At 66.7% G+C, this 459,547-nt stretch carries 382 protein-coding genes, 9 tRNA genes, 6 rRNA genes, 12 pseudogenes and 6 riboswitches (2 of these 415 cut by a window edge); of the genes and pseudogenes, 265 read left to right on the forward strand and 144 right to left on the reverse strand.

Annotation, left to right across the window (positions count from 1 at the left end; translation table 11 throughout):
• On the reverse strand, positions 1–6 hold the 5' portion of the coding sequence (gene phoU, locus GcLGCM259_RS02145; RefSeq protein WP_138174924.1) for a phosphate signaling complex protein PhoU. It extends 645 nt beyond the left edge of the window; the window shows 6 of its 651 coding nt (coding positions 1–6); its start codon is at positions 4–6; its stop codon lies off the left edge, out of view.
• Between the two features lie 194 nt (positions 7–200).
• Here phoU and GcLGCM259_RS02150 point away from each other — a divergent pair, with 194 nt between their 5' ends.
• Together GcLGCM259_RS02150 and GcLGCM259_RS02155 are read left to right on the forward strand one after the other, a co-directional pair.
• Entirely contained in the window at positions 201–1,412 is a 1,212-nt protein-coding gene (locus GcLGCM259_RS02150) for a sensor histidine kinase (RefSeq protein ID WP_138925626.1), read from the forward strand.
• Positions 1,409–2,089 (forward strand): winged helix-turn-helix domain-containing protein, encoded by a 681-nt coding sequence (locus GcLGCM259_RS02155; RefSeq protein ID WP_138174920.1) that lies wholly within the window; start codon positions 1,409–1,411, stop codon positions 2,087–2,089. Before GcLGCM259_RS02150 ends, GcLGCM259_RS02155 begins: the two co-directional genes overlap by 4 nt.
• Positions 2,090–2,330: 241 nt before the next feature.
• Here GcLGCM259_RS02155 and GcLGCM259_RS02160 read toward each other — a convergent pair whose 3' ends face one another.
• Entirely contained in the window at positions 2,331–2,867 is a 537-nt protein-coding gene (locus GcLGCM259_RS02160) for a hypothetical protein (protein WP_054821814.1), read from the reverse strand.
• Positions 2,868–3,208: 341 nt separating this feature from the next.
• Here GcLGCM259_RS02160 and GcLGCM259_RS02165 point away from each other — a divergent pair, with 341 nt between their 5' ends.
• From GcLGCM259_RS02165 to nrfD, 11 genes and pseudogenes are all read left to right on the forward strand, one after another.
• A complete protein-coding gene (locus tag GcLGCM259_RS02165) occupies positions 3,209–3,694 on the forward strand; it encodes a CarD family transcriptional regulator (protein WP_054821813.1) in 486 nt (161 codons plus the stop codon).
• A gap of 139 nt (positions 3,695–3,833) precedes the next feature.
• On the forward strand, positions 3,834–5,057 hold the full coding sequence (gene ispD / locus GcLGCM259_RS02170) for a 2-C-methyl-D-erythritol 4-phosphate cytidylyltransferase (protein WP_138925627.1): 1,224 nt from the start codon (positions 3,834–3,836) through the stop codon (positions 5,055–5,057).
• Between the two features lie 98 nt (positions 5,058–5,155).
• Complete coding sequence (gene cysS / locus GcLGCM259_RS02175) at positions 5,156–6,625, forward strand: cysteine--tRNA ligase (protein WP_138925628.1); 1,470 nt, start codon at positions 5,156–5,158, stop codon at positions 6,623–6,625.
• Positions 6,626–6,702: 77 nt separating this feature from the next.
• Positions 6,703–7,677, forward strand: a complete 975-nt coding sequence (gene rlmB, locus GcLGCM259_RS02180) for a 23S rRNA (guanosine(2251)-2'-O)-methyltransferase RlmB (protein ID WP_138925629.1) — start codon at positions 6,703–6,705, stop codon at positions 7,675–7,677.
• 414 nt (positions 7,678–8,091) lie between these two features.
• Positions 8,092–9,025: pseudogene (rlmB, locus tag GcLGCM259_RS02185) on the forward strand (23S rRNA (guanosine(2251)-2'-O)-methyltransferase RlmB).
• A 278-nt stretch (positions 9,026–9,303) separates the two neighbouring features.
• A 16S ribosomal RNA gene (locus GcLGCM259_RS02190) occupies positions 9,304–10,840 on the forward strand.
• A gap of 259 nt (positions 10,841–11,099) precedes the next feature.
• A 23S ribosomal RNA gene (locus GcLGCM259_RS02195) occupies positions 11,100–14,237 on the forward strand.
• Between the two features lie 40 nt (positions 14,238–14,277).
• Positions 14,278–14,394, forward strand: a 5S ribosomal RNA gene (gene rrf / locus GcLGCM259_RS02200).
• The 16S, 23S and 5S rRNA genes sit together here, the layout of an rRNA operon.
• A 170-nt stretch (positions 14,395–14,564) precedes the next feature.
• Positions 14,565–17,900 (forward strand): formate dehydrogenase, encoded by a 3,336-nt coding sequence (fdh, locus tag GcLGCM259_RS02210; protein ID WP_246049693.1) that lies wholly within the window; start codon positions 14,565–14,567, stop codon positions 17,898–17,900.
• Position 17,901: 1 nt separating this feature from the next.
• Positions 17,902–18,894, forward strand: a complete 993-nt coding sequence (locus GcLGCM259_RS02215) for a 4Fe-4S dicluster domain-containing protein (RefSeq protein WP_138925632.1) — start codon at positions 17,902–17,904, stop codon at positions 18,892–18,894.
• On the forward strand, positions 18,891–19,970 hold the full coding sequence (nrfD, locus tag GcLGCM259_RS02220; protein WP_138925633.1) for an NrfD/PsrC family molybdoenzyme membrane anchor subunit: 1,080 nt from the start codon (positions 18,891–18,893) through the stop codon (positions 19,968–19,970). Before GcLGCM259_RS02215 ends, nrfD begins: the two co-directional genes overlap by 4 nt.
• Here nrfD and selD read toward each other — a convergent pair.
• Both selD and GcLGCM259_RS02230 read right to left on the reverse strand, forming a co-directional pair.
• Positions 19,967–20,986, reverse strand: a complete 1,020-nt coding sequence (gene selD, locus GcLGCM259_RS02225; RefSeq protein WP_138925634.1) for a selenide, water dikinase SelD — start codon at positions 20,984–20,986, stop codon at positions 19,967–19,969. The two genes, nrfD and selD, sit on opposite strands and share 4 nt — an antisense overlap.
• 232 nt (positions 20,987–21,218) lie before the next feature.
• Positions 21,219–22,414, reverse strand: a pseudogene (locus GcLGCM259_RS02230) (IS110 family RNA-guided transposase).
• Positions 22,415–22,735: 321 nt separating this feature from the next.
• Between GcLGCM259_RS02230 and GcLGCM259_RS02235 the strand changes: the two are divergent.
• From GcLGCM259_RS02235 to rrf (GcLGCM259_RS02260), 6 genes are all read left to right on the forward strand, one after another.
• Positions 22,736–22,830 (forward strand) — tRNA-Sec (locus GcLGCM259_RS02235).
• Positions 22,831–22,866: 36 nt separating this feature from the next.
• Positions 22,867–24,198 carry an L-seryl-tRNA(Sec) selenium transferase gene (selA, locus tag GcLGCM259_RS02240; RefSeq protein WP_138925635.1) on the forward strand — a complete coding sequence of 444 codons (1,332 nt, stop codon included), beginning with the start codon at positions 22,867–22,869 and terminating at the stop codon, positions 24,196–24,198.
• Between the two features lie 2 nt (positions 24,199–24,200).
• The gene (gene selB, locus GcLGCM259_RS02245; RefSeq protein ID WP_138925636.1) at positions 24,201–25,988 is read left to right on the forward strand and encodes a selenocysteine-specific translation elongation factor; all 1,788 of its coding nucleotides are present in this window, start codon (positions 24,201–24,203) and stop codon (positions 25,986–25,988) included.
• A gap of 161 nt (positions 25,989–26,149) precedes the next feature.
• Positions 26,150–27,686, forward strand: a 16S ribosomal RNA gene (locus GcLGCM259_RS02250).
• Positions 27,687–27,697: 11 nt separating this feature from the next.
• A 23S ribosomal RNA gene (locus GcLGCM259_RS02255) occupies positions 27,698–30,835 on the forward strand.
• 3 nt (positions 30,836–30,838) lie between these two features.
• Positions 30,839–30,955, forward strand: a 5S ribosomal RNA gene (rrf, locus tag GcLGCM259_RS02260).
• Between the two features lie 148 nt (positions 30,956–31,103).
• Here rrf (GcLGCM259_RS02260) and otsB read toward each other — a convergent pair.
• Together otsB and GcLGCM259_RS02270 are read right to left on the reverse strand one after the other, a co-directional pair.
• Positions 31,104–31,910, reverse strand: coding sequence for a trehalose-phosphatase (otsB, locus tag GcLGCM259_RS02265; protein WP_246049694.1), 807 nt, complete (start codon positions 31,908–31,910; stop codon positions 31,104–31,106).
• Between the two features lie 31 nt (positions 31,911–31,941).
• The gene (locus tag GcLGCM259_RS02270; protein WP_246049696.1) at positions 31,942–33,390 is read right to left on the reverse strand and encodes an alpha,alpha-trehalose-phosphate synthase (UDP-forming); all 1,449 of its coding nucleotides are present in this window, start codon (positions 33,388–33,390) and stop codon (positions 31,942–31,944) included.
• A 315-nt stretch (positions 33,391–33,705) separates the two neighbouring features.
• Here GcLGCM259_RS02270 and GcLGCM259_RS02275 point away from each other — a divergent pair, with 315 nt between their 5' ends.
• From GcLGCM259_RS02275 to GcLGCM259_RS02300, 5 genes are all read left to right on the forward strand, one after another.
• The gene (locus GcLGCM259_RS02275; protein ID WP_138174884.1) at positions 33,706–34,563 is read left to right on the forward strand and encodes a DsbA family protein; all 858 of its coding nucleotides are present in this window, start codon (positions 33,706–33,708) and stop codon (positions 34,561–34,563) included.
• Between the two features lie 178 nt (positions 34,564–34,741).
• A tRNA-Thr gene (locus GcLGCM259_RS02280) sits at positions 34,742–34,815 on the forward strand.
• A 1,058-nt stretch (positions 34,816–35,873) separates the two neighbouring features.
• Positions 35,874–36,821, forward strand: coding sequence for a DUF808 domain-containing protein (locus tag GcLGCM259_RS02290; protein ID WP_138925638.1), 948 nt, complete (start codon positions 35,874–35,876; stop codon positions 36,819–36,821).
• Positions 36,822–36,993: 172 nt separating this feature from the next.
• Entirely contained in the window at positions 36,994–38,730 is a 1,737-nt protein-coding gene (locus GcLGCM259_RS15670) for an HsdM family class I SAM-dependent methyltransferase (protein ID WP_175419299.1), read from the forward strand.
• Positions 38,731–38,737: 7 nt separating this feature from the next.
• Entirely contained in the window at positions 38,738–39,655 is a 918-nt protein-coding gene (locus GcLGCM259_RS02300) for a hypothetical protein (protein ID WP_138925640.1), read from the forward strand.
• 8 nt (positions 39,656–39,663) lie between these two features.
• Here GcLGCM259_RS02300 and GcLGCM259_RS02305 read toward each other — a convergent pair whose 3' ends face one another.
• Complete coding sequence (locus GcLGCM259_RS02305; RefSeq protein WP_138925641.1) at positions 39,664–40,272, reverse strand: GNAT family N-acetyltransferase; 609 nt, start codon at positions 40,270–40,272, stop codon at positions 39,664–39,666.
• A 421-nt stretch (positions 40,273–40,693) separates the two neighbouring features.
• Between GcLGCM259_RS02305 and GcLGCM259_RS02310 the strand changes: the two genes are divergently transcribed.
• Positions 40,694–40,770 (forward strand) — tRNA-Val (locus tag GcLGCM259_RS02310).
• Positions 40,771–40,891: 121 nt separating this feature from the next.
• Here the strand turns inward: GcLGCM259_RS02310 and GcLGCM259_RS02315 are convergent.
• The gene (locus tag GcLGCM259_RS02315; protein WP_138174852.1) at positions 40,892–41,947 is read right to left on the reverse strand and encodes an LLM class flavin-dependent oxidoreductase; all 1,056 of its coding nucleotides are present in this window, start codon (positions 41,945–41,947) and stop codon (positions 40,892–40,894) included.
• Positions 41,948–42,146: 199 nt separating this feature from the next.
• On the opposite strand from GcLGCM259_RS02315, the gene GcLGCM259_RS02320 reads away from it, so the two are divergent.
• Positions 42,147–43,829: a threonine/serine exporter family protein gene (locus GcLGCM259_RS02320; RefSeq protein ID WP_246049697.1), complete on the forward strand. Its 1,683-nt coding sequence runs from the start codon at positions 42,147–42,149 to the stop codon at positions 43,827–43,829.
• Between the two features lie 29 nt (positions 43,830–43,858).
• On the opposite strand, the gene GcLGCM259_RS02325 is transcribed toward GcLGCM259_RS02320, so the two are convergent.
• Positions 43,859–44,632: a uracil-DNA glycosylase gene (locus tag GcLGCM259_RS02325; protein WP_246049698.1), complete on the reverse strand. Its 774-nt coding sequence runs from the start codon at positions 44,630–44,632 to the stop codon at positions 43,859–43,861.
• Positions 44,633–44,788: 156 nt separating this feature from the next.
• Here GcLGCM259_RS02325 and GcLGCM259_RS02330 point away from each other — a divergent pair, with 156 nt between their 5' ends.
• From GcLGCM259_RS02330 to groL, 3 genes are all read left to right on the forward strand, one after another.
• Positions 44,789–45,076 (forward strand): DUF3263 domain-containing protein, encoded by a 288-nt coding sequence (locus tag GcLGCM259_RS02330; RefSeq protein ID WP_138174850.1) that lies wholly within the window; start codon positions 44,789–44,791, stop codon positions 45,074–45,076.
• A 56-nt stretch (positions 45,077–45,132) separates the two neighbouring features.
• Entirely contained in the window at positions 45,133–45,738 is a 606-nt protein-coding gene (locus GcLGCM259_RS02335) for a LytR C-terminal domain-containing protein (RefSeq protein WP_138925642.1), read from the forward strand.
• Positions 45,739–46,016: 278 nt separating this feature from the next.
• Positions 46,017–47,654, forward strand: coding sequence for a chaperonin GroEL (gene groL, locus GcLGCM259_RS02340; RefSeq protein ID WP_138174846.1), 1,638 nt, complete (start codon positions 46,017–46,019; stop codon positions 47,652–47,654).
• 131 nt (positions 47,655–47,785) lie between these two features.
• On the opposite strand, the gene GcLGCM259_RS02345 is transcribed toward groL, so the two are convergent.
• From GcLGCM259_RS02345 to GcLGCM259_RS02365, 5 genes are all read right to left on the reverse strand, one after another.
• A complete protein-coding gene (locus GcLGCM259_RS02345) occupies positions 47,786–48,673 on the reverse strand; it encodes a DUF4031 domain-containing protein (protein ID WP_138925643.1) in 888 nt (295 codons plus the stop codon).
• A 45-nt stretch (positions 48,674–48,718) separates the two neighbouring features.
• Positions 48,719–49,009, reverse strand: a complete 291-nt coding sequence (locus GcLGCM259_RS02350) for a WXG100 family type VII secretion target (protein ID WP_138174842.1) — start codon at positions 49,007–49,009, stop codon at positions 48,719–48,721.
• 146 nt (positions 49,010–49,155) lie between these two features.
• Positions 49,156–50,682: a sensor histidine kinase gene (locus GcLGCM259_RS02355; protein WP_138925644.1), complete on the reverse strand. Its 1,527-nt coding sequence runs from the start codon at positions 50,680–50,682 to the stop codon at positions 49,156–49,158.
• Between the two features lie 38 nt (positions 50,683–50,720).
• On the reverse strand, positions 50,721–51,428 hold the full coding sequence (locus GcLGCM259_RS02360; RefSeq protein WP_138174838.1) for a response regulator transcription factor: 708 nt from the start codon (positions 51,426–51,428) through the stop codon (positions 50,721–50,723).
• A 71-nt stretch (positions 51,429–51,499) separates the two neighbouring features.
• Positions 51,500–51,787: a hypothetical protein gene (locus GcLGCM259_RS02365; RefSeq protein WP_138925645.1), complete on the reverse strand. Its 288-nt coding sequence runs from the start codon at positions 51,785–51,787 to the stop codon at positions 51,500–51,502.
• A 167-nt stretch (positions 51,788–51,954) separates the two neighbouring features.
• Between GcLGCM259_RS02365 and GcLGCM259_RS02370 the strand changes: the two genes are divergently transcribed.
• Together GcLGCM259_RS02370 and GcLGCM259_RS02375 are read left to right on the forward strand one after the other, a co-directional pair.
• Entirely contained in the window at positions 51,955–52,338 is a 384-nt protein-coding gene (locus GcLGCM259_RS02370) for a cold-shock protein (RefSeq protein ID WP_054820557.1), read from the forward strand.
• Positions 52,339–52,341: 3 nt separating this feature from the next.
• Complete coding sequence (locus tag GcLGCM259_RS02375) at positions 52,342–52,959, forward strand: DUF3027 domain-containing protein (RefSeq protein WP_138925646.1); 618 nt, start codon at positions 52,342–52,344, stop codon at positions 52,957–52,959.
• 122 nt (positions 52,960–53,081) lie between these two features.
• Here the strand turns inward: GcLGCM259_RS02375 and serC are convergent, their stop codons facing one another.
• Positions 53,082–54,203, reverse strand: a complete 1,122-nt coding sequence (gene serC, locus GcLGCM259_RS02380) for a phosphoserine transaminase (protein ID WP_138925647.1) — start codon at positions 54,201–54,203, stop codon at positions 53,082–53,084.
• 256 nt (positions 54,204–54,459) lie between these two features.
• On the opposite strand from serC, the gene GcLGCM259_RS02385 reads away from it, so the two are divergent.
• The 4 genes from GcLGCM259_RS02385 (at position 54,460) to GcLGCM259_RS02400 (ending at position 58,460) form a co-directional block, all read left to right on the forward strand.
• Positions 54,460–55,158, forward strand: a complete 699-nt coding sequence (locus GcLGCM259_RS02385) for an iron-dependent transcriptional repressor DtxR (protein ID WP_138174830.1) — start codon at positions 54,460–54,462, stop codon at positions 55,156–55,158.
• A 106-nt stretch (positions 55,159–55,264) separates the two neighbouring features.
• Positions 55,265–55,421: riboswitch (cyclic di-AMP (ydaO/yuaA leader) on the forward strand.
• A gap of 7 nt (positions 55,422–55,428) precedes the next feature.
• Complete coding sequence (locus GcLGCM259_RS02390; protein WP_246049699.1) at positions 55,429–56,430, forward strand: M23 family metallopeptidase; 1,002 nt, start codon at positions 55,429–55,431, stop codon at positions 56,428–56,430.
• A gap of 128 nt (positions 56,431–56,558) precedes the next feature.
• A riboswitch (cyclic di-AMP (ydaO/yuaA leader) is annotated at positions 56,559–56,725 on the forward strand.
• A 4-nt stretch (positions 56,726–56,729) separates the two neighbouring features.
• On the forward strand, positions 56,730–57,632 hold the full coding sequence (locus GcLGCM259_RS02395) for a C40 family peptidase (RefSeq protein WP_246049700.1): 903 nt from the start codon (positions 56,730–56,732) through the stop codon (positions 57,630–57,632).
• Positions 57,633–57,965: 333 nt separating this feature from the next.
• A complete protein-coding gene (locus GcLGCM259_RS02400) occupies positions 57,966–58,460 on the forward strand; it encodes an HNH endonuclease (protein WP_138174824.1) in 495 nt (164 codons plus the stop codon).
• A gap of 72 nt (positions 58,461–58,532) precedes the next feature.
• On the opposite strand, the gene GcLGCM259_RS02405 is transcribed toward GcLGCM259_RS02400, so the two are convergent.
• Entirely contained in the window at positions 58,533–58,949 is a 417-nt protein-coding gene (locus GcLGCM259_RS02405) for an NUDIX hydrolase (RefSeq protein WP_138925650.1), read from the reverse strand.
• Between the two features lie 213 nt (positions 58,950–59,162).
• Here GcLGCM259_RS02405 and GcLGCM259_RS02410 point away from each other — a divergent pair, with 213 nt between their 5' ends.
• Positions 59,163–60,365, forward strand: coding sequence for an ROK family transcriptional regulator (locus GcLGCM259_RS02410; protein ID WP_246049702.1), 1,203 nt, complete (start codon positions 59,163–59,165; stop codon positions 60,363–60,365).
• Between the two features lie 109 nt (positions 60,366–60,474).
• On the opposite strand, the gene GcLGCM259_RS02415 is transcribed toward GcLGCM259_RS02410, so the two are convergent.
• Both GcLGCM259_RS02415 and GcLGCM259_RS02420 read right to left on the reverse strand, forming a co-directional pair.
• Positions 60,475–60,548: transfer RNA gene (locus GcLGCM259_RS02415), tRNA-Arg, on the reverse strand.
• A gap of 89 nt (positions 60,549–60,637) precedes the next feature.
• Positions 60,638–61,279 (reverse strand): hypothetical protein, encoded by a 642-nt coding sequence (locus GcLGCM259_RS02420; protein ID WP_138925651.1) that lies wholly within the window; start codon positions 61,277–61,279, stop codon positions 60,638–60,640.
• Positions 61,280–61,341: 62 nt separating this feature from the next.
• Between GcLGCM259_RS02420 and pcrA the strand changes: the two genes are divergently transcribed.
• From pcrA to sucD, 3 genes are all read left to right on the forward strand, one after another.
• A complete protein-coding gene (gene pcrA, locus GcLGCM259_RS02425) occupies positions 61,342–63,723 on the forward strand; it encodes a DNA helicase PcrA (RefSeq protein ID WP_138925652.1) in 2,382 nt (793 codons plus the stop codon).
• Positions 63,724–63,951: 228 nt separating this feature from the next.
• Entirely contained in the window at positions 63,952–65,118 is a 1,167-nt protein-coding gene (sucC, locus tag GcLGCM259_RS02430; RefSeq protein WP_138174814.1) for an ADP-forming succinate--CoA ligase subunit beta, read from the forward strand.
• Positions 65,119–65,134: 16 nt separating this feature from the next.
• Positions 65,135–66,037, forward strand: a complete 903-nt coding sequence (sucD, locus tag GcLGCM259_RS02435) for a succinate--CoA ligase subunit alpha (RefSeq protein ID WP_138925653.1) — start codon at positions 65,135–65,137, stop codon at positions 66,035–66,037.
• Between the two features lie 224 nt (positions 66,038–66,261).
• Here sucD and GcLGCM259_RS02440 read toward each other — a convergent pair whose 3' ends face one another.
• From GcLGCM259_RS02440 to GcLGCM259_RS02470, 7 genes are all read right to left on the reverse strand, one after another.
• A complete protein-coding gene (locus tag GcLGCM259_RS02440; protein ID WP_138174810.1) occupies positions 66,262–66,546 on the reverse strand; it encodes a hypothetical protein in 285 nt (94 codons plus the stop codon).
• Positions 66,547–66,749: 203 nt separating this feature from the next.
• The gene (locus GcLGCM259_RS02445) at positions 66,750–70,121 is read right to left on the reverse strand and encodes a DEAD/DEAH box helicase (RefSeq protein WP_138925654.1); all 3,372 of its coding nucleotides are present in this window, start codon (positions 70,119–70,121) and stop codon (positions 66,750–66,752) included.
• A gap of 127 nt (positions 70,122–70,248) precedes the next feature.
• On the reverse strand, positions 70,249–71,352 hold the full coding sequence (locus tag GcLGCM259_RS02450) for a VIT1/CCC1 transporter family protein (RefSeq protein WP_138174806.1): 1,104 nt from the start codon (positions 71,350–71,352) through the stop codon (positions 70,249–70,251).
• A 34-nt stretch (positions 71,353–71,386) separates the two neighbouring features.
• A complete protein-coding gene (locus GcLGCM259_RS02455) occupies positions 71,387–71,710 on the reverse strand; it encodes a hypothetical protein (RefSeq protein WP_138925655.1) in 324 nt (107 codons plus the stop codon).
• A 19-nt stretch (positions 71,711–71,729) separates the two neighbouring features.
• Positions 71,730–71,844, reverse strand: a riboswitch (SAM riboswitch).
• A 13-nt stretch (positions 71,845–71,857) separates the two neighbouring features.
• On the reverse strand, positions 71,858–72,445 hold the full coding sequence (locus tag GcLGCM259_RS02460) for a DinB family protein (protein WP_138925656.1): 588 nt from the start codon (positions 72,443–72,445) through the stop codon (positions 71,858–71,860).
• A gap of 44 nt (positions 72,446–72,489) precedes the next feature.
• Positions 72,490–73,410: a dioxygenase family protein gene (locus GcLGCM259_RS02465; RefSeq protein WP_138925657.1), complete on the reverse strand. Its 921-nt coding sequence runs from the start codon at positions 73,408–73,410 to the stop codon at positions 72,490–72,492.
• A 137-nt stretch (positions 73,411–73,547) separates the two neighbouring features.
• Entirely contained in the window at positions 73,548–75,071 is a 1,524-nt protein-coding gene (locus tag GcLGCM259_RS02470; protein WP_138925658.1) for a sodium:solute symporter family protein, read from the reverse strand.
• 175 nt (positions 75,072–75,246) lie between these two features.
• Between GcLGCM259_RS02470 and GcLGCM259_RS02475 the strand changes: the two genes are divergently transcribed.
• The 3 genes from GcLGCM259_RS02475 (at position 75,247) to GcLGCM259_RS02485 (ending at position 78,091) form a co-directional block, all read left to right on the forward strand.
• Positions 75,247–75,810: a helix-turn-helix domain-containing protein gene (locus GcLGCM259_RS02475; protein ID WP_138174796.1), complete on the forward strand. Its 564-nt coding sequence runs from the start codon at positions 75,247–75,249 to the stop codon at positions 75,808–75,810.
• A gap of 87 nt (positions 75,811–75,897) precedes the next feature.
• The gene (locus GcLGCM259_RS02480) at positions 75,898–76,305 is read left to right on the forward strand and encodes a hypothetical protein (RefSeq protein ID WP_054821460.1); all 408 of its coding nucleotides are present in this window, start codon (positions 75,898–75,900) and stop codon (positions 76,303–76,305) included.
• A gap of 253 nt (positions 76,306–76,558) precedes the next feature.
• The gene (locus tag GcLGCM259_RS02485) at positions 76,559–78,091 is read left to right on the forward strand and encodes an APC family permease (protein WP_138925659.1); all 1,533 of its coding nucleotides are present in this window, start codon (positions 76,559–76,561) and stop codon (positions 78,089–78,091) included.
• 112 nt (positions 78,092–78,203) lie between these two features.
• Here GcLGCM259_RS02485 and GcLGCM259_RS02490 read toward each other — a convergent pair whose 3' ends face one another.
• Positions 78,204–79,706 (reverse strand): PucR family transcriptional regulator, encoded by a 1,503-nt coding sequence (locus GcLGCM259_RS02490; protein WP_138925660.1) that lies wholly within the window; start codon positions 79,704–79,706, stop codon positions 78,204–78,206.
• 83 nt (positions 79,707–79,789) lie between these two features.
• Here GcLGCM259_RS02490 and GcLGCM259_RS02495 point away from each other — a divergent pair, with 83 nt between their 5' ends.
• The 4 genes from GcLGCM259_RS02495 (at position 79,790) to GcLGCM259_RS02510 (ending at position 84,765) form a co-directional block, all read left to right on the forward strand.
• A complete protein-coding gene (locus GcLGCM259_RS02495) occupies positions 79,790–81,175 on the forward strand; it encodes an aminotransferase class III-fold pyridoxal phosphate-dependent enzyme (protein WP_138925661.1) in 1,386 nt (461 codons plus the stop codon).
• A 196-nt stretch (positions 81,176–81,371) separates the two neighbouring features.
• A complete protein-coding gene (gene speB, locus GcLGCM259_RS02500) occupies positions 81,372–82,355 on the forward strand; it encodes an agmatinase (protein ID WP_138925662.1) in 984 nt (327 codons plus the stop codon).
• 1 nt (position 82,356) lies between these two features.
• Positions 82,357–84,030 carry a thiamine pyrophosphate-binding protein gene (locus tag GcLGCM259_RS02505; RefSeq protein WP_138925663.1) on the forward strand — a complete coding sequence of 558 codons (1,674 nt, stop codon included), beginning with the start codon at positions 82,357–82,359 and terminating at the stop codon, positions 84,028–84,030.
• A 228-nt stretch (positions 84,031–84,258) separates the two neighbouring features.
• Positions 84,259–84,765, forward strand: a complete 507-nt coding sequence (locus GcLGCM259_RS02510) for a GNAT family N-acetyltransferase (protein ID WP_138174782.1) — start codon at positions 84,259–84,261, stop codon at positions 84,763–84,765.
• A 19-nt stretch (positions 84,766–84,784) separates the two neighbouring features.
• Here GcLGCM259_RS02510 and GcLGCM259_RS02515 read toward each other — a convergent pair whose 3' ends face one another.
• Positions 84,785–85,732: an inositol monophosphatase family protein gene (locus GcLGCM259_RS02515; protein ID WP_246049704.1), complete on the reverse strand. Its 948-nt coding sequence runs from the start codon at positions 85,730–85,732 to the stop codon at positions 84,785–84,787.
• 122 nt (positions 85,733–85,854) lie between these two features.
• Here GcLGCM259_RS02515 and GcLGCM259_RS02520 point away from each other — a divergent pair, with 122 nt between their 5' ends.
• From GcLGCM259_RS02520 to GcLGCM259_RS02540, 5 genes are all read left to right on the forward strand, one after another.
• Positions 85,855–86,601 carry a GntR family transcriptional regulator gene (locus GcLGCM259_RS02520; RefSeq protein ID WP_171021134.1) on the forward strand — a complete coding sequence of 249 codons (747 nt, stop codon included), beginning with the start codon at positions 85,855–85,857 and terminating at the stop codon, positions 86,599–86,601.
• Between the two features lie 95 nt (positions 86,602–86,696).
• The gene (locus tag GcLGCM259_RS02525; protein ID WP_138174778.1) at positions 86,697–87,842 is read left to right on the forward strand and encodes a CaiB/BaiF CoA transferase family protein; all 1,146 of its coding nucleotides are present in this window, start codon (positions 86,697–86,699) and stop codon (positions 87,840–87,842) included.
• A 79-nt stretch (positions 87,843–87,921) separates the two neighbouring features.
• Complete coding sequence (locus GcLGCM259_RS02530; RefSeq protein WP_138174776.1) at positions 87,922–89,106, forward strand: acyl-CoA dehydrogenase family protein; 1,185 nt, start codon at positions 87,922–87,924, stop codon at positions 89,104–89,106.
• A 110-nt stretch (positions 89,107–89,216) separates the two neighbouring features.
• Positions 89,217–90,674 carry an aldehyde dehydrogenase family protein gene (locus GcLGCM259_RS02535; protein ID WP_138925664.1) on the forward strand — a complete coding sequence of 486 codons (1,458 nt, stop codon included), beginning with the start codon at positions 89,217–89,219 and terminating at the stop codon, positions 90,672–90,674.
• Between the two features lie 28 nt (positions 90,675–90,702).
• A complete protein-coding gene (locus GcLGCM259_RS02540) occupies positions 90,703–91,560 on the forward strand; it encodes a 3-hydroxyacyl-CoA dehydrogenase family protein (RefSeq protein ID WP_138174772.1) in 858 nt (285 codons plus the stop codon).
• A 99-nt stretch (positions 91,561–91,659) separates the two neighbouring features.
• Here the strand turns inward: GcLGCM259_RS02540 and GcLGCM259_RS02545 are convergent, their stop codons facing one another.
• Entirely contained in the window at positions 91,660–92,100 is a 441-nt protein-coding gene (locus GcLGCM259_RS02545) for a pyridoxamine 5'-phosphate oxidase family protein (protein ID WP_054820856.1), read from the reverse strand.
• Between the two features lie 99 nt (positions 92,101–92,199).
• Here GcLGCM259_RS02545 and GcLGCM259_RS02550 point away from each other — a divergent pair, with 99 nt between their 5' ends.
• From GcLGCM259_RS02550 to GcLGCM259_RS02560, 3 genes are all read left to right on the forward strand, one after another.
• Positions 92,200–93,318 (forward strand): App1 family protein phosphatidate phosphatase, encoded by a 1,119-nt coding sequence (locus GcLGCM259_RS02550; protein ID WP_138174770.1) that lies wholly within the window; start codon positions 92,200–92,202, stop codon positions 93,316–93,318.
• A gap of 4 nt (positions 93,319–93,322) precedes the next feature.
• Positions 93,323–93,793, forward strand: a complete 471-nt coding sequence (locus GcLGCM259_RS02555; RefSeq protein ID WP_138174768.1) for an acyl-CoA thioesterase — start codon at positions 93,323–93,325, stop codon at positions 93,791–93,793.
• 66 nt (positions 93,794–93,859) lie between these two features.
• Positions 93,860–94,714: a siderophore-interacting protein gene (locus GcLGCM259_RS02560; RefSeq protein WP_171021090.1), complete on the forward strand. Its 855-nt coding sequence runs from the start codon at positions 93,860–93,862 to the stop codon at positions 94,712–94,714.
• 422 nt (positions 94,715–95,136) lie between these two features.
• Here GcLGCM259_RS02560 and GcLGCM259_RS02565 read toward each other — a convergent pair whose 3' ends face one another.
• Together GcLGCM259_RS02565 and GcLGCM259_RS02570 are read right to left on the reverse strand one after the other, a co-directional pair.
• Positions 95,137–96,018, reverse strand: a complete 882-nt coding sequence (locus GcLGCM259_RS02565) for a DNA-3-methyladenine glycosylase family protein (protein ID WP_171021091.1) — start codon at positions 96,016–96,018, stop codon at positions 95,137–95,139.
• The gene (locus GcLGCM259_RS02570; RefSeq protein ID WP_138173448.1) at positions 96,015–96,608 is read right to left on the reverse strand and encodes a DNA-3-methyladenine glycosylase I; all 594 of its coding nucleotides are present in this window, start codon (positions 96,606–96,608) and stop codon (positions 96,015–96,017) included. Before GcLGCM259_RS02570 ends, GcLGCM259_RS02565 begins: the two co-directional genes overlap by 4 nt.
• Before the next feature lie 84 nt (positions 96,609–96,692).
• Between GcLGCM259_RS02570 and GcLGCM259_RS02575 the strand changes: the two genes are divergently transcribed.
• From GcLGCM259_RS02575 to GcLGCM259_RS02590, 4 genes are all read left to right on the forward strand, one after another.
• Positions 96,693–97,067: an ArsR/SmtB family transcription factor gene (locus tag GcLGCM259_RS02575; protein WP_281283955.1), complete on the forward strand. Its 375-nt coding sequence runs from the start codon at positions 96,693–96,695 to the stop codon at positions 97,065–97,067.
• Positions 97,057–97,977 carry a cation diffusion facilitator family transporter gene (locus GcLGCM259_RS02580; RefSeq protein WP_246049706.1) on the forward strand — a complete coding sequence of 307 codons (921 nt, stop codon included), beginning with the start codon at positions 97,057–97,059 and terminating at the stop codon, positions 97,975–97,977. The genes GcLGCM259_RS02575 and GcLGCM259_RS02580 overlap by 11 nt, the downstream gene beginning before the upstream one ends.
• A 135-nt stretch (positions 97,978–98,112) precedes the next feature.
• Complete coding sequence (locus GcLGCM259_RS02585) at positions 98,113–98,862, forward strand: ABC transporter ATP-binding protein (protein ID WP_054820852.1); 750 nt, start codon at positions 98,113–98,115, stop codon at positions 98,860–98,862.
• 8 nt (positions 98,863–98,870) lie between these two features.
• On the forward strand, positions 98,871–101,366 hold the full coding sequence (locus GcLGCM259_RS02590; RefSeq protein WP_138173452.1) for an ABC transporter permease: 2,496 nt from the start codon (positions 98,871–98,873) through the stop codon (positions 101,364–101,366).
• A 117-nt stretch (positions 101,367–101,483) separates the two neighbouring features.
• On the opposite strand, the gene GcLGCM259_RS02595 is transcribed toward GcLGCM259_RS02590, so the two are convergent.
• Genes GcLGCM259_RS02595 through GcLGCM259_RS02605 form a run of 3 tightly spaced genes read right to left on the reverse strand, consistent with a single transcriptional unit; the run spans position 101,484 to position 107,028 of the window.
• Positions 101,484–104,819: an ATP-binding protein gene (locus GcLGCM259_RS02595; RefSeq protein WP_138925665.1), complete on the reverse strand. Its 3,336-nt coding sequence runs from the start codon at positions 104,817–104,819 to the stop codon at positions 101,484–101,486.
• Between the two features lie 5 nt (positions 104,820–104,824).
• Positions 104,825–105,571, reverse strand: a complete 747-nt coding sequence (locus GcLGCM259_RS02600; protein ID WP_138925666.1) for a DUF4194 domain-containing protein — start codon at positions 105,569–105,571, stop codon at positions 104,825–104,827.
• Positions 105,568–107,028: a DUF3375 domain-containing protein gene (locus tag GcLGCM259_RS02605; RefSeq protein ID WP_138925667.1), complete on the reverse strand. Its 1,461-nt coding sequence runs from the start codon at positions 107,026–107,028 to the stop codon at positions 105,568–105,570. The genes GcLGCM259_RS02600 and GcLGCM259_RS02605 overlap by 4 nt, the downstream gene beginning before the upstream one ends.
• 237 nt (positions 107,029–107,265) lie before the next feature.
• Between GcLGCM259_RS02605 and GcLGCM259_RS02610 the strand changes: the two genes are divergently transcribed.
• The gene (locus GcLGCM259_RS02610) at positions 107,266–108,546 is read left to right on the forward strand and encodes a polysaccharide deacetylase family protein (protein ID WP_246049708.1); all 1,281 of its coding nucleotides are present in this window, start codon (positions 107,266–107,268) and stop codon (positions 108,544–108,546) included.
• A gap of 171 nt (positions 108,547–108,717) precedes the next feature.
• Here the strand turns inward: GcLGCM259_RS02610 and GcLGCM259_RS02615 are convergent, their stop codons facing one another.
• The 3 genes from GcLGCM259_RS02615 to GcLGCM259_RS02625 all read right to left on the reverse strand — a co-directional run bounded on the left by GcLGCM259_RS02615 (position 108,718) and on the right by GcLGCM259_RS02625 (position 113,523).
• Positions 108,718–109,380: an HAD family hydrolase gene (locus GcLGCM259_RS02615; protein WP_138925668.1), complete on the reverse strand. Its 663-nt coding sequence runs from the start codon at positions 109,378–109,380 to the stop codon at positions 108,718–108,720.
• A gap of 274 nt (positions 109,381–109,654) precedes the next feature.
• Positions 109,655–113,113, reverse strand: coding sequence for a TM0106 family RecB-like putative nuclease (locus tag GcLGCM259_RS02620; RefSeq protein WP_138925669.1), 3,459 nt, complete (start codon positions 113,111–113,113; stop codon positions 109,655–109,657).
• A gap of 104 nt (positions 113,114–113,217) precedes the next feature.
• Entirely contained in the window at positions 113,218–113,523 is a 306-nt protein-coding gene (locus GcLGCM259_RS02625; protein ID WP_138925670.1) for a hypothetical protein, read from the reverse strand.
• A gap of 199 nt (positions 113,524–113,722) precedes the next feature.
• On the opposite strand from GcLGCM259_RS02625, the gene GcLGCM259_RS02630 reads away from it, so the two are divergent.
• Positions 113,723–114,442: a M50 family metallopeptidase gene (locus GcLGCM259_RS02630; RefSeq protein ID WP_138925671.1), complete on the forward strand. Its 720-nt coding sequence runs from the start codon at positions 113,723–113,725 to the stop codon at positions 114,440–114,442.
• On the opposite strand, the gene GcLGCM259_RS02635 is transcribed toward GcLGCM259_RS02630, so the two are convergent.
• Positions 114,410–115,612: a YihY/virulence factor BrkB family protein gene (locus GcLGCM259_RS02635; protein ID WP_138925672.1), complete on the reverse strand. Its 1,203-nt coding sequence runs from the start codon at positions 115,610–115,612 to the stop codon at positions 114,410–114,412. The two genes, GcLGCM259_RS02630 and GcLGCM259_RS02635, sit on opposite strands and share 33 nt — an antisense overlap.
• A gap of 608 nt (positions 115,613–116,220) precedes the next feature.
• On the opposite strand from GcLGCM259_RS02635, the gene GcLGCM259_RS02640 reads away from it, so the two are divergent.
• Both GcLGCM259_RS02640 and GcLGCM259_RS02645 read left to right on the forward strand, forming a co-directional pair.
• Positions 116,221–116,940: a transglycosylase family protein gene (locus GcLGCM259_RS02640; protein WP_138173472.1), complete on the forward strand. Its 720-nt coding sequence runs from the start codon at positions 116,221–116,223 to the stop codon at positions 116,938–116,940.
• A gap of 380 nt (positions 116,941–117,320) precedes the next feature.
• Positions 117,321–118,724 carry a CoA transferase gene (locus tag GcLGCM259_RS02645; protein ID WP_138925673.1) on the forward strand — a complete coding sequence of 468 codons (1,404 nt, stop codon included), beginning with the start codon at positions 117,321–117,323 and terminating at the stop codon, positions 118,722–118,724.
• Here GcLGCM259_RS02645 and GcLGCM259_RS02650 read toward each other — a convergent pair.
• Together GcLGCM259_RS02650 and kynA are read right to left on the reverse strand one after the other, a co-directional pair.
• Positions 118,673–119,560, reverse strand: coding sequence for a PaaX family transcriptional regulator (locus GcLGCM259_RS02650; protein WP_138925674.1), 888 nt, complete (start codon positions 119,558–119,560; stop codon positions 118,673–118,675). The genes GcLGCM259_RS02645 and GcLGCM259_RS02650 overlap by 52 nt on opposite strands.
• The gene (gene kynA / locus GcLGCM259_RS02655) at positions 119,547–120,413 is read right to left on the reverse strand and encodes a tryptophan 2,3-dioxygenase (RefSeq protein ID WP_138925675.1); all 867 of its coding nucleotides are present in this window, start codon (positions 120,411–120,413) and stop codon (positions 119,547–119,549) included. Before kynA ends, GcLGCM259_RS02650 begins: the two co-directional genes overlap by 14 nt.
• A gap of 154 nt (positions 120,414–120,567) precedes the next feature.
• Between kynA and GcLGCM259_RS02660 the strand changes: the two genes are divergently transcribed.
• The 4 genes from GcLGCM259_RS02660 (at position 120,568) to GcLGCM259_RS02675 (ending at position 124,387) form a co-directional block, all read left to right on the forward strand.
• On the forward strand, positions 120,568–121,254 hold the full coding sequence (locus GcLGCM259_RS02660) for a CE1759 family FMN reductase (RefSeq protein ID WP_138925676.1): 687 nt from the start codon (positions 120,568–120,570) through the stop codon (positions 121,252–121,254).
• Between the two features lie 152 nt (positions 121,255–121,406).
• The gene (hpaH, locus tag GcLGCM259_RS02665) at positions 121,407–122,192 is read left to right on the forward strand and encodes a 2-oxo-hept-4-ene-1,7-dioate hydratase (RefSeq protein ID WP_138925677.1); all 786 of its coding nucleotides are present in this window, start codon (positions 121,407–121,409) and stop codon (positions 122,190–122,192) included.
• Complete coding sequence (locus GcLGCM259_RS02670; RefSeq protein WP_138925678.1) at positions 122,177–122,986, forward strand: aldolase/citrate lyase family protein; 810 nt, start codon at positions 122,177–122,179, stop codon at positions 122,984–122,986. The genes hpaH and GcLGCM259_RS02670 overlap by 16 nt, the downstream gene beginning before the upstream one ends.
• 111 nt (positions 122,987–123,097) lie before the next feature.
• A complete protein-coding gene (locus GcLGCM259_RS02675; RefSeq protein WP_138925679.1) occupies positions 123,098–124,387 on the forward strand; it encodes a cell division protein PerM in 1,290 nt (429 codons plus the stop codon).
• A gap of 34 nt (positions 124,388–124,421) precedes the next feature.
• On the opposite strand, the gene GcLGCM259_RS02680 is transcribed toward GcLGCM259_RS02675, so the two are convergent.
• The gene (locus tag GcLGCM259_RS02680; RefSeq protein ID WP_054820988.1) at positions 124,422–124,943 is read right to left on the reverse strand and encodes a DinB family protein; all 522 of its coding nucleotides are present in this window, start codon (positions 124,941–124,943) and stop codon (positions 124,422–124,424) included.
• Positions 124,944–125,287: 344 nt separating this feature from the next.
• Here GcLGCM259_RS02680 and GcLGCM259_RS02685 point away from each other — a divergent pair, with 344 nt between their 5' ends.
• Entirely contained in the window at positions 125,288–126,436 is a 1,149-nt protein-coding gene (locus GcLGCM259_RS02685; RefSeq protein WP_246049709.1) for a calcium:cation antiporter, read from the forward strand.
• 70 nt (positions 126,437–126,506) lie between these two features.
• Complete coding sequence (gene purN, locus GcLGCM259_RS02690; protein ID WP_138925681.1) at positions 126,507–127,079, forward strand: phosphoribosylglycinamide formyltransferase; 573 nt, start codon at positions 126,507–126,509, stop codon at positions 127,077–127,079.
• Positions 127,080–127,236: 157 nt separating this feature from the next.
• Here the strand turns inward: purN and GcLGCM259_RS02695 are convergent, their stop codons facing one another.
• Both GcLGCM259_RS02695 and GcLGCM259_RS02700 read right to left on the reverse strand, forming a co-directional pair.
• Positions 127,237–127,809, reverse strand: a complete 573-nt coding sequence (locus tag GcLGCM259_RS02695) for a phosphotransferase (RefSeq protein WP_246049711.1) — start codon at positions 127,807–127,809, stop codon at positions 127,237–127,239.
• Positions 127,802–129,136 carry an MFS transporter gene (locus tag GcLGCM259_RS02700; protein ID WP_138925682.1) on the reverse strand — a complete coding sequence of 445 codons (1,335 nt, stop codon included), beginning with the start codon at positions 129,134–129,136 and terminating at the stop codon, positions 127,802–127,804. The genes GcLGCM259_RS02695 and GcLGCM259_RS02700 overlap by 8 nt, the downstream gene beginning before the upstream one ends.
• Before the next feature lie 187 nt (positions 129,137–129,323).
• Here GcLGCM259_RS02700 and GcLGCM259_RS02705 point away from each other — a divergent pair, with 187 nt between their 5' ends.
• On the forward strand, positions 129,324–130,046 hold the full coding sequence (locus tag GcLGCM259_RS02705) for a hypothetical protein (RefSeq protein ID WP_138925683.1): 723 nt from the start codon (positions 129,324–129,326) through the stop codon (positions 130,044–130,046).
• An 88-nt stretch (positions 130,047–130,134) separates the two neighbouring features.
• Complete coding sequence (purH, locus tag GcLGCM259_RS02710; RefSeq protein ID WP_246049713.1) at positions 130,135–131,805, forward strand: bifunctional phosphoribosylaminoimidazolecarboxamide formyltransferase/IMP cyclohydrolase; 1,671 nt, start codon at positions 130,135–130,137, stop codon at positions 131,803–131,805.
• A gap of 128 nt (positions 131,806–131,933) precedes the next feature.
• Here purH and GcLGCM259_RS02715 read toward each other — a convergent pair whose 3' ends face one another.
• The 3 genes from GcLGCM259_RS02715 to GcLGCM259_RS02725 are packed head-to-tail and all read right to left on the reverse strand — an operon-like array spanning position 131,934 to position 135,033.
• Positions 131,934–132,665: a GntR family transcriptional regulator gene (locus GcLGCM259_RS02715; protein ID WP_138925685.1), complete on the reverse strand. Its 732-nt coding sequence runs from the start codon at positions 132,663–132,665 to the stop codon at positions 131,934–131,936.
• Complete coding sequence (locus GcLGCM259_RS02720; protein WP_138925686.1) at positions 132,662–134,278, reverse strand: 5-oxoprolinase subunit B/C family protein; 1,617 nt, start codon at positions 134,276–134,278, stop codon at positions 132,662–132,664. The genes GcLGCM259_RS02715 and GcLGCM259_RS02720 overlap by 4 nt, the downstream gene beginning before the upstream one ends.
• Positions 134,275–135,033, reverse strand: a complete 759-nt coding sequence (locus tag GcLGCM259_RS02725; RefSeq protein WP_138173500.1) for a LamB/YcsF family protein — start codon at positions 135,031–135,033, stop codon at positions 134,275–134,277. Before GcLGCM259_RS02725 ends, GcLGCM259_RS02720 begins: the two co-directional genes overlap by 4 nt.
• 366 nt (positions 135,034–135,399) lie before the next feature.
• Here GcLGCM259_RS02725 and GcLGCM259_RS02730 point away from each other — a divergent pair, with 366 nt between their 5' ends.
• Positions 135,400–137,622 carry an NADP-dependent isocitrate dehydrogenase gene (locus tag GcLGCM259_RS02730; RefSeq protein WP_138173502.1) on the forward strand — a complete coding sequence of 741 codons (2,223 nt, stop codon included), beginning with the start codon at positions 135,400–135,402 and terminating at the stop codon, positions 137,620–137,622.
• Between the two features lie 266 nt (positions 137,623–137,888).
• Entirely contained in the window at positions 137,889–138,695 is an 807-nt protein-coding gene (locus tag GcLGCM259_RS02735) for a nitrilase-related carbon-nitrogen hydrolase (RefSeq protein WP_138925687.1), read from the forward strand.
• A gap of 13 nt (positions 138,696–138,708) precedes the next feature.
• Here the strand turns inward: GcLGCM259_RS02735 and GcLGCM259_RS02740 are convergent, their stop codons facing one another.
• Positions 138,709–140,379, reverse strand: coding sequence for a PucR family transcriptional regulator (locus tag GcLGCM259_RS02740; protein WP_138925688.1), 1,671 nt, complete (start codon positions 140,377–140,379; stop codon positions 138,709–138,711).
• Between the two features lie 94 nt (positions 140,380–140,473).
• Here GcLGCM259_RS02740 and GcLGCM259_RS02745 point away from each other — a divergent pair, with 94 nt between their 5' ends.
• Both GcLGCM259_RS02745 and GcLGCM259_RS02750 read left to right on the forward strand, forming a co-directional pair.
• Positions 140,474–141,964 carry an APC family permease gene (locus GcLGCM259_RS02745; RefSeq protein WP_138925689.1) on the forward strand — a complete coding sequence of 497 codons (1,491 nt, stop codon included), beginning with the start codon at positions 140,474–140,476 and terminating at the stop codon, positions 141,962–141,964.
• Positions 141,965–142,035: 71 nt separating this feature from the next.
• Positions 142,036–143,694: a flavin monoamine oxidase family protein gene (locus tag GcLGCM259_RS02750; RefSeq protein WP_246049715.1), complete on the forward strand. Its 1,659-nt coding sequence runs from the start codon at positions 142,036–142,038 to the stop codon at positions 143,692–143,694.
• Here GcLGCM259_RS02750 and GcLGCM259_RS02755 read toward each other — a convergent pair.
• The 3 genes from GcLGCM259_RS02755 to GcLGCM259_RS02765 form a co-directional block, all read right to left on the reverse strand.
• Positions 143,691–144,638, reverse strand: coding sequence for a 2-hydroxyacid dehydrogenase (locus GcLGCM259_RS02755; protein WP_217496551.1), 948 nt, complete (start codon positions 144,636–144,638; stop codon positions 143,691–143,693). The two genes, GcLGCM259_RS02750 and GcLGCM259_RS02755, sit on opposite strands and share 4 nt — an antisense overlap.
• A 157-nt stretch (positions 144,639–144,795) precedes the next feature.
• On the reverse strand, positions 144,796–146,328 hold the full coding sequence (locus GcLGCM259_RS02760; protein ID WP_138927147.1) for a deoxyguanosinetriphosphate triphosphohydrolase family protein: 1,533 nt from the start codon (positions 146,326–146,328) through the stop codon (positions 144,796–144,798).
• A 53-nt stretch (positions 146,329–146,381) separates the two neighbouring features.
• Complete coding sequence (locus tag GcLGCM259_RS02765; RefSeq protein ID WP_138925690.1) at positions 146,382–146,786, reverse strand: hypothetical protein; 405 nt, start codon at positions 146,784–146,786, stop codon at positions 146,382–146,384.
• Between the two features lie 364 nt (positions 146,787–147,150).
• A riboswitch (SAM riboswitch) is annotated at positions 147,151–147,241 on the forward strand.
• 109 nt (positions 147,242–147,350) lie between these two features.
• On the opposite strand from GcLGCM259_RS02765, the gene GcLGCM259_RS02770 reads away from it, so the two are divergent.
• The 5 genes from GcLGCM259_RS02770 to GcLGCM259_RS02790 all read left to right on the forward strand — a co-directional run bounded on the left by GcLGCM259_RS02770 (position 147,351) and on the right by GcLGCM259_RS02790 (position 155,240).
• Entirely contained in the window at positions 147,351–148,271 is a 921-nt protein-coding gene (locus GcLGCM259_RS02770; protein ID WP_138925691.1) for a methylenetetrahydrofolate reductase, read from the forward strand.
• A gap of 83 nt (positions 148,272–148,354) precedes the next feature.
• Positions 148,355–150,706, forward strand: a complete 2,352-nt coding sequence (gene metE, locus GcLGCM259_RS02775) for a 5-methyltetrahydropteroyltriglutamate--homocysteine S-methyltransferase (protein WP_138925692.1) — start codon at positions 148,355–148,357, stop codon at positions 150,704–150,706.
• A 49-nt stretch (positions 150,707–150,755) separates the two neighbouring features.
• On the forward strand, positions 150,756–152,087 hold the full coding sequence (locus GcLGCM259_RS02780; RefSeq protein ID WP_138925693.1) for an O-acetylhomoserine aminocarboxypropyltransferase/cysteine synthase family protein: 1,332 nt from the start codon (positions 150,756–150,758) through the stop codon (positions 152,085–152,087).
• Positions 152,084–153,298, forward strand: a complete 1,215-nt coding sequence (locus GcLGCM259_RS02785) for a cystathionine gamma-synthase (protein ID WP_138925694.1) — start codon at positions 152,084–152,086, stop codon at positions 153,296–153,298. The genes GcLGCM259_RS02780 and GcLGCM259_RS02785 overlap by 4 nt, the downstream gene beginning before the upstream one ends.
• A gap of 133 nt (positions 153,299–153,431) precedes the next feature.
• On the forward strand, positions 153,432–155,240 hold the full coding sequence (locus GcLGCM259_RS02790) for an HNH endonuclease signature motif containing protein (protein ID WP_138925695.1): 1,809 nt from the start codon (positions 153,432–153,434) through the stop codon (positions 155,238–155,240).
• Positions 155,241–155,347: 107 nt separating this feature from the next.
• Here GcLGCM259_RS02790 and GcLGCM259_RS15675 read toward each other — a convergent pair whose 3' ends face one another.
• The 3 genes from GcLGCM259_RS15675 to GcLGCM259_RS02805 all read right to left on the reverse strand — a co-directional run bounded on the left by GcLGCM259_RS15675 (position 155,348) and on the right by GcLGCM259_RS02805 (position 158,059).
• Positions 155,348–155,866, reverse strand: a complete 519-nt coding sequence (locus GcLGCM259_RS15675) for a gamma carbonic anhydrase family protein (protein ID WP_138173522.1) — start codon at positions 155,864–155,866, stop codon at positions 155,348–155,350.
• A gap of 122 nt (positions 155,867–155,988) precedes the next feature.
• Positions 155,989–156,834 (reverse strand): formyltetrahydrofolate deformylase, encoded by an 846-nt coding sequence (purU, locus tag GcLGCM259_RS02800; protein ID WP_138173524.1) that lies wholly within the window; start codon positions 156,832–156,834, stop codon positions 155,989–155,991.
• Positions 156,835–156,886: 52 nt separating this feature from the next.
• Positions 156,887–158,059, reverse strand: coding sequence for an NAD(P)-binding domain-containing protein (locus tag GcLGCM259_RS02805; protein ID WP_246049717.1), 1,173 nt, complete (start codon positions 158,057–158,059; stop codon positions 156,887–156,889).
• 142 nt (positions 158,060–158,201) lie between these two features.
• A riboswitch (ZMP/ZTP riboswitch) is annotated at positions 158,202–158,289 on the forward strand.
• A 56-nt stretch (positions 158,290–158,345) separates the two neighbouring features.
• On the opposite strand from GcLGCM259_RS02805, the gene GcLGCM259_RS02810 reads away from it, so the two are divergent.
• On the forward strand, positions 158,346–159,209 hold the full coding sequence (locus GcLGCM259_RS02810) for a bifunctional methylenetetrahydrofolate dehydrogenase/methenyltetrahydrofolate cyclohydrolase (protein ID WP_138173526.1): 864 nt from the start codon (positions 158,346–158,348) through the stop codon (positions 159,207–159,209).
• Between the two features lie 127 nt (positions 159,210–159,336).
• Here GcLGCM259_RS02810 and GcLGCM259_RS02815 read toward each other — a convergent pair whose 3' ends face one another.
• A complete protein-coding gene (locus GcLGCM259_RS02815; protein WP_138925696.1) occupies positions 159,337–160,731 on the reverse strand; it encodes an MFS transporter in 1,395 nt (464 codons plus the stop codon).
• A 128-nt stretch (positions 160,732–160,859) separates the two neighbouring features.
• Between GcLGCM259_RS02815 and GcLGCM259_RS02820 the strand changes: the two genes are divergently transcribed.
• Positions 160,860–161,816: a LysR family transcriptional regulator gene (locus GcLGCM259_RS02820; RefSeq protein WP_246049719.1), complete on the forward strand. Its 957-nt coding sequence runs from the start codon at positions 160,860–160,862 to the stop codon at positions 161,814–161,816.
• A 99-nt stretch (positions 161,817–161,915) separates the two neighbouring features.
• A complete protein-coding gene (locus tag GcLGCM259_RS02825) occupies positions 161,916–162,272 on the forward strand; it encodes a VOC family protein (RefSeq protein WP_138925697.1) in 357 nt (118 codons plus the stop codon).
• Positions 162,273–162,315: 43 nt separating this feature from the next.
• Here GcLGCM259_RS02825 and GcLGCM259_RS02830 read toward each other — a convergent pair whose 3' ends face one another.
• Entirely contained in the window at positions 162,316–162,951 is a 636-nt protein-coding gene (locus GcLGCM259_RS02830; protein WP_138925698.1) for a response regulator, read from the reverse strand.
• Positions 162,948–164,243, reverse strand: a complete 1,296-nt coding sequence (locus tag GcLGCM259_RS02835; protein WP_175419302.1) for a sensor histidine kinase — start codon at positions 164,241–164,243, stop codon at positions 162,948–162,950. Before GcLGCM259_RS02835 ends, GcLGCM259_RS02830 begins: the two co-directional genes overlap by 4 nt.
• A gap of 109 nt (positions 164,244–164,352) precedes the next feature.
• On the opposite strand from GcLGCM259_RS02835, the gene GcLGCM259_RS02840 reads away from it, so the two are divergent.
• The 5 genes from GcLGCM259_RS02840 to GcLGCM259_RS02860 all read left to right on the forward strand — a co-directional run bounded on the left by GcLGCM259_RS02840 (position 164,353) and on the right by GcLGCM259_RS02860 (position 168,320).
• Positions 164,353–165,228 carry a GAP family protein gene (locus tag GcLGCM259_RS02840; RefSeq protein WP_175419303.1) on the forward strand — a complete coding sequence of 292 codons (876 nt, stop codon included), beginning with the start codon at positions 164,353–164,355 and terminating at the stop codon, positions 165,226–165,228.
• A gap of 99 nt (positions 165,229–165,327) precedes the next feature.
• The gene (locus tag GcLGCM259_RS02845; RefSeq protein ID WP_054821660.1) at positions 165,328–165,831 is read left to right on the forward strand and encodes a hypothetical protein; all 504 of its coding nucleotides are present in this window, start codon (positions 165,328–165,330) and stop codon (positions 165,829–165,831) included.
• A gap of 65 nt (positions 165,832–165,896) precedes the next feature.
• Positions 165,897–166,739: an exodeoxyribonuclease III gene (locus tag GcLGCM259_RS02850; protein WP_138925701.1), complete on the forward strand. Its 843-nt coding sequence runs from the start codon at positions 165,897–165,899 to the stop codon at positions 166,737–166,739.
• Positions 166,740–166,752: 13 nt separating this feature from the next.
• Positions 166,753–167,775, forward strand: a complete 1,023-nt coding sequence (trpS, locus tag GcLGCM259_RS02855; protein ID WP_138173540.1) for a tryptophan--tRNA ligase — start codon at positions 166,753–166,755, stop codon at positions 167,773–167,775.
• A 2-nt stretch (positions 167,776–167,777) separates the two neighbouring features.
• Positions 167,778–168,320 carry a 2'-5' RNA ligase family protein gene (locus GcLGCM259_RS02860; RefSeq protein WP_138925702.1) on the forward strand — a complete coding sequence of 181 codons (543 nt, stop codon included), beginning with the start codon at positions 167,778–167,780 and terminating at the stop codon, positions 168,318–168,320.
• Positions 168,321–168,498: 178 nt separating this feature from the next.
• On the opposite strand, the gene GcLGCM259_RS02865 is transcribed toward GcLGCM259_RS02860, so the two are convergent.
• From GcLGCM259_RS02865 to sdhC, 6 genes are all read right to left on the reverse strand, one after another.
• The gene (locus GcLGCM259_RS02865; protein WP_138173544.1) at positions 168,499–169,974 is read right to left on the reverse strand and encodes a catalase; all 1,476 of its coding nucleotides are present in this window, start codon (positions 169,972–169,974) and stop codon (positions 168,499–168,501) included.
• Positions 169,975–170,006: 32 nt separating this feature from the next.
• Positions 170,007–170,462 carry a Fur family transcriptional regulator gene (locus GcLGCM259_RS02870; RefSeq protein WP_246049721.1) on the reverse strand — a complete coding sequence of 152 codons (456 nt, stop codon included), beginning with the start codon at positions 170,460–170,462 and terminating at the stop codon, positions 170,007–170,009.
• Between the two features lie 198 nt (positions 170,463–170,660).
• The gene (locus GcLGCM259_RS02875; protein ID WP_138173546.1) at positions 170,661–171,443 is read right to left on the reverse strand and encodes a succinate dehydrogenase iron-sulfur subunit; all 783 of its coding nucleotides are present in this window, start codon (positions 171,441–171,443) and stop codon (positions 170,661–170,663) included.
• Positions 171,443–173,230, reverse strand: coding sequence for a succinate dehydrogenase flavoprotein subunit (gene sdhA, locus GcLGCM259_RS02880; RefSeq protein WP_138925703.1), 1,788 nt, complete (start codon positions 173,228–173,230; stop codon positions 171,443–171,445). Before sdhA ends, GcLGCM259_RS02875 begins: the two co-directional genes overlap by 1 nt.
• Before the next feature lie 46 nt (positions 173,231–173,276).
• A complete protein-coding gene (locus tag GcLGCM259_RS02885) occupies positions 173,277–173,726 on the reverse strand; it encodes a succinate dehydrogenase hydrophobic membrane anchor subunit (RefSeq protein WP_138173550.1) in 450 nt (149 codons plus the stop codon).
• 3 nt (positions 173,727–173,729) lie between these two features.
• The gene (gene sdhC, locus GcLGCM259_RS02890) at positions 173,730–174,065 is read right to left on the reverse strand and encodes a succinate dehydrogenase, cytochrome b556 subunit (protein WP_396278593.1); all 336 of its coding nucleotides are present in this window, start codon (positions 174,063–174,065) and stop codon (positions 173,730–173,732) included.
• A gap of 345 nt (positions 174,066–174,410) precedes the next feature.
• On the opposite strand from sdhC, the gene GcLGCM259_RS02895 reads away from it, so the two are divergent.
• The gene (locus GcLGCM259_RS02895; protein ID WP_138925704.1) at positions 174,411–175,520 is read left to right on the forward strand and encodes a mannose-1-phosphate guanylyltransferase; all 1,110 of its coding nucleotides are present in this window, start codon (positions 174,411–174,413) and stop codon (positions 175,518–175,520) included.
• Between the two features lie 144 nt (positions 175,521–175,664).
• Here GcLGCM259_RS02895 and GcLGCM259_RS02900 read toward each other — a convergent pair whose 3' ends face one another.
• Entirely contained in the window at positions 175,665–177,611 is a 1,947-nt protein-coding gene (locus GcLGCM259_RS02900; RefSeq protein WP_138925705.1) for a penicillin-binding transpeptidase domain-containing protein, read from the reverse strand.
• Positions 177,612–178,125: 514 nt separating this feature from the next.
• Here GcLGCM259_RS02900 and betT point away from each other — a divergent pair.
• The 13 genes from betT (at position 178,126) to GcLGCM259_RS02965 (ending at position 195,626) form a co-directional block, all read left to right on the forward strand.
• Positions 178,126–180,288, forward strand: a complete 2,163-nt coding sequence (gene betT, locus GcLGCM259_RS02905) for a choline BCCT transporter BetT (protein WP_138925706.1) — start codon at positions 178,126–178,128, stop codon at positions 180,286–180,288.
• Positions 180,285–181,823 (forward strand): aldehyde dehydrogenase family protein, encoded by a 1,539-nt coding sequence (locus tag GcLGCM259_RS02910; RefSeq protein ID WP_138925707.1) that lies wholly within the window; start codon positions 180,285–180,287, stop codon positions 181,821–181,823. Before betT ends, GcLGCM259_RS02910 begins: the two co-directional genes overlap by 4 nt.
• A gap of 232 nt (positions 181,824–182,055) precedes the next feature.
• Positions 182,056–183,642: a GMC family oxidoreductase gene (locus GcLGCM259_RS02915; protein ID WP_138925708.1), complete on the forward strand. Its 1,587-nt coding sequence runs from the start codon at positions 182,056–182,058 to the stop codon at positions 183,640–183,642.
• 189 nt (positions 183,643–183,831) lie between these two features.
• Positions 183,832–185,034: an amidohydrolase gene (locus GcLGCM259_RS02920; protein WP_138925709.1), complete on the forward strand. Its 1,203-nt coding sequence runs from the start codon at positions 183,832–183,834 to the stop codon at positions 185,032–185,034.
• 273 nt (positions 185,035–185,307) lie between these two features.
• Positions 185,308–186,396: a BMP family lipoprotein gene (locus tag GcLGCM259_RS02925; RefSeq protein WP_138173564.1), complete on the forward strand. Its 1,089-nt coding sequence runs from the start codon at positions 185,308–185,310 to the stop codon at positions 186,394–186,396.
• A gap of 120 nt (positions 186,397–186,516) precedes the next feature.
• Complete coding sequence (locus tag GcLGCM259_RS02930; protein ID WP_138173566.1) at positions 186,517–188,058, forward strand: ABC transporter ATP-binding protein; 1,542 nt, start codon at positions 186,517–186,519, stop codon at positions 188,056–188,058.
• Between the two features lie 14 nt (positions 188,059–188,072).
• Positions 188,073–189,278: an ABC transporter permease gene (locus GcLGCM259_RS02935; protein ID WP_391495653.1), complete on the forward strand. Its 1,206-nt coding sequence runs from the start codon at positions 188,073–188,075 to the stop codon at positions 189,276–189,278.
• On the forward strand, positions 189,278–190,558 hold the full coding sequence (locus GcLGCM259_RS02940; RefSeq protein ID WP_138925710.1) for an ABC transporter permease: 1,281 nt from the start codon (positions 189,278–189,280) through the stop codon (positions 190,556–190,558). Before GcLGCM259_RS02935 ends, GcLGCM259_RS02940 begins: the two co-directional genes overlap by 1 nt.
• A gap of 2 nt (positions 190,559–190,560) precedes the next feature.
• A complete protein-coding gene (locus tag GcLGCM259_RS02945) occupies positions 190,561–191,145 on the forward strand; it encodes a cytidine deaminase (protein WP_342773583.1) in 585 nt (194 codons plus the stop codon).
• On the forward strand, positions 191,126–192,439 hold the full coding sequence (locus GcLGCM259_RS02950) for a thymidine phosphorylase (protein ID WP_138173572.1): 1,314 nt from the start codon (positions 191,126–191,128) through the stop codon (positions 192,437–192,439). Before GcLGCM259_RS02945 ends, GcLGCM259_RS02950 begins: the two co-directional genes overlap by 20 nt.
• A gap of 341 nt (positions 192,440–192,780) precedes the next feature.
• Positions 192,781–193,470, forward strand: coding sequence for a DedA family protein (locus tag GcLGCM259_RS02955; RefSeq protein ID WP_138925711.1), 690 nt, complete (start codon positions 192,781–192,783; stop codon positions 193,468–193,470).
• Between the two features lie 91 nt (positions 193,471–193,561).
• Complete coding sequence (locus GcLGCM259_RS02960; protein ID WP_138925712.1) at positions 193,562–194,776, forward strand: adenosine deaminase; 1,215 nt, start codon at positions 193,562–193,564, stop codon at positions 194,774–194,776.
• 121 nt (positions 194,777–194,897) lie between these two features.
• Positions 194,898–195,626, forward strand: coding sequence for a class I SAM-dependent methyltransferase (locus GcLGCM259_RS02965; protein ID WP_138925713.1), 729 nt, complete (start codon positions 194,898–194,900; stop codon positions 195,624–195,626).
• A 69-nt stretch (positions 195,627–195,695) separates the two neighbouring features.
• On the opposite strand, the gene GcLGCM259_RS02970 is transcribed toward GcLGCM259_RS02965, so the two are convergent.
• Positions 195,696–197,189, reverse strand: coding sequence for an aldehyde dehydrogenase family protein (locus GcLGCM259_RS02970; RefSeq protein WP_138925714.1), 1,494 nt, complete (start codon positions 197,187–197,189; stop codon positions 195,696–195,698).
• 197 nt (positions 197,190–197,386) lie between these two features.
• Between GcLGCM259_RS02970 and GcLGCM259_RS02975 the strand changes: the two genes are divergently transcribed.
• From GcLGCM259_RS02975 to GcLGCM259_RS03015, 9 genes are all read left to right on the forward strand, one after another.
• Positions 197,387–198,070: a MazG nucleotide pyrophosphohydrolase domain-containing protein gene (locus tag GcLGCM259_RS02975; RefSeq protein ID WP_246049727.1), complete on the forward strand. Its 684-nt coding sequence runs from the start codon at positions 197,387–197,389 to the stop codon at positions 198,068–198,070.
• Between the two features lie 91 nt (positions 198,071–198,161).
• On the forward strand, positions 198,162–199,442 hold the full coding sequence (gene eno / locus GcLGCM259_RS02980) for a phosphopyruvate hydratase (protein ID WP_138173582.1): 1,281 nt from the start codon (positions 198,162–198,164) through the stop codon (positions 199,440–199,442).
• A 134-nt stretch (positions 199,443–199,576) separates the two neighbouring features.
• Positions 199,577–200,467: an FtsB family cell division protein gene (locus tag GcLGCM259_RS15680; RefSeq protein WP_138927151.1), complete on the forward strand. Its 891-nt coding sequence runs from the start codon at positions 199,577–199,579 to the stop codon at positions 200,465–200,467.
• Positions 200,468–200,577: 110 nt separating this feature from the next.
• Complete coding sequence (locus GcLGCM259_RS02990) at positions 200,578–201,264, forward strand: DUF501 domain-containing protein (protein ID WP_138173584.1); 687 nt, start codon at positions 200,578–200,580, stop codon at positions 201,262–201,264.
• Positions 201,264–202,220: a Ppx/GppA phosphatase family protein gene (locus GcLGCM259_RS02995; RefSeq protein WP_138925716.1), complete on the forward strand. Its 957-nt coding sequence runs from the start codon at positions 201,264–201,266 to the stop codon at positions 202,218–202,220. The genes GcLGCM259_RS02990 and GcLGCM259_RS02995 overlap by 1 nt, the downstream gene beginning before the upstream one ends.
• A 114-nt stretch (positions 202,221–202,334) precedes the next feature.
• Positions 202,335–203,837, forward strand: a complete 1,503-nt coding sequence (locus GcLGCM259_RS03000) for a S8 family serine peptidase (RefSeq protein ID WP_425459788.1) — start codon at positions 202,335–202,337, stop codon at positions 203,835–203,837.
• A 258-nt stretch (positions 203,838–204,095) separates the two neighbouring features.
• Positions 204,096–205,463 (forward strand): NAD(P)/FAD-dependent oxidoreductase, encoded by a 1,368-nt coding sequence (locus GcLGCM259_RS03005; protein ID WP_138925717.1) that lies wholly within the window; start codon positions 204,096–204,098, stop codon positions 205,461–205,463.
• Between the two features lie 139 nt (positions 205,464–205,602).
• A tRNA-Leu gene (locus GcLGCM259_RS03010) sits at positions 205,603–205,687 on the forward strand.
• 5 nt (positions 205,688–205,692) lie between these two features.
• Positions 205,693–206,130, forward strand: a complete 438-nt coding sequence (locus GcLGCM259_RS03015; protein ID WP_138925718.1) for a hypothetical protein — start codon at positions 205,693–205,695, stop codon at positions 206,128–206,130.
• A gap of 702 nt (positions 206,131–206,832) precedes the next feature.
• Here GcLGCM259_RS03015 and GcLGCM259_RS03020 read toward each other — a convergent pair.
• Entirely contained in the window at positions 206,833–207,369 is a 537-nt protein-coding gene (locus GcLGCM259_RS03020) for a hypothetical protein (RefSeq protein WP_138925719.1), read from the reverse strand.
• Positions 207,370–207,534: 165 nt separating this feature from the next.
• On the opposite strand from GcLGCM259_RS03020, the gene GcLGCM259_RS03025 reads away from it, so the two are divergent.
• Positions 207,535–207,819, forward strand: coding sequence for a hypothetical protein (locus tag GcLGCM259_RS03025; RefSeq protein WP_138925720.1), 285 nt, complete (start codon positions 207,535–207,537; stop codon positions 207,817–207,819).
• Positions 207,820–208,261: 442 nt separating this feature from the next.
• Here GcLGCM259_RS03025 and GcLGCM259_RS03030 read toward each other — a convergent pair whose 3' ends face one another.
• Together GcLGCM259_RS03030 and GcLGCM259_RS03035 are read right to left on the reverse strand one after the other, a co-directional pair.
• Positions 208,262–208,639: a hypothetical protein gene (locus tag GcLGCM259_RS03030; RefSeq protein WP_138925721.1), complete on the reverse strand. Its 378-nt coding sequence runs from the start codon at positions 208,637–208,639 to the stop codon at positions 208,262–208,264.
• On the reverse strand, positions 208,624–208,821 hold the full coding sequence (locus tag GcLGCM259_RS03035; protein WP_175419304.1) for a hypothetical protein: 198 nt from the start codon (positions 208,819–208,821) through the stop codon (positions 208,624–208,626). The genes GcLGCM259_RS03030 and GcLGCM259_RS03035 overlap by 16 nt, the downstream gene beginning before the upstream one ends.
• Positions 208,822–209,235: 414 nt before the next feature.
• Here GcLGCM259_RS03035 and GcLGCM259_RS03040 point away from each other — a divergent pair, with 414 nt between their 5' ends.
• From GcLGCM259_RS03040 to ilvA, 3 genes are all read left to right on the forward strand, one after another.
• Positions 209,236–210,048, forward strand: coding sequence for a Bax inhibitor-1/YccA family protein (locus tag GcLGCM259_RS03040; protein WP_138173592.1), 813 nt, complete (start codon positions 209,236–209,238; stop codon positions 210,046–210,048).
• A gap of 157 nt (positions 210,049–210,205) precedes the next feature.
• A complete protein-coding gene (locus GcLGCM259_RS03045; RefSeq protein WP_246049728.1) occupies positions 210,206–211,495 on the forward strand; it encodes an AI-2E family transporter in 1,290 nt (429 codons plus the stop codon).
• Positions 211,492–212,763 carry a threonine ammonia-lyase gene (ilvA, locus tag GcLGCM259_RS03050; protein WP_138173596.1) on the forward strand — a complete coding sequence of 424 codons (1,272 nt, stop codon included), beginning with the start codon at positions 211,492–211,494 and terminating at the stop codon, positions 212,761–212,763. Before GcLGCM259_RS03045 ends, ilvA begins: the two co-directional genes overlap by 4 nt.
• A 151-nt stretch (positions 212,764–212,914) precedes the next feature.
• On the opposite strand, the gene greA is transcribed toward ilvA, so the two are convergent.
• Positions 212,915–213,418 (reverse strand): transcription elongation factor GreA, encoded by a 504-nt coding sequence (gene greA, locus GcLGCM259_RS03055; protein WP_396277975.1) that lies wholly within the window; start codon positions 213,416–213,418, stop codon positions 212,915–212,917.
• 327 nt (positions 213,419–213,745) lie between these two features.
• Entirely contained in the window at positions 213,746–214,138 is a 393-nt protein-coding gene (locus tag GcLGCM259_RS03060; protein ID WP_171021095.1) for a DUF4307 domain-containing protein, read from the reverse strand.
• 210 nt (positions 214,139–214,348) lie between these two features.
• On the opposite strand from GcLGCM259_RS03060, the gene mca reads away from it, so the two are divergent.
• The 6 genes from mca to phoH2 all read left to right on the forward strand — a co-directional run bounded on the left by mca (position 214,349) and on the right by phoH2 (position 220,773).
• Positions 214,349–215,242, forward strand: a complete 894-nt coding sequence (gene mca, locus GcLGCM259_RS03065) for a mycothiol conjugate amidase Mca (protein WP_138173658.1) — start codon at positions 214,349–214,351, stop codon at positions 215,240–215,242.
• Positions 215,243–215,304: 62 nt separating this feature from the next.
• Positions 215,305–215,586: a hypothetical protein gene (locus GcLGCM259_RS03070; RefSeq protein WP_138173600.1), complete on the forward strand. Its 282-nt coding sequence runs from the start codon at positions 215,305–215,307 to the stop codon at positions 215,584–215,586.
• A gap of 141 nt (positions 215,587–215,727) precedes the next feature.
• Positions 215,728–215,925: an LPXTG cell wall anchor domain-containing protein gene (locus GcLGCM259_RS03075; protein WP_138925724.1), complete on the forward strand. Its 198-nt coding sequence runs from the start codon at positions 215,728–215,730 to the stop codon at positions 215,923–215,925.
• Between the two features lie 102 nt (positions 215,926–216,027).
• Positions 216,028–218,187 carry a thioredoxin domain-containing protein gene (locus tag GcLGCM259_RS03080; protein ID WP_138925725.1) on the forward strand — a complete coding sequence of 720 codons (2,160 nt, stop codon included), beginning with the start codon at positions 216,028–216,030 and terminating at the stop codon, positions 218,185–218,187.
• Positions 218,188–218,314: 127 nt separating this feature from the next.
• Positions 218,315–219,106 (forward strand): isoprenyl transferase, encoded by a 792-nt coding sequence (locus tag GcLGCM259_RS03085; protein WP_138173604.1) that lies wholly within the window; start codon positions 218,315–218,317, stop codon positions 219,104–219,106.
• Between the two features lie 353 nt (positions 219,107–219,459).
• Positions 219,460–220,773 carry an RNA 5'-3' helicase PhoH2 gene (gene phoH2 / locus GcLGCM259_RS03090; RefSeq protein WP_246049731.1) on the forward strand — a complete coding sequence of 438 codons (1,314 nt, stop codon included), beginning with the start codon at positions 219,460–219,462 and terminating at the stop codon, positions 220,771–220,773.
• Here phoH2 and GcLGCM259_RS03095 read toward each other — a convergent pair.
• Positions 220,770–221,609: a hypothetical protein gene (locus GcLGCM259_RS03095; RefSeq protein ID WP_138925727.1), complete on the reverse strand. Its 840-nt coding sequence runs from the start codon at positions 221,607–221,609 to the stop codon at positions 220,770–220,772. The two genes, phoH2 and GcLGCM259_RS03095, sit on opposite strands and share 4 nt — an antisense overlap.
• A gap of 153 nt (positions 221,610–221,762) precedes the next feature.
• Here GcLGCM259_RS03095 and GcLGCM259_RS03100 point away from each other — a divergent pair, with 153 nt between their 5' ends.
• Together GcLGCM259_RS03100 and GcLGCM259_RS03105 are read left to right on the forward strand one after the other, a co-directional pair.
• Entirely contained in the window at positions 221,763–222,317 is a 555-nt protein-coding gene (locus GcLGCM259_RS03100) for a prepilin peptidase (protein ID WP_175419305.1), read from the forward strand.
• A gap of 4 nt (positions 222,318–222,321) precedes the next feature.
• Positions 222,322–222,789, forward strand: a complete 468-nt coding sequence (locus GcLGCM259_RS03105) for an NUDIX hydrolase (RefSeq protein WP_054821268.1) — start codon at positions 222,322–222,324, stop codon at positions 222,787–222,789.
• 80 nt (positions 222,790–222,869) lie between these two features.
• Here GcLGCM259_RS03105 and GcLGCM259_RS03110 read toward each other — a convergent pair whose 3' ends face one another.
• The 3 genes from GcLGCM259_RS03110 to GcLGCM259_RS03120 all read right to left on the reverse strand — a co-directional run bounded on the left by GcLGCM259_RS03110 (position 222,870) and on the right by GcLGCM259_RS03120 (position 225,757).
• A complete protein-coding gene (locus tag GcLGCM259_RS03110) occupies positions 222,870–224,282 on the reverse strand; it encodes a class II fumarate hydratase (protein ID WP_138925729.1) in 1,413 nt (470 codons plus the stop codon).
• Between the two features lie 115 nt (positions 224,283–224,397).
• On the reverse strand, positions 224,398–225,027 hold the full coding sequence (locus tag GcLGCM259_RS03115) for a carbonic anhydrase (protein ID WP_138925730.1): 630 nt from the start codon (positions 225,025–225,027) through the stop codon (positions 224,398–224,400).
• Positions 225,028–225,100: 73 nt separating this feature from the next.
• Positions 225,101–225,757, reverse strand: coding sequence for a DUF4245 domain-containing protein (locus tag GcLGCM259_RS03120; RefSeq protein ID WP_175419306.1), 657 nt, complete (start codon positions 225,755–225,757; stop codon positions 225,101–225,103).
• 206 nt (positions 225,758–225,963) lie between these two features.
• Here GcLGCM259_RS03120 and glpX point away from each other — a divergent pair, with 206 nt between their 5' ends.
• On the forward strand, positions 225,964–226,998 hold the full coding sequence (gene glpX, locus GcLGCM259_RS03125) for a class II fructose-bisphosphatase (protein WP_138173619.1): 1,035 nt from the start codon (positions 225,964–225,966) through the stop codon (positions 226,996–226,998).
• Between the two features lie 124 nt (positions 226,999–227,122).
• On the opposite strand, the gene manA is transcribed toward glpX, so the two are convergent.
• The 4 genes from manA to GcLGCM259_RS03145 all read right to left on the reverse strand — a co-directional run bounded on the left by manA (position 227,123) and on the right by GcLGCM259_RS03145 (position 231,751).
• A complete protein-coding gene (gene manA, locus GcLGCM259_RS03130; RefSeq protein WP_171021097.1) occupies positions 227,123–228,334 on the reverse strand; it encodes a mannose-6-phosphate isomerase, class I in 1,212 nt (403 codons plus the stop codon).
• A 72-nt stretch (positions 228,335–228,406) separates the two neighbouring features.
• Positions 228,407–230,026 carry an LCP family protein gene (locus tag GcLGCM259_RS03135; protein WP_138925733.1) on the reverse strand — a complete coding sequence of 540 codons (1,620 nt, stop codon included), beginning with the start codon at positions 230,024–230,026 and terminating at the stop codon, positions 228,407–228,409.
• A gap of 21 nt (positions 230,027–230,047) precedes the next feature.
• The gene (purE, locus tag GcLGCM259_RS03140) at positions 230,048–230,581 is read right to left on the reverse strand and encodes a 5-(carboxyamino)imidazole ribonucleotide mutase (RefSeq protein ID WP_138925734.1); all 534 of its coding nucleotides are present in this window, start codon (positions 230,579–230,581) and stop codon (positions 230,048–230,050) included.
• A 57-nt stretch (positions 230,582–230,638) separates the two neighbouring features.
• Positions 230,639–231,751, reverse strand: a complete 1,113-nt coding sequence (locus tag GcLGCM259_RS03145) for a 5-(carboxyamino)imidazole ribonucleotide synthase (RefSeq protein ID WP_246049844.1) — start codon at positions 231,749–231,751, stop codon at positions 230,639–230,641.
• A gap of 267 nt (positions 231,752–232,018) precedes the next feature.
• Between GcLGCM259_RS03145 and GcLGCM259_RS03150 the strand changes: the two genes are divergently transcribed.
• Positions 232,019–232,612 carry a GtrA family protein gene (locus tag GcLGCM259_RS03150; protein ID WP_138925736.1) on the forward strand — a complete coding sequence of 198 codons (594 nt, stop codon included), beginning with the start codon at positions 232,019–232,021 and terminating at the stop codon, positions 232,610–232,612.
• 108 nt (positions 232,613–232,720) lie between these two features.
• Here GcLGCM259_RS03150 and GcLGCM259_RS03155 read toward each other — a convergent pair whose 3' ends face one another.
• Positions 232,721–233,440, reverse strand: a complete 720-nt coding sequence (locus GcLGCM259_RS03155; protein WP_138925737.1) for a TIGR03089 family protein — start codon at positions 233,438–233,440, stop codon at positions 232,721–232,723.
• Positions 233,441–233,726: 286 nt separating this feature from the next.
• Here GcLGCM259_RS03155 and GcLGCM259_RS15685 point away from each other — a divergent pair, with 286 nt between their 5' ends.
• The 4 genes from GcLGCM259_RS15685 to GcLGCM259_RS03175 all read left to right on the forward strand — a co-directional run bounded on the left by GcLGCM259_RS15685 (position 233,727) and on the right by GcLGCM259_RS03175 (position 242,047).
• Positions 233,727–234,248 carry a WhiB family transcriptional regulator gene (locus GcLGCM259_RS15685; protein WP_138175411.1) on the forward strand — a complete coding sequence of 174 codons (522 nt, stop codon included), beginning with the start codon at positions 233,727–233,729 and terminating at the stop codon, positions 234,246–234,248.
• A gap of 26 nt (positions 234,249–234,274) precedes the next feature.
• Entirely contained in the window at positions 234,275–237,739 is a 3,465-nt protein-coding gene (locus GcLGCM259_RS15485) for a glycosyltransferase (RefSeq protein WP_246049846.1), read from the forward strand.
• Complete coding sequence (locus GcLGCM259_RS03170) at positions 237,739–240,237, forward strand: DUF5719 family protein (protein WP_138925739.1); 2,499 nt, start codon at positions 237,739–237,741, stop codon at positions 240,235–240,237. Before GcLGCM259_RS15485 ends, GcLGCM259_RS03170 begins: the two co-directional genes overlap by 1 nt.
• 184 nt (positions 240,238–240,421) lie before the next feature.
• The gene (locus tag GcLGCM259_RS03175) at positions 240,422–242,047 is read left to right on the forward strand and encodes a RecQ family ATP-dependent DNA helicase (RefSeq protein WP_138925740.1); all 1,626 of its coding nucleotides are present in this window, start codon (positions 240,422–240,424) and stop codon (positions 242,045–242,047) included.
• 9 nt (positions 242,048–242,056) lie between these two features.
• Here the strand turns inward: GcLGCM259_RS03175 and GcLGCM259_RS03180 are convergent, their stop codons facing one another.
• Positions 242,057–242,515: a metallopeptidase family protein gene (locus tag GcLGCM259_RS03180; RefSeq protein WP_175419307.1), complete on the reverse strand. Its 459-nt coding sequence runs from the start codon at positions 242,513–242,515 to the stop codon at positions 242,057–242,059.
• Positions 242,516–242,601: 86 nt separating this feature from the next.
• On the opposite strand from GcLGCM259_RS03180, the gene GcLGCM259_RS03185 reads away from it, so the two are divergent.
• From GcLGCM259_RS03185 to GcLGCM259_RS03195, 3 genes are all read left to right on the forward strand, one after another.
• Positions 242,602–242,985 carry a DUF3499 domain-containing protein gene (locus tag GcLGCM259_RS03185; RefSeq protein WP_138175401.1) on the forward strand — a complete coding sequence of 128 codons (384 nt, stop codon included), beginning with the start codon at positions 242,602–242,604 and terminating at the stop codon, positions 242,983–242,985.
• Positions 242,986–243,232: 247 nt separating this feature from the next.
• On the forward strand, positions 243,233–244,699 hold the full coding sequence (ahcY, locus tag GcLGCM259_RS03190) for an adenosylhomocysteinase (protein ID WP_138925742.1): 1,467 nt from the start codon (positions 243,233–243,235) through the stop codon (positions 244,697–244,699).
• A 189-nt stretch (positions 244,700–244,888) separates the two neighbouring features.
• On the forward strand, positions 244,889–246,313 hold the full coding sequence (locus GcLGCM259_RS03195; protein WP_138925743.1) for a TIGR01906 family membrane protein: 1,425 nt from the start codon (positions 244,889–244,891) through the stop codon (positions 246,311–246,313).
• Positions 246,314–246,405: 92 nt separating this feature from the next.
• Here the strand turns inward: GcLGCM259_RS03195 and GcLGCM259_RS03200 are convergent, their stop codons facing one another.
• The 3 genes from GcLGCM259_RS03200 to GcLGCM259_RS03210 all read right to left on the reverse strand — a co-directional run bounded on the left by GcLGCM259_RS03200 (position 246,406) and on the right by GcLGCM259_RS03210 (position 250,651).
• On the reverse strand, positions 246,406–247,056 hold the full coding sequence (locus GcLGCM259_RS03200; protein WP_138925744.1) for a class I SAM-dependent methyltransferase: 651 nt from the start codon (positions 247,054–247,056) through the stop codon (positions 246,406–246,408).
• A gap of 69 nt (positions 247,057–247,125) precedes the next feature.
• Positions 247,126–248,967 (reverse strand): AMP-dependent synthetase/ligase, encoded by a 1,842-nt coding sequence (locus GcLGCM259_RS03205; RefSeq protein ID WP_138925745.1) that lies wholly within the window; start codon positions 248,965–248,967, stop codon positions 247,126–247,128.
• 73 nt (positions 248,968–249,040) lie between these two features.
• On the reverse strand, positions 249,041–250,651 hold the full coding sequence (locus GcLGCM259_RS03210; protein WP_138925746.1) for a dolichyl-phosphate-mannose--protein mannosyltransferase: 1,611 nt from the start codon (positions 250,649–250,651) through the stop codon (positions 249,041–249,043).
• A 68-nt stretch (positions 250,652–250,719) separates the two neighbouring features.
• On the opposite strand from GcLGCM259_RS03210, the gene rsmI reads away from it, so the two are divergent.
• Both rsmI and GcLGCM259_RS03220 read left to right on the forward strand, forming a co-directional pair.
• Positions 250,720–251,643, forward strand: a complete 924-nt coding sequence (gene rsmI, locus GcLGCM259_RS03215; protein ID WP_138175389.1) for a 16S rRNA (cytidine(1402)-2'-O)-methyltransferase — start codon at positions 250,720–250,722, stop codon at positions 251,641–251,643.
• Between the two features lie 314 nt (positions 251,644–251,957).
• Complete coding sequence (locus GcLGCM259_RS03220) at positions 251,958–253,442, forward strand: NAD-dependent succinate-semialdehyde dehydrogenase (protein WP_138175387.1); 1,485 nt, start codon at positions 251,958–251,960, stop codon at positions 253,440–253,442.
• Between the two features lie 64 nt (positions 253,443–253,506).
• On the opposite strand, the gene GcLGCM259_RS03225 is transcribed toward GcLGCM259_RS03220, so the two are convergent.
• The 3 genes from GcLGCM259_RS03225 to GcLGCM259_RS03235 are packed head-to-tail and all read right to left on the reverse strand — an operon-like array spanning position 253,507 to position 258,216.
• A complete protein-coding gene (locus tag GcLGCM259_RS03225; protein WP_138925747.1) occupies positions 253,507–255,891 on the reverse strand; it encodes a transglutaminase TgpA family protein in 2,385 nt (794 codons plus the stop codon).
• Positions 255,888–257,258 carry a DUF58 domain-containing protein gene (locus tag GcLGCM259_RS03230; RefSeq protein ID WP_175419308.1) on the reverse strand — a complete coding sequence of 457 codons (1,371 nt, stop codon included), beginning with the start codon at positions 257,256–257,258 and terminating at the stop codon, positions 255,888–255,890. The genes GcLGCM259_RS03225 and GcLGCM259_RS03230 overlap by 4 nt, the downstream gene beginning before the upstream one ends.
• Positions 257,245–258,216, reverse strand: a complete 972-nt coding sequence (locus GcLGCM259_RS03235) for an AAA family ATPase (protein ID WP_138925749.1) — start codon at positions 258,214–258,216, stop codon at positions 257,245–257,247. The genes GcLGCM259_RS03230 and GcLGCM259_RS03235 overlap by 14 nt, the downstream gene beginning before the upstream one ends.
• A gap of 240 nt (positions 258,217–258,456) precedes the next feature.
• Here GcLGCM259_RS03235 and GcLGCM259_RS03240 point away from each other — a divergent pair, with 240 nt between their 5' ends.
• The 7 genes from GcLGCM259_RS03240 to GcLGCM259_RS03265 all read left to right on the forward strand — a co-directional run bounded on the left by GcLGCM259_RS03240 (position 258,457) and on the right by GcLGCM259_RS03265 (position 265,033).
• A complete protein-coding gene (locus tag GcLGCM259_RS03240) occupies positions 258,457–259,413 on the forward strand; it encodes a TatD family hydrolase (RefSeq protein ID WP_246049733.1) in 957 nt (318 codons plus the stop codon).
• Positions 259,414–259,677: 264 nt separating this feature from the next.
• Positions 259,678–260,847 carry a resuscitation-promoting factor gene (locus GcLGCM259_RS03245; RefSeq protein ID WP_175419472.1) on the forward strand — a complete coding sequence of 390 codons (1,170 nt, stop codon included), beginning with the start codon at positions 259,678–259,680 and terminating at the stop codon, positions 260,845–260,847.
• Positions 260,848–260,966: 119 nt separating this feature from the next.
• Positions 260,967–261,848 (forward strand): 16S rRNA (adenine(1518)-N(6)/adenine(1519)-N(6))-dimethyltransferase RsmA, encoded by an 882-nt coding sequence (rsmA, locus tag GcLGCM259_RS03250; protein ID WP_138925751.1) that lies wholly within the window; start codon positions 260,967–260,969, stop codon positions 261,846–261,848.
• Positions 261,845–262,783: a 4-(cytidine 5'-diphospho)-2-C-methyl-D-erythritol kinase gene (locus GcLGCM259_RS03255; protein ID WP_138175375.1), complete on the forward strand. Its 939-nt coding sequence runs from the start codon at positions 261,845–261,847 to the stop codon at positions 262,781–262,783. Before rsmA ends, GcLGCM259_RS03255 begins: the two co-directional genes overlap by 4 nt.
• An 88-nt stretch (positions 262,784–262,871) precedes the next feature.
• On the forward strand, positions 262,872–263,036 hold the full coding sequence (locus tag GcLGCM259_RS15215; RefSeq protein ID WP_175419309.1) for a hypothetical protein: 165 nt from the start codon (positions 262,872–262,874) through the stop codon (positions 263,034–263,036).
• A 121-nt stretch (positions 263,037–263,157) separates the two neighbouring features.
• Complete coding sequence (locus GcLGCM259_RS03260) at positions 263,158–264,528, forward strand: NAD(P)/FAD-dependent oxidoreductase (RefSeq protein ID WP_138925752.1); 1,371 nt, start codon at positions 263,158–263,160, stop codon at positions 264,526–264,528.
• A gap of 226 nt (positions 264,529–264,754) precedes the next feature.
• Positions 264,755–265,033, forward strand: coding sequence for a hypothetical protein (locus GcLGCM259_RS03265; protein WP_054820608.1), 279 nt, complete (start codon positions 264,755–264,757; stop codon positions 265,031–265,033).
• A 35-nt stretch (positions 265,034–265,068) separates the two neighbouring features.
• Here the strand turns inward: GcLGCM259_RS03265 and GcLGCM259_RS03270 are convergent, their stop codons facing one another.
• Positions 265,069–266,127, reverse strand: a complete 1,059-nt coding sequence (locus GcLGCM259_RS03270) for a MalY/PatB family protein (RefSeq protein ID WP_175419310.1) — start codon at positions 266,125–266,127, stop codon at positions 265,069–265,071.
• Positions 266,128–266,253: 126 nt separating this feature from the next.
• Positions 266,254–266,967, reverse strand: a complete 714-nt coding sequence (locus GcLGCM259_RS03275) for a PIG-L deacetylase family protein (RefSeq protein ID WP_138175369.1) — start codon at positions 266,965–266,967, stop codon at positions 266,254–266,256.
• Between the two features lie 345 nt (positions 266,968–267,312).
• Between GcLGCM259_RS03275 and GcLGCM259_RS03280 the strand changes: the two genes are divergently transcribed.
• A complete protein-coding gene (locus tag GcLGCM259_RS03280; RefSeq protein WP_054820611.1) occupies positions 267,313–268,014 on the forward strand; it encodes a class I SAM-dependent methyltransferase in 702 nt (233 codons plus the stop codon).
• A gap of 31 nt (positions 268,015–268,045) precedes the next feature.
• On the opposite strand, the gene GcLGCM259_RS03285 is transcribed toward GcLGCM259_RS03280, so the two are convergent.
• Positions 268,046–269,833 carry an ABC-F family ATP-binding cassette domain-containing protein gene (locus GcLGCM259_RS03285; RefSeq protein ID WP_138925754.1) on the reverse strand — a complete coding sequence of 596 codons (1,788 nt, stop codon included), beginning with the start codon at positions 269,831–269,833 and terminating at the stop codon, positions 268,046–268,048.
• 306 nt (positions 269,834–270,139) lie between these two features.
• Here GcLGCM259_RS03285 and GcLGCM259_RS03290 point away from each other — a divergent pair.
• The 3 genes from GcLGCM259_RS03290 (at position 270,140) to GcLGCM259_RS03300 (ending at position 272,837) form a co-directional block, all read left to right on the forward strand.
• Positions 270,140–270,211: transfer RNA gene (locus GcLGCM259_RS03290), tRNA-Gln, on the forward strand.
• 123 nt (positions 270,212–270,334) lie between these two features.
• A complete protein-coding gene (gene glmU / locus GcLGCM259_RS03295; RefSeq protein WP_138925755.1) occupies positions 270,335–271,786 on the forward strand; it encodes a bifunctional UDP-N-acetylglucosamine diphosphorylase/glucosamine-1-phosphate N-acetyltransferase GlmU in 1,452 nt (483 codons plus the stop codon).
• Between the two features lie 70 nt (positions 271,787–271,856).
• The gene (locus tag GcLGCM259_RS03300; protein ID WP_138175361.1) at positions 271,857–272,837 is read left to right on the forward strand and encodes a ribose-phosphate diphosphokinase; all 981 of its coding nucleotides are present in this window, start codon (positions 271,857–271,859) and stop codon (positions 272,835–272,837) included.
• A gap of 87 nt (positions 272,838–272,924) precedes the next feature.
• Here GcLGCM259_RS03300 and GcLGCM259_RS03305 read toward each other — a convergent pair whose 3' ends face one another.
• Positions 272,925–273,335: a DUF1801 domain-containing protein gene (locus tag GcLGCM259_RS03305; RefSeq protein ID WP_246049735.1), complete on the reverse strand. Its 411-nt coding sequence runs from the start codon at positions 273,333–273,335 to the stop codon at positions 272,925–272,927.
• 340 nt (positions 273,336–273,675) lie between these two features.
• Here GcLGCM259_RS03305 and GcLGCM259_RS03310 point away from each other — a divergent pair, with 340 nt between their 5' ends.
• From GcLGCM259_RS03310 to sufU, 4 genes are all read left to right on the forward strand, one after another.
• The gene (locus GcLGCM259_RS03310) at positions 273,676–273,960 is read left to right on the forward strand and encodes a 50S ribosomal protein L25 (RefSeq protein ID WP_138175357.1); all 285 of its coding nucleotides are present in this window, start codon (positions 273,676–273,678) and stop codon (positions 273,958–273,960) included.
• 29 nt (positions 273,961–273,989) lie between these two features.
• Positions 273,990–274,571: an aminoacyl-tRNA hydrolase gene (pth, locus tag GcLGCM259_RS03315; RefSeq protein ID WP_138925757.1), complete on the forward strand. Its 582-nt coding sequence runs from the start codon at positions 273,990–273,992 to the stop codon at positions 274,569–274,571.
• A gap of 335 nt (positions 274,572–274,906) precedes the next feature.
• Positions 274,907–276,205, forward strand: coding sequence for a SufS family cysteine desulfurase (locus GcLGCM259_RS03320; protein ID WP_138925758.1), 1,299 nt, complete (start codon positions 274,907–274,909; stop codon positions 276,203–276,205).
• Positions 276,206–276,661 (forward strand): Fe-S cluster assembly sulfur transfer protein SufU, encoded by a 456-nt coding sequence (gene sufU, locus GcLGCM259_RS03325; protein ID WP_138925759.1) that lies wholly within the window; start codon positions 276,206–276,208, stop codon positions 276,659–276,661.
• A 137-nt stretch (positions 276,662–276,798) separates the two neighbouring features.
• Here sufU and nhaA read toward each other — a convergent pair whose 3' ends face one another.
• Positions 276,799–278,130, reverse strand: a complete 1,332-nt coding sequence (gene nhaA, locus GcLGCM259_RS03330; RefSeq protein WP_138175349.1) for a Na+/H+ antiporter NhaA — start codon at positions 278,128–278,130, stop codon at positions 276,799–276,801.
• A 158-nt stretch (positions 278,131–278,288) separates the two neighbouring features.
• Complete coding sequence (locus GcLGCM259_RS03335) at positions 278,289–278,783, reverse strand: DUF2505 domain-containing protein (RefSeq protein ID WP_138925760.1); 495 nt, start codon at positions 278,781–278,783, stop codon at positions 278,289–278,291.
• Between the two features lie 114 nt (positions 278,784–278,897).
• Between GcLGCM259_RS03335 and GcLGCM259_RS15220 the strand changes: the two genes are divergently transcribed.
• Positions 278,898–279,047 (forward strand): hypothetical protein, encoded by a 150-nt coding sequence (locus GcLGCM259_RS15220; RefSeq protein ID WP_175419311.1) that lies wholly within the window; start codon positions 278,898–278,900, stop codon positions 279,045–279,047.
• A gap of 5 nt (positions 279,048–279,052) precedes the next feature.
• On the forward strand, positions 279,053–282,676 hold the full coding sequence (gene mfd / locus GcLGCM259_RS03340; RefSeq protein ID WP_138925761.1) for a transcription-repair coupling factor: 3,624 nt from the start codon (positions 279,053–279,055) through the stop codon (positions 282,674–282,676).
• Positions 282,677–282,817: 141 nt separating this feature from the next.
• Here mfd and GcLGCM259_RS03345 read toward each other — a convergent pair whose 3' ends face one another.
• The 4 genes from GcLGCM259_RS03345 to GcLGCM259_RS03360 all read right to left on the reverse strand — a co-directional run bounded on the left by GcLGCM259_RS03345 (position 282,818) and on the right by GcLGCM259_RS03360 (position 286,473).
• Positions 282,818–283,063: a hypothetical protein gene (locus GcLGCM259_RS03345; RefSeq protein WP_138175343.1), complete on the reverse strand. Its 246-nt coding sequence runs from the start codon at positions 283,061–283,063 to the stop codon at positions 282,818–282,820.
• 34 nt (positions 283,064–283,097) lie between these two features.
• Positions 283,098–283,784 (reverse strand): deoxyribose-phosphate aldolase, encoded by a 687-nt coding sequence (gene deoC / locus GcLGCM259_RS03350; protein ID WP_138925762.1) that lies wholly within the window; start codon positions 283,782–283,784, stop codon positions 283,098–283,100.
• Between the two features lie 103 nt (positions 283,785–283,887).
• Positions 283,888–285,621, reverse strand: a complete 1,734-nt coding sequence (locus GcLGCM259_RS03355; protein ID WP_138927154.1) for a phospho-sugar mutase — start codon at positions 285,619–285,621, stop codon at positions 283,888–283,890.
• A 42-nt stretch (positions 285,622–285,663) separates the two neighbouring features.
• Positions 285,664–286,473 (reverse strand): purine-nucleoside phosphorylase, encoded by an 810-nt coding sequence (locus GcLGCM259_RS03360; protein ID WP_396278006.1) that lies wholly within the window; start codon positions 286,471–286,473, stop codon positions 285,664–285,666.
• A 99-nt stretch (positions 286,474–286,572) separates the two neighbouring features.
• Here GcLGCM259_RS03360 and GcLGCM259_RS03365 point away from each other — a divergent pair, with 99 nt between their 5' ends.
• From GcLGCM259_RS03365 to GcLGCM259_RS03375, 3 genes are all read left to right on the forward strand, one after another.
• Positions 286,573–287,985: an NAD(P)H-quinone dehydrogenase gene (locus GcLGCM259_RS03365; protein WP_138925764.1), complete on the forward strand. Its 1,413-nt coding sequence runs from the start codon at positions 286,573–286,575 to the stop codon at positions 287,983–287,985.
• 200 nt (positions 287,986–288,185) lie between these two features.
• The gene (locus GcLGCM259_RS03370) at positions 288,186–288,608 is read left to right on the forward strand and encodes a GNAT family N-acetyltransferase (protein ID WP_175419312.1); all 423 of its coding nucleotides are present in this window, start codon (positions 288,186–288,188) and stop codon (positions 288,606–288,608) included.
• 263 nt (positions 288,609–288,871) lie between these two features.
• Positions 288,872–290,260, forward strand: a complete 1,389-nt coding sequence (locus GcLGCM259_RS03375; RefSeq protein ID WP_138175335.1) for an MFS transporter — start codon at positions 288,872–288,874, stop codon at positions 290,258–290,260.
• Positions 290,261–290,745: 485 nt separating this feature from the next.
• Here GcLGCM259_RS03375 and GcLGCM259_RS03380 read toward each other — a convergent pair whose 3' ends face one another.
• Positions 290,746–292,521 carry an acetyl/propionyl/methylcrotonyl-CoA carboxylase subunit alpha gene (locus GcLGCM259_RS03380; protein ID WP_138925765.1) on the reverse strand — a complete coding sequence of 592 codons (1,776 nt, stop codon included), beginning with the start codon at positions 292,519–292,521 and terminating at the stop codon, positions 290,746–290,748.
• A gap of 297 nt (positions 292,522–292,818) precedes the next feature.
• Here GcLGCM259_RS03380 and GcLGCM259_RS03385 point away from each other — a divergent pair, with 297 nt between their 5' ends.
• From GcLGCM259_RS03385 to GcLGCM259_RS03395, 3 genes are read left to right on the forward strand one after another with little or no spacing between them, the layout of a single operon-like run.
• The gene (locus GcLGCM259_RS03385) at positions 292,819–295,362 is read left to right on the forward strand and encodes a molybdopterin oxidoreductase family protein (RefSeq protein WP_138925766.1); all 2,544 of its coding nucleotides are present in this window, start codon (positions 292,819–292,821) and stop codon (positions 295,360–295,362) included.
• Complete coding sequence (locus GcLGCM259_RS03390) at positions 295,359–295,820, forward strand: hypothetical protein (RefSeq protein WP_138925767.1); 462 nt, start codon at positions 295,359–295,361, stop codon at positions 295,818–295,820. The genes GcLGCM259_RS03385 and GcLGCM259_RS03390 overlap by 4 nt, the downstream gene beginning before the upstream one ends.
• A gap of 27 nt (positions 295,821–295,847) precedes the next feature.
• Complete coding sequence (locus GcLGCM259_RS03395) at positions 295,848–296,384, forward strand: HPP family protein (protein WP_138925768.1); 537 nt, start codon at positions 295,848–295,850, stop codon at positions 296,382–296,384.
• Positions 296,385–296,398: 14 nt separating this feature from the next.
• On the opposite strand, the gene GcLGCM259_RS03400 is transcribed toward GcLGCM259_RS03395, so the two are convergent.
• The gene (locus GcLGCM259_RS03400; protein WP_246049738.1) at positions 296,399–296,827 is read right to left on the reverse strand and encodes a hypothetical protein; all 429 of its coding nucleotides are present in this window, start codon (positions 296,825–296,827) and stop codon (positions 296,399–296,401) included.
• A 158-nt stretch (positions 296,828–296,985) separates the two neighbouring features.
• Here GcLGCM259_RS03400 and GcLGCM259_RS03405 point away from each other — a divergent pair, with 158 nt between their 5' ends.
• A complete protein-coding gene (locus GcLGCM259_RS03405) occupies positions 296,986–297,807 on the forward strand; it encodes an esterase/lipase family protein (RefSeq protein ID WP_175419313.1) in 822 nt (273 codons plus the stop codon).
• Between the two features lie 72 nt (positions 297,808–297,879).
• Here GcLGCM259_RS03405 and GcLGCM259_RS03410 read toward each other — a convergent pair whose 3' ends face one another.
• From GcLGCM259_RS03410 to GcLGCM259_RS03430, 5 genes are all read right to left on the reverse strand, one after another.
• Positions 297,880–298,530: a Maf family protein gene (locus tag GcLGCM259_RS03410; protein WP_138925769.1), complete on the reverse strand. Its 651-nt coding sequence runs from the start codon at positions 298,528–298,530 to the stop codon at positions 297,880–297,882.
• Complete coding sequence (locus tag GcLGCM259_RS03415; protein WP_138925770.1) at positions 298,527–301,970, reverse strand: MMPL family transporter; 3,444 nt, start codon at positions 301,968–301,970, stop codon at positions 298,527–298,529. Before GcLGCM259_RS03415 ends, GcLGCM259_RS03410 begins: the two co-directional genes overlap by 4 nt.
• Positions 301,971–301,975: 5 nt before the next feature.
• Positions 301,976–302,656 carry a TetR/AcrR family transcriptional regulator gene (locus tag GcLGCM259_RS03420; RefSeq protein WP_138925771.1) on the reverse strand — a complete coding sequence of 227 codons (681 nt, stop codon included), beginning with the start codon at positions 302,654–302,656 and terminating at the stop codon, positions 301,976–301,978.
• 182 nt (positions 302,657–302,838) lie between these two features.
• A complete protein-coding gene (locus tag GcLGCM259_RS03425; protein ID WP_138925772.1) occupies positions 302,839–304,218 on the reverse strand; it encodes a dicarboxylate/amino acid:cation symporter in 1,380 nt (459 codons plus the stop codon).
• 212 nt (positions 304,219–304,430) lie between these two features.
• Complete coding sequence (locus GcLGCM259_RS03430) at positions 304,431–305,075, reverse strand: cyclase family protein (protein ID WP_138925773.1); 645 nt, start codon at positions 305,073–305,075, stop codon at positions 304,431–304,433.
• A gap of 159 nt (positions 305,076–305,234) precedes the next feature.
• Here GcLGCM259_RS03430 and GcLGCM259_RS03435 point away from each other — a divergent pair, with 159 nt between their 5' ends.
• Together GcLGCM259_RS03435 and GcLGCM259_RS03440 are read left to right on the forward strand one after the other, a co-directional pair.
• Positions 305,235–305,624, forward strand: coding sequence for a VOC family protein (locus GcLGCM259_RS03435; protein ID WP_138175317.1), 390 nt, complete (start codon positions 305,235–305,237; stop codon positions 305,622–305,624).
• A gap of 8 nt (positions 305,625–305,632) precedes the next feature.
• The gene (locus GcLGCM259_RS03440) at positions 305,633–306,274 is read left to right on the forward strand and encodes a hypothetical protein (protein ID WP_138925774.1); all 642 of its coding nucleotides are present in this window, start codon (positions 305,633–305,635) and stop codon (positions 306,272–306,274) included.
• A 119-nt stretch (positions 306,275–306,393) separates the two neighbouring features.
• On the opposite strand, the gene GcLGCM259_RS03445 is transcribed toward GcLGCM259_RS03440, so the two are convergent.
• The 4 genes from GcLGCM259_RS03445 to GcLGCM259_RS03460 all read right to left on the reverse strand — a co-directional run bounded on the left by GcLGCM259_RS03445 (position 306,394) and on the right by GcLGCM259_RS03460 (position 310,449).
• Entirely contained in the window at positions 306,394–308,061 is a 1,668-nt protein-coding gene (locus tag GcLGCM259_RS03445) for a DUF885 domain-containing protein (RefSeq protein WP_138925775.1), read from the reverse strand.
• A 197-nt stretch (positions 308,062–308,258) separates the two neighbouring features.
• Positions 308,259–308,447 carry a hypothetical protein gene (locus tag GcLGCM259_RS03450; RefSeq protein ID WP_138925776.1) on the reverse strand — a complete coding sequence of 63 codons (189 nt, stop codon included), beginning with the start codon at positions 308,445–308,447 and terminating at the stop codon, positions 308,259–308,261.
• Between the two features lie 115 nt (positions 308,448–308,562).
• A complete protein-coding gene (locus GcLGCM259_RS03455; RefSeq protein WP_138925777.1) occupies positions 308,563–308,787 on the reverse strand; it encodes an acyl-CoA carboxylase subunit epsilon in 225 nt (74 codons plus the stop codon).
• A 51-nt stretch (positions 308,788–308,838) separates the two neighbouring features.
• The gene (locus GcLGCM259_RS03460) at positions 308,839–310,449 is read right to left on the reverse strand and encodes an acyl-CoA carboxylase subunit beta (protein WP_138925778.1); all 1,611 of its coding nucleotides are present in this window, start codon (positions 310,447–310,449) and stop codon (positions 308,839–308,841) included.
• Positions 310,450–310,651: 202 nt separating this feature from the next.
• Between GcLGCM259_RS03460 and GcLGCM259_RS03465 the strand changes: the two genes are divergently transcribed.
• The 5 genes from GcLGCM259_RS03465 (at position 310,652) to GcLGCM259_RS03485 (ending at position 315,420) form a co-directional block, all read left to right on the forward strand.
• Entirely contained in the window at positions 310,652–311,509 is an 858-nt protein-coding gene (locus GcLGCM259_RS03465) for an SDR family oxidoreductase (RefSeq protein WP_138925779.1), read from the forward strand.
• A gap of 98 nt (positions 311,510–311,607) precedes the next feature.
• Positions 311,608–312,474 carry a biotin--[acetyl-CoA-carboxylase] ligase gene (locus GcLGCM259_RS03470; RefSeq protein ID WP_138925780.1) on the forward strand — a complete coding sequence of 289 codons (867 nt, stop codon included), beginning with the start codon at positions 311,608–311,610 and terminating at the stop codon, positions 312,472–312,474.
• Between the two features lie 137 nt (positions 312,475–312,611).
• The gene (locus GcLGCM259_RS03475; protein WP_054821906.1) at positions 312,612–313,166 is read left to right on the forward strand and encodes a hypothetical protein; all 555 of its coding nucleotides are present in this window, start codon (positions 312,612–312,614) and stop codon (positions 313,164–313,166) included.
• Positions 313,163–314,374, forward strand: coding sequence for an adenylate/guanylate cyclase domain-containing protein (locus GcLGCM259_RS03480; protein WP_138175303.1), 1,212 nt, complete (start codon positions 313,163–313,165; stop codon positions 314,372–314,374). Before GcLGCM259_RS03475 ends, GcLGCM259_RS03480 begins: the two co-directional genes overlap by 4 nt.
• On the forward strand, positions 314,374–315,420 hold the full coding sequence (locus GcLGCM259_RS03485; RefSeq protein WP_138925781.1) for a PP2C family protein-serine/threonine phosphatase: 1,047 nt from the start codon (positions 314,374–314,376) through the stop codon (positions 315,418–315,420). The genes GcLGCM259_RS03480 and GcLGCM259_RS03485 overlap by 1 nt, the downstream gene beginning before the upstream one ends.
• Before the next feature lie 24 nt (positions 315,421–315,444).
• On the opposite strand, the gene GcLGCM259_RS03490 is transcribed toward GcLGCM259_RS03485, so the two are convergent.
• Complete coding sequence (locus tag GcLGCM259_RS03490) at positions 315,445–315,834, reverse strand: hypothetical protein (RefSeq protein ID WP_138925782.1); 390 nt, start codon at positions 315,832–315,834, stop codon at positions 315,445–315,447.
• A 244-nt stretch (positions 315,835–316,078) separates the two neighbouring features.
• Here GcLGCM259_RS03490 and ligA point away from each other — a divergent pair, with 244 nt between their 5' ends.
• Entirely contained in the window at positions 316,079–318,361 is a 2,283-nt protein-coding gene (ligA, locus tag GcLGCM259_RS03495) for an NAD-dependent DNA ligase LigA (RefSeq protein WP_138925783.1), read from the forward strand.
• Positions 318,358–319,173 carry an inositol monophosphatase family protein gene (locus GcLGCM259_RS03500; protein ID WP_138925784.1) on the forward strand — a complete coding sequence of 272 codons (816 nt, stop codon included), beginning with the start codon at positions 318,358–318,360 and terminating at the stop codon, positions 319,171–319,173. The genes ligA and GcLGCM259_RS03500 overlap by 4 nt, the downstream gene beginning before the upstream one ends.
• 99 nt (positions 319,174–319,272) lie before the next feature.
• Here the strand turns inward: GcLGCM259_RS03500 and GcLGCM259_RS03505 are convergent, their stop codons facing one another.
• Complete coding sequence (locus tag GcLGCM259_RS03505) at positions 319,273–320,061, reverse strand: glucosamine-6-phosphate deaminase (protein ID WP_138925785.1); 789 nt, start codon at positions 320,059–320,061, stop codon at positions 319,273–319,275.
• 680 nt (positions 320,062–320,741) lie between these two features.
• Between GcLGCM259_RS03505 and GcLGCM259_RS03510 the strand changes: the two genes are divergently transcribed.
• The 13 genes from GcLGCM259_RS03510 (at position 320,742) to GcLGCM259_RS03570 (ending at position 335,001) form a co-directional block, all read left to right on the forward strand.
• A complete protein-coding gene (locus GcLGCM259_RS03510) occupies positions 320,742–321,266 on the forward strand; it encodes a GNAT family N-acetyltransferase (RefSeq protein WP_138925786.1) in 525 nt (174 codons plus the stop codon).
• Positions 321,267–321,316: 50 nt separating this feature from the next.
• Positions 321,317–321,871 carry a maltokinase N-terminal cap-like domain-containing protein gene (locus GcLGCM259_RS03515; protein ID WP_138925787.1) on the forward strand — a complete coding sequence of 185 codons (555 nt, stop codon included), beginning with the start codon at positions 321,317–321,319 and terminating at the stop codon, positions 321,869–321,871.
• Positions 321,872–321,956: 85 nt separating this feature from the next.
• Positions 321,957–322,253 (forward strand): Asp-tRNA(Asn)/Glu-tRNA(Gln) amidotransferase subunit GatC, encoded by a 297-nt coding sequence (gene gatC / locus GcLGCM259_RS03520; protein WP_054822085.1) that lies wholly within the window; start codon positions 321,957–321,959, stop codon positions 322,251–322,253.
• Positions 322,254–322,257: 4 nt separating this feature from the next.
• Complete coding sequence (gene gatA, locus GcLGCM259_RS03525) at positions 322,258–323,796, forward strand: Asp-tRNA(Asn)/Glu-tRNA(Gln) amidotransferase subunit GatA (protein ID WP_138925788.1); 1,539 nt, start codon at positions 322,258–322,260, stop codon at positions 323,794–323,796.
• Between the two features lie 9 nt (positions 323,797–323,805).
• Positions 323,806–325,308, forward strand: coding sequence for an Asp-tRNA(Asn)/Glu-tRNA(Gln) amidotransferase subunit GatB (gene gatB, locus GcLGCM259_RS03530; protein ID WP_138925789.1), 1,503 nt, complete (start codon positions 323,806–323,808; stop codon positions 325,306–325,308).
• 495 nt (positions 325,309–325,803) lie between these two features.
• A complete protein-coding gene (locus tag GcLGCM259_RS03535) occupies positions 325,804–326,718 on the forward strand; it encodes a phosphotransferase (protein WP_175419314.1) in 915 nt (304 codons plus the stop codon).
• A gap of 213 nt (positions 326,719–326,931) precedes the next feature.
• Positions 326,932–328,128 (forward strand): ROK family transcriptional regulator, encoded by a 1,197-nt coding sequence (locus GcLGCM259_RS03540; RefSeq protein ID WP_138925791.1) that lies wholly within the window; start codon positions 326,932–326,934, stop codon positions 328,126–328,128.
• A gap of 118 nt (positions 328,129–328,246) precedes the next feature.
• Positions 328,247–329,845 carry a peptide ABC transporter substrate-binding protein gene (locus tag GcLGCM259_RS03545; protein ID WP_138175281.1) on the forward strand — a complete coding sequence of 533 codons (1,599 nt, stop codon included), beginning with the start codon at positions 328,247–328,249 and terminating at the stop codon, positions 329,843–329,845.
• Between the two features lie 105 nt (positions 329,846–329,950).
• Complete coding sequence (locus tag GcLGCM259_RS03550) at positions 329,951–330,841, forward strand: ABC transporter permease (RefSeq protein WP_246049848.1); 891 nt, start codon at positions 329,951–329,953, stop codon at positions 330,839–330,841.
• Positions 330,838–331,746 (forward strand): ABC transporter permease, encoded by a 909-nt coding sequence (locus GcLGCM259_RS03555; protein WP_138175277.1) that lies wholly within the window; start codon positions 330,838–330,840, stop codon positions 331,744–331,746. The genes GcLGCM259_RS03550 and GcLGCM259_RS03555 overlap by 4 nt, the downstream gene beginning before the upstream one ends.
• Positions 331,743–332,765 (forward strand): ABC transporter ATP-binding protein, encoded by a 1,023-nt coding sequence (locus tag GcLGCM259_RS03560; protein ID WP_246049739.1) that lies wholly within the window; start codon positions 331,743–331,745, stop codon positions 332,763–332,765. Before GcLGCM259_RS03555 ends, GcLGCM259_RS03560 begins: the two co-directional genes overlap by 4 nt.
• Positions 332,746–333,783, forward strand: coding sequence for an ABC transporter ATP-binding protein (locus tag GcLGCM259_RS03565; RefSeq protein WP_246049741.1), 1,038 nt, complete (start codon positions 332,746–332,748; stop codon positions 333,781–333,783). Before GcLGCM259_RS03560 ends, GcLGCM259_RS03565 begins: the two co-directional genes overlap by 20 nt.
• Before the next feature lie 39 nt (positions 333,784–333,822).
• Positions 333,823–335,001 (forward strand): Gfo/Idh/MocA family protein, encoded by a 1,179-nt coding sequence (locus GcLGCM259_RS03570; RefSeq protein WP_138925792.1) that lies wholly within the window; start codon positions 333,823–333,825, stop codon positions 334,999–335,001.
• On the opposite strand, the gene GcLGCM259_RS03575 is transcribed toward GcLGCM259_RS03570, so the two are convergent.
• Positions 334,991–335,911, reverse strand: a complete 921-nt coding sequence (locus tag GcLGCM259_RS03575) for a LysR family transcriptional regulator (RefSeq protein ID WP_138925793.1) — start codon at positions 335,909–335,911, stop codon at positions 334,991–334,993. The genes GcLGCM259_RS03570 and GcLGCM259_RS03575 overlap by 11 nt on opposite strands.
• A 133-nt stretch (positions 335,912–336,044) precedes the next feature.
• On the opposite strand from GcLGCM259_RS03575, the gene tdh reads away from it, so the two are divergent.
• The 3 genes from tdh (at position 336,045) to hutI (ending at position 339,656) form a co-directional block, all read left to right on the forward strand.
• Positions 336,045–337,091, forward strand: a complete 1,047-nt coding sequence (gene tdh / locus GcLGCM259_RS03580) for an L-threonine 3-dehydrogenase, zinc-binding type (RefSeq protein WP_138925794.1) — start codon at positions 336,045–336,047, stop codon at positions 337,089–337,091.
• Between the two features lie 10 nt (positions 337,092–337,101).
• Entirely contained in the window at positions 337,102–338,322 is a 1,221-nt protein-coding gene (locus GcLGCM259_RS03585; RefSeq protein WP_054820805.1) for a glycine C-acetyltransferase, read from the forward strand.
• A 143-nt stretch (positions 338,323–338,465) separates the two neighbouring features.
• On the forward strand, positions 338,466–339,656 hold the full coding sequence (gene hutI / locus GcLGCM259_RS03590; RefSeq protein WP_138927159.1) for an imidazolonepropionase: 1,191 nt from the start codon (positions 338,466–338,468) through the stop codon (positions 339,654–339,656).
• Between the two features lie 19 nt (positions 339,657–339,675).
• Here the strand turns inward: hutI and GcLGCM259_RS03595 are convergent, their stop codons facing one another.
• Positions 339,676–341,340 (reverse strand): HNH endonuclease signature motif containing protein, encoded by a 1,665-nt coding sequence (locus GcLGCM259_RS03595; protein WP_138925795.1) that lies wholly within the window; start codon positions 341,338–341,340, stop codon positions 339,676–339,678.
• A gap of 249 nt (positions 341,341–341,589) precedes the next feature.
• On the opposite strand from GcLGCM259_RS03595, the gene tpx reads away from it, so the two are divergent.
• Positions 341,590–342,087 (forward strand): thiol peroxidase, encoded by a 498-nt coding sequence (gene tpx / locus GcLGCM259_RS03600; RefSeq protein WP_138175265.1) that lies wholly within the window; start codon positions 341,590–341,592, stop codon positions 342,085–342,087.
• A gap of 109 nt (positions 342,088–342,196) precedes the next feature.
• On the opposite strand, the gene GcLGCM259_RS03605 is transcribed toward tpx, so the two are convergent.
• Entirely contained in the window at positions 342,197–343,399 is a 1,203-nt protein-coding gene (locus GcLGCM259_RS03605) for an N-acetylglucosamine-6-phosphate deacetylase (RefSeq protein WP_138925796.1), read from the reverse strand.
• 236 nt (positions 343,400–343,635) lie between these two features.
• Between GcLGCM259_RS03605 and GcLGCM259_RS03610 the strand changes: the two genes are divergently transcribed.
• The 8 genes from GcLGCM259_RS03610 to GcLGCM259_RS03645 all read left to right on the forward strand — a co-directional run bounded on the left by GcLGCM259_RS03610 (position 343,636) and on the right by GcLGCM259_RS03645 (position 351,543).
• Complete coding sequence (locus tag GcLGCM259_RS03610) at positions 343,636–344,538, forward strand: SIS domain-containing protein (protein WP_138925797.1); 903 nt, start codon at positions 343,636–343,638, stop codon at positions 344,536–344,538.
• A gap of 3 nt (positions 344,539–344,541) precedes the next feature.
• Entirely contained in the window at positions 344,542–345,480 is a 939-nt protein-coding gene (locus GcLGCM259_RS03615; protein ID WP_138925798.1) for an ROK family protein, read from the forward strand.
• Positions 345,477–346,406, forward strand: coding sequence for a 1-phosphofructokinase family hexose kinase (locus GcLGCM259_RS03620; RefSeq protein WP_138925799.1), 930 nt, complete (start codon positions 345,477–345,479; stop codon positions 346,404–346,406). The genes GcLGCM259_RS03615 and GcLGCM259_RS03620 overlap by 4 nt, the downstream gene beginning before the upstream one ends.
• Positions 346,407–346,414: 8 nt before the next feature.
• The gene (locus tag GcLGCM259_RS03625) at positions 346,415–347,251 is read left to right on the forward strand and encodes a class II fructose-bisphosphate aldolase (protein ID WP_138925800.1); all 837 of its coding nucleotides are present in this window, start codon (positions 346,415–346,417) and stop codon (positions 347,249–347,251) included.
• Between the two features lie 157 nt (positions 347,252–347,408).
• On the forward strand, positions 347,409–348,665 hold the full coding sequence (locus tag GcLGCM259_RS03630; RefSeq protein WP_138925801.1) for an extracellular solute-binding protein: 1,257 nt from the start codon (positions 347,409–347,411) through the stop codon (positions 348,663–348,665).
• Positions 348,666–348,842: 177 nt separating this feature from the next.
• A complete protein-coding gene (locus tag GcLGCM259_RS03635) occupies positions 348,843–349,772 on the forward strand; it encodes a carbohydrate ABC transporter permease (RefSeq protein WP_138175251.1) in 930 nt (309 codons plus the stop codon).
• A 1-nt stretch (position 349,773) separates the two neighbouring features.
• Positions 349,774–350,631, forward strand: a complete 858-nt coding sequence (locus tag GcLGCM259_RS03640; protein WP_246049743.1) for a carbohydrate ABC transporter permease — start codon at positions 349,774–349,776, stop codon at positions 350,629–350,631.
• A 129-nt stretch (positions 350,632–350,760) separates the two neighbouring features.
• Complete coding sequence (locus GcLGCM259_RS03645) at positions 350,761–351,543, forward strand: DeoR/GlpR family DNA-binding transcription regulator (protein ID WP_138925802.1); 783 nt, start codon at positions 350,761–350,763, stop codon at positions 351,541–351,543.
• A gap of 20 nt (positions 351,544–351,563) precedes the next feature.
• Here the strand turns inward: GcLGCM259_RS03645 and GcLGCM259_RS03650 are convergent, their stop codons facing one another.
• Positions 351,564–352,415, reverse strand: coding sequence for a phosphotransferase family protein (locus tag GcLGCM259_RS03650; protein ID WP_138925803.1), 852 nt, complete (start codon positions 352,413–352,415; stop codon positions 351,564–351,566).
• A 124-nt stretch (positions 352,416–352,539) separates the two neighbouring features.
• Between GcLGCM259_RS03650 and GcLGCM259_RS03655 the strand changes: the two genes are divergently transcribed.
• Positions 352,540–353,310 (forward strand): CPBP family intramembrane glutamic endopeptidase, encoded by a 771-nt coding sequence (locus GcLGCM259_RS03655; protein WP_246049744.1) that lies wholly within the window; start codon positions 352,540–352,542, stop codon positions 353,308–353,310.
• A gap of 106 nt (positions 353,311–353,416) precedes the next feature.
• On the opposite strand, the gene GcLGCM259_RS03660 is transcribed toward GcLGCM259_RS03655, so the two are convergent.
• Positions 353,417–354,061 carry a VOC family protein gene (locus tag GcLGCM259_RS03660; protein WP_138175245.1) on the reverse strand — a complete coding sequence of 215 codons (645 nt, stop codon included), beginning with the start codon at positions 354,059–354,061 and terminating at the stop codon, positions 353,417–353,419.
• Positions 354,062–354,250: 189 nt separating this feature from the next.
• Positions 354,251–354,370, forward strand: a riboswitch (SAM riboswitch).
• Between the two features lie 89 nt (positions 354,371–354,459).
• Here GcLGCM259_RS03660 and GcLGCM259_RS03665 point away from each other — a divergent pair.
• Together GcLGCM259_RS03665 and metX are read left to right on the forward strand one after the other, a co-directional pair.
• Positions 354,460–355,806, forward strand: a complete 1,347-nt coding sequence (locus GcLGCM259_RS03665; protein ID WP_138175243.1) for a bifunctional o-acetylhomoserine/o-acetylserine sulfhydrylase — start codon at positions 354,460–354,462, stop codon at positions 355,804–355,806.
• A 4-nt stretch (positions 355,807–355,810) separates the two neighbouring features.
• On the forward strand, positions 355,811–356,941 hold the full coding sequence (gene metX / locus GcLGCM259_RS03670; RefSeq protein WP_138925804.1) for a homoserine O-acetyltransferase MetX: 1,131 nt from the start codon (positions 355,811–355,813) through the stop codon (positions 356,939–356,941).
• 195 nt (positions 356,942–357,136) lie between these two features.
• Here the strand turns inward: metX and GcLGCM259_RS03675 are convergent, their stop codons facing one another.
• Positions 357,137–357,805, reverse strand: coding sequence for an alpha-ketoglutarate-dependent dioxygenase AlkB family protein (locus tag GcLGCM259_RS03675; protein WP_138925805.1), 669 nt, complete (start codon positions 357,803–357,805; stop codon positions 357,137–357,139).
• 71 nt (positions 357,806–357,876) lie between these two features.
• Complete coding sequence (locus tag GcLGCM259_RS15690; RefSeq protein WP_138925806.1) at positions 357,877–360,702, reverse strand: hypothetical protein; 2,826 nt, start codon at positions 360,700–360,702, stop codon at positions 357,877–357,879.
• 213 nt (positions 360,703–360,915) lie between these two features.
• Between GcLGCM259_RS15690 and GcLGCM259_RS03685 the strand changes: the two genes are divergently transcribed.
• From GcLGCM259_RS03685 to GcLGCM259_RS03710, 6 genes are all read left to right on the forward strand, one after another.
• Positions 360,916–361,827 carry a carbohydrate kinase family protein gene (locus GcLGCM259_RS03685; protein ID WP_138925807.1) on the forward strand — a complete coding sequence of 304 codons (912 nt, stop codon included), beginning with the start codon at positions 360,916–360,918 and terminating at the stop codon, positions 361,825–361,827.
• A gap of 60 nt (positions 361,828–361,887) precedes the next feature.
• Positions 361,888–362,673 (forward strand): IclR family transcriptional regulator, encoded by a 786-nt coding sequence (locus tag GcLGCM259_RS03690; RefSeq protein ID WP_138175931.1) that lies wholly within the window; start codon positions 361,888–361,890, stop codon positions 362,671–362,673.
• 102 nt (positions 362,674–362,775) lie between these two features.
• Positions 362,776–364,449: a urocanate hydratase gene (locus tag GcLGCM259_RS03695; RefSeq protein ID WP_138925808.1), complete on the forward strand. Its 1,674-nt coding sequence runs from the start codon at positions 362,776–362,778 to the stop codon at positions 364,447–364,449.
• A gap of 175 nt (positions 364,450–364,624) precedes the next feature.
• On the forward strand, positions 364,625–365,641 hold the full coding sequence (locus tag GcLGCM259_RS03700; protein ID WP_246049745.1) for an acyl-CoA dehydrogenase family protein: 1,017 nt from the start codon (positions 364,625–364,627) through the stop codon (positions 365,639–365,641).
• Positions 365,635–367,008 carry a bifunctional PIG-L family deacetylase/class I SAM-dependent methyltransferase gene (locus GcLGCM259_RS03705; RefSeq protein WP_138925809.1) on the forward strand — a complete coding sequence of 458 codons (1,374 nt, stop codon included), beginning with the start codon at positions 365,635–365,637 and terminating at the stop codon, positions 367,006–367,008. The genes GcLGCM259_RS03700 and GcLGCM259_RS03705 overlap by 7 nt, the downstream gene beginning before the upstream one ends.
• Positions 367,001–367,732 carry a glycosyltransferase family 2 protein gene (locus tag GcLGCM259_RS03710; RefSeq protein ID WP_138925810.1) on the forward strand — a complete coding sequence of 244 codons (732 nt, stop codon included), beginning with the start codon at positions 367,001–367,003 and terminating at the stop codon, positions 367,730–367,732. Before GcLGCM259_RS03705 ends, GcLGCM259_RS03710 begins: the two co-directional genes overlap by 8 nt.
• Positions 367,733–367,850: 118 nt before the next feature.
• On the opposite strand, the gene GcLGCM259_RS03715 is transcribed toward GcLGCM259_RS03710, so the two are convergent.
• Positions 367,851–368,363, reverse strand: coding sequence for a Dps family protein (locus GcLGCM259_RS03715; RefSeq protein WP_138175923.1), 513 nt, complete (start codon positions 368,361–368,363; stop codon positions 367,851–367,853).
• A 377-nt stretch (positions 368,364–368,740) separates the two neighbouring features.
• Here GcLGCM259_RS03715 and GcLGCM259_RS03720 point away from each other — a divergent pair, with 377 nt between their 5' ends.
• From GcLGCM259_RS03720 to GcLGCM259_RS15810, 5 genes and pseudogenes are all read left to right on the forward strand, one after another.
• Positions 368,741–368,929, forward strand: a complete 189-nt coding sequence (locus GcLGCM259_RS03720; protein WP_054821403.1) for a hypothetical protein — start codon at positions 368,741–368,743, stop codon at positions 368,927–368,929.
• 88 nt (positions 368,930–369,017) lie between these two features.
• Entirely contained in the window at positions 369,018–369,191 is a 174-nt protein-coding gene (locus GcLGCM259_RS15225; protein WP_171021182.1) for a hypothetical protein, read from the forward strand.
• Between the two features lie 173 nt (positions 369,192–369,364).
• The gene (locus GcLGCM259_RS15800) at positions 369,365–369,769 is read left to right on the forward strand and encodes a DEAD/DEAH box helicase family protein (RefSeq protein ID WP_425459789.1); all 405 of its coding nucleotides are present in this window, start codon (positions 369,365–369,367) and stop codon (positions 369,767–369,769) included.
• Positions 369,697–369,993, forward strand: a complete 297-nt coding sequence (locus GcLGCM259_RS15805) for a hypothetical protein (protein ID WP_425459790.1) — start codon at positions 369,697–369,699, stop codon at positions 369,991–369,993. Before GcLGCM259_RS15800 ends, GcLGCM259_RS15805 begins: the two co-directional genes overlap by 73 nt.
• A pseudogene (locus GcLGCM259_RS15810) lies at positions 369,978–370,376 on the forward strand (ATP-dependent helicase C-terminal domain-containing protein); the annotation flags it as partial. The gene GcLGCM259_RS15805 and the pseudogene GcLGCM259_RS15810, both read left to right, overlap by 16 nt.
• 7 nt (positions 370,377–370,383) lie before the next feature.
• On the opposite strand, the pseudogene GcLGCM259_RS03730 reads toward GcLGCM259_RS15810, so the two are convergent.
• Together GcLGCM259_RS03730 and GcLGCM259_RS15815 are read right to left on the reverse strand one after the other, a co-directional pair.
• Positions 370,384–371,431 (reverse strand): annotated as a pseudogene (locus GcLGCM259_RS03730) (acyl-CoA dehydrogenase family protein); the annotation flags it as partial.
• A 173-nt stretch (positions 371,432–371,604) separates the two neighbouring features.
• Positions 371,605–371,718 (reverse strand): annotated as a pseudogene (locus GcLGCM259_RS15815) (TetR family transcriptional regulator); the annotation flags it as partial.
• Between the two features lie 23 nt (positions 371,719–371,741).
• Between GcLGCM259_RS15815 and GcLGCM259_RS15865 the strand changes: the two are divergent.
• A pseudogene (locus GcLGCM259_RS15865) lies at positions 371,742–371,948 on the forward strand (hypothetical protein); the annotation flags it as partial.
• A gap of 201 nt (positions 371,949–372,149) precedes the next feature.
• Here GcLGCM259_RS15865 and GcLGCM259_RS15505 read toward each other — a convergent pair.
• The 3 pseudogenes from GcLGCM259_RS15505 to GcLGCM259_RS15515 all read right to left on the reverse strand — a co-directional run.
• A pseudogene (locus GcLGCM259_RS15505) lies at positions 372,150–373,401 on the reverse strand (DHA2 family efflux MFS transporter permease subunit); the annotation flags it as partial.
• 88 nt (positions 373,402–373,489) lie between these two features.
• Positions 373,490–374,200, reverse strand: a pseudogene (locus tag GcLGCM259_RS15510) (PhzF family phenazine biosynthesis protein); the annotation flags it as partial.
• Positions 374,188–374,467, reverse strand: a pseudogene (locus tag GcLGCM259_RS15515) (AMIN-like domain-containing (lipo)protein); the annotation flags it as partial. The pseudogenes GcLGCM259_RS15515 and GcLGCM259_RS15510, both read right to left, overlap by 13 nt.
• Before the next feature lie 56 nt (positions 374,468–374,523).
• On the opposite strand from GcLGCM259_RS15515, the gene GcLGCM259_RS03760 reads away from it, so the two are divergent.
• Positions 374,524–375,252, forward strand: a complete 729-nt coding sequence (locus GcLGCM259_RS03760) for a mechanosensitive ion channel family protein (RefSeq protein WP_246049747.1) — start codon at positions 374,524–374,526, stop codon at positions 375,250–375,252.
• Positions 375,253–375,349: 97 nt separating this feature from the next.
• Here GcLGCM259_RS03760 and GcLGCM259_RS15520 read toward each other — a convergent pair.
• Positions 375,350–375,691 (reverse strand): annotated as a pseudogene (locus GcLGCM259_RS15520) (YqaJ viral recombinase family protein); the annotation flags it as partial.
• Between the two features lie 32 nt (positions 375,692–375,723).
• Between GcLGCM259_RS15520 and GcLGCM259_RS15755 the strand changes: the two are divergent.
• Genes GcLGCM259_RS15755 through GcLGCM259_RS03775 form a run of 3 tightly spaced genes read left to right on the forward strand, consistent with a single transcriptional unit; the run spans position 375,724 to position 377,241 of the window.
• Complete coding sequence (locus GcLGCM259_RS15755; RefSeq protein WP_342773599.1) at positions 375,724–375,861, forward strand: ATP-binding cassette domain-containing protein; 138 nt, start codon at positions 375,724–375,726, stop codon at positions 375,859–375,861.
• 34 nt (positions 375,862–375,895) lie between these two features.
• Positions 375,896–376,393, forward strand: a complete 498-nt coding sequence (locus tag GcLGCM259_RS03770; protein WP_342773600.1) for an ABC transporter ATP-binding protein — start codon at positions 375,896–375,898, stop codon at positions 376,391–376,393.
• Positions 376,354–377,241: a hypothetical protein gene (locus GcLGCM259_RS03775; protein ID WP_138925814.1), complete on the forward strand. Its 888-nt coding sequence runs from the start codon at positions 376,354–376,356 to the stop codon at positions 377,239–377,241. The genes GcLGCM259_RS03770 and GcLGCM259_RS03775 overlap by 40 nt, the downstream gene beginning before the upstream one ends.
• A 216-nt stretch (positions 377,242–377,457) precedes the next feature.
• On the opposite strand, the gene GcLGCM259_RS15820 is transcribed toward GcLGCM259_RS03775, so the two are convergent.
• Positions 377,458–377,919, reverse strand: a complete 462-nt coding sequence (locus GcLGCM259_RS15820; protein ID WP_425459791.1) for an MBL fold metallo-hydrolase — start codon at positions 377,917–377,919, stop codon at positions 377,458–377,460.
• Positions 377,920–377,948: 29 nt separating this feature from the next.
• Between GcLGCM259_RS15820 and GcLGCM259_RS15695 the strand changes: the two are divergent.
• From GcLGCM259_RS15695 to GcLGCM259_RS03805, 5 genes and pseudogenes are all read left to right on the forward strand, one after another.
• A pseudogene (locus GcLGCM259_RS15695) lies at positions 377,949–378,056 on the forward strand (iron chelate uptake ABC transporter family permease subunit); the annotation flags it as partial.
• Positions 378,057–378,129: 73 nt separating this feature from the next.
• Positions 378,130–379,581 carry an iron chelate uptake ABC transporter family permease subunit gene (locus tag GcLGCM259_RS15700; RefSeq protein ID WP_138925815.1) on the forward strand — a complete coding sequence of 484 codons (1,452 nt, stop codon included), beginning with the start codon at positions 378,130–378,132 and terminating at the stop codon, positions 379,579–379,581.
• A 3-nt stretch (positions 379,582–379,584) separates the two neighbouring features.
• Positions 379,585–380,643, forward strand: a complete 1,059-nt coding sequence (locus GcLGCM259_RS03795) for an ATP-binding cassette domain-containing protein (protein ID WP_138925816.1) — start codon at positions 379,585–379,587, stop codon at positions 380,641–380,643.
• Positions 380,601–381,410 carry a siderophore-interacting protein gene (locus GcLGCM259_RS03800; protein WP_138925817.1) on the forward strand — a complete coding sequence of 270 codons (810 nt, stop codon included), beginning with the start codon at positions 380,601–380,603 and terminating at the stop codon, positions 381,408–381,410. The genes GcLGCM259_RS03795 and GcLGCM259_RS03800 overlap by 43 nt, the downstream gene beginning before the upstream one ends.
• A 250-nt stretch (positions 381,411–381,660) precedes the next feature.
• Positions 381,661–382,983, forward strand: a complete 1,323-nt coding sequence (locus GcLGCM259_RS03805) for a glycosyltransferase 87 family protein (RefSeq protein WP_138925818.1) — start codon at positions 381,661–381,663, stop codon at positions 382,981–382,983.
• A gap of 96 nt (positions 382,984–383,079) precedes the next feature.
• Here GcLGCM259_RS03805 and GcLGCM259_RS03810 read toward each other — a convergent pair whose 3' ends face one another.
• Positions 383,080–383,928 (reverse strand): SGNH/GDSL hydrolase family protein, encoded by an 849-nt coding sequence (locus GcLGCM259_RS03810; protein ID WP_138925819.1) that lies wholly within the window; start codon positions 383,926–383,928, stop codon positions 383,080–383,082.
• Positions 383,929–384,015: 87 nt separating this feature from the next.
• Between GcLGCM259_RS03810 and GcLGCM259_RS03815 the strand changes: the two genes are divergently transcribed.
• Complete coding sequence (locus tag GcLGCM259_RS03815) at positions 384,016–384,660, forward strand: alpha/beta hydrolase (RefSeq protein WP_246049748.1); 645 nt, start codon at positions 384,016–384,018, stop codon at positions 384,658–384,660.
• Between the two features lie 6 nt (positions 384,661–384,666).
• Here the strand turns inward: GcLGCM259_RS03815 and GcLGCM259_RS03820 are convergent, their stop codons facing one another.
• Positions 384,667–384,897 (reverse strand): RNA-binding S4 domain-containing protein, encoded by a 231-nt coding sequence (locus GcLGCM259_RS03820; RefSeq protein WP_138175232.1) that lies wholly within the window; start codon positions 384,895–384,897, stop codon positions 384,667–384,669.
• Positions 384,898–385,075: 178 nt separating this feature from the next.
• On the opposite strand from GcLGCM259_RS03820, the gene GcLGCM259_RS03825 reads away from it, so the two are divergent.
• Together GcLGCM259_RS03825 and GcLGCM259_RS03830 are read left to right on the forward strand one after the other, a co-directional pair.
• Positions 385,076–386,461: a glycine--tRNA ligase gene (locus tag GcLGCM259_RS03825; protein WP_138175230.1), complete on the forward strand. Its 1,386-nt coding sequence runs from the start codon at positions 385,076–385,078 to the stop codon at positions 386,459–386,461.
• Between the two features lie 4 nt (positions 386,462–386,465).
• Positions 386,466–387,386, forward strand: a complete 921-nt coding sequence (locus GcLGCM259_RS03830; RefSeq protein WP_138925821.1) for a GNAT family N-acetyltransferase — start codon at positions 386,466–386,468, stop codon at positions 387,384–387,386.
• Between the two features lie 89 nt (positions 387,387–387,475).
• On the opposite strand, the gene GcLGCM259_RS03835 is transcribed toward GcLGCM259_RS03830, so the two are convergent.
• The 3 genes from GcLGCM259_RS03835 to GcLGCM259_RS03845 form a co-directional block, all read right to left on the reverse strand.
• Positions 387,476–388,474, reverse strand: a complete 999-nt coding sequence (locus tag GcLGCM259_RS03835) for an LLM class flavin-dependent oxidoreductase (protein ID WP_138925822.1) — start codon at positions 388,472–388,474, stop codon at positions 387,476–387,478.
• A 159-nt stretch (positions 388,475–388,633) separates the two neighbouring features.
• Complete coding sequence (locus tag GcLGCM259_RS03840) at positions 388,634–390,259, reverse strand: DUF5671 domain-containing protein (RefSeq protein WP_138925823.1); 1,626 nt, start codon at positions 390,257–390,259, stop codon at positions 388,634–388,636.
• Complete coding sequence (locus GcLGCM259_RS03845; RefSeq protein WP_138925824.1) at positions 390,259–390,717, reverse strand: hypothetical protein; 459 nt, start codon at positions 390,715–390,717, stop codon at positions 390,259–390,261. The genes GcLGCM259_RS03840 and GcLGCM259_RS03845 overlap by 1 nt, the downstream gene beginning before the upstream one ends.
• Positions 390,718–390,820: 103 nt before the next feature.
• Here GcLGCM259_RS03845 and dusB point away from each other — a divergent pair, with 103 nt between their 5' ends.
• From dusB to GcLGCM259_RS03865, 4 genes are all read left to right on the forward strand, one after another.
• Positions 390,821–392,014, forward strand: coding sequence for a tRNA dihydrouridine synthase DusB (gene dusB, locus GcLGCM259_RS03850; RefSeq protein WP_246049750.1), 1,194 nt, complete (start codon positions 390,821–390,823; stop codon positions 392,012–392,014).
• 39 nt (positions 392,015–392,053) lie between these two features.
• On the forward strand, positions 392,054–393,340 hold the full coding sequence (locus GcLGCM259_RS03855; protein ID WP_138925825.1) for a deoxyguanosinetriphosphate triphosphohydrolase: 1,287 nt from the start codon (positions 392,054–392,056) through the stop codon (positions 393,338–393,340).
• A 77-nt stretch (positions 393,341–393,417) separates the two neighbouring features.
• The gene (gene dnaG / locus GcLGCM259_RS03860; RefSeq protein ID WP_138925826.1) at positions 393,418–395,298 is read left to right on the forward strand and encodes a DNA primase; all 1,881 of its coding nucleotides are present in this window, start codon (positions 393,418–393,420) and stop codon (positions 395,296–395,298) included.
• A 54-nt stretch (positions 395,299–395,352) separates the two neighbouring features.
• Positions 395,353–395,425: transfer RNA gene (locus GcLGCM259_RS03865), tRNA-Asn, on the forward strand.
• 182 nt (positions 395,426–395,607) lie between these two features.
• Here the strand turns inward: GcLGCM259_RS03865 and GcLGCM259_RS03870 are convergent.
• From GcLGCM259_RS03870 to GcLGCM259_RS03890, 5 genes and pseudogenes are all read right to left on the reverse strand, one after another.
• Entirely contained in the window at positions 395,608–396,705 is a 1,098-nt protein-coding gene (locus tag GcLGCM259_RS03870; protein ID WP_138925827.1) for a pyridoxal-phosphate-dependent aminotransferase family protein, read from the reverse strand.
• Between the two features lie 130 nt (positions 396,706–396,835).
• Positions 396,836–399,249 (reverse strand): annotated as a pseudogene (locus GcLGCM259_RS03875) (GNAT family N-acetyltransferase).
• A gap of 10 nt (positions 399,250–399,259) precedes the next feature.
• Entirely contained in the window at positions 399,260–400,660 is a 1,401-nt protein-coding gene (locus GcLGCM259_RS03880; protein WP_138925828.1) for a lysine N(6)-hydroxylase/L-ornithine N(5)-oxygenase family protein, read from the reverse strand.
• Entirely contained in the window at positions 400,657–402,177 is a 1,521-nt protein-coding gene (locus tag GcLGCM259_RS03885) for a pyridoxal phosphate-dependent decarboxylase family protein (protein ID WP_138925829.1), read from the reverse strand. The genes GcLGCM259_RS03880 and GcLGCM259_RS03885 overlap by 4 nt, the downstream gene beginning before the upstream one ends.
• Before the next feature lie 281 nt (positions 402,178–402,458).
• Positions 402,459–403,796, reverse strand: a complete 1,338-nt coding sequence (locus GcLGCM259_RS03890; protein ID WP_138925830.1) for an MFS transporter — start codon at positions 403,794–403,796, stop codon at positions 402,459–402,461.
• Between the two features lie 131 nt (positions 403,797–403,927).
• Here GcLGCM259_RS03890 and GcLGCM259_RS03895 point away from each other — a divergent pair, with 131 nt between their 5' ends.
• The 8 genes from GcLGCM259_RS03895 (at position 403,928) to GcLGCM259_RS03930 (ending at position 410,539) form a co-directional block, all read left to right on the forward strand.
• Entirely contained in the window at positions 403,928–405,010 is a 1,083-nt protein-coding gene (locus GcLGCM259_RS03895) for a glycosyltransferase family 4 protein (protein ID WP_138925831.1), read from the forward strand.
• A gap of 123 nt (positions 405,011–405,133) precedes the next feature.
• Positions 405,134–405,206: transfer RNA gene (locus GcLGCM259_RS03900), tRNA-Asn, on the forward strand.
• A 199-nt stretch (positions 405,207–405,405) separates the two neighbouring features.
• Positions 405,406–405,906, forward strand: coding sequence for a mycothiol transferase (locus tag GcLGCM259_RS03905; RefSeq protein WP_138925832.1), 501 nt, complete (start codon positions 405,406–405,408; stop codon positions 405,904–405,906).
• A 320-nt stretch (positions 405,907–406,226) separates the two neighbouring features.
• A complete protein-coding gene (locus tag GcLGCM259_RS03910) occupies positions 406,227–407,069 on the forward strand; it encodes a phage holin family protein (protein WP_138925833.1) in 843 nt (280 codons plus the stop codon).
• A 151-nt stretch (positions 407,070–407,220) separates the two neighbouring features.
• Entirely contained in the window at positions 407,221–408,144 is a 924-nt protein-coding gene (locus GcLGCM259_RS03915; protein ID WP_138925834.1) for a DMT family transporter, read from the forward strand.
• 40 nt (positions 408,145–408,184) lie between these two features.
• Positions 408,185–409,378, forward strand: a complete 1,194-nt coding sequence (locus GcLGCM259_RS03920; protein ID WP_138925835.1) for a glycosyltransferase — start codon at positions 408,185–408,187, stop codon at positions 409,376–409,378.
• Between the two features lie 91 nt (positions 409,379–409,469).
• Positions 409,470–409,543 (forward strand) — tRNA-Ile (locus GcLGCM259_RS03925).
• Positions 409,544–409,717: 174 nt separating this feature from the next.
• Positions 409,718–410,539, forward strand: a complete 822-nt coding sequence (locus GcLGCM259_RS03930; protein WP_138925836.1) for an SGNH/GDSL hydrolase family protein — start codon at positions 409,718–409,720, stop codon at positions 410,537–410,539.
• A gap of 76 nt (positions 410,540–410,615) precedes the next feature.
• On the opposite strand, the gene GcLGCM259_RS03935 is transcribed toward GcLGCM259_RS03930, so the two are convergent.
• Complete coding sequence (locus GcLGCM259_RS03935) at positions 410,616–411,137, reverse strand: M23 family metallopeptidase (protein ID WP_138925837.1); 522 nt, start codon at positions 411,135–411,137, stop codon at positions 410,616–410,618.
• Between the two features lie 388 nt (positions 411,138–411,525).
• On the opposite strand from GcLGCM259_RS03935, the gene rpsB reads away from it, so the two are divergent.
• The 6 genes from rpsB (at position 411,526) to GcLGCM259_RS03965 (ending at position 416,631) form a co-directional block, all read left to right on the forward strand.
• The gene (rpsB, locus tag GcLGCM259_RS03940; RefSeq protein WP_138173406.1) at positions 411,526–412,374 is read left to right on the forward strand and encodes a 30S ribosomal protein S2; all 849 of its coding nucleotides are present in this window, start codon (positions 411,526–411,528) and stop codon (positions 412,372–412,374) included.
• A gap of 146 nt (positions 412,375–412,520) precedes the next feature.
• A complete protein-coding gene (gene tsf, locus GcLGCM259_RS03945) occupies positions 412,521–413,357 on the forward strand; it encodes a translation elongation factor Ts (protein ID WP_138173404.1) in 837 nt (278 codons plus the stop codon).
• Positions 413,358–413,610: 253 nt separating this feature from the next.
• Positions 413,611–414,333 carry a UMP kinase gene (gene pyrH / locus GcLGCM259_RS03950; protein ID WP_138173402.1) on the forward strand — a complete coding sequence of 241 codons (723 nt, stop codon included), beginning with the start codon at positions 413,611–413,613 and terminating at the stop codon, positions 414,331–414,333.
• A gap of 102 nt (positions 414,334–414,435) precedes the next feature.
• Positions 414,436–414,993: a ribosome recycling factor gene (gene frr, locus GcLGCM259_RS03955; RefSeq protein ID WP_138173400.1), complete on the forward strand. Its 558-nt coding sequence runs from the start codon at positions 414,436–414,438 to the stop codon at positions 414,991–414,993.
• The gene (locus tag GcLGCM259_RS03960; protein ID WP_138925838.1) at positions 414,993–415,937 is read left to right on the forward strand and encodes a phosphatidate cytidylyltransferase; all 945 of its coding nucleotides are present in this window, start codon (positions 414,993–414,995) and stop codon (positions 415,935–415,937) included. Before frr ends, GcLGCM259_RS03960 begins: the two co-directional genes overlap by 1 nt.
• A 121-nt stretch (positions 415,938–416,058) precedes the next feature.
• Entirely contained in the window at positions 416,059–416,631 is a 573-nt protein-coding gene (locus GcLGCM259_RS03965) for a DivIVA domain-containing protein (RefSeq protein WP_138173396.1), read from the forward strand.
• A gap of 121 nt (positions 416,632–416,752) precedes the next feature.
• Here GcLGCM259_RS03965 and GcLGCM259_RS03970 read toward each other — a convergent pair whose 3' ends face one another.
• The 4 genes from GcLGCM259_RS03970 to GcLGCM259_RS03985 all read right to left on the reverse strand — a co-directional run bounded on the left by GcLGCM259_RS03970 (position 416,753) and on the right by GcLGCM259_RS03985 (position 420,571).
• The gene (locus GcLGCM259_RS03970; RefSeq protein WP_138925839.1) at positions 416,753–418,228 is read right to left on the reverse strand and encodes a sodium/solute symporter; all 1,476 of its coding nucleotides are present in this window, start codon (positions 418,226–418,228) and stop codon (positions 416,753–416,755) included.
• A complete protein-coding gene (locus GcLGCM259_RS03975; protein WP_246049752.1) occupies positions 418,225–418,599 on the reverse strand; it encodes a hypothetical protein in 375 nt (124 codons plus the stop codon). Before GcLGCM259_RS03975 ends, GcLGCM259_RS03970 begins: the two co-directional genes overlap by 4 nt.
• The gene (locus GcLGCM259_RS03980; RefSeq protein ID WP_138173390.1) at positions 418,596–419,312 is read right to left on the reverse strand and encodes a LytR/AlgR family response regulator transcription factor; all 717 of its coding nucleotides are present in this window, start codon (positions 419,310–419,312) and stop codon (positions 418,596–418,598) included. The genes GcLGCM259_RS03975 and GcLGCM259_RS03980 overlap by 4 nt, the downstream gene beginning before the upstream one ends.
• A gap of 77 nt (positions 419,313–419,389) precedes the next feature.
• Positions 419,390–420,571: a sensor histidine kinase gene (locus GcLGCM259_RS03985; protein ID WP_138925840.1), complete on the reverse strand. Its 1,182-nt coding sequence runs from the start codon at positions 420,569–420,571 to the stop codon at positions 419,390–419,392.
• 198 nt (positions 420,572–420,769) lie between these two features.
• Here GcLGCM259_RS03985 and GcLGCM259_RS03990 point away from each other — a divergent pair, with 198 nt between their 5' ends.
• The 5 genes from GcLGCM259_RS03990 to GcLGCM259_RS04010 all read left to right on the forward strand — a co-directional run bounded on the left by GcLGCM259_RS03990 (position 420,770) and on the right by GcLGCM259_RS04010 (position 426,448).
• Positions 420,770–421,114, forward strand: a complete 345-nt coding sequence (locus tag GcLGCM259_RS03990) for a DUF485 domain-containing protein (protein WP_054821422.1) — start codon at positions 420,770–420,772, stop codon at positions 421,112–421,114.
• Entirely contained in the window at positions 421,115–422,737 is a 1,623-nt protein-coding gene (locus GcLGCM259_RS03995) for a monocarboxylic acid transporter (protein ID WP_138173386.1), read from the forward strand.
• Between the two features lie 750 nt (positions 422,738–423,487).
• A complete protein-coding gene (locus GcLGCM259_RS04000; RefSeq protein WP_246049755.1) occupies positions 423,488–424,267 on the forward strand; it encodes a PIG-L deacetylase family protein in 780 nt (259 codons plus the stop codon).
• Entirely contained in the window at positions 424,268–425,170 is a 903-nt protein-coding gene (locus GcLGCM259_RS04005; RefSeq protein ID WP_138925842.1) for an ATP-grasp domain-containing protein, read from the forward strand.
• Positions 425,171–425,173: 3 nt separating this feature from the next.
• On the forward strand, positions 425,174–426,448 hold the full coding sequence (locus GcLGCM259_RS04010; RefSeq protein ID WP_246049756.1) for a glycosyltransferase family 2 protein: 1,275 nt from the start codon (positions 425,174–425,176) through the stop codon (positions 426,446–426,448).
• Positions 426,449–426,512: 64 nt separating this feature from the next.
• Here the strand turns inward: GcLGCM259_RS04010 and GcLGCM259_RS04015 are convergent, their stop codons facing one another.
• A complete protein-coding gene (locus GcLGCM259_RS04015) occupies positions 426,513–427,037 on the reverse strand; it encodes an Lrp/AsnC family transcriptional regulator (RefSeq protein ID WP_138925843.1) in 525 nt (174 codons plus the stop codon).
• Between the two features lie 151 nt (positions 427,038–427,188).
• Between GcLGCM259_RS04015 and GcLGCM259_RS04020 the strand changes: the two genes are divergently transcribed.
• The 11 genes from GcLGCM259_RS04020 (at position 427,189) to GcLGCM259_RS04070 (ending at position 443,089) form a co-directional block, all read left to right on the forward strand.
• Positions 427,189–428,310: a thiamine pyrophosphate-dependent dehydrogenase E1 component subunit alpha gene (locus tag GcLGCM259_RS04020; protein WP_138925844.1), complete on the forward strand. Its 1,122-nt coding sequence runs from the start codon at positions 427,189–427,191 to the stop codon at positions 428,308–428,310.
• Positions 428,307–429,311 carry an alpha-ketoacid dehydrogenase subunit beta gene (locus GcLGCM259_RS04025; RefSeq protein ID WP_138925845.1) on the forward strand — a complete coding sequence of 335 codons (1,005 nt, stop codon included), beginning with the start codon at positions 428,307–428,309 and terminating at the stop codon, positions 429,309–429,311. The genes GcLGCM259_RS04020 and GcLGCM259_RS04025 overlap by 4 nt, the downstream gene beginning before the upstream one ends.
• The gene (locus GcLGCM259_RS04030) at positions 429,308–430,705 is read left to right on the forward strand and encodes a dihydrolipoamide acetyltransferase family protein (RefSeq protein WP_138925846.1); all 1,398 of its coding nucleotides are present in this window, start codon (positions 429,308–429,310) and stop codon (positions 430,703–430,705) included. Before GcLGCM259_RS04025 ends, GcLGCM259_RS04030 begins: the two co-directional genes overlap by 4 nt.
• A gap of 198 nt (positions 430,706–430,903) precedes the next feature.
• The gene (locus GcLGCM259_RS04035; RefSeq protein ID WP_138173376.1) at positions 430,904–432,547 is read left to right on the forward strand and encodes a peptide ABC transporter substrate-binding protein; all 1,644 of its coding nucleotides are present in this window, start codon (positions 430,904–430,906) and stop codon (positions 432,545–432,547) included.
• A 184-nt stretch (positions 432,548–432,731) separates the two neighbouring features.
• Positions 432,732–433,658 (forward strand): ABC transporter permease, encoded by a 927-nt coding sequence (locus GcLGCM259_RS04040; RefSeq protein ID WP_138925847.1) that lies wholly within the window; start codon positions 432,732–432,734, stop codon positions 433,656–433,658.
• A gap of 31 nt (positions 433,659–433,689) precedes the next feature.
• Positions 433,690–434,664 (forward strand): ABC transporter permease, encoded by a 975-nt coding sequence (locus GcLGCM259_RS04045; protein WP_138173442.1) that lies wholly within the window; start codon positions 433,690–433,692, stop codon positions 434,662–434,664.
• 2 nt (positions 434,665–434,666) lie between these two features.
• Positions 434,667–436,298, forward strand: a complete 1,632-nt coding sequence (locus tag GcLGCM259_RS04050) for an ABC transporter ATP-binding protein (RefSeq protein ID WP_138173372.1) — start codon at positions 434,667–434,669, stop codon at positions 436,296–436,298.
• 455 nt (positions 436,299–436,753) lie between these two features.
• Positions 436,754–438,550, forward strand: coding sequence for an ABC transporter family substrate-binding protein (locus GcLGCM259_RS04055; RefSeq protein ID WP_138925848.1), 1,797 nt, complete (start codon positions 436,754–436,756; stop codon positions 438,548–438,550).
• Between the two features lie 141 nt (positions 438,551–438,691).
• Positions 438,692–440,209, forward strand: a complete 1,518-nt coding sequence (locus tag GcLGCM259_RS04060; protein WP_138925849.1) for an ABC transporter permease — start codon at positions 438,692–438,694, stop codon at positions 440,207–440,209.
• A gap of 106 nt (positions 440,210–440,315) precedes the next feature.
• Complete coding sequence (locus GcLGCM259_RS04065) at positions 440,316–441,404, forward strand: ABC transporter permease (protein WP_138927164.1); 1,089 nt, start codon at positions 440,316–440,318, stop codon at positions 441,402–441,404.
• Positions 441,401–443,089, forward strand: coding sequence for an ABC transporter ATP-binding protein (locus GcLGCM259_RS04070; protein ID WP_138925850.1), 1,689 nt, complete (start codon positions 441,401–441,403; stop codon positions 443,087–443,089). Before GcLGCM259_RS04065 ends, GcLGCM259_RS04070 begins: the two co-directional genes overlap by 4 nt.
• 236 nt (positions 443,090–443,325) lie before the next feature.
• On the opposite strand, the gene GcLGCM259_RS04075 is transcribed toward GcLGCM259_RS04070, so the two are convergent.
• Together GcLGCM259_RS04075 and GcLGCM259_RS04080 are read right to left on the reverse strand one after the other, a co-directional pair.
• Positions 443,326–443,790 (reverse strand): GNAT family N-acetyltransferase, encoded by a 465-nt coding sequence (locus GcLGCM259_RS04075; protein WP_138173364.1) that lies wholly within the window; start codon positions 443,788–443,790, stop codon positions 443,326–443,328.
• Positions 443,791–443,858: 68 nt separating this feature from the next.
• Positions 443,859–444,476: a TetR/AcrR family transcriptional regulator gene (locus GcLGCM259_RS04080; protein WP_138925851.1), complete on the reverse strand. Its 618-nt coding sequence runs from the start codon at positions 444,474–444,476 to the stop codon at positions 443,859–443,861.
• 208 nt (positions 444,477–444,684) lie between these two features.
• Between GcLGCM259_RS04080 and GcLGCM259_RS04085 the strand changes: the two genes are divergently transcribed.
• Both GcLGCM259_RS04085 and GcLGCM259_RS04090 read left to right on the forward strand, forming a co-directional pair.
• The gene (locus GcLGCM259_RS04085) at positions 444,685–445,839 is read left to right on the forward strand and encodes an acyl-CoA dehydrogenase family protein (RefSeq protein ID WP_138925852.1); all 1,155 of its coding nucleotides are present in this window, start codon (positions 444,685–444,687) and stop codon (positions 445,837–445,839) included.
• Between the two features lie 13 nt (positions 445,840–445,852).
• Positions 445,853–446,344 (forward strand): MaoC family dehydratase, encoded by a 492-nt coding sequence (locus tag GcLGCM259_RS04090; protein WP_138925853.1) that lies wholly within the window; start codon positions 445,853–445,855, stop codon positions 446,342–446,344.
• A 79-nt stretch (positions 446,345–446,423) separates the two neighbouring features.
• On the opposite strand, the gene GcLGCM259_RS04095 is transcribed toward GcLGCM259_RS04090, so the two are convergent.
• A complete protein-coding gene (locus GcLGCM259_RS04095; protein ID WP_138925854.1) occupies positions 446,424–446,945 on the reverse strand; it encodes a YybH family protein in 522 nt (173 codons plus the stop codon).
• A gap of 193 nt (positions 446,946–447,138) precedes the next feature.
• On the opposite strand from GcLGCM259_RS04095, the gene dxr reads away from it, so the two are divergent.
• The 5 genes from dxr (at position 447,139) to GcLGCM259_RS04120 (ending at position 452,290) form a co-directional block, all read left to right on the forward strand.
• The gene (dxr, locus tag GcLGCM259_RS04100; protein WP_138925855.1) at positions 447,139–448,353 is read left to right on the forward strand and encodes a 1-deoxy-D-xylulose-5-phosphate reductoisomerase; all 1,215 of its coding nucleotides are present in this window, start codon (positions 447,139–447,141) and stop codon (positions 448,351–448,353) included.
• The gene (locus GcLGCM259_RS04105; RefSeq protein WP_138925856.1) at positions 448,350–449,690 is read left to right on the forward strand and encodes a M50 family metallopeptidase; all 1,341 of its coding nucleotides are present in this window, start codon (positions 448,350–448,352) and stop codon (positions 449,688–449,690) included. Before dxr ends, GcLGCM259_RS04105 begins: the two co-directional genes overlap by 4 nt.
• Before the next feature lie 24 nt (positions 449,691–449,714).
• Positions 449,715–450,017 (forward strand): YciI family protein, encoded by a 303-nt coding sequence (locus GcLGCM259_RS04110; RefSeq protein WP_138173352.1) that lies wholly within the window; start codon positions 449,715–449,717, stop codon positions 450,015–450,017.
• 266 nt (positions 450,018–450,283) lie between these two features.
• A complete protein-coding gene (locus GcLGCM259_RS04115) occupies positions 450,284–450,790 on the forward strand; it encodes a hypothetical protein (protein WP_246049761.1) in 507 nt (168 codons plus the stop codon).
• A gap of 72 nt (positions 450,791–450,862) precedes the next feature.
• The gene (locus tag GcLGCM259_RS04120) at positions 450,863–452,290 is read left to right on the forward strand and encodes a phytoene desaturase family protein (protein WP_138925857.1); all 1,428 of its coding nucleotides are present in this window, start codon (positions 450,863–450,865) and stop codon (positions 452,288–452,290) included.
• Positions 452,291–452,334: 44 nt separating this feature from the next.
• Here GcLGCM259_RS04120 and GcLGCM259_RS04125 read toward each other — a convergent pair whose 3' ends face one another.
• Together GcLGCM259_RS04125 and GcLGCM259_RS04130 are read right to left on the reverse strand one after the other, a co-directional pair.
• Positions 452,335–453,156 (reverse strand): cytochrome c oxidase assembly protein, encoded by an 822-nt coding sequence (locus tag GcLGCM259_RS04125; protein ID WP_138925858.1) that lies wholly within the window; start codon positions 453,154–453,156, stop codon positions 452,335–452,337.
• An 8-nt stretch (positions 453,157–453,164) separates the two neighbouring features.
• A complete protein-coding gene (locus GcLGCM259_RS04130) occupies positions 453,165–453,677 on the reverse strand; it encodes a DUF2243 domain-containing protein (RefSeq protein ID WP_138925859.1) in 513 nt (170 codons plus the stop codon).
• Positions 453,678–454,014: 337 nt separating this feature from the next.
• Between GcLGCM259_RS04130 and GcLGCM259_RS04135 the strand changes: the two genes are divergently transcribed.
• On the forward strand, positions 454,015–454,527 hold the full coding sequence (locus GcLGCM259_RS04135; protein ID WP_138925860.1) for a DUF421 domain-containing protein: 513 nt from the start codon (positions 454,015–454,017) through the stop codon (positions 454,525–454,527).
• A gap of 57 nt (positions 454,528–454,584) precedes the next feature.
• On the opposite strand, the gene GcLGCM259_RS04140 is transcribed toward GcLGCM259_RS04135, so the two are convergent.
• Positions 454,585–454,956, reverse strand: coding sequence for a DUF1622 domain-containing protein (locus GcLGCM259_RS04140; RefSeq protein WP_138925861.1), 372 nt, complete (start codon positions 454,954–454,956; stop codon positions 454,585–454,587).
• A 301-nt stretch (positions 454,957–455,257) separates the two neighbouring features.
• Between GcLGCM259_RS04140 and GcLGCM259_RS04145 the strand changes: the two genes are divergently transcribed.
• The 5 genes from GcLGCM259_RS04145 to GcLGCM259_RS04165 all read left to right on the forward strand — a co-directional run.
• Positions 455,258–455,812 (forward strand): NAD(P)H-dependent oxidoreductase, encoded by a 555-nt coding sequence (locus GcLGCM259_RS04145; RefSeq protein ID WP_138173342.1) that lies wholly within the window; start codon positions 455,258–455,260, stop codon positions 455,810–455,812.
• A 240-nt stretch (positions 455,813–456,052) separates the two neighbouring features.
• The gene (ispG, locus tag GcLGCM259_RS04150; protein WP_138925862.1) at positions 456,053–457,219 is read left to right on the forward strand and encodes a flavodoxin-dependent (E)-4-hydroxy-3-methylbut-2-enyl-diphosphate synthase; all 1,167 of its coding nucleotides are present in this window, start codon (positions 456,053–456,055) and stop codon (positions 457,217–457,219) included.
• Between the two features lie 25 nt (positions 457,220–457,244).
• Complete coding sequence (locus GcLGCM259_RS04155; RefSeq protein ID WP_246049762.1) at positions 457,245–458,060, forward strand: GNAT family N-acetyltransferase; 816 nt, start codon at positions 457,245–457,247, stop codon at positions 458,058–458,060.
• A 115-nt stretch (positions 458,061–458,175) separates the two neighbouring features.
• On the forward strand, positions 458,176–458,835 hold the full coding sequence (locus tag GcLGCM259_RS04160; protein ID WP_175419318.1) for a hypothetical protein: 660 nt from the start codon (positions 458,176–458,178) through the stop codon (positions 458,833–458,835).
• A 180-nt stretch (positions 458,836–459,015) separates the two neighbouring features.
• On the forward strand, positions 459,016–459,547 hold the 5' portion of the coding sequence (locus GcLGCM259_RS04165; RefSeq protein ID WP_138925864.1) for a hypothetical protein. The gene runs 209 nt beyond the window's last position; the window shows 532 of its 741 coding nt (coding positions 1–532); it begins with the start codon at positions 459,016–459,018; its stop codon lies off the right edge, out of view.

A 459,547-nucleotide genomic window follows, 5' to 3' on the forward strand; every position in this document is an offset into this window, starting at 1 on the left:
GCGCACTCGCGTACGTCCTTTCGGGTCCTAGGCGTTCCAGCCCGTTTTCGGGCATGGCGGAGGGATCGTGAACAAGCCTGACAGCACCAGCTTAACTGTGCAGGAGCCAAAGGTGAACGTTTGGTGAACACCACACCCGAAGCGGGAAATCCGGCGACATCCGGCGCTTCACCACCGGTTAATGCCGATACCCTGAAGGGGTGAACGAAGTCTTTCCAACCCTGATCGCCGGCCTGATCGGCCTGGCCCTCGGTGTTGTCGGCGTCCTGGCATACTTTTTCGCCCAACGCCGTTCGGCCCAGCTGCCGGCCGTGGATGAACCGACGCTGCCCGAGGGGGCCGCCGCGGTGCTCTCGGTGATCGGCCGCGCCTTCGTGGTGCTTGATGACGTTGACGGGGTGGTGCGCGCCAACCCTGCCGCCTACGCCTATGGGCTGGTGCGCGGACACACCCTGGTTCACGAACAATTGGCCAACATGGTGCGCCGGGTCCGTGATGACGGGGTGATCACCGAAAGCCAGTTTGAGCTGCAGCGCGGGACCATGGGTCCAGGGGCACTGGTGGTGCACACCCGGGTGGCACCGCTGGGTGAGGAGTACATCCTGCTGCTGGCCGATGACCGCACCGAGATCACCCGCACCGAGGCGATGCGCAACGACTTCGTGGCCAACGTGTCCCACGAACTGAAGACCCCGGTCGGGGCGATTTCCCTGCTCGCCGAGGCGATCGAGGACGGAGCCGACGACCCGGTGGCGGTGCGCCGCTTCACCGGGCGGCTGCACAAGGAATCCTCCCGGCTCTCAGCGCTGGTACAGGACATCATCGAACTCTCCCGGCTGCAAAGCAGCGACGCAATCGTGCACGGGGAGCAGGTGCAGGTGGCCGCCGTGGTGGCCGAGGCGGTGGACCGCAACAAGCTGCTGGCCGAAGAACGCAACATCACGATCTCCGTGGGCGGCCAGGTTCAGGCCCCGGTGCACGGGGATGCGGACCTGCTGATGACCGCGCTGCGCAATCTGATCGACAACGCCATCCGCTACTCCCCGGAGCACAGCGCCGTCGGGGTAGGGCTGCGCGAGCGGGACGGGTTCGCCCTGATCTCCGTGACCGACCAGGGCCCGGGCATCTCCGCGGAGGAGCAGGAACGGGTGTTCGAACGCTTCTACCGGGTGGATTCGGCCCGTTCCCGCCAGACCGGGGGCACCGGGCTGGGACTGAGCATCGTCAAACACGTGCTGGCCAACCACGGCGGGGAGGTCTCGCTGTGGTCCCAGGAGGGACAGGGATCAACGTTCACCCTGCGCATCCCGACCTTGGATGAGCAGGATCTTGATTTGGAGGGGCCGGTTGTGCGCTCCGCCAGTGGAACTAGCGCGGCCGCCGAGGGCGGGCGTGAAGGAGGAAACCGATGACCCGGATTTTGATCGTCGAGGATGAGGAGTCGCTGTCCGACCCGCTCTCCTACCTGCTGGAGCGTGAGGGCTTCGAGGTACGCATCGCCGATGACGGAATCACCGCGGTTACCGAATTTGAGCGTCACGGGGCGGACCTGGTTTTGCTGGACCTGATGCTCCCGGGGCAGCCGGGCACCGAGGTGATCCGCCAGATCCGGGCCACCAGCCAGGTGCCGGTGATCATGCTGACCGCCAAGGACTCGGAGATCGACAAGGTGGTGGGCCTGGAACTGGGGGCCGATGACTATGTCACCAAACCCTATTCCTCGCGCGAGCTGCTGGCCCGGATCCGGGCCGTGCTGCGCCGCCAGGGCGAAAGCGAGGAGCTGCTGACCAACGTGGTCACCGCCGGGCCGGTGCGCATGGACGTGGAACGCCACGTGGTGTCCGTGAACAACGAGGAAATCGCGATGCCGCTCAAGGAATTCGAACTGCTGGAAATGCTGCTGCGCAACGCCGGACGGGTGCTCACCCGCGGCCAGCTGATCGACCGGGTGTGGGGCAGCGACTACGTGGGCGACACCAAGACCCTGGACGTGCACGTCAAGCGGTTGCGTTCGAAGATCGAAACGGACCCGGCCGCCCCGGCGCACCTGGTGACGGTGCGTGGACTGGGCTACAAGTTCACGGTGTAAACCCGACCGCCCGGGTGGATCCGCAGCATTGGGCCGTCGGCACAAGGTGCCGGCGGCCCAAGGTTGTGCGAGGGCTCTGGTGCGCTCGGGCAGCGCACCGTCCCTGCCCACCGGGGGCAAGCCCGAACCCGTGAACTACGCGCCGCTGGGTGCCGCACGCATTAAAGCGAAGGACCGGCGCACCTGCCCCTTGCTGGGGTGGTGCGCCGGTCCTTCGCGGTTGGTCGCCCGGGCCTGCCGCCTAGTGGCTGCCGCCGTGCTCCGGCTGCTCGCTCGGGGTCAGGTGGTCGGTGGTCGACTGCTCGAAGCCGCCGGGAACGAATTCGCGGTACTCCTTCAGGGTGCCGTCCACAACCGGAATGCTGGTCTCCACGCTTTCACCCTCGGTGCTCAGGGTCGCTTCGGCGTGCTCACCGGGGGCCACGTTCAGCCCGTCCACGACGAATTCCTTGGATTCAAGCTTCACGGTGCCCGAGGCGTCGACCGGAATCTTCACGGCGCTGGCGTTGCCAGCCTTGACGCTCAGGGTCAGGGAGCTGTCCGAGTTGTTGACAACGCTGCCAATCAGGCGGGCTTCCTGGTGCTCGGCGTTGGTCACCAGCAGCAGGTTGCGGACCTTGGCGTCGGCGACATCGGCAATGATGCCATCGCTCGGGGCGTAGTTGGTGGTGGTTTCCTGCTGGTTAATGGCGCCACAGCCAGTGACACCCAGTGCCAACCCGGCCAGGGCGAGGGACGCGGCGATACGGCGTCCAGCGGTCATGCGTGCGGTGATCACGACACAAACTCCTCGATGAGAATAGTGAGTTGCATGGTTTCGTGGTGCACTTTCGGGGTTCTGCAATTTTCGAAACAGGCCACACGAAGTCCACGACTATTACCTAGCCTAACGGTTTAAGCGTGAAAAGCGTGATTTGGCGAGCTGTAACACTGGACAACCCCAACGGCGGGAAAGGGGCTTGGGTTGTCCGTTGGACTCTGAACTACTTTCTTCATACCACGTTTCTCCCCCGTTTGGAAGAGTAAAAACCGCATGAATTCGCGGTTATTGGGGCATAGGTAACAGCGGCCAAAAAACCGGTCGTGGTAGACTAGTACGTGGGAAAGGGGTTTATCCACATGGTTTTTGAGGTTGGCGAGACTGTAGTCTACCCGCACCACGGCGCGGCAATGATCGAAGAGATCAAGATGCGCAAGATCAAGGGCGAAGAGAAAATGTATCTCAAGCTCAAGGTGGCGCAGGGTGACCTGACCATCGAGGTCCCGGCCGAGAACGTTGACTTGGTTGGAGTCCGTGACGTGGTCGGTCAGGAAGGCTTGGACCATGTGTTCGAGGTCCTTCGTGCTGAATTTACCGAGGAGCCGACCAACTGGTCGCGCCGCTACAAGGCAAACTTGGAAAAGCTTGCCTCCGGTGATGTCATCAAGGTGGCAGAGGTCGTGCGTGACCTGTGGCGCCGTGAGAACGACCGCGGCCTGTCCGCGGGCGAGAAGCGCATGCTGTCCAAGGCGCGCCAGGTGCTGATCAGCGAATTGGCGCTGGCCAAGGACCTGGACGAAACCAAGGCCGAAGGGCTCTTGGATGAGGTTTTGGCTTCCCACTAGATCAGTGGGCACACCGGGGCGCAAACCCCGGCTGAGAATCATCGACCGTGGTCGGTTGCTACAGGTAACCAACCACGGTTCTCTCGTTTAACCAGCAGCGCGCGGCCTCGTGGCGCCGGGGCACAGTAGGCTGGAAGACGTGAATGAACACCCCAACGTTGATGCCGCGCTGATCCTGGTCGCGGCCGGCAGCGGCACCCGCCTGGGTGCCGGAATCCCCAAGGCGCTGGTGACCATCGAGGGCCGCAGCCTGCTGCAGCACTGCCTGGATCGGGCCACGCAGGTAGCCGAGCTGGCGCAGATCGTGGTCGTGGTTCCCCCCTCCGATGAGCTGCTGGCCGAACAGGCCCGGCCCTACGGCCCGCGGGTCAGCTGCGTGCCTGGCGGCGCGACGCGAGCCGAATCCGTGGGCGCCGGCCTTGAAGCGGTCGACCAGCGCCTGACCCGGATCCTGGTCCATGATGTGGCCCGCGCGCTGACACCGCCGGACACCTTCGAACGCGTCCTGCAGACTCTGGAGGATCCACAGCGTCCGGCCGTCATCCCCGCCCTGCCGGTCATCGACACCATTTCCGTGGTCGAGCAGACCAGCGGGTCCGACACGGTGCGCGACACCCCGGCCCGAGCCAGCTTGCGTGCCGTGCAGACCCCACAGGGGTTCCACGCGCCCGTCCTGCGGGCCGCGCATGCCGCGCTGCGCGAAGCCAGCGACGCCCGGCGTGAGGCGGTCACCGATGACGCCTCCCTGGTCCGGGCCCAGGGACATTCGGTGACAGTCATCGCCGGGGACCAGCGGGCGTTGAAAATCACCCATCCGCAGGACATTCACGCCGCACGGACAATTCTGCGGGACGACACGGAGGAAGACGCCATGGACCAGCCGCTGATCCCACGCATCGGCAACGCCATCGATGTGCACGCGGTGAGCAAGGATCCGCAGCGTCCAATGTGGCTGGCCGGACTGCTGTTTGCCGATGACGTGGGACTCGACGGGCACTCCGATGGCGACGCGGTGGCGCACGCCGCCTGCGACGCCCTGTTTTCCGCCGCCGGAATCGGGGACCTGGGCACACACTTCGGGGTGGACCGGCCGGAGATGGCGGGAGCCAGCGGCACCACGCTGCTGGCCGAGGCCGCCCGGATCGTACGCGCTGCCGGCTATCAGATCGGCAACGTCTCCGTACAGTTCGTTGGACGCCGTCCCCGCTTCGCCGCTCGCCGCGAGGAAGCCAACCAGGTGCTTAGCGACGCGGCGCAAGCCTCGGTCACCGTTACCGCCACCACCAGCGATGGCCTGGGGTACGAAGGGGAGGGCGCCGGAATCACCGCCTACGCCACCGCCCTGGTCTATCGCCGCGACTAGCGCCCCGGCAGCCGGGACCGCCAGCCGGCGGGCGACACCGAGGGGATTTGCGCCACCTGCCGACCCTGAACCGCGGGCTTTCGGATAACCTTAATGCTGTGAGCCTGCGATTCTACGACACCAAATCAGCGTCCGTGCGAGACTTCCAGCCCATCACCGAGGGCGAGGTCAAGCTGTACTACTGTGGCGCCACCGTGCAGGGGATGCCGCACGTGGGGCACGTTCGCAGCGCAATTGTCTTTGACATCCTCACCCGCTGGCTGGAATACCGCGGCTTCGCGGTGACCACCGTACGCAACGTCACCGACATCGACGACAAGATCCTGGAAAAGTCCGCCGCGTCCTTCGCGCCGGACTTCGCCGCCGATCAGTACTACCGTCCCCGTGAACAGTGGTTCGCCCTGGCCTACCGTTTCGAGCAGGAGTTCGCCCGTGCCTACGAGACCCTGGGGGTACGCCGTCCCACCTACGAGCCGCGGGCGACCGGGCACGTGCCGGAAATGCATGAGCTGATCGAACTGCTGATCGAGCGGGGACACGCCTACCCGGCCAGCGACGGGTCCGGCGACGTGTACTTCGACGTGCGTTCCTTCCCCGAGTACGGGGCACTGACCCGCCAGAAGGTCGATGACATGCAGGAAGCGGCCGACGCCGACCCGCGCGGCAAGCGCGACCCGCGCGACTTTGCGTTGTGGAAGGGGCACAAGGACAGCGACCCGCTGACCGCCTCCTGGCCCAGCCCCTGGGGCCGCGGGCGTCCGGGCTGGCACCTGGAGTGCTCCGCCATGGCCGGCAAGTACCTGGGCGAACACTTCGACATCCACGGCGGCGGGCTGGACCTGCGCTTCCCACACCACGAAAACGAGCTGGCCCAGTCCGCGGCGGCCGGCCACGGATTCGCGAACTTCTGGATGCACAACGGCATGGTTACCTACCAGGGCGAGAAGATGTCCAAATCCGTGGGCAACACCATCTCCCCGCACCAGATGCTGGAGCAGGCAACCCCGCGGGTGGTGCGCTACTTCCTGGGACAGGCGCAGTACCGCTCGCAGCTGGACTACCGTCCGGATTCGCTGACCGAGGCCGCAGCGGCGGTCGAGCGCATTGACACCTTCATCGCCAACGCCCGCTACCGGCTGGAGGCTGCGGCCGGGACCGCCAACGCCGTTCTGGACTCCCAGTCCGGAACGGTGCCCGAGGCCTTCGCGGCGGCGATGGATGATGACCTGAACGTCCCCCAGGCCCTGGCGGCACTGCACGAGACCGTGCGTGAGGGCAACGCGGCGCTGGACAACCACGATGAGGCCACGGTGGCCCGGGCACTTAGCCAGGTGCTGGCCATGGTCCGGGTGTTGGGACTGGATGACGCCACCGAACCGGAGACCACCGGCACCAGCGCCGAATACCAGGTGCTCGACCAGATGATCCAGGCGCAGCTGGCCGAACGCGCCGAGGCCCGCGCGGCCAAGGACTGGGCCCGTTCGGACCAGATCCGTGACGCCCTGGCCTCGCTGGGCATCAGCGTCGTCGACTCCGCCGACGGGGTGCGCTGGACCCTGGAGAAATAACAGGCCAGACCCCGCACCATCGGCGCCCCGGTGCCGGCAACCAACCACAGATTTTTGAACTAAAGGAAACCGCGAGTATGAGCACACCAAAGGATCGGCCAGGAGCCGTTCGCAAGAACAAGAAGGGCCCGACCAAGGGCAGCGGCGGCAAGGGGCGCAAGTCCCTGGAAGGCCGCGGGCCGACCCCCAAGGCCGAGGACCGGCCGTACCACAAGGCCTACCGCAGCAAGCAGCTGGCCGAACGCTCCCAGGCCAAGCGTCCCACCACCCGCCGTCCGCGGGTGAACGCTGAGATGGTGACCGGACGCAACTCGGTGGTGGAGGCGTTGCGCGCCGGCATCCCGGCCAAGGCCCTGCACATTGCGGTGCGCATTGACGTTGATGACCGGGTGCGTGAATCCCTGAAGCTCGCCGCCGAACAGGGCATCCCGGTCATGGAAGCCAGCCGAGTGGAGCTGGATCGGATGACCGATGACGCCATCCACCAGGGTCTGGCCCTGCAGGTTCCGCCTTATGAGTACCAGGACGCGGTGGAACTGACCAGCAAGGTCGCCCGGGACTACGAGAAGGGCTACGAGCGCAACCTGCCGTTGTTCCTGGCCCTGGACGGAATCACCGACCCCCGCAACCTGGGTGCCATCATCCGTTCGGCCTCGGCCTTCAGCGCCCAGGCTGTCATTGTTCCCGAACGCCGCAGCGTGGGCGTCACCGCTTCGGCCTGGAAGACCAGCGCCGGCGCCGCCGTACGCGTGCCCGTCGCCAAGGCCAGCAACCTGACCAGTGCCCTGAAGGAGATGAAGGCCGCGGGTATCTTCGTCATCGGCCTGGACGCCGGGGGAGATGTCGAGCTTCCGAACCTGGAACTGGCCACCGAACCGCTGTGCATCGTGATCGGTTCCGAGGGCAAGGGACTGTCGCGACTGGTTCGTGAAACCTGCGACGCTATCGTCTCGATTCCGATCTCTTCGGCCATGGAGTCCCTGAACGCCTCGATGGCGGCGGGTATCGCACTCTACGAAGTAGCGCGGCGACGTCAGGATGCCGGCCAGTAGAACGGGTCTCTGATCGGCCAAACGTCGGCGCAGTCCAACGCAACGGCAGAACCCGACAAAGAGCGGGCCGGAGATATCCGGCCCGCTCTTTGCGCTCTCCCCGCATGCGAGACGTGGTTCACAACAACCGATTCGACGCTCTTCACGAGGGGCGGAGGCGAAAGCGGGGTGAAGATCCCCGAGAATCCGGGCGAGAAACGGGTGCAGGAAACCGCAGCAGAACGTTTTGCGTTCATCGAAATTTCGTGTAGAGTTAGTACCCGCGCCGCTCGAACAGAACGGTTTGAACCGAAGAAGTTTAGGCGCGAGACAAAATCACCGAGTTGACAAAGATCGGCCAAGTGGTAGGATTGAAAAGTTGCTCCGGAGCGAAGCGGCCAGCCAGATGATGGTGGTTCGTGGTGTCGGAAGCGCTTGTTGTTTAAACGGAAGAACAAGAAGGGCCCGACCAAGGGCAGCGGCGGCAAGGGGCGCAAGTCCCTGGAAGGCCGCGGGCCGACCCCCAAGGCCGAGGACCGGCCGTACCACAAGGCCTACCGCAGCAAGCAGCTGGCCGAACGCTCCCAGGCCAAGCGGTCCCACCACCCGCCGTCCGCGGGTGAACGCTGAGATGGTGACCGGACGCAACTCGGTGGTGGAGGCGTTGCGCGCCGGCATCCCGGCCAAGGCCCTGCACATTGCGGTGCGCATTGACGTTGATGACCGGGTGCGTGAATCCCTGAAGCTCGCCGCCGAACAGGGCATCCCGGTCATGGAAGCCAGCCGAGTGGAGCTGGATCGGATGACCGATGACGCCATCCACCAGGGCCTGGCCCTGCAGGTTCCGCCTTATGAGTACCAGGACGCGGTGGAACTGACCAGCAAGGTCGCCCGGGACTACGAGAAGGGCTACGAGCGCAACCTGCCGTTGTTCCTGGCCCTGGACGGAATCACCGACCCCCGCAACCTGGGTGCCATCATCCGTTCGGCCTCGGCCTTCAGCGCCCAGGCTGTCATTGTTCCCGAACGCCGCAGCGTGGGCGTCACCGCTTCGGCCTGGAAGACCAGCGCCGGCGCCGCCGTACGCGTGCCCGTCGCCAAGGCCAGCAACCTGACCAGTGCCCTGAAGGAGATGAAGGCCGCGGGTATCTTCGTCATCGGCCTGGACGCCGGGGGAGATGTCGAGCTTCCGAACCTGGAACTGGCCACCGAACCGCTGTGCATCGTGATCGGTTCCGAGGGCAAGGGACTGTCGCGACTGGTTCGTGAAACCTGCGACGCTATCGTCTCGATTCCGATCTCTTCGGCCATGGAGTCCCTGAACGCCTCGATGGCGGCGGGTATCGCACTCTACGAAGTGTCGAGTTGACAAAGATCGGCGATGTGGTAAGGTTGGAAAGTTGCTCCGGAGCGAAGCGGCCAGCCAGATGATGGTGGTTCGTGGTGTCGGAAGCGCTTGTTGTTTGAGAACTCAATAGTGTGCCAAGTTTGTTGATACCAAATTATTTTTGTTTGGTGAATACGAAACATTTTGCTTGATTGCCCGCACCCCCGTGTGTGGTGGTTGAGTGTTTTTTATTCGCCGGGATTGCATCATTGGCCACCGTGTGGTTCCGTGTGGTGGTTGGTGGTGTGCTTTTCTTGTTTTTTATGGAGAGTTTGATCCTGGCTCAGGATGAACGCTGGCGGCGTGCTTAACACATGCAAGTCGAACGATGATGCTGGTGCTTGCACTGGTGGATTAGTGGCGAACGGGTGAGTAACACGTGAGTAACCTGCCCCTGACTTCGGGATAAGCCCGGGAAACTGGGTCTAATACCGGATATGACTTCCTGCTGCATGGCAGGGGGTGGAAAGATTTATCGGTTGGGGATGGACTCGCGGCCTATCAGCTTGTTGGTGAGGTAATGGCTCACCAAGGCGACGACGGGTAGCCGGCCTGAGAGGGTGACCGGCCACACTGGGACTGAGACACGGCCCAGACTCCTACGGGAGGCAGCAGTGGGGAATATTGCACAATGGGCGAAAGCCTGATGCAGCGACGCCGCGTGAGGGATGACGGCCTTCGGGTTGTAAACCTCTTTCAGTAGGGAAGAAGCCCCTTTTGGGGGTGACGGTACTTGCAGAAGAAGCGCCGGCTAACTACGTGCCAGCAGCCGCGGTAATACGTAGGGCGCAAGCGTTATCCGGAATTATTGGGCGTAAAGAGCTCGTAGGCGGTTTGTCGCGTCTGCCGTGAAAGTCCGAGGCTCAACCTCGGATCTGCGGTGGGTACGGGCAGACTAGAGTGATGTAGGGGAGACTGGAATTCCTGGTGTAGCGGTGAAATGCGCAGATATCAGGAGGAACACCGATGGCGAAGGCAGGTCTCTGGGCATTTACTGACGCTGAGGAGCGAAAGCATGGGGAGCGAACAGGATTAGATACCCTGGTAGTCCATGCCGTAAACGTTGGGCACTAGGTGTGGGGGACATTCCACGTTTTCCGCGCCGTAGCTAACGCATTAAGTGCCCCGCCTGGGGAGTACGGCCGCAAGGCTAAAACTCAAAGGAATTGACGGGGGCCCGCACAAGCGGCGGAGCATGCGGATTAATTCGATGCAACGCGAAGAACCTTACCAAGGCTTGACATGTTCCAGACCGGGCCAGAGATGGTCTTTCCCCTTTTGGGGCTGGTTCACAGGTGGTGCATGGTTGTCGTCAGCTCGTGTCGTGAGATGTTGGGTTAAGTCCCGCAACGAGCGCAACCCTCGTTCCATGTTGCCAGCGGGTTATGCCGGGGACTCATGGGAGACTGCCGGGGTCAACTCGGAGGAAGGTGGGGATGACGTCAAATCATCATGCCCCTTATGTCTTGGGCTTCACGCATGCTACAATGGCCGGTACAATGGGTTGCGATACTGTGAGGTGGAGCTAATCCCTAAAAGCCGGTCTCAGTTCGGATTGGGGTCTGCAACTCGACCCCATGAAGTCGGAGTCGCTAGTAATCGCAGATCAGCAACGCTGCGGTGAATACGTTCCCGGGCCTTGTACACACCGCCCGTCAAGTCACGAAAGTTGGTAACACCCGAAGCCGATGGCCTAACCACCTTGTGTGGGGGGAGTCGTCGAAGGTGGGACTGGCGATTGGGACTAAGTCGTAACAAGGTAGCCGTACCGGAAGGTGCGGCTGGATCACCTCCTTTCTAAGGAGCTAACCATTATTGGTTGCCCGTTGCCGCCACGAGTGTTGGTGGGCGGGTTGCTCATGGGTGGAATATCAATGAACTTGCGGCTGGTGTGTGGGTGTGTGGTGTGGGGGTGTGGGGTTGTTGTTTGGGAACTGTATAGTGAACGCGAGCATCTTGAAATGACAGGTGCCTGCCGCATTTTGTGTGTGTGGGTGTTTGTTGTTTTGTGATTTTGTTGATTGTTTTGTTGCTCATGTATTTGAGTTGTTTTGTGTTGAAAGTTTTTAAGGGCGCACGGTGGATGCCTTGGCATCAGGAGCCGATGAAGGACGTGGGAATCTGCGATAAGCCTGGTGGAGTCGATAACCGGACGTTGAGGCCAGGATTTCCGAATGGGGAAACCCGGCACCATGTTATGTGGTGTGACCCGTGGCTGAATGTATAGGCCATGTGGGGGGAACGCGGGGAAGTGAAACATCTCAGTACCCGCAGGAAAAGAAAACAATAGTGATTCCGTTAGTAGTGGCGAGCGAACGCGGATGGGGCTAAACCGGTAGGTGTGTGATAGCGGATAGGCGTTGCATCTTCGGGGTTGTGGGGTCCATATGTGCCAGTTCTATTCGGCTGGCGGGATGAGGTGCAGGCGTATAGGTGAATCGGTTGGAATGCCGGACCAGAGAGGGTGATAGTCCCGTAGTTATCATGCGTGCTGCCGTCCTAGTGTGGGTGCCCGAGTAGCACGGGGCTCGAGGAATCCCGTGTGAATCTGCCAGGACCACCTGGTAAGCCTGAATACTACCTGATGACCGATAGTGAATCAGTACCGTGAGGGAATGGTGAAAAGTACCCCGGGAGGGGAGTGAAATAGTACCTGAAACCGTGTGCTTACAAACCGTTAGAGCAGGGCTTTGTGTTCTGTGATGGCGTGCCTTTTGAAGAATGAGCCTGCGAGTTAGTGCTGTGTCGCGAGGTTAACCCGTGTGGGGTAGTCGTAGCGAAAGCGAGTCTGAATAGGGCGTTTGAGTGGCACGGTCTAGACCCGAAGCGAAGTGATCTACCCATGGCCAGGTTGAAGCGCGTGTAAGAGCGTGTGGAGGACCGAACCCACTTCAGTTGAAAATGGAGGGGATGAGCTGTGGGTAGGGGTGAAAGGCCAATCAAACTTCGTGATAGCTGGTTCTCCCCGAAATGCATTTAGGTGCAGCGTTGCGTGTTTCTTACTGGAGGTAGAGCTACTGGATAGGCGATGGGCCCTACAAGGTTACTGACCTTAGCCAAACTCCGAATGCCGGTAAGTTAGAGCGCAGCAGTGAGACTGTGGGGGATAAGCTTCATAGTCGAGAGGGAAACAGCCCAGAACGCCAACTAAGGCCCCTAAGCGTGTGCTAAGTGGAAAAGGATGTGGAGTTGCTGTGACAACCAGGAGGTTGGCTTAGAAGCAGCCACCCTTGAAAGAGTGCGTAATAGCTCACTGGTCAAGTGATTCCGCGCCGATAATGTAGCGGGGCTCAAGCACACCGCCGAAGTTGCGTCATTCAAACATGTCATTGGCTTTTGTGGTCCAGTGGTTTGGATGGGTAGGGGAGCGTCGTGTGGCCGGTGAAGTCGCGGTGGAAACCAGCGGTGGAGGCTACGCGAGTGAGAATGCAGGCATGAGTAGCGAATGACGGGTGAGAAACCCGTCCGCCGAATGATCAAGGGTTCCAGGGTCAAGTTAATCTGCCCTGGGTTAGTCGGGACCTAAGGCGAGGCCGACAGGCGTAGTCGATGGACAACGGGTTGATATTCCCGTACCGGCGAAGGACCGCCCATACTGAGCATCTGATGCTAACCACCTGCCGCCATGACGTGCTGCCTCCTTTGGGGGGTGGTTGTGGTTGGTGGCTGGGAACCGAGGGTGTGAGGTCAGCGTGTTAACAGGTGTGACGCAGGAAGGTAGCCGAGCCAGGCAATGGAATTGACCTGGTCCAAGGGTGTAGGGTGTTTCGTTGGCAAATCCGCGGAACGTGTGCCTGAGACCTGATAGGCGCCCACTTTGGTGGGTGATTCGGTGATCCTATGCTGCCTAGAAAAGCATCGGCGTGAGGTCCCAGTCCGCCCGTACCCTAAACCGACACAGGTGATCTGGTAGAGAATACCGAGGCGATCGAGAGAATCATGGTTAAGGAACTCGGCAAAATGCCCCCGTAACTTCGGAAGAAGGGGGGCCTGCCTCGTGAGGGAAACTTGCTTTCCTGAGCGGGTGTGGGCCGCAGAGACCAGGGGGAAGCGACTGTTTACTAAAAACACAGGTCCGTGCGAAGTCGCAAGACGATGTATACGGACTGACTCCTGCCCGGTGCTGGAAGGTTAAGAGGACCTGTTAGACCCCTTTGGGGTCGAAGCGGAGAATTTAAGCCCCAGTAAACGGCGGTGGTAACTATAACCATCCTAAGGTAGCGAAATTCCTTGTCGGGTAAGTTCCGACCTGCACGAATGGAGTAACGACTTCCCCGCTGTCTCAACCATGAACTCGGCGAAATTGCAGTACGAGTAAAGATGCTCGTTACGCGCAGCAGGACGGAAAGACCCCGAGACCTTTACTATAGTTTGGTATTGGTGTTCGGTGCAGCTTGTGTAGGATAGGTGGGAGACTGTGAAGCCTGGACGCTAGTTCGGGTGGAGTCATCGTTGAAATACCACTCTGGCTGTACCGGTCACCTAACTTCGGACCATGATCTGGTTCAGGGACAGTGCCTGATGGGTAGTTTAACTGGGGCGGTTGCCTCCTAAAGAGTAACGGAGGCGCCCAAAGGTTCCCTCAGCCTGGTTGGCAATCAGGTGTTGAGTGTAAGTGCACAAGGGAGCTTGACTGTGAGAGTGACAGCTCGAGCAGGGACGAAAGTCGGGACTAGTGATCCGGCGGCACCGTGTGGAAGGGCCGTCGCTCAACGGATAAAAGGTACCTCGGGGATAACAGGCTGATCTTGCCCAAGAGTCCATATCGACGGCATGGTTTGGCACCTCGATGTCGGCTCGTCGCATCCTGGGGCTGGAGTAGGTCCCAAGGGTTGGGCTGTTCGCCCATTAAAGCGGTACGCGAGCTGGGTTTAGAACGTCGTGAGACAGTTCGGTCCCTATCCGCTGCGCGCGTTGGAAATTTGAGAAGGGCTGTCCTTAGTACGAGAGGACCGGGACGGACGAACCTCTGGTGTGTCAGTTGTACTGCCAAGTGCATCGCTGATTAGCTACGTTTGGAAGGGATAACCGCTGAAAGCATCTAAGCGGGAAGCCTGCTTCGAGATGAGATTTCCATGCACTTTTTGTGTGAGAGGCCCCCAGCTAGACCACTGGGTTGATAGGCAGGATGTGGAAGCAAGGACTAAAGACTTGTGTAGCTGACCTGTACTAATAGGCCGATGACTTATCAACACACAACAAAACTACCAGGGGTGTGGGTGTTTCAGTGCTGTTACGGCGGTCATAGCGTGGGGGAAACGCCCGGTCCCATACCGAACCCGGAAGCTAAGGCCCACTGCGCCGATGGTACTGCACTCGTGAGGGTGTGGGAGAGTAGGACACCGCCGGACTTAATTTGATGAAGGGTTTGAGGCTCTAACCAGTGATGGTTGGAGCCTCACCTGTTTAAGCCGTGGGGCTTTAGCCGGCCGCCACACCTACGACTACACGACTTTCCGTAAGCTGGACATCAGCCCAAAGCTCCTTGCCGCATTTTTGTGATCTCGGTTATGGTGGACGCATGTCAGGGTTTAGCTTCTTGAATTGGCCGGTCGTACGGCAATTCCGATCGAGCGATCCGCTCGGTCGCGGCGAAGCCGTCATGTCCCAGCGGACCAAAGAGATCACTCCACGCACTTCCACTGCAGATCGAGTAGTACAAAGCGTCTGCCCGTATTGCGCCGTTGGGTGCGGCCAGAAGGTCTTCGTCAAGGACGAGAAAGTCGTGCAGATTGAAGGCGACCCCGACTCCCCAATTTCCCGCGGTCGGCTCTGTCCCAAGGGTTCGGCCAGCGAACAGCTGGTCAACGCCCCCGGGCGGCAGACCAAGGTCCTCTACCGGCCTGCCTACGCGAGCGACTGGCAGGAACTGGAATTGGACACCGCCATTGACATGGTGGCCGAACGCTTCCTCGAAGCCCGACGCAACCACTGGCAGGAGACCGACGAGCAGGGCCGGGCCTTGCGCCGCACCATGGGCATCGCAGGCCTGGGTGGCGCCACCCTCGACAATGAGGAAAACTACCTCATCAAGAAACTATTTACCGCTGCCGGCGCAGTGCAGCTGGAGAACCAGGCCCGTATTTGACACTCCGCCACCGTTCCCAGTTTGGGAACCTCATTTGGGCGGGGAGGCGCCACTCAAACACTCCAGGACATGGCCAATGCGGACTGCATTGTCATTCAGGGCTCGAACATGGCCGAATGCCACCCGGTGGGCTACCAGTGGGTCGCTGAAGCCAAGGCCCGGGGTGCGAAGGTCATCCACGTTGACCCGCGTTTCACCCGGACCAGTGCCGTGGCCGACAAGCACATCGCAATCCGTGCCGGATCCGACATTGTGTTGCTGGGCGCACTGATCAACTATGTGATCTGCAACGACCTGTGGTTCAAGGAGTATGTTCAGGCGTACACCAACGCCGCCACCTTGGTCAGCGAGGAGTTCCAGGACACCGAAGACCTGAACGGCCTGTTCTCGGGTTTCGACCCGGACACCGGACAGTACGACATGTCCTCCTGGGCCTACCAGCGCAAGGGATCCGATGACGGGGACGGCCAGGATGGCTGCAACGACCATGAGCATGGGGCCGACACCTCCCAGCGCGCCGTGGGGCACAGCCACGGTAGTGGGGGACCGACGCTGGAACGCCCCGAATTTGAGCAGGATCCGACGCTGCAGCACCCGCGCAGTGTGTTCCAGATCCTCAAGCGGCACTATGCGCGCTACACCCCGCAGATGGTGGAGGAAACCTGCGGCATCAGTGCCGAGGACTTCGAATACCTGGCCCGCTCGGTCACCGAGAATTCCGGCCGGGACCGCACCACCTGCTTTGCCTATGCCGTGGGATGGACCCAGCACTCCTCGGGAGCCCAGTTCATCCGCACCTCCTCGATCCTGCAGCTGCTGCTGGGGAACATGGGCCGGCCCGGCGGCGGGATCATGGCGCTGCGCGGTCACGCCAGCATCCAGGGTTCCACGGACATCCCGACCCTGTTCAACCTGCTGCCCGGGTACCTGCCGATGCCCAGCGCCGAACTGCAGAACCTGGACGAATACCTGGACAGCATCTCCTCCCCGGGCCAGAAGGGGTACTGGGCCAACGCCGACGCCTACACGGTCAGCCTGCTCAAGGCCTGGTGGGGCGAGGCCGCCACCGAGGAGAACGACTGGGGCTACGGCTACCTGCCGCGCATCAACGGACCCCACGGCACCTACCAGACCGTGATGAGCATGCTCGATGACGAGGTGGACGGGTACTTCATCTTTGGGCAGAACCCGGCCGTCGGCTCCGCCCACGGACGGATGCAGCGGATGGGGATGTCCCACCTGAAGTGGCTGGTGGTGCGCGACTTGAGCCTGATCGAATCCGCAACCTGGTGGAAGGACGGGCCGGAGATCGCCTCGGGCGAGCTGAAGACCGAGGAGATCGGAACCGAGGTGTTCTTCCTGCCCGCGGCCACCCACGTGGAAAAGGCCGGCAGCTTCACCCAGACGCAGCGGCTGTTGCAGTGGCGGCACCAGGCGATCGCCCCGCCCGGCCAGGCGCAAAGCGAACTGGACTTCTTCTACCAGCTCGGCACACGCATCCGCGAGAAGTTGGCCGGGTCCACTGACGAACGTGACCGGCCGCTACTGGATCTGACCTGGGACTACCCGGGGCAAAACGAGGAGCCGGATCCGGAGGCGGTGCTTGCCGAGATCAACGGCCGGCACCTGAGCGGGCCGCAGGCGGGTGAACCGCTTCAGACCTACACCCAGATGCGCGCCGATGGCACGACCTCGGGAGGTTGCTGGATCTACACCGGGGTCTACGCCGACGGGGTCAACCATGCCGCGGACCGCACCCCGGGCGACCAGCAGAACGAGCTGGCCCCGGAGTGGGGCTGGGCCTGGCCGGCGAACCGGCGCATCCTGTACAACCGGGCCTCGGCCGACCCCGAAGGCAAGCCATGGAGTGAACGCAAGAAGATCATCTGGTGGGATGAGCAGCAGCAGCGCTGGACCGGGCAGGACGTCCCGGACTTCCCGGTGGACCGCGCCCCGGGCAGCCGCCCGGACCCGACGATCGGCGGGCCCGCCGCGCTGGCCGGTGACGACCCGTTCATCATGCAGTCCGACGGCAAGGGCTGGCTGTTTGCGCCCAAGGGCATGGTCGACGGTCCGCTGCCCACCCACTACGAACCGCAGGAATCCCCGGTCGCCAATCCGCTGTACCGCCAGCAGCAGAACCCGGCCCGGCTGGTCTACCCACGCGATGACAACCTCAGCGCGCCCAGCGCCGGCGCCCCGGGGTCCGAGGTGTACCCCTTCGTGTTCACCACCTACCGGCTGACCGAGCACCATACGGCCGGCGGGATGAGCCGTTGGCTGCCCTACCTCTCCGAGCTGCAGCCGGAGATGTTCTGCGAAATTTCCCCGCAGCTGGCCGCCGAACGCGGACTGGAGCCGTACGGCTGGGCCACGATCATTTCCCCGCGTTCGGCCATCGAGGCCCGGGTGCTGGTCACCGAGCGGGTCAAGCCGCTGAACGTTTCCGGTCAGGTCATCCACCAGATCGGACTGCCCTACCACTGGGGTGTGGGCAGTGATTCAGTGGTCAGCGGGGACGCGGCCAACGACCTGCTGGGAGTCACCCTGGACCCGAACGTGCAGATCCAGGAATCCAAGGCCGGCTCCTGCGACATCATCCCGGGCCGCCGTCCGCGCGGACCGGCCTTGCTGGCGCTGATCGCCGAATACCAGCAGCGCGCCGGGGCCACGGCACAGACCGGCAGCGAGAAGGTCACCGGTGCGCCGCCCGAGCAGGCGCCAAAGACCGGGGCCGAGCACGGCAACGACACGACGAGGGAAGGCTAATGTGAACCACCTGACCGAATCACCGCAGCACACCCGGCACAGCGGTTACCCGCGCAAGGGGTTCTTCACCGACACCTCGATCTGCATCGGCTGCAAGGCCTGCGAGGTGGCGTGCAAGGAGTGGAACCGCAATCCGGCCGATTCGCAATACGAGCTGCTGGAATCCTCCTATGACAACACCGGGGAACTGGGCGCGGACACCTGGCGGCACGTGGCGTTCGTCGAGCAGAACCGCGAACACATTGAAGCGGCCCGCGAGTCCGGGCGGGCGTTGGTCAGCCTGGGCATGCCGGGAGTCGGCCCGCCCGGCGGCAACGGGCAGAACCTGCAGGGGGTGGACACCACCCCACCGGACACCCCGGACTTCCGCTGGCTGATGTCCTCGGACGTGTGCAAGCACTGCACGAACGCCGGATGCCTGGATGTGTGTCCCACCGGGGCGCTGTTCCGCACCGAACACGGCACCGTGGTGGTGCAGGATGACATCTGCAACGGGTGCGGCACCTGCGTGGCCGGCTGCCCGTTCGGGGTGATCGAGCGGCGCAGCGACGGGGTGGTGGACACCAAGAGCGAACGGGACTTCACCCCCGGGGAACAGGCCGGCACCCACAACGTGGGCGTGGCCCAAAAGTGCACGCTGTGCTATGACCGGATCATTGACGGGCAGACCCCAGCCTGCGCCCAGGCCTGCCCGACCACCTCCATCAAGTACGGCACCCGTGAGGACATGGTGGACACCGCCCGCACCCGGGTCGCCGAACTGCACGCACAGGGGCTGACCGAGGCCCGGCTGTACGGGGCGAACAGCCAGGACGGGGTGGGCGGCACCGGTTCGGTGTTCCTGCTGCTGGATGAGCCCGAGGTCTACGGGCTGCCGCCGGACCCACGGGTTCCGACCGCCGACCTGCCGCAGATGTTCAAGCGGGCCGGGCTGGCCGCGGCCGGGATGCTGGCCGGGGCGGCCGCCGCGTTTGTGCTGGGAGGACGCCGATGACGGTCTCGGATTTCGACAGCTACCGGCCCCCCGAGCCCGAACGCCGCAAACGCCGTGGCGGCAAGCGGCGACGCGCCGGCGCCGGTGGGCGCGGCGAGGTGCCGGTGGTGCCCGAGGCCACGTTCGCCTCCTACTACGGCCAGCCGGTGATCAAGCCGCCGCCGTGGGGCAGCCCGATCGCCATCTACCTGTTTTTGGGTGGGGTGGCCGGAGGTTCGGCGCTGCTGGGGGTCGGGGCCCAGCTCAGTGGCCGGCGCGAGCTGTGCCGCAACAGCCGGCTCGCCGCGTTCGGCGCGATCGGGGCCGGCAGCGTGGCGCTGATCGCGGATTTGGGGCGGCCCGAACGCTTCCTGCACATGCTGCGCACCATCAAGCCCAGCTCCCCGATGAGCCTGGGCTCCTGGATCCTGACCGCATTCAGCGCCGCAGCCGGGGTGGCGGCCGCCGCCGAGGTGGACCGGATGAGCGCGGTCCGGCTGCCGCTGGGGCCGCTGCGCCGCGTGCTGCAGGCCCTGGAGGCACCGGCCGGGGTGGGCGCCGGGGTGCTGGCCACTCCGTTGGCCGCCTACACCGCGGTGCTGCTCTCGGACACCGCGAACCCCACCTGGAACGCGGCACGGCAGGACCTGCCGTTCGTGTTCGTCAGCTCCGCTAGCCTGGCCGCCGGGGGACTGGGCATGCTCACCACCGCGCCGGAGCACGCCGGCCCGGCACGCGCGCTGGCCGCCATGGGGGCGGCCGGGGAACTGGTTGCCACCCGGGTGATGAAACGCAACATGGATCCGGTGGCCGCCGAGCCGCTGGAGCTGGACGGGCCGGGCCGGCTGCTCAAATGGAGCGAACGGCTGACCATTGCCGGTGGGGTGGGCGCCGCGGTGGCCGGGCGCAGCCGCTGGCTGGCTACGGGCTCCGGAGCCGCACTGCTGGCGGCTTCGGCGTTGACCCGCTTCGGGGTGCTGCGTGCCGGGCTGGCCGCGGCCCAGGACCCGCGCTACACGATCGAACCGCAAAAGCGCCGGCTCGCCGCCCGCCGTAAGGCCGGCATCGTGCACGATTCGATCACCACCGCCGGCTAGCGGATCTCAATTCCGCTGCCGGGCACGGTATGCCCAATCACCGGGTAGCCGGGCAGCTGCCCGACCACCAGCAGGCCGCCGGAGGTTTGCGCATCGGCCAACAGCAGCAGGTCCTGCTCGCTCACCCCGGCCCCGGCGCGCAGGTGCGGGCGCACCCAGTCCAGGTTGCGGCGGGTTCCGCCGGAGATGTAGCCGTCGCGCAGCGCCTCCGCGGCACCCTCCACCAGCGGCACCGCGGCGCGGTCAATGACGGCCCCCACCCCGGAGGCCCGGCACATCTTGAACAGGTGTCCCAGCAGCCCAAAGCCGGTGATGTCGGTGGCGGCGCGGGCCCCGCTAAGCACCGCGGCCTGGGAGGCGTCCCGGTTCAACTGCACCATGGTGGCGATGGCCTGCTCGAAGACCTCCCCGGTCTGCTTGTGGCGGTTGTTCAGCAGCCCGAGCCCGATGGGTTTGGTCAGGGTCAGCGGCAGCCCGGCCACCGCGGCGTCGTTGCGCAGCAGCTTCTCGGGTTCGGCGATGCCGGTGACCGCCATCCCATACTTCGGCTCCGGGTCATCCACCGAATGCCCGCCGGTGACCGGGCATCCGGCCTCCCCGGCCACGTCCAGCCCGCCGCGCAGCACCTCGGTGAGCAGCTCCATGGGCAGCACGTCGCGCGGCCAGCCCACCAGGTTGATCGCGCTGACCGGTCGGCCGCCCATCGCGTAGATGTCCGAGATCGCGTTCGCGGCGGCGATGCGCCCCCAGTCGTAGGGGTCGTCAACGACCGGGGTGAAGAAATCCGCGGTGGAGAGCACCGCCAGATCCGGGTGCACCAGTACCGCCGAGGCGTCATCCCCGCCGTCCAGGCCCACCAGCACATTCGGGTGCCCCTGTCCGACCAGGCCGGACAGCGCGTCCTCCAGCTCGCCGGGCGGGATCTTGCAGGCGCAGCCGCCGCCGTGGGCGTAGCCGGTCAGCCGCACCTGATCCGCGTGCGGGGCTCCGTTGTGCAGGGTGGTGTTCTTCTCCATGACGTGTTCCGGGATTGGCCCGGCGGCAGCCGGCCGCCGCAACCCCGTGTTCCCCTTCCCATCCAGGTGTTGGTTCGTGCGCCCATTGCCCCGCGACCGGTGCGCCCTGCGGTGGCACATCGATGCGGGAGGTCATGAGCTCCATCACATCGTGGCACATATCCCGGACTCCCGCGCGAAATGATGGCCGGATGTGAAGCAGGCTGCCAGGGGGGTGCCCCTATGTTCAAAGTCAAGCAATTTTCAGCTCTGGAACATCATAAAGTGACCCATCCCGGATCATCGCGAACAGCACCGTCAGCCGGCGGTGAGCCAAGGCGATGAGCGCCTGATTATGCCGTTTGCCTTGGCCTCGTTTCCGGTCATAGTAGTCACGGCTGGTCGGGTCGGAGCGGATGGAGGCGAATGCCGAGAGGAACAAGGCTCGCTTCAATCGTTTGTTGCCTGAGTGGCTTACGCGCTCGGATTTGATCGAGGTGCCCGATTGCCTCGTCGTTGGTGCCAGACCAGCATAAGAGGCCATGGCCGCGGCGCTGTCGAAGGTCTTGCCGGAGGTCTCGGCGATGAAGACCCGGCAGTCCTGACGGCGACCCCTGGCATGGAAGTCAGGACCGGGTAAAGAGGGTGGGCCTCCACCATGGATTCAAGATGGGAAGCCACATCTGTCCGCTGGGCATGCAAGGCGATCAGTTGTCGGGCCAGGTGCGGGATGACTAGTCCCGCAGCCTCGGTACCGACGACGGTGACGGTTTGTTCGTCCAAAGCGTCCAAGATCGCGGCGGCCCAGGCGGTGTGGCGGCGGGCTCCGTGCTTCTTCAGCTTCGCATCAATCCTGGCTTTGCCAGCATGCTTCAATGCTGCTGGGGTGGGCCAGGCGGCGAGCACTTCCAAGATCGCGTCGTAGTCCAGCCGGGCACCGATCAGACGCTCCAGGGGCGGGTGGATCTGGGTGAACAACCCGCGGATCCGGTTGCTTGTCTGGGTGATCTGGCGCGCCAGGTCCAGGTCGAAACCGGTGAGCATTCCCAGCGCGGCTTCTTCCTTGTCGGAGACGTGGAGGCTGCGTAGCGTGTGCGGCATGGTGCGGGCCGCGTCGGCGATGATGAATGCGTCCTTTTCATCGGTCTTAGCCGTCCCAGGATACATATCAGCGATGCGGCGCATCGTCAGGCCCGGCAGGTAGGCCACCATGATGCCTAGATGTTGGGCCACCGCAACCGCCAGTGCGCCGATGGTGGCTGGCTGGTCCACGACGACCAGGACAGTGCCCTTGGCGCGGAGGTCTTGGTACACCTTGGTGAGTTTCGCTTCGTCGTTGGGCAGGGTTCTGTTCCAGATCTTTGTTCCGTCTTTGGTGACGGCGCAGGCCCAATGGTCGGTCTTGCCGACGTCGAGGCCGAGGAAGATCTGGATGTCGTCGGTTTTCATGAGGCTGGCTCCTTTGCGCATGGTTCCTCATTTGGTCGGCCAACCGCAGGTAGCAAAGTCTTACATCCACGTTATGACAGGCGTCCGTTTTCTGGCGCCGCGCCCCTAATTAGCAATCACCTCGCTGCCATCCCAGCCTCGGTGGCAACACCCCCCGGATCATTGGTTAGACAGGGGCAAGACACCATGCCGAGGCTGGTCGGCCGACAGTCCCTATGATCCTCTTTTAGGGGCTGTCAACAACATAACGGGCGGGGCGGGAATGAACAGCAGGCTGAGTGCCAGCGCCGCCGGACCACGGAGCGGTGTTAGCATGATCACGGAGGCGTCCGGGTCCTGGTGGGCCCCCCGGTCTTCAAAACCGGTGAGACCGAGCATCTCGGTCTGGCGGGTTCGATTCCCGTCCGCTTCCGCCAACAGCCAACGCTCCACAGACTTTTGGAAGGGGGCCCGTGGGCACCACCGACCCGCGCCGACTCATCCCGCGCACCGACCGGTTGCTGGCCCACGAGCCGATCCGCCGCGCCGAGCAGCGCCTGGGCCCGAATCTGGTGCGCGGCATCATCCGCCAGGTGCAGGGCCAAGCCCGGGCCGGGGACCTGGCCCCCGAAGAGGTGGAAGACCAGGTGGTCGCGGCGCTGGCCCGGCACCGGCCCACCAGCCTGCGCCCGGTGCTCAACGCCACCGGCATCATCGTGCACACCAACCTGGGCCGCGCGCCGCTCTCCGCCTCCGCCCGTGAGGCGCTGGTGACGGCGGCGGGCTATGTGGACGTGGAAATGGACCTGGCCTCCGGGCGGCGCTCAAAGCGCGGCACCGGCACCGTGCAGGCCCTGTTGCGCGCGTGCCCGGCCGCGCAGGACGCGCTGGTTGTGAACAACGGGGCCGCGGCGCTGCTGCTGGCCACCACCGTGCTGGCCGGTGCCGGTGAGGTGATCATCAGCCGTGGTGAGCTGGTGGAGATCGGGGCCGGGTTCCGGCTGCCTGAGCTGATCCAGTCCACCGGGACCACGCTGCGCGAGGTGGGGGCCACCAACCGCACCCACCTGCAGGACTACGCCGCCGCCGCGGCCTCCGGGCCGGGCGGGTGCCTGTTGAAGGTGCATCCCAGCAACTTCTGGATCGGCGGGTTCACCAGCGGGGTGTCGGTGGCCGAACTGCGTCCGCTGGCCGATGAACACCACCTGCCGCTGGTGGTGGACCTGGGCAGTGGGCTGCTGGAGCCCGATGCGGCGCTGCCGGAGGAACCGGACATCGCCGGGGCGCTGCGGGCCGGGGCCGACGTGGTGATCGCCAGCGGGGACAAGCTGCTTGGCGGCCCCCAGGCCGGGGTGCTGCTGGGTCGCGCCGAGGTGATCTCCCGCCTGGCCCGCCACCCGTTGGCCCGGGCGCTGCGGGCGGACAAGCTGCTGCTCGCGGCCCTGGAAGCCAGCCTGGACGCCGAACCCACACCGGTGCACGCGGCCCTGCACGCCGACCCTGACCGGCTGCGCGAACGCACCGAGGCCCTGGCCCGGGCCGTGGGCGGGGACGTGGTGGAACACGACGGCCGGGTCGGCGGCGGGGGAGCGCCCGGGGTGCCGCTACCCGGCTGGGCGCTGCGTTTGCCCGAACAGCTGGCCGCCGCACTGCGCACCGGTGACCCGGCGGTGCTGCCCCGGGTGCACCAGGGCGCGTGCCTGTTGGATCTGCGCTGCATCCCGCAGTCCGAGGACCAGCACCTGGCCGCGGCGGTGCGTGCCGCCCTGGCCGCCCACACGGCCGCGAACGGCCGGGGAGGCTAGCGATGTTCGTGGTGGCCACCGCCGGGCACGTGGATCACGGCAAAAGCACGCTGGTGCGGGCGCTGACCGGCATGGAACCGGACCGCTGGGCGGAGGAGCGCCGCCGCGGGCTGACCATTGACCTGGGCTTCGCCTGGACGCAGCTGCCCTCCGGGAGGGAGGTCGCGTTCGTGGACGTGCCCGGGCACGAACGCTTACTGGGCAACATGGTGGCCGGGCTCGGCCCGGTGCCCGCCGTGTGCTTCGTGGTCGCCGCCGACGAGGGCTGGCGGGAGCAGTCCGCGGACCACCGGGACGTGCTGCAGGCCCTGGGCATCGAGCACGGGCTGGTGGTGCTTACCCGCACCGACCGTGCCGGCGCGCCGCTTCAGACGGTGATCGACCAGGTGCGTGCCGAACTGCGCGGGACCGGGCTGGCGGAGGCAAAGATCCTCCCGGTCTGCGCACCCACCGGGGCCGGGCTGCCCCAGCTGCGCACCGCGCTGGACAGGCTGCTGGATTCCCTGCCCCACCCGCAGCCCGAGGCCCGGGTGCGGCTGTGGATCGACCGCTCATTCAGCATCAGCGGCGCCGGGACCGTGGTCACCGGCACGCTGCAGGCCGGGCAGCTGGCCAGCGGCGACAAACTCGTGCTGGCGGGGGAAAATGGCGAACACCAGGTCACCGTGCGCGCGGTGCACAGCCGCAACCGGGAGGTGGACGCGGTGGGCGCCACGAACCGGGTGGCTCTGAACCTGCGCTCCGGCCTCCGCGCCGAGCAGGTGCACCGCGGGGATGTGCTGCTCACCCCGGGCGCCTGGGATTTGGTGGACACCGTGGATGTGCGGCGCACCATGGGCGCGGACCTCACCACCGCGCCCGAAGAGGTGCAGCTGCACCTGGGCACGGTGAGCCTGGGCTGCCGGCTGCGGCCGCTGGATGCCGGGCACGCCCGGCTGATCCTGGCCCGGGCGCTGCCGCTGCAGCTGGGGGACCGGCTGGTGCTGCGCACCACCGGCAGCCGCTCCGTGTTCGCCGGCGCCCAGGTGCTGGACGTGGACCCTCCGGCCCTGCAGCGGCGGGGCGCCGCCGCGCGGCGCGCAGCGCAGCTGGCCGGGATGGAGCCGGACGGGGACGCGGCGCTGGAAGTGGCCCGGCGCGGTGCCGTGCGCCGCAGCGCCCTGCAACGCATGGGGGTGCGCGCAGTGCAAGCCGTACCCGACGGGGTGCTGCAGCAAGGCCAATGGTGGTTGCACGCCCCGGTGTTCGACGCCTGGCAGCGCCGCCTGCGCGCCGCCGTACAGCAGCTGCTCCAGGATGACCCGCTGGCGCCCGGGCTCTCGCGTGGGGCGGCGGAAAACCTGCTGGGGGAGGCCGGAGCGCAGCTGCTGCAGCAGGTGATCGACGCCGCCGGGCTGCAGCACCGGGCCGGATTCATCACCCTGCCCGGGCATCCAGCGGACCTGGGGCCGGCCGAACCCGGGATCCAGGCGGTGGAGCGCGCCCTGGCGGCAACCCCCTTCGCCGCACCGGAGGCCCGCGAGCTTCAGGCCTTGGGCCTGGGTCCCCGCGAACTGGCGGCCGCGGAACGCACCGGCCGGCTGCTGCGGCTTGGCGAGGGCATCGTACTGCTGCCGCTGGCCCCGGCCCAGGCCATGCGCACGCTCGCGACCCTGCCCCAGCCCTTCACCACCAGCCAGGCCAGGCAGGCTTTGGACACCACCCGGCGGGTGGCCATCCCGCTGCTGGAATACCTGGATAGACGTGGGTGGACGCGCCGGCTGGATTCCGGGCACCGTACCCTCGCCTAGCCAGGGACCGGATGCGAGACCCGCTGCGGGTGTAGCGCAGTTCACGTGCCCCGGGCGGGCCGTGAAATGGACAGGGCCAAACCCTCTTTGATATGTTTATCTGGTTGTCGCGATCGCGATGAACACCGAAACTTCCCGCGGGCAACCGCGAGGGCTAGTTTTTTATGGAGAGTTTGATCCTGGCTCAGGATGAACGCTGGCGGCGTGCTTAACACATGCAAGTCGAACGATGATGCTGGTGCTTGCACTGGTGGATTAGTGGCGAACGGGTGAGTAACACGTGAGTAACCTGCCCCTGACTTCGGGATAAGCCCGGGAAACTGGGTCTAATACCGGATATGACTTCCTGCTGCATGGCAGGGGGTGGAAAGATTTATCGGTTGGGGATGGACTCGCGGCCTATCAGCTTGTTGGTGAGGTAATGGCTCACCAAGGCGACGACGGGTAGCCGGCCTGAGAGGGTGACCGGCCACACTGGGACTGAGACACGGCCCAGACTCCTACGGGAGGCAGCAGTGGGGAATATTGCACAATGGGCGAAAGCCTGATGCAGCGACGCCGCGTGAGGGATGACGGCCTTCGGGTTGTAAACCTCTTTCAGTAGGGAAGAAGCCCCTTTTGGGGGTGACGGTACTTGCAGAAGAAGCGCCGGCTAACTACGTGCCAGCAGCCGCGGTAATACGTAGGGCGCAAGCGTTATCCGGAATTATTGGGCGTAAAGAGCTCGTAGGCGGTTTGTCGCGTCTGCCGTGAAAGTCCGAGGCTCAACCTCGGATCTGCGGTGGGTACGGGCAGACTAGAGTGATGTAGGGGAGACTGGAATTCCTGGTGTAGCGGTGAAATGCGCAGATATCAGGAGGAACACCGATGGCGAAGGCAGGTCTCTGGGCATTTACTGACGCTGAGGAGCGAAAGCATGGGGAGCGAACAGGATTAGATACCCTGGTAGTCCATGCCGTAAACGTTGGGCACTAGGTGTGGGGGACATTCCACGTTTTCCGCGCCGTAGCTAACGCATTAAGTGCCCCGCCTGGGGAGTACGGCCGCAAGGCTAAAACTCAAAGGAATTGACGGGGGCCCGCACAAGCGGCGGAGCATGCGGATTAATTCGATGCAACGCGAAGAACCTTACCAAGGCTTGACATGTTCCAGACCGGGCCAGAGATGGTCTTTCCCCTTTTGGGGCTGGTTCACAGGTGGTGCATGGTTGTCGTCAGCTCGTGTCGTGAGATGTTGGGTTAAGTCCCGCAACGAGCGCAACCCTCGTTCCATGTTGCCAGCGGGTTATGCCGGGGACTCATGGGAGACTGCCGGGGTCAACTCGGAGGAAGGTGGGGATGACGTCAAATCATCATGCCCCTTATGTCTTGGGCTTCACGCATGCTACAATGGCCGGTACAATGGGTTGCGATACTGTGAGGTGGAGCTAATCCCTAAAAGCCGGTCTCAGTTCGGATTGGGGTCTGCAACTCGACCCCATGAAGTCGGAGTCGCTAGTAATCGCAGATCAGCAACGCTGCGGTGAATACGTTCCCGGGCCTTGTACACACCGCCCGTCAAGTCACGAAAGTTGGTAACACCCGAAGCCGATGGCCTAACCACCTTGTGTGGGGGGAGTCGTCGAAGGTGGGACTGGCGATTGGGACTAAGTCGTAACAAGGTAGCCGTACCGGAAGGTGCGGCTGGATCACCTCCTTTCTAGTTTTGTGTTGAAAGTTTTTAAGGGCGCACGGTGGATGCCTTGGCATCAGGAGCCGATGAAGGACGTGGGAATCTGCGATAAGCCTGGTGGAGTCGATAACCGGACGTTGAGGCCAGGATTTCCGAATGGGGAAACCCGGCACCATGTTATGTGGTGTGACCCGTGGCTGAATGTATAGGCCATGTGGGGGGAACGCGGGGAAGTGAAACATCTCAGTACCCGCAGGAAAAGAAAACAATAGTGATTCCGTTAGTAGTGGCGAGCGAACGCGGATGGGGCTAAACCGGTAGGTGTGTGATAGCGGATAGGCGTTGCATCTTCGGGGTTGTGGGGTCCATATGTGCCAGTTCTATTCGGCTGGCGGGATGAGGTGCAGGCGTATAGGTGAATCGGTTGGAATGCCGGACCAGAGAGGGTGATAGTCCCGTAGTTATCATGCGTGCTGCCGTCCTAGTGTGGGTGCCCGAGTAGCACGGGGCTCGAGGAATCCCGTGTGAATCTGCCAGGACCACCTGGTAAGCCTGAATACTACCTGATGACCGATAGTGAATCAGTACCGTGAGGGAATGGTGAAAAGTACCCCGGGAGGGGAGTGAAATAGTACCTGAAACCGTGTGCTTACAAACCGTTAGAGCAGGGCTTTGTGTTCTGTGATGGCGTGCCTTTTGAAGAATGAGCCTGCGAGTTAGTGCTGTGTCGCGAGGTTAACCCGTGTGGGGTAGTCGTAGCGAAAGCGAGTCTGAATAGGGCGTTTGAGTGGCACGGTCTAGACCCGAAGCGAAGTGATCTACCCATGGCCAGGTTGAAGCGCGTGTAAGAGCGTGTGGAGGACCGAACCCACTTCAGTTGAAAATGGAGGGGATGAGCTGTGGGTAGGGGTGAAAGGCCAATCAAACTTCGTGATAGCTGGTTCTCCCCGAAATGCATTTAGGTGCAGCGTTGCGTGTTTCTTACTGGAGGTAGAGCTACTGGATAGGCGATGGGCCCTACAAGGTTACTGACCTTAGCCAAACTCCGAATGCCGGTAAGTTAGAGCGCAGCAGTGAGACTGTGGGGGATAAGCTTCATAGTCGAGAGGGAAACAGCCCAGAACGCCAACTAAGGCCCCTAAGCGTGTGCTAAGTGGAAAAGGATGTGGAGTTGCTGTGACAACCAGGAGGTTGGCTTAGAAGCAGCCACCCTTGAAAGAGTGCGTAATAGCTCACTGGTCAAGTGATTCCGCGCCGATAATGTAGCGGGGCTCAAGCACACCGCCGAAGTTGCGTCATTCAAACATGTCATTGGCTTTTGTGGTCCAGTGGTTTGGATGGGTAGGGGAGCGTCGTGTGGCCGGTGAAGTCGCGGTGGAAACCAGCGGTGGAGGCTACGCGAGTGAGAATGCAGGCATGAGTAGCGAATGACGGGTGAGAAACCCGTCCGCCGAATGATCAAGGGTTCCAGGGTCAAGTTAATCTGCCCTGGGTTAGTCGGGACCTAAGGCGAGGCCGACAGGCGTAGTCGATGGACAACGGGTTGATATTCCCGTACCGGCGAAGGACCGCCCATACTGAGCATCTGATGCTAACCACCTGCCGCCATGACGTGCTGCCTCCTTTGGGGGGTGGTTGTGGTTGGTGGCTGGGAACCGAGGGTGTGAGGTCAGCGTGTTAACAGGTGTGACGCAGGAAGGTAGCCGAGCCAGGCAATGGAATTGACCTGGTCCAAGGGTGTAGGGTGTTTCGTTGGCAAATCCGCGGAACGTGTGCCTGAGACCTGATAGGCGCCCACTTTGGTGGGTGATTCGGTGATCCTATGCTGCCTAGAAAAGCATCGGCGTGAGGTCCCAGTCCGCCCGTACCCTAAACCGACACAGGTGATCTGGTAGAGAATACCGAGGCGATCGAGAGAATCATGGTTAAGGAACTCGGCAAAATGCCCCCGTAACTTCGGAAGAAGGGGGGCCTGCCTCGTGAGGGAAACTTGCTTTCCTGAGCGGGTGTGGGCCGCAGAGACCAGGGGGAAGCGACTGTTTACTAAAAACACAGGTCCGTGCGAAGTCGCAAGACGATGTATACGGACTGACTCCTGCCCGGTGCTGGAAGGTTAAGAGGACCTGTTAGACCCCTTTGGGGTCGAAGCGGAGAATTTAAGCCCCAGTAAACGGCGGTGGTAACTATAACCATCCTAAGGTAGCGAAATTCCTTGTCGGGTAAGTTCCGACCTGCACGAATGGAGTAACGACTTCCCCGCTGTCTCAACCATGAACTCGGCGAAATTGCAGTACGAGTAAAGATGCTCGTTACGCGCAGCAGGACGGAAAGACCCCGAGACCTTTACTATAGTTTGGTATTGGTGTTCGGTGCAGCTTGTGTAGGATAGGTGGGAGACTGTGAAGCCTGGACGCTAGTTCGGGTGGAGTCATCGTTGAAATACCACTCTGGCTGTACCGGTCACCTAACTTCGGACCATGATCTGGTTCAGGGACAGTGCCTGATGGGTAGTTTAACTGGGGCGGTTGCCTCCTAAAGAGTAACGGAGGCGCCCAAAGGTTCCCTCAGCCTGGTTGGCAATCAGGTGTTGAGTGTAAGTGCACAAGGGAGCTTGACTGTGAGAGTGACAGCTCGAGCAGGGACGAAAGTCGGGACTAGTGATCCGGCGGCACCGTGTGGAAGGGCCGTCGCTCAACGGATAAAAGGTACCTCGGGGATAACAGGCTGATCTTGCCCAAGAGTCCATATCGACGGCATGGTTTGGCACCTCGATGTCGGCTCGTCGCATCCTGGGGCTGGAGTAGGTCCCAAGGGTTGGGCTGTTCGCCCATTAAAGCGGTACGCGAGCTGGGTTTAGAACGTCGTGAGACAGTTCGGTCCCTATCCGCTGCGCGCGTTGGAAATTTGAGAAGGGCTGTCCTTAGTACGAGAGGACCGGGACGGACGAACCTCTGGTGTGTCAGTTGTACTGCCAAGTGCATCGCTGATTAGCTACGTTTGGAAGGGATAACCGCTGAAAGCATCTAAGCGGGAAGCCTGCTTCGAGATGAGATTTCCATGCACTTTTTGTGTGAGAGGCCCCCAGCTAGACCACTGGGTTGATAGGCAGGATGTGGAAGCAAGGACTAAAGACTTGTGTAGCTGACCTGTACTAATAGGCCGATGACTTATCAACAAGTTACGGCGGTCATAGCGTGGGGGAAACGCCCGGTCCCATACCGAACCCGGAAGCTAAGACCCACTGCGCCGATGGTACTGCACTCGGGAGGGTGTGGGAGAGTAGGACACCGCCGGACAATATTTGAACGGCTAGAGGCCCCACCAGCTGGTGGGGCCTCGCCTGTTTAACCTCCCCGCAGTCTGCAGCGCAAGACCGCCTTTAAAAGCCCAGGGTGGGGTGCACCCGGTGCACCACCACCCGTGGGAGCTGGATCTTCGCGCCGGCTAGCTGCGCAGCTCGACCAGGTATTCCAGCAGTTCGGGAAGATCCGCCGGAGCGTCGATCCGGAAATGCGCCGCCGTTTGACCGGCCCCGACCTTGATTCCCAGGTCCCCCTCACCCAGGGCGTTGAAGCCGTCTTCGTCGGTGACGTCGTCGCCCACGAAGATCAGCGACTGGGCGCCGGTGACGGTGCGCAGCCATTGCAGGGCCTGGCCCTTGGTCGTCTTCAGCACGCTGGCCTCCAGCACCGCCTTGCCCGCCAACAACCGCAGCCCGGAAACGGCCTGCAGCTGGCGGTACGCCTCATCCAGGGCGGCCTGCCCGGTCACCGGGTCGGCCTGGCGGATGTGCAGCACCGTGGAGGCCGGCTTGTACTCCAGTGAAGTGCCGTCGAAGGCATCGGAGATCTCGCCCAGGATCTGGGTGGTGTCCTGCAACAGCTGCTCCTGCTGGGCATCCAGGTCAATGTGCTGGGCGTCGGTGTTCAGGAATTCGGGCAGAACCCGCTCGGCACCGTGCGAGCCGATGAGCACCTGGGGCCGCGGCGCCGGGTAGACGGCCTCCAGGGAGCGCAGGTCACGGCCGGAAATCAGGGCGGTGATCACCCCGGGCAGCCCGGCCAGCAGCTGGGCCGCAGCGGCGGAGGCCGGCAGCGGTCGCGCATCCTCTGGGCGGTCCACCAGCGGGGACATGGTGCCGTCAAAATCCAGGGCAATCACCAGGGGTGAAGTGCCCGACAGGCCGGTGAGGGCCCGACGCAGCTCGGGGCTAAGGGCTGAGACCAATGATCCATCCATGCTTCTGTCCATGTGTCTGTTCTATCGCGGGCCGCGACACCGGTTAGGCCTTGACGCGCGACTTGATGGCCGCGAGTTCCTCCAGGAACTTGTTCGACCACCGCATTACGTCGTGCTCCTCCAGGTGGCGGAACATCCGGCGCATACGCCGTGACTGCTCCTGCGGCGACATGTTCGCGGCATCCACAATACGCTGTTTCATCCCGTCAATGTCGTGCGGGTTGACCAGCACCGCCTGGGTCAGTTGGTCGGCCGCGCCGGTGAACTCGGAGAGCACCAGCACGCCCTTGCCGTCCTGGTGGGCGGCCACGTACTCCTTGGCAACCAGGTTCATGCCGTCGCGCAGCGAGGTCACCAGCAGCACGTCGGCCGCCAGGTACATGGCAATCATCTCGCGCATCGGGTAGGAATGGTGCAGGTAGCGCACCGTGGTGTGGCTGAGCGTGTCGTGCTGGCCGGTAATCTGGCCGACCATCAGCTCGACCTGGTTGCGCAGCTGGATGTAGCGGTCCACGTTCTCGCGGCTGGGGCTGGCGACCTGAATGAGGCAGACCTCGCCGGCCTTGAGCTGCTTGTCGGCCAGGATCTCCCCGTAGGCCTTCAAGCGGTGGCGGATCCCCTTGGTGTAGTCCAGGCGGTCCACACCCAGCATCACGGTCTTCGGGTTGCCCAGGCCCTCACGGATCTGGCGGGCGCGTTCCTGGATCTGCGGATCCTTGGACAGCTCGGCCACATCGGCGGTGTCGATGGAGATCGGGTGGGCGGCGGCGCGGCACACGTTCTGAACGCTGTGCGAGGCATCCGGGGTCGCCTCATGGCCCTTGACCGAGTAGTTGGTGTACCGGCGCAGCCCGCGCACGAAGTTTGCCGCGTCGGTTTCGCGCTGGAAGCCCACCAGGTCGGCTCCGGCCAGGCCCTCCAGGATCTGGCGGCGCCAGGGCAGCTGGGAGAACAAGCTGGCCGGCGGGAACGGGATGTGGTTGAAGAACCCGATGCGCAGATCCGGGCGGGCCTCACGCAGCATCTTGGGCACCAGCTGCAGCTGGTAGTCGTGCACCCACACGGTCGCCCCGCGGGCCGCCACCCGCAGCACCGCGTCGGCAAAGCGGCGATTGACCTTGCGGTAGTTCTCCCACCAGGTGCGGTGGTATTCCGGGGGCACAATCACATCGTGGTACAGCGGCCACAGGGTCGAGTTGGAGAAGCCTTCGTAGTACAGCTGCAGGTCCTCTTCGGAGAGCGGAACCGGCACCATGTGGATTTCGTCCTTGTCGAAATCCTCCAGCACCTCGTCGGTGGCGCCATGCCACCCGACCCAGGCGCCGGTGGAGGCCGCCATGATGGGAGCCAATGCCGTCACCAGCCCACCGGGGGAGCGGCGCCATCCTGGCGAACCGTCCTCATTGGTGATGCGGTCAACCGGCAGACGGTTGGCGACCACCACGAAATCATAGTCCGTATCCGGGATCTGGATCTCAGCGTCCTGGCTCACGATTGACCTCCTGAATGTCGTGATTCGCGCATTCGGTGATTCATCTGCGCACGATGGTTCCACGACGAATTCTACTAACGTCGGGGACCCCATTACCTCATGAGCCTAGTGAATCAATGTGACGAAGGAAACTTGGATGGATATTTGTGTCTCCAGTTGGCGACGGATCCGCGCTGCCGGCTGAGCGGCATATTTGGGAAGCATAAGTGAGTGCTGTGAAGCGCTCTCAAGGGCGCCATTGGCGCGACTTTGCGCCAACGGATTGGCTAGGATTGTCTCGGATTCAGTCTGTCGCAGAGCAAGGACTCAGAGAATATGTCTTCAACAAACCCCCGGCCGTCCAAGTCTGAACGGCAGGCCGGCGCGCGCGAAAAGGCCGCGCAGATCCGAGCTGCCCAGGAAGCGGCGGAGAAGCGCAAGTCGCTGTTCGTCAAGCTGGGCGTCGTCGCCGCAGTGGTCGTGGTGATCGCGCTGGTGGTCGTACTGATCCTGCAGAACCAAAGCGGCAAGGTCGCCGATTCGGGGACGGCTCCGAAGGGCGGCAACGCCGCCGGCGGCATCACCCTGGTTTCGGACACCGAGTTCGCCTCAACTTCCGAAGTCAACGTGGATGTCAACAACGCTGGCGAAGCACAGCAGGGTGCGGAACCCAAGCCGCGCGACCTGAAGGTGGGGGCCAAGGGCGAACCGGTGAACATCACCATTTACGCCGATGCGAACTGTGTTCACTGCGCGGACTTTGAAAAGACCTACGGCCAGCAGCTGCACCAGTGGCTGGCTGATGGCAAGGTCACCGTGGAATACCGCATGGTCGGTTACTTGGATCGTGGTTCGGCCACGAACTACTCCTCACGTGCGGCCAACGCCATGGCCTGCGTTGCCGATGCCGACCCTTCGGCCTACCTCGGTTTTGTCGAGGGCGTCTTTGCCCACTACGAGCAGGGCGAGATGAAGAATGCCCAGCTGGCAGAGTTGGCCAAGTCCAAGGGCGTGGACGTCTCCAAGTGCATCGATGACGGCAACTTCCGCCCGTTCGTGCAGTACACCACCGCAGCCGCCCAGGCTGACGGCATCGCCGGTACCCCGACGATCTTTGTCCAGGACAAGGAATTCGTGCTGGGCCAGGATGACTTTGTGGCCCAGGTTGAAGCGGCCATGAAGGCCAACGCCTAACCTCTTGGGGGTTCGCGGGAGGATCGGGTAGGATCCCGTATTGATCTCGCACCCAAGAAGCCGTGGGGAGTCCGCTATGACGCGGGCTCCCTTCGGCCGTTAAGGGGGCAGCTTTCGGCTGGCGCTGTGAGGGGCGAATTCGCCCGCCGGTGGCAGTTCCGATATTCTTATTCGGTACGCCTCCTTAGCTCAGCTGGCCAGAGCGTCTGTCTTGTAAACTGAAGGTCACCGGTTCGAATCCGGTAGGGGGCTCTCTTCACCCCGGCGAGCATGCGCGTTCGAGCATGTTCCCGGGGGTTTTGCTTTTCCCTTTCCCAACGCTCACCCTTCCCGCCATTAGGGCTGACTTGGGCGTGCAGGGCTGGCCCTCTGACGTCCGGTAACCATCGCGTTCGCCGCCCGAGGGACATCGGTACCCTGAGAGAATCCTCAAAAATCTGGAAGATCTGAATCTTCGCGGCTATCTTCTCCCTACACCTGCCGTTGTTGTGGCAACCGTTCTTGCGTTGCTGCTCGTAGTCGGTTCCACTCACACGCAGCGTGACTGATGGGGACATTCTGGAAGTTGCGAGTTGTGGAGGTTAGGACAAATGCCAGGTCGAGTCGCCCGGTCGCGTACCGCACAGCGGGTCTCGGAACTGATCGGAACCCGCCATGGTCGCCAATACCTGCAGCAACACGGTTGGATGCCGGGCATGCCGGTCATTATGACCGGGCCCCGGGAACCACTGGATGATGTGATGGGGTTGGTCTCCGTCCACGAAGGACCGAGCCTGGTCGCAATGATTGACCCAATCAGCGACCAGTTGCGGTTTTTGCATGTTTCATTGCCTACCCCAGTCCTGCAGGTAGTAGGACTGGAAGCCCCCGGAACCATAATCAGTTCCTTCTTTGACCGGGCCAGGCGAAGCGGTTCGGTTACATTTCGGGTGAAGTACTGGCCTTACAGTGCGGTCGCCCATGCCCTGCCGCCCAGGTTTGCCCAACCACTGGTCGCACTGACCGCCGCAACCACTGGGGCACAGATGGTGGAACCACAACCGTTCGGCGCGAGCTTGTCGGCCCGTTCCTAAGCGTTCGGGAGCCGATGTGAGGAGCTGAGAAACCGACTTTCTGCGGAACCCGGTGCCCCACTTCGACCAAAGACAGCGCTCGTGTACGTCCGGGGCGCTCGCCGGAAGCTGGTTCGAAGACAAAAGTGTGCTGAGAACAACCCGCATGCGGTGGTGCCGCAGGCTCAACACGGGAGTTGACTCGGTATTCTGGAAGCCGGCGTAAGCCCGAAACCTTCTTCGAGCAAAGGACGAACGATGGCCGGTGGACTGGTAGCACTCCTCGACGACATCGCGGCTCTGGTCAAGCTGGCCTCCACCTCATTGGACGATGTGGCCTTGGGCGCCGGAAAGGCCAGCAGCAAGGCGCTGGGTGTCGTGGTGGATGATGCCGCGGTCACCCCGCAATATGTGGCCGGAATTTCGCCCAAGCGCGAGCTGCCGATCGTGTGGAAGATTGCGCTGGGCTCAATCCGCAACAAGCTGCTGATCATCCTGCCGCTGGCGCTGCTGCTCTCACAGTTTGCCCCCTGGGCGCTAACCCCCTTGCTGATGCTGGGCGGCACCTACCTTGTCTTCGAAGGGGCGGAGAAGGTGCTGGAATTGTTGCACATCATCCGCCACCACGACCCGGTGTCCGGCGAACAGGTGCGCGATGAAAAGTCGATCATCGGTGCCGCGGTGCGCACGGACTTGATCCTGTCTGCGGAGATCATGGTGATCTCCCTGAACGAGGTCGCCGCCGAGGGCTTTTGGATGCGCACCATGATCCTGATCGCGGTGGCCCTGGGCATGACCATTGTGGTGTACGGGGTGGTCGGGCTGATCGTGAAGATGGATGATGTCGGTCTGCACCTGGCCCAGCGCACCTCCCACTTCCTGCAGTTGATCGGCCGGGCCCTGGTCAAGGCGATGCCGGTGATCATGTCCGTGCTGGGCAAGGTCGGTGTGGTGGCCATGCTCTGGGTTGGCGGACACATCATCCTGGTCGGTCTGGACGAGCTGGGCTGGCATGCCCCCTACGCGCTGGTGCACCACCTGGAACTGGCGGCCGCCGGAGCCACCGGCTCCGCTGGTCCGGTTATCGGGTGGCTGGTGAACACCGGGCTCTCCTGCGTCGCCGGCTTGCTGGTGGGCAGTGTCGTGACTGGCATCGTGCTGGGGATCCGCCGGATCCGCCAGGGCCGCAGCGCCCAGCAAGCCTAATCCCGGGCCCCGTGCGGTGACATCCGCAGGGGCGCGGTGAACCTGGTTGTGGATAGGATTGGTCGGATACGGCCGTTGCCGCACTCGCCTTGCGGTCGGGAACGGAACCGGGCCGCCGGATGGGGCAGAACCGGGCTAAAGTGTCGGCGAGCCATGGAAAGATCAAAGCGTGTTGAGCAGTGAACAAGTAAAGGCAGCAGCCGCGGCCCGGCATGGGCGCGGCGCCTACTTCACCCCGGAACCCATAGCACGCTTCATGACCGGCTGGGCACTGGACCAGGGCGCTCGCCGGGTCCTGGAACCTTCCTGCGGAGAAGCACAGTTCCTGACCGTCGCGCATGAACTGCTTGATGACGGGCGCGGGGCCGCCAGCCTGCACGGCATTGAACTGCATGAGCCGTCGGTGCACGCCGCCGAACGGATCCTGGCCGAGCACGGGGCCAGCGCGCAAATCCGCTGCGCTAACTTCTTTGAGGTCACCGGTCGCCAGGACATGGACGCGGTGATCGGCAACCCGCCCTACGTGCGCTACCAGCTGCACCGCGGGGCCGACCGTGAGCTCTCCCGCCGCGCGGCCCGGGCGGCCGGGGTGGAGCTGAACGAACTGGCCTCGGTGTGGGCTGCATTCGTGGCCCACGCAACCACTTTCCTGCGGCCAGGCGGACGCCTGGCGCTGGTGCTGCCCGCCGAGCTGATGTTTGTGAACTACGCGGCCCCGGTGCGCGCCATGCTGCTCGAACGCTTCAGCACCGTCAGCCTGGTGCTGTTCCAGGAGCGGGTGTTCGCCGACGCCCAGGAGGAAGTGGTGCTGCTGCTGGCCGACGGGTACGGGCAGCCGGGCAGCGGGGCGTTCCGGCTGCACCAGGTGCACAACGCACTGGGCCTGCAAAGCCTGGAGCCCGGGGTGCTGCATCCGGTGAGTGACCCGGCCGAACGCTGGACCAGTTCGCTGGCCTCCTTGGAAGCGCGCGGCATCTACGACACCGCACTGGCCAACGCCGAATTCGTTCCGCTGCAGACCTGGGGTGAAACCTCCCTGGGGGCCGTGACCGGGAACAACAAGTGGTTTACGCTCAGCGAGCCGGACGTGGCCGAGCTGGGGCTGGCCGAGCAGGACCTGATCCGCATTTCCCCGCCGGGTTCCCGCCACCTTCGCGGACTGGAACTGGGGCAGGAGGACTGGGAGCGGTTGCGTGAGCACGGTGCAGCCACCTACTTGTTCCGCCCGCAGGGCTCTGTTTCCCCGGCGGGTCAGGAGCTGATTTCCGCCGGGCAGCAGCTGGGCGTCGACTCCGCATACAAGTGCCGGGTGCGCACCCCCTGGTGGCGGGTTCCGATCCTGGCGGTGCCGGATCTGTTCATGACCTACATGAACGCCGATACCCCCAGACTGACCACGAACCATGCCCAGGTGCATCACATCAACTCCATCCACGGGGTCTACCTGGGGGCGGATGTGCGTGAGGTGGGCCGGGAACTTTTGCCGCTGGCGTCCCTGAACACGCTGACCATGCTGGGCGCCGAGATTGTGGGCCGCTCCTATGGTGGAGGGATCTTGAAGCTGGAACCCTCGGAGGCCGACCGGCTGCCGGTGCCCAGCCCACACCTGGTCCAGGAACACGCCCCGGCGCTGCGTGCCATTCGGCCGGAGGTTGCCAGGCTGCTGCGGGCCGGACAGAAGCTGCAGGCCAGCGCGTTGGTGGACGAGATCGTGCTGGGCCGGATGCTCGGCCTGGACGCGGCGGCCCGCTGCTGCCTGGAGGACTCCCGCGCCCATCTGCTGCAGCGGCGCAAGCTGCGCGGCAAGGCGGTGCGGAAGGCGCAGGCCAACATCGGGCACGCGGTGCGGGCAGGGAAGAATGCCGAGACCGGAATGAACAACTCCAACGGCAGGGAAACGGGGAACTAGGAACCAGATGGGGCACGAGAAGACGCTGGCCTTTGCCGAATTCGATACGGTGCTCTCCAGCGCCGCCAAGGACTCTCCCTGGTTGCTGGAAGGGGCCGCGCAACAGCAGTTCCAGCCGTCCTACTCGCTGCTTGAACAGTTGCTGAGCATCCCGGTGCGATCCAAGGCCGTCACCCGCTCCGGCCGCTTTGCCCAGGCAGTGGATGCGTGGCTGGCCCACGAGCTGCGGCGCGCCGGGTTCGATCAGGATCTGGTGTGGCCGCGCACCGAGGCGCCGCGGGTGCTTTCCTCCGACATCCTGGACCTACTGCGTAGGCTGCCCGAACGACTGGCCGAGGAAGTCCACGAGGCGATCCTTGCCGGCAAGGCCGGCAGCACCGATGCCCGGATCCTGGGCCGGGCCTACATGAAGCAGACCGATGTGGTGATGACCCACTGGTCGCGGGGCCCGGAACTGCTGCTGAGCACCAAGGCAATGACTTCATCGTTCGGGAAGAACCTGGCCAACCGCTACGAGGAAGCGTATGGGGACGCCGCCAACCTGCGCGCCCGCTACCCGTTGGCTGCCGTGGGCTTCTACTTCGTGCAGCGAGCCACGATCCTGCGCACCGAACCGGCCGCGTTCCGCCGCACCGTGGATATGATCCGCAAGCTGCGTGATTTCGGGGACGGCTACGGCTATACGGCCACCGGTCTGCTGCTGGTGGACTGGGATGAGGCCGACCCGAACCCTACCGTGCAGGTGGAGCACGACGCGGTGCCCGAAGACGTGGCCACCGAACAGTTCATGGCCACCATGATCGACACCGTGCTGCAGGTGACTCCCATCGACCTGCACGAGGTGGCACGGGCCCGGCGGGACGGGATCCCGGAGCCCGTGTCCAGCAAGGACCCGGCTGCGGACCTGCAGGACCCGCTCTTCTAGCCCCGCTGCTAGTAACCAGCAGGGTGCAGGTCGTGGTCGGTCTGTTGGCTACCGCAACGACACGGCGCGCATCCCAGCGCGTGCGGCACGGTGATGGTCGGCAGGACCGGGTGGACCCTGTCTTGCGCCTGGACCGGCACCGGATCCAGTGAAGGTTGACCGGTTCCAAGGGACAGGGGGAGGCTGTTCGCCCAGTCGCGGGCTGCGGCGGTGGCCTGGTAGATGAACATGCCCTGCCCGTCGAACTCGTACTCGCGCTCCAGGGCCCACAGCTCGGAGCGCTCGTAGAAGGCCCATGACGCCGGATTGGCGGCGTGGATGACGGTGATCGCAGTGCGTCCCGCGTCCAGGGCATGGGCCAGCCGCATCTCGGCGACCCGCTGGCGAATGCCCATCCGCCGGTAGCGCGGATCAACCACCATGCAGCCCAGCTCCACCGCATCCATCAGTTCGGTGGGAGCCACCACGCTGTCGTGGACAATCCCCGCCGCAACCAGTGCGCCTGCATCGCGCACTGTGACCACCAGCAGGGCGCGGTCCATTTTCTGATGCCAGCGCGCGTCAACACGTGGGTAGAGGCGGGCCAGCTCCTCGCGCTCGGCGGCGGTTGGGGGCATGGCAGATAGGGCATAGTCCAAGAAGGGGAGCACTGGGATCGGTCCTAAGAAGTCAAGAACGAACGAAAGGAAAAGATTTCCGCCACCCCTGGTGACGGAGGGTTTCGTTGGCCTTTAGGGGACCGTTGCCGGCGGCTTCCGGCAGCTTCCTTGTAGGGCCCAGTTTGGCGGCTCGATGAGCCACAGAAAAATTATGCGGTTCCCAAGCGTCGGGAACAAGCGGGAAAGGGGTCCGGAATGTTAAATCTGTGTTAACCGCCGTCAAGGTGGGCCATCGGCCCTCGAACGCCGCGCCGTGAAGCACGGAAAGGCGCCGAAAGGGACGCCTGTCGGCAGGAGGATCGACCCCGATTTGGTGGCGGCGGAAAATGCCAGTAATATCGTTTAGGTGCCGCGGTGAGAAACTGCGGAAAGCACTTCTGGATCTTTAGCTCAGTTGGTTAGAGCGTTCGCCTCACACGCGAAAGGTCGCTGGTTCGAGTCCAGTAAGATCCACCAAAAACCCCCACAAGAATCTTGTGGGGGTTTTCTCGTATCCAAGCGGGTAAGCGGTTCTTGGCGGCCAGGTCCGCCAAGCAAGCTTCTGCTCGGCAGGCCCGGCCGGGAACGGTTCGCCGCGCTACTGGGCCAGCAGTTCGTGAACCCGCGGCTTGACCACGGTGCCCAACAGCTCAATGCTGTGCATCATCACTTCGTGGGGCAGCGTGCCGTTGGAGTACTTCATATCCACCCGGCTCAGACCCAGCATCTGGGCAAAGCGCGCGATTTTTTGGGCCACGGTGTCCGGGCTGCCGGCGAGCATTGCCCCGTCCGGCCCCATGGCCGCCTGCAGACGCATCTTCGAAACCGGCGGCCAACCGCGCTCGGCTCCCAGCCGGTTCATCGCCCGCTGGTAGTGCGGCCACAGCAGTTCCAGGGCTTCCTCGTCGCTGTCGGCCACCAGACCATGGAAGTGCGCGGCGACCGGCTGGTCCGGTTTGCCGAAGGAGTCCAGGGCCTTGTGGTAGAGGTTCACCAAAGGCTCGAAGGCCGCGGGCTGCCCGCCAATGATCGCCAGGAACAGCGGAAGACCGTGTCGGGCGGCGCGGATCACCGATTCGGGGCTGCCTCCGACTCCGACCCAGGTGCGCAGTTCGCTGGATTCCAGCAGCGGATAGACCTGCTGTTCCTCCAACGCGGTACGGGTCTGTCCGCTCCAACTGACCGGTTCGCCGTGGCGCAACCGGGCCAGCAGCTCCAGCTTTTCCTCGAACAGGGTCTCGTAGTCGGTGAGGTTGTAGCCGAACAGCGGGAACGACTCGACGAAGGACCCGCGACCGGCGATGATCTCCGCCCGGCCGCCAGAGAGCCCGTCCAGGGTGGCGAAGCGTTCGTAGACGCGCACCGGGTCATCGCTGGAGAGCACGGTCACCGCACTGCCCAGCCGGATCCGTTCAGTCACCTGCGACAGGGCGCCGAGCACCACTTCCGGGGCGCTGATAGCAAAGTCGTCCCGGTGGTGTTCGCCCACCCCGAAGAAGTCCAGGCCCGAGGCCTCGGCCAGGCGTCCCTCGGCGACTACGTTGCGCAGCACCTGGCCGTGCGGCAGCAATTTGTCCTTCGCATCCACGGTGATGTCACCGAAGGTTTCCACGCCGATTTCCAGCTTCGTTGACCCGGTTGACTGGGTGCTCACCGTAACCACCTTTCCTCGAGACTTTCATGCAAAGACATGCATTCTGGTAACCCTTCGGGGTGGCTGATTCATTCCCCAGAGCCGGTGTTTTGGAAATCACAGATCCCGGGCGGTTTCCTCAGCATGGATCCAGCCTAAGCCCATGCCGCGGTTGTATCGTGAAGTCGTAGCAGGCAACTTCGTTTAAGGGGGTAGATCGGTGGCGCAGCAGGAGCGGGAGAACGAGCCCCGGGAGCAGGTGAATCCGGGGGCGGACCCGGATCCGAAGGTCTCGAGTCTGCCACGCATCAGCGCCAACGAAATCAGGCTTGGATCCCCTCTGGAAGCCAGCGAACCAAGCCAGCCCTACACCTCTTCGTGGCCGCTGCATGATGCCCCACCGGTCCCCGAGGACCCCACCGCCACCATCGCCGCCGCGGAGATCGGCGACCTGGAAGCCCGGACCGGCCAGGTGACCACCGAAGACGGGGTGACCGTGGTGCCCACCCGCGCGAACCCGGTCGCCCGGCGCCTATTGGCCAAGATGTGGGTTTCCGATGCCCCGCCCACCCAGGCGCTGAACATCGTCGAACGGCTCAAGGGCACCCCTTACGCCAACCCGCAGATCAAGGACACCGAGGCTTCGGCCCGCCCGGTCCTGGAATTCGCGCTGGATCTGGCCGAAACGCTTTTCCGCTACGGGGCCGGTGCCCTGGAGGTGGAGACCAGCGTCATCGCGGTCACCGCGGCGCTGGGGCTGAAGCACGTGGATGTGGATGTCACCAACCAGTCGATCCACCTGAACTACAACCCGACCGACGCGGACGGGTTCTCGGTGCTGCGCGTAGTGCGCTCCTCGACCGCGAACTTCGCCGGGCTGTGCCTGGTGCACGAGCTGGTCTCCGACGTGATTTCCGGGGGCATTGAAATCACCCAGGCTGCGACGCGGCTGCAGGTGATCATGCGCAAGCCGCGCCCCTTCCCGCGCTGGTTCGTGGCCACCGCGCGCGGCGTGTTCGCCGCCGCGTTCGTGCTGTTCATCGGGGGTTCGGCCCTGGGCGCGCTGATTGCCTTCGGTTCCTCCTCTCTGGTTTCGCAGATCATGAAGTTCGGCAACCGCTGGCGGGTGCCCGAATTCTTCACGGTGGCGGCATCCACCTGTGCGGTGACTGCGGTGGCGCTGATCGGCTTCGCGGTCCACGCACCCATTGATCCGGCACTGGTGGTCGCCGGCGGTATCCTGCTGTTGCTGCCCTCGGTGCGCTTTGTCTCGGCCCTGCAGGACGCGATCAACGGCTTCCCGGTGACCGCGGTGGGCCGACTGTTTTCCGCCGGGCTGATCTATACGGCGATCCTCACCGGCATCTCGGTGGCCCTGGTGATCAGTTTTATGCTCGGCGGCACCGAAGTGGACGTGCACCAGATCCAGCAGATCTCCTATCCGCAGTGGTTCATGATCCTGCTGGTGGCGGTGGCCATCGCCGCCGGCGCGATCTCCGAACAGACCGCGAAGAAGCTCGTGCTGCCCACCGTGGTGATCGCGGTCATCGGCTACTTGGTGCTGCTGGTGTGCAATGCGCTGGGGCTGGGGGAGCGGGCCACCCCGGCCGTGGTGGCCACCGTGATCGGCTTTGCCGCCCGGTACACCTCGGAGAAGCTGCGCACCCCGCAGCTGGTGATTGCCTCGCCCGGGGTGTACTTCCTGCTGCCGGGCCTGATGATCTTCCGTTCCATGTACGGGATCGTGCTGGAAACCGACGCCATGGACCAGGCGCTGGTGGAGATGTTCAACGCCTTTGCCATCATGCTCTCGATCGCCGGCGGCGTCGTGTTCGGCGACACGCTCTGCCGTCCGCTGATCGCCGGGGCCGGACGGGAACGCAAGCGCATTCGGCGCCGGTAACGCCTTGGCTGACCATGCCGCCGGGCCGACTAGGCCGGCGGCAGCTGCCAATCCACCGGCTGCAGGCCCAGCTGCTGCAGTTCACGATTCACCGCGCTGAAGGGCCGGGAACCGAAGAACCCGCGGGAGGCCGACAGCGGCGAGGGGTGGGCGCTGCGCAATTGAACCATTGCCGGCATCGCCGGAGCCAGTTTTTGGGCGTGCGCACCCCACAGGATCGCGACCACCGCCGGGGTGCGGCGGTTCAGCGTGGTAATCACCGCGTTGGTCACCGCATCCCACCCGAGTTTCTGGTGCGATCCGGCCTGCCCGGCACCCACCGACAGCGTCTGGTTCAGCAGCATCACCCCCTGCTCCTGCCAGGCGCTCAGATCCCCGTGGACCGCCGGCGCCACGCCCAGGTCATCTTCCAGTTCCCGGTAAATGTTCTTCAGACTGCGCGGCAGCGGGCGAACCTGCCGGTCGGTGGAAAAGCTCAGCCCCACCGGGTGGGACGGTGTCGGGTAGGGATCCTGGCCCAGGATCAGCACCTTCACCCGCTGAACGGGCAGCTGCAGGGCACGCAACATCAGCCGGGGTTCGGGCAGAATCTGTTCACCGTTCAGCGAACGCTCCGAGAGCCGGCGGGCCAGGGTGCGCAGCGTGTGGTCCAGCGGCAGCAGCGTTGGCACCCAGCTCGGATCGATGACCCCGGTCTCGGCCATCGCCGCCGCGCCGTGGAAGAACGGGAAATCCTCGGGCGTGAAGCTCGCCGCGGCGGGCTCGGCGGATGCGGCGAACAGGGCCGGTTGGTCGAAGCTCATGGCACCATTCTTCCCTGCCGCGGCCCGTCGTGCGAAGCGTCACCGGGAACCAGTGGAGGAAAACGGCTAGAATTGTCTATGGCGTAGCGCCGGGAATACCCAGATGGAAGAGTGTTCCCCAGTGGTTTCCAACGGTTTGGATCGAGGTGGATGAGCATGGCGGATGAAGGCATCTTGGTGGATTTCGTGATGAATCCAGATAGTGAGCTCGATGAGCGCTCGCAGCAGATCCTGAGCATGGAGCGGCTGTGGTGGAAGTATGCCGGGGCCAAGGAACAGGCCATCACCAAGCAGTTCTCCATCTCGCCGGCGAACTACTACCAGCTGCTGAATCAGCTTATTGAAACGGATGCGGCGCTGGCCTACGATCCGATGCTGGTCAAGCGGTTGCGTAGACTACGAACTACCAAGCGTCGTGTCCGCACCGGCAACGCCAAGTACTGACCAGTTACTGAGCCAGGCGTGCCCGGAGACCGGCAAGACATCGAACAAGGACGAGAATGACCAACTACCCACGTGACGAATTCGATCGCGTACCGGAGTTCAACACCCGCGTTGGGTCGCACCATGCCAATGGCTGGGCACAGGCTGCCGCCTCCAAGGACAAGGGTGGAAAGTTCCGTTGGGTGGCCATTGCCGCTGTGCTGGTGCTGCTGGTCGGCGCCGTCTCCTACTTCTTCTTCGGCCCCAATGGGCAAAACCAGCTGATGGGGTCCACCCCCACGCCCAGCCCCACCGCCTCGGCCAGCGCCGAGCCGAGCTCCGAGAGCCCCAGCCCGAGTGAGTCGCCCACGGCCTCCAGCATCATTGACGAGGATCTGGTGCTGTACCAGGTGCGGGTGGGGATCTACAACGGCGCGGGGGTCGCCGGAATTGCCGGTCAGGCCCAGCAGCTGCTGCTCGATGAGGGCTTCACCGGATCCTTCACGGACAACTGGGTGCGCGATGAAACCGAGTCCGCGGTCTACTACACGACCGAGCAGTACCGGATGACCGCCGAAAAGGCGGCCGAGGTGTTGCAGATCGAGGCCGTCTACCAGACGCAGAACATCCCCAACCCGGTCACCGTGGTGCTGGGGGCGGATGACCCGCTGCCCAGCGAGTAAGACGCACCTACGCTCACAGCCGACTAGCTTGCACTCGAGGGGCTGGAGTGCCAATATTTGTATTAGCACTCTAGTGCTTCGACTGCTAACGCAGGCGGGTGGAGCTGACCTTCATCCTACGCGGCGGCGGATTCGAGGCGCCGGAGCAAGAAACACCTCAGATAGCGAGAGCCAGTACGCGTCGCGGTCCGATGCCGCCCGCGGAACCCTCGTCCGTCGCGGGCGCTGTCTGGCGGTTGCATTTTCGCAAGCTAGTCCCGAAAGGACCACCAGCCACTATGGCCAAGATGATTGCATTTGACGAGGAAGCACGCCGCGGCCTCGAGCGCGGCCTGAACACTCTGGCCGATGCCGTGAAGGTCACCCTGGGCCCGCGCGGTCGCAACGTTGTTCTGGAAAAGAAGTGGGGCGCTCCCACCATCACCAACGACGGTGTCTCGATTGCCAAGGAAATTGAGCTTGAGGACCCGTACGAGAAGATCGGCGCCGAGCTGGTCAAGGAAGTCGCCAAGAAGACTGACGACGTCGCCGGTGACGGCACCACCACCGCCACCGTGCTCGCCCAGGCCCTGGTGAAGGAAGGCCTGCGCAACGTCGCCGCCGGCGCCGATCCGATCGCGCTGCGCCGCGGCATCGACAAGGCTGTTGAGGCCGTCACCTCCGAGCTGTTCACCGCAGCGAAGAAGGTCGAGTCCAAGGAGCAGATCGCGGCCACCGCTTCGATCTCCGCTGGCGACAACGAAATCGGCGGTCTGATCGCCGAGGCGCTGGACAAGGTCGGCGAGCAGGGTGTCATCACCGTCGAGGAATCGAACACCTTCGGCCTGGAGCTTGAACTGGCAGAGGGCATGCGCTTTGACAAGGGCTACATCTCGGCCTACTTCGTCACCGACGCAGAGCGCCAGGAAACCGTCCTGGAAGACCCCTACATCCTGATCGTCAACTCCAAGATCTCCAACGTCAAGGAAATGGTTGGTCTGCTGGAGAAGGTCATGCAGTCCAACAAGTCGCTGCTGATCATCGCCGAAGACGTCGAGGGCGAAGCCCTGGCCACCCTGATCCTGAACAAGATCCGTGGCCTGTTCAAGTCCGTCGCCGTCAAGGCCCCGGGCTTCGGTGACCGCCGCAAGGCCATGCTCACCGACATCGCCATCCTCACCGGCGGCCAGGTCGTTTCCGAGGAAGTTGGCCTGTCCCTGGACAACGTCGGCCTGGAGGTGCTGGGTACCGCCCGCAAGGTCGTCATCACCAAGGACGAGACCACCATCGTTGAAGGCGGCGGCGAAGCCGACGCCATCGAGGGTCGCAAGAACCAGATTGCTGCCGAGATCAAGAACACCGACTCGGACTACGACCGCGAGAAGCTGCAGGAGCGCCACGCCAAGCTCTCCGGCGGTGTCGCCGTGCTGAAGGCCGGCGCTGCCACCGAGGTGGAGCTCAAGGAGCGCAAGCACCGCATCGAGGACGCAGTGCGCAACGCCAAGGCTGCCGTGGAAGAGGGCATCGTCGCCGGCGGTGGCGTGGCCCTGATCCAGGCCGGTGCCGCTGCCTTCGAGAAGCTGACCCTGGAAGGTGACGAGGCCACCGGTGCGAACATCGTGCGCGTTGCCATCGAGGCCCCGCTGAAGCAGATCGCCGCCAACGCCGGCATGGAGCCGGGCGTTGTGGCCGACAAGGTCAAGGGCCTGTCCGCAGGCCACGGCCTGAACGCCGCCACCGGCGAGTACACCGACCTGCTGGAGGCCGGCGTGAACGACCCGGTGAAGGTGACCCGTTCGGCCCTGCAGAACGCTGCATCGATCGCCGGCCTGTTCCTGACCACCGAGGCCGTCGTGGCAGACAAGCCGGCTCCGGCCGGTGCCGCTGCCCCGGGTGCCGACGAGATGGCAGGCATGGGCGGCATGGGCGGCTTCTAGCCTCCCGCGTTCAACCCAACACTGCGCGAAACCCGCTCCACCGCGACCGGTGGGGCGGGTTTCGCCGTTAACCGCCGCCGCAGCTGACACGCTGCGGTGCCTTGCCGCGGCTGGGGCCGGCGGGCCGTGTTTCAGCTCCAGCGCGAGAGCTGCTCGATTTCCTGGCTGAGGTTCGCCCGGGCGGACGCTTCCCAGCGCTGCAGGCCCAAGGGGGTGGCGAAGATCTGTTCCTTGTCCAACAACGCCTGCAGGATCTGGGAGCGTCCGGCGGCAAAGTCCTTCTGCGGCAGGTGCGAATATTCCTCGGCGATCGCCGCGGTGTAGCGCTGGTAGGCGGCCGGTGGCCTGGCCAGCACCTCAAGGTCGGCATCGGAAAACATCTGCCCCAGATAGTCCGCGGCCTGCGGGCGGTGCGTGGTGGTCAGCAGCACCAGGCGGCGCACCTCGCCCACCGCGCCCGGGGAGATGAGCCCGTAGAGCCGGGCTTCGGCCAGGCGGGCGGAGTCCTGCTCGTCCTGGGCGGTGCCCCGGTAGACGGCATCGTGGAACCAGGCGGTCAGTTCCAGGATCTGTCGTTCGTCCTGCTCCAGGTCTTCGGGCATCAGCTCATCCAGGGCCTCAAGGACCGACAAGAGGTGAACCCGGTCGTGGTATTTGCGGTGCCCCTGGCTCCATGCTGCCAACAGCTCCCTGCCCAGTCCGGGCACCCCCAGGGTCCGCGCCCAGCGGCGCAGCAGAATTTTGTCGAGCTTCTCGGGACGGTGCCGCCCGGGCACCCGAATCCCGGACGCCACCAGCCGGCGCACCAGCTCCCCACCCGAAACCGGCTGGGCCCCACTGTCCACCAGCTGCCGGTATCGGCGTTCCGGCACGTCATAGTGGTCACGGTCAAAGGCCCGCTGCGGCAGGCCGGTACGCCGGGCGAACTCATGCAGTTCCTGCAGCGAATGATCGGAGACCACATGGGAGAACAAGGTCCCATGGGCGGGCCAGAGCGGTGGGTCAATCAGGATGCTCATTGCCCCAGCCTACCGACCCGCTGTCCACGGGGTCAGGCACACGGCTCAGAAGCGAAACATGGACGCGTTGATGTTCTCCACTTCCTCGTATTGGGTGGAGGCGTGGTGCAGGGCCGTGGCGATGGAGGAGAGCGACTCCTCGATGCGCACATGGGTGGCCCGCCATTCGGCGACAATTGCCTGGAACGACGCGGCGGCGGCGCCCTGCCACGTGCCCTGCAACTGGTCAAGGTTCATCTGCATGGCCGCCACTTCACTGCGCAACCGGTCGATGGTTCCCATGACGGCCTGGGACTTGATTTGCATGTCACCGGTGTCGGTGGAAAACGTGCTCACGATGGTCCTGCCTTTCCAAGGGGTTGGTGATGCCCCCACGTTAAGGCTGTGCTGGTCCTGAACCGCGGGTGGTGGTCCGATTGTGGATCAGACGGTGCATGAAACGGAACTGGTCCGGGCCGGGGCGTGATGCACCGGCCCGGTCCCTAGTCCTCGTCATCGTCGTCGTAGTGCTCCTCCACCGGAATGTAGGGCAAGTGTACTGCGAGGGTGGCCCCACCGCCGGGGGTGTCCTCCACCTGCACGTGGCCGCCGTGCTGTGCCACGATGGCCGCTACGATCGCCAGTCCCAGCCCCGAGCCGCCGGTTTCACGTTGCCGGGAACTGTCGGCGCGGTAGAAGCGTTCAAAGATCTTCTTCGCGTCTTCTTCCGGAATGCCCGGACCGTGATCGCGGATCTGGATCACCGCATCAATCTGGTCACCAACCTGGGACTTCACGCCGACCGCGATCTCCAGGGGCGAATCTTGCGGAGTGTAGCGCAACGCGTTGGTCAGCAGATTTGCCACGACCTGGCGGATGCGGGCCTCATCCCCGCGCGTGCTGGCCGGGGCCGGTACCGAGGAATGCAGACCGACCAGTTTGACCTCGCGCTCCGGGGCCCGCACCCGGGTGTCTTCCACCGCGTCCTGCCCCAGCACCAGCAGGTCCACGGGTGCCATCTCCAGCGCGCGCTGTTCATCGAGCCGGGCCAACATCAACAGGTCTTCGACCAGTTGGGCCATCCGCTTTGATTCGGCCTCGATCCTGCCCATCGCCGAGTCCAGGGCCTCGGGATCCGCCAATCCGCCGTGACGGTAGAACTCGGAGTAGCCCTGGATGGTCACCAGCGGGGTACGCAGCTCATGCGAGGCATCCTGGATGAAGCGACGCATCTTGCGTTCGGAATGCTCCCTGTCCTTGAATGCCCGCTCAATCTGGGCGAGCATCGCGTTCAGGGAGCGCGATAGGCGCCCGACCTCGGTTTCCGGCGGGTAATCGCGCACACGCTGGGTCAAGTCACCATCGGCAATCATCGCCGCGGTGCGTTCAACGCGCACCAACGGCAGGAAAGCGCGTGTGGTGACCCCGTAGGCGATCATGGACATGATCAGGGTAGCCAACAACCCGGTGGACAGCACCAGAACCGTGCTCTTGGAAACCGTGTCCTGCACCGTGTCCAACGGCAATGCAATAAAGAGGTTCGCATCGGAACTGGGCATCGGAACCACCATGGCCCGCCAGCCGATGCTGGCCGGATAGATCCCCGGGACGGTGACCGGATGCCATGGGGTTTCGGCCAGTTTCGCGGTCTGCTCGGGCGCCAGCAACGGCGAATCCATGCCCGTGGGCGTAACCCGGCTGCGCGGCATGATGTACACGATCTTGCCCGAATCATCCCGGATGTCGGCGTACGCGCGGTTCAGCCCCAGCAAGGTGGTGTCCACCCCGGTTTGCTGTTGCGGGTTGCGGTCCCCGTCCAGGGCATAGCGGTAGGCCTGGTTCAGTCCGTAGGAAAGCGTGGGCCCGGCCGCCAGCAACTGGTCATCTATCTGCTTGGTCAGCGAGATGCGCAGCGACTGGGCCGAGCCCACGGCGGTGGCGATGACCCCGAGGATCATCAGGCCGCACATCAGCATGACCAGTTTGGTGCGCAGCGAGGTACGGCGCCACGAGAGTCTCAGAGCCTGCATGTAATGACCTTACAAGTCCGCCGTTGCGAACTGGGTCATTAGCGGCGGTCCGGGGTGCGCATCAGGTAACCGACACCGCGCTTGGTCTGGATCAGTGCCGGCCACTCGGGACGGTCGACCTTGCGGCGCAGGTAGGAGATGTAGGACTCCACAATGGAGGCGTCCCCGTTGAAGTCGTACTCCCACACATGGTCCAGGATCTGCGACTTGGACAGCACCCGGTTCGGGTTCATCATCAGGTAACGCAGCAGCTTGAACTCGGTGGGGGACAGATCGATGATTTCCCCGGCGCGGCGCACCTCGTGGGCGTCGTCATCCAGTTCCAGGTCGGCGACGGCGATGGTCGCGTTTTCTTCCTCGCCGGTGTGGGTGCGACGCAAGACCGCACGGATGCGGGCCACGACCTCGTCCAGGCTGAAGGGCTTGGTGACATAGTCATCGCCGCCCACGGTCAGTCCGGTGACCTTGTCGGTGGTGTCATCCCGAGCGGTGAGGAACAGAACCGGGAAATGGCGTCCGGCGGCACGCAGCTTGCGGGTGATGGTGAAACCGTCCATATCCGGCAGCATGACGTCCAGGACCGCCAGATCCGGCTCACCGGCTTCCACAGCGGCCAGCGCTTCGCGGCCGTTGGCGGCGGCGATGACCTCAAACCCGGCAAAACGCAGGGAGGTCGAAAGCAGCTCGCGGATGTTCGGTTCGTCGTCGACGACCAGCAGTTTGGCTTCAGGTGTCTTTGCACTCATGGGTTCCAGTCTGCAATCAGTTTCTGGGAGTTAGCTGGACGAGCTCTGGAAGGGCAAGGGTGCTGCGCCTGTTAACTCCTGCGTCGTTGCCGAATGGAATACGCAATAACCACGGCGCCGAGGATGAAGGCCACCGGAAGCCCGTACAATCCGACGCCCATGACCAGTGGAGGGATGGCGATGTGCTGGAAATACAGGACCAGCACCGCGACGAGCGCAAGTGTCGAAACCGCCGCCAGCGCAATGGTGAAACGGGTTATCCAGGTCATGGCAACAGAAGGGGTACTCACATAGACCAACGATACCGCTTTGTCTCGGCTGGGTTCAGGCGTCAAAAGATGAACCGGTGGGGCAGACAATGACATAATCTATTTAATTCGACTTGAATCGCGCCCGTCGATCGAGCACCCGGTAGAACAATAGGCAGTCCGGTTAGATGCTCCGCGCGGCACGAGGGGAAAACACGGCTCCAGGCCCGGATGGCTGGAGACCCGGTGGCTGAGTAAAAAGAACGAGGTAAATGATCGTGCCCAGTGGCAAGGTTAAGTGGTATGAGAAGTCCAAGGGCTTTGGCTTCATCACGGCCGATGACGGCAAGGAGATCTACGTTAACGCGTCGGCGCTGCCCGAAGGCGTGATGGACCTGCGCCCTGGCACCCGGTTGGAATTTGGTATCGCCGACGGGCGGCGGGGGCCGCAGGCGCTGAGCCTGCGGATCCTGGATGAGGCCCCGTCGGTCGCCCGCGCCAAGCGCAAGAAGCCGGAACAGCAGGCGGTGCTGATCGAGGACCTGATCAAGCTGCTCGACCAGGTTTCCAATACCCTGCGCAAGGGCCGCTATCCTGAACACGCATACGGCAAGAAGGTTGCCACCGTGCTGCGCGCGGTGGCCGACGATCTGGACGCATAACTCATGGCTCGTAAACCCAAACTCGACACGGTGCTCGCCGACGCGGTTGATACCGCCCGCGCTGCCCTGACCGAAATCGCCCCCGCCTCGGAAGTGGGGGACTACCAGGGCGTCGCGGTGGAAGGTGAGCGACTTGTCACCCACAGATTTGTCGCCCATCGAGATGGCTATCGCGGGTGGAACTGGTTCGTGACCCTGGCCAGGGTCCCGCGGGCCAAGGCCAAGGACGCGACCGTGTGCGAAATCGGGATTATTCCCGGTGAGGAAGCCCTGCTTGCCCCGGCATGGGTGCCCTGGGCCGATCGCCTGGCCCAGGAGGAAGTGGAGGCCGCCGAGGCTGCGGCGCGCGAAGAAGCCGAAGGCGCTCACGCTGCTGATAGTGAAGCTGCCCCGGAGCCCGAACACGAGGAACGTGCAAAGAACGACACGGGGCAGGACCGGGCCGAGGCCGAGGAAGTCTCCGGCGCTGAAGAGGCATCCGCCGATGACGAGCCCGCAACTGAGGAACCGGAAGCCGCACAGGAACGGGGCAGGCGCCCAGTCCGCCGGCGACGTACCGCACAGCGGACCGCGGCACGTCGCCGCGCTGCCCAGCGCAATCGGTCGCGCCGTTCGTCCTAATCCGGCGTAGGGCCCCAACCACCGCAGACACGTGGCTGGGTGAGGTGCGGGAGACAAAAAGATGGAGGAGAAGCACACTGTGCTTCTCCTCCATCTTTTTCTCTTATGAAAAGAGCGGAACCCTAGAGCTGGTCAATCACGTAATCAATGCAGTCCAGCAGCGCCTGCACGTCGGAAGGTTCGATGGCAACAAAGGTCGCGATGCGCAGCTGGTTGCGACCCAGCTTGCGGTACGGTTCAACATCCACGACGCCATTGGAACGCAAGGTCTTGGCGATTGCCGCAGCATCAATGGAATCGTCGAAGTCGATCGTGGCGATGACATTCGAACGGTGCCCCGGGTCTTGGACGTACGGGCTGGTCTCTTTGCGGGCCTCGGCCCATGCGTAGACCTTGCCAGCGCTTTCGGCGGTGCGAGCCGCAGCCCACTGCAGTCCACCGTTGCTGTTCAGCCACTTGATCTGCTCGTCGAACATGACCAGAGTCGCCAACGCCGGGGTGTTGTAGGTCTGGTTCTTCAGCGAGTTATCCAGCGCCGTCTTCAAGTTCAGGAAGTCCGGGATCCAACGGTCCGAGGCAGCAATCTCCTCGATTCGGGCAATGGCTGCGGGGGAGACCATGGCCACCCACAGCCCGCCGTCCGAGGCGAAGTTCTTCTGCGGCGCAAAGTAGTAGACATCTACCTCGTTCAGATCCACATCCAAACCGCCGGCTGCGCTGGTCGCGTCGACCACGACCAGGGCATCGTCATTCGCGCCGGGAACGCGCTTGACGGGTGCGGCCACTCCGGTCGAGGTTTCGTTATGCGCCCAGGCATAGACATCAACATTGGCCTCCGCCGAAGGCTGCGGCAGCGAACCAGGCTCGGCGCTAATGATGGACGAGGCGGAAAGGAACGGGGCCTTGTCGGTCGCCTTGGCGAACTTGGAGCTGAACTCGCCGAAGGACAGATGCTGTGCCTTGTCGCGCACCAGCCCAAACGCGGCCGCATCCCAGAAGGCGGTGGAACCGCCCACGCCCAGCAGGACTTCATAGCCTTCCGGGGCCTTGAACAGTTCCTTTAGTCCTGACTGAACCGAGGCCACCAGGTTCTTGACCGGAGCTTGGCGGTGGGAAGTTCCCAGCAGCCGTGGGCCGGCATCCACCAGGGCCTGAACCTGTTCGGGGCGAACCTTGGACGGGCCGGCGCCAAAGCGGCCGTCGACGGGAAGAAGGGACTGGGGAATGGTGATGCCGGTGCTCATCGCGCTCCTCTTATAGCGATTGATTCGAAAGCGCGTTTTAGGACGTCCAAGCCCGGATGAGGGGAATTTAAGGCTCGCCAAACGCGTTCCACTAATATCTTCGCAAACCGGTCTGCGAAGAGGGAAAATTCGCGTCGTCGGTTACGTAGGCCGCGTAGGGGTCAGTGCACTAGTTGTCTGTTGCACACAGTAGAGTGGGTAACTGACGTCTCGTTTTACCGGCAAAACTTATTTGTTACTTTCAGGAGTGGCTACCGTGTCTGACCTAATCGATACAACTGAGATGTACCTGCGTACCATTCTTGAGCTTCAAGAAGAAGAGATTGTCGCTCTGCGTGCGCGGATTGCCGAACGTCTGGGCCACTCGGGTCCGACCGTCTCACAGACCGTCGCCCGCATGGAGCGCGATGGGCTGGTCGTGGTTTCCGCGGACCGTCACCTGGCTCTGACAGAAAAGGGTCACGAACTGGCCACCAGCGTGATGCGCAAGCACCGTCTGGCCGAACGGCTGCTCTCGGACATGATTGGCCTGGACTGGGAGTACGTCCACGAAGAGGCCTGCCGCTGGGAACACGTCATGAGCGACCGTGTGGAGCAGCGACTGTACGACCTGCTGGGTAAGCCGACCATTTCTCCCTACGGCAATCCGATCCCGGGTTTGGAAGTGCTGGGAGGGCCGAAGGTGTCGGAGATCTCCTATGAGGTAGAAAACCTTGACCAGGCGCTGGAAAACGGCAACGCCGGTCCACTGCCGATCGAACGACTGGCCGAGCCGATCCAGACTGACCCCATCCTGCTGGGCCAGCTGAATGAGGGCGGAATCAAGCCCGGAGCAGTAGTAACGCTGGAACGGGCCGAGGATTATGTGGTGGTTCGCGTCGAGGGTATCGAGGGCGCGCTGGAGCTTCCAGTGGAAGTCAGCAGCCACGTTTTTGTCCGCACGGCTCAAAGATAACGAAATTGTAACTTTAGCGTTTGACCTGTAGTGTGTACTGCTGGTGTCACCTACTTTCTGACACCCGCAGGCACCGCAGTGAACACCGAGTATTGCCCTCACCGGAGCTATGCGAGAAACAAATCCAGGGCAGTAGCGGGGGACCCAGACTTTGGCGTTGTCAACGCCTTGGGGTGAAGTCGTGCCTTCCACGGGTGAACGACCGGATATTTCTCAGGATCCGAACCCGACAGCTAACTTCGCAGGTGTGTCAACGTGAGAGGGAAAGTATTGGCAGAATCCAAGCCAAGCGGTCGCCGTCGGGCCGAGGGTGTTGAGCTTGATCCAACATTCGAAATCTTGAACGACGTTGCGAGCCGTCCGGCTGGTCGTCGGGCCCGCAGATCTGCTGCGTCTGACGTAGCACCGGCAGAACAGCGTGACTATGCAGGTCGCCGCTTTGAAAGCATTCAGCGCTACGGTGTTTCACCGCAGCAGGCCGACCTGGCCAGCAAATTCGCCGAGAATATCGTTCCCCTCTCCGCTGCCAAAACAGCCGAGGCGCCTGTTCCGGCCAGTGATGACCTTATTGAAGAGCTGCGCTCGGTCAAGCGTCCGAAGAGCCGGCTCGGCTTCACTCACAAGGTTGCGGCTGTTGCTGCCGTCTCGGGCCTGACCCTGGCCGCAGTGACCCCCTACCTCGACGGCGCCGATCCGCAGAAGGCCGAAGCCTCGGCCCAGCGTACGGCTACCAGTGCCGTGGTGGACGTCCAGGCTCCGGGCAACAGTGGGCTTGAAGTCGAACGCGCAGCATTGACCTCCGACCGTTCGGAAGAGGTCAAGAAGGAAGAGAAGTTCTCCGAGGTCCTGACCGCCGCAGGCGGGGACATCTCCCGGATCGCGACCCCGGGACTGCTGGATCGCCCGGTGGATTCCAATCGAATCACCTCTCCCTTTGGGCATCGCAAGAACCCCACTGGTCCGGGCTTCATGAGCCACAGTGGCCTAGATTACGGTGTGGCATGTGGCACCCCGGTCAAGGCGACAGCCTCGGGCACCGTTACCGTTTCGGGATGGGCGGGGCATTCGGGTAAGCGCGTGACCCTCTCCCATGGAAATGGTCTGGAGACCGGCTACAGCCACAACTCTTCCCTAAAGGTTGAGGTCGGACAGAAGGTTGAGCGCGGACAGGTGATCGCGCTCAGCGGCACCACCGGTAACTCAACTGGGTGCCATGTCCACTATGAAGTGATCGTTGACGGCAAGTTCCAGAACCCTGCTGGCTGGCTATAACGACCTCCGTCACCATTTCGTGACCAAAATGTGACAATCGAAAAAACATCCTGTAGGCTCGACAGCGTGCCTCGGGACAACCCGGGCAAAATTGCGTGAGAACCGAACACTGCCAACACGCAATAACACGTTATGAACAACTCGTACGGCAGTGGCGGGGGACCCAAACACCGGGTGGTTGGCTTAGGCCAAAAACCCTAGGGGTGAAGTGTGAAGAGAAGGAAACTTCGACTCCACCGAGGTAACTCCACTTCGAACCCGACAGCTTACCTCGTAGGTATCAAGGAGAGGCTTTAATTGTGACTAAGCGTCAATCGCAGGGGCGCCACCGCGCCGTGCCGGCACGCACCAACCCGTTGGAAGCTATTTCGCAGGCAGTGTCCTCGAACGCCGGTTCGGTCGGCCGCCAGGCCGCCGTCGTGGCCGCAGCTTCCGGTCTGATCGTTACCCTGGGTGTACCGGGCCAGGCCACCGCACCACGCGACGTTTCGGCAGCACCGGTTGACATCGTCAACCCGGAGCGCGTCGCCGTCAAGGCTGTTTCGGTTCCCGCCAAGAAGGCTGACAAGTTCGAAATCGAGCGCGCCAGCTTCACCGCAGAGCCGAAGCCGGAGCCGGTTGTCGTCGCCGTGGCCAATGAGGTCGCCCCGGTGAGCAATGACAACGCGCCGACCACTCGCGAGAATGCTCCGACCACTCGGAACAGCGTCTCGACCACTCGTAGCAGCGCGTCGACCAATAACGACAACGCTCCGATGACCCGCGAGAGCCGTTCGCAGACTCAGCGTTCTGCCGCCTCGGCTCCGGAATCGAGCAAGTCCAAGGCTCCTAAGAAGGAGTCGACCAAGAGCGTTCCTGGTCTGTCCGGCATCGCCGCGACGGCCAGCAAGTACGTGGGCGCCCCGTACGTCTGGGGCGGCAACACCCCGTCCGGTTGGGATTGCTCCGGCTTCGTGAAGTACGTCTACGCACAGCACGGCATCAACATTGCCCGTGGCACCTCGGCCATCCTTGGCTCCGGTCAGTTCAAGCGCACCAGCAGCCCGAAGCCGGGCGACCTGGTGTTCCAGCGCGGCGGCAGCCACGTCGGCATCTACCTGGGTGGCGGCAAGATGATCGGTGCTCAGAACCCCACCACCGACACCAACATTCACCCAGTGACCCAGAACCCGCTTTACGGGTACTACACCCTGGCTCGCTAGGAACTTAGCAAACGGTTAGGCCGCGGTGACGCTGTTGCGTCACCGCGGCCTAACCGTTTAATGCGTTTATCTCTACCCGCGACTTGATCCCCGCCAAGCGGCTTCGCATTGTCGCTCACCTCAGGCAACTGTTCGTTTTGGAAAAGCCCAGAAAGGCTTAGGGACAGCGGTGAACAGTGTGCGTTCATTGGATTAAGAATGTGCTTGGCCGGCAAAATAGTTGCAATTCATGGTGATCTATCGCATAGGCTAGCGCTTGTGAGGACTGTCCAACAGCGCTTCGTGAGGCATGTGGTAGATGCAGCACGCGGCGCTCCGGGGGAAAGTACATAGATGCGCACGCTGGTATTGAATGCAGGTTATGAGCCGCTGGCCGTGGTTTCATTTCGCAGAGCACTGCTGTTGGTGCTCGCCGACAAGGCTACGATTCTTTCAGCCGACGACAGCCGGCCGGTAATCAGTGCCCACACAAGCCTTCCGCGGCCGTCGGTCATTGTCCTGAACCGCTATATCCGTCGTCCGCACCGAGTAATGAATCATGTCACCCGTCGCGGGGTATTGCGTCGCGATTCCTACAAGTGCGCCTATTGCGGACGTCCCGCCACCACTGTGGACCATGTACTTCCGCGGTGCAAAGGCGGCAAGGACACCTGGGAGAATCTGGTCGCCGCGTGCTTCCCCTGCAATAGCCGCAAGGCCGATATGACGCTCTCGCAGCTCGGCTGGAGGCTGAAGGACACCCCGAAATGCCCGCGCTCAAACGTGTTGTTCATCCGTGGTCTGGAACGGGTTGAGCAGGACTGGGGGCAGTACCTGCAGGCCGTTTGAGCAGGAAGCTTCGTCTCTGCGTCACCGGTTTGCTCTCACCCCGTCAGCCGGGGGAAGCACGCTCAGCGGATTCTAGCTCGCCTGGGTAAGTCGCTCGATAGCCTGGGGGAGTACGTGCTCGCGCAATAGGGGAGCGAGGTCCTTGCGCTGCAGGGCTTCGTGGGGATCAACCCAGATGATCTCCTCCAGCTCAGCCTGCGGCCTGGGGGTATGTTCGAGCCGCCCGGCAAATAGATGTGCGCGCAGCCCGGTGTCAGGCTCATTGGCCGCCAAGCCCTCCCAGATGCCAAGCGGTTCCAGATCTGACAAAGCGTAGCTAATTCCCAATTCTTCTTCAATTTCGCGCACCACTGCCTCATGGGCGCTCTCGCCGGGTTCGAGTTTCCCGCCTGGTTGCATGAACTTACTTGTGCCCCGCTTTCTCACCAGGAGCACTTTATTCTCGCTATTCATCAGACAAGCCGCTGCGACGGTCAAAAAGTTCTTCACTAAACGAGGATATCGCGTGTGAAAACGATCTACAGATGGTAACGTGCATTTATGGATCTTCAACTGTTTTATTTGAACTAACCGCATCGTCCTGAACTCGCACTTTATAGACGTGAACGGCATGTTTGAATTGCGGTTTGAATCGGAAGGATCGATCCATCAACTTTATAGATCAATGGAGCGCAGATGCGACGGGGCACCAACTTAGGCCGTTTGGGAGACTTCAACCAAGCAGTCATTCTTGAATCAATCCGCCGGGCACCAGATGGGATCAGCCGGGTGGAACTGGCCGGGTCAACGGGGCTCTCCCCGCAGACTATTTCCAACGTGGTGCGGCGACTACTGGACGACGGGATTGTGCGTGAGGATCGCACCATCGTATCCGGTCCCGGTAAACCACGCACCGTCCTGGAGCTGGAAGGCAACCGTATGGTTGCCATCGGAATCCACCTGGACCCCAGCGTCCTGACCTTCGTGATGATGAACCTGCGCGGAGAGGTCATCCGGGAACGTCGCATCGATGTGCCCAACCTGGAAGTGGCCAGCGAGACCATCGAACTGATGGCGACTACGGTCAAGGAACTGATCGCCGAGGTGCGCATCCCGAAGAAGCACATCGTCGGTGTTGGCATCGCCGTTCCGGGTCCGGTGAACGTCGAGGATGGGGTCGTGCTCAACCCGCCGTTGCTGGACGGCTGGGCCGATGTGGACATCGTCGCACCATTGCGCAAGATGCTGCGCCTGCAGGTCATCATCGAGAAGGACACCATCGCCTCGGCGGTGGGTGAGCTGTGGCAGTCCAAGGAAGAGAAGACCGAGGACTTCGTCTTCGTGTACTGCGGTCACGGATTCGGCGCTGGCATTGTCTTCGATTCAGATGTCTACCGAGGCTCCAGCAACAACGCCGGAGAAATCGGGCATTACTCCACCGGACACAAGTCGATGTTCTGCGACGAATGCGGCGCCGATGACTGCCTGGCAGCGGGCACCTCATATGAGTATGTGGCCAAGAAGGCCAAGGAACGCGGGTTGGATCTTCCCTACAGCGACGATATGGGCCCGGAACAGCGTTCCGAGGGCTTGAATCACCTGGTTGAGCTCGCCCAGCAGGGCAATGAGATCGCCAAGGACCTGATCAAGGAATCCATGATTCTGGTTGGCGAAGTGGTTGGACAGCTGGCCAACTCGCTGGATATCCGCCAAATCGTTTGCGGCGGACCGCAGTGGGAGCAAGTCAAGGACTTTGCCGAGGAAGGCATGAGCGAGGCCATCCGCCGCCGCTTTGCGCTGCGCCAGGTGCATGACATTGAAACCCGCACCTCGGTACTGGGCTCGAAGATCGGTGCCATCGGTGGAGCCTGCGCGGTGATGGATGCTTCGCTATCGCCGAAGGCCACCGCCCTGCTGCTGCGCTAAGTCCGACGTTCCGCCCCGCGCCGGCCCTCGCCCTGCACGGTACTGGGGCGCAGTGACCAAAAAGAAATCGCATTCGACCACGGTCGAATGCGATTTCTTTCTTAAGGTGTGCCCCTGGCCGGAATCGAACCGACGGCCTACCCTTTAGGAGAGGGTCGCTCTATCCTACTGAGCTACAGAGGCAGGCGTTTAACACGCACGCACAACACTATCTTAACCGGTTACCCGCTCAGAATTCCCCTGTTCGGACCCGGACGCAGGCTGATTATTGCCTAGCGTTGTGTCGCCTCCGCGTACTTTTGGCGGAAGGTGCGAATGAAGCGTCGAAGTCCCACCACCACGATGGTCAGCGCGCTGATAATGAGCAGAGCCCATCGCAGGATGGTTAGTACTAAAGCAAGCTGGACGGCCGCGCCGTCAAGATCTGAGACAAACAGTGCGTCAATTGCCTGATTGCTCCACAAATCGACCACCACGAACAGCATCGGTGCCGCCCACGCCAGCCAGCGTCGAGAACGCGTGCGCACCCACTGGCCCAGGGTCAGCAGGCTAAAGAAGCCAAAGAGCAATGGGAAGAACAGGCCCACGCTGCGGTGCACATAATTCAACTGGGCCACAGCATCCTCGTTCATCACCGAACGCAGGGTCTGAATCTGCTCTTCGGAAAAACCGAAAACGTACTGATCCGGCATGGGCTGACCACCGGACAGGTCGGCGAGCTGCCCCAAGGCCCACACATGGTAGTAGAAGAACAGCAGTACCGACGTGACCAAGCCTGCCGAAATCAGGATCATCGCATTGGACTGCGCCTTGGCCTCACTGCGCGGAGCGGCTGGATTCATCGGCGCTACGGGCTGCTGCGCGAACTGTGAGGGTTTGCGGTATTCCTTGGATTTCCTGACCTTTTTTGCCATACCCCCATTATGCCGGGTGCATCACGGCAAGTGTCCCGGGTGCGACGTAGACTGGCACCACCATGGATTTTCTCTTTGACGACTTCACTCCCGAACCGGCAGTAAAGCCCCTGCCGAATGCCGATGAACTGTTGGTTGGAATGAATCCGCAGCAGGCCGAGGCGGTGAAGTATCACGGCGGGCCGCTGCTGATTGTCGCCGGTGCCGGCTCTGGCAAGACCCGTGTGCTGACCCACCGAATTGCCTACCTGTTGGCCACCGGCCGGGCCCGCGCTCACGAGATCCTCGCCATTACCTTCACCAACAAGGCCGCCGCAGAAATGCGCGAGCGTGCCTCCGACCTGATCGGTGAAGAACAGTCAAAGAAAATGTGGATCTCAACCTTCCACTCCTCGTGCGTGCGCATTCTTCGCCGCGAGGCTGCCACCATTGGACTGAAGTCGAGTTTCTCCATCTACGACTCTGCCGACAGCATGCGACTGATCACCATGATCGCCAAAGGCTTGGAGCTGGATCCCAAACGATTCACCCCCAAGGCCATCGCGCACAAGATCTCCTCGCTGAAGAACGAGTTGATCGACGAGGAGGACTACGCTTCGTCAATCAACACCAATGATCCGTTCTCCCGTGCCGTGGCTGGAGTGTACCGCGGTTACGCTCAACGACTGCGCTCCGCAAACGCGCTGGATTTTGATGACTTGATCGCCCAGGTTGTCTACATGTTCCGTGCCTTCCCGGCGGTGGCGGACAACTACCGGCGCCGGTTCCGCCACGTGCTGATCGACGAATACCAGGACACCAACCATGCCCAGTACGCGCTGGTGCGCGAACTGACTGGCCCCCAGGGGCAGACCCCACCGGGGGAACTGACCGTTGTGGGCGACTCGGATCAGTCGATCTATGCTTTCCGCGGCGCTGACATCCGCAACATCGTGGAGTTTGAAAAGGACTACCCCCAGGCAGCCACGATCAAGCTGGAACAGAACTACCGTTCCACCCAGAACATCCTGTCGGCGGCCAACGAGGTGATTAAGCGCAATCCGGAACGCAACGCCAAACGGCTGTGGACCGCCAGCGGGGACGGTGAACAGATTGTTGGGTATGTAGGCGAGTCCGAGTCCGACGAGGCCCGGTGGATAGCGGAGGAAATCCTGCGGCTGAACGACGAGCAGCAGGTGCGTCCCGGAGACGTGGCCATCTTCTACCGCACCAACGCCCAGTCCCGTGCGCTGGAAGAGCAGCTGATGCGCGTCGACCTGAAATACCGGGTAGTTGGCGGCACGCGCTTCTACGACCGCAAGGAAATCAAGGACGCATTGGCCTACCTGCGGATCCTGGTCAACCCGGACGATGACGTAAACGTGCGGCGGATCCTGAACGAACCCAAACGTGGCATCGGCGATCGGGCCGAAGGCGCGGTGGCGGCCCTGGCCGAGCGGGAGCGAATCACTTTCATGCAGGCGTTGCGCCAGGCCGAGCAGGCACCGGGCCTCGGAACGCGCGGGCAGAAGATGATTGCCGCATTCGTCTCCATGATTGACGACCTGCAGACCGTGGCCGAGGGGTCCGGGCCCGCAGAGGCGCTGGAAGCGGTACTGGAACAGACCGGATACCTGGAAACGCTGCGCGCCTCCAACGACCCGCAGGATGAATCACGCGTCGAAAACCTGGCCGAACTGGTTGCCGTGGTGCGCGATTACGTCAATGAAGAGCCGGAGGGCGGGTTGGAAGGCTTCCTGGAACGCGTGGCCCTGGTCGCCGACGCCGACCAGATTCCTGAGGCCCCCAGCGACGCGGAGGGTGCAGCCATGGCCGCGCAGGAAGGCATGGTCACCTTGATGACCCTGCACACGGCTAAGGGGCTGGAGTTCCCGGTCGTGTTCCTCACCGGCATGGAACACGGCGTATTCCCGCACCAGCGCTCAATGACGGATGAAAAGGAACTGGCCGAGGAACGCCGACTGGCCTATGTGGGGCTAACCCGAGCCCGGGAACGGCTTTACCTGACGCGCTCGGAACAGCGCAGCCTCTGGGGACAGTCGCAGTACAACCCGGCCAGCCAGTTCCTGGAGGAGATCCCAGCCTCCCTCATCGACTGGAAGCGCGAGGGATCGGTGGGCGGATTTGGGGGCAGCTGGGGCAGCGGCTCCGGGTCACTGAACTTCGCCACCAGCCGGTACGAGCGCGGCAGCCACTGGGGCGCGGGCACCTCGGCGCCCGCTGCCAATCGGGTGGCGGCACCGGTGTCCAAGCAACGTGTCCAACAGAACAAAGACATCGTGATTCCCAAGGTGGGCCAGCAGGTCAAGCATGCCAGCTTTGGGCAGGGAACGGTGTTGGCGCTGGAAGGGGCCGGGGATAAGACCGTGGCCAAGGTGCAATTCCAAGACTCCGAAAAACGTCTGTTGCTGCGGTATGCGCCCCTGGAACTGGTCGATGGCTAGGGCGCATTCACGCCCGTTGGCCACCGGCTGGGACCGAAAACACGCGACTCCGTTTTCTCTACGGCCGGTAAAACTGTGAACTATCGGAAAGTCGCGCTAGTCTGAGAGATGCGCACGGGCCAAGGCGCCGGAAATCACGCCGACGTGTTGCTCTGCGCTCTCCATTGGGTGCGGTGCATTGCATCGTGCCGTGAGTCAGCTTGAACTTCGAACGAAGGACACATACCCGTGGACCTGTATGAATACCAGGCGCGCGATCTTTTCGAGGCACACGGCGTTCCCGTGCTTGCCGGCATCGTCGCCTACACTCCCGAGGAAGCCAAGGCCGCCGCAGAGAAGATTGGCGGCGTCGTTGTTGTCAAGGCTCAGGTCAAGGTCGGCGGCCGTGGCAAGGCCGGTGGCGTAAAGGTCGCCAAGACCGCCGATGAGGCCTTCGAGCACGCACAGAACATCCTCGGTATGGACATCAAGGGCCACACCGTGAACAAGGTCATGATCGCCCAGGGTGCCGACATCGCCGAAGAGTACTACTTCTCGGTGCTGCTGGACCGTGCCAACCGCAACTACCTGGCCATGTGCTCGGTGGAAGGCGGCATGGAGATCGAGCAGCTGGCCGAAGAGCGCCCGGAAGCCCTGGCCCGCATCGCCGTTGACCCGCTGGTTGGTATTGACGCAGCCAAGGCCGCCGAGATCGTCGAGGCTGCCGGCTTCGCCGAGGAACTGCGCGGCAAGGTCGCCGAGACCTTGCAGAAGCTGTGGGTTGTCTTCAAGGAAGAGGATGCCACCCTGGTCGAGGTCAACCCGCTGGTGAAGACCGGCGCCGGGGACATCGTTGCCCTGGACGGCAAGGTTTCGCTGGATGACAACGCCTCCGAGGTCCGTCACCCGCAGCACGAAGAGCTGGAGGACAAGGCCGTAGCCGATCCGCTGGAGGCCAAGGCCAAGGCCAACGGCCTGAACTACGTCAAGCTGGACGGCGAAGTGGGCATCATCGGCAACGGTGCAGGCCTGGTCATGTCCACCCTGGACGTCGTCGCCTACGCGGGCGAGAACCACGGCAACGTGAAGCCGGCCAACTTCCTGGACATTGGTGGTGGCGCCTCGGCAGAGGTCATGGCCAACGGCCTGGACGTCATCCTGAACGACCCGCAGGTCAAGAGCGTCTTCGTGAACGTCTTCGGTGGCATCACCGCCTGTGACGCAGTGGCCAACGGCATCGTGGGCGCACTGAACACCCTGGGCGACTCGGCCAACAAGCCGCTGGTGGTTCGCCTGGACGGCAACAAGGTGGAGGAAGGCCGCGCCATTCTGGCCGAAGCCAACCACCCACTGGTGACCCTGGCAGCAACCATGGACGAGGGCGCCGACAAGGCCGCCGAGCTGGCCAACAAGTAAGAGGGATTAGCGAACAATGAGCATTTACCTGAACAAGGACTCCAAGGTCATCGTCCAGGGCATCACCGGCGGCGAAGGCACCAAGCACACCGCCCTGATGCTTAAGGCCGGCACCAACATCGTCGGCGGCGTGAACGCCCGCAAGGCCGGAACCACCGTGACCCACGGCGAGAAGGACATCAAGGTCTACGGAACCGTGGCCGAGGCCAAGGCCGAGACCGGCGCTGACGTGTCAATCGTCTTCGTGCCGCCGAAGTTCACCAAGGATGCGGTCGTCGAGGCCATTGAGGCCGAGGTTGGCCTGGTCGTGGTCATCACCGAAGGCGTGCCGGTACAGGACTCGGCCGAGTTCTGGGCGCTGGCCCAGTCCAAGGTCGACGAGAACGGCAAGCAGATCACCCGCATCATCGGCCCCAACTGCCCGGGCATCATCACCCCGGGTGAGGCCCTGGTGGGCATCACCCCGAACAACATCACCGGCTCGGGTCCGATCGGCTTGGTCTCCAAGTCCGGCACCCTGACCTACCAGATGATGTACGAACTGCGTGACCTGGGATTCTCCACCGCCATCGGCATCGGCGGCGACCCGGTCATCGGCACCACCCACATCGACGCCCTGGAGGCCTTCGAAGCTGACCCGGAGACCAAGGCCATCGTGATGATCGGCGAAATCGGCGGCGACGCCGAGGAACGTGCTGCCGAGTTCATCAAGGCCAACGTCACCAAGCCGGTTGTTGGCTACGTGGCTGGCTTCACCGCTCCGGAAGGCAAGACCATGGGCCACGCTGGCGCCATCGTCTCCGGCTCGGCCGGCACCGCCCAGGCCAAGAAGGAGGCCCTGGAGGCCGCTGGTGTGAAGGTCGGCAAGACCCCGAGCGAGACCGCTCGTCTGCTGCGCGAGGTGTACGAGGCGCTGTAAGCTGCCTGGCACCCGCACCGCGGGCCTGAAAACCCCACTGCCTTGAAACCAATTGGTTTCAAGGCAGTGGGGTTTTTGTTGTCTTCAACAGGCGCGGTGTGATGGGCGCCCGCTGCAGGACGCGACAATCCCTCCAAGAAGCGGATGCGGGCAGGCCCCGGCGCTGCCCCTGCGGCCCCCTCTGCGGCCGTACCAGGACGGTCACCGTCCCCGGTGGGAGGCGCCTAGTCGCGCAGCCCGCCAGCCGCGTCGGTGTCCACCCGGAGGAAGGAGGAGCCGACCACCACGAAGGCCCCAGGAATCAGCAGCATCCGGTGCTTCGGGTTGTAAAAGATTTCGGTGAGCGAAGCGGCGACGACCCGGCGCAGCTTCTCCAGCAGGTGAACGTTTTCCAGGACGAGCTGTTCCTGCTCAGTTTCAATGACCACACTGTTGTGCTCGGTGCTGACCCTGGCAGCTAACCAGTCGTCGCTCGGGGCACCTAGCGTCTCCGATTTAATCAGGGACACGGATATGACCGCCTTCGGTTCTTCGTTGTTTTGCCGAACGTCATTGTTGGCAAATGGGCGCGTGGACTGGTGCTCGCCTGTGTGGGGGACGTTTGGCACCGTGCACGCATATCGAATATAGCGGTTCGGACTGACAATAAGCTGATTTGATGACAATGTTTATCACACTGTTATGCCAAACGGTGGACCGAGCGGGCAGGCTGCTATTCCAGCAGGTCGCGGATGTCCTGCGCGGTGAGCGACTTGGCGAACCCGTCGGCCCCGTCCATGACCGTGGAGATCAGCTGCCGCTTGTTTTCCTGCAGCGCCACCACCTTCTCCTCGATGGTGCCCTGGGAAATCAGCCGGTAGACCATCACCCGGTTCTGCTGCCCAATGCGGTGGATCCGGTCAATCGCCTGGGCCTCAACGGCCGGGTTCCACCAGGGATCCAGTAGGAAGCAGTAGTCGGCCTCGGTCAGATTCAACCCGAACCCGCCGGCCTTGAGGGAGATTAGGAACAGCGGGGCGGTGCCGGCCTTGAAATCCTCAATGACCTGCGAGCGGTGTCGGGTGGAGCCGTCCAGGTACTCAAAGGCGATGCCCCGTTCGGTCAGCCGCTGGGCAAAGACCTTCAAAAACGAGGTGAACTGGGAGAACACCAGCGCACGGTGTCCCTCGCTGATTACGTCCTCCAGGTTCTCGAACAGGGCATCGAGCTTGGAGGAGGAGATGTCTGCCAGCTGCGGGTCGACCAGTGCCGGATCCAGGGCGAGCATCCGCAGATGGGTTAGCGACTGGAAGATCGTGAACCGGTTGCGGTCCATATCCTGCACCAGATTCAGAATCTTCTGCCGTTCCCGGTTCAGGTGCGTCTCATACACATGCTGGTGCTCGTCGTTCAGCCGCACCAGCACCTGCTGCTCCTGCTTGGCCGGCAGGTCAAGCACCACCGACTCCTTGGTGCGCCGCAGCATGAACGGTTTGATCCTCCGGTGCAGCAGTGCCAGACGGTCCTTGTCGCCCAGCGTCTCAATGGGCCGGGCGAATTGCCGGTTGAACGTACTGGTGCTGCGGAAGAGCGAGGGAGCCACCAGCGCCAGCAGGGCGCCGAGTTCCCCCAGGTTGTTCTCCATTGGCGTGCCGGTCACGGCCAGCTTGAATGGGGCGCGGATTTCGGCCGCAGCGCGGTGCGCCTTGGTGTTGCGGTTCTTCACGAACTGCGCCTCATCCAGGATCAGGCCCGCAAACCGGGGAGCGGCGTACGCTTCGTCGTTCAGGCGCAGCAACGTGTAGGTGGTCAGCAGCACGTCATTCTCCGCGACCAGTTCGGCCAGCCGCCGCTCGGAGGGCAGCTTGCCCTCGATGCTGGTGACCCGCAGCGAAGGCGCGAAGCGGCGGATTTCCATCTCCCAGTTGGAGACCACCGAGCTGGGGGCCACGACCAGGAAGGGAGCCGGGGTGCGCTGGGCTGCTGGCAGCTGCTGGCGTGAGTGCGGGTGCTCCCACAGCTGCCGGGCATGGAGCATCAGTGCGATCGCCTGCAGGGTTTTGCCCAGGCCCATGTCATCGGCCAGAATCCCGCCGAAGCCGCCGCGGTAGAGCCGTGAGAGCCAGCCGAACCCCTCCAGCTGGTAGGGGCGCAGCTCGGCCTGCAGGCCCTCGGGCAATGCTGGAGGCTCCTGCCCGGCAATGTCCAGCAGCGAACGCATCCGGGCGACGAACACATCGGCGCCGTCGATCCCGTCGGCCAGGTCGTTCAGCTCCTCGAACAGGGAAACCTGGAAGACCGAAACCTTCAGATCCGCGTCCTTGGGCTTGTCGTTGAGCATCTGGGCCTCGTCGACCAGGGCCTTGAGCTTGGCGAAGATCGGGTGGTCCAGGGAGAACCAGCTGTTGTCCGGCAACTTGACCTTCATCGCCCCGTTGCTCAGGGCCTCCACGATCGTGGAGAACGGGACCTCATGGGAGCCGACCGTGATCAACAGCCCCAGGTCCAGCCAGTCGTTCTTCTCAGAGTCCACGGCATTGATCTTCAGTTCGGGCAGCTCCGACAGCTTGCGGTAGACCGGGCGGACGCCGGTTTCGTTCAGCCGCACCCGCTGTTCCGCGCGCAACGCCGGAACCGTGTAGGAGACGAAGTCAATCAGCCCGTCGCCCTGGTAGATGCGCGGATCCAGGGCATCGTTCTCCCGCCCGGTGCTTTCAAGCAGCACCCGGTTTAGCAGCGCGCGCAGCAGCTCCTCCTGCGCCTGGTCGGGGACGACCTGGTCATCGGGGATTCCCGGGTAGCGGATGGCGAAGTTGACCTCGGCCAGGTCCTCGGCGGGCCGCGCCGGGGCACCCTGCCCGCTCTTGTCCTGTTCCGGCCGGGTCTTGGTGTAGTGGATGTCCACCGCCAGGTAGGGCGGCTCGAGTTCGGGCAGCACCAGGTCGGGGGAGGCGCTGCGCAGCGGGAAGCGGCGGGCCAGGCGCGGGTAGGCCCGGGTGAAGAACTGCTCCTGCTCCGCGGCCGGGATCCGCAACGGGGTGCGGTTCATGAACCAGCGCCGGTGTTGGGCGGCGATGGGCTGGGCGCTGGGTGCCAGCCAAATCCTCCGGCTGTCCTGCGGCTGCTGGTAAAAGCCGTGGTCCCCGATGGTTCCGGCGGGACTGTCCGGGTCCAACTCATGCTCCTGCCCGTCCAGGGTCAGGGTGCCGCTAAGCAGCAGGGCGTCGTCCTCACGGGCGGCCTGCAGCTCGAATTCCGCGCGTGCGCCGACCTGCACCTCGGTGTCGTTGCGGGTGCCCATCAGTTCGATGCCCAGGTGCTGCGCCTCGTTGAGCATCGGCCAGAGCAGGGGTGAGGAATAGTTGTCCAAGAACAGCCAGTCCTCGTCCTGCTTGAACTGCAGCTGCGTGTTGCTGCGGGCCAGGGCGGCGAAGCGGGTAAACCAGTGGTGCTGTGAGTACAGCAGGTTCCAGCCGAAGGTCTTGTACACGATGGTGGTCCAGCGCAGCTGACCGCGCACCCAGCGGCCGTCCGCGCCGCGCACCATGGGCCGCACCCCGAGGCGGAAACGCTGGTTGCGGTTCAGGAATTGGGTGGTGCCCGAGGGCAGCCACTGCTGTTGGGCCTGGTTCTTGACGTCCAACACCAGGAACTGCAGGCCCATCGGGTTGACCGGGTCCGCGGCCGAGCGGGTCACCCCGATGGGGTTGAGCGGGTCGGCCTGTTCAAACCAGTCATCGATGCTGCGTTGCCAGCCGCGCTCCGGCTGCTCCTGCACCTGCTCCTGCGCCTGCCGCGCGGTGGCCAGTTTGTTCGCCGCCAGCACCAGGGCCGCCTCGTGGCGGCAGGGCCCCTCCACCTCACAGGTGCACTGCGCCTGGCGGATCTGCCATCCCGTGGTGGCCCGTTCCAGCTGCACCCGCGGCTGGAACGTGTCGTTCTCGTCCTTGACCTCACCACGCAGTTCCGCATTATCCGCAGCAAAATGCACGCCACTGACGGCGCCCGGGGTGCCAGCCAGCTGCTGGCCCAGGAAGTATGGCAAGTTTCCCAGGTAGGCAAGCAAAGTCCTGCCATCTACCTGCGGGGGTACGGCGTTGGTCATCCTCTCATCGTTTCACGTTCGGAGCTGGCAGGGAAAGTTGGGGTCATCGAATGTGCACAACACCTCCGCGCCGCCGGATCCCCGCCCGCGTGCGCACCGGCCGGCGGGCGCAACCCGGCCGAATGGGCTAGGCGACGGGGGCGCCGAACAGCAGACCCAGGCAGTAGGTCACCGCGGCGGCGCCCCAGCCGATGGCCAGCTGGCGCAACCCGCGCTTCAGGGGCGAGGCCCCGGAAAGCAGACCCACCACGCCGCCGGTAAACATCAGGGCCGCTCCCACCAGGACGGCGGCCAGGATGATGGAGGGCAGCCCGGACATCCCGAAGATGAACGGGAGGATCGGCACGACCGCGCCGGAGGCGAAGAACAGGAACGAGGAAGCTGCCGCCCCCGGGGCCGAACCCAGCTCCTCGTGCTCGCGGGCCAGCTCCTCACCGCGCAGCTCCGGCTGCAGTGAGAATGAGGGGTTGCAGTCGCAGGTGAACAGCCCCATGCGTTCGGCGGCCCGGTGCTCGGCGTCCTCATCGCTCATGCCGCGCGCCTTGTAGATCAGCACCAGTTCGTTTGCGTCCAGGTCCAGGTCCTGCGCCGCGGAGAGCGTCACCTGGGTGGGCCGGGAAGCGGTGAGCAGTTCACGCTGGGAACGCACCGAGACATATTCGCCCGCCGCCATGGACAGCGCGCCGGCCAGCAGGCCGGCGATGCCGGCGAAGAGGACGAAGGAGGAAGCCACCCCGGTGGCACCGATGCCCAGCACCAACGCGAAGTTGGAGACCAGCCCGTCATTGGCGCCGAACACCGCGGCCCGGAAGTTGCCGGCCAGCCGGGTGCGCCCGGCGGTGGCCAGGGCGCGCACCACTTCCTCGTGCACCAGTTCGTCGGCGGCCATGTGGGCCGGGGCGTCGGCGTCCTTGGCGTAGGGGGAATCTCCCTCCGCGCGCTGGGCCAGGGCCAGCACGAACACCGACCCGAAGTGCCGGGCCAGGAAACGCAGCACGGTGCGGCGCAGCGAGGGGCGGCTGGGTCGGGCCTGGTCGCCGAGCAGTTCGCGCCAGTGCGCCTCATGGCGGGCCTCGGCTTCGGCCAGTCCGAGCAGCACCTGGCGTTCCTGCCCGGTGCGCCGCGAAGCCAGTTCTCGGTAGATCGCACCCTCGGCGATCTCATCGGCCAGGTATTTGCGCCAGCGCCGAACCTGCGCCGGGGTGGGGGAAGAAGGGGGATTGACGGTCATCACGGCAGTGAATCTCCTCAGTCAGGCCTCCTGCCTACAGTAGCTGTGGCAGGGGACGGACCCCGCGGTGCTCCGCGGCGCGTCCGTCATCGGCATCCAGTGTAGTGACCGAGGGGTGGGCGGGGAATTTGGCAAGGCTAAAAGCCACCGGACGCCCGCCGCTGGTGCCGCGCCGGGGCAGGAACAGCAGCAGCCGCCCGTGGGCCGGATCGAACCGGGCCGGGCCGGCCGCGCGGGTGAGCAGCCGCAGCAGCCGTTGCGGCTCACTGGTGTGCAGCACCTGCCAGGCGCCATGGAGGGTAAATTGCACTTCTCCGCTGTGCAGGTCGATCAGCGGCAGGACGGGAACGGCGTGCATCGCAGGCACCGGCCTTTCAGGCTAGCTCTTGCCCGGGCACAAGCTGGTGCCGCGGACCGCTTCCTCATCCGAACCACCCATGAACCTGGGGTTGGTGTGCGGCCAGTCGGAGCTTGGCGCCGCATCTCGTGAAGCTACGCTTCGATGCTACACGGAGTCGGCGATCTTCTTCAGCCGTGCGTAATGTTCCTTCCACTGCTCGTCACTGAACTCCGGCAGGTTCCCGTTCTGCGCGGACAGGCCCGTCTGTCCGTCAATCAGTTCGCGCACCAGATCCAGGTGCCCAGCGTGGCGGGAGGTTTCCCCCACCATGTGCAGCATCAGGTGCTCCAGGGTGGTTTCACTGTCCTCACCCCACCAGGGCACCGAGGCCGGGGCGTCCAGCTCCAGTTCCTCGAAGGCGGTGTTGGCCGCGTCGATCGCCTGGCGGTAGAACTGCAGCACGTCGGCGGCGCCGGTGTCCGCCTCCACCACGAAGTCCGCCATCGGGTCTTCGGAGGTGAAGGCCTGCACGGCCCGGGGACTGTCCACCGGGCGTTTGAGGCAATAGCTGAAGTAGCCGAATTCCATGACCGCCAGGTGGTTGATGACCCCCAGGACGTTGGTGCCGCTGGGCACCATGGGCCGACGCAGCTGGGCTTCGTCCAGATTCTCGGCCTTCCACAGCGCCGCCTGCCGGGCATGATCCAGGTAGCGGCGCAAACGCTGCTTGCGCGCGGTGACTTCGCTGTCCATGGACTGCAGTCTAGTGCAGCAGCCGCCGCGGCAACAGGGGGTGTCTACGGGGCAGCGCTCGCCGCGGGCCGGGTCGGCGGCCGGGCGCCGGGGCGCTCCCCGGCGCCCGGCTCCTGCCCGGTTCCCGGTGTGGTGCGGGTATCGACCGGGACCTCCAGGCTCACCCGATAGCCCTCGGTGTTGCTGCCGGTGACGGCGGCCAGCTGGCTGGCGCCGGCGTCGTCGCCGAAGACGTTGTCGCTGCGCAGGCTCACCGCGGCCAGGTTCTTGACCGAGGGCTCATAGCCCACGGTGGCGTACACCTGCTCGCACGCCTCTTGGGGCAGGGCCACCTGGGAGGTGGCGATCGCGTTGGCCGCATCGGTGACCGAATGCTCGTCCGGGTAGATTTCAAAGTGGATGTGCGGCCAGCGCCCGGCATAGCAGGCCGGGAAGATGCTGGTGAAGCTCACCATCCCGTCCTGGTCGCTGAGCTGCACGCCGCGCAGGTAGTTTTCCTCCTGCACCCCGGTGGAGTACATCGAGTAGCGGCCCTGGCGGTCGCACTGCCAGACGTAGACGGCCACCCCGATCATCGGGGCGTTGTCCTTCGCGCTGTCCAGGATGCGCAGCTGCAGCTGCATCTCGATGCCCTGGGCGGTGCCTGTGGCGCCGTCGAAGCTGGAACGGATATCGCTGCGCACGATCCCGGAACGCTCCAGCACGTCCGGTCCGTTGGACCCGTCCGCGGGGTAGGGGCCGGCCGTCTCCTCGGGGATTTCAGCCGCGTCCCGTGAACCGGTTCCGGCGGTGGGGGCGCAGGCGGACAGGGTGAAGGCCAGGGTGCCCAGCCCCATGGCGGTGAGCATCTGGCGCCGGTCGATCAGGGTCTGCACGTCAAACCCCAGCCCCTGATCCTCCAAGTCTTCGCCCGGGCGGGGCAGGGGGCGGTTGTTGAACCAGCGTCCTGGCGGGGTGGATGTCATGACGGCTCCTTTGTGCATCCGGGCAGCTTTAAAACCAAGGGCACCACCGGGCCTGTTGCCCGATGGTGCCTTTGAGGATATGCACCGGTATTGGGTTCCGGCACAGCTGCGGCTATGTGGCCGCTATGACCTTGTGCTTAGCGCACCGCGGAGTCCTGCACGCCCTCCACGCTGCTCTCACCGGCCACCCGCCGGTCCCAGCTGGCCAGCACCTGCGCGTCGGTGCGCCCGGTGGCCAGCGAGACCACGATGTAGGTCAACGCCGAGGCAAGCAGGCCGAAGTAGATCGGTTCGTTCGCGTACACCCCGTCGAACGTGTTCTTCGCCCGGATCTCCAGGTAGATCATCGTGCCCAGGGTGACCGCCGTGCCCGCGGCCATCGACCAGGCCGCGCCCACCCCGTTGCCGCGGCGCCAAATCAGCCCGCCGAGGATGGAGATCAGCAGCCCGCCGACCAGGATGTCATAGGAAATGGTCAGCGCGGCGACCACGTCGTCCACCACGATCGCCAGGATCATGATGACCACGCCCAGCCCGAACACCCACCAGCGGTTGTTGCTGACCTCGTGTTCCGGGTTCTTCTGCTCATCGCGCTGCAGGTCGCGGCCGAACCAGCTGGCCACAAACGGGGCGACGTCGGTGCGCGCCACGGTGGCGGCGGCGATCAGTGCGCCGGAGGCGGTGGACATCATCGCGGCCACCGCGGCGGCCAGCACGATCCCGCCCACGGCCAGCGGCAGCACCTGCAGGGCCACCTCGGCGTAGACCGCGTCCGGGTTCTGTTCGGCCTCGGCCGCGATCCCCGGCAGCGCCACGCGCGCGGCCATGCCGATGATCGCGCCGGCCGCGCCGTAGATGATGCAGTAGATGCCGGCCGACAGCCCGCCCCAGCGGGCCACGTTGTCGCTGCGGGCGGTGAAGACCCGCTGCCAGATGTCCTGGCCGATCAGCAGGCCCAGCCCGTAGACAACGAAGTAGGTGATGATGGTCTGCAGTCCGATGCCGTCCCACTGAAAGAAGGTGGCATCCAGGCGCTGCTGCATGGCCGACCAGCCGCCGCCGGCACCCAGCACGAAGGGCAGCATCAGGAAGAAGACGCCCACGGTCTTGATGAAGAACTGCACCTGGTCGGCCAGGGTGATGGACCACATCCCGCCGATCGAGGAGTAGATCAGCACAATGCCGCCGCCGACCAGGATGGCCAGCCAGCGTTCCCAGCCGTAGAGCACCATGAAGATCGTGGCGTAGGCGCCGGTGGAGGTGGCGCACAGCATCAGCGTGTAGGCCAGCATGACAATGCCCGAGGTGTTGGTCGCGGCCCGGGAGCCGTACCGCAGGGTGAGCATCTGGGAGACGGTGAAGATCTTCAGCCGCTGAATCTTCGGGGCGAAGAACAGTGAGAGGGCCGAGACCCCGATGCCGATGGCCACCACCAGCCACATCCCGGAGATGCCGTGGCGGTAGCCCAGGCCCACGCCGCCCACGGTCGAGGCCCCGCCAAGCACGACGGCGGCCATGGTTCCGGTGTACAGCACCGGTCCCAGCCGTCGGCCGGCCACCAGGTAATCGCTCGTGGAATGGGTGCGGGACTTGCCCCACCAGCCGAAGGCCAGCATGCCCACGAGGTATAAGGCGACAATGCCGCCGTTGATGTAATCCATTGAACTTCCCTGTGATGAAAATGACGCTCCACAAAGAATGACAGCAAAAACAAAAGATGTCTATCGGTAAACGCGAGGTGAGTCACAGAACGTCGCGGATCCACCGTCGCCGCGTGCGGGAAATATGAGGTCGCCCACTACAGTGGAGGCAGGAACCCAGTTGCGCGGAGGAAAAATGAAGGCGTTGCCCGTCGAGCCCACCGGCTCATCGATCAAGATCGGCAGCCGACTGCGCGTGGCCCGGCAGGGCCAGCGCCTGACCATTGACCAGGTCGCGGAAATGGCGGGGCTGACCAAGGGCTTCCTCTCCCGCGTGGAGCGTGATCTGACCAGCCCCTCGGTCGCCACCTTGCTGACCCTGTGCGAGGTGCTGTCCATCGAAGTGGGGGAGCTGTTCACGGTCCCCGAGACGAAGCTGGTCAAATTGGAGGCCGCCCCGCGCATCTCCCTGGGCGGGGAGGGGATCATTGAACAGCTGCTCACCCCGCGCACCGAACGCCGGGTGCAGGTGATCCGCGCCGAGATCGCGCCGCACGGCGCCGGGGAAGCCGAGCTGTATTCCATGGACTGCCAGGTTGAGGTGCTGCACGTGCACTCCGGGCACTTCACGCTGATCCTGAGCGAGGAGCGCATGGAGCTGCAGGCCGGGGACACCGTGACCTTTCCCGGGAGGGAGCCGCACAGCTGGATCAATCCCAGCCCCGAGCCGGCGGTGGTGACCTGGACCCTGGTGCTGTAGTCGCTGCCGGGGAAGAGCGCCGCGCCGGGCTATCCTAGACAAGGCGGGAAAACCGCCGGGCCAGGCAGGAAGACGGACGGGAGTGCGGTGAACGCAACGCAGCCAACGGCAGCCGAGGGCTCCGTACCGGTCATCCCCTGGTGGTTCTCCGCGGTCCTGGGCATCATCATGGGCGTCACCCTGACCCTGATTCGCACCCAGCGCTACTTCTTCATCGTCGGTGCCGGGGTGCTGGCGCTGATGATCTTCGTGGTGGGGATCCTGACCATCCGCCGCCGCCGGCGCCACGCCGAGCTGATGCAAAGCCGCACCAGCCTGGGCTACCTGCTGTGGATGCTGGTGATCATCATCCTGGCCGGTCCGGTGCACACCATCTACCTGGCCGATGAGCCCGCTGAGCTGTGGCTGAAGTCGGTGCTGCTTTCGCTGGGCTTCACGGTGGCCATCCGGCAGGTCGACCGCCACCTGGTCGCCCATTCACGGCAGCGGGGCTAACCCGCCGTTCCCCGCCCCCGATAGTGGAATTGGCGCGACTGCGTCCAGTGCACCGTCAAGTACCGGAGCCTTCTGGCGTGGCCGCATTGGATTCTCGCGGCCCGGCGGGGAGGGTTGCGGCGCCCAGGAACGCCGCGTGCTGCGGCGGCCCGACCTGGGCACTATGACCCACGCCCTGGATGAACTATCCCTAGCCTGTGTCCCGTCGGTTCCCTAATGTGATCTGCATCATTGAATGCGGGAGGGAATCGCTATGACGACATCGGGTGGGGCACCGGCGCAATCCGGGGCCGGACTGAAAAAGGTCCTGGGCAAATGGGACATCCTGGCCATCGGCGTGGGCGCCATGATCGGTTTCGGCTGGGTGGTGCTCACCGGTGACTGGATCACCAGTGCCGGTCCGCTCGGCGCGGCCCTGGCCATGGCGGTTGGCGGTGGCATCATGGCCATCGTCGGGCTGACCTACGCCGAACTGGTGGCCGCCATGCCCAAGGCCGGCGGGGAACACAACTACCTGCTGCGCGCCCTGGGCGCGCGCTGGTCCTTCGCCGGTTCCTGGGGGATTGTGGGCGGCTACATCACCATCGTCGCCTTCGAGGCAGTGGCCCTGCCCAAATCCGTGGCCTACATCTTCCCGCAGATCAACCAGGTCAAACTCTGGGACATTGCCGGTTCGGAGGTGTTCCTGTTCTGGGCGCTGGTGGGGGTGGCCGGGGCGGTGGTGATCACCTGGATCAACATCCGCGGCATCAAGACGGCGGGGATCGTGCAGACCTTCGTGGTGCTTTTCCTCTTCCTCATTGGAGCCATGCTGCTCACCGGGGCCTTCACCGGCGGCCAGGCATCCAACATGGAGCCCTTCTTCCTCAACGGCACCGCCGGGTTCTTCGGGGTGATGATCATTGTCCCGTTCATGTTCGTCGGCTTCGACGTCATCCCGCAGTCCGCGGAGGAATGCAATATCGCCCCGCGCAAGATTGGGCGCTATGTGATCATCTCCGTCATGATCGCCACCGCCTGGTACGTCATGGTCATCATGGCCACCTCCTCGGGAATGAACGCCTCCGCGCTGGCCGGCTCCGACCTGGCCACCGCCGACGCCATGGGTGCCCTGTTCAATTCCGACACCATGGCCAAGGTGCTGATCGCCGGCGGCATCGCCGGCATCCTCACCTCCTGGAACTCCCTGCTGATGGGGGCCTCGCGCCTGCTGTTCGCCATGGCGCACTCGGGCATGCTGCCGCGCTGGTTCGCCTACCTGCACCCGAAGTACCGCACCCCGTCCCATGCGCTGCTGTTCATTGGCGGGCTGTCCGTGCTGGCCCCGTTCTTCGGCTCGGCGATGCTCGGCTGGCTGGTGGACTCCGGCTCCCCGTCCATCGTGGTGGCCTACCTGCTGGTGGGGGTGGCCTTTGTGATCCTGCGCCGGCGCGAACCGCAGATGAACCGTCCGCTGCGGGTGGGTGGACGCGGAAACTTTGGGCAGCTGATCGGCGTGCTATCGGTGCTGTTGTGCGCCTGGCTGATCAGCCTGTACCTGCCGGGCATGCCGGCGGCGATCGGCTGGCAGCCCTGGGTGCTCTTTGGCAGCTGGTGGCTGCTGGGCATGATCTTCATCCTGCGCATCCCGCGCGGCATCACCCCCGGCGAGAACGCCGAAATGGAGCTAATGCAGCTGATGAGCATCCGCCAGCAGGCCAAGCTGGGGGCCAGCGGCCCGGATGCGGTGGCCGCCCGGGCCGCCCACCCCAACCGCCAGCGCGCCGCCCAGCGCGACGGGCGCTAGCCCGCCGAACCAGGCAGCATGGACCGGCTGCGGCGCAACCCCAGGGGTTGGCCGCAGCCGGTCCATGCGCCGTTAAGCCCCGGGCAGGCCGATGCCAACCGGGGGCTTGGGGCTAGGGTTCTTCGCGTCGAATGGCCAGCCACAGGCGGGCGGCGACATCCGGGTCATCCAGGTTCTGCTGCAGCAGCTTGCCGGCCGTGGCGATCCGCAGGCGCAGCGAATTGCGGTGAATCCCCAGTTGCCGGGCCGCCTCCTCCCAGGTGCCGCGGCTGGCCAGGTACGCGCGCACCGCGGGCAGCAGGTCGCTGCGCTGATATTCGCGCAGCGTGCGCACCCAGCCGGCCGCGGTCGCCTCGGTTTCCCCGCCGGCCCCGGTGATCATCCCGGGCGGGGCCTGGGACAGGGCCAGGCGCACCCCGGGCAGGATGCCGGGAATCTCGGCCAGTCCCACCGGTTCGCTGAGCACCGCGCACGCGTGCCGCGGCGGTGCCGGTTCGCCAGGTGTGGGCGCCGGACGGACCGCCGGCTCCCCGACGCTCGGCTCGGACAGCACCAGGTACCAGGTGTCGGCCTCACGCAACGCCAGCCGGTGGGTGGACAGGGCGGGCAGCCGCCAGGCCAGCCGGGGGTCGGGGGCCAGCTGCTCCAGCTGGCGCAACGCATCGTGGGCCTCGGTCTGGGGCAGGGTGGCGGCCAGCAGGCGCACCGGCGCCTGCAGCTGCCGGTCCAGGCCGAGCTGGTCACCGACCAGCACCGCGGCGTGGTGCTCGCCGTGCAACAGCAGCCGGGTGACCGCGGCCCCCAGTTCCCGGCGTGCCTCCTGTTCGGTGGCGCGCTGACGGGCCCGCATGCTCAGCAGCGTGGCCACCGTCATCATGACCTGGCGTTCGGCCCGGGTGACGGGCCGGTCGGCGCACACAGCCAGGTAGCCGGTCAGCCGGGGACCGCTGAGGATCGGGTAGACCACCACCGCTTCGCCGGCGATCTCAAAGGTTGCCGCCGAGGGCATGTCCACGCGGGCAAAGCGCCGACACTCCTGGCGCAGCTGCGCCAGATGGACGGCGGCCGAGGCCGGCCAGTGGGCTTCGGGGCCGTCATCCACCCGCAGGTAGGCGGCCCACCCGCCCAGTGCCCGGGCCAGTTCGCGGATGACCGAGCTGTCCGCATCGGCCCGGTTCGCCGCCCGGGCCAGGGCCGTCTGGGTGCCCAGGCTCTCCATCAGGTTGCTGGCGTCGCTGCGCGCGCTCAGCCGCCAGTAGGCGCGGGAAACCTGCTGGAAGGGAACCTCATCGGGCACCACCCCCAGCTGGATGCCCAGCCGCTGGCAGCCGGCCGCCACCCAGGAGGGAACCTCGTCCAGCCACGGCCCCAGCCCCAGGCCCAGGCTGGTGATTCCATGCGCGGCCAGCCGCCCCAGGTACTCGGTGCTGGCCTCGGCGGTGTCGGCGAAGGACATGCCCGTGGTCAGCAGCAGCTCCCCGCCCTCCAGGTAGGGGGTGGGGTCGGCCAACTCGGAAATGTGCACCCCGGTGACCGGGTTGGCCCGAAACGTGGTGCCGCTGGCCGGGTAGAAGCTGCGCCCCAATTCGGTGCCCAATTGCAAAAGCGTGATCACGGTGCAAATTATCCTGTATGAACCGCCGAATTGGATGGAACGGCCAGTGACGCGTGTCACCGACGGATCATAGCGTGGTTCCCATGACTGAAACCCTGCCTTCCGCCGTGCTGTCCCCGCTCGCTTCGAACCCTGCCGCCGACAGCGCCCACCGCCTGCCCCAAAGCCGCCATCTGGCCACCCAGATCCCCGGCCCGCGTTCCCGGGAACTGCATGACCAGAGGCTGGCCGAGGTCAGTGACGGCTTTGGGATTACCCTGCCGGTGTTCGTGCAGCGCGCCGACGGCGGGATCATCGAGGACGTGGACGGCAACCGGCTGATCGACTTTGCCTCCGGGATCGCGGTGACCTCCCTGGGCGCGGCCAACCAGCGCGTTGCCCAGCGGGTGGCGCAGCAGCTGGAGAAGTTCACCCACACCTGCTTCATGGTCAGCGAGTACGAGTCCTTCACCCGCGTCTGCGCTTGGCTGAACCGCAACACCCCGGGTGACTTCGCCAAGCGCACCGCATTGTTCTCCACCGGCGCGGAGGCCGTGGAGAACGCGGTGAAGATCGCCCGCGCGGCCACCGGACGGCCGAACATCCTGGTCTTCGACGAGGCCTACCACGGACGCTCACTGCTGACCATGGGGATGACATCGAAGGTCAACCCCTACAAGCTGAACTTCGGGCCCCTGCCCGAGCACATCGTGCGCGCCGCCTCCGCGAACCCGCTGCGTTCGCAGGGCCGCGACGTCCACGAGCTGCTGGCCCTGGTGGAGCAGCAAATTGTGGAGCACGGGGCACGGAGCTTTGCGGCCATGGTGATTGAGCCGATCCAGGGCGAGGGCGGGTTCATCGTCCCGATGCCCGGTTTCCTGCCCGGGCTGCGGGCCCTGGCGGACAAATACGGGATCGTGCTGGTGCTAGACGAGATTCAGGCCGGGATCGGACGTACCGGCAAGCTGTTCGCCGCCGAACACGAGGACGTGGTCGGGGACCTGGTGCTCACCGCCAAGGCGCTGGCCAACGGCGTGCCGCTCTCCGCGGTGACCGGGCGGGCGGAGCTGATGAACGCGCCGCACGCCGGAGGCCTGGGAGGCACCTACGCCGGGAACCCGCTGGCCTGTGAGGCGGCGCTGGCGGTCTTCGAGCAGTTCGAGGACGGCAGCGTGCTGCGCAACGCCCGGCGGATCGAGGAACTCACCCGCCAGATGCTGGAGCCGCTGGTGGACTCCACCGACAGCGTGGCCCAGGTGCGGGGGCGCGGGGCGATGCTGGCCGTTGAATTCGCGGACCGCGACACCCTGGCCCCGCGCCCGGAACTGGCAGCGGCGGTGTCCCAGGCCTGCCACGCGGCCGGGGTGCTGACGCTGACCTGCGGCACCTACGGCAATGTGCTGCGGCTGCTGCCGCCGCTGGTGATCGGCCAGGAGCTGCTGCGCGATGGGCTGCAGGTGCTGCGCCAGGCGGTCCTGGACCTCGCCTAGGCGCCATCCACGCCATTTTTAGGGGCCGGCCGAAGACCGGGAACGCGGCAGACCGCGTCGGTCTTCCGCCGGCCCGCGGCGTCCGTAGCGGACCCTCACCCTTGACGGGACGGGCAGGGGAAAATAGCATATTCGACAACGAGAGTTTCCTATTGGAAAACAGAGGTTTTCCCCTTCAGCGTCGAAAGGACCAGCCGTGGAAGAAATCCGTATCGAGGAAAACGGCAAGCTCGGACCCATCAATGCCGCACTGATCCCGCGCTACGCCGGTGCCGGAACCTACGCCCGGCTGCCGCGCCTGGACCAGGTTGAAAAGGCGGACATCAAGATCGTCGGCGTCCCGTTCGACACCGGGGTCTCCTACCGTCCCGGTGCCCGCTTCGGCTCCACCCACGTGCGCGAGTCCTCCCGCCTGATCCGCCCCTACAACCCGGCCGTGGACATCTCCCCGTTCGCGCTGAGCCAGGTCGCCGACGCCGGGGATATGGCGGTGAACCCGTTCAACATCAACGAGGCCATCGAAGCCATTGAACACAACGCCCTGGAACTGACCGAGGACGGGGCCTCGCTGGTCACCATCGGTGGGGACCACACCATCGCCCTGCCGCTGCTGCGCGCCGCCTCCCAGCGTGCCGGCGGACCGGTGGCGCTGCTGCACTTCGATGCGCACCTGGACACCTGGGACACCTACTTTGGTGCCGAATACACCCACGGCACCCCGTTCCGCCGCGCGGTGGAAGAGGGCATCCTGGACACCGAGGCCATCAGCCACGTCGGCACCCGCGGCCCGCTGTACGGCAAGAAGGACCTGGAGGACGACAAGCGCTTCGGCTTCGGCATCGTCACCAGCTCGGACGTGTACTACCAGGGGGTGCGTGAAATCGTGGACAAGCTGCGCGACCGCATCGGCAACCGCCCGCTGTACATCTCGGTGGACATCGACGTGCTGGACCCGGCCCACGCCCCGGGCACCGGAACCCCGGAAGCCGGCGGGATCACCAGCCGCGAGCTGCTTGAAATCCTGCGCGGGCTGCGCGGGATGAACATCGTCGGCGCGGACATCGTGGAAGTGGCCCCGGCCTACGACCATGCCGAGATCACCGGCGTGGCCGCCTCCCACGTCACCTACGACCTGATCAGCCTGATCAGCGACCTGCGCCACGGCAAGGGAATGAAATAGCATGTCCAACACCGCGCAACGCAACGGCGGGGACCTGGTCATTGAGACGCTCAGCGCGCTCGGTGCCAGGACCGTGTTCGGAATTCCCGGGCAGCACGCGCTGGGGCTCTTTGACGCGCTCTCCCGCTCGGACCTGCATTTCGTCTCCTCCCGGGTGGAGAACAACTCCGCCTTCGCCGCCGACGGCTATTCCCGGGCCACCGGGGAAGTGGGCGTGCTGTTCCTCTCCACCGGCCCCGGGGCGCTAACCTCCCTGGCCGGGCTGCAGGAAGCCTACGCCACCGGCGTGCCGATGGTGGTGGTGGCAAGCCAGATTCCGGTGGATGGACTGGGCGCCCGGCGCAAGGGCATGCTGCACCAGCTTGATGACCAGAAGGCCTCGGCCGCGAACGTCACCAAGTTCCAGCGCACCGTGCACCACGCCTCCTCGATCCCCTCGGCCATCCAGGACGCCTGGGCCGAGGCGATCACCGTGCCCATGGGCCCGGTCTGGGTGGAGGTGCCGCAGGACGTGCTGCTGGCCCCGGTCATGGTCCCGCCGGTGCGTGATGCGCTGGCCGAGGCCTATGAGCACCCGCCACGCATCGAGCTGATCGAGGAGTCGGCCCGCTGGCTGGCCGGGGCCCGGCGCCCGGTGATCGTGGCCGGGGGCGGCGTGCGCCGCTCCGGCGCGCAGCAGGCGCTGGCGCAGGTCGCCGAAACGCTGCAGGCCCCGGTGCTGAGCACCCCCGGCGGCAACGGCGCGTTCGGGTGGGACCACGAACTCTCCCTGCAGTCCTGGGTGGAGGACCGCTACGTCACCGAGGTCCTGGAGGACGCGGACGTGCTGATCGTGGTCGGCTCCTCGCTGGGCGAGGTGACCAGCAACTACTTCACCCTGACCCCGCGCGGGCGGATGATCCAGATTGACGCCGAACCGCGGGTGCTGGAATCCAACACCCCGGCCCTGGGGCTGCGCGCCGATGCGAAGGCCGCGCTGGAGTTCCTGGCCGAGGAACTGCGGCGCACCGGGCACCAGGCCCGCGTGGACTGGCACGGCCAGAGCCCGCAGCAGCTGGTGGCCCAGACCCTGGAAAAGGTGCAGCGGCGCCTGGATTCGCAGGACCTGGACAAGGAACGCCGGTTCATGGCCGACATCCGCCAGGCCGTGCCGGAGCGGATGCAGACCTACTGGGACATGACCATCGCCGCCTACTGGGGCTGGAGCTGCTGGGACGCCCGCCAGGGCCAGTTCCACTCGGCGCAGGGGGCCGGGGGACTGGGCTTTGGCTACCCCGCGGCCATCGGCGGTGCCGTCGGGCTGGAAACCCAGGGGCTGGGCCACGCCGAGGCGCGGGTGCTGGCCGTCTCCGGTGACGGATCGGCCATGTACTCGATCGCCGAACTGGCCACCGCCAAGCAGCACAACGTCCCGGTCACCTGGCTGATCGTGGATGACGGCGGCTACGGCATCCTGCGCGAATACATGGAAGGGGCCTTCGGCAAGGCCACCGCCACCGAGCTGGCGCGCCCCGACTTCGTGGCCCTGGCCGAGTCCTTCGGGATTCCGGCCCGCCAGGTCCCGGTGGAGGAGGTCGGGCAGGCGCTGCGCGAGTCCTTCGCCGCCGAGGGGCCAAACGTCGTGGTGGTGCAGACTCTGCTGAAGATGTTCGCTCCCACGCATCTGGAAGCGTAAGCCACCGCGGCGTGCCGCGCAGCACCGGGCACCAGCAATGAACACCAAGGGGGGCCTGCCGTGGGCAGACCCCCTTGGTGTTTGGCGGCAGCAGGGCAGTGGGTCCACCCGTGCCGAAGCGCCGGCTGATCCTGGCCCCGCACGGCCGGGAACAGCTGCTAGGCCCGGGTCCACGATCCGTTCCTGAGCTACCCGCAGCTCCATGGAAGACCCACGAACGGAGCAGCCGTGCCCTCAGACCTTCTCAAGGTCGATCCCACCCAGGCGGGCCCTGAACTGCCCGCCACCGAAGATGCGCGGATCCAGCCGATCCATCCCCGTCACGCCGCGGACTTGGCGGCCGCCTGCCTGGCCGCGTACCCGCCCGAGGTGGCCGCAGCAACGCTGCACGACGCCACACGAGAAATGGAGCAGACCTTCGCCAACCACTACGGGCGGTTGCTGCCCGAATGCTCCAGCGCTGCCGTACCCGGTGCACGGGCGGTCGGTGCCGTCTTTGTGGTCCAGCGATCCATCTGGGATCCCGGACTTCCCGGTCCCTTTATCATCGACCTCTTCGTGGCCCCCGCTGAGCGGGGACGGGGGCTGGGCCGCGCCCTGGTGCTGGGGGCGCTGTCGGGCTGCGCCCGCAGCGGGCACCGCACGCTGAGTCTGCGGGTGGGGGAGGGCACCTCGGCCGCGGCCTGGAACCTCTACCGGCAACTGGGGTTCTGCCCCATCCCCTGCACCGGGTAGGTGGGGGCGGGCAAGGGTGCTAGCGGCCGTGGCGTGCGGCGGCGGACCGGTGCTCGGCAATGCGCTGGGCGGCGGTGCGCAGGCTGGGGTAGTCGGCGCCCGGACCCTGGGCGATGAATCCCGGGGCCAGGTGGTCCGGGCCCGGCTCGCCGCCGTGATGCAGGCCCCGGTAGCTGCCCCCGCTCATGCGCACCAGGTGGGCCCCGGCAGCCACGTCCCAGGCCTTGGTGTCAAAGCCGATGGTGGCGTCGGCCCAGCCGGCCGCCACGTGTGCCAGGGCCATCGCCGCGGAAACCTTGCGCCGCACGGTCGCGAAGTCCAGGACCCACTGGCCAAAGAGGTCCAGGGCAATCCTCCCGTCGGCCGCGATCGCCTCGGCCGATGGGTAGTCGGTCATCAGGTTGGCGTGCTGCTGGCCGGGGCGCGGCCGCGGCCGCAGCGGCTGCCCGTTCAGGAACGCGCCCTGGAGGTTGGCGCTGAACTCATCGCCGGTGACCGGGTCGATCACCACCGACGCCACCAGCTCATCGTCGATGGCCGCGGCAATGGAGACGCAGAAGAATGCGATGCCGTGCACGAAATTGCTGGTTCCATCCAGCGGGTCCACGATCCACTGGATGGGCCCCGAGGGATCGCCGGTGGGCAGATCCTCCACCGTTTCCTCGCCCAGCACCCAGGAGTCGGGGCAGCGGGAGAGCAGCTCACGGGTGAGCAGCAGTTGGCTGCGCCGGTCCAGTTCGGTGACCAGGTCGTGGGTGTTCGTCTTGTGCTCGGCCCCGATTCCGGTGCGGAAGTTCTCCCGCAGCAGCCCGGCGGCCTGGCGCCCGGCTTCCAGGGCAACACCGCGCAGCCGTTCGGCCAGCTGCTGCCGTTGCGTGCACGACGGGACCGTCGGCGGCTGCCGGGGGTCGGTTGCCTCGATGGTCGCGGGACGCGGAGCGCGGTGCCTTGATGCCTGGGATGCCACGCCTCCAGCCTAGCGCCCCGACGCGCTGCACCCTCGTTGCGCGGGCCGGGGAACCGGGCGCGCGGGATGGAACCGGCCGATGCGCCGACCCGGCCCGGGCGAAGCAAGATAAGCTTCTGGCCATGAGTAGCATGCAACCGATCGTGCCCAAGGTGTCGTTGACCGAACAGGTGACCACCATGATCCGTGCCGCCATCGTCTCCGGAGAGATGAAGCCGGAGGAGCACTACTCGGCGATCGCCATCGCCGAGAAGCTCGGCGTTTCGCGCACCCCGGTTCGCGAGGCCCTGCAGCTGCTGGAGAAGGAAGGCATCGTCACCGTGGCCAAGAACCGCGGGGTACGGGTCAATCAGATCTCCCTGGACGATATCGTCGAGGTCTTCCAGGTGCGCCTGGCCGTGGAACCGCAGGCCGCGGCGCGCGGGGTGCTCAACGCCAGCGACGCCGATATCCGCACCCTCACCGAGCTGCACCAGCGGATGCTGCAGATCGGCGAAACGGGGGACGGGCGGGCCACCCTGGAAGCCGACAAGCAGTTCCACCTCTACCTGTTGGGGTTGGCAGGAAACGCCAAGCTGGATGCGATCATCAGCGAGCTGCGCAATCTGGTGCTGGCCCACGGGCAAACCACCATCCCCCAGGCCCGCACCAGCCAGGAGCTGGCGGGGGACCGGGATGAGCTCATCGAGGCCATCACCCAGCGTGACCCGGCGGCGGCGGCCACCGCGATGCGCAACCACGTCATGCGCACCGCCCAGCTGCTGATCCGCTCGGTCTGTGCCCGCACCCCCGGCCTGGATGCCCAGAAGTTCATTGAACGCCTGGACCAGCTGATGCTCCTGCCGGAGAACTGCCCCAACCCGCAGTAACTTTGGCTCCGCCCCTTGTCGCCGACGACCACCTGATCTAGAGTTGCATGCAACATGTAACAACGATGTTGGCTGATGAAAAGGTGGTCTAGCCGATGACCCAACCACTGCAGGGAATCAAGGTCGTTGACCTCTCCCGGATCCTGGCCGGGCCCTTGTGCACCATGACACTGGCCGACTTCGGCGCCGAGGTGATCAAGGTCGAAAGCCCGGCAGGCGACGAAACCCGCAGCTGGAAGCCGCCGGTCACCGACGCCGGGGTCAGCACCTACTATTCGGCGGTCAACCGCAATAAGCAGGCAGTAGTCGCCGACTTTGCGGATCCGGCCCAACTGCAGGCCCTGCTGGAGCTGATCCGCGACGCGGATGTGCTGGTGGAAAACTTCCGGCCCGGGGTCCTGGCCAAATTCGGCCTGGACTACCACAGCCTCGCCGAACTCAACCCCCGTCTCGTGTACTGCTCCATCTCCGGATTCGGCGACAAGCAGGGGGCTGCGCTCCCCGGCTTCGACCTGCTGGTGCAGGCCGTGGGCGGGCTGATGAGCATCACCGGTGAGCCGCAGGGCACCCCCTCGAAGGTCGGGGTCGCGCTGGTGGACGTGCTGGCCGCCCAGAACGCCACCACCGGAATCCTGCTGGCACTGCGCGAGCGGGACGCCAGCGGGCAGGGCCAGCAGGTGAACATCACCTTGATGGGTTCCCTGCTGTCCGGGCTGACCAACCAATCCAGCAGCACGCTGGCCACCGGGCGGTCCCCGGCCCGAATGGGCAACGCCCACCCCAGCATCGCACCCTACGAAACCTTCCGCACCGCCGACGGGGTGGTGGCCATCGCCGTGGGCAATGACCGCCAGTTCGCGGCCCTGCTGCGCGAACTGGGACTCGAGGCACTGGGGCAGGACCCGCGCTTTGCCGAGAACAGCTCCCGGGTGGCGCACCGTGAAGAGCTCAAGGAATTAATCGAGAACGCCACCGTCACCCGCCCGGCGGCGTACTGGGCCGAAGCGTTGATGGGGGCCGGGGTCCCGGCGGGCAAGGTGAACTCGATCGCCGAGGCCATAGACTTCGCCCGCGACCTCGGGCTGGAACCCACCGCCCTGATCCGCGACCGGCACACCGCGCAGGAAACACGGCAGATCGCCAGCCCCATCGGGCTCTCCCGCACCGGCGCCCAGTATCACAGCGTGCCCCCGGCCCACGGCCAGCACCAGCAGCTGCTGCTGAACCCCACCGGCAGCTAGCGCCACCGACCCGGGCCCGGCGCCCGCACCGGCCGGGCCACTACCCACCCAACCCCTCTTCCGTTTCAAGGAGCACACCATGACCACGACCACCACCGGCACCGCCCTGGATCCTTCGGACCTGATCAACTTCGATGCGCTGCTCAGCTCCGAGGAGCTCGCGCTGCGCCAGCAGGTGCGCCAGTTCGTCGCCGAGAACATCAAGCCGAACATCGCCACCTGGTACGAGAAAGCCGTCTTCCCGCTGGAAATCGTGCCGGAAATGGCCAAGCTCGGCCTGCTGGGCATGCACCTGGAAGGCTACGGCTGCGCCGGGCGCAGTGCCGTGGAATACGGGCTGGCCGGTGCCGAACTGGAGGCCGGGGACTCGGGGCTGCGCACCTTCGTCTCCGTGCAGGGCTCCCTGGCCATGAGCGCCATCTACAAGCACGGCTCCGAGGAGCAGAAGCAGCAGTGGCTGCCGCAGATGGCCGCCGGCGAGGCCATCGGCTGCTTCGGGCTGACCGAGCCCACCGCAGGCTCGGATCCCTCCAGCATGACCACCTTCGCCCGCCGTGACGGGCAGGACTGGGTGCTGAACGGAACCAAGCGCTGGATCGGGCTGGCCAACGTGGCCAAGGTCGCCGTCATCTGGGCGCAGACCGATGAGGGGATCCGCGGTTTCGTGGTTCCCACCGACACGCCCGGGTACTCGGCCACCCCGATCGAGCCGAAGCTGTCGATGCGCGCCTCGATCCAGTGCGAAATCGAGCTGAGCGACGTGCGCCTGCCCGCCGATGCGGTGCTGCCGCACGTCACCGGGCTCAAGGGGCCGTTCTCCTGCCTGAACGAGGCTCGCTACGGCATCATCTGGGGCTCCATGGGCGCCGCCCGGGACGCGTTCGAGGATGCCCTGGCCTACTCGCAGACCCGCATGCAGTTCGACAAGCCGCTGGCCGGCTACCAGATGACCCAGCAGAAGCTGGTGGACATGGCCCTGGAAATCAACAAGGGCTTCCTGCTGGCCCTGCACATTGGCCGGATGAAGGACGCCGGAACCCTGGACCTGCACCAGATCTCGGTGGGCAAGCTGAACAACTGCCGCGAGGCCATTGAAATCTGCCGGGAGGCGCGCACCATCCTGGGCGGCAACGGCATCACCATGGACTACTCGCCGCTGCGCCACGCCAACAACCTGGAATCGGTGCGCACCTACGAGGGCACCGATGAGGTGCACACCCTGATCCTGGGCAACAAGCTCACCGGGGTGCCGGCCTTCCGCTAGGACCGGCATTGCGTCGGGGCCGGCAAGTAGCCGCCCCGGCGCGGCGTCCCAAACACGAACCGTCACCAGCACCGCCTCCTCCAGCGGGCAGCATCTAGAAAGTCAGGCATATGAAGGAACAGAACACCGTGGTCGAGCTGCGTCAATTCCTCAATGGCCAGTGGGTTCCCGGCCAGGGGCAGCAGGTCAGCTCCAGTGCTGCGGCCATCCCCGAACGAACCCTCGCCCAGGGGGCGGCGGCCACCGCCGCACAGGTCGGGCAGGCCCTGGACGCGGCGCACGCGGCGTCCGCCGACTGGGCGGCAACCCCCATGGCCACCCGGGCCGGCTACCTGCAGCGGGCCGCAGCCTGGCTGCGTGAGCGCGCCGAACAGCTGGGCGCCGAGCTGTCCAGGGAGGAAGGCAAGACGCTGGCGGAGGGGATCGGTGAAGTCCGCCGGGCCGCGCAGATCCTTGACTACTATGCCGGGCAGGCCGAACGCGATGCCGGCACGGTGTTCCAGTCGCCACGGGCCGGGGAACAAATCCTGGTGACCCACAAGCCGCTGGGTGTGGTGGGGGTCATCACCCCGTTCAACTTCCCGATCGCTATTCCGGCCTGGAAGATCGCCCCGGCGCTGATCTTCGGCAACACCGTGGTGTTCAAGCCCGCCAGCCTGGTGCCGCTGCTGGCAATGCGGCTGGTCGAGGCCCTTCAGGCCGCTGGCCTGCCCGCCGGGGTGCTGAACCTGGTCATCGGTCCGGGCCGACTGGGCGATGCCATCATGGACCACCCGCGGTTGGCCGGACTGTCCTTCACCGGCTCCACCGGGGTCGGACGCCAGCTGTGCGCCGCCGGCGCGGCGCGCGGGGTCCCGGTGCAGGCCGAGATGGGCGGCAAGAACGCCTCGGTGGTGCTGGCCGACGCGGACCTGGAACTGGCCGTGGAGCAGGTGCTGTTTGGCGCGTTTCGCTCCACTGGCCAAAAATGCACCGCCACCTCACGGCTGATCCTGGACGCGGACATCGCCGAGGACTTCTTGGGCCGGCTCACCGCCCGGCTCGATGACTGGGTAACCGGGGACCCTCTGGACGCGGCGGTGCACATGGGTCCACTGGTGGATGCCCGGGCCCGCGATGCGGCCCAGCAGGGGCTGGAACGTGCCCTGGAGCAGGGCGCCAGCATCCGCTATCGGGGCGCCGCCCCGCAGGAGGCCGGGTTCATGCCGCCCATCATCCTGCAGCTGCCCGAGGGGCCGCGGGGGCGTGAGAACGCGGGATGGCGTGAGGAATTCTTTGCCCCCATCCTCTCGGTCATCCAGGTCGCCGGCGCCGAGCAGGCCTTCGCCGCCGCCCAGGACAGTGAGTTCGGGCTGAGCCTGGCGCTGTTCACCACCAACCTGGCCACGGCGATTTGCGCGCAACAGCAGCTTGATGTGGGTATTCTGCATGTGAATTCCGAATCGGCCGGGGCCGACCCGCACGTACCCTTCGGTGGGGCCAAGGCCTCCGGATACGGGCCGAAGGAACAAGGGGCCGCGGCCCGCGAATTCTATACGCACACCACCACCACCTACCTGCGCGGCTAGCACGGGCACGGGAATCGGAAGGACAACGATGCAGATACAGCGGATCCTGGTCATCGGGGCGGGAACCATGGGGCGCCAGATCGCCATGAGCGCGGCCCTGGCCGGCTACAACACCACCCTGAACGACATCTCCGGCGAGGCGCTAAAGGCCGCGGGGCGGGAACTGGATAAGTGGGCCGCGGGCCGGGTGGCCAAGGGCAAGCTGACCCAGGCCGATGCCGACGCGGCCCTCGCCCGGCTGGAACGCAGCACCGACCTGGACGCGGCGGCCGGCAACGCGGATCTGGTGATCGAGGCGGCCGTGGAGAAGCTGGAGGTCAAGAAGGCGCTCTTTGAGCAGCTGGGCCGCAGCACCCCGGCACACGCGATCCTGGCCACCAACTCCTCCACCTTGGCCTCCTCGCATGTGGCGCAGGCTTCCGGGCGCCCGGACTTGGTGTGCAACATGCACTTCTTCAACCCGGCCCTGGTCATGAAGTGCGTCGAGGTGGTGCGCAACGAACACACCAGTGACGCCACCGTGGAGGCCGTGATGCAGGTGGCGCGCGCCATGGGCAAGGACCCGGTGCTGGTGCAGAAGGAGGTCCCCGGGTTTGTCGCCAACCGCATGATGGGCGCGCTGCAGCGCGAGGCGCTGGAACTGGCCGCCAACGGGGTCGCCAGTTTCCTGGACATCGACACCACGGCCAAGACCGCGCTGGGACATCCGATGGGTCCCTTTGAACTGATGGACCTGGTGGGCATCGACGTCATCGACTTCATCGCCCAGGCCACCTACGCCGAGACCGGCGACGCCGCCGACAAGCCGCACCCGCTGATAGCCGAGAAGGTCGCCGAAGGCCGTCTGGGACGCAAGAGCGGCGCCGGGTTCTACGACTACTCCTAGCGTCGGGCACCGCCGATGGGAAACGTCAGGGGACCGCGAGAATTCCCGGTCCCCTGGCGTGGTGGCGCCCGGCGCGGGGCAGGGCGGGTGAAGCGGGAATCAGGCCTCGTCGGTAACCTCGGGTTGGGCGCCGAGGATGAAGTGGCGTCCGGAGATCCGCTCGACCTTGACCCGGACCCAGGCGTCCTTCAGGGTGGGGATCCACGGGGTGACGCCCGACTCGCGGGCCTCGCGGATCTCCTCCTCGCTTTCCAGCACGGCCGCGGTGCCGTGCACCACGACGCTCCAGGCTTCGTCGGAGAGCACCCCGTCGGCCTCGAAGGCGATGGAGGAGTTCACGGTCATTGCCGCGAGCTTGTTGCCCGGAGCGGTGCGGATGAAAATATAGCCCTTGTGCACGGCAAAATTCACGGGAACGATGTCGATGATGCCCGCCGCGGCGGTGGCAACACGTCCGTGGGCGCTATGGGCCAGCAATTCCCAGCACTGTTCCTCGGTCAGTTTAAGGACCGGATCGTCATTGTCGTGTTCAAATCTCATACCCTCAGTTTTCTACGTCCTGTAGAAAAAGTCCAGTGCATTCGGGCACAAATTTCTGGCGACACCCCCAGTCGGGGCCAGTCGTGAAAGACTGGTTGCATGACTCATGCTGCAACTGACGGCACCGCGCGCCATATTGCCGCACGCATGGAAGACGGCTTTCACCGCTGGCGCGCCCGTCGGGCTCAGGGCCGGGGGCTGCGTCCCATCATTATGCCGTATCTGGGTTATGGATACAGCAGCGGCGACGGGGGCTGGGTGCGCGTCTTCGCCCGGGTCGCCCTGGCGCGTCCGGGATTCTTCGAAAACGGGCGACACAAGGCCCAGATGATCGAGGACGGGATTCGCGGCTTTCGAAACTTCATTTCCCCGATCCTGCCTTACGCCGAGGTCATGGTCCACGTGGCCGGCCAGGACTTCAAGGTCCACGCCGACCGCGGCGGGGTGATTGATGCCAAGCTCAGCGTCGACCTGACCCCCGGGTGGCACCGGGTGGATGTCAGTGTGGCCCAGGGGGAAGGAGCCAGCACCGAGGTGCTGGTCATTGACGAAAACCAGCGCACCGGGGTGATCTGCGATGTGGACGACACCGTGGTGGTCACCGCGCTGCCCCGGCCGTTGCTGGCGGCCTGGAACTCCTTTGTGCTCTCCGAACATGCCCGGGTGCCCACCCCCGGGATGGCGGTCATGATGGAGCGGCTGGTCACATCGCGCCCCAACACCCCGACCATCTATCTTTCCACCGGCGCCTGGAATGTCGCGCAGACCCTGAACCGGTTCCTGAGCCGCAACCTCTATCCCCGGGGGCCCATGCTGCTCACCGACTGGGGACCCACTCCCAGTGCCTGGTTCCGCAGCGGAGTCCAGCACAAGGTGGACCAGCTGCGCCGCCTGGCCCACGAGTTCCCCAACATCCGCTGGGTGTTGATCGGTGACGACGGGCAGCATGACCCGAGCACCTACGCCGAGTTCGCTCGGCGCTATCCGCAGCACGTGCGTGCCATTGTCATCCGCCAGCTCACCCCATCCGAGGCGGTGCTGGCCGGCGGTCGCTCCCACGAGCTGCAAATGTCCACCCCGGACACCGACTGGGTCTACGAGGCCGACGGATCGCGCATCGCGCTGCGGCTGCAGCAACTGGGCCTGCTGGAAGGTGAAAAGCGTGGCGCCGCAGCCGCGCCGGAGTCCGGGAGCCAGGCCGATGACGGAAAGGGATAAAACGATGGAAGCCGGAACCGTATTGCGCGTCGAGGTCCCCATGCGCTGGGGCGACATGGATGCGTACGGGCACGTGAACAACGTGAACCTGATCAGGCTCATGGAGGAGGCGCGCATCGCCGGCTTTGGCGTGCCCGGGGGCACCGGCGCGCCGGGGATGCGTCCGAAGGTGGATATCTTCTCCGCCGTCCCGGCCGGGGTCCAGATCCTGGTGGTCGAACACCGCGTGCGGTACTCCAGACCGCTGGAATACCGCAACGTCCCGGTCAACGTGGACCTGTGGATCGCAAGCGTGAAGCCGGCCAGCTTCGATATCTGCTATGAATTCCGGGATCCCGTGGAGGACACCCTGTGTGTGCGGGCCACCACCACGCTGGCCTTCTTTGACACCGCCAGCTCGCGGGTACAGCGCCTGAGTGAGGCCGAACGCGCCGGGCTGGCACCCTTCCAGGGGCGGCCGGTCTTTGGGCGCTAGGTGCCGTTGGGCCCAAAAATGAATTAGGCTAGCTATATCTAACCTATTAGTTCAAGGGGTGTTTTTGTGGCCAAGAGTGATGGTCGTCGTCCGGTGCGTCCGCAGGTAGTGCTCGAAGTGGTGGCTCGCCAGCAGATCTCCGCGCACCTGGTGCGCCTGACCTTCGGCGGTCCAGGGTTTTCCGACTACCAGGACAAGGAGGTCACCGACCGCTACGTGAAGATCCTCTTCGCCAAGCCCGAGCTGGGGCTGCAGCCGCCCTACAACCTTGATGAGCTGCGGGCCATTCTCCCGGCCCAGGATCTGCCGGTACGCCGCACCTACACTGTGCGCAACGTGGACACCGAGGCCCGGACACTGGACATCGACTTTGTGGTCCACGGGGACGAGGGGCTGGCCGGGCCGTGGGCACGCGACGCGCAGGTCGGTGACAAGATCTGCTTCAGCGGTCCCGGCGGACGCTATGCGCCCAGCGCGGAGTACGACTTCCAGTTCCTGGTCGGGGACGAAACCGCGATCCCTGCCATCGCCTGCGCGCTGGAGGCCATGGATGAGGACATGGTTGGGCGGGTGATCATCGAGGTCAACGATGCCAAGGACGAAGTACAGTTCCAGGCGCCGAAGGGCATCGAGATCACCTGGCTGCACCGCAATGCGCCGTTCTCTCCGCAGACAACCATCCTTGAACAGGCGGTTCGCCAGGTGCCGTGGCCCGAGGGCAAGGTGCAGATCTTCTGCCACGGCGAGCGTGAGGTCATGAAAAAACTGCGCATGTACTTCCATGGGGAGCGCGAAGTGCAGCGCCAGGCGATGTCCCTGTCCGCGTACTGGGCCTACGGCCGGGTGGAGGATGAATTCCAGGCCGAAAAGCGCAGCGCCATCGGCCAGATCTTTGACGAGGAGCCGGCGCCGGCAAAATAGCGTCAGCGGCGGAAGATTCTAGGGGCCTGGCCCCGCAGTGGCTCGGAGCGACACCCGCTCCGGGCCGCTTTTTCTTAGATTAGACACACCTAAGAAAAGCTTTGAAAAATTAAGCCAGATGCACTTGACGTTATTGTGGTGGGGTGTCGTATGCTTAGTGCGGAGCCTTCCCCGTGTGTGGTCGGGGGAGGCGCTGACTTTGGTCGATGCGAGTCGACCAAGAGCCGTCACGGGACTTGCTCAATCCCCGGCGGTGGTCGGCCTAGCCGGCTTGAAGTAAAAGGGAAAGGGAACGGCTGACCTGCTCAGTCAGCCGATTCGCAGAATGAAGCGCATCAAGCATGCACGCCTTGATGCGCTTCTTCTGTTTTAAGTCCGGGTTTTGGCTGCGTGAGATTTGCCTGGGTGAGCCAGGGCCGTCCTCACATCGGTAGCGCACCTGCGCCTGGCAGAGCGCCAAGTTCGCCCGCGACCTTCCAGAGCAGCACGGTCGCCAGCGCGTTGTCCTTTTCCCAATCCAGCAGGGACGCCTTCTGCTCCCAGCCCAGCAGTTGCAGGGCGCGGCGCACCACCAGGTCCGAAGCCAAGAAGACGCGCGGGTCGCGCAGCCCGCGCAACGCCACATAATCCACCGTCCACGGGCCGACTCCCTTCAGGGCCAGTAGACTCTGGCGCAGCTGCGGGGCCGGGGCCTTCATCGACGGGCCGAAATCCAGGTACCACTGGGCCACCCGTTGCAAGGTTGCCGCCCGGGAGGCGGGGCACCTGATGATGGACACCAAATCGGGAACCGATGTTCCGGCGACCCTCGCGGCCTCTGGAAAGGCGTGGAACCCGCTCGCGTGCTCGACCCCCAGTGCCGTGACAAGCCGCAGCGCCAGCGTGCGGGCGGCACGGGTGGAAATCTGTTGACCCAGCACCGTAGTCACCAGGGCCTCAAAGAAATCCGGGTAGCTGATCAGGCGCAGGTGCGGATGCCTTCGGGCGCAGGCGCTGAGCAATGGATCCCTGGACAGGCGGCGCAATCCCGCAGTGCCGTCCTGCGCCAACCCCAGCCAATGGGTCACGGCGTCCCGCAGCCCTGCTTCGGCGCTCGCCGGCGCCTCGGTGGTCACCCCGACGCCGCCGGCATCTACCCGCAGCTCGGTCAGCTGCCAGCCGGTGGCCGTGCGCAACAGCCGGGTGATCGTGCCCTGCGCCGGATCCAGGGTTTCCTGAATGGGCAGTGAATGCACCTGCAGCACCTGGAACAGATGCGCCACATCCAGCGCCCCGGTGGAGGTGAGGCGGAACCGGTGCGTCACTGTCGCCAGATTCCGGAACTGCCGCGGCGGTGCGAACCCAGCAGGTGGGTGTCCACCATGCCGATGGCCTCCATCAGCGCGAACATGGTGGTGGGTCCCACGAACCTGAAGCCGGCCCGTTTCAGCGCCTTGGACAGCGCCACCGATTCGGGGCTCTGCGTGGGAATCTCGGCCAGGGTGGCCGGCTGTGGGGTGTGCTGCGGGCGGTGTGACCAAATTAGCTCCGATAATCCGCCGGCGGCGCGCAGGGCGACGGTTGCCCGCGCGTTGCTGATGGTGGCCTCAATCTTGCGCCGGTTGCGCACGATCCCCGCGTCCTGCAGCAGCTGGTCAATCTGCGATTGGCCGAAGGCCGCGACCGCGTCGGGGTCAAAGCCGGCGAATGCCCGGCGGAAGTCCTCCCGCTTCTTCAGGATGATCGCCCACGACAGGCCGGACTGGAAGGCCTCCAGGCTCAGGCGCTCAAACAGGCCGCGCTCATCGGTGATGGGCATGCCCCATTCGGTGTCGTAGTACTCACGCAGCAGCTCGCTGCTGGCTGCCCACGGGGGCCGCGCCAGCCCGTCGACCCCGATGATTAAATCTCCCATGCCACCATCCTGCCACTGCCGCCTGGCCCCGCTTGCCCTCGCGTCCGTTCCTGCTATCATCGTTATATGGCGATAATAGAGTCAGTGACCGATGAAGATGCGGGTGCGGTGACCCGCCGACGCACCGCGGCCCTCTTCCACTGCCTGGCCGACCCGATGCGGCTGATGATCCTGGAACACCTGAAGACCGGGGAGCACAAGGTCAAGGAACTGACCGAGCACCTGGGCCTGGCCCAAAGCACCGTGAGCGCCCATTTGGCGTGCCTGCGCGAAGGCAACCTGGTCAAGGCCCGTTCGGTGGGGCGTTCCAGCCTCTACTCGCTGAACGACGAGGCGGGGCTGCAGACCCTGCTGAAACACGCAGGACCGTTGGTGCGCGCCGAGCGGGGCGAGCACCACTGGCTCGACGAACACGAAGGCCCGAATTCCAACCAGGAGGCGCTGCACAGTGTCCCATGACCACTCCCATGACCACGGCCTGGCCGAGATGAACCGCAAACGCCTGGCCTGGGCGTTTGGCATCACCGCCACGATCCTGATCGCCGAGGTCGTCGGGGCGCTGCTGACCAACTCGCTGGCGCTGCTGGTGGACGCCGCCCACATGCTCACCGACACGCTGGGGCTGCTGATGGCGCTGACCGCCGCCAACCTGGTGATGCGCAAATCCACCGACCAGCGCACCTGGGGTTTCCGACGTGCCGAGGTGCTCTCCGCGACGCTGCAGGCGGCGCTGCTGCTGGCGGTGGGCATCTATGCGGCCATTGACGCGGTGCGCCGCATCTTTGAACCGGCCGAGATCCAGTCCACCGGCCTGCTGGTCTTTGGCGTAATTGGGTTGCTGGGCAACCTGGTTTCCATGTGGATCATCTTCGCCGGGCGGCAGGACAACCTGAACATGCGCGCCGCGTTCCTGGAGGTGCTGAACGACGCGCTGGGTTCGGTGGCGGTCATTGTGGCCGCAGTGGTCATCTGGCTGACCGGCTGGGCCACCGCCGACTCGCTGGCCGCACTGTTCATTGCCGCGCTGATTGTGCCCCGCGCACTGAAGCTGCTGGGGGAGACCACCCACATCCTGCTCGAATCCACCCCCCGGGGCCTGGACCTGCATGACGTGCGCCAGCACCTGGAGAAGCTGCCCGGGGTGTTGGCGGTGCATGACCTGCACGCCAGCCAGATCGCCTCGAACCTTCCGGTGCTCACCGCCCACGTGGTGGTGGCCGATGAAATGTTCTCCTCGGACTCCACCGGCGAGCTGCTGCGCCTGCTGCAGCAATGCGTCGCCGAGCACTTCGAGGTGAGCATCAGCCACTCGACCTTCCAGATCGAACCGGCCTCACATCGCCGGAGCGAATACCACGTGGACTGCTGATCGTGTGGGGCGCGTGCCTTGCGGCACTGCGACGGCCGGTGGGCGCAGCTCTCCACCCCTGGTATGACACTGTGGCGCCAAACACCGTTCATTTGGCCGATCCCTTGGTGGCATGCGGGTTTGTAGTCTTGGACTATGAATCAAGAAACCGTTGTGGAAACAGATTTCGCCGTGCAGGCCCGGGGCCTGACCAAGACCTACGGGCACGGCTCGACCCGTGTCGAGGCGTTGAGGAGCGTTGACGTTTCCTTCGTGCGTTCGCGCTTTACCGCCATCATGGGCCCCTCCGGCTCCGGCAAGTCCACCCTGATGCATTGCCTGGCCGGGCTGGACACCGCCGATGACGGGCAGATCCTGATCGGCGGCAAGAACCTGATGCAGCTCAGCGACGACCAGTTGACCGAGATGCGCCGCGAACAGATCGGCTTCGTCTTCCAGTCCTTCAACCTGGTGCCCACCATCACCGCGCGGGACAACATCCTGCTGCCGCTGGCGCTGGCCGGCAAGAAGCACGACCCGGCCTGGTTCGAGCAGGTGGTGGGGATCCTGGGGCTGAACGACCGCCTGGATCACAAGCCGCACGAGCTCTCCGGCGGCCAGCAGCAGCGTGTGGCCGTGGCCCGCGCCCTGCTCACCCGCCCCGAGGTGGTCTTTGGCGATGAACCCACCGGCAACCTCGATTCGCGCACCGGCGCCGAAGTGCTGTCCCTGCTGCGCGCCTCCACCCGCGAAATGGGCCAGACCATCATCATGGTCACCCACGACCCGGTGGCCGCCTCCTACGCCGACGAAGTGCTGTTGATGAAGGACGGGCAGCTGGTGGGCAAGCTGGCCGAGCCGACCGTTGCCTCGGTGACCGACGCGCTGGCCAACCTGGCGGAGTAGGACTGATCATGCTTCACGTCGCATTAGCGAATATCAAGACCTATGCGCGGCGCTACATCGCCGCGGTGTTGGCGGTGGCCATCGGCACCGCATTCCTCGGGGCCAGCCTGGCGGTGGACACCTCCACCCGGGCCACATTGAAGAACTCCGTGGGCGAGGTCTACCGCAACGCCGACCTGGTGGCCTTCCAGGACTGGAAGAACGAGGACTACGGCACCGAGTCGGACAAGCCCATGACCCTGGACGTGCTGAACTCGGTGCGCAAGCTGCCCGAGGTGTCCACCGCCTACGGTTCGGTGCGGGCCGGCACCAGCCTGCGCACCGACAAGAACGCGTTCGGCGCCTGGCTGGTTCCGGTCTCCGCCGAGAACCGCTTCTCCGGGCTGAACCTGATCGAGGGCCGGGCCCCGACGAAGGAAACCGAGATCACCGTCGATGAGAAGGGCGCCCAGGAGGAAGGCCTTTCGCTGGGGGACGTCGTCGCCCTGGACGGGGTCAGCGGCGAGGACGGACTGCAGGAAGTGCGCATCGTGGGGCTCAGCGCCCCCAGCGCCGACCCGTTCATGGGCGGGATGATGCAGGTGGGCGTGTCCGAAGACGCCTTTGAATTTTTGATGGGCGAGCAGGCGCAACTGGATGAGCTGATCGTCAACGCCTCCGGTGACGTTTCCGCCGCCGCGCAGGCGCTGCGCGAAGAACTGGCCGAGCAGTCGGTGAAGAGCGCCTCGGTGCTTACCGCCGATGAAAAGATCATCGAGGACGTCGCCCAGCTCACCGGCGGCACCGACCAGCTGACCGTGGTGCTGCTGATCTTCGCCCTGGTGGCCCTGGTGGTCACCGGCCTGGTGGTGATGAACACCTTCTCCGTGGTGATCGCCCAGCGCACCCGCGAACTGGCCCTGCTGCGCACCCTGGGGGCCAAGCGGGGGCAGATCCGCTCCTCGGTGCTCATTGAGGCGCTGCTGATCGGCGTGGTCTCCTCGCTGCTCGGCGTGGCCGCCGCGGTGGGCCTGATGGCCGGGCTGATCAAGCTGCTGCAGGTGACGGTGCCGGACATGGCCTACGCCACCCTGGCGCTGGATCTGAAGGTGCTGCTGGTGCCGTTGGCCATCGGCATCGTGATGACCGTGCTCTCCGCCTGGGTTCCGGCCCGCCGGGCCATGAAGCTGGCCCCGCTGGCGGCGCTGCGCCCCTTTGACGCGGCCAGTGTGAAGAACCGCGCCGGCAAGCTGCGGATCGTCTTTGGCGCCATCCTGGCCCTGGCCGGGATCGCCGGGCTGGTGGCCGGGGCGATGCTCAAGTCGCTGCCGATCGCCTTTTTGGGCGGATTGTTCTCCTTCCCCGGCATCCTGATGCTCGCCTCGCTGTTCGTGCCCTCCGCGGTGTACGGCATCGGGCGCCTGGTCTCCGGGGGCAAGGTGGCCGGCAAGCTGGCGGCACTGAACTCGGTGCGCAACCCCGGTCGCACCACGGCCACCGCGACGGCGCTGCTGATTGGCGTGACCCTGGTGTCCATGATCATGGTGGGCGGGCAAAGCGCGAAGGTGTCCCTGAACCAGGGGCTGACCGAGGAATACCCGGTGGACCTGATGGTCCAGTCCGGGGACCTGAACCCGGCGCAGGAAACCCAGCTGCGCCAGATTGAGGGGATCTCGGCGGTGAGCCGGTACGAATCCGGGGCACCGAAGATCGAGCTGGACAACGGCACCAGCGACGAGTCCTACCTGTTCATCGTGGACACCACGACGCTGCAGGATGTGCTGCAGCAAAACGCCCCGCTGCCGCAGGACGGCGAGCTGGTGTACACCAGCGGGGCCAGCGGGGACGCCAAGGCCACCACGGCCACCATCAAGGGGCATGAGCTGAAGCTGGTCACCTCCTCGGCCAGCTACCTGCCGAACATGATCACCCAGGACACCGCGCAGCGGATCGGGCTGCAGCATGAAGAGGTGATGGGCGGTGCCCTGGTTCGCCTGGACGACTCGGTCAGCGACAGCCAGGTCAAGCAGATCGTGGAGCAGATCTCCAAGACCCTGAACGTTGACCAGGCGCTGGTCAGCGGCGGGGTGACCGAGAAGGCGATGTTCTCCCAGATCATCGACGTGCTGCTGATGATCGTCTCCGGCCTGCTGGCAGTGGCGGTGCTGATCGCGCTGATCGGTGTGGCCAACACGCTCAGCCTCTCGGTGCTTGAACGCACCCGGGAGAACTCGCTGCTGCGGGCCCTGGGCCTGAAGAAGAAGCAGCTGCGCTCCATGCTGGCGGTGGAGGCGGTGCTGATCGGCGGGGTGGCCGCCCTGCTGGGCCTGATCCTGGGCGTCATCTACGGCATGTTCGGGGCATACAGCACCCTGGCGGCCGTGGGCACGGTGTACTTCGACATCCCGTGGCTGCAGCTGGCTCTGGTGCTGGGTGTCAGCCTGGTCGCCGCGCTGCTGGCCTCGCTGACCCCCTCCCGCCGGGCCGCGAAGCTCTCCCCGGTGGAGGGCCTGGCCACCGAGTAGCCCTCCGGGGCTGGGCACAGTGAAGGGCTGGTTCCACCTGATGGTGGGACCAGCCCTTCACCTGGTTAACCACAAGGTTGGGGCCGCGGCAACCAACGCCGCCGCCCGCCGCCCCTTCTAGTCGCGCAGCGCGATGGTGGTGGCCATCGCCGGGGAGCGCCCGGTGGTGACAAACCCGGAGATGTTCGAGCCCGGGTGCTTGATGATGTCGGTGATGGAGCCCAGGTGGCTGCTCAAGTCGATCTTGTCCTCCGGGGCGGCCAGCACCAGGTGGAAGCCGAACTCCTGCAGGGCCCGGATGCCGGCGGCGGCATATTCCGAGTTCGCCTGGATGAAGGCCTCATCGATCATCACGGTGCCGTAGGAGGTGAACCCGGCGGTGGCGAAGCCCAGCTGGTAGGCCAGGGCGGCGCCCATCACGAACGAGGTGAAGCGCTGGCCCTCACCCCCGGAGAGGGTTCCGGGCTCCAGCCCGGTTTCCACCTCGCCATTGGGCTTGTGCTCATCGCAGCGGATCACCACGTGGTGGCGCACATCCAGCACGGTGGCCCGCCAGGAGCTGCGGCCCGGGTCGGCCAGCGCCTCCACGATCGCCTCCAACGCGGCGTAGGAGCGCTTCAGGGTGCTTTCCTCCCGGGTGCTGTAGGCCTCGTTCAGGGCCTGCTTCAGTTCGCGGCGGAACGTTCCGGCCTCGGCCGGGATGGCCGGCTCCACCTCGAAGCGCAGGATCGACCCGTGCTCGAAGGGCACGTCGGCCAGGATCTGGTTCAGCGGCTTGATGCGTTCGGCGATCATCCTGCGTTCCTCGTCAAGCAGCTGCAGCAGGTCGCTGAAGCGCTCGTAGGAGCGGTTGGCGAAGTACTCGCGGAACTGGGCCTCATGGTGCGGCAGGCCCTCGGCGACGATCTGGTCGTGCAGCCGTTCATAGTGTTCGCCGGCCTGCGCCCCGGTGCCGTGGGTCTGGGCGTGGGAGGTGCCGAATTCGCGGGCGAAGCGCTTGAAGGTGTCGCTGAGCTCGTTGGCCACCGCCACCCGTTCGGCGTTCAGGGTGCCCAGTTCACCGGTCAGCTGCACCCGGGCCTCGGCGAAGACGGTGGTGATCTGCGCCGGGTCGGCCTGCTCGGCCTGCTGCAGCGCACCGATCACCGTCTTGACCGGTTCCAGCTGGGTGACGCCCTCGGGCAGCCGTCCCAGCAGCTGCCGGGCGTCGGCCTGCTCCTCGCCCAGGGCCTGCACCACCCGGCGCGCCTTGGCGATCTCGGCCTCCAGCTCCTGGATCCGGGAGCGGATCAGCGCCAGCTGGCCGATCACCTCATCGGATTCGGTCTGGGCCTGCTTCAGCTGCTGACGCAGCCCGGAGGAGTCCCCGGACCGGCTCAGCGCGTCCCCGAGCTTCTGTTCGCTGCGGCGCAGCGCCTCCAGCGCCGCGGAGGTGTCCAGCTGGGCGAAGCTGCGATCATCCTCGGTCAGGGCCTGGAGCACCCGCGCCTTGGCCAGCACCTGCTCCTTGGCGGCGCTGCGCTGGTCGGCGGCGGCCTGCGCGTCGGCGATCTGCTCCTGCAGCCGGGCCTGCTTGGCCTGCAGCTCGGTGATCTTCGCTTCGTTGGTGAACCCCAGCAGGTGCTCGGAGACCGGCAGGCTGCGGGTGTCGCGTTCGAAGCTGCCGGTGCCGGACTTCAGGGTGCCGGCCGGGGTGATCGCCTTGGCGTGCCGGTGCATCTGGGCATCGTTTTCCACGCACACCAGCGGATAGTCGGCGGTGATCTTGGCCTGCAGCCAGTGCCCGGCGGCGGTGGACATGAATTCGAGCTTGCTCACCAGGTCCGAGGCCCCGGCAACCGCCGGCTTGGGGGTTTGGGACATGTCCACCCAGCGGATCCGGCCCAGCCCGTCCAGCTGGTCGATGGCGTGGGTGACCGCCGCTAAATGCTCCCCGGGGACCAGGATCGAGCGGGCCAGGGTGCGCAGCGCCTTTTCCGCGGCCGTGCGCCAGCCCGCCTCGCCGGCGGCCACGTCCATCAGCTCCCCGGCAAAGGGCAGCTGGTCCTCGGGCACGCCGCTGGCCGAGGCGATCGCCCGCCGGGCGGCCACCGAACGGTCATCGATGTTGCTGGTGCGCCGCTGGTAGGAGTCGATCTGCTTTTGCAGGTTGGCCGCCCGCTGGCGCAGGTTCATCAGCGAGGCCATGGCCTCGTACTCCACGGTCTGCGCGTCCTTGGTGATCGAGTCCAGCTGCTGCACGGTGCGCGCCGCATTGGCGCGCAGCTCATCCAGGCCGGTGGCGCTGAAGTCAAAGCTCAGCCCGGCCTGGGTGACCTGTTCGTGCAGGGCACGCAGCACGCTCTCCTTTTCGGACAGCGCCTTGCGCGCCGCATCGGCCTCCCGCTCCAGCAGCATCAGCGCCTGGGCGCCGGTGTCATCCTGCAGCTGGCGCAGCTGGCCAAGCTGGCCGGCCAGCTCCTCCTTGCGGGCCTGCAGTTGCCCCTCCTGCTCGCGCAGCGTGGAGAGCTGCGTGGTGTGCACCTGCAGGTCCCGGCGCAGCACCTGGGCGCGCACGGCCTGCTCCAGTTCGGCCAGCTGGGTGTTCACCAGCTGCTCAATCCCGGCGATCTGCTCGGCCAGGGCCGCGTACTGCCGGTTCTGTGCCGGCACCTGGGCCAGCACGTCGCGCTGGCGCCGGGCGGTGTCCAGCTGGCGGTAGATGCCGCGCAGGTGGGCGAAGTCCTCCACGGCCGCGGCCGCGGCCTTCAGGGTGGCCGGTTCCTCCAGCACCTCGTGGCGGAAGAACTGGTTCACGCCCTTGGCCAGGCCCTTCCCGTTCTGCAGGGTGCGCAGCAGGGCGAAGGCCTTGTCGTTCTCCACCCCGAGCCGGCGGCGCAGCCGTTCCACGAACGCCTTGTGGGTGTCGAACGCCTCGGCCGGGTCCAGCAGCTTCTGCAGCGAGGAGACGGTGAAGCGCCGCGCCCCATGGTGTTCCAGCTCGGCCACATCCAGCGGCCCCTCGCACAGCAGGTAGTGCTTGGAGACCTGGTTCTCCAGGCCCGCCTCGGGCAGGTCGAAGACGGCCGCGGCGGTGACCGTGTTGCCCATCCCGTCCTCGTAGCCCAGGCTGACCGCGCTCCAGGTGGCCCCGGGCCGCTGGTAGACGGTGCCCGAGCCGGTCTTGAACTTGCGTCCGCGCATGTAGGAGAACGTGGTGCGCCGATCCTCGCGGGTGGCCGCGTCGTTGGCGGACTCGTTCAGCCTCGGGGTGGCGAAGAACAGGTGGCCCATCGCGTCAAAAAGCGTGGACTTGCCCACCCCCGGGTGCCCGGTGATCAGTGTCCCGGCCCGGTCCACCTGCAGGGTGTGCAGGCCGTGGAAGGTGCCCCAGTTCACGATCTGGATCCGGGAAAGCCGGTGCTGGCCCGGGTTGAGGGTGTCGCCCAGCGGCAAGGTCATTTCTATGCTCATCGGTGCTACTCCTGAACCATCTGGGATTCGTCGCTGATCCGGGCGTCGCCCCCGCCGGGCAGCGGCGGCTCATCAGGATCCTCCGCCAACTGCCCCTGGTGGCCTTCACCTGGCTGATCGGGCAGCGCCGGCTGCGCCTCGGTGTTGTCGATCGCGGCGATGTAGCCGGGGATGTCCTGGATGCTGGCGATCGGCAGGGCCATCGCCAGAGCCGGGGAGATGCGGTACTCGTCGACCAGCTCGGTGCCGGTGATCAGCCGCAGCGTGTTCAGCCGGCCGATCGCCGCGTCGCAGGACTCGGCGAAGCGCTTGTCGTCGCGGTCGCTGGCGGTGCGGTGCTCGGCCAGGATCTCGTGCATGGCGGTGCGGGAAATGACCGCGTCGGTGCCGCTGCCCGAATGCTGTTCCAGCAGCAGGCGCAGGCGCAGCGCCAGCAGCGTCTCGTCCCGCTTCAGGCCACGGCGCGGGGCGATCGGGGCCGAATGCGGCAAATCCACGTCCACCGGGTTGAGCATCGCGATCTTGCGTTCGGGATCGATGCTCAACCCCAGGAAGATTTCCGAGACGTACCCGGTGATCGCGGCGCGCTGATCCAGCAGCAGCTGCCAGCCGGCCGGGTCCACCGCGCCGTCCAGGTAGGGCCCGCGCAGCAGCTTGACCAGCAGCTGGCGCAGCTGCACCGGGAAGGAACCGGTGTCGCCGTCGAACAGGGGCTCGGTGATCGTTTCGGGGTTCACGGTGCTGGTGCTCATAGCGGCTCCTTGGTAAAGCTCAGTGCGGGCAGCAGGGCGGTACGGGTGCTGCCATCGACCTGGAAGTATTCGACCGGGTGCAGTTCGGCAAGGCTCAGCGCCTCACCGTTGGTCCGTCCGATCTCGATCAGCGCCCTGATCGTGTTCAGGTGCCGGTGTTCGGCCGGCAGCCGCGTGTACAGCTGGTGCAGCGCCACCGGGGCATGGCCGGCGTCCTCCAGCCCGGTGCGCACCGCCTCGCGCAGGAAGGGCATGTCGGCCTTCGCGGTGCTGGGGGTGCGCACGATGTCCGCGGCGTCGAACTGCGGCGCCTCGGCCAGGGGCGGGGGAGCCACATGCTCGGAAGGGTCAAAGATGCCCAGCCCGTGCAGGGTCACGAACTGCGGGGCGTACAAGTCCAACGGGGCCAGCGCGCTGCGCGGCTTCAGGTTCGTGGAACGGCTGATCGCCAGCTCCGCTTCACGCACCGCCTGGCGCAGCAGCTGCGCCTGCTGGTAGTCCTCGGACTGCACGAACGCGTGCAGCGATTCGGAGAGCCGGCCGTAGGATTCGTGGACCTCAGCGGCCTGGCGGCGCAGTTCGCGCAACAGGTTGGTCAGGATCTGGCGTTCGGGGGCCTGCAGGTCATCGACGAAGTCGCGCTCCAGCACCTCGTTGACCGCGGCCCGGAAACGCTGCTGCGCCTCGGGAGAGCCGAGGAATTCGGTGAAGCCGGAGAAGGTTTCCCCTTCCGCGGTGGAGCGCAGCTGCCGGTCGGCCTCCAGCACCTGGCCCACGGCCACGCCCTTGGCGGTGGAGGCATCCAGGATCCCCTCACGCAGGCTGTGCAGCATCTGGCGCACCCCGTCACGCATCCGCCGGAAGTCGGCGGGCAGGCTGGAGGCCAAATCCAGTACCGAGCGGGTGGCCGACAAGGCCGAGGCCGGGGAAAGCACCGCCGGGTCGTGCCCGGCCCGCAGCGCATCGATCTTCGCCTGGCGCTGGGCAATCTCCGCCTCCAGCGCCCGGATGCGGGCCTGCGGGTCCGGGTCGGTCTCATGGGCCAGGGATTCCAGCGAGGTCAGCAGCGTGTTCAGCCGGGAGGAGTTCAGCCGCGAGTCGTCGGTGGACAGCTCGTCCAAAAAGCGAAGCACCCGCAGGGTCGCCGCGGACGGCTCGTAGCTGAAGCGTCCGTCAATCAGCGGCCGGGCCAGGATGCCCTGGCGCACCCAGCCTTCGGCCAAGTCCTCGGCCGTGGAACTGGCCGGAACCTGCTCTTCGCTGTCCCGGGCCTGGCGCAGGAAGGAATCCAGGGAGGCGTGGAACAGTTCCAGGGACACCCGGGGACGGTCGGCGGTGAATTCGGCCCGAATAAACGCCAGCGCCCACGGCGGGGCGGTGATCAGCCGGTAGGCGGCGGACCGGCGGAACTGCTGGGACTGGTGCCACAAGCGATTCGCGCGGTGCGAGGGCTGCATAAACTTCCTTCGTCCTTGTCTCCTGCCTAACCTGTTTATCCTAGTTCATCTGCTGCAACACGCGGTGGGCGCCACAGCCGAAGCAACCCGGGCACCCGGGGCTGAGTAGGAGGGGAATGTTCACCTCGGGCAACACGCTTGTCCAAAGTTACACCGGCGGTTCTGAACCGGCCCCGGCCTGTGTAGGGTCGAAGCAAGGAAAGCGTAAACCTGCCGACCTTTGGAGGCTGTCAACCCGTGAACCGAACCAAGCTGCTCTCATCCGTGGCAATTCTCTCCCTGCTGCTGGCCGGCTGCAGCCAGGCAGACGACGCTGCGGGCGGCCCGGAGGCCGCCGGATCGCAGCAGGATGAACAACAGAGCCAGGAGCAGGCCAAGGCCCAGGAAGCCGAACGGGTCAAGCAGGTCAAGGCCGAGGTCAACCGGCTGGCCGACGGGTACGACTATGACGCGGCGATGAAGCTGGTCAAGGACGAACCCAATGAGGAACTCAGCTCGCTGGCCAGCGGCCTGCAGGAGGAAAAGGACGCGACGGTGGCCTGGGAGAAGCCGAACCAGATCCCGCACCTGTTCTTCCACTCCCTGGTGATCGACACCGACCGCGCCTTCGACGGGGACGGGGAAGCCCAGGGCTACAAGGACTACATGGTCACCCAGGACGAATTCTCCAAGATCCTGGACCAGCTCTACGAGCGCGACTACGTGCTGGTCAACCCGACCGACTTCGCCAAGCCCGACAAGAACGGGAAGATGAAGTACGGCAAGATCATGCTGCCCAAGGGCAAGAAGCCGCTGGTGCTGTCCATCGATGACGTGAGCTACTATGAGTACATGGACGGGGACGGGTTCGCCGACAAGCTCATCGTCACCGACGATGGCAAGGTGCGCAACGTCTACACCGACGCCGAGGGCAAGGAACACACCGGCGCCTACGACGTGAGCACCATGGTCGATGACTTCGTGGAGGAACACCCCGACTTCTCCTACCGCGGGGCGCGCGGGCTGCTGGCGATGACCGGCTACAACGGCCTGTTCGGCTACCGCACCTCCGACAGCCAGTACCCGGAGAACAAGAACATGGACAAGGACAAGGCCGCCGCCAAGGAAGTGGCCGAGGCGATGAAGGACAACGGCTGGGTCTTCGCCTCGCACTCCTGGGGCCACATCGCCACCGGAAAGGTCTCCCTGGACCGGCTCAAGCGCGACACCAAGCTGTGGAAGGACGAAGTGGAGCCGCTGGTGGGCAAGACCGACCAGCTGATCTACCCGTTCGGTTCGGACATCGCCCAGGTGGGCCAGTACTCCGGGTCCCGCTACAAGGTCTTCAAGGACGCCGGCTTCCGCTACTTCTACGGGGTGGACGGCACCACCACCGCCTGGATGCAGCAGACCGACGAATACCAGCGGCAGATGCGGGTCAACGTTGACGGCCTGCAGTTCGCCAAGGAAAAGCGGGGGGACCGTCCGGTGCTCTCCCACTTCTTCGACGTGGACGAGGTCATCGACAAGGCCCGGTAGCGGCCGGTAGCCAACCTCATCCCCGTGTGCGTCCTGCTGTCACCAAGACGGCAGGACGCACCGCGTTGCGGCATGAACGCAGATTGATGCCGCAGGAGTCCCTGCGTTGATGCGCCAAACTTGGGCCAAACCTGGGGCACCGGGGAGCGGGGATGGGCTGGCAACGCAGGATCAGCGGCTGACGTCCAGGGCTCTGCCCCGGAGCACAAAATGCCCGTCCTGCCGGTGAACCTGCACCTGCTCCAGGTTTTGCACCACGAAATCAGCATCGGAGAGCTCTTGGGCAGCGTGGGAGGTCGCGACGGCCAGTACCGTGGCTCCGGCCGCCCTTCCGGCGTGAATGCCGGCCGGGGCATCTTCGATCACCAGCGCTTGTGAGGGAGCTACCCCTAGCCGCTGTGCCGCCAACAGGTACCCCTGCGGATCCGGTTTGCCCTGCGACACGTCTTCGGCGCTGATGAAAACTTGCGGGGACGGCAACCCTGCTGCCGTCAAACGGGCACGCATGAGCTGCGCGCCACCCGAGGTGACCACGCCCCAACGCTGCGCAACGAGACCTTGAAGCATGCTTGAAACTCCCGGCAGCGCCACAACACCGTCCAGGTCAGCAAGCTCCATCTCGAGCAGTACGGCACACGCCTCGTCGACCTGATCCGCCGGCAGCAGCATGGAGACCACATCCTCGGTACGCCGACCGTGGCTCTGGGTGAGGATACGGGCCGCATCAAACCCATAGCGCTCAGCCCACGTCCGCCAGGTCCGTTCGACCGCGGGAGTCGAATCCACCAACGTTCCGTCAATATCGAACAGTAAGGCCTTTGCGCGCAGTTCCATTCCTCCAGCCTACTGACCCCGCACTGCCCCCTGAGCGGTGCCCAGCTGCAGAATAGATTCAGCCGCCATGCTGCTACGGTCTTTTGCCCACCATGGACGGTCAGAACGCCGCTTGCCCGCTGGTTCCGTTGGTGCGGGTGGTTGACCGCGACCCGTCTTTCCCGTTGCGTCAGTCAGTACGCGTCTGTCGAGGCGGGCCGCTGAAGTCTTGCCCGATGAGCCCACAACCTCTTTCCTCCCCATGAAGGAAGCCGGATGCTGAGGATCTATGGTGCTAGAGGCTCAAGAACGCACCGAGCTGGGAGAGGTTGGGAATCGAGGTTGGCAGGTAGTCGGTCAGCCGCGGGGAACGCACAATCACCGCCCGCCATTGGCCGCGGGAGATCGCGACGTTGATCCGGTTGCGGTTGAGCAGAAAGTCGATGCCGCGGGCCGCGTCCTCGGCGCTGGAACAGGCCATGGAGACCAGCACCACCGGGGCCTCCTGGCCCTGGAACTTGTCTACGGTGCCCACCCGGACATCGGCGTAGCCGTTGTCCTGCAGCAACTGCTGCAACAGGTTCACCTGCGCGTTGTAGGCGGCCACCACCAGGATGTCGTGCTGTTCCAGGGGCCGCGGCGCCGATTGCGGGCCGTCGGCCCATTCCAGCCCCAGATGCTCATCCACCAGCCGCAGGATCTCGTGGGCCTCCTCCACGCTGCTGGTGGTGTTGCCGCGGTGCTCAACGAAACGGGTTTCCACCCCGGCCCCGGGCCCGGCCAGGTGCCGTTGCCCGGCGGCCGGGGCCGCCTGCAGCTGTCCGTCGTAGCTGAGCCGGGACACCTTCTCACACAGCTGTGGGTGCATGCGCCACGAGGCGTCCAGGAAGTAGCCCAGCTCGGCGGGCAGGATCGGGTGCCCGTCCGAAAGCCAGCCCAGCGCCGAAATGTCCACCGGCTGCGGGTGGGAGCCCTGCGTGACCTGCGGCAGCTGCTGCGGATCCCCGAGCAGCAGCAGGTTGCGGGCCGCCACGGAGACCGCCAGCGTGTTCGCCAGCGAATACTGTCCGGCTTCGTCGATCACCAGCAGGTCCAGGGCCCCGGGCGCCACCTGCTTGCCGGTCATGGTCCAGGCGGTCCCGCCGACCAGGCAGCCGCCCTCCTGCTCAAGCAGTTCGGCGACGGCGTTGGCCCCGGTATGCTGCCAGGGAACCTCCTTGCCGTGGTTGGGCTTCTTGCCCACCTGGTCCGCCGGAACCCCTGCCTGCACCGCCTTGTTCAGCACGTTTTCGATGACAGCGTGGGACTGGGCGACGACCCCGATCTTCCAGCCGTGCTCCACCAGCTCGCGGATCACGTGGGAGGCCACGAAGGTCTTGCCGGTCCCCGGAGGGCCCTGCACCGCCAGGTAGGAGTTGTCCAGGTCCAATAGCGCGGCCACCACGGCCGGATAGACCTGGGCCGAACCGTCAACGACCTCCGGCGGCGGGGGAGCGGTGTAGCTCTTCAGCCGCGGAGGGCGGCGGCGCAGGATGTCCAGCCCGGCGGTGTCCGGCAGCGCCGGGACCATGGCGCCGACCTGGTTCGCGACCTGCGCCAGGGCCTGTTCAATGCTGGCGGTGCGCAGCGGCTGGTCCGGGGTCAACGCGACCGGCACCGCCCCATATTCGGGGACCCGGGTGGTGGACTTTTCCTGGATCACCAGGTGGTCCTCGCCGACCTCCAGCACAGTGGCGTTGAACGCACCGCCGCGCACGGACTCATCAACCTCCATGCCCTCGGGCAGTGGATCGCCGAACATGGCGAAGAAGCCGGTGCCTTCGGAAACCAGGGACCCCTCGGCCAAGGTCCCGTAGACCTTGGAGTGCCGCGCCAGGGTACGTGAACGCGGGGTTGGCTTGTGCCAGTCCTGCAGCACCTGTACCGAATCGACGGTGAATACGCCCCGCGTATCGGACCAGTCCTCCATGGGCGCGGCGAGCCGGTCGAAGTGCTCCCACCAGAACTGCTTGCGTTCCCGGCGGTGGTAACCGGTGGCTGCGGCCACCATGGCAATTGCCCGGTCATCCGCGCTCAACGCCTGCCCAGCCGGCAGCCCGGCGATGTAGCGCTGCAGCCGTTCCTCCTCTGCGGTGGGTTCCGCCGTCGAGTCCGGCAGCTGCTCCTGGGCCAGTGGCGCGGGGGCCTGGACCGGGCTGGCGGGAACCAGCCCGAGCAGCCAGTCGCGCAGCCGCAGGGTGGACAGGCAGTCATACTCGTTGTAGTCGGCGATGGACTCAAGCACCTGACGGGCCTCGGCCTCGCGCCCGGCATCCCGGGCCTGCATATAGTGTGCATAGGCGACCACCGAGGCCCCGGCATCCACCACGTCCCCGGAGCGCAGGTGCTCGCCCATGTAGAGCGGTTCAAGCTTCTTGATGGAGTAGGAACGCGTGGAGAGCACCAGTGAGTTGCGTACCGTTTCATACAGGTCCACCAGCAGCCCCTCGCGCAGCCACTGATCGATGGCTTCCTCCCCGGTCACGTGCACCTGGGACAGGTTGCGCAGCGCCGACTTCTCATACGGGGCGTAATGGTAAATGCGCATGTGGGGGAAGCGTTCACGCCGGGCGGTGACGTAGTCGATGAACTGCAGGAACGCGGTGCGCTCCTCGCCGCGGTTGTGCGCCCAGAAGGGGCGGAACACCGGGGTGCCGGTGTCGTTTTCCACTACCCCGAACAGGTACTCCAGTCCCCAGCTGCCGTCGGCGGGCTCCTGGTACATGGGATCGCCCTCGAAGTCGAAGAAGATGTCTCCGGGATCAGGCGCCGGCAGCCGGTTGATGGTCTGTGTTTCCTTGATCCGGTAGGACACTGCGCCAACCTGCCCGTCGGGTTCGGCCAACCCCAGCTGCATGCGGGCCTGGTCGACGTAGCGGCCCAGCGCGGTGCCGGGGGCCGCCTCCACCTCGGCCAGCTGATGGATGCTGTGAATTCCGCGACGGCGCAGCTTGGCCCGCTGGGTCATGGACATGTTCGCCACCTGCAGCACATCCCCGGTGGCGTTGACCTGCTCGGCGCAGAAATCGCAGCGCCCACACACCTTGATGGCATCCGAATCCCAGAGCACCGGGTTCCCGGACTGGCGGTGACGTTCGGTCAAGGCCAGGAATTTGCGCCGTTGGGCCCGGAACACCGGCAGGATTTCGGTGATCCGGTGCACCGAATGGGTGCCGTCGCCCAGCACCAGGGTTGCCTGCGGGCTGAGCGGGATGCCCTCGGTCTGCAGCTGGTCGGCGTAGGCTCCGAGCTGCAGCAACGCGCTGACCCGGGCGTGCCGGGCCAGTTTGGTGTCCCACACCGCCCAGGACCCGTCGGGTTGGCGGACCAGGAAATCGGCGAACCCCACAAAGGAACCGTCATAGAAGGTGGCCTGGTAGACCACGTCCGCGCCGTTGCGCAACACTTCGAGGGTCTGTTCGTGGGCGGCCAACAATCCCTCATGGGTCATCACCGGACGATCCGGGAAGGACTTCACGCCCCGGTGGGTCGCCGCGTCGTAGGGCCCGTACTTCTCCTCCAGCTCGGCCAGGATCCGCCGTTCGTGCACGTCGCCGAGCTCCGCGCTGCGTTCGAGCATCTCATCGGGGGCAAAGTGTGGCTTCGGACGCAGCCCCAGCTTGATGTCCAGCAGGTACAGCGACTGGTACTCGCACCCTACGGCGATGGCCAGGTCGCTGGCCGAGTAGATGAAACGGTCCTGGAGGAAGAACACGTGGACAGGTGCCTTTCGTTGACCTGGAAGTTACCCTGTCAACCTAGCACCGGTCCCCGACGTTTGTGGTGTGCCGGATCCTGCGTTCGGGCACTGGCCCTCTGCTACTTGGCCCGGCGCCCGCCGAAGATCAGCGAGGCGGCGGCCACTGCTGCACTGACGGTGTTGACCGCGGTCCACGGGCTCATGTTCTTGGCCAGCGGATGCGAACCGCCGAACGCCCCCAGATAGGCGGCGGTCAGGATTACGGCCCGTGCGGTGCCGGCATCCTTCTTCCAGATCAGGAACGCGCCGGTGCCGGCGGCCGCCAGCACGGCTCCGCCCAGGGCGCGGTTGCGGGTGCTGCGGGCGGTGGCGAACCCTCCGGTCAGGCCGCCGACGGCCAAAGCGGTTGAGACGATACGCGACATGGGTGCTCCTTGCGTCGGGGTGGTTGGTACTGATGCCATCCTATGCCGAGCCCCTCCGGTTCCCGGGCGCTCGCCGCACGGGCCGGTAACGCGAGACCCGGCACGGGAGGACGGAAATCCGGGCGACGGGCCCGGTGTTGCGTAAGCTCGACTGCAGGCGCGCCGCCCGACGCGCCAATCAAAAGCTGAAAGGTGCGGTGTGGGAGAAACGCTCAACGCGATGTGGCAGCGGCTAAGCCTGCAGCATGAACTGCAGCTCAGCCCTTGGCAATGGGTGTTGCTGGGCGCACTGGTGGCGCTGCTGGTGTTGCCGCGACCCGCCTGGCGGCTGACCGGGATGTACTCCACGCTGGTTCACGAGCTCGGGCACGTGGTGCTAGCGCTATTCACCGGCCGCTTTGTCACCGGGCTGCGCCTGGGCTGGGACCACTCCGGGGAGGTGGTCAGCCGGGGACGCGGCAAGGCCTCGGTGATCATCTCGGGCGTTGCCGGCTACCCGGCTCCGCTGTGGTGTTCGGCGGGACTGCTGGCCGCAACGGCGGCCGGCTACCCCGGACTGGCCCTGGGGGCCTACGCGATCCTCTTCTGCCTGGCCCTGGTTTTCGTGCGCAACCTCGCGGCCCTGCTGGTGTGCGTAGCCAGCGCGGCGCTGGCGTTGGGCATCGTGTTCTTCGCGCCGGTGGACATGTTCGTCTATGTGGCCCTGCTTTTGGCAGGGTTCCTGCTGGTCGCCGGGGCCCGGGACTGTCTGAAGCTGTTGGCCGTGCACACCTGGCGCCGGCAGGATGTGCGCCAATCCGACGCCTATCTGATCGGGGCGTCCACCGGAACGTTCTCGGGGATTTGGCTGCTGGTGATCCTGACGCTTGCCGGGAGCGGACTGTGGCTAGCGGTACGCAGTCTCATCCTGCTGATCTGAGGAGGCGGCCGGATCGGCGGAGGCCTCGTGCTTCCTGATGAGATGCCGCATTCCCAGCCAGGCGGCGGTGGCGGCCCCGGCCGCGAAAATCAGCCGATGGTGCGACTTGTGCTGCGGAAGCATGGAACCGTCCGCGCTCTCCAACGGGTCCCCGCCGTGCTGGATCCGAATCTGCTGGGCGTGGACCAGGTCGCGGAAGTTGCTCAGTTCCCGGCGGGCAAAGAGCGTGTCATCGCGCACCGGGTACTGCAGTTCTTCATCGGCGGCCACCCCCTTGCGCAACTGCGACAGGCGGGAGAACTCGACGTCCACGACCGCGCCCATCAGCAGGGCAATGTTGATGATCCAGCAGGCCACCACCAGGATGATTACACCGCCAATGGCGCCGTAGGTGGCCGAATAGGAAGCAAAGTTGGCGATATAGAAGGAAAAGCCGCCCACCGACAATCCCAGCACCACCAGGGCGCTGATGGTGCCGGTGGAGAACCATTTAAAGGGGCGCTTCACGTTCGGGGTGAAGTAGTACAGCAGTGCCAGGACCAACAGCGCCATGACAAACATGGTCGGTGGTTTGAGCCAGTTCAGTACGGTGGCGAATTGGTCTCCCAGCCCCACCACGTTGCCTATGCCGCGGGCGACTGGCCCGGAGGTGACCAACAGTGCGAAGGAGACCACCATGACAATCATGATCAGGATGGTGATGCCCAGCATCTGGGGGCGGCGTTTCCACTGGGGACGGCCTTCTTGCACCTTGTACAGGCGGTTCATGGCGCGGCTGAAGGCGTTGACGTAGCCGGAGGTACTCCACAGGGCGCCGGCGATGCCCAGGAAAATGGTGAGGCTGGTGCCCGAGGTTTCGGCCGCCAGACCGGTCAGCAGCTGCTCGGCCATGTCCATGACCTGTTGGGCGTCTTCGCCCAGGTGCTCATGGCCCTGCGGGTTCAGCGCCTGGTGCAGGATCTCCAGGATCGCCTCGGTCGCTCCCTGGCTGGCACCCACCAGTGCGAGCAGAGAAACCAGGGCCAGGACCCCGGGAAAGAGCGCCAGCACCATGAAGTATGAAAGGGATGCCGCCGAGTCCAACCCGTTGTTGCGGAAGAACTCCCGCACCGCCCGGGAAAATGCCTGCAGGACTTCCGGTGCCTTGCGTGGGCTGGCACTACTGGTCATGGATGTCCTCTCGGCTCGTTTGGCGCACCAAGGGCAACGGGCACCCTGATCAGTCCCACCCTACCCAAACTGGTCGGAAGCGCCCTGCTCAGAGCGGTCATGGCTACCGGATGACGAATGCGATTTCAGAAGCTGATCGGGTCGGTCATCTAGTGGGTTCTGGATGGTTCAAAGGCTCTGCCGGATCGCCCTCCGTTGCCTCATTGAGCTCGCCGGGAGCGTGCGGCAGCTTCCCAGCAAGGGAACAGCTAATACCACATTTTGTAGCACGCATCACCCCAAATTCGCTTCCATCCAAATAACGTTTTGGTTCCAAAATTCGGTGCTCCGGGGTGTCTCGAAGAACTTTTTTTGAAAATTTTTTAATGGGGTTGACTGCAACAAACGCCGATTCTGGAAGGAACCTGAGTTGCCAAGGGGGTCAGGGTGTGGGCTATCGTCATGGATAACGTTTCGATAACACTCGCAGTGTTATGGGAAAAAGCAAAACGCCGCCGGAACTTCCGTGTGCCCATTCGGTAGGCGTTTCAGTAATGTCGAAATGCGACGCTGGGCGCAGCGCCAGGATGGCTTGGACAGCCTACGCGTGGGAAGAGCACTGGAGAACCATGATCCAGCAGAAGAGCAAGAAGACCATCCGTCGCGGCACCGCCGCTCTGGCAGCAGTCGCCGTTGCAGGTGGCGCCATGGCCGTAGCAGCAGTTCCGGCCTCCGCAGCCAGCACCTGGGACGCCCTGGCTCAGTGCGAATCGAGCGGTAACTGGTCGACCAACACCGGTAACGGCTACTACGGTGGCCTGCAGTTCTCGGATTCCACCTGGAAGGCCTACGGCGGCAAGGGCTCGGCAGCCAACGCTTCGAAGGCTGAGCAGATCCGCGTTGCCACCAAGGTCCAGCAGGGCCAGGGCTGGGGCGCATGGCCCGCATGCTCGGCCAAGCTGGGTCTGAGCGGGAAGCCGACCGGCACCCCGAAGGCTCAGACCAAGAAGGCTGCTCCGCAGCAGAGCACCCAGAAGACCACTGCCAAGAAGTACACCACTCAGAAGGCTGCCCCGAAGAAGCAGACCACCCTGAAGTCGGTGGAGCGCACCGCAGTGAAGACTCAGTCCGGCAAGCACGTCGCACCGGTTGCCAAGGCTCCGGTATACAACGTGAAGGCCACCGACTCGGGCAAGAACTACACCGTCAAGGCTGGCGACACCCTGTTCAAGATCGCCCAGGACCTGGGTCTGGACGACTGGCGTTCGCTGTTCTCGGTGAACAGCGACAAGCTGTCCAACCCGGACCTGATCTTCGTGGGTCAGACCCTGAACGTGCCGACCAAGTAACCACCTACCTGGTCTTCAGCCCCGGACACTGCCGCATGCGGCAATGTCCGGGGCTGAACACGTTAAAGAGGTACGCACCTTAACGGTAGGCAGAGCGGAGAATGCCTTCGAGCGTGAACTGACTGACTGCCCAACCACTGCATGGCGCACGCCATGCCGTCGGTGTTCCCCACAGGCAACACAGCACTCATCCGCGCGCTGCCCACTGAAGACACGAGCAGAGGCAAGAGTCACCTTTTGAAGCAAGTCGGCTAGACACCATCGAAGCCACGCGTTGCCGGAGCTTTCCCTATGGCGCAACGTAATACCCGTGCTGGTGGTTCACGGCAAGTCCACGCGAACACTGTGCACCTGCTGTCCGACCTGGGCATGATAGTTCCATGTCGCGCGGCACTCAATTGATCCCCGGTTCCGCTGGTGCGGGGTTGCCGCCTTTGAATGCACCGTTTCTTGCGCATGGTCTGCTGCCTTCTGACGTGCACAGCGCGCCGCCGGGCCCGCGCCGTTGGTGGGCCGGGCCCCTGGATGTGGAGGGGCTGGCCCTGGCTGCGGTCCAATTATGCGTGCAGGCCCTTGAGTGCTGTGGCGCTGGCGCGCACCGGCTGACGGCGCCTGCGCACCGGGTGGCGCAGGCCTTCAACTCCTTCGGGCTGCTTCGTGTCGATTCCCAGCCCATCCCGGGTTTTGCGCCTCATTCCGGGTTTTTTCGCTGCGCCGAGGGATGGATCAGGACGCATGCCAACTACCCGCACCACGAGCAGGCCCTGCTGCGCGGGTTGGGGCTGGGGACGGATGGCAATGTGGAGCAGTCCCTACGGGAACTGACGGCGCTAGAGGCCGAGCAAAAAATTGTGAATGCCGGGGGAGTGGCCGCCACCGTCAGAACACGCAACGAGTGGAATACCATGATCGAGCGTGGCAGTCCGAGCACGCCGAACTGGGTCGAGTTCGATATGGCGTCTGGGGGCCCAATGCGATCATGGCAGCCCGGGCCCACCGGCGACGCCCCTCTGCGCGGCCTTCGCGTACTGGATTTCACCCGGGTCCTAGCTGGCCCTACGGCTGCCCGCACGCTAGCCGTGTTTGGGGCCAGTGTCTTGCGGATTGACCCGCCTCAGCTGCCTGAAATCATCGGACAGCACATCGAGACCGGCTTCGGGAAGCGAAGCGCCACGGTGGATGCTGGCAGCCGCGCGGGACGAAGGCAGCTGGAGGACCTTTTAGCCAAGGCGGACGCTGTTCTGCTCGGCTACCGCCCAGGGGCCCTGGAGCGCCATGGACTATCCGTTCAGGGCCTACGGGAACGTTTCCCGCACTTGGTACTCGTGACCCTCGATGCCTGGGGAGATGCGAACCCCTGGTTCGGGCGACGCGGTTTTGACAGCATCGTTCAGGCCGCCACCGGGATTGCAGAACTTTATCGAGCGCCCGGTGGTGCGCCCGGCGCCCTGCCCGTGCAGGCTCTGGACTACGCCACCGGGTACGGCATGGCGGCAGCGGCCATCGCCCTGCTTACGGAACGCACTCGCAGCGGACAGTGCGGGGTGGCCCATTTCGCGCTGGCACGCACCGCCAGGGAACTCATTGACGCCCCGGTGCCGCAGGTTAAGGCTGAGCGGCTGCCGGACGCGCCACTGCGGTCGATGCCGAGCCCGTATGGAACCCTGACCTACGTGCCACCTCCTTTTAATAGGAGGCACCGCACCGTTGACTATCCCGGGCCTCCACTGGTCTACGGCGCGGACGAACCGGTGTGGGACACCCGGGAACCTTCGGAGGTCTGAATGATGAGCCCCCTGGCATAGTCGTCGGCGCTGTGGGCAAAGCGCCGCGATAACTTGAGGAATCGCTCCCGGCTGGTGCTGCCCGGCCAGGTCCCCGGCAACATGTAGGCCGGCAGCCCGGGATCCAGGTAGGGAATGGCACGCCAGGCATCGATGAGCCGGACATAGTGGCGGTAGGCCAGGGCGTCGGTGAGCTCACGGTCCTGGTCCACGGTCGAGACGGTCTGCAGGAAGTCCTCGTGCCGCCGTGACAGCCGCTCCAGGTCCCACCACTGTTCGGCGGCAGTGCGCGCTGAGCCGGGAAAGTCGGGCGTGTGGGCACGGAACACCGTGACGTGGTTCCTGGCTTGCAGGGCCTGAACCACGGCCGAGACCTCATCGTGCAGGTATTCGGGAAAGATCCATACCCCGGCCGATACCTGTCCGCCGCCGAGCTGGCCGAAGTGCTTGCGCAGTTGGTGACGCAGGGGGCGCAGGGATTCGGGCACGGAGTAGGTCAAGAGGGTCCACCCGTCATGGGCGCTCATCTGCCGCGGGGTGAAGATGCGCCGGTTGCCGCGGGCAAACATGGCTTGGGCCGGTGAGGTGACGTGGATGGCCCCGTCACCGCTGGTGCCCAGCAGCCCCCGGTCCACCAGTCGAGACAGGGCGGTTTGGGCCGCCGGTTGGCTTACGCTGGCGGCAACTGCCAGCTCCAGCACGGTGGCGCGAGCTATCGGGGCATCGTGATGGCGCAGGTACAGGCCGGCGATGGTGCGGATGATGGAGGTCGCGCTGCCGCTGCGGGATTCAAAGTCGTCCAGCGTGAACGCGGCCAGTGCGTTAGCTGGCGCCAATTTCGGTGCGCACTGCGAAGAGCTCGGGGAAGAAGGTCAGGTCCAGGGCCCGCTTCAGGAAGCCAACCCCGGATGATCCACCGGTTCCGGTCTTGAAGCCGATGGTGCGCTGTACGACCCGCATATGGCGGAAGCGCCAAGCCTGGAAGTTGTCCTCCACGTCCACCAGGTCCTCGCAGGCCTGATAGAGGCTCCACAAGGTGTCCTCGGATTCATAAATGTCCTTGAAGACCGGGATCAACCCTTGCTGGAATTCCCAGGCCTTGGTCACGTCGCGGTGCAGGACTTCTGCCGGAATGGCGTACCCCTTGCGCGAGAGCGCGGCCAGGAACACATCGTAGAGCGTCGGCTCATGCAGCAGCTGCTTCAGCAACTGGTGCGCCTTGGGGTCGGCCTCATGCACCTTGAGCATTCCCGCGTGCTTATTGCCCAGGATGAATTCCACCGCACGGTACTGGAAGGACTGGAAGCCGGAGGAGGAGCCAAGGAACCCGCGGAACTGGGCGTATTCACGCGGAGTCAGTGTAGCGAGTACCGACCACTGCTCGGTGAGGGTCTTTTGGATGTGCTTCACGCGGGCCAGGCACTTCAGCGCCTTGCCGATCTCGTCCTGGGTCAGCAGGCGCCGGGCCTCCATCAGCTCGTGCAGCATCAGCTTCAGCCACAGTTCGCTGGTTTGATGCTGGATGATGAACAGCATCTCGTCATGATGCTGGGGCTGGCTCACCGGATGCTGGGCGGAGAGGATCCGTTCCAGATCCAAGTAGCTGCCGTAGGACATTGTGTTGTGGAAGTCGGTGTGCACTCCCGGTTCAATGTCGCGCTGGTTGGTGCCCTGCTGCTCAGTAGTCATGCCCCAAACTGTATCAATATCATGGCGACCGTCACAATGATGAAACCATGAACGAGCGGCGACTGCATGAGGGGCATCTCCTTGAGTCCACGGGAATGTTTTTGCAGACGAGGGTGTTTTGTATGCAAACGCATGAACTACGGGAGGGTACGAGATGAGCGAATCGATTGTTGTGATTTCCGGGGGACTGGGCACCCCCTCCAGCTCCGGACTGCTGGGCCGCCAGCTGGCGGACGCCGTTGCCCGCGAACTGGCCGTCACCGGCGTGCAGGGTGATATCAACGTCATCGAGTTGCGCGACTTCGCCACGGACATCACCAACAACCTGCTCACTGGCTTCGCCCCGCCCCGACTTGAACAGGCCATCGACTCGGTGGTGGGCGCCGACGTGCTGATCGCCGTCTCCCCGGTTTTCACCGCCTCGGTCTCGGGCCTGTTCAAGTCCTTCATTGATGTGCTGGACCCCAAGTCGCTGGAAGGCAAGCCGGTCGTGCTGGCCGCGACCGCTGGCAGCGCCCGCCACCAGCTGGCCATCGACTACGCGATGCGCCCGATCTTCTCCTATCTGCGCACTCATATCCTGCCCACCACCGTCTTCGCCTCCTCGGAGGACTGGGGTGCGGACCAGGGGTCGGGGACGCTGGCCGAACGTGAACAGCGCGTGGCCCGCGAAGTGGTGGCCACCCTGGCCGGCAGCAAGGGGCTGAGCGCGGACCTGGATCTGGGAGATACCCGCTCGATTGCGCCCCGGGTCAGCGAGAACGCCTCGTCCCGTGACGAGATGACGTCGCTGCCCTTCGAACAGCTGCTGGAACAGGTTCGTTCGGGCATCAACACCTAAAGGAACATCGGCTTTCCCGGCCCGCCCTGGCGGGCCGGGAATCTAAGTACGATGTGCCAAAGCGTCGGCATCCTCGATAGCATTCCCCTTACGAGCCGTGAAGTGATCCGGCTCGCAGGGCAACGAATCGAATGTGAAAGGTTGATCCGTCGATGCTATCCGAGGAAACGATCACGGCAATCGCCGATGAGCTGGTCCAGGCCGGTGCCACGCGCACCCCGGTGCCGCGGCTCACGGCCCGCTACCCGGAAATGACCGTGGAGGATTCCTACCGGGTCCAGAACCTGTGGCGCCAGCGCTCGGAAGCCAACGGACGGGTGCTGGCCGGACGCAAGATCGGGTTGACCTCCCGTGCCATGCAGATGGCCACCGGCATCACCGAGCCGGATTACGGGATCATCTTCGATGACATGGTGCTGGACTCTGGCTGCACGGTGCAGTGGGAGGACTACACCCACCCGCGCATTGAAATGGAACTGGCCTTCAAGCTGAACAAGGACATCGAAGGCCCGAATGCGAACATTTTTGACGTGCTGCAGGCCACCGAATACGTGATCCCGGCACTGGAAATCCTCGACTCGCGCATTGAGATGGAAGGCCGCACCATTGTGGACACCATCAGCGACAACGCCGCGATGGGTGCCATGGTGATCGGCGGGAACCCGGTCAAGGTGGACACCCTGGACCTGCGGTGGGTTTCGGGCATCCTGTTCAAGAACCAGACCGTGGAGGAGACCGGCGTTGCAGCCGGCGTACTGAACCACCCGGCCGCCGGCGTGTACTGGCTGGCGAACAAAATCGCCCCGCACGGCGACAAGCTGCAGGCCGGGGAGATCATCCTCGCCGGCTCCTTCACCCGCCCGATGTGGGTATACCAGGGCGACACCGTCTTCGCCGACTACGGACCGTTGGGAACCGTGACATGCCATTTCGAGTAGAACCCGATCCCTCCTTCAAGGACGCGCTGCACGGCGCGGACCGGGCGTTGCTGGGCATCTGGGTGTGCTCCGGGTCGGCGCTGAACGCCGAGATCTGCGCCGGAGCCGGCTTTGACTGGCTGTTCATTGACGCGGAGCATTCACCCAACGACCTGTCCAGCATCCTGGCCCAGTTGCAGGCGGTGCGCGGCTACCCGGTGGTGCCGGTGGTCCGTCCGCCGTTCAACGACGCCGTTTTGATCAAGCAGTACCTGGACCTGGGCGTCCAGTCACTGATCATCCCCATGGTGCACACCGCCGAGGACGCGCGCAACGCGGTGGCTGCCTGCCACTACCCTCCGCACGGGGTGCGCGGGGTGGGTTCGGCGCTGGCCCGCTCGGCCCGCTGGAACCGCATAGACGGCTATCTGCAGCGTGCCTCGGAAACCCTGACGCTGATGGTCCAGATCGAATCCGCCGAAGCGGTCGAGAACGTGGAACAGATCGTGGGCACCGAAGGTGTTGACGGAATCTTCATCGGACCCTCGGACCTGGCCGCCTCCATGGGGGTCATCGGCCAGCAGGGCCACCCGGACGTAGTCCAGGCCGTCACCACGTCGATCAACGCGGGACTTGCTGCCGGCAAGTTCGTGGGCGTCAACGCGTTCGACAAGTCCACCGCCCAGCGCTACATCGACGCCGGGGCCCACTATGTGGGGGTCGGGGCCGACGTGGCGCTGTTGGCCCGCGCCAGCGAGGCGCTGGCCGCGTCCTTTGGCGAGGAACGACCGACGGACGCCCCGGCCAGCTACTGAGCAGGTCAACCTCAGCACTACCCCAGCAGTTGCCATCATTGCGCGTCGCAGAGCAAAGCACGACGCCAATGGTGGCAACATTGTTTTTTAATGAGCCGCGAAAAGAAACCCATGAAGGCAGTAATGCTGCGCCTGCGCAATGGCTGGCCGATGCCATTGATGCTGCAGGGAGTATTTGAGATCCTGCAATCGGTGGTGTTCGTCGCTGCCATCCTGCTGGTGCCGCTGATCGCGGTCTACTTCAGCGGGGGCTTCAGCGAGGAATCCTTCGAAGCGATCATGCAGTTCGGCGGACTGATCTGGCTGGCCGTGCACGGGGTGCCGATTCAAATCCACAACCTCGGCCCGGAAACCGACCCGAGCTCGGTTTCCGGGTGGTTCACCCTGATTCCGCTGGGTTTGAGCCTGATCCCGCTGTTCTTCGCCATGCGCGCCGGGCGGCGCATCGCCCGCGCCTCCTACACCGACCAGCTCTGGCAGGGCCTGCTGGGCGCCTTCACCGCCTATGGGCTGGTGGGTCTGGCCACCGGGTTCCTGGTCAGCAACGACTACGCGTCGGTCAACGTGGTGGCCGCTGCGCTGCTGCCGCTGGTGATCGTGTTCTTCGGACTGCTTATCGGTGCCCGGCGTGAAGCCGGGTCCTGGGGGAGGCTGATCGGAATCGATACGGCCAAGTACCTGACCAGCATCTCCCCGCACCGGCGCTGGGCCGGCTCCTACGTCTGGCACGTGATCGTGGCCGGGTTCGTGGGGTATGTCGCGGCCGTGGGCATCAGCGGGGTGGTGCTTTCCGTGGCGGTGGGCACGCACTGGGTGGACGTGGCCAATGTGTACCAGGAACTGCGGCCCGGGGCGGTGGGTTCCTTTGCGCTGACCCTGCTGCAGCTGGGGTTCATCCCCAATGCCGTGTTCTGGGTGCTGTCCTGGATCAGCGGCGGCGGGTTCGCCATCGGCGCCGGCAGCACGCTGTCCACCCTGGAGACAACCGTGGGACCGCTGCCCTCGATTCCGCTGCTGGCTGCGCTGCCCTCCGGCGACCATGGAAACTTCTGGCTGTTCATGCTGCTGCCGGTGCTGGCCGGGGTGGCAGCCGGCTGGTACTTCCTGCGGGTGGGGGAGAACCACCTGGAGGACTGGTTCGCCCGCCGCATCCCCTACCACTGGCTTTCACTGGCCACCTCCACTGCGGCGCTGTCGGTGTTCACCGGCATTGTTGCCGGGGTGTTGAGCCTGGCCGGGGCGTGGCTGTCCTCCGGCTCACTGGCGGTGGGCCGGCTGACCGAGGTGGGCCCGCACCTGTGGGCCTCGGCCGGATGGCTGGCCCTGCAGGCCGGGTTGGGCACGGCGATCGGCTATCTGATTGCGCCCTTGTTTGAAACGGACCCGGTGCTCGAAGGGTAGCCAGGTCCTTCCGCCGGGCCGGGCACGGCGGCCGCTACGCCTTGATGTCCCATAAGTGGTGCAGCACATCGTGCCAAGCGTATTGTGCGAGGCTGGCCACCGTGAAGGCGGCGCCGTTTGAGCGCAGTCCCTTGCGGGAGTACTCATGCGGTGAAATCCCATCCAGCCGGGTCATGAACATCGCCGAGGCGGCACGCAGCCGGCTGGCCGCCTCCTCCGGATCCAGCTCGTTGTACCGGGCCTGCTCGGCCGCCTCGTCCTGGTCCCAGTTCGGGAACGTGGGTTCGTCTTCGGCCAGCATCAGATTAAAGCGCAGCACCATCACCCGCAGCATGTCCGCGACATGCACCACGTATTCCTGGACACTCCAGCGGGAGGGATCGGTGCGTTCGCGGGCGTGCTCACGGTGCAGGGCCAACAGGTAGCGGTCCACCTTGTCCGGCAGCTCATCGACGATTTCCTCCGGTGTCGTCGAGCGCACGTCATGGGCGCATTCGGTGCAGATTTCATCCAGCACCACGGTCCAGTCCTTGTCGTCGGGGACGATGCCTTCCATTGCTCCTCCTGGGAATCGAAGAATGGTGGCTCCAGTCTAGGGCCGTGGCCGACGCATTCCGAGGGATGTCCAGTGTCTTCCGGCTGACTCTTGAGCTGCCACCCAAGCAACCTCCTGGGTCAAGAGCGCCAGTGCGCCGCCTGCCGGCCGGTAGCCCAGGCGGTGGGCTGGGGCCATGGCCAGCACCACGCGGTGCCGGGCCACCGATTGGCTCCCCGCAGCCCGCTGTTCTACCCTGAAGGCAGGCACATTGCCGTTTTTCCGGGCGGGACGACCCGTCCGCTCGCTCGACATGGGGACGACCCCATGGAATAGGTTCTGAACCCTTGCGTTCCACTTCCTTGTTGCGATCAATCGTCACCCCGGTGGCCATCCTCCGGCTCGTCCTTGGCTGGGGCACCTTCTTCCTGCTGCTCGGGCTGGGACGGTTCCTCGCCCCACCGGTGCCCGGCGGGCTGCTGGTGCTGGCCCTGTCAGTCATCGTCGCGGTCATCCTGCTGTGCTCCTTCGGGGTGGTGCACGAAGCCGAGCAGCTCGCGCGCCGGCTGGGAGACCCCTACGGTTCGCTGGTGCTGACCCTGTCCATCGTGCTGATCGAAGTCATCCTGATTTCCGCGGTCATGCTGGGCCCGGGCGATCATTCGACGATCGCCCGCGACTCGGTCATGGCGGTGTCGATGATCATCATGAACCTGGTGATCGGCCTGTCCCTGCTGGTGGGAGGCACCCGGCACGGGGCCATGGCCCCCAACCGCACCGGTGCCTCGGCCTACCTGGCGATGCTGGTGGTGCTCACCTCCCTGGCGTTCGCCCTGCCGGCGCTGATCGGCACCGGGGGCAGCTACACCACCGCGCAGGAGATCCCACTGGTTCTGCTCACCGTCGTGCTGTACGCCTACTTCCTGTACCGCCAAATGGGGGCGCAGTCCGGGGACTTCATTGAGGTGGACCCCACGGTGATCCAGCGCCTGGGGATTGGCGGAACCGAGGGCCAGGCCGGTGGGCAGCGGACCCCGATCGGTCAGCTGCTGGCCACCCACCGCACCGAAGTGCTGCTTCGGCTGGGACTGCTGGTCATCACGGTGCTGCCGATCGTGCTGCTCTCCCATGACATGGCCAGCCTGCTGGATGACGGCCTGGGCCGGCTGGGGGCACCGGTGGCTCTGTCCGGGATCCTGATTGCCATGATTGTGTTCCTGCCCGAATCCATCACCTCAGTGCGCGCCGCCCTGAACGGGGAAATCCAGCGGGTGAGCAACCTGTGCCACGGCGCGCTGGTCTCCACGGTCGGCGTCACGATTCCCGCCGTGCTGGTCATCGGCGTGCTCACCGGGCAAAGCGTCGTGCTCGGTGAATCCCCGGCAAATCTGCTGCTGCTTGGGTTGACCCTGCTGATGACCGTGGCCGGGTTCGGTGCGAAGCGGGTCACCGCCGTGCACGGGGCCGCCCACCTGGCGTTGTTCGTGGTCTACGGGCTGGTGGTGTTCGCCTAGCGGCCCGCTGCTGCGCCCGCCCGCCTTACCGGTGCCAGGCGGCGGGCGCAGCCACCGTAGAATTGAAGCCATGCGTATTGTGGTTTTGGTTTCCGGCACCGGTTCGAATCTCCAGGCAGTCATCGACGCGATCGCCAGCGGCGAGCTGCCCAATGTGGAAATTGCGGCGGTCGGCGCGGACAAGCACGGCACCCTGGGGGTGCAGCGCTGCGCGGATGCCGGGATTGAAACCTTCGTGGTGAACTTCAAGGACTATTCCGAGCGGGCGCAATGGAACCATGCGCTGACCGAAAAGTGCCTGTCCTACGCCCCGGACTACGTCATCTCCTCGGGCTTCATGCGCATTGTGAACGAGGAGTTCATCAATGCCTTCGAGGGCACCTACATCAACACCCACCCGGCACTGCTGCCGTCCTTCCCCGGCGCCCACGGGGTGCGTGACGCCCTGGCGTACGGGGTGAAAGTGACCGGCTGCACCGTGCACATCGCCGACACCGGGGTGGACACCGGCCCGATCCTGCGCCAGGAGGCGGTCGAGGTGCTGCCCGGGGACACCGAGGAATCCCTGCACGAGCGCATCAAGGTGGTCGAACGCCGGCTGCTGATCGCCACCCTGGCGGATTTGGCCGCCGGCAAGGCGTAGCCCGGTCGCACTATTCCGGCGCGTCCCACAACGCCCGGTAGGCGGCAATGCGCTCCCAATCCGGCGCCACCCCGTAGGCGCTGAAGAAGAGCTCCTCGTAGCCGGGGCCGAAGTTGATGTCCCAGCCGATGCTGTAGCTGGCAATCGCCAGGTCCGATCAGCGGTCCGCCACCCCCAGCAGCCCCAGGTCCACGTGGGCGGCAAAATCGCCGGACGAATCCAGCAGTGTGTTCGGCACGCACGGATCCCCGTGGCAGACCACCAACTGCTGCGGTGCCAGAAGCCGTGCCGCATGGGGCTGCGTCCAGCTGCCGGTGAACGGGCAGTCCTCGACCGGCCGGGTCTCATGCAGCCTTCGCAGGCCCCGGGCGATCGCGACGACGGCGGTGCGCGGCTGGGCGCGCCACCGCTCATCCACGGCGCTGGTGCCCGCAACCCCCTGGGTCAGCAGCCAGGATCCGGCGGATGTGGCTCCCTGACCGAGCACCAGGGGAACCGGGTGATACATCCGGGCCCAGCGCAGCCGCCGGGCCTCGGCCGCCAAATCCACCGCCCGCGCATCTTGCCGGTCAACCGGCGGGCGCGGCTGCCACTTCAGGTACAGGCACCGGCCTGCGGGGGCCAGCCGAAAGGTCGTCCCGCCCAGCTCGTTGCGCCATACCGGTTCGGCCCCGCCGTCCGCGGCCAGCCGTAGCAGGTGCTGCGGCAGGTGGGCGGGAAGTTCAGTCAAGCTCGCGGCCCTTGGTTTCCGGGGCCACCCGCGCCATGACCAGCAGGGCCAGCACCACCAGCACGGTCGCCCCGGCGAACAGGGCGCTTAGGCCCACCACCGGCCACAGTGCGGCGAACAGCAGCGGACCGAACCCGGCCGCCAGCCGGGACATGGTCGAGGCCCACCCGAACCCCGAGGCGCGCAGCTCGGTGGGGTACAGCTCCGAGACATAGGCGTAGAGCACCGGGATCGCCACCTGCACCACCATCCCGAACACCAGCACCCAGCCGATGGCGGCGGCCGGCACGTGAAGCACCTGGGCCACCAGCACCAGCACCAGGCCGGAGAGCGGCGCGGAAACGCCCAGCAGCCACTTGCGGCCCACCCGCTCAACGAGCAGGGCGGCGATCACCACCCCGAGCAGACCCATCAACGCCATCACCGCGGTGGTGAACAGGGCCGCGGACTGGGCCATCCCGGCCTCGGCCAGGATGGTGGGCAGCCAGGTCAGTGCCAGGTAGTAGACCAGCAGGATGGTGATGAACAGCAGCCAGCTGGTCGCGGTCAGTGACGGGGAATACCGCCACAGCGCCACCACCTGCTGCCACCACGGGGTGGGCTTGGCGTCCGGCATCTCGATCCGGTACTCGCGCACCTTGGCCCCGGTGCGGGTCACCAGGTCGTCAATCACCGCCCGCGCCTCGGACTCCCGGCCCCGGGAGGCCAGGTACAGCGGGGACTCGGGCACCTGGCGGCGCACAAAGTAGACCAGCAGCGCCGGCAGGATCATCACCACCAGGATCAGCCGCCAGTTCTCGGTCGTGGCAATCACGGCCCCGGAAATGAAGAAGGACAGCGCCGCACCCACCGGCCACCACCCGTCCATGGCGGTGAGCACCTTGCCGCGCAGCCGGGCCGGGGTGAACTCGCCCACCAGCGCATAGTCCACCGGGATGCAGCCGCCCAAGCCCACACCGGCCAGGAAGCGGAACGCCACAAAGAACCCGAAGTTCGGGGACAGCGCGCCCAGCACCGTGAAGACCGAGAACATCAGCAGGGTCGCCGAGAACGCCTTCTTGCGCCCATAGCGGTCCGCCAGCCCGCCCCAGATGAACGCGCCGATCGCCATCCCCACCAGGTTCGAGGTGCCCAGCAGCGCCGCGGTGGTGCGCTCCAGCCCCCACTCGGCGGCGACCAGCGGGATCAGTGCGCCGTTCAGGGTCACGTCCCAGGCGTCGAACATGAACCCCAGGCCGCCGATGATGAAGATCGAGCCCTGCACGGACCATTTGAAGGGCAGCTCCTGCACAATGCGGGCGCCGGAGGGGCGGGTAATGGTAGACACGGTCAAAGTCCTTCGGTGGAGGATGCGGCTGCGGAGGCAACAGGCAGTAGCCTACCGACACTGCCGTGGCTTCGGGCACATCGCTACGCCCGATTGCCCGGTGCGTCAAGGCCTACCGGTGGCCCGCCGAACGGGGTAATCTCTGGACATGGGAGTAGATTGGACCGCTCTCGAAGAGGCGCTACGGGTGTCCGCCCTTCGACACGCGGCGGAGATTTTGGAACAACACCCGACCCAGGACTTTTACGCGATTGCCCTGCACGGGGTCAGCAGCGAGGAGTCCGAGTCCATTGACATGCCCCTGCTGGCGTTGAACTCCATCCAGGCGCTGGAACGCGACCGGCTGACCGAAACCCGCGAACTGCTGGTGGCGCGCGGCGAGGACCTGGACGAGGACGAGGAATACGAGGACCGGGCGGACGCCGATGACTACTCCGGCGTCGAACCCGGGGACCGTGAAACGGAGGACGACTCCACCGACGGGCACGGGGCCGAGGACGAGGACCACGACGGCCAGGACCTGGACGATGTGCTGCAGGCGCTGGAAGCGGACCTGGAAGCCGACGACGATGACGGATTCTATTCGGACAAGTGGGAACCCACCGAATGGCACTGGTCCTCCATTGGGCTGGTGGAGGAGGTGGCCGCCGAAATCTGGAGCGACGCGCTGGCCACCCAGGCTCAGCGTGAGGGCTGGAGCGAAACCATCCGCGCCTACTACCGCACCATGGTCAGGGTGGCGATCGGGTTGCGTGATGCCCTGAACGAACGCACCAAGCTGGACCTGGTCACCTACGTGGCCGACGACGACCACGCCGAGACACTGCTGAAGCTGTGCCTCACCCCGGAACAGCTCAGTGAACATTTCCCCGACATCGTCCAGGACCAGACCCTGTCCGAAACATCCTGAAGGTTGACCGCACCCCGGGGCTAGAATGGTTGCGGCGGCCGCCGTGCCGCCGCAACCACAATGTCGCACTGCCCGGGAGACCATTTACGTGAGCAAGACCGCCCTAGACCGTGTAGCGATCCGTCGCGCCCTGATTTCCGTTTACGACAAGACCGGTCTGGAGGAGCTGGCCGCCGGACTGCATGAGGCAGGGGTGCAGCTGGTCTCCACCGGTTCAACGGCCCAGCGCATCGCCGCGGCCGGCATCCCCGTCACCGAGGTGGAACAGGTCACCGGTTCCCCGGAAATGCTGGACGGGCGCGTGAAGACGCTGCACCCGCGGATCCACGGCGGCATCCTGGCCGACCGCCGCGTGGGCAAGCACATGGACACCCTGGCCTCCATGGACATTGACCCGATCGACCTGGTGGTCGTCAACCTCTACCCGTTCGTGCAGACCGTCGCCTCCGGCGCCGCGCAGGACGACGTGGTCGAGCAGATCGACATCGGCGGTCCGGCCATGGTGCGTTCGGCCGCGAAGAACCACGCTGCGGTCTCCATCGTGGTGGACCCCTCCTTCTACGGGCAGGTCATCGACGCCGCCAAGGCCGGGGGCTTCGACCTGAAGACCCGCCAGCGCCTGGCGGCCAAGGCCTACGCCCACACCGCCGCCTACGACACCGCCGTGGCCTCCTGGACTGCCAGCCAGTTCCTGGACGAGGACGAACAGGGCCAGGTCCAGTGGCCGGCCTACGCCGGGGTGGCCCTGGAACGCGAAGCGGTGCTGCGCTACGGGGAAAACCCGCATCAGCAGGCCGCCCTGTACACCGATGCCGCCGCGCCGGCCGGGATCGCCCAGGCCAAGCAGTTGCACGGCAAGCCGATGAGCTACAACAACTACGTGGACGCGGACGCCGCCCTGCGCGCCGCCTTCGACTTCAGCGAACCAGCCGTGGCCGTCATCAAGCACGCCAACCCGTGCGGTGTTGCGGTGGCCACCCCGGGCGCCGCGGACCCGATCGCCGACGCCCACGCCAAGGCCCACGCCACCGACCCGGTCTCCGCCTTCGGCGGGGTGATCGCCGCGAACCGCACCGTCACCAAGGCGATGGCCGACACCGTCAAGGGCATCTTCACCGAGGTGGTCATCGCCCCAGACTTCGAAGATGAGGCCGTGCAGATCCTTTCGGCCAAGAAGAACATCCGCCTGCTGACCCTGCCGGAGGGGTACCGCCGCGCCGCCAACGAGTTCCGCCAGATTTCCGGCGGCATGCTCATCCAGGCGTCGGACACCATCGCAGCCGACGGTGATGACACGGCCAACTGGACGCTGGCCGCCGGCTCGGCCGCCGACGAGCAGACCCTGGCCGACCTGGCCTTCGCCTGGCGCGCGGTGCGCGCCGCCAAGTCCAACGCCATTCTGGTGGCCAAGGACGGCGCCGCGGTGGGCATCGGCATGGGACAGGTCAACCGCGTGGACTCCTGCAAGCTGGCCGTGGAACGCGCCAACACCTTGGGCGTGAGCGTTGAATCCGGGGCCGACGCCGCCGGCGGAGCCGAGAACGTGGACGGCGCCGAGTCCAAGAACCGCACCCGGGGCGCCGTGGCGGCCTCGGACGCGTTCTTCCCGTTCGCCGATGGCCTGCAGATCCTGATTGACGCCGGAGTCAAGGCGGTAGTCCAGCCCGGCGGCTCGGTACGCGATGAGGAAGTGATCGCCGCGGCGAACGAAGCCGGCATCACCATGTACTTCACCGGCGCCCGCCACTTCTTCCACTAGGTCCTGGCGCATCGCGGGCCCCCGCACGACCTGAATGACTCAGGCGGGCGGGGGCCTGCCGCGTCTTGCCGGTGCCTCCCGGGGATTTTGTGTCGGCAAGCCGCCGGTGGCGGCAGCGGAAACGCGCTTTAACCGCGTCGAGGGGCAGCGCCCGGCGCCGTGGCGGATAACCGTGAGAGCAGCTCGGTTTCGGCCGCTTCCAGGTAGCTGCGCAGTTCATCGGCTGCCGCGACCCGCTGCCCGCGATCGAGCAGTCCCACGACGTTCACATTGCCCTGCAGGTAGGTGCGATGAAAATCCGTGGTGCCCTGCGCCGACTGGAACGCCAACCGCATCCGGGCCAGCACGCGGTGCATCAGCTCCTGCAGGTGCCTGCTGCCTGACCCGGCAACAATCTGCTGGTGAAACCGCTGGTTCGCATCCGCGACCCCGACCGTGTCGCTGGCCGCCATCGCCTCCAGGCCAGAAACCACGGTGCGGTGCAGCTGGGCAACATTTAGGTCCGGGCCCCAGGCCACCGCCGCCGGTTCGATCATCCGGCGCACCGCGTAGATTTCACGTACATCCTCCGGCCCGGGAGAAGCCACGAACACCCCGCGGTTGGGGACCCGCGTGATGATCAGTTCGTTGTTCAACATCCGGAACGCCTCGCGCAGGGTGTTGCGGGAGATCCCAAAGGTTTCGGAGAGCGCCTTTTCCCCAAGCTTTTGGCCGGGAACCATCTTGCCTGCGGCGATGAGCGCACGCAGCCGTTCGGCCACCCACGCGCCGGTGTGCGCGTGAGCGGCCACCCCGCGTTCCAACAGGCCGTGGCAGGGGGCAGCATCCGTGGCGGCGGCTGCTTGATGGAGCTCGTTCATCTGCGCCCACCTCCCGTCCGCGGCATCGATGAGCCGGGTTCCAGCAGCACAAAGCGGATGGGGGCGCCGGGGGCGAGCTGAGCGGCCTTCGAGACGTCCTCATCGACCAAGGTCGCGATGACCGGATAGCCGCCGGTCACCGGGTGATCTGCCAGGAACAGCACGGGCAATCCGGAAGGGGGAACCTGAAGCGAACCGCGGACCATGCCTTCGCTTTCAAGCTCACCGGCGCGCAGCCGGACCAGCGGCCTGCCGCCCGCGGCATTGCTCAGGCGCAGTCCCACCCGGTTGGACTGGGCGCTGACTTCCCACGTTTGGGAAACAAGCCGTTCCAGGCCCTGCGGTCCGAACCAATCATCGCGTGGACCGGCCACGAGGCGCAGCCTAAAACATCCGTCCGGCTCGGGCTGGGGCAGCGTGGAGGGTTCGGCGCCGCCCACCGGATGGGTACCGCGGATCCTCGCCGTGGGCAGGCGCTCGCCGGGTTGCAGGGGTGCCGGTCCGAGGCCGGAGAGGGAATCGGTGGACAGGGAGCCCAGAACCCGGTGGCCATCAAAGCCGCCACGGACCGCCAGGTAGCTGCGAAGCCCGGCCGTGGCCGCGGAACAGCTCAAGGTTTCCTTGTCCCTGAGGATGAACGGCACGTTCATCGCTGCGGTGCGCATGCTGGTGTGATCCTCGGCTTCGCCGTGGATCTCGAGCCGCACCTCGGCCCCGCTGACCGCCAGCACCTGGTGGCCAATGGCCCGCACCCGCAGCGAACCGGCAAGGGTCTCGATAACGGGCGCACCGGGCAGGTTCCCGACCAGCCTGTTCGCCTGGTGCGCCGAAATCGCATCCGCAGCGCCGGAGGGGGAAACGCCAAGGTTGCCGGCGCCGCGGCGTCCTGCATCCTGGATCGTTGATTGCGGGCCGGGGCTGATGACTTCCACCCCCGACGTCACCTGTGGTGCCGGTGGCTGGTGGTTCGCGGCAGGAACGCTCAGTCGCAGTGCCGCGCGTTGCGGCACGAATTTCACCTTGTCGCCCGGTTGCACCAGGGCCGGGGGCGTGCGGTTCACGTCCCACATGCGGGTGTCGGTATGCCCGAGCAGCTGCCAGCCGCCCGGGGACGCCGCGGGGTAGATGGCCGAGTACTTCCCGCCCAGGGCAACCGCGCCGGCGGGCACCGTAGTTCGAGGCGTGCTGCGGCGTGGAACCTCCAGGGGCGTGCCCTCGGACTGCAGGTAGGCGAACCCCGGGGCAAAGCCGGTAAATGCGGCAGCCCATCGTCGTGAACTGTGCAGTTCGATCAGCGCTTCGGTGCTCAGGCCGAGCAGCTCGGCCACCGCGTGCAGGTCCGGCCCGTCGTAACTGACGTTCACCGTGATGAGCTCGCCTTCGTGCCGGCGGTCCAGGTCAAGATGCAGCGTGGGAATGACCCGGTACGCGTAGCCGGCATTGGGCAGGCAGTCGGTCCTGAGCAGCACCGTGCGCGCACCGGTTTGCACATCCTGCTGTCCTGGCAGGGGATGGGATTCCAACCAGGCGGTCAGCGCCATCGCGGACGCGGCATCGGACAGCTCCACGAGCACCGCTCGGGTGCCGGCAAAGTGGACGGCATCGATCGTCATGCGAAGCTCTTGATGTCTATCCCCGAGGACTCCAGCCCGGCACGCACCGCGGCGGCCACCGCCACGGCTCCGGCCGTATCCCCGTGAACACAGATGCTCTCAGCGGAAGTGCGGATGATGGTGCCATCGATGGCCCGGATGGTGCCTTCGCTGGCCAGGCGAATCATGTTCTGGGTGATGCGTTGGGGGTCATGCAGGACGGCAGCGGGATCCGTACGCGAAACCAAGGTTCCGTCCGGGTTGTAGCTGCGGTCGGCAAAGGCCTCGCTGACCGCCCGCAACCCAGAACGTTCGGCCTTGTCCAGGGCGATCGACCCGGGAAGCAGGAGCACGGGAAGGTCGCGTCCGAAGGCCCGTATCGCGTCAATCACCGCCTGGGCGTGCTCTTCATGGTGCACGATGGCGTTGTACAAGGCGCCATGCGGTTTGACGTACTTGACTTCGCTGCCGGCAGCCCGGGCCATGGCATCCATCGCCCCTAGCTGGTAGAGCAAGTCATCTGCCAGTTCGTTGCCCGGAACCTCAATGAAACGGCGGCCGAACCCGGCCAGGTCGTGGTACCCGACATGAGCCCCGATGGTGATGCCCGCCTTCGCCGCCTCGCGGCAGGTGTGGGCGATGGTGCGCGGGTCACCGGCATGGAATCCGCAGGCCACGTTGGCCGAGGAGACGGATTGGAAGATCGCGGTGTCATCTCCCATGCTCCAGCTTCCATACGATTCGCCCACATCGGAATTCAGGTCGATGTATTGCACTGCGATCCCCGTCTCTACTTGCCTCCGACCTTAACCATGCAGCAAATGACGGGATTGTTCAACAATCTGGTTGCGTGCTTGCTGCCGGGTTCTTCCGGCGGCAGTCCCGGGGCGTCTGGGTTGCTGTTATGCCCCTCCCATGGCGGGGTTTGCGAAAAAGCGGTTTGAGTTACGAGACCTTAACTTAAAGCGGGGATGCCGATCTCGGGCCGCCAGGCCCGACATTCCAGCGCAAAATCAAGGCAGTTCGCAGGGATAACTAGGCCACAAAACGTGTCGTGGAGCCCGAAATCAGGTAAGTTGGGAACGTTGAGTTTAGGGCGGTTAACCCCGCTTCCGCACGACGATCAGGGAGACGCCACACCTATGGCCAAGATTATCTACACCCACACCGATGAAGCGCCGATGCTGGCGACCCACTCGTTCCTGCCGATCGTCGAGGCCTACGCTTCGACCGCCGGGGTGGAGCTGGAAACCCGCGACATCTCGCTGGCCGGCCGCATCATCGCCAGCTTCCCGGACTACCTGACCGAGGAACAGCGCATCGCCGATGCCCTGGCCGAGCTGGGTGACCTGGCCAAGACCCCCGAGGCCAACATCATCAAGCTGCCGAACATCTCCGCGTCGATCCCGCAGCTGAAGGCCGCGATCGCCGAACTGCAGGCCGCCGGCTACGCCCTGCCCGATTACCCGGACAACCCGAGCTCGGATGAGGAAACCGACATCCGCGCCCGCTACGACAAGATCAAGGGTTCGGCCGTGAACCCGGTGCTGCGTGAAGGCAACTCGGACCGCCGCGCGCCACTGAGCGTGAAGAACTACGCCCGCAAGAACCCGCACTCGATGGGTGCCTGGTCCTCCGACTCGAAGACCAACGTCGCCACCATGGGTGCCGATGACTTCGCCTCCAACGAGAAGTCCGTGGTCATCGACAAGGACAAGAGCATCTCGATCCGCTTTGTCGCCGAAGACGGTGAAGTCAAGATCCTGAAGAAGCCGTTCAAGGTGCTGGCCGGCGAGGTCATCGACGGCACCGTCATGCACGTGGCGGCCCTGGACGAGTTCCTCAAGGACGCCGTGGCCCGCGCCAAGCGCGATGACGTGCTGTTCTCCGCCCACCTGAAGGCCACCATGATGAAGGTCTCCGACCCGATCATCTTCGGCCATGTCGTCAAGGCCTACTTCTCTGAGCTGTTCGACACCTACGGCGAGCAGCTGGAAGCCGCCGGGCTGAACCCGAACAACGGCCTGGCCGCCATCCTCGGCGGGCTGGACGAGCTGACCGACGAGGTCCGCGAGGGCGTGGAGAAGCTGATCGCCAAGGGCCTGGAAGAGGGACCGAAGCTGGCCATGGTGGATTCGGACAAGGGGATCACGAACCTGCACGTGCCCTCCGATGTGATCGTCGACGCCTCGATGCCGGCCATGATCCGCCTGGGCGGAAAGATGTGGGGCCCGGATGGCGAGGAAGCCGAAACCCTGGCCGTGCTGCCTGACTCCTCCTACTCCGGCGTCTACCAGGCCGTGATCGAAGACTGCCGCGCCAACGGCGCCTACGACCCGACCACCATGGGCACCGTGCCGAACGTGGGCCTGATGGCCCAGAAGGCCGAGGAATACGGCTCGCACGACAAGACCTTCGAGATGACCGGCAACGGCCACGTCCAGGTGCTGGACGAGTTCGGCACCGTACTGATCGAGCACCAGGTCTTCACCGGCGATATCTGGCGTGCCTGCCAGACCAAGGACGTTGCCATCCGCGACTGGGTGAAGCTGGCCGTCAACCGCGCCCGCGCCTCCCAGACCCCGGCGGTGTTCTGGCTGGATGAGAACCGCGCCCACGACGCGGTGCTGATCAAGAAGGTCAACGAATACCTCAAGGAGCACGACACCGAGGGCCTGACCATCAAGATCCTCTCGCCGATCGAGGCCACCAAGTACTCGATTGAGCGCATCCGCAAGGGCGAGGACACCATCTCGGTGACCGGCAACGTGCTGCGCGACTACCTCACCGACCTGTTCCCGATCCTGGAGCTGGGCACCAGCGCCAAGATGCTCTCGATCGTTCCGCTGCTGGCCGGCGGCGGCCTGTTCGAGACCGGTGCCGGTGGCTCGGCCCCGAAGCACGTACAGCAGCTGGTGAACGAGAACCACCTGCGGTGGGACTCGCTGGGCGAGTTCCTGGCCCTGGCCGCTTCCTTCGAGCACCTGGCCAGCAACTACGACAACGCCCGCGCCCAGGTGCTGGCCGACACGCTGGACGCCGCGACCGGTACCTTCCTGCTGGAAAACAAGTCGCCCAAGCGCAAGGTGGGCGAGCTGGACAACCGCGGCAGCCACTTCTACCTGGCCAAGTTCTGGGCCGAGGAGCTGGCCAAGCAGGACAAGGACGCCGAATTGGCGGCCGCCTTCGCCGACGTGGCCAAGGCACTGTCCAACGATGAGGAAACCATCCTCAGCGAGCTGGCCGAGGTCCAGGGCCACAGTGTTGAACTGGGCGGCTACTACCGTCCGGACGAGGCCAAGACCACCGCGGTCATGCGTCCGAGCAAGACCCTGAACGCTGCTTTGGAACTGCTGACCAAGTAGTCCCGGCGCGCTGAACCAGTGGAGGCACCAGCCATGGGCTGGTGCCTCCACTCGTTAAGGCGGATGCGCAACCATTCAGTGGCCCCGACATCCTGCACCAGCTGCCGGGTTCCGGGTCGGCCTGACCCGTCCGGGCTCCCAGCGAAACCAGCCATGGCTGGTGCAAAACATCCCGCGCCCCCGGGAAGCTGGGACTTTTTTAACTCGGCGGCATCGGTAACGACCCCTAGCCTTGAAGTAGTACTGACGAGGAAGTGGACATCACCATGCGACTGGCAATGCTGCAAGACACCGCGACCGTGCTGGATGGGGACGCGAACATTTCCCTGATCGCCCATGCGGCCGAGCAGGCCGCCAAGGCCGAAGCCGACCTGCTGCTGACGCCTGAGCTGTTCATTAGCGGGTACGCGCCCGAGCAGATCCTCCAGCGGCTTGTCCCCGAGCAGGCCGCGGCGTGGGGCCAGCGGATGCCCGAGGTGGCGCGCGCCGCCGGGATCGCGATTGCCTATTGCCTACCCGAATACGTTGACGGCCAGTGGATGATTGTCGGCTATGTGGTGGACCGGAACGGGGCCCAGCTGGCCCGCTATGTGAAGGTGCACCTCTACGGGCCCGAGGAGCAGCGGGTGTTCAAGCCCGGCACCGGCGCCCCGGCCCTGTTCGAGCTTGAGGGCCTGCGCATCGGGCTGATGATCTGCTTTGACGTTGAATTCCCCGAAACCGTACGCGCCGCGGCCGTTCGTGGTGCCGAGCTGGTCATCGTGCCGACCGCGTTGAGCGTGGGCAACGATCCGGTCACCGATTCGCTGATTCCGGCCCGCGCCATGGAAAACGGGGTCTACGTGGCGTACGCGAACCACAGCGGCATGGAGGCCGGACTGGAGCTCTCGGGGCACTCGGTGGTGGCGGCGCCCTCCGGCACCGTGCTGGCCGCCGCCGGGGCCGAGGCCGAACTGCTGATCACCGACCTTGAGGCCCGCCAGGTGAGCGACGCCCAGCGGATTACCCCCTACCTGGCCGAACTGCGCAACAACCTCTACCAGCGCTGGGGTGCCGAAACCCGGACGGACTAGCCGCTGGGCTGGACTATGTTCCGGTCTTGGAAATGAAACGCAGCGCCAGATAAAGCTCCTGACGCACCGCCGCCTCGGACAGGTCCACGCCCAACAGCTCGGCAATGGCGCTCACGTGCCGGCGCATGGAGTTGCGGTGCAGCTGCGCAGCGGCTGCCGAGGCATCCCACTGCCCGTTGGCATCCAACCAGGAACGCAGCACCCGCAAGTACAGCTCGCGGCGGGTCGCGGGCAGTTCCAGTAGCGGGGCGAGCAGGTCGTGGGCCAGTTGTCGAGCCGCATTCAGCGGCAGCAAGTCGGCGAAGGTGCTGCCCAGATCCGCGGCCCTGAGGCTGCGCTGCTCATCGAGCACCCGCCGCAGCAGCCCCGCGGCCTGCAGATAGGCCTCGTGCAGTTCCGCGCCGCGTTGCCGCCACCCGGCGGCGGACGGATCCAGGGCGCGGGAGACCGCCACCAGCATTCCCGCTTCCCGGGCGCGCAGCATCAGCGGGTCGTCGACCGGTTGGCGGGTGACCACGGCCAGCTGCCCATCCAGCCGGGCCACCAGCCGGGTGTCGAACAGGCTGCGGCAAAGCACCACCTGGTGATCGGGATCGGTGTCCCCGTCTTCCTGGCCGGCGGCGAGCACCACATAGAGCGGCTGCCTGGGGTTTCCGCCCACCGCCGCGTCAAGCAGCTCATCGGTGCGCCCCGATTCGGGGTCCTGCCCGGTGATTCCCAGCACCAGCAGCGTGGCCAGCTGGGTCGCGGCGAAGGAGCCAACCAGGCGCTGATGCAAGATGACCTCCAACAGGCTCAACGCCGTACCGGCGATGCTGCGCACCGCGACCGACGGGGGTTCGGCCAGGGAGAGCACCAGGGTGCCGGTTCCCGGATCCGGACGCTGGCTGGCGGCATCCCTCGGGCCGGGGGAGGCCGTGGGCTGGCGGGCCCGCAACGGGTAGACCAAGTGCGTGGCCGCCCCATCGCTGAGCACCTCCAGGCGTGCCGAACGATGGGAGGCGAGCTTGTGGCGCACCGCGTGCAGGGCATCCTCATCGGGTAGCTCCACGCTGCTGCCGCGGGCCACATGGCGCAGGCGGCCATTGGGGTCCAACAGCTGCACGGCCGCGCCGATGCGTGGGGCCAGCTCCTCGATCAGCCTCGTCTCGGGCCGGTCGCGGTCCAGGGCGCGCAGCAGCGCCCGGTTCGCCTCGGCCACATCCTTCATCATCCGCGCGGTGTCACTGCGCAGCAGTTTGGCGAACGTGATGCCCAGGTGCGCGAACGGCACGGAAACATCGATCTGCCACAGGCTCAGTCCGTGGCGGCGGCAGGCGGCGCTCAGGGCCGCAGGCACGTTCTGGAAATAGGGTTCGGTGCCAAAGCCCAGGGCGCTGGCCCGGGCACCAACCAGTGCGGCCACGTAGTCATCGATCCGCCGATCGCGCTGCGGCCCGGCCGGCACGTCCAGCCATTGGGCGCCGGTGGTCAGCACCAGTTCGTGGGGGATCAGGTAGGCGGTGGGGTCGGCCAGGTCGCTGGGCTCCACCCAGTGCAGCGGGGCGTCCCCGCCCTCCACCACGACCTGCACCCCGCCGCGGATTTCGCGCAGGAAGCGGGCCACCGTCAGCCCTTCCCAGGGCACCCCGGCGTCTTCAGCCGCAGGTGCGCGATCCAACCAGTTCGGTGCATTTTGTCCCATGTGCTCAAAGTTTAGTTCAAATCGGCTAGGGTTGAGATGCCGCTCACAGACCTAGTCTGGAAAGCGATGGATGAACAGCTACGCAAGGAACATCATGAGTACACCGAGCGGCTTGACCAGGTCCCCACGCCCCACGCTGACGGCGCAGCTTCGACGCCGTAAGTCGATTTCCCACATGGTGGAGTCAGCCCACGCCGACAACGGCGGCGGGCAGCTGAAGCGCACCCTGGGCGTTTTCCAGCTCACCATGATTTCCGTGGGTGCCACCCTGGGCACCGGCATTTTGGTGATCCTTGGCCAGGCGGTGCCGATCGCCGGACCGGCGGTCTTCATCTCCTTCTTGCTCGCCGGTGTCACCGCCCTGCTCTCGGCGGTCAGCTACGCGGAAATGGCCGGCATGGTGCCGGTCTCCGGGTCCAGCTACTCCTACTCCTACGCCACCCTGGGCGAGGGCATCGCCTGGGTGTGCGGCTGGTGCCTGGTGCTGGAGTACGCGGTCTCGGTGGCGGCCGTGGCGGTGGGCGCCGCCGAATACGTCAACGAAACCCTCAGCGTCTTCGGCCTGGAGCTGCCTGCCGCCCTGGCGGCAGGACCCAGCGAGCCAGGCGGAATGGTGAACCTTTCGGCCCTGATCGTGGTCGGGCTGGCCACGATCCTGCTGATCCGCGGTGCCCGTGAATCGGCCCTGGTGAACACCGTGGTGGTCATCATCAAGACCGGCATCCTGGTGTTCTTCTCCATCGTTGCCTTCACCGCCTTCAACGCCGGAAACTTTGAACCGCTGCTGCCCATGGGCGCGGCGGGGGTCACCGGCGCAGCCTCCATCGTGTTCTTCTCCTACATCGGCTTCGACGCCGCCTCCACTGCCGGTGAGGAGGCCCGCAACCCGAAGCGGGACCTGCCCCGGGCAATCCTGTGGTCAATGGTCATCGTGACCACCGCGTACGTGCTGGTGGCCGTCACCGCCGTCGGTGCGCGGCAGTGGCAGTGGTTCGAAGGCTCCCAGGCCGCCCTGGTGCAGATCATTCACGAACTGACCGGCCAGCAGTGGATCGTGCTGCTCTTTGCCGCCAGCTCGGTGCTGGCCATCGCCTCGGTGGTGCTCACCGTGCTCTACGGGCAGACCCGCATCCTGCTGTCCATGTCCCGCGACGGACTGGTGCCCGGCATCTTCTCCCGGGTCAACGCCCGCACCGGCACCCCGATCGCCGGCACCGTGATCACCGGGAGCGTGGTGGCGCTGACGGCCGCCTTCATCCCGCTGGGACAGCTGGCCGAGGCCACCAGCATCGGCACCCTGTTCGCCTTCGCGCTGGTCAGCGTCTCGGTGATCTACCTGCGCCGCAAGCAGCCGCTGGCCACCCGCACCTTTAAGGTGCCCTTCTACCCGCTCACCCCGATCCTGGGCGCCGCGGCCTGCCTGTTCCTGATGAGCCAGCTGGCTCCGGTGACCTGGCTGGTCTTCGGGCTGTGGATGTGCGTGGGCATCGTGATCTACTTCGGCTACGGCCGGCGCCACTCCCGGCTGGGGCAGCTGAGCAAGCAGCAGTACATCGACGCCCACCTGAACCGGCCGGCCGACTAGGTTTTGGCGGGCCGAACCGCCCACGACTTTTCAATCCCAACGTTTCACGCACGACCAAGGAGCAACACCGAATGAGCCTGAGCATGCTCAACCCCGACTTCCCCTTCAGCTACGACCACTACCTGGCCGGCGCCGAGGGGCTGGGCCAGATTCCCCGGGAACATCACGGCACCGAGGTAGCCGTGATCGGTGCGGGGCTGTCCGGGCTGGTCACCGCGTATGAGCTGATGAAGCTCGGGCTCAAGCCGGTGATTTTCGAGGCCGACCAGATCGGCGGGCGGCTGCGCACCGCCTCCTTCGCCGCCGCCCCGGAGGTCACCTGCGACCTGGGAGGGATGCGTTTCCCGAGCACCGGCAAGGCGTTCTACCACTACATCGACAAGCTGGGCATCGACACCTTCGAATTCCCCAACCCGATGGCCGGGCCCACCCCCTCCACGGTGATCGAGCTGAAGGGGGAGAAGGTCTACGCCGAACGACCCGACCAGATGCCCGCATTCTTCCACGAGGTCGCCGACGCCTGGCGCCGGGCGTTGGCCGAGGACGCCGACTTTGAACGGATGCAGCAGGCCCTGATCTCCCGCGACACCGCGAAGATCAAGGAGCTGTGGGACCGGATGGTGCGTGAACTGGACGAGGAGACCTTCTACGGCTTCATCGCCAACTCGGCGGCCTTCAAGGAAGCCGGCTTCGAGCACCGTGAGGCGTTCGGCCAGGTCGGATTCGGCACCGGAGGCTGGGACACCGATTTCCCTAACTCGATCCTGGAAATCCTGCGGGTCGTGTACACCGACGCGGATGACAACCACCGCGGCATCACCGGCGGGGCGGCGAAGCTGCCGCACGCCCTGTGGAACCACGCGCCCCAGGACCTGGTGCACTGGCCGGCCGGCACCAGCCTATCCTCGCTGCACCACGGGGCACCGCGCGGTGCGGTCTCCCGGATCGTGCGCGGGCAGGGCCACGGCCCGCACGGGCAGCGCATCGCGGTCACCGAGAAGCACGGGCGGACCCAGGAATTCGATGCGGTGGTCTCCACCACCCAGTCCTGGCTGCTGTCCACCGGCATCCACGTGGAGGAGTCCCTCTTCGAACCGAAGATGTGGACCGCGATCGAACGCAGCCACTACATGCAGTCCTCCAAGACCTTCGTGATGGTGGACCGGGCGTTCTGGAAGGACAAGGACCCCAAGACCGGCCAGGACCTGATGTCCATGACCCTCACCGACCGGCTGAACCGGGCCACCTACCTGCTGGACAACGGCCCGGGCAAGCCGGCGGTGATCCTGCTGTCCTACACCTGGAACGATGACGCGCTGAAGTGGCTGTCCCTGGATGCCGAGCGCCGCACCGAGCTGATGCTGCACTCCCTGGAGCAGATCTACCCGGGCCTGGACATCCGCAGCCACATCGTGGGCACCCCGATCACCGTCTCCTGGGAGGCGGACCCGAACTTCATGGGCGCGTTCAAGGCCAACCTACCGGGCCACTACCGCTACCAGCAGCGGCTGTACACCCACTTCGACCAGCGGGGGCTGCCTGAATCGCAGCGCGGGATCTTCCTGGCCGGCGATGACATCTCCTGGACCGCGGGCTGGGCCGAGGGCGCGGTGACCACCGGGCTGAATGCCGTGCACGGGGTGATGCGCCACTTCGGCGGGGACAGCTTTGCGGCGAACCCGGGCCCGATCCACTTCCTGGAGGAATACGGGCCGATCGCGCTGGACTAGCGGATCCGGCCCTGGGGGCTGGCGGCCGCGGCGCGGATCATGTTTCGTGCTTCGGTCCCGGCCGCCAGCGCCTGGACCTGGGTGAGCGCCAGGTCGTAGACCAGCTCCATCACCCGGTGGGTGTTCCCGCCCACGTGCGCGGTGATCAGGCAGCCCGGGGCCTGCCACAACCGGTGGCCGGCCGGCAAGGGCTCGGGGTCGGTGACATCCAGGGCCGCGCGCAACCGCCCGGCCTCCAGCTCGGCCAACAGGGCGGGGGTGTCCACCACGGCGCCGCGGCCGATATTCACCAACAGCGCCCCGTCACGCATCCGGGCCAGGAACCCCTGGTTGACCAGCCGCTGGGTGTCATCGGTGTGCGGCAGCGCCACGATCACCACTTCGGCGTGCGGCAACAGCGAATCCAGCTCATCGACGCCGTGGACAATCGTGCCATCGGGCAGGGTGCGCGCCGTGCGGGCCACCGGCAGCAGTTGTGCTGGTTTGAAGGGCAGCAGCCGTCGCTCGATTTCCTGGCCCACCCCGCCGTAGCCCAGCAACAGCACCCGGGCCCCGTGCAGGCTGCCGCCCCAGGTGGGTTCCCAGCGCTGTTCACGCTGGCGGTGCACGGCGGTGTCCACCCCACGCAGCGCGGCCAGGACCAGGGCCAGGCAGTGCTCGGCGGTCGCGTCCTCGATGGCCCCGCGCGAGTTGCTCAGTCCCACCCCGGCGGGCAGGTGCTCCAGCACCCACTCGTAGCCGATCGACATCAGGTGCACATGCTCCAGTCCCGGAATGCGCGAGACCCTGGCACGGTGCTGCGGGTTGCGGGGCCGCTCGGTCACCAGCACCTGCGCGGGCGGGGCATCCGCGGCAGTGTCGTTCAAATGCCACACGATCGGCTCGACCCCGGGCAGATCCAGGCGGCGGGCCAGCTCGTTGGAGGGAACAAGAACACGCAACACCAAGGTTCATCCCGTCGTAGAAGTCAGGGGCCTGGCTTGGACCCAACCCCAGACCATTCTTGGCACAAGCCCTGCCGCCGCGCCAATCCCCGCAGGCAATGTGACCGACAGGGGCTGCCTGAAGGTTGGGCGCGTTCGGCAGCGACCGGGCCGGGTGCTAGAGTCCGCGGCCCACTTCCCAGATCCCTTCCGAGGTTCCGGTCAGCAGCGCGTTGACCGACACCGCCTGCGCGTCGGTGAAGGAGGCGATATAGTCCACGATCGCCCGGGCCTGGCCCAGGCGCTGGACCTCTCCGTCCCCGGCCGGCCCAAAGCGCTGGGGCTCCATGGCCCGCAGCTGGCGGTACTCCTCGGTGGCGGCCTCCACCGAATCCAGCAGCCGGCGCGGGGCGCGGGAGGCGTCGTCGGGGTCATTCAGCCAGGCCTTGAACCCCTCGGCCAGCGAGGAGATGATCCGGGTCTGCCCGCGCTGGTAGACCGCCAAATCCGAGCGGTCCAGCACGAAGCGCGAGTGCACGAACTTGAGCACCACCACATCATGCCAGGCAGCGTCCGCGAGCCGGACGTGGCCGCTGCGGACCACCGGGGTGCGTTCCACCGCGATCGAGGCCTGCAGCCGGTCAATCCAGCGCCGGGTGAAGCCGGTGACCGCCCGGTCCGCCTCCAGCCCGCCGTTGTACGGCACCGCCAGCAGCCCCTCCACCAGGTCGTGTTCCACCCGTTCCACCGAGTCGCGGAACGCCTCCGGGCAGGCGACCCACGGGTCCTTGGCCAGCAGCCGGCGCCAGGTGCGCTCCAGCGCGTGACCCGGGCGGCGCAGGTCCAGTTCCCCTTCGGGGATCTCGGCCAGGGAGCGCGAATGGTTCAGCCAGGCCCGCAGCTCGGCGGAGACCGTGGTGTACTGCAGCACCCCGGCCCGGTAGAAGTCATCCAGGTCGTGCACGGCATAGGCGATGTCGTCGGCGATGTCCATGACCGAGCATTCCAGGGTCTGCTGGTGGGTGGCGATGCGCGGGAACACGGAGAGCACATCGTGCATCTCGGCGATCTCGATGTCATAGCAGGAGAACTTCGCCGCCCCGGCCCCCGAATGGTTCCCGGCCCCGCGCGGCAGGTCCTGCGGGGAGCGCAGCGGCTGGTTCAGCCATTCGTTGCGCGACCACGGGTACTTCAGCACCCCGGCGCGCACCGCCCGGGTCAGGTTCAGCCCGCGGGCGGTGGCGTCGCAGCTGTCCAGGGCGGTGAGGATGCGAAAGGTCTGGGCGTTGCCCTCAAACCCGTCGGGCAGCCCCAGGCTCTGCCGCGCCACCCGGTCCAGCTCCTGCTCACCCAGGTGCCCAAACGGCGGGTGGCCCAGGTCGTGGGCGGCGGCCGCGGCCTGCACCACCACCGGGTCGCAGCCGCCCAGCTCCTCCACCAGCTGTTGGGTGCGCGGATCCGAGTTGCGCAGCCCGATCGCGATCGAGCGGGCCACGGCCGACACCTTCAGCGAATGGGTCAGTCGGTTGTGCACCACGGTGCCGGCCCCGGCCTGCGGGATCACCTGGGTGACCGCGGAGAGCCGGGAAAAGTAGGGGGAGAAGCGGATCCGCTCAATGTCCACACGGAACTCGTCCTCATCGGGGCGTGCAGCTTCGCTGATGGCGCGCTCGCGCCCGCCGCTTAGGTGGGTCTTCTGCCTGGCATTCATCGTAGTCACCAGCCTAGATGATGCACCGGCCGCAGTCCGGGAAGCGTGCGGGTTCATGCCCCGGCCCGCCGATCCAGCGGGCGGGCCGGGCGGCGCAGCAGCAGTGCACCGAGGGTGAACCCGATGTACACCAGCGCGGCCAGGAAGGACTGGGTCCCGAAAAACCAGCTCAGCTGCCCGTACCAGCTCAAGAGCACACAGCCGGTGGCGGTGAGCACCACCAGCCCGGCGGCCGGCCAGCGCCGGGGCAACTCCTCCAGCACCCGGCCCTGCACTGCCAGCAGCAGCCCGTAGACCAGCAGGCAGGCCTCGGTCAGCGCCAGCAGGCCGCTGACCGTGCCGCCGTACTGCACTTGCTGGCGCAGCGGCTGCAGGAGGCGCGAATACAGCATCGGCAACACCAGCGAGGCGACCAGGCACAGCACCACGGTCAAGGACAGGCGGATTGCGGTGTACATTGCGGCTCCTTGGCACCGGTTCGGCCACTGCGCCCGCGGCCCCTGCCGGCGCACGCAGTGGCCGAAGACTTTCATCCTTTCCCGGAGTGTATGTGATCGGCCGGGCTTTGGCACGGGCCGCACGGCGTGTCATCACCGCGTCACACAAAGCCGCCCGGCGCAACACTTCAGCGGCCCTGCCCCCCGGTGCGCCCCCGGCAACCCGGGGAAAACCGGTCACCGCCCGCGCGTCACACTGCGGGGGTAAGAATCGCGTCATCTTAACGTTCACGCGTCACATGACGGGGTGGGACGGCGGATGACGCGGCGCGGCCCGGCGTGCTTGCGCCGCCGCCGGGCCCTGGCGAACGATGGAATCACCAACAACCCATCAAGAGCGGCTAAGAGATCTGGCTCGACGACGCCGCAGCAACCACCGGGAAACCGAAAGGTGCTAATGCCAGAAACGATGGAGCAGTACCGTCCGATCCGCCCCGGCCGCCGCGCCGGGCCCGGCCGCTGCCGGGCGCACCCCAGGGTGCGGGTCACGGTGCACTGCCTCGTCGCTGACACGAGGAGGAACACATGCCCGGTTCGGTGGCCCCACCGTCCCTGTCCTACGAGCTCTACCCGCCGGTGAACCGCGAGGTGGCCGAGTCGGTCTACCACAGCATCGAGCAGCTGGCCGACACCAGCCCGGACTACGTCTCGGTCACCTATTCGGGCACCCCGGCCCGCCGCGCCCAGTCCCTGGCGCTGATCGAACACCTCGTCACCCAGACCAAGCTGCGCCCGCTGGCGCACCTGACCTGTGTGGGGGAGTCGGCGCAGTCGCTGCGCGTGCTGATCCGCCACTTCATCGCCCTGGGGGTGCGCGGGGTGCTGGCGCTGCGCGGTGACCTGCCGCAGGACCCGCAGGGCTGGCGCGGTGAATTCCCGTTCGCCCGCTACCTGATCGAGCTGATCCGCCAGGTGGAGGACGAACACGCCGCCTCCCTGGCCGGAGGCCGGCTGGGGGTGGGGGTGGCCTCCTACCCGCACCGCCACCCCGAGTCCCCGAGCTTCGAGCACGACATCGAGGTGCTGCTGGGCAAGCAGCGCTCCGGGGCGGACTATGCGATCACCCAGGTCTACTTCCAGCCCGAGGACTACCGGGGACTGCTCGCCGCGGCCCGCCGCGCCGGGGTGTGCATCCCGATCATCCCCGGCATCATCCCGCTCAATTCGCTGCGCCGGCTGAACCGGCTGGCGGCGCTGACCGGGGTGCAGCCGGACCCGATCCTGGCCCACGCGCTGCAAAGCGCGACCAGCGACGCCGAACGCCACCGCATCGGGGTGCGCTGGGCGGTGGACCTGGCCCGGGCGGCGTTCGATGACGGGGCCCCGGGGCTGCACCTGTACACGTTCAACGACCACCGCGGCAGCCTGGACGTGATCGAGCAGCTGCAGCTGCCCGGCGCCCGCAGCACCTTGGCCCAATCCTGGGCCGCCCACAGCGGGGCCTAGGCGCCCGCTTCCACCGACGAACCACCGAATTGCCCAACGACCCGGCCGGGCACCCCGGCCCGGCAGAAAACTAGGAGAACACCATGAGCAAGCAGCACTTCCCGCAGGCCAGCATCCTCGGCTACCCGCGCATCGGCCGGCGCCGCGAACTGAAAAAGGCGCTGGAGGCGCACTGGGCCGGCACCCTGACCGAGCAGCAGCTGCACGAGCGGGCCTTTGCCGTGCAGCAGCAGAACCTGGAACGCCTGGTGCAGCTGGGGCTTGACCCGGCGAACGGCTCCCTGCCCGGGGACCACGCCTACTACGACCAGGTGCTGGACACGCTGGTGGCGCTCGGGGCGGTGCCCTCCCGCTTCGCCGAGGTGCTCAGCGCCCCGCTGAGCACCGCCGACGCCTTCACGCTGGCCCGCGGTGACGCGCAGCGCGCCCCACTGGAAATGACCAAGTGGTTCGACACCAACTACCACTACCTGGTCCCGGAGCTCGGCGAGCGCACCACCCTGCGCGCCAACCCCGCCGGGCTGCTGGAGAACTTCACCGCCCACGCCCGGGCCGGGCACACCATCCGCCCCACCCTGGTCGGCCCGATCAGCTTCCTGCTGCTGGCCAAGGCCGAGGAGGGCGCCGCCCGCTCCGGGTTCACGCCGCTGCACCGGATCGATGAGCTCGTTGAGGTCTACGCCCAGCTGCTGGCCGAGCTGGCCGCCGCCGGGGTGGGCTGGGTGCAGCTCGATGAGCCGGCCCTGGTCACCGAGGCCGGTGCCCGGCACGCGGTGCCCGGCGGCCTGGCCGAACGCGTGTACCGCCAGCTGTCCTCCGGCCCGCGCCCGGCGCTGCTGGTCACCACCGGGTACGGCACCGCCGGGCAGCTCACCCGCCCCGGTGAGGGCCTGGGGGTACTGGCCCGGGCCGGTGTGGACGCGGTGCAGGTGGACCTGGTGCGCGGGGTGGCCCCGCAGCCCGAATTCCTTGGCCAGCTGCAGGGCACCACCGTGGTGGCCGGGATCGTGGATGCCCGCAATGTGTGGCGCAACCACCTGGGCGCCTCGCTGATCGCGCTGCGCGCCCTGCGCCAGGCGGTCACCGCCGCCGGCGGACGCCTGGCGGTGGGCACCGCCACCTCGCTGCTGCACGTGCCGCACGATGTGGCCCTGGAGGGGAACCTGCCCGAGGGGCTGGCCGACTGGCTGGCGTTCGCGGACCAGAAGGTCAGCGAGGTGCTCACCCTGGCCACCGGCCTGGAGCACGGGGAGGATGCGATCGCCCGCGAACTGGTGGCCACCGAGCGGGCGCTGGCCGCCCGCGCCGCCTACCCGGGCACCACGGTTCCGGCGGTGCGTGAACGCCTGGCCGGGCTGGGTGAGCAGGACCTGCAGCGCCCGGATGAGCAGCAGCGCGCCGCCGCGCAGCGGGCGGGCCTGCAGCTGCCGCTGCTGCCCACCACCACCATCGGCTCCTTCCCGCAGACCGCTGAGGTGCGCGCCGCCCGGGCCGCCCACGCCGCCGGAACCCTGGACGACCAGGGCTACCGCCGGTTCGTGGAGCAGGAGATCGCCCGGGTGATCGCGCTGCAGGAGGAGCTGGGGCTGGATGTGCTGGTGCACGGGGAAGCCGAACGCAACGACATGGTGCAGTACTTCGCGGAGAACCTCGACGGGTTCGCGGTCACCGAGCACGGCTGGGTGCAGTCCTACGGTTCACGCGCCACCCGCCCCTCGATCCTCTTCGGCGACGTCACCCGCCCGGCGGCGTTCACCGTGCCCTGGATTTCCCACGCCGCCTCGCTGACCGGCAAGCCGGTCAAGGGCATGCTCACCGGGCCGGTGACGATCCTGGCCTGGAGCTTCGTGCGCGATGACGTGCCGCTGCAAACCAGTGCCCGGCAGGTGGCGCTGGCGCTGCGCGATGAGATCCAGGACCTGCAGCAGGCCGGGATCCGCATCATCCAGGTCGACGAGCCGGCGCTGCGTGAACTGCTGCCGCTGCGTGCCGCCGCCCAGCCGGAGTACCTGCGCTGGAGCGTGGACGCCTTCCGCCTGGCCACCGGCGGGGCGGCGGCCGGCACCCAGATCCACACCCACCTGTGCTATTCGGAGTTCGGTGAGGTGATCGGCGCGATCGACGCGCTGGGCGCGGACGTGACCTCCATCGAGGCGGCCCGCTCGGCGATGGAGGTGACCGCGGACCTGAAGTCCTTCGGCTACCGCCGCGGCATCGGCCCGGGCGTGTACGACATCCACTCCCCGCGGGTGCCCTCCCAGCAGGAGATCGCCGAGCTGATCGGCACCGCCCTGGATTCGGTGGACCGCCAGGCGCTGTGGGTGAACCCGGACTGCGGGCTGAAGACCCGCGGCTATGCCGAAACCACCGCCTCCCTGGCCAACCTGGTCGCCGCCGCCCGGCAGGTGCGCGCCGACCAGCTGGCCGCGATCTAACCCCGCGCACCACCACCGGTACGCACCAGCACGAGTAAAGGAGCCAGCCATGGCGCAGCAGTCCACCACAGCGATCCACGCCGGATACAGCCCCGGCGGCGAGCACCGTCCCCTCACGGTGCCGCTGTACCCCTCCGCGGCCTACGAATTCACCTCGCACGCCGATGCGGTGGAGAAGTTCGCGCTGCGCCAGGCCGGCTTCACCTATTCCCGCACCGGCAACCCGACGGTGGCGGTGTTCGAACAGCGCGCCGCCGCCCTGGAGGGCGGGGCGCACGCGGTGGCCACCGCCACCGGGCAGGCGGCCGTGGCCCTGTCCCTGCTGGCCCTCACCCAGGGCCCGCGGCACCTGGTGGTCTCCAACCAGCTCTACGGGGGCACTGTGGACCTGCTGACCGACACGTTCCACGACTTCGGGATCCGGGTCAGCTTCGTGGACCCGGACAACCCGGACGCCTGGCAGGCGGCGATCGAGCCGGACACCCGGGCGTTCTTCCTCGAATCGGTGACCAACCCGCTGTCCACGGTGCCCGACCTGCCCCGGCTGGCCGCGATCGCGCACCGGCACCAGATCCCGGTGGTGGTGGACAACACCCTGGCCACCCCCGCGAACTTCCGGCCGCTGCAGCACGGGGTGGACATCGTGGTGCATTCGGCCACCAAGGCGCTGGCCGGGCACGGGCAGGTGCTGGGCGGGGTGGTCATCGACGGGGGCGGCTTCGACTTCTCCGACGCCGAGCGCTGGCCCCAGCTGGCCCGGGGCCGCGAACGCTACGCCGGGTCCAGCCTGCTTGAACGCCACGGGGCCGGGGCGTACGCGATGCTGGTGCGCTCAAAGTTCCTGCACGACCTGGGCCCCACCCTCTCCGCGGCCAGCGCCCACAGCATCCTGACCGGCATGGAAACCCTGGCGGTGCGCGCCGCCGCGGTGCAGCACAACGTGCAGCTGCTGGCCCGCTTCCTGGCCGCCCACCCGGCCGTGGCCCGGGTGCACCACCCCAGCCGTCCCGAGCACCGCCACCACCGGCGCGCCGCCGCCCTCTTTCCGCGCGGCACCGGCAGCGTGCTGGCCGTTCAGCTGCACGACGCGGCCCTGGTGCCCGGGGTCATCGACCGGCTGCAGGTGATCGCGCTGGCCGCGAACATCGGGGACACGCGCACCATGGTCGCCCACCCGGCGACGATGACCCACTGCCGGCTCTCCGCCGCCCAGCTGGCCGAGGCCGGGCTGGACCCGGCGGTGCTGCGCCTGTCGGTGGGGCTGGAGGACCCGGCGGATCTGATCCGCGACCTGGACCATGCGCTGAACGCGGCGCTGGCCGAACGCCCCGGACCCGGCGCCCCGTGTCTGGCCCCCGCACCGAAAGTGAGCATCGCATGAGCGGCTTCAACACGCTGGCGGTCCACGCCGGCCAGGCCAAGGACCCGGCCACCGGCGCGGTCATCCCGCCGATCTACCAGACCAGCACGTTCATCCAGGACGGCATTAACGTGCTGCGGGCCGGGCACGAATACTCCCGCGGCTCCAACCCCACCCGCAACGGATTTGAAACCCAGCTCAACGCCCTGGAGGGCGGGGCCGCCGGGTTCGGCTTCGCCTCGGGCATCGCCGCGGAGGACGCGCTGCTGCGCGCGGTGCTGGCCCCGGGCGACCACATCGTGCTAGGCGCCGACGGCTACGGCGGCACCCACCGGCTGATCACCGGGCTGCACCGCAAGTGGGGGATCACCGCCAGCGCCGTGCCGATCACCGACCTGGATGCGGTGCGCGCGGCCCTGCGCCCGAACACGGCGCTGCTGTGGCTTGAAACCCCCTCCAACCCGCTGCTGGGCATCGCCGATCTGGCCGGCTGGGCGCAGCTGGCCAGGGACGCCGGCGCCCTGCTGGTGGTGGACAACACCTTCGCCACCCCCTACCTGCAGCGCCCGCTGGATTTCGGCGCCCACGCGGTGGTGCACTCCACCACCAAGTACATCGGCGGGCACTCGGACGTGCTGGGCGGAGCGGTCATCGTCACCGAGCACCTGCACCGCGGCACCCCGCTGGCCGAGGCGGTCGGCTACCAGCAGTTCGCCGGCGGGGCGGTGTGCGGGCCGCAGGATTCCTACCTGGCCGCCCGCGGGCTGAAGACCCTGGGGCTGCGCATGGAACGGCATTGCGCCACCGCCGCAGGCCTCGCCCGCTGGCTGCAGACCCGCAACGAGGTCACCGGCGTCTACTACCCGGGACTTGAGGAACACCCGGGGCACCAGCTGGCCGCCCGGCAGCAGCGCGGCTTTGGCGGGATCCTCTCCCTGACGCTGGCCGATGAGCCCGCCGCGCGCGCCTTCGCCGAATCCATGCACTACTTCCAGCTCTCGGTCTCCCTGGGCGGGGTGGAATCCCTGGTCTGCTACCCCCGGGAGATGACCCACGCCTCGCTGATCGGCACCCCGCTGGAAGTCCCGGCGAACCTGGTGCGCCTCTCAGTGGGCATCGAGGAGCCCGAGGACCTGCTGGCCGACCTGGAGCGGGGGCTCGGCGCGGCGCGCACCGCCGGTGCCGGCACCGCACGGCGCCCGACCGGGAAGCTGGTGCCAACCCCGCGCTAGCTGTGCTGCCCAGGCAGGCTGGTCAAGCGGCCCCGGGGCGGCGGTACCGCTGTCCCGGCGGCCGGCGGCCTTGTTATCCACAGCAGGCCGGGGCGCCGGTGTGCAGGCTGGCTGCCGGGGGCATGATGGGGCCATGAACACCTCCGGCACCGAAGCGGCGCTGGATCAGCTGGCCCAGGCGGTCAACCTGATCGACAGCGCGACGGCGGCCTTTGCAGCGGATGAACCGGCTGCCGGGCATGCCGCCTACTTCGCCTGGCTTGTGGAACAGGCCGGCGAACGCCTCACCCGCGCCCAGGTGCACGCCGCCCACGGGCTGCGGGCCAGCGGCGCCCACCTGCTGGAGCCCGATTCCTACCAGGCGATCCGGCAGGCCGGGTTGCGGCCCAGCGTCGAGGACCTGGCGCGCACCCGCGGCCGGAAAACCACCGGGCGCAGCTACTTCAAGAACACCGTGGACCTGTACAAGGGGTGGCTGAACCTCGGCGTCGGCGTCGCCCAGGACCGGATCAACATGGCCGACGCGCTGGTCGCCGGGATCACCGAGGCCGGGCAGCGCACCGCGCCACGCTTCGGGCGGCTGGGCGATGAACTGGCCAACCCCGACACCAACCCGGCCCTGGTGCTCACCGCCGCGCGGCAGCTGCGCAAGGCCGAACCGGACCTGGGTGCCGGACCGCAGGCCGGCGAAGCGTGCGAACGGCTGCAGGAAGACGCGATCACGCTGATCCGGCACGAACCGGGCACCGCACGCCGGCACCTGCCGCGGCTGATCGAGCAATCCCTGGGGGAGAACCGTCCACTGGCGGCCCTGCTGGGCGAGGCCGGGCTGTTCCGCCGCGGCATGCGGCGCGGACTGATGCACTACCTGCTCAAGGTCATGCCCCAGGACGCGGAGCTGATCGAATCCCTGTGCGTGCAGATCGACAACCCCAAAACCATCGCCGGCAACCGGGACGAGCTCAAGGCCCTGGTCAACGAACAATACGCCCGGCCCACCCCGGAACCGGACGCCGATGAGCAGCCTGCGGGCGCCCAGGCCCCCGCACCCGGCTCTGCCAGCCTACCGCCGCAGTGGGGCGAGCAGGACACCATGCCCGACTGGGCCCGCCCTCACGACCCGTCCGCCACCACCAACGCCGCCGAGCAGGCTCCGCCCACGGCAACACCGCCCACGGCAGCACCGCCCACGGCAGCACCGCCCACCCCGGATGCCCGCCCCGCGCAAACCCCCGGGGCGGGGGAAGGCGCCGGCGCCTTTGGCCAGCTGGGCGGAACGGACCGGTTCCCCGAGGAGCTGCTCAAGCCCTTCGAGGACCTGCGCCCCGAATTCCGCCACCTGATCGCGCTGCTTTCACTGCTGCGCGCCGATCACAGCGGCACCGGCAAGCAGGTGGGGGTGGTGCAGCCCGAGATCACGGTCATCATGGATTACGACAAGATGGTCGCCGACGGCAAGGACTTCGCCGTCACGGAAAACGGCATCCCCATCTCCGCGGCCGCGATGCGGGCCATGCTCTGCAACGGGATCCTGCGCCCAGCGGTCTTTGGCACCAAGAGCGAGATCCTGGACATCGGCCGCACCAACCGGCTCTTCCCGAACTACATGCGCAAGGGCCTGCGGGCCAAATACCGCGGGTGCGCCTACCCCGGGTGCACCATGCCCGCCTCCAGATGCGAGGCCGACCACATCACACCCTGGGACGAAGGCGGGCAGACCAGCATCGATAACGGGTGCCTGTTCTGCCCGATGCACCACCATGCCCGGCACTGCGGCCTGTTTACGGTGATCCGCAACGAAGACGGCCCACCCATGGTGTTGTTGCCCAAGGATCTGGACCCCCATCAACGCCCGCGGATCAACACCTACTGGCTTAGCCCCTCCGAGGCGCTTACGGCCGCCCGGGCCGAGCAGGCCGCCGCCGACCGGCTGGCCGTCTGAAACACATAGGACTGCCCCGACCGGTCACGGTCGAGGACAGCACACCACCACTGCCGCCACGCGGCGTCCAATCCAGGCCGGTTTCCGCCGGCTCGGCGCTCGCGTCCCTAGGAATTGGCGGCCAGGTGCTTGGCGGCAAGCTCCAGGTAGGTGTCCGCGTTCTTTGACAATCCCGCGACCTCTTCCTCGGTCAGCTCACGGCGCACCTTGGCCGGAACCCCGGCCACCAGGCTGCGCGGGGGAACCTGGGTTCCCTCCAGCACCAGCGCCCCGGCCGCCACCAGGCACTGCTCGCCGATCACCGCGCCGTTCATGATCGTGGCGCTCATGCCCACCAGGCACCCATCGCCCACGCTGGCCCCGTGCACCACCGCCGAATGCCCCACGGACACGGACTGGCCCACCGTGCACGGGAAACCGGCATCGGCATGCAGCACCACGTTGTCCTGCAGGTTCGTTCCGGCGCCGACCCGGATCGGGGCCGAATCCCCGCGCACCGAAACGCCGTAGAAGGCGCTGGCGCGCTCGCCGAGTTCCACATCCCCGCTCAAGGTCGCGGTGGGGGCAACGAACACGTTCTGCGCCACCTTGGGGGTGGCGCCGTCAATGGTAATAATGTGAGCCATGGCACCCACTGTAGTTCAGGGGACGAACCGGCAGCGATTCCGGCCCGCGCAGATGACACCACCGCGCCGCTCGCACAAGCGGCCCGGAAAAGCGGCTCGGAAAAGCGGCTCGCAGGAAGCCGCTAGGAGAAGACGATGGTGCGCTGCCCGTCGAGCATCACCCGATGCTCGGCATGCCACTGCACGGCCCGGGTCAGGGTGCGCCCCTCGACGCTGCGCCCCAGCTCCACCAGCTGGGCGGCGGTACGTGAATGGTTGACCGGGGTGACTTCCTGGTCGATGATCGGCCCTTCGTCCAGATCGGCGGTGACGTAGTGGGCGGTGGCGCCGATGAGCTTCACGCCGCGGGCGTGGGCCTGGTGGTAGGGCTTGGCGCCCTTGAAGGAGGGCAGGAAGGAATGGTGGATGTTGATCACCCGTCCGGCCATGCGCTCGCACAGCGAGTCGGAGAGGATCTGCATGTAGCGGGCCAGCACCACCAGTTCGATCCCGTGCTCCTGCACGAGCTTGAGCAGCTCGGCCTCGGCCTGGCCCTTGTTCTGGGCGGTCACCGGCAGGTGCACGAAGTCCACCCCGTAGAACTCGGCCATCGGCTGCAGGTCACGATGGTTGGAGACGATCACCGGGACCTCGATCGGCAAGGTGCCGGCGCGCTGGGCGAACAGCAGGTCGTTCAGCGCGTGCCCGGCCTTGGAGCACATGATCATGGTGCGGGTGCGGCGGGACGATTCGAACACCTTCAGGTCCATGCCGAATTCGTCGCGGATGGGCGCCAGCTGGGCCATGACCTGGTCCAGGGTGTGCCCGGTGGCCACCTCGATGCGCATGAAGAAGGTGTTGGAATCCGGGCTCTCATACTGCTGCGACTCGGTGATGTTGCAACCGGCACCCAACAGGCCCCCGGAGACGGCATGGACGATGCCCGGACGGTCGACGCAGGAGAGGGTGACGATGAAGTGGTTGCTCATGCATTCCAAAATACGTGGGCTGGCGCCCCGGCACCGAATTGATGAGCAAAGATCACACCCGCAGCGATTGCGGTGACTTCTCCTCTGGGTGCACAGTCGTGTAGCCGCTCGCCTCCGTGCCCGCCATGCCGGAGGCATGCTGCTTCAGGTGCTTGATCGCGGCGATGGCGGCCCGTCGTCCGGCACGGGTGGCCCCAATGGTGGAGGCCGACGCCCCGTAGCCGACCAGATACAGTCCGGGCTGGTCGGCGGCGCTGACCGCATCGGCGGACATCCGGATCCCGCCCTGGGCGGTGCGCAGCTTCAGCGGCGCCAGGTGCTTCAGCGCGTGACGGAATCCAGTGGCCCACAGGATCGCGTCGATGCGTTCGCGGCTGCCGTCGCTGAACACCACCGCATCGGCCTCCAGGCGGGAGATCGGGCCCCGGGAAATCATCAGCCCGGAGGCGATCGCCGCACGCATCTGCCCGGTCAGCGGCAGGCCGGTGTTGGCCACCACCGGCCGCGGCGGACGCCCGGCCCGGGTGTCCTCGGTGACCCGGCGTTCGACCTCCAGCCCCCAGTCCCTGGTGCTGGCGAAGTCCTTCCAGCGCGGTGGGGTGCGGGTGGACCACCGCGTGTCGATGCCGGCCGCGTCCAGCTGCACGATGAACTGGGTGGCGCTGGCCCCGCCGCCGACCACCAGGGTGCGCCGGTTCGCGAACTGCTGGACCCCGGTGAAGTTCCAGGTATGCACCTGCAGGCCGGTGAACGTGTTCATGCCGCGGTAGCTGGGCCAGAACGGGTTGCTCCAGGTGCCGGTGGCGTTGATGACGGTGGTGGCCTGCAGCCCGGTGCCATCAGCCAGTTCCACTTCGAACCCCGCCGCGGAACCGGTTCCCTTGCGACTGACCGAAACCACCGGGCCCGAGCGGTAGACGGGCAGGCCCATGTGCTGTTCATACTCCCCGTAGTAGCGGCTGACCACGGCCGAGGCCGGCTCGGTGGGGTCCGGGGTGGCCAGTTCGAAGTCCGGCAGGGGGTGCAGGTGGTGGGCCTTGCCGAACGTCAGTGAGTCCCAGCGGTCCCGCCAGGCCCCGCCGGGTCCGTCGTTGGCGTCGAGCATGACGAAGTCCACCCAGGGCCGCATCCCCCTGCGCAGCAGGTGGTATCCGGCCGACAGGCCGGCCTGCCCGGCGCCGATGACCACCGTATGGTACCTGGTGCGCAACTTGCCGCGATCCACCGTTGAGCTCACTCCTTGACTCGTGCCATCCGGTCCGGGGCCACCCGCCAAATCATATTGACGTGTCAACCTCCTGCCCGTTGCAACGCTCACATGACGTGCAACATTCCCGCCGCATTCGATAAACTCGGTGACGGACTGAACTTCAACTCGTAACTGGCGTTGGGTGGATCACCACCGGGGAGCGAAAACCGACATTCCACCGCAGACCGCGCGCCTGGGTTTGCGGAACCTGACCATCGACGATGCCCCGCCCGGCCGGGGCTCGCGAACGAAAGGACACCCCATGACCGCCCAGATTCTCGACGGCAAGGCGACCGCAAAACAGATCAAGCAGGAACTGACCCAGCGGGTCGCGGCCCTGCAGGAGCGCGGGATCACCCCGGGGCTGGGTACCATCCTGGTCGGCGATGACCCGGCATCGGCCTGGTACGTGCGCGGCAAGCACCGCGACTGCGCGGAGGTGGGACTGGAGTCCATCCGCGTGGACCTGCCCGAGCAGACCACCCAGGAGGAGCTGCTGGCCAAGGTGCGCGAGCTGAACGAGGACCCGGCCTGCACCGGCTACATCGTGCAGCTGCCGCTGCCCAAGCACATCGACCAGGACGTGATCCTGGAGGCGATGGACCCGGCCAAGGATGCCGATGGCCTGCACCCGATGAACCTGGGCCGACTGGTCGCCAACGTCAACAAGCCGCTGACCAGCCCCGCCCCCTGCACCCCGGCCGGCTGCGTGGAGCTGCTCTCGCGCCATGGGCTGGATTTGAAGGGCAAGCACGTGCTGGTGATCGGCCGCGGGGTGACCATCGGACGGCCGGTGGGCCTGCTGCTGACCCGCCGTGATGTGAACGCCACCGTCACCCTGGCCCACACCGGCACCACCAATCTGCCCGAGCTGCTGGCCCAGGCCGACGTGGTGATCGCCGCCGCGGGACAGGCCCACATGGTCAAGGCCGACGCGATCAAGCCCGGCGCGATCCTGCTGGATGTTGGCGTCTCGCGCGTTGATGGCAAGGTCACCGGGGATATCGATCCGGACGCCGCGCAGCACGCCTCCTGGATCTCCCCGAACCCCGGCGGCGTGGGGCCGATGACCCGGGCGATGCTGCTGGCCAATGTGGTGGAAACCGCCGAACGCCAGGCCTCCTAGCCGACGCGCGGCGCCGGCAGCGGGGGGAACGTAAGCGAGAAAGGCTTGGGCCCTGCGGTTTTTCCGCAGGGCCCAAGCCTTTGTCACAGCTCCGGTGCCGGCCGCTGGCCGAGGCGTCGAGCCGGAACTACTTCACCGGTTCATTCTCGGTCGCGGGCCCGCGGCCCACCACCAGTGCCCCGACTTCCTGTTCCGCCTGGTTCGTGTAGGACAGGTCGATGCCCTGGCGGTCACGGATCAGGCTGACCACCAGCAGGGAAACAATGCAGAAGGCCAGCAGGTACAGCGCCACGGCGTTCGTTCCGCCGGTGGCCTGCACCAGGGCGGTGGCAATGGTCGGGGCGAACGCGCCGCCGATGATCGCGCCGATCGCGTAGGAGATCGATACCCCGGAGAAGCGCACCGAGGCCGGGAACATCTCCGAGTACAGGGCCGCCTGCGGCCCATAGGTCAGCCCCAGGCCGATGGAGAAAACCCCGAAGGCCAGGTACAGCATCACCAGCGACCCGGAGTTGACCATCGCGAAGACCGGGAAGAGGGAGAGCGCCAGCACGATGAAACCGATCTGGTAGGTGCGCACCCGTCCGATCCTGTCGGCCATGATCCCGGAAATCAGGGTCATCACCAGCCAGATCGCGGCACCAAAGGCCACGGCCAGCAGCACGTCGGTGCGTTCCAGGCCGATGGGGCCTTCGGGGTCGGTGGTGTAGTTCTGGAAGAATCCGCCGGTGGTCATGTACCCGGCGGCGTTGTTGCCGGCGAAGACGAGGGCGGCAATCAGCACCAGCGGCCAGTGCTTGCGGAACAGCTCCACGACCGGGACCTTGGTCTGGGCCTTCTTCTCGGCGATCTCCTCGAACACCGGGGACTCATCGACCGCGCGGCGTACGAAGTACCCGATGATGATCAGTACGAAGCTGACCAGGAACGGCACGCGCCAGCCCCAGTTCAGGAATGCGTCGCCGGGGGAGATGACCCCGGTCATCAGCGCCATCATGCCCGAGGCGAGCAGCATGCCCAGCGGCACGCCCACCTGCGGGTAGGCTCCGGCTCGGCCGCGGCGGTCCTTCGGTGCGTGCTCGACGGCCATCAGGACCGCGCCGCCCCATTCCCCGCCGGCGGAAACGCCCTGCAGGATGCGCAGCAAGAGCAGCAGCACCGGGGCCAGCAGCCCGGCGGTGTGGTAGGTCGGCAGCACGCCGATCAGGGTGGTGGCCGCACCCATCAGCGACAGGGTGAGCACCAGCATGGCCCGCCGGCCGATCTTGTCCCCGTAGTGCCCGGCCAGGAAGGCCCCCAGTGGGCGGAACAGGAAGGAGATGCCGACCGAGGCGAAGGAGATCAGCAGTCCGATCCTGCTGCCGGCCGGTTCGAAGAACAGCTGGGGGAAGACCAGCCCGGCGGCGGTGGCGTAGATGAAGAAGTCATACCATTCCACGGTGGTGCCGATGACCGTGGCGAAGGCGACGCGCCGTTGGTTGGATTTTTCAATGCGGGTGTTGGGCGAAGCGGCGATGCTCATGTTGCTCCTCGGTTGACGGTGTGTCGTGCGTGACCACCGCCTGAGTCTTGTGTCACCTCAGTGTTGCACCGCACACACGTAAGGTAAACTTCAAATATCTGCAATAGTTTTGAAGGAAGTCTTAAGAAGTGTCTGGATTCTCGCTGCGACATCTGCAAATCATGGCGGAACTGCCCGAACATGACACCCTGGGGTCCGCTGCTTCCGAGCTTCACATTTCCGAATCCGCGCTGTCCCAGGCGCTGAACACCATCGAACGTCTGGCGGGGGAGCAGCTGTGCCTGCGCCGCAAGGCCCACGGGATCACGATGACCGCCTCGGGACGCTACTTCTCCTCCCTGGCCCGCAAGATCGTGGCCGAGGTCGAGGATTTGAACGCGACCTTCCCGCACCGCGAGGGCGTGCTGCGCGGACCGGTGCGCTTTGGCTGTTTCGCCTCGCTCTCCCCACACCTGATTCCGGCCATCATGGAGGGCTTCCCGCCATTGCACCCCCGGGTGCAGGTCTCTGTGCAGGTGGGCACGCATGACGATTTGATCCCGGCGCTGAATTCCGGGGAGCTGGACGTGGCCTTCGTCTACGATCTGATGCTGCCCCCGGATTTGCGCAAGCAGGTGGTCTACGAGACCGAGATGCAGGTGCTGCTGCACCCGCAGCACCCATTGGCGGCCCTGGAGCGGCCCCTGCAACTGCGGGACCTGGTGGACGAACCGATGATCATGTACGAATCCACTCCCAGCACGGACTATGTCCTGCAGCTGTTCGCCGCGCAGAGTCTTGACCCGCACATCATTGCCTCGCTGCCGCAGATGATCCTGGTCAGCGCCATGGTCGGTCGTGGGCTGGGGTACGGGATGCTGATGGAAAGGCCGAACAACGCCCAGCTGTCCCTGGAGGGCAGGGCCCTGGCCTTCCGCCGGCTCAGTCCACCGAACTACCCCAATTCGGTGGTCGCGATCAGTCCCCGACATACCACCCTGTCCCCGCGGGTTCAGGCGCTGGTGGATTACGCCACCGACCTGATGGGCCAGGCGATGGCCGAGCAGCGCGCCCTGGCCGAGCTGCCCGGAAGCCGATCGCGGTAGCCGATCCGGTGGCCGGAGCCTGTTGTGCGAGCGCCTGCACGAGGCATAATGGCAAGCACCACAGGCACGGCACCAACATTTGGCGGGAGTGATGGACCGATGATCGGCACATGGCAGGCACTGGTAATTGATTGCGATGATCCCGATGAACTGGCCGGGTTCTATGAGCGGCTGCTGGGCATGGTCAGGATCGACAATGACCCGGACTGGGTGAGCATCGGCGACGCCCCGGATCGTCCCGCCATCGCGTTTCAGGCCGTCACCCCGTATGTTCCGCCGCAGTGGCCGGGACATGTGCACCCGCAGCAGGCGCACATCGACGTGCGGGTCAAGGACCTGGACCTGGCCGAAACCGAGGTGCTGGCGCTGGGTGCCACCGCCACCGGAGAGGGCACCAAGACGTTCCGCGTCTACCTGGACCCGCAGCAGCATCCCTTCTGCCTGGTCAGCTGGTAGCAAGTCCGCGGTTCCCGGGCCTGGCCCGGCCTGGAGCGGGCACCTACCCCCATTGGGCGAAGGCCACCCGCGCCGCCTGCAGCCGGGTCTGCACCCCCAGCTTGTCCATGACCCGCGAGGCATGGGTTTTCACCGTCGATTCGCCGATGCCCAGTTGCGCGGCGATCTGCGGGTTGCTCAGGCCCTGGCCGAGCCCCCGCAGCACCTGGATTTCACGCTCGGTCAGGCTTTCGGGCAGCGGCTCGCGCGGCGGAGCGGCCGGTGCTGGCCGCACGGCCCGTCTGATGACCCGGGCGGTGAGCTCCGGGCTGAGCACGGCCTGGCCGGCGGCGACCGCGAGCACCGCGTCGATGATCTGCTCCGGTTCGGCGCTCTTGAGCAGGAAGCCGTGGGCACCGGCCTGCAGCGCCCCAAACAGGTACTCATCGTCGTCGAAGGTGGTCAGCACCAGCACCTTGGCCGTGCCGTGTTCGCGCAGGGCAGCGGTGGCCGCGATCCCGTCCATGACCGGCATGCGCAGGTCCATCAGCACCACCTCCGGGCCCAGCGCCCGCGCCATCGCCAACGCCTGGCGGCCGTCGGCGGCTTCGCCGACCACTTCGATCCGCGAACTGGCCTCCAGCACCATCCGGATGCCCAGGCGCACCGCTGAATGATCGTCAACGATCAGGACCTTCATGAAACCTCCTGGTTGTCGGTGCCGCCGCCCGGGCCGGGCTGCAGCGGCAGGGTGACGTGCACCGTGAACTGTCCCTGGTCGATCTGCCAGTGGCTCTGGCCGCCCAGCGCCTGGGCGCGCGCGGCGATGTTCCGCAGCCCGGATCCCGCGCCCGGTCCACTGCCGCCGTGCGGGACGAGCGGGGGAGTGAAGGCGGCGTCCGCGGCGGGGTCCGGCGTGTTGTCCGGGCCGGGCAGCGGATTGGCGGCGGTGATCCGCAGCTGGCCGCCGTGGGCGCGCACGACGAGGCGCAGCGCGGTGTGCGGGGCGTGGCGGGAGTGGTTGACCAGCAGTTCGCTGATGGTGCGGTAGGCGGCGGTCTGCGCGGCGGCACCCACCTGGGACGGGTCCACCTCACCGGTGTAGTCGATGGTGCGTCCGCCGGCCCGGTGCGCCTCGATCAGGGCGTTGGCGCTGTCCAGGGTGGCGCGCAGGGCCTGGGGTGCCCCGGCGTGCAGCATCCGCACCATCCGGGTCATTTCCTCCAGCCCGGCCAGCGCCTCCCGGCGGATTTCGCCGACCGGTCGGCGGATCGCCTGCCAGGCGGGGTCCTGACTGGATGCCGGGACCCGGTTCAGCGCCGCCGCGGAGAGCAACGCCATGGAGGAGAAGCGGGCGGAGAGCACATCATGCATTTCCCGGGCCAGGCTGGTGCGTTCGGCCTCCACCGCAGCCGCATGTTCGGTGCGCAGCAGTTGTTCGCGCTGCCGGGCCGCGGCGGTGGCCTGCCGCGCCCGTTCGGCCTGGCTGGCGGCCAGCTCCTTGGCGGTGCGCACGTTCTGGGCCCAGAGCATCGGGGTGAACAGCACGAACCCGATCGTGAACACGGTGAGCACCACCGCGCTGGCCCCGGCGTCGCTGGCCCATTGCGCGGCGGCGGCCAGCACCGTGAACGTGGCCAGCAGTGTTCCGGTGACATTGCGGGTGCGCGGCGGACAGAGCAGGAAGATCGTGAACACGGTTTCGAAGATCAGGAAGTAGCCGCCGATGCTGCCCATCGCCAGCAGTGCCGAGCCGGCCGCGGCCATGCCCAACGAGCAGGGCAGCGGGGCGCGGCGGCGCAGCAGGATGCACCCGACGCCGGCCAGCAGCACCAGCGGCCACCAGGCCACCAGCGTTGCGGGCAACACCGGGGTGTTCACCAGCCCGGCGGCATGCAGCACCACGGCCAGCACCAGGTAGGTGATGGCCACCTCCGGCTCCTGCTCGCCGCTGATGAACCGCCGTCGGGTATGCGAAAAATCGATCTTCACCCCTCCATCATCGTCCACCGGCCCGGCCGCTGCCGTCCCCCAAAGGTAGGACACCGGCGTGGACCGATGCCCGATGTGCCCGTTCCCGCCCACTGGCAGGCTCGATGGCATGGACTTTATGCAACAGGCACCGGCCGCCGCGCTGGCCGTACTTGCCCTCATCGACGCCACCAGCATCGGCACCCTGGTGATCCCGATCTGGCTGCTGCTGCGCCGCGACTACCGCCGCGCCATTCCCAAGGTACTGGCCTACCTGGGCATCATCGCCGTCTTCTACTGGCTGCTGGGCTTGGGGTTGCGGGCCGGCTGGCTGGCCGGCACCCAGCTGCTGCCGGACGGGTTCTTCGACGCCCCGCTGCTGCGGATGCTCGCGCTGCTGGTGGGCGGGGCCATGCTCACCTGGGCGCTGCTGAGCAAACCGGCGGGCAAGGATGCCGCCGGGTCCCCGCAAGGCCCCACACCGCCCGCCCCGGCTGAACACGCCGCCGGCCGCACACCGGGCACGGAGCCGGCACCTGCGGCGAAGCCCGGGACGACGGCGGTGGCCCACGACCAGGCGGTGCCCGCCCGGCTGCGCCGGCACCTGGGCGCCGCACTGGATTCCTGGGCGGGGGTGATCGTGCTGGCCCTGCTGGCCGGTTTGCTGGAGGTGCCGACCATGCTGCCCTACCTGGGGGCCCTGGGGCTGATGGGAACGCTGGGTTGGAGCGGCCTCGTGCAGGGCGCCGTGCTGGGCGTCTACTGCCTGGTGATGATCCTGCCGGCCCTGGGCTTGGTCGCGGTGCGGCGCCTGGCCGGATCGCGCATGGACCGGTGGCTGCAGCGGGTCGGGGCGAAGCTGGGACGCTACGCGGCGGAGACCGGGGCCTGGGTGGTGGGCATCGTCGGGTTCCTGCTGGTGCGTTTTGCCTTCTCACCCCGGCCCGACGGGCAGGGGCTGTGGGGCGGGCTGCGCCGGCTGCTGGAGGGGATCCTGCCGTTCTGAGCCCGCCTGGGTACCTGTGCCGGCGGCGGGCCTGACGCTGTGGGCGAAGCGACGGGCCGAAAGTTGGTGGCCGCCGCGAACCGATGGGAGAATGGGGGCATGGAATCTCTAGGCAGCAACGCATCACGCGGGAAGAAGTTGACGCTGAACGCGTCCACAGTCTCCATGGGCGTGATGCTCATCATCCTCCTGGTCGCGGTCATCTTCGCCGCCAACTCGAACCAGATCGTCGGGTGGTTCGTGGTCGTCATTTCCGGAGGCTGGCTGCTGCTCTCGGCGTTCCTGGTGTTCGGGCTCAAGCGTGGGGCGGACCGGATCAACACCTCGCTGCGTGAGGCCACCGTGGCCGTGGCCGACCGGGCCAAGGGTGGTTCCACCGTCGTGATCGATGAGGCCACCAGCCAGCGCGACATGAAGCTGGACCATTCCTTCAAGATCGTCCAGGTGCAGGCCGGGGTGATCCAGCAGGAGCTGGAGAAGGCCGGTCCCGAGTCGCGCGCCATGATCGACCGGGCCCTGGACACCATCAACATGACCGCTGCCAACGCCCGGGACATGATGAAACCCAATGAGCAGCCGATCGACGGCGAGATCATCGACTAGTTTTTGTTACCGCACAGCGCAGCGTCCTGCCCGGGCGTTGCGCTGTCGTTTTGTAAGGTGGAACCGTGATACCTACCAGCTCGGAAATCCTGAACAAGAATGCCGGCGCCGTGCGTGTGGCCTCGGTGAACGTCAACGGCATCCGTGCCGCCTACCGCCGCAACATGGCGGACTGGATTGCGGCGCGCGACGTGGACATCCTGTGCCTGCAGGAAGTGCGCGCACCGGACAAGATCCTGCGCGAGCTGGTGGGTGAGGGCTGGCACATCCTGCATGCCGAGGCCAAGGACAAGGGCCGCGCCGGGGTGGCGATCCTCTCCCGCGCCGAGCCGGTGGCGGTGCGCGAGCACATTGGCGATGAGTACTTCGCCGAGTCCGGACGCTGGGTGGAGGCGGACTTCACCATGGCCGACGGCTCGACGCTGTGCGTGGTCTCCGCCTACGTGCACTCCGGGGAGCTGAACACCCCCAAGCAGGAGGACAAGTACCGCTTCCTGCAGCGGATGACCGAGCACCTGCCGGTGCTGAAGTCCACCAAGGACCATGTGCTGGTCGTGGGCGACCTGAACGTGGTGCACACCGAACGCGACATCAAGAACTGGAAGCCGAACCACAACAAGCGTGCCGGGGTGCTGGACGAGGAGATCGCCTACTTCAACGGCTTCTTCGGCGAGCAGATCGGCTACATGGACGTGGCCCGGACCCTGGCCGGTGACGAGCAGGGCCCCTACACCTGGTGGTCCTGGCGCGGACAGGCGTTCGTGAACAACGCCGGCTGGCGCATCGACTACCACATGGCCACCCCGGAGTTGACCGCCAAGGCGATCAAGGCCCACGTGGACCGTGCCAGCGAATACGCCCTGCGTTTCTCCGACCACGCACCGCTGGTCGTCGACTACCAGTTCTAAGGATCGAAATCTCATGAGCACCACCCGTCCCCGCGTCCTGTCGGGCATGCAGCCCTCCGGCGACTCCCTGCACCTGGGCAACTACCTCGGAGCGCTGGTCAACTGGGTCAAGACCCAGGATCAGTACGACGCGTTCTTCTTCATCCCGGACATGCACGCGATCACCGTCGCCCAAGACCCGGCGGACCTGCAGGCCCGCACCCGCAAGACCGCCGCCCAGTTCATCGCCGGGGGCATCGACGTGGAGAAGTCCACCCTCTTCGTCCAGTCCCAGGTTCCCGAGCACGCCCAGCTGGCCTGGGTGTTCAACTGCATCACCGGGTTCGGTGAGGCCAGCCGAATGACCCAGTTCAAGGACAAGACCGCCAAGGGCGGCACCGAGAACGCCAGCGTCGGGCTGTTCACCTACCCGGTGCTGATGGCCGCGGACATCCTGCTCTACCAGCCCGAAGGGGTGCCGGTGGGCGATGACCAGCGCCAGCACGTGGAGCTGACCCGCACCCTGGCCCAGCGCTTCAACCACCGCTTCGGGCAGACGTTCGTGGTGCCCAAGGCGCAGATCCCGGCCGAGGGGGCGCGGATCTACGATCTGCAGAACCCCACCGCGAAGATGTCCAAGTCCGCGGAGTCGCCCAACGGGCTGATCAACGTGCTCGATGAGCCGAAGCTGATCGCCAAGCGGATTAAGTCCGCGGTCACCGACACCGGCACGGTCATCGCCTACGACAAGGAAAACCAGCCCGGGGTCTCGAACCTGCTGGACATCCTGGCCGCGGTCACCGAGCGACCGGTGCCGCAGCTGGTCGCCGAGTTCGAGGGCAAGATGTACGGGCACCTGAAGGTCGCCGTGGCCGATGCGGTGGTCGAACGGCTCACCCCGATCCGCGAACGCACCCTGGAGCTGCTCGATGACCCGGCCGAGCTGGACCGACTGCTGCTGACCGGGGCGAACAAGGCCCGTGAGGTGGCCAGCCGCACCGTGGCCGACGTGTACGAGAAAGTCGGTTTCCTGCCGCCGTTGGGAAGCCTGCGGTAGCGGTGCAGCCGCACCCGGTCCCGCCTGAGGACCCCCAGTACACGCTGGGGGTCGTCATCCCGGTGCCCGAACCGCCGCGCACCCAGCTGCGCGACTGGCGGGCCAGCTACGGGGGCCAGGCCAGCCTGCTCATCGAACCGCACGTCACCCTGGTCACCGGGTCGCTGAACGGCGGCGCCAGCTGGCAGGACGCGGCGCAGCACCTGCACCGGGTCTGCGCCGCGCAGCCCCCGTTCACCGTGCAGCTGGGAGCGGCGATCTCCTTCCGGCCGCTGAGCCCGGTGGTGTACCTGCCGCTGCGCCAGGGGCTGGACGCCTGCCGGCAGCTGCACCAGGCGCTGCTGCACGGCCCGCTGCGCCACGACTCGCCCTTCGAGTACCACCCGCACCTGACGATCGCCCAGAACGTCACCGACGCCGAACTGGACGCGGCCCTGCACGCATTGTCCGGGGTGGAGCTGCGCTTCACCGTGGACCAGGTGCAGCTCTTTGCGATGCACGCCGGCACCTGGCAGCTGCGCGAACAGCTGGCGCTGCTGGGCTAGGCACGACCCGCCGATCCCGGCCAATCCGCACGGAAGGCACCGCTGCCGTGCATTGCCCGGCGGTGGCGCGAAAGGCAAAAAAACCTCCGCAGTGCAGCAGCACCACGGAGGTTTTTTCACGCCCTAGCGCACGCAGCGCCCGGGGCCGGCCCCTGGACCGTTGCCCGCAGGCAGGGTCCTAGACGGTCGCCTTCGCGCGAACGTTGGACTCGATCTGCGAGCCGACGTTCTCGTCGATGTTCTTCCAGTACTGGATGGCGTTGGACAGAACCGGCTCGATGACGCCCTCCAGGGCGCCGGTGACGGTCTGCACCAGACGGGCACGCTGCTCGTCGTCCATGACCTCGCGCACCAGGATGCCCGGCTGCACGAAGTCGCCATCGTCCTCACGCAGGGTGTAGGACGAGCGCACCAGGTCTCCATCGGATTCGAAGGAGTTGTCGACCGGGCCGGTCTCATCGCTCCAGGAATCACCGAAGGAGTTCGGGACGTAGTAGCTGCGGGCACCGGAGTGCTCGTACCACATGTTGCCCTCGAAGTTGTAGCTGTGCACCGGAACCTTCGGGCGGTTGACCGGCAGCTGCTGGAAGTTGGTGCCGATGCGGTAGCGCTGGGCATCCGCGTAGGCGAAGTTGCGGCCCAGCAGCATCTTGTCCGGGCTCATGCCCATGCCGGGAACCATGTTCGCCGGCGAGAAGGCGGCCTGCTCGATCTCGGCGAAGAAGTTCTCCGGGTTGCGGTTCAGGGTCAGGGTGCCGACCTTGATGCGCGGGTAGTCCTTCTTCGACCAGGTCTTGGTCAGGTCGAACGGGTTGTAGCGGTAGGTCTTGGCCTCTTCATACGGCATGACCTGGATGTACAGGTCCCACTGCGGGAAGTTGCCTTCCTTGATGGCGTTGAACAGGTCGCGGCGGTGGAACTCGGCGTCCGCACCGGCCAGGCGCTCGGCCTCGGCACCGTCGATGGTCTCGAACTTGTCCGACTGCTTGTTGATGAAGTGGTACTTCACCCAGAACTTCTCGCCGGCTTCGTTGACCCACATGTAGGTGTGCGAGCCGTAGCCGTTCATTTCACGCCAGGTCTTCGGCAGGCCGCGGTCACCCATGATGTAGGTGACCTGGTGGGCCGACTCGGGGTTCTGGGTCCAGAAGTCCCACTGCATGGTGCCGTCGCGCAGGCCCGAATCCGGCAGGCGCTTCTGCGAGCGGATGAAGTGCGGGAACTTCATCGGATCACGCAGGAAGAACACCGGGGTGTTGTTGCCTACCAGGTCGAAGTTGCCTTCGGTGGTGTAGAACTTCAGGGCGAAGCCGCGCACGTCGCGCCAGGTGTCCGGGGAGCCGAGCTCACCGGCCACGGTGGAGAAACGCAGCAGGGTCTCGGTCTTGACACCCTTCTGGAACAGTGCAGCCTTGGTGTACTGCGAGACGTCCTCGGTGGTCTCGAATTCGCCGAAGGCGCCAGCGCCCTTGGCGTGCGGACGACGCTCCGGAACGTTCATGCGGTTGAAGTGCTGCAGGGTCTCGACCAGGTGGTGGTCGTGCAGCACGATGGGGCCATCGGCACCCACGGTCAGCGAGTTGCGGTCGCTGACGGCTGGGATGCCAGCCTGAGTGGTCGAACCGGTGTGGTGACCGTTGTTTTCGGCAGCCATGTGCTCTCCTTTGTTTGGATCCGGCTAGGTGGTCAGGGAAGGTTCAGTCCAGCGGACGCCGCACACTTGGCGCAGGTCCCGTGATAGAGGACTTCAGCCACGGAGATTTTCATCCCGCGGACGATGTTGGGGTCCAGGCAGGCCGGCGCCGTGGTGGGCAGCGCGACATCCTCGACGAGTCCGCACTGCGTGCAGACGGCATGGTGGTGGTCGGTGATCCGGGTTTCGTAGCGTGCCCCCGCATGCGGCACATCCAGCCGACGCAGCAGCCCGGAGCTGGCCAGGTCGTTCACCACGGTGTGCACGGTGCCCAGCGCGATCCCGGGGATCTCCTGCTGGGCGTGGCGGTGCAGTTCATCGGCGGTGGAATGCGGGTGGCGGGTGGCGCAGTCCAGGACGGCCACACGCTGCTTGGTCACACGCCGGCCCGCGGCGCGCAGGGGCTCGGCCCAGCGTGCATGCGAAGCGTCGGTCTGATCGTGTGCCATATCTCTATCATGCCACAAACTTGAATAGTTCAAAATAAGCGCGGGATGGATTTTCGCTGGGAGACTAATGTGCTCCTGCCGGGTCCGCCCTGCGGTAGCGGCACCTTTGGGGAGCCGGCGCCGGGCGGGGGAGGGGACGGCAAAGGGGCCCTGAACCGAAGTGGTTCGGGGCCCCTAAGGTGCCGTCGGGCAGCTGGATTAGATGGTGCGCGACAAGATGGCCTGCTTGACCTCGGCGATCGCCTTGGTCACCTGGATGCCACGCGGGCACGCCTCGGTGCAGTTGAAGACGGTGCGGCAGCGCCACACGCCTTCCTTGTCGTTCAGGATCTCCAGGCGCATGTCCCCAGCCTCGTCACGCGAGTCGAAGATGAAGCGGTGGGCGTTGACGATCGCGGCCGGGCCGAAGTACTGGCCATCGGTCCAGAACACCGGGCAGGAGCTGGTGCACGCGGCACACAGGATGCACTTGGTGGTGTCGTCGAAGCGCTCACGGTCCTCGACGGACTGGAAACGCTCACGGGTCGGCTCGTGGCTGTTGTTGATCAGGAACGGCATGATCTCGCGGTAGGACTGGAAGAACGGCTCCATGTCCACGATCAGGTCCTTCTCCAGCGGCAGGCCCTTGATCGCCTCAACGGTGATCGGTTTGGAGGTGTCCAGGTCCTTGAGCAGGGTCTTGCAGGCCAGGCGGTTGCGGCCGTTGATGCGCATGGCATCGGAGCCGCAAATGCCGTGGGCGCAGGAGCGGCGGAACGACAGCGATCCGTCGTGCTCCCACTTGACCTTGTGCAGGGCGTCCAGCACGCGGTCGGTGCCGTACATGGTCAGCTTGAAGTCTTCCCAGTAGGCCTCGGACTTGCTCTCGGGCAGGTAACGGCGAACACGCAGGGTGATGTTGAAGGTAGGGATTTCTCCGCCGCCGCCGACACCGGGCTTCAGCTCGATCTTTGATGCTGGTTCTGGCTGTTCGGTGCTCATTAGTACTTACGCTCCATCGGCTGGTAACGGGTGAAGACCACCGGCTTGGTCTCCATGCGGATGCCCTTGATGTCCTCGGTGACGGCATCGGCGTCGCGGTAGGACATCGAGTGCTTCATGAAGTTCTCGTCATCGCGGTCCGGGAAGTCCTCGCGGTAGTGGCCGCCGCGCGATTCCTTGCGGTGCAGGGCTGCCACGGTCATGACCTCGGCAAGGTCCAGCAGGAAGCCGAGCTCGATGGCTTCGAGCAGATCCAGGTTGAAGCGCTTGCCCTTGTCCTGGATGCCGATGTTCTTGTAGCGCATGCGCAGGTCCTCGATCACGTCGCGGGCCTCCTTCAGCGAACGCTCGTCGCGGAACACCTGGACGTTGCTGTCCATGGTCTCCTGCAGGATCGAACGCAGCTCGGCGACCTTCTCGGTGCCGTTGGAGTCCATCAGCGCGCCGATCTGGCTGATGACGAACTGCTCGCTGTCCTCCGGCAGGGCGACGAAGTCGGCGTCCTTGGCGTATTCGGCCGCGGCCACACCGGCGCGCTTGCCGAAGACGTTGATGTCCAGCAGCGAGTTGGTGCCCAGGCGGTTCGAACCGTGCACGGACACGCAGGCGACCTCACCGGCGGCGAACAGGCCCGGGACGACGGTGTCGTTGTCCTGCAGCACCTCGGTCTTGATGTTGGTCGGCACGCCGCCCATGGCGTAGTGCGCGGTCGGGTACACCGGGACCGGATCGGTGAACGGCTCCACACCCAGGTAGGTGCGGGCGAACTCGGTGATGTCCGGCAGCTTGGATTCGATGTGCTCCGGCTCCAGGTGGGTCAGGTCCAGCAGCACGTAGTCCTTGTTTGGACCGCAGCCGCGGCCCTCGCGCACCTCGTTGGCCATGGCGCGGGCGACGATGTCGCGCGGGGCCAGGTCCTTAATGGTCGGTGCGTAGCGCTCCATGAAGCGCTCACCGTCGGAGTTGCGCAGGATCGCGCCTTCACCGCGGGCACCCTCGGTCAGCAAGATGCCCAGCCCGGCCAGGCCGGTCGGGTGGAACTGGAAGAACTCCATGTCCTCCAGCGGCAGGCCGCGGCGGAAGGCGATGCCCATGCCGTCACCGGTCAGGGTATGGGCATTGGAGGTGGTCTTGAAGACCTTGCCGGCACCGCCCGATGCGAAGATCACGCTCTTGGCCTGGAATACGTGCAGTTCGCCGGTGGCCAGGTCGTAGGAGACCACGCCGGCCACGCGCTTCTGCTTGTAGGCGGTGCCGTCCTCGCGGTAGGCGTCCTCCTCAACCAGCAGCAGGTCCAGCACGTAGTACTCGTTGTAGAACTCGACGTTGTGCTTCACGCAGTTTTGGTACAGGGTCTGCAGGATCATGTGACCGGTGCGGTCCGCGGCGTAGCAGGCGCGGCGCACGGCAGCCTTGCCGTGGTCACGGGTGTGCCCGCCGAAGCGGCGCTGGTCGATCTTGCCGTCCGGGGTGCGGTTGAAGGGAAGACCCATCTTTTCCAGGTCCAGCACCGCGTCGATGGCTTCCTTGGCCATGATCTCGGCTGCGTCCTGGTCCACCAGGTAGTCGCCACCCTTGATGGTGTCGAAGGTGTGCCATTCCCAGTTGTCTTCTTCAACGTTGGCCAGTGCCGCGCACATGCCACCCTGGGCCGCACCGGTGTGCGAGCGGGTCGGGTAAAGCTTGGTCAGCACTGCGGTACGGGCGCGCTGGCCGGATTCGATCGCGGCACGCATCCCCGCGCCGCCGGCACCGACGATGACGACGTCGTACTTATGTACCTGCATTCTTGAGGCTCTCTTTTCTAGAAATCTATTGCGGTGTGGCGCGCAATTAGGCGCACTGCGGCAGCGGGCTGTTGGCCACGCACGGATCGAAGGTGAAGATCACCAGCGAGCCGAGGACCAGGATGAAGATGGTGGCCACGTACAGCAGCCCCTTCAGCCAGGTGCGGGTCGCGTGCTTCTCGGCGTAGTCGTTGATGATGGTGCGCACGCCGTTGGTGCCGTGCAGCATGGAGAGCCACAGCAGGGCCAGATCCCAGAACTGCCAGACCGGGGAGGCCCACTTGCCGGCCACGAAGCCGAAGGACAGGGCGTTGATGCCGTCGCCAACAATAAGGTTGGCGATCAGGTGACCGAAAATCAGCACGACCAGGACCACGCCGGACAGGCGCATGAAGAGCCAGCCGAGCATTTCGAAGTTGCCGCGCGACTTCGGACCGCGAATGTACTTCGGGTCCATGCGCTGGCTGCTGCGCGGAGCTTGAATATCGACACTCATGGCTTAGTGACCTCCGAAGGCGAGCGACAGGTGGCGGATGGCGAATCCGGCGAAGACGACGACCCACAGGCCGAGCACGCCCCACAGCAGCTGGCGCTGGTACTTGGTGCCCTGCTTCCAGAAGTCCACCAGGATCACGCGCAGGCCATTAAAGGCGTGGAAGAGGATGGCGGCAACCAGGGCGGTCTCGCCCAGGGCCATCAACGGGTTCTTGTAGGTGCCGATAACGGCGTCGTATGCGCTGGCATCGACGCGGACGAGTGCAGTATCAAGCACGTGCACCAAGAGAAAAAGGAAAATAACGACACCGGTGACTCGGTGTCCCACCCATGACCACATGCCCTCACGGCCGCGGTAGAGGGTGCCTGACGAAGTCTTCGACACTGAACTAAACCTCCAAGACTCGCAACGGCGCATGTGTATCTTGCACACAATGAAATGTGACGCACTTGTGCGAGCGTTCCTTGCCCGAGTCTAAACCACTCGTGCCGGTGTGTTCTATGTTCTGATTATTTTGTGTGAGCAGGTTCACCGATAGGGGTGAATATTGCGCCGAATGGCCACAAATGCCCGTGGATTAGGGCATTTTTCAATGTTCTAATTATCGGAAATGTGCGCTAAATCCAACGTGCATTGACGCGTTCAAGCCGGGCGCGGATGGGCCAATGAACTAGTCTTGCTGTTGTGAATGAAGACCTGCTAGCGCGTTTCCATGGCGTCATTCCGGCCGGTGGAGTCGGAACCAGGCTGTGGCCATTGTCTCGGGCGTCGGCCCCGAAGTTCCTGCACGATCTGACCGGCTCGGGCTCCACGCTGATCCGGGCCACCTACGACCGCCTGGTGCCGCTGGCCAGTGAGCGGATTATGGTGGTGACCGGCCGGGCGCACCGTGGCGCCGTGCTGAGCCAGCTAAACGAGATCTGCGACGAGAACCTGGTGTTGGAGCCGGAGCCGCGTGATTCGGCCGCCGCGATCGGGCTGGCCGCGGCCATCCTGTACCGCCGCAACCCGAACATCATCATGGGCTCCTTCGCCGCCGACCAGGTCATCGGTCCGGTGGAGGTCTTCCAGGAGGCGGTGCGCGAGGCCATCCACACCGCGGCCACCGGCAAGATCGTGACCATCGGCATCCACCCCACCCACCCGTCGACCGGGTTCGGGTACATCCAGACCGGCCTGCCGCTGGAGATCGAGCATGCTCCCACCGCCCGCGAGGTTGCCCAGTTCGTGGAGAAGCCCGACGCGGATACCGCCCGGCAGTACCTGGCCAGCGGCTTTTTGTGGAACGCGGGCATGTTCGTCGCCCCGGTCTCGCTGATGCTCCAGCACCTTCAGGCCAACGAACCGGACCTGCATGCCGGGCTGATGCGCATCGCCGCCGCCTGGGACACCGACCAGCGAGACGCGGTCATGGAGGAAGTCTGGCCCGGGCTGCCGAAGATCGCGATCGACTACGCGGTTGCCGAGCCGGCGGCCGCCGCCGGGGACGTCGCGGTCATTCCCGGCGTCTTCAACTGGGACGACGTGGGCGACTTCGCCGCGATCGGGCGGTTGAACAAGGCCAGCGAGGAAACCGGGGTGACGATCCTGGGCGACAAGGTCCGGGTCTACTCGGACAACGCCTCCGGGGTCGTGTACGGGGACAATCCGCGGGTGGTGGCGCTGATCGGCATCGATGACGTGATCGTGGTGGACACGGCCGATGCGCTGCTGGTGACCACGAAGGAACATGCGCAGCAGGTCAAGCAGACCGTGGAGCAGCTGAAGAAGGACGGCGCCACGGACGTGCTGTAGCCGCAGCCAGCGCCCCGTCCCGGTGGTCGATGCGGGGCTGCGGCGCAAAACAGGCACGCTGCCGATGAAGATGCGAATCGCGGCCCCGGGGATCATCCCCGGGGCCGCGATCTGTCATTGCCGGCGGCTGCCTGCGGCAGCGCCCTAGCGCGGCAGCTCGGTGAGGAACTCGCGCACCAGCGGCCCGGCGGTTTGCGCGCCGCCCTCGCCCTCCTCGACGAAGGCCGCGATCGCCAGGTCGCCCTGCCCGGCAATGGCCCAGGCGTGGGCGTTGCGTTCGGCGTCGTACTCCGCGGTGCCGCTCTTGCCGATCACCGTGCCGCCGGGCACCGAATTCAGCTGCTTCAAGGTGCCGTGGTCCACGACCTCGCCCATCATGGAGCGCAGCTGCTTGGCTTCATCCTCGCTCAGCTCGGTGGCCTGCGTCGAGGGGCTGGGCTGCTGGGACTGCCCGGCGTCCTGCTGGTCCTGCGCGTCGGTGAGCACCAGCTGCGGGTGCACGGTCTCACCGGCCACCACCGAGGCCATCACCGTGGCCATGCCCAGCGGGGAAGCCTGCACCACCCCCTGCCCGATCATGTTGGCCGCCAGCTCCGTGCCCTTGGAATCATCGGGCACCGTGCCGAGGAAGGCGTTGGCGCCGGTGGAATCCTGCGCGTTCAAACCCAGCGAGCCGGCCGCCTGGGCGACCTTGGAGGAGCCCAGGTCCGCCCCGGCCTCAACGAAGACCGTATTGCAGGACTGGGCCAGGGCCTCGGACAGCGGCAGCTGGCCCAGCGCGCTGGAGGGGTAGCCGTCATAGTTCTTGAAGGCCTTGCCATCCACGGTGGTGGTGGCGGGGCAGTCGACCTTGGTGCCCGGGGTGGCCCCGTCGCGCAGCATCGCCAGCGCGGAAATGACCTTGAAGGAGGACCCCGGGGCGTACTTGCCCAGCAGCGCGGTGTTGTAGGCGTTGTCTTCCGGCCCGGAGGCGGCGGCCAGCACGGCCCCGTCGGAGGGGCGCACGGCGACCAGCGCGGCGGGGGAGACGGTGTCGGCGACCACCGAGTCGGCCAGCTGCTGCAGCTTCGGATCCAGGCTCAGCTCCAGGTCCTTGCCGTTGACCGGCTCGCTGCTGAACAGTTCGTCCTGCTGCTCGTGCTCGGAGTTGTAGCTGGCCACCGTGGTGCCGGCGGTGCCGGCCAGCAGCTGGTTGTACTGGGCCTGCAGGCCGGAGCGTCCCACCTGGTCCCCGGCCTTGACCTTGCCCTCGGACTTCTCGATGATTTCCGCGGTCGCCTGGCCCACGGTGCCCAGCAGCTGGCGGGCGAAGCCGCGGGTGGGGGCCAACGGCAGCTCATCGGGGGTGGCGACCGCCCCGGGGATGGCGTTGATCTTTTCATCGGTCGCCTCACGCTCGGCGTCATCGCGCAACACGATCGCCTCGACCCAGGCCCGTTCCCCGGCCGCGGCGACCCGCTTGGCGTAGTCATCGGGATCCAGGTCCACCAGCTTGGCCAGGGCCCGGGCCGAGTCCTCCCATTCGGAGGCCTCGGCGCGGGTCTTGTCGATGCCCACGCGCACGACCGGACGGTCGGTGACCAGTTTGGCGCCCTTCGCCCCGAGGATGTCGCCGCGCTGCGCCGCGGTATTCCGGGCGGCCAGGTAGTCGCCCTCCTCCAGGCCTGGGGCCAGGACGGCCGGATCGAAGCGCAGCTTCCAGTCCTGGGCGTCCTGGTCGTACTCAAAGACCGCGTTGGTTTGGTAGCTCAGGTCGTTCTCGCCTGGGTCGACGTCCCATACGGTGTTGATCACCGCGGTCGCGGTCTTCTGCTCACCCTGGGGTTCCTCGTCCACCTCGGCCGACTGCACGGTGTGCGTGTGCCCGATCCCGTCCATGCGCCGGAAGGTTTCCTTGACGACCTGGCTGACCTGCTCGGTATCGGCACCGGCGGCCAAGGGCACCTGCGAAAAGTCGTCGGATTCCAGTGCCGCGCTCAGCGCCTCGGCGGCCGGCTTGACCTCCGGGGTGGATTCACTGCAGGAGGTGAGGGTGGCCGCGAGCAGGGCGGCGGTGGTCAGGGCGCCCAAGGGGCGGAGAACGGGTCGCATGGCGCCATCGTATTCACCCCAGGGTGTTGCAGGCAATTGGTTAAGGAAACCCAAAGCGCATCCGGACATGGCCGGAGTTAATGGCGGTGGCGATCCGCTGGCGTAAAACCGGCAACGTTGCATATAGCTGGCCGCAATGGGCGGCCAGGATTCGGGGTGCGTTAATCCCTTGCGCGGAGGTTTGGACCGGCCGGGGCAGCAATGGGTTCTTGACGCCATTTCCGGCAGTGTTAAAGGCGCAGGGATCCGGTATCGTGGAACGGCTTAAAAAGGCCGTTCGGAACATCACTGGCTCGCCCAAATTCAAGGGTTAAAAGGACACGTCTTGCGGCGCCGCGCAAGAGGCGGCGCACGGTGATTTTCGCCCCAGTCCCGGCCGAACGTGCATCAACTCTCAAATCTGAATCGCAAATCCCTGTGACTAGGCTCGAAGAATAGTTGAAACATGAAGCTTCAAGCGGAATTGTGGTGCATTTCTCGCCCTATTTATTACTCATTGGTAGGCTCACTGGCCATGACTGCCCCTACGACAACCCCTGAACCACCCAAGACCAGCGGGGAAACTCCGCCTGCGGACCAGGCGCCCCCACCAAAAACCCGGGTCAACCGGGTGGTGTTCTACGGTTCGGCGCTGCTGGTGCTGGCCATTGCCCTGTGGGCGATCATCGACCGGGAATCGGCCGACGTGGTCATTACCGCGTGCGTGACCTGGATCGGACACACCTTCGGCTGGTACTACACGCTGATCGTCGTGGCGGTGCTGGTCTTCGTCATCGGGATCGCGATCTCCAAGGTGGGCAAGACCCGGCTGGGCCCGGACCACTCCCGGCCCACCTTCAACCTGTTCACCTGGGCGGCGATGCTGTTCGCCGCGGGCATCGGCATCGACCTGATGTTCTTCTCGGTCTCCGAACCGGTCACCCAGTACCTGGCACCGCCGCGCGGGGAGGGCTCCACCGTGGAGGCCGCACGCCAGGCGGTGGTGTGGACGCTGTTCCATTACGGGCTGCTGGGTTGGGGGCTCTATGCGCTGATCGGCCTGGCCCTGGGCTACTTCTCCTACCGGCACAACCTGCCGCTGTCGATCCGCTCGGCGCTCTACCCGCTGCTGGGGGACCGGATCCACGGCTGGATCGGGCATGCGGTGGACATCGCCGCGATGCTCGGCACGATTTTCGGCATCGCCACCTCGCTGGGCATCGGCGTCGCCCAGCTGAACTTCGGGCTGAACTTCATGTTCGACATCCCGGAGAACACCATGTGGCAGATCATCCTGATCGTCATCGCGGTACTGATGGCCACGATCTCGGTGCTCACCGGAGTGGAGAAGGGCATCCGGCGGCTCTCCGAGCTGAACGTGCTGCTGTGCATCGCGTTGATGGTGTTCGTGCTGGTGGCCGGCAGCACTTCGTTCCTCTTCGACGGGATTATCACCAACATCGGCGACACGCTCTCGCGCTTCCCGTCGATGGCGCTGGACACCTTCGCCTTCGACCGCCCCGATGACTGGCTGAACAGCTGGACCCTGTTCTTCTGGGCCTGGTGGATCGCCTGGGCCCCGTTCGTGGGCCTGTTCCTGGCGCGCATCTCCCGCGGCCGGACCATCCGCCAGTTCGTCACCGGCGTGCTGGTTGTGCCGTTCGCGTTCATCCTGCTGTGGATTTCGATCTTCGGCAACAGTGCGCTGGCCCTGGTGCGCGGGGGCAATGAGGCGTTTGGCGAGGTGGCGATGAACACCCCGGAACAGGCGTTCTACTCGCTGCTGGAGCAATACCCGGGCGCGCCGATCACCGCGGCGATCGCCACCTTCACCGGGCTGCTGTTCTACGTCACCAGCGCCGACTCCGGTGCCTTGGTGATGGCGAACTTCACCTCCCACCTGGCCGACCCGCAGTCCGACGGGTCCAAGCCGGTGCGCCTGTTCTGGTCGCTGGCCACCGGCCTGCTGACCCTGGGCATGCTGCTGGTGGGCGGGGTGCCGACCCTGCAGGGCGCCACCGTGATCATGGGGCTGCCGTTCTCCTTCGTGCTGGTGTTCATCATGCTCGGCGTGTTCAAGTCGCTGCGGGTGGAATCCGCGCTGGCCAACAGCTACAAGCACACCATGCACAAGCTGCTCTCCAGCCGCATCGGCACCCCCAACGACCGGCGCAGCTGGAAGCAGCGCCTGGCCCGGACCATGAACTACCCCGGGCACCGGGCCACCAAACGCTACCTGGACGAGGTGGCCCTGCCGGCCCTGGAGGAGGTCAGCCAGGAGTTCTCCGCCCGCGGTGCGGAAGTGGCACTGGATATCGAACGGGTGGAGCACCTGGAGCTGGATTCGCTGGACCTGGTGGTCAGCAACGGGGATGAACGGCCCTTCAAGTACCAGATCTACCCGGTGGCCATGCCGGTGCCCAGCTACGCCAGGGTTTCGGCCGGCAACGACATCTACTACCGCATCGAGGTCTTCTCCCAGGAAGGCAGCCACGGCTACGACCTGATGGGCCTGAACAAGGATCAGCTGATCTGCGACGTGCTGGACCAGTACGAGGCGCACATGACGTTCTTGACCACCCAGGTCGAGGCCGAGGGGCCCAGCCTGATCAACAGCAACGGGGTCTCGAAGACCGACTGGGAATCGGACTTCGACACCACCTCCCTACCGATTTCAACCACTAAGGAGCAAGCATGAGCCTGCCACAGGACACCGACTTTCCCCGCAACGAAAACCCGTTGCTGCATTCGGGCGCGACCCTGTTCATCGACGGGAAGTTCCAAAAGGCGGCCTCCGGGCGCATCCGCACCATCCAGTGCCCCGCCAATGGGGTAGCGGTGGCCACGGTCTCCGAGGCCGGCCAGCAGGACTCCGAGGCCGCGATTGCCGCCGCCCGCCGCTCCTTCGACTCCGGGGTGTGGTCCTCGGTGCCGGCCGGAGAGCGCGGGGACTTCCTGCTGAAGGTCGCCGACCGGATCAGCGAGCGCAAGGAGGAATTTGCGCTTGCCGAAACCCTGGACACCGGCAAGCGGATCGTCGAAGGCCGCCTGGACATGGACGACATCATCGCCAGCTTCCGCTACTTCGGCAAGCTGGCCGGCAACCAGGCCGGACGCATCGTGGATGCCGGGGACGCGAACGTGGTCAGCCGGATCGTGCATGAGCCAATCGGCGTGGCCGCGATGATCACCCCCTGGAACTACCCGCTGCTGCAGGCGGCCTGGAAGATCGCCCCGGCGCTGGCCGCCGGCTGCTCGTTCGTGCTCAAGCCCGCGGAGCTGACCCCCTCCACCGCGATCCTGACCATGCAGGTGCTCGATGAGCTCGGCCTGCCGGCCGGGGTGGCGAACCTGGTCACCGGCACCGGGGTCGAAGCCGGCGCGATCCTCTCCGAGCACCGCGACGTCGACCTGGTCTCCTTCACCGGCGGGCTGGTCACCGGGCGCAAGGTGGCCGCCGCGGCCGCCGGCACCGTGAAGAAGGTGGCGCTGGAGCTGGGCGGAAAGAACCCGAACGTAATCTTCGCCGACGCCGACTTCGACGCCGCGGTGGACAACGCGCTGAACGGCGCGTTCGTGCACTCCGGGCAGGTGTGCTCGGCCGGTGCCCGGATCGTGGTGGAGGAATCCATCGCCGAGAAGTTCACCGCCGAACTGGTGCGCCGCGCCCAGCAGATCCGCCTGGGCGGCCCGTTCGACGAGCGGACCGAGACCGGCGCGCTGATCTCCGCCGAGCACCTGGCCAAGGTTGACGCCTACGTGCAGGCCGGTATCGCCGAGGGCGCCCGCGTGCTGTGCGGCGGACGGGCCGCAACCGACGAGGACGGCGCGGGCCTGGGCTCCGGGCACTTCTACCTGCCCACCGTGATCGACCAGGTCAGCTCCGGGATGAGCGTGGTCGTCGACGAGGCGTTCGGACCGGTGGTCACCGTGGAGACCTTCCGCACCGAGGATGAGGCCGTGGCCATCGCCAATGACACCGACTACGGCCTGGCCGGAGCGGTGTGGAGCCAGGACGCCTCGCGCACCCAGCGCGTCGCCGCCCGCCTGCGCCACGGCACCGTGTGGATCAACGACTTCCACCCCTACCTGCCGCAGGCCGAATGGGGCGGCTACGGCCAGTCGGGCGTGGGCCGTGAACTGGGCCCGACCGGACTGGGCGAGTACCAGGAAGCCAAGCACATCTACCACAACCTGGATCCCCAGGTCACCGGCTGGTTCCCCGCCAAGTAGGCGAGCCGCAAGCGGCCCGTTCCGGCGCTGCGCCAGCCTCCTGCGGGGGAGTTGGCGCAGCGCCGGACCCCTGCCCACCGGTGCGTGCCGGACCGGCGCGGCACGGCTTCGCTGACCCGGCGGCGGACGGGGCCGCAAACACAGACACAGACACTGAGCAGGACAATGCCAACGCAAGGTAACGCAGAAGTGTAGCAACGCAATCGTGCAGTAACGACGAGGAGAATGACTGATGCATCAGGACAGTGCAAAAACCGACTTCGACTACATCATCATCGGCGGCGGATCGGCCGGCGCCGTGGTGGCGGCCCGACTCAGTGAGGACCCCGAGGTCAGCGTGGCGCTGGTGGAGGCTGGCCCCGATGACCGCGGCATCGATGAGGTGCTGCAGCTGAACCGCTGGATGGAGCTGCTGGAGTCCGGGTACGACTGGGACTACCCGATCGAACCGCAGGAGAACGGCAACTCGTTCATGCGCCACTCGCGCGCGAAGGTGATGGGCGGATGCTCCAGCCACAACTCCTGCATCGCCTTCTGGGCCCCGCGCGAGGACCTGGATGAGTGGGAGAGCAAGTTCGGCGCCACCGGGTGGAACTCGCAGATGGCCTACCGGCTGTACAAGAAGCTGGAAACCAATGAGGACGCCGGGCCCGAGGCCCCGCACCATGGCGATTCCGGCCCGGTGAAGCTGATGAACGTTCCGGCCGAGGACCCCTGCGGCGTGGCCATCCTGGACGCCTGCGAGCAGATCGGCCTGCCCCGGACGAAGTTCAACAACGATGAAACCGTGATCAACGGCGCGAACTTCTTCCAGATCAACCGCCGCGAAGACGGCACTCGCTCCTCCTCGTCGGTCTCCTACATCCACCCGATCCGGAACCGGGAGAACTTCACCCTGCTCACCGGCCTGCAGGCGCGCCAGCTGAACTTCGACGCCGAGCGCAACTGCACCGGCGTGGACGTGGTGGAGGGCGCGTTCGGGCGCACCACCACCCTGAACGCCCGGCGCGAGGTGATCGTCTCGGCCGGCGCGATCGACTCGCCCAAGCTGCTGATGCTCTCGGGCATCGGCCCGGCCGAGCACCTGTCCCAGGTGGGTGTGCAGGTCGTGGTCGACGCTCCGGGCGTCGGCGAGCACCTGCAGGACCACCCGGAGGGCGTGATCCAGTGGGAGGCCAAGAAGCCCATGGTGGAAACCTCCACCCAGTGGTGGGAGATCGGCATCTTCGCCGCCACCGAAGAGGGGCTGGACCGCCCGGACCTGATGATGCACTACGGGTCGGTGCCCTTCGACATGCACACCCTGCGCCAGGGCTACCCGAGCACCGAGAACGGCTTCTGCCTGACCCCGAACGTCACCCACGCCAAGTCGCGCGGCACCGTGCGCCTGCGCAGCCGGGACTTCCGCGACAAGCCGATGGTGGACCCGCGCTACTTCACCGACCCGGAAGGCCATGACCGCAAGGTGATGACCTACGGGATCCGCAAGGCCCGTGAGATCGTCGCCCAGTCCCCGATGGCCGAATGGGCGGGCCAGGAGCTCTACCCGGGACAGGACGTGCAGAGCGACGAGGAGATCTTCGACTACCTGCGCCGCACCCACAACACCGTGTACCACCCTGCCGGCACCGTGCGCATGGGCGCCGATGACGATGTGCTCTCCCCGCTGGATGCGCAACTGCGCGTCAAGGGCGTCAAGGGTCTGCGCGTGGCCGACGCCTCCGTGATGCCCGAACTGGTGACCGTGAACCCGAACATCACCGTGATGATGATTGGTGAGCGCTGCGCCGAGATGATCCGCGAGGACCAGGCCTCCTAACCGGAGCCGGCTGCCGGACGGCAACGCCTCGGCCCCCGCGTCGCCCCCGTTTTTGGGGTGCGGTGCGGGGGGCCGAGGTGTTTGGCAAGCCCTTGGCGTGGCCCTGGCATGGGCAGCAGTGTTTCACGGTTCGCTGCAAGATTACGCAGAAACTATCCCAGCGGACCTACCGACGCGTATCTTCGAAGGATGCGGACAGTGAAGTATCGGAATGTCACCATCCCCTCGGTCAAGCCCTGGGTTGAGCAGCTGCTGCCCGAATTGATCGACTTCCGGCGCGACGTGCACCGCAATCCGGAGCTGTCCTTCGCCGAATACCGCACCACCGAGATGATCCTGGCCCAGCTGCGGGCCGCCGGGCTGGAAGCGGTGCCGATGAACAACACCGGCGCCTGGGTCGATGTGGGCCGCGGGGAGCTTGCCATCGGGCTGCGTGCGGACATCGACGCGCTGCCGGTGCTGGAGGAAACAGGCCTGCCCTACGCCTCGGTCAACGAGGGCGTGGCCCACGCGTGCGGCCACGACATCCATACCACGGTCATGCTCGGGGCCGCGCTGACCCTGAAGAAGCTGGATGACGAGGGGCTGCTCAATGCCCGCGTGCGGGTGATCTTCCAGCCGGCGGAGGAGAAGATCCCCGGTGGCGCGCTGTCGGTGATCGAACAGGGCGTGCTGGATGAGGTGCCGCGCATCCTGGCGCTGCACTGCGACCCACGCATCGACGTGGGGCAGATCGGCACCCGCATCGGGGCAATCACCTCGGCCAGCGACACCATCCGCATTGAGGTCAACGGCCGCGGCGGGCATACCTCGCGCCCGCACCTGACCGAGGACGTCGTGTTTGCGATGAGTCAGATTGCCACCCAGGTCCCGGCGGTGCTGGGCCGCAAGGTCGACGTGCGCTCGGCCGTGTCGGTGGTGTGGGGTCAGATTCACGCTGGCAGCGCCCCGAACGCGATTCCGGCCACCGGCTACCTGGCCGGAACCATGCGCTGTCTGGATGGGGAGGCCTGGTTCGCCGCCGGGCAGCTGCTGGATGAGACGGTCCGCCAGGTCTCGGCCCCCTACGGCGTGGAGATCAAGCTGCAGCACACCCGCGGGGTGCCGCCGGTGGTGAACACGGCCGAGGAGACCGGGCTGATTGAAAGCGCCGCCCGGTTTGAAATCGGCTCGCAGAACATCGGCCTGACCCCGCAGTCGATGGGCGGGGAGGACTTCGCCTGGATGACCCAGAAGGTTCCCGGGGCGATGTTGCGCCTGGGCACCCGCACCCCGGGCGGGGAGACGTTTGATCTGCACCGTGGGGACTATATTCCCGATGAGCGATGCATCGGGGTGGGGGCCTCGGTGATGGTCGGTGCGTGTCTGCGCGCGATTGCCGACCTTGACTAGTGCTTCTGCGCCCAGCCCGAGCGAAAATTTTTAGCGGATCTTTGACAATGACGTAAAACGCTCTGACGTGGCCTTTGACGTTAAGCGCTTGCCGTGAATGTGTTGCAAGTTACCGCTTTGTAATCTCCAGCCGGTGTACCTGTGCCTGATCTCATATAGGCTATGGAAACGATGGGATCGTTAGCACTGGCGCAGCGAACGGCAAAGTAGTTTTCCGCTGGGTTACAGGTGCCTGGCCTCCCGGATATCTCGCAACGCTCTATGGAGGATTACATGCGCTTCGCATCGCGTAAGGCCAGTGTGGCCGCTGCCATGCTCGGTATTTCTGCACTGGCCCTTTCCGCTTGTGGCCAGGCCCCGGAAGAAGGCGGCGCCAACGCCGACAACTCGGACTACACCGGCTGCATCGTCTCGGACTCCGGCGGCTTCGACGACCAGTCCTTCAACGAGTCCTCCTACCGCGGCCTGAAGAAGGCCGAAGAGGACCTGGGTATCCAGGCCAAGGAAGCCGAATCCAAGTCCAACGCCGACTTCGCCACAAACCTGCAGGGCATGATGAACGCCGGCTGCAACATGACCGTGACCATCGGCTTCCTGCTGGGTGACGCCACCGAGAAGGCCGCCGCGGAGAACCCGGACAAGCACTTCGCGATCGTTGACTTCCAGTACGAAAACGAAATCGAGAACGTCAAGCCGATCATCTACGACACCGCCCAGGCCGCGTTCCTGGCCGGCTATGTCGCCGCTGCCACTTCGAAGACCGGCACCGTGGCCACTTACGGCGGCATCAAGCTGCCGACCGTGACCATCTTCATGGACGGCTTTGCCGACGGCGTGGAGAAGTTCAACAAGGACAAGGGCGAGAACGTCAAGCTGCTGGGCTGGAACAAGGACAAGCAGGACGGCACCTTCACCGGTGACTTCGAGAAGCAGGACAAGGGCAAGCAGGTCACCAAGACCTTCATCAGCCAGGGTGCTGACGTGATCATGCCGGTCGCCGGGCCGGTCGGCAAGGGCTCCGGCGCCGCGGTGAAGGAAGAAAATGCGGCCGGCAAGGACGTCAAGCTCGTCTGGGTTGACTCCGACGGCTTTGAAACCGCTCCGGACTACAAGGACGTCATGCTCACCTCGGTCATCAAGACCATGGACCAGGCCGTCGAGGACGTCATCAAGGAAGACACCGAGGGCAACTTCGACGCCACCCCGTACGTGGGCACCCTGGAGAACGGCGGCGTGGACATCGCCCCGTTCCACAACTTCGAAGATGAGGTCAGCGACGAGACCAAGTCCGAGGTGGAGGCGCTGAAGCAGCAGATCATCTCCGGCGAGCTGAAGGTCGAATCCCAAGCCAGCCCCAAGTAAGGGCCACAACACCCCTAACCGTCATGGAGCGTGCCACCGCTCACCGCCCGAGCGGTGCGCGGCTGGTGCGCTCCATGACTGTGTCCAACCTGAACCCAAACAACCAAAGATGGTGGGATCGTGAAACTCGAACTGCGGGGAATCTCCAAGGCCTTCGGTTCCTTCTATGCCAACAAGGGCATAGACCTGGTGGTCGATGACGGGCAAATCCACTGCCTGCTCGGCGAGAACGGCGCCGGCAAATCCACACTGATGAACGTGCTCTACGGGCTCTACGAGCCCACCGAGGGGCAGATCCTGGTCGACGACCAGCCGGTGGAGTTCAGCGGCCCGGGCGACGCGATGGCCGCGGGCATCGGCATGGTGCACCAGCACTTCATGCTGATCCCGGTCTTCACCGTGGCCGAGAACGTGGCGCTGGGTTCGGAGGCCACCAAGGCCGCCGGCGTGCTGGACCTGGATGTCACCCGGGCCAAGATCCGGGAGATTTCCGAACGCTATGGCTTCCACGTGGATCCGGACGCGCTGGTGGAGGACCTGCCGGTGGGCGTGCAGCAGCGCGTGGAAATCATCAAGGCGCTGGTGCGCGAGGCCAAGGTGCTGATCCTGGATGAGCCCACCGCGGTGCTCACCCCGCAGGAAACCGACGAGCTGCTGGAGATCATGCGCCAGCTCAAGGCCAACGGCACCTCGATCGTGTTCATTTCCCACAAGCTGCGCGAGGTCAAGGCGGTCTCCGATGTGATCACCGTGATCCGCCGCGGCGAGGTCGTGGGCAGCGTCGAACCGGACACCGACACCACCGAACTGGCCAACCTGATGGTGGGGCGCTCGGTTCAGCTGACCCTGCAGAAGGAGCCGGCGGTGCCCGGGGAGGCGACCTTCCAGGTGCGCGACCTGTCCGTCGTCGACGAGGCCGGCACCACCACCCTGGACCAGGTGTCCTTCGACATCCGCCAGGGCGAGATCCTGGCCGTGGCCGGCGTGCAGGGCAACGGCCAGACCGAACTGACCGAGGCGATCCTGGGCACCCAGGCGGTCACCGGCGGCTCGGTGAAGCTGCAGGGCAAGGAGCTGATCGGCCAGAGCGTGAAGCAGGTGCTGCGCTCCGGGGTCGGCTTCGTGCCCGAGGACCGTTCCGTGCACGGGCTGGTCGCCGAGTTCTCCATAGAGGAGAACCTGGTGCTGGACCTGTACGACCGTGCCCCCTTCGCCAAGGGGGTGTCGATGAACCTGGGCGAGCTGCGGCGCAATGCCGCCAAGCAGATCCAGGACTTCGACGTGCGCACCGACAACCAGCTGAACCCGGCCTCCAGCCTCTCGGGAGGCAACCAGCAGAAGGTGGTGATGGCGCGCGAGCTTTCCCGCCCGCTGAAGCTGTTCATCGCCTCGCAGCCCACCCGCGGCGTGGATGTGGGCTCGATCGAATTCCTGCACCGGCGGATCGTGGCCGAACGCGACGCCGGCACCCCGGTGATGATCGTGTCCACCGAGCTGGATGAGGTGATGGAGCTGGCCGATCGGATCGCGGTGCTCTACAAGGGCCGGGTCAACGGGATCGTGCCGGCCGGAACCCCACGCGAGGTGCTGGGACTGATGATGGCCGGGGTATCGGCCGAGGAAGCCATGGCGCAACACCAGGCGGAAGGAGAAGGCCAGTGAGCCAGACCAAGACCGTGCAGCCGCCCAACGGCGGCGCCGCGCAGCAGGGCAACGACCTGTTCCGCAAGATCACCCAGGGCCCGGGCATGGTCTCGGTGCTGGGGGTGATCGTGGCCCTGGTGATCGGCGGGCTGCTGATTGCCGTGACCGACGAGAAGGTCATCAAGACCGCCGGGTATTTCTTCGCCCGGCCCACCGACTTCCTCTCCGCGCTGTGGCATGCGGGCACCGAATCCTATGTGGCGCTGTTCAACGGCTCGATCTACAACTCGGCGCGCGGCTTCGCCCCGTTCCTGGAGACGTTGACCGTCTCCACGCCGCTGATCTGTGCCGGGCTGGGCGTGGCGCTGGCCTTCCGGGCCGGGCTGTTCAACATCGGCGCGCAGGGGCAGATCATCATCGGCGCGACGATGGCCGCCTACGCCGGGTTCGCCTGGCACCTGCCGATCGTGCTGCACCTGCTGGTCGTGATCATCTTCGGCCTGCTCGGCGGCGCGATCTGGGGCGGGCTGGTGGGCGTGCTCAAGGCCCGCACCGGCGCGCACGAGGTGATCCTGACGATCATGTTCAACTATGTGGCGCTGTACCTGCTGGACTACCTGATGAACACCGCGGCGTTCCGCCGCCCCGGAGGCACCAACCCGATCTCCCCGGTGCTTGATTCCACCGCCGTCTTCCCGGCGCTGCCCGGTTCCCGGCTGCACCTGGGGTTCCTGATGGCGATCGCGCTGACCATTTTCGTGGCCTGGCTGCTCAAGCGCTCCACGCTGGGCTTTGAGCTGCGCGCGGTGGGGCACAACCCGGCCGCCGCGCAGACCGCCGGGGTGAACGTGGCCCGCGCGACCATGCTGGCGATGGCGTTGGCCGGGGCGCTGGCCGGGGCCGCGGGCGTGGCGCAGGTGGCGGGCACCGAGAAGGTGCTCACCGCCGGGATCGCCGGGTCGCTGGGTTTTGACGCGATCACCGTGGCGCTGCTGGGCCGCTCCACCCCATGGGGCACGTTCTTTGCCGGGCTGCTCTTTGGCGCCTTCCGCGCCGGCGCGGTGAACATGCAGATCTCCACCGGCACCCCGATCGACATCGTGCTGGTGGTCCAGTCCCTGATCGTGCTGTTCATTGCCGCCCCGCCGCTGGTGAAGGCGATCTTCGGCCTGAACAAGAAGAAGCGCGCGCGTGCCGCGTCCTCCAAGCGTCCCGTTTCGACTAAGGCTGGTGCCTGATGACCGCACAGACTTTGCCTACCTCCGTGCTGCCCACCCGTCCGGCGGTGCCGATCAAGACCCCGGTGTTCCTGTCGGTGATTGCCGTGCTGGTGCTGGTGGGTTTTGGCCTGCTGGGCAGCAGCGAGGCCGCGCACTTCCGCCTCTCCAGCGCCGGGGACGCGTTCGAACTGCCCACCCTGGTCTTCCCGGGCCAGGCCACCAACCTGGTGATCGGCGTGCTGCTGGCGGCCGGCGCGGTCTACTCCTGGGTGCGGCGCAGGCAGGGGCTGGCCACCGAACGCTGGATCGTGATCGTCTTCGCGGTCCTGTTCGTGCTCTCGTTCCTGGTCTGGGTGGTCTCCGGGGCTAACGTGACCACCATTTCGCTGGCCTCCCTGCTGGCCGGGGCCGTGGTGCTGGCCGTGCCGCTGGTCTTCGGTTCGCTGTCCGGAGTGCTGTGCGAGCGGTCGGGCGTGGTGAACATCGCCATTGAGGGCCAGCTGCTGGCCGGCGCCTTCACCGCCGCGATCGTTGCCTCCACCACCGGCAACGTGTTCGCCGGGCTGGTTGCCGCCGGTGTGGCCGGGGCCCTGGTCTCACTGATCCTGGCGCTGTTCTCCATCAAGTACCTGGTCAACCAGATCATCGTCGGCGTGGTGCTGAACGTGCTGGTCTCCGGGGTGACCGGGTTCCTGTTCACCACGGTGATGCAGCGCGACCCGGAACTGTTCAACTCGCCCGGGCGCCTGCCGATCATCGAGATTCCCGGGCTGAGCGCCATCCCGGTCATCGGTCCGATCCTGTTCAAGCAGTCCGTGGTCGGCTACCTGATGTACATCGCGGTGTTCCTGGTCTGGTTCGGGCTGTACAAGACCCGCTGGGGCCTGCGTGTGCGGGCGGTGGGCGAGCATCCCAAGGCCGCGGACACCCTGGGCATCAAGGTCAACGTGATGCGCTTTTGGAACGTCACCCTGGGCGGGATCGTGGCCGGCATCGGCGGCTCCTTCTTCACCCTGGTGGCCATCGACTCCTTCACCAAGGAGATCTCCGGCGGGCGCGGCTTCATCGCCCTGGCCGCGGTGATCTTCGGGCGCTGGAACCCGATCGGCGCGTTCATGGCGGCCCTGCTGTTCGGCTTCGCCGACAACCTGCAGGTGACCCTGACGATCATCGGCACCCCGGTGCCCAGCCAGTTCATGGCGATGATGCCCTATCTGGTGACCATCTTCGCCGTGGCCGGATTGGTGGGCCGCTCCCGCGGCCCGGCCGCGGTGGGCGAACCGTACACGAAGGAGTAGCCGTGCCGTCACAGCCCCGCGCGCAGGAAGATCCTGCGCAGATCCCGGTGCCCGAGGGCGGGCAGGAAGAGCGGATCTGGTCGCGGCTGCACGCCGCGGCCACCGCGGCCCTGGACAACGCCTATGTGCCGTACTCCAATTTCCAGGTCGGGGCCGCGGCCCTGAGCAGCGACGGGCGCCTGGTCTCCGGGTGCAACATCGAAAACGCGGCCTACGGGGTGACCCTGTGCGCCGAATGCTCGATGCTCGGCCAGCTGTTCGCCACCGGCGGCGGAACCCTGGCCCACTTCCTGTGCCTGGGCCGCCCCGTCGGCGGGCAGGCGGAGCTGATCACCCCGTGCGGGCGCTGCCGGCAGCTGCTCTACGAGCACCGCGGCAACCCGCTGCGGATCAAGACCGCCCGCGGGGTGTGCAGCATCGACGAACTGCTGCCCGACGCGTTCGGGCCGCAGAACCTGGAACGCACCGGACACCGCGAACCCGCCGGGCCGGGCCCGGCACGAGCCGGGGCGCGGACACTACCTGAGACGCCTGCGCGGCAGAGCGCGCAGCAGGAGGAGGAGCAAGATGGCAATGGAGGCCTTTGACGCGGTTGAGGTGATCCGCACCAAACGCGACGGCGGGCGGCTGAGCCCGCAGATGATCGACTGGACCATCGACGCCTACACCCGCGGGGTGATCGCCGAGGAGCAGATGGCGGCGCTGAACATGGCGATCTTCCTGAACGGGATGGACCGGGCGGAAATCGCGCGCTGGACCACCGCGATGATCAACTCCGGACAGCGCATGGACTTCTCCACGCTCACCGACGCCTCCGGGCGGCGCCTGGCGACCACCGACAAGCACTCCACCGGCGGGGTGGGGGACAAGATCACCCTGCCGCTGGCGCCCCTGGTGGCGGTGTTCGGGGTGGCGGTCCCGCAGCTGTCCGGCCGCGGGCTGGGGCACACCGGAGGCACCCTGGACAAGCTCGAGTCCATTCCCGGATGGCGGGCCAACCTGAGCAATGAGCAGATGTTCGCCCAGCTATCCGAGGTCGGCGCCGTGATCTGCGCGGCCGGGGCGGGGCTGGCGCCGGCGGACAAGAAGCTCTATGCGCTGCGCGATGTCACCGGCACCGTGGAGGCCATCCCGCTGATCGCCTCCTCCATCATGAGCAAGAAGATCGCCGAGGGCACCGGCACCCTGGTGCTGGATGTGAAGGTCGGCTCCGGGGCGTTCATGAAGGACGAGGCCAGCGCGCGCGAACTGGCCACCACCATGGTCAACCTGGGCGCGGACGCGTCGGTGAACACCGTGGCGCTGCTGACCAACATGGACACCCCGCTGGGGCTGAGCGCCGGCAACGCGATCGAGGTCGCCGAATCGGTGCAGGTCCTGGCCGGCGGCGGCCCGCAGGACGTGGTTGAGCTGACCGTGGCCCTGGCCGAGGAAATGCTGGCCGGGGCCGGGGTGCGCGATGTGGACGTGCGCGCGGCGCTGAACGACGGGCGGGCGATGGACAAGTGGCGGGCCATGATTTCCGCCCAGGGCGGGGACCCGGACGCGCCGCTGCCGCAGGCGAAGGAATCGCACACGATCTACGCCCCGGCCGAGGGCAGCGTGCTGCGCCTGGACGCGATGGACATCGGCCTGGCCGCCTGGACGCTGGGCGCCGGGCGGGCCCGCAAGGAGGATGCGGTGCAGGCCGGGGCCGGGGTGCAGCTGCACGTCAAGCCCGGGGCGCTGGTGCGCCGCGGACAGCCGATCGCCACCCTGCTGACCGACACCCCCCAAAAGATCGAGCGCGCCGCCGCGCTGGTGGAACGCTCCCTGGTGCTCGGGGCCGAATCCGACCGGGCCGACACCCGGCTGATCATCGAGCGCATCACCGCCAGCTAGCGGCGTGAAACCCAGCCGCTGCACGGACACGGGCCGCCTGCCTCCACCACCGGTGGGAGCCGGCGGCCCGTGGCGTATGCCGCGCCGGATCGGTCCACGGCCTTGCCCTGGTGCAGGTGCGCAGTGCCGGTCAATCCGCTGGTGCGGCGGAACTTCTGCCCGGCGCGGTTCGTTGTGCCAAAGAGGGATTCTCCTGGCGCAACGGCCTCAACCCACGGGTGGAGACCGGACCGGCGCAGATCATCACTTTCGGGGGTGTGCGTGCCCGGCCCGGTGGGAGACAATGGAAGGCAGAAGCCCGGGGGACGGCTCCGGGCAGCGAGGAAGCGACGTACGCACCCATGGAAATGGTCAATGAGGCAATCATGCAGGCCGCCAGCGCCTGGTGGGTTTTGCCGTTGCTGTTTGCCTTCTGCCTGATCGACGGCGTGTTCCCGGTCGTTCCCTCGGAAACCTTCCTGGTGTCGCTGGCCGCGGTCGGCTTCGGCAGCGGCAGCCCCAACCTGCTGCTGATTTTTTTGATCGGGGTGGCCGGCGCCATCATCGGCGACCAGATCACCTTCCGGATTGGACGCAGCATCGGCTACCGGCAGTTCGCGTGGATGCGCTCGGGCCGGGCCAAGAAGGTGCTGGACTTCGCGGCCCGCAAACTGGAAACCTCCGGTGCGCTGCTGATCTTCACCGCCCGCTACATCCCGCTGGGGCGCGTGGCGGTGAACCTGACCGCCGGGGCGACCGGCTACTCCTACCAGCGTTTCACGTTCTTCGACGTCATCGGGTGCATCACCTGGGGCGGCTACTCGGTGGGGATCGGCGCGGTCGCCGGAAACTGGCTGTCTGACAACAAGCTGCTGGGCGTGGTGCTCTCGGTGGCGATCGCCCTGGTGCTGGGGTTCATCATCGACCGGATCGTGAACAAGATCCTGGAGGCGGTGCACCGCAAGCGACTGCGGCGGCTGCAGGCCGAGCGCGGCGGCGCGGAGGGAAAAGCCCGTGAAACCGTCCCGCCCGGTGAGCTGGACGCGAATTAACCCGCAGCACCAATAACCGCCCCCAAGATGTGTCCTTTTCTTCAGCCGTGGTGGCTATCTGTCCGGCCCAAATGCGGCTAGGCTCGACACTGTGACTGAAGAACTGATTCATCTTGCCTATGATCCCGAATTCGACTTCCGCGATCTGCCCAAAATCTCCCTGCACGACCACCTGGACGGTGGGCTGCGCCCGCAGACCATCATCGAACTGGCAGCCGAGGTGGGCCACACCCTGCCCGCGGACGACGCCGAATCACTGGGCGAATGGTTCCGTGAGTCCGCCGACTCCGGGTCGCTGCCGCGCTACCTGGAAACCTTTGAGCACACCATCGCGGTGATGCAGACCAAGGGCGCCCTCAAGCGGGTGGCCAGCGAGTTCGTGGAGGACCTGGTCGCCGACGGGGTCATCTACGGTGAGGTGCGCTGGGCGCCGGAACAGCACCTGGCCAAGGGGCTGAGCCTGGACGAGGCCGTGGAGGCGGTGCAGGCGGGCCTGGACGAGGCCGTGGAGCGGCTGACCGAGGAAGGCCACCTGATCCAGGTGGGCCAGCTGGTCACCGCAATGCGCCACGCCGATCGCGGCAAGGAGATCGCCGAGCTGGCGCTGCGCCACCGCGGCGACGGGGTGGTCGGCTTCGACATCGCCGGCGCCGAGGAGGGCTTCCCGCCCTCGCGCATGGCCGAGGCGTTCGACCTGCTGGCCGAGAACTTCTTCCCCACCACCGTGCACGCCGGTGAGGCGGCCGGGATCGACTCCATCAAGGAGGCCATCCTGGTCGGCCGCGCCCAGCGCCTGGGCCACGGGGTGCGCATCGCCGAGGACATCACCATCGAATTCGGTGGGGTGGACGATGAAGGCGAGCAGGTGGGGGAGGACACCGGCCTGGTTTCGCTGGGCCAGGTCGCCAACTGGGTGCGTGAACGCGGCATTCCGCTGGAAATCTGCCCGTCCTCGAACCTGCAGACCGGGGCGAGCGCCGGATTTGGCCAGGGCATCGAGAACCATCCGATCGACCTGCTGGTGCAGACCGGGTTCAACGTGACCATCTCCCCGGACAACCGGCTGATGAGCGGCACCACGCTCTCGGACGAGTACGAGCTGCTGGTGGAGGCGTTCGACTACGACCTGGAAGACCTGCTGGATCTGACCCTGAACGCCGCCGAGGCCGCCTTCGTGCCGCTGGAGGTGCGCGAGATGATGGTCGAGTACATCAACGACGCCTACGCGGACCTGCTGGACGACGAGGACGATGACTTCGACGATGAGTACGACGAAGACGACTTCGACGAGGACGATGAGGACTAAGCATCCACCTCAGCCATCCACCGCGGGTGGCTGAAACACGCACCGCGGGCCGGTGTCGGGTAATCCACGCGATTGCCCGGCGCCGGCCCGCCGTGCTTGGCAGCGGGGAGCAGTGAAAGGCATGGGGGAGCAATACGCGGCCCGGCTCGTCGACCTCTACGACGCGGACAATCCCGACGGGCCGGATCATGACTACTACCGGGAGCTGGCTGCACGTCATGTGGCCAACAGCATCCTGGATCTGGGGTGCGGCACCGGAATCCTGACCGTCACCTTCGCCGGGCCGGGCCGGCAGGTCACCGGAGTGGACCCCTCCGCCGCGATGCTCGACTACGCCCGCCGCCGTCCCGGCGCCCAGGCGGTGCGCTGGGTCCACGGTGACAGCCGACTGCTGCCGGATGGACCCTACGACCTCATGGTGATGACGGGCAACGTTGCCCAGCACATTGCCGATCCACAGTGGCAGCGGACCCTGTCGGACCTGCGCGTCCGGGCGGCTGCCGGGGCGGTGCTGGCCTTCGAATCCCGGAACCCCGCGGCGCGGGCCTGGGAAACCTGGGGACAGGAGGAACCCGAAATCAGGCACACCCCGCACGGACCGCTGGCGGAACGGTGCACTGTCACCGAACAAGGCCAAGGGCGGGTCCTGCTGCGATTCGACAACCACTTTCTGGCCACCGGGGAGAGGATCGGGCAGGAAACGCTGCTGACCTTCCGCGACCGGTCCACCCTGGCACGGCAGCTGCACGCGGCGGGGTTCAAGGTCAGCGCGGTATGGGGCACCTGGCGGCGCACGCCCTTCCGGGGACACGAGCCGATCATGGTGTTCGAGGCGCGGGCGTGGAACTAGGCAACAACGCACTGACGGCGGCACCTTAGCTGAAGGTGCCGCCCCGGAGTGCTGGTGTTTACTGGAACGCTAGAACGGGTACTTCTTGGCGGTGCCCTGCACGCCAATCCAGTGGTCGGTGGTGAACTCCTCGATCGCCCACTCGCCGTTGAAGCGCCCCAGCCCGGAGTTCTTCTCCCCGCCGAACATCACGTGCGGTTCATCGTTGGCGGTGATGTCGTTGATGTGCGTCATCCCGGCCTTGATGCCGCGGGCAAAACGCACCCCGCGCTCGATGTCGCTGGTGAACACGGCCGAGGAGAGCCCGAACTCGGTGTCGTTGGCCAGGCGCAGCGCCTCGGCCTCATCCGCCGCCCGGGTAATGCCGACCACCGGCCCGAAGATCTCCTCGCGGAACAGTTCCATATCCGAGGTCACCTCCGCGAAGACGTGTGGGGCGATGACCCGCCCGGTGATCGGGCCGGCCACCACCGGCCGGGCGCCCTGCTCCCGGGCGGTGTCGATCTTGCCGCGCAGGCCGGCCAGCTGCGAGTCGTTGATGATCGGCCCGACCAGGGTGGCCGGGTCGGCCGCGTCCCCGTACTTCAGTTCCTTGACCTGGGCGGCGAAGCGTTCGACGAACTCATCGTAGACGGCGTCCTCGACAATGATCCGGTTGATCGCCATGCAGATCTGGCCCTGGTGCAGGAACTTGCCCAGCGCCGCGGCCTTCACCGCCTGGTCCAGGTCCGCGTCGGAGAGCACCACGAACGGGGCGTTGCCGCCCAGTTCCAGCGAGACCCGCTTCATGCGCTCGCCGGCGATCGCCAGCTTGCCCACGTTCTGGCCCACCGGGGTGGAGCCGGTGAAGGAGACCAGGGAGGGGGTGGGGTGGGTGACCACATGATCCCCGATCTCCGAGCCGGAACCGATCACGGTGTTCAGCGCCCCGGCCGCCAGCCCGGCGGTCTCAAACGCCTTGGCCAACACCAGGGCACCGGTCAACGGGGTGTCCGAGGCCGGCTTGAGCACCACCGTGTTGCCCAGCGCCAGGGCCGGGGCCACCGAGCGCGCCGAAAGCAGCAGCGGGAAATTCCAGGGGCTGATTACCGCCACCACCCCGACCGGTTCGCGGTAGACGCGGTTTTCCTTGCCCGGGGCGTTGGAGGGCAGGATCTTGCCGTGCACGCGGGTGGGGAAGGTGGCCGCCTCCCGGATCGCGGCGATCGTGCCGGACAGTTCGATGTTCGCCTTCAGGTGGCTGGAGCCGGATTCGGCGACCAGCAGCTGCAGCACCTGCTCGAAGTGCTCCTGCAGGTAGTCCGCCGCCTTGCCCAGCACGGCGCTGCGCTTGGCCGGAGGCAGGCTGGCCCAGCCCGGCTGGGCGTCGGCGGCCGCCTGGTAGGCCGCATCCACATCGGCCGTGGAGGCCTGCCGGATCTCGGCCAGCAGGGTGTCGTCAAAGGGGTTGGTGGTGCGCAGCGTGCGCTGGGAGGTGCCTTCGCGCCACTGCCCGCCGATGAACAGTTCACTGGGCAGCTGATCGAGAAACTGGGGGCTGGTGAGGGTGTGCGGCTCGGTCATGGCAGGTCCTTTCGCAGGTTCCCGGATGGTGGGCGGGTCCCGGCAGGGCATTGCCCCCGTGCAGCGGCACGGGGGCGCTACGCGCGTTCCGGGACCGGGGAGGACGCCCAGCGTGCTCGCTGCGACGCCCATCACCCCCCAGCGTAGGCCACCGGGTGGGACCAGCAGCGCGGGTTGCGGGGATTAGCATGGTTTTCATGGCTGAAACCGAGACCGAGCAACTGCTGGAGACCATCGGGATCCTGCGCACCCACTGCGCCTGGACGCGGGCGCTGACCCACCAGTCGCTGCGCACCTACCTGGTGGAGGAGGCCTATGAGGTGATCGACGCGATCGGCGCCGGCAACCCGCAGGAGCTGCGCGACGAACTGGGGGACCTGCTGCTGCAGATCGTGCTGCACGCCCAGATCGCCAGCGAGGCCGGACAGTTCGGCTTCGACGACGTGGCCAACGGGCTGCGCCAGAAGATGCTGCGCCGCAACCGGCACATCTTCGACGAGCACGGGCAGCTGCGCGGGGACATCACCCAGGATGTGGCCACCATCATCGAGACCTGGGATGCGGCCAAGGCGGAGGAACAGCGCGGGCGCCGGCCCCGGGCCGGGCTGCCGGCCGGGCTGCCGGCCCTGACCCTGTCCCAGAAGCTGCTTTCCCGCCAGGCCCGCGCCGGGCGGCCGGTGGCGCCCGAGCACCAGGGCGGGGGAGCGCTGGCTGCGGCGGTGAACGACGAGCAGCAGCTGGCCGCGGCCCTGATGGGTCTCACCGCCCGGGCCAGCGAACTGGGCCTGGACGCGGAGGCGGTGCTGCGCGACGCGCTGACGGCCCGCTATGCCCAGCCCGGTGATGACACATCGTCGCCGGAAACCCCGGGTAAGCGCTAGGCTAGGAACCAGGCAACGGTGCCAACGGTCAATCTGGACCGCTGGATTGACTTGCCCCTCGACCACCCCTTTATACAAGGAGTCCAAACTCATGGCATTGATTGACGCCATCCACGCGCGTGAAATCCTTGATTCCCGCGGCAACCCGACCGTTGAGGTCGAAGTCCTGCTCACCGACGGCTCCCACGGCCGCGCGGCTGTTCCCTCGGGCGCCTCCACCGGGCAGTTCGAGGCCGCGGAGCGCCGCGACGGAGACAAGAAGCGCTACCAGGGCAAGGGCGTGCTCGGTGCCGTTGAGGCAGTGATCGAAGAGATCGCCGGGGAACTGGAAGGCATGGATGCCACCGACCAGCGTGCCATCGACCAGGCCATGATCGACCTGGACGGCACCAGCAACAAGTCCAAGCTGGGCGCCAACGCCATCCTGGGCGTCTCACTGGCCGTGGCCACCGCCGCCGCCACCAGCGCCAACCTTCCGCTGTTCAAGTACCTGGGCGGCCCGAACGCCCACGTGCTGCCGGTGCCGCTGATGAACATCCTCAACGGCGGTTCGCACGCCGACTCCGACGTGGACATCCAGGAGTTCATGATCGCCCCGATCGGCGCCGAGACCTTCTCCGAGGCCCTGCGCTGGGGTGTTGAGGTCTACCACAACCTCAAGTCCGTGCTGAAGGAAAAGGGCCTGTCCACCGGCCTGGGCGACGAGGGCGGCTTCGCCCCGAACCTGCCCAGCAACCGTGCCGCCCTGGAGCTGATCACCGAGGCGATCCAGCGGGCCGGCTACACCCCGGGCCAGGACATCGCCCTGGCGCTGGACGTGGCCTCCTCCGAGTTCTTCGAGAACGGCTCCTACCAGTTTGAGGGCCAGCAGCGTTCGGCCCAGCAGATGAGCGACTACTACGCCCAGCTGGTCGCCGACTTCCCGCTGGTCTCCATCGAGGACCCGCTGGATGAGAACGACTGGGAGGGCTGGAAGACCCTGACCGACGCGATCGGGGAGAAGGTGCAGCTGGTGGGCGATGACCTGTTCGTCACCAACCCGCAGCGCCTGGCCGAGGGCATCGAGAAGGACATCGCCAACTCGCTGCTGGTCAAGGTCAATCAGATCGGTTCGCTGACCGAAACCCTGGATGCGATCACCATGGCCCAGCGTGCCGGCTACACCACCATCACCTCGCACCGTTCGGGAGAGACCGAGGACGTGACCATCGCCGAGATCTGCGTGGCCACCAACGCCGGGCAGATCAAGACCGGCGCCCCGGCCCGCTCCGAGCGCGTGGCCAAGTACAACCAGCTGCTGCGCATCGAGGAGGACCTCGGTGATGCAGCTATCTACGCCGGCGCCAGCGCCTTCCCGCGTTTCAACAGCTAATTGCCAGTGATAGCGATTAAGCTCGTCGGTAGGAACCTGCCGGCGGGCTTCGTCGTTTAACGACGCGTACCGCCGCACGGTACCGCCGGCCACAGACCAAAGAATGGGGGAGCATGGCTCAGCGACCACCACGAATGCCTCGTCGACCGACCCCCAAGCGACCCGAGGGGAACGGCGAACCAGACGCCCGGGACGCGGGCACCGGTGCGGCGCACCCCGGCAGCGGGTCGACGACGGAGCACCGGCAGGGGCCACGCCCCACCGCGGCCCGCCCCGCCGCGGCCCGCCCCTCCGCCAGCGGGCCGCACGCCGCGGGGCACACCGCACCCCGTGCCACCAGCGCCAAGGTGGTCCCGCTGGATCCCGAGCAGCGCTGCGCCCCGCCCACCGAACTGCCCACCGACGCGATCAACGTGGTGCCCAGCCCCCGGCCCCGCCCGGCCGGGCGCCGCCGCGCCCCCGACCCGGAAGCCGCCCCGGCCCCGGGCAAGAGCGCGCGCTCCCCGCGGCTGGAGCGGGCCAAGCAGAAGCAGTCCCAGCGCCGCCGGGTGGACCGGGTCAAGTTCTCCGCCGCGGTGCGCCGCAACCCCGCCGAGGCCCAGCCCCCCACCCAGCCGGCCGAACCCGGCGGGGAGCCGGTGGCCGCGCACCGCTTCTCCGGACGCGTCGCCGCCCTGCTGGTGGTGCTCGCCTTCTTCGCGGTGATGCTGGTGCCCACGGTGAACCACTACCGCGCCCAGATGCAGGAGATCAACGAGCTGCGCGCTTCGATCACCGCCATGGAGGCCGAACGCGACGCGCTGAAAGAGGAGATCGCCCGCTGGGACGACCCGCTGTACATCAAGCAGCAGGCCCGCGACCGGATAAACTTGGTGATGCCCGGTGAGCGGGTGTACATGGTGGTCGGTGAACGGCCCTCCGCGCAGGAGGACGAACAGGCCAACGGCAGCACCTATGAGGTGCGCCAGGAACTGCCCTGGGTCGACGCCCTGCTGGACTCGGTGCGCCGTTCGGCCACCGACTGACCAAACCGGTCCCGGCCCCGCACCGGCCCGCCGCCACCGGCCCCGAATGACCCGAAGTCCCCTTTGTTGCGGACCCAAGACCTACGACGCAAGCGGAAGAGCAGTGAGACGTGAGCAACCAGCGAATTCATGAGGCCCTGGACGCCGCCGGGCGCACCCCCAGCGAGAAGGACCTGGAAACCCTCAGCCGGCAGCTGAACCGCCCGGTGCGCGACGTGGTGGAGATCGGGGCGCGCTGCGTATGCGGCAACCCGCTGGTGGCCACCACCGCCCCGCGGCTGTCCTCCGGCATCCCGTTCCCCACTACCTACTACCTGACCCACCCGGTGGTCACCTCGGCCGTTTCCCGCCTGGAGGCCGCCGGGGTGATGAACCAGATGAACGAACGGCTCGGGCAGGACCCGCAGCTGGCCGCCGCCTACCGCGAAGCCCACGAATCCTACCTGGCCAACCGGGACGCGATTGGTCGGCGTTCGGGCACCGGTGAGGTTCCGGAGATCGCCGGGGTCTCGGCCGGGGGCATGCCCACCCGCGTGAAGTGCCTGCACGTGCTGGTCGGCCATTCCCTGGCCGCCGGGGAAGGGGTCAACCCGCTGGGCGACGAGGCGCTGGCCGGGATCGCCGAATGGTGGACCAAGGACGTGTGCTACTGCACCGGGGCCTGGGACACGAAGGGCCCGGCCCCCAGCCGGGACCGCTCCCGGCACGTGAAGACCCAGGCGGTGGATCCGGAAGTCAAACGCGCCGAGCGTGCCCGCAAGCGGGCCGAACGCCAGGCGGCAGGGGAGGAGAGCTAATGCGGGTAGCCGGGATCGACTGCGGCACCAATTCCATCAGGCTGCTGATCGCCGAGGCCAGCCAAGGCGCCGACGGCGTGCAGCTGGCCGACGTCGAGCGGCGCATGCAGATCGTGCGCCTGGGCCAGGGCGTGGACGCCACCGGGCGGTTCGCCCCCGAGGCCCTGGAACGCACCTACGCAGCGGTGCGCGACTACGCCGCGCTGATCGAGCAGCACCAGGTGGCGCACACCCGCTTCGTGGCCACCTCCGCCACCCGCGACGTGGCCAACCGCGAGGAGTTCCTGGACACCATCGAGCAGATCCTTTCGGTGCGCCCCGAGGTGATCAGCGGCCAGGAGGAAGCGGCGTTGTCCTTCGCCGGGGCGACCGGCGTGCTGCCGGCCGATGCGGCCGGGGAGCGGATGGTCATCGACCTGGGTGGGGGATCCACCGAGTTCGTGATCGGCGCCGGACGCACCCCGCGCACCGCGGTGAGCCTGGACATGGGCTGCGTGCGGGTCACCGAACGCTTCTTCTCCGACGGGCTGGGTGGACTGGATGCCCGCAGCCAGGCGGCGGACTTCATCGACGACCAGCTGCGCGTGCTCGAATCCCTGGACCTGTCCCAGCTGACCGGGCTGGTCGGGGTCGCCGGGACCATCACCACGCTGACCGCCCAGGCGCTGGGGCTGGAGCACTACGACTCGCGGCGCATCCACGGCGCGCAGCTGGACTTCTGCCAGATGCGTGAGGCGACCGGCGCGATCCTGGGCATGAACCGGGCCCAGCGTGCGGCGCTGGGCTTCATGCACCCCGGGCGCGTGGACGTGATCCAGGCCGGAGCGCTGATCGTGGAGCGCATCCTTTCCCACGTGCACCGGGCCACCAGCGGCCGGGTTGAGCGGATCACCGCCTCGGAACACGATATCCTCGATGGCATTGCCGCCTCGGTGGCCGCCCTGCACACCGCCTAGGCCCCAGGGGCCACCTTGGCCTCGGAGCCACCCTTGAGACCCACCCACCACACACCCGCACCCGATCATGTGTCACGGCCAGCCGGCCGGCGGCCCGGGGACTAGGAGGAAACCGTGTTCGCACGCACCGAGCCCCGGATCACCCGCACCCTTGGCACGCTGCTGGCCATGAGCCTGGCACTCGTGCTGGGGGTGGGCGGCAACCTGCTGCTGGCACCCAGCGCCCACGCCGACAGCATCCGCGAGGCCGAGTACTGGCTAGACTCGCTGGGCATCAAGGATGCCCACAAGGACGCCAAGGGCCAGGGGGTGAAGGTCGCGGTGATCGACACCGGCATCGACACCTCACACCCCGACCTGCGCGGGGCCGTCACCGGCGGCACCGACGTCTCCGGATCCGGCGGACCGACCGGCAACACCCCGATTGGGGCGCGCAGCGAGCACGGCACCCTGGTGGCCACCCTGCTGGCTGGACGCGGGAACAACAAGGCCGAGATCGACCGGGTCAAGGCCGAGAACGAGAAGCTGAAGACCGCGTGGGAGAAGGCCAAGAAGCACGCGGAAGAGGAAGACGAGGACGTTCCGGAGGAACCGGAGTACGAGACCGTGCCCAAGCCCTCCGGCGGGCCGGACGGCGTGCTGGGGGTGGCCCCGGCCGCAGAGCTGATGTCCGTCTCGCTGTGGATGGGCGGGCAGAACCCGGCCGGGATCCCGGTCGAGGAACAGATCCCGCGCGCGGTGCGCTGGGCCGTGGACAACGGGGCGAAGGTCATCAACATGTCCCTGGGCTCCACCAGCCCGGCCTGGCCCGAAAGCTGGGATTCGGCGTTCAAGTACGCCGAGGACCACGACGTGGTGGTCGTGGCCGCAGCCGGGAACCGTTCCGGCGGGATGAGCCAGGTCGGCGCGCCGGCCACCATCCCCGGGGTGCTGACCGTGGCCGGGGTCGACGAGTCGGGCAAGGCCTCGAAGGACTCCTCCACCGAGGGCATCTCGATCGGGGTGGCCGCCCCGGCCGAGCCGCTGGTCGGCGGCATGCCCGGCGGTGACTATGCCCGCTGGTCCGGCACCTCCGGCGCCGCGCCGATCGTCTCCGGCGTGGTGGCGTTGATCCGCTCCAAGTACCCGCAGATGAAGGCCCCACAGGTCATCAACCGGATCCTGAAGACCGCCAAGGACGCCGGCGCCCCCGGGGTGGACAACCTCTACGGCTACGGGATCATGGACGCGAAGGCGGCCCTGACCGCCGACGTCGCCGAGACCAGCACGAACCCGCTGGGCACCATCGCCGAATGGATCCACGTGCACCGCCGGGACACCGACGCCGGAGCGCAGGACACCAGGGAACCGGGCATCTCCATGGAGAAGTCCGACCTGAAGCAGGTCGCCGCCCCGCGGCCGGTCGTCCCGCCGCAGGAGGCGCCGCTGCTGCAGCCGGCGCTCGTGATCGGCGTGGGGGTGCTGCTGGTGCTGGCCCTGGGCCTGGGCGGCTGGCAGGCGGCCGCGGCCAACCGGCGCTACCAGCGCTCGAAGCAGATCGACGACGCGGCACTGAGCGACCTGAAGGTTGGCCGGGCCCCGGGCAGCCGGGACCTGTTTGACGACGTGCCTGAATAGCCTTGCGGCAGCCCGGACGGGCTTTGCGGACGGGGGCAGCGATCCGGGAGACCGGTGCGCTGCCCCCGTTGCTGTTTCCGCGGTCCTGGACAGCAGGGTCGCCCCTAATCAGTGAAGTTGGATCCGGGCCCGCCGCCGGGCCCTGCCCGGGACTGGACCGCCAAGGGCGAACCGGTCACAACACCGGGTGGCCAATCTCCCTCCCAATGGTTAGTGAATGTTTTCACTAACCTGGTTTTTCCGCGTAGAATCGGCCATATGTCAATCATCGAAAGCTCCCAGAAGCGTCCACGCATTCTCGTTGTCGGCGGCGGCTATGTCGGTCTGTACGTCGCGAAGAAGCTCCAGAAGAAGGTCAAGGCCCACGGCGGCATCGTGACCGTGGTGGACCCCAACCCCTACATGACTTACCTTCCGTTCCTGCCCGAGGTGGCCGGCGGCGGCATCGAACCACGCCACATCGTGGTCTCGCACCGCCAGCACCTGAAGGACTCGGAACTGATCAACGGTCGGGTCACCAGCATCGACCACGCCAGCAAGAAGGCCGTCATCGACCCGGTCAACGGCGAAAGCTTCGAACTGGAATACACCGACGTGGTGATGAGCGCCGGTTCGGTCACCCGTACCTTCCCCATCCCGGGCCTGGCCGAAGAGGGCATCGGGCTGAAGACCATCGAGGAAGCCACTGCGCTGCGCAACCAGGTTTCCGAGCGCATTGAATCGGCCTCCAACATGACCGACCCGGCCGAGCGCAAGCGTGCGCTGACCTTCGTGGTCGTCGGCGGCGGCTTCGCCGGCATCGAGACGATCACCGAAATCGAGGACATGGCCCGCTACGCCATCTCCCTGAACGACCGCATCGGCCAGGACGAAGCCCGCTTCGTGCTGATCGAGGCCATGGGCCGCATCATGCCCGAGGTCACCGAGGACCAGGCCGTCTGGGTTGTCGAGCACCTGCGCAGCCGCGGCATCGAGGTGCTGCTGAACACCTCGCTGGCCGACGCCACCGATGGCACCCTGAAGCTGATCAACATGGGCGACAAGTCCCCGGCCGGCGAATTCGACGCCGACACCCTGATCTGGTGCGCCGGCGTGATGGCCAACCCGATGGTTCGCTCCACCGACTTCGAGATCGAACAGCGCGGCCGCATCGAGACCCGCACCGACCTGCGCATCAAGGACGCCAACGGCGACCCGGTGGAGGGCGCCTGGGCGGCCGGCGACGTCTCGGCCGTGCCGGATGTGACCGGCGGGCTGCCCGACGGCACCTGCGTGCCCAACGCACAGCACGCCGTGCGCCAGGCCAAGCTGTTGGCCAAGAACCTGTACGCCGCCCGCTACGGCGTGGGCACCATCAAGGAGTACAAGCACAAGAACCTGGGTGCCGTTGCCGGTTTCGGCCGCAACAAGGGCGTGGCCCGCATCAAGTCGATCAAGCTGCGCGGCTGGCTGGCCTGGATGGCGCACCGCGGCTACCACGGCATGGCCATGCCGACCTTCGAGCGCAAGTTCCGCGTGCTCGGCGACTGGATGGTTGCCCTGTTCTTCAACCGCGATTCGCTGCAGCTGAACAACATGCAGAATCCGCGCAAGGCCTTCGAGGAGTCGGCCAAGCCGAAGAAGTAGCCTGCCGGCCGAAGAAGGCTGCATCAAGCGATGATTGACCCGACGGTGGGCCGACGCCACAGGCGCCGGCCCACCGATCCTTGCCGTTCCGGCGAAATTTCAGAAAATGGGAAAACATCGCGTAGGATTTTTCAAGCTGGCCCCTATGGTGGAATTGGCATACACGGCTGACTTAAAATCAGCTGCCGCAAGGCTTGTGGGTTCGAGTCCCACTGGGGGCACCAGATGAATGGCCGTTACTTCCCTTTATTTACGGGGGAGTAGCGGCCATTTGCTTTATTCTCATGCCGTCTTTGGGCACAATTTGGGCACATCTAACCGCAGGAAAGCGGATGCTGAGATTCAGGCCAAGCACCGCGCCAAGCTCAAAGAGCAGGCAGAGGCCGAGGCTAAGGAATCGCCAAAGTCACGTGACACTAACGTGATTACCTCTACTGATTACCCAACCTCACGTGAGCGTCACGTGACATTGGAAGGTAGAGGCAAGGAAGAGGCAGAGGCAAGGACTAAGGAACCTACCAATTCTGAACAAAGCTTTGATTCCAATACTGGCGAAGTCTTTGGGCCTGCATCAGATCATTGGAACACCTCGGACCCTTGGGGCAATCAAGAATCATCTTCGCTTGACCCTGCTGCTGCATTCCGACAGGCAGGCGGTTCCCTGTGATGTGCGACCGTTGCCAGTTGGCCCCTTGTGCTTGCCGGAATATCGGGCAGCTCATGGCCGGATCTCATGGCTCGGTTACTCGGGAGGTTGCGTTGGCTCAGTCGAAGCTTGCGCAGCTTCACCGGGCGGCTTGCCCTTGTCCTGCATGTTGGTCTGTCCGGGCCGCTTCGTTTGAGCGTTGGGCGCAGCAGCAGAACTCTACTCATTCGCGACACTCTCGCGAACTAAGGATTTCGAACATGAACACTACTATCATGGATCGTTCTTGCAGTAGAAGGCAGTTACGGAAAGTACACCAAGGCCGCCCTGCAGCATCTACTTGCAGACCATGGGTGGTACACCCGCGAATGCGACGGAAGCTTCGGCTACCATTCGCAGCTGGCTTTGCAGAAGTGGCTCAAGGACGACACCTAGGGATACGTAACCGGTTACCCGAATACCGACAAGCACGCCTACTACACGGGAGCACTCGACGGAGACGCGGGCAAGATGACTTGGAACGCATTCCGAGATGCTCTTTCCACCTTCTATAACTGGGCGGCTCAGGGTGTAAAGATCGGCCCTGTCTACCCTAACCCGTACCCACATGGCGGGGATTCCTCGACGCAGTTCGTTGCGCAGTTGCAGAAGTTCCTAAACGCGATGCGCCGCTAACCTAAAATCGCCCCTGGCTAACGCTGGGGGCGATCTTTTCGTTTAAGTTCATTTGGCTTTGGCGACCATTTCCAGTCCGTTTTTTTCGTACCGAACTACAACCGAGCTTGGCGCCGATTCAAGGTCGGAAAGATCATTCAAGATTTCTTCCGCTACAATTTCACCATCACCACCCCATTCAGGGTTGCCGGAGTAGCTAACAAGCAGTGATCCGTCTTTGCCAGACTCAAACGACGTAATGTCGTAGAACGGATAAACGATAGCGTCGGGGCAATCAGCACCTCGGTTATCTAGCCATTTCTTGCCAAGCTTGTTAGCCCATTCTTGACCTTTAGAATCGGCTTCGGGCCATTCCCACGCGATGCAGTTTTTATCCCACGCATTTTCTGGGCGACCTGAATCTATGGCTTCCTGCTTCGCTTTAGCAATATCCGCTGCCGAGAACGTGGCAGGTGCAACGGTGGCGGGGGCGCTGGACGCAGCTGTGGCGCTTGGCGCGGCCTCGGTGGACTGATTATTGCCCGTAGAGCATCCGGTGAGCGCGAGAGCGGCCAGCACAGCAGCGGCGGCAAGTGTTTTCTTCATAGGTCCCCTTGAAAGATCTTGTGTCGCCCCGACAAGCCAGAACCAAGTCGGGGCAACATATTTGAGTGTATCGAGTAGTAGCGACATTCAACTTGTCGGCGTAGTAGGCCAAGATTGAAAGTGAATCGCAATTCCGCGATTCCGTTTAGCACGTAAGGAAGTAACATGTCCGATTACCCAACAGCTTGGGACGCCTTGACCAAGGCAATCGGGGCCGCGAAAGGCTCCAAGTCTGGGGCAATTGATGACGTCGATCATCTGACTGTCGATCAGCGAATCGAAGTAGCCAAGGTTGCGGCGCTCCTTTCCATCTCGCGGGAACTTTCCGCGCTCAATCCTCAGAACAGTTCTTATCGTGACGACGAGGGAAACGCCCGTAACGGCTGGGGCCTGGAAACGCATGAGGACAAGCCTAAGCGTCGTCCAACTCGCAGGATTCACGAGGGATAGCGGGTAGAACGTGGCCCCTAGGTAAATGGCTGAACCTAGGGGCCGAGCCGTTCGTCGCGCCAATCACGCCGAACAGCCGAGTTGCCCCCAGCTCATCGAACTGCGGCCACGATTAATAGCCCAAGCTTGCCACCTGGTTTCATGGGCACGTTTTGGGCACACTTTGCGTAAATCTGGCGCTATTTGAGGTTGATTAGCGTTAGTGAAAACCGCTAGATTTCGCAGATCTGGCGCGTCCATGCGGGAAAAGAACGGCTTCGAGTCCCACTGGGGGCACCAAAAGATACGCCGCTACATCTCCGGTTTTCGCGGGGCGGTAGCGGCGTTGTTGTTTTCTGTGGCAGGTTCGGGAGCATGCCGGTGCACGCTGTCAGGTACTTCGATCCGGCATCCGGGCGCCGACAGCCCGAGCCTCCGCGGCCGGGGCTGTGTTGGCGGTGGGCTAGATGTCCTGCGCCTTGGCCCATGTCGTCCTGTCATAGTGGGCCCGGTGTTGACCGTTGCCGGTGGCCACCTCAACGGTCTTCAGCTCAGGGATGGCAGGTGCCAGATTTTCCATGAAATCCCGCGCAATGTCCTCAAGGATCGCACTTGCCGCTGGTCCCGGCCACGCGGCAAAGACCGCCGCGTCCTCCACACGAATCCGCAGCGTTCCAGGCTCACCTGCGGACCAGGAGTCAACGAAATAGTGCGGGATGGTGATCGCATCAGGGCACCGGGCCCGGTGAGCCTCGAGCCACTGCCGGCCCATCCGGTTCGCCCAGCGTTGCGGATCCGTCGCCGCCTGCGGGACCTGCCAGGCAATCACTGCTTGTCCCACGCGGCCTCGGGCCGTCCCTCGGCCAGCGCCCGGGAACGAGCTCGCTCCAGCTCGCTCGCGGTCTGTGGCACCGCCGATGCGGGGGCCGAAGCCGCGGCGGTGTTGCGTGTGGGGACAATGGGGGTCCCGGCGTTCGCCTCGGCGGTGAGCGCGGGATCGTTGCGCAGGAATTCGTCGGACATGGCGCTTGTTATCAATAGCAGGAGGATCGCGGTCAGCGACGCAAGGACGGCGGTGTTTCCTGCGATGCGCTTGACGCGACGAGACAAGGAACCCTCCAACCAATGACGTACCAGCTGCTCACGGGTCCCTGCCGACCGGCGGCTGGCAACCGCGCGGCACGAGGAAGTGATCCACCCACCACGACGCCGCTGCCAGCGGATTTGCGAGCCAGCCGGTGAGAACGCGTGAGCCTGTGAATCCATTATGTGGCACCTGCAAGTGAACTGCCATTTCGGGGTTCCGATGGTGATCTCATCCGTAGGAATGAGCGCCGGGAACACGAACTGACGTAGTCTTAAAGCAACTGTCGTTAAGTAGCAACGAGGCATCCTCGCCGACGCTTCGCGACTTGACCTAATTGAGGGGAAAAGACCTTGAACGGAAACCCGATCTTCGACTCCAAGAACCAGGCCCAGGCCTGGGGCACCAAGCAGTCCCAGAATCCTGTGGGCTTCCAGAACGCTCCGCAGATGAGCGCCAGCCAGCTGGAGGACATGTACCGCCAGCCATCGGCCACCGGTGCCGATACCGGCCGGATGACCATCGGCGATGTCATTAACAAGACCATCCTGACCCTGGCCCTGGTGGCCGTGGGTGCTGGCATCGGCTGGATGTTCCCGGCCCTGATGCTTGTTGGCGCGATCGTCGGGCTGGTTCTCGGCCTTGTCAACGCCTTCAAGAAGATGCCCTCCCCGCCGCTGATCCTGGCCTACGCGCTGGCAGAGGGTCTGTTCCTGGGTGGTCTCTCGCAGGCCCTGAACTCGCTCTACCCGGGCGTGGCCGTGCAGGCGCTGGTCGCCTCCATTGCCGTGGCCGCCACCACCCTGGCGCTGTACCGTTCGGGCAAGTACCGGATGACCCCGAAGCTGAACAAGATGTTCTTCGTCGCGATGATCGGCATGCTGGTCTTCTCGCTGCTGAACTTCGTGCTGATGCTCACCGGCGCGGTTGATGGAATGTTCGGCCTGCGCAGCGCCGGCGGCGGCATGCTGGGCCTGGCCATTGGCGTGCTGGCGGTTCTGCTGGCGACCTACGCCCTGGTCTCGGACTTCACCATGATCGAGGACCTGTCCAACCGCGGCGCCCCGGCCATCATGGCCTGGCGCGGTGCGTTCGGGCTGACCATGACCCTCATCTGGATGTACGTGGAGATCCTGCGCATTCTGTCTATCCTGCGCGAGCAGTAATAATCATATTGAGCGCTCAAACCGGAAGCGGTATCAGATTTGGATACCGCTTCCGGTTTTTTGTCACAATCGGTTCATAGACCACGGAAGCCGTGAAACGAAAGGGTAGCTTAGAGCCATGAAGAGCAGGATGTTTTCGTGGGCGCGCCGTTTGAGGGTGGCTCCACCGTCCGCTCCTACCTCCGCCATTGAGGAATTGGCGCCGGGACCGGCGGCCTTCCGTGATGGTGAGGACCTGCCCTACGGCATGCGCATCGCCGCGTCCTGGGCGTGGCGGTTCCTGGTCGTGGTGCTCGCCGTCGGCGTGGTCATCTGGCTGCTGTCGAAGATTTCGCTGCTGCTGATCCCGTTGATGGTCGCCGCGCTGCTCACTGGCCTGCTCGGGCCGTTGGTTGAGTTCATGCACGGCCGTCTGGCCGTGCCGCGGGGGCTGGCGGTGGGCATCACCGTGATCGGCTTCCTGGCGGTGATCACCGCCGGGCTGACGATGGTCGGCCAGCGGCTGAGCACCGGGTTCAGCGCCCTGTGGAATCAGGCCGTCATCGGCATCTACCAGGTGCAGGACTGGCTGTTCAACGGGCCGCTGCAGCTGAGCAACGACGACCTGGCCAATGTGGTCAACGACGCGCTGCTGCAGCTGCGTTCGAACGCCTCAAACATCCTGAGCGAGGCGCTGAGCTGGGGATCGGTGCTGGGCCAGATCCTGACCGGGATCCTGCTGGCGATCTTCGCGCTGATCTTCCTGCTGTTGGACGGGCGCAAGATCGGCACGTTCATGATCAACCTGCTGCCGCGCCGGGCCCGCCCGGCTATGGACGGGGCGGCGACCCGCGGGTGGAACTCGATGATCCGCTACGTGCGGGTCCAGGTGCTGGTGGCGTTCATTGACGCGGTCGGCATCGGCTTCGGGGCCTTCTTCCTGGGAGTTCCGCTGGCCCTGCCGCTGGGCGTGCTGGTGTTCCTGGGCTCGTTCATCCCGATTCTCGGCGCGCTGTTCACCGGCGCCGTCGCGGTGCTGCTGGCCCTGGTGGCCAACGGCTGGGTGAACGCGCTGATCATGCTGGCCGTGGTGCTGGCGGTGCAGCAGGCCGAGTCCAACATCCTGCAGCCGCTGATCATGGGCAAGGCCGTGAGCCTGCACCCGCTGGCCGTGGTGATGGCCGTGGCCGGAGGCACCATGGTGGCGCAGATCCCCGGGGCGCTGTTCGCGGTGCCGCTGATGGCGGTGCTGAACTCGATGGTCAAGTACATCGCCCACCGGTCCTGGGAACACGACCCGTTCGTGACCGAACACTACGGGCCGCAGCAACCCGCACCCCGGCCGACGGAACCCGAACGTGAACCCACCGCAGGCATCGGCTCTTCAGACACCGCAGCCCCCGTCCCGGCCGTGCAGCCGCCGCCCGGGGAACGGAATGAACCCGAACCGAACGAGGACCAACCGTGAGTACAGTGCAACAGCTACCCGTCACCCTGGAGGACATCGAGGCCGCCCGCAAGGTGCTGGCCCCGATCATTTCGCTGACCCCGGTGGAACACTCCCGGATGCTTTCCCGCCAGGTCGGCTCGGAGGTCTACCTCAAGTGCGAGAACATGCAGCGCGCCGGCTCCTTCAAGGTGCGTGGGGCGTATGTGCGCATGAGCAAGCTCAGCGACGCCGAGAAGGCGCGCGGCGTGGTGGCGGCCTCGGCCGGCAATCACGCCCAGGGGGTGGCCCAGGCCGCCAGCCACCTGGGCATCAAGGCGCGAATCTACATGCCGGTGGGGGTGGCGCTGCCCAAGCTGACCGCCACCCGCGACCACGGGGCCGATGTGGTGCTGCACGGCACCACCGTGGATGAGGCGCTGGCCGAGGCGCAGCGCTACGCCGATGAGACCGGGGCGGTATTCGTGCACCCCTTCGACCACCCCGACATCATCGCCGGGCAGGGGACCATTGGGCTGGAGCTGCTGGAGCAGCTGCCGGAGGTGGACACCGTGCTGATGGGCGTGGGCGGCGGCGGGCTGCTGGCCGGGGTGGCGGTGGCGCTGAAGGAAAAGGCACGCCAGCTGGGCCGGCAGATCAAGGTGATCGGGGTGCAGGCGGAGAATGCGGCCGCCTACCCTCCCTCGCTGGCCGCCGACGCGCTGGTGCCGCTGGACACGGTGCACACCATCGCCGACGGCATCGCGGTGGGCCGCCCCGGGCAGCTGCCCTTCCAAATCGTCAAGGCGCTGGTCGATGACGTGGTCACCGTCTCCGAGGATGCGCTGGCCCAGGCGCTGGTGGTGCTGCTGGAGCGCAACAAGCTGGTGGTGGAGCCGGCCGGCGCGGTCGGGGTGGCGGCGCTGATGGAAAACCTGCTGGCCAAGCACGGCATTGAATCAAAGAACTGCGCGGTGATCCTCTCCGGGGGAAACATCGACCCGCTGCTGATGCTCAAGGTGATCCAGCGCGGCCTGGCCGCCGGTGGCCGCTACCTGACCATCCGGATGATGCTGCCCGACCGCCCCGGCGCGCTGGCCAGCATCTCGCGGATCATCGCCGAATCCGATGCGAACGTCACCCGGCTGGACCACACCCGCATCGGCGGGGCGCTGTCCATGGGGGACGTGGCAATCACCATCGACATGGAAACCCGCGGCCACGAGCACTCGGAGATGGTGCTGAACAACCTGCGCGCCGAGGGCTTCGAACCGGTGATAACCAGTTCGGCCGGCGGCTCGGTGGCCTAGCCACGCCCGGACGCCGGAGCTTGCCACAGCGGCAAGCCGGCTCAAAGACCGCACCCCCGGGCCCGCGCCGAAGCGCAGGCACCGGGGGTGCGGCTTGTTTTCGCGGGGCGGGGCCGGGACCGTGGTCCTGGGCCTCGCTGCCCTTGCGTGGCTAGAAGGGCTTGGCGGAGACAATCTCCACGGCGATGTCACGGCCGTTGGGGGCCAGGTAGCTCAGCTTGTCGCCAACCTTGGCACCATGGATGGCCTGCCCGATGGGGGACTGCTCCGAGTAAACTTCCAGTTCGCTGTCGCCAGCGACCTCGCGGCTGCCGAACAGGAAGGTGGTCTCATCGCCGGCGATCTTGGCGACCACCAGCATGCCCGGCTCAACCACGCCGTCATCGGCCGGAGGCTCCCCGACGTGGGCGCGACGCAGCAGGTCGGTCAGGTACACGATGCGGGCCTCGGCCTTGCCCTGCTCCTCGCGGGCGGCGTGGTATCCGCCGTTTTCCTTCAAATCGCCCTCGGACCGGGCCTGCTCGATGCGGGCGACGATCTCAGCACGCCCCGGGCCGGAGAGGTAATCCAGTTCCTCTTTCAGGCGGTCGTAGGCTTCCTGAGTCAGCCACACGACAGGTTCGCTACTGTTGGTGCTCACGTTGTACTCCCTCATGATCAGTGAAAGACTTCGCCCTGCCGGCGCTCCACCGGTAGGGGAGAACACCGACGGCGTCCACCGCATGCACGGAAGGACGCCGGGCGAAGTCTATGTTGTTACGTTTCTGCCGGCTCGACGCCAGGGGCGCCACAAGCAAAAGACCCCGCAGACGCAATGGAGCGAACCAGCGTGGTCCACTCCCTGGGCCGTTGCGGGGCGAATCGTACTTTCATCGATGATAGTCGCGATCGGGCAATAAACCCAATAGATCGACTGCCGTGCAAGAAACTTTCAGGAAATGTTACCGCCCCTAAAACCCCCTTGAACCAGGGCCGGGCGGCGCTAGAAGTCCTTGGGCACCTTGTAGCAGTCCTCGATGCCGGCGGTGGTGGCCAGGTTGTCCGTACGCAGCGGAACGTCGAGCTTCAGCTGCACATGGCGCGGGTTCTCCTCGGCCTCCAGGACCACGGTCTTGAACCCGACCACCGCGTAGCTGTCGTTCATCGCCCGCACTTCGCACTGGACCCGGTTCTTCGAGTCGTAGGAGACCTCCACGGTGGCCACGGCCTGGGTGGGTGAGATGATCTCAAAGCCCACGTCCTGGGAGGAGATCGGGGTGAAGTTGTTGATCCCGGCGTATGCCGCACCCACCACGCCCACGCCCAGGGCCCCGGCAATCAGCCAATTGCGGGTCTTGGGCGACAGTCGTTTCTTGGGTGTGTGGTAACGACCCATTAAGCTGGGATCAGACATGCAGCGCCTCTTGGTACTCTCTCAACAATCCGAATGGGACCAGTCTCCAGTCTACTGGCCAACGCGTGGAAGGAATATTCCGCGGCCGGTGAGAGTTGTCATGACGGGGTGCCGCGCCGGGCTTTACCCCGGCCCGAGGCACCAGAGAACGCAAAAGGAAAGAGCTTAGTGGAGAGTCACGACGTGAAGAAGATGGCCCCGTCCCAGGGACTGCGGCTGCTGGCAGTCCATGCCCACCCCGATGACGAGTCCTCCAAGGGCGCGGCCACCATGGCCGCCTATGTCGACGCCGGCGCCGAGGTGATGGTGGTGACCTGCACCGGCGGTGAACGCGGGGACATCCTCAATGCCGCCGCCGGGGAGCTGGCCCACGCCCACCGCGACCTGCCCGGGGTGCGTCGCGGGGAGATGGCCGAGGCCGCCGCCGTGCTGGGCATCGAACACCGCTGGCTGGGCTACGTGGATTCGGGGCTGCCCGAGGGCGACCCGGTGCCCGAACTGCCCTTCGGCGCGTTCGCGCTGCAGCCGGTGGAGGTTGCCGCGGCCGGGCTGATCAAGCTGATCCGCGAATTCCGTCCCCACGTGATCACCACCTACGACGAAAACGGCGGCTACCCGCACCCGGATCACATCCACTCCCACCGGGTGGCGCTGTTTGCCTTTGAGCACGCCAACAACCCGGACATGTACCCGGAACTGGGGCAGCCGTGGGAGGTGCGCAAGCTGTACTACGACCGCGCCTTTGCCCCCGAGCGCTTCCGCACCCTGCACTACGCCATGCTCGACGCCGGCTACGACTCGCCCTACACCGAACGGGTGCAGCGCTGGGAGGAGGACCAGCAGGACCAGATGTTCAGCTGGGTCTCCCCGCACACCACGACCACCCAGGTGTACTGCGCGGACTACTTCACGAAGCGTGACCAGGCGCTTTTGGCCCACCGCACGCAGATCGACCCTGAGGGCTTCTTCTTCGCCGTGCCCGAGTACCTCTATGCCGAACACTGGCCGTGGGAGGACTACACGCTGATCACCTCCAAGGTGCCCACCGAATTGCCTGAGTCCGACCTGTTCGCCGGGCTCAGATAGCGGCCCGCCACGCTAAGATAGTAGTAGGGCACTAACGCTGTAGAAATGAGTTGTACTAACCCGTGAACCATCTGACCTTGCTGTTGGCCAGCGCACCGGCCAACGAGTCGACCTCCAGTTACAACGCGGTCAGCCAGACCGGGCCGGGCTTCCTTGGCTTCGTGTTCACCGCGCTGATGGTGATCGCCGCGATCTTCCTGATCCGCGACATGATCCGCCGGGTGCGCCGCGTGCGCTACACCTCCGAAGCCGAATCCCGCCAGCAGCGCCTGGTGGCCCGCGGGGAATCGCAGCCGCTGCAGAAGCCCGCCGGGAAGATCGACCCGAAAACCCGGGAAAAGTGATCTGACCCCAACCAGCGATCCGGTCACCGGGCGGCGGGCTTCGGCCCGCCCCCGGTGATCGTGCATTTAACGCCACCGGCGACCCGGGACGGTGGCGCCGGAACATTCCAGGGGTCGCAGAACGGGGCGGGGAGGAACAACATGAAGCAGGTGCTGCTGTGGCTGCTGGCCGCGGCGGCGGTGGCCCTGGGCATCGCCGCGTTCATCTACGGCGGCTTTGACGATTCACCGGGGCTGCAGGGGCTCGGTGCCCTGCTGGTACTCGGCACGCTGATCTGGCTGGCGCGCCGCCGACGCCGTTCCCGTGCGGGCGTCGGGCCCGGAGGCGACGGGCCCTGAGCCGACGGCCCCGGAGACGACGGTGGGTGCGGCGGGCTGGGTGAACCCTGGTGGCTGGCGCCCAACCCCCTGCGGCCGGCCCGCCGGCGGTAGCATGCCGGTATGGCCAATCGACTAGAGCACGCATCCAGCCGCTACCTCAGGCAGCACGCCCACCAGCTGGTGGACTGGTGGTCCTACTCGGCCGAGCCCTTCGCCGAAGCCCGGCGCCGGGACCGCCCGGTGATGCTCTCCATCGGGTACGCCGCCTGCCACTGGTGCCACGTCATGTCCCGCGAGTCCTTCGACGACCCGCAGGTTGCCGCCTACCTGAACGAACATTTCGTCTCAATCAAGGTCGACCGGGAACAGCATCCGCTGGTCGATGACACCTACATGCTCGCCACCCAGGCCCTGACCGGGGCCGGCGGCTGGCCAATGACCGTGTTCACGCTGCCCGACGGGCGCACCTTCCACGCTGGCACCTACTTCCCGCCCCGGCAGCGCGGCCGGGTGCCCTCCTTCATGCAGGTGCTCACCGCCGTCACCGAGGCCTACACCCAGCGCCGTGAGGGGGTCGAGCAGCAGGCCGCGGCGCTGGCCGAGCACCTGGTGGAACTCAGCCGCGGACAACACCAGATGATGAAGTTCTCCGCCGATCCCGCCACGGTCCAGGACGGGAACCAGGCCGAGGGGCAGGCACTGGAGGTTGCGGTGCACCAGTGGATCAAGACCACCCGCAGCGAGGGCGGGTTCACCCCCGCCCCCAAATTCCCGCCCACCCAGTCACTGGTGGTGCTCTGGCAGCAGGTGCTCACCCACCCCGAGCCGGGCCCGCTGTTCGACGCGGCCGCCACCACCACCGAGGAGATCGTGCTCGGCGGTTTGCAGGACCACGTGGGGGGAGGCTTCGCCCGCTACTGCGTGGATGAGCATTGGGCGGTACCGCACTTTGAGAAGATGATCTACGACAACGCCCAGCTGCTGCGGCTGCTGGGACTGTGCCAGCTGGCCTGCACCCAGCTGGCGGCCACCGGCACGGACCCCGCCCGGACCCAGCGCGCGACAGCGCTGGCCGAGGCCTGCACCCGCGCCGCCGCCGGCACCGCCACCTGGCTGCGGGATTCGATGCTCACCGGGCAGAGCGGGGACCGGCACCGCGCCCTGGCCGCCTCCCGGGACGCGGACTCGCTGCGCGACGGGCAGCACGTCGAGGGCGGGGCCTACACGCTGACCCGCGAGGAGTTCGACCAGGCCGCCGCCGGCCTGGACAGTCCGCTGCCCGAAGACCTGATCCGGTTGGCCGAGGTCGCCGAGGACCCGGGACACTACTGCCTGTCCCTGCGGCGCATGCCCCGCGGGAGCGAACGCGAAACCTGGCAGCGGCTGCTGCAGGCGGTGCGCGAGCTGGTGGCCGAGCGCCCGGCCCCGGCCCGGGACAGCAAGGTGGTGGCCGGGTGGAACGGGCTGGCCATCGAGGCGCTGTGCCAGGCCGCGATCGTGTTTGAGAACCCGGGGCACCGGCAGCTGGCCGAACAGGTGGCCCACACGGTGTGGGAGATCCACGTTGCCGCCGCCACCGGCACCCTGGCCCGGGTGAGCTTTGAAAACCAGGCCGAGCAGGGCAACGAGGGAACCCTGGAGGATTACGCGGGGATGGCCCTGGGCTTCGCGGCCCTGGCGCTCGCCGAACCCTCCGGCCCCTGGGCCCTGCGCCGTGACCGGCTGCTGGAACAGGCGCTGAGCTTCATCGACGAACAAGGCCTGGCCCGGGACACCCGCGAACTGGACCCGGCGCTGGCCGCCCAGCGCGGGCAGCAGCCGGCGGCCACCGCCTTGGATGACGCGGTGCCCGCCGCCTCCTCCCTGCTGGCCCGGGCGCTGCTGCTGCGCGCCCAGCACACCATGGCCGTGCCGGACCAGGACGGCGCCGGGCCTGACAACGAAGAACGGGTGGACCGGGACATGCAGGCCGCCCAGGCCCTGGTGGGGCACAGCCCTGTGGTGGCCGCGCGCTTCCCCTCCGCGGTGGCCGGCGCGCTGGAGGTGCAGGGGCTGCTGCAGTCGCCCATCCAGTACCTGCGCATCTCCGGCGGCGAACCCCGCCAGCTTGGCGCCCTGCGCAGGCTGGCCACGGTGCTCGGCCTGCCGGTCGGGGCCGGCGACGAGCAGCAGCCGGCCGGGCCGGGCAACGCCCTGCGCATCTACCCGTGCCGGCACACCACCTGCCAGGCGCCGGTGGCCGACGCGGCCGCCCTGCTCCAGACGCTGCGCCGGGGGTAGAGGGAGAACAGGGACGGCGCGGTGGCGATGTGTGGCGGCGCGGATGCACGCCCCGGGGCCGGTATGGCGGTAAATTTAGACACAGTGCCGCACGGCACGGCGCGCATGCCGCCAGGTTTCACGCCACATGGACAAGAGGACACGTCAGGAGGAGCAGGTGGGCCTACCGTCCCTTGCCTATCGACTCTACGAGCGCCGGCTGGCCAGGTCGCTGCCGGGGGACAAGCTGCCGCACCACATCGGTGTGATGGTCGATGGGAACCGCCGGTGGGCGAAGCTGGCCGGAAGCACCACCGCCGCTGGCCACCAGGCCGGGGCGGAGAAGATCCTGGAGTTCCTGGAATGGTGTGAGGACCTGGGCATCAAGGTCGTGACCCTGTACATGCTCTCCACCGACAACCTGAACCGGGAACCGGCCGAACTGCGTGACCTGCTGGACATCATCGGCAACCTGCTCGACGAGTTGGGACACACCAACCGGGTGCAGGTGCAGCAGGTGGGGGCCCGGGACCTGCTGCCGGCGGACCTGGCCCAGAAGCTGACCGACCTGGAGGCTGCCACCGCCAACCGCAATGGCGTGCACGTGAACGTGGCCATCGGCTACGGGGGCCGGCGCGAAATCATCGACGCGGTCAAATCGCTGCTGAACGACGCGGCCAGCCGCGGCCAGTCCCTGAAGGACGTCGCGGACAACCTGGACGTGGACTCGCTGGGCGCCTACCTGTACACCAAGGGCCAGCCGGACCCGGACCTGGTGATCCGCACCAGCGGGGAACAGCGCCTGTCCGGGTTCCTGACCTGGCAGAGCGCCTACTCGGAGTTCTACTTCTGCGAGGCCCTGTGGCCGGACTTCCGGCGGGTCGACTTCCTGCGGGCCCTGCGGGACTTCGCCGACCGGCAGCGCCGCTTCGGGGCCTGACTCGGCCCATCTCCTTTTTTCGACCGGCCCCCACCGCCGCGAAGACCGGTCCGGCGGGCCGGGGTGGTGGCAAACCCGCGGCTGACAGCGCCATCTGCGTGAGCTTCGAGCCCAGAACCTGATCGATACCCAAAAGAAACCTGGTGTTGGCTTTTTCGACTCCCCGCCGGGGATAGGCTGGGCACACAGGCCCAGCCAGGACGGCCGGGCCGAACGAAAGGTTCGACACTGGATGGTTGCCCGCGCGTTTGACGGGGCCGCCGGCCGGCGGCCCAGCGGAATTCCGGTGCGGGCTTTTCCCACTGATGCGTGGGGAGAGCCCCCACGCTGAATTCGAGAACGGGTGGATCGTCATGGCCCAACAGACCGAACTAGCCCCCAGGACCTATGTGCTGGACACCTCGGTGCTGCTCTCTGACCCGCATGCCATCTTCAACTTTGCCGAGCATCCGGTGGTGATCCCGCTGACCGTGGTCACCGAACTGGAGCACAAGCGCAAGGACCTGGAGCTGGGATACTTCGCCCGACAGGCGCTGCGGAACCTCGACGATCTGATTCAGGAGCACGGCGGACTGGGCACGGCGGTGCCGGTGGGGGAATCCGGCGGGAGCCTGCGCATCGAACTGAACAACATCGCCCAGGAAGTGCTGCCGGTGGGGATGCGCAGCACCGACAACGACAGCCGGATCCTGGCGGTGGCCAAGAACATCCTGGATACCGGGCTTGAGGTCGCGCTGGTGACCAAGGACCTGCCGATGCGCATCAAGGCCTCGGCGATCGGCATCCACGCGGAGGTGTACCGCAGTGAACTGACCCGCTCCTCGGGCTGGAGCGGGATCCAGGAGCTGGAGCTGGACGCCCAGGCGATGGCCGAACTCTACGAATCCGAGCGGCTCGACGCCCCACCCGAGGTGGCCGACGCGCCGGTGAACACCGGGTTGGTGATCACCTCGGTGCGTGGTTCAGCGCTGGGACGCAAGGTGCACGACGGATCGATCCGGCTGGTGCGCGGGGACCGGGAGGCGTTCGGGCTGCACGGGCGCAGCGCCGAACAGCGCATCGCCCTGGACCTGCTGCTCGATGAGTCGGTGGGCATCGTCTCGCTGGGCGGGCGGGCCGGCACTGGCAAGTCGGCGCTGGCCCTGTGCGCGGGCATGGAGGCGGTGCTGGAGCGGCGCGAACACCGCAAGATCACCGTGTTCCGCCCGCTGTACGCCGTTGGCGGCCAGGAGCTGGGGTACCTGCCCGGCTCGGAGGGGGAGAAGATGAACCCCTGGGCGCAGGCCGTGTTCGACACGCTCAGCTCGGTGGTCTCCAAGAACGTGATCGATGAGGTCGTGGAACGCGGAATGCTGGAGGTGCTGCCGCTGACCCACATCCGCGGCCGCTCACTGCATGACACGTTCGTGATCGTGGACGAGGCGCAGTCCCTGGAACGCAATGTGCTGCTCACGGTGCTTTCGCGCATCGGGCAGCATTCCAAGGTGGTGCTCACCCACGACGTGGCCCAACGCGACAACCTGCATGTGGGCCGGCACGACGGGGTGGCGGCCGTGGTGGAGCAGCTCAAGGGCCACGACCTGTTTGGGCACGTGACCCTCACCCGCTCGGAACGCTCGGCAATCGCGGCACTGGTCACCGAGATGCTCGACGCGAAGGTGCGCTAGCGCCGCTTCAGCCCGGTCCCGCCGGGATCCTGCGCCGTTCGCGGGCGCAGGGTCCAGGGCCTGGGGGCGCGCACATCGACCAGGGTTGGGGTGGGGGCGGTGAACAGCGAGTCGATGTAGTACTCGTTGTGCGCCAGCACCCGCACCCGCAGGGTGGGCGCCGGCTCACCGTCCAGCACCTCGCGGCGCAGCAGGATCCCGGTCTGCCGGTCCAACTCCACCAGGGTGCGCGTTCCGGCGGGAACCAGCGGGTAGCCGGGCACCGCGGGCCGGTAGTTGTGCCCGGCGCTGAGTACCGCCGCCAGGACGGGGCGGCCCTGGGCATCGGTTGATTCACGCAGCTCGTGGATGAAGGTCGGGTGGTTGAACGCCAGCTCCAGGCTCGCCGGTTCCTCCCCGGCCAACTCATAGGGGTCCAGTACCGCCTGCAGGAACGGCAGCGGCAACAAATCCCCAAACCCCTGGATGGCCGGTCGCCGGTACACCAGGTGGTCATCCCCGAACACCGGGGTGACCAGGGACGCTGGCAGCTGCCAGGAGGCCGCGGTGGCGGCCACATAGTCCAGCCCCCGGTCCTGGGTGAAGCGTTCGCGCTGGAAGACCAACTGGTCCCGGTCGTTGGAGATTGCCACCGCCTCCCGGGAGCGCAGCAGCACCGTAAGTTCACCTTCCAGCCCCAGCTCTTCGCGGGCGTAGGCCGGCGGGAGGTCAACGCTCAAGCGCAGGCTGCTGGAGAGCCAGGGGGCCGAGCGCGCCAGGGCGCGCAGGTGCCGGCGGGCCGCGGAATCCGGCAGCCGGCCACCGGGAAAGTACTGATCGCGCGCTGGGGAGCTCATACACCCAGTCTAGGAGCCCCGCGCCACGGGACAAGGGCGCCGGTGGACGGGGCGGGGATTCGCACCGGGAGGGCTGGTTCCGGGCTCGGCCGGATTGTGCACAGCCCCCGGCCGGCTGCCCCGCGAATGCCGAATGCGGCCTATGCTCTGTACATGGTGGGTCTGCTGCTGGGTGAAGCGTCCCGGGCCGGGTTCGTCCCGGCCGGGGTGTCGCTGGCCGCGCTGTGGACCGACGGGTCCTGGCTGCGGATGGCCGGCGTCGCCTATGTGCTGTGCTTCCTGTATTTCGGTACTCGCTTGAGCCTGACCGACATTGCGGTGCACCGGCTGCCGAACCGGCTGGTGGCCCGGTGGGCCGGGGCCAGCGCCGGGCTGCTGCTGCTGATCAGCGTGTTGCGTGGGAACCTTGTCGACCTGCTGTGGGCGGGACTGGGTTTGCTGCTGTTGGGCGGGGGCTACCTGCTGGTTGCGGTGCTCGGACGCGGGGCCATGGGAATGGGGGATGTGAAGCTGGCCGGTGTGCTGGGACTGAACCTGGGCTACTTTTCGCTCGGCTCCTTGCTGCTGGCTACCCTGTTCGCCTTTGTCAGCGCCAGCCTGGTGGTGCTTGGCGGGATGCTGCTGCGCAAACTGAGCATGAAGTCCCATGTGCCCTTCGGCCCGTTCATGATCCTGGGTGCGGCGATCGCCTTGGGTATGACACCATGAACGGATGGCTACCCCCGAATTCATCACGGCACTGCGCCACCATGTCGGCACCGCACCGCTCTGGCTGTCGGGGGTGAAAGTGGTGGTGCTCGATCAGCGTGGTGTGCTGCTGGTGCGCCGCTCGGACAACGGGCTGTGGACGCTGCCAGCCGGAATCATCGAGCCGGGGGAGGAGCCGGCAGTGACCGCGGTGCGCGAGGTGCAGGAGGAAACCGGGGTGCGCTGTGCGGTGACGCACCTGATCGGGGTGGGGGTAACCGCACCCACCCAGTACCCGAATGGGGACCAGGCCCAGTACGTGGACATCGTCTTCCGGGCCGAGGCCCTGGATGAGCTCCAGCCCCGGCCGTTGGACGGGGAGAACCTGGAAACCGCGTACTTCGCGCTGGACGCCTACCCCCAGCTGCCGCCGCTGCATGAGCGGGCGCTGCGCTGGGCCCTGGCGCCCCGGGTGGGTGGCTACTTCGGCTAAGCCCTCCTTACCGGGCCGGAACGTGAAACGGCGGCGGGCCGTCGGTGACGACACGCCGCCGGGAGACGAAGCGGCGAAGGCTAGTGCTTGCCGGTCATCGTGGAGACATCCAGCAGCTCATCGAGCTGCTCCTCGGAAATCTCCCCGCGCTGCACAAAGCCCAGGGCGATGGTGGCCTCGCGGACGGTCAGCTTTTCGGCCACGGCCTTCTTGGCGATCTTCGCCGCGTTCTCGTAGCCAATCAGCTTGTTCAGCGGGGTCACGATCGAGGGGGACGCCTCGGCCAGGAAACGGGCGCGCTCCTCGTTCGCGGTAATCCCGTCGATCATCTTCTCGGCCATCACCTGGCTGACGTTGGTCAGCAGGCGGATGGATTCAAGCAGGTTCGCAGCCATCACCGGGATGCCCACGTTCAGCTCGAACATGCCGTTGGTGCCGGACCAGGCGATGGTGGTGTCATTGCCGATGACCTGGGCGGCGGCCTGGATGGCGGCCTCGGAAATTACCGGGTTGACCTTGCCGGGCATGATCGAGGAACCGGGCTGCAGGTCCGGGATCGCGATTTCGCCCAGCCCGGTGTTCGGGCCCGAACCCATCCAGCGCAGGTCGTTGTTGATCTTCATGTAGGAGATCGCGATCGAACGCAGCACCGCGGAGGCCTCGACCAGGCCGTCGCGGTTGGCCTGGGCCTCGAAATGGTTGCGGGCCTCGGTGATCGGCAGCCCGGTGTCCTCGCTCAGGAACTTCAGCACGTGCTGCGGGAAGCCCTCCGGGGTGTTGATGCCGGTGCCGACGGCGGTGCCGCCCAGCGGGACCTCGGCCACGCGCGGAAGGGCGGCCTGGATCCGTTCGATGCCGTAGCGCACCTGGGCGGCGTAACCGCCGAATTCCTGGCCCAGGGTGACCGGGGTGGCGTCCATCAGGTGGGTGCGCCCGGACTTGACGATGTCCTTGAACTCTTCGGCCTTGGCCTCCAGCGAGGCGGCGAGCACCTCCAGCGCCGGGATCAGCTTGCCGGTCAGCGCCGCGGTCGCGGCCACGTGCACCGAGGTGGGGAACACGTCATTGGAGGACTGGGACGCGTTTACATGGTCGTTGGGGTGCACGGTGGTGGAGGAGCCGGCCTCGGCCAGGTGGCGGCTGGCCAGCTCGGCGATGACCTCGTTGGTGTTCATGTTCGAGCTGGTGCCTGAACCGGTCTGGAACACGTCAATGGGGAAGTGCCCGTCATACTCGCCGCTGGCCACGGCGTCGGCGGCGGCGATGATCGCCTCGGCACGTTCCCCGTCGATGACACCCAATTCGAGGTTGGCGCGCGCGGCCGCCTTCTTTACCTGCGCCAGGGCCTTGATGTGCTCGGACTCCAGGCGCTTGCCGGAGATCGGGAAGTTTTCCACGGCACGCTGGGTCTGGGCGCGGTACAGCGCGTCCTTCGGGACCCGGACTTCGCCCATGGTGTCGTGTTCAATGCGGAAATCATCACTACTGGTCATGGCTTAACGCTACGTGCGAGGTGCATTAGGAAACAACTGTGTAGTCTAAAAATCACCCATGGTAGTGATGCGGGTCACCGGGTGGCGTGGGGTGCTTCCGCGGAACCGGGTTCGACTAGGAGATGCCGAAGCCGGAGACGATCTGCGCCTTGCCTTCGGCCAGCCGGTAGGTCACCCCCACCACCGCGGTGCGTCCGCTGTGGACCGCGTCCCCGATGATGCGCGAGCGCTCCACGAGTCGTTCGGAGGTTTGCTGGACATGCTCGACGACGGTGGAGTTCACATCAAACAGGTTGTGGCTTTCGGCGGCGAACACCGAGGGGGTGATGTGCTCGACCAGATCACGGATGAACCCCTGGGGCATGTTGCCGGTGTGGCGGGATTCCATGGCACTGGTCACCGCTCCGCAGTTATCGTGGCCCAGGATCACTATCAGCGGGATGTTCAGCAGCTGCACCGCGTACTCCAGGGAGCCAAGGCTCGCGGTGTCGATGACGTGCCCGGCGGTGCGCACCACGAACATGTCACCGAGCCCGACATCGAAGATGATCTCCGCGGCCAGCCGGGAATCGGAGCAGCCGAAGATCACCGCAAACGGTTCCTGGGAGTGGATCAGCGACTGGCGCCGGGCCCCGTCCTGGTTCGGGTGGCGGGTCTGCCCGTTGACAAAGCGGAAGTTGCCTTCGCGCAGCAGGTGCCAGGCCTGGCGCGGGCTCAGGCGCGGTGCAAGGTGGTGTTCGGGCATGGGTGTGGTCCTTGGTGGCGTACCGGGCGGAGTCGGTGGGTGGAGTGCGGCCGGCGGGCCTGGGCTGGCGGTGCTACTTGACCTGCTGGGTGGCTACCTGGGCCAGGTTGAACAGCTGTTGGGGGGAAGTGTCGCTGGAGAGGATGAGCGTGGAGTCGCTGCGCTGGGAGATCAGGTAGCTCTGATCGTCCTTGGTCCGCTGCTCCCATTCGGCCCCACCAATGTTCAGCTTGTCGGTGGGCGTCGCGTTGTCGGTGATGGTCGCCAGCCAGCTGGCGTTGAACTGCTCATTGGAGATCTGGCGGACCCACACGAAGTCCTTCTCCTGCATCACCAGGCCAAATTCCCAGTACGAAACTTCCTGCACCTGGGAGGTCTTCCAGCGGGCAAAGTTCGCGTACTCGCCCTCACCCAGCTGCGGTGTCCATGGCTCGAAGCTCGCCTCGGGGGCCGCCTGTTCGGCGACCTGCTGCAGGTTCACTGCCCGGTCGGCCTCATCGGCCTTCTGCAGCGGGTTCAGCAGCAGGATTGGGATGACCGCCGCCACCGTGAACAGCAGTGAGAGCACCATCCCCTTGAACGTCTGGTTCGCCCGCTTGGCCTGGCTCTGGGTGAGCTGCGGCTTGTAGGGCAAATCCTCGAACGTCGCCTCGGGGTCGTTCAGGTCACGGCGCGCCGCCGGGGCGTCCGTGGGAGTGGTTTCAGGCTGCTGGTCATTGCTTGGCTGCACCCCACCATTCTCCCCGAAGCCGGCGCACAAATCGAACCAAGGTGGCCGAGGACACGCCCACCGCCCGGGCGGGGGAGGCCCCAATCCGCTCATACTGTTCTCCCGGCGGACGGGTGTGTCAGGTGATGTCGTGTGATTCAGCCTAAAGACGGCCAAGCGATATGATGGGGATGTTTGCATAGGCGCAATACCTTACGACCGAAGCGATGGGAATTTTCGTGACCGAAAAGAACAACTTTGCCCAACTCTCTCCACGACTGTCGGTATCCGAGGCCGAACCGGACCGTAACCTGGCGCTGGAATTGGTGCGTGCCACCGAGGCCGCGGCCATCGCCTCCTCCCCGTGGGTGGGCTTCGGTGACAAGAATGCGGCCGACGGCGCGGCCGTGGACGCCATGCGCGGCCTGCTGTCCACCGTGAACTTCAACGGCGTGGTCGTCATCGGCGAGGGCGAGAAGGACGAAGCCCCGATGCTGTTCAACGGCGAGAAGCTGGGCACCGGCACCGGCGCGGAATGCGACGTCGCGGTGGACCCGATCGACGGCACCCGGCTGACCGCCCTGGGCCTGAACAACGCCCTGTCCGTGCTGGCGGTGGCCGACCGCGGTTCCATGTTTGACCCGTCGGCCGTGTTCTACATGGAGAAGCTGGTCACCGGGCCCGAAGCGGCCGAGCTGGTGGACCTGCGTCTGCCGGTGAAGCAGAACCTGCACCTGATGGCCAAGGCCAAGGGCAAGAAGATGAGCCAGATTACCGTAACCGTGCTGGACCGTCCCCGCCACGAGAAGCTGATCAACGAGATCCGTGAGGCCGGCGCCCGCGTGAAGCTGATCATGGACGGCGACGTGGCCGGCGCGATTGCCGCCACCCGTGAGGGGACCGGCGTGGATGCGCTGATGGGCATCGGCGGAACCCCGGAGGGCATCGTCACCGCGTGCGCGATCAAGGCACTGGGCGGGGTCATCCAGGGCCGGCTGTGGCCCACCGATGAGGCCGAACGCAACAAGGCCCTGGAGGCCGGCCACGACCTGGACCGCGTGCTGACCACCAACGACCTGGTCACCTCCGACAACTGCTACTTTGCCGCCACCGGCATCACCGACGGTGACCTGCTGCGCGGGGTGCGGTACAAGCACAACCGCATCCACACCCAGTCGATCGTGATGCGTTCGAAGTCCGGCACCATCCGCTTCGTCGAGGGCGAGCACGCCCAGGACAAGTGGGAAGCCTACACCCGCTAGGCTTTCCCGCCACCATCAAAGGCTTCGGCCGTTGCCCCCGGATGTTTCCGGAAGGCAACGGCCGAAGCCTTTTGCATTATGCGGGGAATGGCCCCTAGCCCTGAGGGCGGGGCCGCCCTCCGGTTTAGTCTCCTGGGGTCTGGGCGCTGGCCAGGAACAGGGTCGCGTCCGTCCCATCCAGCACCTGGGCCAGCACGGGGGAGCCGGCCGGCAGGAACACCGAGTCCCCGCGGTGCAGCTGAAGCTGCCGGCCGTCGCGCTGCAGGGTGAAGCTGCCGCCGGTGCACAGCGCGATCCCGGCCCCGTGGCAGGCCAGCTGCTGAGCCCGGCCCTCGGCAGACAGCTGCAGCACCTGCAGCTGGAATTCGTCGAAGTCCGGGGTGTACAGGGTGTTGCCCGGCCCGAGGGTCGCGCCGGACAGCGCGGTGGCTTGACCCGGCTGGGTGTGGGTGATGGCCAGCAGCTCGGGCACGTCGATGTGCTTGCTGGTCAGCCCGCCGCGCAGCACATTGTCCGAGTTGGCCATCACCTCGATGCCCACCCCGCGCAAATAGGCGTGCAGGTAGCCGGCCTGCATGCAGATGACCTCACCGGCCTTGAGGTCGACCACGTTCATCAGCAGGGTGACCAGCACCCCGGGATCCGCCGGGTAGTAGCCGGCCGCCCAGGCCAGTTCATCCAGCTGCCGGTTTTGGCGCAGCTGCGGGTGAGCGGTGATGGCGGTGACCATCTCATCGACCAGTTTCCCGATACGCTGATCCCCGCCGAGGACCAGGGCCAGCGCCTGGCCCAGCGGGTCCTCCTCCCGGTCCAGCACGTCGACCAGCTCCCGGCTGATGGCTGCGGCCGGCTCGGAGAGCCATGGCTGCAGGCGCTGCAGGTCGGCAATGATCTGGGCCGGGGCCCGGAAGCCGCTGAGCGCCACGAAGTCGCCCAGCGCGTAGAGCATCTCAGGTTTGTGGTTTGCGTCCTTGTAGTTGCGGTGGGCGGCATCCCGCCCGATCCCGGCCTGCTCTTCACGCTCGAATCCCGCCGCGGCCTGCTCCAGGGACGGGTGCACCTGAATGGACAGCGGCTGGTCGGCGGCGAGCACCTTCATCAGGAACGGCAGCTGGCCATAGCGATCGCTGACCGCCTGGCCCAGCAGCTGCGGGGTGTCGGCCAGCAGCTCATCAAGCCCCTGGCCGGTCTCGCGCAGCCGGCTGGGGTTGCCCGGGTGGGCGCCCAACCAGAGCTCGGCCTGCGGGGTCGCGTCGGTCTGCAGACCCAGCAGCGAGGAAATAGCGTCCGGCGAACCCCAATGGTAAGTGCGGATGCTGTTGTGCAGGTGAAACATGTACGTCAGCTGACCTTTCATCACGGAGAAACAAACATGTTCGGGGTTCGGTTTGGGGTGGAGGGAAATTTCTTAGGGAACCCGGCACTCGTCGTTGTTCGCCGCGATCTGGCTGATGCGCGTGGTGTAGCCGTAGCGTTCGAGCTGCACCAGGTACTCCTCGGTGATCGGGTCCCCGTTGGGCTGGGTGAATTCCTGGTCGCCGGTGGTGGACAGGGCCCGGTCGTCGCTCGGGCTGGCCGATGCGGAGGACTCGGTGGGGGTCGTGGAGGACTTCTCCTCCTTCTTGTCGTCCTTCTTCTCGTCCTTCTTTGGGTCCTTGGAGGCTTCCTTCGGCTTCTCCGGCTCGCCCTGCTTGGCGATCATCTCGTCGATGCGCTGGTGGATCTTGTCGAAGTCCGGGTAGGTGGAGAAGGTGCGCTCAAAGTCAGGGGCCCCCAAGGTCAGCCGGTCAAAGGGGGTCTTGCGGGCCTTTTCGGCCAGCGAGATGAACGATCCGAGCTGGCTGGCGGGGATGTCGGTCTCCACCAGCTCCTCGCCGGCGTCCATGATCGTGGTGAAGCGTGAGAGCACGTTCTGCGGGGTGATCTGGGCGATGATCGCCTGCTGCAGGCACTGCTGGCGCTTGATGCGGTGGTAGTCATCGGTGAAGTCGCGCGAGCGGGCGAACCACAGGGCCTGCTTGCCGTTGAAGTGCTTCTCGCCGGGGGAGAACCAGTGGGTGTTGATGTTGGTGCCTTCCCACTTCTTCCCGTTGTAGGGCACCCAGCCCCCGGAAATCACCTTCACGCCGCCCACCGCGTCAACGAAGGACTCGAAGCCCGCCATGTCGACCATGACGTAGCCCTGCACCTGCAGGCCGGTGGTGCCTTCCATGGCATCCATGACCGCCTGGGCGCCCACGTTCTTCACCGAGGCGGGGAAGGCGTCGGCGTGATGGTCCACCGCGTCGCGGTAGATGGCGTTGAACAGGCATTCGTTGCCGCAGTCATAGCCCTTCGGCCAGGCCTTCTTCATCGGCGAGTCCGCCGCGAACTGAGCCTTTTGGAAGTTGCGGGGGATGGAGATCATCAGCGACTTGCCGGTCTTGGCGTCCACCGAGAGCAGCGCCATCGAGTCGGTGCGCACCCCGTCACGGTTATCGCCGGAGTCCGCGCCGAGGATGGCGATGTTGTAGCGCCCGTCGACCGGGTCGAAGGCCGGGCCCTCGTCGAAGACTTTGGTGATGGTCTCCCGCCCGGTGTTCAGCAGCGAGGCGCCGTAGATGAAGATGCCGCTGGTCCCGGCGACCGCCAGCACCAGGAACAGCGCCACGATCCCGCGCATGCCCGGGGCCAGCAGCTTCGGGCGGATGATTACCAGCGTGTTGATGAACATGATCAGCCAGCCCACGGCGAGCACCGAGAGCACGATGATCAGGAACAGCTGGAAGTTCGGATGCCCGGCCCAGTTCAGCAGGATCGAGTAGTCGATGAAGTAGATCGCCACGAGGGCGAGGATTGCCAGCCAGCACAGCATGGTCAGGCTCACCACGAAGCGGCCCAGGCGGCGGTTGCCGGCGATCAGCTGGGCGCTTCCGGGGAACACGATGGTCAGCAGGACCAGGATCAGGGCGCGCTTGGAGCGCGCCGGCGAGGACAGTGTTTCCGGTTGGCGCAGCAGGCCGGGTGCACGATGGCTGGCAGAACCCATATAGCTAGAGACTTTCCTTGATCAGGACGCGAAATTTTCGTCGGCGACTTCAGCACGCAGGGCGGCACCCTTGGCGTGCGCTGAATCGCGCAGGGAGTCCGCGAATTCAAGCAACTTATTTTGTAACGTGCGGGCGTGTTCGTCGGTTCCCGCCGCGAGCATGCGCACGGCCAGCAGCCCGGCGTTGCGGGCCCCGCCGATGGAGACGGTGGCCACCGGCACGCCGGCGGGCATCTGCACGATGGACAGCAGCGAGTCCATCCCGTCCAGTTTGGCCAGCGGGACCGGCACGCCGATCACCGGCAGCGGGGTCACCGAGGCGAGCATGCCCGGCAGGTGGGCGGCGCCGCCGGCGCCGGCGATGATGATGCGCAGGCCGCGTTCGTGGGCCTTCTTTCCGTACTCGATCATCTCGGTGGGCATGCGGTGCGCGGAGACCACGTCGGCTTCGAAGGGGATGCCGAACTCGGTCAGGGCCTGGGCGGCCAGGCGCATGACCGGCCAGTCGGAGTCCGAACCCATCACGAGGCCGACCACGGGGGCAGAGGTTGTCATTCGTTGCTTCCTTGAACTTGTCTTGGGGTGGCGCAGGCCACCACCACTAGGCATAGGCTATGCGTTTTGCTTCACGCCGTCACGGATCAACGCGGCCACCATCTCGGCGCGCTGACGCAGTTCATCAACTGTTTGCCCGGTGTTGGCCACCACGTTCACGTGCCCGATCTTGCGTCCGGGGCGCACGGACTTGCCGTAGGCATGCACCTTGACCTCTGGCGCAGCACCCAGTGCGGCGGAGAAGGCGGAGTACAGGTCCTGGTTTTCTCCACCGAGGTAGTTTTTCATCACGGTCAGGCCCAGTTCGCGGGTTTCGCCCAGCGGCAGGTCCAGCACGGCGCGCAGGTGCTGCTCAAACTGGCTCGTGACCGAGCCGTTCATGGTCCAGTGCCCGGTGTTGTGCGGGCGCATCGCCAGCTCGTTGATCACAAAGCCGGCCCCGCTGCCGGGGGTCTCGAACAGCTCCGCGGCCATCACGCCGGTGACGCCGAACTGTTCGGCGATGCGCAGCGCCGCGGCGGCTGCGGCCTCGGCCACGGCCGGATCGATGTCCTGGGCCGGGGCGATGACCTCATCGCACACCCCGTCCACCTGGATGGTGTGCACCACCGGCCACGCCTTGGCCTGGCCGGAGGGGGTGCGGGCCACCAGTGCGGAAAGCTCGCGGGAGAAGTTGACCTTGTCCTCGGCCAGCAGCGCGCCGTTGGCGAACCAGTCGGCCGCATCGCGGGCGGCCTGGGCATCGTCCAGGATACGCACGCCCTTGCCGTCGTAACCGCCGCGCGGGGTCTTCAGCACGATCGGCCAGCCGATCTCGTCGCCGAAGGCGATCAGTTCCGCAACGTTCTTTACCTTGGCCCAACGCGGGTTGGGCAAGCCCAGCTGCTCGATGGCCTGGCGCATCACGAGCTTGTCCTGCGCATGGATCAGGGCCTCGGGGCGGGGCTGGATGTTCACCCCTTCGCTGATCAATGTGCTCAGGTGTTCATTGGGCACGTGTTCGTGGTCGAAGGTGACCACGTCCAGGCCCTTGGCGAAGTGACGCAGCGTATCCAGGTCCTTGTAATCACCCACGGGGGCGTCGGGGACGCTGCGGGCCGCCGAGACGTCCTCGGCCTCGGCCAGCACATGTAGTTCGAAGCCAAGATTCAGGGCCTCGGGGGCCATCATGCGGGCCAACTGCCCGCCACCAATTACACCAATTTTCGGAAAGCTCACCCCTCTAGGGTAGCGAAACTCTGGCTCCCGCCCGTTCCCCCGAGCCCCGGCAAGCGCCCATCCACGGTCATTTATCAGGAAAAGCCGATATTATGAACTGTTTGTATCAAGGGATAAGACAGCTAAATCTGCCAGAATCGCCATCTGTGTGATGTAGGTTCTGGCCCGTGGCAGCGCACCGAGAACGGTGGAGGCGGGCCGCGGCACGTCTGGAGGAAAATGTTCGAACGCATCAGCGTCAAGATCCGTGGACTGGTTTCCACGCTTTGGCGGGAAGTGGCGAAATTCGGTGTCGTCGGCGGGGCCGCTTTTGTGGTCGACTCCGCGATCTATTTGTGGATGCTCTCGGGCCCCATGAGCGATTCGCCGGTGAAGGCCAAGATTGTTGCTGGTGTGGTCGCGACGTTGTTCTCCTGGGTGGCCAACCGCTACTGGACCTTCCGCCACCGCCGCCAGGCGAACGTGGTGCGGGAACTGGTGATGTTCCTGGTCATGAACGCCATCGGCCTGGGCATCGCGGCCGCCTGTGTGTGGGTGACCAAGTACATGCTCGGCTTGACCGACACCACCAGCGTATTCATCGCCGGTTCGGTGGTCGGGCTGATCCTGGGCACCATCTTCCGCTTTTTCGCCTATAAGTTCTGGGTCTTCGGCGGGGAACGCACCGAAATCCTGCCCGACACCGAGCCGGCCCTGGTGGGTGCCGCCTCCTCCGAAGCGGAAGTCATTGCCGTTCGTTCGCAGGGCGCGCCATCCAGCACCGTGGGGCCGGACACCGGAAGCATCGGGCTGAGCCGACCAGAATCGGCCTAGCGTCCTCTGTCACCATCCACGTGATGATGGGCAAGGTGCCCGCCCCGCAGTACGCGGCGGCGGGCACCTTGCTTTCAACCGTTTCGGGTCTCGTGGCCGGCCGTAGCCCTAGTGTTCGGGGTGGCGGGCGGTGACGCGTTCACCCTCCAGCAGCCGCGGAGTGATTTCAACTCCCGGCCCGACCAACACCAGCGCGTCCCCGGCCTGCCACTGGCCGATGGCAAAGGGCAGCAGCCTTTCCATGCCCAGCTCGCTGGAGACCAGGATCGTTCCCTGCGCCCGGCCCGGGTGGGAGAAGAGCTGCTCGTAGCTGAGCTCGGCGTTGGCGGTGCGCAGCGCGCTCAGGCTGCCGCCGACCGGTTGCGGGTAGTAGTCGTCGGCAAAGGCGCGTACCTCGGTGTTGTAGTCCTCGGCCGGTCCCAGATCCCCGGTGAAGGACAGGGCCAGTGCGGCCAGGTCCACACCCAGCACGTCCGCGCTTGCCGGAATGTGCGCCCCGGCCGGACGGTCGCTGATCCACAACGCGGCGGTGGCGGATTGCGGGTCATCGGGGGTGATGACGGCCGCCCCGTGGTGCCAGGCCGCGACGGCCAGCACCAGGCTCTTCCAGTGGACGGGCAGGTCGAAGACCAGCTCGCTGGCTTCCTGGACGTCGAACAGCTCGGCGAGCAGGTTCGCCGTTTTCGCCACCCAGTTGTCGAAGACCCGTCCGCTCAGTTCAATGCGCTCACCGTCGGCAGAATGCCAGATCAGCCAGGGGGTTGCGTCGGCGCGGCGGGGGCCAAGTAACTTTTCGACGAAAGGTAACGAATTGGTATCGATTGTCATGCTGAACCTCAATCGCTTGCTGGGAATTCACCGGGAATGCGCGGAAGTGGCGACTCGCCCGGATTGGCGGGGGATTTCTCCGGCGTGTTGTGAAGACACAATGCCGAGATCTGTCCATAGAATATCCTCCCCGCTTGACTCTCGAGGAGTTACACCGATGTAATTAGATGGTGCGCCGGACGCCGGTAAGAGTTTTTCGATATTTCGATGGACTAACCGGAGTCGAGGCGTGTGGCATCGTCAGGATGCCTGAGACGAGACGTGTAGCGAAAGGGTCAACATCACCATGGCGAAGATGGAGCAGGGGTACTCCGAGTATTCGACATCGGCTGTTGCGTCCGCCCAGTATGGGGTTCAGGGCGCTCCGTCCGATTGGTTTGTCGATCCGCAGGCCGACGGGGCATCGCAGTCCTCCGTCGCCGCCGATTTGGAGAATGCCGCGGATGCATTCCTGCGTGAACACCAGACCCAGTCGCAGCCGGACGAGGACAACACCGGCTCCTGGGCTCCGGAACTGGATGAAAACGACCAGATGCGTGAGAGCATTAAGGCTGTCTGGCTGGGAATCGGTGGGGAAGTCGACGAGGGTGAACTCGGTTGGCAGGCCCGTGCGCTGTGTGCGCAGACCGACCCGGAGGCCTTCTTCCCGGAGAAGGGCGGCTCGACCCGCGACGCCAAGCGTGTCTGCGGGGCCTGTGTGGTCCGCTCCGAATGCCTGGAGTACGCATTGAGCAATGATGAGCGCTTCGGCATCTGGGGAGGCCTGTCCGAGCGTGAACGTCGTCGTCTACGGAAACGAGCAATCTAATTCGCCCGCAAGTTCATGTCACCGCCATCGTTGCCACGCACGATGGCGCTGACTTTTTACCACGCACTTTAGCCGCGCTGCGCAACCAGTCCCGGCCCATTGAACGGTTCATCGGGGTTGATGCCAGCTCCACCGACGGCTCCGCCCAGGTGTTGAGCGCCAACCTGCCGTCCAATGCGCTGATCGTCAGGGCGGACAAGCACTCGCTGGGCCTGTCGGTGGCCGAAGCCGTGGCCAGCCTGCCCGATGCCCGCGCGGATCGCGATGAATGGCTGTGGATCATCCACGACGACTCGATGCCGGCCCCCGACGCCCTGGAGGCGCTGACCACGGTGGTTGAGGCCAGCGAGTCGGTGACGATCGCCGGGTGCAAGCTGCTGGACATCGACTCCCCGCGACGGCTGATCGACGTGGGGCTGAGCACCGACCGCAAGGCGCAGCGGCTGACCATGGTCGACATCGACGAGGTGGACCAGGGCCAGTACGACGCGCGCAGCGACTACTTTGCGGTCTCCTCGGCCGGCATGTTCATCCGCCGCGACGTGTTCGAGGAGCTGGGCGGCTTTGATCCGGCCCTGCCCGGACGCGGGGACGACATCGACCTGTGCTGGCGCAACCGTCTGGCCGGTCACCGCGTGGTGGTGGTCCCGGCGGCGAAGATGTACCACCGCACGGACGTGCATGCGGCGCTGGCCGGGCCGAAGGAGGCCCGCCGCTCCGAGGTCTACCTGCGCCTGAAGCACGCCTCGGCGCCGGCGCTGCCGTTTGTGTGGCTGGGGATCCTGCTGGCCGGGATCGGGCATTTCTTCCTCTCGCTGCTGGCCAAGGATCCGGGCCATGCGTTCAACCACCTCGGTGCCACGCTGCGCGGGTTGTTCAGCCCGGTGAAGCTGGCCGCCTCCCGGCGCCAGGCCAAGGCCAGCCGGCGGGTCTCCCGCCACCAGGCGACCCGGCTGATGGTTCCGGCGGTGGAGGTGCGCGAATACCGGCGCAACCTCAGCGCCAAGGCCGAGGAGCACCAGGTGTTCGGCGACGGCACCGGCGCGGAGCCCGCAGCCGAGCCCAGCGGGGACAACTTCTCCGACTTTGTGCGCATCGCCGGGCCGCCGAAGACCACCGCGGTCTTCTCCCTGATTCTTTCCCTGCTGCTGACCACCGGCGTCTCGCTGGTGGCGTGGCGTTCGCTGCTCGGCGCCCAGGCCCTGGGCGGCGGGGCGCTCAAGCCGTTGTCGCTGAGCCTGAGCGAGATTTCCCGCAACGCCTTTGGCTGGTGGCAGCCGGCCGGCAGCGGCCTGGGGGCCGCACCGGATAACACCGACCTGCTGTACTGGCTGCTTTCCGCGCTCAGCTTCGACCACGCCAACCAGGCCAGCGCGGTGCTGCTGCTGGCCGCGATGCCGCTGGCCGCCCTGTTCGCCTGGTTCGGCGCCGGGGCGCTTTCCCGCTCCCGGGCGGTGCGCTTTGTGCTCAGCCTGTTCTGGGGCCTGTCCCCGGTGCTGTTCTCCGCCCTGGCCTCCGGCCGGGTGGGCGCGGCGCTGATCCATGTGCTGTTGCCGCTGCTGTTCCTGGCGGTGCTGCGCGCGCTGAAGGCCGGGATCGGGCATGAGCCCACGGCCGGTGCCGCCGGGATTTCCAACGCCTCGGCGTGGACCGCCTCGGCCTGCGCGGCCCTGCTGCTGTTCGTGATTTCGGCCGGGTCCTTCCCGTTCTTCCTGCTGTTGTGCGTGCTGCTGTACCTGGTGGCCATCACCCGCGCCCGCCAGGCGCGCACCCTGTGGTGGGTGCCGCTGCCGGCGCTGGTGTGGAACCTGCCGCTGCTGTTGGAGGCGCTGGGCAACCCGCGCCTGCTGTTCACCGAGCCGGGCGTGCCTTCCGCGTTCACCCCGGCCGCCCCGTGGCAGCAGCTGCTGGGCTTCCCGGAGGCGTTTGACGCCGCCGGCACCCCTCTGGGCTTCGGCTTCCTGCCCGAGGGCCCGTGGGCGCTGGTGCTGGCCCTGCTGGTCGGCGCCCCACTGGTGGCGCTGGCCGTGGTGGGCACCATCGGCAGCGCCGCCACCGGCCAGCGCACCCTGCGTTCGAACTGCCGGATGATGGTGCTCGGTGCCCTGCTGTCACTCGTCGCCGGGTGGGGGATTGGCTTCATCCCGGTGGGCATCGACTCGCAGCAGACGGTCAGCGCCTACACCGGCCCGTTTGTCTCACTGACAGTGTTCGCCCTGCTGGCTGCGGCGGCCAACGCGGTCGCCGCATTGCGCGCCGAACACCACGCCCACGGGCACCGGGCCCGCGGCGCCGCGCCGACCCTGAAGCTGCTGGCCGTGTGCTCCGCGGTGAGCGTGGTGGCCTGCGGTGCGGTGGCCGTGGCCGCCACCCTGGATGTGCCGGCCCCACAGCAGTCCCCGACCGCCCTGGTGGCCGGGCAGCAGGTGCACGCCTCGGCTGAACGCAGCATCCCGGCCACGGCCGCCGATGCCGGACGCGGCCCGCTGCAGGAGCGCACCCTGGTGCTGCGCCAGCGGGCGGATGGCAGCATCGACAGTGAACTGGTCTCCGGGGCCGGGCAAAGCCTGGACTCGCTCAGCCGCAGCTCCCAGGTGGCGCAGCTGACCGGTTCGCTGCTGCACCCTGAACGCAATGAGAATTCGGTGCCGCAGGACCTGCAGCGCCAGGCCGTGGCGATGTTGCTGGCCGATTCGACCGTGGACGCCCGGGAAAACCTGCGCCAGCTTGGCGTCGGGTATGTGGTGCTGGACCAGGCCGGGGAACCCTCGGCCATGGTGCGCACCCTGGACGCCGCCAGCGGCCTGGCCGCCATCGGGCAGACCGACAGCGGCTGGCTGTGGCGGGTGACCTACGATGACGCGGTGGACGCCGGTACCGGATTCGCCCGCCTGGTCGCCGAGGACGGCAGCGTGCAGGTGCTCGACAGCCGCCGCGGCACCCTGCGCGACGTGCAGATTCCGGCCGCGCAGCAGCCGCGCACCCTGGTGCTGGCCACCGGTGTGGACAGCCGCTTCAACGCCAGCCTGGACGGGCAGCAGCTGCGCCCGGTGACCTACCCGCAGGACGGGGAACAACGCTGGGCGCAGGCGTTCGAGGTGCCCGCCCAGGGCGGGGCACTGAACGTCGGCTACCAGCAGCTGCTGGCCGTGCCGCTGCTGGTGCTCGGCGCGGTGGTGCTGCTGGTGACCGGGCTGCTGGCCATCCCGGTCCCGGCCGGGCGCCGGCTCTCCGGATACCGGGATGCCGACTTCCGTTTCCGTGAGGAACCGGTATCGGTGGGCACTGCGCACGGTGCCACCGTGGCCCCGCAGCGCCCGGAGCCGACGATGCACGCCGAGCAGCTGGAGGAACCGGCCCCGCAGCTGGTGCCCGACACCCCGCTCAGCCGACGCCAGGCCCGGGAGCGCCAGCGTGAGCTGCGCGACCAGCTGGCCCCGAAGGCCAGTGACCGGTTGTCCGATTCCAGCGTTGAGCAGGAGAAGAAATAGTGGCTGACGAATCGAAGAAGCCGATGGACGACCAGCCGAACACCGGGCGGGAGGACAACGCCAAGGGAGCGCAGGGAACCCCGGCCCCGAAGCCGGCTTCCGGCGCGCTGCCCGAACCCAAGCCGGCGGCCCCCCAACCGGTTACCGAGGCCAGCGGGTCCCACCGCGCCGCCGAGCCCGGTGCGGGTGCCGGCGCACCCGAGGGCGACGCGCCGAGCCCCGCCGAACTCAAGCGCCGGGCCAAGGCGGAGGCCAAGGCCGAGAAGAAGGCGCAGAAGCTGCGCCAGAAGCGGGAGAAGGCGCGCGGGCGCACCCGGGGCAACGAGCCGAACGAGGCATCTGCCGCCGGCAGCGCAGCAGAACCCGCGAAGAAGCCCGCGCAGCGCCAGCCGCAGGCCACGGATCCGGCTTCGGCACCCGCAAAGCCCTCCGGCCCACAGCCCGGGACCGCCCAGGCGGGCACGGATCGCCCCCAGACCAGCACGCCCGAGGGCGCCGGACCCGGAGCCGCGGGCACACCCGCGAGCCCGGTGCCCAAGCCGGCCGACGCCTCTGACGCCGCCCCGGCCCAGCCCGGCGGGCCGGCGCGGGCCACGGAGCACGCGCACAAGCCGGCGTCCACCGATGCAGCGTCCGCTCCGGAGCGGTCCGCCACGGGCAAGGACGCGGGCAACACCGCGGGGTCCGGTGCCGCCGCGGGCAGCGCCGCCGGGGCCCAGGCCGCCAGCGGCGCCGCCGCCCAACAGAAGCCGACCGCTTCGGACACCCGGGGCGAAAGCGCCGGCACGACTGGAGCCCAGCCCGGAACCCCCGTCCCGCAGGCGACGGCGGCCGGTGCCGCCGCCACCGACCTGGATTCGAAGGCGGCCAAGCGCCGCCGCAAGCGGGAGAAGGCGCAGGCCGCCGCGGCCCGCGACAGCCGGCACTCCGGACGGCGCAAGGCCGGGGCGGTGGCCGGCAGCACCCTGGTGGTGCTCCTGGCCGGCGGCGCCGTCGCGGCGGGATCGCTGTTCGCCCCGCAGGCCGAACCGGGCAAACTGCCCAGCGCGGTCACCAGCCTGCCAGCGGGGGACAGCGTGTACACCTGCCCGCAGGTGCCGCAGCTGCTCAAGGGCGTGGACGGCACCGACCCGCAGTTCGCCCCGGGCGCCAAGGACGTGTCCACCACCATCCGCAGCGCCGTGGTCTCGGACCTGGCCAAGCGCATCCCGGGATCCGGGCTCGGTGAGCTGGGCCAGGACGAATCCCGCCAGCTGACCAAGCGCATCCCGGACGAGCAGGCCCGCGAGGCCCGCGGTTCGGATGACCAGGGCCTGACCGGGCGCACCGCCCAGGTGGGCAACACCGCGAACCTGGACCCGCTGCAGGTGCTGCGCATCCAGCCGCTGGGGGATCTGCCCTCCATCGGCAGCGGGCTGCGCAGCTACCAGGCCAAGGACGGGGACCTGGCCGGGTTGGCCGCGGGCAACTGTGTTGCCGCCGCGTCGAACTGGCGGTTCACCGGCCTGCAGACCACCACTGGCAGCTCCTCGGTGCTGCACCTGGCCAACCCGACCTCCACCACCGCCCAGGTCTCCATTGAGCTGCGCGGTCCGCAGGGGCTGGTCGACACCTCCACGCTGCAGGAAATCGTGCTGGCCCCCGGGGCGAGCCGGGCCATCGTGCTCGGCGGCTACGCGCAGGGCCAGGAGTCGGTCTCCGCGAACATCCGCTCGCTGGGCGGGAAGATCACCGCCAGCATCCAGCAGTCCGCGCTGCGCGGGCTGACCCCCTCGGGGGTGGACTTCGTCGCGGCCAGCGCCCCGGCGGCCAACACCCAGGTGATCCCCGGGGTGTGGATCGATGAGAAGTCGAACATCGACGAACTGACCGCAGATGCTGCGGCGAAGAACCTGGTGCCGCAGCTGCACGTGTCCGCCACCGGCGCCGCCGGGGCCGGGTTCAGCGTCAAGGTGCTCGACGAGCGCGGCGAGGTCGCCGCGAAGTTCGATGACCACCTGGCCGTCGCCTCGAACGCCACCTCGATCGTGGACCTGCGCCAGCTGGACTCCGGGTACTACACCGTGGTGGTGGAGGCCGATGACCCGGTGACCGCCGCGGTGCGCATGGTGCGCGGAAAGAACCCGAAGGACTCCTCGGACACCGCCTGGGCCAGCAGCTCCCAGCCGCTGGTGGGCAACCAGGTGACCCCGCTTTCGGCCCACGGCAACGCGACCTTCACGATCGCCGCCCCGCAGGGTGAAGCCACCGTCAACGCCGTGGTGATCTCCAAGGACGGGTCGATGGCCGAAGGCCAGGAGCTGAAGGTGCCCGCCGGCACCTCACGCACCTTCAAGCCCACCGACGTTTCCGAAGACGCCCAGGCGGTGCTGTTCCAGGCCGACGCGGACGCCTACATTGCCCAGACCCTGCTCGGCTCGGACCGTTCGGTCAGCTGGGCGAAGATGCCGCCGGCCAGCGTCGGCAGCGAAGGCATCGTGGTGAACGTCGGGGACTAGCCGCCACCAACGATTGAACCCCGGCCGGCAGGACCCCACACGGTCGCTGCCGGCCGGGGTTCTGTGTATTGTGCCCCGCCCGGACGCACTGCCGCTGGCGCGGGCCCCGGTTCCAAGGCTACTGACAGGAAAACTCCGCGCACCGCCCACGGTGGCATAAGCTGGCCGCCGAAAGGTGGTAGACATGGCCGATGTAGCCGAACTCAAGCGCCTGGCCCGCGAGGTCTTCGGGTGGGAATCCTTCCGCGCGGACCAGCTGAAGGCCATCAAGGCCGCCGTGGATGGACGGGATGTGCTGGCGGTGATGCCCACCGGCTACGGCAAGTCCGCGATCTACCAGGTGGCCGGGATGGCGTTGGAGGGACTGGTGGTGGTCGTCTCCCCGCTGATCGCGCTGCAGTCCGACCAGCTGGAGGACATCAACGCCCTGCCCGGTAGCGTGCGGGCGGTGGCGGTGAACTCCGCGGCCACCGAGAAGCAGCAGCGCCAGGCCTGGCAGGACGCGGCCGAGGCAAAGATCAAGTTCCTCTTCCTGGCCCCCGAACAGCTGGCCAAGGACGAGGTGATCGACCGGCTGATGAAGCTGAAGCCGGCATTGTTCGTGGTTGACGAGGCGCACTGCGTCTCCGCCTGGGGCTATGACTTCCGGCCCGACTACCTGCGCCTGGGGGCGCTGAAGGATTCGATCGGCGGGCCGGGCACCGTGGCGCTGACCGCCACCGCCTCCGCCCCGGTGCGTGAGGAAATCGTGGAACGGCTGCGGCTGAAGGACGCCCTGGTGATCGCCGAGGGCTTCGACCGTCCCAACCTGCGCCTGGAGGTCAACCGGCACCACGAGGACGGGCAGAAGCGGGCGGCGGTGCTTGAGCAGGTCGCAGCGCTGCCGCGCCCCGGACTGGTGTACGTCTCCACCCGCAAGGACACCGAGCTGTACGCCGCGGAACTAAACGACCGGGGCCTGCGCGCGGCCGCCTACCATGCCGGGCGCAACCGCGGGGACCGGCAGGCGGTGCACAACGACTTTTTGGACGGAAACCTGGACGTGGTGGTGGCGACCACCGCCTTCGGGATGGGAATCGACAAGCCCAACGTGCGTTTCGTGGTGCACGGGGACATCCCCGGCTCCCTGGACAGCTACTACCAGGAAATCGGCCGGGCCGGCCGGGACGGGGAAGCGGCGCGGGCGATCCTGCACTACCGCTCCGAGGACCTGGGGCTGCAGACCTTCTTCGGGGCCCACCACGCGGACCCGGAGGAGGTGCGCCGGGTGCTCACCGCCCTGCATGGGGCCGGGCGGCGGGTCAAGCCCTCAACCCTGAAGCGGGAGCTGGCCGGGCAGTTCTCCGCCCGGAAGGTCACCAATCTGGTGAACCTGCTCGAATCGGCCGGGGTGGTGCGCACCCGGCGCAACCTGGTGATCGCCGAACCGGGCCCGGAGGTGGACCAGGCGGTCGAGCAGGCGGTGGAATCGGCCGAGACCCGGATCCGGATCGAGCGTTCCCGCCTGGAGATGATGCGCGGCTACGCGGAGACCGAGGGGTGCCGGCGCCAGTACCTGCTGGGCTACTTCGGCGATGAGCTGGAAAACCCGTGCGGCAACTGCGACAACTGCCTGGCCGGCACGGCGCAGGACCTGAGCGAGGCCGATGAGAGCTTCCCGCTGAACGAACCGGTCATCCACGAGCAGTGGGGCAGCGGGATCGTGATGAGCAGCGAACAGGACCGGCTGACCGTGCTGTTCGAGGAGGAAGGCTACAAGACGCTGTCCAAGGATGTCATCGACGAGACCGGGGTGCTGCGCCGGCAATAGCCCGGGGCGCTACAGGTCCGGGTCCTCGGGGAAGTACTCCGGGTCGATCTCATGCACCGACTGCATCCACAGCTGGGAGAGCTCGTGCACCACGCACTGGTGCACGATGTCCACCACCTCGGGGTAGGACTCGGCGATCTGCTCAATCGGCAGCCGGTAGATGCTGATCCTTGCCCGCCGGCCGGGGGTGGCGGTGCGCGAGGAGGCCAGCGGCACCCGGTCCCCGGAGGCCGCCGCCTTCTCCAGCAGCTTGCCGCTGGGCACCGGGCGGATCCGGAAGTCGATGGCCTCCACCGCCGTGCCCCAGCGTTCGGCCAGGCGCTGCGCGCTGGCCACCACCGCGTCGTCGAAGCGTTCCGGGCGGGTGCGGTACCCGGGCAGGTGCATGGGCACCAGCGGTCCACGCCGGCCACGCCCGTGGCGGCGCCGGCGCGCGGGCAGGGCCGGGGGTCGGGATTTCTCCTTCATGCCCGCCAGCATACAAGGAAACACCCCGGCCGTGCGGTGCCCGTGCCTGCCGGCTTTGTGGGCCGGCGGCGAGTAGACTTAGCACCGTGGAAGGTCTTCGTTTATGCTCTCGTCCCGCGTGCCGCGAACAGGCGCGGGCCACACTGACCTATGTCTACGCGGACTCCACCGCGGTGCTCGGTCCGTTGGCCACCTACCCGGAGCCGCACTGCTATGACCTGTGCGCCCAGCACGCCGACCGGCTGACCGTTCCCAGCGGCTGGAAGCTGATGCGCCTGCAGCTGCCGGACTCGCTGCAGCAGTCCGCCGCGCAGGACGATGAACTCTACGCCCTGGCCCATGCGGTGAAGGAAGAACGCCCGGCCCCAGAGAAGCCCGCCCCCGCCCAGCGCAGCGCCCGCGGCGCGAAGCTCGACGCCCGCCCGCGCCTGGCCGTGCTGCCCCAGGACCAGCAGGACACCGGCCGCTAACCGGCTGCGGCCCCGCGCCGCCGCGGACGCAAAAGTCACCCCGTCCCCGCCGCCGGCGGCCTAGCGCGCAATGCCCTGCGCCGCCTCCCACCGGGTCCAGTGCCGGTGGTGCTGAAAGAAGCCGCGATAAAACGTCACCTGATTGCCCCCGCACTGGCGAATGTGACTAGCATCAAGCACTAAGTGCTGCGCCAGGCCGGTACCCCGGCAGCGCCCAGCCACCGACGTCGCGAAAGACTGGGAGCCCATGAGTATTGACTACAAGATCGCCGACATCACCCGCCATGAGGAAGGCCGCCACCAGATCCGGCTGGCCGAACAGGAAATGCCCGGCCTGATGTCCCTGCGCGCCGAGTTCGGTGACGCCAAGCCGCTGGCCGGGGCACGCATTGCCGGCTCCCTGCACATGACGGTGCAGACCGCGGTGCTGATTGAAACCCTGGTGGCCCTGGGCGCCGAGGTGCGCTGGGCAAGCTGCAACATCTTTTCCACCCAGGATGAGGCCGCCGCCGCGGTGGTGGTCGGCACCGGCACGGCCGAACAACCGGCCGGGGTGCCGGTATTCGCCTGGAAGAACGAATCCCTTGAGGACTACTGGTGGACCGCCAAGAAGATCCTCACCTGGCCGGGGGCCGAACAGGATCCGAGCCTGGGAGCGAACATGATCCTGGATGACGGCGGGGACGCGACCCTGCTGCTGCACCTGGGCGTGCAGTACGAGGCGGCCGGCGCGGTGCCCGGCCCGGACGCGGCGGAAAACCACGAGCACGGGATCATCCTCTCGGTGCTGCGCGAATCCCTGGCCCGCGACGCACAGAAGTTCACCCGCATCGCCGGGCAGATCCAGGGCGTCTCGGAGGAAACCACCACCGGCGTGCTGCGCCTGCACCAGCTGGCCGAACGCGGCGAACTGCTCTTCCCGGCGATCAACGTGAACGATGCGGTCACCAAATCCAAGTTCGACAACAAGTACGGGATCCGCCATTCGCTGCCCGACGGAATCATGCGCGCCACCGATGTGCTGATCGGCGGGAAGGTCGCCGTCGTGTGCGGCTACGGGGATGTGGGCAAGGGGGCCGCGGAGGCGCTGCGCGGGCAGGGTGCGCGGGTGATCATCACCGAAATCGACCCCATCTGCGCCCTGCAGGCCGCCATGGACGGCTACCAGGTCGCCCGCCTGGAATCCGTGGTCGGCCAGGGGGACATCTTCATCACCACCACCGGCGGCAAGGACATCATCCGGGTCGAGCACATGCTGGCGATGAAGGACAAGGCCATCGTGGGCAACGTCGGGCACTTCGACAACGAGATCCAGATGGCCGAGCTGGCCGCCGTGCCCGGCGTGCAGAAGATCGAAATCAAGCCGCAGGTGCACGAATGGGTGCTGGAGCCCGGCACCGGGCAGGAACGCTCGATCATCGTGCTCTCCGAAGGCCGGCTGCTGAACCTGGGCAACGCCACCGGCCACCCCTCCTTCGTGATGTCCAATTCATTCACCAACCAGGTCATGGCCCAAATCGAGTTGTTCACCAAGGCCGGTACCGGGCACTACGACAAACAGGTCTATGTGCTGCCCAAGGCACTGGATGAGAAGGTGGCGCGCCTGCACCTGGACGCCCTGGGCGTGGAGCTGACCGCCCTGAGCCCGGAACAGGCCGAGTACCTCGGCGTACCGGTGGAAGGACCCTACAAGTCCGACGCCTACCGCTACTAAAGGCGCCCGACGGCCGGGCCGGTCCTTGGCGGCCGGCCCGGCCCGGCACCCGACCGGCGAAGCTGGAGGCTAGCGGTGTGGTAATCCGGGAAAGTGCGCTGGTCACTGGTTATGCTGAAATCGCGACAGCCATCAGCAGGCTGAAGCAAATCGTCGATCGCCCAACGCGCACACCCGGGAGGACATCTCATGGCTGAAACGCCGGAGAACAACAAGCAGAACGAAGGTGCAAAGCCACAACCCGCACCGACGACTCCCGCCCCGACGGTGAAGGCCTCGCTCAGCGAGAAGGCCGAGAAGCTGGCCGCGCGCCTCGAAGAGCACAAGAACCAGCAGCCCAAGCCGACCCAGGCCGAAGCCGCAACACCGCCCGCCGCGTCCGGGCAGCAGGCCCAAAGGCCCAGCCCGAAGGCCCCGACCGGGGACAAGCCCGCCGCGGCGGATAAGGGGGCGCAAAAGCCGCCCGCACCGGGCTCGGGGGCAGCCCAGCCGGCCGCCGGCAAGCCGAAGGCCGAGCAGGCACCGGCCGCACAGCCGGCACCGAAGACCACCGTGCAGCCGGTGACGAAGAAGCCGGCCGCCCCGGCCACCAAACCGGTCAGCAAGCTGGAACCGGCCACCGAACCGGTGGAGGATGTCATCCGGGCCATTAAGCTGCCCCATGAGATCGCGGCGGAGAAGAAGGCCAAGGCCGCCCAAAACACCGGGTCCAGCGCCGCCCGGCCCGCCAGCGTGCCGCCGGTGACGGTCGCCGGGCCCAACGCCAGCCAGAAGAGCAACGCCTCGGCCGCCGCCGTGGCCGAAGCCCGCTCCCGGGTCTTTGGCAGCTACGTCCCGGAACCCGAGCCCTCCGAGGCCGCCGTGAAGCGCCGGGTCGCCCGGGAGCGTGCCCTGAACTCCAAGCCGCCGCTGGGACGCACCGCCCAGGTGCTGCTGGCCCTGATCTTCCCGGTCCTGTCGCTGATCGCCGCGATCCGCCTGGTCGCCACCCCCGCCTTCCTGGCCCTGGCCTATGGCCGCCCCGGCTTCCCGGCCGACGCCTACGGCTTCTCCTGGCCCGAACGGCTGACCTATGGCAGCTACGGGGTGGATTACCTGAACAACTTCGCCGGCCCCGAATACCTCTCCGGGCTGCGTCAGGCGGATGATTCGGCGCTGTTCACCGACGCCGAGGTGCAGCACATGGTGGATGTGAAGAACCTGATCGGGTTCGCGTACGTGCTCGGGGCGGTGCTGGCGGTGCTGGCGATCGTGCTGATCGTCTACCTGATGCGCCGCTACGCCGGGGGAGTGCGCCGCGGGCTGTTCGCCGGGGCGCTGATTACGCTCGGGCTGATGGCCGCGCTGGTGGTCGCCGCCGTGATCGGCTGGCAGGGCTTCTTCACCAAGTTCCATGAGCTGTTCTTCTCCGAGGGCAGCTGGACGTTCTACGTCACCGACACGCTGATCCGTCTCTACCCGCAGCAGTTCTGGATTGACTCGGCGATCAGCCTGGCGGTGCTGCTGCTCTTGGTGGTCATCATCGTGCTGATCACCTGCTGGCCCACCGGCCGGCGCCGCGAAGCCTCCCGGCTGCGCCAGGATGCGCGGGTCTTCGGGCTGGGCAACAGCTAACGCCGCGAACGCGCACCGCGGCCCCAAGGCAGATCAACCTGCCTTGGGGCCACGGTGCGTTAACGGCCCCCAGTGGTGGTGCGCCGCACCGCTCACCGGTCGGGGTGGGCGACCTGACCGCCCAGCACAAAGATCCCGTCCGGGGCCCCGGGCAGCTGGCGAGCGGTGGTGGGCGCGAAGATGCTCACGCACCAGGGGGAGTCGGGGGTGAAGGGGCGCAGGTGCCAGTCGGCGTAGCGCCCCAGCAGCTGCAGCCCGGTGCCTTCCGCCGCCCGGTCCTGGTCCTCGGGCCCGCCAAAGACGGCGGCTGTGGTGCCCAGAATGAACACGCCCTGCGGATCCAGCAGCGCGCCGGCCTGCCGGAACACGCCGGCCAGTTCGCGCGCGGAGAGGAACGCGGCCACGTTGCCCGCCATCAGCAGCCCATCATAGCGCTGGATTAGTCCGGCCTGCTGCAGCTGGGCGGAGCCGATGTCGGTGACCGGCATCCGGCGGTACCAGGCGGGTTCGAAGAGCTCCGCGGCCACCTGGAGCACCTCCCCGGAGGTGTCGATGCCCCAGGCCAGATGGCCCGCGCGGCGCAGCGCGTTGACCGCGGCGCCAATCCCGCACCCCAGATCCAGCACCCGGGCCCGACGCGGCAGCAGCGCGTCCAGGAACCGGGCATCGGTTTCCAGGTCCACGCCGGCCGCGGCCAGGTCCCGCATCTTCTGGGCGTACTGCTGCAGGTCGGGGGTGATCATGGCCCCATCCTTGCACCCGCGGAGACCGGAAGGCCAGCACCGCGGTGCGTCTGCCAGCCGGCGGGCAGCTTAGCGCTGGTAGAGCCCGCCGATCACCGTGGCGTAGGTATCGAGCACCTCTTGACGCTTGAGCTTGAGCGAGCTGGTCAGGTGCCCGGAGGCCTCGGTCAGCTCATCGGGCAGGATCTGGAACTTGCGGATCGACTCGGCCTTGGAGACGGTCAGGTTGGCCGCATCCACCGCCTGCTGCACCTGGGCGATCACCTGGGGGTGGGTGGCGGCTTGGCGCAGCGAGAGCTCACCCAGATTCCGGGCCTTGGCCCATAATGCCAGCTCCTCATGATCCAACGCCACCAGCGCGGAGATGAACGGGCGGTTGTCTCCCACCAGGATGCAGTGCGCGACGATGCGTTCGGCGCGCACGGTTTCCTCCAGCGGGCCGGGGGCGACGTTCTTGCCGCCGGCGGTGACGATCAGCTCCTTCTTCCGACCGGTCACCTTCAGGTAGCCCTGCGCGTCCAGCTCCCCGGTGTCCCCGGAGGTGAAGTAGCCCTCGGGGGTGAACATCTCGGCGGTGGCCTTGGGGTTGTTGTGGTATCCGGCGAACACCCCGATGCCCTTGATCAGGATTTCCCCGTCCTCGGCGATGCGCACGCTGGTGCCCGGGATCGGGCGGCCCACGGTGCCCACCTTGGTGTGCTCGGGCTGGTTCACGGTGGCCGGGGCGGTGGTCTCGGTTAGCCCGTAGCCCTCCACCAGCTGGATGCCGGCGCCACGGAAGAAGTGGGCCAGATCCTCGTTCAGGGCGCTGGCCCCGGAGATCGCGTAACCGCACTGCCCGCCAAAGACCTCGCGCAGTTTGGGGTAGAGCAGCACATCAAAGAGCCTGTGCTTGGATTTGAGCAGCAGGCCGGGCCCGCGCCCGGTGCCGTGCTGCTTGGCCTGCAGGGCCTTGGAGTAGGCGATGGCCACCTGTTCGGCCTGCGCGAAGAGCTTCGCCTTGCCGCCCTCCTCGGCCTTGGACAGCGCCGTGTTGCGGATCTTCTCAAACACCCGCGGCACCGCCAGCAGGAAGCCGGGCTTCACCGCCTGCAGGTCCTCGACCAGGGTGGCGGTGTTCGGGGAGTGGGCGATCACCGCCCCGCCGTGGATGCAGGCCTGCTGCACGGCGCGGGCCAGCACGTGGGCCAGCGGCAGGAACATCAAGGTGCGCTGGTCCTCGCCGAGCACGGTGCGCATGTAGTCGACCAGGTTGTAGGCGACCAGGGAGAAGTTCGCGTGGGTCATCATGCAGCCCTTGGGCCGCCCGGTGGTGCCGGAGGTGTAGACCAAGGTGGCCACGTCCTGCAGCCCGGCCCGGCTCCGGGCCGCCTCCAGCTGGCGCTGGCTGACCTGGTCGGGGTCGGCGAGCAGTTCGCTGAGCTTGGAGGAGGGGATGGAGCTCTCCCGGGCAGGGTTGCCGGCGTCAAAGAGGTAGACCTCCACCCGTTCGCCCAGTTGCGCGGCCGCCTGGCGGATCACCACCCGCTGGTCCGCGTTTTCGGCGAACACCACCCGGGCCCCGGAATCACGCAGGATCCATTCGATCTGGAAGGCGCTGCTGGTCTCATAGACCGGCACCGAGATGCCCCCGGCGAACCAGATGGCCTCCTCGACCAGCGCCCACTCGTAGCGGGTGCGGGACATGATCGCCACGTGGTCTCCGGGCTGCACCCCGTTGCTCATCAGCGTGGTGGCCAGGCGTTGCACATCGGTGAGGAACCGCCGGGCGCTGATGTCCCGCCAGGTGCCCTGGCGCTGCACGCTGAACAGCGGCTTGTCCGGGGCCTGCCGGACGCGTTCGAGCAATAGGTTGGTGGTGTTGTAGTTCGCATCCAGGTCATGCCGCAGCTCGACAGTCTCTTCGCGCATCAACTCAATCTTCCTGCCAGGTCGGGGAAATACCGCCAATACCTGGCAGTTACTTCACGGTAATATAACGTACTTAGCTCCAACTGGGAATCCAGACCCGGGCCCGCCAGGCGGTGTCCGGGATCATCTGCCCGGACCAGATCGGCCAGAAGAAAGCCGAGACCACCAGCAACACCGCCAGGAACAGCACCACCAGCACCAGCCGGGCCGGATAGCGCGGGGAGGCCGCCCCGCCGGGCGGGAGAAACTTGCCGATCATGAACGTCAGGGCGAGCATCAGGAACGGGGTCATCGGCAGCGTGTAGAAGAAGAACATGGTCCGCTCCGGGTACAGCAGCCAGGGCAGGAACCCGGCCGCAACGCTGGAGAGGATCGCCCCGGCCCGCCAGTCCCGGGCCCCGATCCACCACAGGATCAGCAACACCATGCTCAGGGCCGCCGCCCACCACATCACCGGGTTGGGCAGATCCGTGATCACCTCGGTGCACCGCGAGACCGTGCAGCCGTTCACCGCTTCGTCATAGCCCTCGAAGTAGAACAGCACCGGGCGCCCGGCGAACATCCAGGTCCAGGGCGGGGACTGCCAGCTGTGCGGCGAATCCAGCCCGGTATGGAAGCTGTAGGCCGAGACGTGGTACTGCCACAGCGACCGCAGCGGCGCCGGCAGCCAGCCAAGACCCTCCCCGGGATGCTCGGCCGCCCAATTGCGGTAGCGCCCCTCGCTGCCGGCCAGCCAACCGCTCCAGGTGGCCAGGTAGGTGGCCAGCACCAGCGGGATGATCTGGAAAAAGGCCAGGATCCCGTCCCGCCACAGCCCCGAGACCACCCAGTGGCGGATCCCTGCGGTGCGTCGCGCCGACAAGTCCCACAGCACGGTCAGGATCCCGAACACCGCGACGAAGGACAGGGCCGACCACTTCACGCCCACCGCGCAGCCCAGCATCAACCCGGCCACCAGGCGCCAGGGCCGGAACCAGAGCATCGGCCCGTGGCGCAGCATCCAGTAGTCCGCCCGGTTGCCCGGCGGGATGCTCAGCTTGGCGATCAGCCGCCGCCGCCCGTCGGCACGATCCAGCACCAGGGCGTAGAACCCGGCCAGGATGAAGAACATCAGGAACACGTCCAGCAGCGCCGTGCGGGACATGACAATCGAATGCCCGTCCACGGCCAGCAGCAGCCCGGCAATCCCGGCCAGTGCGTGCGAGTTGAACAGCGCCCGGGCGCACAGGGTCACCAGCAGCACCGCCAGGGTGCCAAACAGTGCGGTGGCCGTGCGCCAACCCAGCCCGTTGTACTCCCCGAAGACCAGCATCCCCAGCCCAATCAGCCATTTGCCCAAGGGTGGGTGCACCACGTAGGAGGCCCCACCCTCCAGCTGCGGGTCCCCGGCAATGAACCGGTCATTGCTCTCATCCACCCATTCCATCTCGTGTCCGAAATGCAGCAGCGCCCAGGCGTCCTTGACGTAGTAGGTCTCATCGAAGATCAGTTCGTGCGGGTGGTTCAGGTGCACGAAGCGCAGCAACCCGCCCAGGAGGGTGACGACCAGGGGGATGAGCCACGCCAGGACGCCGCCGGGGGCGGTGGCCGGCAGCAGCCGCTCGCGCAATGCGCTGGCGGTGAAGGCCTGGTACGGGGAACGGACCGGGCTGGCCGACTGGGGTTTTGACTCGGTGAGGCTCATTGTCATTCATGCTACCGGTGGGCAAAATACAAATGCCGCAGTTACACACCTAGGGATAGGCTAATAAGGTGCAACAGGCTAAAGAAAACCCAGAATCCCCAGTTTCCGCGCCGGCACCCGAGGCCCGCGCCACACGGGATCCGGAGGGCCAGGGGCAGATCGTGCTGGGGGCCACCCCGATTGGCAACCTCTCCGACGCCTCTCCGCGGCTGCGCGAGATCATGGCCAGCGCGCACTTGATCGCGGCGGAGGACACCCGCAACTTCCACCACCTGGCACAGGGCCTGGGGGTGCGGCCCACCGGCCGGGTGATGAGCCTGCATGAGCACAATGAAACGCACAAGATTTCCGAGGTGCTGGAGGCGGTGCGCGACGGGGCGACGGTGCTGGTGGTCTCCGACGCGGGGATGCCGGCGGTCTCCGACCCCGGGTTCCCGCTGGTGGCGGCGGCCCTGGACGAGGGGCTGCTGGTCACCGCGGTACCCGGTCCCAGCGCCGTGCTGACCGCGCTGGCCCTGTCTGGGCTGCCCACCGGCCGCTTCACCTTCGAGGGGTTCCTGCCGCGCAAGGCCGGGGAGCGGCGCAAGCGGCTGCAGGCGCTGGAATCCGAGGAGCGCACCATGGTGTTCTTTGAGGCCCCGCACCGCCTGGCCGCCTTCCTGCAGTCCCTGTTGGAGGTGTTCGGCGCCGAACGGCAGATCGCCGTGGCCCGGGAACTGACCAAGAAGTTCGAAGAGGTCCGGCGCGGCAGCGTGCCCGAGCTGCTGGCCTGGGCGCAGGACGGGGTGCGCGGGGAGATCGCGGTGGTGGTCTCCGGGGCCCAGGCCCCGGCTGCCGGGAAGCCGGAGGACCATGTGGGGCAGGTGCAGCAGCTGATTACGGCCGGCACCCGGATGAAGCAGGCGGTGGCCGAGGTCGCCGAGGCCCGCGGACTGAAGAAGCGCGAACTGTATGAGGCGGTGCTGGCCGCACGGCAGCAGGGCGAAAAATAGCGCCTTTGCCCGCGCGGCGCAACAATACTTCGATCCGCACGGTTTGGTGCGTCAAAATAGTGCCGCCAAGGCCCAAAGTGCATAGTCTAAATGCACAATTGGATCGTATATCACTGGTGCAAGGTGCGGTTTACACCACAGCCGGCACCCCCTAGCGTTGGAAGCAGACCTAGATCAGTTCCCGGCGCCGCCGGCCGCGGCATGCCGCCCGGCGAAGCCACCGGGACTCGAAAGTGTCCCGGCTGGCAGCGCCCTGACTGCCGGTCGGGGTTATGACGCCAACATCAGTCCTTACTACTACAGGAGAAGCCGCTATGAGCATTACCGCCGAACGCGAAGCAGAGCTGCTAGCCAAGGTCCCCACCGGTCTGCTGATCAACGGGGAATGGCGCGATTCCTCCGATGGCGGCACCTTTGACGTGCTGGACCCGGCCACCGGCCAGAAGCTGGCCACCCTGGCCAGCGCCACCTCCCAGGACGCACTGGCCGCCCTGGACGCCGCCGACGCCGTGCAGGCCTCCTGGGCACGCACCGCCCCGCGCGAACGCGCCGAGATCCTGCGTCGCGGCTTCGACCTGGTGACCGAACGCGCCGAGGACTTCGCGCTGCTGATGAGCCTGGAAATGGGCAAGCCGCTGGCCGAGGCCCGCGGCGAGGTGACCTACGGCGCCGAGTTCCTGCGCTGGTTCTCCGAGGAGACCGTGCGCCACTACGGTCGCTACATCACCACCCCGGAGGGCAAGAACAAGGTCCTGGTGCAGCACAAGCCGGTCGGCCCGTGCCTGCTGATCACCCCCTGGAACTTCCCGCTGGCCATGGCCACGCGCAAGGTCGCCCCGGCGATCGCCGCCGGGTGCACCATGGTGCTCAAGCCCGCCAAGCTCACCCCGCTGACCTCCCAGCTGTTCGCCGCCACCATGATCGAGGCCGGCCTACCCGCGGGCGTGCTCAACGTGGTCTCCGGCGCCTCGGCCTCGAAGATCTCCGCACCGCTGATGGCCGATGACCGCCTGCGCAAGGTTTCCTTCACCGGCTCCACCCCGGTGGGCAAGCAGTTGCTGAAGGACGCCGCGGACAAGGTGCTGCGCACCTCGATGGAGCTGGGCGGCAACGCCCCGTTCATCGTGTTCGAGGACGCCGACCTGGACGCCGCAGTGGAAGGCGCCATGGCCGCGAAGATGCGCAACATGGGCGAGGCCTGCACCGCCGCGAACCGTTTCCTGGTCCACGAATCTGTGGCCAAGCAGTTCACCGAGAAGTTCGCCGCCGCCATGGGCAAGCTCAAGCCCGGACGCGGCACCGAACCGGACAGCACCGTCGGCCCGCTGGTCGAGGAGAAGGCCGTGAAGGAAGTGCACTCGCTGGTTGAATCCGCCGTGGCCGAAGGTGCCACCGCGGTGGTCGGCGGCGCCCCCGTCGATGGCCCGGGCTTCTTCTACCAGCCCACCGTGCTGGCCAACGTGCTGAACGACTCGGCGATCCTCTCCCAGGAGATCTTCGGCCCGGTCGCCCCGGTGACCACCTTCTCCACGGAGGAGCAGGCCATCAAGCAGGCCAACTCCACCGAATACGGTCTGGCCTCCTACATCTACTCGCGTGACTTCAACCGCCTGCTGCGGGTGGCCGAGCAGATCGAATTCGGCCTGGTCGGCTTCAACGCCGGGGTGATCTCCAACGCCGCGGCACCGTTTGGCGGCGTGAAGCAGTCCGGCATGGGCCGCGAGGGCGGCGCCGAGGGCCTGGACGAGTACACCTCCGTGCAGTACATCGGCATCGCCGACCCGTACGCCGCGAAGTAGTCGCACCCAAAACACCGCCGTGGCGGGTGGCCGGCCTACGGGGCCGGCCACCCGCCACGGTTGTTTAAACCCGGATCCCTGGTGCCGGCGTGCCGCGCAGCGAGGCCGGCCACGCCAGCGCCCGCAGGCGCAGGCCCCAAGGCGAGGCGCCCCGCATTCGCTGGGCGAGGACCGCCAGGTCCTGCCCGGCCTGCACACCCTGGGCGGCGCCGGGGTGCTGGGCGGCGTAGAAGGAGCGTTCAATCAGCGCATCAAGCCGGGCCAGGGGTGGGCCGGCTGCCGGGAACTGGGCCGCGAGCCGGGCACAGTAGGCGGCCTCGGTTTCCCCGGACCGCAGTGGCTGCTGGTAGTCAGCGCCCAGGGCGCGCAGTTCTTCCCACACGGCGCCGGCGCCTGCCGCACCGCCCTGTTGCGCCACCTCCAGCCGCCGGCGGCGGACGGAGGCGCGCAGCAGCGGGGCGATGAGCAGCCCGAGCGCTGCCGCCGGCAGCAGCAGCCACGCGGTGGCGGCCGGCCAGCCGCGCTGCTCGCCCGGGCCCGGCGTTGTTTCGGTTGCCTGCCCCGTGGGCGCCGGGGTGCTGCTGGGCGGTGTCTCCTCCAGCGCCCGGTTGTCGTTGAGGGTGGGATCCGGGGCCGGTTCGGAACGGGGGACCGGGGCGTAGTCGGGGGTCACCCCGCGCCCGGGGGTCGGCTCAAAGGGGGTCCACCCCAAGCCCGGAAGGTACAGTTCGGGCCAGGCATGGGCGTCCTGGCCACTGACCCGGTACCCGTTGAGGGTGCGTTCGGTAAGGTCCCTGTCCTGGTTCATCCCGGCCAGGGAGGAGGCGTCCAGGGTGATGCTCTGCCCGGTGGCCTCTCCGGGGGCGAAGCCCACCGCAATCCGGCTGGGGATGCCGGCCTGCCGGGCCAGCAGCGCCATGGTGGAGGCGAAGTGCACGCAGTAGCCCTGGCGGCGCTCGAGGAATGCGGCGACAACCTTCATGTTTGCCCCGTCATACCCTTCACGCAGCGGGGTCTGCTCCGAGTAGCTGAACCGGGTGGAGCGCAGATAGTTCTGGATGGCCACGGCCTTGTCAAAGTCGCTGCCCGGGGTGCCGTTGGCCTCGAAGGCGCGGCGCAGGTTCTGCGCCAGCAGCTCGTGCACCGCCCCGCCCCCGTCCTCCGGCAGCCGGGTGAGCTGCTCATCCAGCGGCGGGGTGCGGCTTTCGAAGAACGCGAAGTTCCGCGCCAGCTCGGGGTTCAGCTCCGGCACGCTGTGGGTGACCAGCACGCTGCCGGTCTGCTGCCGGGACTCGCGGGTGAAGGAGGCGATGGCGGTCTGCGGCTGCCAGCGCCAGGTTCCCTGCAGGCCCTGGATGAGATAGGAATTCTGCGGCAGCGGCAGCTGCAGGTTGCGCGGCACCGGGTCCCAGGAGAGCTGGGTGACCTCCTGCTTCGCCCCGAAGGACATGTACTGATCGCGCAGCACCGTGTTCCCGCTGTACGCCAGGGCCTGCGGATCGCGTTGCGGTTCCCAGCGTGCGGCGGACAGGTCCTGGATCACGTCGGTGCGCAGGTAGGGGGCGGCCGGCGCCGAGGTGTAGTAGCTGAGCAGGGTGCTGTTTCCGTTGCTGCGCAGGTCCCGGCCCAGGTTCAGCAGCGGGTCGATGTTGCTGGCAAACAGTTCCCCGGAGGGGCGGGTGCCTTCGGGGAACATGCCCTGGCGAAAACCGGGCATCCAGGTGCTGCTGGCCACCAGCACCACCGCGGCCACCAGGACCAGCAGGCCGGAAAAACCCAGTTGCCGCCGCCCGGGCAGTGCCGAAGGCCGGCGGCGATACCGGTAGGGCAGGAACGTGGCGTAGCCGATCATGGCCAGGAACTGGATCAGCAGGTAGCCGGTCCCGGCCCCGCTGAGCTTGAACAGGGAGGCCAGCACCGGGGCGAAGGCCAGCGGCAACACCACCAGCAGGGCCAGGCGCCGGGAGCTGGTCAGGGTTTCGACCAGTACCGCCAGGACCAGGCCCAGCAGCAGGAACGTGAAATCCACCGCCGCGGTGTACGCCACCTGGGGCACCTGGGTGGCAAACTCCAGGTTCGCGTTGTGCACTAGCTGCCCGAAGCGCTGCCCCCGCCCGCCGCCCAGGCCCGGATCGGCCAGCGCCGGGGAGAACCAGGCGCAGCCGGCCGCGACCAGCAGGCAGGCGAGCGGCGCCAGCCAGACCGGCAACCGGCTGGCACGCACCGCCGCCCCGGTGCCATGTACCAGCAACAGCGGGAACCACAGGTTCCACAGCCAGCCGTGGCCCTCCACCACCCCGTGCAGGCTGGCCATCCCGGCCAGCAGGGCCGCCCACAGGCACAACGCGGTGACCAGGTGCGCCAGCGGGTGCCCGGGCCGGGGCATTGCGGCCGGTTCGGCCGGTGCCGCTGCCGCGGGGGCCGGCGGCTCACGCAGCGCGGTGCTCATGGCGACTCCCACAGCCGGGCCAGCGGATCCTGCGCCCCATGCAGGTGCACCCGCCACGGGGTGAGCGCGAACTGGGCGGCCGCCTCCCGGTGCCGTTCGGGGTGCGCGCAGATCAGGAACACGTCCACGTTGCGCACCGTGCGGGACAGCCCGGCCAGCCAGCGGGCCTGGGCGACGCCCAGCTCCCCGAGCACCAGAAACACCGGTTCATCGGCGAATCCCAACAGCAGCTTGCCCAGCGATTCGGCCAGCCCGCGCGCGTCAGCCTCCTGCCCGTCCTCGCTCAGGCCCAGGCTGGTGGTTGCGGCGTGGAAGGCCTCGAAGCGGTCCAGCGCAGAGGCGCCGGACACCGCCGCCTGCGGGAACGGGATCTCACCGGCCCGCCCGGACGGGGCCGGGCGCGGGTTGTCCAGCTCCTGCCCGGCCAGATCTCGCACCATCAGCTGGTAGCCGTGCCGGGCATAGAGCTCGCCGATGCTGCAGGACAGGGACAGGGCCTTTTCAAAGCGCAGCGTGCTGGCTAGCGGGGCGCCGGTGCCCTGCGGGATCTCATGATTCAAATCCCCGGGGCCATGCCAGGCACTGCGCCGCCGGTCCAGCACGATCAGGCTGTGCGCGGTGGCCACATAGTTTTCCTGGCGCACCATCAGCCGGCCGTGGCGGGCGGTCGCCTTCCAGTGAACCTGGCGCAGCGAATCGCCCTGCTGGTGATCACGGATCCCCACATCGTAGTAGTCCACCGAGGAGCTCTGGGTGTGCCGGGCCTCACCGGTGAGCATGCGCTCGCCGAGCGCGGTGGAGTGCTCCAGACTCAGGCAGTGGGCGCGCACCGCGACGCCGCTTGCCTCACCGGTGTCCACCAGCCCGTCCACCAGCCCGCACGGGTCGGCCAGGCGTTGCTGGGCCGGGCCGAGCAGGTGAAGACCGCGGCGGCGGAAGACCAGTTCGTAGTCGAAACGGCCCGGAGCCTGGAAACTGGGGGCGGGCGGGTAGCCCTCGGGCAAGACCTCGCGGATCACCGCCGACTGCTCACAGCGCAGGCTCACCGGCACCACCTCGCCCACGCTGACCGGGCGTTCGGGCAGCATCCGGGTGATCTGACCGGCCAGCCGGCCCAGGCGCACCACCAGCCAGGCACACCCCACCAGGGCCAGCAGGGTCAGCCCCACGGCCATCAGCTCACGGCGCCCCAGCAGATGGGCCAGCCACAGCGCCGCCAGCCCGCTGCCGGCCACCACCCAGCCGCGCCGGGAGACCAAGTCCAGGTGCCAGCTGCGCAGCACGCCGAACCGTTCGGGCTCGCGCACCCAGGACAGCGAGTCGTTCGGGTCAAAGCGGGGAACCGGGCCCATCTCAGCCCGCCCCACCCACCGCAGTGTGCTGCAGGACCTCGCCGACCACCGTTTCGGGGTGCACGCCCTCGGCCAGGGCCCGCCGGGTCAGCAGCAGCCGGTGGCCCAGCAACATCGGGGCGACCTCCCGCACATCCTCGGGCAGCACATGGTCCCGCCCGCAGACCGCCGCGTGGGACTTCGCGGCCCGCACCCACTGCAGCAGGGCGCGCGGGGAGGCACCGACCAGCACGTGCTGGTGCTCCCGGGTGGCCCGGCCCAAATCCACCACGTAGCCGGCCAGGCGTTCGGTCACGGTCACCCGCTGGACCTGCAACATCATTTGGCGCAGCCGCTCCAGGCCCAGCAGCGCACCGATCTCGGCCAACGGGTCGTGGCCGTGGTGGGTGCAGAGCATGGAGATTTCCGCCGCCCGGTCCGGGTAGCCCATGGAGATGCGGGCCATGAACCGGTCGCGCTGCGCCTCGGGCAGCGCAAAGGTGCCCTCCGCGTCGATCGGGTTCTGCGTGGCGATGACCATGAAGGGCCGCTGCAGCGGGTGGGTGACCGAGTCCACCGTGACCTGCAGCTCCTCCATGCACTCCAGCAGCGCCGCCTGCGTCTTGGCGTTGGCGCGGTTGATTTCGTCGGCGATCACGATGTTGGCGAACACCGGGCCGGGATGGAAGGTGAAGTCCTGGGTCTGCGGGGAGAACACCGATACCCCGGTCACGTCGCTGGGCAGCAAGTCCGGGGTGAATTGGATGCGGTTCACGGTGCCGTCCACGCTGCGGGCCAGCGCCTTGGCCAGCAGTGTCTTGCCCACTCCCGGCACGTCCTCCACCAGCAGGTGACCGCCGGCCAGCAGCACCACCAACGCCGTCTTGATGGCCTGCGGCTTGCCGTCGATCACCGCGGACATGCCCTGGATGATTCGCTGGCATTGCTCACCGAAATCGGCATCAACACTTGGCAGCGTCTGGTGAACGCTCATCTGGCCCCTCCCGGTGGAAAGTGCGGCGGTCGCCGGCTCCGGGACAGGTCCTGCCCGGTTGGCTTAACCCTACCAACGGAAGGTGAGGTACATCACGAAAAGGTTCCGGCGGTCCGGGCACATCCAGCCAGCCAGTGCTGCGGCGTTGCCCGGGACACTGCGCCGCGGCGGGCAGGATGGCAGAATCGTAGGCGGCGGGCACCAGTGCCGGGCACCGCAAGGAGAAGTGAAGGGAACACGGTGGGGCGAGGCAAGCAGATCAACTATCAGGCAATTCCGGAGGCCTACCGCCCCCGCGAGCAGGAGGGCGCGGCGGATGACGCCGAACGCAGCCGTTCGACCACGCAGGAGAAGGACGGAAGCAAGCGGAACCTGATCTACCCCGAGGCCCCCGAACCCCTGCCGCTGCCGGTCATCGACAACCACACCCATCTGGACTTCCGGGACGGGAAGCTGAACGTGAGCGTGGAGCAGGCGGTGCAGGCCGCCGCCCAGGTGGGAGTCGCCGGGCTGATCCAGGTCGGCTGCGATGTGCCCTCCTCGGAATTCGCGGTTCGCGCCGCCCAGCAAAACCCAGCCGTGCTGGCCGCCGTGGCCATCCACCCCAATGATGCGGCCCGGCTGGCCGAACGCGGACAGCTGGACGCGGCGATCGAGCGGATCGACGAGCTGGCCGGACAGGAGCGGGTGCGGGCCGTGGGGGAAACCGGCCTGGATTACTTCCGTACCGGGCCCGAGGGCCGGCCGGTGCAGGAGGAATCATTCCGCCGCCACATCGAGATCGCCCGCCGCCACGGCAAGGCCCTGCAGATCCACGACCGCGACGCCCACCAGGACGTGGTGCGCGTGCTGCGTGATGAGCCGCTGCCGCCCAAGGTGGTCTTCCACTGCTTCTCCGGGGATGCGCAGCTGGCGCGCATCTGCAACGAAAACGGCTGGTACATGTCCTTCGCCGGAACCGTGAGCTTCAAGAACTCCACCGGCATCCAGGACGCCCTGGCCCTGGCCGACCCCCGGCTGATCCTGGTGGAAACCGACGCCCCGTTCCTGACCCCGCACCCCTACCGGGGCCGGCCCAACGCCAGCTACATGATCCCCTACACGCTGCGCTTCATGGCCGGACACCGGGGTGCGGACCTGGAGCAGCTGTGCTCGCAGGTCATGGCGAACACCCTGGAGGTGTACGGCGCATTCTAAGCCCGGCCAAGTGTGTCGTGCGCCATTCACGCTTGCCTGATTATTACAATTCGGTTACGGTACTACAAGTGTCTCGCGCCGGGAGCGGCTGGAACCGCCCCCACAGCGACGCCGCGACAGCGCCGCAAAGCCCCGTACGGGGTGGCAGCGGCACGACGCATGGAAATTGTATGTACGTATTGGTGACCCACGGGTCACTGGGCCCGCCCGGGCCTCACGCACCGGGAACCGGCGCCCACAACCGATGGGGAACCATTCACTGTGATGCACTTGCTCAAGAAACGCTCGGTCAAGTTCCTGGCCCAGGCCGTAGCGGTCGCCGTCATCATCGCCGGCGCCGTCTTCTACATTGCCGGGCAGAAGTCCGTAACCCTGGCCATCGACGGGGACCAGCAGGTGCTGAACACCCGCGCCGCCACCGTCGAGGATCTGCTCGCCCAGCAGGACATCGCCCTGGGGGAACGCGACGAGGTCTTCCCGGCGCTGGATTCCTCGCTGGATGACGAGCAGACCGTTAAGGTCAAGCGCAACAAGTCGGTGCAGGTCTCGGTGGACGGCACCGACCGGGTCGTGCACACCACCGGGATGACCGTGGCCGACGTGGTCAAGCAGCTGGAACTGGAAAAGGGCGCCGAAGTGTCCCTCTCCGATGACATCGCCCTGATGTCACTGAGCGAAAGCATCGAAATCATCACCCCGAAGGTCGTGAACCTGAAGGTCGGCAAGGACAAGCGGCAGCAGGTGGAAACCACCGCGCAGAGCGTCGCCGAACTGCTGGACGCCGAGGGCGTGAAGCTGGATGAGAACGACGAGATCAACCTGAAGGCCGACGGCGAGACCACCAAGGACGCCAAGCCGGGCACCGAGATCAGCGACAAGATGGACGTCGACGTGATCCAGGTCGAGGTCAGGACCTGGGAAGAAACCCGCGACATCGCCTTCGACACCGAGGAAGTCAAGGACTCCAAGCTTCAGAAGGGCAAGACCAAGGTCAAGACCAAGGGCGAAAAGGGCGAGCGCGAGCTGACCCTGCGCCAGGAAACCCGCAACGGCACGAAGGGCGAGGAAGAAGTCCTGAAGTCCAAGGTCACCAAGGAACCGGTCGCCAAGGTCATCAAGGTCGGCACCAAGAAGCCGGCCGAATCCAAGAGCGAGTCCAAGAAGAAGACCGCCACCCCCAAGAGCGTCTCCGGCGCCTGGTCGGCCCTGGCCAAGTGCGAATCCGGCGGCAACTGGTCGATCAACACCGGCAACGGCTACTACGGCGGCCTGCAGTTCTCCGCCTCCTCCTGGCGTGCCGTGGGCGGCACCAAGTACGCACCGCTGCCGCACCAGGCCACCCCGCAGGAGCAGGTGGCAGCAGCGGAGAAGCTGCGCGCCAGCGGCGGTTGGGGCCACTGGCCGGCCTGTGCCCGCAAGCTCGGCCTGCTCTAGAACCACGAATTTCCCCCACAGCGACGCGACCACCCCACCGGGCGGTCGCGTCGCTGTTCTATGGGGCGCCGCGGCGGGGCTGAATGCGGGCCGGGCGCTGAACTAGTATTGGAGGCGTGATGCCTGAAGAACCCCTGCCGCTCCTGGGAGCCACCGAGATCCGACGCCTGGCCGATGAACTGGGCATCCGTCCCACCAAAACCCTGGGCCAGAATTTCGTGATCGACGGGAACACAATCCGGCGCATCGTCGCCGCCGCGGACCTTGACCCCGGCCAGACGGTGCTGGAGGTCGGACCCGGCCTCGGCTCGCTGACCCTGGGCATCCTGGACGCCGCCGCGAAGGTGGTGGCAGTGGAAATTGACCCGCCGCTGGCCCGACGGCTGCCCGAAACCGTCGCCGAGTTCCGTCCTGGACGCGAAGCGGATCTCACCGTGATCCTCAGCGACGCACTGAAGGTCACCGAACTGCCCAATGAGCCCACCGCGCTGGTGGCCAACCTGCCCTACAACGTGGCCGTGCCGGTCGTGCTGCACCTGCTGGAGCACTTCCCCTCCATCCGCCACGGCCTGGTCATGGTCCAGGATGAGGTGGCCGACCGGATGAGCGCCGTCCCGGGCAGCAAGATCTACGGGGTGCCCTCCGTCAAGGGCGCCTGGTACGGCACCATGCGCAAGGCCGGGGTCATCGGCATGAACGTGTTCTGGCCGGCCCCCAAAATCCACTCCGGGCTGGTCTCCTTCACCCGGGACGCGAAGCGCGGCGACGCCCCGCCGCGCACCGAGGTCTTCGCCGTCATCGACGCCGCCTTCGCCCAGCGCCGCAAGACGCTGCGCGCCGCCCTGTCCGGGTGGGCCGGCTCCGGGGCCCGGGCCGAAGCGATCCTCAACCGTGCCGGGATCGACCCGCGCGAACGCGGCGAGAAGCTGGACATCGACGGGTTCATCGCCATCGCCCGCGCCGCCGCAGAAGTCACCGACGCAGCGGATGAAACCCCATGAACGAACCCAAGAACTTCGTGATCGCCCACGCCCCGGGCAAGATCAACTGCTACTTCCGGGTCGGCCCGCCGCGTGAGGACGGGTACCACGACGTGGCCAGCCTCTACGTGGCGGTCTCCCTGTTCGAGGAGATCCGCGCAACCCTGCGCCAAGACGGCGAACTACACCTGCGCCTGGATGAGGCCTCCACGGTGGTCGACGAACCCGAAACCTTCCCGCTGGGCCCGGGCAACCTGGTCCACCAGGCCGCACAGCTGCTGCGCGAACACGCCGGGGTGAACCTGGGGGCCGATCTGGAGATCCTCAAACGGGTGCCGATCGCCGGGGGCATGGGCGGCGGCTCCGCCGACGCCGCCGCCACCCTGGTGGCCTGCAACGAACTGTGGGGCACCGGGCTGGACCGTGAGGAACTGGGCCGGCTCGGCGCCCGGCTGGGCGCCGATGTGCCCTTTGCGCTGATGGGCGGGGCCGCCATCGGACTGGGCGTGGGGGACCAGCTGGCCCCGCTGCTGACCCGGGCGCGCACCGACTGGGTGCTGATCCCGGCCAGCTACGGGCTGTCCACCCCACGGGTCTACGCCATGCTGGACCGGCTGCGCGCCGGGCAATCGATCCCGGTGCCCACCGAAGTGGACCCGCAGGTCATCAAGGCCCTGATGGAACCCGACGCGCAGGCGCTGGCCGACACCCTGGTCAACGATTTGACCCAGGCCTCGCTGGCGCTGGCCCCCGAACTGGGCACCGTGCGCGACCTGGCCGAGGGGGCCGGGGCGCTGCGGGCCATGGTTTCCGGCTCCGGACCCACCCTGGCGCTGCTGGTGCGCGACGCCGAGCACGCCCGCGAAGTCATGGCCCAGCTGGGCGATGAGGTCGGGGTCGCCACCCTGGCCGTGCAGGCCCCCGCGCCCGGGGCGCGGATCGTCCACAGCCAGTAGCCTCCCGCCCTTCCCATCCCCGCCCTTCCCCGGTAGGCTTGCGCGAACACCCAACCCCCGTGGGGGCGGATCAGGAGGATGGGATCTGATGCAGGTCTGGCCCCGCAACGCGGCTCTGACGCTGCTGCTGATCGCCCTGGCACTGTTGGCCGTCTTTCAATGGCTGCCGGCGTTGCTGCTCTTCCCCGCCGCCGGTGCCCTGCTGGTTTGGAATCAGGCGCCGCCCACGGGCCAGCGGCGTGGCGAATACTGAATTCCTTGCGCCGTTCAGGCGGCGGAACGCGGCCATTGCCAGGAAGGTGTCGCCCGCCTACGCTTAGCTGCAAGTGGGCCCGTCTTCGCCGGCCCGAGGTTGCAACGGGGCGGTGCGTTAGATGATCAACGGGCAGGTTTCACACTGGTGGGAACAACTGGGCAGCCCCCAGCCGCGTCCGGCGCTGCCCGGGTACCTGTCCACCGACGTGGCCATCGTCGGCGGCGGATTCACCGGCCTGTGGAGCGCCTACTACCTGAAAAAGCTGCAGCCGCTGCTGCGCGTGGTGGTGCTTGAACAACGCCACGTCGGCTACGGGGCCTCGGGACGGAACGGAGGGTGGCTGACCAACTCCATCACCGGCGGTCGGCAACGCCACGTGGCCCGCTTTGGTCGCAGTGGCGCCGAGGCGTTCCAGCAGGCCATGAACCGCAGCGTGGATGAGGTCATCGACGTCTGCCGGGCCGAGGGGATCGACGCCGACATTCAGCGCGGCGGGGAATTCCAAGTCGCCTACACCCCGGCCCAGGAAGCCCGGCTGCGCGCGGATTTTGCGTCCGAGCGCAGCTGGGCGCACACCGACGTGCAGCTGCTGCAGGCCGCAGAGGCCCGCGCCCGGATCAACATTGCCGGAACCCGGGCGGCACTGTGGCACCCGCATGCGGCGCGGATCCATCCGGCAAAGCTGGTGACCGGACTGGCCGCGGCGGTGGAACGGCTCGGGGTGGAGATCTACGAAGACACCCGGGTCACCGAGATCCTGCCCCACCTGCTGCACACCAGCCACGGCAGCGTCGCAGCCGAACACATCGTGCGGGCCACCGAGGGGTTCACCGCCGCCCTGCCCGGGCTGCGCCGGCTGTGGCTGCCGATGAACTCTTCAATGATTGTGACCGAGCCGCTGCCGCCAGCGGTGTGGGATGAGCTGAACTGGTCCAAGGGGGAGGTGTTGGGGGACTACGCGCACGTGTACATGTACGCCCAGCGCACCGCCGATGACCGGATCGCCATCGGAGGCCGCGGGGTGCCCTACAAATATGGGTCCCGCACCGACCTTGATGGGCGCACCGCGTCATCGACCGTCGCGGCATTGAGCGGCATCCTGCACCGCTTCTTTCCCGTCACCAGCCAGGCACGCATCGAGCACGCGTGGTCCGGGGTGCTGGGCGTGCCCCGGGACTGGGCGGCAACGGTGGGCCTGGACCGGGACACCGGGCTGGCCTGGGCCGGGGGATACGTGGGTACGGGGGTGAGCGCCACCAATTTGGCCGGACGGACCCTGGCCGACTTGATCCTGGGACGCGACAGCGAGCTGGTGCACCTGCCCTGGGTGGATCGCCAGGCCCGCCGATGGGAACCCGAGCCGCTGCGCTGGCTCGCCACCACCTCACTATATGCGGCCTATCATGCCGCCGACCGGTCTGAGGCCGCCGGACGTGAACGCACCTCGCCGATTGCCCGGATCGCCGATCTCATCACCGGCAAATCTTGAGCTGTTCAATCCGCAATTCGAACATCTGAGATCCTTCCCAGTTAACGCAGAGAGCTTGTTCGCGCTATCCTCCTTAAGAACGATGGCGAACTGTGAGGATCACGAGTACTGTGACCTGAAGTGATTTATTGTTCTGGGATCGGTTATTTTTTGCGACCATTGCAGTGGACATCATGGCCCGTGCAAACCCTGTAATAAGCTATCGAACACCTGCCTAAGGAGAACTATGGAAGAGCGCGTGGCTTTGCGCCAAACTCCGTATCCAATCCCCACGCTGGTCATGATGGGCGGCGCACTTCTTGTCGCCCTGATGTCGGTGGACTGGACCGGATCCGGCCAGGAACGCCCGATCTGGGTTTTCCTGCTGCCACCAATCTTCGGGTCCGTCGGAAGCCTGCTTGGCCTCGCTCGCCGGGACTACTCCTGGGCGACCGCTTCGGCCATCCTGGGTCTGGGGCTGCTGCCCATGCCCATCATCCTCACCCTGCTTGTTGACGGAATGTAGCGACCCTGTCAATCCAGCTCCGCCCCGCGCCGGAATTACCGGCGCGCCACGGCGTCAGCCATCTGCTGTACGGTCTGGATCAGCAGCGGACGGGGCATCGCGAAATTCATGCGGAGAAAACCCTCCAGGCCGGAACCGCACTCCGCACCGTCCACCACCGCCACCTGGGCCTGCTGCAGCATGAACTGCTGGGCATTGGGCGGCAGGCTGAGCCCGCTGGTGTTCAGCCAGGCCAGATAGGTGCCTTGCGGCGCAAGCCAGTCAATGCCCGGCAGTTGCTCGGACAGCAGTTGCCCCAGCAGGTCACGGTTGCCCTGCAGGTACTGCAGCACTTCATCGCGCCAGGCAGCACCATGATCATAGGCCGCCACGGTCGCCCGCATGCCCGGCAGGGAAGCGCCATGGCTGATGAAAAAACCATACTCCTGCCAGCGCTCAAGATCTTGCGGATTTGAGAAGAGCAGCTGCGCGCACTTCAGGCCGGGAATGTTGAAGGTCTTGGACGCCGCGGTCGCAGTGATCGCATGGCGCGCCGCGGCCGAGTTAACCGAGGCGTAGGGCAGGTGATCCCGTCCGTCAAAGCTGATGGACGCGTGGATTTCATCGGAAAATACCCGTGCGTCGTGCCGGGCCACGATGGCCGAGAGCTCCTCCAGCTCGGTGCGCGAGTACATTTTCCCAATGGGGTTGTGCGGGTTGCACAGAATCACCAGGCCGCCAGCCGGGGCCAGTGCCGTGTCGATGGCGGCCAGATCCATGTGCCAGCCGTGCTCATCCCGCAACATCGACACTTCAATGACCCGCCGCTGGCGCAGACGCGGGAACTTCAGGAACGGCATGTAGGCGGGGGTGGGCAGCACCACCGGCGCCGCGGGATCAAGGAAATAATCCAGCACGCCGCCCAGCCCGGCCAGCACGTCTCCGATCGGCACGATGTTCTGCACGCCAGGGGCCCAACCGAAGTTCGTCGAATAGTAGTCATTGGTGGCCCGGGCCAGCTCGTGTTCCAGCCACGGGGGAGCGTAACCGGTCAGTTCGGAGGAGGCATACTCCTCCAGCGCCGTGCGGATTGGCGCAGCCAGACCAAAATCCATCTCCGCCACCCAGGCGCCCATGGCGTCGGGAAAACCTGTCCACTTCAGGGACCCGCCCGATCGTAGGGACTGAACACTGCGTTGGTCCCACTGCTTCCAATGCTCCGTCATCAGTCCACCCCGTCCCTAGTTGTACACCCGGAACGCGACTTCACCCCCGGCAGCGGGGTCGATGCCGCCCAGCACCCGATCCACCACCTGGGCCCGTGCCTGTTCCTCAATCGGGTCTTCACTCAGCCGGGTGAGGTACTCCCGGTGCTCAGACAGCGCAGCGATCGCGGCGGTGATATCGGCCTCGCCGACCGGAACGTAGTGGGTGGGGCTCTCGTCGGCAAATACCGCGATCATCCGCACGCCGGTCCAGACCGGTTCCTCCAGGTCCGGAAAGATCCAGGAGTTCGCGGCATCGGAGACCGAATCCAGCACTGCCCGGCCGACCGCCTGATGGTCAGCCGAGTTGCGGTTCACTCCACCAAAGGCCCGATCGAAGTTTAGGGTGATGACGACGTCGGGACGGTAGGCCCGGATTTTCTGGGCGAATTTGCGTCGCATCTGCAGGCCGTATTCCAGGCGGCCGTCCGGCATTCCGAGGAATTCGAGGTTCTGCACCCCAACATGTCCGATGGCCCGCTGTTGTTCAGCTTCACGCAGTGGACCGGACTGTGCCGGTGCGATGCCCTCGATGCCTGCCTCGCCGGAGGTCGCCAGCACGTAGCTGACTTCCTTGCCTTGCCCGGTCCAGCGATTGACCGCCAGCGCGGTTCCGTATTCGGGGTCATCGGGGTGGGCCATCAGCACCAGGGCCCGGTTCCAGTCCTCATCAAACAGTTCTAGGCTCATGCCGCGATTCTTCCCGATAAGCGGTGACTTGCCAATACTTCAAAAAAATCGCCAGAAGCCAGAACAGGCGCCGTCCTGCTTGGGTTCCAGGCCAAGGCCTTTGGTTTAGCGGCCCATCAGGGAGGGAGGACAGCGATTCTGGGGCACTGCATGTTAACGAGCTGCCCGTCGGGACGCAGGAATTGCGGACCGTTGGGGTAGTGTCAGCCGTGCCGAGGTTGCTGAGACTAGTCCGAAGACAGCAAGGAACGCGTTGGCCATCGTCCTGTGTGGAAGTCGTCGTTCGGTCAGTGCTCTGTCGGCTGACCAGCTACCGTTTCATGAAGTGCTCGACCCGGAGGGATCATGAAAGAAACCAACTATGACCATTTCGCCGCTGCGTATTCCACGGAAAACCAGGGTAGCCTGCTCAACGCGTACTACGAGCGACCGGCCATGCTTGAACTTGCCGGAGGCGTTGAGGGGCATCAGGTACTGGATGCCGGATGCGGATCTGGCCCCCTCATGGAAGAACTGCGCAATCGGGGCGCCAATGTTGTTGGCTTCGATGCCAGCGCAGCCATGATCGACCTCGCCCGCAGCAGGCTCGGTTCGGCGGCAGATTTGTCGGTTGCAGACCTTAGCCGGCCACTTTCCTATTCCGATGACTCATTCGACGAGGTAATGGCATCCCTGGTTCTTCATTACCTGAAAGATTGGGTGGCGCCGCTTAGGGAATTTCGTCGCGTGCTTCGACCCGATGGGCGGTTGATCGTATCCGTCAATCACCCAATCCTTTACCCGTGGACTCGCCCGGGCCAAGACTACTTCAAGCTCACCCGGTACAGCGATGAACTCACCTTCGACGGTCAATCCGCGAAGCTCACTTACTGGCACCGCCCGCTGCACATGATGACCGACGCCTTTTCGGAAGCTGGATTTCGAATCGAGGTGCTCAGCGAGCCAGGGTATTCGCCCGAAGCTCCCGCGGAAATCATTCCGCCTCAGTTCAAGGACCGAACCGCGTTTTTGAGTTTCATCTTCTTCGTTCTACGTCCCGATGGGTAGCGAGAAAGCCGCCAGCAGCCGCCTCCGGTGCTCAACCGACGATCTCTGAAAGTTCCAGCCAGCGTTCCTCAAGTTCATCGACCTGCTCCTGCAGTTCCCGCAATTCGGCCGTGAACTTTCCCAAGGCCTCATAGTCGCTTTGATCGTGCGCGGCCATCTTCTCGTGCAGCTTGCCGATCTTCTCGTTCAGCTGGCCCACCTTGCGCTCGTTGGCGTTCATTTCCTTCTGGGCCGCACGGATCTCGGCACCCGAGGGGCCAGCGGTCTTGGGCACCTGCGCTGACCCGGCCTCGGGCTTGGCTCCGGAGCCGGATTCCTGGGCCTCGCGCAAACGCAGGTATTCATCGACGCCGCCTGGCACGTGGCGGAAGTGCCCTTCAAGGATCGCGTACTGCTGATCCGTGACGCGCTCCAACAGGTAGCGGTCGTGGGAAACCACAATCAGGGTGCCCGGCCAGGAATCGAGCAGGTCTTCCAGGGCGGCGAGCATGTCGGTATCCACATCGTTGGTGGGCTCATCCAGGATCATCACGTTCGGTTCGTTCATGAGGATCATCAGCAGCTGCAGGCGCCGGCGCTGTCCGCCGGAGAGCTCGGCGACCTTGGTGGACAGGTGCGCCCGGGAAAAGCCCAGGCGCTCCAGCAGCTGTGCCGGGGTCAGATCCTTGCCATCGACGTTAAAAGTGGTGCTGAAGCGGGAGAGCACCTCACGAACCTTGTCCTGGCCAATTTTCTGAAGTTCCCGAAACTGCTGGTCCAGTACGGCCAGCTTCACGGTCTTGCCCCGCTTGATTCGCCCGCTGCTGGGTTCCACGGTGCCGGCAATCAGGCCCAGCAGGGTGGATTTACCCGCGCCATTGGCGCCTAGGATGCCGGTTCGTTCGCCCGGACCGATCCGCCAGGTGAACGGCTTGAGGATTTGCCGGCCGTCAAAGCTGACCGACGTGTCGATCAGGTCCACCACATCCTTGCCGAGCCGGGCGGTGGCCATCTTCTTCAGCTCGATCGGGTTGCGGACCTCTGGCACATCGGTGATCAGCTGGTTGGCCGCCTCGATGCGGAACTTTGGTTTTGAGGTGCGGGCCGGGGCGCCGCGGCGCAGCCAGGCCAGTTCCTTCTTCATCATGTTCTGGCGCTTGGATTCGGTCACCGCTGCAATCCGGTCACGCTCCACCCGCTGCAGCACATAGGCCGCGTAGCCGCCCTCGAAGGGCTCGACGATCTGGTCGTGCACTTCCCAGGTGGTGGTGCACACCGCATCCAGGAACCAGCGGTCGTGCGTGACCACCATCAGCCCGCCGGTGTTCTTGGCCCAGCGGTGGTTCAGGTGCTGTGCCAGCCAGGCGATACCCTCCACATCCAGGTGGTTGGTCGGCTCGTCGAGGATGATCACGTCCCAGTCCTCGACCAACAGCGCGGCCAGTGCCACCCGGCGACGCTGACCGCCGGAGAGCGTGGATATCTTCGCTTCCCATTCCAGGTCGGAGACCAGCCCGGCGATGATGTCGCGGATCTTGGGGTCCGAGGCCCATTCGTGTTCGGCCTGGTTGCCCACGACCGATTCGCGCACTGACAGGGCCTCGTCCAGGGTGTCGGCCTGATCCAGGACCCCCACCCGCAGCCCCGAACGCTGCGTGACCCGGCCCGAGTTGGGCTCCAGCCGTCCGGCAAGCATGCGCAGCAGCGAGGACTTGCCGTCGCCGTTGCGCCCCACCACGCCGATGCGGTCGCCATCGGAAATGCCGATGGTTACCGAATCAAAGACGGTGTGGGTGGGATATTCCAGATGCAGGGCTTCGCCCCCGAGTAAATGTGCCACGTCTCCAGTCTACGAACCGGTACCAAATCCATGAATACCACCTCCATGACGCGATTGAGACTGTGCCGCTTGTCACAGGCTGCGGATGGGGCGAATGCCGGAATGGCCAATCTGCGCGTGTGGGCGTAAGCGGCGAAGGGGGTCTGGGAACAAGGGAACTCGGGCAGGGGAGAAGCGTGTGCTCCCCTCGTCTTAAAGACGCAGGAATCCCGTGCGGGGCACGGCGATTTGTGATTTCACTACGCGCGGTGATCATGGCAGAATAATGAACTGTGCTTGACCCGGGCAGCCGGTGCCGGAGCACGATCCGCCCTGGTGTAATGGCAACACGCCAGCCTTTGGAGCTGTGCATTCTAGGTTCGAATCCTAGGGGCGGAACTCACGGCCAGTATGGCCCTGCCCACTGCGTTCATGCGATGTTCATTCCGCGCGCTAGACTATCCCATGGGTTTCTCAACATAGGCACGAGAGCCTTGAAACGACATCGCAGGAGAACACAACTTGAGCGATCAGGTCAACGCACCAGTAGCTGTCATCGTCCTCGCCGCAGGCGCCGGTACCCGAATGAAATCGGCGAAACCCAAAATCATGCATGAGATCGCCGGTCGCTCCATGGTGGTCCATGCATTGCACGCGGCAGCGGCTCTGGAACCGAAGAACCTGGTCGCCGTGGTGCGCCACCAGCGTGATCTGGTCGCCGCGCACATCCTGGACCACTTCCCGCAGCTGACCATCGCGGATCAGGACGAGGTGCCTGGCACCGGCCGCGCCGTGCAGCAGGGACTGCAGGCCGTGGACGGATACCTGGAGGGCACTGTCGTGGTGACCTACGGGGATGTGCCGCTGCTGACCAGCGAAGTCCTCAAGGACCTGGTTGCCGTCCACGAAGCCCAGGGCAACGCGGTCACCGTGCTGACCACCGAACTGGATGACCCCACCGGCTACGGCCGAATCCTGCGCGACGCGCAGGGGGATGTCACCGCGATTCGTGAACAAAAGGATGCGACCGCCGAGGAACTGGCGGTGAAGGAAATCAATTCCGGCATCTACGCGTTCGACGCCGCCATGCTCACCAGCGCGCTGCAGGAAGTGACCACCGAGAACGCGCAGGGCGAAATGTACCTGACCGACGTGCTGGCCATCGCCCGCAACCGCGGCGGCCGGGTGGCCACCGCCCAGATTTCGGACCGCTGGCAGATCGAGGGCGCCAACGACCGCGTCCAGGTCCAGCGCCTGGGCCAGGTGCTCAACGAGCGGCTGTGCGAGCACTGGATGCGCCAGGGCGTGACCATCATCGACCCCTCCACCACCTGGATCGACACCACCGTGGTGCTCAGCCAGGACGTGACCATCAAGCCCGGCACCCAGCTGCACGGCAACACCATGATCGGCACCGGCGCGGTGATCGGCCCGGACACCACCTTGACCAACGTGGTCGTCGGCCAGAACGCCACCGTCAAGCGCACCGACGCCACCGACTCGCGCATCGGGGAAGGGGCCACCGTCGGCCCGTTCACCTACCTGCGCCCCGGCACCGAGCTCGGCTCGGACGGAAAGATCGGCGCCTTCTATGAGACGAAGAACGTCAGCATCGGGCGCGGCTCCAAACTCTCGCACCTCGGCTACGCCGGGGACGCTGAAATCGGTGAGTACACCAACATCGGGTGTGGCAACATCACCGCAAACTACGACGGCGTGAAGAAGCACCGGACCAAGATCGGTTCGCACGTGCGCACCAGCTCGAACACCGTGTTCGTGGCCCCGGTCGAAATCGGGGACGGCGCGTACACCGGTGCCGGAGCCGTCGTCCGCAAGAACGTCCCGGCCGGTGCCCTGGCACTGTCCGTGGCTCCGCAGCGCAACTCCGAAGGGTGGACCCTGGCCAAGCGCCCGGGCAGCGCCTCGGCAGACGCTGCCTTCAAGGCGGCCCTGGACACCTCGGACATCGAGTAGCCAGGCATCCCCCGGAATTTCCTCAGAAACCACCTCTACGTGATAGCGAAGCGAGCGAGAAAGCAAACCCATGAGTGAAATTAGCCATAACGTCGACAAGAAGCTGGTCTTGGCGACCGGCCGCGCCCACCCGCAGCTTGCGGAAGAAGTGGCGAAGGCACTGGACACCGAACTGCTTCCGTTGAACGCCTACGATTTCGCCAATGGTGAGATCTACGTTCGCTCGGACGAGTCGGTGCGCGGCAAGGACGTCTTTTTGATGCAGTCCTATCCGGCACCGCTGAACAACTGGCTGATGGAACAGCTGATCATGATCGACTCGATGAAGCGGGCCAGCGCCCAGCGCATCACCGTGGTCGCCCCGTTCTACCCCTACGCCCGCCAGGACAAGAAGGGCCGCGGCCGTGAGCCGATCTCGGCCCGCCTGGTGGCCGACCTGTTCAAGGCCGCCGGCGCGGACCGCATCATCTCCTGCGACCTGCACACCGCGCAGATCCAGGGCTTCTTCGACGGTCCGGTTGACCACCTCTTCGCTTTCCCGCTGCTGGCCGACTACATCCGCGACATCGTCGAGGATGACAAGATCACCGTGGTTTCCCCGGACACCGGACGCGTGCGCGTGGCAGAGCAGTGGGCCGAACGCCTGGGCGGCGCCCCGCTGGCGTTCGTGCACAAGTCCCGCGATCTGACCATGCCGAACCAGGCCGAGTCCAAGACCGTGGTCGGCCAGGTCAAGGGCCGCACCGCGGTGTTGATTGACGACATGATCGACACCGGCGGCACGATCGCCGGGGCGGTGCGCGTGCTGAAGGAAGCCGGCGCGAAGGACGTCATCATCGCCGCCACCCACGCCGTGTTCTCCGAGCCGGCCTCCCAGCGTCTGGCCGAATGCGGTGCCCGTGAGGTCGTTGTGACCAACACGCTGCCGATCCCGGAGGAAAAGCGCTTCGAGAACCTGACCGTGCTGTCCATCGCTCCGCTGCTGGCCCGCGCCATCAGCGAAGTGTTCAAGGACGGTTCGGTGACCAACCTGTTCGACGGCCGCGCCTAAGCGCAGCTGCACTTCCACGACCGCTGGCCGGCCCCCGCTCCCGGGGTGCCGGCCAGCGGTCTTTGGGAAGGTGCCCGGCGGCCCGGCTCAGTTCACCGCAAAGGGGTCGGCCAGGGTTGCGGCGAGGGAAGCTTCCAGCAGTTCGCGCAGCGCCGCCTGGTCCACACCCTCAAGCCGGGTCAAATACAGGCACGCCTTGCTCGCCCTGTATTTGCCCAGTCGTTCCAGCAGCTGCGGCCACCGCTGGGCAAAGTCGCTGACCAGGTAGATGGTGTGCCGGCTCGCGCCCGGGGCAAAGGCCAGCAACGGGGCCTGCCCACCATGGCCGGTGGCGTACCGGTACTCGTACTGCCCGAAGCCGATAATGCGTCCGGCCCACACCACCGGTTCCTGCCCACTGATCTGTCCGAACAGCTCCAGCAGCTGCTCGGCCTCAGCGCGGCGTGGACCGCTGGCGCGATCCAGAACCGGCCCGACGGGCAGATCCGAGGGTGACATTGCCGGTTCCTTGCCTGCCATGATCGTCCTTCCAAAAAACAGCTGATTGTTCGCCATCCTATGCGATGACGCGCACCCTTTGGACGGTGCCGGAGCGCTGGCCCACCGACTTGGCGGGCTTCCCGCCGTGTGTTTCCGGCAACAGGTTTTCATCCAGCGCGCAGGCACTGCTAGAATTATTGACTGTGCCCAGGCGAGGGGACCGGCTGTCAAGAGCCGGGACCGTTATCGACAAGGCCGGAAACGCTCGGTGAGAACCACTTCGGTGGGCTTTGTGCCGATGCTTCCCTGGTCCACGCGAGGGCGACAACGAAGCATTGAACAACCGAAGGAGAACACCATGAGCTCTGTAAACCTCGACGCCATCGTCCGCGAAGACTTCGGCAAGGGCGCTGCCCGCCGTGCCCGCCGCGATGCCAAGATCCCTGCCGTGGTCTACGGCGCAAGCTCCCAGCCGCTGCACGTGCTGCTGCCGGCCCAGGAAACCACCCTGGCCGTCCGCGACCGCTCCGTTGAGCTGGTCCTGAACGTGGATGGCAAGGAAGTCAAGACCACCGTCAAGGAGCTGCAGATCAACGCGCTGAGCCGCAACATCGATCACATCGACCTGATGGTTGCCGCCTAAGCAACGCAGCAGACCCATAGCTGATCATCATGAGTGATGAGACCTGGCTGGTAGCCGGGCTCGGGAATCCCGGGCCCGGCTACGCTGGCAATAGACACAATGTCGGGCACATGGTGCTCGACGAACTGGCCTCCCGCGTGGGCGGCAAGTTCAAATCCCATCCTTCACGCGCCCAAATCATCCAGGGCCGCATGGGAATCGGCGGGCCACGCCTCGTGCTGGCCAAGCCCGGCACCTATATGAACCTATCGGGTCAACCGGTGGGCAAACTGGCGAAGTTCTTCTCCGTCAGCCCCGACCACGTGATCGTCGTGCACGACGAGGTCGACATCCCCTTCGAGCAGATCAAGCTCAAGCAGGGCGGGGGAGAGGGCGGACACAACGGCCTGCGGGATATCTCCAAGGCGCTGGGCACCAAAGACTACCTGCGCGTGCGGGTTGGCGTCGGTCGTCCACCTGGCCGCATGGAGACCGCGGACTGGGTGCTGCGCGACTTTTCCAAGACCGAACGCGCCAGCCTGCCGCTGCATTTGGACCGTGCGGCCGACGCGGTGGAAAGCCTGATTACCCAGGGCCTGGAACGCACACAACTAAAAATCCACGGCTCCTAAAATACCTAGTCAACCCCATTTGCTAAGAGTACGCGCAAGCAATCTACTAAGCAGTAATAGTCCAGTTGTGCGCCAAAAAGTATGGCTATATTCTCTCATTCGGCTTCGGTTGAGAGGCCGATGAAGTCGCCGACAGCTGACAGGCCTCCCCCAAGTACGGCCTAACTCCCCCAAGAGTCAGTTGTCGGCGTCTTCGCGTTAACAGGCAGCGGTCGCTAACTAAGGACCGGCTTAGGTGTCAGTTCGCGGATGAGGTGGAATAATTAGCCCATGTTCGCTTTCCCTAATCATTGCGCGGGGAGAGGCCACCACCACCACCGGAGGGACACGTGCATTTGGCAAGTAGCACCACTTCGACCCTGCAGCAGCCATTGACGAGTCAGGAAGTCGCGCGGATCAAGGCAGACTTCCAGATTCTCGATCAACCGGTCTCTGGCCACGAGTTGGTCTACCTGGACTCCGGGGCCACCAGCCAAAAACCGCGCTGCGTCTATGAGGCCGAGCAGCATTTCTACGAAACCGCCAACGCGGCGGTGCACCGTGGTGCGCACAGCCTGGCTGTGGAGGCCACCGACGTCTTCGAAAACGCCCGTGCGACGGTCGCCTCCTTCATTGGGGCGGCACCAAACGAGCTGGTGTGGACCTCGAATGCCACCGAGGCGTTGAACCTGCTGACCTACTCCTTCTCCAACGCCTCTCTGGGCCGCGGGGGAGCGGAGGCCCGCCGCTTCGCCTTTGGCCCGGGCGACGAGATCCTGGTCACCGAACTGGAACACCACGCGAATCTGATCCCGTGGCAGGAGCTGGCCTTCCGCACCGGCGCCACGCTGCGCTACGTCCCGGTCAGTGACCAGGGGGTGCTGCGCTACGACCTGTTGGACGAGCTGGTCACCGAACGCACCAAGGTGGTCGCCTTCACCCACGTCTCAAACGTGCTGGGCACCGTGATCGACGTACCGAAGTTCGTGCAGGCCGCCCGCCGGGTAGGGGCCCTGACGGTGCTCGACGGCTGCCAATCGGTTCCACACCTGCCGGTGAACGTGAAGAACCTGGACGTGGACTTCATGGCCTTCTCCGGGCACAAGATGCTCGGCCCCACAGGCATCGGGGCCCTCTACGGCCGGGCCGAACTGCTCGACGCGATGCCCCCGTTCCTCACCGGTGGATCCATGATCACCCTGGTGGACATGGAACACGCCGAATACCTGCCCTCGCCCCAGCGCTTTGAGGCCGGAACCCAGCGGGTCTCCCAGGCCCACGGCCTGGCCACCGCGGCCAGCTACCTGGACGAAATCGGCATGCAGCGCATCGCCGAATGGGAAGAGCGCCTGGGAGGGCTGCTGCTGCAGGGCCTGGCGAACCTTGAAGGCGTGCGGGTCTTCGGTCCCACCGATGCCCCGCGCATCGGCACAGTCCCATTTGAAGTCACCGGCGTGCATCCGCACGACGTGGGCCAGTACTTGGACTCGCGGGGCATTGCGGTACGGGTGGGCCACCATTGCGCCCAGCCGCTGCACCGGGCCCTGGGCGTCACCGCCACCACCCGCGCCAGCACCTATTTGTACAACACCGAAGAAGACATCGCCCGGCTCATCGAAGCCGTCGGCTCGGTTCGAAAGTATTTTGGAGTCTAAGTGAACGACCTCGATCAGCTCTACCAACAGGTCATCCTGGACCACGCCAAGACGCGCACCGGATCCCCGTTGCAGCAGCCCGGCCAGGGCCACCGGCACGGCGAATCCCATCAGCACAATCCCATCTGCGGGGACCAGATCAAGGTCCGTGTCGAACTGGGCGAGGACGGGGGCCTGCAGACCATCAGCTGGGAAGGGGAAGGGTGCTCGATTTCCATGGCCTCGGCCTCGGTGCTCACCGAGCTGGCCACCGGGCTGAGCCGTGATGAATTCATGGAGCGCCTGGGGCTCTTCCGTGAGATGATGCGCTCCCGCGGAACCGCCACCCCCGATGAGGAGGCCCTGGAGGATGCGGCCGCCTTTGTCGGGGTCTCCAAGTTCCCGGCACGGGTCAAATGCGCCATGCTTTCGTGGGTGGCCGCAGAGGCCGCCCTGCTGGCCGCCAACGGCCAATAGCACGCCGGCAGGTCGTAGCAACGGCGCGGTTCCCGGAGAAACACGTCAGCCCTTGGAAACCACTGGTTTCCAAGGGCTGACGTGTTCATCAGGATACTTGCCGTACCGGGCTCACGCCCGCAGGAGGCGTGAGCAAATCAGCTGTCCTGCTGGTAGACGTCCGGGATCCCGTCCTTGTTTTCGTCCCGGGTTTCACGTTCGTGGATGACCCGGTAGCGGCGGTTACGCGGCACCAGCCACAGTGCGCCGAGGATCGCGGCGACAAACGATCCGGTAAGGATGGCCACCTTCGCGTGCTCGTAGTGCGGGGACTGCAGGCCGAAGGACAGCTCGGAGACCAGCAGCGAGACGGTGAAGCCGATGCCGGCCAGCAGCGTCACGCCCAGCAGGTCGCCCCACTTGGTGTCCTCATCCAGGGAAGCCTTGGTGAACTTGGTCAGCACCCAGGTCGAACCCATGATGCCGATCGGCTTGCCGACCACCAGACCGATGACAATGCCCCAGAACACCGGATCCAGGAACAGTTCGCCGGCCGATTCCATGCCCACCACCGAGACGCCGGCGGAGAAGAAGGCGAACACCGGGATCGCGAACCCACTGGACAGTGGCCGGAAGCGGTGCTCGAACTCTTGGGCCAGTCCCCGTCCGCGCCCCGGGTGGCGGCGCTTGACCGGTACGCAGAAGCCCAGCACCACGCCGGCAATGGTGGCGTGGATCCCCGAACCGAAAACGAAAATCCAGGTCAGTACGCCCAATGGCAGCAACAGCAGCCAAGCCGCCCAAGCATGGTTAGCGAAGAGCTTGCCGAAGGCGTAGGCCAGGATGGTAAACGCGGCAATCGGGATCAGGGCCAGGCCCAGGTAATTCAGCTTCAGCTCGTCGGTGAAGACAAACGCGATGATCACGATCGCGATCAAGTCATCGACCACGGCCAGGGTCAGCAGGAAGATGCGCAGCGCGGTGGGCAGGGCCGAACCGATGACGGCCAGCACCGCGACCGCGAACGCAATATCGGTGGCGGTGGGAATCGCCCAGCCGCGCAGGGTTTCCTCACCGGCGGAGAAGTTGATGATCGTGTAGAACAGGGCCGGGACCAGTACACCGCCAAACGCGGCCGTCACCGGCACAACGGCGGTCTTGAAACGCCGCAGGTCGCCGATCACGAATTCCTTCTTCAGCTCCAACCCGGTGAGGAAGAAGAAGATGGCCAGCAAGGCATCGGCCGCCCAGTGCCCGAGGGACAGATCCAGGTTCACGCCGAAGATCTCGGGCCCGAAGTGGAAGTCGCGCAACGCGAAGTATGAATCGCTCCAGGGGGTGTTGGCCCAGATCAGGGCCAGAACCGCACCGGCGATCAGCAGCATCCCGCCGACGGTTTCCTTGCGCAGGATCTTGCCGATGCGGATGAATTCGGGATAGCTCGGGCGGGAGAACAGGCGGTGCTGTCCTGGCGAGGGTGTTTGGGGCATGAAGGGTCTCGCTTACTACTTGGATGAACATTTTCCGCCGACCAGACTTCCCGGCACACCAAAGACAACAGTATCGATTTGAGCCGCAGCTCACAAGCAAAGCCCGGCGTCCACCGACGTCGTGGTCACCGGGCCTTGGGCTGGCGGGAAGAACGGACTTACTTCGACAACCAGGCGTTGACCTGGGCTGCCTGCATGTTCAGGGCCTTGCCCAGGTACGGCTCGGCCGCCGAAGCGATCTTGCCGCCAATGAACGGAATGGAGGAGGAGACTTTTGCCTCAATGGCGAAATTGGTGCCCGCGGCGTTCGCGTCCAACGCCTCCGAGCCACTGACGCTCACCGGCACCCCGCCCACCGAGATGTCCACCGTGGCGGTGCGGCTGCCCGAGGCATCCGGGGCGCCCCACTTCTCGGTCTGAGTGACTTCCACGGAGGAGCCAACGAACTTCTTGGCCATGTCCGGCACCCGATCGGTGGGCAACGCGCGCACGGTGATCAGGGTAAAAGCGCCAGCGGTGTCGCCCTGGACGGAGAAGTCGGTCAGGGTTCCCTTGGCCAGGGTGGTCAGGTGCTCGGCGAACTCGCGGTTCGTCAGCGTGGCGATAATGTCGGAAACCGGGTGGGGAATCTGGGTGCTAGCGTTCAGTGCCATGGATGCGTTGCCAATCCTTTGTTATTCGCTGCGGGTACCCACCGGTTAATGTTCCCGGTGAATCGATCACAATCTAGCCTACCGGCCAGCACCGGTTGGGTAGGCTAGGAGGGCATGGCGAAACACCATCTGATCTGTTGCGCGGCCCCCGGAACCCCGAAGGCCGCCCGTCGTGCTGCGCGCATGCCCGTCACCGACATGTCCGCCCCCGACATGCCCAGCGTCGAGATGCCCCACCCAGAATTGCCGCGAGAGGACCGTTGACTGTCATGACCCTGCACGGACTGCATGATTTCCTGCGCACCGAGACGTCATTCAAGAGGATCCACGAGAACGCCGCCCGACCCTATTCCACGCGCAGCACCGAGATTGAGATCGCCGCGCCCGCCGGGATGCGCGCCATCCTCAGCGCCCAAGTCAGTGACGCGCTGGTCGCCGCCGAGCATGAGGGGGTGGTGCTGGTTGTCACCGCCACCGGGCGGGAGGCCGAGGAGGTCTCCGAATCGCTGGGCGCCTACATGGACCGGGCCTCGGTCGCCGAGTTCCCCTCCTGGGAAACCCTGCCGCACGAACGGCTCTCCCCGCGCAGCGACACCGTGGGCCGGCGCCTGGAGGTGCTGCGCCGGCTGCATGACGGCGATCCGAACCTGAAGGTGATCATCGCCCCGATCCGCGCGGTCCTGCAGCCTCTAGTGCAGGGACTGGGACAGCTGCGCCCGGTGCAGCTGGTGCTGGGGGCCGAACCCGGGTTCGACCAGGTGATCAAGGACCTGGCCGCGGCGGCCTACGCCCGGGTGGACATGGTGACCCACCGCGGGGAGTTTGCGGTGCGCGGCGGCATCATCGACGTCTTCCCCCCGACCCTGGACCACCCGGTGCGCATTGACTTCTTCGGTGACGAGATCGACACCATGCGCTACTTCTCGATCGCTGACCAGCGCTCCATGAGCGACCAGGCGCCGGAGCAGATCACCGCCACCCCCTGCCGCGAACTGCTGATCACCGCGAAGGTGATGAGCCGGGCCGCGAAACTGGCCGATCAGTTCCCCGCAGCCACCGAAATGCTGACGAAGATCGCCGGGGGGATCGCCGTGGAGGGCATGGAGTCCCTCGCCCCGGTGCTGGTGGACAAGATGGTGCCGCTGCTCTCGCTGCTGCCGGCTTCCTCGGTGGCGCTGGTCATGGAGCCAGAACGGGTGCGTACCCGGGCCCACGACCTGAATGAGACGAACGCCGAATTTTTGGCCGCCGCCTGGGCCTCGGCCTCCGATGGGGCCAATGCGCCGCTGGATCTGTCCACCGCGGAGGCCGGGCGCCAGCTGGCCTCGGGCGACTTCGCCTCGTTGAGCGAGACGGTGGAGCACGCCGCGGCGGCCGAGGTCTCCTGGTGGGCGGTGACCTCACTGGGCGCCGATGAGGAACTGGAGCTGGGAGCCGAGACCATCCGGGTGCACGCCCGCGAACCGCGCGGCTACCAGGGGGACATCGAGGAAATGATGGCGTTCATCTCCTCCCGGATCCGCGATGAGTGGCGCCTGGTGGTCGCCACCGAAGGCCCCGGCCCGGCCGCCCGGCTCTCCCAGCTGTTCCACGAATACCAGATCCCGGCCCACCGGGTGGAGCAGATCTCCCAGGACCCCACCCCGGGGCTGATTGAGATCACCCAGGCACAGGCCGGACGCGGGTTCGTGTTCGATGAGCTGAAGTTCGGCCTGCTCACCGAGGCCGACCTGCTGGGCCGCTCCAGCGCCTACGCCCCGCGCGCCGGCAAGAAGATGACCGCCAAGCGCAAACGCAACGCGGTGGACCCGTTGTCCCTGGTCGCCGGGGACTACATCGTGCATGAGCAGCACGGCATCGGCAAGTTCGTGGAGCTGGTGGCCCGCAAGGTCGCCGGGTCCTCCAAGGACGCCAGGCGCGAATACCTGGTGGTGGAGTACGCCCCCTCCAAGCGCGGCGCCCCCGGCGACCGCTTGTTCGTGCCCATGGACCAGCTGGACACCATCACCCGCTACGTGGGCGCCGAATCACCCAGCCTGTCCAAGATGGGCGGGTCGGACTGGTCGAACACGAAGTCCAAGGCCCGCAAGGCGGTCAAGCAGATCGCCGGGGACCTGATCAAGCTGTACTCGGCGCGCATGGCCAGTCGCGGCCACGCCTTTGGATCCGACACCCCCTGGCAGTCGGAGCTGGAGGAGGCCTTCGCCTATGTGGAGACCCCGGACCAGCTCACCGCCATCAACGAGGTGAAGGCCGATATGGAAAAGCAGGTCCCGATGGACCGGCTGATCTCCGGGGACGTGGGCTTTGGCAAGACCGAGATCGCGGTGCGCGCCGCCTTCAAGGCGGTGCAGGACTCCAAGCAGGTGGCCCTGCTGGTGCCCACCACGCTGCTGGCTTCCCAGCACTACCAGACCTTCACCGAACGCTACTCCGGATTCCCGGTGCGGGTGAAGGCGCTCTCGCGCTTCCAGACCGCCAAGGAAGCCAAGGAGGTGCTCGCCGGGCTTAAGGACGGCAGCGTGGACATCGTCATCGGCACCCACCGGCTGCTGTCCAAGAACGTGGAGTTCAAGAACCTGGGCCTGGTGATCATCGACGAGGAGCAGCGCTTCGGCGTGGAGCACAAGGAGGAGCTGAAGAAGCTGCGCACCAACGTGGATGTGCTGGCCATGAGCGCCACCCCGATCCCGCGCACCCTGGAGATGAGCCTGACCGGGATCCGGGAAACCTCCACGCTGGCCACCCCGCCGGAGGAGCGCCACCCGGTGCTCACCTATGTGGGTCCACGCACCGACAAGCAGATCTCCGCGGCGATCCGTCGCGAGCTGATGCGTGACGGTCAGGTGTTCTTCGTGCACAACCGGGTTTCCTCGATTGAGCGGGTCGCCGCCGAACTGCGCGAGCTGGTGCCCGAGGCGCGGGTTGAGGTGGCCCACGGCAAGATGAGTGAATCCCGCCTGGAACGGATCATCCAGGACTTCTGGGAACGCAAGTTTGATGTGCTGGTTTCCACCACCATCATCGAAACCGGCCTGGACATCTCCAACGCGAACACGCTGATCGTGGACCGGGCCAACAACTACGGCCTGTCCCAGCTGCACCAGCTGCGCGGGCGCGTGGGCCGGGCCCGGGAACGGGCCTACGCCTACTTCCTGTGGGACGCCGAAAAGCCGCTGGGCGAGGTGGCCCTGGAGCGGCTGAAGGCGGTCGCGGCGCACAATGAACTCGGCTCGGGCTACCAGCTGGCGATGAAGGACCTGGAACTGCGCGGGGCGGGCAACCTGCTGGGCGGGGAACAGTCCGGGCACATCGCCGGGGTGGGCTTCGACCTGTACCTGCGCCTAGTCGGGGAGGCCGTGGCCGACTACAAGGGGGAGGGGGACACCGAGCCGACGGAAATGAAGATCGAGCTGCCGGTCAACGCCCACCTGCCCCACGACTACGTGCCCGGCGAACGGCTGCGCCTGGAGGCGTACCGCAACATCGCCTCCGCCGAGACCCCCGAGGCGCTGGCCGAGGTGGGGGAGGAGCTGGTGGACCGCTACGGCAAGATGCCGGCCCCGGTGCAGAACTTGTTGCGGGTGGCCGGGCTGCGGATCCGGGCCCGGGCAGCGGGCCTGAGCGACATCCAGCTGATCGGCAACCACGTGAAGGTCGCCCCGGCGAAGATCGAGGACCTGCCCGCCTCCCGCCAGGTGCGCCTGGAGCGGCTGTATCCGGGGGCAGCGAACAAGCCGGCGCTGAACGCGATCTTCTTCGATCGTCCGCGCACCGCCCCGGTAGGCGGACGCCCGCTGGCCGACGAGGAGATCCTGGACTGGGCCGAACAGCTGCTCTACAACCTGTTCGAAACCCAGCCGGCCCCCTCGGCCGCCGGCACCGGGGCCTGATCCCACCAGCCCGTTCCTGCCGGCCCGCGCGTCGGCCGGACCGGGCGGTAGGCCCACGCACCAGGGAACGAAAAAGGTGGATGGATCCGTGCGGATCCATCCACCTTTTTGCCGGTGCGGTGACTAACGTCGCGGCAGGTCTTAGTCGTTCTGGTGCATGGTGACTTCGGCCGAGTCGGCGCGCCCCATCAGGTGCATCGGAATGGCGAAGCCCAGGGAGACCAGGGCGAAGCACAGGATCGAGGGGATCCAGGCGTTGTCCAGCGACCAGAACGACAGGGCGTAGATGCCACCGGCGAACATGACGAAGAAGATCACAAAGCTGATGACGTTGCCAACCAGGCGACCCTCGCCGGAGTGGGAGACGTTCTTGTCGTTCGAGTACACTATTTCTCCTTGTGGAACGAAAACCTGCGGCCGGTTAGTAGCCGGTCCCGCCTTGTCCTCCCTCTAGGATAGCAACTCCTGAGCTGGACCCAAGACGGGTGGCGCCGGCGGCGATCATGGCCCGCGCGGTTTCCAAGGTGCGCACCCCGCCGGAGGCCTTGACGCCCATCTGTTCGCCCACGGTGCGGCGCATCAGCTCCACATCCTCCACGGTGGCCCCGCCGGTGGAGAAGCCGGTGGAGGTCTTCACGAAGTCGGCGCCCGCGGACTTGGCGGAGGTGCAGGCCAGCACCTTGGCCGACTCGTCCAGCAGGGCGGTTTCAATGATGACCTTCAAGATCGCCCCGCCCTCATGCACTGCCTGGGCGACCGCGAAGATGTCGTTGACCAGCGCGTCGCCATCCCCGCGCAGCGCGGCGGCCACGTCGATGACCATGTCAATCTCGTTCGCGCCGTCGGAGATCGCCTGCTTGGCCTCAAACACCTTGGTTTCGGTGGTGCTGGCCCCCAACGGGAAGCCGATGACCGAGCAGGTGAGCACGTCACTGCCGGCCAGCTCACGGGCAACGGTGGAAACCCACAGCGGGTTCACGCACACCGACTTGAAGTGGTACTGCTTGGCCTCGGTACAGATCTGCACGATCTGCTCCCGGGAGGCGTTCTGCGCCAGCAGCGTGTGGTCGATGTACCCGGCAATGTCCTGGGCGGAAAGTTCGGTCATGATCATCCTTGCCAATCGTTGGGGCTGGGGTCCAAGGACCGCAGCCGAACACTAAAAGCGAACTGTGAAATCGTGGGGTCCCTTCAGGACCTGCGGGTGGGGGCTAGCTATCGGCGAAAAATTCGGCGAGTTCGGCCTTGATGGCCACGCACTCGGCGGTAGCCTGCTCACGCAGTGCGCCCACCGGGACTCCTGGTTCCACCGAGACGATGGTCTCGATGTAGCACTTGAGTTTCGGTTCGGTGCCGGAGGGACGGATGATGACCCGGGCCCGGTTGGCGGTGTGCAGCACCACCGCATCGGTGGCCGGCAGCTGCGCGCCTGCGCGGGCCAGGTCCACCACCTCGCTGACCGGTGCCCCGGCCAGGGTGCGCGGGGCGTGCGTGCGCACCCGCTGCATCAGCACGGGGATCCGCGACAGGTCGGTGAAGCGCAGTGAGAGCTGGTCGGTGACATGCACGCCGTGGGCCGCGGCCAGTTCCTCCAGGCGCCGGGCCAGGCTCGAACCGGCGGCCTTCAGCTCGCTGGCCAGTTCGGCCAGCACCAGCCCGGCCGATATCCCGTCCTTGTCCCGCACCAGTTCCGGGGCCACGCAGTAGCCCAGGGCCTCCTCGTAGCCGAAGCCCAGGTGCGGAACCCGGGAGATCCACTTGAAACCGGTCAGCGTCTGGGCATGTGGGCGTCCGGCGGCGGCCGCGATCGAGCCCAGCATCCGGGAGGAAACAATCGAGTTGGCCAGCACCGCGCCCTCGGGCAGGCGCGGTGCCAGGTAGTCGCCCAGCAGCCATCCCACCTCGTCCCCGCGCAGCATCCGCCATCCGGACTCGGTGTGCACCGCAGCGGCGCAGCGGTCCGCGTCCGGGTCGTTGGCGATCACCAGGTCCGCCTCCAGCCGCTGGGCCAGCTGCAGGGACAGGTCGATGGCCCCGGGTTCCTCAGGGTTCGGGAACGCGACGGTGGGGAACTGCGGGTCCGGTTCGGCCTGCTCCGGCACCTGGTGCACGTCGCTGAAGCCGGCCCCGGCCAGGGCCTGGGCCATGGTGTGCCCGCCCACCCCGTGCATCGCACTGACCACGATGCGCAGCTGTTCGCGGGCCGCCTGGTGTTGTGCGCCGGCCTCGGGGATCACCTTCGCGATCGCCTTCAGGTAACGGGCCTCAATGTCCCCGGGCTGCCCGGCGGCGGGCAGCACCTGCCAGCCGGAGGGGGCCAGCAGGATGTCATCGACCGGCTGGTCGTGGTCAATCAGGGCGGCAATTTCCGCGTCGATCGGGGCGACGATCTGGGCGCCGCGCCCATGCTCGTCGCTGACCCGCCCGCCAACGTAGACCTTGTAGCCGTTGTCCTGGGGCGGGTTGTGGCTGGCGGTGACCATCACCCCGGCCTCGGCGTCCAGCTCGCGTACCGCCCAGGCCAGCACGGGGGTGGGCAGCGGGGACGGCATCAGGTGCACGTCGAATCCGGCGGCGGTGAAGATCGCCGCCGAATCCAGGGCGAACTGGTGCGAATTGTGGCGGGCGTCAAAGCCCACCACCACGCTCGGGGTGTAGGCGCGCTGGGCGCGGTGGGCCAGGAAGCGGGCGATCCCGGCGGCGGTGCGGCGCACGACCACGCGGTTCATCCGCATCGGCCCGGCCCCCAGCTCGGCCCGCAGCCCGGCCGTGCCAAAGACCAGATTGGCGCTGAAGCGCTCGGTCAAATCCTGCAGCGCATCAGCCCGGCCGGCCTGGGCGCCCTGGATTAGCGAGGCCAGCTCGGCCTGGGTCTGCGGGTCGGGGTCACTTGCCGCCCAGGCCTGGGCCCGGGCGAGCAGCTGTGCGTTGCCGGTGCTGTCGATCAACTGTGTGCCTACCTTTGCTGGGGGCGTGAAACGCCGTGACTAGAAGCGGGAGATGATCTCGGCCAACAGCTTGGAGATCCGCGGCCCGGCCGCCTGCCCGGCTTCGATGACCTCTTCGTGGCTCAGGGCCATGTCGCTGATCCCGGCGGCCAGGTTGGTCACCAGGGAAATGCCGAAGACCTCCATCCCGGCATGGCGGGCGGCAATGGCCTCCAGGGCGGTGGACATGCCCACCAGGTTCGCCCCAATCACCTTGGCGTACTGCACCTCGGCCGGGGTTTCGTAGTGCGGGCCGGTGAACTGGGCGTACACGCCCTCATCCAGGCTCGGGTCCACCTCGCGCGCGATTCGGCGCAGGCGCGAGGAGTACAGGTCGGTCAGGTCCACGAACGTGGCCCCCTCCAGCGGGGAGGCGGCGGTGAGGTTGATGTGGTCCGAGATCAGCACCGGGGTGCCCGGGGCCCAGTTCGGGTTCAGCCCGCCGCAGCCGTTGGTCAACACCAGCTGGGTGCAGCCGGCGGCCGCCGCTGTGCGGATCGGGTGCACCACCGCGCGCACCCCGCGCCCCTCATAGAAGTGGGAGCGCGCCCCCAGCACCAGCACCCGCTTGCCGTCCCGGGTGAGGATCGAGGAAATGTGGCCCTTGTGCCCGGGCACCGCCGGGGCATGGAAACCGGGAATGGTGGCCGCGTCCAGGGTGTGGGTGGTCTCGCCGATCAGTTCGGCGGCCTGCCCCCACCCGGAGCCGAGGACCACGGCCAGATCGTGCTTGGCAACGCCGGTGGCCTCGGCGATCGCCCCGGCCGCTTCCTGGGCCAGGGTGCTGGGATCAATATCGAAAGTAGTCACGGCAATACGCTACCGCCCGGTATGCGTTTTTGTCAGTTGAACCCGGCCCGCGCGGGCGCGCACCGGGCGAATGTGCACGCGCTGGCCCAATAAGAGACAATGGGGTGCGTGAGCACAGAATGCAGGAATGAAGCAACCAGACTAGTAATCATCGGCGGCGGGCCGGGCGGCTACGAGGCGGCCATCGGCGCGGCCCAACTGGGCGCCAACGTAACCATCGTGGAACGTGCCGGCATGGGCGGTTCGGCGGTGCTGACCGACGTGGTGCCCTCCAAGACCCTGATCGCCACCGCCGACGTGGTGCGCCGGGCCAAGCACTCCTCCAGCTTCGGGGTGAAGATCGAGGGGCTGGACGACGCCGAAACCGACTTCGCGGTGGTCAACCACCGGCTGCTGGACCTGGCCAAGGAGCAGTCCGCGGACATCCGCAACGGCCTGGAGCGGGCCGGGGTGCGCATCCTGATCGGGGAGGGGCGTCTGCTGGACGCCCACACCGTGGAGGTCACCGGCACCGACGGCAGCATCCAGAAGCTGGACGCCGACGCGGTGCTGCTGGCCACCGGCGCCCACCCGCGCGAACTGCCCACCGCCAAGCCCGATGGTGAGCGGATCTTCAACTGGACCCAGATCTATAACATGAATGACGTGCCCGAGCACCTGATCGTCATCGGTTCGGGCGTCACCGGCGCCGAGTTCGCCAGCGCCTACAACCTGCTGGGCGCCAAAGTCACCCTGGTGTCCTCCCGCGACCGGGTCCTGCCCGGTGAGGACGCCGACGCCGCCGGGGTGCTGGAGGACGTGTTCAAGCGCAACGGCCTGAACGTGGTCTCCCAGGCCCGTGCCGAAGCCGTCACCCGCCAGGGCGACAAGGTGCTGGTCACCCTCGCCGACGGGCGCGTGCTGGAAGGCAGCCACTGCCTGGTCGCCGTGGGCTCGATCCCGAACACCAAGGGCCTGGGCCTGGAGGAGGCCGGGGTGCAGCTGACCGATTCGGGGCACATCCGGGTCGACGGGGTTTCGCGCACCACCGCCAACAACGTGTACGCGGCCGGGGACTGCACCGGGGTGTTCAACCTGGCCTCGGTCTCGGCCATGCAGGGACGCATCGCCGTGGCCCACCTGCTGGGCGACTCGGTCAAGCCGATCAACCTGGACCTGGTCTCATCGAACATCTTCACCTCCCCGGAAATCGCGACCGTTGGTGTCTCCCAGCGCGCCGTGGCCGAGGGCAAGTACCAGGCGAACATCGTCAAGGTTGACCTGGCCACCAACGCCCGAGCCAAGATGATGAACATGGAGGAGGGGTTCGTCAAGATCGTCTCCCGCAAGGGCTCTGGCACCGTGATCGGCGGCGTGGTGGTTGCCCCGCGCGCCAGTGAACTGATCTACTCGCTGGCCCTGGCCGTGCAGAACAACCTACATGTGGATGACGTGGCCGAGACCTTCACCGTCTACCCGTCACTGGCCGGGTCGCTGGCCGAGGCGGCCCGCCGCCTGCACCGGCACATGTAACCCTCAATTCTGTGTTCGCCCCGTGGCGGGCTGGCGTTGCCCCGGTTGGGCCGCCAGCCCGCCACGGATCGTTAACCGAAGCCCCGTGCCGCGGCGCCGTCAGTTGCCGCCGCGGACAAGCGAGCCCGGCCCGGAGGGTAGGCTACAACCAGGCCCGGCAGGCGTCGGTTCGGAAGTAAGTTTTAGGTGGTGGAGCGCCCGTGTATCGGCTGCAGAGTCTGGATGGCCCGCGGAGTGTGCGCGATGAGGTCGTGGCGCTTTATGATGCCGTGGGCTGGGGTGCCTACACCGATCAGCCAGACATACTGCTGCAGGTGCTTGCAGCGAGCCTGCACACCGTGACGGCGTGGGACCAAACGCGGTTGGTCGGCCTGGCTCGCGTGGTCGGGGACGGACAAACGATCTGCTATCTGCAAGATGTGCTGGTGCATCCGGATCACCAGCGCCGCGGTCTGGGGCGGCGTCTGGTCCTTGAGGTGCTGCGGCCCTATGCGCGGGTGCGCCAAACGGTTCTGCTCACCGACGCGGATCCGGCGCTGGCCTCCTTCTATCGCGCACTGGGGTTTCACCGGGCCGCGGAGAATCCCGGGGCGCCATTGGAGTGCTTTGTCTCGCTGCGCTAAACCGCCTCAATGCGCCGCTGAGCCTTCCGTGGTCCCGTTTCCCTGCCTGCCGCCGGCCGTGGCTCCTTTCCTACCTCTTCCCAGTGGCGGATCTAGCGGTTATTCTCTGTAGCACGTTGCTCGAATCCGGCCACGACCAGCATTTGGGAGCACCAGCGTAAACATTGTCCAAATAATGGACACAAAATCCGCTATGTGGACTTGGCGCAGTAAGCTGGATCCATACATTTTTCGCTTTTCGCACCTTTGAAGGAGACGCCTCCATGTCTCAGGCAAGCCAGGTAGCGGTCCCGAAACAGAACACGCGCGGACGCGTGCTCTTTGCTTCGATGATCGGCACCACCATCGAGTTCTTCGACTTCTACGCGTACGCTACCGCGTCCGTCCTGGTCTTCCCGGCCCTGTTCTTCCCGAACGCAACCACCATCAACGCGATCCTCTCTTCGTTCGCAATCTTCGGTGTGGCCTTCCTGGCCCGTCCGCTGGGCTCAATTGTCTTCGGGCACTACGGCGACAAGCTGGGACGCAAGGGCACGCTGGTCGCCTCGCTGATGACCATGGGGATTGCCACCTTCCTGATCGGCTTCCTGCCCCCGGCCCAGGGCGGCTGGGTGGTGCTGGCTCCGCTGGCGCTGGTGCTGCTGCGTTTTGCCCAGGGCCTGGCCCTGGGTGGCGAATGGTCCGGCGCAGCCCTGCTGGCCACCGAAAACGCCCCGAAGAACAAGCGCGCCGTGTACGGCACCTTCCCGCAGCTGGGCGCTCCGGTCGGCTTCATCATCGCCAACCTGATGTTCGTTGCATTGCAGACCTGGCTGAGTCCCGAGGCGTTTTTGGCCTGGGGCTGGCGCGTACCGTTCTGGTTCTCCCTGGTCATGGTCATCGTGGGCCTGTGGGTGCGCCTGAAGCTGGTTGAATCCACCTCGTTCATGAAGGTCGTGGAACAGAAGAAGGTGGTCAAGTCCCCGTTCAGCGTCACCATGAAGCGGCACTGGCGTCCGGTGCTGGCCGGAACATTCATCATGTTCGCCACCTACGTGCTGTTCTACCTGATGACCTCCTTCACGCTTACCTACGGCACCGCGGCCGCCACCCCGGAGCAGGCGCAGGCCGCCGCCGACGCCGCCGGCAAGAGCTTTGATCCGGCCTCCTTCGTGCCGGGCCTGGGCATCGCCCGCCCCGAGTTCCTGACGATGCTGATCATCGGGGTGGTCTTCTTCGGCATCTTCACCGTCGCCTCCGGCCCGCTGGCCGAGAAGTACGGCCGTCGCAAGTTCCTGATCTACGTCACCGTGGGCATCCTGGTCTTCGGCGCCGCCTGGACCCTGTTCTTCGGACCGGGCAAGGGTGCGGCCATGGCCGGGCTGATCGTGGGGTTCACCTTGATGGGCCTGACCTTCGGGCCGATGGCGGCCTACCTGCCCGAGCTCTTCCCCTCCAATGTGCGCTACACCGGTTCGGCAGTCGCATACAACCTGTCCTCGGTGATCGGTGCCGCCCCGGCTTCGTTTGTGGCCATTGCCCTGTGGAATGCCGGGGAGGGCAGCACCGTCGGGGTGGGCGTCTACCTGGCCATTGCGGCGGTCGCGACCCTGATCGCGCTGCTGATGACCCGTGACACCCGCGACGTGGACATCGAGAACTACGTCGATTAAACACCCTCAGCGACCAGCGGACGGGAACCGTGTAGCCGGCCGCACCATTGCCATGTCAACGGACCATTTCCGCCCGGGTTTTTCGCCACCAGCCGCTGCCGCTAGGGTCCTAGCGACAACAGCTGGGAATGAAATTCCTGAAAGCGGACCAGGTGGGGCCCGGCCTACGTGGTCGCCGCCGGGGGTGCGGCGCTTGATAACGGAGTCAGTGATGCGCCCGCGTTTGGACTCGAGTTCCATTTGGGTGAGAGGCCGGTCAAGAGGGTGAAGACGATGGGTCTCAGGGGTGTTTGGGTATAGGCGTCGCCGCCGCCGAAGTTCAAGGCGCATAATACGGATTGTGGCCCCTGGTTGCGTTCTACGCCAGATCGGGCCGCCTGAGCGGCCACCGCCGGTTCGGGACGCCCGACACCGGGGCGGCACCAAAGCGGCGGCCGGGTTCGTGCCTCATGCACCAACCCGGCCGCCGCCCAAAAAGCCCGAGGTTATTCGGAGTCGTTGATCGAGGCGATCACGGCCCCGGCCGAAAGGGTCTCACCCGGGGTGACCTTCAGCCCGCTGACCACGCCATCGCGGTGCGCGGTGATCGGCTGCTCCATCTTCATGGCCTCCAACACCACGATCAGGTCCCCGGCGGTCACCGGGTCCCCGTCGTTCACCGCAACCTTCACGATGGTTCCCTGCATCGGGGAGAGCAGCTCGGTGCTGTTCCCGGCCCCGGCGGCCCCGCCCTTGCGGGTGCCCTTGCGCTTCTTCTTGCCGTTCTTGGCCGCGGCGCCATCGGTGACGCTGCCCAGCGATGCCGGCAGGGTCACCTCCAGGCGCTTGCCCCCGACCTCCACGGTCACGCTGGTGCGTTCGTCCGCTTCCTCGCTGTCCACCACGCCGGCAGCGAACGGCTCGATCGGGGTGTCGAACTCGGTCTCGATCCAGCGGGTGTGCACCGAGAACGCGCCGGTTTCGGGCACGAACGCCGGGTCGCTCATCACCGCACGGTGGAAGGGCAGCACCGTGGCCATCCCCTCGATCTGGAACTCCTCCAGGGCGCGGCGGGCACGGGCGGCGGCAACCTCACGGGTGGAACCGGTGACAATCAGCTTGGAGATCATCGAGTCGAAGTTGCCCGAGACGCTCTCCCCGGCCTCGATGCCCGAATCCAGGCGGACACCCGGACCGGCCGGCAGGGTCATGGAGGTGATGGTGCCGGGGGTGGGGATGAAGCCGCGTCCGGCGTCTTCCCCGTTGATCCGGAACTCGAAGGAGTGCCCGCGGATCTCGGGATCGCCATAGCCCAGCTGCTCGCCGCGGGCCAGGCGGAACTGCTCGCGCACCAGGTCCAGGCCGGTGACTTCCTCGGAGACCGGATGCTCAACCTGCAGGCGGGTGTTGACCTCCAGGAAGGAGATCACCCCATCCTGGCCGACCAGGAATTCGCAGGTGCCGGCACCCACGTAGCCGGCCTCCTTCAGGATCGCCTTGGAGGAATCGTACAGGCGCTGGACCTGCTCCTCGCTCAAGAACGGGGCCGGGGCCTCCTCAACCAGCTTCTGGTTGCGCCGCTGCAGCGAGCAGTCGCGGGTGGAGACGACCACCACGTTGCCCTCGGTGTCGGCCAGGCACTGGGTCTCCACGTGGCGTGGGGCGTCCAGGAAACGTTCGATGAAGCATTCGCCGCGGCCAAACGCGGCGGTCGCCTCACGCACCGCCGAGTCGTAGAGCTCGCCGATGCTTTCGCGCTCACGCACCACCTTGATGCCGCGCCCGCCGCCACCGTAGGCGGCCTTGATGGCCAGCGGCAGCCCGAACTCATCGGCGAAGGCATAGACCTCCTCGGCCGAGGCGACCGGGTCCTTGGTGCCCGGCACCAGCGGGGCGCCCACCTTCTCGGCGATGTGGCGGGCCTGCACCTTGTCACCCAGCTGTTCGATGGCGGCCGGGGGAGGCCCGATCCAGGTCAGCCCGGCGTCGATGACGGCCTGGGCGAACTCGGCGTTCTCGGCCAGGAACCCGTAGCCCGGGTGCACGGCATCCGCGCCCGAGCGCTCGGCCACATCCAGGATCTTCTCGATGCGAAGGTAGGAGTCGCCGGCCGTGGTCCCGCCCAGCGCGTAGGCTTCGTCGGCCAGTCGGACATGCAGGGCGTCGCGGTCCGAATCGGCGTACACGGCAACCGATTCGATGCCCTCGTCACGGGCGGCACGGATGATGCGCACCGCAATCTCGCCACGGTTGGCGATCAACACCTTCGTCAATGGGTTCATTGGTGGGCCTTGTCTTCAAGATTTCTAAAGTCTTCCTAGGGGAGCCTATCGGTTTTGTGGGAACTACATGTAATAACCCGCCTATCCCGGGATGAACCTCCGAAATTTTTGGAGGGTTCCTACAAAGCCGGTTCGGTGGGGACGGTTTCTAGGAGTCAGCGAAGAATGGTTGCGGCATGAAAATGGGCGTGCCTAGCGTGGCCAGACCAGCGGCACCGGCGGCGCAGCACACCGCCACGGTTGGGCCGCGGTCCCGGGCGGGGCAGCCCGGGGGACACTGGCATGGAAGGAACGGCAATGGCTGAACGGGTGAGCGCTGAGCAGGGACACGCGGATTTGGGGAAGGTTGACCGGATCGCCAAGATCTGGGGCACCCGCACCCCGTACGGGCGCGAGGAGCGGTGGCCGGTGCGGGTGGACCAGGTGCTGGCCGAGGGGGTGGAAGAATCCGAGGTTGAGCGCTGGGTGCAGTCCGCGTGCGTGCTGTGCAGCAACGGCTGCGGAATCGACATCGCGGTCAAGGACGGGACCATGGTCGGGGTGCGCGGACGCGCTGCGGACCGGGTCAACCACGGCCGGCTTGGACCCAAGGGGCTGTTCGCCAGCTGGCAGGCCATGAACAGTCCCGACCGGCTCACCACCCCCATGATCCGCCAGGACGGGGAACTGGTTCCCTGCGACTGGGACACCGCAATGGAGCGCATCGTGCAGCGCAGCCGCCACCTGCTGCAGACCAAGGGGCCGCTCAGCCACGGGTTCTACACCAGCGGGCAGCTGTTCCTGGAGGAGTACTACGCCCAGGCGATCGTGGGCAAGGCCGGGATCGGCACCCCACACATGGACGGCAATACCCGGCTGTGCACCGCCACCGCCGCCACCGCCTTGAAGGAATCCTTCGGCTCCGACGGGCAGCCCGGAAGCTATCGGGACATTGACGCATGCGATGCGATGTTCCTGTTCGGCCACAACATGGCCGAAACCCAGACCGTGCTCTGGGCCCGGGTGCTGGACCGGCTGGCCGGGCCGGACAAACCCCGGCTGGTGTGCGTGGATCCCCGGGACACCGACGTCGCCCGGCACGCCGAGGTGCACCTGGCGCTGAAGCCGGGGACCAACCTGGCCCTGATGCACGGGCTGGTGCGCGAACTGTTCGTCAACGGCTGGATCGACGAAGACTACATCCGCCGGCACACCATGAATGTGGAGGAACTGCGCTTCACCGTCGAACCGTGGACCCCACAGGAGGTGGCCCGCACCTGCGGGGTCGACGCCCAGGACGTACGCCGCGCCGCGGAGATCTTTGGCACCAGTGAACGGGTGCTCTCCACCGTGCTGCAGGGCTTCTACCAGTCCTCCCAGGCCACCGCCTCCTCCTGTGCCGTGAACAACCTGCACCTGCTGCGCGGGCTGATCGGCAAACCCGGCAGCGGGATCCTGCAGATGAACGGTCAGCCCACCGCCCAGAACAATCGCGAATGCGGGGCCGACGGGGACCTGTCCGGCTTCCGCAACTGGGAAAACCCGCAGCACGTGCAGGAGTTGGCCCAACTGTGGAACGTGGACCCGGCCACGATCCCGCACTGGGCGCCGCCCACCCACGCCATGCAGATCTTCCGCTACGTGGAGCAGGGCTCCATCCAGTTCCTGTGGGTTTCGGCCACCAACCCGGCCGTGTCACTGCCCGAACTGCCCCGCATCCGCGACATCCTGGCCAGTCGGGGCCTGTTCCTGGTGGTGCAGGACTTGTACCTGACCGAAACCGCGCAGTACGCCGACGTGGTGCTGCCGGCGGCCGGATGGGGTGAGAAAACCGGGACCTTCACCAACGTGGACCGCACGGTGCACCTCTCGCAGAAGGCGGTGGACCCGCCCGGCCAGGCCCGCAGCGACCTGCAGACGTTCATCGACTATTCGCGGCGGATGGGCTTCACCCAACTGGACGGCAGCCCGCTGTTGGACTGGCAGGGGCCCGAGGAGGCGTTCGAAGCCTGGAAGCTGTGCACCCGCGGGCGGCCATGCGACTACAGTGCGTTGACTTACCAGGCGCTGCGCGGGGGCAGCGGGGTGCCCTGGCCGTGCACCGAGCAGCAGCCCGGGGGCACCGAACGGCTGTACACGGATGGGGTGTTCAACACCGACCCGGATTACTGCGAAACCTACGGGCACGACCTGCTCACCGGCGGCACCGTCGGGCCGCAGGCCTACAAGGCGATGAACCCGGCAGGGCGGGCCATCTTCAAGACCGCGCCGTACCATCCCACCCATGAAACCCCGGACACCGGCTACCCGTTCCGCTACACCACCGGGCGCACCGCCTACCACTTCCACACCCGCACCAAGACCGGGCGCAGCCCCCAGCTGAACGCCGCCGCCCCGCAGGCCTGGGTGGAGATCTCCGCGGTGGACGTCGCCACCGGGGGCCTGAACGAGGGCGACATCGTCAGCGTGGAATCCCGCCGCGGACATATCAGCGCGGCCCTGCGCATCAGCGATGTGCGCGAGGGAACCATCTTCGCGCCCTTCCACTACGGCTACTGGGATGAGGGCGGCACCCCGGCCACCGCACACCGGGCCGCGAACGAGCTGACCCTGACCGAATGGGACCCGGTCTCCAAGCAGCCGGTACTGAAAAACTCGGCCGTGCGCCTGCGCAAGGTGGCCGACGCAGAGGGCCCCGCCCCGGCCCCCACCACGACCGCCTCCCACCCAGCCACCCACCCCCACCACGCCGCGCGCTCCCGCCGGGTGGTGCCCACCACCGGTGGGCCGGCCGCGCTGGCCAGTGAAGAATTCCCTCCGGCAGCACCGTCGGATGACCCTGCGAGCAAGGAGCAGCCATGAACCTGTCCACCTACCTGAGCCTGCTGGAAAAATCCGAAAGCACCCTGGCCGAGTCCTTCCGCCAGGTCGCCGAAGGGCACGGCCACGAACCGGATGTGCACTTCATCTGCCAGACCCTGGCCAAGCAATGCGATGAGCACCAGCGCGCCCTGCAGACGATCGTGCGGCGCTACGGGCAGGGCGACGTCGACGACGAACCCGAACGCCTGCACGCCGACGGGCTGAGCGAAACCCGCAAGGGGCCGCTGGGGCTGCTGCGCGATCTGCAGGACCTCTACCTGCTGGCCTCCCTGGTTGACATCACCTGGACCATGGTGAAGCAGGCCGGTCAGGGGCTGCGCGATGAGGAACTGCTCGACGTGGTACGCGCCTGCGAGGAAGAAACCGAAAAACAGCTGAAGTGGCTGAGCACCCGGATGAAGCAGGCCGCCCCGCAGGCGCTGCTGATCGCCGAGTAACGCCGCGCGGCCGAGAGAAGGGGACCCATGCCCAAGCAAGCGATGCACGCCCGACTGGCCGAGTCCAAAGGCCGGCTGGGCAGCAGCCTCTACGCGGCCATCCTCTGCCTGCTGGTGCTGGCCGCCAGCGGCGGGATCGGCCTGGCCCTGAAATCACCCTGGCTCTTTCCCAGCCTGGGCCCCACGGTGATGCTGTTCTTCGAATCCCCGCAACTGAAATCCGCGCGCCCCGCCAACGCGCTGATCGGGCACCTGGTGGGCCTGGCCGCCGGGGCGGCCTGCCTTTACGGCTTCGGCCTGCAACATCAGGCCGCTACCCCGGTCGGGGGAGTGAGCCTCACCCATGTGGCTGCCGGGGCGCTATCGGTCGCACTGACCACGCTGGTGCTGACCTGGACGAACAAACCACACCCGCCAGCCGGGGCCACCACATTGATCATCAGCCTGGGGATTTTGAGCACCCCGGCCGAACTGCTGTCCATGCTCGGGGCGATCATCTTCATTACCGTCCTTGGCTGGGGCCTGAATCTGCTGCTGGGCACCAAGCCTGCGACCGGCAAGTAGCCGGGGTACCCCAGCTACCTCTCGGCTTGGTGGGCCCGAGGTGGGGAAGCGGTTTTTATCCAGGCCGCCAGCCAGCAGGCCTGCACGGCGGCGTCAAGCAGGTAGATCCGGCTGATGCGCCCGCTGCCGCCGTAGCGAAGATCAACGCCGCCGAAGGACAGGGCAGCGCCAATGCCAATCCTGCGCGCCGTGGTCAAGCCTTCGCTCGTGGCGCGCGTGCGCAGCTGCTGGTAGGCCAGCGTAACCGCGAGCCCGCTGACGCACCTGACCAACCAGTCATCGACCTTGGGGCCCAGCACCGCTTCAAAACTCCGGTAGTGCAGCAGCGGCCACACCCCGGTCACCAGCAAGTGCAGGCCCTGGGCCCTGGCTAGGGCCCTGCCCGTCCGCGCTGCCGGGCCCGGTGGGGCCGACACCTCGAACCCGGTCTCGTTGCACACCATTCTCTGCTCCCATGTCTCACGCCGTGCCAAAGACCGACACCGTCGAAAGTTCCCTGAGCATAGGCACCCTTCCTTCCGCAGGCAACACCGAACCGGTGATTCCCAGCAGACCGGCACCCGCGGGGTGCGACTGAAACGTTCTTTAGTATCGTGAAGGAATGGCTCGATTACTGGACCGGCTGCACGGCGCACTGACCCGGCACGTACCGCTCCAGCTCCCTGCCTGCCTGCATCGGATCCGTGAGCGGGGCGTGGGGCAACTGCGCCGGGGCCAGGGTTGGCTGCTGGACTACCTGTACGCCGGTTACTGGCAGGCCCGCGCTTTCCTGCGCCCGGTGGCCGAGCAGGAGCTGCTCAGTTACTCCGATGCCCAGGCCGCGCCCGTGCTGCTGATCCCGGGCATCTGGGAGACCTGGCAATTCCTGCTCCCGGTCGCCCGGCACCTGCACCAGGCCGGCCATCCGGTGCATGCGGTCAGCGGGATCGGGTACAACCGGGGCACCGTGCCGCAAATGTCCCGCCTGGTTTCGGACTACCTGGCCGAACATGACCTGAACGGGGTAGTCATCGTGGCGCACAGCAAGGGCGGGCTGATCGGCAAACATGCCATGAGCGCCTCCCCGCACCCCGAGCGGATTGCCAAGATGGTGGCGATCAGCACCCCGTTCTCCGGCTCGGTGTACGCCCGCTTCGCACCGATCCGTTCCCTGCGCGCCTTTTCGCCGCGCAACGCCGGACTGCTGCAGCTGGCAGCGAACCTGGCGGTGAATTCGCGGATCACCTCCATCTACAGCTCCTTCGATCCGCACATTCCCGGCGGCAGCCAGCTTCAGGGGGCCCAGAACATCAAGTTGGAGACCATGGGGCATTTCCGGCTGCTCAACGACCCGCGCCTGCTGGAAGCCGTGCGTGAACAGGTGGCCGCCCCGGTGCCCGAGGAAACCTACCTGGGGGTGGAACGGCCCGAGCAGCCGGAATAGGCCCAACACACAATGCCCCGAACGGATCTCGCCGTTCGGGGCATTTCATGCTTGAGGGTTCTCAGCGGCCGGCTAGGCCCAGAGTTCGGTGATCGCCACGCCATGTTCGGCCAGCAGCCGGCGCAGCATGCTCACATCAAGGCCAACCACGCTTTGATAGTTGCCCTCGATGGATTCGATGAACGCGGAGGCCAGCCCGTCGATGGTGAACGCACCGGCGCACGGCAACGGTTCGCCGCTGGCCACATACGCCTCGATCTCCGCGTCGCCGACCTGGGCGAAGTGCACCACGGTTGCCGAGCCCAGCCCCACGGACCGGCCCCCGCCGGCGGCAATGAGCCAGTGTCCCGAATGCAGCACCCCGGCGGAGCCGCGCAACTGCTGCCAGCGCTGGCGGGCCACGTCCGCGGTGTGCGGTTTGCCGTAGGCGACCCCGTCGATCTCGAACACCGAATCACAGCCCAGCACCAAGGTGCCCGCTGGGGCCTGGGCCGCAACGGCCTCGGCCTTGGCCTTGGCCAGCAGCAGCGCGGTGGCGGCCGCGTCCTGCGGACCGTGCTGCGCCTCGGCGGCGGCCAGCACGGCGTCCTCGTCCACGGAGGACACCTGGGTGTCAAAGCGGATGCCCGCATCGGTGAGCACCCGGCGCCGGCCGGGGGAGGCCGAGGCCAGCAGCAGGCGCGGGGCCTGCGCGGGGTCCTGGTTCAGGATCTGTTCGCTCATGCGTTCACGCTTTCGGTGTGGCTTGCCCGGTCGTGGTGGTGTTCGTCGCGTTCCTCCAGCAGGGCGGTGAGCCCCTCGCCCTCGACGTCCACGTTCGGCAGGATCCTATCCAGCCACTTGGGAAGGTACCACGCCTTGTCGCCCAGCAGGTGCATCACGGCCGGGATCAGGGTCATGCGCACCACGAACGCGTCGAACAGCACGCCGAAGGCCAGCGCGAAGCCCAGCGGGCGAATCATCGCCAGGTGGGAGAAGATGAACCCGGCGAACACCGAGATCATGATCAGCGCCGCGGCGGTGACCACCGGGGCGGTCATGGAGAAGCCCGAACGCACCGCGTCACGGGCCGATTCACCGTGCACGAACCGTTCACGCATCGCCGAGACCAGGAACACCTGGTAGTCCATGGCCAGGCCGAACAGGATGCCGGTGAGCAGGATCGGCAGGAAGCTGAGCAGCGGTCCCGGGACGTTGACCCCGAATACGCCCGAGAGCCAGCCGAACTGGTAGACCGCGGTGCTGGCGCCGAACGCGGCGGCCAGCGAGAGCAGGAAGCCGCCGGTGGCCAGCAGCGGCACCACCAGGGAACGGAAGACCAGCAGCAGCAGGATCAGCGACAGGCCCACCACGATGCTCAGGTACGGGGCCAGCGCGTTGGTGACCACCTCGGAAACGTCGATCTGCGCGGCCACCTGACCGGTCACGGCCATGTCGGTGATGCCGGTGGCGGACTGGATCCGCTCGGCGTCATCCCGCAGTTCGTGCACCAGGTTCTCGGTGGCTTCCGAGGCCGGCCCGTCGGCCGGAATCACCTGGATCGCCACCAGTGAGCGGTCATCGGTCATGGTGGCCGGGATCGCGGCGATCACCGCATCATGGGTGCGCAGCTGATCGGCCACATCCAGGGCCAGCGAATCGGCCTGGCGCTGGTTCAGGTCCCCGGGCAGGTCGGCCAGCACCAGCAGCGGCCCGTTGTACCCGGCGCCGAACTTGTCACTGGTCTGCTGGTAGGCCTGGAACGCCATCGAATCGGCGGCCTCGGCCGAGCCATCGGGCAGGGCGGTGCGCATCTGGGTGGCCGGCAGGGCGATGGTGCCCAGCACCGCAACCACCACCAGGCTCACCGGGATCGCGGCCTTGGTCAGCAGCTGTACCCAGCGCGCCGACTTCGGCTCGGAAACCACCCCGGCGGCGGCCCGTTCACGGGCCCGCTTCGAGACGATCTTGTCGCCCACCAGGGACAGCAGCGCCGGCAGCAGGGTGATTGCCAGCAGCACCGCCATCAGCACGGTGAACGCGGCCGACAGGCCCAGCACGCTCAGGAAAGGCAGGCCCGGCACGGTCAACGCGGCCAAGGCGATGATCACGGTCAGCCCGGCGAAGACCACCGCGTTGCCGCTGGTGCCCACCGCCCGGGCGATCGACTCACCGACCTGCATGCCGCCCAGCACCTGGGTGCGGTGCCGGTGGATGATGAACAGCGCGTAGTCGATTCCCACCGCCAGGCCCAGCATCAGCGCCAGGGCCGGGGTAATGGAGGCCATGTCCACCAATGAGGAGAACGCCAGGGTGGTGCCCACACCGGCGCCGACGCCCAGCAGCGCCAACAGCAGCGGCAGCCCGGCGGCGATCAGCGTACCTAGCATCACGATCAGCACGATCGCGGCCACCACCAGGCCCACCACCTCGGCGGCCCCGAACACCTCGGAGATGTCCTGCAGGATTTCCTTGGAGAACAGCACCTCCACGCCGGCGGCCTGCGGTCCGGTGGCGATCGCGGTGATCGCCTCACGGTCGGCCGGGGTCAGCGCATCGGTCTGCCCGCGGAAGGACACCTGGGCCACGGCGGTGGAACCGTCCTCGGAGATGAAGCGCATGTCCGAGGAGGCGCCCACCTGGCGGGCGGCGAAGTCCAGTTCGGCCCGTCCACGCTCCAGTTCACGCTCGGCCTGCGGCAGCTTCGCCTCGGCCTCCTCCAGCTCCCTGGTCTTCTGCTTGACGGTGGCTTCGCCGTCCTTCAGCTGCTTCTCGGCGGCGGCCAGTTCGGCCTTGCCCGCCTCGAACTTGGCCTTCTGCTTGTCGAACTCGGCCTGCCCCGCGTTCAGCTCCGCCCGCCCGGCATTGATTTCCTGCCATCCGGCGGCCAGCTTGGCGCGGTTGGCATCCAGTTCCCTCTTGCCGGCGTCCAGCTGCTTCTTGGCCTGGGCCAGCTTGGGGCCAGCCGCCTCCAGCTCGCCGCGCTTGGATTCCAGCTGCTGGCGTCCGGCGTTCAGCTGCTGCTTGCCCGAATCCAACTGGGCGCGGGCCTGGTCAAGCTGCTTCAGCCCGGCCTGGGCCTGGGCGATCTGCTGCAGGGAAGCCTGGGATTTCTCTTGCCCGGATGCAGCTGCCGAGCGTTGTTTTTTCAGCTCTTCGATGCTCGCCTGGGTGGTGGCGATGCCTTCCTTCAGTTTGTCGAGTTCCTCGGTAGCACCGTTCTTCTCGGCTTCGGCCAGTTGGCTATTGAGTTTCTTCAACTTTGCCTCGGCTTGGCTTATCCCCGCATCAAGGGTCTTCAGCCCATCCTCGGCCTGCTGCAGCCCCTGCTGGGCCTGCTTCTTGCCGGCGGCAAGTTCCTTTTCCCGTTCGGCGCGGGACTTGCCGTCCAGGATCTTGTTCAGGTTCGCCCGGTACTGCTTTTCCCCGGCGGCCAATTCCTTGGCCGACGCATCGAGCTTCTGTTCCCCGGCGGCAAACTGCTTTTGCCCGGCCGCGTACTGTGCGTACCCGGACTGGTACTCGGCCATCCCGGCCTTCCACTGGCGTTCGCCGGCATCAAACTGGGCCTGCCCCTTGCGCAGTTCGGCTTCCCCCGAGCGCAGCTCTGCCCAGCCCTGGGCAAGCTTCGCCTCGGCGGCGTTGATCTGCGGTTCGCCCTGCTTGATTTCCTTCTGCCCGTCGAACAGCTGGGCCCAGCCCTCGGTCAGCTCCTCGCGCGCGTCCTCCAACTGCTGCTTGCCGTCGGCGATCTGCTGTTTGCCGTCCTCGAGCTCCTTCTGCCCGTCGTCCAGCTTCTTTTGCGCCTTGGCCAGTTCCGGCTCGGCCTCATCAAGCTGTTCCTGCAGCTCGAACGGGCGGGCCACGTTCACAACCTCACGGTGGTGCTCCAGCTGATCCAGCGCCGACTCGATGGCCTGGGACTGCTGCTCGTTGAGCGGACGGTTGCTGGATTCGCGGAAGACAATCGCCCCGGAGCCGCCAGCCAGGTCCGGAAGTTCACGTTCCATCCGGTCCAGGGTGCGCTGGGTTTCGGTGCCCGGCAGGGAGAAGGTGTTGGACAGCTGGCCCATGAACAAGGTAGCGCTGGTGCCGATGGCGATGAAGACGGCCAACCAGATGGAGATCATCCGGAAACGGTGCCGGTGGGCCCAGGAGGCCAGGCGGTAAAGGAAGGAAGCCATGGGGGTTAAAGGTCCTTGTCCGTGGAATCGGAGGTGGTCAAAAGCGCCGGGAAGCCGTCACGCAGCTGCTCCAGGGCGTGGGTGAGCAGCGAATGCAGTTCCTGGATCTGCTGCGGGGAAATGTCCAGGGGGGCGTTGGCCTCTGGACCGGTGGTGATCGCCAGCTGGCGGGTCCATTCCTCGAAGGCGGCCTGCCCGGCCCCCAGCACGACGTGGGAGAAGATCCGCACCTCGAACGGGTCGGCCTCCGGGTACTTGCGCTCAATGGTGGTGATGATGTCCCGCGAGGAGTTCTGCCACTGGTTCGGCTGGCTACCGCCGGGCTGGTGCGAGCAGTCCTCGGCGTAGATCCCCAGGTAGGCCACCGGTTCCAGCAGCTGCGGAACCCCGGCGCCCTGCAGGGCCCGGATGGCGGCGGTGATCAGCGGCAGTTCCTGGGTGGATTCGGCCAGGACCTCCACCACGCGGTCCAGCAGCCGCTGCAGCGGTTCGGCCAGCACGGCGTCCACGGTGGGGAAGTAGTTGAACAGGGTGCGCCGGGAGATGCCGGCGGCCTCGGCGATGGCGGTGGCGGTCATGGCCTCGCGGCCCTGGTTGCGCAGCAGCGTCAACGCGGCGTCTACAATGGCCTGCCGGGTTGCCTGCTTGTTCATTTCACGGCGGGTGCCGCTGGAGTCAGTTGTCACGAGTTTTACACTACGTGCAATTTTGCACTCGGTGCAAACCCTTTTTCGTGTGTTCGGTCACAGCCGGAACCCGCCTGGTGTTGCAGGGTCCGTCAACACGAAAGCGGGGCCGAATCCGTGATGGATTCGGCCCCGCTCTCTAATGGCTGGCCCGTAGCCGGACCGGCCCGGGATGAGCCCGGTTAGTGCACCGGCTGCGCCTGCGGCTCCGGCTGGGAGGTGGCGGCGTGCTCATCGGCGAACGGATTACCCGCCCGTGGCGCGTCGTACAGGTCGTTATCCAAGATGCCCTCGCGCTTGGCCACGATCGTGGGCACCAGCGCCTGGCCGGCCACGTTCACCGCGGTGCGGCCCATGTCGATGATCGGGTCCACGGCCATCAGCAGGCCCACGCCGGCCAGCGGCAGGCCCAGGGTGGACAGGGTCAGGGTCAGCATTACGATCGCGCCGGTGGTGCCGGCGGTCGCGGCCGAACCGAGCACCGAGACCAGGGCGATCAGCAGGTAGTCGGTCAGCCCCAGGTCAATGTGGAAGAACTGGGCGACGAAGATCGCCGAAACCGCCGGGTAGATGGCCGCGCAGCCATCCATCTTGGTGGTCGCGCCCAGCGGCACCGCGAAGGAGGCGTAGCCGGAGGGTACGCCCAGGTTGCGTTCGGTCACCCGCTGGGTCAGCGGCAGGGTGCCGATCGAGGAGCGGGAAACAAAGCCCAGCTGCACCGCCGGCCACACCCCGGAGAAGTACTGCTTGATGCCCAGCCCGTGCAGGCGCACCAGCACCGGGTAGAGCGCGAACAGCACCAGCGCCAGGCCCACGTAGATCGCCAGGGTGAACTTGCCCAGCGCACCAATGGTGTCCCAGCCGTAGACGGCCACGGCGTTGCCGATCAGGCCAATGGTGCCGATCGGGGCGATGCGGATGATCCACCACAACACCTTTTGGATGATGGCCAGGAAGGAGGCGGAGAAGTCCAGGAACGGCTTGGCGGCCTCGCCCACCTTCAGTGCGGCCACGCCCACGGCGATGGCGATCACCAGGATCTGCAGCACGTTGAAGCTCAGCGACGTGCTGGCCGCCCCGTCCTCAATGCTGGTGTTGGCTCCCAGCCCCAGGAAGTTGGCCGGGATCAGCCCGGTGAGGAAGCCCAGCCAGCTGCCGGTCTTGCCGTCGTAGTTCTCCGGCATGTCCTGGCCGGTATTGGCGCCGGGCTGGAACACCAGCCCCAGGGTGATGCCGATCAGCACCGAGATCAGTGCGGTGATCCCGAACCACAGCAGGGTCTGCCAGGCCAGACGGGCGGCATTGGTGACCTTGTCGAGATTCGCGATCGAGGCGACCACGGCGAAGAAGATCAGCGGCACCACTGCGGCACGCAGCAGGGAGACGTAGCTGGAGCCGACGATCTGCAGGGCCTGGCCCAATGCGGTGGGCTCCTCGGCGGTGCTGCCGGTGTACTTGGCAACCAGGCCGAGGATGAGCCCGATGATCAGGGCCGCGATGATCTGCGGCCCGAAGCCGGTCACCCAGCCGGGAAGTCTTTTGGTGTTCAGTGAAGTAGCCATGATCAACCACCGTAGGGGGCGTAACGTATCAGCAAAGAACCAATATTTCTTATTATTACGAAAGCCGAATTTTTGCTGATTGTGTCACGCCCGCCTGTGCCGCGCTTCACCGAAAGGCACGGAATAAAGCGTTAACCACGCAATGGTTCGTCATACTCGCCCAGTACGGCGCCAGACGGGCCTGCGCCAGCCAATCCGTGCGGGGACGCGTGCTACTCGACCCAGGCCGCGGCCCGTACCGGGGCCCCGTCGCAGGATTCCAGGTTCAGGGGAAAGAATCCGATGCGGCAGGAATCGGGCAACCCGGTGGCGCCGCGCAGGTTCTCCACGATTAGCCGGTCGCTGCCCAGCACCAGCTCGTGCACCGGAAACCCGGTGGCGTGTTCTTCCTGCCGGGTGTGGTCCGGGTTCAGCGTGTCCACGGCCAGCACCCGCATCCCGCGCTCGATCAGCAATTGCACAAGCGCCGGCTCCAGCACCGGATGCTCCAGGTAGGAGTCGGTGCCGTAATGCCGGTCCCACCCCGTGGCGATCACCACGATCGGTGGAACCGATTCGGGAATCTGCCCGCCGAGGCGCTCCCGGCCAAGAACCTCCCGCGGCCGGGCCTGGCCCACCTGGATCACCACCGCTTGCGCGCACAGCTCATCCAGGTCGATCTGCGAGGTGCTGCGCCCCGCGGCGATTACGTGGCTTGGCGCATCCAGGTGGGTTCCGGTGTGCGAACCGCAGTGAACCGCGGTGACGGCCACACCGTCAGTCGTCTGCTGCAGCGCCGGCTGCAGTAGGACCTGGGGATCCTGCGGGTAGACCTGCATGCCGCTGCTGATCGGGTGCGTCAAGTCAAGGACTGGCATGCGAGCTCCGTTCCGTTTTGATTGGCTCTCGAACCGGTGAGCGGCGCTTCCGCTCCCGGCGCGCCCTGCTCCAGCAACCCTAGTGAACGATCAGGGGAGTGGGAAGGAGAGGCAGGCCAAACTACGATGGGGAAAACAGGTTGAGGAAAGGGCAGAACCGTGAAGATCTACATCACCAGCGTCTTTGTTGATGACCAAAGCAGGGCCCGCGATTTTTACACCCGCGTCCTGGGCTTCAAGATCAAGCACGACATCCCGATGGGCACCGACAGCTGGATCACGCTGACCGCACCCGGGGAGCTGGATGGACCGGAGCTGCTGCTTGAACCCTCCAGCCACCCGGCGGTGCTGCCCTTCAAGCAGGCCCTGGTGGCTGACGGAATACCCTTCACCTCATTCGCCGTCCAGGACGTGCAGGCCGAATACCGGCGGCTGCGGGGGTTGGGCGTGGAATTCACCCAGGAACCCACCGACATGGGGCCGGTGACCACCGCCGTCTTCGATGACACCTGCGGCAATCTGATCCAGCTGAGCAGCTACGCGGGCTAAGCGCCGCGGTGAGCGATTCCAAGCCCGCCACTGCGGGGCAGACCGGTTCCTGGCATGTGCCCGCTCCCACCGACGGGGATCGGGTCTGGTCCCGGCTCGCCGCGTATGTGCGCTCCGGGGATTTCTTGCTGCACGGCTCCAGGACACCGGGCCTGCATCAGCTGACCCCCAGGACACCCATTGACCACAGTCCCGACACGTTTTCCAAAACCACCGCGGTGTTCGCCACCGAGGACCCCACCTGGGCCATCGCCTACGCGGTGCGCCCGGCCAACACCCCGGGTTTTCTCAACGCCTGCTTTTATCCGGGCAGCACACCCGGACGGGAGGCCGAGCGCCGGATCTTCCTCTCCTTTGCGCTCCCGGAGAACGGGCAGCCGCCAATGGACACCGGGGTCGTGTACGTGCTCCCGGCCCAGGGCTTTAGCCGGATGCCCAGTTACCTGGATCCGCAGCTCGGGGTGATCACCGAATGCCAGTGGATCAGCACCGACCCGGTGCCGGTGAGCGCCGCAATCCCGGTGCACCCGCAGAACCTTCCGCTCCAGCCGCGACGCCATGATCATCGCGAGGCTGTCCGCCGCGCCGCCGACGAGCCCCACGGCTTTCCCTGGCTGGGCCGTTCACGCGCTGCGAAGCGCTCGCCGTAGGTGCGGCGTCGGTAGGGCGGCAGCGACCGAAGGCGTTGACCGGATTGCGGCATGCCGGTGGGGCACGGCAAGACCCGCACCGAGGACAGGTGCGGGTCTTCGCCACGGGCGGACGCTGGCTAGTCCAGCAGGGCGCGCTTGAGCGTGTCCAGACCCACCGACCCGAGCTTCAGGGCCCGGGTGTGGAAGGCCTTCACGTCGAAGTCCTCGCCTTCGCGTGCCGAGAGCTCATCGCGGATCTGCTCCCACAGCCGTTGGCCTACCTTGTAGCTGGGTGCCTGTCCCGGCCATCCCAGGTAGCGGGTGAACTCGAAGTCCAGCTGCCCGGGGGACTCGTCAAAGTTGGCCTTGAGGAATTCGTAGCCCTTCTGCGCCGTCCAGGTGCCTTCGCCCCAGGCTTGGGGGACCTCCAGCTCCAGGTGCACACCGATGTCGAAGACCACGCGGGCCGCGCGCATCCGCTGCGCGTCCAGCATGCCCATGTGGTCGCCCGGGTCATCCAGGTACCCCAGCTGCTGCATCAGCCGCTCCGAGTACAGGGCCCACCCCTCGCCGTGGCCCGAAACCCAGCACAGGTTGCGGCGCCACTTGTTCAGCGTGTCCGCCTGCAGTTGCGCGGTGCCGATCTGCAGGTGGTGGCCCGGAACCCCCTCGTGGTAGACGGTGGTCAGCTCCGACCAGGTGGAGAACTCCTCCTCACCCGGCGGGATTGACCACCACATGCGTCCGGGACGGGAGAAGTCATCGGAGGGCCCGGTATAGTAGATGCCGCCATCCTCGGTGGGGGCGATCATGCATTCGATGCGGTCCATGGGGGAGGGGATGTCAAAGTGGGTGCCGGCCAGGTCGGCCAGCGCCGCGTCGGCCTTCTGCTGCATCCAGGTGCGCAGCGCCTCGGTGCCCCTGAGCTTGCGCGCAGCATCCTGGTTCAGGATCTGCTTGGCCTCCTCGATCGTGGCCCCGGGCTTGATCTGCGCGGCGACGCGTTTCTGCTCGGCGATGATGCGGGCCAGTTCCTCAACGCCCCAGGCATAGGTTTCCTCCAGGTCCACCTCCGCGCCCAGGAAGTAGCGTGAGGCCAGGGCGTAGTGTTCGCGGCCCACCGCATCCTTTTCAGGCGCCATGGGCAGCAGCTCCTCGCCCAGCACCTCGGCCAGTGACCGGTAGGCGTCCTTTGCCTGCTTCGCGCCGTTGCCAAGCGCCTGGGCCAGGGACGCGTCCACTGCGGCCCCGGCGGAGGCCAGCTCGTCGAAGAACCCGCCGTCCTTGGCGTAGTCGGTGGCCTGCTCGATCACGATCTTCACCTGCCGGCGGGCGGCGATCTGGCCCTTGGCGGCCGAGTCGCGCAGCGAGGCGATGTAGCCGTCCATGGCGGCCGGGACGTTGGCCAGGCGTTCGGCAATGAAGCGGTAGTCCTGGGAGCTGTCCTGTGGCATCAAATCGAAGATCGCGCGGATCTCCTGCGCCTGGCTGGCGATGTTGTTCAGCTCGGTGCGTCCGGTGGCGATGATCTCCAGCTCCAGGCCGAGCCGTTCGCGCATCGCGTCGAGGGTGACTTCATCGACGGCGTCCTGGGCGGTGAGTGCGTCCAGCTTCTCCAGGGTGGCGGAGGTCAGCTCCGCGTATTTCTGCGTGCCGGCCGGGGAGTAGTCCCCGTAGCGGCTTTCATAGCCCGGCAGTCCCATTTCGGTTCCGATCTCCGGGAAGAGTTGCAGAACCTGCTCAAAGTATTCGTTGGCCACCTCATCGATGGCGGAGTCGGCGCGGGCCGATGTGTCCTTGGTCATGAGCCAAGCCTAGTGGACGTGAAATATTTGTTGAAGAGTTTTGCCGGACCAATTCCGGGGCTCTCGGCGTGCCCGAGAGAGTGCGGTAGAAAATGGAATCCGCCGATTAGGTATCTTGCGATGTGAAAACCCCACCACGAACTCCTCCAGCGGTCAGCGAGGCGAGGTCGGCTCGGTGATACTGGCGGAGGCTGCCTTCACGGACCGTACCAGCCCTTACCCCGGTCGATGTCCCGTCGCGCCTTGCGCAGTGAACGAGCCGTCTGCTGATCCCGGCCCTCCAAGTCATCGGCGTGCCGGTCCAGGCTCTTGAAGGAACCGAAAACCACGGGCAGCAGGCATAGGATGATGATCCCGCCGAGCACAAGAAGCGAGGCAAAGTCCATGTTGCGAGCCTAATCAGAACGTTGAGCACAGGGCAATGCCCCGTTTCCCTGCGCTGCGGGCGCAGAGCAGGGGAACGGGGCAGGAAGCCGGTGACGGCGGTGTGAGCCTTCGGGGTTAGCGGCGGCCAATGCTCCATGGAAGCCGCGGAGTGCTCAATGCGCGGCGCTTGCGGATCCGGGCGACCCGTCCGGCCGGGGCCCGCGCGGCACCGTTCTGGTTTGGTTGGGAGCCCATGGCGCTGAGCAGTGCGGTGACCGCCGCCAGTTCCTCCGGGCTCGGATTGCCGCGGGTTACGGTGAGCGCGGCGGTGGCCTGCCGTGTGGCGGTGTGCTGTTCCATATCCAGTCCTTCGAACTTTGCTCTGGGCGTCGCTGGGGGTGTGGGCGGGGCCTACAGCGGGATGTTGCCGTGCTTCTTTGGCGGCAGGCTCGCGTGCTTCTCGCGCAGGGCGCGCAGCCCGCGCACCAGCTGCAGGCGGGTGTCGCTCGGGGCGATGACCGCGTCGATGTACCCCAGCTCCGCGGCCTGGTACGGGTTGAGCAGCTCGGCCTCGTAGCCCTCGATGATTTCCTTGCGGCGCGCCTCGACGTCGCCGCCCTCGGCCTGCACCGCCGCCAGGTCGCGGCGGTAGAGGATGTTCACCGCGCCCTGGGCGCCCATCACGCCGATCTGGGCGGTGGGCCAGGCCAGGTTCAGATCCGCGCCGAGCTTCTTGGAGCCCATCACGATGTAGGCTCCGCCGTAGGCCTTGCGGGTGATGACGGTCAGCTTCGGTACGGTGGCCTCGGCGTAGGCGTACAGCAGCTTTGCGCCGCGGCGGATGATGCCCTGGAATTCCTGGTCCTTGCCGGGCAGGAAGCCGGGCACGTCCACCAGGGTCACGATCGGGATGTTGAACGCATCGCAGTTGCGCACGAAGCGGGCGGCCTTTTCCGAGGCCGCGATGTCCAGGGTGCCGGCGAACTGCAGCGGCTGGTTGGCCACGATGCCCACGGTCGCGCCCTCGATGCGCGCGTAGCCGATCATCACGTTCGGGGCGTAAAGCGCCTGCATCTCGAAGAACTGCCCGTCATCGACCACGGATTCGATCACGGTGCGCATGTCGTAGGGCTGGTTGGCGGAGTCCGGAATCAGCGTATCGAGCTGTTCGTCCTCCTCGGTCAGCTCCAGCTCTTCCTCGAACTCGGCCAGCGGCGCGTCGGTGAGGTTCGAGGAGGGCAGGAAGTCCAGCAGTTCCTTGCAGAACTCGATGGCGTCTTCCTCATCCTCGGCCAGGTAGGTTGCGGTGCCGGTGGTGGAGTTGTGCTGACGCGCCCCACCCAGGGTTTCCATGTCCACTTCCTCGCCGGTCACGGTCTTGATGACGTCCGGGCCGGTGATGAACATGTGGCTGGTCTTGTCCACCATGATCACGTAGTCGGTCAGGGCCGGGGAGTACGCGGCGCCCCCGGCGCACGGGCCCATGATCAGGGAGATCTGCGGAACCACGCCGGAGGCGTGCACGTTGTTGCGGAAGATGTCGGCGAACATCGCCAGGGAGGCCACGCCCTCCTGGATGCGCGCACCGCCGCCGTCGTTGATTCCGACAACAGGGCAGCCGTTGCGGATCGCGAATTCCTGGACCTTGACGATCTTCTCGCCGTTCACCTGCGAGAGCGAGCCGCCGTAGACGGTGAAGTCCTGGGAGTAGACGGCAACCAGGCGGCCATCGACGGTGCCGTAGCCGCAGACCACGCCATCGCCCAGCGGCTTCTTCTTTTCCATGCCAAAGGCGGTGGAGCGGTGCACGGCCAGGGCGTCGAATTCCACGAAGGAGTTCTCATCGAGCAGCATGTCGATGCGTTCGCGGGCGGTGTGCTTGCCGCGGGCGTGCTGCTTTTCCACGGCCTCGGGGCCGGAGGGCAGCTGCGCCAGGGCCTCGCGACGGCGGAACTCGGCGAGCTTGCCGGCGGTGGTGGATAGGTCGATCGCTTCATCCGCCTCGGTGCGCCCCTGCGTCATGCCTTCGACTCCCTTGGTTGCCTGGTTCGTAAAGTTGTGTAGGAATGGCACAAGAAAAATGCCACCCACGTCAGTCTAACTGGGAAAATGGCGGTCCTGTTTGTAGGAAGCCTACAAAATGCCTTCGTCGAATCCGGCAACAGCGCCAGATTATGTTACTCACCAGTAGCTACGGGGGACGTTTTCAAGTAATCTGAGTCACATGACTGAAGATTCGCGCAACACCATTAATCCCCAGCCTCAAACCCTGGCGGGCAAGACCATCGTGATGAGCGGCGGCAGCCGTGGCATCGGGCTGTCCATCGCCCTGCAGGCGGCCAAGTCCGGGGCCAACCTCGTGCTGCTGTCCAAGACGGACACCCCGCATCCTTCCTTGGAGGGTACCATCCACACCGCCGTGGAGCAGATCAACCAGGCCGGCGGCACCGGGCTGGCGGTGGTCGGGGACGTGCGCAAGGACGAGGACGTGGCCCGGATGGTGGACAGCGCCGTGCAGCGCTTTGGCGGGATCGACATCGTCATCAACAACGCCAGCGCCATCAACCTGGCCAAGACCGATGACGTGGACATGAAGCGCTATGACCTGATGATGGACATCAACGTGCGCGGGGCCTTCCTGCTGTCCAAGACCGCGCTGCCGCACCTGCGCAAGTCCGCCCACCCGCACATCCTGACCCTCTCCCCGCCGCTGAACCTGGATCCACGCTGGGCCGGGGTCCACCTGGCCTACACCATGAGCAAGTACGGGATGAGCATGACCACCCTGGGCCTGGCCGAGGAGCTGAAGGACGAGGGCATCGGGGTCAACTCCCTGTGGCCGGCCACGCTGATCGACACCGCGGCCATCCGCAACCTGCCCGGAGGCGGAACCATGATCAAGGGGGCACGCGATGCCCGCATCGTCGCCGAGGCCGCCACCGCCATCCTGGCCAGCGACCCGCGCAGCTGCAGCGGCAACTTCTTCACCGACGAACAGGTGCTCTCCGCGGCGGGGGTCACCGACTTCGACGCCTACGCCACCGACCCGGCCAGCCAGCTGGTGCCGGACATCTTCCTCTAAGCGCTGCCAACACCCGCAGGGCCCCGGCGTGACGCCCACCGCGAAACCCGGCGGCAGCGCGGGCGTGCGGGGGTGAGCGGTGGCATAGGCTGGAAGGCATGATGCCTTCCTCCCGCGCGCCACGCGCCGCCCTGGACGCGGCGCGCCTGTCCCAGATTGCCCGCGACCTGGGCCTTGACCCGGTGCGGCTGGTGCCTTCCACCGGCTCGACCAACGCGGACCTGGTGCAGGCCGCGGCCGAGGACAGCGCCGGGCACCTGGCGGTGCTGAGCACCGAACACCAGCAGGCGGGCAAGGGGCGCCTGGGCCGCGGCTGGGTGGTGCCGGCCGGCGCGGCACTGACCGTGAGCATCCTGGTGCGCCCGGTGCCGGCGCTGCCGGTGGAGGCCCTGTCCTGGTACACGATGCTGGCCGCGGCCGCCTGGTGCCAGGCCATCGCCGAACGCACCGGGCTGGCCGCCGGCATTAAATGGCCCAACGACGTGCTGGTCGATTCCCGCAAGGTCTGCGGGATCCTCGCCCAGCTGGCCACCACACCGACCGGACCGGCCGTGGTGGTGGGCACCGGGATGAACGTGGACCAGGACGCCGCCGAGCTGCCGGTGCCCACCGCCACCTCCCTGCGCCTGGCCAGCGGGGAACGACTGGACCGCACCGAGCTGCTGGGCGCGTACCTGCGCCGCTTCGTGAACCTGGATGCGGCCTTCCGGGCGGTGGGCGGCAACGCGGGCGCACCGCTGGCCAACCAGGGCGGACGCAGCCTGTGCGAACTGGTCGCCGAGTCGCTGGCCACGCTGGGCCAGGACGTGCGCATCGACTACCCGGATGGAACCAGTCTGCAGGCCCGGGCGTTGAACCTGGCAGCGGACGGGGCGCTGCTTGTGCGCGATGAGCACGGCACCGAGCACCGGGTGCTGGCCGGGGACGTGCACCATGTGCGGCGCAGCGACGGGCAGTACGCCTAGGCGGTGCGCCGGCTCCGGAGCCAAACCGGTGGGGGCGCGGGACTAGTATGGAATACGGGACCCCCGGTTTTTCGGGGAACTGCAACCGCTGAAGGCAGGCAGCACAAGGCAAGCGAGGAGGTGCCGGCACGGCCATCATGAAGCTACCGCTACACCAGAACGAGCGCGTGATCATCAAGACCCGTGTGCACTCCCGGGTGCTGCGCCAGCCGTTCATCACCCTGCTGATCCTCACCGGAAGTTTCGCCTTTATCCTCGGCTACCTCTCGCGCCAGCAGCTTCCCGGGTGGATTGCTCCCAACGCCGGGGTGCTTTCCTGGCTGTTCGTGCTGCTGTGGTTCCTGCTGGTGGGCATCTGGTGCGTCGCCCCGTGGATCGGCTGGCTGCGCTCGCGGATCGTGCTGACCACCGAGCGGATCTTGTTCCGCACCCCGCGCAGCGGCGGCCAGCTGCAGTCGGTGGGGCTGTACACGGTGCGCGACCTGCTGGCCCACACCCGCAAGAAGAAGAACCCGGCACAGCGGCCGGGCACGTTGGACGTGGTGCTGAACCACGGCTATGTCAGGATTCCCCATGTTCCGGCGGTGACCTCCTTCCGCCGGCTGGCCATCGAGGCGCTGCAGAACATGGGTGGGAACAACCAAGTGGCCGGACCCTTTGGGACCGCGGCCGGTGAGGGGAATGATCGATGAGCTCCGAGCACACTAGCCCTTCCCGCAGCGAAACCCCGCAGGCGGCCAGCGACGCCGCCCTGGAGGCGCGCACCCAGGCGCTGCCCAAGATCCGCCTGGAGGCCGACCCGATCCAGGAGCTGGCCCAGGCCATGGAGAACCCGCTGCAGGTCCCGGCCCAGGCCCCGGCCGGCATCAAGGAAACCGTTGCCGCCCTGGAGCAGCGCCTGCTGGGCGGCAAGCGTGAGTTCAAGCGCCGCGAGGTGGCCGCCGAGGCCGGGATCTCCCTGCTCTCGGCCCGCAAGCTGTGGCGGGCCATGGGCTTCCCGGAGCTGGGGGACGACGAGGTGTTCTTCACCCAGCGCGACGAGGAGGCGCTGAAGTCGATGGTCGGGCTGGTGCGCGAGGGCAAGCTCACCGAGGAAACCGCGATCTCGCTGATGCGCTCGGTGGGGCAGATGACCGACCGGATGGTGGTCTGGCAGGTCGAGGCGCTGATCGAGGACATGGTCACGAACCAGTCGATGAGCGACCGGCAGGCCCGGCGCGAACTGGTCAACATCCTGCCCCAGCTGATCGGCCCGATCGAGGACCTGCTGCTATATTCGTGGCGGCGCCAGATGAACGCGGCCATCCACCGGCTCTCGGTGCGTGCCGAGGCCGGGGTGGCGGCCTACAACCAGCACAGCGGGGAGGACGACGACGACACCCCGCTGCCGCTGGCCCGCGCCGTCGGCTTCGCCGACCTGGTCTCCTACACCTCGCTCTCGCGCCGCATGAACGAACGCACCCTGGCCCAGCTGGTGCAGCGCTTTGAGGCCAAGAGCGCCGAGATCATCTCGGTGGGCGGCGGCCGGCTGGTGAAGACCATCGGCGACGAAGTGCTCTTCGTGGCCGAAACCCCGCAGGCCGGGGCCCGCATCTCCCTGGCCCTGGCCAAGGAGTTCGAGGCCGACGAGCTGCTGCCCAAGACCCGGGTCGCGGTGGTATGGGGACGGCTGCTCTCCCGGCTGGGGGACATCTACGGGCCGACCGTGAACCTGGCCGCCCGGCTGACCTCCCTGGCCGAACCGGGCACGGTGCTCACCGACGCGATCACCGCCAATACGCTGCGCAACGACGAACGCTTCGTGCTCACCGCCCAGGAGATCACCTCGGTGCGCGGGTTCGGGGACATCCAGCCCTACCTGCTCTCCGCCGGTGAGGGTGGACGGCTGGTGATCGACTGATGAGCCAGGCCAAATCGGTGGCGGGCTTCGGCCTGGTCGCCGCCGGACGCACCCACGTGGGGATGCGGCGCACCGAGAACCAGGACGCCATCCTGATCACCCCGACCGTGTTCGCGGTGGCCGACGGCATGGGCGGGCACGAGGCCGGGGAGCTGGCCAGCGAACTGGCCACCGAAACCCTGGAGGAGCTGACCTTCTACACCGACCGCACCCCGGAGCACCCGCTGCCCACGGTGCTGGATGTGATCCGCCAGGTGCAGCTGGCCGATGACCGGATCCGCGACGCGCTGGACGCCCGCGGGGGCACCACCCTGTGCGCGCTGCTGCAGGTGCGCGGCAGCGACACCGCCCGGGATTCGGTGACCGCCCCGATCTCGGTGCCGCCGTGGACCGCCAGCTTCAACCGCGAGCAGGCCCGCACCGACGTGATGGAGCGCATCACCCCCGAAATGCTGGCCGAGCACCGCCGCCGCCAGGATGAGCTGAACACCGCAGTGGACAAGCCGCAGCCGGACCTGCTGCTGGTCAACGTGGGCGACTCGCGCGGCTACCGGCTGCGCGGCGGGGTGCTGCAGCAGTTGACCCGGGACCACTCGGCGGTGCAGGAAATGGTTGACGCCGGGCAGATCACCGAGCTGGAGGCCCGCAACCACCCGCACCGCAACCTGATCACCCGTGCCCTGGGCGCCGGGGCGGACAGCCAGCCGGACACCATGGTGCTCAAGGCGCATGCCGGGGACCGCTATCTGCTGTGCTCCGACGGGTTGAGCGGGGAGCTGACCGCCGAGCACCTGCAGGCGCTGCTGCTGTCCTACCAGGACCCGGAAACCGCGGTGGTCGCCCTGCTGCAGGCGGCCCTGGAGGCCGGGGGACGGGATAACATCGCCGTCATCGTCATTGACGTGCTGCCCGCCCCGGACCCGGCCGAGCTGGCCGAAGCCGCGGCGGACCGGGCGCAGCCGGCCCCGCAGGCCACCGATCCGGTACAGCCGGTCCCGGCGTCCAGCGAATCGGTGGCGCGGCCCGAAGGGCAGGACGCGGGCTAAACCCGGCGGCCGCGTTCCACCGGCTCAGGCCAGTTGGCTGCGCCCCTCCGGTGTGGGGGCGGCACCCTGCAGCAGCGCGATGGCCCGGGCGTAGTGCACGGCGTGTTCCGGGTCGGTGCTCTGCTGCAGCCGCTCCAGTAGGCGCAGGGCCGCCTTGCGCCGCTGGTAGGCCACTTCCGAATCCAGTTCCCGCATCAGGTGGCTGCGCTGCTGTTCGCTCAGATCGCTCCACTCCCGCTGCCCGACCGGGCGCCCGGGGTCCGGTCCCGGCCCGGACCGCGCAGGGGACCGGGCGGTGCCGGGCCCCTCTGCGGCGTCCTTGCCGGGCGGCAGGCCACCGGCCGGGTCGGCTTCGTGCTGCCAACCCCCGCTCCGGCGCTCGTCGTGCCCTTCACCCTCGCGTCGTGACCCCATGACACACCCCACTGCAGATCAGGCGCCGGGGCCGTGCCGGCAACGGTCATGCCCCGTCTTTGACTTGGTGGCTCCACGATACCCCGCACCACCGATCAGCAACAGGACCACCGATTCCGGCGCCCTGCTGGGGCTGGTCCCCGCGCCGCAACCGGTGTCCCCGGGATCCGGCGCCGGGGGCAAAACTCCGGGCGCGCGCAGAGCACAGGTGATCTGACTTGGCAGGTGGGGCACAATAAGGGGTGTGAGTGAAAATGCCGTTGCCCCCACCGAAACCAGTTCGGCCCCGCCGGAAGACGTGCGCGCCGCGCATGATGCCCTGGTCGAACAGATCCGCCAGCACCGCGAGGCCTACTACCAGCAGGACGCGCCGCTGATCTCGGACGCCGAATACGATGCGCTGTTCCGCGAACTGCAGCGCATCGAGGGGCAGTACCCGATCCTGGCCGGGCAGGACTCACCCACCCAGGAGGTCGGCGGGGAGGTTTCCGCGGCCTTCGCCCCGGTCACCCACGCCAGCCGGATGTACTCCCTGGAGGACGTGTTCTCCATGCCGGAGCTGGACGCCTGGCTGGAGCGGGCCGAGGCGAACGCGCTGCGCCTGCGCCCGGAGCGCAAGCCCGCCTGGCTGTGCGAGGTGAAGATCGACGGGCTGGCGCTGAACCTGACCTACCGCGACGGCAAGCTGGTGCGCGCCGCGACCCGCGGGGACGGGACCACCGGCGAGGACGTCACCCACAACGCGCTGACCATCGCCGACATCCCGCAGCAGCTCTCCGGCAGCGGCTGGCCCCACGAATTTGAGGTGCGCGGCGAGGTGTTCATCGCCACGCAGGACTTCAACGCCTACAACGAGTCGCTGATCGAACAGGGCAAGGCCCCGCTGGCCAACCCCCGCAACGCCGCCGCCGGGTCGCTGCGCCAGAAGGACCCGGCGCAGACCGCCAAGCGCCCGCTGCGCATGTTCGTGCACGGGGTGGGGCGCAACGCCGGGCTGGGCATCGCCAACCAGTCCGAAAGCTATGAGCTGATGGCCCGCTGGGGGCTGCCGGTCTCCCCGTATTCGCAGGTGGTCTCCTCGCTGGCCGAGGTCGATGAGTTCATTGCCGAGCACGGGCGCAAGCGCCACGAGCTGGTGCACGACATCGACGGGATTGTGGTGAAGGTCGATGACCTGGCCACCCAGGAGCAGCTGGGCTACACCTCCCGGGTGCCGCGCTGGGCGGTGGCCTACAAGTACCCGCCGGAGGAGGTGCACACCAAGCTGCTGGACATTGCGGTGCAGGTGGGGCGCACCGGCCGGGTCACCCCGTTCGGGGTCATGGAGCCGGTGCTGGTGGCCGGATCCACCGTCGCCCGGGCCACCTTGCACAACCAGGAGGTCGTCAAGGCGAAGAACGTGAAGATCGGGGACACGGTCATCCTGCGCAAGGCCGGGGATGTGATCCCGGAGATCGTCGGACCGGTGCTGGCGCTGCGCGAGGGCAATGAGGAGAACCTGCGCGACTTCGTGATGCCCACCCACTGCCCCAGCTGCGGTGAACCACTGGCCCCGGCCAAGGAATCCGACGTGGACATCCGCTGCCTGAACGCCCAAAGCTGCCCGGCCCAGCTCACCGAGCGGGTGGCGTACCTGGGCAGCCGCAGCGCCCTGGACATTGAGGCGCTGGGCTATGAGGCCGCCGCGGCGCTGACCAGCGGCCCCGGCCAGGACCCGGCCACCCAGGGCGGGATGGTGATACCGGCCGGGGAAGGGGTGATCAGCAACGAGGCGGAAATCTTCGGCCTCAAGGACCGGCTCGATGAGCTGGCCCAGGTGCGGGTGTGGCGGGAGAAGCGCTCCAAGGGGGAGGGCACCGGGGTGTTCGAACTGGTGCCGTACTTCTTCACCCGCGGCACCAAGGCCAAGCCGCCGGCCCCCACCAAGATGACGCTGAAGCTGTTCGACGAGCTGGAAAAGGCGAAGGACCAGCCGCTGTGGCGGGTGCTGGTGGCCCTGTCCATCCGGCATGTGGGGCCCAACGCCTCCCGGGCCCTGGCTACCCGCTACGGGTCGATGGACGAGCTGCTGAAGGTGGTCGACGCCCCCGGCGCCCGCGAGGAGCTGGCGCAGATCGACTCGGTCGGGGCGATCATCGCCGAGGCGGTCGTGGACTGGTTCGCCGTGCCGTGGCACCGGAACATCGTCACCGCCTGGCAGCAGGCCGGGGTGAAGATGCGCGACGAGCTCGATCAGAGCATCGTCAAGCACCTGCAGGGCCTGGCCATCGTGGTCACCGGCACGCTGGAGGAATTCAGCCGCGACACCGCCAAGGAGGCGATCATCGTGCGCGGGGGCAAGGCCACCGGCAGCGTGTCGAAGAAAACCGATTTCCTGGTGGCCGGGCAGGCCGCCGGGTCGAAACTGGACAAGGCCCAGTCCCTAGGCGTCCCGGTGCTGGATGAGGCCGGGTTCAAGGTACTGCTGGAGCAGGGCCCGGACGCGGCACGAGAAGTCGCCCAGCAGGGCGCGGAAGGTGGGGCATGAACCCGAAGAACCCCGTGGAACACGACCCGCTGGTGCTGCTGGCCCGTCAGGCCGCCGGCGCCGGCGCCCAGGTGCTGGCCCGGCGCGGCGCCCGCGTGCTGGGGGTGGATGAGAAATCCGCGGCCGGTGATTGGGTCACCGACTTTGACCGGTCCGCCGAGGAGGCGATCCGCGCCGCAATCATCACCACCCGGCCGAACGACGCGCTGACCGGGGAGGAATTCGGCTCGCACACCCCGGCCAAGCCCAGCGGCTACCGCTGGAGCATCGACCCACTGGATGGGACCGCGAACTTCGTGCGCGGCATCCACTACTACGCCTCCTCCGTGGCCGTGTGCCACACCAGCGAGGAAGGGGAGGTGACCTGGCTGGCCGGCGCCATCCAGGCCCCGGCCCTGGGCGCGGAGTACTACGCCGGGCGTGGACTGGGGGCCTGGAAGCAGGACCTGGCCACCCGCACCACCACCCGGCTTTCCGGCCCGCAGCAAACCACCGCCAAGGTGCTGGCCACCGGGTTCGGGTATGACGCCACCCGCCGTCAGTTCCAGGCCCGGGTGCTCGCCGACCTGCTGGAGGACTACGTCAACGTGCGGCGCCTGGGGTCGGCCGCGCTGGATTTGTGCCTGGTGGCCGAGGGCGCGCTCGACGCCTACGCCGAGTACGGCACCCAGGAGTATGACTGGGCCGCCGGGGCACTGATCGCCGAGGAAGCCGGTGTGGCGGTGCACCGCCCCTCCAGCACCCCGGGCTGGCAGTACGCCGGGTACATTGACGCGCAGAAGCTGGGCGAACCCCAGCCGGCCCAGGACTAGGAGCCGCGGCGCAGCGCCACGGCAAACGGCGTCCCTTCGCGCAGGCAAGACCCGCGGGCAGGGACGCCGTCTTGCATCGGGCGTGGAACCGGCCGAAGGCTAGATCACCAGCGCCTTGGCCGAGTCCTCATAGTATTCGCGGTGCTTCAGGTCGTTGGCCGCCTCCTCGTCAATCACCAGGATCGCGTCCTCGTGCAGCTGCAGCACCGAGGCCGGGCAGGACGCGGCCAGCGGGCCCTCGATCGCGGCGGCAATGGCGCCGGCCTTGACCCGTCCAGTGGCCACCAGGACCAGGCGGCGGGCCTCCAGCACGGTGCCCAGCCCCTGGGTGACGCTGTGGGTGGGGACCTCATCGAGCGACCCGAAGAAGCGGGCGTTGTCCGAGCGGGTGCGGGCGGTCAGCCGGGTGACGTGGGTGCGGCTGCGCAGGGCGGTGCCCGGCTCGTTGAACCCGATGTGCCCGTTGGAGCCAATGCCCAGGATCTGCACATCCACCCCGCCGGCGGCGGCGATGGCCGCGTCGTAGGCGGTGGCCGCTTCCTCCAGCACATCCAGGGACTCGGCATCGCCCAGCGGCACGTTCAGGTTCTGCTCCGGCAGGCCCATCACCTGGCAGACCTCGCGGATCAGGGTCTGGCGGTAGGACTGCACGTGGTCGGAGGACAGACCCACGTACTCATCCAGGGCGAAGCCGGTGGCCTGGGACAGGTCCAGTTCGCCCTTGGCGACGTAGTCGGCCAGTTCGCTGTACAGGCCCAGCGGAGAGGAACCGGTGGCCAGCCCGAGGACCGGTGCCCGGTCGCTGGCATAGCGCTGGAAACCCTCAAGGACGGCGGTGGCGGCGAGGCGTGCAACCTCGTCAGGGGAGGAACCGATGAGTACCTTCAATGCGTTCTTCCTTTGAAACTTGGTGACGAAAGTGTCATATCCGACGAATGATTGTGCGTCCAAGGTTCCCGAGACGACGGTGTCCCCAGCACCCTGCGTGCCTGGCACGCACTGAACCCATTACCAATAATGTTACGGGTTTTTCGGTGGTGGCGACGTCGCGTTTTCTGCCGCCAGACCCTTGTCCTGCCCGTGGGCGCACCCCATGGGGTGTGCGGGTTGCACCGTTCTTTTCCGTCCGCGCTCGGTGGTTCGGCCCATGCCGGGAGGTGCGGCTCTGTCCAAGTTTTTCCTTGCCAGAGCCCGGTTCGTCCCGAGGTTTCGCCCCGGCCGGACGCCGCGGGGGAGCCCGGCTGCCGCCGGGGGCCGGGGCCGGGGCCGGGCGGTGTGCCGGTGGCCGTGGAACGCCGAACTTATTACCGGCGCAGCGCACTTTACGTCTGCGCACCGGTACCGGCCTGCCAGGTATCGGGGTGCCATGGCGCTGCGGGCCCGCGGTGCGGCAGGGCGGCGCCCAGCGCTTCTGAGAAGAAGAGCTTCATAGCGTGTTCCACACTCTGGATCACGCCAACATCCCTGCGCATCACAGAGGTCGACGCGCTACACCGGGGGGTGAAGTTGGCAACAAAGCGGGCTTGACTGGTCACCGGCAGTGCCGCGGGGCTGTCACACTGGGAAGGATGACTTGCCAAACTCTTCCCGCCGCCACCGAACTGGAGATCACCGAGGCCACCGCCGAGGACTACCAGCGCATCGGTGATATCACCGTTGACGCGTACCTGGACGCCGGGCACTTCGATGACCCGAACCACGAGTACCTGCAGTTCGTGCGCCAGGTCGCCAAGCGCCACGAGCACTGCACCATCCTGGTCGCCAAGCGCGACGGGCACGTCATCGCCAGCATGTCGCTGATGCAGCACGGCAACGAATACGCCGACATCGCCCTGCCGGGGGAGCTGGAGATCCGCATGCTCAGCGTGGACCCCACCGTGCAGCGCAGCGGCGCCGGCAAGGCGATGGTCGCTGCGGCCCTGGCCCACGCCCGCAGCCTGGACGGGGTGCACACCGTCTCGCTGACCACCGGCGGTCACTGGGTCGCCGCGCGCGGGCTCTACGAGAAGCTGGGCTTCACCCACCGCGAGGAACGCGACTGGTTCGTCCCGGACACCGACATTCGCCTGGTGGTCTACACCTACGGGCTCTAGGCCGCGTCCGCGGCATTGCCCCCACCGGTGTTTCTTGGAACACTGTGGCCATGGGAATCATTTACGCCACCACCATGGATCCGACCAAGACCGAGCTGCTGACCTCCTGGCTGCCGCAGCAGGACTTCTTTAGCGGGACCGCGCGCCCGCAGCTGGACACCGTGGGCGGGTTCCGCCTAGAGGACCCCGCCGGGCAGGTCGGCATGGAATTCATCATCGCCCTGGACCGGCAGGACGGAACCGTCTACCACCTGCCGCTGAGCTACCGCGGCGAACCGCTGGAGGGCGGGCAGGACCACCTGCTGGGCACCAGCCAGCACGGGGTGCTGGGCCTGCGCTACGTCTACGACGCCGAGCACGACCCCACCTGGCAGCAGTGCGTGCGTGACCTGTTCGCCGGGCTGAGCGTGCCGCAGCACCAGAACAACTCGGACACCGACGAGCCGCGGGTCACCGTGGAGGGCGGGATGGACACCACCGGTTCCGGCGCCATCGGCATTGAACGCCGCCCGCGGCCCGGGGCCGGCACCGGACACTACCTCAGCGCCGAATGGGTGGATGGCGCCGGGGCCACACAGCGTGGTGCGGTATTGCGCATGGCGTAATGCGGCGCACCACATCTGGGCTTTGCCCTGCGGCCCAGGGGCTAGAATTGGAGGAGAAATCCAACCGCCCACCCTAGGGAGATATATGTCTGCCATCAGCCGTGAGGACGTTGTGCACCTGGCACGCCTGGCTCACATCGAGATGAGCGACGCAGAGCTGGACAAGATGACCGGTGAACTCGGCGTGATCGTCGATGCCATCGCCTCTGTCAGCGAAGTCGCATCCTCCGACATCCCGGCCACCAGCCACCCGATCCCGCTGACCAACGTCATGCGCGAGGACGTGGTGGGCCAGACCCTGTCGATCGACGAGGTTCTGGCCAACGCACCGGACTCCGATCAGGACCGCTTCAAGGTCCCGGCAATCCTGGATGGTGAATAAGGACATGAAGCAGATCATCAAGCTCTCCGCCACCGAACTGGCCGCCAAGCTGCGCGCCGGGGAAGTCACCTCCGTCCAGGCGGTCCAGGCCCACCTGGAGCGCATTGCCGAGGTTGACCCCACCCTGAACGCGTTCCTGCACGTGAACGCGGAAGAGGCGCTGGCCGTGGCCGCCGAGGTCGATGCAATCCGCGCCGCCGGCGGGGCCGAGGCCGAGGCGCTGCACCCGCTGGCCGGCGTGCCGATCGCCATCAAGGACCTGATCGTCACCAAGGGCCAGCCCACCACCGCCGCCTCGAAGATGCTCGAAGGCTGGATGAGCCCGTACGACGCGACCGTGATCGAAAAGATCCGCGCCGCGAAGCTGCCGATGCTGGGCAAGACCAACCTGGACGAATTCGCGATGGGCTCCTCCACCGAGCACTCCGCCTACGGGGTCACCCGCAACCCGTGGGACCTGAACCGCATCCCGGGCGGCTCCGGCGGCGGCTCGGCTGCGGCGGTCGCCTCCTTCGAGGCCCCGCTGGCGCTGGGCACCGACACCGGCGGTTCGATCCGCCAGCCCGGCGCGGTCACCGGCACCGTGGGGGTGAAGCCCACCTACGGCGCGGTCTCCCGCTATGGGGCCATTGCCATGGCCTCCTCCCTGGACCAGATCGGCCCGGTCTCGCGCACCGTGCTTGACTCGGCTCACCTGCAGGAGCTGATCGGCGGGCACGACCCGAAGGACTCCACCTCCCTGCCCGACGCCCTGCAGGGCCTGGTGGCCGCCGCCGAATCCGGTGCCGCCGGAGACCTGTCCGGGCTGCGCATCGGGGTCATCAACGAACTGCAGGGCGAGGGCTACCAGGCCGGCGTGCAGGCCCGCTTCGAGGAATCGCTGCAGCTGCTGCGCGAGGCCGGGGCCCAGATCGTGGAGGTCTCCTGCCCGAACTTCAAGTACGCGCTGGGCGCCTACTACCTGATCATGCCCTCGGAGGTCTCCTCCAACCTGGCCAAGTTCGACGGCGTGCGCTACGGCAACCGGGTGTTGCCCGAGGACGGTGCGCTGACCATCGAACGCGTCATGGGCGCCACCCGCGCCGCCGGCTTCGGTGACGAGGTCAAGCGCCGCATCGTGCTGGGCACCTACGCGCTTTCGGCCGGCTACTACGACGCCTACTACGGTTCGGCGCAGAAGATCCGCACCCTGATCCAGCGCGACTTCACCGCCGCGTTCGAGCAGGCCGACGTGCTGATCTCCCCGACCGCACCGACCGTCGCCTTCGAACTGGGCGCGAAGACCGATGACCCGCTGGCCATGTACCTGAACGACGTGGCCACCATCCCGGCGAACCTGGCCGGCGTGCCGGGCATCACCGTGCCCGGCGGGCTGAGCGAGGGGCTGCCGGTGGGCATCCAGTTCCTGGCCCCCGCGTTCGAGGACGCCCGCCTCTACCGTGCCGGCGCCGCGCTGGAGACCCTGCTGGAAAAGCAGTGGGGCCACTCGCTGATCTCGCAGGCACCCGCCATTGACACCGACTCGATCGCCCAGAAGGCCTAGGGGGAGAGCATGACCACCGAAGAACTCGTAGACTTCGACGTCGCACTGGAAAAGTACGACCCGGTACTGGGCTTCGAGGTGCACGTCGAACTGAACACCAAGACCAAGATGTTCTCCGACGCGCCCAACGCCTTTGGCGATGAGCCGAACACCAACGTCACCCCCGTGGACCTGGGCCTGCCCGGCGTGCTGCCGGTCGTGAACAAGACCGCGGTGGAATACTCCATCCTCATTGGGCTGGCGCTGAACTGCCAGATCGCCGAGAAGTGCGGTTTTGCCCGGAAGAACTACTTCTACCCGGACACCCCGAAGAACTTCCAGACCTCCCAGTACGATGACCCGATCGCCCACGACGGCTGGCTGGACATCGAGCTGGAGGACGGGGAGGTCTTCCGCGTCGAGATCGAGCGCGCGCACATGGAGGAGGATGCCGGCAAGCTGACCCACATGGGCGGGGCCGCCGGGCGCATCCAGGGCGCCGACTACTCGCTGGTGGACTACAACCGCGCCGGCGTGCCGCTGGTGGAGATCGTCACCAAGCCGATCGTCGGGGCCGGTGCCCGCGCCCCGGAACTGGCCCGCGCCTACGTCGCGGCGATTCGCGAGATCGTCAAGAACCTGGGTGTCTCCGATGCCCGCATGGAGCGCGGCAACGTGCGCTGCGACGCGAACGTCTCGCTGATGCCCAAGGGGGCGGAGAAGTTCGGCACCCGCACCGAGACCAAGAATGTGAACTCGCTGCGCGCCGTGGAGCACGCGGTGCGCTTCGAGATCGAACGCCACGCCGCGGTGCTGGATTCGGGCCAGAAGATCGTGCAGGAAACCCGCCACTGGCATGAGGACACCCGCTCGACCACCTCGGGCCGCCCGAAGTCGGACGCGGATGACTACCGCTACTTCCCGGAACCGGACCTGGTCCCGATCGTAACCACCGCGGACTGGATCGAGCAGCTGCGCTCCCGCCTGCCCGAACCGCCGGCCGAGCGCCGCAAGCGGCTGAAGGCCGAATGGGGTTACGCGGACAAGGAATTCCGCGACGTGGTCAACGCCGGGGTGCTCGATGAAATCGAGGCCACCATTGCCGCCGGGGCCACCGCCGCGGTCGCCCGCAAGTGGTGGATGGGCGAGATCGCCCGCCTGGCCAAGGCCGCGGACAAGGAAATCACCGAGGTTGGCGTCACGCCGGAAACCATCGTCGAGATCGACCAGCTGATCCAGGGCAAGAATATCAACGACAAGATTGCCCGCCAGGTGCTCGAGTACGTGCTGGCCGGGGAAGGCACCCCCAGCCAGATCGTGGAGCAGCGTTCGCTGGCGATCGTGAACGACGACGCGGCGCTGGGCAAGGCCGTGGATGACGCGATCGCCGCGATGCCCGACGTGGTCGAGAAGATCAAGGGCGGCAAGATGCAGGCCATCGGCGCCCTGATGGGCCCGGTCATGAAGGCGACCCGCGGGCAGGCCGACGCCGGCCGCGTGCGTGAACTGGTCATGGAGAAGCTGGGACTCTAGTCTCCAGCCACCGAGCAAGGCATCGCGCCTGCATCCCCGAACGCGGGGGTGCAGGCGCGATGCCTATTTTGCCCGCTTCCTGGTACTCATCCGGTGCCGTGACCGGTGTGAGGCCGCTGCCGGATACCGCGCCGGGGCAGTCCGCCCGCCCCGCTCGTGGCGGCCATGTCCGGCCGCTGGGCTGTGCGCCCGGTCCACGCCTTGGGCGCTTTGCTCACGGTTCGCTGCGCACGCCAGTGGCCACCTCGTAGAGCGCAACTGCGACGGCCAGGGTTTTCACTGACCGGCCTCAGCGTGCGCCGGCCGCGGCCGTGGTGGGCGTGCGATCCTGCACGTGGATGAGGAGACCGCGGCCCCTGGGAAAACTGATCGTGGTTGGCTGGGGACAGCACGTGAAGCGCGGCACGCTGTGGCGTCTCTTGGGCGGGGGTTGGCGGGAGCCATCGCCCCGCTCCCCGGTGGGTGGGCGCAGATGGAGGCACTACGATGAAAACCATGACTGCAGGCCGTTTCACCCCGCCGAGTGCGCCCGAGGCCGAAGTGCGCATCGACCGCTGCCTGGTGCAGGAGCTGCTCCGCGGGCAGGCGCCGCAGTGGGCCGAATTGCCTGTGGCATACTTTGCCAGCGGGTGGGACAACGAGATCTACCGGCTGGGTCCGCGGCACCTCATCCGCCTGCCGCGCCGTGCCCAGGCCGAGCGGATCGGCACACAGGAACGCGCCTGGCTGGCCCGGCTGGCTGCCGACACGGGCCTAACCCCGGGGCTGGCGCTGCATGTCGGGCACCCCACCGCAACCTACCCGTTCACCTTCTCCATCGTCCCCTTCGTCCCGGGGGTCAGCGCGGCGGGCCTGCCGCGCGCAGAGCGCGACGCCTACGCCCCGGCCCTGGCCGACTACCTCCGGGCATTGCACGTCCCCGCCCCCGCACAGGCGCCGACCAGCAACTTCCGCGGTCTTGCCCTGCGGGAGCTCGATGGCGCCACCCGCGCGCTGTTGCCGCGGCTGCCGGCAGGACGACGACCGGCCGCCGCAGCGATCTGGGCGGCCGCGCTGCGGGCCGCCGATCATGCCGGCGCGCCGCGGTGGCTGCACGGGGACCCACATCCGCACAACACCATCGTGCGCCGCGCAGCCGCCGGATACCGCTTTGCGGCCCTCGTGGATTTCGGGGATCTGTGCGCCGGGGATCCGGCCTCGGACCTGGGCATGCTGTGGCTGCATTTCGGGCCCACCGCACGAACCCGCGCCCTGGAACGCTACGGGGTGAGCGACGGGGAGGACCTGTGGCACCGTGCGCGGGGCTGGGCGTTGCGTTACGGCCTGCTCCTCTGCCAGCTCGACCCGGGGGACCGCTTGGGGCGCATCGGGCGGGAAAGCCTGGACCTGCTGCTCTCCGCCGGTCGATAGCTGGATTCGCCGCTTGCGGCAGCCGAGAAACCCGAACGTGACTTGTAATGATCTGCCCGGGCACCGCGGGGTACCGGTTCAGCGGTTCCGCGGCGGGCCGGTGGTCAATTGTTACCGGCGGCAAAGTGGGGAGCGCAAATGGTGGCACAATGATGAAAGTTCGCTTTCACATCGCGTGTAGAAAAACACGTTCCCTCGAAAGGCCCCGGTGACATGAGTCGAAAAACGGATCCGGTGCGCGCGCAGAATTTTTCCGCAGTCCTGCAGCAGGTTTTCGCCGCGCCCGGCAGCTCCCGCAAGGAGGTCGCCGACGCCATTGGGGTCAGCGCCGCCTCGGTCACGAGTATTGCCGCCCGGCTGATCGATGCCGGGCTGATTTTTGAGGGGGAGCCGGTGGCCCGCGGCCAGGGCCGCCCGCGGGTCCCGCTGCATGTCGATACGCGCTCCCACCTTGTCATGGGCATCCACCTGGGTCCACGGGTGACCGGTGTGGTGCTCACCGGGCTGGACGGGGTCAGCCAGGCCTCGGTGCTGATCCCGCACTCCGGCATGGACGTGGATCAGGCCTTCGAGGTGATTGTCGCCGGTGCACGGGATCTGATGCAGCAGCACGCCGGGGGACGACGGGTGCTGGGCACCGGGGTCGCCACCGGCGGCATCGTCGATCGCCAGCAGGGGAGGATCGTGGACAACCCCGGTGCTGCGTGGGTCGATGTGCCGGCGGTGCAGCTGCTGGCCGAGCAGCTTCCGCTCCCGGTCATCCTGGATCACAACGCCAGGGCGGCAGCGCAGTCCGAACTGCTCTACGGGCACGGCCGGGAGGAATCGGACTTCGTCATGCTGGTGAACACCTCGGACCTCGGCGCGGTGCTGGTCAGCGACGGCAGGATCCGCGCCGGGCGGACCCAGCACGCCGGGAACATCGCCCACCTTTCGGTCTCCGACGGGCGGCACCCCTGCCCCTGCGGACGGAACGGCTGCCTGCAGGTGATGGCAACGGACGAGGCCACCGTGCGGCTGGCCCACGAGGCGGGCCGGGACGACGTGGTGCACTATGGCGACATCGACCGGCTGTACGACGCGGGGGATGAGCAGATCCGGGCGCTGGTGGCCGACCGGGACCGCTATGTCGCCCGTGCCGCTGCCACCCTGGTTGATTTGCTGGACCCGGGCCTGCTGGTGATCGCCGGCACTCCGGCCGAACGCCCCGAGACCCTGGCCCAGGTCAAGCGGGATGTGGCACGCTTTTCGCTGCGGGGCGCCGAGGCGGCGCACAGGGTGGTTTATTCCACTGACCACGCGCTTTCGCTCACGCTCTTCGCCGCGAGCATTACGGTCAACGAGGTTTTGGCCCACCCGCTGCGCTTCATTGAAGCCATGGATCTGAGGACTTTCGCGGCCCTCGGCTAGTCATCTTGTTGACAACGTCACACTCCTATGTTTACTTTATTTCATAAAATAAAGTATGTGATGGCAGGCACAGGCCGCATTGAGACGGCTCACGTGTCACTCGCACCAAGGAGAGACCATGAGGAAACATTCCAAGGCATTGGCGGCCGCCGCAGGCGCAGTCACGCTGATGATGGCGGCCACGGCCTGCTCATCCAACGGCCAGCCCAGCGCCGGACAGGACGGCGGGGAGCGCGTGCTCTCGTTCATGTCCACCGAGCCCAAGAGCATCGTCCCGCAGAAGGAGCCGGGCAGTCAGCTGGGGATGGCGCTGTGCGCCAACCTGATGGAAATCAACCTGGATACCCAGGAGTTCGAGCCGCTGGCCGCCAAGTCCGTCACCAGCGATGACGCCAAGGTTTGGGACATCGAGCTGCAGGAGGGCTGGACCTTCCACGACGGCACCGCGGTGACCGCCCAGTCGTTCGCCGATGCCTGGAACGCCACCGCCACCGGCTCCAACGCCTGGCAGGGCAACGGCACCTTCGTCAGTTTCGAAGGCTACAAGGACCTGAACCCGGAGGACGGATCCAAGCCGAGCACCAAGACGATGTCCGGGGTCAAGGTCATCGACGACACCCACATGCAGGTCACGCTGACCGCCCCGAACCGCGACTTCCCCAAGATCCTGAGCACCAACCCCACCTGCCCCATGCCGGAGTCGGCCTTTGACGACCTGGACGCCTACGAGCAGAACCCCGTCTCCAACGGCCCCTACAAGTTCGTCTCCTGGGACCACAACCAGCAGGTTGTGCTGGAAAAGTGGGACGACTTCCAGGGCGCCCAGGGCTTCAGCGGTGGCGCCGATCAGCTGGTCGCCAAGATCTACACCGCCGTGGATCCGGCCTACACCGACATGACCGCCGGGAACCTGGACATGATCCGCAATGTGCCGGCGACCATGGTCGACAAGGCCAAGAACCAGCTCGGCGAGCAGGCCCTCTACGAGGTCAAGACCAGCTCCAAGCAGCAGACCCTGCAGATCCCGGAGTACGTGGACACCCTGAAGTCCCCGGCGCTGCGCAAGGCGATCTCCATGTCCATCGACCGTGAGGCGATCGCCCAGTCGCTGCTCAAGGGCCACTCCGAGCCCTCCGACTCGCTGGTCCCGCCGTCCCTGGACTCCTACGTTGAGGGATCCTGCGAGGCCTGCGAATTCAACCCCGAGGAAGCCAAGAAGATCCTGGCCGATGACGGCGGCTTCGACGGCACGCTGATCATCGAAAGCGATTCGGCCTCCGACCAGCAGCTGGTGCAGGCCATCGCCAAGCAGATCCAGGACAACCTGGGCATCAAGGTGCAGATGAAGCCGATGCTGGGAACCGAACTGTCCGAGCGGCGCAACTCCCAGAAGCTGGAAGGGTCGGCCTTTGGGCTGTGGGGCTGGTCCTACAAGTCCCCGGACCAGTACCTGAGCCAGTATGAAACCGGCGGCGACGGCAACTCGGCCACCGCCTACTCCAACCCGGAGGTCGACAAGCTGGTCAAGGCCGCCCGCGCCGAAATGGACGACGCCAAGTCGACCGAGCTGTTCAAGCAGGCCGAGGCCCTGATCATCAAGGACATGCCGGCCATCCCGCTGTTCATCCCCACCGACTACGGTCTGCAGTCCGGCTGCGCCGAACTGAATGACGTGCAGGGCGACCTGCAGTACTACCGCGCGGGCTACACCTGCTAACCAGATCGAACATGGACTTGGACCCGTGGTCCCACGGGTCCAAGTCTCTTTATCGAACAAAGAGGTAAGCAAATGCTGGGTTACACCCTACGGCGTGTGGCACAAATGATCCCGGTGCTGCTGGGAGCAACATTCATCATCTACGCCCTGACCTTCCTGATGCCGGGCGACCCGATTTCCGCCCTGACCGGTGAGCGGCCCCTGCCGGAGGCCACCGTGGCGCAGATCCGCCAGGCCTACCACCTGGATGATCCGTTCCTGGTGCAGTACGGCAACTACATGCTCGGCGTTTTCCAGGGCAACTTCGGCATCGACTTCTTCGGTCGGCCGGTCCTGGACCTGATCCTCGAACGCCTGCCGGTCACCTTCACCCTGGCCCTGACCGCCTGGGTGCTCAAGCTGATCATCGGCCTGGTCATTGGCGTGTACGGCGGGCTGCGCAACGGGCGGGCCGGAGACCACTTCGCGCTGGTGTTCACCGTCATCTTCATGGGTGTGCCCGGTTTCGTGATTGCCCTGGGTGCCCAGACCTACTTTGGTGTGCACCTGGGTTGGGTGGAGCCGGCCGGCATCCGGGCGGGTTGGCCCATGGCGTTCATCCTGCCGGCCTTGGTCATGGCGTTTGAAGCCGCCGCCGGCCTGGCCCGGCTGACCCGCACCTCACTGGTGGACGTGCTGCGTGCCGAGTACCTGCGCACCGCCAAGGCCAAGGGGCTTTCCCCGCGCCGCATCATTTGGGGACACGCGCTGCGCAACTCGATGATCCCGGTGGTGACCTACCTGGGCCTGAGCCTGGCCGGCATGCTGGGCGGCGCGGTGATCATCGAGGCCATCTTCAACATCCCCGGCATCGGGGGACTGATGGTCAGCTCCATCAACAACAAGGAAGGCACCGTGGTCGTGGGCATCGCCACCCTGCTGGTGCTGGTTTACCTGGTCTTCAACCTGCTTGTTGACCTGACCTACGGCCTGATCGATCCACGGGTGAGAATATGAGTAACGTTACCGCGACCGTCGCCTCCGGGGACGGGGCAGAAGCCGTCGAGCGCGAACCGGACCAGCCCAAGGGCACGCACCGCCGCTGGTGGCTGCGTCCGCGCTTCGCGATCTCCGGGGCCATCGTTCTGCTGATGGTGCTGATGGCGGCCTTCCCGCAGCTGTTCACCGGCTTCGGACCCGGGCCGACCGAGAACTGCGACATCCTCAAGTCAAACCTGCCGCCCAGTGCCGAGCACATCTTCGGCATCGACATCCAGGGCTGCGACTACTACACGAACGTGATCTACGGGGCCCGGGCCTCGATCCTGGTCGGCGTGCTCGTCTCGGCCATCGCCTTTGCGATCGCGGCCATCGTCGGGGCCATTGCCGGGTATTTCGGCGGTTGGGTCGACGCGGTCATCTCCCGCATCTGCGACATGGCCTTCGGGCTGCCGTTCATCCTGGCGGCCATCGTGGTGCTGCAGCTCTTCGGGGAGCGCAACGTGTGGACCGTGATCTTTGCCCTGGCCCTGTTCAGCTGGCCAGGTGGCGTCCGCTTCATGCGCTCCTCCGTCATGGAGGTGCGCCACCGCGAATACGTTCAGGCAGCCAAGCTGCTGGGCGCCGGCAACGGGCGGATCATCCGCAAGCACATCATGCCCAACGCGATCACCCCGCTGCTGGTGCTGCAGACCCTGGGCGTGGGCGGGATGATCTCCGCCGAGGCCGGGCTGACGTTCATCGGCATCGGCCTGACGCCCCCGGCCGTCTCCTGGGGGCTGCAGTTGGCCGCCGCGCGCGACTACATCGATGCGGCACCGCACCTGCTGATCTTCCCGGCAGTCTTCCTGACGATCACGGTGCTGGGCTTCGTGCTGTTCGGTGAAGCCATCCGCGACGAATTCGACCCGAAGGGCAAATGATGATTCCCACAAGCCAGCCCCAGAATCACAAGCTGCTCTCGGTGAGCAACCTGCGCGTTGAGTTCGCCACCGCGCAGGGGGTGGCGACCGCCATCAATGGTGTCAACCTGTCGGTCCAGGCCGGGCAGTCCCTGGGGATCCTGGGCGAGTCCGGCTCCGGCAAATCCGTCACCGCCCGCACCATCATGGGGTTGCTGGATACCCCTCCGGCCCGGGTGGTCGACGGTGAAATCCTGCTGGATGGGGAGGACCTGCTCTCCATCAGCGCCAAACGGCGCCGCCAGCTGACCGGTCCGAAGGTTTCCATGGTGTTCCAGGATGCGCTTAGCGCCCTGAATCCGGTTCATCCGGTGGGGCGGCAGATTGGTGAACTGTACCGGGTGCACCGCGGGATGAGCCGAACCGCCGCGAAGAAGGCCGCCATCGAAATGATGGACCGGGTCAAGATCCCCGCCGCGGCCAGCCGCGTGAACGACTACCCGCACCAGTTCTCCGGCGGGATGCGCCAGCGCATCGTCATCGCCATGGCACTGGCGCTGGGCCCGGAACTGCTGATCGCCGATGAGCCGACCACGGCGCTGGATGTCACGGTGCAGGCCCAGATCCTGCAGCTGCTCAAGGAACAGCAGGCCGAGAACAACATGGGCCTGATCCTGATCACCCACGACATCTCGGTGGTGCGTGAGGTGACCGACCAGGTGGCGGTGATGTACGCCGGGCGGATCATCGAGAACGGCCCGACCGCCCAGGTGCTGGATGAGCCGGCCCACCCCTACACCAAGGGGCTGGCCGAATCCATCGCCAGCGAGGAGCTCAAGGGCCAGCTGCTGCCGGCGATCCCCGGCAGCCCGCCGGACCTGCTGGCCCTGCCGGCAGGGTGCTCCTTCGCCGACCGCTGCCGGTACGTCACCGAGCACTGCACCACCGCGGTGCCGCCACTGGAACAGATTGACCCACAGCGCCACACCGCCTGCTTCAACTACCGGGAGGTCGAAAGCCTTGTCACTCACCGAAACTGAACTCGGCTTCACCGCCCAGAGCCATGAATCGATCATGGAGCTGCGCGGGGTCAAACAGCACTATCCGGTCGCCCGCCCGCTGCCCTTTGGGCCGCGCAAGGTCGTCAAGGCCCTGGACGGGGTGGATCTGCAGGTCGCCGGCGGCCGAACCCTGGGCGTGATCGGTGAAAGCGGGTGCGGCAAGTCCACCCTGGCCCGGATCATGAGCGGTCTGGAAAAGCCGACCGAGGGGCAGGTGCTGTTCCAGGGGGTCGACATCAACTCCCTGCACGGCGCCGAACGCGCCGAGATGCGGCGCAACATCCAGCTGATCTTCCAGGACCCCTATGCGTCGCTGAACCCGCGCATGACCATCGAGCAAATCCTGCTCGAGCCCTTCGAAATCCACCCGGAGCTGGTGCGGCCCTCCGCCCGCCGGGCCAAGGTGCGCGAGCTGATGGAGCTTGTCGGACTGAACCCGGACCATCTGGAGCGCTACCCGCACAACTTTTCCGGCGGCCAGCAGCAGCGGATCGGGATCGCCCGGGGCATTGCGCTGAACCCCAAGGTGCTGATCTGCGACGAGGCGGTCTCCGCCCTGGACGTCTCGGTGCGCGCCCAGGTGGTGAACCTGCTGATGCAGCTGCAGCGCGAGCTGGGGCTCAGCTACGTGTTCATCGCCCACGACCTGCAGATCGTGCGCCACATTTCCGACAGCGTCGCCACCATGTACCTGGGGCGCGTGGTGGAAACCGGCACCTACGACCAGGTGTACGACGACAGCGCCCACCCCTACACCCAGGCGCTGCTCTCGGCCGCGCCGGAGCTGCGTCGTGGCGATGGCACCGACCGGAAGCTGATCATGCTCCAGGGCGACCCGCCCTCGCCCATCGATCCACCCACCGGCTGCCGCTTCCACACCCGTTGCCCGATCGCGCAGCCCAGTTGCGCGCTGGGTGAACCGGCACTGGAGCCCTGGCGCGATGACCACCAGGTGCGGTGCTATTTCCCCGGCCCAATTTCTGTCAAAGCAGACTAGATGCTCCGTGCCCCGCACGGAATCAAAGGAGAAGAATTAATGGATCTCAAAGTAGGAATCGTGGGCTTTGGCCTGCGCGCCTCCCTGCACCGCTACGTACAGCGCCCGGGGCAGGGCAGCGTGGTCAGCATCGTGTGCGACACCAGTGAGCGCGGACGGGCCGATGCGCGCAAGGCCCTGCCCGAAAGCGTGGTCACCGACGATCTGCAGGAACTGCTGGACAGCGGCATTGACGCGGTTTTGGTGCTGACCCCCGACCACACCCACCGCGACGTCGTGGTGCGCACCCTGCAGGCCGGGATCCCGACCTTCTGCGAGAAGCCGCTGGACATCAGCACGCAGGCGGCCGACGAAATACTGCAGACCGCCTACCGCACCGGCACCAGGCTCTACGTGGGCCACAACATGCGGCACATGCCGGTCATCCGCCAGCTCAAGCAGCTGATCGACGAGGGGGCAATCGGGCAGGTCAAGGCCGTGTGGTGCCGGCACTTCGTGGGCAATGGCGGGGACTACTACTTCAAGGACTGGCATGCCGAGCGCCGCTACTCCAATACCCTGCTGCTGCAAAAGGGAGCGCATGACATCGACGTGATCCACTGGCTGGCTGGCGGTTACAGCACCGAAGTTTCGGGACTGGGCGGCTTGACCGTGTACGGGGATGTGAGCGATCGGCGGGATAATTCGGACCGTCGCATGGGGGACTGGTTCTCGAAGGAGAACTGGCCGCCGACCGCGCAGAAGGACCTGAACCCGACCATCGATGTCGAAGACCTGTCGATGGTGCAGATGAAGCTGGACAACGGCGTCTTCGCCTCCTACCAGCAGTGCCACTTCACTCCGGACTACTGGCGCAACTACACAGTCATTGGCACCGAAGGACGCATCGAGAACTTCGGCGACGGGCCCGGCGAATCGATCTACCTCTGGAACACGCGCAGCACCAGCGGTTTTGCCGAACCGGACCGGAAGATCACCATCGAAGGAGACCCAGAAGGCCACGGCGGGGCCGATCCGGGGCTGATCGCCGAGTTCCTGCGCTTTGCCAGTGACGGCGGGGCAACCCAGACCTCCCCGCTTGCCGCGCGGGCCGCGGTGGCCGTGGGAGACCTTGGCGCCCAGTCGCTGCGCTCCGACGGCAGCAGCCAGAGTGTGCCGCCGCTGGACGCGGAGCTGGTCAACTATTTCGAGGCCAACCAGCAGTCGGTTAGCGTGTAGCGGACCCCGGGGTGCTGACTAGTTGCTGCACCGTGGCCTTGATCGCGGAAATCACCGTGTGAATAGTGCTGCGGTGCAGATGCTCGGAGCGAAGCAACAAGTCGATTTGTCGCCCCAGTCTCAGCCCCTGCACCGGGCGTAAAGTCACCGCATTGCCCATACTGCGCCGTGCCGTGTAGCGTGGCAGGATCCCCAGGCAGCCACTGGCCTCAACCAGCGCCGCGGCCGTGGAATAGTCGTTGACCCGGTGCTCCGCCTTCGCCTCGGCGCCGCCCAGCGCGGCAATTACCTCCAACACGTCAGCGGGTGAATAACCGCTACGCGAGACAACCCACGGCTCTCCGACGACCTGCTGCGGGGTCAGCTGGTCAAACTGCGCCAACCGGTGCTCACGGTGCATGGCCACATCCAGGGGTTCGAAGGCCAGCGGGATCACCGCAATATTCGAGGGCCACCGTTCGGTGTGCGGCATCCGGTGGGCCAGCACAAGATCGTAGCTGGACGTTAGCGCCGGAAACTGCGGCTGCGAAACATCTTCGTCGAAGAACTGCAGCTTCGGCATTCGGTGATCTTCCAAGGCCAGCAACGGGGCAAAAATGGTCTGCCCAATCGAATGGAAACCGGCAATCCTGATTGGCCGATCCTGCTCGTGCTGCTCGGTTTCAATCTGGGCCGTCGCCGAGGCCAGCGTGGAAGCCACGTCGGCGGCCGCCGACGCCAGGATCTGTCCGGCATCGGTCAACACCAGGGCGCGTCCGGACTTTTTAGTCAGTGGAACATCGAACTGGCGCTGCAGCTGGGCCAGGTGCTGTGAGATCGCCGAGGGGGAGACGAACAGCGATTTGGCCACGGCGTTGACGCTGCCCAGATCCCCGAGCTCGCGCAGAATGCGCAACTGATGCAATTCCATAAGTAGATGCTAAATCAACAATTCAGAAAATCAGCGGATGACTAATGTGTCATTGCCCGACATGACCTGCAACACTTGAAGTAATCCGACATGCTGCGCCCCGGCGGGCGCCCGGAACCGAAGGTAGAACACGATGAAAGCACTGTACAAGGCCAATCCCGAGGCAGGTCTGGAACTTGTCGACCGGCCTGAACCGGAAACCGGTGTCCACGACGTCAAGATCCGGGTGATGACCACCGGAATCTGCGGCACCGACCTGCACATCGAGGCCTACGATGACGCGGCCAAATCCATGATCAACACACCACTGATCCCGGGCCATGAATTCTATGGCGAGGTCGTGGAGGTCGGTTCCTTCGTGCATGGCGTCCAGATCGGGGACCGGGTCTCGGGCGAAGGGCACATTGTCTGCGGGCTGTGCCGCAACTGCCGCGCCGGCCGCCGCCAGATGTGCATCAACGTCAGCTCCGTGGGCGTGCAGCGCGACGGCGCGTTCGCCGAATACGTGGTCATCCCCGAAAGCAATGTCTGGGTTCACCAGGACGAGAAGATCACCCCGCTGCTGGGCGCCATCTTCGACCCCTTCGGCAATGCGGTGCACACCGCCCTGCAGTTTCCGATGGTGGGCGACGACGTGCTGATCACCGGCGCTGGGCCCATCGGACTCATGGCGGTGGCGGTGGCCCGCCACGTCGGTGCCCGCCGCATCGCCATCACCGATGTCTCCGAACAGCGCCTGGAACTGGCCGCCGCCATGGGCGCAGACCTCGCGGTGAACGTCAGCGAGTCGCGCATCGCCCAGGCGCAGCAGCAGCTGGGCCTGCTGGAAGGCTTTGACTTCGGCATGGAAATGTCCGGGCATTCCTCGGCACTGCCGGAAATGATCAACAACATGAACCACGGCGGCAAGATCTGCATGCTCGGACTGCCCAGCGCCCCCATCGACATCGACTGGGGCAAGGTGGTGACCCACATGCTGACCCTGAAGGGAATCTACGGCCGCGAGATGTACGAGACCTGGTACGCAATGAGCGCCATGCTCACCAGCTCGGATCTCATGCGCGAGCGGATTTCCTCGGTGGTTACCGATTTCCTTCCCGCCTCCCAATGGCAGGACGGGTTCGCCGCGGCCAAGGCCGGACAGGGCGGAAAAGTAGTACTTGACTGGACCGTTTTCTAGGAGCGAGACAATGTACACGGACATGAAAGAGCAGCTGGCAACCGAACTGCGGGAGCTGCGCGAGTCGGGACTCTACAAGGCTGAACGCCATATTGATTCGCCGCAGTCGGCGCGCATCCAGGCCGGGGCCTTGGGGGATGAGGCGCGCGAGGTGCTGAACTTCTGCGCGAACAACTACCTGGGGTTGGCCGATGATGAACGGATCATCGCAGCCGCCAAGCGGGCCCTGGACGAGCGAGGTTTCGGAATGGCCTCGGTGCGCTTCATTTGCGGCACGCAGGATATCCACCTGGAGCTGGAGCAGCGGCTGTCGGCCTTTTTGGGCACCGATGACACCATCTTGTTCTCCAGCTGCTTCGACGCCAACGGGGGAGTGTTCGAATCCCTGTTTGGGGCCCAGGACGCCATCATTTCCGATGCGCTGAACCACGCCTCGATTATTGACGGCATCCGCCTGTCCAAGGCAGCCCGCTTCCGCTACGCCAACCGGGACATGGCTGACCTGGAGAAGCAGCTGCAGGCCGCCGCGCAGCTGAACGACGGCGCCGGTGCACGTCGGACCATCATCGTCACCGATGGGGTGTTCTCCATGGATGGCTACCTGGCGCCGCTGGAGCAGATCTGCGACCTGGCGGATCAGTACGGTGCGCTGGTGATGGTTGATGACTCGCATGCCGTGGGCTTCATGGGCCCCACCGGCGCCGGCACCCCGGAGCACGCCGGGGTTTCTGAGCGCGTGGATATCTACACCGGCACCTTTGGCAAGGCCTTGGGCGGGGCTTCGGGCGGCTATGTCGCAGGACGGGCGGAGATCGTGGAGATGCTGCGCCAAAAGGCCCGCCCCTACCTGTTCTCCAATTCCCTGGCCCCCTCGATTGTGTCGGCCACCCTCACCGCCCTTGAGCTGGTGGAAGGTTCCGGACAGCTGCGCGAGAAGCTGGAAGACAACGCGAAGCTGTTCCGCACCAAGATGGCCGAGGCCGGCTTCGAGCTGCTTGACGGCGAGCACGCGATCATCCCGGTGATGTTCGGCGACGCCGTGCTGGCGGGCCGCATCGCGGCACAGATGCTCGAGCGCGGGGTCTTTGTCACCGCCTTCAGCTACCCGGTGGTCCCCAAGGGCCAGGCGCGCATCCGTGTGCAGCTCTCGGCGGCGCACTCGGCCGAGGACATCGAGCGTTGCGTGCAGGCGTTCATCGATTCCCGACAGGCCGTCACCCAGGACGCATAGTCCCCGCCTTTGTCTGGGATCCCGGATGCATGTCGCTGACCGGGCCCGCTCCCGGTCCATCCGATCCGATACGGTCTAACCAACGGTGTCCAGCCTCCGGCCGGGCACCGTTGGAGTCGTTTCAGGACGTGGAAGGGGAACTTGTGGCAAGCCTGCTGCTTACAAATATTGCCCAACTCAATACCGTCGATGCCGACGGGACGGTTCTTGCCGATGCCGCGGTATTGATCGAAAACGGTCTCATCGCCTGGATCGGCCCGGCCGGGCAGGCCCCGGAGGCCGAGGAGACCCACGACCTGGGCGGGCGTACAGTGCTTCCCGGATGGGTCGATTCGCACAGCCACTTGATCTTCGGCGGCGATCGGGCCGATGAATTCGTTGCCCGGATGGCGGGGCAGGACTATGCGGCCGGCGGCATTGCCGTGACCACCTCCGCCACCCGTTCCCTGGACGACCAGCAGCTGGCGACCGCGGTGCGTGAACGTCGGGCCGAAGCCTTGTCCATGGGTACCACCTGGATGGAAACCAAAACGGGATACGGCTTGGACGTGGCCGAGGAAGCCCGCCATGCCCGCATCGCCCGTCCGCTGGTGGAACAGTTAACGTTCCTGGGAGCCCATCTGGTGCCAGCCGGTTGGGACGCGGAGCAGTACACGAAGACCGTCGCCGGTCCGATGCTGGACGAGGTGGCCGGGGATGTTGACTTCGTCGACGTCTTCTGTGAACGAGGCGCCTTCACCGAGGAGCAAGCACGCCAGGTGCTGCAGGCGGCCGCGCACCGGGGAATCGCCACCAAGGTCCATGGCAACCAACTCGGCCCGGGTCCTGGAGTCCGGCTGGCCGTTGAATTTGGCAGCCGGTCGGTGGACCATGTGAACTACCTGGACCGGCAGGACGTCGCCGCGCTCGCAGGCAGCTGGGCCCACTGGGAACAGGCAACCCGTACCGGACGGCCCGGGGTGGTGGCCACCTGCCTGCCGGCCTGCGATCTGTCCACCCGCCAACCCCTCGCCCCGGGACGCGACTTGCTCGACGCCGGGGCTGTGATCGCGTTGGCCAGCAACTGCAATCCGGGCACCAGCTACACCAGCAACATGAACTTCGTCGTGGCCACGGCCGTCCTGCAGATGCACCTGAGCCTGCCCGAGGCGCTGGAGGCGGCCACGTATGGCGGGGCGTTGGCCCTCGGCGTCCAGGACCACGTCGGCTCCATCGAAGTGGGCAAGCGGGCTGACCTGCATGTGCTCGATGCCCCGTCCGCGGCGCATTTGGCCTACCGCCCGGGCATGCCACTGACCTACGCGGTCTACCAGGCGGGGCAACGACGCGTCTGATCCTCGCATCGCAAGCTCCTTAGATGTTGTCCCAGTAGGTGTTGCGCTGCGGGGTTTGGGTGGGGTCGATGTGCTTTGGCATGATCACGTGGGGCAGTCCCTTGTAGTTGACGACCTTGATGATCCCGGCCTGCTCCGCAGTGTGGTCATTGCGGCACATCAGCGACCCGGAACCGATCCTGGTCCGGCACCCGCCCTTCCAGCCCCCGCCCTCGAAATGGTGGACGTCGCAGTTTTCCGGTGGTTCGGTGCACCCGGGAACGATGCAGCCCTTGTCCCGGCAGATGATCCCATCGCGGAGGTAGTCGGGGTAGAAGCGGCTGGCCCTGCCCAGATCCAATATCTGGCTCTCACCACCAAACACGACCGGGATGATGTCGGCTTCAGTTAGCAGTCGTCGCAGCTCGCCCGGAGTGAGCCTCACGCCGTGCGTGGTGATTCCATGGGCCGTCGCCAGATCCCGCAGGTCATCGAGCTGCATGAAGACCATGAGCTGCGGCCGGATGGCCTTGGTCTTGGCGGTTCCCGAACCATTCTGCCGAATGAGGGTCATCATCGCGTTCATTCGCCGCATGGGGACGGGAACCTGCAGATCGATCTGTTCGGCCGGCGAAAGGCCCTCGGTATTCTCCGGAATCTGGGCACCAGTTGGTCCGGCCGCAGGCCCGGTTTCCCCGGTTTCGTCCACCGCCCACGGGGGAGGGGGATCGGTGGGCTGCAGCCAGCTGGGTGTTTGCGTGCTGTCCACTGCCGGATCCGCTTCCCGTCCGGCCAAGTTCTCTTCATCCGGCTGCCGGGTGCGGGCTGCGGCACCGGCCTTGGTCCGGGGATTGTCGGCCTGCGCCACCAGGGACCGCATGAAGCCGGCATCGGAGCCGCGCACCCGCAGAACGTACTCGTCGACCCCGTTGATGCTGCGGCGTTTGAACAACCCCAGTTCCGGGGTGGCGGCCTCGGCGTTTTCCTCCTTGTACTTCTTGACCAGTTCGTTCACCTGCTTCTTCGCGGTGCGCGGCTCATTGCCCTCCAGGATCTGCACCGCGCGTTCTTCCAGCGACGGCCCATCCTGCTGCCGGGCGGCAGGCGGCAAGGGGGCTCCCTCGCCGATGGTGTCCTTGGGCTCCAGCCTGTTCAGGCTGCGGGCCGTTTGGAGGGTCGCGCGCGGATCGACCGCGGGATCCTGGTAGGTGGTGCCCAACTGCTCGAAACGCGGTGTGGTGAGCGTTCCGGCAATGGTGACCCGTCCGATGACCAGGTGCGCGTCATTGAGCATGCCCTCGGCCTCGAAATAGGTGATTCGCAACCAGGCGGCCAGGAAATCCGCCGTGGTCTTGTAGCAGGGCCGGCCGGCGGCATACCTGGCCGGCCGCGAGTAATCGGTCCTGCCCTCGCGCAGGTCGTCGTACTCTTCCAGGTCCAGTGTGTGGGCACCGGTGGCTTCGGCCAGCAGGGCCAGCTCCAGCCGGGCGCGGCTGATGCGGTGCGAGAGGCCTTCAACTATGCTGCCCATTTCGGCGGCAACGCGCGGGTCGGAACGGTGGGTGGCCGCCTGCAGCACGTTGTCCAGGATCTCCAGATTCAGCCGTGCCGTTTCGGCCAGCACTTGCCCCGATAATCGGGAACCGCCGGCCGCAGCGGCCCGGCGCAGCGCCTCCATTGCGGAGGCCAGGGAGATGGTGTTCATGGCCCCAGTCTCGGTGCCGCCCAACGTCGGGGCTTCCAAGAAGCGGCGGATTGGGGATAAACGCCTTCCGGCTCCGGAAGAGACGTGGCTGGACCAGGCGGGCGGTGCCGGGCGAGGGCGGCGGTGCCTCGGCGGTGTCCGGGAGCAACGGGATGAGCCGGCGGGCCCCGGTGCACGCCAAGAGCGGAATTCATGTCATGTTCGCCGAAATCCGGCGGCGTGTGACCGGCTTCATGATAGACAAGGACTATGGCTACTACTGCAATTGATGGAAACCCAGTCCAGACCGTAGGCGAGCTGCCGGCCGTTGGCGCCAAGGCTCCCGAATTCACCCTGACCGGCACCGATCTTCAGGACGTGACCAGCGCGTCCCTGGCCGGCCGCCGCGTCGTGCTGAACATCTTCCCGTCGGTGGACACCGGCGTCTGCGCCGCCAGCGTGCGCCGCTTCAACGAACTGGCCTCGGGCCTGGAGAACACCACCGTGGTGTGCGCCTCCAAGGACCTGCCGATGGCCCTGGGCCGCTTCTGCGGTGCCGAGGGCCTGGAGAACGTGGTCGCCGCCTCGGCGTTCCGTTCCAGCTTCGGCGAGGACTATGGCGTCACCCAGGCCGACGGCCCACTGCGCGGCCTGCTGGCCCGCACCGTGATCATCCTGGATGAGGAGGGCAAGGTGATCTACAGCCAGCTGGTTCCGGAGATCAAGACCGAACCGGACTACGACGCCGCGATCGCCGCGCTGAGCTAAGCCCGGCAGCCAAGGAAACCGGCGCCCACACCCCTGTGCTTCAGGGGTGTGGGCGCCGGTTCGCGTTAATCGGTGCGCGGCGGCCTTCGGCCGGGGCAGGGGGGCGTGCTTAGAGCGGTCGTCCTTGGCGGAAGACCTCAAGCAGCTCCAGGTCCTGGTCGACCACCAGAACATCGGCGCTCCGTCCGCTGCGCAGGGCACCGGCGGTGTCCTCTAGGCCCAGCAACCGGGCCGGGACCGCCGTCGCGGAGAGCAGGGCCTGCTCCAGCGGCACCCCACCGGCCACCGCCCGGCGCACGACATCCAGCAGGGTGGCGGTGCCCCCGGCCAGCGAGCCGTCCGAGCTGAGCCGGGCCTGCCCGTCGGCGACGGTGACCTGCTGCGGGCCCAGCTCATAGTTCCCGTCCGCCAGCCCGGTGGCGGCCATCGAATCGGTGACCAGCACGACGTTCGCGGCCCCCACCAGGGTGAACACCATGCGCACGGTGTCCGGGTCCAGGTGCACCCCGTCGGCGATGAGCTCCACCACCGCCTGGCCCTGCCGGGCCTGTTCCAGGCAGGCGGCCAGCGGCCCGGGGCTGCGGTGATGCAGCGGCGGCATGCCGTTGAACAGGTGCGTCACCGTGGGGGTGGAGGGCAGCGACGCGTGGGCGCTCAGCCGGCGGTGGGCGTGGCGCAGCGAGTCGGCGGCCTGCGCGGTGCTCGAATCGGTGTGTCCAAGGGAGGGCAGCACGCCCAGGTCGACCAGCTGCTCGATCAGCTCGCTGCTGCCAGCGCGTTCCGGGGCGTAGGTCATGGTGCGCAGCGTGCCGCGGCAGGCGGCGGCCAGATCGGCAACGAAGCGGGGATCGGGATCGCCCAGGTAGCGCGGATCCTGCGCGCCGCAGCGCGCCTCGGAGAGGAAGGGTCCCTCGGCGTGGATGCCGGCCAGCAGCCCGGCCTCGACGAAGTCGGCCAGGGTGGCCGCGGCCTGCAGCATCGTGCCGCGCTCCGCGGTGACCAGGGAGCCAAGCAGCGTGGTGGTTCCGGCGCGGTGCAGGAAGTCGATGGCCTGGGCCACGGGGCCCGGCTGGGCGTTGGGGAAGTCGGCGCCCACCGCGCCGTGGCAGTGCAGGTCGATCAGCCCGGGCAGCAGCTGGGCGCCCTCGGGCACCGGCCGGACGGTGAACGCCGCGGCGTCGGCCCGGGCCAGGAACTGCGCGCGCGTACCGGAAAAGGCGATGCGCTCGCCGGTGACGGCCAGCGCCCCGTCCGGCACGTGGGATCCGTCGGTGTGCAGGGGCGCGAAGATGACAAAACTGGTGCTGGGCATGGGATTAGTTTAGCGCCGGGTCATCCCGCGCCCCGGGTCCCGGGGCGCTGGATGACCCGCGCTGCGGGCGGGGCGGGCAGGCGGGTGGGGGCGCATGCCTTTCCTTGCGCGGAAGTACGACGTATACTCGTCTTAGATCGTTTCTGATTGTTAAGCGGTAGAAACAATCATAAATAAGCATCACTGAGGTGAGTTGCACGCTCTGCGGAAGAATCGTGCCTGAAAGGTGGAGAACAATGAGTGAGAACACTGTGCCCGGGGCACATATGGAAGCCGAACTGCTCTCGCAGCCGGAGATGTGGACCCGGGCGGTCAGCCAGCAGCAGGCCGAGGACCTGCTGCCGGCCCCCGGCCAGAAGGTCGCGGTCGTGGGCTGCGGCACCTCCTGGTTCATGGCCGAAGCCTATGCGGCGGCCCGTGAGGCCGCCGGGTTGGGCGTGACCGACGCCTTCGCCGCCTCCGAGGCCCCGTTGGCCACGCGCGACTACGATGCGTTGGTGGCCATCACCCGCTCCGGCACCACCTCCGAGGTGCTGGACCTGCTGGAGCAGTTCGGCGGCCGGCTGCGCACCATCGCCCTGGTCGGTGACATCGACTCGCCGATCGCCTCCAAGGTCGATGCGATGATCGCCCTGCCGTACGCCGATGAGCAGTCGGTGGTGCAGACCCGCTTCGCCACCACGGCCCTGGCCTACCTGCTCTCCAGCACCGGGATGGACCTGGAGCCGGCCATCGCCCAGGCCACCGAGCTGCTGGGGCAGGAAACCGAGCAGGCGCTGATCGACGCGGAGCAGTTCACCTTCCTGGGCCGCGGCTACAGCGTCGGGCTGGCCCATGAGGCGGCGCTGAAGATGCGTGAAGCCGTGCAGGGCTGGACCGAGGCCTACCCGGCCATGGACTACCGCCACGGCCCGATCTCGATCGCCGCTGCGAACCGGGTGACCTGGATGCTCGGGGAGCAGCCCGAGGGCCTGGACCAGCAGCTGGCGCCCACCGGCGCGCTCTACCTGAACCGGGACCTGCACCCGCTGGCCGAGCTCGCCCAGATCCACAAGGTCACCCTGGACCGGGCCCGCGCGCGCGGAATGAATCCGGACACCCCGCGCAACCTGACCCGTTCGGTCATCCTGGAGCACTAGCAAATGGGTACCGGGCACTACCTGGTCTTCGACGTCGGCGGCACCGATGTGAAGGCGGGCCTGGCCGATGCCGGCGGCCAGCTGCACCACGTGCGGCGCCAGCCCACGGCCATCGCCGCGCCGGGCCAGGATCCGGCGGCCGTGCTGATCGAACAGCTGGCCACCCTGGCCGGGACGCTGCGCCAGGCCGCGCACGAGCCGCCGCGGGCGATGGGCCTGGCCGTGTGCGGGCTGGTCGACGCCCCGGCCGGCATCGGGCGCTATTCGGCGAACCTGGGCTGGGTGGATGCGCCGCTGCGCCAGATGGCGCAGGACGCGCTGGGCCTGCCGGTCGGCTTCGGACACGATGTGGCCACCGCCGCCCGCGCCGAACTGGAACTGGGCGCCGGGGCCCAGGACCCGCAGCTGCGCCGCAACAGTGCCCTGCTGATCATCGGCACCGGCATCGCCTCCACCCTGGTGGTCGAGGGGCAGGTGGTCAGCTCCGAAGGCTACGCCGGGGAACTGGGCCACGCCCAGGTGCCCGGCGGGCTGCCGTGCAAGTGCGGGGCCACCGGCTGCCTGGAAACCATCGCCTCGGCCGGGGCCATCGCCCGGCTCTACAGCCAGCAGGCCGGCGCCGTGCCCGGGGCAGAGCAGGTGTTCGCCGCCCGGGCGGCCGGGGACCGCATCGCCGGGCAGGTGATCGAGCAGGCCATCGAGGCGCTGAGCTTCACCCTGGCCCAGCTGTGCGCCACCACCGCCCCCTCCGGGATTGTCATCGGCGGGGGACTGGCCCAGGCCGGCCCTCCCTTCTTTGCCGAACTGGGCCAGGCGCTGGAACGCCGGTTGTCCTTCCACCGCCGCCCGCGCCTGGTTCCGGCCGCCCTGGGTGCCGACGCCGGGCTGCAGGGCGCCTGGCTGCTGGCCCGCCAGACCACCACCACGGGAGGGACCCCATGATCCTGACGCTTACCCCCAACCCGGCGATCGACGAGAGCTACCAGGTTCCGGGGATCACCCTGGACACCAGCCACCGTGTGCCAATGCCGCTGTGGCGCGCCGGGGGCAAGGGGATCAACGTGGCCCGGGTGCTTGAACAGCTCGGCTACCGCGCCCTGGCGCTTTTTCCCAGCGGCGGGACCAGCGGCGAGGCCCTGTGCTCCGAACTGCGGGCCGCGCACCTGGCCCACCATGCGGTTCCGGTGTCCGGGCAGACCCGGCGTTCGATGGCGTTCCATGACCCGCAGGCCAACACCACCACGCTGTTCAACCAAAGTGGTGAGCCGCTGCGCCAGGAGGACATCCAGGCGCTGGAAAACGCATTCATTCGGCTGCTGCCCACCTGCCGGGCGGTGACGATCAACGGGTCCTGGCCCCCACACACCCCCGCGGACCTGCTGCCGCGGCTGATCACCGCGGCCCGGCGGGCCGGGGTGTGGGTGCTGGCCGATGCCAGCGGCGAGGCGCTGCTGCAGGCCGCCCGGGCCGGTGCGGTGCTCAAGCCCAATGAGCATGAGCTGCGTGAGGCCACCGGGTGCAGCAGCCTGTTTCAGGGGGCCCGGCAGCTGCTGGAGCTGGGTGCCCCCGCCGTTTTCGCCAGCGCCGGGGCCGACGGGCTCTACCACTTCGCCCCTTCGCAACCGGTGACTCACGCATTGTTGCCGCAGGCGTTGAGCGGCAACCCCACCGGGGCCGGGGATTCGGCGGTGGCCGCGCTGGCGGCCAGCGCCCTGCAGGGCCTGGAGATCGAGCCGACGCTGCGCCGGGCCGTAGCCTGGTCCGCGGCCACGGTGCTGATGCCCACCGCCGGGGCGGTGCACTCCAGCTACCAGCAGCTGGCCCGGGAGGTCATCTGCCAAACCCTGTCCACCGACGCACACCACTAAGGAACCGCATGCCACTTGTACCCACCGCCCAGATCATGGACCAGGCCGTTCGCGCGGCGCGCGGGCAGGGCGCGTTCAACGTCATCCACCTGGAGACCGCGCAGGCCCTGATCACCGCCGCCGAGCAGGCCGCCGTGCCGGTGATCCTGCAGATCAGCGAAAACTGCATGAAGTACCACGGTTCACTGGCGCCGCTGACCCTGGCCTGCAAGGCGCTGGCCGAGGAGTCCAGCGCCGAAATCGCGCTGCACCTGGACCACGCCGAGGATGAGGCCCTGGCCTACCAGGCGATCGAGCTGGGGTTCGGTTCGGTGATGTTTGACGGGGCGAAGCTGGAATTCGAGCAGAACGTGGCCGCCACCGCCCGGGTGGTGGCCGCGGCCCGCGAGGCCGGGGTCTATGTCGAGGCCGAGCTGGGGGAGATCGGCGGCAAGGACGGGGCCCACGCCCCCGGGGTGCGCACCGACCCGCAGGAGGCCGCGCTGTTCGTGCAGCGCACCGGGGTCGACGCCCTGGCGGTGGCCGTGGGATCCTCGCACGCCATGACCGAACGCAGCGCCAACCTGGACTTGGAGCTCATCGACCGGCTGGCGCGGCACCTGGAGGTTCCGCTGGTCCTGCATGGCTCCTCCGGAGTGCCCGATGCCGTCCTGCAGGAGGGCATCCGCGCCGGGCTGCGCAAGATCAACGTCTCCACGCACCTGAACGGCTTCTTCACCCGAGCGGTGCGCCAGTGGCTGGATGAGAACCCCGCCGGGGTCGATTCGCGCAAGTACCTGGCGGCGGGACGCTCGGCGTTGTCCGGGGAAGCGGCCCGGCTGCTGCGCCTCTTCGCGGGCGCGTGAGCAGTTCTGATTCTCTGGTGCGCCAGTTGCGGAATGGAACACCGAACCCTTGACGTGAGATAGATAACATCCCATAATCGTGAGTAACCTGATTTTTACTGATTTATTTCAGTACAAAAAATCTAGAATCACTCACTTGCATCGTAGGGGACTGGCAATGAAACGCACCAAACGGACAACACTGCTGGCTTTGTCTGCCATCGGGGCCCTGGCCCTGAGCAGCTGCGGATTTTCCGACAAGCCCGCCGAAGGCGGCGGGGGCGAGGGCGGGGAGGCCGTGACCCTGCAGATGCTGGTCCCGACCTACTCCACCGGCACCAAGGGCCTGTGGGAAGGGGTCATCAGGGACTTCGAAGCCGAACACGAGAACATCACCGTGAACCTCGAGGTGCAGTCCTGGGAAAACATCGAAAGCGTGCTGAAGACCAAGCTGCAGGGCAACCAGGCGCCGGATATCTACAACGGCGGAGCGTTCGCCGAATTCGCTGCCGAGGAACTGCTGGCCCCGGCCAGCGACATCGCCTCGCAGGAGACCCTGGCCGACTTCCAGGAAAGCTTCGCCGAGGCCGAAAAGTACGAGGGCACCCAGTACGGGCTGCCGCTGATTGCCTCGGCCCGCGCGTTGTTCTACAACAAGGACCTGATGGAGGAGGCCGGGGTTTCCCAGGTGCCCGGCACCTGGGATGAACTGCATGAGGCGTCCAAGAAGATCAGCGAAAAGACCAAGGCCTCGGGTTACGGCATGCCGCTGGGCAGTGAAGAGGCCCAGGGCGAGAGCCTGATCTGGTTCGCCGGCAACGGCGGCAACTTCGGCACCGACGAACAGATCCAGGTCGACACCCCGGCCAACCTGGAAGCCGCGCAGTTCATGAAGAAGATGATCGATGACGGGGTGACGCAGAAGGACCCGGGCGCCACCCAGCGCACCCCGATGCTCAACACCTTCATCCAGGGCAAGATCGGCTTCGCCTACGGCCTGCCGCAGACCGTGGGCCAGATCGAGGACGAGAACCCGGACCTGAACTACGGCATCGCGCCGGTGGCCACCAAGACCGGGGACCCGGCCACCCTGGGCGTGGCCGACCGGCTGATGTCCTTCAGCGCCGATGAGGCGAAGAAGGAAGCGGTAGGCGAGTTCATGGACTACTTCTTCTCCTCCGAGGTCTACACCGACTGGGTCTCCACCGAGGGCTTCCTGCCCACCACGAAGTCGGGGTCCGAGGCCATGGCCGGGGATGAAACGCTCAAGCCGTTCCTGGACCTGCTGCCCAACGCCGTGTTCTACCCGACCACCAACCCGGCCTGGAACGCCACCGACGGTGCGTTCAAGTCCCTGATGGGTGAACTGGGAACCGGCAAGTCGGCCGAGGACGTGTTGAAGTCGATCCAGGCCAAGGCCGACGCTGCACGCTAACCGGCGGCAAACCACACCGATCCATGGCGGAGGCCCGGCGCTCGCAACACCAGGCCTCCGCCATTGTCGATTCCCCATCCCGCCACCGGCCCGCCCTACCGGCATCGGCAACCGCCACCGCCCGCTGCACCGCCCCGGCTGCCAGGGCGCCGGCGGGAGGGGACCAAGGAGCTAACCATGAGTGCACCACCCGTGCTCACTGCGGTTGAGCCGGCCAAACGCCGGCCCACCAGTGGGAACCAGTCCTTCTTCAGCTCACTGCCGTGGATCGGCCCGGCGCTGCTGCTGATCCTGGCCATGGTCGCCTTCCCGGCCGGCTACATGATCTTCAACTCCACCCGCAAGATCTCCCAGGTCGGCACGGACCTGCATTCGGTGGGGCTGGCAAACTTCGTGACCGTCTTCCAGGACCCGGCGCTGCCGCGAATCCTGCTGAACACCTTCGTGTGGGTGGTTTCCGTCGTGGGAATCACCGTGCTGCTCTCCCTGGCACTGGCCCAGTTCCTGAACAAGCCGTTCCCGGGACGAACGATCGTGCGCATGGCCGTGATCGTGCCCTGGGCGGCGTCGGTGGTCATGACCACCACCGTGTTCTACTACGGCCTGGACCCGAACTACGGGATCTTCAACAAGTTCCTGATGGACGTGGGGGTCCTGGATGAGGGGTTCGGCTGGACGAAGTCCGCGGTGCCGGCGATGTTCGTCTCGGTGATCGTGGCGATCTTCGTGTCGATCCCGTTCACGACCTACACGCTGCTGGCCGGGCTGCAGTCAATCCCCCAGGAGACGCTCGAGGCGGCCCGCGTGGATGGGGCCGGGCGCTGGCAGACCTACCTGTTCGTCATCCTGCCCCAGCTGCGTTCCGCGCTGGCGGTCTCGGTGCTGATCAACATCATCAACGTGTTCAACAACCTGCCGATCCTGAAGGTGATGACCGGTTCGATCCCCGGAACGAACGCCGACACCCTGATGACCTACATCTTCAAGGTGCTGCAGTTCGACCGGCGCCTGGACATCTCCTCGGCCCTGTCGGTCGTGAACTTCGCGGTGGTGGTGCTCATCGTGGCGATCTACGTCAAGACCGTCAAGCCCATGAAGGAGGTCTGAGGTGGCACTGCTGGACACCGCGGACCGCGCGCCGCGCAAGGTGGTCATCACCCGCATGGTCGTGGGGCTGCTGATCGCGGCCCTGTTCCTGATCCCGTACGCGACCATGTTCATCGGTTCGCTGAAGACCCAGAGCGAGATCCTCTCCATCCCGCCCTCCTACCTGCCCCAGGCCGGGGCGCAGTGGTCGAACTACGCCTCGATGTGGGACACCCCGGAGACCCCGGTGCCCTACAACCTGGTTTCCACGATCGTGATCTCGGTGTTTGCGACCCTGCTGGTGCTGCTGGTGGCGACCCCGGCCGCGTACTTCACCGCCCGGTTCAAGTTCCCGGGCAAGATGGTGTTCATGTTCCTGGTGATCGTCACCCAGATGCTGCAGCCGGCGGTGCTCACCGCGGGATTGTTCAAGCAGATGCTGGCCTGGAACATCCACGACACGTGGCTGGCGATGATCTTGATCAACGCCGCGTTCAACCTGGCGTTCGCGGTGTGGATCATGCACTCCTTCTTCGCCGCGGTGCCCCGTTCCATCGACGAGGCGGCGCAGATTGACGGGGCCGGGAAACTGCGGGTGCTGTTCACCATCAACCTGCCGCTGGTGTGGCCCGGGATCGTGACCGCGGTGATCTTCACGTTCATTTCCTGCTGGAATGAATTCGCCGCCTCCCTGGTGATCCTGTCCACCGCCGAGAACCAGCCGCTGAGCGTGGCGCTGACCAAGTTCATCGGTCAGTACGCCACCGCCTGGCAGTACGTGTTCGGGGTTTCGATCGTGGCGATCGTGCCGGTGATCATCCTGTTCGCGCTGATTGAAAAGCGGCTGATCGGCGGGTTGGCGGCCGGTGCCGTGAAGTAGCGTGACCGGCGCGGCGCCGCGCTTTTGGCACTTGGCGCCGGTGCGGTGTTGACTTAATCAACGGGCGCGTGTCCCCGCCGGGGCGGCGGCGCCCGATCGCAGGCAGGGCGGCAGGAGGAACCAGGGAGAATGAAGCGCGAGGAGCGGCTGAACCACGTGCTGGATTTGCTGGCCCGGCACGGGAAGATCGATGTTGAGCAGATCGTGGAGCAGCTGCGGGTGTCCGCGGCCACCGCCCGGCGCGACCTGGATTCGCTGGCGGCGGCCTCCCTGCTCACCCGCACCCACGGTGGGGCGGTCTCCAGCACCGTGGCCTACGACCTGCCCGCCCGCTACCAGAACGATTCGCGCGACGATGAGAAGGCGCAGATCGCCCGGGCGGCGGCGGCGATGGTGCGCCCGGACATGGTGGTTGGGCTTTCGGGCGGGACCACCACCAAGGCGATCGCCCACGAGCTGGGGATGCGCCAGGACCTGATCGGGGAGCCGGGGCGCATCACCCTGACGGTGGTGACCAACGCCGTGAACATTGCCGGGCTGCTGGCGGTGCGCCCGCACATCCGGGTGATGGTCACCGGCGGGGTGCTCAATGCCCGCTCCTATGAACTGGTCGGGCCGATGGCGCAGGCGGCGCTGGGCAAGATCACCATGGATTTGTGCTTCGTCGGGGTCAACGGGCTGGACCCGCGGCTGGGGCCGATGGTCTCGGATGAGATGGAGGCGGCGGTCAACGAGCTGATGGTCGCCCAGTCCCGGGACAGCTACCTGGTGCTGGACTCCTCCAAGGTGGGCACCCGCTCCTTTGTCATCCTGGACACCGCTAACCTCACCGGCATGATCACCGACCGGCAGCTGGATGCCGGCCAGCTTTCGGCCCTGGATGCGGCCGGGCTGAAGGTGCTCACTGCCTAGGGTGCCGCCCGGTGCGGGGCCTAGCCGCGTGCGGCGGCGGCCGCCGCCATGCGCAGGCGCGGGCTGATTTTGCGCAGCAGCTTGTCCAGCCGCGGATGATCGGTGCGCGCAATGGCGTCGCTGAAGCGCTCCAGGCTCATCAGCCCCAGCCAGATCCTGGCCCGGCGGGCCTGCCCGGGATCCGGGGCGACCTGGTCGATCAGGTCCTGGCCGTGCCACAGGCACAGGTAGGCGGTGTTCAGCGCCGGGTCCCAGGCCGCGGCCAGGTCCCAGTCCAGGATCCCAATCAGCTCCCCGTTGACCCAGTGCATGTTGTGCCCGGCCAGGTCCCCGTGCACCAGGCCCGGGGGGACCTGGGCCAGTTCGGGCAGCTGCTCCCACAGGGTGCGGGCTGCCGGGCGCAGCTCGAGCGGCAGCGCGTCGTGGCTGGCCTGGCGGCGTTCGGTGGTCCACGGCCCGCCGAACGCGAACGGTTCGGCCAGCAGCGGGCGCAGCGTGTCGAGCTCTACCTCGGCCAGGGCATCGACCACCCGGCGCAGGATGCGCGCATCGCCCCGGTGCGGCGGGTGCGCGGTGCCGGGAATGTAGCGCATCGCCACCGCCGCCAGCCCTTGCGCGTCAGTGGCGATCGGGCCCAGCGCGGTGGGCACCTGCCAGGTAAGGCGTTCGGAGACGGCCCGGTGCAGGGCCACGCTGCGGGGCATGGCCGCGCTGGCCTGCGGGGTGCGGGCCATGCGGATCACCGCCTGCTCGTTGCCCAGCAGCACCCGGTGGAACTGCCCGCCTTCCTCCACCCGGGCCCCTTGCCAGGACAGCTGCGGGGCCAGGTGCCGGGCCAGGGCCAGCTCGGCATCGGTGGCGGCTCGACTCACGGGTTCTCCCTAGGTGTGTGGTGGGCGGGGCGGCGCCCGGACCTGCGGGCCGAGCGGTTCCAACGCTATCGCAGCCACCGCGGTGCTTCAGCCCGGGCACAGCGGGCGCGCATAGGATCAAGGGGTGCAAAGCAATCTGGCAGACGGCCCGCGGCAGGCGGGGCCGCTGAAATTCGAGATCTTTTTGGTGCTGGCGCTGTCGCTGGGCCAAAGCGCGGTGTATTCGATCGTCAGCTTCCTGGACAAGGTGACCCGTGCTCCGCTGGGTGAGCAGACCACCTCGATGAACAACCCGCTCAGCGCCCGGCCCTGGTTCGATCTGACCTACCAGCTGCTGGACATCGCCTTCGCCCTGGTGCCGGTGGCGCTGGCGCTGTACTTCATGGCGCGCAGCCTGGGGCTCGGGCCGCGGCAGGTGGGGTTCGATTTGCGCCGGCCCGGCCGGGACGCGGCCTGGGGCGTCGGCTTGTTCCTGGCGATGGGGCTGGGCACCCTGGGCCTGTACGCGGCGGGGCGGGCGCTGGGGCTGACCACCGCGCTGTCGGTGGCGAACCTGGAGGGGCATTGGTGGACGGTGCCGGTGCTGCTGCTGTCCGCGGCCCGCCATGCGGTGCTGGAGGAGGTGCTCATGCTGGCCTTCCTCTTCGCCCACGGCCGGGCGCTGAAGATCGCCCCCTGGGCGCTGCTTCTGGGTTCGGCGCTGCTGCGCGGCAGCTACCACCTGTACCAGGGATTCGGGCCGTTCATCGGCAACGCGGTGATGGGCGCCGTGTTCGGTTGGGTGTACCTGCGGTGGGGGCGGGTGATGCCGCTGGTGATCGCGCACTTCCTGCTCGACGCGGTGGGCTTTGTGGGCTTCGCGCTGATCGGTCCGGCGATCGGGATCGGCGGCTGAGCCGGCCGCCCGGCCTTTGCGCCGCGGCGCCTGCGGGTTAACCGATCAGGGGCAGGGGGTGAACCCTCGCGGTTCACGCCCTGCCCCTATATCCGTGCGTCCTTGGCTACAGCACGACCTCGCCCTTGGGGGTCTGGAAGGTTACCGAGAGGATGCCCGGGGTCCCGTTGGGGGACTGGTAGCTCATGGTGACCTCGCCCAGCTGCACCTCATCGGGCTTGCCCAGCCACTCCAGCACCCGGTCGCGGGAGCCGGCGATGGTGATCTCATCGATGAAGCCCACCGGGTCCAGGGCGCGGGAGGGGTGCAGGTCCTCGGTGCCGTCGTCCCAGCGCAGCAGGTAGGGCACCTGCGGGTCGGCGATCAGGCCCTTGATCCCGATCTGCTGCCAGGTCAGTTCGCGCCCGTCGGGGAACTTGCGGTTGCCCGGCACGGCCTGGCGGCCCAGCCGCTGCTCGGCCTGGCCCATCTCATCCAGGGACACGCACCAGCCCATCCAGCCCCCGCCCAGTTCGGAACGGGCGCGCACGGCCTGCCCGAAGGGGGCCTTGAGGCTTGCCGGGTGGTCCAGCACCTCGACGACTTCCAGGTACTGGTTGTGCTGCAGCGGAAAAATTACATTGCGAGTTCCGAATCGTGGGTGGATCCCACCCTTGACGAACTCCAGACCCAGGGTCTGGGAGATGCGTTCGGCGGTTTCCATCAGCCCATCGGGGCCACATGCATACGAAACGTGATCTAGCCTCATCATGCGATCATCATGCCATTTTTGTGATCCAAGTCTCGACTTAGGGTCGCCTAATTATTTCTCCAGGTGTTGACGTTCCGACCCGAACGTGCCAAGTGCGGTGCAAGGGGTGGGCTGTTGTGTGACCGATTGCGACGCCGCGGACGCAGCACCGATTGCATCGTCCGCCGCGCCTGCGGCACACTGGTGGCAGGTCATGAGTCCCAGCTACGAGCCCCGGCTTGCTGGGCGGCAACCCTCCAACCGCGGTGGGGTGCCCCGGGTGAAGACCTGGCCCTGCACACCTAGGTGTGCCAAGGACAAGCGCGGGTTACACCCTGAGAACTCACCGGCCACCGGCCTCTTAGGGTGAATTTCAGTGGTGTACCCCCGAATAGTCAACGAACTATGGGAGGAAAACCATGAGCGAAAACTGGTCATTCGAGACCCGTCAGATCCACGCCGGGCAAAGCCCGGACCCGCACACCGGGGCCCGGGCCCTGCCGATCTACCAGACCACGTCCTTCGAATTCCCCACCGCGCAGACCGCGGCCGAGCGCTTTGCGCTGCAGGACCTGGGTCCGATCTACACCCGCATCGGCAACCCCACCCAGGAGGCGGTGGAGAACCGGATCGCCAGCCTGGAGGGCGGGGTGGGCGCCCTGCTGCTGGCCTCCGGGCAGGCGGCCACCACGTTCGCGATCCTGAACCTGGCCGAGGCGGGGGACCACATCGTGGCCAGCCCCAGCCTCTACGGGGGCACCCAGAACCTGTTCAAGCACACGCTGCGCAAGCTGGGAATCGAGGTCAGCTTCGTGGCCGACCCGGACGACCTGCAGGGGTGGCGCGCCGCGATCCGCCCGAACACCAAGGCGCTGTTCGGCGAGGTGGTCTCCAACCCGCGCCAGGACGTGCTGGACATTGCGGCGATCGCGGACATCGCCCACGCGGCCGGGGTGCCGCTGCTGGTGGACAACACCCTGTCCACCCCCTACCTGATCCGCCCGATCGAGTCCGGCGCGGACATCGTCATCCACTCGGCCACGAAGTACCTGGGCGGGCACGGCACCGCGATCGCCGGGGTGATCGTGGATTCGGGCAACTTCGACTTCGGGGCCGACCCGCAGAAGTTCCCGGGCTTCAACACCCCGGATGAGTCCTACAACAACCTGGTCTTCGCCCGCGACCTGGGCGTGGACGGCGCACTGGGGGCGAACCTGGCCTACATCCTCAAGGCGCGGGTGCAGCTGCTGCGCGACTTGGGTTCGGCCGTGTCCCCCTTCAACGCGTTCTTGATCGCCCAGGGCCTGGAAACCCTGTCCCTGCGCATGGAGCGCCACGTGGCCAACGCCGTCCAGGTGGCCCGCTGGCTGGAGGCGCACCCGCAGGTGCAGCAGGTCTCCTACGCCGGGCTGCCCTCCTCCCCGTGGTACGAACGCGGACGCAAGTACGGGCCGAACGGGGTGGGCGCGATCGTCTCCTTCGACGTGGCCGGCGGGGCCGCGGCCGGCCAGGCGTTCGCCGACGCGCTGGTGCTGCATTCGAACGTGGCCAACCTGGGGGACGTGCGCTCCCTGGTGGTGCACCCGGCCTCCACCACCCACGCCCAGCTCAGCGACGCCGAGCAGCTGGCCGCGGGGGTGCGTCCGGGGCTGGTGCGCCTGAGCGTGGGGCTGGAGAACGTCAAGGACATCCTGGCCGACCTGGAACTGGGCTTCGCGGCCGTGGCCGCCCGCCAGACCGACGAGACCCTGGCCGAAGCGCGCTAAGCCGATGACTGCGATCGCAAGGACCGGGCGGTCGGCCACCCGCACCGCCGTGCACGGCATGAGGCGCCGAGCGGCGGTGGGGGAGTACGGCTTTGAAACCGGCGGCTACCTGCCGCAGGTGGAGCTGGCCTACGAAACCTGGGGGGAACTGGACGCACAGGGCTCCAACGCGGTGCTGATCACCCACGCGCTGACCGGCGATGCCCACGTCAGCCGCGGGGACTCGGACTTCGACGGCTGGTGGGAGGACTTCGTGGGCCCCGGCAAGCCGATCGACACCAACCGCTACCACGTGGTGGCGGCGAACATCGTCGGCGGCTGCAACGGCAGCACCGGGCCGGGCAGCCTGGACGCCAACGGGCGGGCCTGGGGTTCGCGTTTCCCGTTCACCACCATCAAGGACTCGGTGCACCTGGAGGCCCGGCTGGCCGACGCGCTGGGGATCGAGACCTGGCACGCGGTGATCGGCGGGTCGATGGGCGGGGCACGCGCCCTGGAGTGGGCCGTGCTCTACCCGCACCGGGTGCGCAACCTGGTGGTGATGGCCGCCTGCGCGCAGGCCAGCGCCGAACAGATCGCCTTCGCCCAGGTGCAAAGCGAATCGATCCGGCTGGACCCGCACTTCGCCAACGGGGACTACTACCACACCGGGCGGGCGCCGGACGCCGGGCTCGGGGTGGCCCGGCGCCTGGCGCACGTCACCTACCGTTCCGAGGCCGAGCTGCAGCAGCGCTTCGGACGCAGGGGGCAGGGCCAGGAGGACCCGCTCGGGTCGGCCAGCTGGCCGCGCGGACGCTACATGGTCGAAAGCTACCTGGACCACCAGGCGGCCAAGCTGTCCCGGCGTTTTGACGCGAACAGCTACCTGGTGCTCACCGAGGCGCTGATGAGCCACGACGTGGCCCGCGGGTTCGGCTCGCTGGAGCACGCCCTGGCCCGGCTGGCCGGGGTGAACACGGTGATCGCCGCGGTGCGCAGCGACCGGCTCTACCTGCCCGAGCAGTCCGAGCAGCTGGCCGCGCTGATTCCCGGCGCCGCGCCGGTGCACTACATCGACTCGCCGATCGGCCACGACGGGTTCCTGACCGACGCGGTGCAGCTGGCCGGGGTGCTGGCCGAGCGCGTGTTCGCCTAGGGCGTGTCTCCTAAATGTGGATAGGTAACTTTGCCACGCTTGAACAGTGAGTTCTCGTTATCATCTCGAGATGAGTGTGGTTACCCATATCGATACCGGAGGTCCTCACCTCTTCTCACACAACGCGCCGTTGCCCACAACCTCCGTGGGAAGAACACCTAGCGCCCGAATCCGTTGGCGGCGCGGCGGGCGCGCCTAGCGCAGCCCGGTCTGGCGCAGCGTGATATTGATCCGTCCGCTGCTGATCCCGCACCCGGCCGGGGCGGTGTGCGGGTGGATCTTGGTCACCGCGTGGTAGGCGAAGCGGGCCGGGCCCTGGAAAACGAACAGGTCCCCGGAGGCCAAGCGCAGATCCTGGTACGGCTGGTTGCGGTGCTCGTTGTTGCCCAGCCGGAAGGTGGCGCTGTCCCCGATGGACAGGGACACCACCGGCGCGTTGACCGACTCCTCCCGGTCCTGGTGCATGCCCATGGTCGCGTTCACGTCGTAGTAGTTCACGATGGCCGCATCCGGGTGGTAATCCCGTGCCTGCCGCGGATCCCCGGTGGCCGCCTGCACCGCGCTGCGGCCCAGATCCACCAGCCACTGCGGCATCGGTGCCACCGGCGCCCCGTTGACGTCATCGGCGGTGCGCGAATAGCGGTTCGGGCTCCAGTGCCAGCCCAGGCAGACGGTCTGCACGCTCATCGGGTGCCCGGCAACCACCGTTGAATGCGGCGGCACCGGGCCCTGGCCCCATTCGAAGAAGCGCTGGGTGATCCACTGCTGCGCGGCCGGCCTTAGCCACCCGGGCAGGTGGTGTGCCCCGGGCCGGGGACTGTGCGGGTGCCGCGGCAGGGCACTGTCGTCAAAGAGCGCGTCCATGCCTCCACCCTGCCCGCTGCCACCCCGCCCGGGCAAGCCGCGGCCCCGGGCCGGCGCCCTGCTGCCCGGGGCTACTGCCCCAGCTGTTCGGCCAGGCGCCGTTCGGTGGCGGCCCGAGCGTTTTGACCCAGCGCGTCCAGCGAATCGGCCAGCCGGTGACGCAGGGTCTGCTCGGCACCGGGTTCACCGATCTCGCGTTCCAGGCTTTGTTCGAAGAGCATCACCGCCTCCTGGTGGCGCTCGTCCAGGGCCAGGTAGCTGGCCGCGGCCCCGATCGCCTGGGCGGCCGAGGATTCCTGCCCCAGGTCCTCGAAGTGGTTGGCGGCCTGCAGCATCAGGCTCACCGCCTGGGCGAAGTCCTGCTCCCCACCGGCGTACTGGGCGTGGCGCACCAGGATCTGGGCGAGCAGCGCCTCCTGCCGGTGTTCGGTGGCCAGCTCGGCGGCCTGGCGGTAGCTTTGCTCCGCGGCGCCGGTGCCGGCGGCCTCCTGCACCGCGGCCTGCAGCATCAGCACATTCAGCAGCACGGCGATCCCGTGTTCCTCGCTCAGCGACTGGGCCAGGGCGACCAACCGGGTGCTCAGCTGCTCGGCCTGCTCGTGCTCCCCGAACATCAGATGCGCGTTGGCCAGCTGCTCCCCGGCCTGCAGTTCGCGCAGCCCCTCACCGGTGGCGGCGAAGATCGCCAGCGCCTGCCGCCAGTGCCCGGCCGCCTCCGGCAGCTGCTCGCTCATCGCGTAGCCCTGGGCCAGCAGGTCGTGCACCTCCCCCAGTTCCCGCTCGCCGAGCACCTGGTGCCCGTTTTCCAGGGCCTGCTGCAGGTAGTCGATCGCCTCATAGGGTTCCTCGGCCTGCACGTGCAGCTGGGCCAGGCGGAAGAGGAACGCGAAGCGCTGCGGGTCCTCGGCCCGGGTGGCCTGCCCCAGCCCCAGGCGCAGCCGCTCCCGGGCGGCCTCCGGCTCCCCCAGCTCCAGCAGCAGTTCGGCGCTGAAGTCCGCGGCGCTGATCGCCCGCTGCCGGTCCGTGTAGCCCAGGAAGACCTCCAGAGCGGCGTCGGTGTACTCCAGCGCCAGTTGGGCCTGGCCGTCCCCGGAGGCCAGCTGCCCCATGAAGTTGCGCACCTGGGCCAGCGAGTTCGCGGTGGGGTTGTATTTGCGCCAGGCGCGGATCAGCGGCTCCAGTTCCTGCGGTTCGGCCTCCGCCGAGGCCAGGATGATGCGGATGGAGTACAGGTTGTGCAGCAGCGCGTCGCGCACGTCATCGGCCGGCATCCGCGCGATCAGCTCCAGCGCCGCCCGGTGCGTGGTCCCGGCCAGGGTGGCGGCCTGCTCGAAATCGTCGTGGCGCATCAGCGCGTGGGCCAGCCAGGTGCCGGTGTACACCCTGACCAGCCGGTCCGGGCTGCCGGCGGCGTGCAGCCGGGCCAGGGCGTGCAGTTGTTCGGTGGACCCGTCCACATGCAGTTCCAGTCCCTCGCCCTCCAGCAGCTGGGCCAGGGCCCGGTGCCCGGCCGCGCCCAGGGCCCGGCAGTAGGCGCCCAGGTGTTCGCGGGCGCTGACCTCGTTGCCCGAACCCAGTTCCAGGACCATCAGCAGCTGGTGCAGCCCGGCGGCCACGTCGGCCGGCGGGTGCTGCCCCAGGCCCCGCTGGGCGTCGGCCGCAGCCCGCACGGTGTCCCCGGCGGCCGTGTATTCCCGGGCCCGGCTCAGCCATCCGGCGGCGTTGGACGGGGCGGATACCGGGGTGGGGGACAGCGAGCTGTCCGACTCCCAGTCCAGGTCCCAGCCGGCGGCTGCCAGCGCGGTGATCTTATCCACCTGCTCGCTCATCACGGTGTTGGCGTTGCGTTCATCGAAGCGTCCGGCCAGTTCGCGGGCCGCCGCCCAGGCCAGCGGGGCCAGCACGTCGGCCGGCAGCACGGTGGCGTGCCGGCCCAGGAATTCGTCCAGCTCCGCAAGGTTGCTGCCGCTGATCGGCAGCCCGCCCAGCTGCTGCTCCCCCAGCTTCTGGCAGGTCAGCCCGAGCGCGCACAGGAAGAGCAGGTGTTCACGCTGGGCCATCGGATCCCGGGCCAGCAGCGGCAGGTGGCGTTCGACCAGCTGCACCGCCCGGGTGAGGTTGCCGGTGGCGGCCAGGTAGATGATGTGGCTGGCGGCCAGGCCCAGGTTTTGCGGTTCGCGCCGCGCGGCCTGGTAGCTGCGGATGTGCAGGGCCTTGGTCTGCGCCCCGCGCCCGGCCCGCAGCAGCGCCAGCAGGCAGGCGCCGATCGCGTGCTCCGGTTCCTGCCCGCAGCTCTCTCCCCCGGCCAGCAGCTCGTCCAGTTCGGCCAGGGCCAGCACCTGGGATCCGGTGGCCAGGTGGTAGCTGATGATGCTGGAGCGCAGGCAGGCCTCGCAGTGCGAGTACGCGTCCGGGGTGGTTTCCTCCAGCGCGGCCAGTTCCCCGGCGGCCTGCTCCAGCCAGCCGTTGGCCAGCGCCATCTCAAATCCGGCGGTGTGCACCGCGCTCAGCCCGGCCCCGGCCTGGCGGTAGTGCCCGGCCATTTCCACCAGCAGCTGGCCCAGTTCGGCGGCCGGGATCTGCGGGTCGGAGCTGAGCAGCGCCGGCATCCACTTGTACTGCCACAACAGGTCCGCCCCGTCCCCGGGATCGGCCGGGAAGCGCTGCGGGCTGGACGCGAAGCGGTCCAGGCACCAGCGGAAGTTGCCCAGCAGCCCGGTGCTGTCCCCGGCCATGGCGCACGCGTCGGCCAGCAGCAGCCGCACCCGGTATTCCAGGTCCTCCTGCCCGCTCTGCTCGGCCATGGCCAGCGCCTCCTCGAGCAGTTCGCTGCGCTGCTCACCGTAGGGCAGGGATACGCACAGCGTGAGCAGTTCCTCGATCCGTTCCTCGGACATCTTCCCGCTCCCTTCGGTGCCCTCATCGGCCGGTGGACCGGCCCTCAGCATGGTTGTGCCGCCCGTGTTGCGCTCGTGACCCTCCCTTGGCCCATGGTGGCGCCGCAGAGTTTGCACTGCCCGCGGGCCTCGAGCGCCACGGTACCACTGTGTGATGCCGAGCACTACAGCGCCCGGGTATCGCGGACATAGATTGCAACATAGGATCGATGCATGGCGCGTATTTCTGTGATTGGCGAATCCCTGGTCGACGTGGTGGGACGCAGGGCCTACCCGGGCGGCTCCCCGCTGAACGTGGCCGTGGGCCTGGCCCGGCTGGGCCACCAGGTCAGCTTCCACACCGAGTTCGGGCTGGATGAGCACGGGGCCCTGATCGCCGGGCACCTGCGCGCGGCCGGGGTCATGCTGGCCGACGGCACCCAGCGCCTGGTCGCCACGAACCAGGCCCAGGTCAAGCTCGACGCCCAGGGCCGGGCCAGCTACCGCTTCAACATCAACTGGAACCTGCCCGATGACGTGGTGCCCCCGCGCACCGACCTGCTGCACGCCGGGTCGATCGCCGCCTGGCTGGAGCCCGGGGCCAGCAAGGTGCGCGAGGCGTTCGCCCAGTCCCCGGCGCACCAGCTGCGCAGCTACGACCCGAACATCCGCCCGGAGCTGGCGCACGACGCCGCGGCCGTGCGCGAGGCGGTCGGGTTCATGATGGGCCGCAGCCACGTGGTCAAGCTCAGCGAATCCGACGCCTCCTGGCTCTACCCGCAGCTGGGGCCGGCCGCCGTGCTGGAGCGGGTGCTGGAGCTGGGTCCGCGCCTGGTGGTGCTCACCCGCGGGGCCCTGGGCTGCCAGGCCCGCACCGCCACCGACAGCTTCGTCCTGCCGGCCCCGGCCACCGAGGTGGTGGACACGGTGGGCGCCGGGGCGGCGTTCATGTCCGGGCTGCTCGATGCGATCCTCACCTCGGACCTGCCCGCCTCCCTGACCGGTGGGCCCGCGGGTCCCGCGGCCCCGCCGGTGCGTACCGCGCTGCAGGCCGGGCTGGCCAGTGCCGCGCTGACCGTCGCCCGCTCCGGGGCGAATCCGCCCACCGGTGAGCAGCTGCACCGCGCGCTGCAGCGGGGAAACTAGCGGTGCGCGCACCGGCTGCCCCGGCCCGCCGTGCCGCAGGCACGATGCCCGGGGGTGGGTGTGGCCAGTAAGGTTCCGGCGGCGGATAATACGCTGCGGGTGCTCAAGCTGCTGGCCAGCCGCAAGTCCCCCACCCCGGCCGCGATGATCTGCACGCTGCTGCAGCTGCCGCGCTCCACCGTCTACCAGCTGCTGGGGGTGCTGATCGAGCAGGGGTTCGCCACCCACTACCCGGAGGAACAGGCCTATGGCCTGGGGCTGTCCGCCTTTGAGCTCTCCAGCGCCTACACCCGCCAGGAGCCGCTGGCGCGCCTGGGCGCCCCGCTGGTGGCGCAGCTGGTGGACAAGGTGGGCCAAAGCGCGCACCTGGCGGTGCTGCACGGGGCCGATGTGCTGTACATCGTGGAGGAACGCGCCAAGGGGCGGCCCTCGCTGGTCACCGATGTGGGGGTGCGCCTGCCCTCGCACCTGACCGCCTCGGGCCGGGCGATCCTGGCCCAGCTGCCCAAATCCCAGGTGCGTGCGCTCTACCCGCGCCCGGCCAGCTTCATCAGCCGCAGCCCCAACAGCACCACCATCACCGACTACGCCTCGCTGCGCCGTGAACTGCAGTTCACCGCCGAGCGCGGGTACGCGGTGGAGCAGGGGGACGTGACCGAGGAGTTCCACTCCCTGGCGGTGGCGATCCTGGACAGCAGCGGCTGGCCAGCCGCCGCCCTGGCGGTCACGTTCCTGGGCGCGCGGGTGGACCAGGCCCAGCGCGCCGGGATCCTGGAGGACCTGAAGCACACGGCGGACCAGTTCACCGCCCGGCTGCACGGGCGGCGGGCCACCACCCGGCGGTAGAGTCCGGGATCCCGGACAACAGCGGCCGGTGAGCGGTGTCACTGCCGGCGCGGATGGCCAATGATGGAGGCAACAGCACATCCGCCGCGCAAAGGAGCCTAGATGTCCACCACGTCCCACTCACCGCACACCATCCGCGCCCCGCGCGGCACCACCCTGAGCGCCAAGTCCTGGGCCACCGAGGCGCCGCTGCGCATGCTGATGAACAACCTGGACCCGGAGGTCGCCGAACGCCCCGAGGATCTGGTGGTCTACGGCGGCACCGGCAAGGCCGCACGCAACTGGGCCGCCTACGAGGCGATCATCCAAACCCTCAAGGACCTGGAGGAGGATGAGACGCTGCTGGTGCAGTCCGGCAAGCCGGTGGGCGTGCTGCGCACCAACCGGTGGGCGCCGCGGGTGCTGATCGCCAACTCCAACCTCGTCGGGGACTGGGCGAACTGGGAGCACTTCCGCAAGCTGGAGGCCGAGGGGCTGATGATGTACGGCCAGATGACCGCCGGGTCCTGGATCTACATCGGCACCCAGGGCATCCTGCAGGGCACCTTTGAAACCTTCGCCGCCATCGGACGCAAGCGCTTTGACGGCACCCTGGCCGGCACGCTGACCCTGACCGGAGGGTGCGGCGGGATGGGCGGGGCCCAGCCGCTGGCGGTGACCCTGAACGGCGGGGCGGTGCTGATCGTGGACGTGGACGAAGCCCGGCTGCGCCGCCGCGCCGCCAAGCGCTACCTCGATGAGGTGGAACTGGACCTGGACACCGCGGTGGCCAAGGTGATGGCCGCCAAACACGAACGCCGGGCGCTGTCGGTGGGTTATGTGGGCAACGCCGCCGAGGTGTTCGGGCAGCTGCTCGAACGCCAGCAGCGTGGTGAGCTGCAGGTGGACATCGTCACCGACCAGACCAGCGCGCACGACCCGCTCAGCTACCTGCCGGTGGAGCACAGCCTGGAGGCCTGGCACGCCGAGGCGCAGGCCGACCCGGTCGGGTTCACCAAGAAGGCCCAGGCCTCCATGGCCCGCCACGTCGCGGCGATGGTCGGCTTCCAGGACGCCGGGGCCGAGGTGTTCGACTACGGCAACTGCATCCGCGACGAGGCCCGCAAGGGCGGCTATGAGCGGGCCTTCGCGTTCCCCGGCTTCGTGCCGGCCTACATCCGCCCGCTGTTCTGCGAGGGGCTGGGCCCGTTCCGCTGGGTGGCGCTGTCCGGGGACCCGAAGGACATCGAGGTCACCGACCGGGCGCTGAAGGAGCTGTTCCCCAAGAACGGGCACCTGCACCGCTGGCTGGACGCGGCCGCCGAGCACGTTGAATTCGAGGGCCTGCCGGCGCGCATCTGCTGGCTGGGCTACGGCGAGCGCCACCGGGCGGGGCTGCTGTTCAACCAGCTGGTGGCCGAGGGCAAGGTCTCGGCGCCGATCGTGATCGGGCGCGACCACCTGGATTCGGGTTCGGTGGCCTCCCCCTACCGGGAGACCGAGGCGATGGCCGACGGTTCGGACGCGGTCGCGGACTGGCCGCTGCTGAACGCGCTGAGCGCCGCCAGTTCCGGGGCCACCTGGGTTTCGATCCACCACGGCGGCGGGGTGGGGATGGGCCGCTCGATCCACGCCGGGCAGGTGTCGGTGGCCGATGGCACCGAGCTGGCCGCCGCGAAGCTGACGGCGCTGCTGACCAACGACCCGGCAATGGGCGTGATCCGCCACGTGGATGCCGGGTACGACCGGGCCCGGCAGGTCGCCGCCGAACGCGGGGTGCGCATCCCCATGCCCTAACCGCCCAGCCCATCCAACCCCCGGTCCACCGGCCCGCCAGCTGCCGGTTGACTCGGGGGTTTGCTGAATCCTCCATGGGAGCGCTGGAGTGCCGGGCACCTGATGTTGCACACTGGTGCCACGTTGCAGGACGCGAACATGAGGTGATCAAGTGCTCCCAGAGGGCGTGCAGACCGTGGTTTTGAACCCCGCCGCACCGGCGGATCCGTTGGACTGGGAGCCGGCCGGGCAACTGCTCACCGCGGCCGAACACTGCCAGGGCCGCCCCGAACCCCTGCTGCGGGTGCTCAGTGCCCACCCCGGCATCCCGCCGGTGCCCGGCACCGGAAACACGGCCGGGCTGTGGCAATGGCTGGCCACCATCGCCGCCATTGACCTGGCCGCCGCCCGCACCATCGAACCCCACCTGGACGCGGCCGCCATCCTGCGCCAGGCCGGGCACGAGTGGCCTGCTGGCAGCACCTGGGGCGTCTACGCGGCCGAGGCACCCCACCAGCTGCTCACCGCCGAACAGGACGGCGAGGGCACCTGGCAACTGAACGGCACCAAGCCCTGGTGCTCCCTGGCCGGGAACCTGAGCCGGGCCATCGTCAGCGCCCACACCGCGCAGGGCCGGCGGATCTTTGCCGTGCGGCTAAGCGATGCGGGCGTCGAGGTGCAGCAGGGCACCTGGCACAGCCGCGGACTGGCCCACATCCCCAGCGGCAGCGTGCACTTCACCGCCGTACCGGCCCAGCCCATCGGCGCCGCCGGGTGGTACCTGGACCGTCCGGGCTTCGCCGTCGGCGCGGTCGGGGTGGCCGCCTGCTGGTTTGGCGGGGCGGTGGGCCTGTACCGGACGCTGTTCGCCTCCGCCCAGCGCCGCGAACCGGACCAGCTGGCCCTGTCCTGGCTCGGCGAGGGGCACCGGCTGCTGCACGGTGCCGGGCTGGCGCTCGCCAACGCGGCCGGGCCCGCCGATGCCCAACGGCTGGACTGGGCGGACGCCCTGACCGTGCGCGGCCACGTCGCCGCCGTCTGCCAGCGGCTGCTGGCCATGGTCCCCGAGGCCACCGGCCCCGGCCCCCTGGTCGGGGATGACGCGCACGCCCGCCGGGTCGCGGACCTGGGCATCTACCTGCGCCAGCACCATGGGGCCCGGGATGACGCCGCCCTGGGCGGCAAAGTGCTGCAGGCCGGTGGGCCATGGTGAGCTTCGACCACCGGGACGCCGGAACCCCCGCCAGCTCCTGGCGGGCGGCCGGCCGGCAGCGGCTGGGGGAACTGGACGAGCAGGCCCTGCCCGGCGCCGGCGGCACCCTGGTGGTGCTGGCCGCGCACCCGGATGATGAGACCCTGGGCGCCGGCGGGTTGATCCAGCAGTGCCTGGCCCGCGGCGCCGCGGTGCACGTGCTGGTGTGCAGCGCCGGAGAAGCCTCCCACCCTGACTCCCCCACCCACCGCCCCAAACAGCTGGCCGCCATCCGCCGCCGGGAAATCGCCGACGCCCTGCGCCAGCTGGATGCCACGGCCACCACGCACGGCACCCTGACATGGGACGTGTTGGGGCTGCCCGATGGCCAGCTGGCCGGGCACACCAAGGCCATCACCGACGCCCTGGAGCTGGCGCTGGCCGGCCCCGCCACGGTGCTGGCCTCCACCTACCGCGGCGACGGGCACATCGACCATGAGACCCTGGGCCGCCTGGCCGCCGAGGCCGCCAGCCGCCACGGGCTGGCGCTGCTGGAGTTCCCGCTCTGGTACTGGCACTGGGCCGAACCCGACCAGGACTCCCGGTGGCGCCACTGGCGCCGCCTACAGCTGAGCGAAGCGCAGCAGCAGGCCAAGGCCGCGGCCATGGCCGCCCACCGCTCCCAGGTGGCCCCGCTGTCCGACCAGCCCGGGGACGAGGTGCTGCTCAGCGCCGCGTTCAGCGCCCACTTCGGCAACGGGACCGAGGTCCTGCGCTACACCCCCGCCAACACGCACTCGGGCAGCGACGCCCCACAGGTCTTCGAACAGCTCTACCAGCAGCGCGAAGACCCATGGGACTACCGCACCAGCGGCTATGAACGGCGCAAGCGCCAGGTGCTGCTGGCCAGCCTGGCCCGGGACAGCTACCGCCAGGCCCTGGAAGTCGGGTGCTCCATCGGGGAGCTGTCCGCCGCGCTCGCCGAACGCAGTCAACGGTTCCTGGGCCTGGATGCCAGCGCCACCGCGGTCACCACGGCCCGGGGCCGGCTGGCCCACCTGCCCCACGCCCAGGTGCGTGAGGCGACCGTGCCGCAGCAGTGGCCGACGGAGCAGGACGGCTGGGACCTGGTGGTCATCAGCGAAACCGGCTACTTCCTGGCCGCCGATGAACTGGCCGAACTGCTCACCCGCTGTGACCGGCAGATGGCGCCCGACGGGGAACTGGTGCTCTGCCACTGGCTGCACCCGATCCAGGGCTGGACGCTGGACGGGGAAACGGTGCACGCCATGGCCCGGGAACTGCAAGGCTGGCATCCGGTGGTCGAACACCGCGAACCGGACTTCCTGCTGGAGATCTACCGGCGTAAGGGTGGAACCGATGAATGAGCCGCTGCGGGCACTGGCCATCGTGATCCCGGTGCACAACGAAGAAGAACACCTACCCGCCTGCCTGGCCCACCTGGCGGCCGCCATGGACCGCTTCACCCGGTGCGCGCCGCAGGTGGAACTGCATGCGGTGCTCGTGCTGGACCGCTGCACCGACCTCTCCGGTCAGCTGGTGCGGGACCGGGTGCGCGCCGATGCCCGCTTCCACGCGCTGCCCGGGAACTTTGGCAGCGTCGGGGCCAGCCGCGCGGCCGGGGTCCAACGGGCCCTGGAACTTAGCGGCGCCTCCCCGGCGGCTACCTGGGTGGCGTGCAGCGACGCCGACAGCCGGGTGCCGGTCAATTGGCTGACGGTGCTGCTGCTGGCCGCGGCCCGGGGCGCGGACGCGGTGCTGGGCACCGTGCAACCCGATGAGAAGGAATTGGAACCCCACCGGTACCGGCAGTGGCGGCAGCACTACCGGCCCGAACCCGGTCACGGGCATGTGCACGGGGCAAACCTGGCGTTCAACGCCGCCCACTACCTGCGCGCCGGCGGATTTGAACCGGTTACCGCGCATGAGGATGTGGGCCTGGTGCGCCGGCTGCGGGCGGGCGGTGCCCGGCTGCAGGCCACCGCCCAGATCCCGGTGGTCACCTCCGGCCGGCTGACCGGTCGCCTGCAGGGCGGGTTCGCGGACTATCTGGCGGGCCTGGAATCACGCGCGCTGCTGCTGGGGCGCTAAGGCCCCACGGCCGGCCCTGGTGCGGGTGACAACTTGCGCAGACGGCAAGCGGCACGCCCCACAAGGGGACGTGCCGCGAAAAACTGGCCGCCGGCCAGAACCGGAAAACCGGTCCGGGTTATGGCTTGCGGTTTTCGGCGCTGATGAACCAGGCCTGCTGTTCCAGCTGCGCAATGTAGTCATGCAGGATGTCAGCCGAGGTTGGGTCGGCCTCATCAACTGCGTCATGCACCCGGCGCATGACACCCACCGTGGTCTGCACGGCGTCGACCATCAGGTCCACGGCCTTGGTGGTCAGGATCTCGCCGTTCGTGGGCTGCTCCAGCTCGGTGTACTTCGACACGGTGCCCACCAGCCCATCCGGGGTGGCGTGCATGGCGCGCATGCGCTCGGCGATTTCATCCGAACCCTTGCGGGCGATGTCCACGACCTCGTCCAGGTTCAGGTGCAGGTCGCGGAAGTTCGGGCCCACAATGTTCCAGTGCGCCTGCTTGCCCACAAGCTGCAAGTCGATCAGGTTCACCAGGACGGACTGCAGGGCATCACGCAGCTCCTCGGTGGCGACGAAACCGTTCTCGGCGTTTTCCCGCTTGGTCTTCCCTGCTGGTGTCTTCTTTACGGAATCAGACAAGGTTTGCTCCCCCTTCAGGTGGTCACTTCAACTTGCTTTCCAACAACCCTTGGCGGTTACGGCCAAGGGCCCTAATTTGAACTCTAGCCCTCCGCGCCCAGGATGTGTACCTCGGCCCCGTTCTTTCACCTGCTTCCAAGGTTTTACCCGGTTGTTCACCTCCTCCACCACTTCGCAAGCCGCGCGTTCCTGCGGAAGCAGGCCGGGAAGGGCCTGCTGGGAACGCCTTTGGTCAATACTGGCAATCCCCATGGAATGCGCTTTTGGGTGCGGGTTGGCCCCGGGGCGGGCAGTATCGTGGCTAGTCCAATCGATTCCGGCACCAGGGGTCGGCAGCCCGCCGCCGCTGGATCGCCGCAGAACGAAGGAGGGACACAATGTTCGGACACCGACATCCCACCGAGCCACCGGTCACCCCGCATGACCCGACCGGGCCAATGGAACCGCCCAGCGACCCCACGGCCCCACCGGAACCGCACACCGACCCGACCGGGCCGACCCAGCCGCCGCTGGATCCCACTGCCCCGCCACCGCCGCCGGAACCGGAAACCCAGCCGGAACGCTAGAATCAGGCCAACGCCGGATCTGCCCGCCGGGCGCACACCAGCCCGGCGCGGACGCTGAATCAACCACACGGAATCAGGAGGACGGCTCATGCAGAACACCTCGAACAACCAGGACAAGACCAACGAGCAGGACGCCAAGCTGAAGGACCACGTCTCGGACCCCAAGCTCTCCGATGACACCGGTCACGATTGGACCGATGAGGGCGGCGCCACCCACCAGGGCGCGGCGACCGCAACCCCGGCGCACGACGACGAATCGTAGGCCCCGAAAAACCCACGACTACGGGCTATAGGCAATAAAGTGTGTCTGGCCCGGGCGTGTTCCAAGGCCAGACACCTTCAAAACCAGTGACTAGTAGCTGTTTCGAATCCAGCCTCTTCTGATGAACTGTCCATCTTCGGTACTAGCGCCGGTGCCATAAAGCTCCGGGCCGATTGGCTCGTCATCTGACACTTGCTCAGCTGCCGCGGATCGGCTTCTCGGTGCGCGGGCAAAGCCTGAGCGGTCCGCGCACCCGCATTGAGTTCGTCACCGCCGGGCTGCTGCTGCGCCGGCTGCTGGCCGACCCGGACCTGGCCTCGGTGGGCGCGGTGATCGTCGATGAGGTCCATGAGCGCTCCATTGAAACCGACCTGGTGCTGGCGATGCTCAACCAGGTCAACCAGCTGCGCGATGACCTGGCCCTGCTGGTGATGAGCGCAACCCTGCACGCCGAGGACCTGCGCGGATCATCATTTCCACCCCGATCGCCGAATCCTCCCTCACGGTGCCGCGGGTGCACCTGGTGGTGGACGCCGGGTACGCCCGGGAACCGCGGCGGGACGCGGTGCGCGGGATGAGCGGGCTGGTCACCGTGGTGGCCAGCCGCGCCTCGGCCACCCAGCGGGCCGGCCGTGCCGGACGCCTGGAGCCCGGCCGGGTGGTGCGCACCCTGGATCAGCGTTCCTTCGCCGCCGCCCCGGCCTTCACCAGCCCGCAGATCGCCACCGCGGAGCTGACCCAGGCGGCGCTGTACCTGGCGGCGTGGGGGACCCCGCGCGGGGAGGGGCGCTGCGCTCGTTGATTCCCTGGCAGCACGCCCATGACCTGGATGAGCTGCTGCCCGAGCGGCTGCAGGTTCCCAGCGGCTCGCGCATCGCCCTGCAGTACCCGGAGCCGGGCACGGCGCAGGGCCGGGTGGTGGCGGCGGTGAAGCTGCAGGAATGCTTCGGGCTGGCCCAAACGCCGCGGCTGCTGCACGGACAGGTGCCGATCCAGTTCCACCTGCTCTCCCCGGCCGGCCGGCCCCTGGCGGTCACCGATGACCTGCGCAGTTTCTGGGATGGCCCGTACCGACAGGTGCGCGCAGAGATGCGCGGGCGCTATCCCAAGCATCCGTGGCCGGAAAACCCCTGGGAGCACGTGGCCACCGCAACAACCAAAAACCGGCTGACCGGGGCGCCGTAGGCCTGGCTTAGGCGAAGGCGGAGATGCCGGTGATCGCCCGGCCCATGATCAGCGCCTGCACCGTTTCGGTGCCCTCATAGGTGTGCAGCGCCTCCATGTCCGCGAAGTGGCGGGCCACCCGGTTGTCGGTCAGGATGCCGTTGCCGCCCAACAGGTCCCGCGCGTTCGCCGCGATCGAACGGGCGGTGCGGGTGGCGGTGTACTTGGCCAGCGAGGCGGCCGGGCCGGTGAGCTTGCCCGCCATTTCGCGGCGGGTGGACTGCACGGCCAGCAGTTGGATGGTCGCCAGCTCGGACTGCATGCGCGCCAGTCGCTCCTGCACCACCTGGGAGGCGGCCAGCGGGCGACCGAACTGCACGCGCTGCTTGGCGTAGGCCACCGCGGATTCATAGCAGGCGGTCGCATGCCCAACCGCCGCCCAGGCCACGCCCAGGCGGGTGGCGAAGAGCACCGCGGCGGTGTCCTTGAAGCTGTTCGCGCCGGGCAGGACCATCTCATCGGGAACAAACACGTTCTCCAGCCGGATGTGCGCCTGCCAGATGGCGCGCAGCGACAGCTTGTTCTTGATCGTGGTCGCGGTGTAGCCCGCGGACTGCTGGTCCACCAGCAACCCGCGCACCTTGCCCTCGTCATCACGCGCCCAGACCACGCTGATCCCGCCGACCGAGCCGTTGCCGATCCACTTCTTCTCGCCGTTGAGCACGTAGCCGCCCTCCACCCGGGTGGCCCGGGTTTCCAGGGACACCGAGTCCGAACCGTGGGTGGGTTCGGTCAGGGCGAAGGCGCCGGGCAGTTCCCCGCGCAGCATCGGCACGCCGAACTTTTCGATCTGCTCGGGGCTGCCACACTGCAGGATGGAACGCAGTGCCAACCCGGCCTGCACGCCCACAATGGTGCCCACCGAGCCGTCGCCGCGGTGCAGCTCCATGTTCACCAGCCCGGCGGCCATGGCGCTCATTGGGGGCGTACCCCTTGGGGGTCTGCCCGTCGCGCAGCAGATCGGCGTCGCCCAGCTTCTTGACCAGGTGCAGCGGGTAGTCGGCGGTCTCCCAGTATTCGTGGGAAGACGCCGGTGGGATCGATCTCCACGTCGGTGGTCCACAGGTCGTAGTCCGGCTCGGTGACACCGGGGGGGAAGTCGGACATGGGTGATGATCATTTCCTGGTCCGCGAAGACCATATTCTCCTTGGAACCGAAACGGCGGAAAAACGTGGAACGGGACATGCCGGCGGCGTTGGCCAGCTCATCGACGCTGGTGGCGTCAAATCCCTGGTCGATCAGCAGTTCGAGGGCGGCAACGGGCACGGCGGAAGAAGTGATCATGATTGTTGAATCTAGCATGGAAACGAAAGAAGTGAGGATCGATGGGTATCTCAATTGCAAATGCCGCACTACGTCTGGTCAGCGGTGCGTACATCCTCAACAGCGGCATCAACAAGCTGCGCCTGGATGAGGAAAGCGCCGCCGGGCTGCAGCAGATGGCCTCCAACGGCGTGCCGCAGCTGGGCAACATGGAACCGGCAGCGTTCGGCAAGGCGGTCTCCGCCACCGAGATCTCGCTGGGCTCTGCGCTGCTGCTGCCACTGGTTCCCTCCCGTCTGGCCGGACTGGGGCTGGCCGGCTTCTCCGGAGTCATGCTCAGCATGTACCTGCGCACCCCGGGGCTGACCGAGTCCGACGGCATCCGCCCCACCGCCGAGGGCGGCACCCTGGCCAAGGACGTGTGGCTGGCCGGAATCGCCGTCGCCCTGATCTTCGGGCGCCGCTCACCGCACCTGCGCCGAGATGCGCGACTGCATCATCACCGCGATCAGCGCCGAGCCGAGCACCGCACCGATCTGCCGGGTCGTGTTGTACACCCCGGAACCGGCCCCGGCGTTGGCCGGGCCCAGGTCGCGGGTGGCGGTCAGTGACAGCGACGGCCAGATCATGGCCGAACCCAGCCCCTGCAGCACCGGTGGAAGCAGCAGCACCCACAGTGGGGTGTCGGCGTGCATCAGGAACGCGTAGCTGACGATGCCCCCGCCGCCCAACAGTGCGAAGCCCGGGATCGCGAACTTGCGCGGGTGCCATCGGTGACATCAGCAGCGCCGCCTGGGTGGGGCTCAGTTCGCGCACCGACTGCAGGTAGAAGATCATCGGCAGGCTCAGCGTGGTGATGGCCAGGCCCATGAAGCTGATGCCCAGGTTCGCCAGGGAGAAGTTCCGGTCGCGGAAGAGGCCCAGCGGCACCAGCGGTTCCTTGGTGGTGCGCGACTGCCACCAGATGAACGCCGCGAGCAGCACCAGCCCGGCAATGATCAGGTGCACCGAGCCGATCGGCCCGATGAACGGTTCCCAGTTGGTGGAATCCCCCTCCTGGATGCCGTAGACCAGGGCGAACATGGCCGCCGCGGAGAGGATCACGCCCAGCGTGTCGAAGGTCGGCGAGTGCGGCTGGAGCTTGGGCACCCAGCGCATCACCAGGATGAAGGTCAGCACGCCCACCGGCAGGTTGATGAAGAAGATCCACTCCCAGCCCAGGGTGTCCACCAGCAGCCCGCCGGCGATCGGGCCCACCAGCGAGGCCACCCCGGCCACCGCGCCCCACACGCCCATGGCCGCGCCACGGTGACGGTAGGGGAAGAGCCGGGTGATCATCGTCATCGACTGCGGGGACATCATCGCCGCGCCGAAGCCCTGCACGGCGCGGGCGGCAATCAGCGAGCCGATGCTGGGGGAAAGCCCGCACCAGGCCGAGGCGCCGGTGAACAGCACCAGACCGATCAGGTAGATGTTGCGCGGGCCGAAGCGGTCGCCCAGGCGCCCGGTAATCAGCAGCGGCACCGCAAAGGTGAGCAGGTAGGCGCTGTTCACCCAGATGATCGCGGTCAAATCCGCGTGCAGCGCCCCCATGATGGCCGGCATCGCCATGGACACGATCGTGGTGTCCAGCAGGATCATGAAGAAGCCGATGACCAGCGCCCATAGCGCCCGCCATGCGGCCTTCGAAGTCCACGTTGCCGCAGATCCGGGTGACCACATCCCCGCCCACCCAGATGCCGGTGCCGTCGTTTTCCACGTGCAGGATCGCCGAGCGCCCCACCCGGGTGCCCTGGCGGACGGTGTAGCGCTGCGGGGCCAGGGCCGCCTCGGTCAGCCACTGCCCGAATCCGGCGTTCAGCGAGCCGGTGGCCGGGTCCTCCTGGATCGCCTCGCTGGGCACGAAGGAGCGGGCCTCGAAGTCGGCCGGAGGCTGCAGCACCACCGAGCCGAAGCGCTCCTCGGAACGGTAGCGGTCCGAGGCATCCAGCGGGCGCAGCTCCTCGCGGGTGCCGGACACGCGGGGCAGCACGCTGCCGCGCGGCTGCCAGGAACCAAAGGTGACGCTGGAGGAGGTGTAGGGCCCGATCACCCCCAGCTCCAGGCCCTCCAGGGCGGGGTAGTCCGGTTCGATGGCCAGCACCACGTCCGCATCGCCCAGCAGCATCCGCTCGACGCGCACCTCGATCAGGCCCGCGGCGCACTGCTGAACCAGGTGTTCGTCGCGGGCCGGCTGCCCGCCGGCCTCCAGCCAGGCCTGGGCGGCACCCAGGGTGGGGTGCCCGGCGAAGGGCAGCTCCGTGCTGGGGGTGAAGATCCGGATGGAGTAGTCGGCCCCCGGCTCGGTGGGGGCAATGAAGAAAACGGTTTCGGACTGCTTCATCCACCGGGCGAAGCGCTGCATCGCCTCGGTGTCGAGCTCGTCGGCGTCGAAGACCACGGCCAGCCCGTTGCCGCTGAAGGCGGTGGGCGCGAACACATCAACCTGCTGATAGGCGAAGACGGGGTTCATATATTGCATGGTGGCACATCCGTGCGCGCGGGTGAGCCGGTGTTACGCACCACATGGTGGGCGACGTCGATCACCAGCCGTGAACCGGTGCCCGGTCCATCCAGCGTGAAGGCCCGCATCGGCAGCCGGGCCCGGGTGGACAGGCCCCAGTCGGTTTGGCCTTCGAAGCTGCCCAGGTAGGCCAGCTGCGTTGACGTACTTCACGGTGTACCCGGTCTTCTTGCCCGTCAGGTCAATGACCAGGCGGTCGAAGCAGGCGTGGCGTCCGGTACGCACTCACCTGGTTCCTGATCCGCCTGGCCAAGGGGATCGAGAACTTCATGCTGGGGCGGTTGCAGAAGAGGATCGGCACCGGACGCAAGCTGGCGAAGGTGGAAACCCAGATCGGGCTGCTGCGCCGGGTGCTGGCCGCGATCCTGGTGGTGCTGGCGGTCGCCGCGATCCTGCTGACAATCGAACAGGTCAGGGCGCTGGGCGCCGGTATTCTGGCCTCCGCCGGCCTGATGTCGGTGGTCGTCGGCCTGGCGGTGCAGACCCCGCTGTCCAATGTTTTTGCCGGCATGCAGGTGGCCTTCACCGACTCGATCCGCGTGGGCGACACCATCGTGGTGGAAGGCGAACGCGGCTCGGTGGAGGAGATCACCCTGAGCTACGTGGTGGTCCTGCTGCTGGACGGGCGGCGCATGATCCTGCCCTCCACCTACTTCACCACCACGCCGTTTGAGAACTGGTCGCGGCGCTCCACCGAGATCAGCGGCAATGTGGTGCTGGAGCTGAAGTGGAACGCCCCGGTGGACTACCTGCGCAAGCGCACCACCGAACTGCTGGAGTCCTCGGACCTGTGGGACGGGCGCAGCAACTCCCTGGTCGTGACCGACGCGGTCGGCGGGCTGCAGACCGTGACCATCTATTTATCGGCCCGCAACGCCGGCGACCTGTGGGACCTGCGCAACATGGTGCGCGAAAAGCTGCCAGCCACCCCGCCTTGTCGATCAGGTCCGCGATCATGGTGTCATCGCGCTCAACCCAACGGAATTCGGGCACCGCGTTCAGCGGGATGAAGTTCTCGTGCTGTTCCCACACGAACAGCGTGCGTTCGGCGCCGATCACGTACTGCTGCCACAGGATCTGGCGCAGGTAGTGGCGCGGAACCCGGTTGAAGGGCTTGTTCGTGGTCTTGATTTCAGCCAGCACCGGGGTGCCCTGGGCATCGAAGCCCAGCCCGTCCGGGGTGGCCAGGTGCAGGCGGTTCTCCCGGGAATGGAACAGCTGGCTGGAGGGGAAGATGTTGAAGTTCTCCAGCACCCAGTTGGCGATCACCGGCTCGCGGCGCCGGCCGTGCTCGGTGTAGGGGTTGCCGGAAAAACCGGAACCGTACAGCTTGTCCCAGGCCGCGGACTTGATGGAGCGTTCGGTGGACAGCTTGGCCACGTCGGTGGCGGTGATGCCCTGTGAGCGGGCCCGCAGCCATTCGATGCGGTTCGACGAATCGGCCAGCACCCGCTGGAAGCACTCATGGCTCCCTGGCCATCATGGGGCCCTCCGGATCCGGGAAGTCCACCCTGCTGCACACCCTGGCCGGGATCGAGGCCCCGAACTCCGGGCCGTCACCCTGGCTCTGCCCGGCCGGGTCCCGGTGGAAATCGGCCGCGCTCGAAGCTGCGCCGTGAGGCGTTCGGCTTCGTCTTCCAGTCCGGGCTGCTGATCCCGGAGCTGACCGCGGAGGAGAACGTGGCGATGGCCCTGCTGATCAACTCCACCCCGCGCCAGCGGGCCATCGAACTGGGCCGCCAGGCGCTGGTCCGGATGGGGCTGGCCGGCATGGAGCAGCGGCGGATCGGTGAACTGTCCGGCGGGCAGGCGCAGCGCGTGGCGATCGCCCGCGCCCAGGTCACCGGCGCCCAGCTGATCTTCGCCGATGAGCCCACCGGTGCGCTGGATTCGGCCACCGGGGCCGAGGTGCTGGACGCGCTCTTTGCCGGCACCGTCGCCGAAGGCAAGACCCTGGTGATGGTCACCCACGACGAACAGGTCGCCTCGCGCTGCGACCGCGTGGTGCGCCTGCTCGACGGGCGGATGGGCCGCTGCCCGGCTCTCGGCGCGCGGCCACGACCGGGCGCTGTCCGCGCTGCGCGTGATGGGCGCCACCGGTGGGCAGGGGCGTGGGGCTGTATGGCCTGCTGGCCCCGCTGGTGGGGCTGATCCACTTCCAGGGCCGGGCGCTGGGCAACGCGGTCTACGCCTCCGCGCTGGTGGTGGTCGGGGTGCTGCTGGCGGTCGCGGTGCTTTCGGTGATCAGCTCGCTGATCGGGCTGCGCAAACTGGTGATCACCCCGCTGGCCGTGCGCCGCCGCGGACACAGCGGCCTGGGGGTGATGAACCTGGTCGGCCCGTGGCTGGTGGCCATGGTGGGCCGTGCCAAGCTGCGCAAGGCCCAGGACGGGGCGCAACTGCTGGCGGCCCGGATGATCCTGGAATCCCCGCAGCAGGCCTGGCGCCAGGTCTCCGGGGTGGCGATGGCCGCCTTCATCGCCGTGGTCGGCGGCACCGGCGCGGCGATGATGCAGCAGGACGTGCTGAGCGGGGTGCTGCTGACCCTGGCGGTGAGCTTCATCTGCGTGGCCGCCTCCAGCACGATCACCCAGGCCGCCGCCACCCTGGACCGGGCGGACCTGTACCACGGGCTGAACCGGCTGGGCATGCCCTACGAGCTGATGAACCGGGCCCGGCCGACTCCGGCCCGATCACCATCGAGCACATCTATGGGGAAACCACCTTCGACCAGGTGCCCGAGGACATCGCCACGATCTCCTGGGTCAATGCCGACGCCCTGCTGGCCCTGGACACCGTTCCGGTCGGCATGGACAGCGACATCTGGGGGCAGAACGCCAACAACTCGACCGACTGGAAGGACGCCAAGCTCAAGGAGCTGGGCGCGCAGATCGGCTCCGAGAACGCGCCGACGCAGTTCTCCGTCGCCGACGGGATCGACTTCGAGGCGATCGCCCAGGCCAAGCCGCAGGCCATCTTTGCCGCGTACTCCGGGTTGACACGACAAGCTGTCCAAGATCGCTCCGGCCGTGGGGCCGATCGAGGCCAACTACCCGGACCAGCTGGCAGCAGACCACCGAAGCGGCCGGCGAGCTGCTGGGCAAGGACGAGCAGGCTAGGAGTTGGTCGCCAGGTAGTGCAGTTGCGCCTCAAGCGAATGGGTTGCCGCGCCGACAAGGCGCGGGTCAAGGTCGGGGTACACCAGGTCCAGCAGTTCAGCGGGCGTGGCGTGGGCCCCGGCCTTGCCAGCAGCGGGTGCGACCCGGTGCTGCGGCCCGTGGGCTGGATGCAGCGGCAGGTCCGGCAACCCGGCCAGGCGCTGCAGCGAATCCAGGTAGTCCACCAGTGTGCCGTCCGGGTGCTCCAGGATGGTGGTGCCCCGGCCCAGGATCGTGTCCCCGGTGAACAGGGCCCCGGCGCGCCCTGGCGGACGAAGCACACCGACTCGGAGGTGTGCCCCCGGCCGCGTCGATGACCTCCCGGTCCGACAGCGGCGCGGCGTCGCGGCAGTGCTCGGGCAGCAGCGCGCGCACCGGGGCGTTGGTCAGCCGGTGCAGCCGGTCGATCCCGCCGGTGTGATCGGCATGCCGGTGGGTGATCAGCACCAGCACCACCCGGTGGGCGGCCAACGCGGCCAGGTGCTCCTCCAGGTCCGGGCCCGGATCGATGAGCACCACCGGGCTGCCGGGACGCGGAACATGCGGTGGTGCATTCGCGCATTGCGCGCACCGTCGGGGCCCTGGTCACCGGCGCGGCGCTGGGGCTGGCCGGGGCCGGGATGCAGGGGCTGACCCGCAACCCGCTGGCCGACCCCGGGATCCTGGGGCTGAACGCCGGCGCCGCGCTGGCGGTGGTCGCCGCGATCGCGCTCGCCCGGCCGGCCGGTCATGGTGGCCGCGTTCGCCGGGGCCGCGGCGGTGATGACCCTGGTCTACCTGGTCGCCTCCATCGGGCGGGAGGGCGCCACCCCGATCAAGCTGGCGTTGGCCGGCGCCGCCCTGGCGGTGGGGCTGACCGCGGTGACCAACGCGCTGCTGATGATTTCCCGGGCCGCGCTGGACGAATTCCGGTTCTGGCAGATCGGCGTGCTGGGCACCGCCCGGGTCTCCAATGCGGTGGCGATGGGCGAGCAGACCGCGACCGCGCTGGGCTTCAACCTGGGCCGGATGCGGCTGCTGGGGTCGATCGGGATCGTGCTGCTGGCCGGGACCGCCACCGCGGTGGCCGGGCCGATCGCGTTCGTCGGGCTGATCATCCCGCATGCGGTGCGCCTGCTGATCGGTTCGGACTACCGCTGGCTGATGCCGGGGTGCCTGCTGGCCGGGCCGGTGCTGATGCTCGCCGCCGACGTGCTTGGACGGCTGATCGCCCCGCCGGGGGAAGTGCAGGCCGGGGTGATGTGCGCGGCGCTGCTGGGCGGCGCCGCCGCCTACCTGTTCTGGGGGCGCGAGGCCCTGGACCCCGGCGAGGTGCTGGCCGTGCTGGGCGGGCAAAGCGTGCCGGGCACCTCGTTCATCGTGATGGAGGACCGCCTGCCCCGCCTGGTGGTCGGGGCGCTGGCCGGGGCCGGTTTCGGGGTCAGCGGCGCCCTGTTCCAGCGCTGGCTGGGCAACCCGCTGGCCAGCCCCGACGTGATCGGCGTCGGATACGGTGCGGCGGCCGCGGCGATCGTGGCGATGGTGTACTTCGGGGTCAACGGCTGGGCGATGAACGCCGCCGCCCTGGCCGGCGGGCTGGGGGTGGCGGCGGTGATCTACTGGCTCTCGGCCTCCGGCACCCGCACCGGCCCGCGGCTGATCCTGGCCGGGCTGGCGATCGGGGCGATGCTGCAGGCGGTGATCCAGTACCTGCTCACCCAGGCCCAGCTGAACACCGCCGGGGACGCGATCCGCTGGCTGACCGGCTCGCTGTCCGCCGCCACCTGGGATGCGGCGACGGTGCTGGGCCTCGGGCTGGGGGTGGTGGGCCTGGTGCTGGTGCCGGTGGTGGTGCGCCAGCTGAAGCTGCTGGAGCTGGGGGAGGACACCGCCGCGGCACTGGGGCTGAACGTTCCGGCGGCCCGTGCGCTGCTGGTGTTCACCGCGGTGGCGATGGGCGCGATCCCGGTGGCGGTCACCGGCCCGCTGGCCTTCGTCGCCTTCCTGGCCGGGCCGATCAGTGCCGCGCTGACCCGATCGGCCATGCTGACCGGCGCGGTGATCGTCGTGGTGGCGAACTTCGCGGCCGCGAACCTCTTTGCGCAAGTGTCCCTGCCGGTGGGCGTGATCACCGGAGCATTCGGCGCACCGTTCCTGCTATGGGTCCTGGTGCGTGCCAACTCAACTGGAAACGGGGGATAACCCATGGCCGATCTGCGGGCCACAGGCCTGACGCTGGCCTACGACAAGGTCACCATCGTCGATGAACTCTCACTGCAAATCCCCACCGGGGAAGTGACCATGGTGGTCGGCGCCAACGGCTGCGGAAAGTCCACGCTGCTGCGCGCGCTGGCCCGGCTGCTCAAGCCCGCCCAGGGCCAGGTGCTGCTGGACGGCTCGGACATCCACACCCGCCCGGCGCGGGAGGTGGCCAAGAAGCTGGGGCTGCTGCCGCAGACCCCCAACGCCCCGGACGGGATCACCGTGCGCGAGCTGATCAGCCGCGGCCGCTACCCGCACCAGGGCTGGTTCAAGCGCTTCTCCGCGGAGGACGAGGCCGCCGTGGCCCGGGCCATGGAGCTGACCCGCACCTCGGAGCTGTCCGAACGCCCGGTCGATGAGCTCTCCGGCGGGCAGCGCCAGCGCGTGTGGATCGCGATGGCGCTGGCCCAGGAAACCGGGCTGCTGCTGCTGGATGAGCCGACCACCTACCTGGACATCGCCCACCAGCTCGAGGTGCTGGACGTGATCGCCGAGCTGAACCGCACCCGCGGGATCACCGTGGTGATCGTGCTGCACGATCTGAATCTGGCCGCCCGCTACGCCGACCACCTGGTGGCGCTGAAGGACGGGAAGGTCTTCGCCTCCGGGCACCCCAGCGTGGTGGTCACCGAGAAAACCGTCAAGGAGGTGTTCGGGATGCCCTCGCGGGTCATCCCCGACCCGGTGGCCGGCACCCCGCTGGTGCTGCCCATCGGCAAGCACCGGGTGCTGCGCGCCGAAAGCCTGCTGGCCGCGAACGGGATCGTGCGCCGGGACACGCCGCCCAGTGCCGAGCACTGCCCGACCCTGGCGTTTGAGACCGAGGTGGTACGCGCCGAGAACATCTCCCCCTCCTTCCGGCGCATCACCCTGGCCGGTCCGGACCTGGAGCACTTTGGCACCAACAGCCACCCGCTGGACATGCGCATCAAGCTGCTGCTGCCACCAACAAGGCCGGCATGCTGCCCCAGGAGCTGGCCGCGATGCGCCCGGCCGGGCTGACCAGCCCCGCCGAGCAGGCCGGCTGGTACCAGCGCTGGCTGGCGATCGACCCGCAGGAGCGCGGGGTGATGCGCACCTACACGGTGCGCGCCTTCCGCGACGCCGGGCACCGCGACAACCAGAGCGGGGACTGGCCGGAACTGGACATCGACTTCGTGCTGCACGGACGCTACGTGGACGGGCACCTGCAGGGCGGGCCGGCCACCGAATGGGGCGCCGGGGCGAAGCTCGGGGACCGGATGCTCCTGCTGGGGCCGAACAAGGCGCTGAACGACGCCAGCTACGGCGGCATCGAATTCCGGCCCGGCAACGCCACCCGCGTGCTGCTGGTGGGCGATGAGACCGCCGCGCCGGCGATCTGCTCGATCCTGGAGGCGCTGCCCTCCACGGTGACCGGCGATGCGTTCATCGAGGTCCCGGAGGCCGGGGACATCCTGGGCACCACGACCGCCTCCGGGGTGTCGGTGCAGTGGCTGACCCGCGGCACCCAGCCGCACGGCAAGCTGTTGGAGTCCGCCGTGCGGGAGGCGGTGGCGATCCCCGCGGCGGGGGTGGTGCACACCAACGCCGACCCGGAGGACGTGGACATCGATTCGACGATCCTGTGGGAAACCGGCGGCGGCTCGGCCGGGCCGTTCTACGCGTGGATCGCCGGGGAGGCCTCCGCGGTCAAGACGCTGCGCCGCTACCTGGTCAAGGACGTGGGCATCGACCGCAAGCAGGTGGCCTTCATGGGCTACTGGCGCGAGGGGAAGACCGAAAACTAGGCTGCCACCGCACCCTGGGCTGCAGTGGTTTTACAAGCTGTGGTGGTGTGGAGCGCGGTATTAACCAAATAAAGAGACACGCCCTAGCCGCCCTGCGACGCAGCAGCTTTTTTGCGCGCGCCGGGACATCCACCAGTATGCGGTGGACGTCCCGGCGCGCACTGCGTTAAAGCTCCCGGACCGTGCGGCGGCGGTGCCGTCCCCGCGGTGGGCGGCCCACCGCGGCGGCGGACCCCCATAGACTTGTCGGGTGCCTTTAGAGAATCCTGGATTTCAAGCCTCCATCACGCCGCGCCAGTGGCTGTCCCTGTTCCGCCGGCCCTGGTTCCTGCTGGGCCTGGCCGCCGCGCTGGGGATCGTGCTGCTGGCCTGCCCGCTGTACGGGCTGGACTTCCGGGTGTACCGCGAAGGGGCGAAGGTGCTGTTCGCCGGGCTGAACGAGCGCTCCTTGTATGACCCGATGCCGCAGGAACTGGGCACCCGCGGCCTGCCGTTCACCTACCCGCCATTCGCCGCCGCCCTGTTCCTGCCCTTCGCGCTGCTGCCCGCGACGCTGGGCATGGTGCTGATCACCGCCACCACGCTGCTGTGCCTGGTGGGGGCCGCGCTGTTGGCGGTCGGCTACATCCACCGCCACGGGGCGCTGGGCTGGTTCGCCCACACCCAGCTCCGCCGCGGCCTGGCGGTGCTGCTGGCCATCACGCTAATCGGGGTGAGCGGGCCCTGGCGGGACAGCCTGGACTTCGGGCAGATCAACGCGATGATCATGGCGCTGATCGTGATCGACGTGGTGCGCCCGGGCCGCTGGCTGCCGCGCGGGGTGCTGATCGGGGTGGCCGCCGGGATCAAGCTCACGCCCCTGGCGTTCGGGCTGATCTTCCTGGCCCGCCGGGATCTGCGCTCGCTGTTCGGGATGGCCGGCGGGTTCGCCGCCACCATCGCCGTCGGCTGGCTGGTGGCCGGAGGCGAGTCGATGACGTTCTGGTCCTCGCTGCTGGAATCGGCCACCCGGGTCGGGGACCCGGCCGCGATGTACAACCTGTCGCTGAACTCGCTGCTGTTCCACCTTGGGCTCGAGGGCAGCGCCCAGAAGCTGGCCTGGGCGGCGGCCTGCCTGGGCATGGTGCTCCTGGGGTACGCGGCGATCCGCCTCGCGCAGCGGCGCGGGGACGTGCTGGCCGCGATCAGCGTCAACGCGCTGGTGATGCTGGCGATCTCCCCGGTGTCCTGGTTCCACCACTGGGTGTGGATCGCGTTGGGACTGCCGGTGGTGTGGGTGGCCGCCTGGCGCCGCCGCGGGATCGCCCGCGCCCTGGGCCGGGGCCTGTGCCTGGTGCTGGTGCTGGCGTTCTCGCTCTCCTCCTACGCCTGGACGATCCTGGTGGCCGGGAAGATCTTCAATTCCGGGCCCTGGGGCTGGGAGATGTATTCCAGCCTCGGGCTGCTGGCCTCGCTCACCGCCGTGGCCGGGGCGCTGGTCACCCGCCAGCAACACGCGCCGCCCGCGGACGCGGAGGCCGGGGCCGGCGCCGGAACGGTGCCGGCCAACCAGCGGCCGGGCACCGGCGGCTAAAGGCCGGATAAACCGGCAAAAGTCCTGTCGGGCACCTTCCACAAGGTGCCCGGCAGGACTATTTCGCATTCGCCTGCCGGCTGGCGCCGGCGGCAGCTACTTCCCGGCGCCCAGGGATTCGTTCGGGGCCGGTTCGGTGAACGGGGTGGGTTCCGGGCGCTTGGGGGTGATCCCGTCCCCGGAGGACTGGTGGCGCAGCCGGCGCAGCACCCACGGGGCCAGGTGTTCACGCGCCCAATGCAGGTCCTCCAGCCGGGCGGTGCGCCAGGTGCGGGTGTCCGGCTCGAAGTTCACCTCAAGATCCAGGGTGTGCGGCACGTTCAGCGCGTCCAGGGCCATCGCGGCAATCCGCTGGTGCCCGAGCGGGGAGAAGTGCAGCCGGTCCTCGGACCACATGGCCGGGTGGTGCAGTTCGCGCAGCGCCCACATGTCGGCCACGATCGCATCATGGCGGGCGGCCACGGTACGGATGTTCTCGTTGTAGATCGCCACCCGGCCGCGGATTCCGCCCAGCACCGGGGTGTCACGGATGTCCGGGCCGTTGAAGATCAGCAAGGTGGCCCCCGAGGCGGCCAGGGCCCCGACCGCTGCATCGAGCTGCTCGGCGATCCGGTCCGGGTCCCCGCCGGGGCGCAGCACGTCGTTGCCGCCGGCGCAGATGCTGATCAAGTCGGGCTTTAGGGCGATCGCCGGGTCAATCTGCTCCTCGACGATCTGGGCGATCAGTCGTCCGCGGATGGCCAGGTTCGCGTAGGCGAAGTCCTCGACGCTGGAGCTGAGCTGTTCGGCCAGCCGGTCGGCCCAGCCGCGGTGGCGTCCCGGGTTGTTCTCATCCGGGTCCCCGATGCCCTCGGTGAAGGAATCACCCAGCGCCACATAGCGGCGCCAGGGATGGGCGCCGGGGTTGCCGGTGCCGGCTGGTTCTACGTCTGGATTCTGTGACACACACAGTATGTTACTAGTCAGTCACCTACAGTCAATGGCCGGGCCCCGATCCCGGGCTGCGCTAGGCTGGTGGGCACTATGGACCCGATGACTTCCGCCCCCGTTGCCCTGATTTCCCGTTCCGAAACCGAGCGGGCCGGCACCCCGCTGCTGGTGCTGCTGCACGGCTATGGCTCCAATGAACAGGACCTGATGGGGCTGCTGCGCCTGCTGCCCGAGGAATTCACCTATCTTTCGGTGCGCGCCCCGCTGCCCGCCGGCCCCGGATACTCCTGGTTCCCGCTGAACCAGGACATCGACTATTCGCTGGATGCGGTGGAGGCCAGCGTCCAGGCGCTGTGGCAGTTCCTGGCCCCGCAGCTGCAGCAGCATTCCTCGCTCAGCCTGCTGGGCTTCTCCCAGGGCATGGCGATGGCGACCTCGCTGGCCCGCTACCGGCGGGAGGCGGTCACCGCGGTGGTGGGCCTCTCGGGATTTGTGGTCCAGGCGCCGGATTCGCAGGTCTTTGACGACGCCAAGCTCAAGGCCGACCCGCTGCCGCTGTTCTGGGGCAGGGATGTGGCCGACCCGGTGATCACCCCGCAGAAGGTGGAGTACACCATGGGCTGGGTGCAGCAGCACGCTAAGCTGACCCACCACACCTACCCGCAGATCCAGCACTCGGTGTGCGCCGAGGAGCTGGCAGACGTCAGCGCGTTCCTGCGCGCCCACGTGCTGCAGCAGGCCAAGTAGCCGCAGCTAACCGGCGCGCTGCACCTGCACGCACTGCCCGTGCACGCACACGGTTTCGCCCCCGCGCAGCTGGGCGCCGCGCCGGGTCTCCACCTGGCCGTCCACAGTGACCAGGCCCTCGGCTATCAGCTCCTTGGCATCCAGGCCGTCCTCGGCCAGGTTCGCCAGCTTCAGCAGCTGGCCCAGGCGGATGGATTCGTCGCGGATTTGGATGGGGAAGATCTCTTCGCTGCTCATGCCTCCATTCTCGCCCATCCCGGCGCCGGGCGGGGCACCGCGGCCCGGAAGGTGAGTTCCACATCTCACGTGAGCTACTCAATGCGGTGCCCCGGGGATGGGGAGGATAGGCTGGGAAGGTATGTTTTTCCCCCTGCGGACCGCAACCAGCGGCCTCGTGAGTACCCATGGAGTTGATATGGCGCCACAGTCCAAGCTTGATCAAGTCATTTCCCTCGCCAAGCGGCGCGGTTTCGTCTTTCAGGCCGGTGAAATCTACGGCGGTTCCCGCTCCGCATGGGACTACGGGCCCCTAGGCACGGAACTGAAGGAGAACATCAAGCGCCAGTGGTGGCAGGCATTCGTGCGCGGCCGCGAGGACATGGTGGGCCTGGACTCCTCAATCATCCTGCCCAAGGCCGTCTGGGAGGCCTCCGGGCACGTGGCCACGTTCACCGACCCGCTGGTGGAGTGCACCAACTGCCACAAGCGCCACCGTCAGGACCACCTGATCGAGGCGTTCGAGGCCAAGAAGGGCCGCGCCCCGAAGGACGGGATGAGCGAGATCGCCTGCCCGGACTGCGGAACCAAGGGCCAGTTCACCGAACCGCAGCTGTTCTCCGGCCTGGTCAAGACGTACCTGGGCCCGGTGGACAACGAGGCCGGGCTGCACTACATGCGCCCGGAAACCGCGCAGGGCATCTTCGTGAACTTCGCCAACGTGCTCACCGCCAGCCGCAAGAAGCCGCCGTTCGGCATCGGGCAGATCGGCAAGGCGTTCCGCAACGAGATCACCCCGGGCAACTTCATCTTCCGCACCCGTGAGTTCGAGCAGATGGAGATCGAGTACTTCACCGCCCCGGAGGAGGCCAAGGAGCACTTCGACGCGTGGGTGGAGACCTGCTGGAACTGGTTCCTGGACCTGGGCATCAACGAGGAGAACCTGCGCCGCTTCGACGTGCCCGAAGACGAACGCGCCCACTACTCGGAGGCGACCATCGACTTCGAGTACCGCTTCGGCTTCGCCGGCTCGGAGTGGGGTGAGCTGATGGGCGTGGCCAACCGCACCGACTACGACCTGGCCTCGCACACCAAGGCCTCCGGCGTGGACCTGAGCTACTTCAACCAGGCCACCGGCCAGCGCTACACCCCGTACGTGATCGAACCGTCCTTCGGGCTGACCCGTTCGATGATGGCCTTCCTGGTCGACGCGTACACCGAGGACGAGGCCCCGAACACCAAGGGCGGGGTGGACAAGCGCACCGTGCTCAAGCTCGACCCGCGCCTGGCCCCGGTCAAGGCCGCCGTGCTGCCGCTGAGCCGCAACGCCGAGCTGTCCCCGAAGGCCAAGGAGCTGGCCAGCGAGCTGCGCCGCCGCTGGAACATCGACTTCGACGACGCCGGGGCGATCGGGCGCCGCTACCGCCGCCAGGATGAGATCGGCACCCCGTTCTGCATCACCGTGGACTTCGACACCCTGGAGGACCAGGCCGTGACGATCCGCGAACGCGACACCATGGCCCAGGAGCGCATCGCACTGGATAAGGTCACCACCTACCTGTCCGAGCGGCTGAACGGGGCCTAGGGCAATGGCAGAGGTGAACTTCCGCCCCTGGCGTGCCGGCGATGACCTGCAGCTGCTGCAGGTCTTCGGCGACCCGCGCTCCCCGCAGGCCCACCAGGACCGCACCATGCTGCGCGCGGACTCCGACGCGCCGTTCTCCCGCTGCCTGGTGGCCACCGTCCAGGACGTGGCCGTGGGTGCCGGGGTGGTGTTCGCCTCCTCCCTGCACCCGCAGCGGCTGTGGCTGTTCGTGGAAATCGCCCCGGCCAACCGCCGGCAGGGCATTGGCCGGGAACTGGTCCGGCGGCTGCGCGCACTCATCCCGGGCGACCAGCCCGGCGAGCTCAAGGCCCGCTACACGGTGACCCCGGGGGACGCGGCCGAGGCCGCCGCCGGGTTCTGCGCGGCACTGGGCCTGAAGGAGATCCAGGTGTCCCGCGATGTGATCCTGGAGCCCGGGGCGCTGGCCGAACCGGACTTTGAAACCAACGAGCGGGTGATCGAGGATCTGGCCACCGGCAGCGTGGAGCTGACCAACCTGGTCATGGACTTCTACAACGCCACCCACCAGTGGGACCCGGCGCAGATGACGCTGGGTTCGGCTCAGCGGATGTTGCTTGATGAGCACACCGGGGCGCAGGCCGCCCTGGTGCTGCGCGACCGGCCCAAGGCCCAGGGCGGGAACATCCTGGCCTTCGCGGTCAGCTACCTCCCGGCCCGGGAGAATGCGCCCAGTGACGTGCTGGTTGGGCACAACCCGGCGTTCAGCGACGAGGATGTGGCCGAGGCGGTGCGGGACATGGTGGCGATGCTGATCCACCAGTACCCGGTGAAGCTGGAGGTCGACTCCTCGATGTTCGTGCTCTCCTCCCTGGTGGACGCGCTGGCCGGGGTGGAGCAGGCCACGGTCATCTCCACCACCCACATCCTGGCCTCCGACGCCTAGCTCCGGCTGCCCGGAGGCAGGAGAACAACAGCGGGACCCGAACATTCGGGTCCCGCCGCTGTTTCAGGCCTCCGGCGTGGGCCTGGGCGCTACTTCCAGCCGAGCTGGCGCACCACCTGGCTCAGGTTCGTCATGACCTCTTCGTTGTACTCCACCCCCAGCTGGTTGGGCAGGGCGAAGAGCAGGTAGTCGGCCTCGTTCATGGCCGCATCCCGGTCGAATTGTTCGGCCAGCTCATCCAGCGACCCGGAATAGGTTGGTCCGGAGCGGGCCCGGCGTCCGTCGAGCACGCCCACCGAGTCCCCGGCCTCGCGCCGCCCGAAATACAGTTCGTCCAGGTCGGTGATGACCGGGAAGGCGCTGCGGGTCACCGCGGTCATCCCGCCGGTGCTGTGCCCGGAGTCCGCGTAGGACTGCCGGTACTGCTTGAGCTGATCGGCCTGGGTCAGGTGGAAGGGGCGCCCGTCATCCTCCAGCAGCAAGGTGGAGGAGAGCAGGTTCATGCCCTCCTGGCCGGTCCAGACGCCCGAGCCGATGGTCGCCGCGCCCCACCAGATCCGGCTGCTCAGCCCCGGGGAGACCGGCGCGATCGGCACCAGCTCATCACCCTGGCTGGGATGGGCGATGCCCTGCCCGGCGATGGCGGTGCGGAAGCGTTCGGCCCGTTCCCGGGTGTTCTGCGACCAGTCCTGCCCCTCGGGCAGCTCGAAGCCGAACTGCTGCGGCCCATCCACGACGGCAGAGGGCGCGCCGCGGCTGATGCCCAGCTGCAGGCGGCCATTGGAGACCGCGTCCACGATCCCGGCCTCCTCGGCCATGTACAGCGGATTCTCATAGCGCAGGTCCACCACACCGGTGCCGACCTCCAGGGTGGTGGTGCGGGCGGCCATGGCCGAGAGCAGCGGGAACGGTGCGGAGAGCGAATGGGCGAAGTGGTGCACGCGCACCCAGGCGCCGTCGAAACCGGCCCGTTCGGCGGCCTGCGCCAAATCCACCATCTGGCGCACCGCGGCCGGGCCGTCGGGCACCGGCGAGGTGGTCGAGCCGCCCCAATGGCCGAAACTGAGGAAACCGATCTTCTTGGTCATCACATCTTCCGTTCGCTGATCAACCGCTCCGGGCGGGCTGTCACTCGGGTTAAGCTCTTTTCACCCAAGTTTCATTCCTGCCTAGTCAACTGACGATTGCTTGTGGAAGATCGACGTGAACAAGGTGAGCGGCGCCGCATCCGGGCCGTGGTCCGCCACCTAGTGAAGGGGGATGAGGCGCGGCTCGGCCCCCTCGGCGATGACCAGCACGCGGGCCGTGTCCTGCGGCAGGCGCTGCAGTTGCTGCACCAGCAGCGGCAGCTCCGGCACCGACGCGGCCGGAAGACTCTGGCGCAGGTGCTGGACCGGCAGCCCGGTCGCGGCCGCCAGCTGTTCGGCCAGGGCGGCGTGGGCCGCATCGGTGACCAGCAGCACGGCCGGGGTGCGTTCCGCCGCCGGGGAGGGCGGACCGGCGGTGCCATGCGCCAGGGCTTCCCGGTCGGCGCGCCACAGCGCGAAGTGGTAGGCGAACACCGCGGCGGTGGCCAGCAGCAGCCCCAGCGGAGCCCGGATCTCACCGAGCAGGCTCGTCCCGGACGGCCCGGTGCCCAGGTAGTAGTCGAAGATCTGGTACACCAGGGCCAGCAGCGCACCGAGCGCCACCACGGCGCTGGCCCCGAAGAACACCACCAGGTACACCTTGCGGGCCTCGGAGTCCACGGCCCGGCCCGGACGCCAGTAGAACAGCCAGGGGAGCAGCCCGCACAGCAGCAGGGCCAGGCCGACCCGCAGCAGATCGGCCGGATGATTGCCGGACAGGGAGGGGGAGAATGTGGCCAGCAGTGCATTGATGACCATCCCAAATCCGGTTGCCGCGACCGCCAGGCTGATCCCGGCCAGCACCTGGCGCCCGGCCTCGCGCAACCGTGGCGTACCGGTGCCCAGCACCCCGGCCAGGTACGCCCACACCAGGCTGCCGGAGAGGGCAAACCCGGCGGCGACCGGCAACCGGTCAGCCAGCCGGTCGGTGAACGTATCCAGGTGCAGCGGCAGCAGCACCTCCACCACGAACACCAGCCCCAGCAGCCCGGCCAAAAACGCCGCGGCCACCCCGGCCACCAGCATCACCTGGGCCAGCGCCCCCGGTTCGACGCGCACGCCCAGCCCGAACCAGTGCCAGGCCCACGCCACGGCCCCCAGCAGCACCCAGACCCCCAGATTCGCCAGTTGCGCCAGCGGACCGGCGGAGGGCAGGAGCTCACCACCGCCGGAAGCCCCCAGCGCGGCCACCGCGGTGCGCAGCAGCGAGGCCAGGCTCAGCGCCGCCACCAGCAACACCCAGTAGCAGCCCACCACCCAGCCCAGGGAAGGCAGCCGGGTCGGGGCCAGCCGCGCGGAGCGCAGCACCCGGTGCTGCCACATCCACAACAGCCCCCAGGCCGCGGCCGTGCCCACTGCGGACTGCCAGCCCACCGTGCTGCCCCCGGCCAGGCGGCCCAGCAACGTGCACAGCGTACTGAACCCGATCCCCAGGCCCAGCAGGTAGACCAGGGCCGCCTGGATCGAGTAGATCAGCGACCCCGCCTGACCGGCGGCCAACCGCGGGACCAACGCCCGCCACAGCACCCAGGCCAGCGGACCGGCCACCACGGTGGCGGCCAACGCCATCGGCAGCGCACCGGAATCGGCCTCCGGGGCGCCGGCCATGGACAGGGCGGAGGAAATCAGTGCCGCCAGCCCGGAGGTGAAGATCATCAACAACACAAAAAGCAGGCCGTGCATGACCAGGGCCCGCACGGTGCCCACGGTGCTGCGCGGCGCGGCAGCCAGGGAGGTGGCCATCATCAGTACCCCATTTCCTCATCCGTGCACAACGCCACAAGCCACGGCGCCAGGCTGACCTTCCAGACCCCGTCCTGGCGGGTGAGCTGGAACTCATCCTCGTAGCCGCCCACCCCCAGGGACAGGGGTCCTTCCAGGTGCAGCATGTTCATCCGCACCCGCACGGTCGCGGTGGAGCCGGTGGTGGAAGCGGACACCAGCTCCATCCCCACCTCCTGCAGCCCCTGCCCGTCGTTGCAGGCCCGCTGCCCGGGCTGCACGGACAGCCGGTGCACCTGCTCCCAGTCACCGGCCGAGTAGGCGTTCAGGTAGGACTGGGTGGCGGCCTGCGGCGAACCGGCCGGTAGCTGGGCGCCGCCCGGGCGCAGCAGCACCAGGCTCACGGCGGTGATCAGCACCACCGCGCACAGTCCTGCCAGGACCCACACCAGCCGTCGCGAGGAGGCGGCAATACTAGTCATGACCCAATTCTGCGCATCAGCGGGTGCGAAGGCCAGCCCGGGGTGGTCTCGGTTTGATGAAGATCTCAGCCCACCACGCCAAACTTTTTGGGATAATGGTTCGGTGACCCTGCTATCCGATACCCCCGCCGTGCCCCAGACGCCCACCAAACTCGAGCTGCCGCCCCTGCAACTGGGCAAGCACACCATCGAGACCCCGGTGGTGCTCGCCCCCATGGCCGGCATCACCAACCGGGCGTTCCGCCGGTTGTGCCGCGAATACGGCGGTGGAGTGTATGTCACCGAGATGGTCACCGCCCGCGCCCTGGTCGAGCGCAACCAGGAGTCCATGCGCATCATCTCCCACGACGCCGACGAGCAGCTGCGCTCCATCCAGATCTATGGGGTGGATGCCAAGACCGTGGGCGCCGCGGTGCGCATGGTCGTCGAGGAGGACCTGGCCGACCACATCGACCTGAACTTCGGCTGCCCGGTCCCCAAGGTGACCCGCAAGGGCGGGGGAGCGGCCCTGCCATGGAAGACCGACCTGTTCACCGCGATCATCGCCGCCGCCACCTCCGAGGCCGCCAAGGGCGAGATCCCGCTGACCATCAAGATGCGCAAGGGCATCGACGAGGACCACCTGACCTACCTGGAGTCGGCGAAGATCGCCCGTGACCACGGGGTCGCGGCGGTGGCGCTGCACGGGCGCACCGCCCGCCAGCACTATTCCGGCCGCGCCGACTGGGAGGCGATCGCCACCCTGCGCGAGGCGCTGCCCGATGTGCCGGTGCTGGGCAACGGGGACATCTTCTCCGCCGAGGACGCGGTGGCGATGGTGGAGCAGACCGGCATCGACGGGATCGTGGTGGGCCGCGGCTGCCAGGGCCGGCCCTGGCTGTTCGGCGACCTGCAGGCCGCCTTCGAGGGCCGCGCCGACCGGTTCCGCCCGGGCCTGCGCAAGGTCGCGGACACCGTCTACCGGCACGGCGAGCTGCTCACTGAGTTCTTCGAGGACGAGGGCAAGGGCATGCGCGACATCCGCAAGCACATGGCCTGGTACTTCAAGGGCTACCCGGTGGGCGGGGAGATCCGCTCCGCCCTGGCCAAGGTCCCGACCCTGGCCGAGCTGCGCGAACTGCTGGACTCCCTGGACCTGGAGATGCCCTACCCGGGCGCCGACGCGGAAGGCACCCGCGGCCGGGCCGGGCACCCGAAGAAGACCCACCTGCCCGAGGGCTGGCTGGAGAGTCGGGAAATGGATGAGAAGCACAAGGCGATGATCGCCGCGGCCGAATTGGACATCTCCGGTGGATAACGCCCGGGGTGCCGACCAAAACTCACTAGACTGGTTTCCATGACCGAACTGCAGGGATATACCGAAGCTGATCAGGAGCGTTGGGTACCGGAACCGGCCAAGAAGGCCTACCGCACCGCATTCGAGCGGGACCGCGCCCGGGTGCTGCACTCTTCGGCCCTGCGCCGGTTGGGCGCCAAGACCCAGGTCGTCGCCCCCTACTCGGATGACTTTGTGCGCACCCGACTGACCCACTCCCTGGAGGTGGCCCAGGTGGGCCGCGAACTGGGCGCCGCGCTGGGGTGCGACCCCAACGTGGTGGACACCGCCTGCCTGGCCCACGACCTGGGCCACCCGCCCTTCGGGCACAACGGCGAAAAGGCGCTGAACGAGCTGTCCACCGGCATCGGCGGGTTTGAGGGCAATGCGCAGACGCTGCGGCTGCTGACCCGGCTGGAAACCAAGACCTTCCGGCACAACGGGGCCAGCGCCGGGCTGAACCTCTCCCGCGCCTCCCTGGACGCGGCCTGCAAGTACCCCTGGACCCGGGACACGGCCCCGCTGCGCCACGACGGCAAGCCCACCGCCAAGTTTGGGGCGTACCTGGATGACCTGCCGGTGTTCAACTGGCTGCGGGAGGGCCCGGACACCGTCCCCGGCCAGGTGTGCATGGAGGGCCAGGTGATGGACCTGGCCGATGACATCTCCTACTCGGTGCACGATGTGGAGGACGCGATCGTGGGCGGGAACCTGCAGCTGCGCTGGCTGCGCCACGCCCGCCAGCGCGAACAGGCCCTGGAGGTCACCCGCCAGTGGTACCTGCCCGGCACCGACCTGGCCGACATCGAGGCGGCCCTGGCGCGCCTGGAGCACACCGCCGAATGGGTGCCGCACGCCGACGGGTCGCGCCGTTCGCTGGCCGCGCTGAAGGACATGACCAGCCAGTTCATTGGCCGCTTCTGCCAGGCCGCGATGGACGCGACCCGCGCTGAATACGGCAACGGGGCGCTGACCCGCTATAACGCCCAGCTGATCGTGCCCACCGAGACCGAACACGAGATCGCGGTGATGAAGGGGATCGCGGCCACCTATGTGATGACCGACACCGAACGCCAGCCGCTGTACGCCGATCAGCGGGCGCTGCTCACCGACCTGGTCAACCTGCTGATGGAGACCGAGGAGAAGTACCTGGAGCCGATCTTCGCCGCGGACTGGCGCGACGCGGCCGATGACGACGAGCGGCTGCGGGTTGTGGTCGACCAGGTCGCATCGCTCACCGACGCGTCGGCCAAGGAATGGCACGCCACCCTGGTCAAGGGCGAAAGCTTCAACGAGCGCCTGTTCTAGCGCTCGGGAATGCGGCGTCATCCACAACGCGTTGACGCCAATAAGCAGGCGGGTACACCGCCTCTAGAGTGAGGGTCATGGCAGGGCTGATTAAACGCGAAGACATCGACGAGGTGCGCAACCGCACCGACCTGAAGGAGGTCGTCGATTCCTACGTCACGCTCAAATCCGCGGGCGTGGGTTCCTTCAAGGGGCTGTGCCCCTTCCACGATGAGCGCACCCCTTCCTTCCACATCCGCCCGCAGCTGGGCACCTTCCACTGCTTCGGCTGCGGCGAGTCCGGGGACGTGATCGCGTTCATCCAGAAAATGGACCACTCCTCGTTCACCGAGACCGTGGAGCTGCTGGCCGGGCGCATCGGCTACGAACTGCATTATGAGGACGGCGGCAGCGGGCCGCGCCGCGAGGAATACGGCAAGCGCCAGCGCCTGGTGGACGCACACAAGGTGGCCGAGGAATTCTTCCGCACCCAGCTGGGCACCGAGGAGGCGGCCACGGCCCGTGACTTCCTCACCGGGCGCGGCTTTGACGCGCAGGCGGCGAACCAGTTCAGCGTCGGTTACGCGCCCAAGGGCTGGGACGGGCTGCTCAAGCACCTGCGCTCGAAGGGGTTCCGGGATGAGGAGCTGAAGCTCACCGGCATGTTCTCCGAGGGGAACCGCGGCCTCTACGACCGGTTCCGCGGCCGGCTGACCTGGCCGATCCGGGACCTGGCCGGGGCCACCATTGGCTTTGGGGCGCGCAAGCTCTACGAGGATGACCAGGGCCCGAAGTACCTGAACACCCCCGAAACCCAGCTGTACAAGAAATCCCAGGTGCTCTACGGCATCGACCTGGCCAAAAAGCGGATCTCCAAGAACCGGCAGATCGTGGTGGTGGAGGGCTACACGGACGTGATGGCCTGCCATCTGGCCGGGATCGATACCGCCGTGGCCACCTGCGGTACCGCCTTCGGCACCGACCACATCAAGATTGCCCGCCGGCTGCTGCAGGATGACGGCACCGGCGGGGAAGTGATCTTCACGTTCGACGGCGATGAGGCCGGGCAGAAGGCGGCGCTGCGCGCCTTCGAGGAAGACCAGCGCTTCATCGCCCAAACCTATGTATGCGTCGAACCCACCGGGGCCGACCCCTGTGACCTGCGGGTGAACCGCGGGGATGAGGCGGTGCGGGAACTGATCGAGCTCAAGCGCCCGCTCTTTGAGTTCGCCATCCGCGCCGAGCTGAAGAAGTTCAACCTGAACACCGTCGAGGGGCGGGTGCAGGCGCTGCGCAAGACCGCACCGATCGTCGGGCAGATCCGCGACTCGGCCATCCGCCCGGCCTACGCCCGGGAACTGGCCGGCTGGCTGGGGATGGACAACGAGGATGTGAACCGGGCGGTGCAGGCCGCGATCCGCCGGGCCCGGCTGCCGCGGGCCGCGGACCTGGAACCGGTCCCGGCCCAGAACGGGGCCACGGCCACCGAACCCGGCCAGCCGGCGTTCGAACGCCCCGATCACCGCGACCCGGTGGTGCGCCTGGAACGCCAGGCCTTGGAGGTGGTGATCCAGCAGCCCGGGCGGCTGGGCAACGAGCAGTGGCAGGCCTTCTACGAGGCCCGCTTCATGGCCCCGGCCCACGCCGCGGTGCATTCGGGGATCGTCGCGGCCAGCTCCGCCGGGGCCTCTGCCAGCGCCTGGGTGCAGGTCATCCGTGACGAGGTGCCCGAGCAGCTGCGCTCCCTGGTCTCCGAGATCGCGGTGACCTCGATCCCGGCCTCCGATGAGGACAGCCTGGCCCGCTACTGCACGGACATCATCAACGGGCTGATTGAGCTGCAAATCACACACCGCAAGGCGGAGCTCATCGGCCGGCTGCAACGGGCCGAGCTGGACCCGCAGGGTGAGGAATACAGCCAGATCAACCGCGAGTTGATGGAGCTGGAGATGCGGCGAAGGATTCTGCGCGGGAACTGAGCGGCCGATTTTGGCTTTTCGAATCCGCTCGGGTAAAGTTAAATCTCGTTGCAATCCTCCATAGCTCAATAGGCAGAGCATTCGACTGTTAATCGAAGGGTTGTTGGTTCAAGTCCAACTGGAGGAGCTCACAAGGTCCCGGATCCCATGGATCCGGGACCTTTTCCATGCCCGGGCATCCCTTGGACGACCCCATCGAGGACCGGTGATCCGAAAGTTCTCCCCCAAAAAGGCCCCGCGCACAGAACAAGCGCCCGGCCCGGACCCGGGAAGGGGTCCGGACCGGGCGCCGCCAGGAGGAGGAAGTGGCTAGGCCTTGTCGATGGCTTCGCGCAGGGCCGCCAGCAGCAGCGCCACCGAGCCCGGGTTCGCGTTCGGGCCCATCAGGCCGATGCGCCACACCGAGTCGGCGTACTTGCCCACCCCGGCGCCGATCTCGATGTTGAAGCGCTCCAGCAGGTACTTGCGCACCCGCGCCGAATCCACGGTCTGGGGAACCTTCACGCTGGTCAGCTGCGGCAGGCGGTGGCCCTGGGCGGCAAACAATTCCAGGCCCATCTCCTGGATCCCGTCCTGCAGCGCAGTGCCCGCCTCCTGGTGGCGGCGGGTGACGGCATCCAGGCCCTCTTCCAGGATGCGGTTGATGCCGGCCTCCAGGGAGGCGACCATCGCCACCGGGGCGGTGTGGTGGTAGGTGCGCCCACCGCCGGTGGACCCGGTGGTGTAGCCGCCCAGCAGCCCCAGATCCAGGTACCAGGACTGCGGGCGCTCCACCCGGCGCTCGAAGGCGCGCTCGGAAATGGTGAACGGGGCCAGGCCCGGGGCCACGCCAATGCACTTCTGCGATCCGGCGTAGCCGATGTCGATGCCCCACTCATCGGCCAGCACCGGCATGCCGCCGATGGAGGTGACCGCGTCGGTGATCAGCAGGGCATCGCCCTTGATCGCGCCCAGCGCGGCGATGTCCGAGACCACCCCGGTGCTGGTTTCCGCGTGCACCGCGGCAATCACCGCCGGGTTCGGGTGCGCATCGGCAACCCGCTGGGCGTCCACCGGCGTGCCGTACTCGTGGTCAACGCGCACCACCTCGGCGCCCACCCGGGCGGCGACCTCGCACATGCGTTCCCCGAACAAGCCGTTGACCGCGATCACCGCAACATCCCCGGGGCGGATGGTGTTCACGAACGCAGCCTCCATACCGGCCGAGCCGGTGGCGCTCAACGGCAGGGTGCGCCGGTTCCCGGTTCCCCACAGGGTGCGCAGCCCGTCGCACACCCGGTCCATGCGCTCGATGAACAGCGGGTCCAGGTGACCCAGCAGCGGAAGACCCAGGGCGGCGGTGGCCTCCGGATAGGGGTTGCACGGGCCGGGACCGAACAGGTGGCGGACGGGAACCAGGTTGCTCATAATTGCTCACTTTCGTCGAGGGGTTGGCGCACCTGGTTCCACCCTAGGCGGAAGTGGGGGCGAAGTGAAAGCTAGCTCACACCCGGCTGCCGGCAGCACCGCGCCGGGCCGCCACCCGCGCCCCTGCGCGCTAGCTTGTCCCGGCCAGGTGCTTGTCGCACAGCGTTCGCCTGGGCGGCACCGCCGGATCCCCAAACCCGGACAGCGGGTTCTGTAGTTCTCCGGCATAGAGCAGCCCCGAGGACTGGTCGCTCAAATCCAGCATCTGCTGGTTGTTGCGCAGCTGCAGCCGGTTCAGGCAGGAGAGCGGGAACGCTTCGGTGAACAGTCCCAGCGCGTCGAAGTGCTGCGCCTGGGCCGGGTTCTCGCGTCGGTAACGCAGCAGCCGTTCGGCCACCAGCGCCCAAAACTCCTCCTCGGCCAGCAGCCCCTCGGCATCCAGCAGCGGAGCCAGGAAGCGGAAAAGGAGTCAAAGACGTCGGTGAACACCGAGAGCACCGGATCCCCGCCGGTACGCACCCGCCGGATGTGCTCGGGCAGCTGCACCCGGTCGGAGAGCACCGCGATCTCCTCACCCAGGTCCTTGAGCAGCACCTTGTCCACCGCCCCGTCGCGCAGCACCAGGATCACGTTCTCCCCGTGCGGCATGAACACCAGGTCGTAGGCGGCCAGGCAGTGCACCAGCGGGATCAGGTAGGCGTCCAGGTAGCGTTCCATCCAGGTGCGCGCCGGCAGCCCGCTGCGCCGGATCAAAGCCCCAACGAAGCTGTGGCCCTGCCCCTCAACATGCAGCAGGCTCGCCATGGTGGCCAGGTTCTGCCCCGGTTCCAGTGCCTCCAACGGGGATTCACGCCACAACGCGGCGAGCATCTTGCGTTGCGCGGCGCCCGGGGTGGTGGCCGCCTCGTACTGCCGGTTGCGGTAGCCGACCGCCGCGACCTCGCGCAGCAGCCCCACCGGGGCGTCGCGCAGGAACTCATCGGTGTCGAACAGCTCCTGCAGCCATTCGTTGATCGCCGGGGTGACCTGCATGTAGTCGGCGCTCAGTCCGCGCATGAACCCCATGTTCAGGATCGACATCGCCGTTTTCACATAGTGGCGCCGCGGGTGGCTGAGGTTGAAGAACGTGCGGATCGACTGCTGCGGCTGGTAGCGGTCCGCCCCGTGGCCCAGCCAGAGCAGCTCACCACGGGCCACGTCGTTGGCGAACGTGGTCGCCAGGCGGTGCTCCCACTGCCAGGGGTGCACCGGGATCAGCAGGTACTGATCCGGGTCCCGATCGGTGCCGGCCAGCAGGTGTTCCAGCTGCCCGCGCAGCCTGCGCAGCTCCGTCGCGCCCAGCTGCTGGCGCAGCAGGTGATCCAGTGCCTGGACCTGGGGCTGTGTTGCACCAAGGTGGGTGAAGGTGGCCCGGTTATGGTGGGCCGCCACCCAGCCCAAGGGGGTGTCGGCCCCGGTTTCCGGGGCATAACGCAGATAGTCCCCGCGCCCCACCCCGATGCGTCCGTTGTTGGCCACGAAGCACGGGTGCCCCTCGGTCATCGCGGCCTCGATGCGCTGGAAGGACTGGGCGGGGGTGCCGGCGAACTCGGCCAGCTGCCCGCTGTCCTGCTGCGCGTGCTGCTGCTTGTAGCAGTGGCTGGCCAGGGTGCTGGTCAGCTCCTCCACATAGGTGGGCAGCTGCTGGGGGCTGAGGGTCAGCTCGTGGGCGAACACCGTGACGAAGTCCAGCACGTCCACGGTGTCCGGCCGCCACGCCTGATCGGTGAACACCCAATGGCGCAGCGAAGCCGGCTGCACCTGCCAATGCTCCAGCAAGTAGTGGCGGGCCTGGAATTCGTAGCGGTGCCCGTGCCCCTCAACCCGGTAGCGGCCCTCCGGCAGCGGTTGCGGGTGCAGCAGCCGTTCATGGCTGAACTCGCCAATGGCCTTGGCCAGCAGGTGGTGGTGGGCCTGCTGCCAGTGCCCGGGCCGCAAATGCCCGGGGGAGGGGACCAGCCCGGTGGCCTGTTCAAAGTCGGCCCGGGTGCAGAGCGAGAGCAGTGCGTGCTTCTGCGACCCGTCCGCTTCGGTGAGCCGCACCTGGCCCGCCGGGCGGAACCCAACCCGGGCGTTCAGTGCCTGGATCGGCTTGTTGGCCAGGTCGGGTTCCACCACCACCCGTTCGGTGCCCGGCCCGGTGAATGCGTGGGCCAGTGCGGCGGTCATCGCCGCCAGCGTGAAACCGGGTTCTGCCGCGGCCGGTGGGGCGGGGACCAGCAGGTGCAGTCCCACATCCCCGGGCACCACGTGGTAGGCCTCGGCCAGCGGGGAGGTGGCCGGGTCATAGAGCTCGACCAGGAAGCGCGGTTGCCCGTCCCGCTGCCCAAGCAGCACCCGGTAGTCCTTCGTGGCTAGCAGTTGGCGGTATTCCTCCTGGACCCGTTGCCTGCTGGCCCCGGTCAGACCCCAGAAACGGGCCTGTTCGGTGCTCACCCAGCGGTGCAGCAGGGCCGCATCCTCGGGCAGCCGCAACGGGCGGAAGCTGAAATCGGTGGCGTTCATCGTCTGTCTCCTAGTCCTTCAGCACGGTGTTGGATGCTTCCCGGTGTTCGGTGGGCAGGCCTTCGAGCCCGGCGGCCCCAAACCGCTGGAACGCGATGCGCTGCTCCACCGGGTAGGCTTCGCGTCCGGTGATCCGGTTCAGCAGCACCGAGTTGCGGTATGCGCCCATGCCCAGGTCCGGGGCGGTGAACCCATGGGTATGCAGTTCGGCGTTCTGCACGAAAATGTCCTGGTGCACGCCCACCGCATAGTTGCGGTCCACATCCAGCCGCCCGTCCGGCAGCCGGCGCAGCCGGGAGTCGATGCCGGAGAGGAAGTCCGGGGCCCCGGTGCGGTAGCCGGTGGCCAGCACCAGGTGGTCGGTGCCAAAGCGCAGCTGACGGTGGTCATCCTCGTGGCGCAAAGTCACCTGCAGTGCGTCTTCGGCGGTGCCGGATCCGGCCTCGATGGCGGTGGCAGTGCAACCGGTGCGCAGATGCACCGGCGGACGGCCGTGCACGCTGCGCTGGTAGAGCTGCTCGTGGATCTCATCGATCAGGTCGGCGTTGATGCCCTTGTACAGTCCCTTGTGCCGGGCGGAGAGTTCATCGCGCCGGCGCATTGGCAGGGCGTGGAAGTGGTCGATGTACTCCGGGGAGGTCATCTCCAGGGTGAGCTTGGTGTACTCCAGCGGGAAGAAGCGGTTTGAGCGGGTGGCCCAAACCAGGTGGTCCTCCTGCGGCAGGTGCTGCAGCAAATCCAGGAAGATTTCTGCCGCGCTTTGACCACTGCCCAGTACCGTGACGACCTTTGGGCGCTCGCCGTCGGCGCTGAGCAGCTCCGGGCGGGAGAACACGTAGCGGCTGCTGTGCACCAGCCGCCCGGTCGCCTGGGCGGCCTCGTTCGCGATCGGCGGTACGTAGGGCTGGGAACCGGTGCCGATGACCAGCCGGTCGGCGCTGATCGTGGTCATGCCGCGATTGGTGAGCACCAGCAGGAGGTAGCGGCCGTTGGCGTAGCTGGCCTGCATGACGCGGTGGCCAAAGCGCACGCTGGGCAGCTCTTCGGCGGCCCAGGCCAAATAGTTGCTGTATTCGTTGCGCAGCGCGTAGAAGTTCTCCCGGATATAGAACGGGTAGATCCGCCCGTGCTGCTTTAGGTAGTTCAAGAACGAATACCGGCTGGTCGGATCCGCCATGGTGACCAGGTCCGCCATGAAGGGCACCTGCAGGTGCGCCCCCTCCAGCATCATTCCCGGGTGCCAGGCAAAATAGTCATCGGCCTCCAGCACGGCCAGGGACAGATCCTGCAGGGGTTCGGCCAGTGCCGCGAACCCCAGGTTAAAGGGTCCGGCCCCGATGGCCACGACGTCGAAGTGTTCTGCCGGAGTGCGGGATGTCCCGGAAGCGCTCTGGGCTGTGTGCTTGGTCATGGGCGTCCTTTCGCGAAGTTCTCGGCGAGCAGCTCGTAGCCGGCCTGGCAGATCAGGTCGAGGATCTCCTCCAGGTCCCGCACCGTGGTGTTGGGGTTGAGCAGGGTCAGCTTCAGCAGGCGACGCCCTTGCACGGTGGTGGCGGCGACCATGGCCTGGCCCCGCTCGTACAGCCGCTGGCGGATCGCGTCATTCAGCGTGTTCGCGTGGTGTTGGGGCAGCGGCTCGGTGGGGTGGTTGAAGCCAAACACCACCGTGCTCAGCTGCACCGGTGCTTCAAGGCGCAGCTCGGCGCGCACCCCGATCAGCTCCTGCGCTTCGCCCGCCAGCTCAATGACCCGGTCGAACATGGTGCCGATGGCTGACGCGCCGATCGTGCGCAACCCCACCCAGAGCTTGAGCGCGTCAAACCGCCGGGTGGTCTGCAGCGACTTGTCGACCTGGTTCGGGGTTTGCGCCGCGGCGGCCCGGGGGTTGAGGTAGTCGGCGTAGTGCCTGATGGAGTCAAAGTCCGTCCCCTCGCGAAGGACCAGCGCACTGGAGCCGATGGGCTGAAAGAAGGACTTGTGAAAGTCCAGTGTGACCGAGTCGGCCTGCTCGATGCCCGCCAACCATTGCCGGTGGCGCGGTGATACCAGCAGACCGCAGCCGTAGGCCGCGTCAACGTGCAGCCAGGTCCCGAACCGGCGGGCGAGGGCCGACAGATCCGAGAGGGGGTCGATGGCTCCGAAGTCAGTGGTGCCAGCGGTGGCGGATATCGACATCGGCAGCAGTCCGGCGGCCACGTCCCGCTCAATCTGCTCGCACAGAGACACACTGTCCATGCGGTGGCGGGCATCGGTGGGGATGCTGCGCACCGCGTCCTGTCCCAGGCCCAGCAGCATGGCGGCATTCGCGATGCTGAAGTGGGCGTCGGCGGAGGTGTAGATGCGCAATTGCGAAAGCCGGTGCGGCAACGGGCCGTCCAGACGGGCCACTGCCCGATTCCGCGCAATCAGCATCGCCTGGACGTTGGACTGGGTGCCGCCGGAAGTAAAGATGCCGTCCGCCCGTGAGACAGCAAATCCGATGAGCCCGGCGCTCCACTGCACCAGGCGTTGTTCGATCAGGGTTGCGCCGGCGCTCTGGTCGAAGGTGTCCATAGACGTGTTCAGGGTGCTGACGAACGCCTCTGCGGCCACCGACGGGATGAGCACGGGGCAGTTCAAATGCGCGGCGTACTTCGGGTGGTGGAAGTACACGGCATCACGCAGGTACAGCTCCTCCAGTTCGGAAAAGACCTCAGCGCTGGAACCCAGCGGTGTTTCCAGGTCAACGGCCTCGATGCGTGGTGCCAAGTCGGTGGGGGAGGGACCGGTGGTGGGGGAATTGGCCTGTTGCAGTTGGCGTGTGGCCCGATGAAGCGCGTCTTCGGTTTCCTCTCGGAATCGCGTCGCGGTGGCGCCGCACAGCAGCGTGTCCTCGGGCGTGGTCGGTTGCCGCCGTTGTGGCCGCAGAGTCTGAAGGGAGGTGCCCATGGCGTAGTCCTCAAGTTGATTACATGATGTTTGGTCAGGCTTGCCTAACGGGAACTTATTAACATCACAGCTAGGTAACGTATTGCAAATTCGGTGCAGATCAACTCGAAATCGTCTCGGAGTTTTCTGATATTTACACCAAGGAAGAATGCAGTGATTTATGATGCCCGTCACCAACGGCATGAAGACCGTAATGTGAAGCTCCCACGGCTCTGCCGCGACTGCGAAGCCATTGATGCCCAGGGTCTCAACGAGGGCACTGCGGCCTGTTGGATTCGGTGTCAGAGCTCAGCGGGGGGAGTGCGCAAGGACCCTCTCCGCAGCAGGAGAAAACTCAAAGTGCCCACGGCGCACAACAGACACCAGGACAGCAAGGACGCCCAGATTCCCACGGTTGAGCCAATTGCGCCACCCGCCAGGGAGCCGACTGGCACCGCACCGAAGGTGAACAGGCGCCGGGCGCTGCTGACCCTGCCCACGAACGCCGGGTCAACGATCGTCGTCACCCACGACATGCTGGCAATGTTGAAGATGACCAGTACCACGCCCCACAGCAGAGACTGGGTCAGCAGCAACGCCAGGGACACGTAAGGCACCGTGAAATAAGAGGTGAACACCAGCCCTGCGAGCAGGAGCTGGAAGAATCCGGTCAGCACCGTCAAGCGAGGCAGCGCCACGCGCTGCACTATCCGCTCCGAAAAAGCCGCGCCCAGCAAGCCGCCCACGGCCCCGAACGCGGTAATCACGCCAAACCACTGCGGTCCCAGCCGAAGATGGCGCAGGATCAGGATTGACTCAACAGCCGCACCCACCGCCAAGCCCGCATTGCACAAGGTCACCAGGGCCGTGACCGCCAGCAGTCGCCGATCAGCAAACAGCAGTGTCAGTCCGCTGCGCCAATTGCCCTGGGGCTGCGGGCGGGGCGATTTAATCGAGGCGCCGGAGGCCGAACTATGGTTGCGGATGGGCTGGGCCAGCAGAAGCGCGGCGGAACCCAGGCCGGCAGCCAGGGCCATCAGCGTGCTGGATCCCAGCTGGCTGATCAGCAGTCCAAAGAATGCGGGAATGATGATGCTCAGGGCCTGGTCCGCGGCGGTAAGCCGGGCGACGAGCCTGGTGATTCCGCTCGTCGACTTCGTCGGATCATTGAGCCCGGGCACCGCCGAGATCTGCGCGGTTTCAACCACCAGGGTGCCCAGTCCCATGACCGTGACCAGCAGCAGGACGGCGGGCACGGTCAATTGGTTGGTGGCCAGCAGCAGGGTCAAGACCAGGAGCAGGGCAAGCTTTCCGGCCAACCCCACGCGCAACCAGCGCAGGGCGCCGTGCCGGTCCACCAGATGTCCCACCGGGATCGCTGCCACAACAAACGCCACCGATCCAAGCGCGTTGAGCACGCCGATCTGAAAGGCGCTGGCCCCCAGCGTCGTTACCAAGACCAGGTCGATAATGAAGTCGGCCGCAGCCCGCCCTGCCGCATCCGCGGAGTTGGAGGAAAGCAGGAATCGCTGCGAACGGGCCAATTGTTCAGTCATTTTCCTGCCTCCTTCCTTCCGCCTCGTTACAGTCTTCTTCAGCCAAGCCGCCGGTCCTTTGGAGATTACCAGCAGGTCATCCACCGGACTGGATAAAACCCCTACTCGTTGCGCAGACAGTGTCCAGGAAAGAGCGGTGGCGCAACAGGTAACGGTCCGGATCAGCCACTAATGTGGAGAGGGTTGAGACCAGCGAACGTAAGGCGACCCGAAGAGTGAAACTCGTCATCGATGCCCGCTATACCCGTATCAATCACCATGATGGCATCAGCCGGTATACGGCAGGTTTGATTGAGGCCGTGAGCAAGCGGGCGGATGTCACCATGCTCGTCAGCGATCTGCGCCAATTATCGATGTTGCCCGACGTTCCCTACCTGAAGGTCACTTCTCCCACCTCGCCCCTGGAACCACTGGTGGCGTTGCAGGTCAACAAACTGCGTCCGGACGTCGTGTTTTCACCCATGCAGACGATGGGAACGCTGGGTCGCAAGTTCCCGGTGATCCTCACCCTGCATGACCTGATTTACTATGCGCACCCGAGGGCGCCCAAGTTTCTGCCGGCTCCCATCCGGGTGGGCTGGTTTCTGTTCCATCAGGTGTATTGGCCACAGCGGCTGCTGCTCAATCGGGCGGATGCGGTTGCCACGGTCTCCAACACCACTGCCGGGCTGATGAAACGCCATCGGTTGACCAGGAAGCACATTGGGCTGGTGTCTAATGCGCCCACCGGCCAGGCGGCTCCGCGAGCCCAGGATGTGAAGCCGGAAAAGTCCCTGCTGTATATGGGCTCGTTCATGGAATACAAGAACGTGGAGACCCTGATTAGGGCGATGGCCTGCTTGCCGGAGCACAGCTTGCATCTGCTCAGTCCAATCAGCGCTGCGCGGCGCAGCGAACTGGAGGCGTTGATTCCCGCGAGCGCAACGGTGATCTTCCATGACGGGGTCAGTGAAGAGGCGTATCAGGAACTGTTGGCCCAATGCACGGCCCTGGTCACTCTGTCCCGGGAGGAAGGCTACGGTTTGCCGCTGGTGGAGGCGATGAGCGTTGGGACTCCGGTTGTGGTGACGAACATGCCGATCTTTAGGGAAGTCGCGCAGGAAGCGGCACTCTACGTGGATCCGGATGACGCCCCGGGATTTGCCCGGCAGATCCAGCGTCTAGATGACTGGGAAGTGTGGAAGGAATATTCGCAGCGATCCCTCGAACGGGCCGCCGATTACTCATGGGACGAATCTGCCGAACAACTGATCGATCTGGCCCAGTTAGCGATCACTGAATACCGGAAGCGGAAATAAGACCACTGCCTGGTTTTTCGGGCTTTCATAACGGTCGACCGGGCCGAGAAACAATGTCGGTGACGCTCCATTGCTGGATTTGGAAACGGGTCTTGGCCAGTGCTAAGATATTACACGTTGCGATCCTCCATAGCTCAATAGGCAGAGCATTCGACTGTTAATCGAAGGGTTGTTGGTTCAAGTCCAACTGGAGGAGCTTTGAAAGGCCCTGATCCGTGTTTTACGGATCAGGGCCTTTGTCATTTCCCCCTGATCTACCTCCTGCCCGGCGGGCTTTTGGGGCCCAGGCCGGAGGCGGATCATCCTAAGCCGCAGCAAAACGTGAGCTCAAAGGCCTATCTTCGGCGCGGGGATCGCTCCTACGATGGGCATACACCACGAAAAGGGGAGATGACATGAACTCCGTTGAAGTCCTCAAGGACTTGGCCTACCGTCCGCTCGAAGCCGCAAAATCCATTGAAGACCAGCTCACCGCCGAGAACCTGAACTGGCACCCCGGCCACGACAACTCCATCGCGTGGCTTCTGTGGCATTCAGCACGGGAAATCGATGTTCAGCTTTCCCAGCTCAGCGGCAAGGAGCCGGTGTGGACGGCGCAGGGCTACCAAGAGCGCTTCGACCTGTCTCTCGCCGAGGATGACATGGGTTTCGGGCACAGCCCCGAACAGGCGCGCAGCGTCATCGTCGAGGATCCGCGCCTGTTGATGGAGCACCTCGAAGCCGTGATCAACGCCCAGCTGGACTACCTCAATGTTCTTAGCGACGGTGAGCTGGCGCAGATTGTGGACCGGCGCTGGGAGCCGCCGGTCAGCCGTGGGGCCAGGCTGCTCAGCATTTCATTGGATGCCTTCGCCCACGTTTCCCAGGCACAGTACATCCTGGGGATCCAGCGCTAGGAAACGAAGCGGTGAACAAGCCGCGAAGAGGCAATGAATCCTCGCGCGATGCCGCCCAGGGGACTGTTGGCCCGCATCCCGGCCGAGCGCCGATTCACACCCGAATTCTGTTCGGGGAATTGATCAAACCCTCCAATCTGCTGGTAAATGCCGGAAATGCGGGTTCATTAGACGATAGACTGGCGAATCGATGATACGTACAGCGCAAGTTGGGGGTTCTCATACCGTGGGTTTACCTCTTGAGGCTGAGTCCGAATCAGCGGCCGGGGTGTTAGTTTTGAACCACCGGTCGCTTGGCGATCGAGAAAACTGGAGAAACCATGTCTGAAGAAGGATCGACGCGAGTAGGCGGAAATCTGAAAACCAGCATCAAGAATGCCAAGGAGCAGGTAGAGGGGCTCAAGGAGCTGGTCCCACAGCAGCTGTCCGATGAGGCGAAGCTGGCGACCACCCTCCTGAAAGACAAGGGCATCCGCATGGGCGTCGCTGTCGGCCTTGCCGTGGGCGCGCTGGTTGTGCTGTTGCTGTTTGTGATCGCTGTAGTGGTCACCCTGGTCAACGTGTTGGCAATTTGGTTGCCCGGATGGGCTGCCGCGCTGATTGTTGCCGGGTTCTTCCTGCTTGTCGCTTTGATTCTGGGCTTGGTGGGCTACCGCAAGATCAAGAAGGCGCTGCCGCTGACTCCGGACGCTGCGATTCGAGGCATCCGCCACGATATCGGCGTGCTGAAGGAAGGCAGCGAGTTCGACGAGTCGAGCCTGGATGAACCGTGCAAGAAGAAGTCCAAGGACGACGAGCACGACAAGGACGGCAAGGACAAGGAACCGAAGCCTCCGGCACCGAGCGCCGACGAACTGATCCTGCGCACCAAGCGCCGCCGCCGCCAGATCCAGGCGCTGCGTGACAACCTCGAAGAGAGCATGCGCGGCCCAAAAGCTAAGGTCGATCGCGCCCGTCGCATGGCCGACCAGGCGGGGTCGACTGTCTCGGACGCCGCGGCGAAGGCCCGCAGCTTCGTACTGCCCTCCTCCACCACGGGGGTGCAGACCGATCAGGAACGCGCCACCCAGGAGCGGATGGAGAAGGCCAAGCCCTTCGCGCTGATCGGTGCCGGTGCGCTGGCGCTCGTCGGCGTGCTGCGCAAGCTGCTGCGTAAGTCCTAGCCTGCTTCGGATGCCGGCTGCCCCGGGCGGGGCAGCCGGCCCGGTCTGACGACCAAGGTCCACTCCAGTAACTGAATGTTCGCGACCAGACCGGGCGGACACCAGTGGGTTGACGTCGTTGCCGGTCACGAGCTGAGGAGATAGCACGGCCATGGTTTGGACCGCTGTAGCTGCCGCGTTATGTGGCGCTGTATGCCTGGCCTTCGGCGCACACTGGCAATCCGGGGCGGTGCGGACGCAAACCGGCGGGCTGAACCTTTCCTGGGGCAACATTCCGGCACTGCTGGCCAACCGACGCTGGGTATTGGGTACCCTGCTGCTGGGTGCCGGCACCGTGCTGAACGTCTACGCCCTGGCCAGCGCCCCGCTGACCGTTGTCCAGCCCATCGGCGCCATCGCGCTGGTGATCACCGCGGTGGTCAACGCGAAGGAAAACAACCTGAAGATGAACCGGCCCACGGTGCTGGCAATCGTCAGCTGCATGGTCGGTTCGGTGGGCTTCGTGCTGCTGGCCATCAACGTCACCACCCGCAACAGCGACGCCTCCCCGCAGCAGACCCTGCTGATCGAGATGATCCTCTCCGTACTGGTGGTCTTCTTCGCCGTCTTCGGTTTCCTGGGACGCCACAAGTTTGGGCCGTTCTTCTACATCGCCGGGGCAGGGGTACTCTTCGGGTTCGTGGCGGTGTTGGTGCGCACCATCGCCATCGCGCTGATGCACCTGGAAGAGTTCAAGTTCGCGAACCTGCCCTGGCTGGCCCTGGGATTCGTGGTGATCGCCGGGCTGCTGGGCTCCTACTTCGTGCAGAACGCCTATTCCAAGGGCCCGCCGGACTTGGTGATTGCGGGGTTGACCGTGATCGACCCGATCATCGGCATCGCCATCGGCATCTCGATCCTGAACGAACTGCGCCCGGATGTGCCAGGAGTCATCGGCGTGGTGATGGGCATCGCCGGCCTGCTGGCCATCGTCGGGGTGGTGGCCCTGTCAAAGCACCATCCAGATGTGATTGAACAACGCGCCAAGAAGGCTGCCGCCGGGGGAATGGACAAGCGTGACGACGCCGACAACTGAACTGATAACTGACCACACGCCTACAAGCAAGGAAGACTGCGTGGCCGAGGAAAAACCGTTGACCATCGTCATTGCCGCCGACACCTACCCGCCGGATGTCAATGGCGCGGCGACGTTCTGCTACCGGTTGGCCACCGCGATGCATTCGCGCGGTCATCGGGTCCATGTGCTGGCCAGCCGGGGAAACAAGGGAAAAACCTACACCGAGGTGCGTCCCGAGGCGATCGTGCACCGGCTCGAATCCCACGCCGTGCCCACCCACGACTACTTCCGCATCACCTACCCGTGGGAGGTCAACAAGCAGATCCAGCGGCTGCTGCGGGAGATCGGGCCCGATGCGATTCATGCCCAAAGCCACTACATGATCGGCCGGGCTGCGCTGTCCTACGGGCGCAGCAAGAATATCCGCACCGTGGCGACCAATCACCTGATGCCGGAGAACCTGAACCCGTTCCTGCCCTTCCCGCAGTGGTTCAACAACCTGTACTTCCGCTACTCCTGGTGGGACATGGGCAGGGTCTTCAACCGCGCCGAGGTGATCACCACCCCCACCCCCTTGGCGGCCAAGGCGATGCGCGAACGCGCCGGCCTGACCCGGGTGCGCCCGCTGTCCAATGGCATTGAGGTGGGCAACTACGAGCTCACCGAAGGTGAGAGCGTGCTGCGCAATGAACAACCCACCATCCTGTTCGTCGGGCGCCTGGCCGTGGAGAAGAACGTCAACGAACTGATCGAGGCACTGCCGCTGATGAGGCAGGTGCCCAACGCCGTACTGGAGATCGTTGGCGGCGGCGAACAGCGCAGCAAGCTTGAACAGGTGGCCAAGGAACAGGGCGTGGCGGACCGGGTCAAGTTCTTCGGGCACATCAGCGACGAGGAATTGCGCGAGGCCTACCTGCGCTGTGACCTATTCTGCCAGCCGGGCACCGCCGAACTGCAGTCCCTGGTCACCTTGGAGGCGCTTTCGGCCTCCAAGCCCGTGGTCCTGGCCAACGCGTTGGCGCTGCCGCATTTGGTGGATGAAGGGATCAACGGCTACATGTTCCAGCCCGGTGACCGCAAGGACCTGGCCGAAAAGCTGGATCGCATCCTGTCACTGGATGAGACGGAGCGCGAGCGGATGGGCAGGGCCGGGCACCGCAAGGTCATGAACCACGCCCAGAAGAACACAATGGACGCCTTCGAGGGCATCTACCGCCGCATGCTCGACGGCTCGGAACAGGTGTGGGACTAAAATCGCGTGACACCCAGTTCCAGGAACCGGATGGTTATGCTCTAGAATATTTCGAGTGTGCTCAACCCCCTGGATGGTTTGCAGCTCATGTGGGGCGTTAGCTCAGTTGGTTAGAGCAGGGGACTCATAATCCCTTGGTCGCCGGTTCAAGTCCGGCACGCCCTACGAATAGAACACCGGATGCGCTGTGAAGACAGTCATCCGGTGTTTCGCATTCTCAGGCGCTGCCCCTGGCAGGGTTGAGCGACAGGGCAAGGCCGTGGCGCACCCACGTCGCGACACTGATTGTTCGAGCGTTCGTTGCCTGCCCGTCACGTTGCCTGCCTAGCCTGAATCTTCATGGGCCGGCTTTTTGTTGCGATTGGTGATTCCTTTACCGAGGGCGTGGGGGACTGGGATCCGAGATTTCCCAATGGAGTGCGAGGCTGGGCCGATCGGGTCGCGAAGCAGCTGTCCAAACAGGATCCGCAGTGGCGTTACGCCAATCTGGCGATCCGCAGCCGCCGGCTGGAACGCATCGTCTGCGAACAGGTTGAACCGGCGCTGGCCATGAAGCCGGACGTCATCAGCTTCTACGCCGGCGGCAACGACATCATGGAGCTGCGCAAGGACATGGCGCAGCTGCTCCACTGCTACACCCAGGCCGTGCACCGGCTTGCCGGCTCCGGCGCCCAGGTTCTGCTCTTCACCGGTTTTGACATCCCGGTCCATCCGCTGCTGGCCCCGTTGAAGCGACGCAACTGGAAGTTCAACGAGCGGGTGCGTGAACTGGCCGAACAGTATCCTTCGACCGTGACGCTCGTGGACTACTGGACGTGGAACGCCTACCGGGATCGGCGGATGTGGGACACCGACAAGTTGCACATGAACCGAGCCGGGCACCGCTATATGGCGATTCGCATCCTGGAGATCCTGGGTGAAAACCACCGGCTCTCCTTCGTGCCATTCGACACCCCCGAACGGATGGGTCTGTTGCAGGCCACGCAGCGCGATGTTGAGTGGCTGCGCCAATGGGTGCTGCCCATGTTCGGCCGGCGGATGCGCGGCATCACCCTGGGCGACACCCTGCAGCCCCGTTGGCCTGAACCGATGTATCCGGCCAGGGGCATGAAGAAGCAGTATCGGAAGCGGCTGGCGCGCCAAAGCATCCAACTGCCCTGAGCCGAACCGGTGCAGCCGAACTCCTCCTGAGCCGGGCAGGGGATTCGTTGGCAGCAGCGGCACCGGAACAGCTGCATCAGTGCAGGGGAAGCAGGATCGAGGGGCGCAAGTCTTCGATCAACAACGCCGGGTCAATGTACTCGCCATTCAGCCGCACACCCCAATGCAGGCACCGGCCATCGCAGTGGGCGCCGGAGGCCACCTCACCGATGACTTCCCGTTCCCGCACCGCATCTCCGACCCGCAAGGATGAGGTCACCGGCTCAAAACTGGATTTGAAACCCTGCCCGTGATCGAGGACGATGACCGGCCGGTCCACGATGAACCCGCGATAGGACACCACCCCGCCCTGCGGGGCGAGCACGCTGATGCCGGCCGCCGCCTTTAGATCGACCCCGCGGTGGCCGGGCAACCAGGTCTGCGCCGGACCATCAAATTCACGCAGCACCTGCACATCCCCGGACAGCGGCCAGTGCCATGGCTGATCGAATTCGCCCGCCGTGCCGGAGGGCACCGTGGGCGGGAGGGGGGAGAGGGCCAGCAACACCGCCAAGAGCGGAAGGACGGCCAGGGACCGGAATCTGCGAAACTTTTTCATGCCTCCACCGTGGAGCCGCGTACCCCGGCCCGGGCGATGGCGGCGACGCAATGTGGGTAACCGGTGTCACTGGATCCACCGGCCCCTGGGCACTGGAGCGCGTGGAGCCGTGTAGTACACTTGGAACTGCAGTTTCGTGCGACAGGTGTGCCCAAAACACCGGTCGCGGATGCGGAATTGACTTCGCGTGCCACGTTTCACGATTCATTTTGTGTCTAGGCCCCAGAGGTCCGAGCAATCGGTGGGGTCAGCCCGCCTGCCGCGTGCAGGCGTGAACGTAGCACTAGGGCGTATGGCCACCAGGGCCTTGCGCGGAAAACCCAAACAACTAGGGCAGTTACCGCGGTCGAAAACCGGCCGGTCCGCTACTGCCGGAAGGAGTTGCGACATGCCAGTCGTAACCATGCGAGAGCTGCTGAACAGCGGCGTCCACTTCGGCCACCAGACCCGTCGCTGGAACCCGAAGATGAAGCGTTTCATCCTGACCGAGCGCAACGGCATCTACATCATCGACCTGCAGCAGTCGCTGTCGTTCATCGACCGCGCCTACGACTTCGTCAAGCAGACCGTCGCCCACGGCGGCTCGATCCTGTTTGTCGGCACCAAGAAGCAGGCTCAGGAAGCCATTGCCGAGCAGGCCACCCGCGTCAACCAGCCTTACGTGAACCACCGCTGGCTGGGCGGCATGCTGACCAACTTCTCGACCGTTTCCAAGCGCGTGCAGCGCATGAAGGAACTGGAAGAGATCAACTTTGAGGATGTTGCCGGTTCGGGCCACACCAAGAAGGAACTGCTGCTGCTCAAGCGCGAGCTGACCAAGCTGCAGAACAACCTTGGTGGTATCCGCAACCTGAACCGCACTCCGTCGGCAATCTGGATCGTTGACACCAAGAAGGAACACCTGGCCATCGACGAAGCCCAGAAGCTGGGCATCCCGGTGGTTGCCATCCTGGACACCAACTGCGATCCGGACGAAGTCACCTACCCGATCCCGGGCAACGACGACGCCATCCGCTCCGTCAACCTGCTCACCCGCGTTGTCGCCGACGCTGTTGCCGATGGCCTGATCGCCCGCAACAACAAGGCTGCCGGCAAGGCCGAGGGTGCCGCAGAGCCGATGGCCGAGTGGGAGCGCGAGCTGCTCGAAGCCGGTGCCAAGGAAGAGGCTTCGAAGGAAGAGGCCCCCAAGGCCGAGACCGCTACCGAGGAAGCTGCTGAAAAGCCAGCCGCCGAGTAGTCACCTGAATGACTCATGGAGTTTGTCCGTTGATGCTACGTTGAGATCAAGGGCGTAACTCCAGACCCTCTCGTGGGACGGGCCGGGACACCGACCCGTCCCACGAGCGAAATAACTTGAAACCTCCTAGTGAATGGGGAACGCACGTGGCAAACTACACCGCTGCTGATATCAAGGCACTGCGCGAGCGCACCGGCGCCGGCATGATGGACGTGAAGAAGGCCCTGGACGAGGCCAACGGTGACGCCGAGAAGGCCATCGAGATCATCCGCATCAAGGGCCTGAAGGGCGCCACCAAGCGCGAAGGCCGTTCGACCGCTGAGGGCCTGGTGGCCGCCAAGGTCGAGGGCAACGCCGGTGTCATGATCGAGATCAACTGCGAGACCGACTTCGTGGCCAAGAACGACAAGTTCATCGAGCTGGCCAACAAGGTTCTGGATGCCGCCGTGGCTTCCGGCGCCGCCGATGTGGATGCCCTGCTGGCTTACGAGCTGGATGGCAAGACCGTGGGCGACGTTGTTGTTGAAGAGGGCGCCGTGCTGGGCGAGAAGGTCGTCGTGCGCCGTGTGGCCCGCGTCGAGGGCACCAAGGTTGCCGCCTACCTGCACAAGACCAGCAAGGACCTGCCGGCCCAGGTTGGCGTGCTGCTGGCCGTTGACTCGGACTCCGAGGCTGCCGCCACCGCCGCCCACGACGTGGCCGTGCACACCGCAGCGATGGCCCCGACCTACCTGAGCCGCGACGAGGTTCCGGCCGAGCGCGTCCAGGACGAGCGCCGCATCGCCGATGAGACCGCGCGTGCCGAGGGCAAGCCGGAGAAGGCCCTGGAAAAGATCGTGGAAGGCCGCCTGACCGGTTTCTTCAAGGAAATCGTGCTGGTGGACCAGGCCTTCGCCAAGGACGCCAAGAAGTCCGTCGGCCAGATCTTCGAAGAGGCCGGCACCAAGCCGGTCGCGTTCGCACGCTTCCGCGTCGGCGCCTAACACGGGCAGCGATCCGCAGCTAGCATAGCCGCCCGGCACGGGCGGCGGGAATCAGGAGGGGAGGTGAGCACCGAGCATACTCGGTGACTCGCCTCCCCTTTCCCACGCCCGGACTCCATCCATACCGGCCGCACCGGCCACCCCAGACCCCCTGCCCCGACGACGGGACGCCCGCCCGGCATCCGGGCCCGCGCCTCGTAGCGGGGACACATCGACCAGCCGCAAGCACTACCATCCTCCAGGAGCAAAACTGATGGTCCCTACCGATACCCCCAAGCGTCGCCGCGTCCTTCTCAAGCTGTCCGGGGAGGTGTTCGGCGGCGGCAATGTCGGCGTGGACCCGACCACCGTGCGCGGCGTGGCCGAGCAGATCGCCCAGACCGTGGGCGAGGTTGAAACCGCGATCGTGGTCGGCGGCGGCAACTTCTTCCGCGGCGCCGAACTCTCGGCCGCCGGCATGGACCGCTCCCGCGCGGACTACATGGGAATGCTGGGCACCGTGATGAACTGCCTGGCGCTGCAGGACTTCTTGGAGCAGTGCGGGGTGGAAACCCGCGTGCAGTCGGCCATCTCCATGGCCCAGGTGGCGGAGAACTACATTCCGCGCCGCGCCATCCGCCACATGCAGAAGGACCGTGTGGTGATCTTCGGTGCCGGGGCCGGGCTGCCCTATTTCTCCACCGACACCGTCGCCGCCCAGCGCGCCCTGGAAGTGGACGCCGACGAGGTGCTGATGGCCAAGAGCGGCGTTGACGGGGTGTACACCGCGGACCCGAAGAAGGACCCGACCGCCCAGAAGCTGCAGACCCTGACCTACAACGACGCGCTGGTGCGCAACATCCGAGTGATGGACCAGACCGCGATGACCATGTGCCAGGACAACAACCTGAACATGCTGGTCTTCGGCATGGAAGGCGAAGGCAACGTCGCGGCCGCGATCCGCGGCGAACGGATCGGCACCACGGTCACGCCGTAGCCCATCGTGGCATAGGATTGAACTAGTTTGAATTGCCAAAGCCCGGTGGCACCGATGTGAAACCGGGTTTTGGTCCAGCCAAAGGACCCTGAAGGAGTACCGGTGATTGAGGAAACTCTGGCGGAAGCCGCCGAGAAAATGGAACGCACCATCGAGGCCGCCAAGGAAGACTTCGCGAACATCCGCACCGGGCGTGCCCACCCCGGAATGTATTCCAAGGTGATGGTCGACTACTACGGTTCGCCCACCCCGCTGCAGCAGCTGGCATCCTTCGCGGTGCCCGATGCGCGTACCATCATGATCACCCCCTACGACGTCTCCGCGCTGCGCGAGATTGAAAAGGCGCTGGGCGACTCGGAGGTCGGGGCCAACCCGTCCAACGACGGCAAGACCATCCGCGTGGTGCTGCCGGTGCTCACCGAGGAACGCCGCAAGGAATACGTGAAGCTGGCCCGCACCAAGGGTGAGGACTCCAAGGTCGGTATCCGCAACCACCGTCGCAAGGCCAAGGAAGCCATCGACAAGATGGTCAAGGACGGCGAAGTCGGTGAGGACGACGGTAACCGCGGTGAAAAGGACCTCGACGCGCTGACCAAGAAGCACACCGAGGCCATCGACGATTTGCTCAAGCGCAAAGAAGCAGAGCTGCTGGACGTCTAATGCCAGACCAGCCAGACCCGGTCGGCGGCACCGCAGCGCAGGTTCCGCCAACCGACTCGGGCCCTCGTGCGCCGCGCACGCGGCGTGAGCTGCGCGCCGCCGAACAGGCGGCGGCAGCCAGCAAATCCAAGGCCGGACGCGACCTGCCCGCCGCCATCGCGGTGGGCCTGGTGCTGCTGGGCGCGGTCCTGGTGGGACTGTTCTGGTTCCCGCTGGCGCTGCTGGCCATGGTGGTTGTCCTGGCCGGGCTGGGCAGCTGGGAAGTTGCCCGGGCCACCAGCCACGTGCGCACCGCCGTCCCGCTGACCCCGGTGCTGCTGGCCTGCGCCCTGCTGCCGGCGGCCGCCTACTTCGGGGGGCTGCAGGCCCTGGGCTTCGCTTACCTGGGCTCACTGCTGCTGGCGGTGCTGTTCAGGATCATGGAGGGCCTGAAGGGCGCCAGTGCCTCGATCATGGCCTCGGTCTTCATCATCAGCTGGGTGCCGCTGCTTTTGAGCTTCGCCGTCCTGCTGCTGGCCGATGAGAAGGGCCGGTGGCTGATCGCCTCGATGCTGCTGCTGGTGGTCGCCAATGACACGTTCGGCTACATTGTCGGGGTGCTGCTGGGCCGGCACCCGATGGCCCCGAAGGTTTCGCCGAAGAAGTCCTGGGAGGGCTTCGCCGGGTCCATGCTCGGCGCCATGGTGATCGGTGCCCTGTGCGCCCAGTACCTGCTGCAGATGCCGTGGTGGACCGGGCTGATCCTGGCGGTGTTCATCGTGGTGGCCGCCACCACCGGGGACCTGTCCGAATCGATGGTGAAGCGCGAACTGGGCATCAAGGACATGAGCAACCTGCTGCCCGGCCACGGCGGGGTGATGGACCGGCTGGACTCGGTGCTCTTCTCCGTTCCGCTGACCTATCTCGCCTCCCACCTCATCGATTGGGTGACCACCTACTCCTAGGACCCGCGACGGTGTGCCCCGGCCCGCGGGGCAACTCGAACGCATAGAATATTGCCGGTACCGTGCGCGGTACGACCAGGCCACGAACCAGGGCGCGAGCCAGTACGACGAAGGATGAAACGTGTCGCAGCAAGCAGATACCCCGTTTTCCCGGGTCTCCGAGCAGGAGTTCGGGTACAACATGAAGCAGGTAGACGCTTTCCTGGACCGGGCGCGGGAGACCTTCAACGGCGAGGGGTCCGATGAGACCCTGGTGACCAGCCACCTGGTGCGCCGCACCACCTTCGCCCCGCAGAAGGGCGGCTACAACGCCCGCGAGGTCGACGGGGCACTGGACCGCCTGGAGGACGTGTTTGCCAAGCGGGAACGCGATGACCTGATCGCCCACCAGGGCGAGGAGGTCTGGCTGCAGCAGGTGGGCCGGTTGGCCGCCATCCTGCGTGGCCGCCTGCACCGCTCCCACGGGGAACGCTTCCGCCGCCCCTCGCGCTCCAACGCCGCCAGCTACAACGTCGAGGACGTTGACCGGTTGTGCGACCAGCTCATCGAGTACTTCGAAAAGGACGTGCCGATGAGCGTGGACTCGGTGCGCCGCGTCGAGTTCCGCACCGCGATCGGCACCGAAGGGTACGAGGAGTCCCAGGTGGACGCGTTCCTGGACCGCGTCGTGGAACTGATGGCCTCGATCGACTAGCACCGCAACGAACAAGAGCGCGGCGGGCCGCCCCTGGCATGGGGCGGCCCGCCGCGCTCTTTTCCTGCCTCCAGCTCACCACATCACGGCGCTGAACGCCGGTGATCCGGTGAGGGTGGGGTCAGTCGCTCAGGGCGCTGCGTTCGGGCACGTGCAGCCGTTCCAGGATCCGGTCCACGTTGCGCGGAACCCGTTTGGCGGTGGTCAGCGAAACCAGGACCGTGACCACGAACGCCAGCGGCACGCTCCACGCGGCCGGCTGGCGCAGCAGCGCCGCCAGCACGGACTCTGATTCGGCCAGCAGCCCGCTGACCAGCAGTGCGAGGGCGCAGCTCACCGCGCCGGTGAGCATCCCGGCCATCGCGCCAATACTGGTCAGCTGCCGCCACCAGATGCCCAGCAGCAGCAGCGGGCAGATGGTTGAGGCGGTGAAGGCGAACACGTTGCCGATCGCCCCGGCCAGCGCCAGGGAACTGGTCAACGCCGCCACCAGCAGCGGCGCCAGGGTGGCGATGACCGTGGAGATCCTGAACCCGCGCACCGTGCCGGCAAAGAACTCCTGGGACACCGCCCCGGCCAGGGAGACCACCAGGCCGGAGGTGGTGGACAGGAACGCGGCGAAGGCGCCGCCGACCACCACCGCGGTCAGCACGTCCGCGGCCCAGCCGTCAAAGATCCACTGCGGCAGCAGCAGCACCGTGGCATCGGCGTTGCCCGGGGCGTGGTGCTCGGGGGTGTAGAGCCGTCCCAGCACCCCCAGGGCCACCGGCCAGATGTAGAAGACCGACAGCAGCCCCAGGACGATGACCGTGGTGGAGCGGGCCGCCTGGCCGGTGGGGTTCGTGTAGAAGCGCACCAGCACGTGCGGCAGGCCCAGGGTGCCAAAGAGCAGGGCAATGATGATGGAAATGGTTTCGTAGAGCCCCAGGCTGCCGCCATCACCCATGCGTTCGCTCAGCTGCTGCACCCGCATCCCCGGGTCGTTGCCCGGGATGATGCGCACCAGCAACAGCACGGTGGGGATCACCAGCGCGGCCAGCTTCAGCCAGTACTGGAAGGCCTGCACGAACGTCACCGAGCGCATCCCGCCGGAGACCACGGTCAGGCACACCACCGCCGCCACGATCAGCGGCCCCACCCAGCCCGGCAGCCCGGTGGCAATCGAGAGGGTCAGCGCGGCCCCGTGCATCTGCGGGACGATGTACAGCAGGCAGATCAGCACCACCAGGTAGGTGGTCAGCTTGCGCAGCGGCAGGGAGGCGAAGCGGATCTGCGCGAAGTCCGGCAGCGTGTACGCCTGGGAGCGGCGCAGCGGCGCGGCCACAAAGAGCAGCAGCATCAGGTAGCCGGCCGTGTAGCCGATCGGGAACCACAGCCCGGACTGCCCGGAGACCACGATCAGCCCGGCCACCCCCAGGAAGGAGGCGGCCGAAAGGTATTCGCCGCCGATCGCCGAGGCGTTCCACCAGGGGCGCACGGTGCGGCTGGCGACATAGAAGTCGGAGGTGGTGCGGGACAGGCGCAGCCCGTGCACCGCCACCAGCACGGTGGCCAGGCACACCACCAGCAGGGTGAGCAGGCTGAGCACCGCCATCATCGGGCGATGCTCCGGTAGCGTTTCTCGTTGCGCACCGCGGAGATGTTGTACAGCACCCCGGCGATCAGGATCAGCGGGTACACCCCCAGCCCCAGGATCCACCAGGGCAGCGGGATGCGCGCCAGGGTGATCTGGGAAATCTGCGGCCAGTAGGAGAGCAGCACCGTGATGCCCACCAGCAGGACGATGATCCCGCTGGCCACCGAGACCGCCAGGCGCAGCTGGGAACGGATCAGCTGGCGCACATAGAAGTTCTCGGCGCTGTGCTCGGCGGAGGGAACCTGCAGGTCCACGGCGGCATCCGCCGGGGCCTGGACCCGAACCCGGGCCGGGCGCTGGGCGGTGAAGTGCGCATCGGGATCCTGGCTCACAGTGGCCGCACCCGGTTGGCCGAGAGCTTCTCGCGCAGGTAGGGCAGCGCCCGGCGGGAGATGGGCAGTTCCACGCCGTTGACCAGGACCGAGGCCTTGCCGGTGGCGAGCTTGACGGTCTGCACGTGTTCCATGTTCACCAGGTAGGAGCGGTGGATGCGCACGTAGCCGGCCGGGCCCCACTGGGTTTCCAGGTCGTTGAGCGGCACCCGGATCAGGTAGCTGGCGTTGGGCGTGTGCAGCCGCGCGTAGTCCCCGGCCGCCTGCACGTAGGCAATGGAGTCGCGTTCGATCAGCTTGGTGACCCCGCCCTGGTCCACGGTGACCATTTCCGGTTTGGTTTGGGTGTCCTCGACCAGCTCACAGATGCGCCGCACCGACTCGGCCAGCCGCTGCGGGCGGATGGGCTTGAGCACGTAGTCCACCGCGGCCAGTTCGAAGGCCTCCAGCGCCTGGTCCTCGTCGGCGGTGACGAAGACGATGTGCGGGGGATTGGTGAAGCGGGAAATGACCCGGGCGATGTCCAGCCCGGATAACGCGGGCATGTGGATGTCCAGGAACAGGGCATCGACGTCTTCTTCCTCCAGCGCCTTCAGCGCCGCCGCCCCGGAGGTGGCCCGGAAGATCTGCCCGACCCGGGAGTCCTGGCTGAGCAGGTAGGCCAGTTCCTCGACTGCCGGCAGCTCATCGTCGGCTACTACGACATTGATCATTGTTCCAGTCTACCCAGTCGCCGCCGCGCACCCCGTTGGGTCAGGGGCCGGTTGGGGGCCGGGCCCTGCCGCGGTGGCTAGGCGCCGATCTCCGCGTCGGGCAGCGGCACGAACTTGGGGATGCGCAAGGTGATCAGGGTGCCGGCCCCGGGGGCGGTGTCGATCACCAGTCCGTGGCCCGACCCGTAGATCTGGCGCAGACGCACGTCCACGTTGCGCAGCCCCACGTGCAGGTTGGTGGTGGTCCCGGCCAGCACGCTGGAGAGCTTCTGCGGGTCCATCCCGGCCCCGTCGTCCTCGACCTGGATCATCGCGTACTGTCCCTCGTCGGTGGCGGTGATGGAGATCAGCCCGCCGTCGGGTTTGGCCTCCAGGCCGTGGCGCACCGCGTTTTCCACCAGCGGCTGCAGCGAGAGGAACGGGATCTGGGTGGGCAGCACCTCGGGGGCGATCTGCAGGGAGACCCGGATGCGCTCCCCGAACCGGGCCTTTTCCAGCAGCAGGTAGCGGTCGATCGCCTCCAACTCCTCGGCCAGGGTGGTGAAGTCCCCGCGGCGGCGGAAGGAGTAGCGGGTGAAGTCCGCGAACTCGATCACCAGTTCCCGGGCGCGGGCCGGATCGGTGTTGATGAACGAGGCGATCGCGTTCAGCGAGTTGTAGATGAAATGCGGGGAGATCTGGGCGCGCAGCGCCCGGACCTGGGCCTCGAGCAGCATCGCCTTGGACGCGTCCAGCTCGGCCAGGGACAGCTGGGCCGAAACGAAGGTAGCGACCTCGGAGACGGCGCGCACAAACCCGGCACCGGCGTGCGCGTGCACGGCGCTGACCGCACCGACTGGGGTGCCCGAACGCAGCAGCGGGGCACTGACCAGGGTGGTGCCCGGCAGCTTGTTCACCTGGGTCTTGGAGGTGGCGATCGCGTCCTTGACGGTGCCGCGCAATTCGGCGAGCACCGGCTCGGGCAGGGCCTGGCTGGTTTCAACGCCCAGCTCGGTGGCGGTATCGGAGATCACCAGGCCCTGGCAGCCCAGCAGCTTGCGCAGCGCCCGGGCCGCCTTGGCGGCACTGACCTCGTTCAGCCCCTCGGCCAGGTGCGGGACGGCGACTGACATGTGGTGCAGCGCCTGGAAGGTCGCCTGCTCGGCGTCGGTGCCCATCTCCCGGGTGGAGCGCGAAATCCGGAAGCCGAGGAACCCCACGATGGCGATCCCGATGGACGCCACGGTGACGATCAGGGTGATCTCCAAGGCTGTTGACATGCCTCAATCCTAATCACTGCGCCGCCCGGCCGACCGTTCGTCGCGCCCGGGTGTGCCGTTGGGCGCATGATCTTGACCGCTGGCCATGCATGGGGCGCCGGCTACTACCGGGCGCGCGGGGGATCACGCATAGTGAAGTCAGTCACATCGTGCGTGTGGCAGTGATCACACCGCGTGCAGAATCCAAGGAGGAGAGCAATGAGCTCCAACCCGCAACACGACGTCGCCACCGAGGTCGACTTCGTCGCGGAACAGAACTCTGAAGAGTTCGGCGAGCTGCGCAAGACACATCGCAGCTTCGTGTTCCCCATGGCCATCTTTTTCCTCGTGTGGTACTTCGCCTATGTCATCCTGGCGGACTACTTCCACGACTTCATGTCCATCAAGGTGCTGGGCAACATCAACATGGGCATCGTGCTCGGGTTGCTGCAGTTCGTTTCCACCTTCGCCATCACCGCCGCCTACGTGCGGTTCTCCAACAGCAAGCTGGACCCCAAGGCGACCAAGATCCGCGAACGCCTGGAAAAGAAGGGTGTTAAGTAGATGTCCGCATCGATGATCCTGGCCCAGGCGGCCAGCGAGACCACGGTGGGCAACCCGTGGGTGAATATTGCGATCTTCGCCGGCTTCGTTGGGGTAACCCTGGTGATCGTGCTCAAGGCGAGCAAGAACAACAAGACCGCAGCCGACTACTACGCCGGCGGCCGGTCCTTCACCGGAACACAGAACGGCACCGCTATCGCCGGTGACTACCTCTCCGCCGCCTCGTTCCTGGGCATTGTCGGGGCAATCGCGATCAACGGCTACGACGGGTTCCTGTACTCCATCGGGTTCCTGGTCGCCTGGCTGGTGGCCCTGCTGCTGGTCGCCGAACTGCTGCGCAACACCGGCAAGTTCACCATGGCCGACGTGCTCTCCTTCCGCCTGAAGCAGCGCCCGGTGCGCATCGCCGCGGCGGTCTCCACCCTGGCGGTGTGCGTGTTCTACCTGCTGGCGCAGATGGCCGGCGCCGGTGCGCTGGTCTCCCTGCTGCTGGGCATCGATGAGAAGCTGGGCCAGTCCCTGGTGATCGTGGTCGTCGGCGCGCTGATGATCCTCTACGTACTGGTCGGCGGCATGAAGGGCACCACCTGGGTGCAGATCATCAAGGCCTGCCTGCTGATTGCCGGTACCTTCGTGATGACCATCTGGACCCTGGCGCTGTTCGGCTTCAACTTCTCCGAGCTGCTGGGCACCGCCGCCGAGGTGGCGAACAACCCCGAGATCCTGAACCCGGGCCTGAAGTACGGGGTCAGCGAGACCAGCAAGCTGGACTTCATCTCCCTGGGCCTGGCCCTGGTGCTGGGCACCGCCGGCCTGCCGCACGTGCTGATGCGCTTCTACACGGTTCCCACCGCGAAGGAAGCCCGCAAGTCGGTGGTCTGGGCGATCTGGCTGATCGGTGCCTTCTACCTGTTCACCCTGGTGCTGGGCTACGGCGCCGGTGCGCTGATCGGACCGGACAAGATCCTGGCGGCCCCGGGCGGCGTGAACTCCGCGGCCCCGCTGCTGGCCTACGAACTGGGCGGCACCCTGCTGCTGGGTCTGATCTCCGCGGTCGCGTTCGCAACCATCCTGGCCGTGGTGGCCGGGCTGACCATCACCGCGGCGGCATCCTTCGCCCACGACATCTACTCCTCGGTGCTGGCCAAGGGCAAGAGCACCCCGCAGAAGGAGATGAAGGTGGCCCGCCGCACCGTGTTGGTGATCGGCGTGCTGTCCATCGCCGGTGGCATCGGTGCCCAGGGGCAGAACGTGGCCTTCCTGGTGGCCCTGGCCTTCGCGGTCGCGGCCAGCGCCAACCTGCCGACCATCCTGTACTCGCTGTTCTGGAAGGGCTTCAAGACCCGCGGGGCCCTGTGGTCCATGTACGGTGGCCTGTTCTCGGCCCTGGGCCTGATCATCATCTCCCCGGTGTTCTCCGGTTCGGAGACCTCGATGATCCCGAGCATCGACATGGCGATCTTCCCGCTGTCCAACCCGGGCATCATCTCCATCCCGCTGGCGTTCCTGCTGGGCTGGATCGGCTCGATTACCGATAAGGGCACCGAGGACGCGGTCAAGGCCGCCGAAATGGAAGTCCGTTCACTCACCGGGGTTGGCGCCGAAAAGGCCGTGGACCACTAGCGAACACCGGCTGCGTCCCGTGGGGCGCGGTCCAAAAAACACCAGAAATCCTCCGGAAGAACCAGTTAGCGGTTCCTTCCGGAGGATTTTTGCGTTGCTCTAAGGCCTGGAAATGTTTGGGGCCAAGAAAGGCGAATCCGGTTTTTCAAAGGAAAGCGCCAGCGGGAACCCAACAGTTTTTGCGGCGCGGAAAGAGGCCAGAATCACACCCAATGCTCACCCGCGCCCGCGGCACCAGGCGGGTGCGGGCAGGAGGTGGCCGACGATTGAACGCGGTAGGAATAACCGGAGAACACGCGGTACTTCGGCTTTTTCCGGGCATCATTGTCGGTGAAGCATGGCAAGATCAGTGGTGAAGAGATTATCGGTACGCGGCAGTCAGGGATTTCGTGAATGACCTGGGGGTTGTGTATAAATAGCTCAGTGGTCGCTCTCTTGCGGCCACATCCACACGTATTGGGGAATTTCGATACGTTCGGCTGATGCACCAAGGACTTGAGAGGGGTCTCAATGTCCTGCCCCGGTGCGGCTGCGCGATTTTCACTACCGCTTATTCGCGCGCAAAAAACTGTTGAACGGCATTGAATTTACATTTATTTGGGGGACTCGCACATGCCCTGGTTGTCATATTTTGCTGCCCTTTTAGGGATAGGGGCGGCGATTGGGTTGTCGCTGGAAAGCCAGCGCACCCGGCTTAGCCGTCGCTTCAGACGCGGCAAACAGCTCTATTCATTTCTTTACCTCGGTTCCTTGATCCTCACGTTCGCGAACCTGGCCAGCGCCTTCGGTTGGCTGGCCAGCCGACACCAGGCGGACCTGATCGTCCTGGTGACCCTGCTCTTTTTCTTCGTGGTCGCCGGACTGGCAATGAACTACGCCATCATCCCGGCCGTCCCCTCCGAGCAGCGTCGGGTCATCCTCGCGGTCGGTGCCCATCCCGATGACCTGGAGATCGCCTGCGGTGGGACGTTGGCCAAGCTGGCCGATGCGGGGCACGAAGTCCACGTGCTGGTGATGAGCAACGGTGCGGTAGGCGGGGACCAGGACATCCGCGGCCATGAGGCGATGCGCGGAGCGCGGTTCATGGGCGCGCTGAGCGTCAAAGCCGGCCGCCTGCCCGATACCCGGCTTTCGGAATCGTCCAACGAGATGGTCGCGCTGATCGAACAGCGCATCGGAGAACTGGATCCCGACGTGCTGTTCACCCATTCGGAGCACGACCAGCACCAGGACCACCACGCCGTGCACCTGGCCACGCTGCGCGCCGCCCGCCGGCACTCTTCGATCCTCTGCTTTGAAAGCCCCTCGGCGACCCGCAAGTTCAACCCGGCGGTGTTCATTGACATCGAGGACTACCTGGACGTGAAGGTCAACGCGGTCGCCCAGCACCAAAACCAGATGGGCAAGCCCTACATGAGCGCGGACAATGTGCGCGGCATCGCCGCCTTCCGGGGCAACCAGGCCAAAACCCAATTCGCCGAGGGATTCGAAGCCGTCCGGCTCCTTGGCTCGTCAGTAGGAGTGTTCTAGATGCGAATCCTTATCACCGGGGCCAACGGGCCCGCCGGAATGGCGTTGGGGGAACAGCTGCGCGGATCGGGGCATGAGGTGATCGGGGCGGACATGGACAACGCGCCGAACGAGTTCTACGACCTCGTCGAGAAGGTGCCGCCCTCCAATGATCCGGGCATGATTCCACGGCTGGCCGACCTGATCCACCAGCACGGGGTACAGGTGCTGCTGCCCACGGTCAGCGATGAGCTGCCGGCCGTTGCCGCCGCCCACGAGGCCGGGCAGCTGGGCTGCGTGGTCATGATTGGTGCCGCCGCGGCGGTGGACACCGCCCACGACAAGTGGCTGACGGTCACCCGGCTGATCAGCAGCGGCGTCCCGGTGCCGCGTTCGGCCCTGCCCAGCCACTTCGCCAGCACCCAGCAGGCGGTGGACGCGCTCGGCTCGCCGTTCATCCTCAAGCCGCGGGTGGCCCGGGGCGGGCGTGGGGTCAGCCTCATCGATGCGGCCGACGAACTGGATCTGGCCGAACTGGATGACAGCTGGCTGCTGCAGGAATTTGCCAGCGGCGAGGAGTACGCGCCCATGGTCTTCCACGCCGGCCCGGATTCGGGAACCGATTTTTGTGCCGTGGTCCGCAAGACCGAACTGAAGCAGGGGAAGGTCGGCAACGCCGTGGACACCGTGCGCATCGACGGGCCGGAAGCCGAGGAGATTGCCGCGCTGGCGCTGGACACGGTTCGGGCCCTGGGCCTTGAGTTCCAGGCGGATCTGGATGTGCGCCGGCTGGCCGATGGCCGGGCCGTGGTGCTGGAGGTCAACGCCCGCTTCGGCGCCAATTCGCGCCGCGCCCCGCAGCTGCTGGAACTGGTGCTGCAGCAGGCCCAGGCCTTGAGCGTTCAACCCGTGGGACGAGGCTAGGCGATGCAGTTCTTCATTGACCTCTTCGGCGACGGCGTCGATTCGATCTGGATGATCCTCTTCGGGCTGTTCCTGGTCAGCGGCGGGCTGATCCTGGGGATGGGGCTGATCAAGCTGGCCTTCGTGCCGTTGTCGCTGGCCTTCGTGTTCCGGGAACGGCGGCGCAGGGCCGCTGCCGGATCGCCGCTGCTGGAAAGCCGGCCCCGGGTGAGCATCGTGGTGCCGGCCTACAACGAGGCCGTGGTACTCGATCACTGCGTCGAATCCATCCTGGGCAGCAATTACCCGGATTTTGAGGTGATTCTGGTCGACGATGGGTCGGCGGACGGCACCGCCCAGCTGATGCAGCGGTGGGCCGAACGCGATCCGCGGGTGCGCAGCTTCTCCCAACCGAACTCCGGCAAGGGCGCAGCCCTGAATTACGGGTTCGCGCAGAGCACTGGGGAAGTGCTGCTGTTCGTGGATGCCGACGGCGTCTTTGGCGCCGAGACCATCAACGAGATGCTGCGCGGCTTCAGCCACCCGCGCATCGGGGCGGTGTGCGGGGATGACCGTCCGGTGAACCTGAACACCGTGCAGACCCGGCTGCTGACCGTCATCTCCCACCTGGGCACCGGGGTGGTGCGCCGGGCGCTGGCGTTCATCGGGTGCCTGCCGATCGTCTCGGGGAACTCCGGGGCGTTCTTGCGCAGCGCGCTGGAGGAGGCCGGGCCGTTGGACGAGCGGATCATCGGCGAGGACCTGGAGCTGACCTGGCGAGTGCACAAGGCCGGCTACCAGGTGAATTTTGCCCCGCGGGCGCTGGTGTACGCCGAATCCCCGTCCACGCTCAGGGGCTTGTGGCGTCAACGGGTGCGCTGGGCGCGCGGGCTGCTGCAGACAATCCGCATCCACCGTTCCATGCACGCGAACCCGCGGTACGGGGCGTTTGGCTTCTTCCTGCTGTTCAACACCTTCAACATGGTGGTGATGCCGGTCGTGCAGCTGCTGGTGCTGCTGGCACTGCCGTTCGTGATCATCTTCGGGACCAACCCGATCGGCGGCACCTGGCTCGAGTTCCTGGCCTGGCTCGGGATCTTCGTCTCCCTGTTCCTGGCCCTCTATGCGATGACGCTGAACCGGGCGCTGGGGGACACCCGGCACCTGTGGACGATTCCGCTGTGGCCGGTGTACTCGGTGCTGATGGGTCTGAGCATGCTCAGCGCCCTGTTCAAGGAGCTCACCAACAAGCCGGCGAAGTGGGACAAGCTGGAGCGCACCGGGGTCGTGTCCCTCTAGGCGCGCCACCGCCGCCGGAAGATTCCAGGGCCGCTGTGGGGAACGGGACGCACCGTGATGGTGCTCAGGCCGGTTCCCCGCAGCGGCCCTGCCCGTTCCCGGCCGTTTCGGCGCCGCTGCGGTGTTCTCCCAGGGACATCTCGATCAGCTTCGTGGTGCGGTAGGGCACCAGCTCGGCCATCGACAGGGCCGAGTCCGCGCGCTGCACCCCTTCAATGTTCAGCAGCCGGCCGTGCACCCGGAACAGCTCCTCGGCATTTGCCGCGGCCACCCGCACCAGGATGTCCGCCGACCCGGTCAGCCCGTGGGCCTCGATGACCTCCGGGATTTGGCGCAGCTGTTCGGTGATGGTGCCCAGGTGGCGCTGCTGCACGTGCAGTTCCACGAAGGAGAGCAGGCCGAAGCCCAGTGCCGCCGGCGGGATGCGCCGGTCCATCGGATCCAACACCTCGCCCTCCAGCCGGCTGAGCCGGCTCTGCACCGTATTGCGTCCCATCCCCAGGGCGGCGGCGATCGCCGAGGCGCTGCGCCGGGCAACGGAGGACAGGGCCAGCAGAATCCGGCGGTCGGTTGAATCAAGGGCTTGCATAAGGTGCAGGTTAGCACCGTTCGGATCCCAAAAATAGTGCATTGTGCGCTAACTGCCGGTGACCCATTGTGCATCCTGCATCTTGTGAGTAGCATCACAGTAAGCGGGAAGATGCCCCCTGCACTTCCCAAGTGACCACGCGAGATTAAGGATGCCGATCGTGTCCACACAACGCATGGATCTTGTGGCTGGGAGCCTACCCACGCACCAGCTGCTCAAGGTCAACGGTGAACGAGAACCCGATGCCGACCTGGATCAGTACCTGGCGGATGTCGACGAGAAGAAGCTGGGCGAACTGCTGCGCGACATGATGGTGCTGCGCCGCATGGACGTAGAGGCCACCGCCCTGCAGCGCCAGGGAGAACTGGGGCTGTGGGCCCCGCTGCTGGGCCAGGAGGCCGCGCAGATCGGTTCGGTGCGCGCCACCAACGACGACGACTTCATTTTTCCCTCCTACCGCGAGCACGGGGTCGCCTGGGCGCGCGGGGTGAAGGCCGAGGACCTGCTCAGCGTCTGGCGCGGGGTGACCCCCAGCGGCTGGGACCCGAACGAGGTGAACATCGCCTGCCAGCAGATCGTGATCGGCGCGCAGGCGCTGCACGCCGCCGGCTACGCGATGGGCATCAAGTTCGACGGCGGCAACCAGGTGGCCCTGGGCTACTTCGGGGACGGGGCCACCAGCCAGGGCGATGTGAACGAGACGCTGGTCTTCTCCGCCAGCTACCAGGCCCCGGCGCTGTTCTTCTGCCAGAACAACCACTGGGCCATCTCCGAACCAGTGGGCCTGCAGACCCGCACCCAGTTGGCCGACCGCGCCGCCGGGTTCGGCCTGGCCGCCTGGCGGGTGGACGGCAACGACGTGCTGGCGGTGCTGGCGGTGACCCGCGCGGCGCTGGAGCACGTGCGCTCCGGACGCGGCCCGGCCTTCATCGAGGCGGTCACCTACCGGATGGGACCGCACACCACCGCCGATGACCCCACCCGCTACCGCACCGAGCAGGACCTGGCCGAATGGCGCCAGAAGGATCCGATCGACCGGCTGACGCGGCACCTGGAGGTGCTCGGCGCCGACGTGGCCGGGTACGTGGCCCGCGGGGAGCAGGCCGCGGACGAGCTGGCCGCGCAGCTGCGCGCGGCGATCACCTCGATGCCCGACCCGCACCCGGCCGCGCTGTTCGCGCACGTGTACGCGGAAGAGCACGCCCCGCTGGCCAAGGCGGAGCATGACTACCTGCAATACCTTGAAGGCTTCGAGACGGGGGAGGGCCGATGAGCCGCAGCTCAATGATCCAGGCGCTGAACAGCTCACTGCGCGATGCGATGAGCCAGGACGACAAGGTGGTGCTGCTGGGCGAGGACATCGGCACCCTGGGCGGGGTGTTCCGGGTGACCGCCGGGCTGAAGGACGAGTTCGGGGCCGAGCGGGTGATCGACACCCCGTTGGCCGAATCCGGGATTGTGGGTGCCGCGATCGGGCTGGCCTACCGCGGGTACCGCCCAGTGGTGGAGATCCAGTTCGACGGGTTCACCTACCCGGCTTTTGACCAGCTGGTTTCCCAGTTGGCCAAGATGCACTACCGTTCCCGGGGCCGGGTGAAGATGCCGGTGACCGTGCGCATCCCGTACGGCGGGGGCATTGGTTCACCGGAGCACCACTCCGAATCCCCGGAAGCCTACTTCGCGCACACCGCCGGGCTGCGGGTCTATGCCCCCTCCAGCGTGCAGGACGCGTACTCGATGCTGCGCCACGCGATCGCCAGCGATGACCCGGTGATCTTCTTTGAACCCAAGCGCCGCTACCACGAAAGCGCCCAGATCGAGCGGGAAGCGGCCGAGCCCGGTCCGCTGAAGGCCAAGATCGTTCGCCCCGGACAGGACGCGACGGTGATCGGCTACGGGCCAACGGTGTACACCATCACCGAGGCGGCGCAGGCCGCCGAGGATGAGGGAATCAGCCTGGAGGTCATTGACCTGCGCAGCGTGGACCCGCTGGACATGGACACCGTGGTTCAGTCGGTGAAGCACACCGGCAAGGTCGTGATCGTGCACGAGGCCGGCCCGACCGCCGGAATGGGGGCGGAAATCGCCACCCAGATCACCGAACGCTGCTTTGACTACCTGGAGCACGCCCCGGTGCGGGTCACCGGCTTCGACATCCCCTACCCGCCCTCACGATTGGAGAAACACCACCTGCCGGATCTGGATCGCATCCTGACCGGCGTGGACACCGTCATGCGCCGCAACGAATCCGCCCACCAGGTGAGTGCCCTATGAACGCCACACAGATTTTCAAGCTGCCCGACCTGGGTGAAGGACTGACCGAATCCGAGGTGCTGAACTGGAAGATCCAGGTCGGCGAGCAGGTGGAGCTGAACCAGGTGATCGCCGAGGTGGAAACCGCCAAGGCCGTGGTTGAGCTGCCCTCCCCGTACTCGGGAGTGGTGGAGCAGATCCACGCCGAGGCCGGGGAAGTGGTCCCGGTGGGCAGCCCGCTGGTGACCTTCGGCGACGGGGCCGGGGGCGCTGGCCAGGCTCCTTCCGGCGCGGACGGGTCCGGGACCGCGAAGCGCACCCCGACCCTGGTCGGCTACGGTGCCGAACCCTCCACCGGCAAGCGTCCGGCCCGCAAGGCCCGGCGCGGGCCGGCAACCACCCAGGCGCCGGGGCGTTGCGCACCCGAACCGGAGACGCCGGCCGCCGCGGCCCCGAATACGCCGGCAGAGAGCCCGGGTGAAGTCCTGGACCTGGACGCGCGGTCCACGGTGCCGCGCAGCACCCCGCCGGTGCGCAAGTTCGCTCGGGACCACGGCATTGACCTGAATGAGGTGACCGGCAGCGGCCGGGACGGGCTGATCGTGCGGGCCGACGTGGAGGCGGCGCTGGCCGCCCGCGGCACGCAGGCCACCGCCGGGCAGCAGCCTGCCGTCGCGCAGGGACAGCCGCCCGCGCCCTCGCCCGCGGCACAGGACGAGGACCGGGTGGTGAAGATCAGTGCGGTGCGCCGCGCGACGGCCAAGGCGATGGTCGACTCCGCCTTCAGCGCCCCGCACGTCACCGAGTTCTTGACCGTGGATGTCACCGCGAGCCTGGAACTGATCGAGCAGCTCAAGCAGCACCCGAGCCTGCGGGGGAAGCACGTGAACTTCACGACCCTGCTGGCCCTGGTCAGCACCCGGCTGCTGGCCACCCACCGCGCCATCAACGCCAGTTGGGATGGGGAGAACGGGCAGATCATCGAACGCGGCTCGGTGAACCTGGGGATGGCGGTGTCCACCGACCGGGGACTGCTGGTTCCGGTGGTGCCGGCCGCGCAGCGCCTGTCACTGGGCGAGCTGGCCGAGGCGCTGTCGGGCATCATCGAACAGGGCCGGGCCGGGACGCTATCCCCGGCGCAGCTCAGCGGCGGTACGTTCTCACTCACGAACGTGGGAGTCTTCGGCGTGGATGCCGGAACACCCATCTTGCCGCCGGGTCAAGCGGCAATCCTCGCCGCGGGGCAGATCAAGCGCCGTCCGTGGGAGTACCGGGACGAGCTGGCGCTGCGCCACACGACCACGCTAGCGCTGTCCTTCGACCACCGGCTGATCGACGGCAAGGAGGGCAGCCAGTTCCTCGCGGACCTCGGAGGGGTGCTGGAAAATCCGGGGCTGATCAACCTTTTCAGATAATCGTGGGACCGTGACGCTGCCACCATTTTCCCATGTGTGCATATCAGGCGGATAACAATCCGCAAAATATGTGAATGTTCATTAGTTGTTTCGGAATGTTTGCTGTAACGTCTTTCACTAGTGCTGCGGCTCACTAGTGCCGTGGGACACAGACTGTTCGTTGTAGCGAACTGCAACTCAAAGTTGAGGAGAAATAGGATGCGATACTCGCAGGCATCCAAGGCGCTGGCGCTGTCCGCGGCCTTGGCGCTAACCCTAACCGCTTGCGGTGGTGGCTCGTCCGACGAAGGTGGCAACGGATCCGCTGAGGGCGGCGGCGACACCTCGAAGGTCATTAGCGCTAATACCACCGAACCGCAGAACGGCCTGCTGCCGGCCAACACCAACGAAGTTGGTGGCGGCCGCATCATGGACATGATCTTCACCGGCCTGGTCAGCTACGACGCTGACGGCAAGGTCGTCAACGAGATCGCCGAGTCGATCGAGACCGAGGACTCGCAGAACTACACCATCAAGATCAAGGAAGGCCAGACCTTCTCCGATGGTTCCCCGGTGACCGCGGCATCCTTCGTCGACGCCTGGAACTTTGGCGCCGCAGCGAAGAACGCGCAGCTGAACTCCTACTTCTTCGAGTCCATCAAGGGCTACGACGAGGTCATCAAGAAGGACGCGAAGACCGACGAGATGGAAGGGCTGAAGGTTGTGGACGACCACACCTTCACCGTGGAACTGAGCCAGCCGGAGTCCGACTTCCCGCTGCGCCTGGGCTACACCGCCTTCTACCCGCTGCCGGAGGCCGCGTATGACGACCCCAAGGCCTTCGGTGAGAAGCCGGTGGGCAACGGCCCGTACAAGCTGACCGAGTGGAACCACGACGTCAACCTGAAGCTGGAGCCGAACGAGAGCTACGACGGTCCGCGCAAGGCGCAGAACGCCGGCATCGACTTCAAGGTCTACCAGTCCACCGAGTCGGCCTACCAGGACCTGCTGTCGAACAACCTCGACGTGCTGGACCAGGTGCCGCCAAGCGCATTGGCGCAGTTCCAGGATGACCTCGGGGACCGTTCGGTCAACTCGCCGTACGCCGGCAACGCGACCATCACCATCCCGAACTACATCGACCACTTTGGCCAGGACGAGGAAGGCAACCTGCGTCGCCAGGCGATTTCCCGCGCGATCGACCGCCAGCAGATCATCGACAAGATCTACTTCGGCAACAAGGTCATCGCCAAGGAATTCACCGCCCCGGTCCTGGAAGGCTACTCGGACTCGATTCCGGGCAGCGAGGTGCTGGAGTTCAACGTGGACGAAGCCAAGAAGCTGTGGGAGGAAGCGAACAAGATCAATGAATGGTCTGGCGCTTCGCTGTCCATCGGCTACAACGTCGACGGTGCCGGCAACAAGGAATACGTTGAGGCCGTGGTGAACCAGATCAAGAACAACCTGGGCATCGACGCCACTCCGGAGCCGTTCACCTCCTTCAAGGCCCTGCGTGACAAGGTCACCGCCAAGGACATGAAGGGCGGCTTCCGCACCGGCTGGCAGGCCGACTACCCGTCGCTGTACAACTTCCTCGGAGCCCTGTACGGCACCGGCGCCGGCTCGAACGACGGCGACTACTCCTCGAAGGAATTCGACCAGAAGCTCTCGGAGGGCTTGGCTGCCAAGACCCCCGAGGACGGCGCGAAGATCTTCAACGAAGCCCAGGAGATCCTGTTCAAGGACCTGCCGGCCATCCCGCTGTGGTACCAGGCAGTCCAGGGCGGCTGGAGCGACAACGTCTCCAACGTCGAATTCGGGTGGAACGGCGTGCCGCTCTACTACGAGATCACCGGCAAGTAATTTGCGAGTGGCCTGAGCCGTGGAAGCGGTTCGGGTGCTTGTGCACGGCGAAGGGAGACCCTCCTGCGTGTGGGTCTCCCTTTGACGTGTCACTTCACCAAGCTTGCGCGTCCGGCAATATCCGACGGAAATGAGGAAAGACAATGGCCCAGTGCCCTACCGCATCATGGAGTGAGACCCAGCCATGATTACATTTACGCTACGAAGGTTCCTGCAGCTGATACCGGTGTTCCTCGGTGCCACCCTGCTGGTCTACTTCCTGGTCTTCGCGACCCCTGGTGACCCCATCCAGGCGCTGTCCGGCGGTAAGCCGATGTCCCCGGCGGTAGAGTCCGCCCTGCGCGCCCAGTACAACCTGGACAAGCCGTTCTGGGTGCAGTATGCCCTGTACCTCAAGAGCCTGGTGACCTTCGACTTGGGCACCACCTTCTCCGGCCAGGAAGTGCGCGACGTGCTGGCCCGGGCCTTCCCGGTCACCGCGCGCCTGGCCGTGATGGCCCTGGCCATCGAATCGGTCTTCGGCATCATCTTCGGCGTCATCGCCGGGATGCGCAAGGGCAAGATCTTCGACTCCACCGTGCTGATCGCCTCGCTGATCGTGATCGCCGTGCCGACCTTCGTGCTGGGCTTCGTGCTGCAGTACGTGGTGGGCGTGCAACTGCAGTGGGCCAAGCCAACCGTTTCCGGGGGCGCGCGCTGGGATGAGCTGATCCTGCCGGCCGTGGTGCTGGGCCTGGTGTCCTTCGCCTACGTGCTGCGCCTGACCCGTACCTCGATCATTGAGAACAAGCAGGCCGACTACGTGCGCACCGCCACCGCCAAGGGGCTGAGCCGCAACCGCGTGATCACCGTGCACATCCTGCGCAACTCGCTGATCCCAGTGGTCACCTACCTGGGCGCCGACCTCGGTGCCCTGATGGGCGGCGCGATCGTCACCGAGGGCATCTTCAACGTGCCCGGGGTGGGCCACCTGCTCTACCAGGCGATCCAGAAGGGCGAAACGCCCACCGTGGTGGCCGTGGTCGGGGTGCTGGTGATCGTGTTCGTGCTCGCCAACCTGATCGTTGACCTGCTCTACGCCCTGCTTGACCCGAGGATCCGTTATGCCTGAGAACATCACACCAACTAATGCCTCCGGCGGCATGGAACCCAACCGCCGGGCCGGGAAGGTCTCCAAGTACCACATCCCGCACTACGTCGCCCCGCTGGACGAAACGCCGCTGAAGGCCGTGGACGCGGTGGAGGAAACCAGCAAGCCGCTGTCCATGTGGGCCGAGGCCTGGCGTTCGCTGCGCAAGCAGCCGCTGTTCATCATCTCGGTCATCATGATTTTGGCGGTGCTGTTCGTCGCCGCGCTGCCCGGGGTGCTCACCGGCAACGACCCGCTGCAGTGCGATCTGATGAACTCCAACTCCCCGGCCACCGAAGGTCACCCCATGGGCTTCAACTTCCAGGGCTGCGACATCTACTCCCGCGTCATCTACGGCACCCGGGCCTCCCTGCTGGTGGGCGTGATGACCACGATCTTCGTGGTGATCATCGGTGGTTCCATTGGCGCGCTGGCCGGCTACTACGGCGGCTGGCTGGATGCGGTCTTGGCCCGCATCGGTGACATCTTCTTCGCCCTGCCGCTGATCCTGGGCGCCATCATCGTGATGCAGCTGCCGGCGTTCCGCGAGAACAAGAGCGTGTGGACGGTGATCGTGACCTTGACGATCTTCGGCTGGCCGCAGGTGGCCCGCATCGCCCGCGGTGCGGTTATCGAATCGCGCGCGGCCGACTACGTGAAGGCCTCCCGGGCCCTGGGCCTGTCCAAGTTCAGCGCCCTGGTCAAGCACGTGATCCCGAACTCGCTGGCCCCGATCATCGTGATCGCGACCGTGAACCTGGGCATCTACATCGTGGCCGAGGCGACGCTGTCCTTCCTGGGCATTGGCCTGCCGCCGGACGTGATGAGCTGGGGTAACGATATCGCCGCAGCCCAGACCCAGCTGCGCAACAACCCGTGGGTGCTGTTCTGGCCCGCACTGTTCCTCTCCGCCACCGTGCTCAGCTTCATCATGCTCGGCGATGCCGTGCGTGATGCGCTGGATCCCAAGTCCCGGAAGGGGGCCTAGTCATGGCTGAGACCCAAACTCCGCAGCCGCTGCTGGAAATCAAGGACCTGGCCATCACCTTCTCCACCCCGGACGGGCCGGTGCACGCGGTACGCGATGCCAACCTGACCGTCATGCCGGGGGAGACCGTGGCAATCGTGGGCGAGTCCGGTTCGGGCAAGTCCACCACCGCGCTGTCGGCCATCGGCCTGCTGCCGGGCAACGGCAAGGTCTCCTCGGGGCAGATCCTCTTCGATGGGGAGGACATTGCCCAGGCCAGCGAGAAGCGCTTCGTGCAGCTGCGCGGCAACCAGATCGGCATGGTCCCGCAGGACCCGATGAGCAACCTGAACCCGGTGTGGAAGATCGGCTTCCAGGTGCGCGAGACGCTCAAGGCCAACGGCCTGGCCGGGAAGAACCCGAAGGAACGGGTCTCCCAGGTGCTGGCCGACGCCGGGCTGCCGGACCCGGAAACCCGTGCCGGGCAGTACCCGCACGAGTTCTCCGGCGGCATGCGCCAGCGTGCGCTGATCGCCATTGGCCTGGCCTGCCGTCCACGGCTGCTGATCGCCGATGAACCGACCAGCGCGCTGGACGTGACCGTGCAGCAGCAGATCCTGGATCACCTGGACACCATGACCAGCGAACTGGGCACCGCGGTGCTGCTGATCACCCACGACCTGGGCCTGGCCGCCGAACGCGCCGAGAAGGTTGTGGTGATGTACAAGGGGCGGGTGGTTGAATCCGGCCCGGCCCTGGAGCTGCTGCGCAATCCGCAGCACCCGTACACCAAGCGCCTGATCGCCAAGGCCCCATCCCTGGCCAGCCAGCGGGTGGACCCCTCCGAGGGGGCGGGAGCCAAGGCGAAGGATGAGCTGCTGAAGATCACGGACCTGACCAAGGTCTTCGATATCCGCCGCGGTTTTGGGCGCAAGGACAAGTTCACCGCGGTGGACAAGGTCTCCTTCTCGATCCCACGCGGCACCACCACCGCAGTGGTGGGCGAATCCGGGTCGGGCAAGTCCACCATCGCCCAGATGGTGCTGAACCTGCTGGAGCCGACCAGCGGGGAGATCGAATTCGACGGTGAGAAGATGGGCAAGCTCAGCGAGAAGGAACTGTTTAAGTTCCGTCGCCGGGTCCAGCCCATCTTCCAGGACCCCTACGGGTCCCTGGACCCGATGTTCTCGATCTACCGCACCATCGAGGAACCGTTGCGCATCCACGGGATCGGCAACTCGGCCAGCCGGCAGAAGCGGGTGAAGGAACTGCTGGACCAGGTCTCGATGCCGGCCTCGACCATGCACCGCTTCCCGAATGAGCTCTCCGGTGGCCAGCGCCAGCGCATCGCCATCGCCCGTGCCCTGGCCCTGCAGCCGGAGATGATCGTGTGCGACGAGGCCGTCTCGGCCCTGGACGTGCTGGTCCAAGCCCAGGTGCTGGAGCTGCTCGATGAGCTGCAACGCGAGCTGGGGCTGACCTACCTGTTCATTACCCACGACCTGGCGGTGGTGCGCCAGATCGCCGACCACGTCTGCGTCATGGAGCGCGGGCAGATCGTTGAACAGGGCACGGCCGATGACATCTTCAACGATGCCAAGACCGAGTACACCCGCAACCTGCTCGGCGCGATCCCGGGGGCGACCCTGATCTAGCCGCAGCCCTGGCCGCGGGCCCGCGGTGCGCGGGCTCCGTTACGAACAGGCGCCACCGATCCCATCTGGGATCGGTGGCGCCTGTTTTCGTCGTTCAAGACGCAAATTCAGGAAATGCTTCGGATTCTTACCTCCTGAAGCAGATGTTGCAAAAATGTTATAAAGCAATTCCTTGAGGTTGGGCGCATCCTAACGCGTTCCCATTGAATTTTCCCAATGTGAAAGAGTTCCTTGAGTTCTCGCGGATATGAGAGCCGCATCACGATACGGGCGGGTAACTATGGCGCATAACACTGCGTTACGAGAGCTGGCTCACGCAGAATCTGAAGCGCTCTTTTTATATCCAAGGACTCAAAAACCCGCTAGTCTATTGCTCAACGGAATCCATCGTGTGATGTATTCCACATGGAACCGAGGGTTCTTCACCGTTTGCTCGATCATCTCAAGGAGGCGAAATGCGCTTTCAACGCGTTTCGAAGGCCGTAGCGCTGGGCGCTGCATTGGCCTTTACCATGTCGGCCTGTGCACCGGGTGGATCCGATGCACCGCAGGAAAGCGGGTCGGCGACCCAGAACGGCGGAGGCGGCGGCGACGCCAGCACCACCGGCCTGGCCGACCTGGGTGACATCACCACCAAGGACGACACCATCACCGTCAGCGTGGGTGCACCGGAGTTCATTAGCTACAACGGCTTCACTCCGCAGACCTACTCGACCTACAACTCGGCCATCACCGACCGCCTGGTCTCGGGCTTCTCCTACTTCGGCACCGATGGAAAGATCTACGCCAACGAGGATCTGGGATCCTACGAGAAGGTCAGCGACGACCCGCTGACCATCGAGTACACCATCTCCGATGACGCCAAGTGGTCCGATGGCACCCCGATCACCACCGCGGACGCGGTGCTGGCCTGGGCCATCCAGAACCCGAACCTGAAGGACGGGGACAAGGCCCTGTTCGACTCGGTTTCCCAGGACCTGGGTGACACCGTCCCCAAGGGCCCTGAAGGTGAACCGGACAGCAAGAAGTTCACCGTGACCTTCAAGGCCCCGGATCCGGACTGGGAAATCCAGACCTGGATGGTCAGCCCTGCCCACGTGGTCGCCAAGCAGGGCGGCATGTCCACCGAGGAAATGGTGGAGGCCGTGCGCAACGGCGACGGCAAGGCGCTGAAGAAGGCCGCTGAGTTCTGGAACACCGGATGGAACACCGACCCGGGCAAGCTGCCCGACGAGGCGCTGATCCCGTCCTCCGGCCCCTACAAGCTGGACAGCTGGCAGGCCGGTGAGTCGGTGACCCTGGTGGCCAACGAGAACTACTACGGCACCCCGGCAGCGACCAAGAACATCACCTTCCGCTTCTCCGCCGACAACACCATGGTGCAGTCGCTGGAGAACCAGGACCTGAACGTCATTGCTCCGCAGCCCACCGTGGACACCCTGACCCAGCTGGAAGCCTTGGGGGATTCGGTAAACGTGTTGACGGGTGACACCTTGACCTGGGAGCACCTGGACTTCAACTTCCGTGATGGCAACGCGATGACCGATCCGGAACTGCGCAAGGCCTTCGCCATGTGCGTTCCGCGCCAGGAAATCGTGGACAACCTGATCAAGCCGCTGAACCCGGACGCCAAGGTGATGAACCTGCGCGAGGTCTTCCCCTTCCAGGAGAACTACCAGGAAGTGGTCGACGCAGCCTATGACGGCCGCTACGACGAGGTGGACGTTGACGGGGCCAAGAAGATCCTGGAGGACAACGACGCGGTGGGCACCAAGGTGCGCATCGGCTACTCCTCGCCGAACGAACGCCGCACCAACGAGGTGGCTGCGATCAAGTCCTCCTGTGACAAGGCGGGCTTCAAGGTCGAGGACGCCGGTGATCCGCAGTTCTTCGCCCCGGGCGGTACCCAGGAGCGTGGTGACTACGAGGTAGCACTGTTCGCCTGGGCCGGTTCCGGCCAGATCTCCTCGGGCCAGAACATCTACTCCACCGGCAAGCCGCAGAACTACGGCAAGTTCTCCAACAAGGAAGTTGACCAGGCATGGGAGACCCTGGCCGGATCGCTGGACCCGGCCGTGCACCTGGAGCAGACCAAGAAGATCGAAAAGCTGCTGTGGGATGAGCTGTACGGCATCCCGCTGTTCGCCCACCCGGGTCTGAACGCAGCCAGCTCCGACATCGACAACGTCCGCTTCACCGCCACCCAGAGCGGCATTGTTTGGAACGCCGAACAGTGGGTGCGAGCAGAGTAGCAGTCCCCGGACCGCTAGCTGACTCCAACCGCTGAACGCCTGTGGGGCCCGACCCATCGGTCGGGCCCCACAGCATGCCCGCGGCCAGCCCACCGGCTGCCCACAGCGTTCACGGTGCCGTAGAGAGTAGGTAAACACACCGTGCTGAAATACATCCTCAAGCGACTGGCCTCCGCCCTGGGCGTGCTGCTGGGCGCCTCACTGCTGCTGTACATCCTGGTCATCAATTCCGGTGACCCCCTGGGGGATCTTCGGGAGTCCAACGCCGACAACCGCGAATTTCTCATGCAGCAGCGCATCGAGTACATGGAGCTGGACCAACCCTGGTACGGCCGGTACCTGGGCTGGCTTGCCGGTGCCTCCCGCTGCCTGATCGGGCAATGTGACCTGGGCCGGAACATCAACGGCATCGAGGTCTCCGGACTGCTGTCCAACGCCGCCTCCTCGACCCTGCGGCTGGTGGTGCTGGCCACCATCATCGCGGCCATCGTCGGCATCGCCATCGGTGTGCTGACCGCGGTCCGCCAGTACTCGGGCCTGGACTACCTGGTCACCTTCCTGACCTTCCTCTTCTTCTCCCTGCCGGTCTTCTGGGCCGCGGTGCTGCTGAAGAACTACATGGCCATCGAATTCAACAACTGGATCGCCGCGCCCCACATCACGCTGGGCACCTCCATACTGATCGGCATCATCGCCGGTGTGATCCTGCAAATGCTGCTGGGCGGCTCGCTCAAGCGCCGGGGACTGACCCTGGTCATCACCGCCGTGTTCGTGCCGCTGATGCTGCAGTACTCCCTGTGGCTGAACTTCTACCGCTACCCGCAGATGGGGCCGGCGGTCATCGTGGTGCTCACCGGGCTGGTGGCGCTCAGCGCCACCGCCATGAGCGTGGGCCTGAAGGAACGCCGCGTCCTGTACCCGGCACTGATCACCACCGCACTGGTGCTGGTGATCTACTACGCCAGCTTCAACCTGCTGCTGGAACCCAACGTCTGGGTCCTGCTGCTGGGCCTGATCCTGGCCCTGGCCCTGCCGGCCGTCATTGGCCGGATGATGGGCGGGCGGCTGCGCAAGGCGGCGATGAGCGTCAGCATGCTGGTGGGCTTCACCGGTGCCGCACTGACCGTGATCGACCACCTGTTCCGCGCCTGGCCGGGATTCATGAAGATCAAGTCCCGCCCCATTTCCACGATCGGCTCCTCGACCCCGAACCTGGAGGGCGGGTTCTGGGACCACTTCCTGGACAACGGCACCCAGCTGCTGCTGCCCACCATCCTGCTGGCGATCATTTCCCTGGCCAGCTACTCGCGCTACACCCGCTCCTCCATGCTTGAGGTGCAGCAGCAGGATTACATCCGCACCGCGCGCTCCAAGGGCCTGGCCGAACGCACCGTGATCTTCCGTCACGCCTTCCGCAACGCGCTGATCCCGATCGCCACCATCGCGGCCTTCGACTTCGCCGGACTGATCGGCGGCGCGGTGATCACCGAGACGGTGTTCGGCTGGAAGGGCATGGGCGAAATGTTCACTACCGGGCTGCGCGCCGTGGACCCGAACCCGGTGATGGCCTTCTTCCTGGTCACCGGCACCGCCGCGATCCTGTTCAACCTGCTGGCCGACATCGTCTACGCGCTGCTTGACCCGCGCATTCGCGTATAGGACGGATCAGATGGCAAAGCATAGAAATTCAGGGTGGGACACCGAAGGACACACCATGAGCAACACCAATGACACCGAGCGTCAAGGCTCCCTGCCGCGCGAACCGATGCCGGATGACGTGACTACCGGCGAGCAGCTGCATGGCAGCGAGCCCATTGAGGATCCGCTGGAGCAAAACCTCACCTCGATCGCCGAGGTGGAGGACGCCAAGCTCTCCCGCAACGACGAGCTGTCCAAGAGCCAGGGACGCATTGTCCTGGAACGCTTCATGCGCCACCGTCCGGCCATGATCTCCTCGGCGGTGCTGATCCTCATCACCGTCGTGGCGTTCACCTCCATCGGCTACGGTCCGATTCCCGGCTGGTGGGGCCAGTCCTACCTGAATGCCGGAGATGTCGTCAACGGCGGCAAGCCGACGATGAGCCTGCTGCCCACCTGGCTGGGTGGCTCCGGCTTCCAGATCGGGGAGCACCCGTTCGGGCAGGATTCAATTGGCAAGGACTACTTCGCGCTGGTGATGAACGGGACCCAGAAGTCCATCATCATCGGCGTGGTGGTGGGCCTGGTCTCCACCTTCATCGGCTCGATCGTCGGCGCGATCGCCGGCTACTTCCGCGGGTGGGTCGATGAGGTGCTGATGCGCCTGACCGACCTGTTCATCGTGATCCCGCTGCTGGTGCTGGCCGCAGTGCTCGGCCAGATGGCCGGGGCCTCCTCCGGTTCGATCATCACCCTGGCCCTGGTGCTGGGCCTGGTGACCTGGACGGGCCTGGCCCGCCTGGTGCGCGGCGAGGTGCTCTCCCTGCGGGAACGCGAGTACGTCGCCGCCGCCCAGGCCATGGGCTCCAAAACCGGCCGGGTGGTCTTCAAGCACCTGCTGCCAAACACCATCGGGGTGATCGTGGTCAACGCGACCTTCGCGATTGCCGGGGCGATCCTGCTTGAGTCCTCGTTGTCCTTCCTGGGCTTCGGGGTCAAGGCACCCGAATCCTCGCTGGGCCTGTTGATCAGCCAATACCAGAACGCGTTCACCTCCCGCCCGTGGCTGTTCTGGTGGCCGGGCATGATCATCGTGGCCATCGCACTGAGCGTGAACTTCCTCGGTGACGGGCTGCGCGACGCGTTCGACCCGCGCCAGACCTTTAGGGCACGCCGCCGCCGACTGTCGCTGAAGATCCGGAAGGAACAGGCATGAGCACCGAGATGAGCGAAAACTACGCACTGAGCTTCAAGGACCTGAAGGTCACCTTCGAAACCGAGAGCCGTGACGTGCATGCGGTGAAGGGGCTGAGCCTTGAGGTGCGTCCCGGGGAAGTGGTGGCGCTGGTCGGCGAGTCCGGTTCGGGCAAGTCGGTCACCTCCACCGCGGCCATGGGGCTGCTGCCGGGCAACGCGAACGTGAGCGGAGCGGCCCGGGTGGGCAACGTCAACGTGGTGGGCCTGGACCAGGGGCGGATCCGCAAGATGCGCGCCACCGACATCGCCATGGTCTTCCAGGAGCCGATGACGGCCCTGAACCCGGTGCTCACCGTTGAGCGCCAGCTGACCGAGGCGCTGGAGCTGCACGGAATCGCCTACGGCAAGGAGGCGACCGCCCGGGCAGTGGAACTGCTGAGCATGGTGGGGATTCCGGATCCCGAACGCCGCATCCGCCAGTACCCGCACCAGTTCTCCGGCGGCCAGCGCCAGCGCATCGTCATCGCCATGGCGATTTCCTGCGACCCGAAGGTAATCATCGCCGACGAGCCGACCACGGCGCTGGATGTGACAGTGCAGGCCGAGATCCTGGACTTGCTGCGCGAACTGAAGGACCGGCTGAACACCGGCATCCTGCTGATCACCCACAACATGGGCGTGGTCGCGGACATGGCCGACCGGGTCGCGGTGATGTTCCAGGGAAACCTGGTGGAAACCGGGACCGTGGACCAGGTGCTGCTCAGCCCCCGCCACGAATACACGCAACGGCTGCTGGCCGCCGTGCCCAAGCTGCGCGAATTCTCGCTGAACGGCACCGGCGCGCACGCGACGGAAACCCACGCCAGCCAGGGCGCCCAACCCGGGCGGGAACTGGTGCTGGAGGCCAAGGACCTGGTCCTGGAGTACGACATGCGCGGCACCAAGTACCGGGCGGTGGAGGGGGTTTCCTTCGACATCGCCAAGGGTGAGGTGCTGGGCATCGTGGGGGAGTCCGGTTCGGGCAAATCCACGGTGGCCAAGGCGGTGCTCGGCCTGCTGCCGGTCGCCGAGGGCAGCCTGCTGGTGCAGGGCAACAACCTGCCCAAGCTCTCCCCGCGCCAGGCCCGGGAGGTGCGCAAGTCCATTGGGGTGATCTTCCAGGACCCGGCCGCCTCCCTGAACCCGCGGTTCCCGATCGGTGAGTGCATCACCGAGCCGATGGTGGTGCACAAGGTGGGGAACAAGGCCTCGCGGATCAAGCGCGCCCAGGAGCTGCTGGACGCGGTGAAGCTGCCGCGCAACGTGATCAACCGCTACCCGCACGAGCTCTCCGGCGGACAGCGCCAGCGCATCTGCATCGCCCGGGCGCTGACGCTCAGCCCGCAGCTGCTGATCGCGGACGAGCCGACCAGTGCGCTGGACGTCTCGGTACAGGCCGTGGTGCTGGAGATGCTGCAGGATCTGCAGCGCGACTTCAACTTCGCCTGCCTGTTCGTCAGCCACGACCTGGCGGTGGTGGACATGCTGGCCGATTCGGTGGTGGTCATGCAGAACGGCAAGGCGGTGGAGCAGGGCCGGGTCACCGATGTGCTGCACGCCCCGCAGCATGACTACACCCGCCGCCTGTTGGCCGCGGCCCCGGTGCCCGACCCGCACCAGCAGGCCGAACGCCGTGCAGCGTGGCGGATCCTGAACAAGTCATAGCCGCGCAGCCGTGAACCGAACTGCCTGCGGTGCCCGGTCCTGGGGGGACGGGTGCCGCAGGCTCTTTTTATGCCAACGACGGTAAAGGCCCCCGCGACGGCGAGGGCCGGTGCCCTCAGGCGTGCAATGGCCGTTCTGGGGTTAAACAGCACCGGGTGAAACAGGAGCCGCGATGGCGGCACGTCCTGTTTCACCCGGTGGTGGCCGGCGCGGCGTCGTTGGCGCGCGGCGGGCAGCTAGTCCAGCTGCATGACGTTTTCGGTGACCACTTCGGCGCGGGAGTTGGAAAAGACATCCTCGGTGCCCACCAGCTTGAAGCCCCGGCGTTCCAGGACCTTGATCGATCCCAGGTTGTCCTGCACCACGTGGGCGAGCAGCGGACGCTTGGTGTATTCGGCCAGGAAGGCATCCACGGCGCTGGTGGTGATGCCCTTGCCCCAGAACTTGCTGGAGGTCCAGAAGTTGATCTCCGGTGTCTTCTCATGTTCGAAGACCAGGATGGACCCGGCCACCTCGCCCTCGTGCTCGATGGTGCGCACAATGACCTTGGGGTCATTGAGGATGGAGGACCAGTGGTGGTTGAACACCGAGCGGTCCGAGGGGTTGCGCGCCTGATAGGCAGCCATCAGGTTGGCCTCCGGCTCCTGCTGGTGGGCGAAGAAGTCGTCGAGGTCGGAAGGGCGCACTTCACGTAGATGCACGAGAACAGCCTTTCGTCTTGAAACGGGGACCGCATCGGTCGATACGGCATCAAAATGGGTGGTCGGCACTAGCCTACCGGGGAAGTGAGGGCGGCGAGAGCCATCTGGGACAGCAGCGCCTTCAAACCGGACTTCTTGGTGCGCGGGTTGTGAACCGAATGTGACGTCGAGTTCAGCAGCCCGAAGACCGCATGGGCCCGGAAGCGATTGATTTGCGAGGTCGCGTTCGGGTGCAGCTTGCCCAGCTGGTCCGTCCACAACCCGATGTAGGAGTTCTGCAGCTTGCGAACCAGCTGCAGCTCATTCTTGGGCAGCGACTTCAGGTCGCGGTCCTGCACCTGGATGATGTCCGGGCGCGAGAGCGAGAAGTCGGTGTGGAAATCCACCAGTCGGCCCAGCACCTCCAGCGGCTCACCGCCGGAACCCACCGCCTTCTGCCCGCCGTCGAGGATGTCCTTGGACATGTCCACCATCAGCGCGATCAACACGGCCTGCTTGCCGGAGAAATGCCGGTACACCGCCGGACCGGAAATCCCGCAGGCCGCCCCCAGATCCTCCAGTGACACCCCGGCGTAGCCGTGCAGGGCAAAGAGCCGGGTGGCTTCGCGCAACAGGGACTCGCGCCGCTCGGCCTTGGCCCGCTCACGCTCGGTCGGCTCGCTCAGATGCGGGTAGCTCTTGGCCATGTGAACGCCCCCTTGCACTCGTGGTTCGGCTAACGCTAGACAAGTGTGAACTGCGCCACTAGTCTCGAATTAGTTAATCATTATTAACCTTACGTGCTGTGCCGGGGCGACTCAACGCATTACGCACCGGCACCGCCAAGTCCCTCGCCGTCCCCGGGACCCACCGGCACCCGGGTGCGGCGCGGCCAAGCTGTGGAGGAAGACTCGCATGTTGGAACACGAACTGGATGAGAGCTACCAGGACCTGGTGCAGGTAGTCCGCGAATTTGCCCGTGAGGTTGTTGCCCCGGTCAGCGCCCACCATGATGCCACCCACACCTTCCCGTATGAGGTTGTGGCGCAAATGGGGGAGCTGGGGCTGTTCGGGCTGCCCATCAGTGAGGACTACGGCGGCATGGGCGGGGACTACTTCGCCCTGGCCCTGGCGCTGGAGGAACTGGGGCGGGTGGACCAGTCGGTGGCCATCACCCTGGAAGCCGGGGTGTCCCTGGGCGCCATGCCGATCTACCGTTTTGGCTCCGAGGAGCAGAAGCAGCGCTGGCTGCCGGAACTGGCCGCCGGCACAAAGCTGGGCGGCTTTGGGCTGACCGAGCCGGGCGCCGGATCCGACGCCTCGGCCTCCAAGACCAAGGCCGTGCTGCAGGACGGGCAGTGGAAGATCAATGGGGCCAAGGAGTTCATCACCAACTCCGGCACCGACATCACCTCGCACGTGAGCATCACTGCGGTCACCGGCCAGGACGCGAAGACCGGCGCCAAGGAAATCTCCGCGCTGATCGTGCCCAGCGGCACCCCCGGCTTCACCGTGGAGCCGGCCTACGACAAGGTCGGCTGGCGGGCGAGCGACACCCACCCGCTGAGCTTCAACGACGCGGTGGTTCCCGAGGAGAACCTGCTCGGCGAGCGCGGACGCGGCTACGCCTATTTCCTGGAGATCCTGGATGAGGGGCGCATCGCGATCGCGGCCCTGGCCACCGGCGCCGCCCAGGGGTGTCTGGACGAGGCCGTCGAGTACGCCAAGACCCGCACCACCTTCGGCACGGCGATCGGCAAGAACCAGGCGATCTCCTTCACCATCGCGCGCATGGCCTCCCGGGTGCACTCGGCCCGCCTGGCCTATTATGCGGCGGCGGCGAAGATGCTGGCCGGACAGGACTTCAAGATCGAGGCGGCGCATGCGAAGCTGATCGCCTCCGAGGCGGCCATGGACAATGCGCGTGATGCCACCCAGGTCTTCGGCGGCTACGGCTTCATCAACGAGTCGCTGGTGGCCCGGCACTACCGGGATTCAAAGATCCTGGAAATCGGCGAGGGCACCACCGAGGTGCAGCTGATGCTGATCGCCCGCAGCCTGGGACTGTAGGGCAGGGGCGCAGATGAAGCGGATTGAGCAGCGCGGCCTGTATTTTGATGAGCTTCAGGAGGATGCGCTCTATGTGCATTCACCGGGACGGACCATGACCGAGACCGACAACGTCCTGTTCACGACCATGACCATGAACACCCAGGCGCTGCACCTGGATGAGGTGTTCGCCAGCGCCCAGCCGCTGGGCGGGCGGGTCATGAACTCGATGTTCACCCTGGCCACCATGGTGGGCCAGTCGGTGCCGCAGCTGACCCAGGGCACCATCGTGGGGCAGCTGGGACTGTCCGAGATCAACTTCCCGCACCCGCTCTACCCGGGGGACACGCTGTACACCGAGTCGAAAGTCATCAGCCTGCGCGAGAGCAAGTCGAAACCGGGGATGGGCATTGCCACGTTCGAGCACACGGGCAAGAACCAGGACGGCGTGGTGGTGGCCACCGCCCGGCGCACCTGCCTGATGTTCACCCGGCAAGGGCACAGCGCGGCCGGGTCGGGGCAGTAGCCCGCGGCTGCACGCAGGGTAAACCACGACGCTGCGCCGGCCCCGAACCCCAGGGTGGTTCGGGGCCGGCTACCCACGGCTAGCTCCCGCTCTTGGGGGAGAGGTTCTTATAGGACGCGGTGCGCAGGGTCCCGCCTTCGGCCACGTGGGTTTGCATCCCCGGGGCGCGGTCGGTGTTCTGGGCGCTGACCGCCCGCCAGATCTCACCGTCGCGTTCGGCCACGAAGCTGAAGATCCCGGTGCGGGCCCCGGCCTTCTGGCCGTGCTCGGTGTTCTGCCCGGTCACCTCCCACAGGGCGTGGACCACCGCATGGTCCTGGCCCAGGGGGCGCACGCGCACCTCGATCAGCGTCATGAAGCTGTCGGCGAAGATCCGTTCAAACCCGTAGGCGTGCCGGTCCATGATGGTTTCGCGGTCGTTCCACCACAGGCCCACGACGTTCACGAAGTCCGCGTCCTTGGCAAAGACGGCCCCCAGGGCCTGGGCGTCCTTCTTGTTCCAGCCTTCGGCGAAGAGCTCGGGAATCTGCTGCGGGGTGCTGGCGTTCTTCACCGCCACTGCCTCGTCCGCCTGGTTGCCGTTGTTCGCCTGGTTCTCCATGAGCTGCTGCCCTCCTGCTGACGTTGCTGGGATCCGTGGCCGTCCGCCAGCAGCATATCGGTGCGCGCCAGCGGGGCGGGGGACCTGAGCCCAGAGTAGTGCGGCGCCCGCGCCCCAGGCGAGCCATCCGGTTCAGAATCACACCCCGGCCAGCTCTTTGGGCGCTCACAGCGTTCACGTCCATAATTGTTGGGTGAGCACCGAATCTGTTTTTACCCCCGCCGGGCACCCGCGCCGCGTCACGCTGCTTGGATCCACCGGCTCCATCGGCAACCAGGGCCTGGACGTCATCGCCAAGGCCCCTGAACGCTTTTGCGTCGCCGCGCTCGCCGGAGGACGCAACCTCACCCTCCTGGCCCAGCAGGCCGTGGCCTTCCGCGCCGAACTGGTCGGGTGCGCGCTGCCCGACGTGGACGCCCTGGCCTCGGCGATCGCCCAGGCCGCCGAGGCCGCCGGGGCCAGCGGCTACCACCCGCAGCTGGTCGCCGGTGAGCAGGCGGCCACCACCGTGGCCGGGTATGAGCGTGCCGATGTGGTGCTCAACGGGATTACCGGGGCCATCGGGCTGAAGCCCACCCTGGCCGCACTTCAGGCCGGTCACCTGCTGGCGCTGGCCAACAAGGAATCCCTGATCATTGGCGGGCAGGTCGTCAAGGCCGCCGCCGCCCCCGGGCAGATCGCCCCGGTGGACTCCGAACACTCCGCCCTGGCCCAGGCCCTGCGTTCGGGCACCCCCGATGAGGTGGCCAAGCTGATCGTCACCGCGTCCGGGGGACCGTTCGTCGGCTACAGCCACGAACAGCTGCGCGAAGTCAGCCCCGAGCAGGCGCTGGCGCACCCGACCTGGGACATGGGCCGGGTGGTCACCACGAACTCGGCGACCATGGTCAACAAGGCGCTGGAGGTCATCGAGGCGCACCTGCTCTTTGACGTACCGCTGGAGCGGATCGAACCGGTTGTGCACCGCCAGTCGATCGTGCATTCCATGGTCCAGTTCATTGACGGTTCGGTGATCGCCCAGGCCTCCCCGCCGGACATGCGCCTGCCGATCGCGCTGGGCATGAACTGGCCGCACCGGGTTCCCGGGGCCGCGCAGGCCTGTGATTTCTCCACCGCCGCCAGCTGGACGTTCGAGCCGCTGGATGAGCAGGTGTTCTCCGCGGTGCGCCTGGCCAAGCAGGCCGCGCAGGCCTCGGCCACGCACATGGCCGTGTACAACGCGGTGAACGAGGAAGCGGTGGACGCCTTCCACGACGGGCGCATCCGCTTCACCGACATCGTGGACACCATCGAACGGGCCCTGGAGGCCTACCAGGCGCCGCAGCAGGCACCCAGCGCCGAGCTGGTGCTGGACACCGACCGCTGGGCGCGGTCCTTCGCCGGGAACTTCATCAAGGAGCTGGCATGAACACACTCATGTTCATTGGCGGGGTGCTGGTCATGGTGGTGGCGATCGCCGCCTCGATCGCCCTGCACGAGGTGGGGCACCTGCTGCCGGCCAAGAAGTTCGGGTTGCGGGTTCCGCAGTACATGATCGGCTTTGGCAAGACCCTGTTCTCCTTCGAGCGCGGGGAAACCGAGTATGGTCTCAAGGCGATCCCGCTGGGCGGCTACGTGTCCATGGTGGGCATGTACCCGCCGCGCGCCCAGGCCGTGGCGGGCAAGAAGCCAGGGCTGATGACCCGCGCGTTCGGGCAGCTGATCGATGATGCACGCTCCCAGGCCAACGAGCAGGTGGTGGACACCGACGCGGGCCGGATGTTCTACCAGCTGCCGATCCACAAGCGGATCATCATCATGCTCGGCGGTCCGCTGGTGAACCTGGTGATCGGCTTCGTGATGATCGCGATCGTGGTGATGGGCTTCGGGGTCTCCACCGCCACCACCACGGTGTCCGAGGTGTACCAGTGCATGGCCACCGCGCAGAACGCCGACGAGGCCCAGTGCGGTGCCAACGACCGGTCCGCCCCGGCCTACGCGGCCGGGCTGCGTCCGGGGGACACCATCACCTCGGTCAACGGCCAGCCGGTGGCCCACGATGAATGGTACGAGTTGACCGGGGTGATCCGCGAGCACCCGGGCCAGAGCATCGCCCTGGAGTATGAGCGGGACGGGACCAGCCACAGCACCACGCTGTCCCCCTACTTGACCGAGCGTCCGCAGCTGGATCCCAACGGCTACCCGGTGAGCGGGGATGACGGCAAGGTGCTCACCGAGCAGGTGGGGTTCGTGGGGATGAGCTCCAGTGTCCAGAACCTGCCCCAGCCGCTCAGCGCGGTGCCGGCAGTGGTGGGCAACCAGCTGAAGCAGATCGGCAACGTCATCCTGCACCTGCCCCAGCGCCTGGTGGATGTGGCGCAGGCGGCCTTTGGCACCGAGGAACGCGACCCGAACGGGCCGGTGTCCGTGGTCGGGGTGGGCCGGATCGCCGGGGAAATCAACGCCTCGGACCAGTTGGGGCTGCAGGACAAGGTCGCCTCACTGATCTCGCTGATTGGCGGGCTGAACCTGGCGTTGTTCGCCTTCAACCTGATCCCGCTGCTGCCCCTGGATGGCGGGCACGTGGCCGGGGCGCTGTTCGAAGGGCTCAAGCGCTTCTTCGCCCGGCTGCGCGGGCAGAAGGACGTGGCCCCGGTGGACACGCTGAAGCTGTTGCCGCTGACCTACGTGGTGGTGGTGGGCATGATGATCATGGGCGGGCTCTTAATATACGCGGACATCTTCAAACCCATCCAGATCTTCTAGGCGCCGTGCCGCTACGCTGAAACCATGAAAGTTTTTGCCGTTGAATACGTGTACGCCGAAGATTCCGAAGAACTGCGCAATGAGCACCGCCCGACCCACCGCGGGTACCTGTCCGAATTCCTTGAATCCGACGGTCCGGTGCAGCTGCTGGCCTCCGGGCCGTGCCCGATCACCGATGGGGCGCTGCTGATCATGCGCGCCGAGTCGGAAGAGGCGCTGCGCAAGGTGCTGGATGAGGATCCGTTCAACAAGACCGGCGCCCTGGACAAGACCGTGATCACCCAGTGGAATCCGGTTACCGGCCTGCTGAAGGAATACTCCTCGTAGGCCACAATCCTGCCTTTCCGGTGAACCGCTGGGTGCCTGGCGCACAGGTGCGGGAAATTCCCGGCCCATCAGCAATGGTGGGCCGGGAGTCCTGTTTTAACGCCCCCGCACCCCAGGGGGAACAGCCGATGCGGGTTAGGTGGGAAAACACCGTGAAATCCTCCCGGTGGTTGGCCGGGTCCGGGCTGCCCGGTAGCGTGCGGAGCACAGAAGGGCGCATCGGCACCACCGGTGCGCCCCGGACCGACCGCGGAGGACCACCGGCCATGGCCACTGACATGCGCATCGATCAGGACAAACTGCATCAGTACCTCAGCGAGCACCTCTTGGGCTCCCGCTCCGGGCTGGAACACTTCAAGGCAGCCGTCGAAACATGGCAGGGCACGGCCAATGAACAGCGTCTGATCTCCCTGGAGAATCAGGTGCACGCCGACCAGGAGGACCTGAAGCGGATCATTGCCCAGCTGGGTTTCGAAGAGCACAAGGCCTTGAAACTCTTTGCCCCTCTCGCCTGGATCGTGGGGCGCTTTAACCCGTTCAACCCCTCCCGCATGCGACGGCTCTCGCTGGCTCAGGTGCAGCTGGATGTGCTGACCGGCCTGCTGAACGCCAAGCTGCGCATGTGGCGAACCCTGGAGCTAATGGTCCCCGAGGAGCCGCGGCTGGATCCGGAACTGCTGGCGGACCTGGCCCGGCGGGCCGAGGACCAGATCAGTCAACTGTGCGATATCAGCAATGACTCCTGGAAGGACCGCTTCATCGACAAGGGCTAGGAGCACAGCCGAGCAGGAAGCCGACCGTCCCGGTCAGGGGCGGTAAAGAACAGGAGCAGGGGAGAACGAGCAATGGTGTTGCGTGCGAACGTGGTGGGTTCTGGACCCAATGGCCTGACCGCTGCGGCGGTGCTGGCCGAGCACGGGGTGCAGGTGCAGCTTTTCGAGCGCAACGCCGTGGTTGGCGGTGCCGCCGCCTCGGGCCACACCCTGGGTGATGATGTCACCGTCGACCTGGGCGCGGCGGCGCACCCCTTCGCCTACGGCAGCCCGGCATTCGCGCATCTGGGACTGACCGAGGCGGGGCTGGAGTGGGCGTTCCACGACTACCCGCTGGCCCACCCGCTGGACGGGGCCGACTCGGTGCTCCTGCACCGGGGCATGGAGGCCACGGTGCAGCAGTTCCCCCAGGATGCGCGGGCCTGGCGGGTACTGCATTCCCCGTTCGTGCGCCGCCCTGCCGAGATCCTGCGCAACGCCACCAGCCCGCTGACCCGCATCCCGCCACACCCGGTGCTGATGGCCGGATTCGGGATGCGTGCACTGGTGCCCACCGCGCTGCTCGGCCCGGCACTGTTCCGCAGCCGCCAGGCCCGGGCCCTGTTCGCCGGGGCCAGCGCCCACTCCATGCTGCCCATGGAGCACCCCTTCACCTCCGGGTTCGGAGTCCTGTTCGGTGCGCTGGGCCAGACCTGGGGCTGGCCGGTGGCACGCGGCGGCACCGGATCCATTGCCGCGGCGCTGGAACGGGTCGTCCGCCAGCGCGGGGTGCAGATCCACACCCAAGTACCCATCCAGGACCTGGATGAGCTGCCTCCGGCCGAACTAAACCTGCTGGACATCACCCCGCGCCAGGTCCTGCAGCTGGCCGGGGACCGGCTCTCGGCCCGATACCGCACCCAGCTGGGGCGCTGGCGCTACGGCACCGCCGCCCACAAGGTCGATTACCTGCTGGACGGCCCGGTACCGTGGCGGGATCCACGCACCGCCAATGCCGGCACCGTGCACGTGGTGGGCAATGCCGAGGAACTGGTCGCGGCCGAACGCGAGGTCGCCCGGGGTCGGCTGCCCGAGCGCCCGTTTGTCATGGTGGTCCAGCCGTCCTCCGCCGACGCCTCGCGGGCCCCGGCCGGAAAGCACGTGGTGTGGGCCTATGCCCACGTGCCGCAGGGCTACCAGGGCCCGGCCGGGGAGAAGATTGATGAGCAGATTGAACGCTTCGCCCCCGGCTTCCGGGATCGCGTCCTGCGCCGGGTGGAAACGGACCCGACCGCACTGGAGGCCTGGAACCCGAACCTGGTGGGCGGGGACATCGGCGGCGGTGCACTGAACGGGCTGCAGCAGTTCCTGCGGCCCACCGCGTCCCTGACCCCGTACCGGCTTGGGGTGCCCGGGCTGTACCTGTGCTCCTCCTCCACCCCACCGGGCGGGGGAGTGCACGGCATGGCCGGATGGCATGCGGCGCGTCAGGCGCTGAAGGATTCCGGGATCCGGGTCTGAAGCGGCAGGCCTGATCGGGACAGGAGACAGGGGCAGAGGGGCCTTCAGACCGTGTCCGCGGCCGGCCGGCCCCCGGGCCTGGGACGGGTCGCGGCGTACCAGCCGATAAACAGCAGCACGATCAGGCCAACGTCCACCGCATCCCCGCCGTAGTACATCAGCTGGGCCCCAGCCCGCCCATCCGCGGCCTCCACTCCGACGGGCGGATGCGCGTACAACCACTTCGCCAGAATTGCATGGGCCGCGATGAAGCTGACCAGCACCGTGGCCCGCATCCGGAACGAGGCCCGGTGCGGATCCGGATCTCCGCCAACCACGGAGGCGGTGAACACGTACCCGGCCAGGAAGATGTGCACGTGAACCACCGCATGGAGCAGCACCGAGGAATGCATGAGGTGATACAGGTCCGTGGTGTAGAGAAGCCACAGCCCGCCGGCGTTCAGGATGCCGGCAACGAACGGATGGGTGAGCACCCGAATCGGGGCCGAGCGCAGCAGCCGGGTCACTGCCCGCGCCTGCCTCACCGGCAGGGCGCGCAGGGCCAGCGTGATCGGGCGGGCCAGCACCAGCAGCAGCGGGGCGAGCATGCCCAGCAGCAGGTGCCCGAACATGTGGGCGGTAAAACTGGTGTGGGCGGCCGTCGCCACCGGTCCAGCCAGCCCGGCCGCGGCACACAATAGCCCCGCATACCAGGCGAGCGTGCGGGGCGCCGGCCAGCGGCCGCGGTTCCGGGAGGTGATCAGCCCCGCCGCGTAACCGAACGCAGCTGCCGCCAACAGCAACACGGCCACAACCTCAAACACCTGCCAGCCCAGGGGCTGGTGGCCATGGGCTGCCAACAGGGCGGCATGGTGGGTATGTCCCATGAAACCGCCTACGTGTCCGTGCGGTGCGGCCGGGCGCGCCACAGGATCAGCAGCCCAACCAGCAGCAGCACCATGGCCGACCCAATCCAGATCGCGTCGTAGGGCAGCAGATCCACGTCGTAGCGGATCTGATGGATTCGCAGGATCTTGTGGTCCACAATCCCGTCAAAGAGCTGGAAGAAGCCCACCCCGGCGATCAACGCACCGCTCCAGCGTTTCCAATTCACTTCGCCCCGGCGCCGCACATCGGCCAGCAGGAACAACCCCCAGATGGTGATGAACCAGCCAAAGGCATGGAAGAACCCGTCGGCGGTCAACGCGACCTCGGTGGTGGACAGGTCATAGAAGTGATGCCACTGCAGCCCGAGGTGAAAGATGAACAGGTCGATCATCGAGGCGGCGATGCCGCAACCGAAGAGGAACCCGGAAAGGATGGTGCGCCGGGCGGGGTTGATGCCACCCCGGCCCTTCCCAGAGCGTGCCGGCGCACCCCGGCGGTCATTTGCCTCAGCACTGGACATCAGAAAACCTCCGCTTTGGTGTCAGACCATGCCATTGTGTCCCCCACGGGAACCTGCCCACCCTCGAATCTGCGTGCCGCCTGCCTAGAGCTGTCGCGCCGACTGGCAACCGATGGCGCACCCCTTTCCATTTCCCACCGCTGCTGTTACGTCCCGGCCGCAGCCACTTTGCTCCAGGACGGCTCCGTGCACCGCGGCATCCAAGACCCTAAGAATCCTCGCGCCGGCAACCGGAAACCGCAATGGGGCCGCACTGTTTCCTCGGGGACCTTCAGGCAACGTTCCGTACCCTCCTCGGAGGCGGGCAGGTCCTCAGCGGACATGGCATGAATGGACCATGGACTGGAATTCACTTTTGGCCCCGACCCTGCCCTTGCTGGAGGTGGTGGTGCGCGGAACCATCATCTTCCTTGCCTTGCTCATCCTGATGCGTTTGGTCGGTCAGCGGGAATCCGGGGGCCTGGGCATCACCGACGTGCTCTTGGTGGTGCTGGTGGCCCAGGCGGCAGCCCCGGGACTGAACGGCGAGGGGGAGTCGATTGGGGACGGACTGATCCTGATCGTCACGATGCTGGTGTGGAGCGTCATTGTTGATGCGCTGGCTTATCGTTTCCCCTTCGTCGCTCGACTGCTCAAGGCCAAGCCGAAGCTGCTGATCAAGAACGGCAGGCTAAACCGGAAGGTCATGCTCCGAGAATTCATGACCCGGGCGGAAGTGGAATCACAACTGCGTCTGCACGGGATTGAAGAAGTTGGGCAGGTTGAACGGGCCTATGTGGAACCCAACGGGATGATCAGCATCGTCCGCCGTGACGGAGCGGAAAGCGAACCCTCCGACCCGCCCTTCTGATCAAGACTCCTGCCGTCCACTGATCCCCGTCGCGGACTGGATGCGGCGCTTCACGCCTCAGGCGGCGTCCGGTTCGGCTTCTGCGCCTCCTGGCCGCTTCTGCCAGGGCCAACGCCCGGTAATCTCCAATTCCAGCGACCAGCTGAGGAAGGTTCGGATCAGCACAATCGCGGCGAGCACCGCAACGCTTTCCATGGACGGGGTGACCGCCACGGTGCGAATGATGTCGGCCGCCACCAGCAGTTCAAGGCCCAGCAGGATGGAGCGCCCCAGAAACTGGCGGAACTTTCGGTAGACCTCGCCCTCGCGGCGTAGCAACCGGGTGGCGGCGAAGAGCGCGGCCAGCAGCGTGCCGATAATAACGGCGGCAACGCCGACGGCATCCACGGCCCGCCCCGCGGAATCGATGAAGTGTTGAAAGCTGTCCATGTTTTCCTCCTGGTGTCGGATCGGTTCTTGTCCCTTACCGTAGGACTCCGGCAATGCCGGCGAAATGGGTTCAAAGGTTCTCCGAAGTTGGGAGCAGAGTGGTCCCCAGGGGCAGGAGCACGGAACGCTCAGTCCCCTGGCAATCCACCCGCAAGCCGGCGCGGGGCGGAAACCAGAACGCTGGCCGTGTCCAGCGTCACAGCCCTCAAACGGAATGCAGTACGGAAGGGTACTGTTTAGGTAGTTGAAGCGTCATCAGTATGACGCGGTGTTCTAGCTTCACTATCTAAGGAGACGCCCTATGGCGACCAAGGTCCTGACCCTTGTCGGTTCCCTGCGCAATGGATCCACCAACCGCCAGCTGGCCGAGGCCACTGTCGAAAACGCCCCGGAAGGCGTGGAAGTCAGCGTGTATTCCGGCCTGGAGAACCTGCCGTTCTACAACGAGGACAAGGACGTCGAGGGCCAGGTTCCCGCCGCCGCCGCGGCCCTGCGTGCCGCAGTGGCCGAGGCCGACGCCCTGCTGGTGGTTTCCCCGGAGTACAACGGAACCATGCCGGCCGTGCTGAAGAACGCCATTGACTGGCTCTCACGCCCCTTCGGCGCCTCGGCGGCCACCGGCCTGCCGACCGCAGTCATCGGCACCGCCTTCGGGCAGTACGGTGGCGTGTGGGCCCAGGATGAGGCCCGCAAGGCCCTGGGAATCGCCGGCGCCAAGGTGATCGAGGACATCAAGATCGCCATCCCGAACTCCGTCGTCCGCTTCGCCGAGACCCACCCGAAGGACGACGCCGAGGTGGCCGAGCAGGTCTCGGGCATGCTCAGCGACATCCGCCGCATCGCCGAAGCCAACTAGTTTCCCTCCAGGCCGTTTCCCGGCCCGCGGGCCCGACCTACCCTTTCGGGCCCACCCCCTGCGTCCCCCGCCAATACGTTGAAGGCGGGGGACGCGTTCGTACCCGGGCGGCTATCCCGGGCCCCGGGCCGATGCGTGCACCGGTGCCCGGGTGGTTTAGCTCGCATCCGTACCCCTTCGGGCGCAGACAGTGACATACTTGGACTTGAGAACTACCTACAGATCCTTCGGAGGCCTCCATTGACTTCGGTCAAACTCGGCATGCCGGCTGCACCCCCGCCGGTCATCGCCCCCCGTCGCAAGACCCGTCAGTTTAAAGTCGGCAGCGTGGGCATCGGGTCGGACTCGCCAATCAGCGTCCAGACGATGACCACCACCAAGACGCATGACATCAATGCGACCCTGCAGCAGATCGCGGAGCTCACGGCTGCCGGCTGCGACATTGTCCGGGTGGCCTGCCCCACCGACAAGGACGCCGAGGCGCTGAAGATCATCGCGATGAAGTCGCAGATCCCGGTCATCGCGGACATCCACTTCCAGCCCAAGTACGTTTTTGCCGCCATCGAGGCCGGCTGCGGTGCGGTGCGCGTGAACCCGGGCAACATCCGCAAGTTCGATGACCAGGTCAAGGAAATCGCCCAGGCCGCCAAGGACCACGGCACCTCGATCCGCATCGGCGTCAACGGCGGATCCCTGCACCCCAAGCTGCTGAAGAAGTACGGCAAGGCAACCCCGGAGGCGCTGGTTGAGTCGGCGATCTGGGAAGCCTCCCTGTTTGAGGAACACGGTTTCCACGACTTCAAGATCTCGGTCAAGCACAGCGACCCGGTGATCATGGTGCGCGCCTACCAGCTGCTGGCGGAATCCGGGGACTGGCCGCTGCACCTGGGCGTCACCGAGGCCGGCCCGGCATTCCAGGGCACCATCAAGTCCGCGACCGCCTTCGGCGCCCTGCTCTCGCAGGGGATCGGCGACACCATCCGCGTCTCGCTCTCCGCCCCGCCGGTGGAAGAGGTCAAGGTTGGCAACCAGATCCTGGAATCGCTGAACCTGCGCCCGCGCAAGCTGGACATCGTCTCCTGCCCGTCCTGCGGACGCGCCCAGGTGGATGTCTACGCGCTGGCCGACAAGGTCACCGCCGGGCTGGAAGGCATGGAGGCGCCGCTGCGCGTGGCCGTCATGGGCTGCGTCGTCAACGGGCCGGGCGAGGCCCGCGACGCCGACCTCGGGGTGGCCTCCGGCAACGGCAAGGGCCAGATCTTCGTCAAGGGCGAGGTCATCAAGACCGTGCCCGAGGATGAGATCGTGGAGACCCTGATCGAAGAGGCGCAGCGAATTGCCAGTGAGATGGGCGTGAACGATGGCGAAAATCCTGCCGCGGGTTCTCCCGTGGTTACCGTCAGCTAAGGACGAAGCCGACCAGGTAACGCGCGTGCTGGGCCGGAGCGATACCCCGGCCCTGCTCGCGATGCTGGATGAAGATCCGGTCACCAACATTTTCCTGCGGGCGCAGCTGGACCAACACCGTTCGGCTGCGCCTGACAGCTTCGCCCAGATCTTCGCGCCCAAAAATCCCGGGGAACTGAGCAATGCGTGCTGGGTGGGCGCCAATATCGTGCCCACCGCCATGCACTACACCTACGCCCAGGCCTATGCGCGTCGGGCCTTGGCCACCCGGCAGCGTTTCGCCTCGGTCTTCGGCCCGCGCGAGGCGGTAATGGCCATGGAGCCGGTGCTGTCCACCGGACCTCAGCGCATTTTTGACGTGCGCGCCAACCAGCCGCTGATGACTATCGAAGACCTTTCCCCGGTTCCGCCGGCCACCACGCTGCGCACCGCCACCCTGCAGGACTTCGATTTGGTGCTGCCCGCCAGTGCGGCAATGTTCGAAGAGGAATTGGGCTACTCGCCGCTGGAAAGCGGGGGAGGGTACTACCGCAGCCGGGTGCGCAACATGTTGCGCCAAGGCCACACCTTCTTCGATGTGGACCAGTACGGAGAGGTGATCTTCAAGGCGGACCTGGGCACCGTGACCGCCAAGGCCACCCAGATCCAGGGCGTGTGGATCAACCCCCGCTACCGCGGGCAAGGGCTGGCCGCCGGATACATGTCTGCCGTGGTCAACCACGCGCTGAGCTTCGCGCCGGTCGCGAGCCTATATGTCAATGACTACAACACCGCGGCGATCCGCAGCTACGAGCGCGTGGGTTTCCGCCAAATTGGCACGTTCGCGACCATTCTGTTCTAACCTTTATTGAGGCGAATTGGCGCGCCCAAGGATATTTTCAGGAGCCGTGAATCATGAGGCGAAAGGCTGGGCAATGAAACTGCGCAGGGGACGTCGCTTCACGGTGCTATCCCTGATGGTGGCATTAACCGCGACAATGGCCGGCTGCAGCGCGGAGCCGACCGACGCCGCCGAAGGCGGTTCCCAGGCGGCGGCCATTGAACGTTCCGCGAGCCAGATGCACGATGCACTGAACGAATTTTCCCAGGGGGCCAATGACGCTCACCTCATCGACGACGAAGAGCTGCGCCGCACCATTCCTGCCGCCCAGAGCTGGCTAAAGGACATCAAGGTCAACCCCGCTGAATGCGGCCCGATCATGGACATCCCCCTGGCTGAGCAGCTGGCCGGCGCCACCATGGCACTGCTGGAAACCGATGAGGGCACCGTGGCCGCTGCTGCCTTCAAGGACACCCAGAGGCTAAAGGACCAGCTGGCCAAGGACGATGAATTGTCCAGCAAATGCACCCGATACACGGTGCTGCGCGGGGACAAGCACGTGGCCTATCACCTGGCCAAGCAGCCGGTGTCCTCCGGTGCCGAGTATTCCCGCGCCCACCTGCTCACCAGCAGCGATGGCTCGGCGGCCATGCAGCAGATGGTGGTGCGCGCGGCCCACGGCAACCTGATGGTCACCATCAGCCAGCCACTGGATAGGAAAAACCAGGCGCAGCAGCTGGAACAGGCGACCGAAGATGCCGATCGGGTGCTGGAGCTGGTGCGCAACCAGCAGTAGCCGAGAACCGCAGACCCGCAGCGGGCAGGGCGTGGTGGCGTGCCGCTTCAATTCAAATGCATGGAATGAATCGATCCGAGCGGCAGAAAAATCTCGAAAAAGTTCGCGTCACGAGTTTTATTTCCAATCATTATTCTAATAGACTGCTCGGGAACGATCATCTAACTTGAGGGAGTAGCCATGAAGAAGCGTTCGCTGATGATTCTGCCGCTGGCAGCCGCATTTGCCCTGTCCGGTTGTGGAGGATCCGACAACAGCGGATCGAACGATTCCGCGCCCGCCGACCCAGGCCAGGCCCAGAGTCAGCCGGCCAACGAGGCCCCAACCCTGGACGGCGCGCAGGTCAAGACCGTGGCCGAATCGATGGTGGAGGGCGAGGAGAAGGCACAGGTGCTCGACGGGGACACCATCGCCGCGAACATGCCCCAGGCCAAGAAGATGATCGATGAAATGAAGATCGAGCCGGCCAAGTGCGCCGAGGTGATCGCCGAGCAGAGTTCCTGGGACGTAGAAGGCATCAACATGGCGGTCGCCACCGTTGTGGACGGCACCAACGCCAAGAGCTACTCCGTAGCCTCCTATGAAGATGACGCCAAGCTGGAGGCCGCCCGCAAGGGCGCCGAGTCCAAGGACCTGAACGGCTGCGACAGCTTCTCCATGGAGGCCCAGGGCCAGAAGCTGACGGCTTCGGCAGAAATCCTTGACGGCACCT

The organism is Glutamicibacter creatinolyticus, assembly GCF_006094275.1.
GTDB classification, from domain to species: domain Bacteria; phylum Actinomycetota; class Actinomycetes; order Actinomycetales; family Micrococcaceae; genus Glutamicibacter; species Glutamicibacter creatinolyticus.

What these genes read in the sequence shown, in the direction of transcription:
- GcLGCM259_RS04080 (WP_138925851.1), bottom strand. Translation starts at nt 444,476, where the DNA reads ATGGCCAAGAGCTACCCGCATCTGAGCGAGCCGACCGAGCGTGAGCGG.
- GcLGCM259_RS03380 (WP_138925765.1), bottom strand. Translation starts at nt 292,521, where the DNA reads ATGAACCCATTGACGAAGGTGTTGATCGCCAACCGTGGCGAGATTGCG.
- GcLGCM259_RS03910 (WP_138925833.1), top strand. Translation starts at nt 406,227, where the DNA reads ATGTCTGAAGAAGGATCGACGCGAGTAGGCGGAAATCTGAAAACCAGC.
- GcLGCM259_RS03545 (WP_138175281.1), top strand. Translation starts at nt 328,247, where the DNA reads ATGAGGAAACATTCCAAGGCATTGGCGGCCGCCGCAGGCGCAGTCACG.
- GcLGCM259_RS04050 (WP_138173372.1), top strand. Translation starts at nt 434,667, where the DNA reads ATGGCTGAGACCCAAACTCCGCAGCCGCTGCTGGAAATCAAGGACCTG.
- GcLGCM259_RS03705 (WP_138925809.1), top strand. Translation starts at nt 365,635, where the DNA reads ATGGTGAGCTTCGACCACCGGGACGCCGGAACCCCCGCCAGCTCCTGG.
- GcLGCM259_RS03335 (WP_138925760.1), bottom strand. Translation starts at nt 278,783, where the DNA reads ATGGCACTGAACGCTAGCACCCAGATTCCCCACCCGGTTTCCGACATT.
- GcLGCM259_RS04010 (WP_246049756.1), top strand. Translation starts at nt 425,174, where the DNA reads ATGCAGTTCTTCATTGACCTCTTCGGCGACGGCGTCGATTCGATCTGG.
- otsB (WP_246049694.1), bottom strand. Translation starts at nt 31,910, where the DNA reads ATGGACAGAAGCATGGATGGATCATTGGTCTCAGCCCTTAGCCCCGAG.
- GcLGCM259_RS03115 (WP_138925730.1), bottom strand. Translation starts at nt 225,027, where the DNA reads ATGCCCGAACACCACCTTGCACCGCGCCTGAGCCCGCGCCAGGCCTGG.
- GcLGCM259_RS02745 (WP_138925689.1), top strand. Translation starts at nt 140,474, where the DNA reads ATGAGTACACCGAGCGGCTTGACCAGGTCCCCACGCCCCACGCTGACG.
- GcLGCM259_RS02765 (WP_138925690.1), bottom strand. Translation starts at nt 146,786, where the DNA reads ATGTACACCGCAATCCGCCTGTCCTTGACCGTGGTGCTGTGCCTGGTC.
- GcLGCM259_RS03245 (WP_175419472.1), top strand. Translation starts at nt 259,678, where the DNA reads ATGCACTTGCTCAAGAAACGCTCGGTCAAGTTCCTGGCCCAGGCCGTA.
- GcLGCM259_RS03615 (WP_138925798.1), top strand. Translation starts at nt 344,542, where the DNA reads ATGGGTACCGGGCACTACCTGGTCTTCGACGTCGGCGGCACCGATGTG.
- GcLGCM259_RS03460 (WP_138925778.1), bottom strand. Translation starts at nt 310,449, where the DNA reads ATGACGCAGGGGCGCACCGAGGCGGATGAAGCGATCGACCTATCCACC.
- GcLGCM259_RS04095 (WP_138925854.1), bottom strand. Translation starts at nt 446,945, where the DNA reads ATGGAGAACCAGGCGAACAACGGCAACCAGGCGGACGAGGCAGTGGCG.
- rsmA (WP_138925751.1), top strand. Translation starts at nt 260,967, where the DNA reads ATGCCTGAAGAACCCCTGCCGCTCCTGGGAGCCACCGAGATCCGACGC.
- GcLGCM259_RS02645 (WP_138925673.1), top strand. Translation starts at nt 117,321, where the DNA reads ATGTCGCGCGGCACTCAATTGATCCCCGGTTCCGCTGGTGCGGGGTTG.
- GcLGCM259_RS02915 (WP_138925708.1), top strand. Translation starts at nt 182,056, where the DNA reads ATGCATCAGGACAGTGCAAAAACCGACTTCGACTACATCATCATCGGC.
- GcLGCM259_RS03915 (WP_138925834.1), top strand. Translation starts at nt 407,221, where the DNA reads ATGGTTTGGACCGCTGTAGCTGCCGCGTTATGTGGCGCTGTATGCCTG.
- GcLGCM259_RS15215 (WP_175419309.1), top strand. Translation starts at nt 262,872, where the DNA reads ATGCAGGTCTGGCCCCGCAACGCGGCTCTGACGCTGCTGCTGATCGCC.
- GcLGCM259_RS02815 (WP_138925696.1), bottom strand. Translation starts at nt 160,731, where the DNA reads ATGAGCATCGCCGCTTCGCCCAACACCCGCATTGAAAAATCCAACCAA.
- GcLGCM259_RS03830 (WP_138925821.1), top strand. Translation starts at nt 386,466, where the DNA reads ATGGCAGAGGTGAACTTCCGCCCCTGGCGTGCCGGCGATGACCTGCAG.
- GcLGCM259_RS03180 (WP_175419307.1), bottom strand. Translation starts at nt 242,515, where the DNA reads ATGAAGGAGAAATCCCGACCCCCGGCCCTGCCCGCGCGCCGGCGCCGC.
- GcLGCM259_RS03675 (WP_138925805.1), bottom strand. Translation starts at nt 357,805, where the DNA reads ATGGACGCGCTCTTTGACGACAGTGCCCTGCCGCGGCACCCGCACAGT.
- GcLGCM259_RS03020 (WP_138925719.1), bottom strand. Translation starts at nt 207,369, where the DNA reads ATGAAGAAAACACTTGCCGCCGCTGCTGTGCTGGCCGCTCTCGCGCTC.
- GcLGCM259_RS02875 (WP_138173546.1), bottom strand. Translation starts at nt 171,443, where the DNA reads ATGAGCACCGAACAGCCAGAACCAGCATCAAAGATCGAGCTGAAGCCC.
- GcLGCM259_RS02605 (WP_138925667.1), bottom strand. Translation starts at nt 107,028, where the DNA reads ATGCAGCCCTCGCACCGCGCGAATCGCTTGTGGCACCAGTCCCAGCAG.
- GcLGCM259_RS03570 (WP_138925792.1), top strand. Translation starts at nt 333,823, where the DNA reads ATGGATCTCAAAGTAGGAATCGTGGGCTTTGGCCTGCGCGCCTCCCTG.
- GcLGCM259_RS04055 (WP_138925848.1), top strand. Translation starts at nt 436,754, where the DNA reads ATGCGCTTTCAACGCGTTTCGAAGGCCGTAGCGCTGGGCGCTGCATTG.
- GcLGCM259_RS02770 (WP_138925691.1), top strand. Translation starts at nt 147,351, where the DNA reads ATGCCCGGTTCGGTGGCCCCACCGTCCCTGTCCTACGAGCTCTACCCG.
- GcLGCM259_RS15755 (WP_342773599.1), top strand. Translation starts at nt 375,724, where the DNA reads ATGGGGCCCTCCGGATCCGGGAAGTCCACCCTGCTGCACACCCTGGCC.
- GcLGCM259_RS02740 (WP_138925688.1), bottom strand. Translation starts at nt 140,379, where the DNA reads ATGGGACAAAATGCACCGAACTGGTTGGATCGCGCACCTGCGGCTGAA.
- GcLGCM259_RS03560 (WP_246049739.1), top strand. Translation starts at nt 331,743, where the DNA reads ATGATGATTCCCACAAGCCAGCCCCAGAATCACAAGCTGCTCTCGGTG.
- GcLGCM259_RS02540 (WP_138174772.1), top strand. Translation starts at nt 90,703, where the DNA reads ATGCAGATACAGCGGATCCTGGTCATCGGGGCGGGAACCATGGGGCGC.
- GcLGCM259_RS03930 (WP_138925836.1), top strand. Translation starts at nt 409,718, where the DNA reads ATGGGCCGGCTTTTTGTTGCGATTGGTGATTCCTTTACCGAGGGCGTG.
- GcLGCM259_RS04070 (WP_138925850.1), top strand. Translation starts at nt 441,401, where the DNA reads ATGAGCACCGAGATGAGCGAAAACTACGCACTGAGCTTCAAGGACCTG.
- metX (WP_138925804.1), top strand. Translation starts at nt 355,811, where the DNA reads ATGACTGCGATCGCAAGGACCGGGCGGTCGGCCACCCGCACCGCCGTG.
- GcLGCM259_RS02660 (WP_138925676.1), top strand. Translation starts at nt 120,568, where the DNA reads ATGAGCGAATCGATTGTTGTGATTTCCGGGGGACTGGGCACCCCCTCC.
- GcLGCM259_RS02585 (WP_054820852.1), top strand. Translation starts at nt 98,113, where the DNA reads ATGAATCAAGAAACCGTTGTGGAAACAGATTTCGCCGTGCAGGCCCGG.
- GcLGCM259_RS03575 (WP_138925793.1), bottom strand. Translation starts at nt 335,911, where the DNA reads ATGGAATTGCATCAGTTGCGCATTCTGCGCGAGCTCGGGGATCTGGGC.
- tpx (WP_138175265.1), top strand. Translation starts at nt 341,590, where the DNA reads ATGGCTACTACTGCAATTGATGGAAACCCAGTCCAGACCGTAGGCGAG.
- sucD (WP_138925653.1), top strand. Translation starts at nt 65,135, where the DNA reads ATGAGCATTTACCTGAACAAGGACTCCAAGGTCATCGTCCAGGGCATC.
- GcLGCM259_RS02445 (WP_138925654.1), bottom strand. Translation starts at nt 70,121, where the DNA reads ATGACCAACGCCGTACCCCCGCAGGTAGATGGCAGGACTTTGCTTGCC.
- manA (WP_171021097.1), bottom strand. Translation starts at nt 228,334, where the DNA reads ATGTTTCACCTGCACAACAGCATCCGCACTTACCATTGGGGTTCGCCG.
- GcLGCM259_RS04115 (WP_246049761.1), top strand. Translation starts at nt 450,284, where the DNA reads ATGGCCACTGACATGCGCATCGATCAGGACAAACTGCATCAGTACCTC.
- GcLGCM259_RS02460 (WP_138925656.1), bottom strand. Translation starts at nt 72,445, where the DNA reads ATGGACAGCGAAGTCACCGCGCGCAAGCAGCGTTTGCGCCGCTACCTG.
- GcLGCM259_RS03155 (WP_138925737.1), bottom strand. Translation starts at nt 233,440, where the DNA reads ATGACAATCGATACCAATTCGTTACCTTTCGTCGAAAAGTTACTTGGC.
- GcLGCM259_RS03855 (WP_138925825.1), top strand. Translation starts at nt 392,054, where the DNA reads ATGACCGAACTGCAGGGATATACCGAAGCTGATCAGGAGCGTTGGGTA.
- GcLGCM259_RS03720 (WP_054821403.1), top strand. Translation starts at nt 368,741, where the DNA reads ATGTTCGGACACCGACATCCCACCGAGCCACCGGTCACCCCGCATGAC.
- nhaA (WP_138175349.1), bottom strand. Translation starts at nt 278,130, where the DNA reads ATGCCCCAAACACCCTCGCCAGGACAGCACCGCCTGTTCTCCCGCCCG.
- GcLGCM259_RS02465 (WP_138925657.1), bottom strand. Translation starts at nt 73,410, where the DNA reads ATGACATCCACCCCGCCAGGACGCTGGTTCAACAACCGCCCCCTGCCC.
- GcLGCM259_RS04045 (WP_138173442.1), top strand. Translation starts at nt 433,690, where the DNA reads ATGGAACCCAACCGCCGGGCCGGGAAGGTCTCCAAGTACCACATCCCG.
- GcLGCM259_RS04065 (WP_138927164.1), top strand. Translation starts at nt 440,316, where the DNA reads ATGCCGGATGACGTGACTACCGGCGAGCAGCTGCATGGCAGCGAGCCC.
- GcLGCM259_RS03060 (WP_171021095.1), bottom strand. Translation starts at nt 214,138, where the DNA reads ATGGGTCGTTACCACACACCCAAGAAACGACTGTCGCCCAAGACCCGC.
- GcLGCM259_RS04135 (WP_138925860.1), top strand. Translation starts at nt 454,015, where the DNA reads ATGGACTGGAATTCACTTTTGGCCCCGACCCTGCCCTTGCTGGAGGTG.
- GcLGCM259_RS02420 (WP_138925651.1), bottom strand. Translation starts at nt 61,279, where the DNA reads ATGGCAAAAAAGGTCAGGAAATCCAAGGAATACCGCAAACCCTCACAG.
- GcLGCM259_RS03905 (WP_138925832.1), top strand. Translation starts at nt 405,406, where the DNA reads ATGAACTCCGTTGAAGTCCTCAAGGACTTGGCCTACCGTCCGCTCGAA.
- GcLGCM259_RS03550 (WP_246049848.1), top strand. Translation starts at nt 329,951, where the DNA reads ATGATCCCGGTGCTGCTGGGAGCAACATTCATCATCTACGCCCTGACC.
- glpX (WP_138173619.1), top strand. Translation starts at nt 225,964, where the DNA reads ATGGGAATTTTCGTGACCGAAAAGAACAACTTTGCCCAACTCTCTCCA.
- tdh (WP_138925794.1), top strand. Translation starts at nt 336,045, where the DNA reads ATGAAAGCACTGTACAAGGCCAATCCCGAGGCAGGTCTGGAACTTGTC.
- GcLGCM259_RS04015 (WP_138925843.1), bottom strand. Translation starts at nt 427,037, where the DNA reads ATGCAAGCCCTTGATTCAACCGACCGCCGGATTCTGCTGGCCCTGTCC.
- GcLGCM259_RS03075 (WP_138925724.1), top strand. Translation starts at nt 215,728, where the DNA reads ATGAAGCAGGTGCTGCTGTGGCTGCTGGCCGCGGCGGCGGTGGCCCTG.
- mfd (WP_138925761.1), top strand. Translation starts at nt 279,053, where the DNA reads ATGACCCTGCACGGACTGCATGATTTCCTGCGCACCGAGACGTCATTC.
- serC (WP_138925647.1), bottom strand. Translation starts at nt 54,203, where the DNA reads ATGAGCACCGGCATCACCATTCCCCAGTCCCTTCTTCCCGTCGACGGC.
- GcLGCM259_RS03610 (WP_138925797.1), top strand. Translation starts at nt 343,636, where the DNA reads ATGAGTGAGAACACTGTGCCCGGGGCACATATGGAAGCCGAACTGCTC.
- GcLGCM259_RS03415 (WP_138925770.1), bottom strand. Translation starts at nt 301,970, where the DNA reads ATGGCTTCCTTCCTTTACCGCCTGGCCTCCTGGGCCCACCGGCACCGT.
- pyrH (WP_138173402.1), top strand. Translation starts at nt 413,611, where the DNA reads ATGGTCCCTACCGATACCCCCAAGCGTCGCCGCGTCCTTCTCAAGCTG.
- GcLGCM259_RS03375 (WP_138175335.1), top strand. Translation starts at nt 288,872, where the DNA reads ATGTCTCAGGCAAGCCAGGTAGCGGTCCCGAAACAGAACACGCGCGGA.
- GcLGCM259_RS03455 (WP_138925777.1), bottom strand. Translation starts at nt 308,787, where the DNA reads ATGGAACAGCACACCGCCACACGGCAGGCCACCGCCGCGCTCACCGTA.
- GcLGCM259_RS03935 (WP_138925837.1), bottom strand. Translation starts at nt 411,137, where the DNA reads ATGAAAAAGTTTCGCAGATTCCGGTCCCTGGCCGTCCTTCCGCTCTTG.
- GcLGCM259_RS04125 (WP_138925858.1), bottom strand. Translation starts at nt 453,156, where the DNA reads ATGGGACATACCCACCATGCCGCCCTGTTGGCAGCCCATGGCCACCAG.
- GcLGCM259_RS03025 (WP_138925720.1), top strand. Translation starts at nt 207,535, where the DNA reads ATGTCCGATTACCCAACAGCTTGGGACGCCTTGACCAAGGCAATCGGG.
- GcLGCM259_RS03310 (WP_138175357.1), top strand. Translation starts at nt 273,676, where the DNA reads ATGAGCTCTGTAAACCTCGACGCCATCGTCCGCGAAGACTTCGGCAAG.
- hpaH (WP_138925677.1), top strand. Translation starts at nt 121,407, where the DNA reads ATGCTATCCGAGGAAACGATCACGGCAATCGCCGATGAGCTGGTCCAG.
- GcLGCM259_RS02555 (WP_138174768.1), top strand. Translation starts at nt 93,323, where the DNA reads ATGGAAGCCGGAACCGTATTGCGCGTCGAGGTCCCCATGCGCTGGGGC.
- betT (WP_138925706.1), top strand. Translation starts at nt 178,126, where the DNA reads ATGACTGCCCCTACGACAACCCCTGAACCACCCAAGACCAGCGGGGAA.
- GcLGCM259_RS02600 (WP_138925666.1), bottom strand. Translation starts at nt 105,571, where the DNA reads ATGAGCACCAGCACCGTGAACCCCGAAACGATCACCGAGCCCCTGTTC.
- gatB (WP_138925789.1), top strand. Translation starts at nt 323,806, where the DNA reads ATGACCACCGAAGAACTCGTAGACTTCGACGTCGCACTGGAAAAGTAC.
- GcLGCM259_RS03005 (WP_138925717.1), top strand. Translation starts at nt 204,096, where the DNA reads ATGTCAATCATCGAAAGCTCCCAGAAGCGTCCACGCATTCTCGTTGTC.
- GcLGCM259_RS03585 (WP_054820805.1), top strand. Translation starts at nt 337,102, where the DNA reads ATGTACACGGACATGAAAGAGCAGCTGGCAACCGAACTGCGGGAGCTG.
- GcLGCM259_RS04040 (WP_138925847.1), top strand. Translation starts at nt 432,732, where the DNA reads ATGATTACATTTACGCTACGAAGGTTCCTGCAGCTGATACCGGTGTTC.
- GcLGCM259_RS03500 (WP_138925784.1), top strand. Translation starts at nt 318,358, where the DNA reads ATGAACCCGAAGAACCCCGTGGAACACGACCCGCTGGTGCTGCTGGCC.
- GcLGCM259_RS02675 (WP_138925679.1), top strand. Translation starts at nt 123,098, where the DNA reads ATGAAGGCAGTAATGCTGCGCCTGCGCAATGGCTGGCCGATGCCATTG.
- GcLGCM259_RS03255 (WP_138175375.1), top strand. Translation starts at nt 261,845, where the DNA reads ATGAACGAACCCAAGAACTTCGTGATCGCCCACGCCCCGGGCAAGATC.
- GcLGCM259_RS03465 (WP_138925779.1), top strand. Translation starts at nt 310,652, where the DNA reads ATGACTGAAGATTCGCGCAACACCATTAATCCCCAGCCTCAAACCCTG.
- GcLGCM259_RS04005 (WP_138925842.1), top strand. Translation starts at nt 424,268, where the DNA reads ATGCGAATCCTTATCACCGGGGCCAACGGGCCCGCCGGAATGGCGTTG.
- GcLGCM259_RS04030 (WP_138925846.1), top strand. Translation starts at nt 429,308, where the DNA reads ATGAACGCCACACAGATTTTCAAGCTGCCCGACCTGGGTGAAGGACTG.
- GcLGCM259_RS04085 (WP_138925852.1), top strand. Translation starts at nt 444,685, where the DNA reads ATGTTGGAACACGAACTGGATGAGAGCTACCAGGACCTGGTGCAGGTA.
- GcLGCM259_RS03100 (WP_175419305.1), top strand. Translation starts at nt 221,763, where the DNA reads ATGGTGGGTCTGCTGCTGGGTGAAGCGTCCCGGGCCGGGTTCGTCCCG.
- GcLGCM259_RS03430 (WP_138925773.1), bottom strand. Translation starts at nt 305,075, where the DNA reads ATGCCAGTCCTTGACTTGACGCACCCGATCAGCAGCGGCATGCAGGTC.
- GcLGCM259_RS02640 (WP_138173472.1), top strand. Translation starts at nt 116,221, where the DNA reads ATGATCCAGCAGAAGAGCAAGAAGACCATCCGTCGCGGCACCGCCGCT.
- GcLGCM259_RS04090 (WP_138925853.1), top strand. Translation starts at nt 445,853, where the DNA reads ATGAAGCGGATTGAGCAGCGCGGCCTGTATTTTGATGAGCTTCAGGAG.
- GcLGCM259_RS03080 (WP_138925725.1), top strand. Translation starts at nt 216,028, where the DNA reads ATGGCCAATCGACTAGAGCACGCATCCAGCCGCTACCTCAGGCAGCAC.
- GcLGCM259_RS02780 (WP_138925693.1), top strand. Translation starts at nt 150,756, where the DNA reads ATGGCGCAGCAGTCCACCACAGCGATCCACGCCGGATACAGCCCCGGC.
- GcLGCM259_RS02530 (WP_138174776.1), top strand. Translation starts at nt 87,922, where the DNA reads ATGACCACGACCACCACCGGCACCGCCCTGGATCCTTCGGACCTGATC.
- GcLGCM259_RS02275 (WP_138174884.1), top strand. Translation starts at nt 33,706, where the DNA reads ATGTCTTCAACAAACCCCCGGCCGTCCAAGTCTGAACGGCAGGCCGGC.
- GcLGCM259_RS02670 (WP_138925678.1), top strand. Translation starts at nt 122,177, where the DNA reads ATGCCATTTCGAGTAGAACCCGATCCCTCCTTCAAGGACGCGCTGCAC.
- GcLGCM259_RS03205 (WP_138925745.1), bottom strand. Translation starts at nt 248,967, where the DNA reads ATGCGCGAAGAGACTGTCGAGCTGCGGCATGACCTGGATGCGAACTAC.
- GcLGCM259_RS03015 (WP_138925718.1), top strand. Translation starts at nt 205,693, where the DNA reads ATGGCCGTTACTTCCCTTTATTTACGGGGGAGTAGCGGCCATTTGCTT.
- GcLGCM259_RS03840 (WP_138925823.1), bottom strand. Translation starts at nt 390,259, where the DNA reads ATGATGGCCACCTCCCTGGCTGCCGCGCCGCGCAGCACCGTGGGCACC.
- sdhC (WP_396278593.1), bottom strand. Translation starts at nt 174,065, where the DNA reads ATGTGGTCATGGGTGGGACACCGAGTCACCGGTGTCGTTATTTTCCTT.
- GcLGCM259_RS03225 (WP_138925747.1), bottom strand. Translation starts at nt 255,891, where the DNA reads ATGAGCACCGCGCTGCGTGAGCCGCCGGCCCCCGCGGCAGCGGCACCG.
- kynA (WP_138925675.1), bottom strand. Translation starts at nt 120,413, where the DNA reads ATGACTACTGAGCAGCAGGGCACCAACCAGCGCGACATTGAACCGGGA.
- GcLGCM259_RS03985 (WP_138925840.1), bottom strand. Translation starts at nt 420,571, where the DNA reads ATGTCAACAGCCTTGGAGATCACCCTGATCGTCACCGTGGCGTCCATC.
- GcLGCM259_RS03445 (WP_138925775.1), bottom strand. Translation starts at nt 308,061, where the DNA reads ATGACCAAGGACACATCGGCCCGCGCCGACTCCGCCATCGATGAGGTG.
- GcLGCM259_RS02825 (WP_138925697.1), top strand. Translation starts at nt 161,916, where the DNA reads ATGATCGGCACATGGCAGGCACTGGTAATTGATTGCGATGATCCCGAT.
- GcLGCM259_RS03265 (WP_054820608.1), top strand. Translation starts at nt 264,755, where the DNA reads ATGGAAGAGCGCGTGGCTTTGCGCCAAACTCCGTATCCAATCCCCACG.
- GcLGCM259_RS03795 (WP_138925816.1), top strand. Translation starts at nt 379,585, where the DNA reads ATGGCCGATCTGCGGGCCACAGGCCTGACGCTGGCCTACGACAAGGTC.
- GcLGCM259_RS04025 (WP_138925845.1), top strand. Translation starts at nt 428,307, where the DNA reads ATGAGCCGCAGCTCAATGATCCAGGCGCTGAACAGCTCACTGCGCGAT.
- GcLGCM259_RS03195 (WP_138925743.1), top strand. Translation starts at nt 244,889, where the DNA reads ATGGCTGAAACGCCGGAGAACAACAAGCAGAACGAAGGTGCAAAGCCA.
- GcLGCM259_RS03845 (WP_138925824.1), bottom strand. Translation starts at nt 390,717, where the DNA reads ATGACTAGTATTGCCGCCTCCTCGCGACGGCTGGTGTGGGTCCTGGCA.
- GcLGCM259_RS02360 (WP_138174838.1), bottom strand. Translation starts at nt 51,428, where the DNA reads ATGAGTGCAAAGACACCTGAAGCCAAACTGCTGGTCGTCGACGACGAA.
- GcLGCM259_RS02450 (WP_138174806.1), bottom strand. Translation starts at nt 71,352, where the DNA reads ATGACCGTCAATCCCCCTTCTTCCCCCACCCCGGCGCAGGTTCGGCGC.
- GcLGCM259_RS02485 (WP_138925659.1), top strand. Translation starts at nt 76,559, where the DNA reads ATGACGACATCGGGTGGGGCACCGGCGCAATCCGGGGCCGGACTGAAA.
- purE (WP_138925734.1), bottom strand. Translation starts at nt 230,581, where the DNA reads ATGACAACCTCTGCCCCCGTGGTCGGCCTCGTGATGGGTTCGGACTCC.
- rpsB (WP_138173406.1), top strand. Translation starts at nt 411,526, where the DNA reads ATGCCAGTCGTAACCATGCGAGAGCTGCTGAACAGCGGCGTCCACTTC.
- GcLGCM259_RS03270 (WP_175419310.1), bottom strand. Translation starts at nt 266,127, where the DNA reads ATGGATTTTGGTCTGGCTGCGCCAATCCGCACGGCGCTGGAGGAGTAT.
- GcLGCM259_RS03085 (WP_138173604.1), top strand. Translation starts at nt 218,315, where the DNA reads ATGGACAAGAGGACACGTCAGGAGGAGCAGGTGGGCCTACCGTCCCTT.
- GcLGCM259_RS03175 (WP_138925740.1), top strand. Translation starts at nt 240,422, where the DNA reads ATGGCCGATGTAGCCGAACTCAAGCGCCTGGCCCGCGAGGTCTTCGGG.
- ahcY (WP_138925742.1), top strand. Translation starts at nt 243,233, where the DNA reads ATGAGTATTGACTACAAGATCGCCGACATCACCCGCCATGAGGAAGGC.
- GcLGCM259_RS02595 (WP_138925665.1), bottom strand. Translation starts at nt 104,819, where the DNA reads ATGAGCATAGAAATGACCTTGCCGCTGGGCGACACCCTCAACCCGGGC.
- GcLGCM259_RS03275 (WP_138175369.1), bottom strand. Translation starts at nt 266,967, where the DNA reads ATGAGCCTAGAACTGTTTGATGAGGACTGGAACCGGGCCCTGGTGCTG.
- GcLGCM259_RS02810 (WP_138173526.1), top strand. Translation starts at nt 158,346, where the DNA reads ATGACCGCCCAGATTCTCGACGGCAAGGCGACCGCAAAACAGATCAAG.
- GcLGCM259_RS03880 (WP_138925828.1), bottom strand. Translation starts at nt 400,660, where the DNA reads ATGACCAAGCACACAGCCCAGAGCGCTTCCGGGACATCCCGCACTCCG.
- GcLGCM259_RS03385 (WP_138925766.1), top strand. Translation starts at nt 292,819, where the DNA reads ATGGCTGAACGGGTGAGCGCTGAGCAGGGACACGCGGATTTGGGGAAG.
- GcLGCM259_RS03260 (WP_138925752.1), top strand. Translation starts at nt 263,158, where the DNA reads ATGATCAACGGGCAGGTTTCACACTGGTGGGAACAACTGGGCAGCCCC.
- GcLGCM259_RS02900 (WP_138925705.1), bottom strand. Translation starts at nt 177,611, where the DNA reads ATGCGACCCGTTCTCCGCCCCTTGGGCGCCCTGACCACCGCCGCCCTG.
- GcLGCM259_RS03490 (WP_138925782.1), bottom strand. Translation starts at nt 315,834, where the DNA reads ATGGGGTCACGACGCGAGGGTGAAGGGCACGACGAGCGCCGGAGCGGG.
- GcLGCM259_RS04105 (WP_138925856.1), top strand. Translation starts at nt 448,350, where the DNA reads ATGAACACACTCATGTTCATTGGCGGGGTGCTGGTCATGGTGGTGGCG.
- GcLGCM259_RS03480 (WP_138175303.1), top strand. Translation starts at nt 313,163, where the DNA reads ATGAGCTCCGAGCACACTAGCCCTTCCCGCAGCGAAACCCCGCAGGCG.
- dnaG (WP_138925826.1), top strand. Translation starts at nt 393,418, where the DNA reads ATGGCAGGGCTGATTAAACGCGAAGACATCGACGAGGTGCGCAACCGC.
- GcLGCM259_RS02750 (WP_246049715.1), top strand. Translation starts at nt 142,036, where the DNA reads ATGAGCCTGAGCATGCTCAACCCCGACTTCCCCTTCAGCTACGACCAC.
- GcLGCM259_RS02735 (WP_138925687.1), top strand. Translation starts at nt 137,889, where the DNA reads ATGCGACTGGCAATGCTGCAAGACACCGCGACCGTGCTGGATGGGGAC.
- GcLGCM259_RS03035 (WP_175419304.1), bottom strand. Translation starts at nt 208,821, where the DNA reads ATGTCCGACGAATTCCTGCGCAACGATCCCGCGCTCACCGCCGAGGCG.
- GcLGCM259_RS03635 (WP_138175251.1), top strand. Translation starts at nt 348,843, where the DNA reads ATGAGTGCACCACCCGTGCTCACTGCGGTTGAGCCGGCCAAACGCCGG.
- GcLGCM259_RS03280 (WP_054820611.1), top strand. Translation starts at nt 267,313, where the DNA reads ATGAAAGAAACCAACTATGACCATTTCGCCGCTGCGTATTCCACGGAA.
- GcLGCM259_RS03605 (WP_138925796.1), bottom strand. Translation starts at nt 343,399, where the DNA reads ATGCCCAGCACCAGTTTTGTCATCTTCGCGCCCCTGCACACCGACGGA.
- GcLGCM259_RS02920 (WP_138925709.1), top strand. Translation starts at nt 183,832, where the DNA reads ATGCGGACAGTGAAGTATCGGAATGTCACCATCCCCTCGGTCAAGCCC.
- GcLGCM259_RS03405 (WP_175419313.1), top strand. Translation starts at nt 296,986, where the DNA reads ATGGCTCGATTACTGGACCGGCTGCACGGCGCACTGACCCGGCACGTA.
- eno (WP_138173582.1), top strand. Translation starts at nt 198,162, where the DNA reads ATGGCATTGATTGACGCCATCCACGCGCGTGAAATCCTTGATTCCCGC.
- sdhA (WP_138925703.1), bottom strand. Translation starts at nt 173,230, where the DNA reads ATGCAGGTACATAAGTACGACGTCGTCATCGTCGGTGCCGGCGGCGCG.
- selD (WP_138925634.1), bottom strand. Translation starts at nt 20,986, where the DNA reads ATGGAGAAGAACACCACCCTGCACAACGGAGCCCCGCACGCGGATCAG.
- GcLGCM259_RS02840 (WP_175419303.1), top strand. Translation starts at nt 164,353, where the DNA reads ATGGACTTTATGCAACAGGCACCGGCCGCCGCGCTGGCCGTACTTGCC.
- gatA (WP_138925788.1), top strand. Translation starts at nt 322,258, where the DNA reads ATGAAGCAGATCATCAAGCTCTCCGCCACCGAACTGGCCGCCAAGCTG.
- GcLGCM259_RS03475 (WP_054821906.1), top strand. Translation starts at nt 312,612, where the DNA reads ATGAAGCTACCGCTACACCAGAACGAGCGCGTGATCATCAAGACCCGT.
- GcLGCM259_RS15680 (WP_138927151.1), top strand. Translation starts at nt 199,577, where the DNA reads ATGCCTCGTCGACCGACCCCCAAGCGACCCGAGGGGAACGGCGAACCA.
- GcLGCM259_RS04120 (WP_138925857.1), top strand. Translation starts at nt 450,863, where the DNA reads ATGGTGTTGCGTGCGAACGTGGTGGGTTCTGGACCCAATGGCCTGACC.
- GcLGCM259_RS03220 (WP_138175387.1), top strand. Translation starts at nt 251,958, where the DNA reads ATGAGCATTACCGCCGAACGCGAAGCAGAGCTGCTAGCCAAGGTCCCC.
- GcLGCM259_RS03870 (WP_138925827.1), bottom strand. Translation starts at nt 396,705, where the DNA reads ATGAGCAACCTGGTTCCCGTCCGCCACCTGTTCGGTCCCGGCCCGTGC.
- GcLGCM259_RS02470 (WP_138925658.1), bottom strand. Translation starts at nt 75,071, where the DNA reads ATGGATTACATCAACGGCGGCATTGTCGCCTTATACCTCGTGGGCATG.
- GcLGCM259_RS02965 (WP_138925713.1), top strand. Translation starts at nt 194,898, where the DNA reads ATGGGGGAGCAATACGCGGCCCGGCTCGTCGACCTCTACGACGCGGAC.
- phoH2 (WP_246049731.1), top strand. Translation starts at nt 219,460, where the DNA reads ATGGCCCAACAGACCGAACTAGCCCCCAGGACCTATGTGCTGGACACC.
- GcLGCM259_RS02790 (WP_138925695.1), top strand. Translation starts at nt 153,432, where the DNA reads ATGAACACCTCCGGCACCGAAGCGGCGCTGGATCAGCTGGCCCAGGCG.
- GcLGCM259_RS03710 (WP_138925810.1), top strand. Translation starts at nt 367,001, where the DNA reads ATGAATGAGCCGCTGCGGGCACTGGCCATCGTGATCCCGGTGCACAAC.
- GcLGCM259_RS02635 (WP_138925672.1), bottom strand. Translation starts at nt 115,612, where the DNA reads ATGACCAGTAGTGCCAGCCCACGCAAGGCACCGGAAGTCCTGCAGGCA.
- GcLGCM259_RS03095 (WP_138925727.1), bottom strand. Translation starts at nt 221,609, where the DNA reads ATGAGCTCCCCAGCGCGCGATCAGTACTTTCCCGGTGGCCGGCTGCCG.
- pcrA (WP_138925652.1), top strand. Translation starts at nt 61,342, where the DNA reads ATGGATTTTCTCTTTGACGACTTCACTCCCGAACCGGCAGTAAAGCCC.
- GcLGCM259_RS02590 (WP_138173452.1), top strand. Translation starts at nt 98,871, where the DNA reads ATGCTTCACGTCGCATTAGCGAATATCAAGACCTATGCGCGGCGCTAC.
- GcLGCM259_RS03395 (WP_138925768.1), top strand. Translation starts at nt 295,848, where the DNA reads ATGCCCAAGCAAGCGATGCACGCCCGACTGGCCGAGTCCAAAGGCCGG.
- GcLGCM259_RS02715 (WP_138925685.1), bottom strand. Translation starts at nt 132,665, where the DNA reads ATGAACGAGCTCCATCAAGCAGCCGCCGCCACGGATGCTGCCCCCTGC.
- GcLGCM259_RS03300 (WP_138175361.1), top strand. Translation starts at nt 271,857, where the DNA reads ATGAGTGAAATTAGCCATAACGTCGACAAGAAGCTGGTCTTGGCGACC.
- selB (WP_138925636.1), top strand. Translation starts at nt 24,201, where the DNA reads ATGTTCGTGGTGGCCACCGCCGGGCACGTGGATCACGGCAAAAGCACG.
- GcLGCM259_RS03695 (WP_138925808.1), top strand. Translation starts at nt 362,776, where the DNA reads ATGTCCACCACGTCCCACTCACCGCACACCATCCGCGCCCCGCGCGGC.
- GcLGCM259_RS03210 (WP_138925746.1), bottom strand. Translation starts at nt 250,651, where the DNA reads ATGAGCCTCACCGAGTCAAAACCCCAGTCGGCCAGCCCGGTCCGTTCC.
- GcLGCM259_RS02970 (WP_138925714.1), bottom strand. Translation starts at nt 197,189, where the DNA reads ATGACCGAGCCGCACACCCTCACCAGCCCCCAGTTTCTCGATCAGCTG.
- GcLGCM259_RS02535 (WP_138925664.1), top strand. Translation starts at nt 89,217, where the DNA reads ATGAAGGAACAGAACACCGTGGTCGAGCTGCGTCAATTCCTCAATGGC.
- GcLGCM259_RS02730 (WP_138173502.1), top strand. Translation starts at nt 135,400, where the DNA reads ATGGCCAAGATTATCTACACCCACACCGATGAAGCGCCGATGCTGGCG.
- GcLGCM259_RS03555 (WP_138175277.1), top strand. Translation starts at nt 330,838, where the DNA reads ATGAGTAACGTTACCGCGACCGTCGCCTCCGGGGACGGGGCAGAAGCC.
- GcLGCM259_RS03595 (WP_138925795.1), bottom strand. Translation starts at nt 341,340, where the DNA reads ATGAACACCATCTCCCTGGCCTCCGCAATGGAGGCGCTGCGCCGGGCC.
- GcLGCM259_RS02995 (WP_138925716.1), top strand. Translation starts at nt 201,264, where the DNA reads ATGCGGGTAGCCGGGATCGACTGCGGCACCAATTCCATCAGGCTGCTG.
- deoC (WP_138925762.1), bottom strand. Translation starts at nt 283,784, where the DNA reads ATGACCGAACTTTCCGCCCAGGACATTGCCGGGTACATCGACCACACG.
- GcLGCM259_RS02305 (WP_138925641.1), bottom strand. Translation starts at nt 40,272, where the DNA reads ATGCCCCCAACCGCCGCCGAGCGCGAGGAGCTGGCCCGCCTCTACCCA.
- GcLGCM259_RS03815 (WP_246049748.1), top strand. Translation starts at nt 384,016, where the DNA reads ATGACTTCCGCCCCCGTTGCCCTGATTTCCCGTTCCGAAACCGAGCGG.
- GcLGCM259_RS04160 (WP_175419318.1), top strand. Translation starts at nt 458,176, where the DNA reads ATGGTGGCATTAACCGCGACAATGGCCGGCTGCAGCGCGGAGCCGACC.
- GcLGCM259_RS02550 (WP_138174770.1), top strand. Translation starts at nt 92,200, where the DNA reads ATGACTCATGCTGCAACTGACGGCACCGCGCGCCATATTGCCGCACGC.
- GcLGCM259_RS03645 (WP_138925802.1), top strand. Translation starts at nt 350,761, where the DNA reads ATGAAGCGCGAGGAGCGGCTGAACCACGTGCTGGATTTGCTGGCCCGG.
- GcLGCM259_RS02955 (WP_138925711.1), top strand. Translation starts at nt 192,781, where the DNA reads ATGGAAATGGTCAATGAGGCAATCATGCAGGCCGCCAGCGCCTGGTGG.
- GcLGCM259_RS03305 (WP_246049735.1), bottom strand. Translation starts at nt 273,335, where the DNA reads ATGTCACCCTCGGATCTGCCCGTCGGGCCGGTTCTGGATCGCGCCAGC.
- GcLGCM259_RS03535 (WP_175419314.1), top strand. Translation starts at nt 325,804, where the DNA reads ATGACTGCAGGCCGTTTCACCCCGCCGAGTGCGCCCGAGGCCGAAGTG.
- GcLGCM259_RS02335 (WP_138925642.1), top strand. Translation starts at nt 45,133, where the DNA reads ATGACCAACTACCCACGTGACGAATTCGATCGCGTACCGGAGTTCAAC.
- GcLGCM259_RS02355 (WP_138925644.1), bottom strand. Translation starts at nt 50,682, where the DNA reads ATGCAGGCTCTGAGACTCTCGTGGCGCCGTACCTCGCTGCGCACCAAA.
- GcLGCM259_RS02520 (WP_171021134.1), top strand. Translation starts at nt 85,855, where the DNA reads ATGAGTAGCATGCAACCGATCGTGCCCAAGGTGTCGTTGACCGAACAG.
- GcLGCM259_RS02950 (WP_138173572.1), top strand. Translation starts at nt 191,126, where the DNA reads ATGGCAATGGAGGCCTTTGACGCGGTTGAGGTGATCCGCACCAAACGC.
- GcLGCM259_RS02760 (WP_138927147.1), bottom strand. Translation starts at nt 146,328, where the DNA reads ATGAATGCCAGGCAGAAGACCCACCTAAGCGGCGGGCGCGAGCGCGCC.
- GcLGCM259_RS02345 (WP_138925643.1), bottom strand. Translation starts at nt 48,673, where the DNA reads ATGAGCATCCTGATTGACCCACCGCTCTGGCCCGCCCATGGGACCTTG.
- GcLGCM259_RS04020 (WP_138925844.1), top strand. Translation starts at nt 427,189, where the DNA reads ATGCCGATCGTGTCCACACAACGCATGGATCTTGTGGCTGGGAGCCTA.
- GcLGCM259_RS03540 (WP_138925791.1), top strand. Translation starts at nt 326,932, where the DNA reads ATGAGTCGAAAAACGGATCCGGTGCGCGCGCAGAATTTTTCCGCAGTC.
- GcLGCM259_RS03200 (WP_138925744.1), bottom strand. Translation starts at nt 247,056, where the DNA reads ATGATCACCCCCGACCTGCAGCAGTACGCCCAGAAGATGCGGGACCTG.
- GcLGCM259_RS03110 (WP_138925729.1), bottom strand. Translation starts at nt 224,282, where the DNA reads ATGACCAGTAGTGATGATTTCCGCATTGAACACGACACCATGGGCGAA.
- GcLGCM259_RS03980 (WP_138173390.1), bottom strand. Translation starts at nt 419,312, where the DNA reads ATGATCAATGTCGTAGTAGCCGACGATGAGCTGCCGGCAGTCGAGGAA.
- GcLGCM259_RS03150 (WP_138925736.1), top strand. Translation starts at nt 232,019, where the DNA reads ATGTTCGAACGCATCAGCGTCAAGATCCGTGGACTGGTTTCCACGCTT.
- GcLGCM259_RS04140 (WP_138925861.1), bottom strand. Translation starts at nt 454,956, where the DNA reads ATGGACAGCTTTCAACACTTCATCGATTCCGCGGGGCGGGCCGTGGAT.
- GcLGCM259_RS03390 (WP_138925767.1), top strand. Translation starts at nt 295,359, where the DNA reads ATGAACCTGTCCACCTACCTGAGCCTGCTGGAAAAATCCGAAAGCACC.
- GcLGCM259_RS03820 (WP_138175232.1), bottom strand. Translation starts at nt 384,897, where the DNA reads ATGAGCAGCGAAGAGATCTTCCCCATCCAAATCCGCGACGAATCCATC.
- GcLGCM259_RS04145 (WP_138173342.1), top strand. Translation starts at nt 455,258, where the DNA reads ATGGCGACCAAGGTCCTGACCCTTGTCGGTTCCCTGCGCAATGGATCC.
- GcLGCM259_RS15685 (WP_138175411.1), top strand. Translation starts at nt 233,727, where the DNA reads ATGGCGAAGATGGAGCAGGGGTACTCCGAGTATTCGACATCGGCTGTT.
- GcLGCM259_RS02545 (WP_054820856.1), bottom strand. Translation starts at nt 92,100, where the DNA reads ATGAGATTTGAACACGACAATGACGATCCGGTCCTTAAACTGACCGAG.
- GcLGCM259_RS03625 (WP_138925800.1), top strand. Translation starts at nt 346,415, where the DNA reads ATGCCACTTGTACCCACCGCCCAGATCATGGACCAGGCCGTTCGCGCG.
- GcLGCM259_RS02975 (WP_246049727.1), top strand. Translation starts at nt 197,387, where the DNA reads ATGGCTGAAACCGAGACCGAGCAACTGCTGGAGACCATCGGGATCCTG.
- GcLGCM259_RS03400 (WP_246049738.1), bottom strand. Translation starts at nt 296,827, where the DNA reads ATGGTGTGCAACGAGACCGGGTTCGAGGTGTCGGCCCCACCGGGCCCG.
- GcLGCM259_RS03825 (WP_138175230.1), top strand. Translation starts at nt 385,076, where the DNA reads ATGGCGCCACAGTCCAAGCTTGATCAAGTCATTTCCCTCGCCAAGCGG.
- GcLGCM259_RS03515 (WP_138925787.1), top strand. Translation starts at nt 321,317, where the DNA reads ATGGGAATCATTTACGCCACCACCATGGATCCGACCAAGACCGAGCTG.
- nrfD (WP_138925633.1), top strand. Translation starts at nt 18,891, where the DNA reads ATGACGGTCTCGGATTTCGACAGCTACCGGCCCCCCGAGCCCGAACGC.
- GcLGCM259_RS03665 (WP_138175243.1), top strand. Translation starts at nt 354,460, where the DNA reads ATGAGCGAAAACTGGTCATTCGAGACCCGTCAGATCCACGCCGGGCAA.
- GcLGCM259_RS02720 (WP_138925686.1), bottom strand. Translation starts at nt 134,278, where the DNA reads ATGACGATCGATGCCGTCCACTTTGCCGGCACCCGAGCGGTGCTCGTG.
- GcLGCM259_RS03145 (WP_246049844.1), bottom strand. Translation starts at nt 231,751, where the DNA reads ATGATGGCCCCCGAGGCCCTGAATCTTGGCTTCGAACTACATGTGCTG.
- GcLGCM259_RS02925 (WP_138173564.1), top strand. Translation starts at nt 185,308, where the DNA reads ATGCGCTTCGCATCGCGTAAGGCCAGTGTGGCCGCTGCCATGCTCGGT.
- GcLGCM259_RS03835 (WP_138925822.1), bottom strand. Translation starts at nt 388,474, where the DNA reads ATGACCAAGAAGATCGGTTTCCTCAGTTTCGGCCATTGGGGCGGCTCG.
- GcLGCM259_RS15690 (WP_138925806.1), bottom strand. Translation starts at nt 360,702, where the DNA reads ATGTCCGAGGAACGGATCGAGGAACTGCTCACGCTGTGCGTATCCCTG.
- greA (WP_396277975.1), bottom strand. Translation starts at nt 213,418, where the DNA reads ATGAGGGAGTACAACGTGAGCACCAACAGTAGCGAACCTGTCGTGTGG.
- GcLGCM259_RS02475 (WP_138174796.1), top strand. Translation starts at nt 75,247, where the DNA reads ATGAAGGCGTTGCCCGTCGAGCCCACCGGCTCATCGATCAAGATCGGC.
- GcLGCM259_RS02570 (WP_138173448.1), bottom strand. Translation starts at nt 96,608, where the DNA reads ATGGGAGATTTAATCATCGGGGTCGACGGGCTGGCGCGGCCCCCGTGG.
- gatC (WP_054822085.1), top strand. Translation starts at nt 321,957, where the DNA reads ATGTCTGCCATCAGCCGTGAGGACGTTGTGCACCTGGCACGCCTGGCT.
- metE (WP_138925692.1), top strand. Translation starts at nt 148,355, where the DNA reads ATGAGCAAGCAGCACTTCCCGCAGGCCAGCATCCTCGGCTACCCGCGC.
- GcLGCM259_RS03685 (WP_138925807.1), top strand. Translation starts at nt 360,916, where the DNA reads ATGGCGCGTATTTCTGTGATTGGCGAATCCCTGGTCGACGTGGTGGGA.
- GcLGCM259_RS02375 (WP_138925646.1), top strand. Translation starts at nt 52,342, where the DNA reads ATGGCTCGTAAACCCAAACTCGACACGGTGCTCGCCGACGCGGTTGAT.
- GcLGCM259_RS03990 (WP_054821422.1), top strand. Translation starts at nt 420,770, where the DNA reads ATGAGCTCCAACCCGCAACACGACGTCGCCACCGAGGTCGACTTCGTC.
- GcLGCM259_RS02290 (WP_138925638.1), top strand. Translation starts at nt 35,874, where the DNA reads ATGGCCGGTGGACTGGTAGCACTCCTCGACGACATCGCGGCTCTGGTC.
- GcLGCM259_RS15700 (WP_138925815.1), top strand. Translation starts at nt 378,130, where the DNA reads ATGGTGGCCGCGTTCGCCGGGGCCGCGGCGGTGATGACCCTGGTCTAC.
- GcLGCM259_RS03425 (WP_138925772.1), bottom strand. Translation starts at nt 304,218, where the DNA reads ATGGCTACTTCACTGAACACCAAAAGACTTCCCGGCTGGGTGACCGGC.
- purU (WP_138173524.1), bottom strand. Translation starts at nt 156,834, where the DNA reads ATGAGCAACCACTTCATCGTCACCCTCTCCTGCGTCGACCGTCCGGGC.
- GcLGCM259_RS02830 (WP_138925698.1), bottom strand. Translation starts at nt 162,951, where the DNA reads ATGAAGGTCCTGATCGTTGACGATCATTCAGCGGTGCGCCTGGGCATC.
- GcLGCM259_RS03235 (WP_138925749.1), bottom strand. Translation starts at nt 258,216, where the DNA reads ATGAGCGTTCACCAGACGCTGCCAAGTGTTGATGCCGATTTCGGTGAG.
- GcLGCM259_RS03995 (WP_138173386.1), top strand. Translation starts at nt 421,115, where the DNA reads ATGTCCGCATCGATGATCCTGGCCCAGGCGGCCAGCGAGACCACGGTG.
- GcLGCM259_RS03660 (WP_138175245.1), bottom strand. Translation starts at nt 354,061, where the DNA reads ATGATGAGGCTAGATCACGTTTCGTATGCATGTGGCCCCGATGGGCTG.
- GcLGCM259_RS02940 (WP_138925710.1), top strand. Translation starts at nt 189,278, where the DNA reads ATGACCGCACAGACTTTGCCTACCTCCGTGCTGCCCACCCGTCCGGCG.
- GcLGCM259_RS04130 (WP_138925859.1), bottom strand. Translation starts at nt 453,677, where the DNA reads ATGTCCAGTGCTGAGGCAAATGACCGCCGGGGTGCGCCGGCACGCTCT.
- GcLGCM259_RS03620 (WP_138925799.1), top strand. Translation starts at nt 345,477, where the DNA reads ATGATCCTGACGCTTACCCCCAACCCGGCGATCGACGAGAGCTACCAG.
- GcLGCM259_RS03365 (WP_138925764.1), top strand. Translation starts at nt 286,573, where the DNA reads ATGGGGTGCGTGAGCACAGAATGCAGGAATGAAGCAACCAGACTAGTA.
- GcLGCM259_RS02680 (WP_054820988.1), bottom strand. Translation starts at nt 124,943, where the DNA reads ATGGAAGGCATCGTCCCCGACGACAAGGACTGGACCGTGGTGCTGGAT.
- GcLGCM259_RS02330 (WP_138174850.1), top strand. Translation starts at nt 44,789, where the DNA reads ATGGCGGATGAAGGCATCTTGGTGGATTTCGTGATGAATCCAGATAGT.
- GcLGCM259_RS15225 (WP_171021182.1), top strand. Translation starts at nt 369,018, where the DNA reads ATGCAGAACACCTCGAACAACCAGGACAAGACCAACGAGCAGGACGCC.
- GcLGCM259_RS02525 (WP_138174778.1), top strand. Translation starts at nt 86,697, where the DNA reads ATGACCCAACCACTGCAGGGAATCAAGGTCGTTGACCTCTCCCGGATC.
- GcLGCM259_RS03510 (WP_138925786.1), top strand. Translation starts at nt 320,742, where the DNA reads ATGACTTGCCAAACTCTTCCCGCCGCCACCGAACTGGAGATCACCGAG.
- GcLGCM259_RS03960 (WP_138925838.1), top strand. Translation starts at nt 414,993, where the DNA reads ATGCCAGACCAGCCAGACCCGGTCGGCGGCACCGCAGCGCAGGTTCCG.
- GcLGCM259_RS02785 (WP_138925694.1), top strand. Translation starts at nt 152,084, where the DNA reads ATGAGCGGCTTCAACACGCTGGCGGTCCACGCCGGCCAGGCCAAGGAC.
- GcLGCM259_RS02400 (WP_138174824.1), top strand. Translation starts at nt 57,966, where the DNA reads ATGCGCACGCTGGTATTGAATGCAGGTTATGAGCCGCTGGCCGTGGTT.
- GcLGCM259_RS03135 (WP_138925733.1), bottom strand. Translation starts at nt 230,026, where the DNA reads ATGGGTTCTGCCAGCCATCGTGCACCCGGCCTGCTGCGCCAACCGGAA.
- GcLGCM259_RS03105 (WP_054821268.1), top strand. Translation starts at nt 222,322, where the DNA reads ATGGCTACCCCCGAATTCATCACGGCACTGCGCCACCATGTCGGCACC.
- GcLGCM259_RS03970 (WP_138925839.1), bottom strand. Translation starts at nt 418,228, where the DNA reads ATGATGGCGGTGCTCAGCCTGCTCACCCTGCTGGTGGTGTGCCTGGCC.
- GcLGCM259_RS02885 (WP_138173550.1), bottom strand. Translation starts at nt 173,726, where the DNA reads ATGAGTGTCGATATTCAAGCTCCGCGCAGCAGCCAGCGCATGGACCCG.
- mca (WP_138173658.1), top strand. Translation starts at nt 214,349, where the DNA reads ATGGCCCCGTCCCAGGGACTGCGGCTGCTGGCAGTCCATGCCCACCCC.
- GcLGCM259_RS02455 (WP_138925655.1), bottom strand. Translation starts at nt 71,710, where the DNA reads ATGCACGCCGTTCCCGTCCTGCCGCTGATCGACCTGCACAGCGGAGAA.
- GcLGCM259_RS03410 (WP_138925769.1), bottom strand. Translation starts at nt 298,530, where the DNA reads ATGAGCGAACAGATCCTGAACCAGGACCCCGCGCAGGCCCCGCGCCTG.
- GcLGCM259_RS02845 (WP_054821660.1), top strand. Translation starts at nt 165,328, where the DNA reads ATGGAATCTCTAGGCAGCAACGCATCACGCGGGAAGAAGTTGACGCTG.
- groL (WP_138174846.1), top strand. Translation starts at nt 46,017, where the DNA reads ATGGCCAAGATGATTGCATTTGACGAGGAAGCACGCCGCGGCCTCGAG.
- GcLGCM259_RS15220 (WP_175419311.1), top strand. Translation starts at nt 278,898, where the DNA reads ATGGCGAAACACCATCTGATCTGTTGCGCGGCCCCCGGAACCCCGAAG.
- GcLGCM259_RS03800 (WP_138925817.1), top strand. Translation starts at nt 380,601, where the DNA reads ATGCTGCCCCAGGAGCTGGCCGCGATGCGCCCGGCCGGGCTGACCAGC.
- GcLGCM259_RS02625 (WP_138925670.1), bottom strand. Translation starts at nt 113,523, where the DNA reads ATGTCGCGTATCGTCTCAACCGCTTTGGCCGTCGGCGGCCTGACCGGA.
- GcLGCM259_RS15675 (WP_138173522.1), bottom strand. Translation starts at nt 155,866, where the DNA reads ATGGCTCACATTATTACCATTGACGGCGCCACCCCCAAGGTGGCGCAG.
- trpS (WP_138173540.1), top strand. Translation starts at nt 166,753, where the DNA reads ATGAGCACCACCCGTCCCCGCGTCCTGTCGGGCATGCAGCCCTCCGGC.
- GcLGCM259_RS03885 (WP_138925829.1), bottom strand. Translation starts at nt 402,177, where the DNA reads ATGGGCACCTCCCTTCAGACTCTGCGGCCACAACGGCGGCAACCGACC.
- GcLGCM259_RS02910 (WP_138925707.1), top strand. Translation starts at nt 180,285, where the DNA reads ATGAGCCTGCCACAGGACACCGACTTTCCCCGCAACGAAAACCCGTTG.
- GcLGCM259_RS03470 (WP_138925780.1), top strand. Translation starts at nt 311,608, where the DNA reads ATGATGCCTTCCTCCCGCGCGCCACGCGCCGCCCTGGACGCGGCGCGC.
- GcLGCM259_RS02615 (WP_138925668.1), bottom strand. Translation starts at nt 109,380, where the DNA reads ATGGAACTGCGCGCAAAGGCCTTACTGTTCGATATTGACGGAACGTTG.
- GcLGCM259_RS02165 (WP_054821813.1), top strand. Translation starts at nt 3,209, where the DNA reads ATGGTTTTTGAGGTTGGCGAGACTGTAGTCTACCCGCACCACGGCGCG.
- GcLGCM259_RS02865 (WP_138173544.1), bottom strand. Translation starts at nt 169,974, where the DNA reads ATGGCTGCCGAAAACAACGGTCACCACACCGGTTCGACCACTCAGGCT.
- GcLGCM259_RS04110 (WP_138173352.1), top strand. Translation starts at nt 449,715, where the DNA reads ATGAAAGTTTTTGCCGTTGAATACGTGTACGCCGAAGATTCCGAAGAA.
- GcLGCM259_RS02870 (WP_246049721.1), bottom strand. Translation starts at nt 170,462, where the DNA reads ATGGCACACGATCAGACCGACGCTTCGCATGCACGCTGGGCCGAGCCC.
- purN (WP_138925681.1), top strand. Translation starts at nt 126,507, where the DNA reads ATGCGTATTGTGGTTTTGGTTTCCGGCACCGGTTCGAATCTCCAGGCA.
- GcLGCM259_RS02495 (WP_138925661.1), top strand. Translation starts at nt 79,790, where the DNA reads ATGACTGAAACCCTGCCTTCCGCCGTGCTGTCCCCGCTCGCTTCGAAC.
- GcLGCM259_RS02300 (WP_138925640.1), top strand. Translation starts at nt 38,738, where the DNA reads ATGGGGCACGAGAAGACGCTGGCCTTTGCCGAATTCGATACGGTGCTC.
- GcLGCM259_RS03450 (WP_138925776.1), bottom strand. Translation starts at nt 308,447, where the DNA reads ATGGACTTTGCCTCGCTTCTTGTGCTCGGCGGGATCATCATCCTATGC.
- pth (WP_138925757.1), top strand. Translation starts at nt 273,990, where the DNA reads ATGAGTGATGAGACCTGGCTGGTAGCCGGGCTCGGGAATCCCGGGCCC.
- GcLGCM259_RS04035 (WP_138173376.1), top strand. Translation starts at nt 430,904, where the DNA reads ATGCGATACTCGCAGGCATCCAAGGCGCTGGCGCTGTCCGCGGCCTTG.
- GcLGCM259_RS03485 (WP_138925781.1), top strand. Translation starts at nt 314,374, where the DNA reads ATGAGCCAGGCCAAATCGGTGGCGGGCTTCGGCCTGGTCGCCGCCGGA.
- GcLGCM259_RS02325 (WP_246049698.1), bottom strand. Translation starts at nt 44,632, where the DNA reads ATGAGCTTCGACCAACCGGCCCTGTTCGCCGCATCCGCCGAGCCCGCC.
- rlmB (WP_138925629.1), top strand. Translation starts at nt 6,703, where the DNA reads ATGAGCACACCAAAGGATCGGCCAGGAGCCGTTCGCAAGAACAAGAAG.
- GcLGCM259_RS02155 (WP_138174920.1), top strand. Translation starts at nt 1,409, where the DNA reads ATGACCCGGATTTTGATCGTCGAGGATGAGGAGTCGCTGTCCGACCCG.
- GcLGCM259_RS03630 (WP_138925801.1), top strand. Translation starts at nt 347,409, where the DNA reads ATGAAACGCACCAAACGGACAACACTGCTGGCTTTGTCTGCCATCGGG.
- GcLGCM259_RS02505 (WP_138925663.1), top strand. Translation starts at nt 82,357, where the DNA reads ATGTCCAACACCGCGCAACGCAACGGCGGGGACCTGGTCATTGAGACG.